This window comes from Haloarcula sp. CGMCC 1.6347, assembly GCF_037078395.1.
In the GTDB taxonomy this organism is placed as follows: domain Archaea; phylum Halobacteriota; class Halobacteria; order Halobacteriales; family Haloarculaceae; genus Haloarcula; species Haloarcula amylolytica.
Window position 1 is genome coordinate 1111396 of sequence record NZ_JAYMGX010000002.1, and the last position, 360431, is coordinate 1471826.

376 protein-coding genes, 3 tRNA genes, 2 rRNA genes and 2 pseudogenes (1 of these 383 running past the window's edge) are annotated in these 360431 nt (G+C 65.0%); 190 read left to right on the top strand and 193 right to left on the bottom strand.

What is annotated here, in order from left to right:
* The 6 genes from VI340_RS14170 to VI340_RS14195 form a co-directional block, all read left to right on the top strand.
* Positions 1-216 carry the 3' end of an ABC transporter permease gene (locus VI340_RS14170; protein ID WP_336358591.1) on the top strand. The gene continues 630 nt to the left of window position 1, outside the view, so only the last 216 of its 846 coding nucleotides appear in the window; its start codon lies beyond the left edge, outside the window; it ends in the stop codon at positions 214-216.
* Positions 217-357: 141 nt separating this feature from the next.
* The gene (locus VI340_RS14175) at positions 358-1164 is read left to right on the top strand and encodes a LolA family protein (protein WP_336358592.1); all 807 of its coding nucleotides are present in this window, start codon (positions 358-360) and stop codon (positions 1162-1164) included.
* Positions 1165-1225: 61 nt separating this feature from the next.
* Positions 1226-2410, top strand: a complete 1185-nt coding sequence (locus VI340_RS14180; protein WP_336358593.1) for a LolA family protein — start codon at positions 1226-1228, stop codon at positions 2408-2410.
* A 363-nt stretch (positions 2411-2773) separates the two neighbouring features.
* Positions 2774-3145 carry an ArsR/SmtB family transcription factor gene (locus VI340_RS14185; RefSeq protein ID WP_165353772.1) on the top strand — a complete coding sequence of 124 codons (372 nt, stop codon included), beginning with the start codon at positions 2774-2776 and terminating at the stop codon, positions 3143-3145.
* 1 nt (position 3146) lies between these two features.
* Positions 3147-3458: a DUF7521 family protein gene (locus VI340_RS14190; RefSeq protein WP_008307336.1), complete on the top strand. Its 312-nt coding sequence runs from the start codon at positions 3147-3149 to the stop codon at positions 3456-3458.
* A 70-nt stretch (positions 3459-3528) separates the two neighbouring features.
* Positions 3529-3978, top strand: a complete 450-nt coding sequence (locus VI340_RS14195) for a hypothetical protein (RefSeq protein ID WP_336358594.1) — start codon at positions 3529-3531, stop codon at positions 3976-3978.
* A 14-nt stretch (positions 3979-3992) separates the two neighbouring features.
* Here the strand turns inward: VI340_RS14195 and VI340_RS14200 are convergent, their stop codons facing one another.
* Together VI340_RS14200 and VI340_RS14205 are read right to left on the bottom strand one after the other, a co-directional pair.
* Complete coding sequence (locus VI340_RS14200; protein ID WP_008307333.1) at positions 3993-4193, bottom strand: hypothetical protein; 201 nt, start codon at positions 4191-4193, stop codon at positions 3993-3995.
* Between the two features lie 64 nt (positions 4194-4257).
* Positions 4258-4764 (bottom strand): hypothetical protein, encoded by a 507-nt coding sequence (locus tag VI340_RS14205; RefSeq protein WP_008307332.1) that lies wholly within the window; start codon positions 4762-4764, stop codon positions 4258-4260.
* A 277-nt stretch (positions 4765-5041) separates the two neighbouring features.
* Between VI340_RS14205 and VI340_RS14210 the strand changes: the two genes are divergently transcribed.
* Entirely contained in the window at positions 5042-5845 is an 804-nt protein-coding gene (locus VI340_RS14210) for a hypothetical protein (protein WP_336358595.1), read from the top strand.
* Between the two features lie 9 nt (positions 5846-5854).
* Here VI340_RS14210 and VI340_RS14215 read toward each other — a convergent pair whose 3' ends face one another.
* Both VI340_RS14215 and VI340_RS14220 read right to left on the bottom strand, forming a co-directional pair.
* On the bottom strand, positions 5855-7123 hold the full coding sequence (locus VI340_RS14215) for an HAD family hydrolase (protein ID WP_336358596.1): 1269 nt from the start codon (positions 7121-7123) through the stop codon (positions 5855-5857).
* Between the two features lie 106 nt (positions 7124-7229).
* Entirely contained in the window at positions 7230-7373 is a 144-nt protein-coding gene (locus VI340_RS14220; RefSeq protein WP_004590504.1) for a hypothetical protein, read from the bottom strand.
* 134 nt (positions 7374-7507) lie between these two features.
* Here VI340_RS14220 and mutL point away from each other — a divergent pair, with 134 nt between their 5' ends.
* The 3 genes from mutL (at position 7508) to ygfZ (ending at position 11986) form a co-directional block, all read left to right on the top strand.
* On the top strand, positions 7508-9661 hold the full coding sequence (gene mutL, locus VI340_RS14225; RefSeq protein WP_336358597.1) for a DNA mismatch repair endonuclease MutL: 2154 nt from the start codon (positions 7508-7510) through the stop codon (positions 9659-9661).
* A gap of 74 nt (positions 9662-9735) precedes the next feature.
* A complete protein-coding gene (locus tag VI340_RS14230) occupies positions 9736-10680 on the top strand; it encodes a sugar kinase (RefSeq protein ID WP_008307326.1) in 945 nt (314 codons plus the stop codon).
* Between the two features lie 220 nt (positions 10681-10900).
* Positions 10901-11986: a CAF17-like 4Fe-4S cluster assembly/insertion protein YgfZ gene (ygfZ, locus tag VI340_RS14235; RefSeq protein ID WP_336329453.1), complete on the top strand. Its 1086-nt coding sequence runs from the start codon at positions 10901-10903 to the stop codon at positions 11984-11986.
* Positions 11987-11992: 6 nt separating this feature from the next.
* Here the strand turns inward: ygfZ and VI340_RS14240 are convergent, their stop codons facing one another.
* The 5 genes from VI340_RS14240 to VI340_RS14260 all read right to left on the bottom strand — a co-directional run bounded on the left by VI340_RS14240 (position 11993) and on the right by VI340_RS14260 (position 14966).
* Positions 11993-12595, bottom strand: a complete 603-nt coding sequence (locus tag VI340_RS14240) for an IMPACT family protein (RefSeq protein WP_008307324.1) — start codon at positions 12593-12595, stop codon at positions 11993-11995.
* Between the two features lie 58 nt (positions 12596-12653).
* Complete coding sequence (locus VI340_RS14245) at positions 12654-12989, bottom strand: 2Fe-2S iron-sulfur cluster binding domain-containing protein (protein WP_008307321.1); 336 nt, start codon at positions 12987-12989, stop codon at positions 12654-12656.
* A complete protein-coding gene (locus VI340_RS14250) occupies positions 12989-13492 on the bottom strand; it encodes an ACT domain-containing protein (protein ID WP_005536977.1) in 504 nt (167 codons plus the stop codon). The genes VI340_RS14245 and VI340_RS14250 overlap by 1 nt, the downstream gene beginning before the upstream one ends.
* A 66-nt stretch (positions 13493-13558) precedes the next feature.
* Positions 13559-14146, bottom strand: coding sequence for an imidazoleglycerol-phosphate dehydratase HisB (gene hisB / locus VI340_RS14255; RefSeq protein ID WP_336358598.1), 588 nt, complete (start codon positions 14144-14146; stop codon positions 13559-13561).
* A 58-nt stretch (positions 14147-14204) separates the two neighbouring features.
* Positions 14205-14966, bottom strand: coding sequence for an alpha/beta fold hydrolase (locus VI340_RS14260; protein ID WP_336358599.1), 762 nt, complete (start codon positions 14964-14966; stop codon positions 14205-14207).
* An 82-nt stretch (positions 14967-15048) separates the two neighbouring features.
* Here VI340_RS14260 and VI340_RS14265 point away from each other — a divergent pair, with 82 nt between their 5' ends.
* A complete protein-coding gene (locus VI340_RS14265) occupies positions 15049-16911 on the top strand; it encodes a cation:proton antiporter domain-containing protein (protein ID WP_008307317.1) in 1863 nt (620 codons plus the stop codon).
* A gap of 18 nt (positions 16912-16929) precedes the next feature.
* Here VI340_RS14265 and VI340_RS14270 read toward each other — a convergent pair whose 3' ends face one another.
* The 4 genes from VI340_RS14270 to VI340_RS14285 form a co-directional block, all read right to left on the bottom strand.
* A complete protein-coding gene (locus VI340_RS14270) occupies positions 16930-17121 on the bottom strand; it encodes a DUF7511 domain-containing protein (RefSeq protein ID WP_008307315.1) in 192 nt (63 codons plus the stop codon).
* Positions 17122-17550: 429 nt separating this feature from the next.
* Positions 17551-20334: an alanine--tRNA ligase gene (gene alaS, locus VI340_RS14275; protein WP_336358600.1), complete on the bottom strand. Its 2784-nt coding sequence runs from the start codon at positions 20332-20334 to the stop codon at positions 17551-17553.
* A 64-nt stretch (positions 20335-20398) separates the two neighbouring features.
* A complete protein-coding gene (locus tag VI340_RS14280) occupies positions 20399-21028 on the bottom strand; it encodes an archaellin/type IV pilin N-terminal domain-containing protein (RefSeq protein WP_008307313.1) in 630 nt (209 codons plus the stop codon).
* A gap of 92 nt (positions 21029-21120) precedes the next feature.
* Positions 21121-22098, bottom strand: a complete 978-nt coding sequence (locus tag VI340_RS14285; protein WP_008307311.1) for a replication factor C small subunit — start codon at positions 22096-22098, stop codon at positions 21121-21123.
* Positions 22099-22176: 78 nt separating this feature from the next.
* Here VI340_RS14285 and samp2 point away from each other — a divergent pair, with 78 nt between their 5' ends.
* The 3 genes from samp2 to VI340_RS14300 all read left to right on the top strand — a co-directional run bounded on the left by samp2 (position 22177) and on the right by VI340_RS14300 (position 23446).
* The gene (gene samp2 / locus VI340_RS14290) at positions 22177-22377 is read left to right on the top strand and encodes a ubiquitin-like small modifier protein SAMP2 (protein WP_044952087.1); all 201 of its coding nucleotides are present in this window, start codon (positions 22177-22179) and stop codon (positions 22375-22377) included.
* Between the two features lie 27 nt (positions 22378-22404).
* Positions 22405-22785 (top strand): GNAT family N-acetyltransferase, encoded by a 381-nt coding sequence (locus VI340_RS14295; RefSeq protein ID WP_336358601.1) that lies wholly within the window; start codon positions 22405-22407, stop codon positions 22783-22785.
* A gap of 85 nt (positions 22786-22870) precedes the next feature.
* Positions 22871-23446: an RDD family protein gene (locus tag VI340_RS14300; protein WP_008307307.1), complete on the top strand. Its 576-nt coding sequence runs from the start codon at positions 22871-22873 to the stop codon at positions 23444-23446.
* Positions 23447-23448: 2 nt separating this feature from the next.
* Here the strand turns inward: VI340_RS14300 and VI340_RS14305 are convergent, their stop codons facing one another.
* From VI340_RS14305 to larB, 4 genes are all read right to left on the bottom strand, one after another.
* Positions 23449-24846, bottom strand: a complete 1398-nt coding sequence (locus VI340_RS14305) for a phosphoglucomutase/phosphomannomutase family protein (RefSeq protein ID WP_336358602.1) — start codon at positions 24844-24846, stop codon at positions 23449-23451.
* A gap of 135 nt (positions 24847-24981) precedes the next feature.
* Positions 24982-25266, bottom strand: coding sequence for a GIY-YIG nuclease family protein (locus VI340_RS14310; protein ID WP_336358603.1), 285 nt, complete (start codon positions 25264-25266; stop codon positions 24982-24984).
* Between the two features lie 27 nt (positions 25267-25293).
* Positions 25294-25443, bottom strand: coding sequence for a DUF7563 family protein (locus tag VI340_RS19865; protein ID WP_023843454.1), 150 nt, complete (start codon positions 25441-25443; stop codon positions 25294-25296).
* Positions 25444-25545: 102 nt separating this feature from the next.
* A complete protein-coding gene (gene larB / locus VI340_RS14315) occupies positions 25546-26310 on the bottom strand; it encodes a nickel pincer cofactor biosynthesis protein LarB (protein WP_008307303.1) in 765 nt (254 codons plus the stop codon).
* A gap of 288 nt (positions 26311-26598) precedes the next feature.
* Here larB and VI340_RS14320 point away from each other — a divergent pair, with 288 nt between their 5' ends.
* The gene (locus VI340_RS14320) at positions 26599-26766 is read left to right on the top strand and encodes a hypothetical protein (protein WP_004517708.1); all 168 of its coding nucleotides are present in this window, start codon (positions 26599-26601) and stop codon (positions 26764-26766) included.
* A gap of 48 nt (positions 26767-26814) precedes the next feature.
* Here the strand turns inward: VI340_RS14320 and rpiA are convergent, their stop codons facing one another.
* The gene (gene rpiA / locus VI340_RS14325; protein WP_008307299.1) at positions 26815-27501 is read right to left on the bottom strand and encodes a ribose-5-phosphate isomerase RpiA; all 687 of its coding nucleotides are present in this window, start codon (positions 27499-27501) and stop codon (positions 26815-26817) included.
* Between the two features lie 58 nt (positions 27502-27559).
* On the opposite strand from rpiA, the gene VI340_RS14330 reads away from it, so the two are divergent.
* Both VI340_RS14330 and glmM read left to right on the top strand, forming a co-directional pair.
* Positions 27560-27736: a hypothetical protein gene (locus VI340_RS14330; protein WP_394324893.1), complete on the top strand. Its 177-nt coding sequence runs from the start codon at positions 27560-27562 to the stop codon at positions 27734-27736.
* 83 nt (positions 27737-27819) lie between these two features.
* Positions 27820-29136 carry a phosphoglucosamine mutase gene (gene glmM / locus VI340_RS14335; protein ID WP_336329461.1) on the top strand — a complete coding sequence of 439 codons (1317 nt, stop codon included), beginning with the start codon at positions 27820-27822 and terminating at the stop codon, positions 29134-29136.
* Positions 29137-29242: 106 nt separating this feature from the next.
* On the opposite strand, the gene VI340_RS19870 is transcribed toward glmM, so the two are convergent.
* From VI340_RS19870 to VI340_RS14360, 6 genes and pseudogenes are all read right to left on the bottom strand, one after another.
* The gene (locus VI340_RS19870; RefSeq protein WP_044952319.1) at positions 29243-29401 is read right to left on the bottom strand and encodes a DUF7563 family protein; all 159 of its coding nucleotides are present in this window, start codon (positions 29399-29401) and stop codon (positions 29243-29245) included.
* 204 nt (positions 29402-29605) lie between these two features.
* A complete protein-coding gene (locus VI340_RS14340; RefSeq protein ID WP_008307296.1) occupies positions 29606-30190 on the bottom strand; it encodes a DUF7090 family protein in 585 nt (194 codons plus the stop codon).
* A gap of 46 nt (positions 30191-30236) precedes the next feature.
* Positions 30237-30674, bottom strand: a complete 438-nt coding sequence (locus tag VI340_RS14345) for a DUF2391 domain-containing protein (protein WP_336329462.1) — start codon at positions 30672-30674, stop codon at positions 30237-30239.
* Positions 30675-30938: 264 nt separating this feature from the next.
* On the bottom strand, positions 30939-31616 hold the full coding sequence (gene upp / locus VI340_RS14350) for a uracil phosphoribosyltransferase (RefSeq protein ID WP_336329463.1): 678 nt from the start codon (positions 31614-31616) through the stop codon (positions 30939-30941).
* Positions 31617-31656: 40 nt separating this feature from the next.
* Positions 31657-33492: pseudogene (locus tag VI340_RS14355) on the bottom strand (TRAP transporter permease); the annotation flags it as partial.
* Positions 33493-33647: 155 nt separating this feature from the next.
* Positions 33648-34340, bottom strand: a complete 693-nt coding sequence (locus tag VI340_RS14360; RefSeq protein ID WP_336329467.1) for a type 1 glutamine amidotransferase domain-containing protein — start codon at positions 34338-34340, stop codon at positions 33648-33650.
* 258 nt (positions 34341-34598) lie between these two features.
* Between VI340_RS14360 and VI340_RS14365 the strand changes: the two genes are divergently transcribed.
* Complete coding sequence (locus tag VI340_RS14365) at positions 34599-35297, top strand: DUF5828 family protein (protein ID WP_008307292.1); 699 nt, start codon at positions 34599-34601, stop codon at positions 35295-35297.
* Positions 35298-35434: 137 nt separating this feature from the next.
* Here the strand turns inward: VI340_RS14365 and VI340_RS14370 are convergent, their stop codons facing one another.
* The gene (locus VI340_RS14370) at positions 35435-35716 is read right to left on the bottom strand and encodes a hypothetical protein (RefSeq protein WP_336358604.1); all 282 of its coding nucleotides are present in this window, start codon (positions 35714-35716) and stop codon (positions 35435-35437) included.
* Between the two features lie 126 nt (positions 35717-35842).
* On the opposite strand from VI340_RS14370, the gene VI340_RS14375 reads away from it, so the two are divergent.
* Positions 35843-37042, top strand: coding sequence for an inorganic phosphate transporter (locus tag VI340_RS14375; RefSeq protein WP_336329469.1), 1200 nt, complete (start codon positions 35843-35845; stop codon positions 37040-37042).
* 5 nt (positions 37043-37047) lie between these two features.
* Here the strand turns inward: VI340_RS14375 and VI340_RS14380 are convergent, their stop codons facing one another.
* Positions 37048-37263: a hypothetical protein gene (locus VI340_RS14380; RefSeq protein WP_008307288.1), complete on the bottom strand. Its 216-nt coding sequence runs from the start codon at positions 37261-37263 to the stop codon at positions 37048-37050.
* A gap of 176 nt (positions 37264-37439) precedes the next feature.
* On the opposite strand from VI340_RS14380, the gene VI340_RS14385 reads away from it, so the two are divergent.
* Positions 37440-38123 (top strand): hypothetical protein, encoded by a 684-nt coding sequence (locus VI340_RS14385; RefSeq protein ID WP_336358605.1) that lies wholly within the window; start codon positions 37440-37442, stop codon positions 38121-38123.
* 55 nt (positions 38124-38178) lie between these two features.
* Here VI340_RS14385 and VI340_RS14390 read toward each other — a convergent pair whose 3' ends face one another.
* The 3 genes from VI340_RS14390 to VI340_RS14400 all read right to left on the bottom strand — a co-directional run bounded on the left by VI340_RS14390 (position 38179) and on the right by VI340_RS14400 (position 41489).
* Entirely contained in the window at positions 38179-40044 is a 1866-nt protein-coding gene (locus tag VI340_RS14390; RefSeq protein ID WP_008307285.1) for a carbon starvation CstA family protein, read from the bottom strand.
* 174 nt (positions 40045-40218) lie between these two features.
* Entirely contained in the window at positions 40219-41193 is a 975-nt protein-coding gene (locus VI340_RS14395; RefSeq protein WP_336358606.1) for an ArsA family ATPase, read from the bottom strand.
* Entirely contained in the window at positions 41193-41489 is a 297-nt protein-coding gene (locus VI340_RS14400; protein ID WP_336358607.1) for a hypothetical protein, read from the bottom strand. The genes VI340_RS14395 and VI340_RS14400 overlap by 1 nt, the downstream gene beginning before the upstream one ends.
* Before the next feature lie 143 nt (positions 41490-41632).
* On the opposite strand from VI340_RS14400, the gene VI340_RS14405 reads away from it, so the two are divergent.
* The gene (locus VI340_RS14405; RefSeq protein WP_336358608.1) at positions 41633-42919 is read left to right on the top strand and encodes a CobW family GTP-binding protein; all 1287 of its coding nucleotides are present in this window, start codon (positions 41633-41635) and stop codon (positions 42917-42919) included.
* Here the strand turns inward: VI340_RS14405 and VI340_RS14410 are convergent.
* The 3 genes from VI340_RS14410 to VI340_RS14420 form a co-directional block, all read right to left on the bottom strand.
* The gene (locus tag VI340_RS14410; protein WP_008307276.1) at positions 42916-43122 is read right to left on the bottom strand and encodes a hypothetical protein; all 207 of its coding nucleotides are present in this window, start codon (positions 43120-43122) and stop codon (positions 42916-42918) included. The two genes, VI340_RS14405 and VI340_RS14410, sit on opposite strands and share 4 nt — an antisense overlap.
* Positions 43123-43221: 99 nt before the next feature.
* Entirely contained in the window at positions 43222-43635 is a 414-nt protein-coding gene (locus VI340_RS14415; RefSeq protein WP_336358609.1) for an SRPBCC family protein, read from the bottom strand.
* 30 nt (positions 43636-43665) lie between these two features.
* The gene (locus VI340_RS14420) at positions 43666-43980 is read right to left on the bottom strand and encodes a hypothetical protein (RefSeq protein WP_336358610.1); all 315 of its coding nucleotides are present in this window, start codon (positions 43978-43980) and stop codon (positions 43666-43668) included.
* A gap of 124 nt (positions 43981-44104) precedes the next feature.
* On the opposite strand from VI340_RS14420, the gene VI340_RS14425 reads away from it, so the two are divergent.
* Positions 44105-44317: a hypothetical protein gene (locus VI340_RS14425; RefSeq protein ID WP_008307273.1), complete on the top strand. Its 213-nt coding sequence runs from the start codon at positions 44105-44107 to the stop codon at positions 44315-44317.
* Between the two features lie 30 nt (positions 44318-44347).
* Here the strand turns inward: VI340_RS14425 and VI340_RS14430 are convergent, their stop codons facing one another.
* Entirely contained in the window at positions 44348-44719 is a 372-nt protein-coding gene (locus VI340_RS14430) for a cupin domain-containing protein (protein ID WP_008307272.1), read from the bottom strand.
* Positions 44720-44769: 50 nt separating this feature from the next.
* Complete coding sequence (locus VI340_RS14435) at positions 44770-46155, bottom strand: hemolysin family protein (protein WP_008307271.1); 1386 nt, start codon at positions 46153-46155, stop codon at positions 44770-44772.
* Between the two features lie 98 nt (positions 46156-46253).
* Between VI340_RS14435 and VI340_RS14440 the strand changes: the two genes are divergently transcribed.
* Genes VI340_RS14440 through VI340_RS14450 form a run of 3 tightly spaced genes read left to right on the top strand, consistent with a single transcriptional unit; the run spans position 46254 to position 47628 of the window.
* The gene (locus tag VI340_RS14440; RefSeq protein ID WP_008307270.1) at positions 46254-46532 is read left to right on the top strand and encodes a glutathione S-transferase N-terminal domain-containing protein; all 279 of its coding nucleotides are present in this window, start codon (positions 46254-46256) and stop codon (positions 46530-46532) included.
* A complete protein-coding gene (locus VI340_RS14445) occupies positions 46532-47041 on the top strand; it encodes a redoxin domain-containing protein (RefSeq protein WP_336358611.1) in 510 nt (169 codons plus the stop codon). The genes VI340_RS14440 and VI340_RS14445 overlap by 1 nt, the downstream gene beginning before the upstream one ends.
* A gap of 2 nt (positions 47042-47043) precedes the next feature.
* Positions 47044-47628 carry an L-threonylcarbamoyladenylate synthase gene (locus tag VI340_RS14450; protein ID WP_008307268.1) on the top strand — a complete coding sequence of 195 codons (585 nt, stop codon included), beginning with the start codon at positions 47044-47046 and terminating at the stop codon, positions 47626-47628.
* Positions 47629-47659: 31 nt separating this feature from the next.
* Here the strand turns inward: VI340_RS14450 and VI340_RS14455 are convergent, their stop codons facing one another.
* Both VI340_RS14455 and VI340_RS14460 read right to left on the bottom strand, forming a co-directional pair.
* A complete protein-coding gene (locus VI340_RS14455; protein WP_008307267.1) occupies positions 47660-48322 on the bottom strand; it encodes a CRISPR-associated protein Cas4 in 663 nt (220 codons plus the stop codon).
* Between the two features lie 118 nt (positions 48323-48440).
* Positions 48441-49061 (bottom strand): hypothetical protein, encoded by a 621-nt coding sequence (locus tag VI340_RS14460; protein WP_008307266.1) that lies wholly within the window; start codon positions 49059-49061, stop codon positions 48441-48443.
* Positions 49062-49204: 143 nt separating this feature from the next.
* On the opposite strand from VI340_RS14460, the gene VI340_RS14465 reads away from it, so the two are divergent.
* The 14 genes from VI340_RS14465 (at position 49205) to VI340_RS14530 (ending at position 63203) form a co-directional block, all read left to right on the top strand.
* Positions 49205-51292, top strand: a complete 2088-nt coding sequence (locus tag VI340_RS14465) for a (Fe-S)-binding protein (RefSeq protein ID WP_336329474.1) — start codon at positions 49205-49207, stop codon at positions 51290-51292.
* 46 nt (positions 51293-51338) lie between these two features.
* Complete coding sequence (locus VI340_RS14470; RefSeq protein WP_008307264.1) at positions 51339-51542, top strand: hypothetical protein; 204 nt, start codon at positions 51339-51341, stop codon at positions 51540-51542.
* A gap of 584 nt (positions 51543-52126) precedes the next feature.
* Entirely contained in the window at positions 52127-52855 is a 729-nt protein-coding gene (locus VI340_RS14475; protein WP_336358612.1) for a competence/damage-inducible protein A, read from the top strand.
* Positions 52856-52901: 46 nt separating this feature from the next.
* A complete protein-coding gene (gene hemB / locus VI340_RS14480; protein ID WP_336358613.1) occupies positions 52902-53882 on the top strand; it encodes a porphobilinogen synthase in 981 nt (326 codons plus the stop codon).
* Between the two features lie 169 nt (positions 53883-54051).
* A complete protein-coding gene (locus VI340_RS14485) occupies positions 54052-54765 on the top strand; it encodes a DUF4129 domain-containing protein (protein WP_336329475.1) in 714 nt (237 codons plus the stop codon).
* On the top strand, positions 54762-55289 hold the full coding sequence (locus VI340_RS14490; protein ID WP_008307260.1) for a DUF7269 family protein: 528 nt from the start codon (positions 54762-54764) through the stop codon (positions 55287-55289). The genes VI340_RS14485 and VI340_RS14490 overlap by 4 nt, the downstream gene beginning before the upstream one ends.
* Positions 55286-56542 (top strand): DUF58 domain-containing protein, encoded by a 1257-nt coding sequence (locus tag VI340_RS14495; RefSeq protein ID WP_336329476.1) that lies wholly within the window; start codon positions 55286-55288, stop codon positions 56540-56542. The genes VI340_RS14490 and VI340_RS14495 overlap by 4 nt, the downstream gene beginning before the upstream one ends.
* Entirely contained in the window at positions 56539-57021 is a 483-nt protein-coding gene (locus VI340_RS14500; RefSeq protein ID WP_008307258.1) for a DUF7519 family protein, read from the top strand. Before VI340_RS14495 ends, VI340_RS14500 begins: the two co-directional genes overlap by 4 nt.
* A 338-nt stretch (positions 57022-57359) precedes the next feature.
* Complete coding sequence (locus tag VI340_RS14505) at positions 57360-58688, top strand: ammonium transporter (RefSeq protein ID WP_008307255.1); 1329 nt, start codon at positions 57360-57362, stop codon at positions 58686-58688.
* Positions 58681-59043 (top strand): P-II family nitrogen regulator, encoded by a 363-nt coding sequence (locus VI340_RS14510; RefSeq protein ID WP_008307254.1) that lies wholly within the window; start codon positions 58681-58683, stop codon positions 59041-59043. The genes VI340_RS14505 and VI340_RS14510 overlap by 8 nt, the downstream gene beginning before the upstream one ends.
* 9 nt (positions 59044-59052) lie before the next feature.
* Entirely contained in the window at positions 59053-59511 is a 459-nt protein-coding gene (gene lrp, locus VI340_RS14515; protein WP_008307253.1) for an HTH-type transcriptional regulator Lrp, read from the top strand.
* 120 nt (positions 59512-59631) lie between these two features.
* A complete protein-coding gene (locus tag VI340_RS14520) occupies positions 59632-60990 on the top strand; it encodes a substrate-binding protein (RefSeq protein ID WP_336358614.1) in 1359 nt (452 codons plus the stop codon).
* A gap of 40 nt (positions 60991-61030) precedes the next feature.
* Positions 61031-61675 (top strand): chemotaxis protein CheC, encoded by a 645-nt coding sequence (locus VI340_RS14525; protein WP_008307251.1) that lies wholly within the window; start codon positions 61031-61033, stop codon positions 61673-61675.
* A 172-nt stretch (positions 61676-61847) separates the two neighbouring features.
* A complete protein-coding gene (locus tag VI340_RS14530; protein WP_336329482.1) occupies positions 61848-63203 on the top strand; it encodes a substrate-binding protein in 1356 nt (451 codons plus the stop codon).
* Between the two features lie 336 nt (positions 63204-63539).
* On the opposite strand, the gene VI340_RS14535 is transcribed toward VI340_RS14530, so the two are convergent.
* From VI340_RS14535 to nasA, 3 genes are all read right to left on the bottom strand, one after another.
* Complete coding sequence (locus tag VI340_RS14535) at positions 63540-65306, bottom strand: nitrite/sulfite reductase (protein ID WP_008307249.1); 1767 nt, start codon at positions 65304-65306, stop codon at positions 63540-63542.
* Between the two features lie 513 nt (positions 65307-65819).
* Positions 65820-67142, bottom strand: a complete 1323-nt coding sequence (locus VI340_RS14540) for an MFS transporter (RefSeq protein WP_336358615.1) — start codon at positions 67140-67142, stop codon at positions 65820-65822.
* Positions 67143-67462: 320 nt separating this feature from the next.
* Positions 67463-69568 carry an assimilatory nitrate reductase NasA gene (gene nasA / locus VI340_RS14545; protein ID WP_336358616.1) on the bottom strand — a complete coding sequence of 702 codons (2106 nt, stop codon included), beginning with the start codon at positions 69566-69568 and terminating at the stop codon, positions 67463-67465.
* A gap of 177 nt (positions 69569-69745) precedes the next feature.
* On the opposite strand from nasA, the gene hemL reads away from it, so the two are divergent.
* The 3 genes from hemL to VI340_RS14560 all read left to right on the top strand — a co-directional run bounded on the left by hemL (position 69746) and on the right by VI340_RS14560 (position 72867).
* Positions 69746-71083, top strand: coding sequence for a glutamate-1-semialdehyde 2,1-aminomutase (hemL, locus tag VI340_RS14550; RefSeq protein ID WP_336358617.1), 1338 nt, complete (start codon positions 69746-69748; stop codon positions 71081-71083).
* A gap of 1 nt (position 71084) precedes the next feature.
* A complete protein-coding gene (locus tag VI340_RS14555; RefSeq protein ID WP_008307245.1) occupies positions 71085-71900 on the top strand; it encodes an HVO_0234 family beta-propeller protein in 816 nt (271 codons plus the stop codon).
* A 112-nt stretch (positions 71901-72012) separates the two neighbouring features.
* A complete protein-coding gene (locus VI340_RS14560; RefSeq protein ID WP_336329486.1) occupies positions 72013-72867 on the top strand; it encodes a ribose-phosphate diphosphokinase in 855 nt (284 codons plus the stop codon).
* Positions 72868-73110: 243 nt separating this feature from the next.
* Here VI340_RS14560 and ileS read toward each other — a convergent pair whose 3' ends face one another.
* The gene (ileS, locus tag VI340_RS14565; RefSeq protein ID WP_336358618.1) at positions 73111-76314 is read right to left on the bottom strand and encodes an isoleucine--tRNA ligase; all 3204 of its coding nucleotides are present in this window, start codon (positions 76312-76314) and stop codon (positions 73111-73113) included.
* A gap of 87 nt (positions 76315-76401) precedes the next feature.
* Positions 76402-76572 (bottom strand): DUF4177 domain-containing protein, encoded by a 171-nt coding sequence (locus tag VI340_RS14570; protein ID WP_008307242.1) that lies wholly within the window; start codon positions 76570-76572, stop codon positions 76402-76404.
* Positions 76573-76676: 104 nt separating this feature from the next.
* Between VI340_RS14570 and VI340_RS14575 the strand changes: the two genes are divergently transcribed.
* Genes VI340_RS14575 through VI340_RS14585 form a run of 3 tightly spaced genes read left to right on the top strand, consistent with a single transcriptional unit; the run spans position 76677 to position 78534 of the window.
* A complete protein-coding gene (locus VI340_RS14575) occupies positions 76677-77300 on the top strand; it encodes a uracil-DNA glycosylase (RefSeq protein WP_336358619.1) in 624 nt (207 codons plus the stop codon).
* A gap of 34 nt (positions 77301-77334) precedes the next feature.
* Positions 77335-77763, top strand: coding sequence for an HIT family protein (locus VI340_RS14580; protein WP_008307240.1), 429 nt, complete (start codon positions 77335-77337; stop codon positions 77761-77763).
* Positions 77764-77805: 42 nt separating this feature from the next.
* On the top strand, positions 77806-78534 hold the full coding sequence (locus tag VI340_RS14585) for a ParA family protein (RefSeq protein WP_008307239.1): 729 nt from the start codon (positions 77806-77808) through the stop codon (positions 78532-78534).
* Here VI340_RS14585 and VI340_RS14590 read toward each other — a convergent pair.
* The gene (locus VI340_RS14590; protein WP_008307238.1) at positions 78531-78905 is read right to left on the bottom strand and encodes a universal stress protein; all 375 of its coding nucleotides are present in this window, start codon (positions 78903-78905) and stop codon (positions 78531-78533) included. The two genes, VI340_RS14585 and VI340_RS14590, sit on opposite strands and share 4 nt — an antisense overlap.
* Before the next feature lie 391 nt (positions 78906-79296).
* On the opposite strand from VI340_RS14590, the gene VI340_RS14595 reads away from it, so the two are divergent.
* Positions 79297-80034 carry a ribonuclease H-like domain-containing protein gene (locus VI340_RS14595; RefSeq protein WP_008307237.1) on the top strand — a complete coding sequence of 246 codons (738 nt, stop codon included), beginning with the start codon at positions 79297-79299 and terminating at the stop codon, positions 80032-80034.
* A 100-nt stretch (positions 80035-80134) separates the two neighbouring features.
* On the opposite strand, the gene VI340_RS14600 is transcribed toward VI340_RS14595, so the two are convergent.
* The 3 genes from VI340_RS14600 to VI340_RS14610 all read right to left on the bottom strand — a co-directional run bounded on the left by VI340_RS14600 (position 80135) and on the right by VI340_RS14610 (position 81507).
* Positions 80135-80440 (bottom strand): hypothetical protein, encoded by a 306-nt coding sequence (locus tag VI340_RS14600; protein ID WP_239642247.1) that lies wholly within the window; start codon positions 80438-80440, stop codon positions 80135-80137.
* A gap of 149 nt (positions 80441-80589) precedes the next feature.
* Positions 80590-80757 (bottom strand): DUF7837 family putative zinc-binding protein, encoded by a 168-nt coding sequence (locus tag VI340_RS14605; RefSeq protein WP_008307235.1) that lies wholly within the window; start codon positions 80755-80757, stop codon positions 80590-80592.
* A 117-nt stretch (positions 80758-80874) separates the two neighbouring features.
* On the bottom strand, positions 80875-81507 hold the full coding sequence (locus tag VI340_RS14610) for a rhomboid family intramembrane serine protease (RefSeq protein ID WP_336358733.1): 633 nt from the start codon (positions 81505-81507) through the stop codon (positions 80875-80877).
* Between the two features lie 90 nt (positions 81508-81597).
* Here VI340_RS14610 and VI340_RS14615 point away from each other — a divergent pair, with 90 nt between their 5' ends.
* Together VI340_RS14615 and VI340_RS14620 are read left to right on the top strand one after the other, a co-directional pair.
* Entirely contained in the window at positions 81598-81888 is a 291-nt protein-coding gene (locus tag VI340_RS14615; RefSeq protein ID WP_336358620.1) for a hypothetical protein, read from the top strand.
* Positions 81889-81896: 8 nt separating this feature from the next.
* Positions 81897-82346 (top strand): GIY-YIG nuclease family protein, encoded by a 450-nt coding sequence (locus tag VI340_RS14620; protein WP_336358621.1) that lies wholly within the window; start codon positions 81897-81899, stop codon positions 82344-82346.
* On the opposite strand, the gene leuS (VI340_RS14625) is transcribed toward VI340_RS14620, so the two are convergent.
* From leuS (VI340_RS14625) to VI340_RS14645, 5 genes are all read right to left on the bottom strand, one after another.
* A complete protein-coding gene (gene leuS / locus VI340_RS14625; protein ID WP_336358622.1) occupies positions 82347-85025 on the bottom strand; it encodes a leucine--tRNA ligase in 2679 nt (892 codons plus the stop codon).
* Between the two features lie 327 nt (positions 85026-85352).
* Positions 85353-86399, bottom strand: coding sequence for an ABC transporter permease (locus tag VI340_RS14630; RefSeq protein ID WP_008307230.1), 1047 nt, complete (start codon positions 86397-86399; stop codon positions 85353-85355).
* 10 nt (positions 86400-86409) lie between these two features.
* Entirely contained in the window at positions 86410-87690 is a 1281-nt protein-coding gene (locus VI340_RS14635; protein WP_008307229.1) for an ABC transporter permease, read from the bottom strand.
* Positions 87687-89243: an ABC transporter ATP-binding protein gene (locus tag VI340_RS14640; RefSeq protein WP_008307228.1), complete on the bottom strand. Its 1557-nt coding sequence runs from the start codon at positions 89241-89243 to the stop codon at positions 87687-87689. The genes VI340_RS14635 and VI340_RS14640 overlap by 4 nt, the downstream gene beginning before the upstream one ends.
* 173 nt (positions 89244-89416) lie before the next feature.
* A complete protein-coding gene (locus tag VI340_RS14645; protein WP_442905125.1) occupies positions 89417-90583 on the bottom strand; it encodes a BMP family lipoprotein in 1167 nt (388 codons plus the stop codon).
* 157 nt (positions 90584-90740) lie between these two features.
* On the opposite strand from VI340_RS14645, the gene VI340_RS14650 reads away from it, so the two are divergent.
* Positions 90741-91934 (top strand): inorganic phosphate transporter, encoded by a 1194-nt coding sequence (locus tag VI340_RS14650; protein WP_336329501.1) that lies wholly within the window; start codon positions 90741-90743, stop codon positions 91932-91934.
* A gap of 32 nt (positions 91935-91966) precedes the next feature.
* Here VI340_RS14650 and VI340_RS14655 read toward each other — a convergent pair whose 3' ends face one another.
* Entirely contained in the window at positions 91967-92398 is a 432-nt protein-coding gene (locus VI340_RS14655; RefSeq protein ID WP_008307225.1) for a universal stress protein, read from the bottom strand.
* 639 nt (positions 92399-93037) lie between these two features.
* Between VI340_RS14655 and VI340_RS14660 the strand changes: the two genes are divergently transcribed.
* From VI340_RS14660 to fer, 3 genes are all read left to right on the top strand, one after another.
* Entirely contained in the window at positions 93038-93646 is a 609-nt protein-coding gene (locus tag VI340_RS14660; RefSeq protein WP_336329502.1) for an IMP cyclohydrolase, read from the top strand.
* 76 nt (positions 93647-93722) lie between these two features.
* Positions 93723-94421, top strand: a complete 699-nt coding sequence (locus VI340_RS14665; RefSeq protein WP_008307223.1) for a metallophosphoesterase family protein — start codon at positions 93723-93725, stop codon at positions 94419-94421.
* Between the two features lie 90 nt (positions 94422-94511).
* Positions 94512-95180: a ferredoxin Fer gene (gene fer, locus VI340_RS14670; RefSeq protein WP_336358624.1), complete on the top strand. Its 669-nt coding sequence runs from the start codon at positions 94512-94514 to the stop codon at positions 95178-95180.
* A 14-nt stretch (positions 95181-95194) separates the two neighbouring features.
* Here fer and VI340_RS14675 read toward each other — a convergent pair whose 3' ends face one another.
* The gene (locus VI340_RS14675) at positions 95195-96370 is read right to left on the bottom strand and encodes an aspartate kinase (protein ID WP_008307221.1); all 1176 of its coding nucleotides are present in this window, start codon (positions 96368-96370) and stop codon (positions 95195-95197) included.
* A 201-nt stretch (positions 96371-96571) separates the two neighbouring features.
* Here VI340_RS14675 and VI340_RS14680 point away from each other — a divergent pair, with 201 nt between their 5' ends.
* Entirely contained in the window at positions 96572-96970 is a 399-nt protein-coding gene (locus VI340_RS14680; RefSeq protein ID WP_064288557.1) for a hypothetical protein, read from the top strand.
* Positions 96971-96976: 6 nt separating this feature from the next.
* Here the strand turns inward: VI340_RS14680 and VI340_RS14685 are convergent, their stop codons facing one another.
* The 4 genes from VI340_RS14685 to VI340_RS14700 all read right to left on the bottom strand — a co-directional run bounded on the left by VI340_RS14685 (position 96977) and on the right by VI340_RS14700 (position 100707).
* Positions 96977-97951, bottom strand: coding sequence for a YndJ family protein (locus VI340_RS14685; RefSeq protein ID WP_336358625.1), 975 nt, complete (start codon positions 97949-97951; stop codon positions 96977-96979).
* Positions 97948-98622, bottom strand: a complete 675-nt coding sequence (locus VI340_RS14690) for a DUF4166 domain-containing protein (RefSeq protein ID WP_008307218.1) — start codon at positions 98620-98622, stop codon at positions 97948-97950. Before VI340_RS14690 ends, VI340_RS14685 begins: the two co-directional genes overlap by 4 nt.
* Positions 98623-98860: 238 nt before the next feature.
* Complete coding sequence (gene thrC, locus VI340_RS14695; RefSeq protein WP_336329506.1) at positions 98861-100252, bottom strand: threonine synthase; 1392 nt, start codon at positions 100250-100252, stop codon at positions 98861-98863.
* A 65-nt stretch (positions 100253-100317) separates the two neighbouring features.
* Positions 100318-100707, bottom strand: a complete 390-nt coding sequence (locus tag VI340_RS14700) for a helix-turn-helix domain-containing protein (protein ID WP_008307216.1) — start codon at positions 100705-100707, stop codon at positions 100318-100320.
* Positions 100708-101150: 443 nt separating this feature from the next.
* Here VI340_RS14700 and VI340_RS14705 point away from each other — a divergent pair, with 443 nt between their 5' ends.
* The gene (locus VI340_RS14705) at positions 101151-102128 is read left to right on the top strand and encodes an orotate phosphoribosyltransferase (protein WP_336358626.1); all 978 of its coding nucleotides are present in this window, start codon (positions 101151-101153) and stop codon (positions 102126-102128) included.
* A 75-nt stretch (positions 102129-102203) separates the two neighbouring features.
* On the opposite strand, the gene argF is transcribed toward VI340_RS14705, so the two are convergent.
* The 11 genes from argF to VI340_RS14760 all read right to left on the bottom strand — a co-directional run bounded on the left by argF (position 102204) and on the right by VI340_RS14760 (position 113714).
* Positions 102204-103100 carry an ornithine carbamoyltransferase gene (gene argF / locus VI340_RS14710; RefSeq protein ID WP_008307214.1) on the bottom strand — a complete coding sequence of 299 codons (897 nt, stop codon included), beginning with the start codon at positions 103098-103100 and terminating at the stop codon, positions 102204-102206.
* 1 nt (position 103101) lies between these two features.
* On the bottom strand, positions 103102-104163 hold the full coding sequence (locus VI340_RS14715; RefSeq protein WP_336358627.1) for a [LysW]-lysine hydrolase: 1062 nt from the start codon (positions 104161-104163) through the stop codon (positions 103102-103104).
* Positions 104160-105287: an aspartate aminotransferase family protein gene (locus VI340_RS14720; RefSeq protein ID WP_008307212.1), complete on the bottom strand. Its 1128-nt coding sequence runs from the start codon at positions 105285-105287 to the stop codon at positions 104160-104162. The genes VI340_RS14715 and VI340_RS14720 overlap by 4 nt, the downstream gene beginning before the upstream one ends.
* A complete protein-coding gene (locus tag VI340_RS14725) occupies positions 105284-106144 on the bottom strand; it encodes an acetylglutamate/acetylaminoadipate kinase (protein ID WP_336358628.1) in 861 nt (286 codons plus the stop codon). The genes VI340_RS14720 and VI340_RS14725 overlap by 4 nt, the downstream gene beginning before the upstream one ends.
* Positions 106145-106162: 18 nt before the next feature.
* The gene (gene argC / locus VI340_RS14730) at positions 106163-107200 is read right to left on the bottom strand and encodes an N-acetyl-gamma-glutamyl-phosphate reductase (RefSeq protein WP_008307210.1); all 1038 of its coding nucleotides are present in this window, start codon (positions 107198-107200) and stop codon (positions 106163-106165) included.
* The gene (gene lysX / locus VI340_RS14735) at positions 107197-108105 is read right to left on the bottom strand and encodes a lysine biosynthesis protein LysX (RefSeq protein ID WP_336329511.1); all 909 of its coding nucleotides are present in this window, start codon (positions 108103-108105) and stop codon (positions 107197-107199) included. Before lysX ends, argC begins: the two co-directional genes overlap by 4 nt.
* An 84-nt stretch (positions 108106-108189) precedes the next feature.
* Entirely contained in the window at positions 108190-108354 is a 165-nt protein-coding gene (gene lysW / locus VI340_RS14740; RefSeq protein ID WP_004959888.1) for a lysine biosynthesis protein LysW, read from the bottom strand.
* A gap of 165 nt (positions 108355-108519) precedes the next feature.
* Positions 108520-110025, bottom strand: coding sequence for an argininosuccinate lyase (gene argH, locus VI340_RS14745; RefSeq protein ID WP_336358629.1), 1506 nt, complete (start codon positions 110023-110025; stop codon positions 108520-108522).
* Positions 110026-110029: 4 nt separating this feature from the next.
* Entirely contained in the window at positions 110030-111292 is a 1263-nt protein-coding gene (locus tag VI340_RS14750) for an argininosuccinate synthase (protein ID WP_008307207.1), read from the bottom strand.
* Between the two features lie 401 nt (positions 111293-111693).
* Complete coding sequence (locus VI340_RS14755; RefSeq protein ID WP_336329513.1) at positions 111694-112482, bottom strand: hypothetical protein; 789 nt, start codon at positions 112480-112482, stop codon at positions 111694-111696.
* 137 nt (positions 112483-112619) lie between these two features.
* On the bottom strand, positions 112620-113714 hold the full coding sequence (locus VI340_RS14760; protein ID WP_008307205.1) for a helix-turn-helix transcriptional regulator: 1095 nt from the start codon (positions 113712-113714) through the stop codon (positions 112620-112622).
* A 157-nt stretch (positions 113715-113871) separates the two neighbouring features.
* Between VI340_RS14760 and VI340_RS14765 the strand changes: the two genes are divergently transcribed.
* From VI340_RS14765 to VI340_RS14785, 5 genes are all read left to right on the top strand, one after another.
* The gene (locus VI340_RS14765; RefSeq protein WP_008307204.1) at positions 113872-114060 is read left to right on the top strand and encodes a DUF7554 family protein; all 189 of its coding nucleotides are present in this window, start codon (positions 113872-113874) and stop codon (positions 114058-114060) included.
* 40 nt (positions 114061-114100) lie between these two features.
* Positions 114101-114610, top strand: a complete 510-nt coding sequence (locus tag VI340_RS14770; protein ID WP_336358630.1) for a 2'-5' RNA ligase family protein — start codon at positions 114101-114103, stop codon at positions 114608-114610.
* A gap of 188 nt (positions 114611-114798) precedes the next feature.
* A complete protein-coding gene (locus VI340_RS14775; RefSeq protein WP_008307202.1) occupies positions 114799-115221 on the top strand; it encodes a PPC domain-containing DNA-binding protein in 423 nt (140 codons plus the stop codon).
* A 1-nt stretch (position 115222) separates the two neighbouring features.
* Positions 115223-119410: a DNA-directed DNA polymerase II large subunit gene (locus VI340_RS14780; RefSeq protein WP_336358631.1), complete on the top strand. Its 4188-nt coding sequence runs from the start codon at positions 115223-115225 to the stop codon at positions 119408-119410.
* 92 nt (positions 119411-119502) lie between these two features.
* Positions 119503-119718: a hypothetical protein gene (locus tag VI340_RS14785; protein ID WP_008307200.1), complete on the top strand. Its 216-nt coding sequence runs from the start codon at positions 119503-119505 to the stop codon at positions 119716-119718.
* Positions 119719-119752: 34 nt separating this feature from the next.
* On the opposite strand, the gene serA is transcribed toward VI340_RS14785, so the two are convergent.
* From serA to VI340_RS14800, 3 genes are all read right to left on the bottom strand, one after another.
* Positions 119753-121339 carry a phosphoglycerate dehydrogenase gene (gene serA, locus VI340_RS14790; protein ID WP_336358632.1) on the bottom strand — a complete coding sequence of 529 codons (1587 nt, stop codon included), beginning with the start codon at positions 121337-121339 and terminating at the stop codon, positions 119753-119755.
* Positions 121340-121453: 114 nt separating this feature from the next.
* Complete coding sequence (locus VI340_RS14795) at positions 121454-122095, bottom strand: amphi-Trp domain-containing protein (protein WP_336358633.1); 642 nt, start codon at positions 122093-122095, stop codon at positions 121454-121456.
* A gap of 145 nt (positions 122096-122240) precedes the next feature.
* Positions 122241-122408, bottom strand: coding sequence for a DUF7556 family protein (locus VI340_RS14800; protein ID WP_167320669.1), 168 nt, complete (start codon positions 122406-122408; stop codon positions 122241-122243).
* 372 nt (positions 122409-122780) lie between these two features.
* Between VI340_RS14800 and VI340_RS14805 the strand changes: the two genes are divergently transcribed.
* The 4 genes from VI340_RS14805 to VI340_RS14820 all read left to right on the top strand — a co-directional run bounded on the left by VI340_RS14805 (position 122781) and on the right by VI340_RS14820 (position 128563).
* Entirely contained in the window at positions 122781-123626 is an 846-nt protein-coding gene (locus VI340_RS14805; RefSeq protein ID WP_008307196.1) for a CBS domain-containing protein, read from the top strand.
* Positions 123623-125359, top strand: a complete 1737-nt coding sequence (gene glyS / locus VI340_RS14810) for a glycine--tRNA ligase (protein ID WP_336358634.1) — start codon at positions 123623-123625, stop codon at positions 125357-125359. The genes VI340_RS14805 and glyS overlap by 4 nt, the downstream gene beginning before the upstream one ends.
* Positions 125360-125959, top strand: coding sequence for a dolichol kinase-like protein (locus VI340_RS14815; protein WP_008307194.1), 600 nt, complete (start codon positions 125360-125362; stop codon positions 125957-125959). It begins immediately after the preceding gene.
* 66 nt (positions 125960-126025) lie between these two features.
* Entirely contained in the window at positions 126026-128563 is a 2538-nt protein-coding gene (locus tag VI340_RS14820) for a DEAD/DEAH box helicase (protein WP_336358635.1), read from the top strand.
* Positions 128564-128575: 12 nt separating this feature from the next.
* Here the strand turns inward: VI340_RS14820 and VI340_RS14825 are convergent, their stop codons facing one another.
* Positions 128576-129334, bottom strand: a complete 759-nt coding sequence (locus VI340_RS14825; protein ID WP_336358636.1) for an Sjogren's syndrome/scleroderma autoantigen 1 family protein — start codon at positions 129332-129334, stop codon at positions 128576-128578.
* Positions 129335-129461: 127 nt separating this feature from the next.
* On the opposite strand from VI340_RS14825, the gene mdh reads away from it, so the two are divergent.
* Both mdh and VI340_RS14835 read left to right on the top strand, forming a co-directional pair.
* The gene (gene mdh / locus VI340_RS14830; protein WP_336358637.1) at positions 129462-130376 is read left to right on the top strand and encodes a malate dehydrogenase; all 915 of its coding nucleotides are present in this window, start codon (positions 129462-129464) and stop codon (positions 130374-130376) included.
* 274 nt (positions 130377-130650) lie between these two features.
* Entirely contained in the window at positions 130651-131913 is a 1263-nt protein-coding gene (locus VI340_RS14835; protein ID WP_008307190.1) for an RNA-guided endonuclease InsQ/TnpB family protein, read from the top strand.
* 55 nt (positions 131914-131968) lie between these two features.
* Here VI340_RS14835 and VI340_RS14840 read toward each other — a convergent pair whose 3' ends face one another.
* The 4 genes from VI340_RS14840 to VI340_RS14855 all read right to left on the bottom strand — a co-directional run bounded on the left by VI340_RS14840 (position 131969) and on the right by VI340_RS14855 (position 133942).
* Complete coding sequence (locus VI340_RS14840; protein ID WP_008307189.1) at positions 131969-132094, bottom strand: hypothetical protein; 126 nt, start codon at positions 132092-132094, stop codon at positions 131969-131971.
* Between the two features lie 132 nt (positions 132095-132226).
* Entirely contained in the window at positions 132227-132913 is a 687-nt protein-coding gene (locus VI340_RS14845; RefSeq protein ID WP_008307188.1) for an OapC/ArvC family zinc-ribbon domain-containing protein, read from the bottom strand.
* Positions 132913-133296 (bottom strand): DUF2073 domain-containing protein, encoded by a 384-nt coding sequence (locus tag VI340_RS14850; protein ID WP_004517591.1) that lies wholly within the window; start codon positions 133294-133296, stop codon positions 132913-132915. Before VI340_RS14850 ends, VI340_RS14845 begins: the two co-directional genes overlap by 1 nt.
* Positions 133297-133300: 4 nt before the next feature.
* Positions 133301-133942, bottom strand: coding sequence for an Era-like GTP-binding protein (locus VI340_RS14855; RefSeq protein WP_004590329.1), 642 nt, complete (start codon positions 133940-133942; stop codon positions 133301-133303).
* Positions 133943-134874: 932 nt separating this feature from the next.
* Between VI340_RS14855 and VI340_RS14860 the strand changes: the two genes are divergently transcribed.
* Positions 134875-136449: a Cdc6/Cdc18 family protein gene (locus VI340_RS14860; RefSeq protein ID WP_336358638.1), complete on the top strand. Its 1575-nt coding sequence runs from the start codon at positions 134875-134877 to the stop codon at positions 136447-136449.
* 69 nt (positions 136450-136518) lie between these two features.
* On the opposite strand, the gene VI340_RS14865 is transcribed toward VI340_RS14860, so the two are convergent.
* Together VI340_RS14865 and VI340_RS14870 are read right to left on the bottom strand one after the other, a co-directional pair.
* Entirely contained in the window at positions 136519-137172 is a 654-nt protein-coding gene (locus VI340_RS14865; RefSeq protein WP_008307186.1) for a S26 family signal peptidase, read from the bottom strand.
* Between the two features lie 128 nt (positions 137173-137300).
* Complete coding sequence (locus VI340_RS14870) at positions 137301-138011, bottom strand: S26 family signal peptidase (protein ID WP_008307185.1); 711 nt, start codon at positions 138009-138011, stop codon at positions 137301-137303.
* Between the two features lie 88 nt (positions 138012-138099).
* Between VI340_RS14870 and VI340_RS14875 the strand changes: the two genes are divergently transcribed.
* Entirely contained in the window at positions 138100-139668 is a 1569-nt protein-coding gene (locus tag VI340_RS14875) for a DNA-directed DNA polymerase II small subunit (RefSeq protein ID WP_336329525.1), read from the top strand.
* Positions 139669-140049: 381 nt separating this feature from the next.
* Positions 140050-141348 carry an O-acetylhomoserine aminocarboxypropyltransferase/cysteine synthase family protein gene (locus tag VI340_RS14880; protein WP_336329526.1) on the top strand — a complete coding sequence of 433 codons (1299 nt, stop codon included), beginning with the start codon at positions 140050-140052 and terminating at the stop codon, positions 141346-141348.
* Positions 141349-141636: 288 nt separating this feature from the next.
* On the opposite strand, the gene serB is transcribed toward VI340_RS14880, so the two are convergent.
* From serB to VI340_RS14895, 3 genes are all read right to left on the bottom strand, one after another.
* Positions 141637-142269, bottom strand: a complete 633-nt coding sequence (gene serB, locus VI340_RS14885; protein WP_336358639.1) for a phosphoserine phosphatase SerB — start codon at positions 142267-142269, stop codon at positions 141637-141639.
* Positions 142270-142506: 237 nt separating this feature from the next.
* Positions 142507-143916, bottom strand: coding sequence for an erythromycin esterase family protein (locus VI340_RS14890; protein WP_049942754.1), 1410 nt, complete (start codon positions 143914-143916; stop codon positions 142507-142509).
* Positions 143917-144141: 225 nt separating this feature from the next.
* Positions 144142-146319 carry an ATP-dependent DNA helicase gene (locus VI340_RS14895; RefSeq protein ID WP_008307180.1) on the bottom strand — a complete coding sequence of 726 codons (2178 nt, stop codon included), beginning with the start codon at positions 146317-146319 and terminating at the stop codon, positions 144142-144144.
* Between the two features lie 76 nt (positions 146320-146395).
* On the opposite strand from VI340_RS14895, the gene VI340_RS14900 reads away from it, so the two are divergent.
* Positions 146396-147148: a hypothetical protein gene (locus VI340_RS14900; RefSeq protein ID WP_008307179.1), complete on the top strand. Its 753-nt coding sequence runs from the start codon at positions 146396-146398 to the stop codon at positions 147146-147148.
* Here VI340_RS14900 and VI340_RS14905 read toward each other — a convergent pair.
* Complete coding sequence (locus VI340_RS14905) at positions 147127-148098, bottom strand: cation diffusion facilitator family transporter (RefSeq protein WP_008307178.1); 972 nt, start codon at positions 148096-148098, stop codon at positions 147127-147129. The genes VI340_RS14900 and VI340_RS14905 overlap by 22 nt on opposite strands.
* Before the next feature lie 66 nt (positions 148099-148164).
* On the opposite strand from VI340_RS14905, the gene VI340_RS14910 reads away from it, so the two are divergent.
* Positions 148165-148674 carry a metallophosphoesterase gene (locus VI340_RS14910; protein ID WP_336358640.1) on the top strand — a complete coding sequence of 170 codons (510 nt, stop codon included), beginning with the start codon at positions 148165-148167 and terminating at the stop codon, positions 148672-148674.
* Positions 148675-148737: 63 nt separating this feature from the next.
* Here VI340_RS14910 and VI340_RS14915 read toward each other — a convergent pair whose 3' ends face one another.
* On the bottom strand, positions 148738-149421 hold the full coding sequence (locus VI340_RS14915) for an ArsR/SmtB family transcription factor (RefSeq protein ID WP_008307176.1): 684 nt from the start codon (positions 149419-149421) through the stop codon (positions 148738-148740).
* A gap of 159 nt (positions 149422-149580) precedes the next feature.
* On the opposite strand from VI340_RS14915, the gene VI340_RS14920 reads away from it, so the two are divergent.
* Complete coding sequence (locus tag VI340_RS14920) at positions 149581-149706, top strand: DUF7859 family protein (RefSeq protein ID WP_004959992.1); 126 nt, start codon at positions 149581-149583, stop codon at positions 149704-149706.
* A 43-nt stretch (positions 149707-149749) separates the two neighbouring features.
* Positions 149750-150841: an aminopeptidase gene (locus tag VI340_RS14925; protein WP_008307175.1), complete on the top strand. Its 1092-nt coding sequence runs from the start codon at positions 149750-149752 to the stop codon at positions 150839-150841.
* 186 nt (positions 150842-151027) lie between these two features.
* Here the strand turns inward: VI340_RS14925 and VI340_RS14930 are convergent, their stop codons facing one another.
* Positions 151028-153394: a methyl-accepting chemotaxis protein gene (locus VI340_RS14930; protein WP_336358641.1), complete on the bottom strand. Its 2367-nt coding sequence runs from the start codon at positions 153392-153394 to the stop codon at positions 151028-151030.
* A gap of 284 nt (positions 153395-153678) precedes the next feature.
* On the opposite strand from VI340_RS14930, the gene VI340_RS14935 reads away from it, so the two are divergent.
* A complete protein-coding gene (locus VI340_RS14935) occupies positions 153679-154053 on the top strand; it encodes a YccF domain-containing protein (protein WP_008307173.1) in 375 nt (124 codons plus the stop codon).
* Positions 154054-154056: 3 nt separating this feature from the next.
* Here the strand turns inward: VI340_RS14935 and VI340_RS14940 are convergent, their stop codons facing one another.
* Entirely contained in the window at positions 154057-154572 is a 516-nt protein-coding gene (locus VI340_RS14940; RefSeq protein ID WP_008307172.1) for a CNNM domain-containing protein, read from the bottom strand.
* A gap of 107 nt (positions 154573-154679) precedes the next feature.
* Here VI340_RS14940 and VI340_RS14945 point away from each other — a divergent pair, with 107 nt between their 5' ends.
* Positions 154680-155000, top strand: a complete 321-nt coding sequence (locus VI340_RS14945; RefSeq protein ID WP_336358642.1) for a DUF7577 domain-containing protein — start codon at positions 154680-154682, stop codon at positions 154998-155000.
* Here the strand turns inward: VI340_RS14945 and VI340_RS14950 are convergent, their stop codons facing one another.
* Together VI340_RS14950 and VI340_RS14955 are read right to left on the bottom strand one after the other, a co-directional pair.
* Positions 155001-155837 (bottom strand): DUF1109 domain-containing protein, encoded by an 837-nt coding sequence (locus tag VI340_RS14950; RefSeq protein WP_336358643.1) that lies wholly within the window; start codon positions 155835-155837, stop codon positions 155001-155003.
* Between the two features lie 315 nt (positions 155838-156152).
* A complete protein-coding gene (locus tag VI340_RS14955; protein WP_008307169.1) occupies positions 156153-157184 on the bottom strand; it encodes a radical SAM protein in 1032 nt (343 codons plus the stop codon).
* Positions 157185-157317: 133 nt separating this feature from the next.
* On the opposite strand from VI340_RS14955, the gene VI340_RS14960 reads away from it, so the two are divergent.
* The 7 genes from VI340_RS14960 (at position 157318) to VI340_RS14990 (ending at position 161539) form a co-directional block, all read left to right on the top strand.
* Complete coding sequence (locus tag VI340_RS14960) at positions 157318-158652, top strand: MFS transporter (protein WP_008307168.1); 1335 nt, start codon at positions 157318-157320, stop codon at positions 158650-158652.
* A gap of 41 nt (positions 158653-158693) precedes the next feature.
* Positions 158694-159194, top strand: a complete 501-nt coding sequence (locus VI340_RS14965) for a phosphate-starvation-inducible PsiE family protein (RefSeq protein WP_008307167.1) — start codon at positions 158694-158696, stop codon at positions 159192-159194.
* A 45-nt stretch (positions 159195-159239) separates the two neighbouring features.
* Entirely contained in the window at positions 159240-160337 is a 1098-nt protein-coding gene (locus tag VI340_RS14970; protein ID WP_008307166.1) for a DUF373 family protein, read from the top strand.
* Positions 160337-160633, top strand: a complete 297-nt coding sequence (locus tag VI340_RS14975) for a hypothetical protein (RefSeq protein ID WP_008307165.1) — start codon at positions 160337-160339, stop codon at positions 160631-160633. The genes VI340_RS14970 and VI340_RS14975 overlap by 1 nt, the downstream gene beginning before the upstream one ends.
* A 54-nt stretch (positions 160634-160687) precedes the next feature.
* A tRNA-Arg gene (locus tag VI340_RS14980) sits at positions 160688-160792 on the top strand.
* A gap of 151 nt (positions 160793-160943) precedes the next feature.
* Positions 160944-161348, top strand: a complete 405-nt coding sequence (locus VI340_RS14985) for a hypothetical protein (protein WP_336358644.1) — start codon at positions 160944-160946, stop codon at positions 161346-161348.
* Positions 161348-161539 carry a hypothetical protein gene (locus tag VI340_RS14990; RefSeq protein ID WP_336358645.1) on the top strand — a complete coding sequence of 64 codons (192 nt, stop codon included), beginning with the start codon at positions 161348-161350 and terminating at the stop codon, positions 161537-161539. Before VI340_RS14985 ends, VI340_RS14990 begins: the two co-directional genes overlap by 1 nt.
* A gap of 63 nt (positions 161540-161602) precedes the next feature.
* Here VI340_RS14990 and VI340_RS14995 read toward each other — a convergent pair whose 3' ends face one another.
* Positions 161603-162262: a hypothetical protein gene (locus VI340_RS14995; RefSeq protein ID WP_336358646.1), complete on the bottom strand. Its 660-nt coding sequence runs from the start codon at positions 162260-162262 to the stop codon at positions 161603-161605.
* 72 nt (positions 162263-162334) lie between these two features.
* Between VI340_RS14995 and VI340_RS15000 the strand changes: the two genes are divergently transcribed.
* Positions 162335-162784, top strand: coding sequence for a hypothetical protein (locus VI340_RS15000; RefSeq protein ID WP_336358647.1), 450 nt, complete (start codon positions 162335-162337; stop codon positions 162782-162784).
* A complete protein-coding gene (locus tag VI340_RS15005) occupies positions 162781-163470 on the top strand; it encodes a hypothetical protein (protein WP_336358648.1) in 690 nt (229 codons plus the stop codon). The genes VI340_RS15000 and VI340_RS15005 overlap by 4 nt, the downstream gene beginning before the upstream one ends.
* A 77-nt stretch (positions 163471-163547) precedes the next feature.
* Here VI340_RS15005 and VI340_RS15010 read toward each other — a convergent pair whose 3' ends face one another.
* Together VI340_RS15010 and VI340_RS15015 are read right to left on the bottom strand one after the other, a co-directional pair.
* Complete coding sequence (locus tag VI340_RS15010; protein WP_336358649.1) at positions 163548-163841, bottom strand: hypothetical protein; 294 nt, start codon at positions 163839-163841, stop codon at positions 163548-163550.
* 12 nt (positions 163842-163853) lie between these two features.
* A complete protein-coding gene (locus VI340_RS15015) occupies positions 163854-164174 on the bottom strand; it encodes an ArsR family transcriptional regulator (RefSeq protein WP_442905126.1) in 321 nt (106 codons plus the stop codon).
* Between the two features lie 302 nt (positions 164175-164476).
* Between VI340_RS15015 and VI340_RS15020 the strand changes: the two genes are divergently transcribed.
* On the top strand, positions 164477-165526 hold the full coding sequence (locus VI340_RS15020; RefSeq protein ID WP_336358651.1) for a tyrosine-type recombinase/integrase: 1050 nt from the start codon (positions 164477-164479) through the stop codon (positions 165524-165526).
* A 653-nt stretch (positions 165527-166179) separates the two neighbouring features.
* On the opposite strand, the gene VI340_RS15025 is transcribed toward VI340_RS15020, so the two are convergent.
* A complete protein-coding gene (locus VI340_RS15025; protein ID WP_050037307.1) occupies positions 166180-166542 on the bottom strand; it encodes a group I truncated hemoglobin in 363 nt (120 codons plus the stop codon).
* A 133-nt stretch (positions 166543-166675) separates the two neighbouring features.
* Positions 166676-168139 (bottom strand): hypothetical protein, encoded by a 1464-nt coding sequence (locus VI340_RS15030; protein ID WP_336358652.1) that lies wholly within the window; start codon positions 168137-168139, stop codon positions 166676-166678.
* 145 nt (positions 168140-168284) lie between these two features.
* On the opposite strand from VI340_RS15030, the gene VI340_RS15035 reads away from it, so the two are divergent.
* Complete coding sequence (locus tag VI340_RS15035) at positions 168285-168734, top strand: TRAM domain-containing protein (protein WP_050037309.1); 450 nt, start codon at positions 168285-168287, stop codon at positions 168732-168734.
* Positions 168735-168810: 76 nt separating this feature from the next.
* On the top strand, positions 168811-169593 hold the full coding sequence (locus VI340_RS15040; protein WP_008307161.1) for an SDR family oxidoreductase: 783 nt from the start codon (positions 168811-168813) through the stop codon (positions 169591-169593).
* Between the two features lie 21 nt (positions 169594-169614).
* Here VI340_RS15040 and VI340_RS15045 read toward each other — a convergent pair whose 3' ends face one another.
* Together VI340_RS15045 and VI340_RS15050 are read right to left on the bottom strand one after the other, a co-directional pair.
* Positions 169615-170610 (bottom strand): mannose-1-phosphate guanylyltransferase, encoded by a 996-nt coding sequence (locus VI340_RS15045; protein WP_336358653.1) that lies wholly within the window; start codon positions 170608-170610, stop codon positions 169615-169617.
* Positions 170611-170691: 81 nt separating this feature from the next.
* Entirely contained in the window at positions 170692-170976 is a 285-nt protein-coding gene (locus tag VI340_RS15050; protein WP_008307159.1) for a DUF7091 family protein, read from the bottom strand.
* Positions 170977-171154: 178 nt separating this feature from the next.
* On the opposite strand from VI340_RS15050, the gene VI340_RS15055 reads away from it, so the two are divergent.
* Complete coding sequence (locus tag VI340_RS15055; RefSeq protein ID WP_008307158.1) at positions 171155-172099, top strand: replication factor A; 945 nt, start codon at positions 171155-171157, stop codon at positions 172097-172099.
* Positions 172100-172714: an RPA family protein gene (locus VI340_RS15060; protein WP_004590293.1), complete on the top strand. Its 615-nt coding sequence runs from the start codon at positions 172100-172102 to the stop codon at positions 172712-172714.
* A gap of 49 nt (positions 172715-172763) precedes the next feature.
* Here VI340_RS15060 and VI340_RS15065 read toward each other — a convergent pair whose 3' ends face one another.
* Positions 172764-173192 (bottom strand): VOC family protein, encoded by a 429-nt coding sequence (locus VI340_RS15065; protein WP_008307157.1) that lies wholly within the window; start codon positions 173190-173192, stop codon positions 172764-172766.
* Between the two features lie 134 nt (positions 173193-173326).
* On the opposite strand from VI340_RS15065, the gene VI340_RS15070 reads away from it, so the two are divergent.
* Positions 173327-173761 (top strand): CopG family transcriptional regulator, encoded by a 435-nt coding sequence (locus tag VI340_RS15070; RefSeq protein ID WP_004515935.1) that lies wholly within the window; start codon positions 173327-173329, stop codon positions 173759-173761.
* Here the strand turns inward: VI340_RS15070 and VI340_RS15075 are convergent.
* Positions 173753-174205, bottom strand: a complete 453-nt coding sequence (locus VI340_RS15075) for a DUF5814 domain-containing protein (RefSeq protein ID WP_004590290.1) — start codon at positions 174203-174205, stop codon at positions 173753-173755. The two genes, VI340_RS15070 and VI340_RS15075, sit on opposite strands and share 9 nt — an antisense overlap.
* 353 nt (positions 174206-174558) lie before the next feature.
* On the opposite strand from VI340_RS15075, the gene VI340_RS15080 reads away from it, so the two are divergent.
* The 3 genes from VI340_RS15080 to VI340_RS15090 all read left to right on the top strand — a co-directional run bounded on the left by VI340_RS15080 (position 174559) and on the right by VI340_RS15090 (position 176465).
* Positions 174559-175407 carry an HNH endonuclease gene (locus VI340_RS15080; protein WP_336358654.1) on the top strand — a complete coding sequence of 283 codons (849 nt, stop codon included), beginning with the start codon at positions 174559-174561 and terminating at the stop codon, positions 175405-175407.
* Positions 175408-175450: 43 nt separating this feature from the next.
* The gene (locus tag VI340_RS15085; protein ID WP_336358655.1) at positions 175451-175729 is read left to right on the top strand and encodes a hypothetical protein; all 279 of its coding nucleotides are present in this window, start codon (positions 175451-175453) and stop codon (positions 175727-175729) included.
* Positions 175730-175820: 91 nt separating this feature from the next.
* Positions 175821-176465 (top strand): phosphoribosyltransferase, encoded by a 645-nt coding sequence (locus tag VI340_RS15090; RefSeq protein ID WP_008307152.1) that lies wholly within the window; start codon positions 175821-175823, stop codon positions 176463-176465.
* 3 nt (positions 176466-176468) lie between these two features.
* Here the strand turns inward: VI340_RS15090 and VI340_RS15095 are convergent, their stop codons facing one another.
* Positions 176469-177674, bottom strand: a complete 1206-nt coding sequence (locus VI340_RS15095) for a CBS domain-containing protein (protein ID WP_336358656.1) — start codon at positions 177672-177674, stop codon at positions 176469-176471.
* Positions 177675-177779: 105 nt separating this feature from the next.
* Here VI340_RS15095 and VI340_RS15100 point away from each other — a divergent pair, with 105 nt between their 5' ends.
* The 3 genes from VI340_RS15100 to VI340_RS15110 all read left to right on the top strand — a co-directional run bounded on the left by VI340_RS15100 (position 177780) and on the right by VI340_RS15110 (position 182728).
* Positions 177780-178145, top strand: coding sequence for a cupin domain-containing protein (locus VI340_RS15100; RefSeq protein WP_336358657.1), 366 nt, complete (start codon positions 177780-177782; stop codon positions 178143-178145).
* Positions 178146-178431: 286 nt separating this feature from the next.
* A complete protein-coding gene (locus tag VI340_RS15105) occupies positions 178432-180477 on the top strand; it encodes a DEAD/DEAH box helicase (protein ID WP_008307148.1) in 2046 nt (681 codons plus the stop codon).
* A gap of 79 nt (positions 180478-180556) precedes the next feature.
* Complete coding sequence (locus tag VI340_RS15110) at positions 180557-182728, top strand: hypothetical protein (protein ID WP_336358658.1); 2172 nt, start codon at positions 180557-180559, stop codon at positions 182726-182728.
* Positions 182729-182761: 33 nt separating this feature from the next.
* On the opposite strand, the gene VI340_RS15115 is transcribed toward VI340_RS15110, so the two are convergent.
* The gene (locus VI340_RS15115; RefSeq protein ID WP_008307145.1) at positions 182762-182935 is read right to left on the bottom strand and encodes a hypothetical protein; all 174 of its coding nucleotides are present in this window, start codon (positions 182933-182935) and stop codon (positions 182762-182764) included.
* A gap of 142 nt (positions 182936-183077) precedes the next feature.
* Here VI340_RS15115 and VI340_RS15120 point away from each other — a divergent pair, with 142 nt between their 5' ends.
* Both VI340_RS15120 and VI340_RS15125 read left to right on the top strand, forming a co-directional pair.
* Positions 183078-184952, top strand: a complete 1875-nt coding sequence (locus VI340_RS15120) for an SLC13 family permease (protein WP_336329632.1) — start codon at positions 183078-183080, stop codon at positions 184950-184952.
* A gap of 55 nt (positions 184953-185007) precedes the next feature.
* Positions 185008-185080: transfer RNA gene (locus VI340_RS15125), tRNA-Pro, on the top strand.
* A gap of 183 nt (positions 185081-185263) precedes the next feature.
* On the opposite strand, the gene VI340_RS15130 is transcribed toward VI340_RS15125, so the two are convergent.
* Entirely contained in the window at positions 185264-187636 is a 2373-nt protein-coding gene (locus tag VI340_RS15130; protein WP_336358659.1) for a methyl-accepting chemotaxis protein, read from the bottom strand.
* Positions 187636-188781: a BMP family lipoprotein gene (locus VI340_RS15135; RefSeq protein WP_008307140.1), complete on the bottom strand. Its 1146-nt coding sequence runs from the start codon at positions 188779-188781 to the stop codon at positions 187636-187638. The genes VI340_RS15130 and VI340_RS15135 overlap by 1 nt, the downstream gene beginning before the upstream one ends.
* A 386-nt stretch (positions 188782-189167) precedes the next feature.
* Here VI340_RS15135 and VI340_RS15140 point away from each other — a divergent pair, with 386 nt between their 5' ends.
* The 6 genes from VI340_RS15140 (at position 189168) to VI340_RS15165 (ending at position 195794) form a co-directional block, all read left to right on the top strand.
* On the top strand, positions 189168-192695 hold the full coding sequence (locus VI340_RS15140; RefSeq protein ID WP_336358660.1) for an LAGLIDADG family homing endonuclease: 3528 nt from the start codon (positions 189168-189170) through the stop codon (positions 192693-192695).
* A gap of 1 nt (position 192696) precedes the next feature.
* The gene (locus VI340_RS15145) at positions 192697-192969 is read left to right on the top strand and encodes a DUF7854 family protein (RefSeq protein WP_008307138.1); all 273 of its coding nucleotides are present in this window, start codon (positions 192697-192699) and stop codon (positions 192967-192969) included.
* A gap of 169 nt (positions 192970-193138) precedes the next feature.
* Positions 193139-193474: a DUF7855 family protein gene (locus VI340_RS15150; protein ID WP_008307136.1), complete on the top strand. Its 336-nt coding sequence runs from the start codon at positions 193139-193141 to the stop codon at positions 193472-193474.
* Positions 193471-194280, top strand: coding sequence for a DUF7856 family protein (locus VI340_RS15155; RefSeq protein WP_336358661.1), 810 nt, complete (start codon positions 193471-193473; stop codon positions 194278-194280). The genes VI340_RS15150 and VI340_RS15155 overlap by 4 nt, the downstream gene beginning before the upstream one ends.
* Positions 194281-194313: 33 nt before the next feature.
* The gene (locus VI340_RS15160; protein WP_336358662.1) at positions 194314-195081 is read left to right on the top strand and encodes a DUF7857 domain-containing protein; all 768 of its coding nucleotides are present in this window, start codon (positions 194314-194316) and stop codon (positions 195079-195081) included.
* Entirely contained in the window at positions 195078-195794 is a 717-nt protein-coding gene (locus VI340_RS15165) for a MinD/ParA family ATP-binding protein (protein ID WP_008307130.1), read from the top strand. The genes VI340_RS15160 and VI340_RS15165 overlap by 4 nt, the downstream gene beginning before the upstream one ends.
* Here the strand turns inward: VI340_RS15165 and VI340_RS15170 are convergent.
* Positions 195773-196633 (bottom strand): transcription initiation factor IIB, encoded by an 861-nt coding sequence (locus tag VI340_RS15170; protein WP_008307129.1) that lies wholly within the window; start codon positions 196631-196633, stop codon positions 195773-195775. The genes VI340_RS15165 and VI340_RS15170 overlap by 22 nt on opposite strands.
* A 170-nt stretch (positions 196634-196803) precedes the next feature.
* Between VI340_RS15170 and VI340_RS15175 the strand changes: the two genes are divergently transcribed.
* Positions 196804-197298 carry a DUF7858 family protein gene (locus VI340_RS15175; RefSeq protein ID WP_008307127.1) on the top strand — a complete coding sequence of 165 codons (495 nt, stop codon included), beginning with the start codon at positions 196804-196806 and terminating at the stop codon, positions 197296-197298.
* A 137-nt stretch (positions 197299-197435) separates the two neighbouring features.
* Positions 197436-198956 carry a hypothetical protein gene (locus tag VI340_RS15180; RefSeq protein ID WP_008307126.1) on the top strand — a complete coding sequence of 507 codons (1521 nt, stop codon included), beginning with the start codon at positions 197436-197438 and terminating at the stop codon, positions 198954-198956.
* A gap of 82 nt (positions 198957-199038) precedes the next feature.
* Here VI340_RS15180 and VI340_RS15185 read toward each other — a convergent pair whose 3' ends face one another.
* Positions 199039-199623, bottom strand: coding sequence for an NADPH-dependent FMN reductase (locus VI340_RS15185; RefSeq protein WP_008307125.1), 585 nt, complete (start codon positions 199621-199623; stop codon positions 199039-199041).
* Between the two features lie 262 nt (positions 199624-199885).
* On the bottom strand, positions 199886-200146 hold the full coding sequence (locus tag VI340_RS15190) for a hypothetical protein (RefSeq protein WP_336329547.1): 261 nt from the start codon (positions 200144-200146) through the stop codon (positions 199886-199888).
* Positions 200147-200243: 97 nt separating this feature from the next.
* On the opposite strand from VI340_RS15190, the gene VI340_RS15195 reads away from it, so the two are divergent.
* Positions 200244-200807 (top strand): Rieske (2Fe-2S) protein, encoded by a 564-nt coding sequence (locus VI340_RS15195; RefSeq protein WP_336358663.1) that lies wholly within the window; start codon positions 200244-200246, stop codon positions 200805-200807.
* A gap of 49 nt (positions 200808-200856) precedes the next feature.
* Here VI340_RS15195 and VI340_RS15200 read toward each other — a convergent pair whose 3' ends face one another.
* The 3 genes from VI340_RS15200 to lrp (VI340_RS15210) form a co-directional block, all read right to left on the bottom strand.
* The gene (locus tag VI340_RS15200) at positions 200857-202344 is read right to left on the bottom strand and encodes an MATE family efflux transporter (protein WP_336358664.1); all 1488 of its coding nucleotides are present in this window, start codon (positions 202342-202344) and stop codon (positions 200857-200859) included.
* Positions 202341-202937: a TetR/AcrR family transcriptional regulator gene (locus VI340_RS15205; RefSeq protein ID WP_008307119.1), complete on the bottom strand. Its 597-nt coding sequence runs from the start codon at positions 202935-202937 to the stop codon at positions 202341-202343. The genes VI340_RS15200 and VI340_RS15205 overlap by 4 nt, the downstream gene beginning before the upstream one ends.
* Positions 202938-203077: 140 nt before the next feature.
* The gene (gene lrp / locus VI340_RS15210; RefSeq protein ID WP_005536716.1) at positions 203078-203536 is read right to left on the bottom strand and encodes an HTH-type transcriptional regulator Lrp; all 459 of its coding nucleotides are present in this window, start codon (positions 203534-203536) and stop codon (positions 203078-203080) included.
* Between the two features lie 126 nt (positions 203537-203662).
* On the opposite strand from lrp (VI340_RS15210), the gene glnA reads away from it, so the two are divergent.
* Complete coding sequence (glnA, locus tag VI340_RS15215; RefSeq protein ID WP_008307114.1) at positions 203663-205018, top strand: type I glutamate--ammonia ligase; 1356 nt, start codon at positions 203663-203665, stop codon at positions 205016-205018.
* Positions 205019-205028: 10 nt separating this feature from the next.
* Here the strand turns inward: glnA and VI340_RS15220 are convergent, their stop codons facing one another.
* The 3 genes from VI340_RS15220 to VI340_RS15230 form a co-directional block, all read right to left on the bottom strand.
* Positions 205029-205922 carry a phosphatase PAP2 family protein gene (locus VI340_RS15220; RefSeq protein ID WP_008307113.1) on the bottom strand — a complete coding sequence of 298 codons (894 nt, stop codon included), beginning with the start codon at positions 205920-205922 and terminating at the stop codon, positions 205029-205031.
* On the bottom strand, positions 205919-207154 hold the full coding sequence (locus VI340_RS15225; RefSeq protein WP_008307112.1) for a YihY/virulence factor BrkB family protein: 1236 nt from the start codon (positions 207152-207154) through the stop codon (positions 205919-205921). The genes VI340_RS15220 and VI340_RS15225 overlap by 4 nt, the downstream gene beginning before the upstream one ends.
* 78 nt (positions 207155-207232) lie before the next feature.
* Positions 207233-208669 carry an MATE family efflux transporter gene (locus tag VI340_RS15230; protein WP_336358665.1) on the bottom strand — a complete coding sequence of 479 codons (1437 nt, stop codon included), beginning with the start codon at positions 208667-208669 and terminating at the stop codon, positions 207233-207235.
* A gap of 372 nt (positions 208670-209041) precedes the next feature.
* Here VI340_RS15230 and VI340_RS15235 point away from each other — a divergent pair, with 372 nt between their 5' ends.
* Positions 209042-209458, top strand: coding sequence for a hypothetical protein (locus VI340_RS15235; protein WP_064287106.1), 417 nt, complete (start codon positions 209042-209044; stop codon positions 209456-209458).
* A gap of 33 nt (positions 209459-209491) precedes the next feature.
* Here VI340_RS15235 and VI340_RS15240 read toward each other — a convergent pair whose 3' ends face one another.
* Together VI340_RS15240 and VI340_RS15245 are read right to left on the bottom strand one after the other, a co-directional pair.
* On the bottom strand, positions 209492-210595 hold the full coding sequence (locus tag VI340_RS15240; protein WP_008307109.1) for a tRNA (guanine(26)-N(2))-dimethyltransferase: 1104 nt from the start codon (positions 210593-210595) through the stop codon (positions 209492-209494).
* A gap of 350 nt (positions 210596-210945) precedes the next feature.
* Positions 210946-212628 carry a histidine kinase N-terminal 7TM domain-containing protein gene (locus VI340_RS15245; RefSeq protein WP_336358666.1) on the bottom strand — a complete coding sequence of 561 codons (1683 nt, stop codon included), beginning with the start codon at positions 212626-212628 and terminating at the stop codon, positions 210946-210948.
* A gap of 133 nt (positions 212629-212761) precedes the next feature.
* Between VI340_RS15245 and VI340_RS15250 the strand changes: the two genes are divergently transcribed.
* A complete protein-coding gene (locus VI340_RS15250; protein ID WP_008307107.1) occupies positions 212762-213115 on the top strand; it encodes a zinc finger SWIM domain-containing protein in 354 nt (117 codons plus the stop codon).
* A 210-nt stretch (positions 213116-213325) separates the two neighbouring features.
* Here VI340_RS15250 and VI340_RS15255 read toward each other — a convergent pair whose 3' ends face one another.
* Genes VI340_RS15255 through hisH form a run of 3 tightly spaced genes read right to left on the bottom strand, consistent with a single transcriptional unit; the run spans position 213326 to position 215574 of the window.
* A complete protein-coding gene (locus VI340_RS15255) occupies positions 213326-214060 on the bottom strand; it encodes an acetoacetate decarboxylase family protein (protein ID WP_336358667.1) in 735 nt (244 codons plus the stop codon).
* Positions 214057-214902 carry an SDR family oxidoreductase gene (locus VI340_RS15260; protein ID WP_336358668.1) on the bottom strand — a complete coding sequence of 282 codons (846 nt, stop codon included), beginning with the start codon at positions 214900-214902 and terminating at the stop codon, positions 214057-214059. Before VI340_RS15260 ends, VI340_RS15255 begins: the two co-directional genes overlap by 4 nt.
* A gap of 24 nt (positions 214903-214926) precedes the next feature.
* Positions 214927-215574, bottom strand: coding sequence for an imidazole glycerol phosphate synthase subunit HisH (hisH, locus tag VI340_RS15265; protein WP_008307104.1), 648 nt, complete (start codon positions 215572-215574; stop codon positions 214927-214929).
* A gap of 171 nt (positions 215575-215745) precedes the next feature.
* On the opposite strand from hisH, the gene VI340_RS15270 reads away from it, so the two are divergent.
* Positions 215746-216111, top strand: a complete 366-nt coding sequence (locus VI340_RS15270) for a hypothetical protein (RefSeq protein ID WP_008307103.1) — start codon at positions 215746-215748, stop codon at positions 216109-216111.
* Between the two features lie 28 nt (positions 216112-216139).
* Here VI340_RS15270 and VI340_RS15275 read toward each other — a convergent pair whose 3' ends face one another.
* From VI340_RS15275 to VI340_RS15290, 4 genes are all read right to left on the bottom strand, one after another.
* Positions 216140-216727, bottom strand: a complete 588-nt coding sequence (locus VI340_RS15275; RefSeq protein ID WP_336329557.1) for a uracil-DNA glycosylase — start codon at positions 216725-216727, stop codon at positions 216140-216142.
* A gap of 112 nt (positions 216728-216839) precedes the next feature.
* Entirely contained in the window at positions 216840-217283 is a 444-nt protein-coding gene (locus VI340_RS15280; protein ID WP_008307101.1) for a RidA family protein, read from the bottom strand.
* A 224-nt stretch (positions 217284-217507) separates the two neighbouring features.
* Positions 217508-218059, bottom strand: a complete 552-nt coding sequence (locus VI340_RS15285) for an endonuclease dU (RefSeq protein WP_336358669.1) — start codon at positions 218057-218059, stop codon at positions 217508-217510.
* Positions 218056-218241 carry a DUF5786 family protein gene (locus VI340_RS15290; RefSeq protein ID WP_004515979.1) on the bottom strand — a complete coding sequence of 62 codons (186 nt, stop codon included), beginning with the start codon at positions 218239-218241 and terminating at the stop codon, positions 218056-218058. The genes VI340_RS15285 and VI340_RS15290 overlap by 4 nt, the downstream gene beginning before the upstream one ends.
* A 160-nt stretch (positions 218242-218401) precedes the next feature.
* On the opposite strand from VI340_RS15290, the gene VI340_RS15295 reads away from it, so the two are divergent.
* Both VI340_RS15295 and VI340_RS15300 read left to right on the top strand, forming a co-directional pair.
* Positions 218402-219013 (top strand): MBL fold metallo-hydrolase, encoded by a 612-nt coding sequence (locus VI340_RS15295; RefSeq protein ID WP_336358670.1) that lies wholly within the window; start codon positions 218402-218404, stop codon positions 219011-219013.
* 50 nt (positions 219014-219063) lie between these two features.
* Positions 219064-219969 (top strand): hypothetical protein, encoded by a 906-nt coding sequence (locus tag VI340_RS15300; protein WP_336358671.1) that lies wholly within the window; start codon positions 219064-219066, stop codon positions 219967-219969.
* Between the two features lie 50 nt (positions 219970-220019).
* On the opposite strand, the gene VI340_RS15305 is transcribed toward VI340_RS15300, so the two are convergent.
* Positions 220020-220169 (bottom strand): 50S ribosomal protein L40e, encoded by a 150-nt coding sequence (locus VI340_RS15305; protein ID WP_004960523.1) that lies wholly within the window; start codon positions 220167-220169, stop codon positions 220020-220022.
* A 141-nt stretch (positions 220170-220310) separates the two neighbouring features.
* Here VI340_RS15305 and VI340_RS15310 point away from each other — a divergent pair, with 141 nt between their 5' ends.
* A complete protein-coding gene (locus tag VI340_RS15310) occupies positions 220311-221384 on the top strand; it encodes a hypothetical protein (protein WP_336358672.1) in 1074 nt (357 codons plus the stop codon).
* A gap of 169 nt (positions 221385-221553) precedes the next feature.
* On the opposite strand, the gene VI340_RS15315 is transcribed toward VI340_RS15310, so the two are convergent.
* The gene (locus VI340_RS15315) at positions 221554-222069 is read right to left on the bottom strand and encodes a DUF367 family protein (RefSeq protein ID WP_008307093.1); all 516 of its coding nucleotides are present in this window, start codon (positions 222067-222069) and stop codon (positions 221554-221556) included.
* Between the two features lie 87 nt (positions 222070-222156).
* Here VI340_RS15315 and VI340_RS15320 point away from each other — a divergent pair, with 87 nt between their 5' ends.
* Together VI340_RS15320 and VI340_RS15325 are read left to right on the top strand one after the other, a co-directional pair.
* The gene (locus VI340_RS15320) at positions 222157-223836 is read left to right on the top strand and encodes a redoxin domain-containing protein (protein WP_008307092.1); all 1680 of its coding nucleotides are present in this window, start codon (positions 222157-222159) and stop codon (positions 223834-223836) included.
* Positions 223833-224213, top strand: coding sequence for a nuclear transport factor 2 family protein (locus VI340_RS15325; protein WP_008307091.1), 381 nt, complete (start codon positions 223833-223835; stop codon positions 224211-224213). Before VI340_RS15320 ends, VI340_RS15325 begins: the two co-directional genes overlap by 4 nt.
* A gap of 27 nt (positions 224214-224240) precedes the next feature.
* Here VI340_RS15325 and VI340_RS15330 read toward each other — a convergent pair whose 3' ends face one another.
* The 3 genes from VI340_RS15330 to VI340_RS15340 form a co-directional block, all read right to left on the bottom strand.
* Positions 224241-224951, bottom strand: coding sequence for a class I SAM-dependent methyltransferase (locus VI340_RS15330; RefSeq protein ID WP_336358673.1), 711 nt, complete (start codon positions 224949-224951; stop codon positions 224241-224243).
* Between the two features lie 111 nt (positions 224952-225062).
* A complete protein-coding gene (gene serS / locus VI340_RS15335) occupies positions 225063-226445 on the bottom strand; it encodes a serine--tRNA ligase (RefSeq protein WP_336358674.1) in 1383 nt (460 codons plus the stop codon).
* 84 nt (positions 226446-226529) lie between these two features.
* Positions 226530-226973: a universal stress protein gene (locus VI340_RS15340; protein ID WP_008307088.1), complete on the bottom strand. Its 444-nt coding sequence runs from the start codon at positions 226971-226973 to the stop codon at positions 226530-226532.
* A 107-nt stretch (positions 226974-227080) separates the two neighbouring features.
* Here VI340_RS15340 and VI340_RS15345 point away from each other — a divergent pair, with 107 nt between their 5' ends.
* Positions 227081-227989, top strand: coding sequence for an MBL fold metallo-hydrolase (locus VI340_RS15345; protein ID WP_336329562.1), 909 nt, complete (start codon positions 227081-227083; stop codon positions 227987-227989).
* A gap of 110 nt (positions 227990-228099) precedes the next feature.
* Complete coding sequence (locus VI340_RS15350; protein WP_336358675.1) at positions 228100-230004, top strand: cation:proton antiporter domain-containing protein; 1905 nt, start codon at positions 228100-228102, stop codon at positions 230002-230004.
* Here the strand turns inward: VI340_RS15350 and VI340_RS15355 are convergent.
* Together VI340_RS15355 and VI340_RS15360 are read right to left on the bottom strand one after the other, a co-directional pair.
* On the bottom strand, positions 230001-230453 hold the full coding sequence (locus VI340_RS15355) for a PaaI family thioesterase (RefSeq protein ID WP_008307085.1): 453 nt from the start codon (positions 230451-230453) through the stop codon (positions 230001-230003). The genes VI340_RS15350 and VI340_RS15355 overlap by 4 nt on opposite strands.
* A 90-nt stretch (positions 230454-230543) precedes the next feature.
* Complete coding sequence (locus tag VI340_RS15360) at positions 230544-230690, bottom strand: hypothetical protein (RefSeq protein WP_008307084.1); 147 nt, start codon at positions 230688-230690, stop codon at positions 230544-230546.
* A gap of 259 nt (positions 230691-230949) precedes the next feature.
* Between VI340_RS15360 and VI340_RS15365 the strand changes: the two genes are divergently transcribed.
* On the top strand, positions 230950-231417 hold the full coding sequence (locus tag VI340_RS15365; protein ID WP_336358676.1) for an NUDIX hydrolase: 468 nt from the start codon (positions 230950-230952) through the stop codon (positions 231415-231417).
* Between the two features lie 131 nt (positions 231418-231548).
* Here the strand turns inward: VI340_RS15365 and VI340_RS15370 are convergent, their stop codons facing one another.
* From VI340_RS15370 to VI340_RS15380, 3 genes are all read right to left on the bottom strand, one after another.
* Positions 231549-232682 (bottom strand): thiolase family protein, encoded by a 1134-nt coding sequence (locus VI340_RS15370; protein WP_336358677.1) that lies wholly within the window; start codon positions 232680-232682, stop codon positions 231549-231551.
* Positions 232683-232790: 108 nt separating this feature from the next.
* Positions 232791-233261 carry a pyridoxamine 5'-phosphate oxidase family protein gene (locus tag VI340_RS15375; RefSeq protein ID WP_049942749.1) on the bottom strand — a complete coding sequence of 157 codons (471 nt, stop codon included), beginning with the start codon at positions 233259-233261 and terminating at the stop codon, positions 232791-232793.
* An 87-nt stretch (positions 233262-233348) separates the two neighbouring features.
* Complete coding sequence (locus VI340_RS15380; RefSeq protein WP_336358678.1) at positions 233349-234956, bottom strand: HVO_2922 family protein; 1608 nt, start codon at positions 234954-234956, stop codon at positions 233349-233351.
* Between the two features lie 91 nt (positions 234957-235047).
* Here VI340_RS15380 and VI340_RS15385 point away from each other — a divergent pair, with 91 nt between their 5' ends.
* The 4 genes from VI340_RS15385 (at position 235048) to VI340_RS15400 (ending at position 238036) form a co-directional block, all read left to right on the top strand.
* On the top strand, positions 235048-236397 hold the full coding sequence (locus VI340_RS15385; protein WP_336358679.1) for an ATP-binding protein: 1350 nt from the start codon (positions 235048-235050) through the stop codon (positions 236395-236397).
* Positions 236398-236481: 84 nt separating this feature from the next.
* The gene (locus VI340_RS15390) at positions 236482-236757 is read left to right on the top strand and encodes a hypothetical protein (protein ID WP_008307078.1); all 276 of its coding nucleotides are present in this window, start codon (positions 236482-236484) and stop codon (positions 236755-236757) included.
* A gap of 44 nt (positions 236758-236801) precedes the next feature.
* Entirely contained in the window at positions 236802-237677 is an 876-nt protein-coding gene (locus tag VI340_RS15395; protein ID WP_336329566.1) for an MBL fold metallo-hydrolase, read from the top strand.
* A 62-nt stretch (positions 237678-237739) separates the two neighbouring features.
* Positions 237740-238036: a hypothetical protein gene (locus VI340_RS15400; RefSeq protein WP_008307076.1), complete on the top strand. Its 297-nt coding sequence runs from the start codon at positions 237740-237742 to the stop codon at positions 238034-238036.
* 15 nt (positions 238037-238051) lie between these two features.
* Here VI340_RS15400 and VI340_RS15405 read toward each other — a convergent pair whose 3' ends face one another.
* The 3 genes from VI340_RS15405 to VI340_RS15415 all read right to left on the bottom strand — a co-directional run bounded on the left by VI340_RS15405 (position 238052) and on the right by VI340_RS15415 (position 240260).
* Positions 238052-239002, bottom strand: a complete 951-nt coding sequence (locus VI340_RS15405) for a DUF5787 family protein (protein ID WP_336358680.1) — start codon at positions 239000-239002, stop codon at positions 238052-238054.
* Between the two features lie 42 nt (positions 239003-239044).
* Positions 239045-239221: a hypothetical protein gene (locus VI340_RS15410; RefSeq protein ID WP_336358681.1), complete on the bottom strand. Its 177-nt coding sequence runs from the start codon at positions 239219-239221 to the stop codon at positions 239045-239047.
* Between the two features lie 151 nt (positions 239222-239372).
* A complete protein-coding gene (locus tag VI340_RS15415; protein ID WP_336329569.1) occupies positions 239373-240260 on the bottom strand; it encodes a helix-turn-helix domain-containing protein in 888 nt (295 codons plus the stop codon).
* Positions 240261-240617: 357 nt separating this feature from the next.
* Between VI340_RS15415 and VI340_RS15420 the strand changes: the two genes are divergently transcribed.
* From VI340_RS15420 to VI340_RS15440, 5 genes are read left to right on the top strand one after another with little or no spacing between them, the layout of a single operon-like run.
* Positions 240618-241847 carry a translation initiation factor IF-2 subunit gamma gene (locus VI340_RS15420; protein ID WP_008307071.1) on the top strand — a complete coding sequence of 410 codons (1230 nt, stop codon included), beginning with the start codon at positions 240618-240620 and terminating at the stop codon, positions 241845-241847.
* Positions 241847-242224, top strand: a complete 378-nt coding sequence (locus tag VI340_RS15425) for a DUF188 domain-containing protein (RefSeq protein WP_336329570.1) — start codon at positions 241847-241849, stop codon at positions 242222-242224. The genes VI340_RS15420 and VI340_RS15425 overlap by 1 nt, the downstream gene beginning before the upstream one ends.
* A 3-nt stretch (positions 242225-242227) precedes the next feature.
* Positions 242228-242806, top strand: coding sequence for a DNA-directed RNA polymerase (locus VI340_RS15430; RefSeq protein WP_008307067.1), 579 nt, complete (start codon positions 242228-242230; stop codon positions 242804-242806).
* Positions 242806-243003 carry a transcription elongation factor subunit Spt4 gene (gene spt4, locus VI340_RS15435; RefSeq protein WP_008307065.1) on the top strand — a complete coding sequence of 66 codons (198 nt, stop codon included), beginning with the start codon at positions 242806-242808 and terminating at the stop codon, positions 243001-243003. Before VI340_RS15430 ends, spt4 begins: the two co-directional genes overlap by 1 nt.
* A gap of 1 nt (position 243004) precedes the next feature.
* A complete protein-coding gene (locus tag VI340_RS15440; protein ID WP_336358682.1) occupies positions 243005-243544 on the top strand; it encodes a GTP-dependent dephospho-CoA kinase family protein in 540 nt (179 codons plus the stop codon).
* A 28-nt stretch (positions 243545-243572) separates the two neighbouring features.
* Here the strand turns inward: VI340_RS15440 and VI340_RS15445 are convergent, their stop codons facing one another.
* Both VI340_RS15445 and VI340_RS15450 read right to left on the bottom strand, forming a co-directional pair.
* Complete coding sequence (locus VI340_RS15445) at positions 243573-243728, bottom strand: rubrerythrin-like domain-containing protein (RefSeq protein ID WP_004960444.1); 156 nt, start codon at positions 243726-243728, stop codon at positions 243573-243575.
* A gap of 89 nt (positions 243729-243817) precedes the next feature.
* Positions 243818-244849, bottom strand: a complete 1032-nt coding sequence (locus VI340_RS15450; protein WP_336358683.1) for a TIGR01177 family methyltransferase — start codon at positions 244847-244849, stop codon at positions 243818-243820.
* A gap of 87 nt (positions 244850-244936) precedes the next feature.
* On the opposite strand from VI340_RS15450, the gene VI340_RS15455 reads away from it, so the two are divergent.
* Positions 244937-245326 carry a DUF7473 family protein gene (locus VI340_RS15455; RefSeq protein WP_008307062.1) on the top strand — a complete coding sequence of 130 codons (390 nt, stop codon included), beginning with the start codon at positions 244937-244939 and terminating at the stop codon, positions 245324-245326.
* Positions 245327-245441: 115 nt separating this feature from the next.
* Entirely contained in the window at positions 245442-245711 is a 270-nt protein-coding gene (locus tag VI340_RS15460) for a HalOD1 output domain-containing protein (protein WP_008307061.1), read from the top strand.
* Between the two features lie 303 nt (positions 245712-246014).
* Here the strand turns inward: VI340_RS15460 and hisG are convergent, their stop codons facing one another.
* Together hisG and VI340_RS15470 are read right to left on the bottom strand one after the other, a co-directional pair.
* Positions 246015-246863, bottom strand: coding sequence for an ATP phosphoribosyltransferase (gene hisG, locus VI340_RS15465; RefSeq protein ID WP_008307054.1), 849 nt, complete (start codon positions 246861-246863; stop codon positions 246015-246017).
* Between the two features lie 66 nt (positions 246864-246929).
* On the bottom strand, positions 246930-248072 hold the full coding sequence (locus tag VI340_RS15470) for an MFS transporter (RefSeq protein ID WP_336358734.1): 1143 nt from the start codon (positions 248070-248072) through the stop codon (positions 246930-246932).
* Positions 248073-248286: 214 nt separating this feature from the next.
* Here VI340_RS15470 and VI340_RS15475 point away from each other — a divergent pair, with 214 nt between their 5' ends.
* From VI340_RS15475 to VI340_RS15490, 4 genes are all read left to right on the top strand, one after another.
* On the top strand, positions 248287-249585 hold the full coding sequence (locus VI340_RS15475) for an amidohydrolase (RefSeq protein WP_336358684.1): 1299 nt from the start codon (positions 248287-248289) through the stop codon (positions 249583-249585).
* A gap of 139 nt (positions 249586-249724) precedes the next feature.
* Complete coding sequence (locus VI340_RS15480; RefSeq protein ID WP_336358685.1) at positions 249725-250690, top strand: hypothetical protein; 966 nt, start codon at positions 249725-249727, stop codon at positions 250688-250690.
* A gap of 44 nt (positions 250691-250734) precedes the next feature.
* The gene (locus VI340_RS15485) at positions 250735-252012 is read left to right on the top strand and encodes an adenosylhomocysteinase (protein WP_336329577.1); all 1278 of its coding nucleotides are present in this window, start codon (positions 250735-250737) and stop codon (positions 252010-252012) included.
* A 360-nt stretch (positions 252013-252372) separates the two neighbouring features.
* Positions 252373-252828, top strand: coding sequence for an acyltransferase (locus VI340_RS15490; RefSeq protein WP_008307048.1), 456 nt, complete (start codon positions 252373-252375; stop codon positions 252826-252828).
* A gap of 294 nt (positions 252829-253122) precedes the next feature.
* Here the strand turns inward: VI340_RS15490 and VI340_RS15495 are convergent, their stop codons facing one another.
* Positions 253123-254643, bottom strand: coding sequence for an MATE family efflux transporter (locus VI340_RS15495; RefSeq protein ID WP_008307042.1), 1521 nt, complete (start codon positions 254641-254643; stop codon positions 253123-253125).
* Between the two features lie 170 nt (positions 254644-254813).
* On the bottom strand, positions 254814-254966 hold the full coding sequence (locus VI340_RS15500; RefSeq protein ID WP_336329578.1) for a hypothetical protein: 153 nt from the start codon (positions 254964-254966) through the stop codon (positions 254814-254816).
* A 291-nt stretch (positions 254967-255257) separates the two neighbouring features.
* Between VI340_RS15500 and priL the strand changes: the two genes are divergently transcribed.
* A complete protein-coding gene (gene priL / locus VI340_RS15505) occupies positions 255258-256334 on the top strand; it encodes a DNA primase regulatory subunit PriL (protein ID WP_336358686.1) in 1077 nt (358 codons plus the stop codon).
* On the opposite strand, the gene VI340_RS15510 is transcribed toward priL, so the two are convergent.
* Entirely contained in the window at positions 256331-256540 is a 210-nt protein-coding gene (locus VI340_RS15510; protein WP_014039142.1) for a DUF7472 family protein, read from the bottom strand. The two genes, priL and VI340_RS15510, sit on opposite strands and share 4 nt — an antisense overlap.
* 129 nt (positions 256541-256669) lie before the next feature.
* Here VI340_RS15510 and VI340_RS15515 point away from each other — a divergent pair, with 129 nt between their 5' ends.
* Complete coding sequence (locus tag VI340_RS15515) at positions 256670-257317, top strand: SWIM zinc finger family protein (protein WP_336358687.1); 648 nt, start codon at positions 256670-256672, stop codon at positions 257315-257317.
* 18 nt (positions 257318-257335) lie between these two features.
* Here VI340_RS15515 and hjc read toward each other — a convergent pair whose 3' ends face one another.
* The gene (gene hjc / locus VI340_RS15520) at positions 257336-257854 is read right to left on the bottom strand and encodes a Holliday junction resolvase Hjc (RefSeq protein WP_336358688.1); all 519 of its coding nucleotides are present in this window, start codon (positions 257852-257854) and stop codon (positions 257336-257338) included.
* 195 nt (positions 257855-258049) lie between these two features.
* Between hjc and VI340_RS15525 the strand changes: the two genes are divergently transcribed.
* Positions 258050-259000, top strand: a complete 951-nt coding sequence (locus tag VI340_RS15525; RefSeq protein ID WP_336329580.1) for a DUF4382 domain-containing protein — start codon at positions 258050-258052, stop codon at positions 258998-259000.
* Positions 259001-259013: 13 nt separating this feature from the next.
* Here VI340_RS15525 and VI340_RS15530 read toward each other — a convergent pair whose 3' ends face one another.
* From VI340_RS15530 to nirK, 4 genes are all read right to left on the bottom strand, one after another.
* Complete coding sequence (locus VI340_RS15530; protein WP_336329581.1) at positions 259014-259625, bottom strand: DUF7139 domain-containing protein; 612 nt, start codon at positions 259623-259625, stop codon at positions 259014-259016.
* Between the two features lie 36 nt (positions 259626-259661).
* The gene (locus VI340_RS15535) at positions 259662-260558 is read right to left on the bottom strand and encodes an alpha/beta fold hydrolase (RefSeq protein ID WP_336358689.1); all 897 of its coding nucleotides are present in this window, start codon (positions 260556-260558) and stop codon (positions 259662-259664) included.
* A 6-nt stretch (positions 260559-260564) separates the two neighbouring features.
* Entirely contained in the window at positions 260565-261308 is a 744-nt protein-coding gene (locus tag VI340_RS15540) for a DNA polymerase sliding clamp (RefSeq protein ID WP_004516027.1), read from the bottom strand.
* 159 nt (positions 261309-261467) lie between these two features.
* Positions 261468-262553 (bottom strand): copper-containing nitrite reductase, encoded by a 1086-nt coding sequence (gene nirK, locus VI340_RS15545; protein WP_336358690.1) that lies wholly within the window; start codon positions 262551-262553, stop codon positions 261468-261470.
* A gap of 319 nt (positions 262554-262872) precedes the next feature.
* On the opposite strand from nirK, the gene VI340_RS15550 reads away from it, so the two are divergent.
* Complete coding sequence (locus VI340_RS15550) at positions 262873-263664, top strand: 23S rRNA (uridine(2552)-2'-O)-methyltransferase (RefSeq protein WP_008307020.1); 792 nt, start codon at positions 262873-262875, stop codon at positions 263662-263664.
* Between the two features lie 18 nt (positions 263665-263682).
* Here VI340_RS15550 and VI340_RS15555 read toward each other — a convergent pair whose 3' ends face one another.
* The 3 genes from VI340_RS15555 to VI340_RS15565 all read right to left on the bottom strand — a co-directional run bounded on the left by VI340_RS15555 (position 263683) and on the right by VI340_RS15565 (position 267043).
* Positions 263683-264381: a queuosine precursor transporter gene (locus VI340_RS15555; protein WP_008307018.1), complete on the bottom strand. Its 699-nt coding sequence runs from the start codon at positions 264379-264381 to the stop codon at positions 263683-263685.
* Complete coding sequence (locus VI340_RS15560) at positions 264371-264547, bottom strand: ribbon-helix-helix domain-containing protein (protein ID WP_008307016.1); 177 nt, start codon at positions 264545-264547, stop codon at positions 264371-264373. Before VI340_RS15560 ends, VI340_RS15555 begins: the two co-directional genes overlap by 11 nt.
* Positions 264548-264850: 303 nt before the next feature.
* On the bottom strand, positions 264851-267043 hold the full coding sequence (locus VI340_RS15565) for a twin-arginine translocase subunit TatC (protein WP_336358691.1): 2193 nt from the start codon (positions 267041-267043) through the stop codon (positions 264851-264853).
* A gap of 104 nt (positions 267044-267147) precedes the next feature.
* On the opposite strand from VI340_RS15565, the gene VI340_RS15570 reads away from it, so the two are divergent.
* Together VI340_RS15570 and VI340_RS15575 are read left to right on the top strand one after the other, a co-directional pair.
* Complete coding sequence (locus VI340_RS15570) at positions 267148-268764, top strand: twin-arginine translocase subunit TatC (RefSeq protein ID WP_336358692.1); 1617 nt, start codon at positions 267148-267150, stop codon at positions 268762-268764.
* 1 nt (position 268765) lies between these two features.
* Positions 268766-269395 (top strand): histidine phosphatase family protein, encoded by a 630-nt coding sequence (locus VI340_RS15575; protein WP_008307011.1) that lies wholly within the window; start codon positions 268766-268768, stop codon positions 269393-269395.
* A gap of 44 nt (positions 269396-269439) precedes the next feature.
* Here the strand turns inward: VI340_RS15575 and larE are convergent, their stop codons facing one another.
* Positions 269440-270321, bottom strand: coding sequence for an ATP-dependent sacrificial sulfur transferase LarE (gene larE, locus VI340_RS15580; RefSeq protein WP_008307006.1), 882 nt, complete (start codon positions 270319-270321; stop codon positions 269440-269442).
* 142 nt (positions 270322-270463) lie between these two features.
* Here larE and VI340_RS15585 point away from each other — a divergent pair, with 142 nt between their 5' ends.
* Positions 270464-272539 (top strand): helix-hairpin-helix domain-containing protein, encoded by a 2076-nt coding sequence (locus VI340_RS15585; RefSeq protein ID WP_336329586.1) that lies wholly within the window; start codon positions 270464-270466, stop codon positions 272537-272539.
* A gap of 94 nt (positions 272540-272633) precedes the next feature.
* The gene (locus VI340_RS15590) at positions 272634-273761 is read left to right on the top strand and encodes an ORC1-type DNA replication protein (RefSeq protein WP_336358693.1); all 1128 of its coding nucleotides are present in this window, start codon (positions 272634-272636) and stop codon (positions 273759-273761) included.
* A 47-nt stretch (positions 273762-273808) separates the two neighbouring features.
* On the opposite strand, the gene VI340_RS15595 is transcribed toward VI340_RS15590, so the two are convergent.
* Positions 273809-274594 carry a DUF7089 family protein gene (locus tag VI340_RS15595; RefSeq protein ID WP_336329587.1) on the bottom strand — a complete coding sequence of 262 codons (786 nt, stop codon included), beginning with the start codon at positions 274592-274594 and terminating at the stop codon, positions 273809-273811.
* Positions 274595-274690: a hypothetical protein gene (locus tag VI340_RS19875; protein WP_008306998.1), complete on the bottom strand. Its 96-nt coding sequence runs from the start codon at positions 274688-274690 to the stop codon at positions 274595-274597.
* Positions 274691-274761: 71 nt separating this feature from the next.
* On the opposite strand from VI340_RS19875, the gene VI340_RS15600 reads away from it, so the two are divergent.
* Entirely contained in the window at positions 274762-275148 is a 387-nt protein-coding gene (locus VI340_RS15600; protein WP_336358694.1) for a RidA family protein, read from the top strand.
* Positions 275149-275189: 41 nt separating this feature from the next.
* On the opposite strand, the gene VI340_RS15605 is transcribed toward VI340_RS15600, so the two are convergent.
* Positions 275190-276659 carry an MATE family efflux transporter gene (locus VI340_RS15605; RefSeq protein WP_336358695.1) on the bottom strand — a complete coding sequence of 490 codons (1470 nt, stop codon included), beginning with the start codon at positions 276657-276659 and terminating at the stop codon, positions 275190-275192.
* 84 nt (positions 276660-276743) lie between these two features.
* Here VI340_RS15605 and VI340_RS15610 point away from each other — a divergent pair, with 84 nt between their 5' ends.
* A complete protein-coding gene (locus VI340_RS15610; RefSeq protein ID WP_336329589.1) occupies positions 276744-277190 on the top strand; it encodes an enoyl-CoA hydratase in 447 nt (148 codons plus the stop codon).
* Here VI340_RS15610 and VI340_RS15615 read toward each other — a convergent pair.
* Positions 277180-277425, bottom strand: a complete 246-nt coding sequence (locus VI340_RS15615) for a ferredoxin (RefSeq protein WP_008306993.1) — start codon at positions 277423-277425, stop codon at positions 277180-277182. The genes VI340_RS15610 and VI340_RS15615 overlap by 11 nt on opposite strands.
* 115 nt (positions 277426-277540) lie before the next feature.
* On the opposite strand from VI340_RS15615, the gene VI340_RS15620 reads away from it, so the two are divergent.
* The 5 genes from VI340_RS15620 (at position 277541) to VI340_RS15640 (ending at position 283015) form a co-directional block, all read left to right on the top strand.
* Complete coding sequence (locus VI340_RS15620) at positions 277541-279943, top strand: ATP-dependent DNA helicase (RefSeq protein ID WP_008306991.1); 2403 nt, start codon at positions 277541-277543, stop codon at positions 279941-279943.
* The gene (cgi121, locus tag VI340_RS15625) at positions 279943-280470 is read left to right on the top strand and encodes a KEOPS complex subunit Cgi121 (RefSeq protein WP_336358696.1); all 528 of its coding nucleotides are present in this window, start codon (positions 279943-279945) and stop codon (positions 280468-280470) included. The genes VI340_RS15620 and cgi121 overlap by 1 nt, the downstream gene beginning before the upstream one ends.
* Positions 280471-280507: 37 nt before the next feature.
* Positions 280508-280795 (top strand): hypothetical protein, encoded by a 288-nt coding sequence (locus VI340_RS15630; protein WP_008306984.1) that lies wholly within the window; start codon positions 280508-280510, stop codon positions 280793-280795.
* The gene (locus tag VI340_RS15635) at positions 280792-282096 is read left to right on the top strand and encodes an oxidoreductase (RefSeq protein WP_336329591.1); all 1305 of its coding nucleotides are present in this window, start codon (positions 280792-280794) and stop codon (positions 282094-282096) included. Before VI340_RS15630 ends, VI340_RS15635 begins: the two co-directional genes overlap by 4 nt.
* 76 nt (positions 282097-282172) lie before the next feature.
* Entirely contained in the window at positions 282173-283015 is an 843-nt protein-coding gene (locus VI340_RS15640) for an alpha/beta fold hydrolase (RefSeq protein ID WP_008306980.1), read from the top strand.
* A 1-nt stretch (position 283016) separates the two neighbouring features.
* Here the strand turns inward: VI340_RS15640 and VI340_RS15645 are convergent, their stop codons facing one another.
* A complete protein-coding gene (locus VI340_RS15645; RefSeq protein ID WP_008306979.1) occupies positions 283017-283562 on the bottom strand; it encodes a MaoC family dehydratase in 546 nt (181 codons plus the stop codon).
* 300 nt (positions 283563-283862) lie between these two features.
* On the opposite strand from VI340_RS15645, the gene VI340_RS15650 reads away from it, so the two are divergent.
* The 5 genes from VI340_RS15650 to VI340_RS15670 are packed head-to-tail and all read left to right on the top strand — an operon-like array spanning position 283863 to position 287293.
* Positions 283863-284162, top strand: coding sequence for an AbrB/MazE/SpoVT family DNA-binding domain-containing protein (locus VI340_RS15650; protein ID WP_004960320.1), 300 nt, complete (start codon positions 283863-283865; stop codon positions 284160-284162).
* Positions 284163-284169: 7 nt separating this feature from the next.
* Positions 284170-284727 carry a hypothetical protein gene (locus VI340_RS15655; protein WP_008306975.1) on the top strand — a complete coding sequence of 186 codons (558 nt, stop codon included), beginning with the start codon at positions 284170-284172 and terminating at the stop codon, positions 284725-284727.
* Positions 284728-284772: 45 nt separating this feature from the next.
* On the top strand, positions 284773-285318 hold the full coding sequence (locus tag VI340_RS15660) for a poly(R)-hydroxyalkanoic acid synthase subunit PhaE (protein WP_049942747.1): 546 nt from the start codon (positions 284773-284775) through the stop codon (positions 285316-285318).
* Between the two features lie 3 nt (positions 285319-285321).
* Positions 285322-286791: a poly(3-hydroxyalkanoate) polymerase subunit PhaC gene (gene phaC / locus VI340_RS15665; RefSeq protein ID WP_336358697.1), complete on the top strand. Its 1470-nt coding sequence runs from the start codon at positions 285322-285324 to the stop codon at positions 286789-286791.
* A 40-nt stretch (positions 286792-286831) separates the two neighbouring features.
* Positions 286832-287293, top strand: coding sequence for a TIGR00725 family protein (locus tag VI340_RS15670; RefSeq protein WP_336358698.1), 462 nt, complete (start codon positions 286832-286834; stop codon positions 287291-287293).
* A 9-nt stretch (positions 287294-287302) separates the two neighbouring features.
* Here VI340_RS15670 and VI340_RS15675 read toward each other — a convergent pair whose 3' ends face one another.
* The 4 genes from VI340_RS15675 to VI340_RS15690 all read right to left on the bottom strand — a co-directional run bounded on the left by VI340_RS15675 (position 287303) and on the right by VI340_RS15690 (position 291755).
* The gene (locus VI340_RS15675; RefSeq protein ID WP_008306970.1) at positions 287303-287527 is read right to left on the bottom strand and encodes a hypothetical protein; all 225 of its coding nucleotides are present in this window, start codon (positions 287525-287527) and stop codon (positions 287303-287305) included.
* Between the two features lie 286 nt (positions 287528-287813).
* Positions 287814-289496 (bottom strand): thermosome subunit alpha, encoded by a 1683-nt coding sequence (thsA, locus tag VI340_RS15680; protein WP_008306969.1) that lies wholly within the window; start codon positions 289494-289496, stop codon positions 287814-287816.
* Between the two features lie 146 nt (positions 289497-289642).
* Positions 289643-290638 carry an ATP-binding protein gene (locus VI340_RS15685; protein WP_336358735.1) on the bottom strand — a complete coding sequence of 332 codons (996 nt, stop codon included), beginning with the start codon at positions 290636-290638 and terminating at the stop codon, positions 289643-289645.
* 142 nt (positions 290639-290780) lie between these two features.
* Entirely contained in the window at positions 290781-291755 is a 975-nt protein-coding gene (locus VI340_RS15690) for a DUF5784 family protein (RefSeq protein WP_336358699.1), read from the bottom strand.
* Between the two features lie 154 nt (positions 291756-291909).
* Here VI340_RS15690 and VI340_RS15695 point away from each other — a divergent pair, with 154 nt between their 5' ends.
* A complete protein-coding gene (locus tag VI340_RS15695; protein WP_004516474.1) occupies positions 291910-292083 on the top strand; it encodes a DUF5786 family protein in 174 nt (57 codons plus the stop codon).
* Here the strand turns inward: VI340_RS15695 and VI340_RS15700 are convergent.
* The 3 genes from VI340_RS15700 to VI340_RS15710 are packed head-to-tail and all read right to left on the bottom strand — an operon-like array spanning position 292070 to position 294780.
* Positions 292070-292804: a DUF7530 family protein gene (locus tag VI340_RS15700; RefSeq protein WP_008306953.1), complete on the bottom strand. Its 735-nt coding sequence runs from the start codon at positions 292802-292804 to the stop codon at positions 292070-292072. The genes VI340_RS15695 and VI340_RS15700 overlap by 14 nt on opposite strands.
* Positions 292801-293739, bottom strand: coding sequence for an NAD(P)H-binding protein (locus VI340_RS15705; RefSeq protein ID WP_008306951.1), 939 nt, complete (start codon positions 293737-293739; stop codon positions 292801-292803). The genes VI340_RS15700 and VI340_RS15705 overlap by 4 nt, the downstream gene beginning before the upstream one ends.
* 54 nt (positions 293740-293793) lie before the next feature.
* A complete protein-coding gene (locus VI340_RS15710) occupies positions 293794-294780 on the bottom strand; it encodes an SDR family oxidoreductase (protein ID WP_008306950.1) in 987 nt (328 codons plus the stop codon).
* A gap of 110 nt (positions 294781-294890) precedes the next feature.
* Between VI340_RS15710 and VI340_RS15715 the strand changes: the two genes are divergently transcribed.
* Entirely contained in the window at positions 294891-295094 is a 204-nt protein-coding gene (locus tag VI340_RS15715) for a DUF7561 family protein (RefSeq protein ID WP_008306949.1), read from the top strand.
* Between the two features lie 4 nt (positions 295095-295098).
* On the opposite strand, the gene VI340_RS15720 is transcribed toward VI340_RS15715, so the two are convergent.
* The gene (locus VI340_RS15720; RefSeq protein WP_336358700.1) at positions 295099-296082 is read right to left on the bottom strand and encodes a CPBP family intramembrane glutamic endopeptidase; all 984 of its coding nucleotides are present in this window, start codon (positions 296080-296082) and stop codon (positions 295099-295101) included.
* Between the two features lie 101 nt (positions 296083-296183).
* On the opposite strand from VI340_RS15720, the gene VI340_RS15725 reads away from it, so the two are divergent.
* Genes VI340_RS15725 through VI340_RS15735 form a run of 3 tightly spaced genes read left to right on the top strand, consistent with a single transcriptional unit; the run spans position 296184 to position 297149 of the window.
* Complete coding sequence (locus VI340_RS15725; RefSeq protein WP_008306947.1) at positions 296184-296528, top strand: ArsR/SmtB family transcription factor; 345 nt, start codon at positions 296184-296186, stop codon at positions 296526-296528.
* A 1-nt stretch (position 296529) separates the two neighbouring features.
* On the top strand, positions 296530-296859 hold the full coding sequence (locus tag VI340_RS15730) for a hypothetical protein (RefSeq protein ID WP_336358701.1): 330 nt from the start codon (positions 296530-296532) through the stop codon (positions 296857-296859).
* Positions 296856-297149 (top strand): DUF7521 family protein, encoded by a 294-nt coding sequence (locus tag VI340_RS15735; protein WP_336358702.1) that lies wholly within the window; start codon positions 296856-296858, stop codon positions 297147-297149. Before VI340_RS15730 ends, VI340_RS15735 begins: the two co-directional genes overlap by 4 nt.
* Positions 297150-297205: 56 nt before the next feature.
* On the opposite strand, the gene VI340_RS15740 is transcribed toward VI340_RS15735, so the two are convergent.
* Positions 297206-297400, bottom strand: coding sequence for a cold-shock protein (locus VI340_RS15740; RefSeq protein ID WP_004516469.1), 195 nt, complete (start codon positions 297398-297400; stop codon positions 297206-297208).
* Between the two features lie 161 nt (positions 297401-297561).
* Here VI340_RS15740 and VI340_RS15745 point away from each other — a divergent pair, with 161 nt between their 5' ends.
* Positions 297562-299289 carry an ATP-dependent DNA helicase gene (locus VI340_RS15745; protein WP_336329597.1) on the top strand — a complete coding sequence of 576 codons (1728 nt, stop codon included), beginning with the start codon at positions 297562-297564 and terminating at the stop codon, positions 299287-299289.
* 178 nt (positions 299290-299467) lie between these two features.
* Here VI340_RS15745 and VI340_RS15750 read toward each other — a convergent pair whose 3' ends face one another.
* On the bottom strand, positions 299468-300568 hold the full coding sequence (locus VI340_RS15750) for a class I SAM-dependent methyltransferase (protein ID WP_336358703.1): 1101 nt from the start codon (positions 300566-300568) through the stop codon (positions 299468-299470).
* On the bottom strand, positions 300561-301706 hold the full coding sequence (locus VI340_RS15755) for a 60S ribosomal export protein NMD3 (RefSeq protein WP_336358704.1): 1146 nt from the start codon (positions 301704-301706) through the stop codon (positions 300561-300563). Before VI340_RS15755 ends, VI340_RS15750 begins: the two co-directional genes overlap by 8 nt.
* 120 nt (positions 301707-301826) lie before the next feature.
* Here VI340_RS15755 and htpX point away from each other — a divergent pair, with 120 nt between their 5' ends.
* The 4 genes from htpX (at position 301827) to radA (ending at position 305296) form a co-directional block, all read left to right on the top strand.
* Positions 301827-302705: a zinc metalloprotease HtpX gene (htpX, locus tag VI340_RS15760; protein ID WP_336358705.1), complete on the top strand. Its 879-nt coding sequence runs from the start codon at positions 301827-301829 to the stop codon at positions 302703-302705.
* Positions 302706-303118: 413 nt separating this feature from the next.
* Positions 303119-303736: a PspA-associated protein PspAB gene (pspAB, locus tag VI340_RS15765; protein ID WP_336358706.1), complete on the top strand. Its 618-nt coding sequence runs from the start codon at positions 303119-303121 to the stop codon at positions 303734-303736.
* Between the two features lies 1 nt (position 303737).
* Positions 303738-304106 carry a hypothetical protein gene (locus VI340_RS15770; RefSeq protein ID WP_336358707.1) on the top strand — a complete coding sequence of 123 codons (369 nt, stop codon included), beginning with the start codon at positions 303738-303740 and terminating at the stop codon, positions 304104-304106.
* A gap of 140 nt (positions 304107-304246) precedes the next feature.
* Positions 304247-305296 (top strand): DNA repair and recombination protein RadA, encoded by a 1050-nt coding sequence (gene radA, locus VI340_RS15775; RefSeq protein WP_008306928.1) that lies wholly within the window; start codon positions 304247-304249, stop codon positions 305294-305296.
* Between the two features lie 426 nt (positions 305297-305722).
* On the opposite strand, the gene VI340_RS15780 is transcribed toward radA, so the two are convergent.
* Together VI340_RS15780 and VI340_RS15785 are read right to left on the bottom strand one after the other, a co-directional pair.
* Positions 305723-306775: an aldo/keto reductase gene (locus tag VI340_RS15780; protein WP_008306927.1), complete on the bottom strand. Its 1053-nt coding sequence runs from the start codon at positions 306773-306775 to the stop codon at positions 305723-305725.
* A 24-nt stretch (positions 306776-306799) separates the two neighbouring features.
* A complete protein-coding gene (locus VI340_RS15785) occupies positions 306800-307813 on the bottom strand; it encodes a CPBP family intramembrane glutamic endopeptidase (protein ID WP_336358708.1) in 1014 nt (337 codons plus the stop codon).
* A gap of 138 nt (positions 307814-307951) precedes the next feature.
* Here VI340_RS15785 and VI340_RS15790 point away from each other — a divergent pair, with 138 nt between their 5' ends.
* The 4 genes from VI340_RS15790 (at position 307952) to VI340_RS15805 (ending at position 310783) form a co-directional block, all read left to right on the top strand.
* On the top strand, positions 307952-308857 hold the full coding sequence (locus tag VI340_RS15790) for an acyltransferase (protein ID WP_336329603.1): 906 nt from the start codon (positions 307952-307954) through the stop codon (positions 308855-308857).
* Positions 308858-308908: 51 nt separating this feature from the next.
* Positions 308909-309616 (top strand): hypothetical protein, encoded by a 708-nt coding sequence (locus VI340_RS15795; RefSeq protein WP_336329604.1) that lies wholly within the window; start codon positions 308909-308911, stop codon positions 309614-309616.
* 73 nt (positions 309617-309689) lie between these two features.
* Positions 309690-310376, top strand: coding sequence for an RAD55 family ATPase (locus VI340_RS15800; protein WP_008306920.1), 687 nt, complete (start codon positions 309690-309692; stop codon positions 310374-310376).
* Positions 310373-310783 carry a hypothetical protein gene (locus VI340_RS15805; RefSeq protein WP_008306919.1) on the top strand — a complete coding sequence of 137 codons (411 nt, stop codon included), beginning with the start codon at positions 310373-310375 and terminating at the stop codon, positions 310781-310783. Before VI340_RS15800 ends, VI340_RS15805 begins: the two co-directional genes overlap by 4 nt.
* A 136-nt stretch (positions 310784-310919) precedes the next feature.
* Here the strand turns inward: VI340_RS15805 and VI340_RS15810 are convergent, their stop codons facing one another.
* The gene (locus VI340_RS15810) at positions 310920-311207 is read right to left on the bottom strand and encodes a DUF5789 family protein (protein WP_008306918.1); all 288 of its coding nucleotides are present in this window, start codon (positions 311205-311207) and stop codon (positions 310920-310922) included.
* A 146-nt stretch (positions 311208-311353) separates the two neighbouring features.
* On the opposite strand from VI340_RS15810, the gene VI340_RS15815 reads away from it, so the two are divergent.
* The 3 genes from VI340_RS15815 (at position 311354) to VI340_RS15825 (ending at position 312919) form a co-directional block, all read left to right on the top strand.
* The gene (locus tag VI340_RS15815) at positions 311354-312130 is read left to right on the top strand and encodes a PHP domain-containing protein (protein ID WP_336358709.1); all 777 of its coding nucleotides are present in this window, start codon (positions 311354-311356) and stop codon (positions 312128-312130) included.
* 54 nt (positions 312131-312184) lie between these two features.
* Positions 312185-312349: a DUF6757 family protein gene (locus tag VI340_RS15820; protein ID WP_004516452.1), complete on the top strand. Its 165-nt coding sequence runs from the start codon at positions 312185-312187 to the stop codon at positions 312347-312349.
* Positions 312350-312451: 102 nt separating this feature from the next.
* Positions 312452-312919, top strand: coding sequence for a cupin domain-containing protein (locus tag VI340_RS15825; protein WP_008306916.1), 468 nt, complete (start codon positions 312452-312454; stop codon positions 312917-312919).
* A gap of 28 nt (positions 312920-312947) precedes the next feature.
* Here VI340_RS15825 and VI340_RS15830 read toward each other — a convergent pair whose 3' ends face one another.
* From VI340_RS15830 to VI340_RS15860, 7 genes are all read right to left on the bottom strand, one after another.
* The gene (locus tag VI340_RS15830; protein ID WP_008306915.1) at positions 312948-313661 is read right to left on the bottom strand and encodes a type 1 glutamine amidotransferase; all 714 of its coding nucleotides are present in this window, start codon (positions 313659-313661) and stop codon (positions 312948-312950) included.
* Positions 313662-313834: 173 nt separating this feature from the next.
* Entirely contained in the window at positions 313835-313972 is a 138-nt protein-coding gene (locus VI340_RS15835) for a hypothetical protein (RefSeq protein WP_004516449.1), read from the bottom strand.
* 74 nt (positions 313973-314046) lie between these two features.
* Complete coding sequence (locus tag VI340_RS15840) at positions 314047-314232, bottom strand: hypothetical protein (RefSeq protein WP_008306914.1); 186 nt, start codon at positions 314230-314232, stop codon at positions 314047-314049.
* A gap of 6 nt (positions 314233-314238) precedes the next feature.
* Positions 314239-315033 (bottom strand): aldo/keto reductase, encoded by a 795-nt coding sequence (locus VI340_RS15845; protein ID WP_336358736.1) that lies wholly within the window; start codon positions 315031-315033, stop codon positions 314239-314241.
* Positions 315034-315151: 118 nt separating this feature from the next.
* Positions 315152-316135: a Gfo/Idh/MocA family protein gene (locus VI340_RS15850; protein ID WP_008306912.1), complete on the bottom strand. Its 984-nt coding sequence runs from the start codon at positions 316133-316135 to the stop codon at positions 315152-315154.
* Between the two features lie 30 nt (positions 316136-316165).
* Entirely contained in the window at positions 316166-317461 is a 1296-nt protein-coding gene (locus VI340_RS15855) for a hypothetical protein (protein WP_336358710.1), read from the bottom strand.
* Between the two features lie 108 nt (positions 317462-317569).
* The gene (locus VI340_RS15860; RefSeq protein ID WP_004590026.1) at positions 317570-317857 is read right to left on the bottom strand and encodes a zinc ribbon domain-containing protein; all 288 of its coding nucleotides are present in this window, start codon (positions 317855-317857) and stop codon (positions 317570-317572) included.
* Positions 317858-318023: 166 nt separating this feature from the next.
* Between VI340_RS15860 and VI340_RS15865 the strand changes: the two genes are divergently transcribed.
* Positions 318024-318461, top strand: a complete 438-nt coding sequence (locus VI340_RS15865; protein ID WP_336358711.1) for a DUF6735 family protein — start codon at positions 318024-318026, stop codon at positions 318459-318461.
* A 9-nt stretch (positions 318462-318470) separates the two neighbouring features.
* Positions 318471-319190 carry an endonuclease NucS gene (gene nucS / locus VI340_RS15870; RefSeq protein ID WP_008306909.1) on the top strand — a complete coding sequence of 240 codons (720 nt, stop codon included), beginning with the start codon at positions 318471-318473 and terminating at the stop codon, positions 319188-319190.
* Positions 319191-319195: 5 nt separating this feature from the next.
* On the opposite strand, the gene VI340_RS15875 is transcribed toward nucS, so the two are convergent.
* The gene (locus VI340_RS15875; RefSeq protein ID WP_336329608.1) at positions 319196-319447 is read right to left on the bottom strand and encodes a HalOD1 output domain-containing protein; all 252 of its coding nucleotides are present in this window, start codon (positions 319445-319447) and stop codon (positions 319196-319198) included.
* A gap of 120 nt (positions 319448-319567) precedes the next feature.
* Between VI340_RS15875 and VI340_RS15880 the strand changes: the two genes are divergently transcribed.
* On the top strand, positions 319568-320284 hold the full coding sequence (locus VI340_RS15880) for a helix-turn-helix domain-containing protein (RefSeq protein WP_008306907.1): 717 nt from the start codon (positions 319568-319570) through the stop codon (positions 320282-320284).
* 9 nt (positions 320285-320293) lie between these two features.
* Here VI340_RS15880 and mutS read toward each other — a convergent pair whose 3' ends face one another.
* Positions 320294-323062 carry a DNA mismatch repair protein MutS gene (mutS, locus tag VI340_RS15885; protein ID WP_336358712.1) on the bottom strand — a complete coding sequence of 923 codons (2769 nt, stop codon included), beginning with the start codon at positions 323060-323062 and terminating at the stop codon, positions 320294-320296.
* A 125-nt stretch (positions 323063-323187) separates the two neighbouring features.
* Between mutS and VI340_RS15890 the strand changes: the two genes are divergently transcribed.
* Positions 323188-323577: a DUF7383 domain-containing protein gene (locus tag VI340_RS15890; RefSeq protein ID WP_008306905.1), complete on the top strand. Its 390-nt coding sequence runs from the start codon at positions 323188-323190 to the stop codon at positions 323575-323577.
* A gap of 174 nt (positions 323578-323751) precedes the next feature.
* A complete protein-coding gene (gene thsB, locus VI340_RS15895) occupies positions 323752-325431 on the top strand; it encodes a thermosome subunit beta (RefSeq protein ID WP_442905127.1) in 1680 nt (559 codons plus the stop codon).
* Between the two features lie 307 nt (positions 325432-325738).
* Here the strand turns inward: thsB and VI340_RS15900 are convergent, their stop codons facing one another.
* Positions 325739-326614, bottom strand: a complete 876-nt coding sequence (locus VI340_RS15900) for a hypothetical protein (protein ID WP_336358713.1) — start codon at positions 326612-326614, stop codon at positions 325739-325741.
* A gap of 76 nt (positions 326615-326690) precedes the next feature.
* On the opposite strand from VI340_RS15900, the gene VI340_RS15905 reads away from it, so the two are divergent.
* Positions 326691-327686 carry an ornithine cyclodeaminase family protein gene (locus tag VI340_RS15905; protein WP_336358714.1) on the top strand — a complete coding sequence of 332 codons (996 nt, stop codon included), beginning with the start codon at positions 326691-326693 and terminating at the stop codon, positions 327684-327686.
* On the opposite strand, the gene VI340_RS15910 is transcribed toward VI340_RS15905, so the two are convergent.
* The 3 genes from VI340_RS15910 to VI340_RS15920 are packed head-to-tail and all read right to left on the bottom strand — an operon-like array spanning position 327687 to position 328304.
* Complete coding sequence (locus tag VI340_RS15910) at positions 327687-327908, bottom strand: DUF7535 family protein (protein ID WP_008306901.1); 222 nt, start codon at positions 327906-327908, stop codon at positions 327687-327689.
* 43 nt (positions 327909-327951) lie between these two features.
* Complete coding sequence (locus tag VI340_RS15915) at positions 327952-328119, bottom strand: hypothetical protein (protein ID WP_008306900.1); 168 nt, start codon at positions 328117-328119, stop codon at positions 327952-327954.
* The gene (locus VI340_RS15920; protein WP_008306899.1) at positions 328119-328304 is read right to left on the bottom strand and encodes a hypothetical protein; all 186 of its coding nucleotides are present in this window, start codon (positions 328302-328304) and stop codon (positions 328119-328121) included. Before VI340_RS15920 ends, VI340_RS15915 begins: the two co-directional genes overlap by 1 nt.
* A 198-nt stretch (positions 328305-328502) precedes the next feature.
* Between VI340_RS15920 and VI340_RS15925 the strand changes: the two genes are divergently transcribed.
* Both VI340_RS15925 and leuS (VI340_RS15930) read left to right on the top strand, forming a co-directional pair.
* A complete protein-coding gene (locus VI340_RS15925) occupies positions 328503-329894 on the top strand; it encodes a sensor histidine kinase (protein ID WP_008306898.1) in 1392 nt (463 codons plus the stop codon).
* Positions 329895-330047: 153 nt separating this feature from the next.
* Complete coding sequence (leuS, locus tag VI340_RS15930; RefSeq protein ID WP_336358715.1) at positions 330048-332723, top strand: leucine--tRNA ligase; 2676 nt, start codon at positions 330048-330050, stop codon at positions 332721-332723.
* Positions 332724-332753: 30 nt separating this feature from the next.
* Here the strand turns inward: leuS (VI340_RS15930) and VI340_RS15935 are convergent, their stop codons facing one another.
* From VI340_RS15935 to pheA, 3 genes are all read right to left on the bottom strand, one after another.
* Positions 332754-333206, bottom strand: coding sequence for a peroxiredoxin (locus VI340_RS15935; RefSeq protein ID WP_008306896.1), 453 nt, complete (start codon positions 333204-333206; stop codon positions 332754-332756).
* Between the two features lie 2 nt (positions 333207-333208).
* Positions 333209-333616: an Hsp20/alpha crystallin family protein gene (locus tag VI340_RS15940; protein ID WP_008306895.1), complete on the bottom strand. Its 408-nt coding sequence runs from the start codon at positions 333614-333616 to the stop codon at positions 333209-333211.
* Between the two features lie 61 nt (positions 333617-333677).
* Complete coding sequence (gene pheA, locus VI340_RS15945) at positions 333678-334493, bottom strand: prephenate dehydratase (RefSeq protein WP_008306894.1); 816 nt, start codon at positions 334491-334493, stop codon at positions 333678-333680.
* 224 nt (positions 334494-334717) lie between these two features.
* Here pheA and VI340_RS15950 point away from each other — a divergent pair, with 224 nt between their 5' ends.
* Entirely contained in the window at positions 334718-335050 is a 333-nt protein-coding gene (locus tag VI340_RS15950; protein ID WP_239642243.1) for a hypothetical protein, read from the top strand.
* Positions 335051-335164: 114 nt separating this feature from the next.
* Here VI340_RS15950 and VI340_RS15955 read toward each other — a convergent pair whose 3' ends face one another.
* From VI340_RS15955 to VI340_RS15990, 8 genes are all read right to left on the bottom strand, one after another.
* On the bottom strand, positions 335165-335794 hold the full coding sequence (locus VI340_RS15955) for a hypothetical protein (RefSeq protein WP_008306893.1): 630 nt from the start codon (positions 335792-335794) through the stop codon (positions 335165-335167).
* 140 nt (positions 335795-335934) lie between these two features.
* Positions 335935-337353 (bottom strand): dihydrolipoyl dehydrogenase, encoded by a 1419-nt coding sequence (gene lpdA / locus VI340_RS15960; protein WP_336358716.1) that lies wholly within the window; start codon positions 337351-337353, stop codon positions 335935-335937.
* Positions 337354-337392: 39 nt separating this feature from the next.
* Positions 337393-337701: a hypothetical protein gene (locus VI340_RS15965; RefSeq protein ID WP_336358738.1), complete on the bottom strand. Its 309-nt coding sequence runs from the start codon at positions 337699-337701 to the stop codon at positions 337393-337395.
* A gap of 145 nt (positions 337702-337846) precedes the next feature.
* Positions 337847-339502, bottom strand: a complete 1656-nt coding sequence (locus VI340_RS15970; RefSeq protein ID WP_336358717.1) for a dihydrolipoamide acetyltransferase family protein — start codon at positions 339500-339502, stop codon at positions 337847-337849.
* A gap of 3 nt (positions 339503-339505) precedes the next feature.
* Positions 339506-340504, bottom strand: coding sequence for an alpha-ketoacid dehydrogenase subunit beta (locus VI340_RS15975; protein WP_008306889.1), 999 nt, complete (start codon positions 340502-340504; stop codon positions 339506-339508).
* On the bottom strand, positions 340501-341607 hold the full coding sequence (pdhA, locus tag VI340_RS15980) for a pyruvate dehydrogenase (acetyl-transferring) E1 component subunit alpha (RefSeq protein ID WP_336358718.1): 1107 nt from the start codon (positions 341605-341607) through the stop codon (positions 340501-340503). The genes VI340_RS15975 and pdhA overlap by 4 nt, the downstream gene beginning before the upstream one ends.
* A 172-nt stretch (positions 341608-341779) precedes the next feature.
* Positions 341780-342709, bottom strand: coding sequence for a lipoyl synthase (lipA, locus tag VI340_RS15985; protein ID WP_336358719.1), 930 nt, complete (start codon positions 342707-342709; stop codon positions 341780-341782).
* Positions 342710-342868: 159 nt separating this feature from the next.
* A complete protein-coding gene (locus VI340_RS15990) occupies positions 342869-343702 on the bottom strand; it encodes a class I SAM-dependent methyltransferase (RefSeq protein ID WP_336358720.1) in 834 nt (277 codons plus the stop codon).
* Between the two features lie 187 nt (positions 343703-343889).
* On the opposite strand from VI340_RS15990, the gene VI340_RS15995 reads away from it, so the two are divergent.
* Together VI340_RS15995 and VI340_RS16000 are read left to right on the top strand one after the other, a co-directional pair.
* Positions 343890-346259 carry a DEAD/DEAH box helicase gene (locus VI340_RS15995; protein ID WP_336329638.1) on the top strand — a complete coding sequence of 790 codons (2370 nt, stop codon included), beginning with the start codon at positions 343890-343892 and terminating at the stop codon, positions 346257-346259.
* Between the two features lie 205 nt (positions 346260-346464).
* Positions 346465-346704 carry a hypothetical protein gene (locus VI340_RS16000; protein ID WP_239642241.1) on the top strand — a complete coding sequence of 80 codons (240 nt, stop codon included), beginning with the start codon at positions 346465-346467 and terminating at the stop codon, positions 346702-346704.
* Positions 346705-346886: 182 nt separating this feature from the next.
* On the opposite strand, the gene VI340_RS16005 is transcribed toward VI340_RS16000, so the two are convergent.
* Positions 346887-347543 carry an HAD family hydrolase gene (locus VI340_RS16005; protein WP_336329620.1) on the bottom strand — a complete coding sequence of 219 codons (657 nt, stop codon included), beginning with the start codon at positions 347541-347543 and terminating at the stop codon, positions 346887-346889.
* A 118-nt stretch (positions 347544-347661) separates the two neighbouring features.
* Between VI340_RS16005 and VI340_RS16010 the strand changes: the two genes are divergently transcribed.
* From VI340_RS16010 to pheT, 5 genes are all read left to right on the top strand, one after another.
* Complete coding sequence (locus VI340_RS16010; protein ID WP_336358721.1) at positions 347662-348384, top strand: DUF91 domain-containing protein; 723 nt, start codon at positions 347662-347664, stop codon at positions 348382-348384.
* Between the two features lie 262 nt (positions 348385-348646).
* Positions 348647-349651: a tRNA-intron lyase gene (gene endA / locus VI340_RS16015; RefSeq protein ID WP_336358722.1), complete on the top strand. Its 1005-nt coding sequence runs from the start codon at positions 348647-348649 to the stop codon at positions 349649-349651.
* 133 nt (positions 349652-349784) lie between these two features.
* The gene (locus tag VI340_RS16020) at positions 349785-351434 is read left to right on the top strand and encodes a tryptophan--tRNA ligase (protein WP_336358723.1); all 1650 of its coding nucleotides are present in this window, start codon (positions 349785-349787) and stop codon (positions 351432-351434) included.
* A gap of 276 nt (positions 351435-351710) precedes the next feature.
* Positions 351711-353222, top strand: coding sequence for a phenylalanine--tRNA ligase subunit alpha (pheS, locus tag VI340_RS16025; protein WP_336358724.1), 1512 nt, complete (start codon positions 351711-351713; stop codon positions 353220-353222).
* Positions 353222-354988, top strand: a complete 1767-nt coding sequence (gene pheT, locus VI340_RS16030) for a phenylalanine--tRNA ligase subunit beta (RefSeq protein ID WP_008306878.1) — start codon at positions 353222-353224, stop codon at positions 354986-354988. Before pheS ends, pheT begins: the two co-directional genes overlap by 1 nt.
* Before the next feature lie 14 nt (positions 354989-355002).
* Here pheT and VI340_RS16035 read toward each other — a convergent pair.
* The 3 genes and pseudogenes from VI340_RS16035 to VI340_RS16045 all read right to left on the bottom strand — a co-directional run bounded on the left by VI340_RS16035 (position 355003) and on the right by VI340_RS16045 (position 356877).
* Positions 355003-355482: pseudogene (locus tag VI340_RS16035) on the bottom strand (RDD family protein).
* Between the two features lie 39 nt (positions 355483-355521).
* On the bottom strand, positions 355522-356574 hold the full coding sequence (locus VI340_RS16040) for a quinone-dependent dihydroorotate dehydrogenase (protein WP_008306876.1): 1053 nt from the start codon (positions 356572-356574) through the stop codon (positions 355522-355524).
* A gap of 105 nt (positions 356575-356679) precedes the next feature.
* Positions 356680-356877 carry a hypothetical protein gene (locus VI340_RS16045; RefSeq protein ID WP_004516407.1) on the bottom strand — a complete coding sequence of 66 codons (198 nt, stop codon included), beginning with the start codon at positions 356875-356877 and terminating at the stop codon, positions 356680-356682.
* Between the two features lie 248 nt (positions 356878-357125).
* On the opposite strand from VI340_RS16045, the gene VI340_RS16050 reads away from it, so the two are divergent.
* The 4 genes from VI340_RS16050 to VI340_RS16065 form a co-directional block, all read left to right on the top strand.
* Complete coding sequence (locus VI340_RS16050; RefSeq protein WP_004516406.1) at positions 357126-357434, top strand: non-histone chromosomal MC1 family protein; 309 nt, start codon at positions 357126-357128, stop codon at positions 357432-357434.
* Positions 357435-358093: 659 nt separating this feature from the next.
* Positions 358094-359565 (top strand): 16S ribosomal RNA (locus tag VI340_RS16055).
* A 105-nt stretch (positions 359566-359670) separates the two neighbouring features.
* Positions 359671-359742, top strand: a tRNA-Ala gene (locus VI340_RS16060).
* 202 nt (positions 359743-359944) lie between these two features.
* Positions 359945-360431: ribosomal RNA gene (locus tag VI340_RS16065) — 23S ribosomal RNA — on the top strand; the annotation flags it as partial.

The following is a 360431-nucleotide window of genomic DNA, read 5'->3' on the forward strand; positions in this document are numbered from 1 at the left end:
GTGTTCGAACTCGGCTGGACGCGGGTACTGCCGCTGGCCCACGGGAGCGCGCTCCTCCAGCGGGCGATGGTCGACGGGACCCGACTCTGGCAGTTCTCGGCCATCGACCTCGGGCTCCTGGTCGGCGTTCCGGCCGGCTACGTCCTGCTGGGGTACGTCGTGTTCCAGTACACGACCCGTCGGGCCAGACGACTCGGCGTACTCGGCGACTACTGACTTCGGTAGACAGGAGGTTTTACTTGAGGTGCCGGTTATGTGATAGGTAACACTCTCGCTCGGGCTACGCACACAGCGTCGGGCGGTCCTCTGCCCTGCACCCCACAAATGGTCACTCGATATCTCTCATCGGAACGGCTGGTGCCCACCATTGCGACAGTGGTCGTCGTTGGTGTGCTGGCTGTTGCGACGTGGTCGCTCGTGTTCGCGAGTGACGGCGCCGCCGACCAACCCCAGATCGACAGGGACGTACAGCAACGCTACGAGTCGATAGACGGTGTCAGCGCGACCCAGACGACGATAGTCTCACAGAACGGGACAGTTACGAGCAGAACAACCTACGACGCGACGCTCCAACCGGGGACCCAGAAGAGACGGCTCGTACTCGTCAACAGTACGTCACAGGCGAATGACGTGCGGATCTCGGACGGGTCAACGCTGTGGCTGTACAACGACAGTCGTGGAAGGGCGACACGAATACCCCTCTCCGAGACTGAGTCCGACAGAGGTGAGCGGCTACAGCGCCTCTTCACGAAACTCGACGAGTCGACAGCGGACCCCCGGTCAGTTGAACCACTACCCGTTGTCCCTCGAGGCGAGCGACGGCCGGTCAACTCAACCGAGGGGATGACCGTCAGCTACCGGGGCACGGAGCCGGTTGACGGCCGCGAAGCGTACGTCGTCCATGTGACGCCGAGAAACGGGACAAAAGCATACGAGCAAACCGTCTGGGTCGACACACAGCGGTTTTTCCCGGCCAAGCAGCGGACTGCCTGGACGGCAGACGAGAAGCACACAGTCGTGACGACGAGGTTTGCGAACGTCACCTACGACACCGGAGTTCCCCATGACGAGTTTGCCCCCGACTTCCCGGACGACACAGCAGTCAGCGTTCCGGAACCATCAGATAGGAGGTTTTACCTGCGCTGCCAGTTATGTGCTACATAATATTGTCGTTCAGACAGACCGAACGCAGTCGGGCAGTTCCCCACACCCGGTAACCTGACATATGGCCACTCGACACCTCACATCGGAACGACTGGTCCTCACCGTCGCGACGGTCGTCGTCGTTGGTGTACTGGCTGTTGCGATCTGGTCGCTTGCGTTCGCGAGTACCGGAACCGCTGATCAGCCCCAGATCGACGCGGACGTACAACAACGCTACCAGTCGATAGACGGCGTGAACGCGACACAGACGACGACAATCACCCGGAACGGGACAGTTGCGAGCCGGACGACCTACGATGCCGCGCTCCGGCCGGGGACCCAGAAGAAACGGCTGGCGGTCGTCAACAGCACCGTCGAGCGATACGACCGCCGGGTGTCGAACGGGTCGATGCTGTGGCTGTACGACCAGCGCCGCGCGAAGGCGACACGCATCTCTCTCAGCAGAACCGATTCAGACCAGGGTGAGCGGCTGCAGCGTCTGTTTGCGAATCTCAACATGGAGACGACAACCAACACGACGACCGACTCACCGTCGGTTGAGCCGCTGCCCGTCGTTCCCCGCGGCGAGCAGCGGCCGACCGTCTCTGCCGGCTCGATGAGCGTCAGTTATCGCGGTACTGAATCAATCGACGGGCGTGACGCCTACGTCATTCATGTGGCACCGAAAGACGACACAGCGGCCTACGAGCAGACGGTCTGGGTGGACACAGAACAGTTCTTCCCGGTGAGAAAGCGCACTGCGTGGACAGCCGACGGTGAGCGAACAGTCGTGACGACGACGCACACGAACGTCACCTACGACACCGGTGTGTCCGAGGACGTGTTTACCCCCAACTTCCCCGACAACACGACTGTCACTGTCCCAGAGACGCCCGAAAGACAGACCTACGAGTCGGTCGGTGCGCTCGAAGCCGACACCGAGATCCAGGTTCCGGAGCCCGACATCCCGCCGGGGTACGAACTGACCTATGCGACGCAGACGCGGGGGCGGATCCACAGCGTCGGCCTCCGCTACATGAACCGGACCAGTCTCATCACTGTCGGCAAATACGACCGGCCCGCTAACAGGGACAGCGCCAGCGGAGCGGTGACAATCGACGGGCAACCGGCACAGGTCAGCTATGGACTGACAACCTCAGTTTCGTGGAGCTGTGAGCGCTACCGATACACCGTTCGCGGTGAGGGCGTGTCCGCGGACCGACTCGTCACGGTCGGCCAGTCAATCGGCTGTCCCGGCGGCGAGTGAGCACCCTCGCTGGCATATCAAGCCGCCGTTTTCTGGGCCAGAAGTTCGACTGCACGTTATATTATGGAACCGCTCCTCAATTCGAGTGCAGCGGCCCTGACAACACCGTGCCACCAGCGCCCTCCGGCAATAGCCGCTGTCTGTCCACCATACTGCCCTATGGTTCCCCAGGGCCGCCACCCTGGGGGGAATGTGGGCCAGGCCGCCCGCGAACTGGTCCCCTACCTCGCCCCACCTTCGCCCAAGGGCGGTGCCCTGACCCCGCCGGTCTCCGCTGACACTGCGCCCTTCTCTGACGCGGCTGACTTCTGACTCGGAAACTGACGGGACCTTTTATTCGGGGACGGGACGTTGGTCCAGTACGTGAGTGAGGACCCGGCCGTGGGCGACATCCTCGACCTGCTCAGTGACGAGTACGCCCGGGACATCCTCGCAGCAACGAGTGTCAAACCCATGTCCGCGAAACAGCTCGCCGACCAGTGTGAGATGTCACAACCGACCGTGTACAGACGGGTCGAGTGGCTTCAGGAGTACGGCCTCATCGAGGAACAGACCCAGATAGAAACGGGCGGCAACGACTACAGCGTGTTCGCTGCCACGCTCTCGGAGTTCTCGCTGGCGCTTGCTGACGGTGACTTCGAAACCGATATCGAGCGGACCGAACCGCCGGCGTTCCCGGGACAGGACGAACAGGACACCGCGGACCGATTCACAAAAATGTGGGAGAATCTCTGATATGGTCGCCATCGAGACGCTGATGGACTGGCTCATCACCGCCCTGGCGTTTGGCTCGACAGTACTGGGTGGGTACGTCGGCTACCAGGCCTACCGGGGGTATCGCCGGCACAACAGCCGCGCGATGCAGTACCTCTCAGTCGGGCTGTTCTGCCTCACGGCGGTGGCCTTCGTGGTCGCGTTCGCCGGCTCAGTCCTCCTTCGTCAGGGTCTGCTCTCCAGTCAGTTCCAGCAACCGCTGACACTCGTCACTCGCGCCTTCCAGTTCGTCGGCGTCCTCTTTATCGCGTACTCGCTCCACTCCCGGGAGTGAGAGTCGGAATGTGTGTGGCGAATCACAGCCGTCCCGAACCGCTGAAGGGTCTCAGGCGGAAAGGATACGTATGACGCAGACACCGGAGGGACGGCCGACGGTCCGCATCGACGGGGCTGACCCGATATTGCTCCCCTGGGACGTTGCACCCGAAACGCTCCCGTTCGATATCGTCCGCGGGCCGGTCGCGTTCGAGTGTGCCTCCGGCGACCGGATCGAACGCGAATATACCGGCGTCGCCGTATTCGACCTGCTGGAGGCGGCGGCGATGCCCGGCGATACGACCCACGTCCAGTTCGAATCGGCGAACGGCGACCTGGCGTGTATCCCGCTCGCCGACCTCAACGGTGCGGTGCTCGCGCTGGGCGACGGCCCCGGAACCGAGCCGGGACGACCGCGGTTCGTCTCGCCACACATCCTTGGCCCGCGGACGGTCAAGAACGTCTGCCGGCTGCGGCCGCGGGCGCTCGCCGCCAGCGCTGACCGCGAGGCCTACGAGCGGCTCCCGCTGGACGACTGACGCTGACCGACGGACTACTCCAGCAGACCGATGTCCTTCGCCAGACGGTCGGCGAGTTCTTCCAGCACATCGGGGTCGACCTCGGCGACCGGCTCACCGTCGTGAAGCTGTTCGTTGTGGCGCGCGACGGCGTCCTCGACATCCTCGAACGCGACCGACGTTCGCGTCCCACACTCCTCGCAAACGACCGGAATCTCGGGCTGGTCGGCTGTCATTGGCGGCAGTTTACCTCGCTCCCCGATAAACGGACCGGAGCGTCCGCCGGGCACAGGCTGACAGTCACTCCAGCACGCTCTTGGGCCGTTTGAGGTAGAACGCCTGCTCGGTGACGCGTTCGTAGACGGCATACAGCGTCTCGACGGCGTCCGGGTCGGGGTCGAACTGCAGGTGCGGGGCCATGTGGTACGCCTTGCAGCTTGTCAGGAAGAAGTACAGCGTCCGGTGGTGGGCCGGCGTCGCGTCGACGACGCCCATCGACTGCCCGCCCAGGTCGTCCGAAAAGTCGTTGAGAAGACCGGCGATATCGTCGTGCAGTTGCTCGTCGGGCCGTGTGAGCGGCGCACCGAGCGTCTGCTGGAGGAACTCGCTGGTCGCCCGCAGAAACGGGTTCGAGTCCATGCCTGTCGGGTCCACAGCACTGAAGGCGTCGTACAGGTCGAGCAGCGCCGTCAGTTCGTCGTCGGTCAGCGCGATGGGTTTGACGGGGTCGCCCTGCGGGAGCGAGTAGTCCGGGAAGGAGTACGACTGCGGGTCCGGCACCTGCCCGAACACGGTATCGAGACTCATGGTTGTAATTCGGCGGGGAGACGCCTAATTGTTGGGTAGTGAAGGGGGAACGAGACGCCAGAGCGGCCCCACCAGAACACATATCAAATCGTGTGCGGATATCTGAGCCGATGCCCTCCACCAATCGCACAATCGCTGCACAGCGACGCCTCGAACCGGGAGCACTGCGTGGACCACGGTCAGTACCAAACGAACACTCCAGTCCGGCGCGGGACCGCAACTGATGCCGACGTTCACCGTCCGACTGGCCGATGGCTGGAAGAGAGCGGGCGATCACATGTCGTTAATCTTGGTCCCGATACTGCTGGCGGTCATGCAGACGGATAGTATCCGGCAAGTACTCACCTACGACGGGGTCCACTTCGGTATCAAGTTCGGCGTCCCCGCGTCCGTCGTGACCATCTGGCAGTTCGTTGACCCGCCCAGTACCGGCGTGTCGGTGAACGCCGGCCTCCCGCTATCGCTTCCGTTCGCCGTGGTGGTCGTCCCGTTGGCGGTCCTCTTGCGGGCCGGCCTGAGCGCGGGCTATTTTGGCGCTATCGCCGCGCATCTCGTCGGCCGCGACGACGACTTCGCTACCAGCGTCCGGACCTATTTCCTCCCGTTTCTCGCGATAACCGTGTTGCCGTATCTGTTCGTTGTGCCGTTCGCGCTGGGCGCAGTCGGCGTCGGAGGGGTCGGTGGCGGTGGCGCGGTTCTCGGGGTAATCGTCATCCTCGTGCCGCTGCTGCTGGCCGTCGGATATCTGTTCTGGGCCACGCCGTATCTGATCGTGTTGCGCGAAACCGGCCTGCTGGCGGCGGCTCGGGGCTCGTACGAACTGGCTGTCGACGGTGGAGCCTACCTCGCCTACACAGTCGGCTACGCGGGACTCGTTTTGCTCGTCTCAGCGGTGGCGACCGCTGTCGTCGTCAACGTCCCCGCGGTCGGCCTCCCCATGGGGATCGTGGGCGGCGGACTGCTGGGGCTCGTACTCAATATCACGACGATGCGGTTCGTCGCGGATGTCGACCCGCAGTCACCGTCGGCTGGCGAGTGGCCCGAACGGCACCGCAGCGGCAAAGCCGCGGTCAACACGTAGGGCGTCGGCTCACTCGCCCTGCTCGTCCAGTTGCTCGACGAGGCTGATACCGTAGATCGTCCGCAGAACCGTGCTGGCGTCGCCGGCCTCGTACACCAGGTCGTCCCTCGAACTGACGTGGTCGAGCACGTCGGGCGAGGAATGGGCGGGAGCAGCAGCGATACCGGCGTCATTCTCGTCGACCCAGCGCATCACCCGCAGGTCGCTCTTGCTGTCGCCCATCACGAGCGCGAACGGGTCGTCGATGCCGAGCACGTCGAAGGCCTCCTCGACGCCGGCGGACTTGTCCAGTTCGAGGCTCACGAGTTCGGCCGCGTCGCCCTCGTAGTAGCCCAGGTCGACGCGTTCGAGGATGTCGCGGAACGCCTCGGGCGCGTCGTCGATGTCGGCGTCGGTCGAGAGGCCGCCGGCCTGGAGCACGTCGAGGATCTCCGGGTCGTGGCTGAAGTAGGCCCGGGCGTACGCCGCTGGGTCCGCGACCTCGGCGTCGACCTGCGCGGCGATGGCGTCGCCGACCAGTCCACAGAGGTACCGCAGCGACTCGTCGATGATTTCGACGGCGTTGTCGCTGCCGACCTCGGCGTTGGGTTTCAGCGTGACGTTGAACTCGTTGCCCTGGAGGTGACAGCGCTTGCCGACGGCGTCGGGGGCCTCCGAGAGGACCCGCCGGCGGACGGTCTCGAACACGTCCACGACCGCATCGTCGAGGCGTTCGTAGAGGAGTCGCTTGGTTTCCTCGCCGTGCTTGGGCGTGAACACGCCGTTGCCGGACTCGTAGACGATGCTCATCTGGCCGGAGGAGACGAGGTCGTTGCCAAGCCCCTGTATCATGAACCCCTTGACGTTCTCTAAGGTCTGGCCGGTACAGACGACGATAGGGACGCCCGCTTCGTGGAACTGCGTCAGGAGATACAGCGTGTCGCGGGGGATTTCGTTGTCGGTGTCACCGGCCGACCGGAGCGTCTCGTCGACGTCCAGCACGAGCACGTTCACCGACCGGTCGTACTTCGAGTAGAGGTCGAGCGCGGTAAAGGCCTCGTCGCGGGTCAGCCGCGCTGCGATTTCCGCATAGGTCTCGCCGGTCCCGGGAAACTCGTCAGTGATGTCGGATTTGAGGGCGTCGAGGCGGTCACTGGCGGTTTCCCACTGTTCCAGCGCGACGGTCGAGCTGAGCGGGGGAAACAGGTCGACGAACTCCTGATAGCCGCGCAGCGTCGTCGTGTCTACGCTCTTATACAGACGGTAGAGTTGGTCGTATTGTTCCATGTCGATATCCACAGGATAGTGGCGACTGACGGCGGGCGCACTTTAGCTATCGGGTTTACGGTACTCGCAGCAAAAAACGGCTGGTTTGCCAACACCGCTGCCGAGGGGCGGGCCGCTGCTACGCCTCGTCGCCGCCGTCGGTCAGCACCTCGGTTTCGGTCGCCTCCTCGTTGAGGAAGGACGGGAGTTCTTCCTCGTCCTCGTCAGTTGCCTCGTCGTCCGCCGTCGCTTCGGTCCAGGAGCGTTCTCTGTGGTGGCACATGGGTCGTCACCATGCGAGGGTCAGGACTGTTCTGTGTTAACTATTTTCATGACTATGCTGATAGGCGCGGCGAAGGCAGACAGTATCAAGTCGCTTCGCCCGTTAGCCGGTGGCAATCACATGCGGAGGCACGTATGACCGATATCCAGCGACTCGACGACCGGACCGTCGAACGCATCGCGGCCGGCGAGGTGGTCGAGCGGCCGGCCTCCGTCGTCAAGGAACTGGTCGAGAACGCCATCGACGCCGACGCGACCCGGGTCGAGGTCGTCGTCGAAGCCGGCGGAACCGACGGGATTCGCGTCACGGACGACGGCGTCGGGATGGACCGCGAGGCCGTCGAAACGGCCGTCGAGAAACACACGACGTCGAAGATCCGCGACATCGCGGACCTGGAGGGCGGCGTGGGAACGCTCGGCTTCCGCGGCGAGGCCCTGCACGCAATCGGGGCGGTCTCACGGCTGACGGTCCGAACCAGGCCCCGCGGCGGCGACGTGGGAACGGAACTCGTCCTCGAAGGCGGCGACGTCACGTCGGTCGGCCCCGCCGGCTGTCCGGAGGGGACGACGATAGCAGTCGAGGACCTCTTTTATAACGTCCCGGCCCGCCGGAAGTACCTCAAACAGGAGTCGACGGAGTTCGCACACGTCAACACCGTCGTCGCCAGTTACGCGCTGGCTAACCCGGATGTGGCGGTCTCGTTGACCCACGGCGACCGCGAGACGTTCTCGACGACCGGTCAGGACGACCTGCGCGAGACGGTGATGTCCGTCTACGGCCGGGAAGTCGCCGAGTCGATGATATCGGTCGGAGCGGGTTCGGAAGCGAACGCGGATGGCGACGAGAGTGATAGTTTCCCTGACGGGCCGCTCGACGGCGTCCACGGCCTCGTCTCGCACCCCGAGACGAACCGGGCCGGCCGCGAGTACCTCTCGACGTACGTCAACGGTCGCTACGTCCGGGCCGGCACCGTTCGCGACGCCGTTATCGACGCCTACGGCACCCAGATCGCGCCGGACCGCTACCCCTTCGCCGTCCTCTTTCTGGACGTGCCCGCGGGTGATGTGGACGTGAACGTCCATCCCCGAAAAATGGAGGTCAGATTCGCCGACGACGAGGGCGTTCGCGAGCAGGTCCGGACTGCCGTCGAGGACGCGCTGTTACGGGAAGGATTACTGCGCTCGACAGCGCCGCGTGGCCGATCAGCACCCGAGCAGACGGAGATAACGCCCGAATCGGACGGAGCGAACGACAGCGAGCGCGAACGGTCGAGTCCGGACGGCCCCGATGCCGTAGACGAAGCAACAACGTCGGCACGGACGGATACCACTGCGAGGGCGAGCAGTACTGATACGACAGTACAGGAGCCGGGCACGGAGCCCACAGACCGGCCCAACAGTACCCAGACGGAGACGGCGGATCGCCAGTCCGCCGACACGACTTCGTCAGTGCAATCAGCCGACACGAAACAGCCCCGCGAGACCAGAACGACGAGCGGTGCATCGGGCGGATCGGGGACGGGGCAGACAGGGGGTGGCGTTTCGAGTGGAGATAGCGATGATGAACGCCCCGAAGCGTCCGCGTCGGGCCGGACAGCCACAGAGAGCGGGGAACGGAAGTTCACCGGCGGCCAGGAGCAGGCGCGCCTCGGCGACGACCCGGAAGCGACCCACGAGTCGCTGCCCTCGATGCGGATTCTCGGACAGTTAGCCGACACCTACGTCGTCGCGGAGACGGACGACGGCCTCGTGCTGGTCGACCAGCACGCGGCGGACGAGCGGGTCAACTACGAACGGCTCAAGGCCAAGTTCGAGGGCGAAACGACGACGCAGGCACTTGCTAACCCTGTCGAACTGGAACTGACCGCACGCGAGGCCGAGGTGTTCGACCGGCGCAGCGACGCGCTGGCGAGTCTGGGGTTCCACACGGCGCGGACGGGTGAACGCAGCGTCGAGGTCCGGACCCTTCCGGGCGTCATCGCCGATGCGGCCGGCCCGGATATCGTCAGGGACGTACTGGGCGCGTTCGTCGCCGGCGACGACGAAGCGGCGGCGACGGTCGAAGCGGCGGCCGACGAACTGCTCGGCGACCTGGCGTGTTACCCCTCGGTGACCGGGAACACATCGCTGACCGAAGGCTCCGTCCGGGAGCTACTCGCCGCGCTGGACGAGTGTGAGAACCCCTACGCGTGTCCCCACGGACGACCGACGGTCATCCACATCGACCGGCAGGAACTGGAAGACCGGTTCGAGCGGGATTACCCCGGACACGGCGGTCGGCGGCGATAGCCTGAGAGGGCGGCACCGACACAACAATCGATACAGCCGATTGAACTAAACCTCCGTCTCCCGATGCACGCGGTATGTCACTCGTAACGTTCGGTGAGACCGCTCTGAGATTTGCACCCCCTGACGGACAGCGATTCGAGACGGCCCGCGAGGCGTCGATTCGCGTCGACGGAACCGCGAGCGGCGTTGCGGCAACAGCCGGCCGACTCGGGGCTGACGCACGGTGGCTCTCGAAGATCCCGGACACACCACTCGGGCGGCGCGTCGTCGCGGAACTCCACGAGTTCGGGCTGGAAACGGACATCGTCTGGGCAGACCCGGACGCTGGACGGCAAGGGCTCACGTTCCACGAGGACGCCGACCCGCCCCGTGCCGAGCGGCTGCTACAGGACCGCGGTAACACCGCGATGGCGACGCTGACGCCCGGTGAACTTCCGATGGGCGAGATACAGAACGCGGACGTAGTGTTCACCTCGGGCGCGACCCTCTCACTCTCTGACACAGCCGCTGACACGACGGGAGCGCTGCTCAGAGCGGCCGCAGGGATGCGAGCATTCGATCTCGATTTCCACCCAGGGCTGTGGGACGCTGAAGACGCCCGCGACGCGCTTGCAGACCTGCTACCGGCCGTCGATACCCTCTTTGCCGCCGAAGAGCAGGTTTCCGCGGTGTTTGACACGACGGGGAGTCCGCGCGAAGTCGTTCACACGCTCGCGACGGAGTACGATCTCACCCGCGTGATTCTCACACGGAGCGAGTACGGCGCGGTGGCCTACCACGACGGCGTCATTCACGAGCAGGATGCCATCGAGACGACCGCCGTCGACGAGTCGGGACAACACGAGGCCTTCATCGGCGCGACGCTCCAGCAACTGGCCGCCGGCGCTGACACGGACGAAGCGCTGCTCCACGGTGTCGCAGCAGCAGCCCTCTCCCGGACACTGTCGGGGCCGCTGACACCGCTCGAACCGTCCGAGGTCGAGCGTCTCGTCGATTCACAGCAGTCCAGACGGCCGTAGGTGGCACGTACCGGCCGGCCGTACCGATCTCTGTTTACTCCGCTATGAGCCAGGGACATCCGCCGTGACGCGGTGACAATTAGACCGTGGACGCGACAGACGGCAGCGGTCAGCGCGTCACCGCCGCCGTGACGATGGCCGCACGGCTTGTAGCCCCTTCCCGCACACACCGACGGCGCTAACGGGACGTTTTTCCCCACGAGGGCCGCATGCCCGTACAATGACTGTTCTCGAGTCCGTTCACGAGGCCCACGGAGCGACGTTCAGGGAGGTCGGTGGTCGGCGCGTCGTCGACAACTACGGGCGACCGGAGCGGACCCACCGCGCAGTTCGGAACGTCGTCGGAGCGATGGAGTACGGCTACGGCGTGATTGTCGTCACCGGCGAGGACCGCGTCGACTACGTCGACAATGCCGTCTCGAACCGCGTGCCAGACGATGACGGCGCGGGCTGTTACGCGCTCCTGCTCGACCCCGACGGCCGCGTCGACACGGACATGTACGTGTACAACGCCGGCGAGCGCCTGCTCGTGTTCACACCGCCCCAGAAAGCCGAGGACCTTGCCGCGGAGTGGGCGGACAAGACGTTCATTCAGGACGTCGAGTTCGAGGTGGCGACCGACGACTTCGCCGTCTTCGGCGTCCACGGGCCGAAAGCGACAGAGAAAATCGCAAGCGTTCTCCACCAGACCGGTACCCCGCCGGCACCGCTGACCTTCGAGCGGGGCGAACTCGGCGACGCCGGCGTCTCCGTCATCCGGACGGACAACCTCGCCGGCGAGGAGAGCTACGACGTGGTCTGTAGCGCTGACGACGCCGAGGCCGTCTTCGACACGCTCGTCAACCGCGGGCTCAACGCCGTTCCCTTCGGCTACCGGACCTGGGAGACGCTGACGTTAGAGGCCGGCACGCCGCTGTTCGACACCGAAATCGAGGGGGCGCTTCCAAACAATCTGGGCCTGCGGAACGCTCTCGACTTCGAGAAAGGGTGTTACGTCGGTCAGGAGGTCGTCTCCCGCATCGAGAACCGGGGCCACCCCACTCAACGATTAGTCGGCCTCGCCGTCGAGGAATGCCCCGAATCCGGTGCCGCGGTGTTCGCTGGCGACGAGCACGTCGGCGACGTGACCCGGGCCGGCCGGAGCCCGATGCGGGAGGCCCCGATTGCGCTGGCGAATCTCAGTTGGGAACGGCCCGAAGACGCGCTGACCATCCGCATCGACGGTGAACCGGTCAGCGCACAGCAGGTCGACCTGCCCTTTATCGACGGCTCGGCGCAGTCGGCGCGGTTGCCGACCTACGAGTAGCGGGGGTCACGCCAGTTCGATAGCCGCCCGCCCGCTGGTCGCGCTCCGAATTCGGTCCCGCAGTTCGCTGCCCTCCACAGTGGGCACCCGAACCTCGAAGACGACTTCTGCCTCGTAGTCGGCCTCGAACTCGACACCTGCTGATTCAAGCAGGCTCCGAACGGTGCCGGAGTCGTCGTAGGCGACGGTTACGGTGAACTGCTCGTGGGGCACCTCCTCGACCACGCCTGCGTCGTCAACGCCCTCTTTCACCGCTCTGGAGTAGGCACTGGCTAGGCCGCCGACGCCGAGGTTCGTCCCGCCGTAGTAGCGCGTGACGACGGCGACGACGTTCTCGATATCGCGTTGCTGGAGAACGTTCAGCGCGGGGTCGCCGGCGCTGCCGCTCGGTTCGCCGTCGTCGCTGGCATACTCCCGAAAAGGGTCCGCGCGGACGCGGTAGGCGGGGACGTTGTGGGTGGCGTCGGCGTACTCCTCCCTGACGGCGTCGACGAACGCCTCGGCGGCTTCGACGGTCGTCGCCGGGGCGACGTGGCCGATGAACTCCGAGCCCCGTACCTCGAAGCGCGCCTCGCCGCGGCCCGGAACGGTCCGATAGCTGTCCGTCACGGGCCGGCGTACGCCCGGCGTCGGAATAGCGTTTGTCGTTCGCGCTCCCAGCAGTGAGTCAGTCCGTCCTGCCGTCCGGTTGCCGCGACCCCCAGACCCGCTTGTCAAGCAGTTTGACCCGCATTCCGTCCCGAACCCGGAGCTGACAGGAGAGTCGCGGGTAGCCAAAGCGGTCGGCGAGGTCGTCGTGCCAGTGGTCGGGGTCGGGCGGCTCGGCGAGACGGACGCCGCAGGTGGCACAGATGCCGCGGCCGCCGCAGTTGACCCGCTTGGCGTAGCGGCCGTGCGGCGAGAGGTCGGCATCGAGAAGCACGTCCCGGAGGACAGCCCCACGTTCGGCGGTGAGTTCGTGGGTTTCTCCCGCGGGCGTCTCGACGGTGAGCGTTGCTGCCATTACGCCAGTTCGATGGTCCGGACGAACGCCAGACGGCGGATTTCGTTGATGAGGTCGCCGGGCAGTTCCTCGTCAGTGATGACGTACAGTTTCGGTTCGTCGGTGAACTCGGGGTCTTCGCTCAGGACCTGGCGGATAGAGATGCCGTGGTCGGCGATAGCCGACGTGACCGTCGAGACGATGCCGGACTCGTCGGCGGCGCGGACGGTGACGGTCACTGCGTGCAGATCGAGCACCGGGGCGAGATCGAGCAGGCTCGGCACGGAGGAGATATTGCGGAAGATGCGCCGCAGGTCGTCGTCGTCGAGAATCGCGTCCGTCGTCGCGTTGACCACGCGGCGGTCGACGTCGGCCTCGCGGGCGATACCCGTGTTCGGGATTTCGATACCGCCCGAGACGACGCGGCCGTCCTCGTTGACGGAGAACCCTCGTTCCAGCAGCAAGCGGATGACGTCCTGCTGACCGGGAGAGTCCTCGAATTTCTGCATGATCTCGTCGAACATACGGAACGGTGGACGCGGGGCCACTAATCGGTGCCGACAGCGGTCGAAACGAGGGGTCGCGGTCGGCTACAGTTCGCCCTTCGTACTCGCCACGTCGGAGCGTCGCTCGTCGATACGGGTCGCATCGTCGAGCGCCCGCGCCAGCCCCTTGAACAGCGCCTCGATCTCGTGATGAGCGTTCTCGCCCTCGACGCCGCAGTGCAGCGTCAGCCCGGCGTTCATCGACAGTGAGCGGCAGAAATGCTTGGCCATGTGGCTGGTCATCCCACCGACCGAGTCCTGTGAGAACTTACCGTCGAACTCGAAGTACGGCCGGCCGGAGATGTCGACGACGACGCTCGCAACAGCCTCGTCCAGCGGGACCTTGCGGTCGGCGAACCGACGGATGCCGCGCTTGTCGCCCAGCGCCTCGGTGAACGCCTCGCCGAGCGTGATGGCGACGTCCTCGACGGTGTGGTGGTCGTCGATGTCCAGATCGCCGTCGCACTGCACGGTCAGGTCGAACAGCCCGTGGGTCGAGAACGAATCGAGCATGTGGTCGAAGAAGCCGATGCCGGTGTCGATGGTGCTGTCGCCGTCGCCGTCGACGTCGAGCGTGACCTCGATGTCCGTCTCGGCCGTGGTCCGCGTGACGGCCGCCGTCCGGTCGGTCATACGTATCACCTATCAGGCCGCGTATTTGTGGATTGCGTCCGGCCACCCGGTGCAATAGTTACTCTGTCTGCTCGTCCAGTAGCGCCAGCAATCGGTCAGTCACCGCCGGCGCGTGCTCGATGAAACAGCAGTGGCGGCCCTCGACGGCCTCGCCGGTCCCGCGGGGGAGGTCCGCCGCCAGTGACTGCGCGGCCGCCGGCGACACGACGGGGTCGTCCAGGCCGTAGTACACCTCGGCGGGCTGGGTAATCTCGTACAGCGGCGGCGGGTCGAAAGCCGTCATTGCGTTGGCCTGCGCGTCTCGGGCCGCGCCAGTAGCGTCCTCGTCAGCGCGCCAGCCTGCGATCCGCTCCATGAGGTCCGGGTCGTGTTCGCGGAACGCCGGCGAAAACGCTCCTTCGAGCGATGATGGGGCGTCGAGTGCGAGCGCGTCCAGTTCCGCCCGATCCACCGCATCGCCAGATCCCGCCGTACAGTACAGCGTCAGCGAACGGGCGCGGTTGTACTGGTGGGCGTATTCGAGCGCGACCATCCCGCCGAGGCCGGCCCCGACGAGGTGGGCGCTCCCGACGCCGTGGTCGGCCAGCACGGCTTCGAGGTCAGCCGCCAGCGTGTCCGCGTCGTACGGTCCCGCCGGCGCGTCCGACCGGCCGGTTCCGCGGAGGTCCCACACCACCGTCTCGTAGGGACCGGCGACGGCGTCGTAGTGCCAGCCCCAGAGCCACGCCCCGTACCCCACGTCGTTGATGAACACGACGGTGGGGCCGTCGCCGTCGGCTTCGTAGTAGAGGGACACGTCGCGGTTGCGTGCGGTCGGCATTAGCCGTCGATTCCCGCGCCGGCGGTGTGTCTCTTTCGGTGAGTAGGTCTTTAGCGCTGGCTGTCGAAGGGCCGCCAATCCCGTGTCCGGAGCAGCATCACTTATCGGCGCTGTCGTGTTGGTCGTGAGTCTGGGTGTCGCCGCGCAACTGGTCGCCGACTGGCTCCAGATCCCGAGCGTCGCGTTCCTGCTGGTCGCCGGCGTCTTCGTCGGCCCGCAGGCCCTCGACCTCGTCGACCCCGCGATATTCGGACAGGCCGGGCTGCAGGCTATCGTCGGCCTCAGCGTCGGTATCATCGTCTTCGAGGGGGCGTTCCACCTCACCGTCGAGCGAGTCCGTGAAGCGTCCAGGGAGGCGCTTGGACTGGTGACAATCGGCGCGTTCGTCTCGCTCGTCGGAACCGCCGTCGCCGTCAAGGTCGTGTTCGGGACGACGTGGCCAGTTGCCGTCCTCGTCGGGAGCCTGCTGATCGCCACCGGGCCGACGGTCATCACGCCGATCATGCAGGTGGTCCCAGTCAGGGATCGGGTCGCCGCAGCGCTGGAGACCGAGGGCATCATCAACGACGTGACCGCAGCCATCCTTGCGGTGGCGACGTTCGAGTTCGTCATCGCGAGCCAGTCCTCGCCGGTGGTCGTCGTCGAGGCGTTCGTCGCCCGGCTGGTCGTGGGCCACATCGTCGGTATCGCCGTCGGCGGCGGCATCGCACTCCTGCTCCGGCGGTGGCACCTTTCGGCGGACAACGCCATGCAAAACGCCCGGGCGGTGGTCCTGACCGCGGCGCTGCTGGCGTACGCGCTGGGAAGCATGTGGCTCTCGGAGGCCGGCATCGCGGCCGCCGCCGTTGCCGGTATCGTACTGGGGAACGCTGACCTCCCCCACGAAGAGGAGATCGCCGAGTTCAAGGGCGGTATCACGCTGTTTGTCCTCTCGTTCGTCTTCATCGTGTTGGCCGCCCAGCTATCGCTCGGTGACCTGCGTGCGCTCGGAATCGGCGGACTCGTCGTCGTCATCGTCGTCGTCACGCTCGTCCGCCCGCTCGGCGTGTTCCTCTCGACGCTGGGTGGGCGACTGACCGTTCGAGAGCGGATGTTCGTCGGCGCGATGGGGCCGCGCGGTATCGTCCCGGCCAGCGTCGCCACGCTGTTCGCCATCGAACTGCGTCCCGAGAACCCGGATGCCGCGACGGTCCTCGTCGGGACTGTCTTTCTCGTCATCTTCACGACCGTCATGTTTCAAGGCGGGCTGGCCCGTCACTTCGCGCAAGCGCTCGACATCCTTCCCATGCAAACACTCATCGTCGGCGGCGGTCGCGTCGGCCGGGAACTGGCAGTACGATACGAATCACGCGGCGAGGAGGTCGTCCTCATCGACAGCGACGAGGACACGGTCGAGCGGACGCGGGCCGACGGCCACCGCATCGTCCACGGGGACGCGACGAACGCGCACGTCCTCGAAGAAGCAGGGGCGGACCGGGCGTCCGTTGTCGTCGCCGCGACCGCAGACGACGACGTGAACCTGCTCGTCGCACAACTGGCGACGACTCGGTTCGACGTCGATACCGTGGTCGCCAGAGCGAACCAGCCGAACAACGTCGAGGCCTTCGAGGACCTCGACGTCGAAACGATCTCCGCCGGCTTCGCCGTCGCCGACGCCATCGACGACGCGGTCGAGCGACCGGCGCTGGCCCACTGGCTGTCGGACTCCGGGCGAACGGGGGACGTACTGGAGGTCGAACTCAGGAACGAGTCGCTGATCGACCGGACGATAGAGGAAACCGCCGACAAGCTCCCGGACGGCTGCCTGGTCGCAATGGTAAGCCGTAACGGAACAGACAGAGTCCCCGACAGCGATTTCCGCCTCGCGAGCGGCGACCACCTGACACTCGTCTGCGAGACCAACGAGGCGATGCGGGACGCCAGACGGCTGTGTCAGGGTAAATAGGCGAGCGTGACGCGCCGCTCAGCGCAGTTCGTCGAGAGAGACGGCCGCTGACCGATCCGCAGTGACCCACTCGGTCACGGATTGCTGGCGGTCCGAGGGGAAAATCGTCAGCTCCGAGGGGTTCTCGGGGTCGTCGTACAGGCAGTCCAGTTCGAACTCCGGCGCTTCGTCCAGGTCAGTGTCCGACGGGGGCGTCGTGGTCGTACTCATGGGTCAGGTAGCACGGGTGGCACTGCAGTTTTCACACAGTTCATCGGTAGCACGGCCGCTAGCAGCGGGAATACTGGTCCCACATCGCCGACACGTCCGTTGTGACCGTATGTATTCGGTATGGGACTGAATGTGTGCGAGGTCACGTTCTCCGCTCATATCTGCTATAGATGGGCAGTTACTGAAAATACTTTTGGAAACTCATCCAGATACACCTACTACAACTAAATGTAATTGTATCTCTTGAGTGTATTCGGACCGTTCGGGCAGAATATCGAGTCTTAATCGGACAACTGTCCGAGGTAACCGAGCGTAGAACGGAACCAGCGGTGAGAAAGAACGGGGACGATTCAGGCGGACGCTGTCCCTGGTTCCCGTGATAGTCGCCGTCCGCAGGTGGTCGATGCGGAAATGATGCAGCAGTCCGTCTCAGACGTTCGCCACAGTTCGCAGTATCTCCGGGGCGTCCTCAAGCGCCTCGTCCAGCGCGTCCGTGTCTGGGCCGCCGCCCTGTGCGAAGTCCGGCGGGCCGCCGCCGCCGCCGCCGACGCGACCGGCGAGTTCACCGACGACCTCACCGGCGTCGACGTCGACGCCGTCGGGCACGGAAACGACGAACTGCGCGCCGTCGAGGCCCGACCCGAGCACCGCGATGTTGCCCTGTTCGACGATAGCGTTCGCTTGGGCACGTAGCTCGTCCATGTCGGCGTCGATGCGCTGGACGACGGCGGTCGCCTCGCCCACGTCGACTTCCTCGCTGTCGCCGCCGCCGCTGGCGCGGGCCTCGGCGAGCTGTTCCTTGAGCTGTTCGATCTCCTTACCGCGGGCCTTCCACTCGTCGAAGAACCGCTCGGCGGTCTCCGGCACCGCTTCGGGCGCGACATCGAGGATATCCGCGGCCTCGGTGAGTGCGTCTTCGGTACGCTGGGTGGCCTCGATGGCGGCGTTGCCCGCCGCGAACGTTAGCCGGATGACGCCGTCCTGAATCCGCTCGGTGTTCAGGAGCTTGACAGCCCCGATGTCACCGGTTCGGGCGACGTGGGTGCCACCGCAGGCCTGCACGTCGTCGCCGACGGTGATGAGCCGGATCTGCTCGCCGGCCGGGATGCCGCCCTGGTAGAGGTCGAAGCCGTGGCGCTCCTCGGCCTCGTTGCGGTCGGGCCACTCCTGGGAGACGGCGATGTTGTCCTGCACGATGTCGTTCGCGAGGCGTTCGATCTCCTTGACCTCCTCGCGGCTCACCGACTCGTAGTGGCGGATGTCGATGCGGGCGGAGTCAGTGCCCTTCTGGGCACCGGCTTGCCTGACGTGCTCGCCGAGCACCTGCCGGGCGCTGTGGATGACGATGTGGGTCGCCGTGTGGTGTTGCATCAGGCGCTGCCGGCGGGTGGCGTCGACCTGGCCGCGGACGAACTCGCCCTTGCCAGGGTCGTCGTCGCAGGTGTGGACGATGACGTCGCCGTACTGCTGGACGTCGGTCACCTCGGCGGAGACGTCGTCGGTCGACAGTGTTCCCCGGTCCGGCGGCTGGCCACCGCCTTCGGGGTAGAACATGGTCTGGTCGAGCACCACGTCGTAGGTGTCGTCGTCGCGGTCGAACACCTCAAGGACGACGGCCTCGAACTCGGTCCGCTGCTGGTCCTCGTAGTAGAGCCGGTCGGTCTCGGGCAGTTCTTCGAGCCGGTCCTCGTAGGGCGTCCGTGACTCCTCGGTGGCGGTGTCGTCGCCGCCGTGTCGCTGGGCGACGACCGCGTAGAAGTCGTCGGGCACGTCGACCGCGACGCCTTTCTCGGCGGCGATCTCCTCGACCATGTCCGGCTGAATCCCGTGGGAGTCGTACAGTTCGACCAGTTCCGCGGTCGGGATCGGCTCGCCCTTCTCGGCGTACTCGTCGGCCAACTGGCGGACGCGCCGGCCACCCCGGTCCAGCGTCTCGCGGTACTTCTCGACCTCGGTGCGGACGATGTCGCGGATGGTGTCGCGGTTCTCGTAGCCCAGTCGCTCGGCCTGCATATCAACGAGTTCGTCGAGTGGCGCGTCGACGCCGACGCCGTCGACCAGTCGCTTCGTCCGGCGCAGCACCATCCGGGCCAGATAGCCCGTCCCGACGTTCGACGGGACGATGCCGTCGCCGAGCATGTACGCGAGCGTCCGGCAGTGGTCGGCGATGGCGTAGATGTCCTCGAGTGGTGCCATCAGGTCCCGCATCTCCTCGACCCCGACGCCGATCTCGGCGGCGATGGTGTCGCGTTCGGCCTCTATGTCTTCGGCCTCGTCGATGTCCATTCGGCCCGCGAGTTTCGCGGCCTCGTGGACGATGCGCTCCTCCTCGTCGGTGAGTTCAATGCCGGCGTTGTCCTTGAGGAAGGCGATCATGTCGGGGTAGACGGCCTCGTACACCGTCGGGGTTCCCTGGCTCATCCAGGTCCAGCGTTCGAGCCCGTAGCCGGTGTCGACGATGTAAGTGTCCATCGGCGAGTACCGGTTGCCGTCTTTCATCTCGTACTCGCCCTCGGGGTCCTGCTCCATCGACATGAAGACGAGCGTGGCGAGTTCCGCCCCGCGGTAGATGACCTCGATAGCCGGGCCGGCGTTGCCGCCACCGACCCACGGGTCCTCGATGTAGACGATTTCGTCCAGGTTCGCGCCCATCTCCTCGAACAGTTCGTCGCAGTACCGGACCGTCTCGTCTTTCCAGTACACCTCGCCCTCGTAGGCGTACTGCTCGGGGTCCTCGATGTCCTCGCGCGCGTTGAACGCGTGGTGGGCCATCATCTCGAAGGCCATCGTGTGCCGCCCCGTCTTGCCGACGTTGTCGATGTCCTGCATCCGGATACAGGGCTGGCTGATACACAGCGGGTTCGCCGGGGGCGGCGTCGTCCCCGAGGTGACCAGCGGCTGGAAGTCGTAGATCGACGCCTGGGTCAACAACACGTCGTCGCGCCAGCGGTTGGCCGCCACCGGGTACGGGTCGATGCGCTCGTGGTCACGGTCCTCGAAGAAAGAGAGGAACGCCTCGCGCATCTCCGTCAGCGAGTGGGACTCGTCGAAGCCGGGGTTGTCGATGAAGTCGTACTCCGCACACGGCGGTTCGCCGCAGGTCTCGCGCTCGACACGGGACCAGAACATATCGCCACAGGAGGCACACTCCTGTCTGTGGAAGCCTTCCTCTTCGAAGTAGTCGAGTTGGTAGGCCTCGTCGAGGTCGCTCATTGGTGTTCAGTTGGCCCACGTTCGCCTAAAACTGTTCCGAAGGGGCTGGCGGTATCCCTGGCCGTCAGAGCGTGACAGAGGATTCCCCGGAGAGCGTCTTCGGTGCGACGACTTCCTCGGTCGTCATCCCGCCGGCTGGCGAGGTAATGCGCAGCGTCGCAGTCTCTCCTTCGGGCAGTTCCTCACCGAATGGCTCAGCGCCAACGGAATTATCCGTCCCCAGGTCGAGCGTGATTCTGAACCGGTCTTCAACGTCGTTCAGCACCGGCTGGGAGCCGTCGTTGTCCTGCACGGTAGAGATAGCGAACCGCCCATCGGGGTTGCCGTCTGCGCCGCCAGCCGCGAGCTGGTAGTACGACCCGCTCGGGCCGATCCACTGGACGGTCGTCTTGTCTAGGTCGACGTTGCCTGCACCCGGTGCCCGCCTGACGACGATGTCAACCACGCCGATCTCGCTGTTGTCGGTGAAGTGGTCCCCGGTAATCCCCACAACCTGAATGCGGTTGGTCGTCGAATCGCTGGACTGCTGGCCCGTCGCCTGGGCGGAACTCTGCAGGAAGCCCGCAGTGTTGATGAGCACGCCCGCCGCGATTGCCGCGACCAGCACCATCGCGATAAACACGATGAGCGTCCCGATCCCGACCTGACCGCGGTCCTCACCCGTCCCCTCCGTAGATGGTCGTAAACGTTGCATTTCAGTTGTTGATATTCTTACTTTCCTTTCATCATAAAGCTCACCCGCCAGTTATCAGGTGTGAAAAATCGGATCGTAGCGGTAGTACAGCCTTACTCGCCCTGGGCGAGCGAGGCCAGCATCGCTTCGAGTTGCACGCGCTCGTTCGCACCGCGGGTGATCCGATAATCGGTTTCGCCGATGCGTTCGAGCACTCGGACAGCTGCTTCGTCCTCGATATCGAACTCCCAGATGGAGCGATGCAGTTGGTCGATTATATCGCCGCCGGCGATACCCTCTTCGGTCAGCAGTCTATCGAGGGTCGCACGGGAGGCCGTGAAGTCGCCGTCCAGCGCCGACTGGACCATCGTCCGGATCTCTTCCGGGCGGGCCGTCGAGGTGATCGCGTACACCGCCGACTCGTCGACTGTGTCACCGCTGACGGAGGCCGCCTGGAGGCCGTTGATGGCTTTCCGCATATCCCCGTCGGCGGCGTAGACGAGCGCGTCCAGTCCGTCCTCGGTCAGTTCGATGCCCTCTTCGGCGGCGATGTTTCGGATTTCCTCGGCAACGGCGTCGTCGGCCAGCGGGGAAAACCGGAAGACCGCACAGCGGGACTGAATCGGATCGATGATCTGGCTGGAGTAGTTACACGAGAGGATAAAGCGGACGTTGTTCGAGAACTGCTCCATCGTCCGGCGCAGCGCCGACTGGGCGTCGCTAGTCAGCGCGTCGGCCTCGTCGAGGAAGATGATACGGTATTCGACGCCGCCGAAACTCGTCCGGGCGAAGTTCTTGATGCGGTCCCGGACTACGTCGATACCGCGCTCGTCGGAGGCGTTCAGTTCGAGGAAGTGCTCGCGCCAGTCCTCGCCGTACAGTTCGCGGGCGATAGCGGTTGCACACGTCGTCTTCCCCGTCCCCGCGGGGCCGGAAAACAGCATGTGGCTCAGGTCGTTGCGCGAGACGTAGCTCTTGAGTCGCCCGACGATGTTCTCGTGGCCCATCACGTCGTCGAGCGTCTGCGGGCGGTACTTCTCGATCCAGACCTCCTCGCGTCCCGCCCGCGACTCGGACTCGGCCTCACTCATGGACGATGGGAAGCGTGGGCCGGTCTTAAACCCCGCGTGATTCGACAGTCTCAGGTACGTCGGCGGAGTAGTCGGTGTATGTACGTCACCGTCGAAATCGCCGGCGAGGACACCCACGAACTGGAGGTGGACGCGGATGCGACCTACGCCGACCTGCTTTCGCCGGTCGACCTGAGCCCCCACGAGGTGTCAGTCCTCGTCGACGGCGAGCACGTTCCGACGGATCAGCCCGTCGAGCACGACCACGTTCGGGTCGTCAGGCTCATCAAAGGCGGCTGAACCGCCAAGCAGCGCCCGCTAACAGATATGCACGTCCGCACAGCGAACGCCGACGAGATACCGGCGGTCATGAATGTCCTCGACGGGGCGGTCCTCTCAATAGCCGTTGAAACCGTGCGAGCGGGTGCTGAAGACGGCGGCACACTCGTCGCAGTGTCCGGTGACGACGAGACGGACGGGCGCGTCCTCGGCGCACTCGTACTCGACGACACTCACATCGAGGCCGTCGCTGTCCGTCGGCGTCGTCGCGGGCAGGGTATCGGGACGGCGCTCGTCGAGGCCGCGCTCGACCGGCGAGATTGTGTCACCGCCGAGTTCGACGCTGACGTTCGACCGTTCTACGAGGCGCTGGGGTTCGCCATCGAGCCGCTTGAGGAACCCGACCGCTACAGAGGGGTGCGTGAGTAGCCGTCACGATTGGGCAGAGAGACATACACTCGTTAACACAGCGTCGTAACATTTTTTAAATAGTTTCGAGAATGGTTTTAAAACGATGTCAGCAACTGTCTCTGAAAACGCGGTCGAAGCGCGGGGCGACCGCGTCGTCGCATACCTCATCGATTTCGCCATCCTGAGCGCCGTCGCGTTCGGGCTGTGGCTCGTCACATTCGTTCTCAACACGGTTCTCTCGGTCGGCGCGATGGCCGCCGCCTCACCCGAGAGTCCGGGCGCGATGGGCGGTGGATCGGTGATGGCTGCGGGGCTTCTGGGTATCGTCGTCAACTTCGCCCTCTGGCTCGCCATCGGCGCGGTACTCGTCTACTACTTCGGCTACTACGCCGAGACCAACGAGACAGTCGGGAAGCGGTCCCAGAACGTCGCGGTCGTCGACGAGACCGGGTCGCCGCCGAGCCAGCGTGACCGCCTGCTCCGAACGGCGGTACTGCTCGCCCCGTTCCCAATCATGCTCCTGCTCGGTGGTATTCTCGGCGGATTCGGGTTCGTCTTCGCGCTCGTTCTCATGGCCGGTTGGCTCCTCGTCGAAGCGGCCGTCATGTTCGTGAGCGACGACGCACAGCGCCTCGGTGACCGCGTGGCCGGCACGTACGTCGTCAGCACAACCAAGTGAGGTCAGACCAGCGGCTCGACCAGGTCCCGACCCGCCTCTAACAGGTCCTCGACGCGCTCCGCACTCGACGCCTCGGCGTACACACGGAGTTTCGGCTCCGTCCCGGACGGGCGGACCAGCACCCACGTCCCGTCTTCGAGCCGGATTTTGAACCCGTCGACGGTGTTAATGCCGTCGACAGCGACTCCCGCCAGCGTGTCTGGAAGTGCGGTTTCGAGGTCGGCGAGGACGGACTCCTTGCGGTCGTCCGGACAGTCGACGCTGATACGGTCCTGGTGGATTTCGCCGTGTTCGTCCAGCAATCGGTCGACACGAGCGTCAAGCGGTTCCTCGCGTTCGGCGGCGGCGGCGACCAGCGCCACCAGCACGCCGTCCTTGTTCCGCAGGTGGTCCGGCAGGCCGAAGCCGCCGGACTCCTCGCCGCCGAACAGCGCGTCGTGCTCGGCCATCGCCTCGGCGACCCACTTGAAGCCGACGGCGACCTCGTGGACGTTCTGGCCGTGGGCCTCGGCGACGCGGTCGACGATGCTAGAGGTCGAGACCGTCCGAACCACGTCGCCCGAGCCAGTTTCGAGCAGGAAGTCGTACATCGCGGCGAAAAACAGGTTCGGGTCCAGATAGCCCCGCTCGGGTGTGACGACGCCGATGCGGTCGGCGTCGCCGTCGTTGATGATTCCCAGCGTGGCGTCGCCGTCGCTGACTTCGCTGACGAGCCCCTCGGCGTTCTCCGCCGACGGTTCGGGCGACCCGCCGCCAAAGTCGGGGTCCTGTACGCAGTTGAGGCGTGTCACCTCGGCTCCGGCCGCTTCGAGCAGTGCGTCCGTGACGCCGCGGCCGCTCCCGTACAGCGCGTCGTAGGCGACTGACAGGCCATCGAGGTCGGTGTCGACGAAGTCCAGCGCGTGGTCGTGGAACGGCCCGATCAGGTCCTCCTCCGTTCGCTCGCCCCACTCGTCCTCGGGCAGCGGGTCGAGCACGGCGAGGTTCTCCTCGAAGGCGGCCGTCCAGTCCGGCAGCGCCGGCGACCCGTCGCCAGGAATGAACTTCACGCCGTTGTACTCCGGGGGATTGTGGCTGGCCGTAATCTGGAGCGCCCCTGCGAGGTCGCGGTCTTTCACCGTCCAGGCGACAATCGGCGTCGGTGTGTCCCGGTCCGGCAAGAGCACGTCGAAGCCGTTCGCGCGCAGGACGTGTGCGAGTTCGTCAGCGAACCCGGGCGAGGTTTCGCGGGCGTCGTACCCGATGGCGACGGTCCCGCTTGCCCCGCGTTCCTGCAGGGTGGTGGCGACGGCCTGTCCCACCATCCGGATCCGCGGCTTCGTGAACACGTCCAGCGTCGCCCGCCAGCCGTCCGTCCCGAAGGCGATCGAACCTGCGTCGACATCCGCGTCGTTGTCCATATCTCGCGGTTCTCAGCCCCTCGACAAAAAATCACGCCCCATCGCAAAACTGTCACTTCACGGCTACCGACGGGAAGAGGTGAGCCTCGGCATCTGAGGCGGTATCGCTGCTAATTCTTCAATCGTTTCGGCGGCTCAGGTATCGAAGTCAGCTTCGGCGTCGCTGGATTCGACGAGCCGTTCCTTCTGTGCTCTGGAGTACTGCTTGATCTCGTACTCACGGCTCATCGCTTCGGACTGTGAGTCGAACGACTCGACGTGGATCAGTTCGACCGGGGTTCGGCCGCGCGTGTACTTCGCGCCGTCGCCGGCGTCGTGTTCGCGGACGCGGCGCTCCACATCGGTCGTGTAACCGGTGTAAAACGTGTTGTCGCTACAGCGGAGGACGTACACGTGGTAAGGGCTCCGCGCGGTAGTCATCGCACGATGCTGGTGGCCCAGCGGGCCTCACACTTTTTGGGCGCGCTCTCTCGATACCTCGGCAATGCCAGCGTTCGCCGAGCAGTTGGGACACGCCCGGATATGTCCGCGTTCATCCGCGAACACTCGGGCGAACTGGTCTGAGACGTGCGCGCCGCAATGATCACATTCAGGCATCGTGTTCGTCGGCGACACCACCGCCGACGTATACGCGTACGCGCGTTGTTCTCATAGCTCTTTACCCAAATACTTGGGTATGCCTGCGGTTTGTGGGGGAGTCTATGTGCGCGCATCGTCGAGCTGTCTGGCGATTAGGCCGGCCTGTGTCCCGGCGGTGAAGCCGGCGTCGATGTTCACGACGGAGAGGGCAGTGCAGGACTGGAGCAGCCCCGAGAGGGCCGCCTCACCCTCGCCACCGTGGCCGTAGCCGGTCGAGACGGGCAGGCCGATGACCGGGACATCCACGAGACCAGCGACGACCGTCGGGAGCGCGCCCTCGCGGCCCGCCGCGACGATGAGGACGTCCTGGTCCCGGAAGCCATCGACCGCATCTATCGTCCGGGCGAGGCTCGCAACGCCAACGTCGTCGATACGGGTCACGGTCGCACCCATCTCCTCGGCGATGAGTGCGGCCTCACCGGCCGGAACGGCGTCGGAGGTCCCCGCGGTGACAATACCGACTGACGCGTCCAGCGACGGCCGTTCGAACGCGGGCGTCGTCGCCACCAGCCAGTTCGAGCGGTCGTCCCACCGGACCGTCGCGTCCGGAGCGGTCTCGTCCAACTGTTCCCGAACGGCCGTCGCAGTGGACGTATCCAGCCGCGTCACGATAGCCCGGTCCGTCGTTTCGATAGCTGTCGCCGCCAAATCCGCCACTTCCGCCGGCGTCTTCCCATCTGCAAGGACAGCCTCGGGAACGCCGGCACGGTCCTCCCGAGCGGCGTCGAACCGACCGGCCCCGCTGGTCGCGTAGCCCGCAAGCGCCGCCTCGGCCTCTACCGGGGAGAGGTCACCCGCCGCAACCGAATCGAGTATGTCGCGCATAGGACCCATTCAGTGATACGGCCACTCCTATCCGTCGGTCCGAGGCGAACGTATCGCCCGTTTCAGGGCCGACCTGTGCGAGCGCGCGTGAGCGACGCTCGGCCGGAGTAACGCAACAATAGCCGTCTAGCACAGCCGAAAGCACGGATTCTGATGGATTACAGAGGACACAAATGCGGATTTATAAGGGGTTATGTGTCGTATAATGCCTCAAACTGCCGGTAATAGGGTCGAGAGCGAACTAATTGGAGAAAGTATATAAGTAACCCCCGTCGATACCTCGTCTGTATGGCAGACCTAATCGTCAAAGCCGCCGTTAAGGAAGAGCTCAACGACATGAACGTAGCGTCCGACTTCTACGACGCACTCGACGAGGAAGTCGAAGAGCTGCTCCAGGACGCAGCCCGCCGAGCCGACGAGAACGACCGGAAGACGGTCCAGCCGCGCGACCTGTAAGGTCGTTTCAAGCAGTGTATTTTTTCGACGCAAGCCGACCAGCGACAGCTACTTCGATAGCGCTCGGACGGTGACGCCGTCAGTAGTGCCGACGTGGATTTCGTCGGCCACATCGACGAACAGCCCGTGCTCGACGACACCGGGGAGTGCGGCGAGGTCGCTGGCGAGCGCGGCGGGGTCGTCGATAGGGCCGAAATCACAGTCGAGCACGAGGTTCCCGTTGTCGGTGACGACGGGGCCGTCCTTGCGTTCTGCACACCGGAGCGTCGGGTCACCGTCCAAGTCCGCAACCGCCGTGGCGACCGTCGAGCGGGCCATCGGAAGTACCTCGACCGGCACCGGCACCGAGAGCCGCTCAGCCTCCTTCGTCGGGTCGGCGACGACGAGGAAGCGGTCGGCGCTCGCGTCGACGACCTTCTCCCGGGCGTGAGCCGCGCCGCCGCCTTTGATGAGATTGCCGTCGGCCACCTCGTCGGCCCCGTCGATGGCGAGGTCGACCGACACGTCGTCGAGGTCCGCGAGCGGAATCCCGCAGTCCCGGGCCAGCTGGCGGGACTGAAATGACGTTGGGACGCCGACGACATCGAGTCCTGCGTCGACCGCTCGCCCGATAGCGCGGATAGCGTGGGCCGCCGTCGACCCCGTGCCGAGGCCGACGACCATGCCGTCCTCAACGGTCTCGGCCGCCGATTCCCCCGCCGCCTGTTTCGCCGCATCAGAGCCGCCCTGTTTCATGTGCGGTGGGTCGACAGACGCGGACAAAACGTTTGTTCTCCCGGCCGCAAGCGTACGTATGACCGACTGCACGTACTGTGGCTCCCCGGTCGAGGACCACGACCCCGTCTACGTTAGCGAGACGCCCGACGGGAAGCCGACAGCGCAGTTCTGCAACTACGGCTGCCTCTCGGCTCACATCGACGAAGCGGGGCTGACGACCGGGACCGCCTGTGAGTGGTCGCCGACGCAGTAGCGGAGCGGCGTCGGCACTACCGGCCCGCAGTACCTGTCTGATGCCGGATGGATTTTAGGGGCGGCCCGCCCCAGAGAGCAGTAATGACACAGTTCGGAACGAGCGGGATTCGGGGTCCCGTCGGCGAGACAGTCACGACCGAGGTGGCGCTCTCGGTGGGGCGGGCGCTTGGCATCGACTGCGAGCGGGTTGTCGTGGGTCGGGACCCGCGAGCGAGCGGCGAGTACTTGCAAGCGGCGCTGGTGGCAGGACTCCGTGAGAGCGGCGTCGACGTGGTCGACCTCGGCGGCGCGGCGACGCCGACTATCGGCCGGGCGGTGGCGTGGCAGGACGCCGACGCCGGCGTCGCAGTGACGGCGAGCCACAACCCGCCCCAGGACAACGGTATCAAGCTCTGGCAGCCCAGCGGGCAAGCCTTCGACGCGGACCTGCGGGAGACGATTGAACAGCGACTGGACGAGGATGCGTTCCAGCCAGCGGCGTGGGACGAGAGCGGCGACAGCGAGTCCTGGGACGCCGGCCAGCGCCACGTCGAGGCGCTGGTCGCGGAAGTCGGCGAGACGGACCTCGACAGCCACGTCGTCGTCGACCTCGGCAACGGCGCGGGCCGGGTCAGCGTCGACGCACTCACCGAACTGGGCTGTTCCGTCGAGACGCTCAACGGCCAGCCCGACGGCGCGTTTCCCGGTCGCCCCTCGGAACCGAAAGCCGAGAACTGCGAGTCCCTGGCGACGCTGGTGGCCGAATCCGACGCCGACCTCGGCATCGCACACGACGGCGACGCCGACCGGATGCGGGCGGTTTCGGCCGACGGGACCTTCCTCTCGGGCGACGTGTTGCTGGCCGTGTTCGCCCGTACTGCGGCGTCACCGGGCGATCGGGTCGCCGTCCCGGTCGATACGAGCCTCGCCGTCGAGGACCACCTCAGCGACATCGACGTGGCCGTCGAGTACACTCCGGTCGGGGACGTGTACGTCGCCGAGGCCGCGAGCGAGGACGGGGTCGCCTTCGGCGGCGAGCCGAGCGGCGCGTGGATCTGGCCCGAGCGAACGCTGTGTCCAGACGGGCCGCTGGCGGCCTGTACCGCCGCGGCACTGGACGGCGAGCGCCCGCTGGGTGACCGCGCCGACGACGTGCCGGAGTACCCCATCCGCCGGGACAGCGTCGAAACCGACCAGAAGGAAACCGTGATGGACCGGGTTCGGGAGACAGTGACCGCCGCCTACGACGACGTGACGACGCTCGACGGGGTCCGGGTCGACCTCGGCGATGCGTGGTTCCTCCTGCGGGCCAGTGGGACCCAGCCGCTCGTTCGGATCACCGCCGAAGCCCGTGACGCGGACCGCGCTGACGCGGTGTTCGAGGAAGCACGGACACGCCTGACAGATGCATTAGCATAGCCGCTGAAACGCCTGTGCAGTAACACAGCGGTTGGTAGCGAGTGCAGCCGGCGAGGAAAACGTCCCCGCAACCGTCAGGTCACAGGGCGGCAGTTCCTGACCGGTTCTATCCGCGACGTGTGGACCGGGCCTCACGGACGTCTGCCCCGTCGCGAATCTTGTCCTCGCACTGCGGACAGACCCTGGGCTTTTCGACCCCGTTCGGCGTGAACACACGCGCATAGTCAGCCGTTACAAAATTACCGCAGTTCTGGCATTCCGGCATACAACCCTGTATGTGGGTCATACCCTCTTAATTGTTGTTGGTCTGGTAAGAGTTGGCATACGGGGTGTTGGCGTCGCTGCCGGGTGAAAACACCGTTTCGTTCGAGAGAGGGGAACGGCATCGAGGTACTCGATGGGCGAAGTAGTGTCGGCCGGCTGCCACAATTTCATCGAAGGAGCGGCGGATTCAGGAACGCGTGTCCAGTTACTCCTCGAAGGAACTGGTGATGGTTCCGTCCTCGGACAGTTCGATGACACCGTCGAAGAGTTCCCGGAACGCCGCGACCGTCTCCTCGTCGTGGACCTCGTCGGCGAGGTGGAACATCCCGACAGCGTCGTACTCCGCAAGCAGGTCGAGGATGTCTTCGACGGCCGAGAGCGCGCCGTCCTCGTCGGCGTAGTAAATGAGTTCCGTCAGGGAGTCGAACGTTACGCGGAGTTTCCCGTCGTGTTCCTGCAGGAACGTCTCGGTCTCCGAGACGATGCCGGACAGGTCATCCGGTGCAGAAACGTACCGAACGCCCTCGGAGCGGCGACGGGTGTAGCCGCGTTCGACCGACAGCGTGTCGAGGATGGTCGCCTTCGACTCGTCGACCTCGTAGTACTCCAGTTTCTGCTTGACCTCCCGGGCGGTGGTCCGGGTCGAGATGACGAGCATCGAATCCGTGTCGGTCGCGAGGAAATCCGTGTCGAGTCGATCCGTCTCGCCGGTACTCGGATGCAGGAGCAGTACCCCTGTGCCACCCGGAACGGTCTCCGGTGCGTTGTCGATAGCCAGCGTATACTCCATATGCACATCAAGGAGAGTGGCACCCAATTAAGTGTGCGGGTCGCGGTCAGAACACGCTGTCCGCCGTCGCAGCCCCGACGACGCTGAAAATCGCACCGACGATGATCGCCTTCAGGGTCGTCAGGGTGACGGCCATCGGCGTCGGGTCCGCCAGAATCCCACCGTCGACGAGAAACGTGTCCGGGGCGGTCAATGCTGTCGCGAGGATAGCGACTGAGCCGAACGCCACAATCATCAGCGAGACGAAGCGGACTGGAATACCTGCCACCTCAGCCTCTGTGTCGATGTCCCGGCCGGCGTCAGCCTTGTACAGCGCCCCGTAGCCGATAGCGAACACGATACCGACGACGACTACCGCGTGATACCAGGACATATTCTCGGCCAGCACCCATACCTCTTCGGTCACGACGAACGGCCCCGCGAGCAGGAACCCCCCGACGAGCTGCTGGGCAGTGTCCGCGACGCGATATCGGCGTCGAGCCATACGGGGTTGCCGTGCCGTCAGTACGAAAGCCTCCCGGTCCACCACTGTCCGACAGGAGCCACGCCCGGTCGCCGCGGGGCGGTTCACGGCCGTCATTCTCGTTTCAACTGGACCGAAATTACGCTGCCGTCTATCGGTTTCCATGTGAAGCGAGGGGGTACAGCGGCTGGGAGCTGACGGAAAATCGCGACATCATCGGCTGATTCGGGCCACAAATAAAAACGTTTCGTCCCGCAGTTGAGAGGTCGAGCGGACCGCGACCGCTTACGTCGTCCGGAAGGCCCGGTCACCGGCGTCGCCGAGTCCCGGAACGATGAACCCGTCCTCGTCGAGTTCGTCGTCGATAGCGACGCTAATGATGTCTGCGTCCGACTGGGACTCCGAGACGCGGACGATGCCCTCCGGCGCGGAAACCGCCGCCAGAACGAGCAGGTTCTCCGGTTCGGTCTTCTCCGAGGTGATGTAGTCCAGTACCGTGGCCATCGTCGACCCGGTCGCGAGCATCGGGTCCGCGATGATGACGGTGTCGTCCTCGGTGATTTCGGGCAGTTTGACGTATTCGACTGAGATAGGGAACTCCCCGTCGTCGTTCATCCCGGCTTCCTCGTCGCGGCTGGCAGAGATGACGCCCTGCCTGGCGCGGGGGAACGCCTTGAGCAGTCCCTCGACGAACGGCGTCGCCGCACGGAGGACGTTGACGATGACCACGTCGTCGAGTCCCTTGACGCGCTCGCCCATCATCGTAGTCAGCGGCGTCTGGACCTCCGTGTACTCGGTCTCCATCCGACCGTCGATGATCTCGTAGCCACAGATGCGGCCGAGACGGACCAGTCCCTTCCGGAACGCGACCTGTTCGGTCTCGACGTTTCGTATCCGCGTCAGTTCATCTCGCGCCAGCGCGTGCGTGACGACGGAGGCGTCGCCGCGCTGTTCGATTGGCATATCGTGCCCGTTGACCCCCGATGGGTTAAACGGTTCTCACTCACGCCGGCTCAGCCGTGCCGGACCGTCCCGCAGGGTCACCGCCGCGCTGGCGGTTCTTCGCCATGAGGAAGAGGAACAGGGCGAGGCCGACGCCGCGGAGTACAACGTCGAGCAGGACCGTCATCTCGCCGCCGGCGATGCCGACGAGACCGAGGAGGTCGTACACCCCGGACACAGCGAGCGCAGGAGCCATCAACAGGAGCGAACTGAACGCGAACGCCGCCCGCTCGCCCCGGGAGACCGGCGCGTACGCGAACCCGATGACTGTGGCCGCGAGCGCGATGACGCCGAGGAACACACCGACGACGGGAATCAGTATCTCGGGGATGGAGTAGCCGACATCGAGGAGGTCCGCGGTCCCGACGACCCGGTATTTGTCTCCGACGTCGAGGCTTGCAGCGTCAGGGTTGCGCCGCAGCAGGATGATGCCCGGCGTGACGATGAACGCGAACGGGACGATAGCCTTGTTGAGCGACAGCGAGAACGCCTCGATACCGGTCTGGAACGCGTCTGACTTCGCGACGCCCGAGGCGGCGTAGGCGGCCACCGCGACCGGCGGCGTGATGTCGGCGATGACGCCGAAGTAGAGGATAAACAGGTGCGCCGCGAGCAGCGGAACGCCGAACGCCGTCAGCGCCGGCGCGAGCAGAGAGACGAGGATGATGTAGGTCACCGTCGTCGGCATCCCCATCCCGAGGATAATCGACGAGAACGCGGTGACGAGCAACAGCAAGACCAGCGACCCGCCGGCGACAGCCGTGATGAGCGAGACGAGGTTCGGGCCGAGGCCGGAGACGCTGATGACACCCGGGATGATGCCGGCAGCGGCGACGGCGATAACGACTGGAACGGCGGTTCTGGCCCCACTCTCCATAGATTTCCCGAGGAAGATACCGAGCTTGTACAGCCCGTTGGAGGCGAGGTCCGGCCGGCCGACGGCGTCGGCGGTCGTCTCGGCGGCGTCGTCGACGGCATTGTCGAACGACAGCAGCGGCGAGTCGAGTCTGGGCCGGGAAATCAGCGTGAGAACGCCGGCGAGGATGATCAGCGTGCCGACATTGCCGAGCGCCGCGGAAAACGCGGCACCAAGCGGTTGGGGGCCGGGCAGTGCAAGCGCCCCTTCCGCTGCCAGGTCTGCCGCGACAAGGCCATCGATGCGGTTGAACAGCGGCGGGAACGCTGTCGTGGCCTGTACGAACCGATTGAACAGGTATCCGAAAATGCCTTGCCCAGTGAAGTACTGCGTGAGCGTCGTCAGCCCGAAGAGGGACACAAGTGTAATGCCGAGTCGGGCCCGCGTCTCGTCGCTGTAGGCCGCCACAAGTGCGATGAGGGCTCCGATTGCGATGAGCGTAAACCACGCCGAGCGGGCGACAGACAGCCGCTCGATGATGAGGTAGTACAGCAAAAGAACGAGCGGGACGAGGTAGAACCATCCGCTCCGGAGGTGGCTACGGATGTTCACCAGTTCCGAAGAGTCGAGGCCGCCGATATCCTCCTTGACCGCCTCGAAGTGGACCATCACCCAGACGCCGAAGAAGAAGACGATGGCGGGAATCGTCGCGACGACGATGACGTCGGCGAACGGCGTCGCCGTGTACTGGACGATGAGGAACGCGGCGGCCCCCATCACCGGAGGGAGGATCTGGCCGCCCGAGGAGGCAGAGGCCTCCACGCCCCCGGAGAACTCCGGCGAGTAGCCCGACCGCTTCATCAGCGGAATCGTGAACGCGCCGGTCGTCACCGTGTTCGCAATGGAAGACCCGGAGATGGTTCCCATAAATCCGCTGGCGAGAATGGATGCCTTCGCCGGGCCGCCCTTTCGTGTGCTAGTACACAGTCGTTATTTGACTATATCGTGCGATACCGTATGACAACGTATTCTCGGGGACGACGACCGGACGGGATAACTCGACCGGGCGAGATGTCCTTTGTTCGGAGAAATTCGGATTCTTTGACGTGTGTCAGTAGCTGACGTTCCGGATCCCGTTACGCGGACGTCTCGATACCGAGTTCGTCGAGGAGCGTCCGGGCGGCCGCAGCCGACGACGGCGGGCCACGAGCCGTGATGAGGTCGCCGTCGACCGTGACGCTGGTGTCGGCGTCGAGTTCGGCGTCCCAGTCAGCGCCGACAGCCTTCACTTCGTCTTCGACCCAGTACGGGAGCTTCCGGCCGTCGGGGAGCAGGTCGTTCTCGTCGACGATGCCTTCCTCCCAGGCGTTCGGGAAGCCGGTGACCGAGCGGCCGTCGGCGAGGAACTCGCCGTCAGCGTTTCTGGTGAACGCCAGAATCCCGACCGTGTGACAGACGACGAGCGCCTTGCCGTCGTCGCCGGCGACGCTCTCACGCAGCAGTCCGCGGGCGTGGACGTCCTGCGTGATATCCCACTCCGCGCCGTGGCCACCGGGGAACACGACGGTGTCGTAGTCCTCGGCGTCGGCCTGGGCCAGCGGGATCGGGTTGTTCAGGCGCTCGTCGGTCTCGTGGACCTCCCGAACGTGCTCCGAGAGGTCTTCGCCGACTTCTTCCGGGTCGACGGAGCGTTCGTCAAGCACCGGCGGCTCGCCGGTCGGTGTCGCCACCGTGATATCCAGACCGGCGTCCGAGAGTGTTGTCAGCGGCTCGATACATTCTTCGCCCCAGTACCCGTGTTCGCTTACGACGAATAGTGCGGATGGCATCATACAACCGTTCGCGTGCAATCCTTATAAGCGGCCGTTCGGTGTTGAGCGAAGCGGGCCGAGCGGGCGGGTCGCTATGCAGTGGCAGCACGTCGTCTGCGTGCCGGTATCGAGGGCTGGGGAGGAGTAGGGCGGGTAAGTATCATGTCTACCGCCATGGCGGAAACGTTTAACCCTACTGAGCAGCAATCCGCTGTGTACAGATGGACAGCCCACTGCAGCAGGTCCCGCGGCTGTCATAGACCGATCTATTATACCATGGCAGACATCGAAGAGAGCGTTTCAGGATTCAAGACGAAAGGCGGCTGGGTCGACATCGTCGAGCACGGCGAGCGCATCACGCAGGCGCTGAAAGACATCGCTTCGAACGAGGATGTCGACGACGACGCCCTCAGTGAGTTCGACGAGTGGCGACCGAAAAGCCACGAGCGACTGGACGAGGACGTCAACGAGAAAACCGCCGACCAGGCGAGCGTCGCCGAAGGCAAAGGGGAGCAAGCGGGGAAAGGCCCCGACGAGGACCTCCAGACCGCCGGCGAGAAGCTCAGCGAGTCCTACGAGAACCTCGACGAGCCCGACGAGGCGATGGAGCGCTGGAGCGAGTCCGTCGACTACGTGGCCCGCGCGGCCGACTCCGCCAGCCGGAAGGCCCTGCGGAAGGTCGAGGACACCGTCTACCGCAACGTGATGACACAGATCGCGCCCTACTACTTCGACAACGACCTCATCAGCGCGAACCTCCGCCGCGTCGGCGACGGCGACCGCCCCGAGTACGTCTTCGAGGTCAACGTCAACGACGACGACCTGAAGATGCGCGTCTCGAACAAGCTCGCCGACTTCGAGCAGGCCGTCGACCGCTGGCACGTCGACACCGAGAAAGTCACCGACGCTGTCGAAGCGGCGGAGGGTGTGGATGCGACAGAGCCGGGGGAAGAGACCGATGCGAAGACGAACTAAGCTCGCCGCCGGGCGAGCGGCATCGGCTTCCAGCATCGCCGACGCAAAAACGAACTAAGGCGGCGCTCTGCCGCCGGCATCGGTTTTGCGTCCGAGAGGCGAAGACGAACGAAACGCGAGCGTGGCTCTGCAGACAGTCAGATAGCGTCGTCGGGGTCGTGTTTCTCGGCCATCCGCGTCGCTTCGGTCGCGTACTGCGCCTGGAGGTCGCCGTCATCGACAGACCCGAGGTTGTCCGGGTCCGCGTCGACGGCAGCTGTGGTCTCTCGCACGTCGGAAAACGAGGTCAGGGCGCGCTCCTTACGGAAGTACTGTTCGCCGTCTAGCGTCGCGTACGTGAGGATGATGAGGTTCTGTTCGTCGTCGGAGTACGTTCGTTCGACCAGCCAGACGCGGACAGTCTCTTCGGAGGCGGACATACGGGATTGAACTACGCACTGGCACCTGAACGTTTGCCTGTGACGCCCGCGTCAGTGTCGGCAGTCGGCCTCACAAGGGCGCGCGAACGGTAGGCTCATTGCAGGCCGGAGCAAACGCCGTGACAGATGGTCGCGACGAGTACGATTGCGACGCTTGTTGTCGCGTCAGCCGCGAGTCTGTTCATGGCCTGGGCCATCGGTGCCGGGTCGTCCGGGTCCACTCCGTTCGCGCCGGCCGTCGGTGCGAACGCGATCTCGGTGATGCGGGCCGGGTTCTTCGTCGGCATCCTCGGGCTGGCTGGCGCGGTCCTGCAGGGGGCCAACGTCACGGAGGCTGTCGGGAGCGAACTCGTTCTGTTCCCGAGCGGCGGCGGCCTCTCGGCTATCGCCGCCATCGTCGCCCTCATCACCGCGGCGGTGCTGGTCGCCGTCGGGATTTTCACTGGCTACCCCATCGCGACGGCGTTCACCGTCACCGGTGCGGTGGTCGGCGTCGGACTGGCGATGGGCGGCCAGCCGGCGACGGCCAAATACATCGAAATCGTCTCGCTGTGGGTCCTGACCCCCTTCGTCGGCGGGGGCATCGCCTTCGGGACGGCGTGGTCGCTCCGGCACGAGGCCACCACCGAAGAACGGCTCGTGCCGCTGCTGGGCGGGCTGGTCGGTGTGATTCTGGCGAACATCGAGTTCGTGCTGCTGGCACCGGGTAACGAGCAGGCATCGGTGGCCAGCGCCGTCGCGCAGGCGGCCGGGACGCCGATGGTCCCGTCGATAGTCGTCGTGACGCTTCTCATCGGGGTGCTCGCCGGTGGACTGCTGTATCTGGATATCAGAGCGGATGCGGCCGCCGGGCAACGGCACTTCCTGCTGGTGATGGGCGGGCTCGTGGCCTTCTCCGCCGGCGGGAGCCAGGTCGGTCTGGCGCTGGGGCCGCTGGTCCCGCTACTCGGGGAAGGGCCGACGGCAGCCATCCCCATCACCGGAGTCCTGTTGTTCGGCGGGCTCGGCCTCCTCATCGGGTCCTGGACGGGCGCGCCGCGGATGATCAAAGCGCTGGCACAGGACTACTCCTCGCTCGGGCCGCGCCGGTCTATCGGCGCGCTGATTCCGAGCTTCATCATCGCGCAGGCAGCCGTCTTCTTCGGCATTCCGGTGTCGTTCAACGAGATCATCGTCTCCGCTATCGTCGGCTCCGGCGCGGCCGCCGGCGGCGGCGAAGTCAGTCGAGAGAAGATGGGCAAGACGGTGCTGGCCTGGATCGGGTCGCTCGCGCTGGCGTTCGGACTGAGCTACGGCCTCTTCTGGATTATCGACGCACTCCTCTGACTCGCTTAGCGACCCCAGACGTAGCGACTCACGGCCTCGTTGACGCGGGTCGAGAGCCGGCCCATCCAGGCCTCGGGCGAGATACGCTCGATGTCCCGCTGGTCGACCTCGATGCGGTCGTCGCCGAAGGGGTCGTGGGGCTGTTCGTCCGCAGTTTCGTCGACGGCGTCGACGACAACGGTCATCGAGCAGCGGCCGCAGGCTTCGGTGTCTTTCGCCATGATTGTTGGTGATTAATTCGGAGGCCAGCGTCAAAAACCTGCCGCGGCGGTCGTGTACGGCCCGTGAACGACCGTCGGCTGACCGACGCGCTTAAGACGCCGACACGGCATCGGCATGGTATGAGCTACCGCGGCATAGGGCCGGTGCGAACTAAACGCCCACGCGGCTCGACACGATGAGCGAGGAAACAGAGCCCGGGCCGGTCGAGGAACCTCCGGACTACGGTGCGGACGACTGGGAGGACCCCGTCACTGGGGCGGTCCCGAAATCGGAGCTGCCCGACGAAATCATCGAGGAAGTCCCACACTGGACAGACGACCCGTACTTCGACCGGGTGAGCGACCGCCTGATGTACAACTACACGCTGGAACGGGACCACCGGCTCCGTGGCGAGCGCTGGGACCTCTACGGCGAGATGCGGATCCTCAATCAGAAGCAGTTCTTCCACCCGGCGCTGTCCTACGGCGACCACGAGTCAGAGGAGTACCTCTATGCTCGCCGCGTCACCCGGCCGACGGTTGGCGAACTGAAGCGGCTGGTCGAACTCGGCCACGACCTGGCCGACGAGCGCGTGACCGCCAACGAAGAGCATTACCGCACCGACTTCACGTTCGTCCTCGTCGCCGACGAACTGCCCGAGGAAGTCCGGTCGTTCGTCGAGGGCCAGCGCGAGCGCACGCTGTTGAAGTACGGCTACTACGGCCATTACGAGGTCAATCTGGGCGTCGTCGTTCCGGGCGAGCAGGAAGCCGTCGCCGGCGAGGCCGCCGACGTGGTCGAGGCGTTCGTCCTCTGGGAAGACGTGACCCAGCCCGAGGAAGGGGTGCTCTCGCGGCTCGCCAAGCGGTTCTGGAGATGACGCTCGGGTAGCAGTCGCTGTCAGTGCCGAAAAAACGGAGAAGTGATCGGTTGCGTCAGTCGTCGCTCGGTTCGACGGCACCGCCGCCGTAGCTCTCGCGGACGGTGCTGATGTTGTCGTACCCCTTCTTGACCAGCGCCAGAGCGAGGCCGATGAGGGTCAGTGCCAGAAGCGTCTGGATAATCGTTGCGAACAGTTGCACACCGCTCGCACCGCCCACGATAATCGTCTGGTAGATGTTCTGGTAGAACGCGAGCCAGCCGAGGCCGAGCACGGTTATCGCCACCATGACGGCCATCGGTACGCCCGTGGAGTACAGCTGTTTGCTCTTGTCCCAGTTAGCCAGCCAGACCGTCGCGGTCAGCAGTGCGAGCGCGGCCAGCAGCTGGTTCGCACCGCCGAACAGCGCCCACAGGACGACCCACTGGCCGGAGATGACCATCACGTACGCGAGGACACACTGGATGATCGGGTTCGTGTACCGACCGCGGCCGAGTTCGCCCAGCGTCGAACGGATGCCGCCGCCCACGTCGAGGCCAGTCGACGTCTGGCCGGCCGGCAGGCCGACGATCTCTTCCATCATGTAGCGGCCGAGCCGGACAGCCGTGTCAGTAGACGTAAGCAGGAAGCTCACGAGGACGAGCGCCATGAACGGCGCGCCGAAGGACTGTGGGAGGCCGAGGCTCGTCAGGATGATGCCACCACCGGTCGCGAAGTTCGGCAGCGCCGCGCCGATACCGCCTGCGGGGTCGGGGAAACCGGCGACCGCGAGCGTCGACAGCGCGACGGCCGCGAGCAGGCCCTCGCCCAGCATCCCGCCGTAGCCGATGAGGCGGGCGTCGGTCTCCTTATCGAGTTGCTTCGCCGTCGTCCCGGAGGAGACCAGCGAGTGGAAGCCGCTGATGGTTCCACAGGCGATGGTGATGAACAGCAGCGGGAACAGCGGGTACAGGCCCGCACCCTCGACGCCCCAGAAGCCGTTGAACGCACCCAGCGAGCTGTCGATGACCAGCGGCTGGCTCGACGAGCCGAGGATGGTCCCGACGATAATGGCGAGCAGCGCGCCGCCGACGCCGGTGTACAGCAGGAACGAGGAGAGGTAGTCACGCGGCTGGAGCAACACCCACACCGGGAGCGCGCTGGCGACGGCGGCGTAGGCCATGATGACCGGTATCCACGCCGCAGTGTTGCCGCCCAGTGCGCTCGCGCCAGGCACCCAGGAACCGCTCCCGCCGAGCAACACGATGACGGATATCTCCGCGGTCCGTTCGGCCGTCGGCTCGAACAGGGCAATCGGGAACTGAATCCCGGCGTAGACGCCGGCGAAAACGCCTGCGACGAACAGGACTGTGCCGGGGATGAACGGGCCGTTGAGCTGGTAAAGGTACACGCCGAACGCCAGCGCGAGGACGATGTAGACCAGCGACGCCGTCACCACCTCGGGATAGGCGTTGAACACGATCCCGACCACCAGCGCGAACACTGCGACGACGAGGATAATCGTCAGGAACGCGAACCACAGCAGCATGTTCTTCCCGCCCTCGCCGACGTACTCACCGACGATGTAGCCGATGGACTTCCCTTCGTGTCGGAGCGACCCCGACAGCGAGACGAAGTCGTGGACGCTGCCCATCAGCGGGTTGCCGATGGCGATCCACAGCAGTGCGGGAACCCACCCCCAGATGGCCCCCGCAGTAATCGGTCCGACAATCGGTGCCCCACCCGCGATACTGGAGTAGTGGTGACCCAGCAACACCGGTTTCTTCGACGGGACGTATTCCTGCCCGTCTTCGTACTTGTGTGCCGGAGTCTCGTTGGCGTTGTCGAGTTCGAGGAACCGCGCGAGGTACTTCGAATACCCCAGGTACCCCACGCTGAACGTCACCAGTACTGCCAGGACGATCCAGATTACCTGTGTCATGTATGTGCATGAATGGTAACCAACATCAAGCTATTAATAGTTATTATATATTTCTTATATATCTCAAATCCGTCAGAATACGCTCGGTCACACGGCTTCGACTATCAACGAAAATCTAATATCTGATTACTTATCGGTTATGCGCGGCCCACACATGAGCGGCGGGTCGCCGGCTCAGACGAACGTCGGTGCCTCGGCGTCCGTCTCGACGTCGAATTCGGCGGCGACATCGTCGAGCAGGTCGCCTTTCACCTCCGCCGTGCGGGTCGTGATTTCCGCGACCAGCGGCGGGTCGAGCGTCTCTCGGACCTCCTGAAGCCGCTCGTTCTCAGTGGCGACGCGGTCCCTGAGATAGCGGGCCCCGCGGCCGTCCTCGTCGGGGTCCGGTTCGGGCGTGAGCTTGTTCGCGACGAGGCCCCGAACCGAGAGGTCGCGCTCACGCATCTCGGCGATGGCGCGCCGCGTCTCGTTGACCGAGAGCTGGTCGGGATTGAGCACGAGGAAGAAGGCGGCGTCGGCCTGGAGCGCGCCGCCGGCGAACTCGAAGAACTCCTTGCGGTCCTGCAGGCGGGCAAGCACCGGGTCGCCGTCCATGACGCGCCGGGGCTCGTTGCTGCCGATAGCGGCCTTCTCGAAGAGGTCGATGCTCTTCTCGCGTTTGTGCATCAGCCGGTCGATCCACCCTTCGAGGAACTCCGGCAGGCCGAGCAGGCGGAGCGTGCTGCCGGTCGGGGAGGTGTCGAAGACGACCCGGTCGTACGGGTCGGCGTTGCGCATCACGTCGACGAAGCGGTCGAACAGCGCCGACTCGTAGGCCCCCGGCGTCTGGTGAGCCATCTCTAGCTGCTGGTTAATTTCGTTGACCATCGCCGCCGACACCTGCTCGGAGAGGTCGTTACGGATGCCGTTGAGGTGGCGCTGGGTCTCGGTTTCGGGGTCGATCTCCATCGCGTCGAGGCCGTCGATGCCCTCGACGGACTCCGGGTCGTCGCTGAACGACTGGTCGAACACGTCCGTGACGGAGTGGGCCGGGTCCGTCGAGACGACGAGCGTGTCGAGGCCCGAACGTGCGGATTTGACGCCGTAGGCACAGGAGACCGTGGTCTTGCCGACCCCGCCCTTGCCGCCGAAGAAGACAAACGGCTCCATCAGAAGTGGTACTGCTGGCCTTTGCGTTCGATGTACGAGCTCCGGTCCCACAGCCGCCGCTCCCAGGCCTCGAAGGTGTCTTCGAGGTACGGCAGCAGTTCGGCGGTGTAGTACGACACCGGCGAGGGGATGCCGAAGGCGTCGGGGAAACAGGCCAGCATGAACGCGTCCTCGGTGTCCTCGGCCTCCTTCTCGATTTTCTCGTAGGCCGGGTGCGTTATCATGCCGTGGTACAGCCCGCGGGCCCACTCCCGCAGCGTCCGGCGAAAGCGCTCGATTCGGTCGGCCAGTTCCATCGTGGGTCGTGTGTGCGAGAGCCACGGAGTAAAAGCTGTCGCAGTTACCCGTCGACAGCGCCCATGCGTATGGCCGGACGCGGTCGTGTTTGACTACTGGAAACGAGGCGCGATTTGAAGGGAGGCGACGCACAACGGGAGGTATGCGCGACACCATTCCCGTCACGATTCTCTCCGGAAGCCTCGGGGCCGGGAAGACGACGCTGCTGAACCACCTGCTGACCGAGGCCGGCGACCGCGACATCGCCGTCCTCGTCAACGATATGGGGACGGTCAACGTCGACGCCGAACTCATCGCGGAGGGGTCGGAACTGGACGTCGACGACGGCGTCGCGGAGCTATCCAACGGCTGTATCTGCTGTGAACTGCAGGACGACCTCGAAACGGCGGTCGTCCGGCTGGCGAACGACCGGGACTTCGACGCGCTCGTCGTCGAGTCCTCTGGCATCTCCGAGCCGGCACCGGTAGCGCGGCTGTTCACTACCGAGTCGCGCGTGGCCGCGCTGTATCGGGTCGACACGCTCGTGACCGTACTGGATACCCGACTGTTTCTCGACTCATTCGCCGGCGAGACGCCGGAGCGCCGGGGGGCCGTGGAAGCGAGCGCCGATGGGGATACCACCGACGCAGCGGCCGACGACGCCGACCGACCGCTCTCGGACCTCATGGTCGAACAGGTCGAACTGTCGAACCTCGTTGTGATGAACAAGACGGACCTCTGTACGGACGCGGAACTGGACGAAGCCGAAGAGTTGGTACGGGCGCTCCAGCCCGACGCCGAGACCATCCGAACGACCTTCTCAGAGGTCGCTCCCGACCGGCTGTTCGACCGCAAGCTGTTCGATCAGACCGAAATCAACGACCTGCCGGGCTGGAAGCGAGCGCTGGCCGACGCTGGGCATAGCCATGGCGAAGACGGCCACGACCACGGTGTCGAGGGTGATGCAGACGACACCGGCCACGGACACGACGGCCACCACCATCCCGAGGACGTGTACGGCGTCACCTCCTACACCTACCGCCGCCGCCGGCCGTTCCACCCCGACCGGCTCGCCGACGTGCTGCGGGACCTCCCGTCGGGTGTCGTCCGCTCGAAGGGCACCGTTTGGCTGGCGGGCACCGAGCGCCGCGTCGTCATCGGCCAGGCCGGCCCCTCGATACGGGCCGAAGCACAGGGACCCTGGATCGCGAGCCTGCCCGAAGTCGAGCGGGATATGTACCGCTCGAACCGGCCGGAACTCGACTGGCACGACGAACACGGCGACCGCCGGACTGAACTGGTGTTCATTGGAACAGACTACGACGAAGACGCCCTTCGGACGGCGCTCGACGACGCGCTCGTCACGGACGAGGAATGGACGGACAGCGAGTCGCTCACGGGGCCGTTCCCGGCAGAACAGGGGGATGAGACGGTTATCCGGAGCCCTTAGCAGGCGCAGTCACGACCGGCCGCACGCTCGAACCGCATCTCCTCGCCGCAGTCCGGACAGACCGGTTCGCCCTCCAGTTCGACGTCCCTGATGCGAACGCCGCAGTCGTCACACCAGTACGCCCCCTTGGACCCGTCGTCCGGCCGGGACTTCGTGTCCGACTGTGACGTGAGTGCGTCCTTGACGCTGTCGAGGATGCTCATGATCGTATATTGAAATTACGGCTACTAAACGTACCGTGGTTGTGTGCAGTCGTCTCACGACCAGCGACAGTCGTGGCGTTCAGTGCTTTTGCAGTCGCTTCACGCTCCGGGCACGTCCGCCGCCAGGTCTTCGATGGCCCGCTCTAGCTCGTTGCCGCGCTTCCAGGCGGCGATGCGGTCGGCGAAGGGGAGCGGCAGGTTCAGCGAGACGGTCGAACGCATCGTGAGCCGGGACCCGTTTTCCTCCGGTGTAACGATGACTTGCGTCTCCAAGTGGTCGAACGGACCGACCTCGCCCTCGGCGGTGTACCGGAGGCCGTCGTCCCGCGATTCGAAGCGCAGCGGGACCGACATCCCGGGGCCGGCGGCAGTAACCAGGGTTCCCGTATCAGTCTCTTCGACGGCCGTCACCGTGAACGTCCCCTCCGCCGCGACGACCGCCTCCGGCGAGAGCGTGCGGTGGACAGCCGGCGGCCGCGCCATCACGAACCGAGAGCGTTCGACCTCGCGCATACCAGTCCACATGCGTACCGGGGTAGTAAATCACAGGGCCAGCGGAGCCGAGACGGCAACCAGCAAGACAGCGAAGCCGATACCGATGTAGATGAGCCGCTGAAATCGGAGTTCCGGGGCGATCTGTACCCAGGGCGGCGGGGCCGTCCAGACCAGACGGTGGTACGCGACGGCGGAGACAGCGACGGTGCCGGCTGTCGCAACGGTCAGGCCGGCCCACACTGGCAACCCGTACGCGAGGCCGTACAGCGGACCGACGGAGAACAGCAGCATCACCGCCATCGCGGTGCAGACCAGAAACGGGACCGGGTCGACCGGGTCCCCATGACGGTTTTGAACGTTCATACGCCCGTGTTGGGCTCCGAGCGTGTTTAGTTGCGCGACTCGACCGCGCCCGGCCGGAGCGGACAGGACGGGCACGCCGGGCACTGCCAAAGAGCTAAGGGGCGTCCCGTCCGTGTTCGTGGGCATGAGCGACGCGGACGGGTTCGAGGAGGGGGCGAGCGGGTCGCAGGGTGACCCACGGGTACTCATCGCGATGAACGTCGTACTCTCGACGGTGTTTGCGGCCACTATCGTCTGGGGGCTGAGCGTCATCGGCGCGGCGGAACTGACGGCTATCAACGTCGCGACCGGCGCGATACTGCTGTTCGCACTGACCTATGCCATTACGCTCCAGTAGCGGGCCAACGGAACGATCTCGACGCTCGGCTTACTCGGGGTCGTACGGGTGGACGTCGTCCACCGCGGGCGCGCCGACGACGAGCGTCCGTACTGATTCGGTCGCCGACTCGGGGTTGTGCGCCCGCTGGGGGCTGTCCGGTTCGACGACGAACGCCTCGTCTTCGCCGACCTCGTAGGTCTGCTCCGGCGTCTCGACGGCGAGCGTCCCCGAGAGGACGTAGAACAGTTCCTCCTGATTATCGTGGTAGTGGTACGCGAGCGGGATATCCTCGCCGGGAGCGACCTCGTAGACGTTCACGGCGGCGTTTTCGAGGCCGGCCGCGTCGCTGATGGAGCGCTGGACACTGGGTCGGTCCGGTGTCGGTTCGATGTCGTCGACTGCGAGGTGGTGATAACCCATACCACTACTGTCGACGGCGACCGAGGTAAAACGACTGCTACCGACTGGAATCAGTCCGTGGCCTCTTCGGCGTCGACTGACTCTGTTTCGTCGGTTTCGAGGCGGACAACGCGAGCCTTCATGATGCGCGTGTTCTCGACCTGTTCGACACGGATTTCAACACCGTCGTAGGTGATGGTCTCGCCCTCCTCGACCAGTCGGCCCGCCCGGTTGAAGATGAAGCCGGCGATGGTCTCGAACTCCTCGCCTTCGGGCAGTTCAAGGTCCAGTGCCTCGTTGACCTCCTCGATGTTGACCTCGCCTTTGACCGTGACCGTGTCGTCGTCGACGTACTCGATCGGCTCTTCCTCTTCGCCTTCGAGTATCTCGCCGACAATCTCCTCGGTCAGGTCCTCCATCGTCACCAGCCCCTCGGTGGTCCCGAACTCGTCGATGACGATGACCATGTGGAGGCGCTCGGCCCGCATCTCGGTCAACAGGTCGTCGACGTTCTTCGATTCGGGGACGTGCAGGGTCGGCTCGATGAGGTCTTCGAGGTCCATATCGCGGGCCAGCGCCTCGCCGTAGTTGAGGTCCCGAACGAGGTCGCGGATGTGGATGACGCCGATAACGTTGTCCAGACTTCCCTCGTAGACCGGGATGCGGGCGTGGCCGCTCTGGATACAGGTCTCCAGCGCTTCCTCGACGGAGGCGTCCTTGGCGACGGCCGTCATGTCCAGCCGCGGCGTCATCACTTCCTTGGCAATGGTGTCGTTGAACCGCAGCGTGCGCTGGAGCATCTCCCGTTCGTCCTCGTCGAGGACACCTTCGCGCTCTCCCGTCTCGATGATGTCCTGTATCTCTTCGCGGGTGACGTAGGAAGTCTCGATGGCGGAGCGGCCCCCGGTGATCTTGTTGACGACGCGAGTGAGGTAGTCGAACAGCAGGATGAGCGGGAGCAGCACCTTCTCGGCGACCTTGAGCGGCTTGGAGATGCGCAGCGCCCAGGATTCGGTATTCTCGACGGCGTAGCTCTTTGGCGCGCTCTCGCCGAACAGCAGCACGATAGCCGTGATTCCGAACGTCGCGACGGCGACGGCTTGCCCCTGTGAGAGATACATCGCCAGTAGTCCCGTCGCGATAGACGACATCGCGATGTTGACGAGGTTGTTCCCCACGAGAATCGTCACGAGCAGGCGATGGGGGTCCGCTTTGAGTTGCTTGAGCGTCTTCGCACCCGGCACGCCGTCCTCGACGAGTGACTCCGTCCGGTGTGCGGGCAACGAGAACATGGCGATCTCCGAGGACGAGAAGAACGCCGACAGGACGATGAGGAAGACGATAGTGGCGGTACCACCGACCAGCACCACGGTTTCGGGAATCATGACGCCGGCGTATTCGATAGCCTGCAACATCGCTGTAGACAGCTCAAACGGCGCAGGTGGATCCAGGGCCATCAACGGTCGAAGTTGTAATGGGTGCGGATTAAGGCTTGTCATGAAGGGGTTGTCAGCGAAGCCCTTACCCGGCTTTCACGCGTATCACTCCACAGAGTATGAGCGAGTCCGATATCACGCTGTACCGGTTGCAGGCGTGTCCGTTCTGTGAGCGCGTCGTCCGGAAGCTGGACGCCTACGACCTCGACTACCAGTCGCGGTTCGTCGAGCCGATGCACGCCGACCGCGACGTTGTCAAGCGACTGTCCGGCAAGCGGACCGTCCCGGCCATCGTCGACGAGAACACCGGCGTCACGATGTCCGAGAGCGCGAACATCGTCGCGTATCTGGAACGGACGTACGGAGAGGGTGAGGAGACGGCAGGGGGTGCGGCCTGATGGAACTCGATTTCGACGTCGTCGACCTCGACCCGGTCGACCACCCCGAGGAAGGCGACACCGCGCCGGATTTCACGCGCCCGCTCGTCAACGACGAGTTCTGGGAGGACGAGTCGCTCGCGTCGCTGTGTGCCGACAGCGACCGGGTCGTCCTCGTGTTCCACGCGATGGACGGCGCGTTCCCGGCGACGTACATCTGGAACGAGATCCGCGACCGCGCGTGGCACGAGCAGGCCACCGTCGTCGGCGTCTCCATCTCGACGCCGTACGAGCACAAGCAGTTGCTCGAAGAGCGGGGTATCGAGGGGGACTACCGGCTGTTCTCGGACCCGGCCAACGGCGTCGCAGAGCAGTACGACATCGACATGGACCTCGACGGGATGGCCGGAATCGAGGAACCGCGCCCGTCGGTGTTCGTCCTCGATAGCGACCGGACCATCGAATACGCCTGGGTGGCCCAGGAGTGGCCCGACTTCCCGAACTACGACGAAGTCGAAGCCCAGCTCTGACGATGGCGACAGTCGACGACGCCGCGTCGGCAGTCCGCAACGGAGAGCTGGTCGTCTATCCGACGGAAACGGTGTACGGGCTCGGTGCGGACGCGCTCGACGCTGCTGCCGTGGAGCGCGTGTTCGAGGCGAAAGGCCGCGAGCGCGACAAGCCGGTGTCGATGGCCGTCCCCGATGTCGAGTCCGCCCGCGAGTACACGCGCCCGAGCGACCGCGAACTGGCGTTCATGCGTGAGTTCCTCCCCGGCCCGGTCACCGTCGTCGTCGAGCGCCGCGACGCAGTGCCGGACGTGCTGGTCGCCGGCCGTGACCGCGTCGGGGTTCGGGTCCCCGACCACGACCTCGCGCTCGAATTGCTTGCCGAAACCGGGCCGCTAACCGCCACCAGCGCCAACATCTCCGGTAACCCCAGCGCCCGCACCATCGACGATCTCGACGCCATCCGTGAGCGCGCCGCGGTAGTACTCGACGCCGGCGAGACCGACGGCGGGACCGGGTCGACGGTGGTGAACGTCGACAGCGGGACGATACACCGCCGCGGCGCACACGCCGACGCCGTCGAGTCGTGGCTCGCGGCCCGGGACTGACTGGCGGGTCACTCGTCCAAGCCCTGCCGACTCACCGCAACATCGATCTTAGCGACCGCGTTTTCACCCCGCAGTCCTCACTGAACTCACAGGGCTGGCATTTGGCGTCGTTACGTACTCGCCCCGGTGGCCCGTCGATGCTGTCGGCGGTTCTGACCGCACGACGGTAGACGCCGGCCCGCCGTGCGTTCACCTCGATACGTCGGATGACGCCGTACGCCGGATACTCAGCGTAGGCGACGTCGATATTTCGATCGCGCTCCCAGGAGAGCGCCTTCGCAGCGGCGACTAACCGCACGGTCTGGGGATCCCAGACGCCCTCCTCCGGCGGTCGACCGGCGAACACGAGCGACGGCGCGGGGCCGTCCCGCCCTGCGACGACCTTGTGTGCGATACCGCGGGCGTCCTTCCCTTCGAGATACGCGTCCGTCGCCGCCGGCGCGACCAGCGCGTCCCAGTCGGCCAGGCGCTCTCGAAGCCCTCTGAGGCGGTCGCGGTACTCGTCCGGTCCCACTTCGATAGGGGCGGCCAGCAGGGCGGCGTCGTCGGTCAGCAGCCGCTCGTAATCGCGGGCGAGCCGGCGAACCGACTCGATTTCGTCTGGAATCTCGCTCGCACCGTCGCGGCGGCGGTAGTAGAGCTTTCGCGGACAGTAGGCGGCCGTTTCCAGTTCCCGGAACGTATGGGTCGACATGGCCCCGCCTGGTCGTGTACTCCTACAAGAAGGTTCGGCGGGACGGAACGGTCGTGTTTCGCACAGCCAGAAAGGCCCGCCATCTCGGCCGACCGCTAGCACAGAAGAATGCGCAGCGTTACATCGACACGTCAGCGCCGGAATCCAGCGAGTCGATGTCCTCAGTGGCTTCGTCGAGACCGTCTTCGCGGAGGCCGGCAGCGTGCTGTGTCGACAGCCCGGCGTCGGTGAGCACGTCCTCGAACTCGCTCTGGAACCGGTGGGAGACCCGGCGCGCGGCGTCCTGTGCGGCGACGACGCGGCGGTAGTGGGCGGCCCAGGACTCGTCGATGTCGAACTCGGCGGCGAGGTCGGCGACGGACGGGTCGTCGTCGGCGACGCGGCGGCGGAACTCGGCCAGGTCGAACGGTGCCTCTGTGTCCTCGTCGCGGAGGAGATGCAGGTCCAGCCGCGCCTCGACCACGTCAGGCTCGTCCGCGCCGATTTCGGCCGCGATGCCCGCATCGTCGCTTCCCTCGTAGAACAGTCGGACCACTGTCACCAGGGCCTCGTCGGCGAGTTCGGTTCGGAACTCGTACCGCTCGCGCATCCGCGCGATGATATCACCGAGTCGGTCCGCGACACCGGCCTCGTCAGTATCGGCCAGGGACCCTCTCGACGCTTCCTGAGACTCCGTCACAGCCTCCTCGTCGGAGACGTCCATGAAGATGTCACGGAGTTCTTCGGTCTTCTCGTCCATCGAACATGAAACTACTTCTCGGGAGTGATATATCTGTCGGATGGGCAACGTGACGCGGGAAAACTTTCAACAAATCCCTAATTCTCGCAAGACCGCGACGGGGCGTGGCAAGATTTAAGCGGACACGCAGTGCGTGTTACCGTATGTCATCTATACTCCAGACGACCACGCGCCCGACGTTCTGGCGTATCGGCGACGTGGGGAAAGCGCTGTTCTACTATCTGGCGGCGCTCGCCATCATCGTCTTTCTGTACGGTGTGTACGACCGCGTCACCCGCTATGCCCAGGGCAGCGACGACCCTTTCGACCGCCTGGACGAGTTGCCCCAGCGGACCCTCGCGGCGGCGCAGTTGGCGCTGTCGAACCGGAAGCAGTTGGACCGCGATACCGTCGCCGGCGTGATGCACGCGTTCATCGTCTGGGGCTTTCTGACGCTACTCATCGGGACGACGATTCTGGGTATCGACATGGACCTCTATCGGCCGCTGACCGGTGAATCCTTCTTCGTCGGCCAGTTCTACCTCTCCTACTCGTTCGTCATGGACGCGATGGGGCTGCTGTTCGTCGTCGGCGTCGGTGTCGCGCTGTGGCGGCGCTACGGCCGCAAACTCGACCGCCTCCACGACCGCCACACCTCCCGCGAGGACGACCTGTTTCTGGGCGCGCTGTTCGTGCTGGGCGTCGGCGGCTACCTCACCGAAGGCATCCGGATTCTCGGCACCTCGACGGTCCGGGACGTCTCCTTCGAGACGGTGAGCTTCGTCGGCTGGTCGGTCAAGGAAGGACTCGTTATGGCCGGGATGACGCCGGAGATGGCAGCGGGTGCGTACCCGTTCGTCTGGTGGAGCCACTCGCTCGTCGCGCTGTGGTTCGTCGCCTGGATACCCTACGCGAAGCCGTTCCACATGCTCTCGTCGTTTGCCAACCTCGTCGCCCGCGACGAGAAAGCCGGCGTGCGACTACCCGGCGTCCCGGCCGACGCTGACCCCGACGATATCGGCCCCAGCGACATCGACGACTTCTCCTGGAAGCAACTGCTCGACCACGACGCCTGTACCAAGTGTGGCCGGTGCTCGTCGGTCTGTCCAGCAAAAGCCTCCGGGCGGCCGCTGGACCCGCGAAACGTCATCCTCGACCTGAAACGCTACCGCGAGGAGCGCGACGCCGGCGGCGAGGACGTGCCTATCATCGCCGACGGCGGCACCTCGGTCATCGACGCTCACACGATGGAGTCCTGCATGTCCTGTATGGCCTGCATGGACGCCTGCCCGGTCGATATCGAACACGTCACGCAATTCACCGAGATGAACCGCCGGCTCACCGAGGCCGGCGAAATGGACGAACACGTCCAGGACGCGATGATGAACGTGTTCCAGCACGGCAACACCTTCGGCGACCCCGAGCGCGCCCGGCCGGACTGGACCGAGGACCTCGACTTCGAGGTGCCGGACGCCCGCGACGAACCGGTGGAGTTCCTCTGGTACGTCGGCGACTACCCAAGCTACGACGAGCGCAACCAGAAGATAGCACGCGCGCTGGCTCGCGTCTTCGAGGCCGCCGGCGTGGACTACGGCATCCTCTACGAGGCCGAACAGACCGACGGCAACGACGTGCGCCGGGTCGGCGAGGAAGGGCTCTACGAGATGCTCGTCGAGGACAACGCCGAAGCGATGCTGGACTGTGAGTTCGACTCCATCGTCACGACGGACCCCCACGCTTACAACACGTTCATGAACGAGTACCCCGAGTTCGAGGCCTGCGAGTGGGGCGAAGACGACGTGTTCCACTACACGCAGGTCGTCGCCGACCTCGCCAGTTCGGGCGCGCTCGGTCTCTCGGGCTCGGAACTGGACTACACCGTCACCTACCACGACCCCTGTCACCTCGGGCGGTACAACGGCGAGTTCGAGGCCCCGCGGGACCTCATCCGCGCGACCGGAGCCGACCTCCACGAGATGCCCCGCAACAGGGACGACTCCTTCTGCTGTGGCGGTGGCGGCGGCGGCCTCTGGATGGACCTCGAAGAGGAGAGCAAACCCAGCGAGGAACGCCTGCGCGAGGCCCTCGAAGACACCGAGGCGGGCGCGGCCGTCGAGAAGTTCGTCGTCGCCTGCCCGATGTGCATGACGATGTACGAGGACGGGCGCAAAACCGGCGGCTACGAGGACGACATCGAGATCGTCGGGGTCACGGAGCTACTCGCTGAAGCGGTCGGGGACGCGGGAGTCTGACCGCTCGGATGTGAATTTCCAAGTAGCTGAAACGAAAAGGCCCACCATGGCCCTCCTCCAGATACCGGGACTCCCCGGCGCAACGGAACTAGTCCTCATGGTACTCGTACTGGCGGTGTACATCGGACTACCAGCCGCTGGCATGGTACTCGTCTACAACTTTCTCGACGGTAAACGCGGCTACGAGAAGCGGGTTTCCGAACTCGAACGGCGGGTCGAGACACTCGAATCCGAACTGTCCGAGGACTAACGACTGACCTGGTATCGGATGTTTGCCGACTCCCAGACACAGGTGTCAACGTCGCACTGCCCCGTCATGTGACGGATCCGAGCACACCGGCGACCAGTCCGACAAACACGAGAAACGGTCTGGAAAGCTGCTGGGGCAGCGACCGGTCCGGCCCTGTACTGCTATCGCTACGTTCCCTTGCTGTAGCTCTCTGCTGAGCTATCGGTACGACACATCACGGCGGGTGGTGCCAGTCCCAGTGGCGGGCTAGCGCAGTGCGCCGCTGGCAGCGTCAGTCTGTCAGCGTTCCAGCGCGTGTTGTGGGCATTTCGTCGACTGGGTCAGCACTGTCGCGGTCCGCGTTCGACACACGGCTTCGGTTCGGGTACACCCGTTTGACGCAATCAGCACAATTGGTGACAAGTACCATACTTTTGCTTTGCCGGACCCAGTATATGTATGTTACCGAAATATGGCTAGGCGAGATATAATGTCATTATACGCATTTAGATGCGGTCAACCCGCAGCAGGACGACGACGTCGGAGCCTGTGTCCACCTGCGTCCAGCCAAACGCTTAACGCCGCCAGACTCTCACAGCGAGATGATGGAGGTCGCACTGCTCACCGTCGGTGACGAACTGCTCGCTGGCGACACGGAGAACACGAACGCGTCGTGGCTGGGCCGTCAGCTTACCGAGGCCGGTGCGAGCGTCACCCGCGTTCTGACTGTGCCCGACGACGAGGCGGTCATCGCCGACGCTGTGGCGCAATATCACGACGCCTTCGACGCGGTCATCGTCACCGGTGGCATCGGCGGAACGCCCGACGACATAACGAAGGCCGCTGTGGCGCGGGCGTTCGGCCGCGACCTCGTCGTTCCCGACGACGTGCGGGCACACCTCGAAGCGAAGGCCGAGCGGTTCGCCGACGACAACCCCGAACTGGTGGACCGCTACGACATGGACCTCGACCTCGACGCGTGGGCGTCAGTTCCCGAGGGCGGGCAGGCGCTGCTGACCGACGAGAGCTTCGCCGCCGGCTGTGTCATCGACCGCGTGTACGTCCTGCCGGGCATCCCCGAGGAACTGAAAGCGATGTACGAGACCGTCGCCGACGAGTTCGATGGCGACCGGACGACGAAGACGATTCACACGCCCGCACCCGAGGGCGCGCTCGTCACGCACATCACGGCGGCCCGCGAGCAGTTCGCGGTTGCCGTCGGGAGCTACCCGCGCAAGGACGACACGCCGGGACGGGTGAAGATCACCGGCGATGACCCCGCGACCGTCGCCGACGCGGCGGCCTGGCTCCGCGAGCGAATCGACACGAAGTAGTTCAGTAAGCGGTGGGTTCATGCCAGTCACGGACTGAAATGGCAGTATGAATTTGACACAGCGCCCGCGCCGCCTGCGAACCGACGGCGTGCGTCCGCTGGTGCGCGAGACGGACCTCTCGGCGTCGGACCTCATCGCACCGGTGTTCGTCGACGCGACAACCGACGAGCGCGTCCCCATCGAGACGATGCCGGGCCACGAACGGGTCCCTGTCGATGCGGCGGTCGACCGCGTCGCGGAGATTCTCGAAACCGGCGTCGAAGCGGTGATGCTGTTCGGCGTCCCCGAATCGAAAGACGAGCGCGGGAGCCGCGCCTGGGCCGAAGACGGCGTCGTGCAGGAAGCCACGCGCCGCATCACGAGCGAGACGGACGCCTACGTCATCACGGACGTCTGCCTCTGTGAGTACACCGACCACGGCCACTGCGGCGTCCTCGAAGACGACGCCGCCGAGGACCCGCGGCTGACGGTGCGCAACGACGAGACCCTCGATTTGCTGGGGGAAATCGCCGCGAGCCACGCCGCGGCCGGAGCTGACATGGTCGCGCCGTCGGGGATGATCGACGGCATGGTCGGCGCGATTCGGGAGGCCTTAGACGACCAGGGCAACACCGACGTACCCATCATGAGCTACGCCGCCAAGTACGAGTCGGCCTTCTACGGCCCGTTCCGGGACGCCGCCGACGGCGCGCCGGCCTTCGGCGACCGGCGGCACTACCAGATGGACCCCGCGAACGCACGCGAGGCCCGCCGCGAGGTCGACCTCGACGTCGAGCAGGGCGCGGACGTGCTGATGGTCAAGCCCGCGCTGCCGTACCTGGACATCGTCAAGGAAATCCGGGAGTCCTACGACCATCCCGTCGCCGCCTACAACGTCTCCGGCGAGTACGCCATGCTGCACGCCGCTGCCGAGAAGGGCTGGCTCGACCTCGAAGCGGTGGCCTACGAGTCGCTGCTGTCCATCAAACGCGCCGGCGCAGACCTGATTCTGACCTACTTCGCCGAGGACCTCGCGGACGAACTCTGAATAGCCAACTCAGGGACGGTTTTAGAGAGGGGCTCGGTCACGCGACGTGCGAGCCCGCTGTGTTCGCCCTCGCAGCGCTCGGTCCCTTTCAGCCCCACCCAGTCCGGATTGGCCGACCAGTTGCAGACAGGTCCCTAACCTATTCATGTGCCAGGAGCGGAGTGGCTGTATGCAGCGACAGTCCCTCCTCGTGGCGGTTGTCGCCGCGATTGCGCTGCTGTCGTTCAGCGTCGGGGCCGCGAGCATCGACGCTGCCACCGGGTCCGACCAGGCGGAGATGACCCGGGACGACAGCGAAATCGACAACCCCGACGGACAGGGCCTCAGCGACCCGCCAGGTAGCATCGATCCGCCGGAAAGCGAGAACGGTGCCCGCGCGCTGCTGCCGAGTGTCCCCGCTCCGGCAGTCGGTGCGCTCGCCGTCGGCCTCGCAGTGGGTCTGGTCGTCCTCTGGCGGCTGGCCGGCCAGAGCCGGACCATCGACGAGACGGGCGGCGAGACGCCAGCCGTCGCAACCGCGGACGCCGCGGAAACCCCCTCGCATAGCGCGGCTGCAATCGACGTGCCCCTGACCAACGACGTGTACCGCGCGTGGGCTGCCCTCGAAGACGCGGTGACCGTGGACGACGATGCGTCGTCCCCGCAGGACATCGAGGCGGACGCGACGGCGGCCGGGGCCGACCCCGACGCCGTCGCCTCGCTCCGGTCGGTGTTCGAGCGGGTTCGCTACGGCCGGGAGCGGCCGGACGCCGACCTGGAGTCCCAAGCCCGTGCGGCGCTGGAACGGGCCGCCGACAACGCGGACGATATCGCGGCGAATCCCGACGAGATGCCTTCTGCGGACAAAGACGCCGACGGGTCAGTCGGGGAGGGCAAGGCGTGACACTGCGCCGGGTCCCGCTGGCGCTCGGCCTCGTCGCGACGGCCATCGGAATCGGACTCGCCGCCCTCGGCGCGCCGCTGTTGCCCTCCGGCGCGGTCTCGGACCTCCCGATACTCGCCGTGGCCGTCTTCGCCGGCGGTGTCGCGCTGCTGGCGCTCCTCGTTCGCTCCCTCGACAGCGAGCGCGGCGTGGCGCTGCCGGACACTGACAGCCAGTACGTCACGGTCCCCGGCGACGATATCGACGAGGCGCTTGCTGCTGGGGCCGGACAGGAAGCCATCCGGCAGCGTGTCGAGGGAGTCGCGGTCACCGTCCTCCAGCGCGACGGGCTCTCTCCCGACGAGGCAACGGACGCGCTCCGGTCCGGCGCGTGGACGGACAGGGAGCCAGCGCGGGAACTGTTCGACGGCACGCCGATATCGCTCCGGGCGCGGCTGTCCGGATGGCTCTCGGGCGTCCGCCCGTTCCAGCGGCGTGTCGCCCACGCGACGGCCGAGCTCCGGCGGCGCGACGAGGAGCGATGAGCGAGACCCAACGGACCGGCCGCTGGTTCGGGCTGGCCGGGGCCGCGCTGGTCGCCGTCGGCGTCGGGCTGGTGGGCCAGGTCCCCGCGCTCGTGTTGCTGGGCGGGCTCGGCGTCACGCTAAGCGCGTACGACCGGGTCGCTGTCCCGCCGGCGGCGGACGTGTCGATACAGCGGTCCATCACACCGACAGAACCCGCGCTCGGCGAGCGGGTCACCGTGGCGCTCACCGTCCGCAACGATGGGAGCCGAACGATTCCGGACCTCCGGCTCGCCGACGGCGTGCCCGACACCGTGCGGGTCGTCGAGGGGTCGGCGTCGCTGGGGACGGCGCTGCGGCCCGGCGCGTCGACGACGATTACCTACGAGATTACCGGCGGGACCGACCGCTGCGTGTTCGACCCGGCGACGGTCGTCGTCAGGGACGTGGTCGGCGTCGTCGCCCGACGAACGCACGTCACGGCCGAACCCGACACCGTCACCTGGGAGCAGCCAGCGAGTTCGGCGCTGTTGCCGCTGGTCCCGGCGGTCGCCCGTCGGCCTGGGACAGTCCCCGTCGATGAGGGGGGTGAGGGAGTCTCCTTCTACGCGGTCAGGGAGCACCGCTCGAACGACCCGCTCTCGCGCGTCGACTGGAATCAGTATGCCCGGACCGGGGACCTGCGGACCGTCGAGTTCCGCCGCGAGCAGTCCGCGACGGTGGTGGTCGTCGTCGACGCCAGGTCGGCCGCCGCGCTGGCCCCGCGACCGGACGCCGAGACGGCCATCGAGCGGTCGACGATGGCCGCGGTCGCCCTCGTCGAGGGGCTCCCCGAGGACGGCCACGAGGTCGGCGTCGCAGCGTACTCGCCACATGACGCGTGGCTCGCACCGGGCACGAGCGCCGCCCACCAGCAACAGGCCCGGGACCTGCTCAGGACCGACCGCGCGTTCGCCGCGACATCGGTCACCCGAACACCGGACACAACGAAGCTCATCGCACAACTGCCGACAGCGGCGAACGTCGTCTTCCTCGGCCCGCTGTGTGACGACGACAGCGAGGCGCTGGTCCGCCGGCTGGCCGCCAGCGGTCACCCGGTGACGGTCCTGAGCCCCGATCCGACCGCGACGGACACGGCGGGCCACCGGCTGGCGCGGCTCGAACGCCGCGAGCGGCTCCGTCGGTTGCGAGCCGCCGGCATCGCCGTCCACGACTGGCCCGCAACTGAGCCGCTGGAACGAGTCACTGAACGGGTCCGGCGAGGTGGCCAATGATACCGCGAACCGGAGCCGTCTGTGGCAGCGCAGCGCTGGCGGCGGGTGTCGTGACGCTGTTCGTCGCCGGCATTAGCGCCGTCTCGACTGCCGCCGCCCTCGTCGGCGTGGTGCTGCTCGCCGGCGGGCAACTGATTCAGTCCGGGCGGCTGGTCGACCTCGCCAGCGCGTCGCTGTTTCTGGCGCTGTTAGTGGCCGCCCTTCAGGGAGCAACGACGACGACAGTACTGGTTGCCGGCGGCGCGACGGTGCTGGCCTGGACGTTCGCCCATGCGGCTATCGACCTCTATGCGGACCTCGGAACAGCGCCCGGAACGCCCGTGGAACTCACGCACGTCGCGGGGACGACAGGGCTGGTCGGGGGAGCGGTCGTGGTGACGACGCTGCTATTTCAGCTCGATGTGCCGCCGCTGTCGCCGCTGGCGCTGGCAAGTGTCGTACTAGGCGCAATCGCACTGACCGCAGCGCTCAGGCGGTGACCGGTCGGGCAGTGCGTGCGGAGACCGGCAGCGCGCGCAAGCGAAATCGGCCTATTTAGCCCCCTCCGGCCGGAACTGGGGTCAACAAACGTCCAAAATCCCAGTGTGCATATACGGACTTTCTTGACGGAGAACAACCTTATATCCATAATATCATACCATAATCTGGACGGTCGTCTACCACATCCCCTCTAATTTCCGTATTCATAAAGGCAAACCTTATGTAGTGGTGTTACCAGAGGCTTTCTCGTGAAAGAGTTGAAGAAGTTGAGCCAAAGTGGAGCAAAGTTGGACATCCAGACGGATGCCGATGCGAAAACGAAACAGGTGAGCTAGAAATGAGCTACACTGCACTACAAGTAGATCCGAGCGTACTCGCAGAGGGGGTTAACCTGCTGTGGGTACTGGTGGTATCGTTCCTGATCTTCTTCATGCACGCGGGCTTCGCCATGCTTGAGGCGGGGCAGGTGCGCTCGAAGAACGTCGCGAACCAGCTAACGAAGAACCTCCTGACCTGGTCGGTCGGCGTGACGGTGTTCTTCCTGATCGGCTCGGGGATCAGTGCCCTGGTCGGCGGGAGCGGCTTCTCGCCCGCCTTCGGCGCCGGGGCCGCAAACGACTACGTCGGCTGGCTGTTCGGTGCCGTCTTCGCGATGACGGCAGCGACCATCGTCTCCGGCGCGGTCGCCGGACGGGCCAAGCTCCGTGCGTACATCACGTACACGTTCCTGCTGGCGGCGGTCATCTACCCCGTTGTCACCGGGATCACGTGGGCCGGCGCGTACATCAGCTTCGGCGGCGAGGCGTTCCACGACTTCGCCGGCGGGATGATCGTCCACGGCATGGGCGGCATCGCGGGCCTCACGGCGGCGTACGTCCTCGGCCCACGCATGGGCCGGTACAACGAGGACGGCTCCGCGAACGTCATTCCGGGCCACTCCCTGACCTTCGCCGTTCTGGGAACGCTCATCCTCGCGTTCGGCTGGTACGGTTTCAACGTCGGGACGGCGGCGACCGTCTTCGTCGTCGAGGACGGATCGCTCGCCCTCGGCGCGTTCGCGACGGTCGGCCGTGTCGCGATGACGACGACTATCGCGATGGCCTGCGGTGCGATGGGTGCCGGACTGGTCGCGTGGCTGAAGACCGGGAAGGTCGACACCCTGTACGTGGCAAACGGACTGCTCGCCGGGCTGGTCGGCATCACGGCGATCCCCGACACCACGACGTGGTGGGGCGCAATCGTCGTCGGCGGCCTCGCGGGCGGACAGCTGCCGGTCGTGTTCAGCTTCATCGAGAACCGGATGAAAATCGACGACGTCTGTGCCGTCTTCCCGGTCCACGGGAGCGCCGGTGTGCTCGGCACGCTGCTGTTCCCGTTCGTCGCCACGTCCGGCACGGTCGGGTCGGTCATTAACGCCTTTATCGCACAGCTGATCGGTGTCGCCGCCATCGCGGGCTGGACGATTGTCGCAACCGGAGTCGTCTGGTACGCCCTCAAGGCGGCCGGCCAGGCTCGGGTCACGCCCGAACACGAGCAGGAAGGGCTGGACGTCAGCGAGCACGGCGTCGAGACCTACCCCGAGTTCGGTGGTGGCGAAAGCGTTGTCGCCGATGGTGGTAAAGTGAGTCCGAGCATGCGTACTGACGGAGGTTCCAAAGATGACTGAAACCGACGACTCAGAGATCAAGATGGTAGTGGCAATGGTTCGACCTGACAAACTCGGGGACGTGAAGAAGGCGCTGGCGGAGGTCGGCGCGCCCTCGCTGACAGTGACGAACGTCTCCGGCCGCGGCTCACAGCCCGCAAAGAAGGGGCAGTGGCGCGGCGAGGAGTACGTCGTCGACCTGCACCAGAAGGTCAAAGTCGAGACGGTCGTCGCGGACATCCCCGCGGAGGATGTCGTCGACGCCATCGCCGACGGCGCTCACACCGGCGAGAAAGGTGACGGTAAGATATTCGTCCTCCCCGTGGACAACGCCTACCAGGTCCGAACCGGCAAAGAAGGCCCAGAGGCAGTCTAAGCGGACGAAATGGTCGATGATACCGACAGACAGGTAGTGAACGCACTGCTCCAGGACGGCCGGGCGAGCGCCCGTGACGTCGCCGCCGCGACCGGTATCGCGGCGACCACGGTATCGCGCCGGATGGACGACCTGGAGGCGACCGGTGTGATCGACGAATACACCGTCGACATCGATTACGGGGCGCTGGGTTACGACGTGACCGCCGTGTTCCAGCTCTCCGTCGAGGGCGACGGACTCGGACGGGTGGTGGACCAGTTACGGGATCGACGCGAGATGATCGCTGTCTACGAGGTGACCGGCGACCACGACATCGTGGCCGTCGGGAAGTTCACCGACACAAAGTCGATGAACGAGCGGATAAAGACGCTGCTGACCGACGAGGATATCCGATCTGCCTCGACGTCAGTCGTACTGAATACGGTGTGCGAACACGAGCAGTTCCCGGTCGACGGAACTGACGCCTGAGGACGACGCCTGTTTTTCCGACTGGCAACCACAGCAGTGAGTAGCGTCCCGTATCGGTTTGGAGACCTATTGAGCGATGAAGGAAGGTTTAATTACAGCAGTAGTAATGTATTTTTCATCATGGATTGGGATGCTCGGGGGTCAACGGTGACGCGACGGGAGCTACTCGGAGCCGTCGGAACGAGTTCGCTCGCCGGACTTGCCGGCTGTGGCGGGGGCAGTCGCGCCACGACGCCGACAAGCAGTGCCACAGCGTACGCGAACCAGCCGGTCGACGACGACCAGGTGACGCTTGGCCTCACAGTCCCGCAGTCGGGGTCGTTCTCGCCGCTTGGGACCGGCCAGCAGCGCGGGTTCGAACTGGCCATCGACCACCTCAACGAGGGCGGCGGCTGGGTCGACACCGACGCGTGGCAGGCGCTGTCCGGGGACGGCATTCTCGGCCGGACGGTCGAGAGCGTCATAGCTGACACGGAGTCCAGTTCGAAAACGGCCCGGGACGTGGCGGAGACGCTGGTCGAGCAGGACGGTGCCGTGATGGTCGCCGGCGGCGGGTCGACGAACACAGCCCGGGAGTTGCTCAAGTACTGTCCGACCCGCGGCGTGGTCCACATGCTCGGGTTCGCGCCGGGGACGAACGTCACGGGGATCGGCTGCTCGCGGTACGGGTTTCAGGAGATGCACAACGGTCGGATGGCCGCCAACGCGCTGGCTCCGGTGTTGACCGAGCGGTTCGACGGGCGAACGGAGTTCTACCAGTTGCACGCCAGCTCCGATTTCGGCTTCACGCAGTCCGAGCAGTTCAAGCGCCGGTTCCAGTCGGAGAACTGGAGCGAGATGGGCGCGACGAAGACGCGGGTCGGAACGGAGAACTTCAGGCCGCAGTTGCGGGAGGCCGTAGACACTGACGTCGACGCCATCGTGTTGTCCTACCGCGGGCGCGACGCAGTCACCGCGCTGAACCAGGCGACGGATATAGTCCCGGAACAGATGGACATCGTCATGCCGATCGTGAGTCGGCAACTGGCCCGCGATGTCGGCGCCGACATGGCCGGTATCGTCGGCACTATTTCGTGGGATTACAGCATCGAAACACCGCTCTCAACGGCGTTCACGGAGGCGTTCGATGCGGCGTACGCCGAGGATCAGGTCCGGGTCCCGTCGGACCAAGCCCGACTGGCCTACGCGCAGACGCTCCAGTACGCCGCGGCCGTCGAGCGGGCCGGGACGTTCGAACCGCCGTCCGTCATCCGTGAACTCGAAGGCACCACGTACCAGACCGGACGCGGCGAGGCGACGCTACGAGCGTGCGATCACCAGTCGATGGGGCCTGTTCCCGTCGTCGAAGGAGCCAATCAAGGCCCCGAGGTACTCGACGTCATTCAGATTTCGACTGACGTCGCGTACGGCTGCGAGGAGTATCCCGCAAGCGAGTGTACTGACCTGGGACCGTACGAACCCGAGACGGCCGACAGTTGAGGGGCGGTGGCGTTAAGCCGCTCGCGCCGCTCCAGAAGATATGGGCTTGAAAGTGGACGTGCGGAAGCTGGACCTTTTCAATCAGATGGCAAAGGAGGGGTCTGGGACAGTCGCGGAAAACCTCGGGCAGCTGACCGGGCTCGACGCGACAGTTCGGACCTCACAGATCAATTTTCTCGACATTGAGGACGTCAAAACACACATCGGCGACGACAAGGGCGTCGGCATCTACGTCGAACTGAACGAACCGCCCTACGGCTACGTCCTGTTTCTGCTCGAACCAGACGACAGCAAGCAGATGGCCAGCGCGATGATGGGTGGAATGGGTGAGCCAAGCGAGGGCGAGGGGTTCTCCGACATGGAACGGTCGGCGATGCAGGAGATCGGCAACATCATGACCTCCGCGTTCATCGACGGGTGGGCCAACGTGCTGGAGACGACCATCGACATGGGGACACCGAACTTCGTGTTCGGGCCGGCCGACGGCATCGTCGACGAGATGGGCGGCTGGCCGGACTCCGACCTGGTGTTCGTCGTCGACTCGCGTATCACCGTCGATGACGGCGACCTCGGGATGACCGTGTACACGTTCCCCGAACTGGAGGACCTCGTCGCGCTCATCCAGGACATCGAGCTCGATACCGACGTCGCAGTAGACACCGAAGCCAGCGACATTCTCGACTGACATCGGTCCCCTATCTCTTTTCCCCGTGTTCCTCGCGCGGCCAGGGTGGATGTAATCGCCGAGAAGACAGTCTGAAGACCGTCACTACCAGATACCAGCGCCTTCTATGCTAATTGTTCACCCATTCCTACTGAAAAAAGTATTATATATATTTACCATCAAAACAGCTGGTATGGGATCGGAAAGAGGGGGAGACGCAGTTGACAGGCGGTCCGTACTACAGATTGCCGGTGGGGTCGGTACCGCAGGCCTCGCCGGGCTGGCGGGGTGCCAGGGCGGGGGTTCGACAACCGAAAACACACCGGAGCATCCACCGCTCGGGAACTATCCGGTCGAAGGTGACGCGGTCACACTCGGCTTCAACGTCCCACAGTCGGGGACCTACGCCGCCGAAGGACGCGACGAACTCCGGGGGTACGAGCTCGCCGTCACACATCTCAACGAGGGCGGCGGCTGGGTCGGTCAGCGCTCCTTTGACGTACTCAGCGGCGACGGCGTGCTCGGAAAGACCATCGAGTACGTCACTGCGGACACAGAGACGAAGCCGGAAGTTGCGACGGCCAATGCCGAGGAGATGATCGAGCAAGACGACGTCATCATGTTCTCCGGTGGCTCGTCCAGTTCCGTCGCCATCGCCCAGCAGGACGTCGCACAGGCCCAGAAGGTCCCGTACATGTGCTGTCTGACCCACTCGAACGACACGACGGGACGGGACTGTGTCCGCTACAGCTTCCGGGAGATGTTCAACGCGTACATGACCGCACAGGCGCTGCTTCCGGTGCTCAAGGAACGGTTCGGCCGGGAGGCTCAGTACGTTCAGATCTACGCGGACTACAACTGGGGCAAGACCATGGAGTCGTCGATACGTGATTTCTTCACGTCGAGCGGCTGGGTCGAACTCACGAGCATCCCGACGCGTCTCGGGACGACGGACTACGAGGAGCCGCTCAAACAGGCCCGGGACGCCGGCGCGGAGGTCGTCTTCCTCGATCACTACGGACTGGACGCCGCGAACTCACTGACAAAAGCCCAGGAGATTCTTCCGGACGAGGTGGGGATTGTGGTGCCGCTGTACAACCGCATCGTGGCACAGAACGCCTCGAAGGCGCTCGACGGCGTCGTCGGGACGGTCGCGTGGGACACCAGCGTCTCGTCTGACCTCTCAAACGAGTTCAAGAACGCCTTCACCGCCGAGTACGGGAACGCACAGCGGCCCTCCGGCGTGGCCCATCTGGCCTACGCGCAGACGCTCCAGTACGCCGCGGCCGTCGAGCGGGCCGGCACCTTCTACCCGCCGGCGGTTATCCGGGAGCTGGAAGACCACGAATACTCGGTCGGGCTTGGCAGCCAGACGATGCGGAGCTGTGACCATCAGGCCCAGCGTGGCGTGCCGGTAGTCGAAGGGCTTCCCGAGTCCGGGCAGTCTCTCGGCCGATTCTACGACCTGCTCAGCGTCACGAAGGCGGTCGGGTACGACTGTGACGGCGGCCCGGCCGCCGAATGCGAACTCGGAGACTACGGCGAGTAGTGCTGTCAGCTGTAACTACTGTAAGGGCTTCGCGGTGGCGAGATTCGGTACAGGCGTATAGCCGACAGTGTACGGCCACGACTCGATGGCTGTTGAGCAACGGAAAAAATACGGCAAACGGAGAACCGAGCGGGGACGTGGACACGAGCAGTCCCCAGCTGTCAGAGGCAGACGGACGCGCCCTGAGACGGGCACGTCACGTCGGCGTATCCGGCTGTTCGGAGCCGGGGCCGCGTTACTCCAGTAGCTCCGGTGCCGCGTCGTATGCCACCCCCTTGACTACAGATTCCGACCGGTCGGCCGCCTCGTCGTTGTCGGTCGAACTGTCCGTCATGGTCAGTCGTCCGCCGAAATCGGCTGGCCCTCGGCGTCGGTCGGGGCCGGGCTGTCGCCGTCGTCGAAGGGGTACCACGACTGCTTGCCGTCGGCCAGACACGGGTCGGTGTACCCCTCGACCTCGTTGGGTTCGGCCAGTTCGACGATCGTCTCGTGGCCGGTGGCGTCGACCCACTCCCGGAACGTCTGGCCCTCCGAGCGGAGCGCCGCGTAGGCCTCGACGATGTTAGCTATCATCCCCGGCACTTCGTCGGCAGGGACACGCTGGCGCACCCACTCGATGAACGTCGGCTCCTCGCCGATACCGCCGCCGACCCCCACGTCGACGGCCTCGACCATGCGGCCGTCCTTGCGGGCGCGCATCCCCTGCAGGCCGATGTCGGCCGTCATCGCCTGGCCGCAGTCGGCCGTACAGCCCGAGAAGTGCATCTTGATGCGGTCCACGTCGTCGGGCACGTCGACGTTGTCACCAAGCCAGCGGAGGAGGCGGGCCATGCGCGCCTTTGTCTCCGTGAGCGCGAGCGAGCAGAACTCCGTCCCGGTACAGGCCATCGCGCCCTGGACGAACGGGTTCGGCTCGGGCGAGTGCTTCTCCAGCAGCGGCTCGTTGAGGAGGTTCGAGAGCTTCCCGTCGGGTACGTCCATGATGAGCGGGTTCTGCCGGCGAGTCAGTCGTACCTCGCCGGAGCCGTAGGCGTCGGCGAGATCCGCGAGCTCGATGGCGTCCTCGGCGGAGAGTCGGCCGACCGGCACCGAAAGTCCGACGTAGTTCTTGTCGCCTTGCTGGTCGTAGACGCCGACGTGGTCGTGGGCCCCGTGCTCGGCCGACTTGCCGGCGTTGTACGTGTACGCCCCGCGGAAGTCGGTGCCGGCGGTTTCGAGTTCGAAGTCCAGCCGCTCCTCCAGTTCCTCGCGGATGGCGTCGGTGCCGTGCTCGTCGACGAAGAACCGGGCGCGGTTCTTCGAGCGGTTCTGGCGGTTGCCCGCTTCGTGGTAGTATTCGACGAATTCCCGGACCGTTTCGACGGCGTGCTCGGGCCGGATGAACAGGTCGAGCGGGCGGGCTTCGCGCGGTTCGCGGCCGCCGAGGCCGCCACCGACACGGACGTTGAATCCCTCGACTTCCTCGCCATCGATGATCTTGTGGGCCGGCTCCAGCCCGATGTCGTTGATGCTGTCCTGGGCACACCCCTGCTTGCACCCCGTCACTGAGATGTTGAATTTCCGGGGCATATTGGAGAGGTCGTTGTCGTCGCGGATGGTCTCCTGAATTTCGTCCAGAATCGGGCGGGACTCGACGTACTCCTCGGCCTTGCCGGCGACCGGGCAGCCGGAGATGTTCCGCATCGTGTCCCCGCCCGCCGAGCGCGAGGAGACGCCGACGGCTTCGAGCTTCTCCCAGATCTCCGGGATGTCCTCGAGCTTGAGCCAGTGGAGTTGGATGGACTGTCGCGTCGTGAGGTCGATCCAGCCGTTCCCGAACTCGGGGTTCTCGGCCGGTCCCTTCGCGTAGTCCCGGGCGACCTCGCCGATGACCCGGAGCTGGTCGGGCTCCAAGACGCCGCCGCAGTTGGTCAGCCGCATCATGAAATACGACTCCTGCCCGCCGCGGTGGTGGAACACGCCCCAGAACTTGAACCGCGAGAACCACTTCTCGCGCTCGTCTTCAGGGATGGAGTCCCAGCCCTTCTCGGCGAACTCCTCTAACTTTTCCCGTACCTCGTCGCCGTACAGCTCCGCCTTGTACTCCTCCTTTTTATGTGCCATCTTCGCGCTCCCCCGTTCTTAATGGATGTAGCTTTTTATCTCTCATATTTATCTGAATGTCCGCTAATTCACGTCTAAGTACTGAGCTTGACTCCTTATAACGGTATTCGTTAAAGAAGTAAAGAGTTAGAGGTGGTTAGGAAACGACCGTCCAGAATTATACCGTCTGAGAGGTCTTTAAAGAGGTTATACACTGCCCCAGTGAAACGGGCAAAAACGCAGGACGGCAGTCGGATAGTCGGTCGAGTGCCGGACCGGTACTTCGGGCGCACTCCGCGTGCGTGCTTCGCCCGACCGGGCCGTGACCCCGCAGAACTGGGGGCAGTCGCGCGCGCGGCGAGCCGACGGAGGACGACACGCGGCACAGCAGTTGGTCCACCGGTGCTATAGTAACAATTGAAACGATTTACACACTGATCGCACTGCAGTCGTGCGATCAGGTGTGCATTGATTTTCAATGGCTACTATAGCGTGTAGGAAAGAGACAAAAAGGGTCTTCGAGGCCGATAGGCGTCAGTCGTCGCCGGAGGCGGCGGTGGGGCTTTCCTGCGTGCCCCCGACGAACCCGGCCGTGTTGGCGACTTTGGCGATTTCCGGCTGGAACACCCACGCGGACAGCAGCACTATCGGAATCATGGTGACGGCGGCCACGGAGTACCCGATGTGGAGATTCGCCAGCCACGGCGCGGAGTAAAACAGCGGGTAGACGATGCCGCCGACGGTGCCGACGCCGCCGACGACGCCCGCGACCGACCCCGAGTCGTTCGGGAACATCGCCGGTACCTGCGCGAAGATGGCGCCCTCGGCCCAGGCACAGCCCGTGCCCACGAGGAAGCCGATGACGACAGCGTTCAGCAAGACGCCGGAGAGGCCGGCCAGCGTCATGGCGAACATCATCAGCACGATAAAGCAGAGGCCGAGGAACGTCCACTGCTCGCGGTACTGGCCCTCGAAGAACGGCAGGATGTCCTTCTCCTTGCGGGCCAGCAGGTCGCTGCCGTAGCCACCGAACGGCCGGAGCAATCCCGCGGCAATCGAGAACGTCGCCGCGAACGTGCTCGCGATGACGAGGTTGTCCTGGTTGAACGCCTCGCGGTAGTAGGTGGCGAGCCACCCGTTCATCGACAGTTCGAGGCCGAAGGACATGATGTACGCGGCGGCGAGGACGACAGTGCCGTACCGCGTGGCCGTGTGCATCCAGCCTTTGAAGCTGGTGTTCTCCTTGGTCGCCTGACGTTTCGCCTCGCTTTTCGCGGCCTCGCCGAGCGTGTAGTAGGCGATTGCGAGGAAGATGGAGACGATGCCGGTGTAGAAGAACGCGGCTCGCCAGTTCGTCGAGAACAGCGGTCCGCTCCAGCCGGAGCCGAACACGCGGGGGAGAATCAGTGCGCCGCCGGCGGCACCGGCGTTCCCGACGCCGGCGTAGATGCCCTCCGCCAGGCCGAGGTTCTCCTCTTCGAACCACTCGGCGACGTGCTGAATGCCGATGACGAACGTGATGCCGGCCGTCGCCACGATGAGTCGCAGCACGAAGAACACGGAGTAATCCTGTGCGAAGGCGCTTCCGATCGAGAATACGCCAACGTACGCCAGCACGATGGCGAAGATGGCCGGCGCACCGAACTTATCCGAGAGCCACCCGGTGAGCATCCGGCCGAACGGTGCCATCCAGATGGCCGAACTGGCGAGAATACCGATTTCCGCGGTCGAGAGCCCGAACTCCTCGGCCATCGGGCCGGTAAACGGCGCGAAGGAGAACCAGATGAGAAACGAGAAGTTGAATCCGATAGTCGCAAGCAGCAGCGTCCGGTACTTCGTCATCTTGATCAGTCCCATGCCGACACCTCGGTTACGGACCCGGCATTGTTCACGGTCGGTAACGAGACTTTGTCCACCAATCCGCTTTTATTTTGGATGTGTGCCCACATCAGCACATGAAGTTCGAAAGACCCACCATTTAATAACAGTAACCCTTTACAGAGCGACTATTCTCTCCGGTCTGAGTGGATAGACCGCAAATATATCATCGGATATCCCCTCTTTAAGGACATTGAACGCCCAGCGGACGAGGGAATAATTGGACATATTTGGATTACTTGGGACGCCGATGGAGAAGCGTGTGTCGACGAGCCGTCGGGGATGCGCCCGATATCGGCTCAGTCGGCCGTGGCGGGCGGCAGTTCAGCCTCGGCGGCGACGAGGCGGGCGGCACATTGCTTGAAGTTCGGTTCGTCGGACTGGGGGTCACGGTCCGAGAGCGTCAGCCGGTTCGTCGCCGGATGGTGAATCGGCAGCCAGACCATCCCGCGGGGAACGCCCTCGTCGCGGTCGATGTCGACTGTCGCGGAGCCGCGACGGGTCTCGACAGTCAGTGTCTCGTCGGTGACGAGGCCGCTGTGTTCCGCGACCGTCTCGGGGTGGATGCGGGCCACCAGCGGACCGGCCTCGCCCCCGCGGGACCGGACGCCGGTGTTGTACCCGTCGGCCTCGCGGGCGGTGGTCAGCGTCAGCGGGTAGTCGTCGTCGGTCGGTTCCGGGAGCGACCCCTGCCGGCCGGTCGAGAACTGTGCGCGGCCGGAGGCAGTGGGGAACGACCACGACCCGTCGTCGTAGTAGCGGTAGCCGCCCGAACTCTCCCCGTCGGGCGCGGGCCACCTGACGGCGTGGCTCTCTTCGAGGCGCTCGTAGGTGATGCCCGAACAGTCGGCGACCGTCCCCTCGGTGAGGGCGGTGAACTCGTCGAACACGGCCGACGGGTCCGGCGACGTGCGCTCGAACAGGCCGGGGAACAGCCGTGAACCGATGGTGGCGATGATGTCCAGGTCCGGCCTGACGCCGCTTGGCAGGTCAGTCGCCGACCGGACCCGAGAGATGGTCCGCTCCATGTTCGTCGTCGTTCCGTCGCTCTCGCCCCACGTCGCGGCGGGCAGGACCACGTCGGCGATTTCCGTCGTTTCAGTGTGGAAGGCGTCCTGCACGACGACGAAGGCGTCCTCCAGTGTCTCGCGGACTGAATCGGCTTCCGGCATTCCGGCGACGGGGTTCGTGGCGACGGCCCAGACGGCGTCCGGCTCGCCTTCGAGCATCCCGACCGGGCCGGGGCCGGTGTCATCGGGGAGGCGGTCGACCGGCACGTCCCAGTGGTCGGCAACGAGGCGGCGGTGGTCGGGGTCCTCGAAGGCCCGCTGGGCGGGCCAGGACCCTTTCGAGGAACAGATTCGGGTCCCCATCGAGTTGGCCTGGCCGGTCAGCGAGAACGGGCCGCCGCCGGGCCGGAGGTTCCCCGTCGCCAGCGTCAGGTCGATGAGCGCCCGGGCGGTCTCGGTCCCCTGGACGTGCTGATTGATGCCCATCCCCCAGTAGATGAGCGCCTGCTGGTCCATCGCGTCGGCCAGCAGGTCCACCTCGGCCATCTCGACGCCGGCCTCGGCGGCTGCGTCCGTGGCGTCGGGCAGCGTCGCGAGCAGATCCTCGAACCCGGCGGTCGCCTCGGCGACGAACTCGCGGTCGACTCGGCCCGTTTCGACAATGCGGGCGAGGACAGCCCGGGCCAGCGCGAGGTCCTTCCCCGGGTCGGGCGCGACGTGGTGTTCGGAGTTCTCTGCGGTCTCGGAGCGGACAGGGTCGACGACGACGATTTCCACGCCGTCCTCGTCGGCGGACTGCTGAATCCAGCGGAACATCACGGGGTGGGCGACCGCCGGGTTCGCCCCCCAGACGACGTGTCGGTCGGCGTCGCTGATGTCGGCGTAGGTACACGGCGGCGCGTCGCTGCCGAAGGCCTGGTAGTAGGCGGTAACGGCGCTGGCCATGCACAGCGTCGTGTTGGCGTCGTAGTTCGTCGTGCCGAAGCCGCCGCGGGCGACCTTCCCCAGCGCGTATGCGGCCTCGTTCGTCTGCTGGCCGCTGCCCAGTACGGCGACGGAGTCGGGGTCCTGCTGGTGGACGGCCTGGAGTCCCTCGACGGCGCGAGCCAGCGCGACGTCCCACTGTGTCTGGCGGAGTTCGCCGTCGCTGCGGACCATCGGTCGGGTGAGCCACTCCCCGTCGGGGGCCTTGCTCTCCCGGAGGCCACGCGCACAGGCGAGTCCCTGACTGACCGGATGGGCGGCGTCGCCACGAACAGCGTCGATACCGTACCCTTCGTCGGCGCCCTGGTGCATGTGGCCACAGCCAACGGCACACCGCATACACGTCGTCGGTACCCAGTCGCTCACAGCCGCCCACGCGCCGTCAAGACGCCCATTTGTCCAGTTTGGCATGATATCGCAGTACGTTCGGATGCCATTATCGTAATTACATAGATGAATACGCACCGTATAACAGTGACTCTTTACGAAATATTTATTTTACCGGTGAACGCATGACATCCGTCCACTAGGTCGGTGGGACCGCGAGCTAACAACAGTTTCTTTCTGACAGCGGTCAAACGGCAGCGTATGAACCACGAGCAGTCGCGAGCGCTGTATGACCGCGCCCTGTCGGTGCTGTCTGGCGGCGTCAACTCCTCCGTGCGAGCGACACGGCCCTACCCGTTCTTCGTCGAGAAAGGGGACGGCGGGCACGTCATCGACGCCGACGGGAACCGATACATCGATTTCGTCATGGGCTATGGTCCGCTGCTGCTGGGCCACAGCCTGCCCGAGCAGGTCCAGTCAGCCATCCAGCGACACGCCGCTGAGGGGCCGATGTACGGCGCACCCACCGAAGTCGAGGTCGAACTGGCCGAGTTCGTCACCCGGCACGTCCCCAGCGTCGAGATGCTCCGGTTCGTCAACAGCGGGACCGAGGCCACAGTCTCGGCGGTCCGCCTGGCTCGTGGCTACACGGGGCGGGACAAAATCGTCGTGATGCAGAGCGGCTACCACGGCGCACAGGAGTCCACGCTGGTCGAGGGCGAGGGAGACCACACCGCCCCGTCCAGTCCCGGCATCCCCGAGAGCTTCGCCGAACACACGCTGACCGTGCCGTTCAACGACGAGGAAGCCGCCCACGAGGTGTTCGAGGAACACGGCGACGATATCGCGGCCGTTCTCACCGAACCTATCCTCGGGAACTACGGCATCGTCCACCCGGTCGAGGGCTACCACGACACGCTCCGACAGCTGTGTGACGACCACGGGTCCCTGCTCATCTTCGATGAGGTCATCACCGGCTTCCGCGTCGGCGGCCTCCAGTGTGCCCAGGGCGCGTTCGACATCGACCCCGACATCACCACCTTCGGGAAGATCATCGGCGGCGGCTTCCCGGTCGGGGCCATCGGCGGCAAAAGCGAAATCATCGAGCAGTTCACCCCCGCTGGCGATGTGTTCCAGTCCGGAACGTTCTCTGGCCACCCCGTGACGATGGCGGCCGGCCTGGAGACGCTGCGGTATGCAGCTGAACACGACGTATACGACCACGTCAACGACCTCGGCGACCGCCTCCGGTCGGGGCTGCAGGACATCCTCGAAGACCAGGCTCCCGAGTACACCGTCGTCGGCCGGGACTCGATGTTCAAAGTCATCTTCACCCGTGACGGCCCGGATTCCTTCGACGGACATTGCGAGGCTGGCTGCCGGCAGCGGGAGTCCTGTCCGCGCTTCGACTACTGTCCGAAGACCGGCCACGACGTGACACAGGCCGAGACCGAGCGCTGGGAGCGGCTGTTCTGGCCCGCGATGAAAGACCGGGGCGTGTTCCTCACGGCGAACCAGTTCGAGTCACAGTTCATCTGTGATGCCCACACAGGTGAAGACATAGAGGATGCGCTCGAAGCATACAAAGAGGCGATATGAGGTGAGCGACGACGACATCGCACTGTCCGAGAAGCGGATGTACGGGGCGAAACGTCCGGAGACCCACGCGTACGTCGCGTCAGGACTGGGCGTCACCCGCGTCGAGACGGCCGGCGGCCAGATCGGGCGGTTCAGCCTGAGCGAACGGTGCAATGCCCGTGATGTGGCCGGCGCAAGCGGCGAAGTCGCGGTCGCCACCGACGAGGACGTGCTCGTGTTGACCGACGACGGCTTCGTTCCGACCGGGTTCGGGCCGGCCACCGCCGTCGGCTACGACAGCGACGGGCTGCTCGCAGCCGGCGACGGCCGCGTCGCTCGGTACGACGGGGAGTGGCGAGACGTCGGCGAAATCGCGGACGTCCGTGCCATCGACGGCGACCACCTCGCCGCGGCCGAGGGCGTGTACGCCCTGCCGTCGCTCGACCGACTCGGCCTGGTGGACGTGGCCGATGTGGCCGGCGACTACGCCGCGACCGAGAGCGGGCTGTACCGCTACGACGGCGAGAGCGCCGACAGCGACGGCGAGTGGAGCGAGGTCCGGTCGGGCCGACATCTGGCGGTTGCAAGCGACGGTGAGCGCGTCCACGCTGCCGCGGCGGACGGCCTGTATGAACTGTCAAACGGCGCGTGGGAGCCCTGTTCGTTGCCGGCGACCGAACGCGTCGTCGACGTGACGTACGGCGACGACACCTACGCTATCACCGAGAACGGGACCTTTCTCGTCGCGACCGCCGCCGAGGCGACCGCCGACGGACAGGGCGGCTGGCGACAGCGCTCGCTGGGCGTCCCCGATGTCGTTGGCGTCGCTGTGGCCTGACACCCGGCGGTGACGCGGCCCGGCGGAGCCGAGCGGCCGCGTGCCTGTCTCACGGGACACACCCGCTTACGGAATCGAAAAGAGGTTTAGCCCGGACAGCCACCCACCGCACATGATTATCCCCGGGGCGGACACGCAGGCGTTCGCGGCGACCCTCGCCGAGGCGACGGGCGAGCGGCTGGGACGGGTCGAGTACGAGCGGTTCCCGGACGGTGAACACGTTGTCCGGGTTCCCGAAACAGTCTCCGGCGAGCGCGCTGTCGTCGTTGCCTCGACCGTCGACAGCGACGCGCACCTGCAGTTACTCCAGTTGCAGGACGCGGCCCGCGAGAGCGGCGCGAGCGAGGTCGTCACCGTCATCCCGTACATGGGCTACGCCCGCCAGGACGAAGCGTTCAAGCCCGGCGAGCCGGTCTCCTCGCGGGCGATGGCCCGCGCCATCTCGACGGGAACTGACCGCGTACTGACCGTAAATCCCCACGAACCGGCCGTCTGCGATTTCTTCGACGTGCCAGCCACCAACGTCGACGCGGCGAGTGTTCTCGCCGACCCGCTGCCTGCGGACCTGACGGACCCGCTCTTTCTCTCGCCCGACGAGGGCGCAATCGCCCTCGCGACGACGGTCCGAGACGCCTACGGCGAGGGCGAGACGGACTTCTTCGAGAAGGACCGGGACTACGACACCGGCGACATCGAGATCAGCCCCAGCGACGCGCCGGTCGAGGGCCGTGATGTGGTGCTGGTCGATGATATCATCGCTACCGGGTCGACGATGAGCGAGTCTGTCGGCGTCCTCGACGACCGCGACGCCCAGCGGATCTTCGTCAGTTGCGTCCACCCGATGCTCGCCAGCAACGCCCTGACGAAACTCAACAGCGCCGGCGTCGAAGCAGTTTACGGGACGGACACGCTGGAACGCGCTGTCAGCGAGGTCAGCGCCGCGCCGGTCGTCGCAGACCAGTTGTAGACACCTCGCGGCCGGCCGTGCCGTGAACAGACTTAATCCGACGCTTCCGCAGCCGCCACGGCTCGCGGCTCCTCTTAGTCGCCGCTCGCCTGTTCCGAGGCCTCCCGCTGGTCGGCCTCGCACGGCGCAATCGTAATCCCGCATCCACCTTTTTCAGCGTCGGGTTCGCTCGCGATACTCGCGAACCGCTCCTCGAAAAACGTGGGCGAAAAAGCAGCACGCTCCCGCTGGTCGCGTGCTGTTCTAATCAGACGCTTCAGCAGTAGCGACCGGTGCTATCGCGATTTCCATCTCGGTTCCTTCGACGTCCCACGTCTTGCGGTGGCCGTCCTCAACGCTGCCGAGTTCGTCAGCACGGACCTCCTCTTTGATCAGGGATTCGTGCTCGCGAACGAGCGAATCCACGCGTTCGTCGTCGATAGCCAAGTCCACCAGAATGCGCGCCTCGATGTCCAGCTCCAGGTCTTTCCGCATCTCCTGGACCCGGCGGATGACCTCGCGGGCGTACCCCTCGCTCTCGATGTCTTCGGTGAGCGCCGTGTCGACGTAGACGACGCCGCCGCCATCGAGCGCAGCGAACTCCGTCCCGGTGACGCCCTCGGGGGTCTCGCGGCGGAACTCGACCATCTCCTCGGTGAGGTCGATGTCCTCACCGAGCGCCTCGCGTACTGTGCCTTCGAGGGTATCGAGTGACTGCTCGGCGACGCGGGCCTCGTTGAGCGCGTTCATGACGCGGCCGGCGTCGTCGCCGAAGGCCGGGCCGAGTTCGCTCATGTCGGCCTCGGCGGAGTACTGGAGTTCGCCCCACTCATCGGCAGCGCCGACGACCTCGACGGCGCGGGCGTTGAGTCGGTCGGCGATGATGGCCTCCTGGGCGCGGACCGCGTCGGCCACGTCGTCGCTGTCAACGTCGACGACGACGCGGGTGACGGGCCAGCGGAGTTTGCGCTCGGCCTGCTGGCGGGCGTTCGAGCCCGCTTCCTCGACCTCGCGGACGACCTCGATCTCGCGTTCGAGTGCGGGGTCGTGCAGGTCGGCGTCAACCTCGGGCCAGTCGCACATGTGGACCGTCGGGTGGCCGGCATCGCCGGTGAGCGCGCCGTACACCTGTTCGGCGACGAACGGCGTGAACGGGGCAAACAGCGCGGCCACGGATTCGAGCACGCGGTAGAGCGTGGCGTAGGCGGCCTGCTTCGAGGCGCTGTCTTCCTCCTCCCACATCCGCTCGCGGACGACCTGAATGTAGAACCGGGAGACGTCCTCGACGACGAATTCGAGCAGTTCGTCGACTGCTTTGTCGTTCTCGAAGTCCTCCATCGAGTCGGTCATCGCCTCGGTCACGCTCTGGAGCCGGGAGAGGACCCACTCGTCGACGAGTTCGAGGTCCTCCCGAACGTCCTCGACCGTCGTTTCCTCTGGGTCAAAGTCATCCGCACGCATGTACGGCAGCGGGAACCGGGCGACGTTCCAGAGGATGTTCAGCCGCCGCTGCATCTCGGCGGTCTCCTCCCACGAGAAGTTCATGTCCTCGCCCTGGGCGGTCACCGACAGCAGGAACAGCCGCATCGGGTCGCGGCCGTGCTTCTCGATGACCTCGTGGGGGTCGATGAGGACGCCCTTCGATTTGGACATCCCGCGCCCGTCGGGCATGTTGGCGTAGCCGTGCATCAGCACCTGCTTGTACGGGATGTCGCCGGTCGCGGCGGTGCTCATGCCCAGCTGGGACCAGAACCACCCGCGGGTCTGGTCGTGGGCCTCCATGATGAGGTCGGCGGGCCACAGCTCCTCGAAGTCCTCGGTCTGTTCGGGGTAGTTGACGGTCCCCCACGTCGCGACGGAAGAGTCGAGCCACACGTCGAACACGTCACCGACGCGGGTGTAGGTCGTGCCGTCCTCCGTGATGGTGAGGTCGTCGACCGTGCCCTTGTGCAGGTCCACGCTCTCGGGGTCGATGTCCTGGTCGACCCGCTCGGCGAGTTCCTCGCGGTCGCCGACGACGATGGCGTCGGCCATGTCGCCGGACCAGTCCTCCGGTAACCAGATGGGGATCGGAATGCCCCAGTAGCGCTGCCGGGAGACGTTCCAGTCCGGCGCATCCTCGACGAAGTCCCGGAAGCGGTTGTCCCGCGCCCACTGCGGGTACCACTCGCTGTCCTCGATGTTCGCCAGCAGTTCGTCCTTGATATCGGTCACTGTGATGAACCACTGGTCGGTGACGATGCGGACGATATCGGTGTCACAGCGCCAGCACTGCCCCTCGCGGACGGTGTGACCCTCCTCACTTGAGAGCAGGAAACCGTTGTCGTCGAGGTCGTCGATGACCGTGTCGTTGGCGTCGCGGACGAACGTGCCGGCGTACTTCCCGGCATCGTCGGTGTAGACGCCGTCGCTGCCGACCGGGCAGAAGATTTCGAGGCCGAGTTCCTGGCCGCGCTCGAAGTCCTCCTCACCGTGGCCGGGCGCGGAATGGACGAGGCCCGTGCGGTCGGCCTCGACGTAGTCAGCGGTGTAGACCTGCCCGGAGCCCTCGCCCTGGGCGTGGTCCGGCACTTCCTCGGCCAGCGGGTGGTCGTACTCCCAGCCGACCATGTCTTCGCCTGTGAGTTCCTCGACGACCTCGTAGTCGTCGTAGCGGCCGGCTTTCAGCACGTCCTCGACGCAGGCCTCGGCGACGTAGAGCCGCTCGGTTTCGCCGTCTTTCTCAGCGTCGACGCCCACGTAGTCGAGGTCGCCGTCGACGGCAACGAAGGTGTTGGCGACGATGGTCCACGGGGTCGTCGTCCAGATGACCAGGCTGCCTTCCTGCTCCGATAGAGGGAATTTCACATAAATCGACGGCTTGCCCACGTCATGGTACTCAACCTCGTTGTTGGCGATGCCGGTCTCACACCGCGGGCACTGGTTGATGGAGCGCTGGCCCTGCTCGACCAGCCCGCGTTCGTGGGCCTGCTGGAAGCCCCACCAGGCGGCCTCCATGTACTCGGGGTTGACCGTCTTGTAGGGGTCGTCCCAGTCCATCCAGACGCCGAAGTCTTGGAAATCCGTCTGGAGGCCTTCGAGTTGCTCCTCGGCGAAGTCCTTGCACTCCTCGATGAAGTTCTCCTCGCCGAAGCGTTCGATGTCCTTCTTGTTCTCGAAGTCGAGTCGCTCCTCGACTTTGGTCTCGATGGGGAGGCCGTGCATGTCGTAGCCCGGTCGGTCGGTGACGTCGTAGCCCTGCATCCGCAGGTAGCGGATGTAACAGTCCTTCAGGGTCTTGTTCCATGTCGTCCCCATGTGGGCCGCGCCGGAGGTGTAGGGCGGTCCGTCGACGAAGAAGTAGTCCTCGCCGTCGGCCCGGTGGGCCTTCGTCTGCTCGTAGGCGTCGACGTCGTCCCAGTACTCGAAGACGCCGTCCTCCACGTCCTCGGGGTCGTACTGGTCGTCGACAGCGGCGAAACGTTCCATACCCGTTCCATCCGCCGCCGGCAATAAAGGACAATCGATTGTGTGTGTGCCGTTCAGACAGTGCAGTCGGCAACCCCGCGGCGACGGTTAGCGCTCGCGCTGGAGGAGTAAGCCGGCCGTCTGCCCGCTGTTTTCGGTTATCGGCGCGACGACTTCCCAGCCGTCCGCGCCGAGGTCGTTCAGTTCGTCTGTCGGGACGCTACTGCTGCCGAACATCCCGGTATCGACATCGAGCGTCTTGTATTCGTAGGAGGGCATACACGCGTTGTGATAGCGGCCACCGACAAACGTTTTGTGCCGGGTGACGACTGAATCGTGCGCTGACCGCCACCGATTTGCCCTTCACAGCCCTCACACCGAACGTGCCAGAGTTGCCGGAGGGAGCGGAGCGAAACGCCCTCGCGGAAGACTGCCAGCGCTGTCCCGAACTCGCCGAGAGCCGGACCTGCATCTCGTGGGGCAACGGACCGCCGTCGGCCGACCTCGTGGTCATCGGCGAGGGCCCGGCCGAGGGGGACCCCGACGCCGAGCAGTGGCGGGGCGGCAACCTGACCGGGATGGCCTACACCTCGCGGCGCTCCGGCCGGAAAGTCCGGCAAGTGCTCGCCGACGCCGGGTTCGGCCACGACGACTGCTACTACACCAACGCCGTGAAGTGCCATCCGCCGGAGAACCGCGACCCGACCGACGCGGAGTTGGCGAACTGCCGCCCCTCCCTCGTCGAGGAAGTCGAAGCAATCGAGCCAGCGGCGGTGCTGACCACCGGCAAGCACGCGACGAAGACCGTGCTGGCGCTGGACGACGACAGCCTCGACGGGTTTCTCGACAGCGTGCTCGACCCGCTGCAGAGCGAGGCGCTGAGCGTTCCCGTGGTCCCGCTGCTCCACCCCTCGTATCAGGAGGTCTGGCTCTCGCGGCTGGGCTACAGTTACGACGAGTACACGGCGGCCATCGCCGACACGGTCACCAGTGTCGATGACACCTAGAACCTTCTTGTGACCGCCGGACACAGGGACGACCATGAGCGAGGACTGCATCTTCTGCCAGATTGTCGCCGGTGACATCCCGAGCCGAACCGTCTACGAGGACGACACCGTGTTCGCGTTCCTCGATGCAAATCCCCTCTCGCCGGGGCACACGCTCGTCATCCCGAAGGCCCACCACGAACGGCTGAACGACACGCCGGCTGACGTGGCGGGCGAGGTGCTGTCGACCCTGCACGAACTCGTCCCCGCCGTCGAGGCGGCCGTCGACGCCCCCGCCAGCACGGTCGCGTTCAACAACGGCGAGGCGGCCGGCCAGGAAGTCCCGCACGTCCACGGCCACATCGTCCCGCGGTTCGAAGACGACGGCGGCCGGCCGATCCACGCGCTGGTCACCGACCGTCCTGACCTCTCCGACGACGAACTAGACGACATCGAGGACGACATCGTGGCCGAGCAGGCGTAAAATTCCGTATCTTTTTATCGAAAGATAATCCAACAGCGACGCATGGGGGTTCCGACGCTCGCGTTCGTGGGGTGTACCGGTGGGGCTGGAACGACCAGGCTGACAGTCGAAACGGCGGCGACGCTGGCCCGGGGTGGGCGGTCCGTCGCCGTCGTCGACGCGGCCTTCGGCACGCAGGGGCTGGCAACGTACGTCGACGGGCGGCTCGACGCCGACGTGACTGCGGTGGCCGTCGGCGACGTGCCGGTCGACGACGCGCTGTTCGAGTGGGATATCGACGCCGACGGGCGGGTCGCGCTCTGTCCGGCCCACGCGCCGTTCGAGCGCCTCGCGCGGGCGAAAACGGCCGAGAGCGCACAGACGCTCGAACGGGTTATCGAGGAGGTGGCCGGTCGCTACGACCACGTCCTGCTCGACGTGCCGCCGATTGCGTCGAATCAGGGCGTCGCCGCTGCCACGACCGCACAGCGGCGGGCGCTCGTGGTGCCAGCCAGCCGGCGCGGCGGCGACCTCCTTCCGAGACAGCAGGGCCGGCTTCGAGACATCGGTGCGCCGGCCTCTGCCGTCGTCGCGACGCGTGTCCACGGCGATGACAGCGAACCCGTCGAGGACGCCGCACACACGGTTCCGCACATCGGCGCGGGCGCGTCCAGACCACTTGCGACGGACCCCGATTCCGATGTCGCACCGACCGTCGCTGCGATGGCCGAGGACCTGCTTGATGTCGACCTCGGCCTGACCTTCGAGGACGACGGCCTGTTCTCCCGCTAGGGAAGTGGGAGGACGATGACTGGGCGGTCAACGCGGGTCAGGAGGTCCCGGCCCGTCGAACCGATACCATCGCTACCGTCGGTCCCGCGGCTCGGGCCGATGAGGAGTTCGTCCGGGTCGTGTTCGTCAATCGCCGCCAGTATCTCCGTCACGGGCTCACCGTCTTTCGTTTCCGTTACGGGCATAAACGACGCGAGTCGCGAGCGGGCGACATTGACTGCGTCACCCGCGTCACGCGGCGGAGCATCAGGGTCGCGGACGGCGACCACGACGATGTCGTCATCAGCTGCCGGATCGAGGCGCTTCTGGAGGTAGTCAGCGGCGGCCGCAGTAACGTGAACCGAGTTGGTGGCGAGCAGAAACGTCGTCATGGGCTACACTGTGGCGTCGCTCGGCTTCGTGCTTTCGCTCGTCAGCAGCGCACCACAGCGAAGGACAACTATACAGATAGCAACAGAATCGGGGCGTAGCATACACATAGCGGCTGGCTACTCATATACGGGACTCCTTGCGAAGCCATGCCCCTATCCGAAACCCCGGACCCGGTACGGTTCGTCTGTCCGTTCTGTGAGCGGACGTTCGGCCGGCCCCAGTCAGTGTGTGACAGTTGCGATAGCACAGTCGTCGTCTCCGTGGAAAGTCAATCAGTGTACGACAGCATCCTTCCGATGTGTGGACGGTAGGCCGGGTGGGACATGACGCTCCGGTCGCCTGTCACGCGCACCGACGGGCTTACATACAGCCCAACCTGTACCCGAGAGCGTGCGCGTCGAGAACAGTTTCATCGGCACCGACGGCGTCGGGGAGAAGACCGAGCGGTCGATCTGGGAGCAGGGCGTGACTCACTGGGACGAGTTCGAACCGTCCGTCGTCGGCGGCCAGCGCGGCGACCGCATCCAGCAGTTCATCGACGAGGGGCGGGACCGCGTGGCCGAGACCGACGTGACCTACTTCGACCACGCGTTCCCGAACAGCGAGCGCTGGCGGCTGTACGAGACTTTCCGCGAGCGGGCCTGTTTCTTCGACATCGAGACGACCGGACTCGACCAGGACCGGAATCAGGTGACCACGGTGAGCCTCCACCAGAACGGGGAAACACAGACGCTCATCGCCGGCGACGACCTGACCGCGGAGAACCTTCGGGCCGCGTTCGACGGCGCGGACCTGCTGGTGACGTTCAACGGCAAGCGATTCGACGTGCCCTTCCTCGAAGCGAACTTCGACGTCGACCTCGACCGCCCGCATCTGGACCTGATGTACACCTGCAAGAAAATCGGCCTCTCCGGCGGCCTCAAACAGGTCGAGAAAGACATCGGCATCGAGCGGGACCGACCGGACATTTCGGGGCGAGACGCGGTACGGCTCTGGCGGGAACACGAACAGGGCCGAGACGGTGCACTCGAAACACTGGTATCATACAATCAGGAGGATACGGTGAACCTCAAGACGCTGGCCGAAACCGCCACTCAGCGGCTTGACGAGCAGGTTTTCGTCGGCTGACAAACCGGTCGTGAACCGTCACCATACCCCCATTGTTTCGAGTGGAGTGTGGAAGTGTGACGGAATATCAAATGATCCTGATGAACCCAGGCGTATCGAGTTATCGACTCCAGAAGGGCGTATGCCCGTGTCCGAGAACGATAGAAGCGACGTGCCAGGCAACGAGTTCGAGGAACAGCGCCGTATCCTGTCCGATGCCGACGCCGTAGAGCGACGGGAGATACAACAGCGGCAGTAGTACGGCTCCCCAGAACGCGAACGGTCGGACACCGACGAGCGTCACGGTCCAGAGCCCGCGGACCGCAAACACGAGCGTATCGAGGTATCGGCCGGTGTCCGTCGGTCGTAATCTATCGGTGTCGCTCTGGTGGGGTAGCGGGGGGTTATCGCTGCTCGATGACCCCACCGTCACTCACCCTGTCTGGCCTCGGTATCATTGGTCGAAACAACAGTATACCGCACCTAATCGGTGGTTGTTACACATATAGGCGGCCGCTTCGGCGTGTCTATGTGTATTCACGTCCACGGTTTCTGTCATGTCTGTTCCAGCAGGAATCACACCGGATTCACCGCGCCCTCACAATCCGGGCACGTCGCGAGCATCCGCGGCCAGTCGCCAGCCGTGTCGTACGCGATGACGAGATTCGTCGCGGGAATCCTCACGTCACAGGCCGGACACCTCCCCAGCGGTGGGTCGGCCGTTTCTATGTCACTGTCCCACATACACTGCGCTACGCGCTCAGTACATATTGTTACCAGGCTCCTACGAAGTGTGGGGCCAGTATCAGCAGCGTCCTATCAGAACTGGCGTGGCGAAGCTGTCTCGGAACGACGTGCTGCTCAGTAGTTGGCGGCCTCTGGCGTCTGTGACGAGTCCGTCGGCCGCAGCAGGTGGACGCGCCCGGCAAGGAACCCTAGCAAAAAGCCGGTGAAGTGTGCGATAAGCGCGACGCCGGGGTTCGCGGTCGCGAGGGTGATTGCGGCGGCAACAATGCCGGCCAGCGCCAACTGGACGCGCGGCGCGAGTTCGAAGCCCCCGATGACAGTATCGGTCAGGCGGTTGGCAGCGAGCAGGTAGCCGAAGAGGGCAAACACCGCGCCGCTGGCCCCGAGCACGGAGACGTGGCTGACCATCCCAGGAACGAGCGGGCCGACGAGACTGGTAATCGAGACCTGTGAGACGCCGGCGAGCGCGCCGGTCGAGACGAAGAAGGCGTGGAACCGGAGCGGCGACGTCCGGCGTTCGAGGACGACCCCAGCGAGAGCCAGCCCGACGGCGTTTGCGAGGAGATGCGACGGACCGGCGTGGGCGTACACGCTGGTGACGAGCGTCCAGGGACGACTGAGCAGCGGGGGCGAGAGGGCGAACAGGCTCCGCGGGGCGGTCACCACGCCGGCAGCTTGCTGTGCGAGGAACACAGCGACGATGACGGCCAGCGTGACCACGGTGGGGCTTTGTCGCAGCGGCTTCATTGCGCCGATATTGTCGCCCTCGATACAAGAAACGCTCGGACAGCCCCCCGTTTCAGAACGCATACGTGGCATCGTCGCGTTATGTCGCGTATGTCCGAGCTGACCGATGCCCTCACCACGGCGTTCGCCGACGAGACCGACGAGGAAATCGCACAGACAGCCGCCGAGAACATCGCCGCCTTCGCCGAGGAGTACGACGAGGATCTGACGAGCGACCGCGTCACCGACCTGCTCGCGGACGCGCCTTACGACGGGTTCGACCGCCAGTTCAACTGGGTCATCGGCGAACTCGCCGCCGAGAACGAGGACTGCACCGACTCCCGGGCGTTCCGTATCGACGGGTTCGGCGAGATCGCCGCCGACCCCGACATCGGGACCTGAGCGGGCACATGCCCGGCGGAACCTACACGCTGATTCTCGAACGGGATGCCAGCGAGTCGATTGCGGTCGGCGCGCTGGGCGAAATCGAGTTCCCGGCGGGCTGGTACGCCTACACCGGGAGTGCGCTGGGTAGCGGCGGCTTCGGTCGCATCGACCGCCACCGCGCGGTCGCCGCCGGCGACAACGACACCCGACACTGGCACATCGACTACCTGCTGGGCGACGCGGCGACGGCCGTCGACCGGGTCGTCACGACCGAGGCCGACGTCGAGTGCGCCGTCGCCCAGCGGGTCGACGGACCGTCAGCGGAAGGGTTCGACCGCGTCGATGCCTTCGGCTGCTCGGACTGTGACTGCCGCTCACACCTGATTTACCACGAGCAGCGGGAGCAACTGGTCAGCGCGGTGACCGACGCCCACGAGGCCGCCCAAGCGGAAACGGCGGCCGCGACCGAGTAGTCAGGAGATGTGAATCGCGGGCTTGTTCGGTCGCGCTTTGGCCGCGAGGTCGTCGTCAGGTGCGGCCCGTCGGACGACGACGTCACAGCCGAACTCGTCTTCGAACAGCCACGCGGCCTGCTGGAGCGTATCGAGTTCGCGCTCGCCGTCGATTATCGGTTCGAGTCCGGCGCCGCGGTCGGCCAGGCGGTCGGCGAACTCGGCCGCGGTGTCGCCGTGCTGTTTGATGGCGTCGTCGGCCATGATCTCGCCGACGATAGCGTCCTCGGGGTCCGACTCGCGGGCGATCTCGTAGGCCCGGTACTTCCAGTCGGCGGCGACGACGAGTTCGATCTCGTTCGGCGCCTCGATGTCGACAACCTCCGTGATTTCGCGCACGTCGTCGAGGGTCTGCCGGACGACCTGGCGCTCGATGCGGTAGTCGTCCACGTCCCGGAGCGGTTCCGGCCACCGGCTCTCGGCGACGAGGCCGTCCTCGTCGAGCAGCTGCCACATCTCCTCGGCGAGGAAGGGGGCGATAGGCGCGACGAGGCCGGCGAGCACCCGCAGGCCGCGGCCGTAGGCGAACTGGTAGGGCCGGTCGTAGCCCGCGTAGCGCCCTAACAGCCGGGCGAAACGCTGTATTTCGCCGATGACCCGATGGAAGCGGAAGCGGTCGTACTCCTCGGTGACGGCCGCGATTGTCCGGTCGATTTCCCGCTCCAGGTAGGCGTCGTGGTCAGTGCTCTCGGTTCGAGTCTCCGTTCTGTCAGTGTACTCCGTGACGAGCCGATACAGCGTCTGCTGGAAGTCGTAGGCCGTCGAGACATCCTTGACGGTCCACTCGAAGTCCTGGGAGGGGTGGGCTGCCGAGAGGACGAACAGCCGCGTCGTCTCGGCCCCGTACTCGTGGGGCGCGATGTCGTTGCCCTTGGACTTGGACATCTTCTCGCCGCTGTGCAGCACCGTCCCCTGATTGATGAGTCGCTCGACCGGTTCCTCACGGTCGAGCAGGCCGATATCTGAGAGTGCCCTTGTGAAGAATCGAATGTACAGCAGGTGGAGCACCGCGTGTTCCTCGCCGCCGACGTACACGTCGACCGGGAGCCACTCGTCGGCGGTTTCCTGGTCGAAGGGAGCATCTTCGAAATGCGGCGAGAGGTACCTGAGGAAGTACCACGAAGAGTCGACGAACGTGTCCATCGTGTCCGTCTCCCGCTCCGCGTCGGCCCCGCAGTCGGGACAGATCGTCTGTTTCCACTCCTCAGCGGCATCGAGTGGATTCCCGGTCGTCTGGACGTAGTCGGGCAGTTCCACCGGCAGGTCGTCCTCGGGAACCGGGACGTGGCCGCAGTCGTCGCAGTGGACGATGGGAATCGGCGTCCCCCAGTAGCGCTGGCGGGAGATGAGCCAGTCCCGCAGGCGGTAGGTCACCGCGGACTCGGCAGCTTCGTGTTCGCGCAGGCGCTCGCGGGCGGCGGAACTGGCGAGGCCGTCGTACTCGCCGCTGTCCGTGAGCATCCCGTCACCGGTGTAGGGCGCGTGCGGGAGGTCCGTTCCGCTGCCGTCGACCGGTTCGACAGCCTGTTCCACGGGCAGGTCGTGCTCCGCGGCGAAGGCGTGGTCCTGCTCGTTGTGGGCCGGCACGCCCATGACCGCGCCCGTGCCCACGTCGTCCAGCACGTATGCCGCGACGTACACCGGCAGTTCCGCGCCGGTGTACGGGTGGGTCGCGGTGCGGTCCGTCTCGACGCCGCTCATCCCGGCGTCGTCCGTGCTCGCCACTGATTCCACGTACTCGGCGACGGCGTCGTCCTCGTCGGCCAGCGCTCGCGCGAGGTCGTGGCCCGGCGAGAGCGCCAGATACGTCGCGCCGTACACCGTGTCGAGTCGCGTCGTGAACGCCTCGACGGTGTCGTGGTCGTCGTGGCCGACGGTAAACGAGACGCGAGCGCCCTCCTGGCGGCCGATCCAGTTGCGCTGGCTGTCCCGCACGCCGTCGGGCCAGCCCTCCAGGTCGTCCAGCCCGTGATACAGCTCCTCGGCGTAGTCGGTGATGGCGAAGAACCACTGGTCGAGGTCGCGCTGCTCGACGCCGGTGCCACAGCGCCAGCAGACGCCGCCGCCGTGAGTGTGGCTGTGGCCGGTGCCGGCAGTCGTCTCGCCTTCGTCCGCTTCCGGCGGCGTCTCGACCTGTGCGTCAGCAAGCACCGTCTCACAATCCGGACACCAGTTTACCGTCGCCGCGCCGTAATCGACCAGTCCCTCGTCGTAGAACTGGGTAAACAGCCACTGGTTCCACTGGTAGTACTCGGGGTCGCAGGTGGTGATCTCCCGGGACCAGTCGTAGCCAAAGCCCATCTCCCGGAGGTCGTCTTTCATCTGGTCGATACACGTCCGAGTCCAGGACTCGGGGTCGGTGTCCCGCTCGTAGGCCGCGTTCTCCGCCGGCAGGCCGAAGGCGTCCCACCCCATCGGGTGGAGTACGTCGTCGCCTGCCATCCGCCGGTATCGGGCGTACGCGTCGGTGATAGCGTAGTTCCGGATGTGTCCCATGTGCAGTGAGCCGGACGTGTAGGGGAACATCCCCAGCACGTACGTCGGGTCCGCGGCGTCAGTGGGGCACTCGAAGACCTCGTCTCGCTCCCAGGCCTGCTGCCAGTACTCTTGAACCCGGGCGTGGTCATATCGGCGCGACATTTGCTACCTCGTCCTGTGCCTGCCGCGCACATGAGTGTTCGGCTAGGAAAGGTGGCGAGTCGTAGTGAGACAGTGGTTGTGTACAGCCAGAAAGCCCCGGCTGTCATCGGACGCGCAGCGTCCGATTGCCCGCGAGAGCGAAGCTCTCGCCCTGGCTGAACTCGGGGGTGGTTCGAAAGACGCGAAGCGTCTTTCGTCATCACGAGAGAGCTTCGCTCTCTCGAACGACAGCGAGTCGCGGGAGCCGAGACGGCAGGGGCTTTCTGGCTGTTCGCATTCGATCAACTGCTGCGGGCAGAAACAAGTCCAGAGAAGGTTGTTCCTAGCTCATTCCTCGCCGGACTCGTAGTGCTCGCCAGCGGCTTCTGGCAGGCGGGTTTTGCCCACCAGCGCGAGGACGACGATGACGGCGACGAACGGAATGGCCTGGACCAGTGAATCGGGGACGGCGATGACATCGGCCGTCTGGAGGCGCAACTGGACGGCATCGAGGCCGGCAAACAGCGTCGTCGACAGCAGCGCGCCGACCGGGTTGTAGTTGCCGAACAGATAGGCGACGATGGCGATGAACCCCTTGCCGTTGACCATCGTCGGGCCGTTGCCGGTGAACTGGCCGATGTTGATGGCCAGCGCGGCCCCGCCCATCCCCGAGAGAACGCCGGAGAGGAGGACGGCTGCGTAGCGGACGCGGGACACGTCGACGCCAGCGGTGTCCAGCGCCTTCGGGTTCTCGCCGGCGGCCCGGACCCAGCGGCCGAAGGTGGTGCGGTTCAGCACGTACCACGACGCCGCCACGGCGAGGAACATGATGTACACCGCGGGCGAGGCGTCGAACAGCGCGCCGAAGAACGGGATGTCGGCCAGCGCTGGGACTGTTATCGTATCGAAGGTGCCGACGTTGCTGGTGTTCGGCCCGCCGTAGAACACCTGCGAGGCGAACGGCGCGAGGCCGAGCGCGATGAGCCAGACGGCCAGGCCGGCGATGATCTGGTCGGCGCGGAACTCGATACAGACGACGGCGAACACGGCAGCGAGCAGCGTCGACGCGACGATGCCGATGAGGAACCCGAGCCACAGCGACCCGGTGGCGTCGGCCCCGAAGATAGCTGCGAAGGCCGAGATGATGAGCAGGCCTTCGAGCCCGATGTTGATGATGCCGCTCTTCTCGGCGAAGATACCACCGAGCGCGGCGAGCACGATCGGGACCGAGAGCCGTAGCGTCGAGGACAGCGTCGATTTCGAGGCCAGTACCCAGAATATCTGCCCGGGCGTCGACGCCGGCGCAAGGAGGCCGAAGCCGGCGAGGACGGCCAGTGAGAGGACCGCCGCGGCGGCGATGAACAGCCGGCCTGACATCGACGAGAGCCGATCCATTGCGCTGTCGTTAGTCATCGGCACCACCTCCCGCGGTCGCGGTGGCCTGTCTGTCGCTCTGTCCCCTTGCGAGCCGCCGACCGATGATACGGAAGAACTCCGGCATCGCGACGAACAGGATGATGAGCCCGCGCAGGACACCGACCAACTGTGGCGGCACGTTAGTCGCGAACGCCACCACGTTCGACCCGGATTTGAGGACGCCGAAGAGGAACGCGGCGAAGACGGCCCCGATGGGGTTGTTGCCGGCGAGGATAGAGACGGTGATCCCGTCGAAGCCGTAGCTCGGGATGCCAGTCTGGAACTTCCCGAGGGTCATCATCACGAACACGGCCCCACCGATGCCGCCGAGCGCACCGGACAGCGTCAGCGAGGTCAGGATGGTCCGGGCGGAGTCGACACCGCCGTACTCCGCGGCCGCGGGCTGGATGCCGGCGGTCCGCAGGTCGTAGCCGAAGGCCGTGTGTTCGAGCAGGTAGTAGACGCCGCCGACGAACACGAGCGCAATCAGGAGCGCGAGCAAGGAGAAGTCCGTCCGCGGGTCGAACAGTATCGAGGGGAACTGCCCCTCGACGGGCAGTGTTCGGGTCTGTGTCGCCTGGCTCGTCGGGTCGGCGAAGTGGTTCCGGACGAGATACAGCGAGACCCGGACAGCGACGAAGTTGAGCATGATAGTGGTAATTACCTCGTTCGCGTCGGCGTAAGCTTTCAACGCGCCGGGTATCGCACCGTAGAGGCCGCCACCGATTGCGCCGGCGAGCAGCCCGAGCGGGATGAACAGAACGAGCGCGATCGTTCCGGAGACCAGTGAACCGGCCCACAGCACCGTCAGTGCGGCCGCCAGCGCGCCGATGATGAGCTGGCCCTGCGTCCCGATGTTGAAGATGCCCGCACGGAAGGCTAAGGCCACCGAGAGTCCGGTGAACACCAGAATCGTCGTCTCCCGGAGTGTCGCCGCGAACTGCGCGTTCAGCGGCGACCAGCCGCCCGTGAAGGGGTCACCCAGTGCGCCGAGGAACAGGCGGTTGAACACGTAGAACGGGTCGTAGCACAGCGTCGTGGAACCGAAGGTAAGGACCGGCGACCGGCACGTCGCCATCAGTCCCGCAGCGGTGACGATAATCGTCCCGACGACGAGAGAGAGCAACAGCGCCGAGACGGCGATGAGAATCCGCTCGCCGACGGAGGTCTGGCCCAGCCTGATGAGTCGCTGCCGGTACTGTGACCATCGGTCGTCCGAGGCCGGTGCCGGCGGGTCGTCGCCGTTCCGCGACGGGCCGTCGTCGCTCATTGGTGACCCTCCCCGTTCGCCGCAATGGTCGGGACGGCGTCAGGTTGCTGCCCGGCCATCAGCAGTCCGAGCTGTTCCTCGGTCACGCGCTCGGGGTCGACGATGTCGACGATCTCGCCCTCGTAGACGACGGCGAGACGGTCCGAGAGCGACTGGACCTCGTCGAGGTTCGAGGAGATGAGCAACACGGCCCGTCCTGCTTCGCGGAGCGCGTTGATCTGATCGTGGATGAACTCCATCGACCCTACGTCCACGCCACGGGTGGGGTGGGAGGCGACGACGAGACGCGGGTCCCGGGCGAACTCCCGGCCGACGACGAACTTCTGCTGGTTCCCGCCGGAGAGGGACTTGGCGTGGGCGTTGGCATCCGGCGGCCGAACGTCGTACTCTTCGATTATCTCCTCCGCGTGGTCGCGCGTGTGGTTCCAGTCGATGCGCCCCTTCGAGGTGTAGTCGGCCGCGTGCTGGCTCCCCAGCAGGCCGTTCTCGACGAGGTCGAAGTCCATCACCAGTCCCCGCTCCTGTCGGTCTTCCGGGATGTAGGCCAGCCCGGCCTCGATGCGCTCCCGACGGCTGTCGGTGGTCCGGTCGACGTCGTCGTACGTTATCGTCCCCTCGTCAGGCATCTGGAGCCCGGTGATCGCTTCGACCAGTTCCGACTGGCCGTTCCCGTCGACGCCAGCGATACCGAGTACCTCGCCGGCCCGGACCTCGAGCGAAATCCCGTCGACCGCGCGGACGCCCCGGTCGTCCTCCACGACGAGGTCATCGACGTCGAGGATAGACCGGCCCGGCTCGGCGGGCTCCCGGTCGAGATCCAGCAGCACCTCCCGGCCGACCATCATCTCGGCCAGTTCCTCCCGAGTAATATCGTCGGCGGGCACCGTCCCGACGTTTTTCCCCTCGCGCAGGACGGTGATTTCGTCGGCAGCCTCCATCGCCTCGCCGAGCTTGTGCGTGATGAAGATAATCGTCTTGCCCTGGTCGGTCAGCTCTTCGAGCACGCGAAAGAGGTCCTCGACTTCCTGTGGCGTGAGTACTGCCGTCGGTTCGTCCAGAATCAGGACGTCTGCGCCGCGGTAGAGCGCTTTGAGGATCTCGACGCGCTGTTGGACGCCGACGCCGACGTCTTCGATGCGGGCGTCGGGGTCCACGTCGAACCCGTATCGCTCGGACAGTTCACGTACCTGTTCTCGGGACTGTTCACTGTCAACCGTGAGTCCAAGCCACTTGCGGGGCTCGTTCCCAAGCGTGATGTTTTCGGTGACGGTCATCGGATCGACCAGCATGAAGTGCTGGTGGATCATACCGACACCCTCGTCGATGGCGTCGCGCGGCGAGTCGAACTGCTGTGTCTCGCCGTGCACGTTGACCGTCCCCTCGGTGGGCTGGTAGAGCCCGTAGAGGACGTTCATCAGGGTGGTTTTTCCCGCACCGTTCTCGCCGAGCAGTGCGTGAACCGTCCCCTTCTCAACCGCCAGATCAACGTCGTCATTCGCGACTACCCCCGGAAACCGCTTTGTAATACCATCGAGGTGGACGGCCTGTTCCATACTCTGAGCCGTTACCTTCCCGTTGTTTTAACTTCACGGTTCCACATGTCTGGCAAAAATATGCGGCAACTGCGTGTGTGGCCGCGGTGACTGGGACGGGTTGTTGTATATTATTTTCGGATAATTCCGACCGCGGGGCGGAACAGATCGACAAATCGCTTTAACAATCCGTCTCAGGCATTGTCGGGGTCAGTCGGCACGCTGATGTCGCCGTCGATGATGCTCTGGCGGACCTCGGACACCTCGTCTTTGACGCCCTGTGGGATCTCCGAGCCGATCTGCTGGCCGTACACCGCTTCGACACCGTTCTGTTCGAGACCGAGCGTGTTCACGGCACCGCCCTCGAAGTTGTCGTTGACGACCGATTCGACCGACGTGTACACCGCGTTGTCGACGCGTTTGACCATACTCGCGAGGATGACGTCGCTGAAGTCCTCTTTCGTGACCGACTGGTCGCGGTCGACGCCGACTGCGAAGCGCCCCGCCTCCTGTGCCGCACGGAACACGCCAGTCCCGGTGTTGCCGGCCGCGTGGTAGACGATGTCCGCACCGGATTCGTACATCGAGAGGGCCGCCTCCTGTCCGCCGGAGGGGTCGTTGAAGTCGCCGACGTAGGCCGACTGTACCTCGACGTCCTCCTCCGCGTGCTTGACGCCGGCTTTGTAGCCGGCTTCGAAGCGGCCGATGAGGTCACCCTCGACGCCGCCGACGAAGCCGACGCTCGCGGAGTCACCCTGCGTGGATCCGGCTCCAGCCGAGAAGTCCTGACTGGTCAGCTTAGCGGCCATCAGTCCGATGAGGAACGAGCCCTGATGCTCACCGAACACGTACGAGCCGACGTTGTCCGCCTCGACGACGGAGTCGACGATCATGAAATTCTGGTCCGGGTATTGTTCGGCGGTTTCTGTAAGGGCGTCCGCCTGCAGGAAGCCGATACAGCAGACGAGGTCGTAGTCCGGGTTCGAGGACTGCGCGTACTGCTGCTGGAGGCTGCCGAAGTCCTGTACCGCTTCCGGCTGAGACTCGTCGTATTCGATACTCAGCTCGTCTGCCGCCCGGATAGCGCCGGTCTGAGCCTGGTCGTTGAACGACCCGTCACCGAGCCCGCCCGTCGCGTACACCATTCCGACACGAGCGGCCGGGCCGCTGTCGCCGCCGTCCCCGCCATCGCTGTCGGTGTCCCCGCCGTCGCCTCCGCCGCCGTCCCCGCCATCGCCACCGAGGCATCCGGCTAACCCGATTGCAGTTGCGGTACCAACACTACTGATGAACGTGCGTCTCCGCTGTGACATGTCCCACCAGCGGTGTCGATAGGCGTTAAAGACTTCGGTGTCGCACATTAGCCACATCGGCGACAAATCATGGCAAGGCGGGCCGATCGGCTGTCGATACCGACGCCGCGGACATTTTATGTACTGGGTGTGAACGGCTGGCAATGACAGTCTGGTCGCGTTCACACAGCAGCAACTGGCAGGCCCTGACGGGGCCCAGCACGCGGTGACTACCGTCGTCTTCGGGGCGCTGGTCGCCCTCGCGACGCTCACCGGGCTGGTGACAGCCTGGACACTCGGTGCGAACAGCAACTCACCGCCCTTCGCCCCGGCTATCGGCGCGAACGCCATTTCGACGATGCGCGCCGCCTTCATGATCGGCATCCTCGCCGCGCTGGGCGCACTGACCCAGGGCGGGAGTATCTCCGAGACAGTCGGAGCCGGCCTCATCGACGGTGTCGCCATCACATCGCTCGCGGCCATTGCCGGCCTGTTGACCGCGACGGGGTTCATGGCGTTCGGGATCTACTCGGGCTACCCCGTTCCGGCGGCGTTCGCAACGACGGGCGCGATGGTCGGCGTCGGGCTCTCGCTGGGCGGCCAGCCGGTCTTCGACACCTACCGCCGCATCGTCACGTTCTGGCTGCTCGTCCCGCCAGTGTCGGGGAGCCTGGCCTATCTCACCGCGACCGTGTTGCGCCGGGACGACATCCCCGAGACGGTCGGAGTCCCGTTACTCGCCGGCGTCGTCGGCGGTATCGTCGCCAACGTCCAGTTGAGCATCATCCCGTCGCCGGCCGGCACCGACCAGGGCTCGCTGGCCGGCTTCGCCGCGATGGTCACCGGAACGGATATCGCCGCCGTCGCCGCGACGCTGCTGGTTGCCGCCGGGAGCTTCTACTACATCCGCCTGCAGACCCAGGCCTCCGTCGACAAGGGTATCAAGACCTTTCTCGTCGTTCTCGGCAGCGTCGTCGCCTTCTCCAGTGGCGGGAGTCAGGTCGGCCTCGCGACCGGACCACTGGAGAACCTCTACCGCGCCGAACTCGGCCTGCCCGGGTTCGTGTTGCTGGCACTCGGTGCGGTGGGTATCCTCGGGGGTGCGTGGATGGGCGCGCCCCGCCTGCTACAGGCGACCTCCCGCGAGTACGCACAGCTGGGCGTCCGGCGCTCAATCGCCGCACTGGTCCCCGGCTTCATCATCGCGCAGGCTGCCATCGCGCTGGGCATCCCCATCTCGTTCAATAACATCATCATCTCCGGGGTCATCGGCGGCGGCCTGGCCGGTGGCTCCGCTGGTGTCTCGCGCCGGAAGATCGGCGTGACTGTCGGGTTCTGGCTCATCACGCTCGTCACCAGCGTCGCGCTCGGCTTCGGCGTGTATCAGGTGCTGGAAGCGGCCCTCGGCAGCCAGGCCTGAGACGGTCCCGCGTGCTGTCTCCGGGTCGACGGCTACCGGACGACCGTCACCGTCACCGGCGCTTCGCTGACGACCGCCGTCGCAACGGTCCCGAGCAACCGCCGGGCGATCTCGTTTCGCGTCCCGCCGTGACCACCCATCACCACCTGGTCCACGTCGACCGCCTCGACGTAGTCCAGGATCGTTTCGGCTGGATTACCGGTCTCGACGGCCGTCTCGACCTGTTGACCGGCCTCGCTGGCCTGCTGTGACGCCCGGTCGACGAGAGTCGCGGCCCGCTCGTCGGCCGCCGCCCGGCGATCCGCGCCCGGTTCGAGCATCCCACCTTCACTCATTCCGGTATCGAGCGGCGCGACGACGTTCAGGACCGTAATCCGACAGTCGAACGTCTCCAGCGCGTACGTCAGCGCCTCGTCAGCCAGCGGTGAGCCGTCCAGCGGGACGAGGACGTGCGTCGGTGCCATATGTTCTCTCTGGCAGGAAGCTACAAGTAGCCACGGGCAAGCCGGCGCTTGCCAGATGTGTGTCAAGCCCGTCCCACATGAGTTCGAACCAGTGGAAGACTCGCTTCGCTGTGTGCGACTGGTAGGTTTCGAATCAGTAATTACGATTTCGCGGCTCGCCAGTTTGCTCGCCGCAGAAATAGTCCATCCTGGATTCGAACCGGAGGAAGACTCGCTTCGCTCGTCTTCCAGGGCTCGAATCCACTAATCACGACGCTGTCGCTCACGGTTTGTTCGCGACAAGAGTAGTCCATCCTGGATTCGAACCGGAGCCAGACGTGCTCGCTTCGCTGCGCGCGACTGGCGGGGTTCGAATCCACTAATCACGACACTGTCGCTCACGGTTTGTTCGCGACAAGAGTAGTCCATCCTGGATTCGAACCAGGGTCGAAGCCCCCAGAAGGCTTCAGGATTGGCCTCTACCCCAATGGACTGTGCGCACTCTACAGTATCGGGTGCCCCTTTGTAAGCGTTGCGCGATTCATCGCCGTATGGCGTATGCCACCAGCCCTCAAATCCGCTCCCCACTCTCACTTCAGGTGGAACCCCGCGGAGCCGAACATCGACAGCGCTTTTTCGGGGTGCTGTGCACACCCGCATATGTACGTTGGACGATTCGTCGTCGTCAGTCCCGAGGTCGGCGCGTACCGCGTCTCCTCGCGCTCGTTCCCCAACCGCCAGACAGTACAGCGCGACGGCACGGTGACCGTCGAGCCGACGCCGGACGCCCCGGAGACGGACAACCCATACATCTCCTACAACGGCGTCCGCGTCACTGAGCACGGCGCGGTCGTCGGGAACGGTTCCCACGTCGACCCAATCGCGGAGAAGCTCGAACTCGGCTATCCGGCACGGGACGCTATCGCGGAGCCGCTCCTCTCGCTCGACTTCGAGAAGGACGACTACGACACGCCACGGGTCGCCGGCATCGTCGGCGTCGACGGGGCGGACCCGACGACCAACGCCGACGGGCCGGGAGCGGTCATCGGGACCGTCCGCCGAGACGCGCTGCTGGTCGAGGAGGTCACCGAGCCGACGCTGGTGGCGACCTACGAGGAGAACAGCCCGACGGCGTTCGACCTGGCTGCGACCGAGGCCGGCGAGGTGGCCCGCGAGGTGTACGACCACGAGTACGAGCACGCCGTCTGTTCGGCCGGCGTCGCGGGGTCAGCGGGCGAGTTCGACGTGGCAGTGTACAACGGGGAGTGAGCGGATGGCCGCACAGCGGGCACAGATACTGAGTCAGGACCGACACTCAAGACCCCACAGGGGGTAGACACTAGCAATGAAACTCGGCATACTCTCTGATATCCACGGCAATCGGGTGGCGCTAGCGGCGGTGCTTGCGGACATGCCGCCGGTCGACAGGCTGGTCTGTGCGGGCGACGTGGTCGGCTACAACCCCTGGCACGCCGACTGTGTCGACGCGATGCGGGGGCACACCGATGGGCTCCCAGCGGACGTTCCCTGGCCGACCGAAGAAGTCCCGACGGTGATGGGCAACCACGACAGGGCGGTCGCCGCCGAGACGCCGTTCGCGTTCAACGGGATGGCACAGGCCGGCGTCGAACACGCCACGGAGCAGTTATCCGACGAGCAGATCGAGTGGCTGGCGGCGCTGCCCGACGAGCGCCGCGTCTGTGACGACCGGGTAAAACTCGTCCACGGCCACCCTGACGACCCGGACCACTACACCTACCCCGAGGAGTTCGGCCCGGACCTGCTGGGCGACGAGGACGTACTCGTGATGGGGCACACACACCATCAACACCACGAGGTGTACGAGGACGGCATCGTGATGAACCCCGGCAGCGTGGGCCAGCCCCGCGACAAGGACCACCGGGCGGCCTACGCCGTGCTCGACCTCGCGGACCTGACTGTCGAGGAGCACCGCGTGGCCTACGACACGAGCGAGGTCATCGACGCGGTTACCGACGCTGACCTGCCGCGGCAAATCGGCTTCCGGTTGACGCAGGGCCGGTAGCCACAGGGAGTGTACGTCGCCTGTTGCCGGCAGCCTGCAGAAACTGCAGCGGGAGGAGGGAATTTATGTCCGTGACCGCTACCGTGTGGTGTGGAGTCCCCATTCGAGGTCCTCGGAATTCCGCCGGACGCGGACGACGGGGAGATCGTCGATGCGTACCGCGAGCGGGTGAAGGAAGCCCACCCGGACCAGGGCGGCTCGACGGAGGAGTTCCAGGCGGTCAAAGACGCCTACGAGCGACTGCAGAACGGCTACGAGCCCGGGGACCCGCTGCCGGACGAGTCACCGACGGCCGAACCCGGGTCCGAGACCGAGCAAGCCCCGCCGGAACCGGACGACCCGCTGGTGGAGTTTCTCAACTTCGAGGTGCTGGAGGACCACGGCTGGGCGCTCGAAGACGATGACCTGTTCGAGAAAGCCGCCGACGCGAACCTGCGGTCGTCTGATTTCGGGCGGTTCTACGTCGATCCGAACGACACGCTGCTGGAAGCGGCCGAGAAGAACGGTTTCGCGTGGCCCTTTGCCTGTCGCGGCGGCGCGTGTACGAACTGTGCCGTCGCGGTCGTCGAGGGCGAGATGCCGTCGCCGGCGAGCCACATTCTCCCGCCGGACCTCACCGAGAAGGGGATTCGGCTCTCGTGTATCGCCGCACCGGTGTCTGACGACGCGAGGATCGTCTACAACCTGAAACACCTTCCCGAAGTCAGCGAACTCCTGCTGCCCGCGAGTCGGTTCGAGCAGGCCTCCTCGACCGATTAAAAAGAACCCAGCGGTCAGAACACGTCCTGTACGAGCGAGAGGGCCTGTTCGCGGTCCTCCCACGGAACGAACACCGAGACCGACGTCGCGGACGTGATCACGTCGTAGAGGTGGATGTGAGCGTCGGCCAACGGTGCGACGACCTGATGGGCGAGCGCCGACTGGCTCGGATCGCCGCCGGTGACACGGATGACGGCGATATCGTCCTCGACGGTGACCGACGAGAGCGTCTCGTCGTCGACGATACGGGCGTGCAGCAGTGCTTCGGCTTCCTCGGCGTCGTCTTCGTCGACGTAGAACGTCAGCGAGTCCATTCCCGAGGAGTTGGCCTCGATATTTATCTCCTCGTCGGCGATAGCGCTGGCCAGGTCCGCGAGGATGCCCGGACTGTTCCGGATAGCGCGGCCGGCGACGGTCACGCAGGCGATGGGCTGTTCCTGCAGGTCGATGAGGTTCTGGAACTCGCCCTCGATGGACGTGCCACCGGCGAGCAGGTCGCCGTGCTGGTAGTGGACGACGCGAACGCCGAGGTCGTCGCTCTTGTACGACAGCGCCGACGGCGCGACCACCTCGGCCCCGCGGAACGACAGCGAACGGAGTTCGTCGACGGAGATTTTGCCGACGTTCCGTGCGCCTTCGACGACACGCGGGTCCCCGGTCATGACACCCTCGACGTCGGTGACGATGACGACTTCGTCGGCGTCCATGTAGTCGCCCATCATCACGGCGCTCGTGTCGGAGCCGCCGCGGCCGAGCGTCGTCACGTTGCCCTGATAGTCTTGTGCCAGGAAGCCGGTGATGACCGGGACGACGTCCTTGAGCTGGCCGGCCAGCGCGTGGGCGCGCTTCTGTGTCTCCTCGACGTCGACCTCGCCGTACTCGTCGGTGATGATCGGCCAGTCCTCGCTGCCGGGTTCGAGGAAGACGGCCTCGATGCCGCGGGCGGCGAGTGCCCCTTTGAGCATCCGGACGGAGGTCCGTTCGCCCATCGAGACGATTTCGGCGCGGTCCGCGGAGTCGGCGTCGTAGTTGATCTCGTCGAGCAGTTCGTCGGTCGTGTTGCCCATCGCCGAGGCGACGACGGCGACCTCGTGGCCCTGCTGGACGGCCGCAGCAATCGAGTCAGCGGCCCGGTTGATGCGGTCGCCGCTGCCGAGGCTCGTCCCACCGAACTTGGCGACTACGCGCATGCTACCACCGTGTCCATGTGTACGTGAGTCATTGCCCTCGCGTTATCCGTCGCTCGGGATAACTGTGTCCATCTGTTTCCACACCGCACTGTCGGCAGGACCCGACAGAGTCCGTCGCGTGACGACCTATTGCTACGGAAGCGAACGCGACCCGAAGCGTCCGACACACCGTTTATTTGCGTGGGGTTCCCACACATATGCATGGATATCCGCGACGCTATCGAGGACGACGCCGAGCGACTGGCCACCCTCGCTGACGGGCCGCCGGACGTAATGCAGAACCTCGTTCACGACCGCACCGTCCGCGTGGCCGAGGAGGACGACGACATCGTGGGGTTCGTGAGCTTCGACGCCGAGCGTGGGACCGTCCACGTAACGCAGCTGGCCGGGTCGAGCGACGCCTGCGAAGTACTCCTGACCGACCCTATCGAGTTCGCGCGCCGGGAACACATGTCCGTGGAGCTACTGCTGCCGGAAGACGAGTCAGAAGTCCGGGCCGCCGTCGAGGCGGTCGGGTTCACCTCCACCGGAAACGGCCCCCGGTTCGACGGACAGGAGACGACGCGCTACCGGTTAGAGCCGGAGCGAGCGGAGCACTGACCGGCGTCACTGGACCGAGAGCCGCCACCCGAGCGTCGCACACAGCCCGAACCCGAAGGCGTTGAGCGAGCCGTGGAGCGCGACCATCGTCGAAATCGTCAGACCCAGCGAGCGGCCGGTGAACGTCGACACCCCGTAGCCGAGCGCGAGCGCCATCGAAATCGGGAGCGCCACGGCCGCGATGCCAAGCAAGACCCCTTGCGGTCGAGGGCAGGTGAGGGCGACGCGACGCAGGACCACGACGCCGAAGGCCGCGACGGCGACGGTGAAGAGACTCACTGCGACGACCTCCACCAGCGGCGAGAAGGCGATGCCGACCGCGATGAGCGCCGGGCCGACGAGGATGACACCCGCAACGGTGCGGAATCCCCGCGAGCGGTCACCGAGGTGTCGTCCGGTCAGTCCCGCCGCAACCGGGAGGACGAACCCGGCGTAGTGGAAGTGGACCGCCGTCAGTCGAATAATAACGCGGTCGAACCAGAACGTCAAGTCGAGATGTGCGAGCAGGAGTGCGACCGCACCGACTGAGACGTAGGCGAAGCCGGCGTCGATAGCAGTCTCCGGGAGCGTCAGGTCGCCTCGAACCCGCGTCCGTGCAAGCGCGGCGAGTCCGAGGAGACCGGTGACGGCCAGCCACGGTGTTGCGAGCCCGGCGGCCAGGGGGGACGGGGACGGGACGAGTAGCGATACCGCAAACAGGAGTGCGCCGACCGGCTGAAGCCAGATGGTCGCGGTCGTGAGTCGACTCGCAGCCCCCTCAAACGCCCCGGTCGCCGCCGTTCGGAGCGCGAGCGGGACCAGCACGAGCGGCGCGAGTGCGAGCGCCCGTTCGATGGCGGTCAGTTCGCCAGCGACAGTCAGCGCCAGCCAGGCCACCGCCCCGAGCGCCGCGCTCAGGTCCGCCACGGCAATGCTCCCGATTGTCGGCTGGGCGACGCTGCCGGGCGCTGGCTGCCGGGACCCGCCGGCGCGGTCGCTCATCGCGGCGGGAGCCGGTCGAGCCCGCGGACGATTCGAAGGTCGTCGGGCGTCCCGTCACCGCTGGTCTGCTCCTGTGTGAACGTCCCGCGGTAGCCGAGCATGTGGCCCACGAGGTCGTTCTCGACGGTCGCGGTGACGTGGTACCGCTCGTCGGTCTCGTCGTAGCGGTCGCGCACCTCGACATCGGCGGCCAGCGGCCCCGGCAGGGGAACGTACCGATTACCCAGCCGAGCCCACTGCCGGCCGCCGGCCACCACGAGCGCACCGTCCTCGACCCGCGGGTGGAGTTCACTGGCGATTCGCCCGTGGGTCCCCAGGAAGTCGAGCAGCCGCCCGGCCTCGGCGTCCCACACGGTCAGCGAGTCGAACAGGCGGGTGGTGTCGCCGAAGTCGAACGCGCGGCGGGTCGTCATGGCCTCGTGACCGCCATCGGTCGTGTAGGCCACCGTCGTCACCGAAAACGGCACGTCCTCGCCGGCTTCGGGAAACAGCATATTCTGCGTCGTCATCGCGTACAGCGCGGGCAGCACCAGCGTTCCGCGGGTGATGTCCATCTCGCCGCGGCCGACACAGACGGTCCCGTCGTCGGGGCCGAGACTGTAGCGGTCGCGGACCTTCGGATGGAGGTCGGCCGCGGCCTCGCCCAGCGCCCGTTCGTAGACGCCCGTCACAGCACCACCCGAGCCGGTGGCGTCGCCAGTACAAGCGGCGTCTCGACGGCAGTGGTCCGGTACGGCGCTCCCGTCGCACCACGGGTCCGTTCGTCCATCGGCTCGCTATTTCCGTGGCAGATAGATATTTCTACTGGGTAGGTGGTAGGAAAATATCGAACGGAGCGCCGGTGCAGTCAGTTTTCCGCCGGAGGCATCAGTACAGCCGCGGAGCGGTTTGCGACCGCGCTCGCCGGCGTTACTTCTTCGAGAGGAACTTTCGGTAGAGGTACGCGACGCCGAGGCCGCCGGCGACCAGCGCCGGGACCAGCGGCGCGTCGGCGGCCTTCGACGCCTGTCGGCGAACCGTCTGGGCGACCGACGACGGTTCTTCGATGAGGTCCAGCACGGCTTCGGTACTGTTTTCGACCGGCTCCGGCTCGTTCCCGGCCTCGGCGGCCGCCTCGGGGTCTTTGAGCAGGTGGCCCGTGGTCAGGCAGACGACCGACTCGTCGCTACCGACCTCGCCCTCGCGCCGGAGTTTCCGGAGGCCGGCGACGGATGCCGCGGAAGCCGGTTCGACGCCGACGCCCTCCCCAGCGATGTCGCGCTGCGCTTCGGTGATCTCCTCGTCGGAGACGGCGACGGCGGTGCCGCCGGTCTCCCGGATGCCCGGCAGCGCCTTCGGCGCGTTGACCGGATTGCCGATGCGGATGGCGGTCGCGCGGGTTTCCACGTCCTCCCAGCGGCGGGTGTCCTCGTACCCGTTCTCGATGGCCTCGACCATCGGGGCGGCCCCCTCGGCCTGGACGCCGGTGAGTTTGGGTACCTGGTCCTCGGTGATTGCGCCGGCTTTGACGAGTTCGCGGAAGCACTTGTACAGCGCCGCGGTGTTGCCGGCGTTGCCGACCGGCAGGACGATGCGGTCCGGATACTCGCCGTGGTCGGCGTAGAACTCCTCCATGATCTCCAGCCCGATGGTCTTCTGACCCTCAAGACGGAAGGGATTCAGCGAATTGAGGAGATAGGCCTCACCGCGCTGTGCGAGGTCCTGCACGATGTCGAGACACTGGTCGAAGTTGCCGTCGACTTCGAGGATGCGCGCGCGGTGGAGGCTCGCCTGTGCGATCTTGCCGGCCGCGACCTTCCCGGCGGGCAGGAGGACGAGCGTCTCCATCCCGCCGCGAGCGCCGTAGGCCGCAAGCGCCGCGGAGGTGTTGCCCGTCGAGGCACAGGCCAGTCGGTCGACGCCGACCTCCTGGGCGACCCGGACACCGACGGTCATGCCGCGGTCCTTGAACGAGCCGGTGGGGTTCATCCCCTCGTGTTTCACGCGGAGCGCGTCGACGCCGATGTCGTCTTTCAGGCGCGGCATCTCGTGCAGCGGCGTGTCACCCTCGGGGAGCGTGACACCCTCTTCGAAGGGCAGGGCGGCGTTGTACCGCCAGACCCCCGACCCCTCGAACTCGTCGAAGGTCGGCAGGTCGTCGTAGCGGACCTCGAGCAGACCGTCACAGTCGTCGCAGGTGTAGCGAATCGCGTCGAAGGGAGCGAACGTCTCACCACACTCGATACAGGCCAGCCAGACGCCGTCGTCGGCAACCGGCGGCACGTCGTCGGTGAGTTGCAGGTCAGCCATTGTCGGGACCATGCTCCCAGTGGGCAAAAGTCGGACGGTTGTCGGCCATACCACCGGCACTCACGGCACGGAGGCTGTCACTCGCTGGGGCTGGCGTCGAACTCGTCGATGCGGTGGTGGACCGCGGCAGTCCACTCGTCGAGGGTCTCGTGCATCAGTTCACGGGCCTCCGACAGCGGTGTCGCGGCGTACTGGTAGACGTGGCCGCCGCCGTCGAGCAACCGTCGTTTCCGCGTCGCGAGCCCCTTCTCCCGGAGCGTCGACAGCGACCGGTTGACGTTCGAGCGGTCCCGACCGAGTTCGTCAGCGAGTTCCTCGACGGTGCTTGCAGGAGTCTCAAGCAATGTCTGGTACGTCCGTACTTCGTGTTCCTGAACGCCGAAAACACAGGCCATCACGTCCGAGAGGTTCGGTTCGTCGTCGACCATCAGCTCGTGGAACTGGTCCGGAGAGGGGTTGACAGACATACCCCTCTGTATTATTCCAACCCGGATAAACTGGGTCGTTACCTCAACCTCACCGCGACGGAATCGTCGCTGTCCGCTTCCATCCGGTTCCGAGCTGTCGGCAGCGGATCGGGAAACAGACCCCTGTGAACAGTTGTCGAATATATAGGGATAGTTACTGTTTCAGCTAGAGGGACCAGCTAGCAGGATTCCAATAGTAACTAGTACTGTGTGAAACAATGCCGAATACATCGAAAAGGGTGCTGTTTCGGGTGGAAATTGTCCTCATACGAACCAGAGCTGCCACAGATCACCTATATACGCATAAGAATGTCTCGTCGAAGTACATATCAAAAGCATTAATACTCACCGGCTAATGTCACTTTAAAAAGAAGTAAGCGCATTTCTCCTCGTGGTGTCCGAGCTACGACGAGGATGCTAATACTTCCCGATCCCAGAAACCAATGAACTACAGGAGTTTCGACCACCTCAGTGCTGATACGCAGGAGTGGATCGTCGATCTACCAGACGACCTGGATCTGATCGTCGGAATACCGAGAAGCGGGATGCTAGTGTCAAACTTACTTTCGCTGCATCTCAATCTCCCGATGACGGATATCGACGGGTTGCGGGAGGGCAGACTCCTACAGACGGGGGAACGGTACGACGGTGAGTTCGACCTCTCGGAGTTCTCGACGATACTGGTCGTCGACGACACCGTCTACACCGGGAGCGAAATGACCGATGCGAAGTCGACCATTGACGGGTTTGATCTGTCCGCGGACGTGTACTACGGCGCTGTGTACGTGGACGAGGGTTCCGAGCGGTTCGTCGATACCTACGCCCAGACCCTACCGTTCCCGAGGGTATTCGAGTGGAACATGATGCACCACGACTTCCTCGTGGATTCCTGCGTCGACCTTGACGGCATCCTCTGTCGCGATCCGACGCCCGAAGAGAACGACGACGGGCCGAAATACCGGGAGTTTATCTCGACTGTCGACCCGATCTGTGTTCCCTCGGTGGAAATCGGGCAGATCGTCACCTGCCGACTGGAGAAGTATCGCAGCGAGACCGCCGCCTGGCTCGACGAGCACGGAATCGAGTACGACGAACTGGTGATGATGCAGTACCCGGACAAGGCTACGCGGGTCGCCGCGGGCAACCACGGCGAGTACAAGGCCGAGGTGTACGGATCTTCGGACGCCAAGCTGTTCATCGAGAGCTCACACTCCCAGGCCCGAACGATCGCTATGCAGACGAACAAACCAGTCTACAGCAAGGAGCAAAACCGAATGCTCCAGCAGGGGTATCTGACCCGCGTCGCCAGAAACGGTCGGATGTCCATCGAAGCCGTCAAGTCCGACCCGCTCAGGTACGTCGACCAGCTCAGGTCAGACCCAGTGGACTTCGTCAAGCGGGCCTCGTCGGTGTTTCTCTAGGCCACGTTTTTGCTGAGCGGAGCGAAACGAGTCTTTCGGTGGGAAAACGCCGCCCCTCGCTCCGCTCGGAACGGTCTACGCCTGCTCAGACAGCCACACGAGCAGCCCTTTCTGCGCGTGCAGGCGGTTCTCCGCCTGCGCCCAGACGATGGCGTTGTCCGATTCGATGGCGTCGTCGGTGACCTCCTCGCCGCGGTGGGCGGGCAGGCAGTGCATGAACGGCCGGTCTTCCAGCAGGTCCGTCGTGATCTGGAACCCCTCGAAGTCTTCGAGTTTCCGGCCGCGCTGGTCCTCCTGCCCCATGCTGACCCACACGTCGGAGTACACCACGTCGGCGTCAGCCACAGCAGCGTCGGGGTCGTGAGTCGTTTCGGGCGCGTTGCCGAAGGCGGCGGCGCGGTCGGCCACGTCGTCGGAAATGCCGTAGCCCTTCGGCGTGGCGACGGTGAGGTCGAGACCGACCATCGCCGCGCCGATGACGAACGACTGGCAGACGTTGTTGCCGTCGCCGACCCACGCCACGGACACGTCCTCGAAGTCGCCGAACTGCTCGCGAATGGTCAACAGGTCGGCGAGTGTCTGGCAGGGGTGGGCATCGTCGGTCAGCCCGTTGATGACCGGGACCTCGGCGTATTCGGCCAGTTCCTCGGCATCGGCGTGGTCGAACACGCGCGCCATGATGAAATCGACGTAGCGCCCGAGCGCGCGGGCGGTGTCCTTGACCGGTTCGCCGTGGCCCAGGTGGATGTCGTCGGGGCCGAGGAACACGGCGTGGCCGCCCAGTTGCGTCATCCCCGTCTCGAAGGAGACCCGGGTTCGTGTCGACGGCTTCTCGAATATCATGCCGAGCGTCTGCTGATCCAGCAGGTCGCTCGGGCTCCCCCCGCCGTGGTCGGCCTTGATGGCCGCGGCGCGGTCGAGGACGGTCGCCAGTTCGTCGGTCGTGAGGTCGTCGACGTCGAGTATGTCCATGTCAGTCCTCCAGCAGGCGTTCGGTCGCGGTTTCGAGCACCGCGACGGAGCGGTCGTACTCGTCGAGCGGAAGGTGCTCGTTCGGTGCGTGATCGAGGTCCGAGTCGCCGGGCCCGTAGGTCACCATCGGACAGTCCCACACCTTCGCGTAGACGTTCATGTCGCTGGTGCCGGTCTTGCGAAGCAGCGTCGGTTCGCCGTCCGCCTGCCGAATCGCGGCCCGGAACGCCCGGGCGGCGCTGGTCCGGGGGCTCTGCATCACCGGTTCGACCCTGTCGTCCCAGTTGACCGTGCCGTTCTCCAGGAACCCGTCTGCGATTTCCCGGATCTCGTCAGTGCTGTACTCCGGCGGGACCCGAAGTTGCACGTCCATCGTCGCTTCGACGCTCAGTCCGTCGCTGGACGTGCCGCCCTTGAAGTCGACGGGCTTGCAGGTGACCCGTTCGAAGACCGGGTGCCACTCGTCCGTCTCGAACTCGTCGTCGACCGCCGACCACCAGTCGATAGCGTCCTGAATCGCGTTGTTCTCCGGGCGCGAGGAGTGGCCGGACTCGCTGGTGGCGACGTACGTTCCGGCCAGCAGGCCGCGGTAGCCGAGCGTGATGCCCTCCCAGCCGGAGGGTTCGCCGTTGATGACGGCGTCGGGTGCTGTCTCGCGGTCCTCGACCAGATAGCGGGCCCCCTTCGAGTCGACTTCCTCGCCGACGACGCCGACAAAGGAAGCGCCGGTGCGGACGGCCGCGACGGCCATCGCACACAGCGGCCCCTTCGCGTCGACGCTGCCGCGGCCCCACAGCACGTCGCCCTCGTCAGTTTCCTCGACGCGTACCGGGATGTCACCCGGGACAGTGTCGATGTGGGAGGTGAGCAAGACGCCGTCGTCGGCTGGCGCGCGGACGTTGCCGACCTCGTCGAGATACACCTCGCGGTCGTGGGCCTCGAAGAACTCCGCCAGTCGTTCGGCCGCCTCTGTCTCGTTCCGCGAGACCGACGGGGTGCGGACGACCGCTTCGAGGAGGTCGCGGGCCTCCGTGTCGGCCTCGCGGCTCGCGGCTTCGCTCATTCCACCACCTCCGCCATCGCGTCGACGACGGCGTCGGCGTGGGACTCGTCGATGGTCAACGGCGGAAGCAGGCGGACGACCGTGCGGCCGGCCGGCAGCGCGAGCACCTGATGGTTCAGTGCGAGTTCCTTCAGCGCCGCATTCGCGCCGCGGCCGACCTCGACGCCGATCATCAGGCCCTCGCCGCGGATGTCCCGCACCTCGTCGCCGATGGCAGCCTCCAGTTCGGTCAGGAGGTAGTCGCCCATCGCGGCGGCGTTTGCGGGAACCTCGTCGTCGATGACGGTCGAAACGGTCGCGCCGGCGGCCGCCGAGATGACCGGCCCGCCGGAGAACGTCGAGGCGTGGGAGCCGTAGTTCTCGGCGATCCAGTCCCGACACAGCGTCGCGCCGACGGGGAGGCCGTTGCCCAGCCCCTTCGCCGCGGTTATCATGTCCGGCGCGACGGCGGCACGCTGTGAGTTCCACAGCGCACCGGTCCGGCCCATCCCGGTCTGGACCTCGTCGAAAATGAGTGCGGCCCCGGCGTCCTCGGTGATCTCCCGTGCGGCTTCGAGATAGCCGTCCGAGGCCGGGTTGATGCCGCCCTCGCCCTGGACCGGTTCGACGATGAACGCGGCCGTGTCCTCATCGACGGCCTCGTCCAGCGCCTCGCTGTCGTCGTAGGGGACGAACTCCACGTCGCCGATGAGCGGCTCGTAGGGCTTCTTGTACTTGTTCTTCCACGTCGTCGCCAGCGCGCCCATCGTCCGGCCGTGGAAGCCCTGCATCGTCGCGACGATTTTCGAGTCCCCCGTCGCCGACCGGGCGAACTTCAGCGCGGCCTCGTTGGCCTCGGTCCCGGAGTTACAGAGCCAGGTCTTGTCGATGGGGTCCGGTGCGGTGTCGGCGAGCAGGTCGTACAGCGCCGTCCGCTCGGCGTTCGGATACGACGCCTGGACGTACGTGATCTTCTCTAGCTGCTCGCTGACGGCGCTCTGGACCGCCGGATGGCCGTGGCCAAGCGGGACACAGGCGTAGGACGCGCCCATGTCTAGATACTCTGTGCCGCCGTCGTCGTATACGTAGGCACCGTCGCCACGTTCGATCTGGATGGGTTTCTCGTTGAAGACGAATCCGCTCATTGTTCCTCCGTCGCTGTCTGGTCTGTGTCCTGTTCGAGTGCGCTCGCGTGGACGTGGGTCCCGTCGCCGTCGAGCGCCGACAGAATCGGCTCGTCGGCGTTGGCGTCGGCCACCACGACCTCGGGTGCGCCGCCGTCGAGCGCCTCCTCGGCGGCCATGATTTTACGGCCCATGAACCCCTCAGCAGCGGCTTCTAGGGCGGCCCAGTCGCTTGCCGTCTCGACCGACTTGATGAGCGTCGACGGGTCATCTGGGTCCGCGTAGACGCCCTCCACGTCGGTCAACAGCACCAACTGCGCGTCGAGTTCGCCGGCAATCGCCGCGGCCGAGCGGTCGGCGTCGGTGTTGACGGGAATCACTTCGCCGTCGTCATCTCCCGCCATGGGTGGCGCAGCGACCGGCGTGTACCCGTCGTCGAGCAGCGTCTCCAGCAGGTCGCCGTTGACCTGCTTGATGGTCCCCGAGTGGTCGCCACGACGAATCTTCTTCTTGCCGTCCTCGACGACCCGTACTGCGGACTTGCGCGGTCCGTAGAGCAGTTTGCCGTCGACGCCGGTGAGCCCGACCGCGTCGACGTCCTCGCTCTGGAGGCCGGCGACGAGCTGGGTGTTCAGGTGGCCGAAGGCCATCTCGAACACCTCCATCGTGGTCTCGTCGGTGAACCGGCCGACGACGCCCGACGGCGTCTCGACGTATTCGGGCTCGACGCCGAGCCGTTCGAGCGTCTCGTCGACTTTGGTGGAGCCGCCGTGTACGACGACGACGCGCTCACCATCGGCCACTAACGATGCCACGTCCGCAAGCGCCCCCGCGGGGTCGACCGCGCGAGCGCCTCCGACTTTGATAACGACTGTCATAGAAAATCACTCCAGGGGTTACGGTGCGCCGACGGGGTGGAGCCCCTGGAACTCCAGGCCCGCCGTCTCTTCGATGCCGAGGGCGACGTTGGCCGCGTGGACCGCCTGGCCCGCCGACCCTTTCATCATGTTGTCGATGGCCGAGAACACGACCAGTCGCTTGTTGCCGGGGTCGAGTTCGAAGCCGACCTCGGCGCGGTTCGTCCCCGCGACCGACTTGGGCTCAGGGTAGCGGTAGACGCCACCGCCGCCGGCGACGAGTTCGACGAACGGTTCGTCCTCGTACTCGCCGCGGTAGGCCCCCCAGAGGTCGCCCTTCGAAACCGGGCCCTCCGGAAAGACGTGGCAGGTCGCGCTCGCGCCGCGGATCATGTCCACCGCGTGGACGGTGAAAGACACGTCGAGACCGAGGAACTGCTGAATCTCGGCCTCGTGGCGGTGGCCCGTGGGCGCGTACGGGCGGACGACGCCCGAGCGCTCCGGATGCGAGGATGCCTCGCCGCCGCCGGCCCCGCCCTCGCTGGAGCCGACTTTCACGTCGACGACGACCTGCTCGTCGCCGGAAAGGATGTCGGCCTCGAACAGCGGGAGCAGGCCCAGAATCGTCGCCGTGGCGTTACAGCCGCCGGAGGCGATGAGGTCGGCCCCTTCGAGATTGTCGCGGTTGAGTTCCGGCAGGGCGTACTCGCTCTGGTCGAGCAGTTCCGGGCGCGTGTGCCCGTCGTACCACTCGTCGTACTGGGCCTCCGAATCGAGTCGGAAGTCCGCCGAGAGGTCGACGACCGTGCCGGCGGCCTCCTGGAAGGCATCGATCTGCTCCATCGAGACGCCGTGGGGCGTCGCGGCGAACAGCACGTCGACCGACTCCAGGTCCGCCGGCGAGGAAAACCGCAAGTCCGAGTGCCGGAGGTTCGGATGCGAGTGGCCGATGGTCTTGTTCTCCTTCGAGCGGCTGGTGGCCTGGGCCAGTTCGAACTCGGGGTGGCCATCGAGGATGCGAAGCAGTTCCCCGCCGGTGAAGCCGGAGCCGCCGACGACACTCGCCGTGTACGTCATGCTGTCACCTCGGCGTCGGCTTCCGTCGCCGCCTTCTGTTCGAGCCAGTCGACGACCTTCGCGGGCACGTCCACGTCGGTGACCTCGTTCAGCGCCTTGAACTCGACGGTGTGGTTGACCTCGTGGACGGTGTAGTCCTCGAACTCGCGCGCGTCCTGGGTGTCGCTTTGCGACACCCCGACTTCCATCAGGTCGATACCGAGCAGTCCGCCGCCGACCGCGTCGGAGGCCTTCTCGACCAGTTCCAGTGCGCGGTCGTCCAGTTCGAACTCGGCGGTCTCTGCGCCCTTCGCGGCGTTCGTGAGCCAGTGGTCCGAGGAGCGAACCATCGCCGCGATGGGTTCTCCGTCGACGGCCAGGACGCGCATGTCGCGACCGGGCTTGTCGACGAACTCCTGGACGTAGAAGATCTTGTGCTCGTAGTGGCCGAGCGTCTCCTTGTGTTCGAGGATGGCCTCGGCGGCCGAGCGGGAGTCGATCTTCGCCATCAGGCGACCCCAGGAGCCGACGACGGGCTTCAGGACGCAGGGGTAGCCGAACTTCTCGATGGATTCCAGCGCCGCATCCTTTGTGAACGCCACGTCGGTGTTGGGCGTCGGCACGCCCGCCGCTTCCAGCGCGAGGCTGTTGTTGACCTTGTCCGCGCAGGTGTCGGCGACCTCTGGCCCGTTGACCACGGGGACGCCGTAGGCCTTCGCGAACTTCGTCGCGTACACGCTGCGGCTGGTCGCCAGACAGCGGTCGACGACGATGTCCAAATCTTCGAAGGCCTCGGGGGCTTCGTGGATGTTGAACTGCTGTTTGCGAACGTCTATCTTCTCGATCTCGTGGTCGCGCTCGCGCAGTTCCGACAGCAGGAGCTTCTCGTCCCGGCGGATGCGCGAGTAGAGGAGTCCGACTTTCATACTGAGTCCTCCGTGGGTTCGCGGCTCGCGGCGTCGAGCGCCACGGTCACGTACGGCGTCGAGCGCCGCGCCACCGCGAACACCTCACTCACCCCAGTCCTCTTCGAGCTCGGGTGCGCTGTCGAGCTCGACGGGGTCGGCGCCGACGACTTCGAGTTCGGCACCGCAGGTGGCACAGTCAACGATCTCTCCGACTTCGAGGTTGTCGTGCAGGGACACGTCCGCCCCGCACTCGATGCATTCTGCCATTGTAGTTCATCCTGTGACAGGGACCCACTTAAAGCCTTCGAACATATCAGAATAAATTTACTACACAGACAGCACTCTAATGGTGTGAAAGGCCCGAATCCACTACGTTTCTGAATCGTATATCAGAATTATGGCATAATTGTCCCACGAGGGGACGGTGGTCGCTCAAACATACCGGTCCACCTCCGTCTGGCGGCGGTCAGCCGCCTGTGAAACAGCCTGCCGGCGGTCAGCCAGTACCTCGCGGTCAGCGGCGAGAGCGTCCGCTGCTACCGACACCTGCTCGGCAACAGCGTCGGGGGCCGGGCCGCCGCGAGAGTCCCGCATCGCGACACTTTCGGTCGGGTCGAGTGCGGCCGAAAGCGCCTCGCGGTCGACGTAGGCTGACAGGGGTTCGCCAAGCACGTCTTCGGCGACAGCCGACAGCGCCTCGTACTCGGGCGCGTCTTCCTCGGGACCCAGCTGCGCGGCGGCCTCGGCGACGACCTCGTGGGCCGTCCGGAACGGCACGCCGGCCATCGCCAGCAGGTCGGCCACGCCGGTCGCCGTCGCGAACCCGTCAGTGGCCGCGGCTTCGAGCGTTTCGGCGGGCCAGTCGGCGGTCGCTACTGCGCCGGCGGCTACCGCGGTGCTCTCGGTGACGCTATCGATTGCGTCCCAGGCGTGGCGACCGGCGCGCTGGAGGTCGCGGTTGTACGCCCGGGGCTGGCCCTTCAGATTGGTCAGCAGGCCGTTCAGCCCGGCGACGGCGTCGCCCGTGCGACCGCGGACCAGTTCCAGCGTGTCGGGGTTCTTCTTCTGGGGCATAATCGAGGACGTCGAGGCGTAGTCGTCGTCGAGGTCGACGTGGCCCTTGCTCGCCATCACGACCACGTCCTCGGCCAGTCCTGACAGATTCGTCGCCAGCGTTGCGACGGCGCTGGTGGCCTCGACGAGGAAATCACGGGTCGCCGAGGCGTCCATCGAGTTCTCCGCCACCGAGTCGAATCCGAGCAGTTCCGCGGTGCGCTCGCGGTCCACATCGAAGGGCGTCCCGGCGAACGCGGCCGACCCAAGCGGGTTCTGATTGACCCGCTCGTAGGCATCGAGCAGACGTGCGGTGTCGCGCTGCAGCGCCTGCTCGTAGGACAGTACCCAGTGGGCGACCGTCGTCGGCTGGGCGGGCTGGAGATGCGTGTATCCCGGCATCACCGTCTCGCGCTCGGCGCGAGCCACTTCGATGAGTTGCTCGCGGGCCCCGACGACAGTTTCGACGAGGTTCAGAACGTCCGCACGCAGCCGGTAGCGGATGCAGGCCGCCACCTCGTCGTTGCGCGAGCGGGCGGTGTGCATCTTCCCGCCGTCGGGACCGACGCGCTCGATGACCGCGCTCTCTATCGCCTCGTGCACGTCCTCGCCGTCGGGCAGCGCCTCGTGGCCCGCGTCCTCCACATCCGCCAGCGCGGCCAGTACCTCGCCGGCCGTCTCGCGGTCGATGATCTCCTGTTCGGCCAGCATCACGACGTGGGCGCGGTCGACGGCCAGGTCGGCCGCGAAGATGCGCTCGTCGTCGGACAGCGAGGAGAGGAACGACCGGGCGGGCCCGCCCGCGAAGCGGTCGCGGCGGACGACCGCCTCACCGCCGGAGTCGGCGCTCGCGTCTCCCGTCTCGTGGTCCTCGCCGTCGCTCATTCGCTTACTCCTCCGTGGCCTCGCTCGCGGCGTGGTCGCCGCTGCCGTCCGTCACGGCGGCCCCTTTCTTCGCATCGTTCAGAATCTTGTTCGCGAGACGGGACTGGAAACCGTGGTACTTCGCGACGCCGGTCGCGTCCTGCTGGGTGATACCGCCGGAGACGTCCTCCTCGTTGAACGAGGCCGCCGACTCGCTGTAGACGGCGTAGTCGGATTCACGCGAAACGGCGCGGCAGTGCCCGCCTTCGAGTTTCACCGTCACAGTGCCGGTGACGCGCTCGTTAGTGTCGTCAATGAACGCTTCGAGCGCGCCGGTCAACGGCGCGTCGACGAGACCCTGGTAGGCCTTCTGGGACCACTCCTGATCGACCTGAGCCTTGAACTGGCGCTCTTCCTGCGTGAGGACGAGGCCTTCAAGCGCCTCGTGGGCCGTCAGCAGGACGGTGGCCGCGGGGTGTTCGTAGTTTTCGCGGACCTTGAGCCCGAGCATGCGGTCTTCCATCATGTCCGTACGGCCGATGCCGTGGGCGCCCGCCTGCGCGTTGAGTTGCTCGATGAGTTCGACGCCGCCGAGTTCCTCGCCGTCGACGGCGACCGGGATGCCGTCCTCGAACGCGACCTCGACGAGTTCGGCGTCCTTGTCGGAGGGGTTGTCGGTCCACTTGTAGATGTCGTCCGACGGGATAGTGCTTGGGTCTTCGAGTTCGGAGCCCTCGATGGAGCGGCTCCAGAGGTTCGTGTCGATGGAGTAGCGGCCGCCGTCGCCGCCCTCAACGGGCAGGCCCTTCTCCGCGGCGTACTCGTTTTCCCACTCGCGGGTGAGTCCGAGTTCGCGCACCGGCGCGATAACATCCAGGTCGGAGTCACGCCAGACGGCCTCGAAGCGGAGTTGGTCGTTGCCCTTGCCGGTACAGCCGTGGGCAACGGCCGAACAGCCCTCTTCTTCAGCGACCGAGAGAATGGCCTTGGCGATGACCGGGCGCGCGAGGGCGGTCCCGAGCGGGTAGCCCTGGTAGTCGGCGTTGGCTTTGACGGCCTCCATACAGAGGTCCGCGAACTCCTCGGTCGCGTCGACGACGTGCTGTTCGACGCCCAGCGCCTCGGCGGTCTCCTCGGCCTCCTCGAACTCGTAGTCGGGCTGGCCGACATCGACGGTGACGCCGATGACCTCGTCGTAGCCGTACTCTTCTTTCAGCAGCGATACGCAGACTGTCGTGTCGAGCCCGCCCGAGAAGGCGAGCGCGACGGTTCCGTTTCCTTCTGGCATGGATGTGTTCTGAATTGGTTCCGTGGTGTGCCTGTCGGTTTCTCGATCGAACAACAGATCGAGTATCCCATCGAACCGACGACGACGGCGTCTAGCGACGAAACGAACCTGTCGAGTGAAGAGTAAGTAGTAGTGGGCCTAGAAACGGCCCGGTCGTCGTCGTCGTGGGGAGAAACGGAGGGACCCCTCGCTGTCCGCAGCGAGCATCGTGGAGCGAGAGGTCCGCGTCATGTACTACCTGCTGTGTGATTCGAGTACTAATAGTTTCCGTGTTAGTAGTGGCGTGTGTATGGTCCCCAGACACATGGACACAGTAGCCATCGCATCGCCCGTAGCGGCCAGTAGCGGCACGCAGACCGCTGTGTGACGAGCGTTAAACAGTATCTTCGCCTTCTTTTGTGCTATTGGCCAGCGTCGACAGTGTCGGACCCGACGTCGGTCGGCGGCTCGGTTTCACCGCCATCGGTGGCCGTCTCGTTGGCCGGCGTGGCATCGATATCGTCTGTCCGTTCACCTGCCTGAGTTCGTTCCCGCTCGACCCCGGGACGGTCGTCTGCCTCGGAGCGGTTCACCGCATCGCCGCCGCGGTCGCCGGCAGCGTCAGGTCGAGCCTGCTGTCCGACGTTCGGCCCGGCGATACCCTGTGCGATAGCGGCGACTTCCGGACCACTCAGTTCGCTCGCGCGCTGTGAGAGGGTCTTGATTGCCGCCGCGTCGACGCCCTGCCTATCCAGGGCTTCGGCGGGGAGCTGGCTGGCGGTTTCGTTCGTTTCGTTAGCCAGTCGCTGAACGTTCTTCGTTTCGGCGTGGAGCTGTGCAGCCTTCGCCCGGTACTCGCCCTCCCTCATCGAGCCGTTCTCGCGGGCCTCGGCGAGCGCCTGCTTTCGCTGTTCCAGCTCCGCGAGTCGTTCCTCGGAGTCGTTCAGTTGGTCGGCGACGACAGACGCCTTCGCGTCGTCAGTGTTCGCCTGCGCGATGCGGATCCCGAACGTCCGTGACTGGACCTCACCGTCAAGTTCAGCTTCCTGCACGCTGACGACGCCCGCCAGCTGTGCGCCGGGGGCCGTCGCGTTCTCGTCGGCCTGTTCGGTCATCGTTTCAGTCTCCTGTGCCATCGTCGCGGCGGGCACCGCGGCGAGCGTGCTCACCACGAGCACGACTGCCAGCACTACCGGAGTGGCTCGTCTCATTATAGCCGTTACTTGACCACCGAACACCCTATAAACAGGAGTCAATGATGCCGGGTTAGCGCCGATTAAGCCGAATTAAAACCGCAGTACTGCGACCGTATCAAGTGATAGGTTCGGGTGAACTGTCGGTACCTTTATTACTGTGTTTCGCCGCCGCTGTCGGCTCCGTCGCTCCCGTCACCGTCCCCACCAGTCACGTCGGTGTCCGGCAGCGTCACCACGTTCTCCCGGCCGATACGGAACGTCTCGACCTTGTCTTCGTCGCGCAGGCCGCCGATGACCTGACTCGTCTTGGCGTCGGTCCAGTCGAGTTCGCCGGCCACCTGCTGCTGTTTGAGCCGCCCGCCGTTCGATTCGAGCAGTTGCAGGACCTGCTCCTCGTTGCTCAAGAGTTCGGCCGGCGGTGCGCCAGCGTCGGGGTCCGTGCCGGCGGCCGTCTCCGCTTCGGAACCATCCGACTCGACCATCGACGCCGGCGGTTCGGCCGGCTCACCGCCGCCGAGCACGCCGTACCGCCGAAGGGCGTACGCCCCGACGGCGATGCCAACCAGCGCGAGGAGTCCGCCGATGAGGAGTCCGTTCGATCCGTCCTCCCCGCTAGCGGCGTCCCCCGGACGGACGACCACTCGCGGCTCGTTTTCCCCGAACGTCTGTTGCCCCCGCCAGGTGACAGAGGCGTTCTCCCGTTCGTCGGCCTGTGGCGCGACGGAGTCAGCCTGGTAGTTCGCCGGCCAGCGCACGGTCAACGAGGTCTCGCTGTCCAGAAACAGCCCCGAGAGCGCGTCGCCGATCTCGATGCGGTCGCCGGAGACACCGGCGAAGTTCGTCCACTGGAACCGATAGGTGATGACGCCGTACGTCTGGCCGAACGTCTCCTCGCGCGCGGTCACACTGACGTTTTCGATAGCCATCTCGCGGCCGGTTGCGTTCTCCGCGGCCCCAGCGGTGCTTTGCATCCGGCTCTCGAAGCGGTCCGTGTACGCCGACGGGTTGGCCTGAATATCCGCCCGCAGGTCCTCGAATGCCTGCGTTGCGTTATCGTCGTCTAGTCGGATTCGGTAGGCGACCGTCCAGTCGGCCGTTCCATCGGGGTTCACGTCCGCCGTCATCACGACCACGTCCGCGTCGACGGACTGCTGGCCGAGGCTGCCGAAACCGACTCCGGTCGCTGTCGGTACAAGCAGTGCTATCGCGACGAATACGACGACCAGCGTTCCAGCGCTCCGGCCCATCCTACCGCGGCTATCCCCTCAGCAGGTATATCGTTTATTGCCGATTGTGTGAACTGATAGTCAGCGGCCTTGCATCACAGGCCGCTTCCGTGCCGCACCCGAATGGTCAGCCCCCACAGCCACAAGGGGTTTGCCCCACGAGGGAGTCCTGTCGAGCATGGACAGAGCCAAACTGGACGTGGACACACTGCTGAAGATTGTCCTCGTCCTCGTTGTGGTCTGGTTAGTGCTCGAAATTATCGGTGGGATTCTGGGGGTATTGGGGTGGCTTCTCGGGCCGCTCCAGCCGATACTCGGCGTAGTGCTGATCGTCCTCATCGTCCTGTGGCTGCTCGACCGGCTGTAGGACCGCGCTCTTTTTGCCCGCAGCGAGCGACCCGCTCACTGTGTACAGCATCAACGTCCCGCTCCCGTCGGCAGTCACGTCGCTGGCGGCCGACCTCGCAGCCGAACTGCCGCTCGCACAGCGGCGGGGTCGGGGCGAGCACACGTTAGTCGCCAAGCGACTGGGCGGCGGCGACCACGCGGCCTACGCGCGACTGGAAGCGCAGGGGCGTGAGGCGCTTCGCGGCCAGCCGGCGTTCGAGGCGCGGATTTCGGGCGTCGAGCAGTTCAAGACGGCCGTGACCGGTCCATCGCCGGTGGTGTATCTCGCCGTCGAGAGCCCGGGGCTTGTCGCCCTGCACGAGCGGCTCTGCGAGCGGTTCGATCCCGTCGACGGCATGGAGGGCGACGAGTACGTCCCGCACGTAACCGTCGCCCGCGGCGGGGACCGCGACGCGGCCGCTCGGCTGGTCGAGCGGGACATCGAGCCGATCCGGTGGACCGTCGACGAACTCTCGTTCTACGACGCTGACCGGAACCAGCCGGTCAGTCGGGTGTCGCTGCCGGGGTAACGCCGGTCGGTCGTCTGTCCCGGCACAATGGCGAACAGGCGGCACGGGTCGGTCCCGGCGCGGTGTGCCGCGCAATCGCTGAGCGCGCCGGGTCGTGGCTACGTCACGGCGGCGGTGATCCCGGCCTCGGATATAAACGGTCGCACCGAAAGCAACGCTTTTGGAGCGGCCTGCCATCGAGTACGTATATGGATTACCGGGAAGTCGACAGTACGTCCGAGTACGTCTGCCGACTGGCACACGGCGCGGACTGGCGAGGCGAAATCGAGGCCTTCGCGGACGAACAGGGCATCGACGCCGGCTTCTTCTACGGGCTCGGGGCGGTCCAGGACGCGGAGCTCATGTTCTACGACCAGGACCGGACCGAGTACGACTCGCTGACCTTCGACGAACCGCTGGAAGTCGCCGCCTGTATGGGCAACATCTCGCAGCTGGACGGGGAGCGGTTCGCCCACACTCACGCCGTTCTCTCGCGGCCCGACGGCGAAGCGATTGCCGGCCACCTGAACGCCGGCACAGTCTGGGCGGGCGAGCTGTACGTCCGCGGGTTCGACACGGCACTGGAACGGGAGCACGACGAGCCGACCGACCTCGACCTCTGGAACATCTAAGATGCGGGAGGCCGACGAACAGTACTTCGAGACGCTGGAAACCCAGCTCGAAGCCGCCTTCGACGTCGCCGAACGGGCCAAGGAGCGCGGCGGCGACCCGAAGCCAGAAGTCGAAATCCCGACCGCGCGCGACATGGCCGACCGGGTCGAGAACATCCTCGGCATCGACGGCGTCGCCGAGCGGGTTCGAGAGCTGGAGGGGCAGATGTCCCGCGAGGAGGCCGCGCTGGAACTGGTCGAGGACTTCGTCGAGGGGACTGTCGGCGACTACGACAGCCGCGAAGGGAAAGTCGAGGGGGCGGTCCGGACCGCCGTTGCCCTGCTGACCGAGGGTGTCGTCGCCGCCCCGATAGAGGGCATCGACCGCGTCGAACTGCTGGAAAACGACGACGGGACGGAGTTCATCAACGTCTACTACGCCGGCCCGATCCGCTCCGCCGGCGGGACCGCGCAAGCGCTGTCGGTGCTGGTCGCCGACTACGCCCGCGCGCTGCTGGGTATCGACCAGTACAAGGCCCGCGAGGAGGAGATCGGCCGCTACGCCGAGGAGATCGACCTCTACGACAAGGATACCGGCCTGCAGTACTCGCCCAAGGAGAAGGAGACGAAGTTCATCGCCGAGCACATGCCCATCATGCTCGACGGCGAGGCGACCGGCGACGAGGAGGTGTCCGGGTATCGCGACCTCGAACGTGTCGACTCGAACTCGCCGCGTGGCGGGATGTGTCTGGTACTGGCCGAAGGGATTGCCCTGAAAGCGCCGAAGATCCAGCGCTACACCCGGAACTTAGACGAGGTCGACTGGCCGTGGCTGCAGGATCTCATCGACGGGACCATCGGCAAGGACGAGGCCGACCAGGCGGACGGCTCGGAAGACGCGAGTGGAGACGACGCGAGCGAGGGAGCGGACGACGGCGGCGAGGACGACGCTGACGAGCAGTCGGGGCCGCCCCGCGTCGAGCCAGCCGACAAATACCTCCGGGACCTCATCGCCGGCCGACCGGTGTTCTCCCACCCGTCGAAGGCGGGCGGGTTCCGGCTTCGCTACGGGCGGTCGCGCAACCACGGCTTCGCGACCGCGGGCGTCCACCCGGCGACGATGCATCTCGTCGACGACTTCCTCGCGACCGGCACACAGATCAAGACCGAGCGGCCGGGGAAAGCCGCTGGCGTCGTGCCGGTCGACACCATCGAGGGGCCAACAGTCCGCCTGGCCAACGGCGACGTGCGCCGCATCGACGACGCCGAGGAGGCGCTGGAAGTCCGCAACGGCGTCGAGAAGATACTCGACCTGGGCGAGTACCTGGTCAACTACGGCGAGTTCGTCGAGAACAACCACCCGCTCGCGCCGGCCTCCTACACCGTCGAGTGGTGGGAACAGGACCTCGACGCCGCGGGCGCGGACGTGCAGGCGATGCAGGACTCGCCCCACGTCGACCTCGCCGACCCGAGCGCCGAGGAAGCCATCGAGTGGGCGACCGACTACGACGCCCCGTTGCACCCGAAATACACCTACCTCTGGCACGACGTGAGCGTCGACCAGGTGTGTGCGCTCGCCGACGCCGTCGAGGATGCACAGGTCGCACAGGCCGACGGCGCGTACGCCGACCCGGAGGTGAATGGTACAGCGGGCGAGACGTACAGCGACGACGGCGCGCTCGTCCTGCCCCGCACCGATGCCGTCCAGGAGACGCTGGAACACCTCCTCGTCGAGCACACCCAAGACGACGACACGATTACCGTCACCGACTGGGTGCCGCTGGTGCGGACACTCGGGTTCTCCCGCTCGTTAGAGCGGGACTGGACGCCTGCGGACCTCTCCGAGCGCGCCAAGACCTACGGCGAGAGCGAGTCGCTCGACGCAATCGGGGTTGCCGAGGACGCCGAACGCGAAGACGGCCAGAACGCCATCGAAGCCATCAACGAGATCGCGCCGTTTCAGGTCCGTGAGCGCGCCCCGACCCGCATCGGCAACCGGATGGGTCGCCCCGAGAAATCCGAGCGGCGGGACCTCTCCCCGGCCGTCCACACGCTCAGCCCCATCGGTGAGGCCGGCGGCGCACAGCGTGACGTGGCCAAGGCGACGAAACACGCCGACGGGATGAGCGACACGCCCGGCCGCGTCGAGGTGGAGATCGCCCGCCGGCGCTGTCCCGACTGCGGGACCGAGACCCACCAGGCGAACTGTGTCGACTGCGGCGGCACCACCGAGCCGGTGTACGTCTGCCCCGACTGCGAGGCCGAGGTCGAGCGCGACGAGTCCGGCCGGGCGGAGTGTTCGCGCTGTGAGACGCTCGCTTCGCCGACCCAGTACAAAGTGCTCGACCTGCAAGAGGCCTACCGCGATGCCCTGCAGAACGTCGGCGAGCGCGAGACAGCCTTCGAGCAACTGAAAGCGGTCAAGGGGCTCACCTCCGAGGAGAAAGTCCCTGAGCCGATGGAGAAGGGGATCCTCCGGGCGAAACACGACGTCTCCGCGTTCAAGGACGGCACCGTCCGCTACGACATGACGGACCTGCCGGTGACGGCGGTCCGGGCCGCGGAACTGGACGTCTCCGCCGAGCGACTCCGCGGCCTGGGCTACACGGAGGACATCCACGGCGACCCGCTGACCCACGACGACCAACTGGTCGAGCTGAAGGTTCAGGACATCGTCCTCTCCGACGGCGCGGCCGAGCACATGCTCCAGACCGCTCGCTTCGTCGACGACCTGCTGGAGCAGTACTACGGGCTGGAGCGGTTCTACGAGTTCGACGACCGCGAGGACCTCGTCGGCGAACTCGTGTTCGGGATGGCCCCACACACCAGCGCGGCGACGGTCGGCCGCGTCGTCGGCTTCACCTCCGCCGCCGTCGGCTACGCGCATCCGTACTTCCACGCCGCCAAACGCCGGAACTGCTTCCACCCGGACACCCGACTGTGGTATGAGGACGAAGGCGGCAGCTGGGAATACGGTCCTATCGAGGAGCTGGTCGAAGACCGGCTGGACGACCCCGAGGAAGACGACTTCGGCACGCTCGTACAGGAACTCGACGGCGAGGTGACCGTGTCGTCGCTGGGCGAGGACGGCCCCTGTCGCCAGCCCGTCGACGCCGTCTCGAAACACCCCGCACCGGACCACCTCGTCGATATTTCCGTCGGGGACCGAACACTCCGGGTCACGCCCGACCACACGATGCTCCGGGCCGGTCCCGATGGGATCGAGGAGGTCCCGGCCAGCGACCTGACCCCCGGCGACGAACTCCCGGCCTACGACGGCGGCGAGACGACCACGATGACGGCACGCGGCGAGGCCTCGACGGCAGCCACCGACGGTGCAGCCCCGACGGACACCGTCGAGACTGTCGAGTACGTCGAAAGCGACGTGGACCACGTCTACTGTCTCACGGTCGCCGACACGCACCGCGTTGCCGTCGAAGGAACCTACGTCGGCCAGTGCGACGGTGACGAGGACTGCGTAATGTTGCTGATGGACGGTCTGCTGAACTTCTCGAAGTCCTACCTCCCGAACCAGCGCGGCGGACAGATGGACGCCCCGCTGGTGATGTCCTCGCGCATCGACCCCAGCGAGATCGACGACGAGGCCCACAACATGGACATCATGGCGTCCTACCCTCGGGAGTTTTACGAGGCCACCCGCGAGATGAAAGACCCGACCGAGGTCGAGGACGTGATGAAGATCGCCGAGGAGACGCTGGGGACCGACCGCGAGTACACCGAGTTCCGCCACACCCACGACACGGCGAACATCGCCGCCGGGCCGGACCTCTCGGCGTACAAGACGCTCGGGTCGATGGAAGACAAGATGGACGCCCAGCTTGAGATCTCCCGGAAACTCCGGGCCGTCGTCGAGAGCGACGTGGCCGAGCGCATCATCGAGTACCACTTCCTGCCGGACCTCATCGGGAACCTCCGGGCGTTCTCCCGGCAAGAGACTCGCTGTCTGGACTGCGGGGAGTCGTTCCGCCGCGCGCCCCTGACCGGCGACTGCCGAGAGTGTGGCGGCCGCGTCAACCTCACCGTCCACGAGGGGTCGGTCAACAAGTACATCGACACGGCCATCCGCGTCGCCGACGAGTTCGGCGCGCGCGACTACACGAAACAGCGGCTCAAGATACTGGAACGGAAAATCGAGTCGGTGTTCGAGAACGACCACAACAAGCAGTCGGGCATCGCGGACTTCATGTGAGCGACAGTAGCACCCGGATTCATCAGGTCGACAGACGGGCGCGTGACGGCCGTCCGACGGGTGTTTTTGCCTGTGGCGGTCCTGTCACGGGTATGGCCTCGTCCCGCGATTCAGCGCCGCCGTTCGACTCCGGGGACCGGTCGGGCTCCCCGTCACCATCGGCCCGACAGACGCCCAGTACGATCTATCAGATACAGATCGCGCTGTTGCGCTCGCAGGTGGCGACACTCGAAACCGCGCTCGAACAGGAGCGCGAACACCGCCAGGCCGTCGTCGACCGGTACGAGCGCCTTATCGACAGCAAATAACCCGCGACTGGCTTTCGAAAAATTCCGCCGCGTGTTACTCGTCGCCGAGTTCGACGTAGGTCGTCTCGATGATGCGGCTGTCGCCGTTGAGTCGCTCGATGATGTCCTGTGGCGGCTGTTCGTCGAGGTTGTAGACGGACAGGGCCTCTCCGCCGATGGTCTCGCGGCCGTTGAACATCCCGGCGATGTTGATGTCGGCCTCGCCCAGCACGGTCCCGATGTACCCGATGGTGCCGGGCTCGTCGCGATTGCGGACGACCAGCATGTGCCCGTGGGGGACGGCCTCGATGCGGTGGTCGTCGATGCGGACGATGCGGGGCTCCTCGCCGCCGAACTGGGTCCCACAGACGGAGACGGATTCCTCGCCGTCGGAGACGGTGACGGTGATGAGGCTCTGGTAGTCCTCGGAGGTGCGGGTCTTGGACTCGGTCACGTCGATGCCCCGGTCCTCGGCGATCTGCGGGGCGTTGACGGCGTTGACCTGCAGATCCGAGGGTGCGAACACGCCCTTCAGCGCGCTGGCGGTGACGTACTCCACGTCCTCCTCGGCGATGTCGCCAGCGTAGGTGACCTGCACTTCGGACATGTGACCGCCGAACAACTGCACGGCGATGCGACCGGCAGTATCGGCGAGGTCGAGGTACGGCCCGACCTGCTTGAACGTCGCCTCGTCCAGCGACGGCGCGTTCAGGGCGTTGGCGACGGGCTGGCCGTTGGCCGCGGCGATGATCTGGTCGGCCGTGGAGGTGGCGACGTTCTCCTGTGCCGCCTCCGTCGACGCGCCCAGGTGGGGCGTGACGATGATGTCCTCAACGTCGAGCAGCGGGCTGTCATCGGGCAGGGGTTCCTCGCCGAACACGTCGAGCGCTGCGCCCTTTAGGACGCCGTCCTCGACGGCCTCGGCCAGGGCCGGCTCGTCGATGATGCCGCCGCGCGCGCAGTTGACGACGTAGCCGCCTTCGAGTTCGGCGAGCTCTTCCTCGCCGATCATGTTCTCTGTCTCGGGAGTCAGCGGCGTGTGGATGGTGATGAAATCGGACTTGGCGAGACAGTCGTCGAGGTCATCGACCAGTTCCGCGCCGAACTGGTCGGCGCGCTCCTGGCTGATGTAGGGGTCGAAGGTGACGATGTCCATGCCCAAGCTACCGAGCCGCTTGGCGACCTGCTGGCCGACGCGGCCGAAGCCGACGACGCCGAGGGTCTTGTTGTTGACCTCCGTTCCGAGGAACTCGCCTTTCGCCCACTCGCCGCTTTTCAGGCGGTCGTGGGCCTGGGGAATGGAGCGCGCGGTGGCAAATGCCATCGCAACAGAGTGTTCCGCGGCGGCGCGGACGTTGCCCTCCGGGGCGTTGGCGACGATGACGCCGTGGTCGGTCGCGGCGTCGATGTCGATGTTGTCCACGCCGATACCGGCCCGACCGACGATGATGAGGTCGGGCGCGGCCGCGAACACTTCCTCGGTGACCTCGGTGCCCGAGCGGACGATGAGCGCGTTCGCGTCGGCCACCGCGTCGAGGAGCGCGTCGCCCTCGACCTCGTAGGCTGTTTCGACGTCGTGGCCCGCCTCACGGAGCCGCGTGAGACCGGCATCAGCGATAGGGTCCGTAACGAGTACCTTCATACCGAATCGAACTTACTGGGGCGGCATAACGCTTGTTTTCTCCGTCCGAACGGAGCGGCGTCGGTGCTGGTGGCTGCCCGACAGAACAGATGTGGCGTACGTGCGTCGCCACCCCTACTCCAGGGACTCGTCGACGACAGTCGCTTCCGGTGAGTTCGCCATCACACTGCGCAGGCCCTTCCAGGCGTTGTGTTTGCGGGTGTACCCCTCACCGCTGGTCGCCATAACGTTGCCGTTTCGGTGTCGGAGCCGCCAGCGCCACTCCTCGCGCCTGTCGCGGAACACCTCGAACCGGGCGAGCGACTGCGACGCGTCGGCCGCGGCCGCCGGAACAGCGGCGGCGTCGGAACGGCTGTCGGTGTCGGTTTCCGTTGCTGCGCCGTCTTCCGGTTTCGCCTCCGCATCAACTCCCGATTCTGCCGCCGTGTCGATCCCTGTCTCCCCGTCCGGGTCCGACTGTCCATCGGCCGCCGCGACTCCTGTCGACACTTCGGCCGGTGACACGGCCACCCCGGTCTCAGTGGAGTCCACAGTAGCAGCGGACCACTCCAGTTCGAGTTCCAGGCTCACCTCGTTGTCGTCCGATTCGAGTTCGATTTCGAGCGAGAGCGACTCCGGGGTGTCGACTGTGATAGCCTCCTCACCGCCTTCCAGGCGGATAGCACCTGCGAGCACGCCGTCTGCCACGCCGTGTATCGCCGCCGCGATGTCCGTTCGACTGCCTGTCAGTTCAGTTTCGTACTCGTCCTGTGACATTTATAGACAAACGTGTTACAGCGCCTTAAACTACCTCGCTACGAGTCCCCGGGACGAGAACCAGCGCCAAGGCCCGTCCACGGCACGGCCGGGGGCTGTTGACTGGGTTAATTAACCGGAAAACCTGTGCCTCGGCCGGGCCACCCTACCGCCAGGCCGGCAGCGAAGCAGCGTCCGCGAGCGGGGTTGTGAGATAGGCGTCGTCTCGGGTCACGTCAGCGACGATAAACTGGTCCGTTGGACCCTCTTCGACGGATGCCATGATGTCTCCGTCCGCGGCCATCTCAACCGGAGCGACAGTATCCGACTCCATGCATGATAATATGTAACAACCATATAAAAACTTAGCGAAACCCATAGAGGGCAAGAGTATGATCCAGCGCCAACTGTCTGACAATAGTTCGTATCCTGTCAATATTGGGACGATATGGTCCGTGAGCCAGTACACACAGAGCCTTATACATCAACCATCAGCGGCTGTCTCCGTGGTTCTGTTCATACCAAGATGCGGAACATCAATATGGCAGAAGACGAAGGGTTTTCGAGGCGGCACAGTCCCTGGGTTTCCGAGAAGGCGTCTGCACGGTCGTCGGCGAGAGCCGATGGCCGGCCGGCGTGCTACCCGGATGCCGAAAACGGACGGATGTTAAGGACTTAGTAGATGCGGGAAGGAAGTTCTGGCAGTATGAACGTCGCAGACGCTATGACGCCACGCTCGGAGGTCGTCACGGTCACCATTCCTGGGACCCGTGATGACGCACTGGAGTACCTCCAGGAGCAGGCCTTCTCGTCGGTCCCGGTCATCAAGGAGACCGACGGGGGCGAGGAGTTCAGAGGGATTATTTCACGCGATGCGCTCATCGAGAGCCCCGACGAAGACCAGCTAGCCCTGCTCGTCGAGGAAGTCCCGGCGATCAGCGAGGACACGTCTATCGAAGCCGCCGCGCAGGTGATGGTCGAGGACGGCGAGCGACGCCTCCCCATCGTCGACGGCCAGCTCAAAGGGATCATTACAGTGACCGACGTGATTCGGTCCATCGCCAACGGCGACGTCGACGGCGACAGGATCGTCGGTGATCTCGCCAACCGCGACATCAACTGCGTGTACGAAGGCACGCCGCTGACCGTCGCCGAACGGGAGCTTTCCCACGCGAACGTCCCATACGGCGTCGTGCTCGGCGACGACGGCGACATGTCGGGGATGCTCACCGAGGTCGATATCATCGCGGTCGCCCGCGTCGTCGAGGGCGAGGACGACACCGGCGACTCCATCGCCAATCAGGACGACGACTGGGCCTGGGAAGGCATCAAAGCCGTCGGCGGTCGGTACATGCCCACTCGCAACGTCGAGCTCCCTGCCGAGCCCGTCCGCGAGTTCATGACCGACGAGGTCGTGACGGTGAACAAGCGCCGCACCGCCGAGGAGGCGGCACAGCTGATGATCGAGCACGACATCGAACAGATCCCGCTGCTGTCGGGTGACGAGCTCACCGGCATCGTCCGGGATATCGACCTGCTGCGAGGCCTATGAGCGAGGGCGAACGCCTCACCGAACTGGCGAAGCGTCGCGGCTTCTACTTCCCCTCGTCGAGCGCCTACGGCGGCGCGGCGGGCTTCTGGACCTACGGGCCACAGGGCGCTGCGCTGAAATCGAACATCGAGGACGCCTGGCGGGACCGCTACGTCGTCAAGGAAGGCCACCAGGAGATTTCGGCCCCCGACATCATGCCCGAGCCCGTCTTCGAGGCCTCGGGCCACCTCGACGGCTTCGACGACATGATCGTCGAATGTGGCGAGTGCGGGGCGACCCACCGCGCGGACCACCTGGTCGAGGACAACACGGACATCGAGGAGGCCGAATCGCTCCCCAACGAGGAGGTGATGGACCTCATTGCCGACCACGGCATCGAGTGTCCCTCCTGTCACACGTCCCTGGCCGACCAGCCGGTCGACAACTTCAACCTGATGTTCGAGACCAACATCGGCCCGGGGTCGTCGTCGCCGGGCTATCTCCGCCCGGAGACCGCACAGGGCATCTTCGTGGAGTTCCCGCAGCTCTCGGAGTACGCCCGGAATCAGCTCCCCTTCGGCGTCGCCCAGATCGGGAAAGCCTACCGGAACGAGATCTCCCCGCGGAAGTCGCTGGTCCGCGTCCGGGAGTTCACCCAGGCCGAACTGGAACACTTCATCGACCCCGAGGAGGACGAACCGCCGCTGGCCGAGGTCGAGGACGTGACGCTGCCGCTGTACTCCGCCGCGGCACAGGAGTCCGAGGACGGCGGGATGCAGGAACTGACTGTCCGCGAGGCTGTCGACCAGGGTATCGTCGAGAGCGAGTGGGTCGCCTACTACCTGGGCGTCTCCACGGAGTGGTACGAGCGCATCGGCGTCGACATGGACCGCTTTCGCTACCGACAGCACCTGGCCGGCGAGCGCGCCCACTACGCCTCCGACTGCTGGGACGCCGAGAGCGAGGTCGACGGCGACTGGATAGAGATCACGGGCTTCGCCTATCGGGGCGACTACGACCTCTCGAAACACGCCGAGCACTCCGGCGAGGACTACACGGTGTTCAAGCAGTACGACGAGCCGATCACCGTCGAGCGCGCGACCGTCGATCCCGACATGAGCTACCTCGGGCCGGAGTTCGGCGGGGACGCCGGCGCGGTCGCCGACGCGCTCGAAGCGCTGGCCGAGCGGAACCCGGACGCCTTCGATGACGACGAGGTCACCGTCGAGGTCGACGGCGAGTCCCACACCGTCCCCGTCGAGGAGACGAACTTCAGCGTCGACGAGGTCACCGAGAACGGCGAACACATCCGCCCACACGTCGTCGAACCCTCCTTTGGCGTGGGCCGGATCATCTACACCGTGCTCGCACACGCATACGAGACCGACGAGGTCGACGGCGAGGAGCGGACCTACCTCGACCTCCCGCCCGAGCAGGCCCCGACCACGGTCGGCGTCTTCCCGCTGATGGACAAGGACGGAATGGCCGAGCTCGCAAGCGACATCGCCGACGACCTCCGGGCCGCCGGTCTCTCGGTCACCTACGACGACTCCGGGGCCATCGGGCGGCGCTACCGCCGCCAGGACGAGGTGGGGACGCCCTACTGCGTGACCATAGATTACGAGAGCTTGGAAGACGGCGAGGTCACGGTACGCGAACGCGACACGACCGAGCAGAAACGCCTCCCCATCGACGGGCTCGCCGACCGGCTCGAACGGCTCGCAACCGGCGACCTGACCTTCGCCGACCTGTAGATGGCCGACGAGGTATCCCGGCGGCTCGTCCACGTCACCGGTGCGGCGGTCCCGCTCGCGCATCTGCTGCGGCCGGACCTGATTACGTGGCGCGTCGTACAGGGATTCCTAGCCGTGGCGCTCGTCGTCGTGTGTGTTCTCGAAGCCGTACGGCTGACGACCGGCCTGGACTGGGTGGTGTACGACCGGCTCACCCGCGAGTACGAACAGGACAACCCCGCCGGCTACGCGCTGTACATCGTCGGGATAGCCATCGTCGCCTTCGCCGTCGAGCTTCCGAGTATGACCGAGACGGTCGCCGTCCCGGCGATGTTGATGCTCGCCATCGGCGACCCCATCAGCGGCCTGCTGGGCTCGGCTGATGCCAGCAACGTCAAACAGGCCTGGGTCCTGCTCGTGATGTTCGGCGTCTGCACGCTGCTTGCGGCCCCGTTCGTCCCCCCCGCGGCAGCCGTGCTTGGCGGTATCGCGGCGACGTTCGCCGACGGCGTCAAACCCCGGATCGCCGGCTACGTCATCGACGACAACTTCTCGATTCCGGTGCTTGGCGCGCTGGCGATGTGGGTCGGCGTCCAGTACCTGCCCGGCTTCGGCCTCTGAGGCCGTCCGTTCACTTTCACCCTGGTATCTGAACCCTTAACCACCGGCAGGACGAACGCGTGGGTAATGGCGACCACCGACGCCGGTGGCGAGCACGTCGAGCGCCCGCTGGTGACGCCGGAGTTCCTGGAGAACCGCCGCTACCAGACTGAACTGGCGGAGACGGCGAGCGGAGACCACACGCTCGTCTGTCTTCCGACCGGGCTGGGCAAGACGACTGTCTCGCTACTGGTGACCGCCGAACGGCTGCACGCCGTCGGCGGGAAAGCGCTCATGCTGGCCCCGACGAAGCCGCTGGTCCAGCAACACGCCGAGTTCTACCGCGAAGCCCTGGAGATCGACGACGAGGACGTCGTCGTGTTCACCGGCGAAGTCCGACCCGACGACCGGGCCGCCCTCTGGGAGGACGCCCGCATCGTCATCGCGACGCCGCAGGTTGTCGAGAACGACCTCGTCGGCAACCGCATCTCCCTTGCCGACGTGACCCACTGCACCTTCGACGAGTGCCACCGGGCGACCGGCGATTACGCCTACAACTACATCGCTGACCGCTACCACGCCGACGCCGAAGACCCGCTTGTGACGGGCATGAGCGCCTCCCCCGGCGACGACGAGGAGGCGATACTCGAAGTGTGTGAGAACCTCGGCCTGTCCGAAGTCGCGGTGATGACCGAGAACGACGCCGACGTGGCCGAGTACACCCACGACACCAGCGTCGACTGGAACCGCATCGAACTGCCCGAGGTCGTCGTCGAGATCCGCGACGCGATCAACGAGGTCATCGAAGACCGGCTGGACCAACTACGGGAACTCGGCGTCACGAACAAATCCTCGGCGGACATCTCCGAGCGCGAAATCCAGCAGATTCAGGGGCAACTGCGGGACCTGATGAACAACGACCAGAGCGAGGGCTACCAGGGGATGAGCTTTCTCGCGGAGGTCCGCAAGCTCCGGACTGCCGTCACGTACGTCGAAACGCAGAGCGTCGAGTCCCTGCGGCGGTACTTCGAGCGGCTAAAGGAGGCTGCCCGCTCCTCCGGCGCGTCGAAGGCCGACCAGCGCCTCGTCAGCGAGCCGAAGGTCCGCGAGGCGATGCGGAAGGCCAGTGACTACGACGACCTGCATCCGAAGTTCCGACAGACCCGGATGTTGCTGGCCGAGACGCTGGGCATCGAGAACGGCGAGCGCGTCATCGTCTTCACCGAATCGCGGGACACCGCCGAGACGCTCGTGGACTTCCTCTCGGACCACTTCACGACCCAGAAGTTCGTCGGTCAGAGCGACACCGACGGCAGCGAGGGGATGAGCCAGAGCCAGCAACAGGAGACGCTGGACCGGTTCCGGGACGGCGAGTTCGAGGTGCTCGTCTCGACATCCGTCGCCGAGGAGGGGCTGGACGTGCCGGAAGTCGACCTGGTGTTGTTCTACGAACCGGTGCCGACCGCAATTCGGGCCATCCAGCGGAAGGGCCGGACTGGCCGACAGGCCGAGGGCCGCGTCGTCGTCCTGCTGGCCGAGGACACCCGCGACGAGGCGTACTTCTGGAAGGCCCGCAACGACCAGAAGCGGATGAAACGCGAACTGAACGAGCTCAAAAGCGTCGCCGGCGAGTTGGAAGCCCGCCTCGACCAGACCGGTCTCGACGAGTACGAGGACGCCGAGGGGACCGCTTCGAGTGGAACCGGGGAGGAGGAAACCGCAACAGTGCAGTCGGGTTCCACTGGAAACGAGAGGGGTAGCGCAGCTAACAAATCAACCAGTGAAAACGACGACGGCGACGGGCAGGCCGGGCTGGACGCCTTCGCAGACGACCCGTCGGAAGCGGCCGAAGTCGACGGGGACGCGACGCAGAGCGACGGGGAAGACACCGGGACTGCAGGTGGCGAAGGGACCGCTGGGACAGCGGCCGACGAGGGAACGGTCGCCAGCGCCGGCCGCGACGACGAGGACGACCCCGTCGAAATCGTCGCCGACCAGCGGGAGCTCGATTCGAACATCGCCCGGGACCTCTCGACGCGGGACGGTATCGAGACCCGACTCGAAACGCTGGCCGTCGGCGACTACGTCCTCTCGGACCGCGTGGTCGTCGAGCGCAAGACCGTCGCTGATTTCATGGACACGCTGACGGGCGGCGACCGGTCGATGTTCGAGCAGGTCGGCGACGCCACGCGAAATTACGGCCGGCCCGTGGTCGTTATCGAGGGGGAGGACCTCTTCGGCGCGCGTAACGTCCACCACAAGGCGATTCAGGGGGCGCTCGCGTCGCTGGCCGTCGACTTCGGCGCGAGTGTCCTCCGGACCAGCGACGAAGACGAGACCGCCGACCTGCTGGAGGTCATCGCCGAACGGGAACAGGAGGTGGCCGACCGCGAGGTGAGCGTTCACGGGGAGAAACAGTCGAAGACGCTCCCGGAACAACAGGAGTACGTCGTCGCCTCGATAGCCGAAGTCGGGCCGGTGACCGCGCGCACGCTGCTGGAAGCCTTCGGTAGCGTCGAGGCGGTGATGACCGCCGACAAAGACGACCTGCTGGGCGTGTCCGGCATCGGCGACGTGACCGCCGACCGGATTCGAGAAGTTATCGCCAGCGACTACGACCCGTAGCTAGGGCTCCGTTCAGAACCGCGCCGCGTCCAGCGCTTCCGCTGCTTCTCGGGCTGCCTGTAGATGTTCGCGAGCCTCGCGCGGGTTCTCGGTCGCGGCCGCACGCTCGGCGAAACGGTGGGCAGTCTCGGCTAGCAGCGCCGACGCCGCGTCCATATTCGCCGCAATATCGTCGGTATTGCTATCGGACGGGACTGTCTGTCGAGCGGAAACGGGGGGGTTCTGTGTCTCCGTCTCAAACGGCTGTTCGTTTGCAGTCTGCCGGTCCTGCTCCGATGAAACGCCTGTTCGGGCGGTCTGTGTCGCTGGCTCCGAGTGGCCGGACTGCTGAGGCGTCTGGCTACCCCCCGCTTCGGGTGGAGCGGCCGGGTCGCTCGTCGACGGCGTCGCCCCGGATTCGTCCGTCGCGTCCGGCGCACTTTCGGTTGCCCCCTCGTCGGAGTCGCCGAACTGAACGCGGGCCTCGTCGCTGGGGTCGGCGACCTCAATCTGGTCACTGTCATCGCTCTGACCCGCCTGTTCGGGAGCGTCCGACGCATCCGTGCCGTTGGCCTGCGTATCACGAGCGACCGGTTTCTGGCAGCTGGGGCAGAACTCCTGGCCGTCGTAGCGGAAGATGGGGTCGCCACACTCGCTGCAGTGGGCGTTCGTCATCGTCGCGCCCTTCAACAGGAGTTCGCTCATCTGCTCTGTCGCCGCCCGGTTGTCCTCCTCTTGCTCGAACTTCTCGCGGAGTTTCTCGCGTTCGGCTTCCTTGTCGAAGTCGCTCATACAAGTCACAACGCCACGGGGCTGAAAACAGTTTACGGGTGCGAGATGTCGGTATTGCCTGAACGCTGTGCGGCGGAATCGGGGTTTCGACACGTTTAACGTTCGCGCCCGAGCCTTTCCGAATGGTATGACAAAGGTAAGCGTAGTCGGCGCAGCCGGCACAGTCGGCGCAGCCGCAGGGTACAACATCGCGCTCCGTGACATCGCTGACGAAGTCGTTTTCGTGGACATCCCGGACAAGGAAGACGACACGGTCGGGCAGGCCGCCGACACGAACCACGGCATCGCCTACGATTCGAACACGCGTGTCCGCCAGGGCGGCTACGAGGACACCGCCGGCTCCGACGTGGTCGTCATCACGGCCGGCATCCCCCGCCAGCCCGGCCAGACCCGTATCGACCTCGCCGGCGACAACGCGCCGATCATGGAGGACATCCAGTCCTCGCTGGACGAGCACAACGACGACTATATCTCGCTGACCACGTCGAACCCCGTCGACCTGCTCAACCGCCACCTCTACGAGGCTGGCGACCGCTCGCGCGAGCAGGTCATCGGCTTCGGCGGCCGCCTGGACTCCGCGCGGTTCCGCTACGTGCTGAGCGAGGAGTTCGACGCGCCGGTTCAGAACGTCGAAGGGACGATTCTCGGGGAACACGGCGACGCACAGGTCCCCGTGTTCTCGAAGGTCCGCGTCGACGGCACCGACCCCGAGTTCAGCGACGACGAGAAGGAGGCGCTGCTGGGCGACCTGCAGGAATCGGCGATGGACGTCATCGAGCGCAAGGGCGCGACCGAGTGGGGGCCGGCACGCGGCGTCGCCCACATGGTCGAAGCTATCCTCCACGACACCGGCGAAGTGCTACCGGCGTCGGTCAAGCTCGAAGGCGAGTTCGGGCACGAGGACACCGCATTCGGTGTCCCGGTCCGTCTCGGGAGCAACGGCGTCGAAGAAATCGTCGAGTGGGACCTCGACGACTACGAGCAGGACCTGATGGCCGACGCCGCCGAGAAGCTCTCCGACCAGTACAACAAAATCTCGTAACCCGGTATCGCTCGCGACCGACGGGTTTCGGGACGGTATCCGTCCCGAGCTGTATTTTTCGCCTCGCCAGCGGTGTGAGAGACGTGGCTGTAACTGCGAGAGGTGCTCCCTGACGAACCGTGATCGTTACGGGAAAACGAGGAGAAAGCCTCGCCGTTCACGGCGGCCATGAATCCGACAAATTGGCGTCATGCTACACCCGTAGCTACGGCTGGATATTCCACTATTAGACATCACCCGAACAATTATATAAGTAATAATACTATGCTTACGTGTGTCGAATCAGGTCGTCACTCGGACACTGAAAGCGAGTGTCACTAATCACTCGCAAGTCTCTGACGACCTTGATTCGCATGGCTTCGCCGCCAGCAAACTCTGGAACATCGGGCGATGGACAATCTCTCGTGTTTGGGACGCTATCGACCATATCCCAAGCGCCGACGAACTCTGCTCGTACCTCAAAAATCACGAACGCTACGCGGACCTACATTCTCAGTCCAGTCAACGAGTTCTCCAAGAACTTGGTGAGGCGTTCGTCTCGTGGTACGAGCAGGACGATCCTGACGCGAATCCGCCCGGTTATCGCAAACACGGCGACGAACACCCGCGTTCAACCGTGACGTGGAAAAATAAGGGCTTCAAACTGGATACCGAGTACAACCGCGTTCGTCTCTCAAAGGGCACGAATATGAAGGAGTCTCGGTACGCCGCAGACTACATCCTCTGTGAATACACGATCCAAGCAGACGACCAGACGCTTTCCGATGTTGAAACCGTCCAGACGGTGCGTTCTGTCTGGACTGGCAACCAGTGGGAACTGCATTTCGTCTGCGAAATGCAGATTGAAACGTCGGAGAGTCCCGGCGAGAAGACGGCTGGTGTTGATCTTGGTATCTGCAACACGGCGGCTGTCTCTATCGGTGACGAGACGCTATTGTATCCGGGCAACGCCCTGAAAGAAGATACTCACTACTTCCGTCATGAAGAATACAACACAGAGGGTGAAAACGGCCCGAGCAATGAGGCACAGCGACTTCGACAAAAGAAGTCCCGGCGGCAAGACCATTTCTTGCACGCACTATCGAAAGATATTGTGGAGCAATGCGCCACTCGCAATGTCGGGACGATAGCAATAGGTCATCCGAAAAAGATTCGTGACGACTCTGATTGGGGACGCCACGGGAACAAGCGGCTGCACGATTGGGCGTTTGAAACGCTGTTGAGCCACATTGAATACAAAGCCGAAGAACGCGGCATCAGTATAGAGCGCGTTCCCGAAGGCGGATTAAAAACCTCGAAAACATGCTGTGAGTGTGGCACAGAAGCGGATTCTAACCGTGTTGAGCGCGGGTTGTATGTGTGTTCAGAGTGTGATTTGGTTGCGAACAGTGATCTGAATGCGGCGGAGAATATGCGAGCGACGGTAACTCCGAGTCCGTCACAGGATAGGAGTAACGGCTGTTTGGCACAGCCATCGGTGCGCCTGTTCGATAAATCAACGGGCAGATTACGCCCACAAGAACAGGTTGTCCCGTAGACCACAATATCCCAACGGCAGTCGGGAATCTTCGCCCTTCAGGGCGGAGAGGATGTCAAGCGGGGTCGTCCTGGTCGTCAAGCAAGTCGCTGTCGCGCCCGTCGTCGTCGATATCAGCACCGAGGAGTGACGCCCACTCTTCGAGGTGTGAATCCGATGTCGAGAGTTCTCGGTGGCTCATGGCGTTATCCGAAGCATCCACGGCATATTATATAATGGTTGTGCCCGCGTTGATACTCAATGGAGTGTGCAGCCGTTCTACGGCGTAATTCGGGCTAACGAATGGGTGAAAGCGGCGAGAAGACCGTGTCGGTCACTCGGAGCGGATGGTTTCGGGGACCTGAATCGAGTAGTGCCCGTCTTCCTGCAGCGCGATGATGTACTCCTCGCGGTCGTACAGTTCCATCAGGTTCAGTTCGTACTGGCCGGGTTCCAGTACCTTGATCGACTCGAACTGGTCGTTGAGTTCCGCGCGCAGTTCCTCCAGGTCGGGTCGGTCTTCCTGCTCTGGTTCCGCCGGTGGGTCAGGGTCCGCACCGACAGGGCGGAACTGGTGTTCTGATTCGGACGCCGACGGTGCGTCGGACGGGAGTTCGTCCGGTTCGACGATATCGCCGCGGGCACTGGCCTGGGCTGAATCCTCAGCCGCAGACGTGCGGTCGGGTTCGGTCGACGGCGAGCCGGACGTGTGGGATGGGTCACTCGGCTGTGAGTCAGCCGACCGGTCGGCGTCGAGATGGGACTGTTCGGCGGGACGGTCGCCGTCCGGAGCGGAGCCACTGACGAAGTCACGTACCGAGGCGGCGGTCTTGCCGACGGTACGGGCGACAGTGCTGTCAGGTCCCGGTGGTTCCGGTGGCTCCGCGTCCGGCGTCTCGGAGATGTCGGCCCCCTCGGGCTGATACTGGAACTTGTTCCCGCCGCAGTTGGGACAGCCCGAGAGCATCTCCTTCGACCCGTCGTCGAAGCCACGGCCACAGTCCGTACACTGGTGGGGCATTATTTCCGGGAGACGAGCGCGCTGATGAGCGTTTCGTCCTTATGGAGCGTCTCTATCTGGTTCGCCGGCCCGATGACTGTCAGCTTCTGGGTCGACTGTTTGCCCATCAGCCGGTCGAGGATGCTAGCGTCGGCAGCCTCGGACTTGGGGTAGGTCTCGATTTCGATGCCGTTGAACTCGTCGGGGCTGATCTCCGTCATCGTGACTTCGATCAGGCGGGACTCCTCGTCGGGGGAGAGTCCCTCTTCGAGGATGACGATGTTGCCGTCACGAACCCCGTCGAGAATCATTCGGATCTTCTCCATCGAGGCCAGTCCGGCCATGCGTTCGCCGCTGATGAGGTCGATCTGGACGCCGTCGTCTGGGTCTTTGACTTCTGCCATTATATCACCCGAAGTACTCCGCGATTTTGTCGTAGACTTCGTCCATGTTGTCTCCCTCGAGCGCCGACAGCGGAATCGTCTCGTGCTGGGGGTAGGCGTTTCGGATGCGCTGGACGGAGGACTCCTCCAGATCGATCTTGTTCGCGAGGATCAACACCGGAAGGTCCTGGCTCTCGATGATGCCAATGAGCATGGTGTTGACCTGCGTGAACGGATCGGTCGCGGAGTCAAGCACGTAAATGACACCGTCGACGTCCTCGCGGAGCCAGTGCATCGCTTCGGCGACGCCCTCGGTCGCTTCGCGGGAGCGACGGACGGCGTCGTCTTTCTCCATGTCGTGTTCGAGGAATTCGGTGTAATCGACCTTCGTCGTCACGCCCGGCGTGTCGACGATGTCGATTGTCACTTTCTTCCCGTCGCGTTCGATCTCGACGTTCTCCTTTCGGCGCGCACGGCGAGTCTCGTGTGGAACGTGACTCTCCGGACCGACGGCGTCGCCGGTCCAGTCGCGTGCGATGCGATTTGCCAGCGTCGTCTTGCCGGCGTTCGGCGGGCCGTAGATACCGATCCGCTTCGGATCCTCTTCGGAGAACAGCGTCGATGCCGCGCGTGAGATGCTATCTTTGAGGTTTGTTAACAATCCCATCCTATCCTCCCGCCGCCCGGAGTCGTCCGGTATGGCGGCTCTGCCCGTAAAAGATAGGCGAATTCACTTAAGCCTACGTCAGACATTAGTCCTTTTTCTGACATGGGGAGGCATAGCACAGATCAGCGTGTGCGCGTTTCCGCGGATGCGATCGTGACGGGAACTGTTCGGGTGGAGTCCGGTCATCCGAAACCCAGCGATTCGGATTGGGGGTGGACCATCCTAGCCCCCCACCCCTTTGTTTCAGGTGGAACGACAGACTCCCCTGGGGAGGGGGTGGAGAATTACCGATCAAATCGGGAGCGGACCAGCTGTTCAAATCGGCGCGACTTGCGATACCACTAGTTAGAACGGCCTAGACACTAGAAAACTGAACACTACCCTCTACTAGAAATTTGTTTTATCTAGTACGGCTTTGGTTTTTGAGGTAGTGTATTAAACCTTTCTTCTTACTAGAGGACATTTTCGCCCCCCTCACCCCCTCCCCCCGGGCCTGTTTCCCGTTCCACCGGAAACGAAGGGGTGGGGGGGTTGGCCCGTTACGGTCGCTTTGTCCTACAGGTCCCGTCCTTCCGTGGTACCACCAGTCGTGTTCACACAGCGTACCAGCTCCCGGAACCACTCCATGGCTTCCCTCCCCTCCACTCATTCCCCTGCCGTACCATGCCCGTCTAACCCAGTGAAACTGAAGCTATAGTCCTCTTTACGACAACGGAACCCATGCGGGAGAAATCATAAATATGACAACATATATGTTTCATGGGTGGTGTACCGAAATATTTAATATCGACTCACGGTACGGTTCATGTGGTTCAACTGGACGCACCGGAGAGCGCTGATGCTCACTAACGACGGCACTGACGCACTCCTCGCTCCCTCTGTTCCGGTGTCTCCAACTCTCTCCACACGAAACGAAGGGGACTCTCTCGACTATGACTGACGAAAGCGACAACTCGGCCCCGGCATCCGACCCGTCGACGACAGAGACGTCGAACGACGCCGACGGGTCCGACGAGCAACTCGATGTCGAAACGGACTCCGGGACATCGACCGGGCCGTCCGATCTCGATGACGTTATTCTCGACAATCTCGATGCCGGATCCGACGATCCCTCAGACGAGGCGTCCCGCGGCCTGTTCGACGACCTTCTCGAAGGGGAACCCATTTTCGAGAACAAGGAGGTCCTCCGCCCCTCCTACACGCCGCACAAACTCCCCCACCGCGAGGAGCAGATCAACAACATGGCGACGATTCTCGTCACCGCCTTGCGCGGTGATACGCCGTCGAACATCCTCATCTACGGGAAGACAGGCACTGGGAAAACCGCGTCCGCGAAGTTCGTCAGCGAGGAACTTGAAACGACCTCACAGAAGTACGAGGTCCCCTGTGAGGTCGAGTACATCAACTGCGAGGTGACCGACACCCAGTACCGCGTGCTGGCCCAGCTCGCGAACAAATTCATCGACAAGAACGTCCAGCTCATCGACGACCGCATCGCCGAACTCGAAGACCTTCGGTCGCGCGCACGCGAGAACACAGTTGCACTCGAAGAGACGGCGTTTGGCTCCCTCGACGACATCGAAGCCGAAATCGAATCGCTGGAAGCAGACAAGGCGGAGTTCGAGGAAGTCCCGATGACGGGGTGGCCGACGGACCGGGTCTACAGTTCCTTTTTCGACGCCGTCGACTACCACGAGCGCGTGGTCGTTATCATGCTCGACGAGATCGACAAGCTCGTCGAGAAAAGCGGCGACGACACGCTGTACAACCTCTCCCGGATGAACTCCGAACTGGAGAACTCCCGTGTCTCCATCATGGGCATCTCGAACGATCTGAAGTTCACCGACTTCCTCGATCCACGGGTCAAATCCAGCCTCGGCGAGGAGGAGATCGTCTTCCCGCCCTACGACGCGAACCAGCTTCGGGACATCCTACAGGCACGCTCTGACGTGGCGTTCAAAGGCGACGCGCTCACTGAGGACGTCATCCCGCTGTGTGCGGCCTTCGCCGCACAGGAACACGGGGACGCACGCCGGGCGCTCGACCTCCTCCGGACGGCCGGCGAACTCGCCGAGCGTGACCAGACGGACAACGTCCTCGAAGACCACGTCCGGCAGGCTCAGGAGAAGATCGAACTCGACCGCGTCGTCGAGGTCGTCCGGACGCTCCCCACGCAGTCGAAGATCGTCCTGTTTGCCATCATCCTGCTGGAAAAGAACGGCGTCCACAACATCAACACCGGCGAGGTGTTCAACATCTACAAGAACCTCTGTGAGGAGATCGACGCCGACATCCTGACACAGCGCCGCGTCACAGACCTCATCTCGGAGCTGGACATGCTCGGCATCGTCAACGCCGTCGTCGTCTCGAAGGGCCGCTACGGGCGCACGAAAGAGATCTCCCTCTCGGTTCCAACTGAAGAAACGGAGGCGGTGCTCCTGTCGGATTCGAGACTCGGCGATATCGACGACGTCCAGCCGTTCGTCCAGGCCCGGTTCGACAACTGACCTGCGAACTGTATTCGCGCTCGACAGCTCGGCCGTTCCAGGTGAAACAGTCCCCTTCGAGTGCTACGGCTACCCGGCCGCGGTGCCGTTCACCGCTGTGGGTCCCGTCTCGTCCGTCACCGTCGGCCCCGCCTCGTCCGTTACTACACCAGTCGCTCCGGCCTTGTTCCACTGGAGTCGGACCTGTCCCAGCAACGGGACGCGTATCTCTGCCGTACCGACGACCCACCCGGGTTTGACCGGTTCGCTGATCGGGGGAGAGCCGACCTGATCGTATCGGCCGTTTTTGTCGCCCTTGGTGATGAAGCCGGCGTGGTCGGCCGGACAGGAGCTGAGGTCGTCACAACTGTCCGCACTGCCGATGTAGTCCTTGTTCGCGCGGTCGTACCAGTTCTCGTCCTCCTCGACCCACAGCATCGCTCGGTGGATGATCGGAGTCTGCCGACTGTTGCCGTCGGGCTCGTATACGATAACGTCGCCCGGACGCTGGAACGTCCGATAGCTGTCGTCGTTCGCTGCGGTGACGACACCCTCGTGATCACCCGGGCCGGAGAACCGCTCCTCTTCCATCACGAACACGAGGTCGCCTTCCTTGATATGGGGGTCCATGCTCGGGCTTTCGATAGCGACGAGCGGGGGCCACACACCGCTGACGGCGAACAGCAACACCCCGACGAGCAGGACCGAGCCGGCGCTACTGACGATATCGGCCACGTACATCATCCCTCCCGGTCCTTCGGTTTCGTCTCCGTCCGACGACCGACGGTCTGACCCGGCCATTCGTACCACGAATACTCGGAGGCGGCCAATCAACTTTCTGTTGTTGGACCGAACGCTATCTTCCGGTTTGGTCAGGCTGCCGCTGGTGCTGTAGCTCCTCCGACCGGTATCGACACCGACGTGTGCCACAGCTGAGACGGCTGGACCCGCACGTATCCCAGACGCGGAATTCGGAAAGTACCGGTCCCAATGACCCACTCAGGACGGACAACGGTACTCGCCCCGGTGACCTGATCGTATCTAGTGTTGGTTACTTTGTTGTCACCTTTCGTAATAAATCCAGCATGCGGCGCCGGACAGTTCTGTAGTTCGTCGCAACTGTCCGCGCTCCCGACGTACGTCTGGTTCGCGCGGTCGTACCAGTTCTCGCCGGCATCGACCCACAGCATCGACCGGTGGATGATCGGCGTTCGCTGCTCGTTACCGTTAGGTTCGAAGACGATGACGTCCCCGGACTGCTGAAAGGTCCGATACCCGGTCTCTGTCCCGGCCGCTGCCGTTACAACGCCGTGACGGGCCTCCTGTCCCGAGAACCGCTCCGCGTCCATGACGAACACCATATCGCCGGTGTCGATGTGTGGCTCCATGCTCCCGCTTTCGATGGCGACCAGTGGCGGCCACACCCCGCTGACAGCAAACAGGAACGCGCCGACGAGCACCACGGCCCCGACGCTCGTACCGATGTCACGGACGTATAGCGCGAGACGAAACGCAGGGCTGGCCTCCACAGACTCCTCTGTCCCGTCTGGAGGCGTGCTACTGGTCGGTTCGTCCCGGCCCATCCTATCTCGGATTGCCGACAGCGGCGTATCAATCTTGTGACGGCCGTTGGTTCGCTATCCTTTTGCCCGCAGACACTGAGTGTGGAACGTGCCTCTGGAGACGCCGGCACGAATCGTCAGCGAACTCGCGAGCCACGGCTACAACGCGGAGCGCGAGGCAGTGACTCGGATCGCCGACACACCGGACCCATCGGCGACGCTGGAACGCGCACTCGAAACCCTCCCCGACGACGCGCTGAAGCTGACAACAGACCACGTCGAATCTGTGATTGAAGCGACAGAAAACGGTGAGGGAACGTCAAATACCGAACCAGACCGCGGAAACGAAACAACCGGCGCTCCGACTCAATCACACCCCTCCGTTTCAACTGGAACTGACGCAGCCTCGTCGACCGAACCGGGTGCGTCCGCTCCACCTGAAACGGGGGGGTCACGAGACGTGGACACATCCCTCCGGGCAATCGAAGTCGCGAACGATATGACCGGCCAGTCCACTGGGACCGGGGAGTACTCGGACTTCGTCGCGGTGTTCCGGGACCGCTACGAGAAACTGGCGAGCAAACTGCGGGGCCGAGTGAACCACCGCCCGACCGACGCCATCGAGAACATGGGCGGCGGCAGCGACGCCGCACTCATCGGGATGGTCTCGGATATTCGGTCGACCGCCAGCGGGCACTGGCTGGTCGAACTGGAAGACACGAACGGGACCTTCCCCTGCCTCGTGATGAAAGACCGCCCTATCGCCGACCTCGTGCAGCAGTTGCTCATGGACGAGGTTATCGCCGTCGAGGGGACGCTGGCCGACGACGCCGGCATCCTGTTCGTGGACTCGCTGTACTTCCCGGACGTGCCCCGAACGCACAGCCCTTCGACCGCTGACCGGCACGTCCAGGCGGCGCTCATCTCCGACGTTCACGTCGGGAGCCAGGAGTTCATGGAAGACGCCTGGCACCGCTTTACCGATTGGCTCCACACTTCCGAAGCCGAGAACGTCGAATACCTGCTCATCGCCGGCGACATGGTGGAGGGCGTTGGCATTTATCCCGAGCAGGACGAGGAGCTGGACATCATCGACATCTACGACCAGTACCGCGCGTTCTCGGAGTACCTCAAGGAGGTCCCGGGCGACATGGAGATTCGGATGATTCCGGGCAACCACGACGCCGTTCGGCTGGCCGAGCCCCAGCCCGGCTTCGACGAGGAACTCCGAGATATCATGACCGCCCACGACGCCCAGGTCCACTCCAACCCCTCGCTGGTCACCGTCGAGGGCGTCACCGTTCTCATGTACCACGGCGTCTCGCTCGACGAGGTCATCGCCGAACTCCCGGACGAGGAGGCCAGCTACGAGGAGCCACACAAGGCGATGTATCAGCTCCTGAAAAAGCGCCACGTCGCGCCGCAGTACGGGGGCCACACCCGGCTTGCCCCCGAGGACCGCGACTATCTGGTGATGGAGGAGGTCCCCGACGTGTTCCACACCGGCCACGTCCACAAGCTCGGCTGGGGCGAGTATCACAACGTCGTTGCGCTGAACTCAGGATGCTGGCAGGCCCAGACCGAGTTCCAGAAGAGCGTCAACATCGACCCGGACGCCGGCTTCGCGCCGATTCTGGACCTCGATACGCTTTCGATGACGGTCCGCAAATTCAGCTAAACCACGTTTTTCCACGGGGGCCTCGCGCTCGCCGGGGCCGAGCGCTCAACCCCCGTACAAAAACGTGGGCGAAAAAGGCCGGACGCTCACTCCGTTCGCGTCCGGTGAAACCGGTCGCCAGGCGACCGGTATGCTAACCGCCCGGCACGACCGCAGGCCTGCCCTTCCCCGGGTCGCTTCGGGTGCGACAGTCGTCGCACCACTCGCTCCCGGCCGTCCGCCTGTTTGTACGTTGTCTCGACAGCACCGCCCAGATTGTACCCTGTCGACCCATGGCCGAACCCATTCGGCATTAGTGCGAAGAATCACCGGTATCTCGTAGCAGTGGCGGGGCTGACCGGTGTGGCTGTTATTAAGACCTATCAGGCGAAAGCGGGGTGTATGAGTGACGACCAAGACCACGGATTCGAAACCGACGCGCTGCACGTCGGGCAGGAAGAGCCGGACGCCGAGACCCGCTCTCGCGCGCCGCCGCTGTACCAGACCACCTCCTACGTCTTCGAGGACGCCGAGGACGCCGCAAAGCAGTTCGCACTGGAGAAGCCGGGCCACATCTACTCGCGGCTGATGAACCCCACCGTCGGCATGCTGCAGGAACGGCTGGCGGCGCTGGAGGGCGGCGTCGGTGCGGTCGCCACCGCGTCGGGAATGGCGTCGCTGAATCTGGCGACGTTCCTGCTCGCGGACGTCGGCGACAACGTCGTCACGGCGTCGTCGCTGTACGGCGGCACCTACACCTACTACACCCACACCGCGCCGCGCAACGGCGTCGAGACCCGCTTCGTCGACACGCTCGACTACGACGCCTACGCCGAGGCTATCGACGAGAACACCGCCTACGTCCACTGTGAGACTATTGGCAACCCGTCGCTCGTCACGCCCGACTTCGAGCGCCTCGCCGAGATCGCCCACGACCACGGCGTTCCCTTCTTCGTCGACAACACCTTCGCGACCCCGTACCTCTGCAACCCAATCGAGCACGGGGCCGACCTCGTCTGGAACTCCACGACGAAGTGGATTCACGGCCACGGCACCACCGTCGGCGGCGTGCTCGTCGACGGCGGCTCGTTCCCGTGGGAGGAACACGCCGACAAATACCCCGAAATCGCCGGCGACAACCCCGCGTACCACGGCGTCAACTTCCGGGAGCGATTCGACGACGCGGCCTTCACCTACGCCGCCATCGCCCGCGGTCTCCGGGACCTGGGCTGCCAGCAGTCGCCTTTCGACGCCTGGCAGACGATGCAGGGCCTGGAGACGCTGCCCGCGCGGATGGACCGCCACTGCGACAACGCGATCGGTGTCGCCGAGTTCCTCGCGGACCACCCCGAAGTCTCGTGGGTCACCTACCCCGGCCTCGAAGACCACGAGACCCACGACACCGCCAGCGAGTACCTCGACGGCGGCTACGGCGGCATGATAACGTTCGGCCTCGAAGCGGGGTACGACGCCGCCCGAACGACTGTCGAATCGACGGAGATCGCCTCACTGCTGGCCAACGTCGGCGACGCGAAGACGCTCATCATCCACCCGGCCTCGACCACCCACCAGCAACTCACCGACGAGGAGAAGGCCGCTGCTGGCGTCACCGACGACATGGTCCGTCTCTCTGTCGGGACCGAATCTGTCGAGGACATCAAAGCCGACCTCGATCAGGCTATCGGTCAGGCAACCAACTAACCGAAGATACAGTATTCTGGGGAAAATATCTGGACACTCGTACCAAAGCGGCGCAAGAATCCTCCTGTTCACTAGGTTTATTACGGGAGAGGATAATGTATTCAATGAACCGTCGCCGATAGCGAGCACGCGTCGGTTCACGCTCAACCATACTCTGTCATTGGTCCGACAACGAATGCTCGCATCCGTGGGGAGCGTGCCTCTCCCTGCTTCAATCTCTCATCCGATACTGTTCAGCGGCGAGAACGGCTTCAATGCGCTATCCGGAGCGCGAGCGCGGAAACTGCGCTACAGGACGTCTTCGGCTTCCAGCAGGTCGTACAGTTCATCCATCGTCTCGACTGACGTGTCACACGACGGGGCGACGGCCGGCTTCGGATCGAAGCCGATAGCCAGGTTTGCGACTTCGAGCATCGGCAGGTCGTTGGCTCCGTCGCCGACGGCGACCGTCGTGTCCCGGTCCTCGCCGGTGACTGCGGTCACGACCTCCATCGCGTCGTCTTTCGTTCCGGTGATGAGCGGGCCGCGGACCTCGCCGGTGAGTTCCCCGTCTTGCATAACCAGCCGATTGGCGACGATGGCGTCGACCTCGACCCCCTCCGTTTCGAGTGCAGCCTCGACGCCGCGCTCGAATCCTCCGGTGAGGATAGCGACGTAAACGCCGGCGTCCCGTAGCGCCTCGATGACCCGCGCCGCACCGGGGCGCAGGGCGACCTCGTCGAAGGCGTCCTGTGCCTTCTCCTCGGAGAGACCTTCGAGGAGCGCACACCGCTGGCGGAGGCTCTCGGCGTACTCGATTTCGTTGTTCATCGCGCGCTCGGTGATGTCGGCCATGTCCTCGGCCGTCCCGTTCTGGCTCCCCAGCAGGACCGTCATCTCCGAATCGGAGAGCGTCCCGTCGAAGTCGAAAGCGACTAGCATTGCCCCCGAGTTTCGCGTGGAGGGTTTCAAAACATCCGGTTTCGGCTGGTCAACCGACAACGCCGAGCGGGTATCCGACGATCCGCAGTGGGCTCTCCATCTCGCCGGACCGGTCTCACAGCGCCTCTCTCGGGTCCTGATTTGGGAGCACCAGCAGTCGCCGCGAATACGGGACATACTGACGCGAACCTGAACCAGCCGTCGTGACCGGTTTGTAAAAAGACGACTTCGCTGTGGCTACGCTGACCCGGAGAACGCTGCGGGCGAGACCTCGCGGACGAAAACGACGCCATCCATCAGTTCGTAGGGAGGTACTGGAATCCCCATCGCACCTTTTTGGGGTGCCTTCGGGGCCGTCACCTGCATCTTCGACGTATTCGCGACCGAGCGGTCGATCGAGTCCCGCTCCCGTACGTCTTCGAAATCAAGGAAAAACTGTGGGTGTGACGCCTCCGCCAGCGTCGCTTCCAGCGTCTCGGCGACTGGGCCACCGAGGTCGAACGTCTCGAACTCGGTTCTCTCGTGGTTTGCCGGCACTGCGAACGAACCCGACCCGAACAGCAGTCCGAGCGAGTAGTAGTCCGAGCCAAACCGTTCTGTCAGGTGCTGCCCCATTCGCGCTCCGTTCTCCGATGCGTCCCCGACATTTCTCATCGTGTGGTTGGCGTTCCCCATCACGATGGCGCGCTCCGAACCCGTCCACTCACGGAGCCACGCGACGTTGTCGGCCATCGCTGCGTCTCGGATCGTTTTACCCTGTGTGTACTCCTCGGCAGCGAGTTTCTCCACGAACCGTAGCCCTCGCTCCAGCGTCCAGACGTGGCGCTGCATAAGCCGGAACTCGGTCTCCGAACGCTGCTCCACGTAGCGACTCTCGTGGGTCCGCAGCCGCTCTTCGAGATCCTCGATCAGTGCCACCTGGGAATCGGTCGCGACCGCGGAGGGATCGGTCGCCTGAAACCGCGTCGTCAACGGTTCGAGCGAGTCCTCGATCTCCGCCAGATACTCCGGGTCCACGCTATCGAGGTACGACCGGATGGCCCTCGCGTTGATGTGATAGAACTGGGCATCGTACCCCCGCACGACAGCCTGGTCCGCACTGGGTCGCCCGTCGTTGAACTCCCGTAGCCACTGGAACAGCCGGCGAATCTCGTCGGTCTGCCAGAAGTAGAATTCGAGTGACGACAGCGCCGCGTCGAGGTCACCTTCCCCGCCAGTGACGTACGCGTTCACGGGAGCGAAGTCCCCGAGTGTCCCTTCTATCGCCACCAGACGGTAGCCGTGGTCGCCGACCAGTCGCTGAACGAGTTGTCGAGGGATCGCTTTGAATTCCTTCACCCCGTGTGAACTCTCTCCGATCCCGACGATAGGCGTCTCAGCGAGTCGGGTGGCGATGTCGTCGAGCCCACTGGACGAGGATCTCAGTTCGAACGGAACTGCCTGGCTATCGATAGCCTTGACGAGGTCGTTTGTCTCTGTTGCTCCGCCATCGGTCGTATTCGCGCCTGTTGTGCTCCCATCAGTGGTCTCCATCGCTGATTCCGTTGTTTCAACGGTGCTCCCGGAACAACCCGCTAGCGCACTGGTAGTGACTGCGCCGGCCACCGTGACGAACTCGCGACGTGAGATGTCTGTCGTTGGTTTCATCGCACTTTCTCAGGACGTCCGGTTCAAAACACCGGAGAATAAAGTCACGAGCAGTTTTCCAATCCTTGCAAACGATCCGACGTATCGACAACTTTATGATCAAATTGACATCAAAATTAAAATTATCCTGTGACGAACACAGCGACAAGAGCAGGGAGCAGCACCCCTCTCTGAGTCTGAGGCTCTTTATGCAACGGACTCACGGGAAGACGTCACAGATCCGCTCTACGGCTTCGGTGGCGGCCCGTCGTAGGCGTCCATGTCCTGATAGAAGTTCAGCATCGCGAACTTGAGTTTCTCGGGGCCGATGTCGACCATCTCGCGGCGCTCCTCGGGCGGAAAAGTTCCGCGAACGGCGTAGTCGTGCATCTCCATCTCGGCGGCTTCGGTGTAGCGCTTGTCCAGCAGGATGCGCGCGCCGAAGTCGTCCGGCGAGCGGACCACGCGACCGAGGGCCTGTCTGGTCTTGCGGACGGTCGGAATTTCGACGGCGTAGCGCCAGCCGGCATCGTCCTCGCCATCGCCGAAGGTCGTGTCGTAGGCGTCCTGCACGGCGTCCATCCGGTCGTCGAGGTGCGGGTAGGGAACGCCGACGACCACGACCGTCCGGGCGTCGTCGCCGTCGTAGCTCACCCCTTCGCCAAGCGTCCCCCACAGCGAGGTGTACAGAACTCCGTCGTCGCCGTCGGTAAAGGCCTCGCGGAGGTCACGCGCCTGGGTTCCCGGTTCGTCCAGATACCGCGTCGCGCTGACGGCGGTCATGTCGTGGTAGCGCTCGGCCTCGCTGTAGGAGGGACAGAAGACGAGCGTATTGCCGGGCGTGAAGCGAACGATGTCTTCGAGCGTGCGGGCGATGCGTTGCTGGGTCTGGGGGTCGTCCCGTTCGCTGGAGAACAGCGCGGGGCCGTCGACGGCGTAGGTTCGGCGGCGCTCCTCGGGGAACTGCGCGCCGTAGGCCATCGTTACCGGGTCCTCGACGCCGACCACGTTCTCGGTCACGTCGAACGGCCGGAGCGTGGCGCTCATCAGCACCGCCGCGTGCAGGTCCTCGAACAGGTCGCGGGTGACTTCCTCGGGGATGCAGGTGTACAGCTCCGCGCGGCCGTACACGTCGTCGGTCGACTCGTCGCGGCGGACGCTGACCACGGGATACTGGCCGGTGTCGTCCGATTCGTCGAGCCAGTCGGAAATGAAGCCGGCGGCCTGCAGGGTCTGACACTCCTTTCTGGTGTCCAGATCGCCCTCTTTGAACGCCTTCTGGTAGCGGGCGTCGAGGTCCCGGCCGAGTTCCAGCGCGCGGTCCAGTTCCTCGTGGAAGCCGGGGCCGGTGTACCCCTGGAGGAAGGCAAGCGTCAGGTCGTCCTTCCGGTCGTCGTTGGCGATGGTGATGTCGTCCCAGTGCTCGTCGACGGCCGCACGGCCACCGAACTCGAAGGAGTCCTCGTAGGCCTCGACGAGCGCGTCCCGGAACGTCTCGATGACGTTGGCCGCGGCGTCCGTTCGGGCGTCCTCCTCGCTGTCGAGTTCCTCCAGCGCCTGATCGAGCGTGTTCTCGGTGAGCGTCCGCCGGGCGTGGTCGCGGGCGGCGGACTCGACGTTGTGGGCCTCGTCGAAGACGGCGATGATGTCCTCGGGGTCGCGGCCGATCCAGTTGAAGAACTGCTCGCGGATGGTCGGGTCCAGCAGGTGGTGGTAGTTACACACCACGAGGTCGACGCCGTCCATCCCCTCCTTCAGCAGTTCGTAGCCACACAGCCCCTGCTGGTGAGCGTACTCGTACACGTCGTCGGGCGTCCGCACGTCGTCGAACAGCCACGCGTAGAACTCGCTGGTGTCGACGGTCAGGTTCCGGTAGTAGTGGTCGCAGGTCGACCGCTCGGTTTCGATTTCCTCACGCTCGTCCTGCAGATCCCGGAGTTCCTCGACCACGGCGTTCCGAGCCTCCATCGCCTCGCTGCTGCCCGCCTGGCCGTCCGAGAGCAGTTCCCCCTCGCGCTGTTCGAGTTCGGCGATGTCGCTCTCGACTTCGACCAGGTCACGGGTCGTATCCCGCAGCGCCTGGCACTCCTCGTAGTCCACGTCGATGTGACACATCGACCCTTTCCCCCGGAAGACAACCGCTCGCAGTCGCTCCTGGGCGGTAATCGCTCTGGCGTCCTCGACGAACTGACGCATCTGCTGGTGGACGTTCGTCGTGATGACGACGGTCTTGCCCGTCTCACGGGCGTGTTCCAGCGCGGGGACCAGTGAGGCGAGCGTCTTGCCGGTCCCACACGCCCCTTCGAACAGCACATCCCGGCCCTCGTCGAGGGCATCGTATATCGTTCCCATCGCCTCCTGCTGATGGTCGTACGGCTCCTCGAAGGGGAAAAACCGCATGTAGCCGTCGTCCGTCGTTGCCACGTACTCTCGATTGGCCGTTCACCGGCAAAAGGGTTCGGCCCACAGCTACTTGCCGCGAGCGCCCTTCCTGAAACGTATGTGGCGTGTCACGCTCACTGTCGCCATCGCGCTTCTCGCGGGCTGTTCCGGGCTCTTTTCGGCCGGGTCGACAGCGGACGGCGGCGACCCGGTGACGCCAGCGCCCGTCCCCACTAGCTCGCCGGACGCGACAGTGACAGTCCCGACTAGCAACGGAACCGTCGACGTGGACCGACTACTGGACCGTCACCAGCAGGTGCTTTCGACCCGGAGCTTCCACCGCCATGTCGAACAGGCGGGGCCACAGAACACGCTCGACGTCTGGGTAGACCGTGAGCGAGAGGTCCAGCGCGTCAGACGGCGGTTCGGTCCGATATCCGACGACGTGGTCCTCGCCAACGGGACGGTGTACACCAACGTCCGAGACGATCCCGATACGCCGTACGCCACCACGCCCGCGACACCGAACACGTCGCTGGTCACCTCGACAGCCGGGACTAATCTGCTCCGACAACTCCTGTCGAATACCGAGTACCGGCAGGTGGATTCCTTCCAGTGGAACGGACGGCCGGTCGCTGTTCTGGCCGCGACGGAGACGGTCGAGACGCCGATTGGCGAGAACGAGTCCGAAATCGGGCGGTCGCGGCTGTACGTCGACCGACAGGGGGTAATCAGATACGTCGAACACACCGAACGTCGACCGGACCGGCCGGACATCGATACGACAGTGACGGTCACGACCGACACCGAGCGCGTCCCGATTCCGTGGTGGCTCGAAGACAGCGACCCCTACGACTCCGGCTCGATGTAGACTTTCCTGATGTCGCCGTTAGTGTCCTGCATCGCTGATTCGAGGGTCGTTATCTCGTCGTCCATCAACTCAGTATCGAGTGCCGGGTCGAACTGTAGGTCCGCGAAGACGATGACCTCGTTCGGCCCGAAGTAGACCGTCCGGAAGCCGATGATCCCCGTCACGTTCTCGTTCTGCATGATGACGTCACGGAGTCGCTGTTCCTCGTCCGTCGGGAGGCTTTCCCCCAACAGGAGGCGCTTGTTCTCCCAGGCCAGGGCCAGGGCGAAGCCCATCAGCATAATCCCGATGAGCAGCGCGGAGATCCGGTCGAAAAACGGGTTGCCGGTCTGCTGTTCGAGGAACAGGCCGACCAGCGCGATGACGATACCTGCCAGCGCGATGGTGTCCTCAGTGAGCGCGGTCAGCGTCGTCACGTCGCTGGTCTTGCGGAACGCCTCGCGGTAGCCCGACCAGTCGTTCCGGTCGATCTGGCGTTTCATTTCGGCGCGGGCCTTTATCAGCGCGTACGTCTCGAAGACGAACGCACCGAGGAGGACGGTGTAGTTGACCCACAGCGGGTCCAGCCATGCCGGCGGCTGGAAGGAGAAAAACAGGAACTCAACCGCCTCGCCGGCGTGTCCACCGCCGCCGTGCCCGCCGGCGGTCAGTTGGTTGTAGCCGTGTTTCGCGCTCTCCCAGCCGGCGATGCCGAACAGGAACACGGAGACGAGAAAACTGTAGAAGAACTGCGCCTTGCCGTAGCCAAAGGGGTGGCGACGGTCCCGCTCCCGCTCGCTGAACCGAATCCCGATGAGCAAGAATACCTGATTTCCGGTGTCTGAGATGCTGTGGTACGTCTCCGACAGCATCGCGGCACTCCCAGTAAGGAGGAAGCCGAAGAACTTCAAAATCGCAATCGCGCCGTTGGCTATCAGTGCGGCGATGACGACTGATTTGCTCCCTGCCATTATTTTTCCGTCACATCCATCACGCAAAATGCTTCTGGATTTATACCTGGCTCCGTTACCGGCGGTATGCTCACTGTCATCTCAGATACGCACGGGACGGACGACCATCGACTGTCAGGTCGGACGCTCGATGCTGTCCGCGAGGCTGACCATGTTCTCCACGCGGGCGATTTCATGACCGAGCGGGTCCTCGACGCTATCGACGCCGAATGCGACGAACTGACCGGCGTCGTCGGGAACAACGATAGACCGGCGGTCCGCGCCCGCCTCCCCGACGTTGCGACCGTCTCCTGGGAGGGGCTGACCATCGTCGTTGTCCACGGCCACGAGCACACCGAAACCGCCCTCGGGATGCTGGCTCGGCAGGAAAACGCCGATGTCGTCGTCGTCGGTCACTCGCACAAACCCGTACTGACTGATTTCGGCGGCTGGACGCTGGTCAATCCTGGCAGTTACGCGGACCCGCGGCGCTATCAGCCGGCCCACGCAGAACTCGATGTCGTGGCCGGCGACGTTCGCGTCCGTCTCCGCTCCCCGGATGGCACGCCGATATCGACGACTATCGTCGAACGGTAAGTGTACCGTAGAGACGTTTCTGGGCGGTTCTGTGTATCTCGGAGCAAATGTAACCTCAGACAGCTACTGGCGCATGTACCACAGCGCAGCCATGCCTGCGATGACGAACGCGCCGCCGGCGAAGAACGCCAGTCCCGGCGGAATCACAGCAGCGGCGGCTTCAGCGCCGCCCTGTGCGGCGGTGTCGAGCGCGCCCGCAGTGGCCTCGAAGCCGCCGTCCGTCACGGTTGCGTTCTCGGCGTAGAGACTCGGATTCCGGGGGTCAGTGTCCGCACTCCCGGAGGACACTGTCGGGCCACCGAACAGCGACCCAAGCCCGTTCCCGAACACCTGCTGGACCAGCAGGCTGGCGAAGCCGATGATCGCGAGCCCGCCGATAATGTTCGCTAGCGCCGCCCGCAGCCCCGACGTCTCCTGTTCGTCGCCGGCACAGATAACGAGCGGCTGGTTGGCCGGCGCGAACACGTCCATCTCGCGTCCCTTCTCGGAGTAGGCCGTATCGACGACCTCGACCGCACCGGCGTTTTTGAGTTTTTTCAGGTGATACTGTGCGTTCTGTAGCGACGTATCCACCCGGTCGGCCAGCTCCGACGGCGGTGCTGGCTCCTTGTTTAGCTCTGACAGTAAGTTGCGCGCTGTCTCTGCCGAGAGTGCCGACAGCACGTCGTCCGCATCATCACTGTCGACACCGATTACTCGGGGTTCGGCGTCCGGGGTCGCCGGGTCCCGAGAGGGCAGCAACGACATGACTATCTGTATGTTCTATGGGATTATGAGTCTTTGCCAAAGCACAGTGATCGTTGTAGCTATCGGTCAAACCCGTATTTTACCCTCCGATATCGACCGGTAGACGCCCGAAGGCGGGTCTCCCGAAAGGACTTTGATGTCGGCTCGACAACCGCCGGTATGGCTGACCTGCTCACCTACGCACTCCTCGCTGCTGTGCTCCTGTTTTTCTTCTTTATGTATCTGATGCTCCGGCGGACCTTCCAGGGATTCAAAGAGGGGTTCCAGCAGAGCAAGAAGAAGTAGCCGGGAGGGTAACGATTAGGGGCCGTCGGTGGTGCCTATCTGTATGGACCCACGTATTCGCGAACACGCGGAAGTCATCGTCGACCACTCTATCGACCTGAGCGAAGGCGACAACCTCGTTATCGACGCCCACCCGCAGGCTTCGGACCTCGTCACCGCGCTACACGAGTTCGCCGCCGACCGCGGCGCGAACCCGCTTGTCGTGCAGGACCGTCTCGGCGAGCGGTTCCGGCGCGCCTACCTCCGCAACCGGGACGAGTTCGAGACACCGAGCCACATCGAGGCGCTGTACGAGGAGATGGACGCGTACATCGCTATCAAGGGCAGCGACAACGTCACCGAGACCAGCGACGTTGACCCCGAAACGACAGCCGCCTACCAGCAGTCCCAGCAGCCACTCTTGAACGAGCGGCTCTCGAAGACCTGGTGTCTCACGCAGTACCCCGCGCCCGCGAACGCCCAGCTCGCCCAGACCTCCACAGAGGGGTACGAGAACTTCGTCTGGGACGCCGTCCTCAAAGACTGGGACGCCGTTCGCGAGCACCAGGCACAGATGGTCGAGATACTCGACCCCGCCGAGGAAGTCCGCATCGTCTCGGGGGAGACGACGGACGTGACGATGTCTGTCGCCGGCAACGAGACGCTCAACGACTACGGCGAGAAGAACCTGCCCGGCGGTGAAGTGTTCACTGCGCCAGTCTCCGACAGCGTCGAGGGCGAGGTGCTGTTCGACAAGCCGCTGTACCACCAGGGCCGAGAAGTGACCGACGTATTCCTCCGCTTCGAGGACGGCGAAGTCGTCGAGCACAGCGCCGCCAAGAACGAGGCCCTCCTGACAGAGGTGCTGTCGACTGATGACGGTGCGAGCCGACTCGGCGAACTGGGTATCGGAATGAACCGGGATATCGACCAGTTCTCCTACAATATGCTGTTCGATGAAAAGATGGGCGACACCGTTCATATGGCGGTAGGGCGAGCCTACGACGAGACGGTTGGCGAGGACAACGAGCAAAACGAGTCGGCAGTCCACGTCGACATGATTGTCGACATGAGCGAGGACTCGTTCATCGAAGTCGACGGCGAAGTCGTCCAGCGGAACGGGACGTTCGTCTTCGAAGACGGGTTCGAGGACTGAGTACCGACCGCGAACGGAGTGAGCGGTCGGCCTTTTCATCGACGTTTTCAAGGAGCGGTCGCCAGCGGCGACCCGACGCCGAAAAAGGTCGGTGCAAGTCGTCCAGCGGAACGGGACGTTCGTCTTCGAAGACGGGTTCGAGGACTAACGGCTGGGTAGGGTCCTCGTCGGAGAGCCGCTGACCGCTCAGTCGTCTCCTGTTGACTCTACTTCTGTCTGGTTCTTGATCGCTGCATCGAACACGTCGGTCTCACCGTCGATGCTACCGAGCTCTTCGTCGACAGTGAACGCTTCGAGCAGCTGCCCGAGATCAGTGGCGCGCTCGGAGAGCTGTGTGACGGAGGATTCGACGCTATCGACGGCCGTGACTTGCTCGGTCGCCGCGTCGGCGACGGCTGCCGCTTCGGTCGCTGTGGCGTCGCTGATATCGCCGACTCCCTCGACCATCGAGACGACTTCCTGCGTGGACGCCGCCTGTTCGTCGGTCGCCCTGTCGATCTCCCGCATTCCGGTGGTCGCGTCCTCGATGTCGTCGACGATGCCGTCGAACGCCGCCAGCGCCTCGCCGACGGTCTCGGCCCCGGTGGCGACCTTCGACTGAGTGGTGTGCATCTCGTCGACGGTGCGTTCGACCTGTTCGCGCATCTCGCCGATGGCGGTCTCGATGTCGTCGGTCGCGGCGACCGTCTCGTCTGCGAGAGCCTTCACCTCGTCGGCGACAACGGCGAACCCGTCGCCCTCACCGCTGGTCCCGGCACGGGCGGCTTCGATGTTTGCGTTCAGTGCGAGCATTGTCGTCTGGTCCGCGATGTCCGCGATGAGGTCGGTTACGGCTTCGACCTCACTCATCAGCGCGTCGAGTTCCTCGACCTGAACGACGGTCTCTCCGGTCGAGATCTCGATTTCGTCGAGGGCCGTCGCTGCACGCTGGGCCGCCGCGCGCCCGTCTTGCGACCGGTCGAGCGCCTCGTCGGCGCGGTCCCTGACGGTGTCGGCGGCGGTCGATACCTCTTCGACGGTGGCAGAGAGGTCTTCCAGCTCCGCCAGAACGGTATCGAGCTTCGCCGACTGGGCCTCCGCGCCGTCGGCCATCTCCGTCGCCGAGTCCTTGACACCGGTGCTGCGGTCGTGGACCGCGGCGACGTTCTCGGAGACAGTCCCGCTGGCGGCCTGGACCGACTCACTGAATGTCCGGACCTCGCGCATGGTGTCCTCCCACTCGTCGAGCATCGCGTTGTACGTCGTCGCGATGTGGGTCATCGACTCGTTGTCCGCGTCTGTCGCCATCCGCGCCGTCAGATCGCCGTCGGCGCAGGCGTCCATGACGTCACCGTAGGCCGCGGCGCGGTCCTGCAGTTGCTCACTGAGTTCCAGCGCGTCCTCGCGAGCCGATTCGGCTTCCCGCTTGGCCGATTCCGCCTCGCTCCTCGCTGACTCGGCGCTTTCCCTGGCCCGTTCGGTGTCGGTAATCTGCTCCCGCAGGGACCGACGCATCTCGTCGAACGCGTCGAACAGGCGGCCGATCTCGTCGTCGCGGGCCGTGTCGAGCGTCACGTCGAGGTCGCCTGTTTTCATCCTGTCGGCCGTTTCGGCGAGGTCCGAGAGAGTCGTCGCCGACCGCTTCCCCATGCCGATGGTCACGCCCCCGAGGACGACCAGCGCGGACGCGAGCGTCAGGAGGAGGCTGGTCCCGATTTGGTTCCGCATGGCGTAGGCGCTCGACGCCGGTACCTGGGTCACGACAGTCCAGCGGACGCTATCGAGGTTCGCGTAGCCGTACACCGTTCCCGAGGACTGCTCGAACCCGTCCCCGTCGCCGCTCGCAAACGCCGTGGCCGTTGCCGAGGGGACGCTCTGGCCGACGACTGCTGACCCGTCCGGTCCGAGAATTGTCGTCTCACCGTCGGTCATCGATCCGCGGAACTCCTCGGTCCGGGCGGAGAGGTTCGCTTCGACGACGACGACGTGTTCGGTGTTTCGCGGGGGCGAACTGACGAACGCGAGAACGTTGTCGTTGGTCACCGGCGACTTGTAGGGCTCTTCCGGCACAACGACGGCCCCCGACGTGTCGGTTTCGCTGTCGACCCCCGCCATCTCCGAGCCCCACGGTACACCCAACTCGGCGAGTGTCTGCCCGCGGATCCCGTTCGCGGTGCTTGCCTCCACCGTCCCGTCCGACGCCTGTACGTAATGCACGGCGACGAACTCGGAGGTAAGGTCACTCGACTCTAGCAGGAGATAGTCCTTGATGACGCCCGGCTGTCCGTTCTGGAACTCCTTGACCGACGAGAGCGTTCGGGTCTGCCGGCGGAAACCGTCGACCCAGTTGTCGAGACCGTCCGCCTGTAACTCGGCGGTCGAGACGACCTGTGACTCGACACGGCGGTCGAGCGTTCGCGTGGTGTCGACGTAGAACGCCGCTCCGATGCCACCGGCGACCAGTACTGCCACTAGCACGGCCGCGAGAAACTTCCTGACGAATCGTTTCCGGATAGCATCCGGGACGAACCGTGAAACCCGGAACCGGGACGGACGAAAGCGTTGGCTCACCATTCGTCCGCCGGTTTCTAATTATTATACAAAAAGCTGCCACATATATAGAATTACTGACTGAGGCATATACGAACATATTGGCCAGAGAACGGCATTTTCAGGCGATCTGATGGACGATATACTCATCCCATTTTTGAGACCTGTCCGTGAATATATCATCTGCTATGCGTCGGGTATCACCTCTGATACTGATCTGGTAGACGCCCGACAGTGTGGGTACACCTATGATGACGCATCCCGCCACCGAACCAGAAACTTATGCCGGCAGGTATGGTAGCTCCTGTATGAGTGAACAGCGGTCCCTCCTCGTTCGGGCGGTGTGGTTTCTGCTCGTCGGCTGGTGGGTCACTGGCATCTGGCTCTCGGTCGCGTGGCTACTGAACGTCACGATCATCGGCATCCCGCTGGGCATCAAGATGATAAACAGGGTACCGCTCGTGCTGACGCTCAAGCGGCGCGACCGACTCGTCACAGAGACCGACGGTGGCTCGCAACACTCGCTGCTCGTCCGCGCCGTCTGGTTCGTCTTCGTCGGCTGGTGGGCCAGCGGCGTCTGGACCGGCGTCGCGTACGCGCTGTCGGTGACGATCATCGGCCTCCCGCTGGCGATCTGGATGTACAACAAGCTCCCGTTCGTCGTTTCGCTGTACCAGTACTGACGGTCAGTCCAGATACGGCTTCTCGATGTCCGTCTCGACGGGGATGAGGGCGTTTATGCGACTGGTAATTCCGTCGAACAACGTGATAAGCGGGGAGAGCACGCGCTCGACGATCCGGACCGGCGATGCGACGGTCAGGGCCCATTCTTGCGCGTTGCCGAGGCCGAACGCCTTCGGCACGATCTCGCCGAAAATCAGGATGAGGAAACTAGTGACGACCGTGGTCGCGACGACCGCCGGCCCTGGGGAGAGATAGCTCGCGACGAGAACGGTGATGATGCTCGAAATCGCGATGTTGACGATGTTGTTGCCGACCAGCAGTGTCACCAGCAGGCGGTGTGGGTTGTCGTACAGCTCTTCCAGCACCTGGGCCTGTCGGTCGCCCGTCGCCGCCTGCTGTGCTATCCAGTCCTTCTGTAGCGAGAACACTGCGATCTCCGAGCTCGAAAAGAACGCGCTCAACCCGAGGAGCAAGACCACGGCGAGTCCGCCACCGACTGCCACGATAGGGCCACTCATACCCTGTCTTCAGCGAGGCGGGGCAAGAAGGCGTCGACGCGGCCTGACGGCCCGCGAGCCGACGGATGCGGCGAAGGATACTCGACGCTTCAGCCCATTGTGACTGTATGCCACCCGGCCAGGTGGAACTGGCGTTGCGCGTCATCATTGGCCTGTTCGTCATCGTCGCGCCGACGCTGCTGTTTCTGGGACTGTGGCGCGGCCTCGAAGCGATGCGTGACGACGAACTCATCCAGCAGGCCCACCAGCGCGCCGAGATGCGGGACCAGTCGGCGACTGGACCCGACTGGCCGGTCGACGCGCTCACCGATGCTGAGGTGTCGCCGCTGTCTGAGACCAATATGTCGGTCGTGACCTGTAGCACCTGCGGCACGCCGAACATGCAAGACGCCACTTACTGTCAGGAATGTCTCACGGAACTGGAGTAGTCAGTCTAACGTGTCGCCTTCGTCGACCTGAATCGCTATCGTCGGCTCGGAGCGCTCCGCGCTGCAGTCGATGTCTCGCTCGACGGCGTACGTTTTTGACTCCGTCCGGTTCGGGTCAATCGGTAACTCGGCGGTGACGGCGTAGGACTTCGTCGTCGAAGCGCCGATGGTGTCTTCGTCCCACTGGATGTCGGTGTCCACGTACACGCTGTCCTGCGGGTGGTCTGTCGGCCCGACCAGACAGCCCGAAAGCGAGGGGAGGTCTAGCGCTCGCAGGAACGGTGACGGGTTCGATGCGGTAACGGCTCCGATCTCCGCCTCGATGTACGGGTACCTGTCCGGGTTCTCCGGCTCTGGGACCGACACGGTGACCGACTCGTTTGTCTGCACGTCGTAGGTCACCCCGCCACTGAGCGCGTCGGCTCCCACGAGCAGGACGCTCACGACGAGGAGGCCGCCGAGGGCGACTGCCGCTGTTTGCCGCGACGGTGTCGGAATCCCCGCTCGGAGCGCGTAGCCGAGGCCAACGAACAGCCCCGCGGACGCGGCGAGCAACAGGAACGTGCCAGTTTCACCCGGCGAATACCGGACGACGACGTAGCCGGCGAACACGACGTAGGTCACGCCACTGAGAGCGAAGGCGACGACGTCAAGCACGTCCCGTTCGACGGCCACACCTGCTACGAAGAACGCAATAAAGCCCAGCAACAGCAGCGCCGCTTTCACCGTTATCGAGAGATTGAACACGACGTCCCGGACGAAATACAGCAGCGCCGCCGCGGCGAACAGGACACCGAGTGCGTACAGGAGTTTGCCGCTGTCGATAGCCAGGCGCATGGAGGGTCACTGGCATTTCTCTTAGCTGATAAATAAAGCCACGGCTGGAGAGTACAGGCCTGTGTGATGCAGAAACCGGGCAGAAAAACGGAACCCGGGTCTCAGTCGTCGGCCGTCGCTCGTCCAGCGTCAGCACCGTTGGACAGCGGCGTCCGCTCGACAACCGTCCCGTCGTACGTCGGGTACTGCCGCGAGTACCTTTTTCATCGTCGGGTTTCCTCGCTCGCTCCGCTCACTGCGGGAACCACTCCTCGAAAAATCTACGCTAAAAAACCGGACGTCTCACTCGCTTCGCTCGTTCGCGTCCAGAACGACTCAGTCCCCCACCGCCGACTGCTCCGACTGCGGATTCGAAGCCGACAGCGGCGTCCGCTCGACAACCGTCCCGTCGTACGTCGGGTACTGCTCGACGATTTCGCCCTTCTCGACGTCGCCCTCTTCGACCATCTCTTCGAGCAGCCACCAGGCGAGTTCGACGTGCTCGGATTTGACTGTGTAGTACTCCTCGGGGACGCCGAGGGTTTCGAGTCGTGCTTCGGAGGTCCACGCCTTCCCGTAGACGAGCGTGCCGTCGTCAGTCACGTCGTCGAAGGGCCGGCGGATGTTGCGGGCCATCCGCTTGAGCCGTGAGCGGTGCTGGGCGGCGTCTTTGAACACGCTCGTACAGAAGTACACCTTCTCGTGGTCGCCCATCTTCTCCAGGATGTCGTGGGAGCCCTCGACAGCGCTCATGTGGTCTTCCTTCAGTTCGAAGCCCTCCTCCTGCATCCGGCGGTAGTTCCCGTCGGACATCTCGAACTCGTTGATGTTACAGAAGTCGGCCGCGCCCTCGTCGAGGAATTCGAGGAACTCCTCCTCCGCGCGGATGCCGGGAATCTCGAAGGCGGGGGTCAGCCCCTCCTCGCGGGCGATGTAGAGGATGTCCTCCCACTCGGTCCCGTGGAGGTCACCCCACTGCTCCAGGGGCGGGTGGAAGCGGATCTCGTCGAGACCCGCTTCCGAGAGGCGGCGCATGTTCTCGCGGCCGCCGGGGATGCCGGTGTAGAGGTGCGTGTGGTGATCCTCGCCGAACTCGTCTTTCAGCAGTTCCAGATAGTGACAGGTCCGGTCGAGCACTTCTTGGGGTTCGCCGCCGGTGATCGATGTGCCGAGCGCGCTCATGCGCTTGGCCTCCTCGATGACGTCCGAGTCGTCCTCGACGGGACGCTCGTTGGCGTACATCTGGGTGACGTTCTTGCGGTTTTCCCCGAGGGGACAGTAGAAGCAGTCTCGCTGGTCGCAGTAGCCGTAGACGAACAGCACCATCTTGCCGCCTTTGGCGCACTGTTCGCAGCCCTCGGAAATCATTGTCTCTAGCCACTCCGCCCAGCGGGAAAAAGCGTGCGCATCGGTTCTGGCGTGGGACGGGACGGCATGGGTCGTCCCCCTGACTGTCCTGGCCTCCCTGGCTCTTATCCCGCTCCCCGACGCAGACGGTGGTATGACAGACACCGGGACCGGAATCACCGGATCCCGCCGCCGTCGCGGCCTCGCGGTCGTCTTCTTCGTGGTCTTTCTGGACCTGCTGGGGTTCGGTATCATCATCCCCATTCTGCCGTACTACACGCGCACGTTCCCGGGCGGCACGGAGTTCGTCATCGGACTGCTCGCGGCGTCCTACTCCGCGATGCAGTTCGTCTTCGCACCGCTGCTTGGCTCGCTGTCGGACCGCGTCGGTCGCCGCCCGGTGCTGGTGGTGTCGCTGTGTGGCTCCGTCGTCGCGTGGACGGTGTTTGGGCTGGCCGACGCGCTGTGGCTCCTGTTTCTGTCCCGGATGCTGGCCGGCGCGATGGGCGGGAACCTCTCGACGGCACAGGCCTACGTCGCCGACGTGACGCCGCCGGAGCGGCGGGCCGCGGCCCTGGGGTTCATCGGGGCCGCGTTCGGCCTCGGCTTCATCTTCGGCCCCGGTATCGGCGCGGTGTTGAGCTTCGACGCCACGGTTACCGCCGTCGACGGCCTTTTGCCGGCGGCCGTCCCGATAACCCGGTTTTCGCTCCCGAGCTTCGCCGCCGCGGCCGCGAGCCTGGGTGGCGTGTTCGTCGCACTCCTCTTTCTCCCCGAGTCCAGAAGAGCGTCCACGTCCACGGACACGACGGAACGTACGTCTGCGGTTACGCAACTCCGCACGGCGGTGGCGACGCCGGGTCTCCGTCCCCTGCTCGTGGCCTTCTTTCTCGTCTCTTTCGCCTTCTCCGGCGTGCAGGTGATGTTCGTCCCCTACGTCGCCGACATCTACGGCTACACCGCGGCCCAGAGCGCGCTGCTGTTGACCTACATCGGCGTCGTCGCGGTCATCACGCAGGGGGTCCTCGTTGGCCGGCTCTCGGCCCGCTACAGCCCGGTCCGGCTCTCGGTGTTCGGGACCGGGCTGCTCGTCGTCGGCGTCGGCGCGATCCCGATTTCGCGGCCCATCGGGTCGGTACTCCCCGACCTGACCAATCTCGTCCCGTTTCTTACTGCTGACCTGCTTGGCTTGCTTCTCGTGCTGACAGTGCTGCCGCTCGGCAACGGTATCCTCTCGGTGACGCTGACAGCGCTGGTTTCCCAGCAGGCCAGCGCGGCCCTCCAGGGGAGCGCCTTCGGCGTCACGCAGGGCGCTGGCAGTCTCGCCCGGACCGTCGGCCCGCCGGTCATGGGGGGACTGTACTTCGCCGTCGGCTACTGGTCGCCCTTCGTCGTCGGGAGCGTCCTGTTGCTCCCGGTGCTGTGGCTCGTCGCCAGATTGGGCGCGACACCGGAGTCCTACGAGCCCCGGCCGGCGGACCCACGCTAGATGGGGCCTGCTTTGAATGGGCTGGCGTTCGTTTCGTGCGTATGGACGACGAGGAGTCCGACCCCGTCGGCGGGCCGCTACCGGCGGCGAAGTCGTTTGACGACAAGGTGCTCGGAATCAGCGAGACGGCGATTCGGTACGTCGAAGTCGTCGCGGCACTGGTGATCGTCCTCCTCTTTGCTATCGGCGTGTTCGACCTGAGCCTCCAGATATTCCAGAGCGCGCTCCGTGGCGACATCACCGACCCGCTGGTCGTCGTCGGTTTCATCGACACTGCCCTCCTCCTGTTCATCATCGTCGAGGTGTACCAGACCGTCGTCGCGTACACGCAGGAAAGTGAAACCCGACGTATCGTTCGCCTGGTCATCTACACGGGCGTCATCGCGATGGTCCGGAAGGCTATCATCTTCCGCACCGGTGAGTACAGCTCCGAACAGGCCGCGCTCACCGCCGCAGCGGCGTACACGCTCATCATTCTCGGGCTCGCCGCACTGCTGCTCGTCGAGCGGCGGACCCGCGGGACGCTGCCGGAATCAGAGTGAGGCGGTCCCGAAAGAAGTTAAACACAGACGGCGTAGCGCCGGTAGATGCTGCTGGTGCTGTGTATCGACCTCGACGACGACCTCGGCCGCAAGACCGGTATCGAGACGCCAGTCATCGGGCGCGATGCCGTCGTAGACGCAGCGGTGGCGCTGGCCTCGAACGACCCGGAGGACTCCGACGTGAACGTCCTCTTCGAGGGCGTCCACATCTACGACGACATCACCGACGAACCGGTCGAAGTCGCGGCCGTCACCGGTGTCGACGGAAGCGACGTCGCCGCCAACCGGGCGGTCGGCGAGGAGGTCGATACCGTTCTCGCGTCGCTGGCGGCCAGCGAGGACGTGCGGGCGCTCATCGTCACTGACGGCGCACAGGACGAATCGGTGGTCCCCGTCATCCGCTCGCGGGTCCGCATCGACGGCGTCCGCCGCGTCGTCGTCCGCCAGGCACAGAACCTCGAATCGATGTACTACACCATCAAGCAGGTGCTCGACGACCCGGAGACCCGCGGCACAATTTTGGTTCCGCTCGGTATCCTCCTGCTCATCTACCCGCTGACAATCGCCATCGAGGCGCTGGGCTACCCCGGCTCCGCGCTGGGTGTCATCTCTGGCCTGCTTGGGCTCTACATCCTCGCCCGGGGCCTCGGCGCTGAGAAGATACTGGACGAAGCGGTCGAACGGGTGACTTCAGGGCTGTACGCCGGTCGCGTGACGATCATCACCTACGTCGTCGCGGCCGCGCTGCTCGCCATCGGCGGCGTCAGCGGCGTTCAGGAACTCGAACGCCAGACCGACCCCGACGCCCTCGAAGTCATCGCGTCGCTGGTTTCGGGAGCGATCCAGTGGTTCGCCGCCGCCGGCATCACCTCCAGCCTCGGCCGCGTGACCGACGAGTATCTCGACGGCAGCTTCCGCTGGCGGTATCTCAACGCCCCCTTCTATGTTCTGTCGATTGCCGCCGTATTGCACGCCGTCAGCGCCTTCTTCCTCGGGGTTCGGGACCTGGAGTACCTCGCGGTGATGCTCACCGGCGGGACGCTGCTCGGCCTGGTCAGCACGCTGGCCTTCGCCGTCGCGGAGGCCCGCTTCGACCACCCCGAACAGCACAATCAAGGCCCCGGCGGTCCCTCGTCCGAGTGATGTATGTCTCCCGTGCCGTCGAGAGTCTGCGTGCGGACCCCATCGAAGGCGAGCCTGTCGACCTGGTTCTCGAAACGGCCGACGACGCCGACTCCGAGCGTGTCGCCGCGGCCGCGGCGGCCGCCGGCGCGACCGTCGAGCGCCGCCTCCAGTTCGACGACCTGCTGGTCTCGACCACGCAGGACGAAATCGACGCCCTCTGTGAGCTGGACGGGCTGACCGCGATTCAGACCGGGAACGTCAACGCCATTACGACGGCTGATGACGTCGAAGAAGACCTCGACCACGGTGACTAACCGGCGACCGCGTTCCGCATTTCTTTTGTCACCACCGGAAGTACACGACAGCGAGGGCACGTAGCTCAGTCCGGATAGAGCGTCGGACTTCTATCTCCGCTGGCTGTGCCATCGGGGGAAGATATCCGACGGTCGTGGGTTCGAATCCCACCGTGCCCGTGAAGCCGCTGAACGATAGTGAAGCGTGCTGAACCGCAGCACGCAGGGGATTCGAATCGCGCCAGACTGAACGGAGTGAGGCCTGGCCTCGGGTGAGAATCCCACCACCTTTGTCCTCAAGACGTTGGCCTAGAGCTTCTGCGTCAATACGGTGAACCAGATCGAGAACAACGGCGCTCCGGCGTTCCTCACTGCTGCGGGCAACCCGAACACGGGTAAGACCAACACGGCTATCCTCCTGATCACGCTGCGGGCGCTCGATCTCGATGACCTCCTGGTACTCTCGAACGTCCGGACGTGGGAACAGACGGATATTGTCGTCACGTCAGCTCACGATCTCGCCGTGCAGCTGCTCGAACATCGGGACCGACCGAAAGCCATTCTGATCGACGAAGGTTCGACACACTTCGACGCCAGGACGAACCGTCGAGAGGTGGCTGAACAGTACACGCCGCTGGCGAAGCGATACGCAAAGATCGGCGTGGACATGGAAGCTGTCGTTGTCCACACTGGGAAGGACCTACACCTTAGCGAAAACGTCTCTCGATACTGGTGATGTACAAAGCGGCCAAGAGGACTGCGGAGTTCTTTGAGACGTGGCCTGCTGACGGTGATATTCAACTGATCGACTCTTTGGCGGTAGTCTTGAAGGGATTGAGAAAGCTACTGGGTATGACCCTGATGATGCTGCACCGTGGGAATGGGATCTGCGAACTGGACTTTTCGAAAAAATATAGATTGGGATGAGCTGTTAGAACTGTTGAAAATAAGGCCTAAACGACATATAATAGTTAATAATATATGACTGAATTAATGCTGTTCATGTTCACGGTGTATTAAGGTATCACGCATTTCATTCATCACCCAGTTTGTCGCTCGCTGACGAACTTCATCAATCGCTGAATCAATGTCTTCGTCAGGAACCGTTTCAAAATCTAAATCAGTTGTATTTGGGATTCCACTTATTACTGAACCTATATCTGAATAAATTCCGTTTTCGAATAGTATCAGTGTCCGGTTTTGAGGATTTGGTTTTGTCTGGATCCAGTTTTCTAATTCTCCAGCTACAGAAATGTTGATTTCTCGAGGATTCATATCCTCACCAACGTCTTTGGCCTCCTCTCGTGCTTTTGTCTGCAGGTTCTCCCGCTCAAATATGTGATTTAAAAAAATGAACACTCCTACATCAGAATCATCAATAAATCTTAAACTTTCTTCTCGCCAAAAGCCTGCTTCCTCGTCATCTGAGAGATGAGGAGGGGGTGAGCCATCACGGTCGGTACATAGTGCTGTCTTGACGAACCCTTTCTCTTGTAGTTCCCATTTTAATTGAGTCAGGTATGCGTAACAATCATTTTGATAAGGTCCAAAAATATGCAACTTCAAATGTTTATACAGTGCCTTCTCTGATTGCCTTTCTGCGTCACGGGCTAAATCCTCTATATTCCGAGAGAAATCATCCTCTACCATTTATTTAGGTTCTATTCTTTTGCTCAACAGTGCAAAGCATTTAACACCGCAGGTCAAGATATATTGAGTGCCATGGCTACCACGAATGTCCGGAAAGATCTGGACCAGTTTCCAGAAGAATTGACGGAAGCAATAGATGGATTGAGTGGTGAAGCAGAACGTGCAGTCTTTACGCTCTTATTCAATGAGGGTGAAATGGCGTTTAGTGAAATTCAAGAGAGAGTCGGTGCCGGTGACGAGTTACACGGCCAAACCCTTACTGATGCTATCTCTGAGCTAAAATCTGGGGGCCTTATCCGCAAGCGAATAGCGGATGCAAAAGAGAACGAACTAACTGCTTACTACTCTACAAGCACATTCGGTGAACGATTCACCTATTCTCTTTTTGACTCTTTAGGTACAATCAACGGCTCCGGTGGTAGACGGCACCGCATGGATTCTAACAAGGTTCTTGATGACGATTTATTGGACTCTGGTCAAGATCTTGTAGCTGATCTTAAGGAAGAAATGGCTGATGCATGACTGATCAAAAACATCCTGAACGAATTGACGAGCTCAGGGAATGTGTTGAGAATATTGGAGGCGAGGTTTTATCTACAAGAGCTGTTGACAGTCATAATGGAGAGCTTTGGGTCCTTCTCTGTAGACACGGAAATGATACATACAATATAATTGAACAAACGAACATAAACGCATTTTTAATCAGGTATGATTTCAGTCTCATACGAATTATTGCTTCTAGACTTTCTGATGAGCAAATAGAGGGAAGAATAGAAGATGAATTAGATGATGACAGAAATGTCAATATACCTGAAAGCCTCTTGGAAGCTTCTGAGTCTGAGGACGCTGAATTAGTTGTTCAGACCTCAGATGACGAACTCCCTCCAGAAATGCAGGCAGCTGAAAAAATTATTGAATCATTAGAAAACGACAGTCTGGAACGATTTGGGCTGAATCTTTTTCAAAAAGCCTCACATCCAGAAGTTGCTACTGAATTGGTTCGAACTACGGACGGATTTTTTGAGGGATTTAGAATATCACGCAAAATATTCCCAGATGATGAGGGATTTAACCTTACTGAATTTAATAATTCTGTTCAATCAGTAATGAGTGTCGGGACCTTTGGAAATAATTTGGTTGCAGATCTCTTCGAATCTGAATTAGAAGGATTAGCTGAATTAGGTCTCGAAGCTAGTGAGTCAAGCTAGAGCGATTCTTTACATATATATGACAATTAATTGAATCTGGTTACAGACCAACCCACCGACCCACCCACCGGGTCGGCCTATTCCATCGCCTTCGGATGCCGCGGATACGGATACAACTCCACGTCGATCTCTCCCTCCAGGTACTGCTCGCCTTCCGTCGTCAGCTCAACAAAATCCTGATCCTCAGTCAGAAATGCGATCAGATCCGCATCAGCCAACACTAAACACCGATCTTGTACTTGCGCTTTCGTAGCATGAATTGTATCACGACTAGCCATCTGCTCGGCTGTCGACACTGAGTTATCCCGTAGATACTCCAGTATCCGGTCGTCGATACTCCATTGCCAACGGGCGGTCTTTCGAATCGTCATGGTGGAGGGTGATTACACGTCGTTTGTCTCTGCGTCAAACCCTGCAGATGGCTCGGACGGCCCATTGCCGTTGATATAGACGCCTTCTTCGGCGTCGTATTCTTCATCGAGGTACGCTTTTCCTTCGTCAGTGATAACGTAGGCACCGTTCCCGATTTCACGCAGTAACCCGTTTTCTGCAAGCGTCCGACAGCGACGGGAGATATGGGCTTGAGAAACTCTGATCAGACCGCTTTCTTTGAGCTTCTTGGGTGTTCCTGCACCGTCGTTCTCCCGCATCCATTCAAGGATACGGTCGTCCCAGACACTTTGCCAAGAGCCAGATCTACGCATTCAACTAACGCATCAATATCTAAGAACCTAATTCATGTTAAAAATACACTCCAGTTTGTAGACGATGCACTAATCTGTTCGTTACATTTATGCAGCCAGATGGTAACAGGGTAGTTACGGGCCGCCCGCTGATGGCTCTCGTCCATCGAGAACCGGGCCGTGCTGGAACACGGCCCAGAAGGTGGCTCCGCCCGGCAAACCATGACGTACGGAACCAGCACGGGGCGTCTGCCCCGCAAGACGACAGTTGTATCGCCAGATGAAAAACCCGACGTTCGCGGGTGTATGGAGGTTGGTTTCTGATGAGCGGTCTTGACCCGATCCCGCCTCATGAGGCCGTGGAAATGTTCCACGATGCGATGGTCGATGAACATGCAAAGTCGACCCGGGAGAGCAACAAGCATCGTCTCCAGGCGTTCGTACAGTTCTGCGATGAGGAAGGCATCGAGAACCTGAACGAACTCACTGGTCGGGACCTCTACAAGTATCGGATCTGGCGACGCGAAGGCCAGGGCGACGGTCGTGACCCTATCAAAACAGTCACGCTCAAGGGCCAGCTGGCGACACTCCGTCGTTTCCTCCAGTTTGCTGCTGACATTGATGCTGTCCCGCAGGGTTTCTATGAAAAACTGACGCTGCCGACGATGACCAACGGCGAGGACGTATCGGAGACCACGCTTGACCCTGAGCGCACAATTGAGATTCTGGATTACCTCGAAAAAGCTCGTCCTGGCACGCGCGACCACATCATCCTCGCTCTGCTCTGGGAAACCGGTGCGCGAACTGGCGCGGTTCGTGGCCTCGATCTCGAAGATGTGGACTTAGAAGGCGACCACCCGCGGTTCTCTGAGCCCGCTCTACAGTTTGTCCACCGTCCTGAAACAGACACGCCGCTTAAGAACCGAGAGGCAGGAACTCGGTGGAACCGAATCAGTGAGAAAACCGCCCGGTACATCGAGGACTACATCGATTTCCACCGGAATGATGTGACCGACGATTACGGACGTGACCCGCTAATTACAACACAGCACGGTCGACCAGCTGGCAACACTTTCCGAACGACACTGTATCGGATCACTCGTCCCTGCTGGCGCGGTGAAGACTGCCCGCATGACCGCGATCTCGATCAGTGCGAAGCCACGCACATCGACCACGCCAGTAAGTGCCCTTCGGCTCGATCTCCTCACGATGTTCGCAGTGGCCGAGTGACCTACTACCGTCGTGAGGATGTTCCCCGTCGGGTCGTGAAAGACCGACTCAACGCCAGCACGGATATTCTCGACCGTCACTACGACCGGCGTTCTGACCGCGAACAGGCTGAACAGCGAAGCGACTTCCTCCCAGATATTTGAGAACAATGAGTACTAAAATCAACGTTGCGAATTGGCGATATTCAGGTTCCCACCGTGCCCGTGAAGCCGCTGAACGATAGTGAAGCGTGCTGAACCGCAGCACGCAGGGGGATTCGAATCACGCCAGACCGAACGAAGTGAGGCCTGGCCTCGGGTGAGAATCCCCCCATCCCGCTCTCCGAATAAAAGCAACGTAGACAGCCACGCTACACGCCGAGGAGTCACATTCTCAAAACAACCAAGCGCGCCATCGGTCGCATTCCAGCGTCCCCCACGGTTCGCTGCCGGCTGACCGCTCTGAAAATGCCTGTCACCGCCGGTATGTCTCACCAGAACCAGTCTTTAGAATGTCGCAGTGAAGGGTGCACTACTGCCAATACCTAGTCGGCTCGCATGACCTGTCAGAGGCACGGCAACCCGACTTGGGGGGATGGTATCAGTTTCACACCCTCCACAACCATGGTTTTCCCGGCGAGACGTATGAAACAGCGACATTTTCACACCCAGCTATTGTTTTGACAACACGGGTGAACCATCGGTACTGCTACTACTGGGGCTGTGCCTGCTCACAGGGCCAGCCCTACAGCGACACCGAGCTGTTCCGGTCTCCGAACGGCTCCGGCGCTGTGTCTGAATGCGTCCGAACCCCGGTGCTACGCTTCTACGATGTCGTCTTCCATGGCAGCGACCTCAGTGAGAATCGCTTCGACGTCGTCGTCGGGGACGCCGTTCTCCCGGAGCGCGGCTTCGAGGTGGGTCGCGACGTTGGCGAACGCTTCTTCGGTGATTCCCATGCCTTCGTGGGCGGTCTGCATGTCATCGCCGTCGTAGTCGACCGGTCCGCCGGCGACGGCACTGATGAACTGCGCCTGGTGGCTGCGGAGCTGGTCCATGTCGGTCGCTTCGAAGTACGGGTCGAGTACCGGGTCGTCGAGTACCCGGTCGTAGAAGTCCGAGACCACCGCGTCTACCGCGTCGCGGCCGCCGATCCGCTCGAAAATGGACTGTGATGCCATTGTCAGGTGACAGGTAAGCGGCCGGCATGACAGTTGTGGAAAAACATATTCGGCACAGAACGCCGCGTTAGCGCTCCGACGCGATGCGTGGCCTAGCGACGCTCTCAAAGTAGGCCAAGCGCTCATCGAAGCGCTACAGCCGTTTGCGCCGTCGCTGCCGATCGACCAGTACCACCGACAGTATGCCGAGCGTCCCGAGCATGGTCCACTCCCCGTGACGGTCGGTGACGGGCCGTGCGGTACCGACGCCGTGCTTGCCCTCGTCGTCGCCGCTGGTCGCTGTGGCCGGGCTGCTATCGACTGACGGCGCGAAATTCGCCTGCCGGTCGGTCGTATCCGCTACGCCGCTTCGCCGCAGGTCACGATCAGTGAGCGCGTCGGTCTGGACCGACGGCGCGGTGTCAGTGACAGCCTGTCGAACGAACGCGTCGAGGTCGTCCCCGGCGACAGCCGACACTGTCTCGGCGAACAGCCTGAGTGTAATTCGCTCGTCTTGCCGAGTCAGCCCGTCGAGGACCGCTTCGAACGTTCGGTTCCCGTCGGTCGCCTGCCGGAGGCGGGCGTCGATAGCCGCGACGACACGCGTTCCCTTGTGGTACTGCGCGCCCGGTCCGACCCAGCTATCGGGCTGTGTCAGGTCAGCGGTTTCGTGGCGCTCGGTCGTAATCCTCTCATGAAACTGGTCTTTTTCGATACCGCCCGCGCTGTAGGTGAGTGCCGCGGTGTGATAGTCCGCGCTCCCCTCACTGAGCCAGTCCATCGCCGGTGTCGTCTCGAACGTCTCCCGGGTGTGGCGGTACTCGTGGACCCAGACGTTGACCGGTGTCCGGACGGGTTCGCCGGCGTTGACGATGACATCTGACTCGCCGTTCGACGGGGTGTACCCGCCCGGTGCGAGTTCGTTCGGCGCGACAAACACGCGGATGTGGTCGTGGTCCGCTCCGGCGGTCGAGGCACGCTTCGCGTGGCTGATGGAGTCCAAGACGGCGGTTCGGTTGGGTCGCAGGTCCGAAGCCGCCGGGACAACGAGCGTGATTCGGTCCCCGTCGACTGTTCTGGTTTCTGTCTCGTGGGGACCGATGTAGGCGGCCGTACGCCCGGCGACACCGTTCTGGCCGGGCGCGAGCGCGAGCGACTCGTTCCACGTGGGCCGCGGCCCGACGTGCCAGCGCCAGCGGGCACGCAGTGACACTTCCTGTCTGGCCAGCAGCGTCCAGTTGTCGGTGTCGGCGGTCCGCTGGCCGAACGTCGTCGAGAGTCCGACCGGCACAGTGTAGGTCAACTGTGCTGTCCTCGTATCGCCGCTGAGACGCCAGCGGTCGCCATCGGACTCGAGGCCGTCGGCTCGAAGCACAGTCATCTCCGCCGGCGTCCGAACTGACAGTCCAGTGACGTGCCGTGGTCGCTCAATCGTCGCGGTCACCCGTACCCGACCGGTCTGGTTCGGCTCTCTGTCGACTGTGTACCGGACATCAATCGAATTATCGCTGTCGCTGGTGCCGATTTGTGCCGGTGGACTCGACTCGACACCGAGGGCGACTGGAGACGTGCAAACCAGAAGCAGGCAAACCAGCCCTGCCGACATCTGCGTTCTCATAGCTCTGGGCACTGCCGAATGCTACGCGACAACCAGCGAGTGGCAGTAAAGTGTGTGCCGGTGAAAATCTCAAACGTAATAACAGGCTGTGCGGCGCGGAGATGGGGTCGCAAGCGTTTTGCCAGCGGCCACGTTATCCCCTGATATGGCCGATTGTCCGCTCGCAGACGACTGTCCCAAATTCACCGAACGAATCCAGGGGATGGGCTGTACCCACTACGGCGACCGTGGCGGCGCCGAGTGGTGCAATCACTACAACCAGCCGATCTCGGAGCTCAAGAGCCAGCCGGTCAAGATGGGCGAGGAAGTCGCCGTCGACGTCGAGGACATCCACGAGAGCGGTGCCGGCGTCGGTCGGACCGAGGACGGCTTCATCATCATGGTGGACGGCGTGCTCCCGCCGGCCCGCTCGCTGGTCAAGGTGACCAACGTCCACTCGAACCACGCCCGCGCCGAGGAGGTCGAGCGACTGGAGATGGACGAAGAGCTCTCCGAATCCGAAACCGACGAGAGCGACACCGAGACCGACGAGACGGACGACGACCCCGACGACGGCCGGCGTCTCGGGAGCCGGGACAACTTCTGGGGCAGCTAGGACAGTCCGCGGTCGACAGTCATTGGGACAGTTTGCGAGCGGGACTTCTTTGGGACAGTCGGTACTTCTCCCGGACATGGACCTCGAACTCGATGGCAACGCAGCGCTGTGTACCGCCGCGACGAGCGGCCTCGGACTCGCGAGCGCCGAAGCCCTCGCCGCTGAGGGAGCCGACGTGGCCGTCTGTGGCCGAACGCCCGAACACGTCGACGAGGCACGGGACCGGCTCGAATCGGTCGGCGACGGCGATGTACTGGCCGTCGAGGCCGACATCACTGACCCCGACCAGATCGAGGCGCTCGTCGAGGAGACCGTCGACAGCTTCGGCGGCCTCGATCACGTCGTCACCAGCGCCGGTGGCCCCGCCCCCGGACCGTTCATGGAGACGACGGAACGGGACTGGTACGGCGCGTACGACCTGCTGGTGATGAGCGCCGTCTGGACGACCAAGACCGCCTACCCCTACCTCCGGGAGTCGGAGGCCGGGACCATCGTCAACATCACCTCCCGTTCAGTCCGGGAGGTCATCGACGACCTGGTGCTCTCGAACGCTGTCCGTCGAGCCGTCATCGGCCTGATGAAGACGCAGGCCCGCGAGTTCGCACCGGAAGTCCGCGTGAACGCGGTCCTGCCCGGCGCACACGAGACGCCCCGCATCGAGGAACTCGTCGAGGCGGCCGTCGAGCGCGGCGAGTACGACTCCTACGAGGAGGGCATCGAATCCTGGTCCGACGCGCCGCTCCAGCGCGTCGGCCAGCCCGAGGAACTCGGAGACGTGGTGGCGTTCCTCTCGTCGGCCCGCTCCTCCTACGTCACCGGGACGGCCCTGCCCGTCGACGGCGGCGCGATGCGGAGCTAACAGCCCTGGCCGCCGATCCGCTCAGAATCGCTCGTCATCGCGTAGCTCCGACACGACCTCCCGAACGCGCTGAGCCTCGTCTTTCGGGACGACGAGCGTTCGGTCGTCGAAGGTGGCTACCACGAGGTCTTCGACGCCGACGGCGCTGACGTGCCCGTCGCTCACCAGCACGTTCCCATCGGCGTCGATGGTGACCGCCTCCCCCAGCACCGCGTTTCCGTCCTGTTTGTTGAGGATGCGCTCGAAGGCGTCCCACGACCCCAGGTCGTCCCAGTCCAGCGCCGCCGGGACGACGAAGGCGTTCTCGGCGTCTTCGAGCACAGCGTAGTCGATGCTCACCGGGTCGACGGCGTCGAATGCGGCGTCGTAATCGCCTTGATCCAACCGCTCGATCATCGGTGCAAGCGGCGAGGACGCGGCAGCAGACAGGAAAGCCGTCGGCGTCCACGCGAACAGCCCGGCGTTCCAGTAGAACCCCTCCCGGACGTACCGCTCTGCGGTCTCCCGGTCGGGTTTCTCGTGGAACGTCTCGACCGGCGCGAAGCCGTTCTCGGACGTCCCGGGCTTGATGTAGCCGTAGCCGGTCGCCGGCCGGTCCGGCTCGATGCCGACGGTGACGAGCCCCTCGGTTTCCACTGCGACCCGCGCTGCCGTGCGTGCGACTTCCGCGAACGGCCCCGAAATCCGGTGATCGCTCGGCAGACACAGCAGAACGCAGTCGCCGACCTGTTCGCGGATGCGGTGTGCCGCGTACGCCAGCGCCGGCCCGGTGTCTTTGGGCTCGGGTTCGGTCAGCACTGCCGCACTAGGGGCGCGTTCACGCACCCCGTCGGCGAATGACTCCCGGGTCAGAACGTATGTCTCGTCTCCGAATCCCACCCGACTGACCGTCTCGGCGAGCAGTGACTCCTCTTCGCCAAACGAGAGAAACTGCTTTGGCCGGTCGCTCCGGCTCGCCGGATACAGCCGTGTGCCGGTTCCCCCGGCCAGGACGAGCGCGACGATTGGTCGCTCCATACTCGGCGTTCGCCCGGCCGGTGCTAAAGTGTTGTACTGGTGACCGAGATGCGACCCGGTGAATCCACTGCCGTCGGTTGGCTACCACGTCTCTATCGTGCCGTCTCTGATGTCTTCGACACAGCCCTGACAGTCCGGGTTCTCGGCGTCGTAACACACCGGCCGGCGCTGCTCGTCCATCGACACCGCGCGGTACTCGGCGTGGCGGCGACAGACGATGCGGGCCCGCCCCTCCTCGTCCCTGGGCAGGCCGGCCTCCGCCGACCGCTTGCCGTTCTGATAGGCCTTCTTCGCGTCCGAGAGCTGCTGCTCGGCCGACCGCAAGGTATCTCGGATGAACCGTGCGAGGCGGTCGTCGTCGGCCATACCGACCGTTGTGCCCGCCGACAAATCAATCTTCTCGCGTGGCTCTCACAGCTCAATTCAGGGGCCACGACATCCGAACGCAGCTTCACTTTCACTCCGCCGGGCGAGTGTTTATTACCGAAGGCGACCAAGCGTCGGATGTCTCCCAACGAAAACCAGGCGGAGACAGTGAAAGCCAATGACTGAGTCAGATTTGCGTACCCACGCGACAGAGATACACGAGCAGTTTTCCGACCAGCTAGAGATCGACGTCGACGACGTCGTCGAGCGGCTCGATACGCTGGTGAACGACTATCAGGTCCCGATCAGCGAGGCCCGCCGAAGCGTCGTTAACACGTACCTCGACGAGGCCGGTATGGACCGCGACCAGCTGGGCGGCGGCGACGGCGGCGGCAACGAGCAGGTGGACGTCGCCGACGTCGACGCCCCCGAGGAGTGGGTCGACGTCCGCGCGACGGTCGTCGAACTCTGGGAGCCGCGCGCCGACGCCGTGGCCCAGGTCGGCCTGCTGGGCGACGAGACGGGCACGATCAAGTTCACGAAGTGGTCGAAGTCCGACCTCCCGTCGCTCGAAGAAGGCAAGTCCTACGCCCTGCGCAACGTCGTCACCGACGAGTACCAGGGCCGCTTCTCCGTGAAGCTCAACCGGACGACGACCATCGAGGAACTGGACGAAGCAATCGAGGTCGGCGACGACAGCGTCGAGGCCGAGGGCGCACTGGTCGACATCCAGTCCGGCTCCGGGCTCATCAAGCGCTGTCCCGAGGACGACTGCACGCGCGTCCTCCAGAACGGCCGCTGTAGCGAACACGGCGAGGTCGAAGGCGAGTTCGACCTCCGCATCAAGGGCGTCCTCGACGACGGCGAGGAGGTCACCGAGGTCATCTTCGACGAGGAGGCGACCGAGGAACTGACCGGCATCGCCCTCGAAGAGGCGAAAGAGATGGCGATGGACGCGCTCGACACCACCGTCGTCGCCGACGAGATGCGACAGAAGATTCTCGGCCGGTACTACCGCGTCCGGGGCCCGACTTTCGGCCGCTATCTGCTCGCCGACGAGCAGGAGCGACTGACCGGGGCCGTGGATGCAGACGAGATTCTCATCAAAGCGAGGTCGATCTAAATGGCGAGTACACCCACCCGCGAGGTCGCACGGCGCGTCTTCGCACGCGAGTTCAACGACGCGAGCTACACGTTCAAAGAATCCGACGACGACCGCGCGCCGGTGTACGTCCTCCTGCCGACCGGCCAGCGCGCCAACCGCGTGTTCCTGGTCGGGACCCTCACCGAGACCGAAGACGTCGGCGAGGACAGCGAGTACTGGCAGGGACGGGTCGTCGACCCCAACGGCGACACGTTCTTCATGTACGCCGGGCAGTACCAGCCCGACGCGGCGTCGATGCTGCGCGAACTGGAGCCCCCGGCCTACGTCGCCGTCGTCGGCAAGCCACGCACCTACGAGACCGACGAGGGCGAGGTCAACGTCTCGATCCGCCCCGAGTCTATCTCGGAGGTCGACGAGGCGACGCGGGACCGCTGGGTCGTGGAGACGGCCGAGCGCACGCTCGACCGGGTCAAGCGGTACAAGGAGGCCGACCTCGAGGACCCGGCCACCGACGAGTACATCGCGATGGCCGACGAGGAGTACGAGCAGTTGTCAATCGAGAACTACCGGCAGTCGGTCGTCGGCGCACTCGAAAGCCTGCAGGACGAACAGGCCGAAGCCAGCGCGGACTGAAACGGACTGGTCTCGGCCCGCTTTTTCGACTTTAGCGGTTTTGCCGACGCTACGGCTCTAGTAGCTCGATTCGGTTCCCTTCTGGATCGACGACGAACATGATCGTCGTCCCGCTCTCGGTCGTCTGCGGGCCGCTGAGCGTTTCGACTTCGTCGGGCAGTCGGTCGGCGACGGCGTCGAGGTCGTCGACTTCCAGCCCGGGATGGGTCGCTCCCGGTCGATTGAGGTCCGGGTCCGGCATCGCCTCGCCTTCCGGCTCGTAGGTCGCCAGTTCCAGGCGTACGCCGCCAGCGTCGAGGTGGACCAGTTCGGCGCTGGCTCCCTCGATGTCGACAGCGGTGCCGAACGCCTCGTCACCGACCGAGAAGCGCGTCAGCACGTCGAGTCCGAGCACGTCGCGGTAGAACTCAATGGCACGGTCCAGGTCGCTGACGATGATACCGAAGTGGTGAGCGGTTGCGTCGATGTCTGTCGCCATCTCTGTCCGGAACCGGGGTCGGCCGGCTGTTAAATCACAGCGGTTCGACTGTTGCGACTCACGGCTACCAGGGAATCGGTCCGGTAGCGTCTGACAAACGATTAAATACGTTGCTACTAAAACAGTACGTAACTATGGGCAACAAAAACAAAACAATCTCCTTTCGCGTCAGCGAGGACAAATTCGAAACCCTCCGCGAAATCGCCGAGGAACGCGATATCTCGCTGTCCGCCGTCTTCCGGGATTACGTCGACACGCTTGTTTCCCACGACGGTCAGGTGAAGGTCGCGCCGGAACACGAGTTCGAAGACGACGCAACCGAGACCAGCACCGAGAGCTTCCCGCCGAAAGTCGAAGTTCCGAAGAGCTTCGTCCGCGAACACGAACGGCTCGAACTCGAAGCCGAACACCTCCGCGAACAACTGGAAGAACACAAGCGCTACGTCACGAAGCTCCGCCAGCAACTCGACGAGATGGATCAGGACGAGGTCATCCACCTCGAAGACCTCGATCAGGGCGAGGAGGAAGACGCCTCCTATCGCATCGGCAGCTTCGACGACCTAGAGTAACCGCTGGCGTTTCTGCTGTACGTCCTCGGCGACGTCGTCGCGCCCATCGACGTCGGCCAGGGTCTCCACGGCTTCTAACGTTCTGACGGAGTTATCGAGGAACGAGAGCACGTCGCCCGGATAGGCATACAGCATGTAGTCGTCGCTCATCACGTCGACGATCGCGTCCGGCCCCATGCCCTGCTCGCGCAGTTCCAGCAGGTACGAGATGAACTTCCGCTCGGCACAGCCACAGTGGGGGTTGGCCTCACAGTCACAGTCGAGGAAGTCCTCAGCGAAATCGAGGACTCGCTCCCTAGAGGCTTCGTCGAGCTTTGCCAGCCCTTCGCCCTGAAAGAGGATGTCCAGCGTCGCACCCTTGAACGCCCCTTTCGGGAAGCTCGTCTCTAGCTGGGAGGCGAGTTGCTGGTGATTCTTGACGTATATCTTGTCCGTGATGGCCACGCGTGCCTCGCTGTACGCGTCGGCTGTGTAAAAGCGTCTCGAAGCAGCCGGTGACCTGGACGAAATCCACTCCGAACCGATGTACAACCGCTGTCATGCGCTCTCACGACTCACTGGTTTCCAGATTCGTAACGTATTTCTGTTCCAGCGGAATATCTATGAATGCTTCAAAAGCGTGTCCGGGCTGGGGTAGTGGCATCCTTTAGCCTTGTGGTGGCTAAGAGGCGGGTTCAATTCCCGCGCCCGGACCTAGACCTTCTTCCCGTCGATTTCGACACCTTCAGCATCTGTCGGTTTTCACTTTCATTCCCGTCTCCGCTTATTTATAATGTGTCAGGATGTAGTACTTTCTGATGGCAAGCCACGACTGCCCCTCCTGTGACCGGACGTTTGACTCTAAACGCGGCCTCGGCGTTCACCACAGCAGTGCTCACGGCGAACGCCTGCCAAACAGGGAATGTGACCGCTGTTCGGACAGATTCTACTCTGAATACGAGAAACGGTACTGCTCTGACGAATGCCGCGACACCGCAGTCTCCTTTTCAGGGGCCGATAACCCGAACTATTCCAGCGCGAAGGAGGAAACGACCTGTGACAACTGCGGCACGAGTTTCGAGTACTACCCATCAGAAAAGGAGGGGTGTTATTGCCCGGACTGTGTCGAGAACGCTGAGTGGCGACACACGCGACAGATTTCCGGGGCTGACAACCCGAACTGGAACGGCGGAACGCTCAGCTTCGATTGTTCTGTCTGTGACAGCCCCGTTGAGCGATATCCGAGCGATGTGACCGGTGAAGCCGTCCTTTGCAGCCGCGACTGCCACGCCGAGTGGCTCTCGGCGGCGTTCACCGGCGACGGACATCCGAACTGGCGCGGCGGTGGCGTCGGCGAATACGGGCCGGGATGGCGGGCGGTGCGCGAGCAGGCCCTGGAGCGCGACGACCACGCCTGCGTGCTGTGTGGCGCTGCTGCCGACGACCTGGGGCGGAACCCGGACGTGCACCACATCGTGCCGGTCCGGCTGTTCGCCGCGATGCCGGCCCTCGCCGTCCGGGACGCACACACGCTGGACAACGTCGTCTCGCTGTGTCCGGGCTGTCATCGCCGCGCGGAGTTCGGTCGGGTCTCGCCGTCGGAACTGCGCTGGCGGGCCGGCATCCCTCGGACTGATGCCCCCGTCGCAGGCGGCGCGATGGCGTAACCGGACCGGAATCTACACAATCAGTCCCGCCGCCAGTACGCGTATGTCACCCACTGTCGACGAACTGCGGAACGAGATCCGTGAGGCTGTCGGGCGGTACGAACGCCCGGTCTCGACTGCCTTCACCAAGGAAGCCCTGGCGGCTATCTGCGGGGCTGTCGGGTACGATATCGACACCGACCGGTTGCCGTCGAAACCACAGATGCGGGCGGGAATTCTCTGGCAAATCGGCGAACGAGACGACGATGACCCGGCGGACGCGGAGCAGCCCTTCCGGAAGGGGGAACTCGAAACGATTGCCGCGGCGCTGTCCGACGAGTAACGCCGTCGTCGACTGGGGCGAGAGTCCAGTTGGCAATCCAGCAGTCGTTAGAATGCGGAGATATTTGCTTCCCGACAGCGAACTAACCAGTATGGGACGCAACCGCTCCCCGACGTTCGAGAACAGGCAGACTGCCGGTCGGCGGCTGGGAGAGGCGTTGCGCGAGCGGGACATCGCGGTCGACATCGTCCTCGCGATACCGCGCGGTGGGCTGCCAGTGGCGCGTCCCGTTGCTGACGCGCTGGACGTGCCGCTGGACATCGCGGTCGCAAAGAAGATCGGCGCACCGAACAACCCCGAGTACGCTATCGGCGCTGTCGCCGCCGACGGGTCGGTCTGGCTCAACACCGATGTCATCGAGCGACGAGAGGTTCCCCGCGACTACGTTGCGAGCACACGAGCGGAAATGGCGGACGCCGCCCGACAGAAAGCCCAGCGCTACCGCGACTCGGAGTCGTCGCCGCTCACAGGCAAGCGGGTGTGTCTCGTCGACGACGGCGTGGCGACGGGCGCGACGGCGCGGGCCTGCATCGAGCAGATTCGACAGGCCGGTCCCGAGCGACTCGTGCTTGCGGTGCCGGTCGCTTCGCCGCGGGCGATTTCGGACCTCGAAGCGCTGGTCGACGAAGTGGTCTGTCTGGAAGTCCCGTCGGCGTTCCGCGCTGTCGGCCAGTACTACGAGCAGTTCGACCAGGTTTCCGACGAGGACGCGATGTCGTATCTCGACGGCGAGTGACCGTTACCGCTCTATCCTTGATTCCGGCCGGACAGTCTCGGTCTCCGTCTCACCGATGGGGGTAAAGTCGCCGCTGGACTTGATAATCGAGAGCGCTGTCATGATGTCTGTCCGGGTGAGTAACCCCTCGAAGGAGCCGTCCTCGTCGGTGACGAGCAGGCGACCGACGGAGTTCTGCTGGAGCGAGGTCAGCGCGTCCATCACATCGGTGTCCGGGCTGATCGTGATGATCTCCGTCGTCATCACGTCGCCGACGGTGTAGGCCTCGCGCTCGACCTCCTGGACGGCGCGGGCGTCTTCGAGCGTGACGAGGCCGACGACCTCGCCGCCGCGCTCGACCGGATAGCCGGTGTGGCGCTCCTTGAACATCGTCTGGATGAGCTCCCGGACGGACCTGTCCTCGGGGACTGTCGTTACGTGGTCCGCCGGCGTCATCACGTCCGCGACGGTGACGCCCTCGAACGCGGCCCGCATCGAGGTCTGGCGGGACTCGCCCGCCGCGCCGATGTAGATGAAGAAGGCGAGGCCGGCGAGGAAGATGTTCCCGAGGACGAAGATGCCGAAGAGGCCGAGGAAGACGGCGAACACCTTTCCGACTTCGGCGGCGATGGTGGTGGCTCTGGCGTAGGACCGCCGGCGGGCCAGCAGTGCGCGCAGGACGCGGCCGCCGTCCATCGGGAAGCCCGGAAGCATATTGAACGCCGCCAGTGCGATGTTCATCAGCGCCAGATAGCCGAGGATGAACCGCGCCGATTCGACGATGGTCCCCACGCCGCTCGGGAGAATTTGGAACGCGACGAAACAGACGGCACCGACGGCGACGCTGACGATTGGGCCGGCAATAGCGATGACCAGTTCCTGCTTCCAGTCTTCTGGCATCTCGCTGAGCTGGGCGATGCCGCCGAACAGCCAGAGTGTGATGGAGTCGATGGGGAAGCCGTACCGGATTGCGACCAGCGAGTGGCCGAGCTCGTGGAGGACAACGCCAGTGAACAGCCCCACGGCCGCCCCGATGCCGAGCACCCAGACGAGCGCACCGTCGGTGAGGATGGCCACGTCCAGCCCGGCGTTCAGCGTCCCGTTCAACAGCTCAGTCGTCTGTTCGATCTGTGTCCCGATAATCCAGGCGAACAGCGGTAGCACGAGGAGAAACGTCAGATCCAACTGGATCGGGATTCCGAACGCGCTTCCGATACGAAACCGGCGCATATCGGGGGATTGATGCGGGACAGTCTTAAGACCCCTTGGCGGAAGTCCAATAACCGCCTTCGGGCCGCCGGTACGCCTTTGCGCCGAGCCCGTGATGGACCGCATATGAGCGACCCACTGATTCGCCGCGCGGACGACATCGCGTACGAGGCTGTCGACGCAGCCGACGGGCTGGAAAAAGGCGTCCTCATCGGCGAGGACAACGGTGGCGGCACTCTCGCAATCCGTCGCTTCACGCTCGCCCCCGGCGGCAGCGTGCCGAAACACATCAACGAAATCGAACACGAGCAGTACGTCCTTTCCGGACGGTACACCGTTGGTATCGAAGGTGAGGAGCACGAAGTCGAGGCCGGCGACAGCCTCCACATCCCCGCCGGCGTTGTCCACTGGTACCGTAACGACGGCGACGAACCGGGCGCGTTCCTCTGTGCGGTTCCCGCCGGCGACGACGAAATCAAACTGCAAGGGTGACCCGGAGCAACAGTTCACTTCTCCCCGTACTTGGAACAGTGCGGGCCAGACTGCCCTACCCGTCGCTCGTTGGACAAGCCATGCTGGGTGGGACTGAAAGGGGCGGTCGGCTACGCGAACCCCGACGACGCAAGCACTGTACCGAGCGAAGCGAGGGAAGCGCACAGCGAGGCGCGGGAGCGTAGCCGACCGGGGCTTTCCGGCTGTTTAAATCAACTGTCACAGCACCAGTAACACCCACAGCTAGTCCGAACCGCTCAAGTAGCGCAGTCGCCTCTAGACGACTGTGTCACAGCAGGCCGCACAGGTAGAGACGCTGTTCCTCCACGAACACGGCGAGGAGTTCCGCGTCGCCGCCCACCGGGACGGCGAGCGCCTCTTCCACGGCATCCTCGAACTGAAAGAGACCGACGCCGGCCCCCGCCCGCGTCGGCTCCGAGTCAAGGACGGGACCAGCGAGGAGCTTCGCTCGCCCGACCAGTTCGTCGACCTCGCCCGCCGTGCGGCCCGCATTCGTATTTCCGAGCAGACTGCTCCGCGTGCACGCGAGCGAATCCGCGAGATGCTCGACGCGTACCAGATCGAGGCCAAGGTCGTCCGGACCTGCCGGCTGTGTGCCTCCGACGGGCGCTACTCGCCGATTACCAGCGAGACGGCTATCGAGACTGACGACGAGACCATCTGCCCGGAGTGCGCTCGCCACCAGCTCGACCGCGAACTCGCGTTCAAGGGGAGTATCAGCGGCGACGCCCGCGACCGGCTCGAAGAGCTCTTACTCGAGGTGCAGGACCTCGACCGGGTGACGAACCTCCTGTCAGGCCAACTGGACCCAGACCTGACGAAGTTCGACGAGATTTCGGCCACCGTCGACGAGGTCGACCCCGTTCGCGTCGACTCGCTGGACCTTCACCCGGGAATGCAGGACCATCTCGAATCCCGGTTCGACACGCTGCTGCCGGTCCAGAGTCTCGCCGTCGAGCACGGGGCCACCGAGGGCCGCGACCAGCTGGTCGTGAGCGCGACGGCGACGGGGAAGACGCTCATCGGCGAGATGGCGGGTATCGACCGCGTCCTGAACAACAAGGGCACGATGCTGTTTCTCGTCCCGCTGGTCGCACTCGCGAACCAGAAGTACGAGCAGTTTCAAGACCGCTACGGCGACATGGTCGACGTGTCGCTGCGCGTGGGCGCGAGCCGCATCGCTGACGAGGGTGGGCGGTTCGACCCCGAAGCCGATGTCATCGTCGGGACCTACGAGGGAATCGACCACGCGCTCCGGACCGGCAAGGACCTCGGGACGGTCGGGACGGTCGTCATCGACGAGGTCCACACGCTCGGTGAAGACGAACGGGGACACCGGCTCGACGGCCTGATTTCCAGACTCAAATACTACTGTGAATCAGGTGGCGCACCTGACAGCGGCGACACGCAGTGGATCTACCTCTCGGCGACGGTCGGCAATCCAGGCCAACTGGCCGACCAGCTCCGGGCGACGCTCATCGAGTTCGAGGAGCGGCCGGTCCCCATCGAGCGCCACGTCACGTTCGCCGACGGCCGCGAGAAGATCGAGACGGAAAAGAAGCTCGTCAAGCGGGCCTTCGACAACAAGTCCAGCAAGGGGTACCGCGGTCAGACTATCATCTTCACGAACTCCCGACGGCGCTGCCACCAGATTTCACGGAAACTGGAGTACAGCTCCGCGCCGTACCACGCCGGGCTGGACAACCGGAAGCGCCAGCGGGTCGAGCGGCAGTTCGCCGACCAGGACCTCGCGGCGGTTGTGACGACGGCGGCCCTCGCAGCGGGGGTCGACTTCCCGGCCTCGCAGGTCATCTTCGACTCGCTTGCGATGGGTATCGAGTGGCTCACCGTCCAGGAGTTCAGCCAGATGCTCGGCCGGGCCGGCCGCCCGGACTACCACGACAAGGGCACCGTCTACATGCTGGTCGAGCCGGACTGTTCGTACCACAACAGCATGGAGATGACCGAGGACGAGGTGGCGTTCAAGCTCCTGAAAGGCGAGATGGAGCCGGTCATCACCCGCTACGACGAGGGCGCGGCCGTCGAGGAGACGCTGGCGAACGTCACCGTCGCCGGCAAGCAGGCCAAGCGGCTCAACGACCGGATGGTCGGCGAGGTGCCGACGAAACACGCGCTGGGGAAGCTACTGGAGTACGAATTTATCGACGGCCTCTCGCCGACGCCGCTCGGCCGAGCCGTGACCCGGCACTTCCTCGCGCCCGACGAGTCGTTCCAACTGCTCGACGGCATCCGGAAGGGACAGCACCCCTACGAGATCGTCGCCGACATGGAACTGCGCGACGAGCACTGAACCGTTTTCGTTCCGCAGACCTGTCGGCCGAGTATCCTTTCGGCGTACATTCTTGTAGCGGCACGTACTTCCGGTGTCCATGGGCCTGTTCGATACGATCCGTCGCGCCGTCGGTGGCGATGACTCGTCGACCGACGGGGACGAGCGGGCGGCCAGGGGCGACCCGCCGTCCGACGACGGGCCGGACCTTCTGGATACAGCGACGCTCGACCCGACGACGTTCCGGGAGTACGCCGAGCACGTCGTCGACGGCGCGGACCCGCTGACCTTCGACCCCGATGCGCTTGCCCGCCTCGATACGGCTATCGAGGAGAGCTACGACGGCAAAACCGTCGGCGACGCCGCGAGTGTGACGACCTACACCGAGAACACGGTTCGGTTCGGGAGCTACCTCGGCGAACTCCTCGTGCGAGCCTACGACGGCGAGTGGGTCCAGTCCGACGGTCGATGGGGCGTCGCCGTTGCCGGGCCGGACGACGAGGTGGCGGTCGCGGTGTTCGACGTGGCCGCCCGCTCGTTCGGCGACGAGCCGGTGTTTGCGGCCGTCGTGACGCGCCTGGAGTCCGAACTGGAACTGGATAGCATACAGAGTACCGACGACGAAGGTCTGACAGAGCCGGGCGCGGACGAAACCGACGCCGACAGCGCCGTCTCCGACCCGACGCGGATCGTTCGCCGCGTCGACGACGGACAAGCAAACGAGCGCGACGCGCCTCCCGAACCGGCGGCGACAGACGAGCGAGGTGAGGCAACTGCCGGCGACACCGCTGCTACCGATTCGTCCCAGGCCATCGAAACAGAGCCGACCCGAATCGTCCGGCGGGTCGAATCCGAGTCGGAAGGCGACGACCGATCGGACGACACCGACCCCACACCAGCCGTCAGTGAGGCCGCTGACGAGCCAGAGAACGAGCCACCGTGGGGCAGTGACGACGCCGACGGTTCGACCGCTGACATCGGCGAGGACGCAGATCCAGAGACGACCGAGTCAGCGTCAGACGATGCCGGCAGCGAGCCGTCGGCCGCTGAAACCACCGAGGAGGGGTCGACTATCGACTCAAGCGATGCAGGGTCGGGCACCGACACCGCTGCCGAGCAGTCGGCTGTTGATACCGCCGATGAGCAACCAACCGCCGAAACACCGGCAGCGGACTCAGCCCTCGACGCCTCTGAAGACGGACCGACTGCTGACACGACTGATGCTGTCGAGACGACGGCCGATGATACCGCTGATATGGCCGCTGCCGACGAAGCGGCCGCGTACATCGACGAAGCGGAACCGGCAGCCGACAGTGCTACAGCGGACCCCTCGGACGAAGCGCCGGCGGCCGAGACACTTCCCGAAGACTCGGCTGTCGACACTCGCGACGAGGACCGAACTGTCGACGCGTCCGCGGGAGCGGCAACTGACACATCTGCTGACGAAGCAGCGACCGATACAGCCGACGACGGAGCGGCCGGGATATCGATAGACGACGAATCGAAGCCCGATATCTCGCCGGATGCGTCGTCAGACGCCGCTACAGACGCGGAGGCGGTTTCCGAAACCACGGGTGACGAGTCGCCTGCAGACACCGCTGACGCCGCGGGAGTCGATGACACGCCGGCAGCCGTTGCGGAATCCGATGCCGTGGAACAGTCCGATGATCGTCCCGACACATCGGCTCCTGTCGGGGATGTCGAGGCGTCTGATGCCACTGAGACTGCACCGTCACAGAGCGCGGCCGCTGACGAGACGGCTGAGACAGCGGCCCCCGACGAGGGTGAGACAGCCATCCCCACCGACGGCGACTCGACCGCTGACTCGATGGATCGCTCGTGGGAGCCCGGAACAGTCCGCGCAGAACACGCCGACACCGCCGTCGAGTTCGCCGACTTCTGGGGCGAACACGACCTCGACTTCTCGCCGGCCTCGCTTTCGCGGCTCGACGATCTGGTCGACGCGGAGTGGGACGACGAGCGCTTCGCCGAGACGACGTTCGGGAGCGACGCGTCGTTCGACGACCGCGCGTTCACCAGCGTCGTGCGGGAACTCGGCGGCTACTTCGGCGAGGTGCTCGTCCGGCAACTCGACGGCGAGTGGACCGATGAGACGGATCACGAAGCGGCTGTCGTCGTCGGCGGGCCGGCCGGGCAGTTCGCCGTCCCCGTCTTCGAGGTCGCGATAACGTCGCTCAGAAAACAGGCGGTGTTCGGCCGGAGCTACGACGCTCTACTCCAAGACCTGGGTCGTGACGGGCCGACGCGGTGAGCGACGCGACGCCGGCCACGTTCCCCGCTGTTCCTAGTCGGACAGGGGTATGACCGATGTACTCCCACATTCGGGACACTCGTCGTGGTCCGTGTAGAGGAGCGTGTCACACTCGATACACCGGTGGGTAGCTTCGTCGTCGGTCGCGCTCCCGACCTCCTGTTTCAGCTCCTCGACCTTTCGACCGAGATCGTTGAAAAGGCTCATTGCCACTCCTTCGGCCCGGACAGGGATAAACGTCGGCTGCCTGGTCAGGGTGTGAGCGGACGCCCTCGCTTGCAAACGACCCATGCTTTTGTCACTGGCGGCGCAGGGGCCAGACGTGTCGCTGCCACCTGTTACGCCGGGGATGTTGTTCGTCTTCGCGGTTATCGTCGCTGCGCTGGTGCTGTTTGCGACGGAGGCGCTGCCAGTCGACGTGACTGCTATCGCCGTCATGGTCGCGCTGATGCTGGCCGAACCGGTGACGGTGCTCGCGGTCGACCTCGGGCTGCTCGCCGAGCCGGTGTACGTGTTACACCAGGCCGGTGACGGGATTTCGCCGCTGGACCGCGGGCTCTCCGGCTTCGCCTCGACGGCGACGATAACGGTGCTGGCGATGTTCATTCTCTCCGACGGCGTCCAGCGGACGGGTATCGTCCAGATCCTCGGCGCGAAAATCGCCTCGCTGACCGGGGACAGCGAGACGAGACAGCTCGGTGCGACCGTCGGTCTGGTCGCGCCCATCTCCGGGTTCATCAACAACACCGCCGCCGTCGCCATCCTGCTGCCGATGGTCACCGATATCGCGCACAAGGGCAAGCTCTCGCCGTCGAAACTGCTGCTGCCGCTGTCCTACGCCTCGATGTTCGGCGGGATGCTGACGCTCATCGGCACCTCGACGAACATCCTCGCCTCGCAGCTCTCGGCGGAACTGCTCGGCCGCCCGTTCAGCATGTTCGAGTTCACCCAGCTCGGCATCATCGTGACCATCGTCGGGACAATCTACCTGCTTACCGTCGGGCGCTATCTGGTTCCATCGCGCATCCCGGCGGAAGAAGACCTCACCGAGGAGTTCGAGATGGGCGAGTATCTCACCGAGGTCATTGTCCGCGACGATTCTCCGCTCATCGGCCAGACCGTCGAGGAGGCGCTCAGGGTCTCTGAGTTCGACGTGGACATCGTCCAGTTGGTCCGCGAGAAACGCACGTTCCTCGAACCGTTCGGCCAGAAAACGATTCGAGCCGGCGACGTCTTCGCGATTCGGACGGGCCGGGACACGCTCGTCGACCTCCTCGACGTCGAAGGGCTGGACGTGATTCCCGAAGTCGAGGTCGGTGAGGCAGAACTGGAGGCCGCAAACGAGCGAAAGAACCTCGTCGAGGTCGTCGTCGCTCCCGGCTCCTCGCTCATCGGTGAGACGCTCGTCTCCACGAGCTTCCGCCAGCGCTACGACGCGACCGTGCTGGCACTTCGCCACGGCCAGGAGCTGTACCGCCAGCGGATGGACCATGTCAAACTCCGCATCGGCGATACGCTGTTAGTGCAGGCCACCCCCGACAGCATCGACCGTCTCAACCGCAACAACGACTTCATCGTCGCCCAGGAGGTCGAACGGCCGGACTTCCGCCGGTCGAAGATTCCCGTCGCAGTCGGCATCGTCGCCGCCGTCGTCGGCGTCGCCGCGCTGACGCCGATTCACATCGTCATCTCGGCGCTGGGCGGCGCGCTCGCGATGGTCCTCACCGGCTGTCTCCGCCCGTCGGAACTGTACGACGCCGTCCAATGGGACGTCGTCTTTCTGCTTGCCGGCGTCATCCCGTTGGGTGTCGCCCTGCAGGAGACCGGCGGTGCTGACCTGCTCGCGGAGCTGTTCGTCGTGGGTGCCGGCAGCGTCCTCACCGCCGGGGGCGGCCTCGCCGTCGTCCTCGGGCTGATGTACCTCGTCACGGCGCTGCTGACGAATATCATCTCGAACAACGCATCAGTCGTGCTGATGATTCCGGTCGCCATCGAAACCGCCCAACAGCTGAACGCCAACGCCTTCGCGTTCGTCCTCGCCGTCACCTTCGCCGCCTCGACGGCGTTCATGACGCCGGTCGGGTACCAGACGAACCTCCTCGTCTACGGTCCCGGTGGATACCGCTTCACTGACTACCTTCGCGTTGGAGCGCCGCTACAGGCCGTCTTCGCCGTCGTGACCACGCTCGGCATCGCGTACTTCTGGGGCCTCGCTCCCGCGTGACACGGCGGCCTCGCAACGAAACCCTTTACTCGCTGTCCGGTCGAGATGTTGATGCGGGATCGTGGGGTAGCTTGGTAACCTTCGGGCCTTGGGTGCCCGCGCCCCTAGTTCAAATCTGGGCGATCCCATCCCTACCACACTCAAAGTGGCCTTTTTGCCGCTTCTACTGTCGTTCCTTCAGATACTCGTCCTGATCGTCCTCGGAGTCATCGCTCTTCGTCGTCGTACTCGCGTTCCGACTTCCGCCGACATGCTACCAGCGAATACCCGAGCTACACTGCGAAAAGAAGCTGTAGCGATGGCACGCCGCGCTAGTCGCCAGTCTCGTCGGGGGTGGAACGCGGAGTGCGCTCCTCGCCGGCACCGTCGGCATCGCCGTGGTCGTCGCCCTCGCCACTGGTGTCGAACTGATCGACAGTCGCGGCCAGCGAGTCGGCGCGGTCGCGGAGTTCGTCCGCGCTCTGGGCGATTTCGGCGACGGACGCGGACTGCTCCTCGGCGGCCGCCGATACCTGCTCGGCGTCCTCTGTCACGTTCTGGCTGATCTCGGAAACACCGTCGACGCGGTGGACGACGCTCTGTGTCGCGTCGGCCTGGTCTTCGGTGGCATCCGCGATCTCCTGAATCCCGTCGTTGGCGTCCTCGATTGCCTCGACGGTATCCTCGATGGCGTCGGCAGCCTCGCGGACAGTCTCGACACCGGTGTCGATGTGGTCGCTGGTCGCGCGGATGTCCGTGACAGTCTCGTCGGTCTCCGTCTGCACGGCCGCGATTTCGGCCTCTATCTCTGCGGCCGCCTGTTTCGTCTCCTCCGCGAGGGTCTTGACCTCGTCGGCGACAACGGCGAAGCCCTCGCCGTCCTTGTCGGCACGGGCGGCCTCGATGTTGGCGTTCAAGGCGAGCATATTCGTCTGCTCGGCGATATCCGAGATGAAGTCGACGATCTCGCCGATGTCGTCCATCCGCTCCTGTAGCGCGAGAATCTGGTCGACCGCGTCTGCCGACCGGGACTCGATTTCCGCCATGTCGTCGATAGCTGATTCGGCGGCTTCCCGGCCCGTTTCGCCACGGTCGACGGCTTCCCGGGCCGTCTCTGCGACCGTCGTCGACGACGCTGCGACTTCCTCGATGCTCGCCGATAGCTGGTCCATCTCGGCGGCGGCCTCCTCGAGGTCGTCGTGCTGTCTGATAGCGCCGTCGGCGATCTCCTGTATGCGATCGCTGACGGTCTGGCTCGTCGTCTCGATTTCCTCGGCCCCGGTCGCGACCTCGATTGTGGCGTTCGCGACTTCGTCGGCGAACGCCGCGACCTCGCTGACGGTGGCTTCGAGGCCGTCGAGCATCGCGTTGAACTCCACCGCGACTTCTCGCATCGCTGTCTCCTCAGCGTCCTCGTCGAGTCGCTCCGTGAGGTCACCGTCGGCGATGTCTTGCATCACCGCGCTGTACTCGGTGGCGCGCTCCTGCAGACGCTGGCTGGCTTCCTCCGCTTCGGCCCGTGCGTCCTCCGCTTCCGTGCGGAGCTCCTCGGCCTCCGACCGCGCCGTCTTCGCTTCCTCGACCGCATCCTCCGCTTCCTGAATGCGGTTCTGCAGAGAGACTCGCATATCGTCAAACGTCCCGTAGAGCCGGCCGATTTCATCGGCGCGGTTCGTCGAGAGGTCGACATCGAAGTCCCCGGCCTCGATGCGTTCAGCGCGGTCCCGCAGTTGCTTCAGAGGGTCGACCGTGCGTTTCCCGAGCACGAGGCCGACAGCCGACAACGAAACGAGCGCCAGCAGGACAAGCAGTCCGACTGTCTGCCCGACCGTGTCCCGGACACTGAACGCCTGCGCCGTGTCCAGACTCGTCACCGTAACCCAGTTTGTGGTCGGGACGGGCGCGAACGCGTACACGCGACCATCGGAAACCGCTGTCACCGGCGCCGCAGTGCCGTTCGCGTCGCGGATCGCCGCGAGGCTCTCACTGTGCGTGTCGGCATCGAACTCGCGGTCGATGTTCAACACCGTCTCGTCGTTGGTGTTCAGAATCGTGGTTTCCTTCGTGGAATTGGTATCGCTGAGCCGGTCGACCTGGCTCTGGATGCGCGTGACGACGACGAGGTGCGAGCCGTCGCGCTTCGGGACCGAGCTAGCGAACGCCATCACGGGCTCGTCGTTGAGAACCGGTGAGCGGTACGACCGACTACTCGACCACACCTGACTGTTGTTCCCGGGTCCTTCCGGCACTTCGGCGGCCGTCCACGGCGCGTCAAGTTCGGACAGCGACCGTCCCTCGAGCGGGAGTTCCGTGCTGGCGACCACTTCGCCACGAGTATCGTTTACGAGGTGCATACTGACAACATCGTCGGGCAGTAGCTGGTCTTGCAGTAGGATGTACGCCGCGGCGCGCCGGTCGCTCCGGAGCGGTTCGCCCTGTGAGACGGAGCGCGTGTGCGTGCGTTGCTGTTCGACCCACGAACCGATAGAGTCCCCCTCCAGCTGGCTGGTCTCGGCGAGCTGTCCGGTCGTCTGGCGTTCGACGGCTGTGGATGTCGCCTGGAAGGTGAACGCGCCAGCGCCCGCGATGACGAGCAACACGGCGAGGAACGCAACAGCGAACTTCGCAGCGAACCGCTGCCGGACGAACTCGGGGGCGACCCGGTCAAGCGCACTCGCCAGTCCGTCGAGCGGACCGCCCGCCATCAGGCACCACCTGTGTTGGAGCGCTCAGTGGGCACGACGATGTCGCCGGTGGCGACCTGCTCCCGCGACGTCGACAGCGCCTCCCTGACGTCGTCGGGAATTGCCGGTTCGAGGGAGGTGCCATAGACGACGCCGACGCCGTCACTATCCAGCCCGAGAGAGACGACCTCACCAGCGGGGAGGTTGTCCGCGACCGTCGCCGTCGCAGCGTCGTAGACGGCTACGTTCACCCGCTTGACCATGCTCGCGAGCACGACGTCCGCGTACCGGGGGTTACTGCGGGACTGGTCCGAGTCCACCCCGATTGCGTACCGGCCACTGGCCTGTGCGGCCTGGAAGATGCCGACACCTGCGCCACCCGCTGCGTGGTAGACGATGTCCGCCCCATCGTCGTACATCCCGGCTGCGATGTCGCGGGCACCCTGCACGTCGTCGAAGTTCCCGAGGTACTCCGTGAGGACATCGACGTCCGTGTTGGCGTGTTCGACGCCGGCTCTGAAGCCGGCCTCGAACTTGTGGATGAGAGGCTGGTCGAGGCCGCCGACGAACCCGACGGTCGTCTCGTCCGGGTTCGTTGCGCCTGCCCCGAGATCGACCTCTCTGGTCGTGAGCAGCCCAGCGAGGTTCCCGGCCTGAAACGACCCCTCGTGTTCGCGGAACACGTAACTCGCCACGTTGTCGGCCTCCACGACAGAGTCGACGATCATGAATTGCTGGTCTGTGTACTCCGGTGCAGTCTCAGACAGCCCCTCGGCCTGCAGGAATCCGATACAACAGATCAGGTCGTATGGTGGGTTCGACGAACTCGCCAGTTCGGCCTGTACCTCCGCGAAGCCGGCGACGCTGTTTGGCTCGTGGTTCGTGTATTCGACCCCGTCATCGAGCCGCGCGCGCTGAATGCCGCGGTTCGCCGCATCGTTGAACGAGCGGTCATCGAGCCCGCCCAGTGCGTACACCATTCCGACAGTCGCCGCCGCATCGCTCACGTCGATGTCGCTTTCGGTCGCTTGCTGGCTGTCGCTGGTGTCCTCGTCGCCGCTCCCTCCGAAATCCCCGAAGCGGCCTGCACAGCCGGCGAGCGTTGCGGTCGCGGCCGCGCTGCCGCTGGCGAGGAGCCGACGCCTTGTGATTTTTTGATCGCGCACGGTTATTCTACTCTGAGTGAATCAGGTATATCAGCAAAAACTACTGGTCCCAATTCTCGGCACTGATATTGGTAGCGCCTTTGTGACGCTACAGTGGTGAAGCTATTATCCGAAATTGCCCGTGAGGCAGTCTCCTGTGCAGTAATTGTCGATTAAACCGACAGTCGTTTGCAGTAGTGATTGTGTCGATTGCAAGTCCTACTAAAGATAATCTCAGTCAGTTTCGTTACCCCCAGTCACCCGATTCGATCAGAGCCTCGTGGGGAATCCTTTGTCTTCACCGGCCCATATCACCAGCACCCGTGCGCCCGCTGGTTCCCTCGCTTCAGTTCCACCCCGGTTTGCGAACCTTCTTAGGCCAGTGGGCATAACCACTGTCCACTCAAATGGCGACCGCCGAGAACACCGAACTCATCGACCGCTTCGAGGAGTTCTACCGCAACTACTACCGCAACGAGATCGGTGAGCTCGCCCAGAAATACCCGAACGACCAGAAATCGCTGTATATCGACTGGGACGACCTCTATCGCTTCGACCCGGACCTGGCCGACGACTACCGCACCAAGCCCGAGCAGATTCAGGAGTACGCCGAGGAGGCCCTGCGACTGTACGACCTCCCGGTGGACGTCTCACTCGGGCAGGCCCACGTCCGCGTCCGGAACCTCCCCGAATCCGAGGATATCCGCGATCTGCGCCACGAACACCACGGCAACCTCGTCGCCGTCCGGGGCATCATCCGGAAAGCGACCGACGTGCGTCCGAAAGTCATCGAGGCGGCCTTCGAGTGCCAGCGCTGTGGCACGCTCACGCGCATCCCCCAGACCGCCGGCGACTTCCAGGAACCCCACGACTGCCAGGGCTGTGAACGACAGGGCCCGTTCCGGCTCAACACCGACCAGTCCCAGTTCATCGACGCACAGAAGCTCCGCGTCCAGGAGTCCCCCGAGGGACTGCGCGGCGGGGAGACGCCCCAGTCCATCGACATCAACATCGAGGACGACATCACGGGCCACGTTACCGCCGGTGACCACGTTCGCGTGACCGGCATCCTCAAGCTCGACCAGCGGGGCAACGACAACGAGAAGTCCCCGATGTTCGACATTTACATGGAAGGCGTCAGCGTCGAAATCGAGGACGAGCAGTTCGAGGACATGGAGATCACCGACGCCGACAAGAAGGAAATCGTCGAGCTCTCAAACGAGTCCGACATCTACGACAAGATGGTCGGCGCTATCGCGCCCTCCATCTACGGCTACGAGAAGGAGAAGCTCGCGATGATGCTCCAGCTCTTCTCGGGCGTGACGAAAGAGCTTCCTGACGGATCTCGAATACGTGGAGACCTCCATATGTTGCTGATAGGAGACCCGGGGACGGGGAAATGCGTCCACGGTGACACGCGGGTAACTCTCGCAGACGGCCACGAACGGCCGATACGAGAGGTCGTTGAATCGAACTTAGATGATCCCAAACCAGTCGACGACGGCGTGTGGGACACTGTTGATTTCGATGTCCCGTCACTCCAATCCGATGGAACAGTAGCCACGCAAAACGCGACCAAGGTTTGGAAGCGCGAGGCACCGGAAACACTGTATCGGATACGAACCGCGACTGGTCGTGAACTCGATGTAACCCCGTCCCATCCACTGTTCGTCCAATCTGACGGACGGTTTCAGGCTAGGAAAGCCGAGGAATTAGAGAGTGGCACACACATCGCAGTTCCCCGGAAGCTATCCACAGATGGCCACGACGACCTGGACATCACGTTCCGACAATCACAGGCCCACAACAGAATCGATCTTGACCTTCCACCGCAGTGGACACCCGAACTGGCCCGTCTGATCGGTTATATTGTTGCCGAGGGGTACGTCGAGCAACGTCCGGATAACACGGGGTATGTTTCGATAACCAATAACGACCGCGAAGTTCTCGATGACGCGAAATCTGTTCTGGAGACACTGAACCTCAACGTTACGGAACGAAGTTCACACGAGGGGAAGACCGCCCGCGAACTGTTGTGTTCTGCCGGCGAGTTCGTGAGCTTCCTCGCATCTCTGGACGAAACGTTGCTCCAGTCCTCGGCGGAGAGACGCGTTCCGCAAGATATCATGCGAGCCAGCAACAACGTTGTCACCGGGTTTATTCGTGGCTATATCGAGGGAGAGGGACACGTTTCGACATCACAGCGAGAGATTACTGTTGCTTCGATGAGTAAACCGCTGCTGGAAGACGTTCGAACCCTGCTCGTCACACAGGGAATCACGGCACAACTCCAACCCCGGAACAACGGCAGCTACCGGCTTCGAATCTCCGGCAACTCCTTCCACGACTACGCCGAACAAATCGGATTCATCACAGCGCGAAAGACCGAAGCGTGCCGGCAATTCGAGGGAACCCACGGAAATACGAACCTTGATATTGTCCCCAATCTGGGTCCGGAACTCCGTCGCATCCGAGAAGCACTTGGACTGACGCAATCCGAGTGCGGCCTCCCGCGTTCGACGTATCAACACTACGAGCGGGGACGCCGAAACCCAAGCCGTGACAGTCTCGAATCGGTTCTCGATGCGTTCCAGGCACGGTTGGCTGAGATGAACAATGACACACCTATCAGCGACACTGCGCGTAGCGACGGCGGCGGAACGGGGTCACTCCGTCAAGACCTGAACAGACTCGCTGCATTCGTCGAAGGTGACATCGCGTGGGACCGAATCGAATCGATAGAACCCATCGAACACGATGAAAAGTGGGTCTACGACCTCGAAATCGAGGGGACACACAACTATCTCACTAACGGCGTGGTCTCGCATAACTCACAGATGTTATCATATATCGAGAATATCGCACCACGCTCTGTCTACACCTCCGGCAAAGGGTCGTCGAGCGCGGGGCTCACTGCGGCCGCCGTGCGCGACGACTTCGGCGACGGCCAGCAGTGGACGCTGGAAGCGGGGGCGCTCGTGCTCGCCGATCAGGGCATCGCCGCTATCGACGAACTCGATAAGATGTCACCGGAAGACCGATCGGCGATGCACGAGGCGCTGGAACAGCAGCGTATCAGCGTCTCGAAGGCCGGAATCAACGCGACGCTCAAATCCCGCTGTTCGCTACTCGGTGCGGCTAACCCCAAGTACGGCCGCTTCGACCAGTACGAACCCATCGGAGAGCAGATCGACCTCGAACCGGCGCTCATCTCCCGGTTCGACCTCATCTTCACCGTGACGGACAAGCCCGACGAGGAGAAAGACCGGAACCTCGCCGAGCACATCATCCAGACCAACTACGCCGGCGAACTCCACACCCACCGGACGGAGAACCCGACCTCGAACTTCAGCGAGGAGGAGGTCGGGACCGTCACCGAGGAGGTCGCGCCGACCATCGAACCGGATCTCCTCCGGAAGTACGTCGCCTACGCCAAGCGGAACTGCTTCCCGACGATGACTGAGGAGGCGAAGACGCGCATCGAGGATTTCTACGTCGACCTCCGGATGAAGGGACAGGACGAGGACGCGCCGGTGCCCGTCACCGCCCGGAAACTGGAGGCGCTGGTCCGGCTTGCCGAGGCCTCTGCACGCATACGCCTCTCCGACACCGTCGACGAAGCCGACGCCGACCGAGCGGTCGACATCGCCCACTACTGCCTGAAGGAGATCGGTGTCGACCCCGAGACCGGCGAGTTCGACGCCGACGTGGTCGAGACCGGCCAGTCGAAGACCCAGCGCGACCGTATCCAGAACATCAAGGGCATCATCTCGGACATCGAAGACGAGTACGACGAGGGCGCACCCGCCGACGTGGTCATCGAACGCGCCGAGGAGGTCGGCATCGACGAGTCGAAGGCCGAACACGAAATCGACAAGCTGAAACAGAAAGGCGAGGTGTACGAGCCCCGAACAGACCACCTCCGGACGACCTGATATGGACCGCATTTCCGCACTCCGCAACATCGAGGAGGCGCTGGCCGAGTTCGAGACAGGGTCGAAGTCACTCAGTGACCTCGAACAGGACGTTCGCGGGACGCTCCGGACCTACGCGACTGAGTTCGAGGGAGACTTGCAGGCCTACCGGGCAAGCGGTGAGGCCGCCGTGGACGGCCTCGTCGTCCTCGCGCCATCCGAGACAGCAGCCCGCGAACGGGTGCAAGCCCTCGTCGCGGACGCCGGCGAATTTACCGTTACAGTCGTCGAGTAGGGCGTTCTCTAGCACCGGGGGTACTGTCGGCGTCTCCATCTGCTGTCCACAGTGTCGACTCCGGAGTCCGACTGCCGCCGCTATCTTTCTGGCCAGTCGTCATATATATTCAGTTTAAACCAAATTCAATTCAGTAAAATTTTATAGTAATAATAGTAATGTCTACCCAGTGCTACTCGTCGTCACGTACTCCCGGGCGGCACGCACAGACCTGCGGAACGTCTGTCGTGCCCACGAAGACTGTGTCGTTCGGCAGTTCGGGAGAGCAGCGCTGTTCTCCGGAACCGAGTTCGGGGCCTTCCAGGCGCTCCGACTCCACGAGAAACACGACCTCGACATACAGATCGAACACGTCGAGCCGTTCGAGCCGACAGACGTCCCGAAGCACGTCCGCGAGGCGGCCAAACGGTACGAGGCACGCGAGGAACCGGCGACGCCCTACGAGCGGTTCGCGTCGGGGCGTGACCTCCCGGACCCGGACCAACTCCGAGGCGTCGACCTGTGAAGCTCCGCGTCGCTGGAACCACTTACGCGGGCGCTGTCGTCGACCTCCGAGCGCGAGACGTCGACGGTCGAATCATCGCCGCAAGTATCCGTGGGCAGCGGTGCTTTCCGGCCCTTTCCTGTCCGGAACCACCGGCCGTGTACGCCTACGCCGGATACGTCCACCCGTCGATGGGACTCCGAACGCGGACCGCGCTCGCGGCCGCCGCTCGGTCACGGGGACACGAGACCCCGCAGGACGACGCTATCGCTGAGTGCCGCGCCCAGCTGGCCGACCTCGAATGTTCGCCGCCGGATCTGCCGGACTCTGTCGACCCCGTCCCGGAGTCGACCATCGACGGCTTGCAAGAAGCGGTCGCGACCCACCGCGGCCGTCTCACCGCTCGGCAGGCGGTCGGGGCGGACGACGGGGCGGTACAGGCTGACCTCCGGGACGCGGCGACAGAACTGAGCGAACGGGAGACACGTCGGGCTGCCGCCAGAGAGACCCGCGAACTCCGCCGGGAGCGGGCACGCGCCTACCGGGATACGCTGGAGGAGCAGCGACGGCTTGCTGACGAACTGGCGAATCTCCGACGGAGTGCCCGGGCGACCCTCGTCGACCGATGCGCCGATGCGTTCGCTCGGGCCATCGAAGCCGTTCCGGGGCCGGTCCCGGACAGCCCGTTCGACGCCGACCCACTAACGGCCGCGCTGGCCGTACTCCGGGTCGCCCGGACACCCGCACCAGTCGTCCTCGGAACGGATCGGTTCAGGTCACCGACGGCTGCGTCGGACTGCCTCGACGCCCCTGTCGTCCGCTGCTGACTTTTAAATCGGAAGGCCGGGCCACCCCCCCCTATGGTTACCTTCGACTGTCGCGCCGAGCGAGTCGACGGCGTGACGCTCGTCACGGCGACCGTCGGCGACGTTGCCGAACCGACTCGAATTACTGTTCGGAACTGTCTCGATGGCCCCCTCTGGCCGCCGAGAAAGCAGGGCGTTCCCGAGGCCGGCTGGTCCGATGACGGGTTCGAGGGCGTCGTCGGCCCGGGAACGCACGCGCTCGGTTACGCGACCCCGGCCCCACTATCTGACCAGCCGGCGGAGCTGGTGCGTGCCGACCCGACGTCCGATACTCCCCCGGTGGACGAGCGACTCGACTCCGCAGATGCCGTCCTCAGGGAACTGGGCGACCCGTCACCGCCTGTTGATGCTGTGCCTGCAGGCGAGCCATCGCAGGCGGCCGAAGCCGCGAGTCGGCGGTCGAATGAATCCACGGTCGAACATGAGATGGACCCGCAGCGAGCGACCGTCAAATCGCCAGCCGAGTCGAGGACTCCAAGCGGCCAGCGACCGGACCAGCAGCTCCCCGACGCTGTCTCGCAGTGGCTCGAAACCGTTGCTCGACGCGTCGACCGCGCAGAGCGGCTGGCCGAGGCGGACTCGCTGTCGGCGGCGACAGCTGCGGTTCGCGCGGCGGACGGCCTGTCCGGCGTCCGGACGGTCGCGACACGCGGCGATACTGACGAGCAGATGCTCCGTGCGTTGGCCCGGCGGGCCGAACGGCTCGCCGACCGACGGGCGGCCGCCACGGTGCCGACCGAGACGCTGTCGCGCCTGGCATGATCTTGGCAGTCACCGGCGGCAAGGGCGGCGTCGGCAAGTCCACTATCGCGTACAATCTCGCGGCGGAACTCGACGCGCTCGAACGGGCTAACAGCAGGGACTCGCGCTCGAACGCGAACGCTGGGAGCGTCGTCGTCGACGGCGACCTCGGGATGGCGGACCTCCCGTCCAGTCACGGCCCCGACCTGCACGACGTGCTCGCCGACCGCGCCGACCCGCACGAGGCTGTCCGTGAGACCGGCCCCGTGACCCTCGTTCCCTGCGGGCGGACGCTGGCCGGCGCTCGAAGCGCCGAGCTGCAGGGCCTCACGGACGTATTCGCCGCGCTGGAGCGGACCTACCGCTGGGTCATCGTGGACTCGCCGGCGGGTCTGCACGCCGACGTGGGTCTGCCCCTCGCAGCCGCCGACGCCGCGATACTCGTCACGACGCCGGAGGGCGCGGCGCTCGCTGACGCCCTCCGGGTCCGAGCGCTGGCCCGTGAACTCGACGCCGGACTCTGTCGGGTCGTCCTCAACCGTGCCGGTCCGAACCCCGCGACCGAGGCCGTCGCGGACCGGTTCGGTGCACCGACCGTCGCTGTCCCGGAGAGCGAGCCGCTGGCGACGGCGCAGGCGCACGGACAGCCGCTTCGAGAAACAGCGCCGGACACGCCGGCGCGGCGCTCGCTCGAATCGCTCGCTGACGCCGTCTACTCCTGTAGCTCGGTGTAGGTTCCCCGTAGCGTGACCGGCGTCACGTCCGCTGTCTCCGCCGCCTCGGCCTGCGTGAGCGCCACGTCCCGTTCCTGCGCCGCGGTGTAGAGACACGCCGCCGCGACGCCGGCCGGATTGCGGCCGCTGACCAGCCCACGGTCCTGTGCCTCGTCGACGAGCCGTTCCGCGCGCTGGCGGACCGCCGTCGGCAGGTCCAGTGTCGTCGCGAACCGAGGGACGTACTCGCGTGGGTCAATCGGACCGGTCGGCAGCCCGAGCTCCCTGTTCAGAGCGTCGTAGGCCGCGCGAAGCTCCGCCTGGGTCGCCTTGGCGACGGTACAGAGTTCATCGACGGTCCGGGCAACGCCTTCGGTTCGGCAGGTAGCGTAGACGGCCGCGGCCGCGAATCCTTCCAGCGTTCGCCCCTGCAGCAGGTCCTCGTTCTGTGCGGACTCGAACAGCACGCAGGCCCGGTCCCGAATCGCATCAGAGAGTGCCATCGAACTGATGATACGTCGGATCTCGGTGAAGGCGTACACCTTGTTTCGCTCGCGTTTCGAGCTGATCTGGGCGCGGTTGTGCTCGCGGCGGAGGCGGGCGAACTGCCGGCGCTTGCGCCCTTTCAGCCGTGTCGACCGGCCGATCTTCGTCGAGAGGCCGCGGTCGTGACGCGACCGCGTCAGCGGCGCGCCCGTGCGTGCCCGGTCAGTGTCATCGTCGTCGAACGACCGCCACTCCGGCCCGGGGTCGATGGCGTCCTCGCCGACGACCAGTCCACAGCTCCCACAGACCGATTCGACGCCCTGCTGTTTGACTGACCCGTTACACTCCGGACATTGCGTTACCGTCGCGCTCATATTCCCACCTACGGCTGGGTGTGGGGTTAAAAAACCGATGCAAAGGCGGGCTTCCGGGCGGTTTTCGATGCAACTGCCGACCGGTAACCGGTAGGTAGTTATCGGGATCGACGCCCGTGCCTATCGGGATACCGACAGCATTAAATTCCGGCACAAAGAACGAAATTTTAATGGCGCTGTCGGATATCGCTGCCGGTGTCGAGGTCACGACCCACCAGCGTGATCGCGGCGTCGCTGCCGTCGACGAGACGGACGCCCCGCTCCCGGAGCGATTGGCCCCGGTGGCCGACGACCTCCCGTGCTCGGCGGCGACAGCGGCGACCGTCGTCGAGGCCTACGCAGCCGGCAAGAGCGTCGGCGATGCGGGCCGCGCCGCCGGTGTTGCGCCTGTGATGGCCGCCAAGACGCTCCATCTCGTCGGTGAGCAAGTGTCACCGGTCGGCCCACAGGGCCGTGAGATAATCGCCGATTGGCTCGCCGGGGACCTCTCTCGCAGCGATGCCATCGCACTCGCTGACGTAACTGAACAGGAGTTTGCCCTGGCGGTGTACATCGAAACGCACGAGCCGTTGCCCGCAGCTCGCGATGCGGTAGAGGGGGCGCTTACGACCGAGGAGCGGGACCCGTTAGGGGAGACGATGAGCGACGTCGGCGAGCTGCTGTGAGGATGTGTGATCTGCATTCTCGGCGAGGTCGGGAGTGAAAGTGTTACCAATCCGTTATGACGGTGTAGAAACCGTTTTCTCGCTCTTCGCGTACTGTCTGGGGCACGCTTAACACTCGTGACTGCAAACCCGGAGATATGTCGGCTTCGGAACTGGCAGACCGGGTGGCCGAGGTGCTTGCAGCGGACAGCGAGTCGTTCAACGAACAGGCCCGCGAGGAAGCCGAAGCGCTCAAATCCGCGGTCCGGAGCGGGACCTTCGACAACTCGGAGGCGATCGTCGGCATGGAACTGGAGCTGTATGCCGTCGATGAGCAGACCGACGCGCTCCAGCGGGTCCCGCGTCAGTTGCTCGAACTCATCGGGTTCGAAAAGGAACTCGGCCTGCACAACGCCGAGATGCAGACGAGTCCGCAGCCGCTGAACACCCACGGGCTGGCGGCCCAGCGCAACGAACTGAAGGCGTCGCTGATGCCGGCCCAGCAACGGGTGCGCAACGAAGGTATCCGCCTCGTCTCTGATGGCATGTGGACCGTTCCGCCCGCCGGCGAGACGGCCCGGGAGTACCTCTGTGACTGCGTCGAACAGAGCGGCGTCCGCATCGGGACGAACATGTCGGACTCCGTCCGCTATCATACGATGGCCAACACGGACTACCCCTCGGCGTTCGAGATCGATGCGCCACACGTCTCGCTACAGGCCGAGACGGTGATGCCGGAGTCGCTCATCACCTCGATTCAACCCCACTATCAGATTCCCCACGCCCCGGACCTGCCGGAGTATTTCACGTACGCGCTCCGCATCGCCGCGCCGCTACTGGCGCTTGGCGTCAACTCGCCGTTTTTCCCACCGGACCTCTACGACGACGCGCCCGACCCCGAAATCGTCGCCGGGGCGAACATGGAGAACCGCATCGGCGTCTTCGAGTCGGTACTCAATCCGCCCGACGGCGACTCGACGCCGCCGAAAGTCTGCTTCCCGCCGGATTTCGACTCCGTCGAGGAGGCCATCGACGATATCGTCGCCGACGACACCATCGTCCCGGTCGACCTGCAGGCCGGGACCCGCTTCGACGACGACTTCGTTCACTTCCGGCACAAGCACGGCTCGTACTGGCGGTGGGTCAGACCGGTGTTCGAGGGGGCCACGCGGTCGGCGGCCAACGCCCGCATCGAGTTCCGCCCGCTGGCCGCACAGCCGACCGTCGACGACGCAATCGGCTTTGCGGCCGTCTTCGCCGGCCTGATGGAGAGCCTGCCCCAGCTCGAACACCCTATCCGGTCGCTGGACTGGGAGACGGCGAAGCGGAACTTCTACACCGCTGCGCGGAACGGCCTGCGGGGGAAAATCGAGTGGATCACCGCCGACGGGGCGACGACGACCAGCACCGAGGAGATATACGGCGAACTGTTCGAACACGCACGCGAGGGCCTCGAACAGCGCGGCCTCTCGGCGGAGGAAGCCCACGGGTACATCCGGCCGTTACGCGAGCGCGTCGACCGCCGGCTCACGCCCGCGCGCTGGAAACACGACTACGTCCGCCGCCGCGTCGAGGAGAACGTCCCGCTGGCCGAAGCGATCTGGGGGATGCAGGCCACCTACATCCGCCATCAGGAGGAGACGCTGCTGGAGGGCAGTTTCGTCGACTGGTTCGAGTGAGTCATACTGTTGGCTGTACTCCCCTGACGAATATTGCCACCCCGAGCTGGCGACTGTCTTCACGAAGGGACAGTCAACAGTATCAGTCGCCGGTCGCCAGTTCCGACTGTTCTGTTTCTTCGCGTCGGTCCGCAACACCCGTGTACGCGACGACGTTTGAGCCCAGTTCCTCGACGCGCGCTGCGATGTCTTCGTCGGCGATGTGTCCGTCCTCGAAGGCGGCCCACGATTCGGGGATGGCAACGGCTTGCGGAAGCGGCCAGCCCTTCAACTCCAGTACAGAGGCGCGAAGATGCTGTAGCGTCGGCGTGGGGAACCCGCCGCCGGCCACTGCGAGGATACCGACGGTCGTCCCTTCGACGTCGTCAATACTGCAGTAGTCAAGCGCCGTCTTCAGCGGTGAGGCGATGGTGCCGTGATACACGGGAGTTCCGAGGACCAGGGCGTCGGCCTCGCGGACACGGGCGGCGAGTTCCGGACCCTCACCGGAGTCGGCCTCACCCGCGTCGGGGTCGAACAGCGGGAGGTCCCACTCCCGGAGGTCGATGTGCTCGATCGTTGCACCATCCCCCACTGCCGCGTCGAGAGCGCGCTGGACGGCGATTCTGGTTCCGCTGTCGTCGCGGAGGCTTCCGCTGATACCGATAACGTGTGGCGTGTCGTGCATCGTGTGCCTGTTCGTAGCCACCGCTAATTAGTAAGTACTCTGAGAAAAAAGTTTCAGTGCGTATTCTGACAGGAAGTCACGGGTCAGGCCGTAGTGACATCGTGAATCAGTCCCGACGGCTGATATCGATGAACATAGACCGAATTCTATCGGTCACACCGCTGCCGAGATTCACTGCTGAGGCCGATACGCACCTGTGATTTGACAGCAGTTCACCCGTGCTCCTGGGGGTGCCCTGCCCCACGTCCGTTGCTGCCCGCGACTACTCCTGGTCTTCGTCGCCGCCTTCTGTCTCGTCCACCTCGTCGCCGGTTTCGGAGGCCGCCGTCTCGTCTTCTGTCTCGTCCATCTCCTCGTGTTCGTCGTGTTCGGCGAACTCGACTTCGGCCTCAAGTTCGATTTCGACGCCCTTGCCTTCCAGTTCGGCTTCGAACTCCGCCATGTCTTCGACTTCGGCTTCCAGTTCCGCTGTATCTACCGCTACCTCGACCTCCACTTCGACGGAAACGTCGTCTCGGTCCATACCGACCTTCCGAGGGGCTGACATAACTCAGTTTTGCAACCGGCACGTTGCGACCGACTTCGACATCGCTATGTGTGTCAATCGATGACCCATTGCTATGAGCGACCCCGTGGACGTGACCGTCGACACCGACGACGTGTCGGAATCGGTCCGTATCCACGACGACGGTGGCGAGGTCGAAGCCGGCGACGCAACCGTCCGATTCAGTTTTTCCGGCACTGGCGACGATGGGCAGGCGGTTGGCGGCGACGACGAGCAGTCGCCCGGCGGCAACGACGATCAGTCGCCTGACGACGGCAACGACGACCCGCGCCGCATCGCCGAACTCGACTCGGTGCCCACCGACAGTACGCTCGTGTTCGAGGCGCGCGACGGCCGGCGCGGCGTCAACTGCATCCTGCACCGCTCGGGTGACGCCGTCGCCGCCTGGCGAAACTCCTGTCCCCACCAGCCCGAAGTCCCGCTTGACCCGGGCCGTGGCGCGATTGTGCGGGGTGACCGTCTGGTGTGTCACAAGCACGGCGCGCAGTTCGAACGCGACGACGGCGTCTGCACGCACGGCCCCTGCGCCGGCGACGCCCTCGACAGTATCGAGGTCACGGTTCGGGACGGCGAGGTGTACCTCACGGACGAACGCTTCGAGCGGGCCGAGCGGCGCTGACACGCGATTTTAGAACGCTTTTGCGGTTGTCTCTCAGTGACCAGTGCCATCAGTCGTCTGCAACGGCCGGTTCGCTGCCGGCCCGGGGGTCGGCCTCGCGCCACGTCCCGCGGAGGAACCAGGCCGCGGCGAGGCCGGCCGCGAGGACGTTCGAGACGGCGAAGGCCAGCCAGATGCCCTGTTCGGCCAGCGAGTACGCGAAGAGGTCGACAACCTGCGGGCCGAGCCACGCCGGCACCGTGACCGGGCGGGATGCGACCCAGGCGACCGGCAGGCGGATGATTCCCAGCATGGTAACCGCCAGCGCCGCTGCGGTGAGCGTCTTGCCGGCCCCGCGGAACCCGCCGGAGTAGGCCCGGACGACGCCGATGAAGCCGAAGGTCGGGGCGACCCACTGGAGGAACTCGGCCCCGATGCGGACGACCTCGGGGTCGTCGCTGAACACGCTGACGACGGCTGGTGCGGCGAATATCGTGACGACACCCAGCACAGAGAGGATGGCAAACGAGACTTTTGCGGCGAAGTGGTTGGCCGTCGCCGCGCGGTCCGGCCGCTCGGCCCCGAGGTTCTGGCCGGTCATCGTCTCGACACCCCGATCCATCGCGATAGCCGGCATGAACACCAGCGAGAACACGCGGATGCCGACGCCGAAGGCCGCGACAACGGTGACGGAGAACGTCCCGACGATGAACAGCATGGCGTTGACCGACACGGCGCGCCCGGTGCCTTCGACGGAGGCCGGGATGCCCAGTCTGAGCAGTTTCCGGAGGTACTCCAGGTCGGGGGCCATATCACTGAGGTGAATCCGCACGCCGCGCCTGCCCGACAGCAGGATACCGATGCCGACGACCAGCGCCACGGCACGCGAGAAGATGGTCGCGACGGCCGCGCCGACGACGCCCATCTCGGGGAACACCCACCAGCCGAAGATGAGGAACGGGTCGATGACGATGTTCAGCACGACAGTCCCGAACATCACGAGCATCGGCGTGATGGTGTCGCCGGCCCCGCGCATCAGCGAGATGAACACGAAGAAGCCGAACATCGCCGTCAGCCCGAGCGAGACGACCTGCAGGTAGCCCGTCGCGCCCGGCAGCACCTCGCTGGACGCGCCCAAAAGCGACAGGAAGTCCTCGACGAAGAAGTAGCCGGTCGCGCCGAGCAACACGGAGGCCAGCAGCGCGAACGTCACGGTCTGGGAGGCGGCGTACTCGGCCTCGCGGTGCTCCTCGGCCCCGGTGTGCTGGGCGACCAGCACGCTCCCGGCCACCGACAGCCCCATCCCGAGCGAGATGAGCAGGAAGATCATCGGGAAGGCAAAGGAGATGGCCGCAAGCGCTGTCGTGGAGTACTGGCCCAGCCAGAACGTATCCGCGAGGTTGTACGCCACCTGTAGCAGGTTCGTGATGACGATGGGGAAAGAAAGGAACAGCAGCGGCTTACCGATGTCGCCGCTGGTCAGGTTCAGGTCCTCTTGCCCCTTGAACAGGTTCCCGAGCCGCGCACCCAGACGGCCCAGTTTCTGCCGGACGCTCACGCTGTGACCTCCTGCTGTCCGTCCAGGAGATGCGTCTCGACGTACTCGGCGAGCATCCGTCGGGTACACTCGACCGGGCGACCGGTCGTGACGCGCTCGGTCGCAGCCCCGGTCAGGACGGTGACGATGAACTGGGCGGTCTCCTCGGCGTCGAGGTCCGATTTGAACGTCCCGTCAGTGATACCATCTTCGAGGATCACTTCGAGTTCGTCGACGAGGTAGTCGTCGAATTTGGTGAGTCGCTCGCGAAAGCCGGGTTCGTAGGGCGCGTGGGCACGGATTTCGAGAATCGCCGTCCCGAACTCCTCGCTCCCGTCGTCCGGTTTGTCCAGCACGGAATCGATGAGCGCCAGCAGGCGCTCGTGTGGGTTCTCGCCGTCGGGGTCTTCGATCCGGTCGACGAACCCGTCATAGAGGTATTCGAGGAACGCACAGAGGAGGTCGTGCTTGCTGTCGTAGTGGTAGTGGAGGGCAGCTTTGCTCTTGTCCGACTCGTCGGCGATGTCCTGCATCGTCAGATCCGCGTAGCCGTGCGTACACAGCGCACGGTAGGTCGCATCCATAATATCGTCGGCCGTGTCGCCGTCGTTCATTACGCGTAACTAACTGACTGGTCAGTCAAGAATGCGTCGGTACCATTTGAGGGTGGGGTCGCGTGCCATGCCACCCGGCGATCAGACTCGCGGGAGCTGTCGCTCTGAGAGCGTTCGGAACGATGGTAGAAGGACGGTCGCTACTCCTTCAGGTCGAGGTCGAACTGCTCGTGTTCGCTTGCGGCGTTGAGCACGACGGAGGTGTTCGACTCCCTGATGTCCGGGTCGGTGAGGAGTTCTTTGATCTGGGCGTTCATGCCGTCGGTGTCGGTGAACTTGCCGACCGCGATGACGTCGTAGTCGCCAGTGACCTCGTACACCGATATCATCTGCTTGTGCTCTTCGAGGTCCTCGGTGACTGCCGGGAGCGACGACCCTTCGACCTTGAGCTGGATGATGGCCGTCACGTCGTAGCCGAGCTTGTCGTAGTCGACTTTGGGGGTGTACCCGTTGATGATTCCCTCGTCCTCGAGATCGGAGAGGTGGTTTGAGACGGTCGTTACCGACACGTCGAGGTCTTCTCCGAGGCTTCGGAGGCTGGCGCGGCCATCCCCCAGAAGTGCATTCACTAGCTCACGGTCGAGATTTTCGTACGTCATTACATTGGTGGACGCCCCCCAGGGATTAGAATTTTACGAATGTCCAAATGTAAGCGAAAGCGTCGAAACCTTTGCGCAAATCAGCAGGGTTTTAGTAGTAGCACCGTTCCTATCGGGTGTCCAAAGATGACAAGCGAACTTTCAGAGGCGGCACAGGAGGTACTCGACGAGATCGAAGAGAAGAACGTCGACTTCCTCCGGCTCCAGTTTACCGACATCCTCGGCACCATCAAGAACGTCTCGATCACAGCCGATCAGGCGGAGAAAGCGTTCACAGAGGGGATCTACTTCGACGGCTCCTCGATCAACGGCTTCGTCCGGATTCAGGAGTCCGACATGCGTCTGGACCCGGACCCCTCGACGTTCTCGGTGCTTCCGTGGAGGGAAAACGTCGAAGGCGGTTCCAGTGCCCGCCTCATCTGTGACGTCATCGACACCTCGACCGGCGAGCCGTTCTCCGGCGACCCGCGCGGCGTCCTGAAGCGTGCGATCAAGCGCGCAAACGACATGGGCTATACGGTCAACGCCGCCCCCGAGCCCGAGTTCTTCCTGTTCGAGGAAGACGAAGAGGGCCGTGCGACGACCAAGACCAACGACGCCGGCGGCTACTTCGACCTCGCGCCAAAGGACCTCGCCTCCGACGTGCGCCGTGACATCATCTACGGCCTCGAAGACATGGGCTTCGACATCGAAGCCTCCCACCACGAGGTCGCCCAGGGCCAGCACGAGATCAACTTCACCTACGACGACGCGCTCTCGACGGCCGACAACGTCGCCACCTTCCGCTCCGTCGTTCGCGCCATCGCGGCCGAGCACGACCTGCACGCGACGTTCATGCCGAAGCCCATCCCGAAGATCAACGGCTCCGGGATGCACACGCACCTCTCGCTGTTCACCGAGGACGGCGAGAACGCGTTCCACGACGAGGACGACGAGTTCAACCTCTCCGAGACGGCAAAGAGCTTCACCGCCGGCATCCTCAAGCACGCGCCGGCTATCACGGCCGTCTCGAACCCGACGGTAAACTCCTACAAGCGTCTGGTCCCGGGCTACGAGGCACCTGTCTACGTCGCCTGGTCCGACCGTAACCGCTCGGCGCTCATCCGCAAGCCGGCCGCCCGAACGCCAGCTGCAAGCCGTATCGAGGCTCGCTTCCCCGACCCGTCGTGTAACCCGTACCTCGCCTTCGCCGCGCTCATCCACGCCGGGCTCGACGGCGTCGAGCAGGACCTCGATTGTGACGACCCTGTCCGCGAGAACATCTACGACTTCGACGAGGAGAAACGCGAGGAGTACGGCATCACCACGCTCCCGTCGAACCTCGGCGAAGCCGTCGAAGCGCTTGAAGACGACGAAGTGATTCAGGACGCTCTCGGCGAGCACGTCTACGAGAACTTCGTCGAGGCCAAGACCCAGGAGCACAAGGAGTATCTGGTCGACGTCTCCGACTGGGAACTCGACCGCTACCTCGAGAAGTTCTAACGGCTGCCACTCACACCTTTTTCGCGAGGCGCTCACCGGCCAGCGGCAGCGTCAGCAAGACGCCGGTCCCGACCGCCGCAAGCAGCGTGACGGCGACCGGCGACGGGTCTAGCCCGAACGTCACGCCGAGAAACGCTCCGACCGAGACAACGCCCAGCAACGCCGTGATGCCGACACCGTGCCGGCTCGGCTCCGGCATCGCATCACCCAGTAGCCACCAGACCACAGCGCCCGCGACGGCGACACCCAACGCCCCGGCCGAATTACGTGAGACACCAGTGACGAGTAACCCAGCCGTGGCGATGACGGCGGCGAAGCCGAACACCCGTTCGGGCGTTCTGAGCGCACCGAGGGCGAGCGCGAGGGCCGCACCGGCGATGGCAAAGCCCGCGAGGATATCGGCGAGGTAGTGGACGCCGAGCACCAGCCGGGAAAGCCCGATGAGGGCGATGATCGTCGCGGCGACGGCGGCTCGTTGCCGACGCGTGCCGACCCGGAGCGCCCACGCGATGCCGCCCCAGACGAGCAGCGAAAGGGTGGCGTGGCCGCTGGGGAAGCCGAACCCTTCGCCGGTCGCCATGGACTCGTAGACGCCCCGCAGCGCCGCCGGAAGCAGTTCGGCGTGCGTGGCCGTACCCGCTCCGGGCGGCCGCGGCAGCGCGAACACGCCTTTCAGTGAGACGACGAGCGCGACGGCGACAGCGAGCAGGGCGACCAGCATCGCCGTCCGGTCGCGAGTGAGGCCGCGACCGAGTTTCGGCGTCCACGGGCCGAGCCAGTACAGCAGGCCACAGGCCAGAAAGGTGAACCAGAAATCCCCGAGTTGGGTGATGAGGGCGAACAACACGACGACTGCGCCGGGCAGCGCTGACAGCACCTCGGTGACGCCGACAGCCCGTATCACTGTCGCCAGTCGCGCACGCGGTCGATGAGCCGTCCGGGCATGCCGGTGGCGGTAAGCGTCACACCGACTGTAATCATCACGGCGTAGAGGCCGAGCGTCGACAGCCAGATGACCAGCATCGCCAGGACGGCCCAGACGCCTTTCAGGTAGTAGAACGCGCCGAGAGTCATTATCGTGCCGTACAGCAAGACGATGTAGGGGCCCCACTGTCGGGCGTGGCCGCGGCGCATCCGGCGGCGGACGTACTGTTTGAGGTCCGACCGCACCTCGTCACGGTGGAGCGTCCGGCCCTCGATGTCCTCGCGGAACGACTCGAACTCCTCTCGGAGTTCCTTTAGCTCCTCGTCTGTCAGCGCATCAGTGTCTCGTCCGGTCGGCCCGGTTCCGGCTGGCGGGGGTGTGTCGGTCTCGTCAGCGTCCTCACTCATCGCTTTGCCGGACCGTCGGCGCGATACCTGTTGTAGTTGCCGGTCCGCGAGCGCCGCGTTGACCGCTGCGCCCACGAGTAGCACCTGTCCGGCGAAGTAGAACCACGTCACGAGCAGGAGGACCCCGCCGATGACGCCGTACACCTGGTAGGAGTCGGCCTGCGCCGCGTACACGTTGAACCCCGTCCCGAGCAGCGTCCACCCGGCACCGGCGAACACTGCGCCGGGGACGGCCTCCCGTATCGTCATCTCCTGGTCGGGGAACAGGTAGTACAGCGGGAGGAAGGCCACCGTCAGTACAGGGATGAGTGCGAGTCCGCCCAGCGCGACCTGGACGCCCAGCACCGTTCCGAGAGCGCCGATGACGCCGAGCCCGACCAGCGCCACGACGATGCCGCCCAGCGCGGCCAGCCCGTCGACGAGTTCGCCGACAATCGAATCGGGGCCATCGGTTCCGTAGACGCGGCTGAAGGCCGTATCCAGCCCGCGGAACACCTTGAGCGCGCTCCAGAGCGTGACGCCGACGCCGAGCACAGTCGCGCCCCCGCGGCCGGCCCCGCTGGTCAGCGCGTCTTCGAGCAGCGTCGATGCGGTCGGCGAGAGCACGTCCCCCGCAGCCGTCACGATTCGCTCGGCAAAGGCCCCCCCGCCCGCCAGCGTGCCGACGACCAGCGTCAGCAACAACAGCGGCAGGAGCGAGACGAACATGTAGTAGGCGATGCCGGCCGCGAGAAAGGAGACCTCCTCCTCTTGGACAGTGCGGACGACATCCCGGGCGACGGAGACAGCGCGTGTGCGATCCACGCGAGCATGTCGGGGTGGAACCCCAAATATACTGTCGACTGGCTGACGACAGACCGTCGTTCAGGCCGTCGACACGCGTCAGTCGTCGAGCGCCGCGTCGGGCCGGTAGGACCGGCTCACGACCCGCCACGTCCCCGACCGGAAGCGATAGTAGGTCACTGCCGCGGGAACGGCCGTCTCGACCACCAGCGAGGCGTACAGCGCGAGTTCGCCGAGCGGCGTGACGTAGCCGAGATACGCCAGCGGGAGGGCGAACAGGTACATCCCGGCCAGTTGGGAGTAAAACGGCCAGCGCGTGTCGCCGCTGGCCCGGAGCGGCCCGACCGAGCCCCCGTCGATGCCCCGGAACACGACGCTGGCACACGCGACGGCGACGAACACCGTCACCAGCGGGAGCACTGTGGGGTCCGAGACGAACAGGCGGGCGATGCCCCGCGAGAACGGGAGTAGCGTCGCTGCGACGACGATGTACACGCCGATACTCAGCCGGAGCACCGTCTGCGCCCAGACGGTCGCCTCGGCCTCGTCATCGTCGCCCAGGGCCTGTCCGACGAGGCTGCTCGACGCGAGGCTCAGCCCCCAGTTCGGCGTATCGAGCAGCGCCCGGACGCGGAGCGCCACGACGTAGGCCGACACGACGCCGGGCCCGAACAGGCCGACGATGAACAGCCGGGGGAACTGCGCCCCGGTCCGCGCGAGGTTGGCCCCAACCAGCGGCGTCCCGGTTTTCGCGAGGTCCCGCCCCAGTCCCCGGTCGAGGAACGGCCGCGACACCGGAACCTGGACCGGAAACGCGCCGATTATCGGGAGGCCGCCGCGAGCCAGCCCGACGGTGAACCCAGCCGTGACGAGCACGTTCGCAATGACCGTGCCCAGCGCCGCACCGACGACGCCGAGGCCGAACCCGAAGATGAAGACGGCGTTCAGCGCGATATTGACGACCGCGCCGCCGGCCCGCAACAGCATCGGCGTCCAGGCGTCGTCGGCTCCCACGAGCGTCCGACTGGCGATGAGGTTCAGTGCGGCGAAGGGGACTCCGAGGGCGACGACGCGCAGGTACTGGACCCCGTACCCGACGGCTTCGGACCCCGTTCCGACGAGGTCGACGAGCAGCCCGGGGACGACCCAGTACGCCGCCGTCAGCGGGAGTGTCAGCCCCAGCACGACGGCGGCGCTGGTCGTGACGGTGACCGCCAGTTCCTCGTCGGCATTGGCCCCGTAGCGCTGTGACACCATCCCGATTGTCCCCCCGGCGACGCCGCCGCCCAGCGCGAACACCAACTCCCAGAACGGCGCGGCGAAGCCGACGCCGGCGATGGCGGTCGGCCCGAGCGCCAGCCCGACCATCGCCACGTCGACCGTCGACTTCGACATCCGGGCGAGCCCGGTGACGATCCGGGGCCAGGACAGGTCCGTCGCTCGGCGGACCCGCTCGCGCTCGACGAGGCCGAACCGCGCGAGCAGGCCGCCGATGAACAGCAGGACGCCACGGACCGGATTGTACGTGGAGGGCACGTGTTCGCCACTGCTTTGCGGTCGAGGCAAAAAGGGGTTTAGAATGTGGCCAGCGGGTGTAGTTGTTTCAGGAGACGTGACTGGTTCCAGTCCAGAAATACCGGCATGCTCGTTTCAGTCCCACAGAGACAGCACTGACAAACCGGCCGCGGGTGGGACTGAAAGGGGCGAGACGCTGGGCGTTCGAGAGGAAGCAAGCACTGGAGCGAATGAAATGAGCGAAGCGCGCAGCGAGTCGCAGGAGCCCAGCGTCTCGGGGCTTTCTGGCTCTTTGCGGCTGTCGCCAGTGAAACAATGCCGACTCTACCGCCACAGACTCGAACAGCTAGCCGCCCTCACAGGGTTTATACAGCGCCGCTGCAACGACCGGATATGGATACGGAAGCGGCCATCCGGCACGGGACGATGCAGGTGACCGTCCTGTTGCTCGTCGCGGCCGCACTGGCTATCGGTTTCGGCGTCGCCGGCGTCGGCGCGTCCCTGCCGATTGTCGTGGGCCTGCTGGTACTGACGGCTGTTCTATTCGCCGCCCGACCGGACGAGGACCGATTCGGTCCCGTCGCCGGTGTCGACATGGACGGCATCGTCCAGTCGCTGTGGCTCGCGCCGCTCGTCACGGCCCTACCGCTGCTCGTCCGCCTGTCGGCCACACCCGGCGAGGTGCAGGCCATCGGCGGACTGCTCGGCCTCGCGGGGATGGCGAACTACTTCCTGCGGCCGGTGTATCTGCTGGGCTACGATCTCGTCTCCGCGGTTCGAGAGAGCGTTGGCCGGGCGAACGGTCGGTAGTACGAGTCGAGACGGAACTGAATTCCCGCCCTGCTACTCCGCCGTCGCCTCGCGGATTTCGACCACGTCGGCGTCCGTCTTGAACGTCGTGCCGCCGTAGTGCGTTCGGGAGGCCTCGTAGCCGGCATCGCGGAGTTTCTCGATGAACTCGTCCATGGCCTCCGCGCCGCGACCCCAGCGCTTGCAGAGGCGGTGCTGGTCGTAGTGGGTCGGCGTGTCGATCTCCTCGCTGAGCGTCGCCAGCAGTTCTCTCGCTTCGTCGGCGGTGCCCATCTCCTCGGTCACCTGTTCGGACACGGCGTCGGCGAACGCCGGGTCGCAGGTCCGGCCGAGCCAGATGGGGCCGGCCGTCTGGAGGTGCTCGTCACAGACCGGACAGGCCTCGGGCGGGTCGGCGATGAGGCCGTAGTCGTGGTCGCGCCAGAGGCAGTGCTGGCAGTGGTGGACGTAGCCCAGTTCGTCGATGCAGTCGTTGGCGACTTTCGCCCCGTGGTCGAACTCCAGATAGGTCCGGGCGTAGTGTTTCGTCGCGTGGCTGAGAATCGGCCGGGCGGCGATGTCGTAGCGAGCGGCCGTCCGGACCATCGCCGACAGGAGGACGCGCATCCCCATCTCGGCGTGGAACTCGGTGTTGCGCGGGACCGCGCCGTAGGACCGGACGCCGCTCTCGAAGTGTGCGCCACACAGCGGCGCGGTGTCGGTGGCCGTCACACAGAGGAGGTGTTTGGTGCCCTGCACCGCCGCGTCGGCGAAGGGAATCGGCGTGCCGAAGGGGTCCACGTCGACCACGTCGAACGCCTCGGAGTGCATGAGCACGTTCGCGTCCGACCGCCGGACCGAGGCCGCGAGGTCGTTCCGTTCGAGGTTCTGCTCGCACAGCGCCGTCGCGTCGTCGTCGATGTCACACAGCGTCGTCTCCCAGTCGTTGGCCGCCGCGCGGACGCCCCGGATGCCGCTCGCGGCGGTGGCGTCCAGGTACGTCGACACGCGGGGGGTTCGCTCTCGGTAGGCCCGCAGCGCCGCCACGGTGATGTCGCGGTTCAGCTCCTGGACGGGGTTGAAGAACACGTCCGCGCCCTTCCCCGCATCAGGCTGTTCCGGCACCGTGACCGTCACCCGGCCCTCACTGACGCGCATACTCTCCGGTCCGTGCGTGCGCCGTTAAGTCGTTCGAACCTAGCTGTTGTATCTGTGGCTGAGTTGTCTCACACGAACGGCCAGAAAGCCCCCTCGCGGACGACTCGTCTGACTCCGTGCGCTCCTCGTCACTCCCGTCGGTCGTTCCTGCGGTGCTACAGCCGCCAGACTCGCCCTCCGTTCACGGGTCACTTCGTTCCCCGTTCACGCGATTCGAGGGCTCACTGTGTTCGCCCTCGCAGCGCTCGGCCCCTTTCAGTCCCACCCGTATCGGCTGTGTAATCGCACTGAGAATGCCGGCTGTGTAATCGCACTCAGCACGGTCAGCGGACCGTATCCCCGACTACCACTCACGCCGCTTCGGCGGTCGTCCGCTCTCGGGGCAGTCGAACGGTCACCGTCGTCCCGTCGCTCGTGTCGAAGTCGAGATCACCCTCCAGCGTCGTGGCTGTCCAGCGGACGAGCCAGAGACCGATGCCGCTGCCGTGGTTCAGGTCCGTCTCGCGGCCCCGCTCCAGCACGCCGAGTTCGTGTTCTGGAACGCCAGGGCCGTTGTCGCTGACGGTCAGTACGACATCGTCGCCATCGACCGCGGCGCTGACGGTGACGACGGGGTCCGGGACGTGCTGGAGGGCGTTCTCGACGAGATTGGCGAGCAGAATCTCTAACAAGGCCGGCTGGGTTGTCAGTTGGAGAGAGCCGGGTATCTCGACCGCGACTGAACCGCTGTGTCCGTCGCGGGCAGACTCGACGACTCCGGTGGCGAGGTCGGCAAGTGCGACGGATTCCAGGCCCGCGTCGCCAGCACCCGCTTCGGCGAGCGTTCGAGCCTTCTCACCGGAATCGACGAGGCGACCGACCGACTGCTCGATGGTCGCGGCGTAGTCAGCCTGATCGCCGTCGAGTTCTGCCGCCAGCAGTTCCGCCCGGGCCTGGATGACGACGCTCTCGTTGCGGACGTTGTGTCTGAGAAAGCGGTTGAGCACTTCGAGGCGGCGCTCGCGGCGGATCTCGTCGGTGATGTCCTGAAAGACGACCGTGTACCCCAGTTGTGTGCCCGCCTCGTCACGGAGCGCCGTCTGCCGGATTTTGAACTCGTGGCGTCGACCACCGGCCTCGATGGACGCCCGCGAACTCCCGCCGTCAGCTGTGATATCGTCGCCTACCAGGAAGCCGTTCAGTGGCTCTGTCAGACTCTCGCGCTTATCCACGCCGAGCATCCGCTCGGCGGCGGGGTTGAGGTTCACGACCCGACCCTGTTCGTCGACGATGGCGACCGGCGTGGCGATGTCGTGGATGGCCGCCCGCTCGCCGGCCCGCCGGGTCGCCGGGTGGAACTCGAACATGTCGCTCCGGACGAACGCATACAGGTCAAGGGCGACGTGGGGCAGGAACAGGAGCGTCGTCAGATTGATCGTCGGAACCGGCCCGATGCCGCCGGCCCACAGCAACACCGCGGCCCCGGGCGGTATCGGGCTCAGGCCCACCGCCAGCGCCTCGCGCCGGTACAGCGGGCCGTAGCTGACGACCGTATCGAACACCAGCAGGGTCCCGAAACTGACGAACAGCATCGCGACGATGATCGTGAGCAGTCCGGCCGGCAAGACGGCGTAGTCGGCCCCCGCGCTGCCGGCGGTCGGCACGACCCGGAATCCCTGCCAGACCACGGTATGCAGTGGGTTCGTGACGACGAGCGCCGTTCCGGCGAGCGGGAGCACCGCCACGGCCCGGTACCAGCCGCTCTTCAGAACGGTCGTCCGGCCGGTGTAGCCCAGCGCGAACGAGAGGAAACAGAAGCCGATCCAGATGATGCCAAGCCAGGACACCATCTCCAGGGCGAGGCGCAGTGTCGGGTCGAACACCAGCAGCGCCGCGCCGTAGCTGAAACACCAGCCCGTCTGCGTGACGATGGTCGCCACGAACCACTGTGCGCCGGGCTTGCCCCAGTGTGTCCGGAGCTGGGCCAGCAGATACAGCGACCCGAATCCCGAGGCAAACGAGCCCAGTGCCAGCCACGGGAGGTCGAGGTTCATGCCGGAAGAAACCCGTATTCCGTGTTTATTCTTCCGGGCACAGTACAAGCACTGATAACTCCCTGCTGCGGCTGCGAGCCAGCCGGGACGTGGCTGCTGAAGCCGACGCCGTTTTGTCACCCCTTTCCGTAGCATGGATGTGACCGGAGTCGAGGAGTGGGTGGCCGACCTCGAAGCCGCCGGGGAGCTGACCCCCGACGCAGTGTCGGCTATCGTCGACGTCCACGATGACCGCGGCCACCAGGCTATCGAGGCTGTCGGCGAGAGCCGCGTCAAGCAGTACCGCGATTTCACTGTCGTCGTGGGCCACGACGACGAGTATATCGTCGAGGACGGCGGCTGTACCTGCGCCGACAGTGAGTACAACCTCGACGCTGAGGACCCCGACCAGCTCTGCTGGCACGCCATCGCCGTCCGCGTCGCCGAGGCTATCGACGCCGTCGACGAGCACGACATGTGGTACTCTGAGGTCCGCGAGTTCCTATAGTACCTTTTTACTTCGTCGCCCTTCCTCGCGGCGCGTAGCGCCGCTGCGGGAGGGCTCCTCGCAAAAATCTACGCTAAAAATGACCTTCTCGCTCCCGCTGGTCGCGAGAAGTGAAACCGCGCTCCGTCGGCGCGCGGTATGCTATGCGGTACGGCTTCCTCACCGCTCTGCTACTGCTACCGCACTGCTCCGCTCCTGCTACTGCCCCCGCTACCGCTCCACTGACCGCCCAGCGCCGTACGCAATCCGCCCCTCCAGCGAGAACCGAAGCACTGACCGGGAGCCGAGATCGAGCGAGCGGAGCGTGTTGGCTCGCTCGTGGTCGCCCAGGTCCACGTCGACGCGGTTGCTCAGCGGCGCGGCCCCCAGTTTCCCCTGGAACTCGATTGGCGTCCGTTCAAGCTGGCCCTCCCGGACCGCGTAGCTCTCGATGGATTCCCGGCGCTCCCAGGTCCGGGGCCAGTCGATGCCGACCGTCGCCACGCGGTCGCCGTCCTCGACGACCGTCGTCTCGCGGCGGGTCGCGTCGTCGTGGTGCGTGATGTCGGCGACCGTCTTCGGGTAGCCCCAGATCTCGTCGCCGAGGGCGCGCGCGGGTTCGGTCGTCACCGGGAGCGACCAGATGTAGCTGCCGGCCGCCCGAGTCAGCAGCGGGAGCAGCGGTGGCCGCCAGCCCACTGTAGTCGCTGGAATCATGGCGGCGAACTCGTCGTAGGGGGCCATCGCGTCGTCGCCGATGCGGTGGTACTCGACACAGAGGAGCACGACTGCGGCCCGCCGGCCCGTCGCCCGAACTGGCGTCAGTCCATCGGGCAGCAGCGATTCGGCAACGTCGTATCGTGCCGGCAGCACCGCGCTGGCGACCGTCGCCTCGGTGACCAGCGGCAGCGTCACCTCGTGGCCGGTCGAGAGCCGAACTCTGTCGCCGTCGGTCAGTTGGGTCATAGCCACCGCCCCAGCAACGCACTTACTCGACCGAACCCGCGATGAATCGGGTCCTGCAGTCGCGCCGGCAGCCAGTGGGTCCAGCGGACGAACGTGGCGAACGCGCCGACGGGGTAGCGGGCCTTCGGTGGGTCGTCGGTCGCCGCGGCCAGCACCGTCGCGGCGACGGTCTCCGGCGTCGTCGCCAGCGGCCCACCGGTGAGCACCCAGCCGGTTTCGAGCGCGTCGTACGTCCGGTCGTAGGTCGGCGTCCGATCTTCGTCGTTCAGGCTTCCCAGCGCGCTGTCGGCGAAGCCGGTGTCTACCCACGCCGGTTCGACGAGCGAGACGTGGATATCGTCCTCGCCGGCGATCTCTATCCGGAGCGCGTCGGTCAGCGACTCGACGGCGGCCTTGCCGGCCGAATACGCGCCCAGGCCCGGCGACGCGGTGTGACCCAGCACGCTGGATACCGTGATGATGCGCCCGCCGTGTTCGCGCATCTCGGGGAGCACTGCCTGTGCGAGTCGGTGTGGGCCGTGGACCAGCACGTCGAACTGCTCGCAAACGTCGTCGCTGGCTATGTCTTCGACTGGCCCGGCGACTCCGTAACCGGCGTTGTTCACCAGACAGTCGAGTCGGCCTGTCTCCTCGATGACCTGGTCGACGACGGCTTCGATCTGTGCTTCGTCGGTCACGTCGAGTTCGAGATAGCGACAGCGCTCGCGGATGTCCGCAGGGAACTCCGCTCGAACGTCCGTCGCATACACTGTCCAGCCGTCGTCGACGAACGCCCGCGCCGTCGCCGCTCCGATACCCGACGCTGCACCAGTGAGCAGAACGACAGAATTACTTGTAGACATACGGACACATACCGAGTCCAGAACTCAGTGGTCGAGGCAGTAGTCGACGAAGTTCCGGAGGATGCGCAGCCCCGTCTCGCCCGATTTCTCCGGGTGGAACTGCGTGCCGAAGACGTTGCCGGCGTCGTTGGCGACGATGGAGGCGAAGTCGGCCCCGTAGTCAGTCGTCGCCACCGTCGCGTTCTCGTCGTCGGGGACGGCGTAGTAGGAGTGGACGAAGTAGGCGTGCTCGCCGTCGACGCCCTCGACGAGCGGATGGTCCCGCGTCACGTCGAGTTCGTTCCAGCCCATGTGTGGCACGGTTTGGTCGCGGCTGAACCGGACGTTCTTCCCGGGAATGAGGTCGAGCCCTTCGGCGTCGCCCTGGCCTTCGTGGTCGGCCTCTTCGCTCGTCGTCAGGAGCATCTGCATCCCGAGGCAGATCCCGAACAGGGGCTTGCCGGCCTCGGCCTGTTCGACCAGCGCCTCGCGGAACGGCCCGGCGTTGTCCATTCCTTCGGAGAACGCCCCGACGCCGGGCAGGACGATGCCGTCGGCCGCGTCGAACTCCGCAGGGTCCTCCGAAAGGGAGACCTCTGCGCCGGCGCGTTCGAGCCCGCGCGTGACGCTCCGGAGGTTCCCCAGTCCGTAATCGACGACGACCACGTCCGCGGTCGTCTGTCTGACACTCATACGGGACCGTAGGCGAACAGGGGCTAAGTGACTTCCTGTTCGAACAAGCCTTCGGCACGACCACTGTCTGGCGGGAGGTGTCGCTTACAGTCAGACACCCGGACCTGATAAGGATATCAACTATGAAAATAGGCCGGCCCAGTTTTATTCACCTACCGCATACGCCCGCTGATGGTTGATATTACAGACGTTCTGTACGTCGACGGTAACGTTCTCATCGCTGAGTTTCCCGAAGAGATGGAGATGACAGACGAGACGTTTGCGAAAGTCAATGAGCGGTTCGAGGAACTCGCCTCACAGCCGGCGGTCGATACGCATATCTCGAACCTCCAGATGGAGGCGTCACTGAACGACGACGTATTCACGCGAGCACAGGAGGCCGCTGAGGCGGGCAAGGAGTTCGGTATCACGGACTGGGTCATCGTCTCCGAGGGGATCAAGAAGATGGCGCTCAAGAGCCGGGTCGGCGAGATTTCTGGTGTCGACATTTCGCTGGTCGACACGAAGGCAGAGGCGATGGATATCGCAGCGAAGTAGCGGTTCCGGGCCGCACTACCCGACTATTTTAAAACTCGCCGAGTCGCGACTGTCCGCTCTGGGCGTCGGTGAACTCTGCGGCAGTCGTTATCGCGGCCTCAAACGTCTCCTGCTGGCTGGGGTCGTACAGCGTCGCCGCCGGGTGGACGGAGACGAGCACGCGGCGTGGCTGGCCGGCGATAGCCACGTCGAACACGTCGCCCGCTTCGCCGGTGACGGCGACGTCACGCTCCAGCAGGTGCTCGGCCGGCACTTTCCCGAGCGTGACGACGACTTCGGGGTCGACGCGGTCGATTTCCGTCTCCAGATAGTCGCGGCAGTTCGCGAGTTCACCCGTTCGCGGGTCGCGGTTGTCCGGCGGGCGACAGCGCACACAGTTGGTGATGCGCACGTCGCCGCGGTCGAGGCCGGCCTCGCGCAGCGCCTCGTCGAGCACGTCGCCGCTCCGGCCGACGAACGGCTCGCCCTGTTCGTCCTCGTTCGCGCCGGGGGCCTCCCCGACGAACAGCAGGTCCGCGTCAGCCGGGCCGACGCCGTTGACGATTCGCGAGCGCGAGCGACAGAGCTCGTCACAGCGCTCACAGCCGACGACGTCGAGGCCGTCCATCTGCTCCATGCCCCGTCGTTTGCGCCGGGGGCTCTCAAACGCAGCGGTCCATCGCCACGCTTTCGGTCGGAATCCGGTTCCGCTGGCTTCAGCGACAACAACTGTCCAGATCTGGCAGCGATTACCGCTTTACACCCGTCGCTTCGATCTGTACCGCCGCGTCGTTCGGCAGGCGTGCCACGCCGACGACGGTCCGCGACGGTCGCTGCCCGTCGAAAAACGCCGCGTACGCTCGCTTGACCGCTGGTAGCTGGTCCATCTCCGCGAGGTACACCGTCGTCCGCATCAGGTCACGCGGTTCGAGACCGGATTCGGCAGCCATGGCACGAATCTGGTCGAGCGCGGCGAGCGTCTGTTCCTGAACGTCGCCGCTGCGAACCGTTTCCGCGTCGGGGAACTGGCCGTCGAAGAACACGAGTTGGCTGTCCTGCTGGCGCGTGCCGTACACGCTGTGCTCTGTCGGCTGGTCGCCCTCGGACCGGGTCACGCTACTGTTGATGTTCGTCTGTTCGCTCGTTTCTGCGGGCTCTACAGCATTCCTCGCCTGCGTTCTGCTTTCTGCCATTGTATCTCTACAAACACAGTGCCGGACAATCAGGCTATCTTTAGCTATTGCTAAATACAATCTACGATAGAATATTGCTACCGCGTTTGTCGTTCAAATCCTCATCTCTAACTTAGTAATAGCTAATAAGTCGTTGGGGTAGCTGAAGTAGGTGAATCCGGGCGGTCCATTGTACCGATGGGCAATACGATACCGCATCCGGTCGGTCGCTCCCGCTGCGTGAGTCACTCCATCTCGACCAGTCCCCGCGCAGCCAGTCGGGCGACCCGGAGGGGTTCCGGACGGCCGCCCTCTGGTGTGAACGCGCGGACGACATCCGCGGCGGCGCTGTCGTCGAGGCCGATACTCCGGACGTACACTGTCTCGTCGTTCACCGTCACCGGTCGGCGTTCCGGCTGGGCACGGTAGGTCGCCAGCCGGTCCTGCACGACATCGGGGTCGTCGAACGCCTCGCGGATGGCTCCCGCAAGCCCCGGGGAGGATTCGAAGGTGACCGAGACGACCGGCAGGTCGGTGTGGTCGTGAATCTGTTCGAGGTCAAGTATGTTGAACCACGCCGGCGCGATACCCGCCACCAACAGGTAACGAACGTCCTCGCGGTCCAGTCGGTCGACCATCGCACACACCGTCTCGGTCGCGTCGCTCCCGCCGACTGTAGCAGTACTGAAAACAAAGCCGTCGGCCACTCTGCTGGCGCGGACGACGGCGCCAGCGAACTGACTGGTTTCCGCCCGATACGACTCCGCGACGCCGAGGGCCCGTGCCCCTGATTTCACGTGTTCTGGTTGTCCTTGATGTCTTCCAGTCTATCGAGTAGTTCGTCGTTCGACGCGGTGAACTCGTACTCGATGTCGCCCTCGTGGGCGTTTTCTTCAGCATCGAGGCCGTCCTCGTCCTCGAAGTCTGTGTCGTACTCCTGATTGTCTTGTTCCGATTCGTCGTAGCTCCCGAACCCCATGGTACGTGTACAACTATGACGTTCTTAGTGAAAAATCACTCGGCGACACTATCGTGTTTGATACTCGATATTTTCTCGACACTGTGAGTCGAGATACCCAATTCCGGTCGGGTTGCCGGCGGACAGTACACTCAAGCGGGCCGCGCCACAGGCTTCGTGTATGGACGTTCACAACGTCACCGCCGAGGCCGAGACGTTCACCTGCAACGCCTATCTCGCGACCGGCGAGCAGACGACGCTGGTCGACGCCGGCGCGATGCGCGGCGTCGTCGACGTCATCCGCGAGCACGTCGATACGCTCGACGCCGTCGTCTTGACCCACCAGCACGGCGACCACGTCCAGCAGCTCGACGCCGTCCTCGACGCCTTCGACGTGCCGCTGTACGCCTACAGCTCCCACCCGCGTCGGGACCGCGAACTCGCCGACGGCGACACGCTCACGGTCGGTGACGAGGACTGTGAGGTCGTCTACACGCCGGGCCACGCCGACGACCACGTCTCGCTCGTCTCCGAGTCGTCCCTGTTCTCCGGCGACGTGGTCGTCCACGACGACGGCGCGTTCGAGGGCGGCTCCTTCGGCCGCACTGACCGCCCCGGCCAGTCCCGCGAGCGCCTCATCGAGAGCATCGAGCGCATTCTCGACCGAATGCCGGCAGGCGTCGAACATATGTACTCTGGCCACGGGGGCGTCTTCCACGGCGACGTCCGCGAGGTCGTCGAGCGCGCCCTCGAACGAGCCCAGCGCCGCGAGCCGAAGTACCCCGACGAGTAACCCCTCGAAACCGGCGCAACGCTCTAGTGATAGGGCCGATATTCGACTCCATGAACCAGCGACTTCTGACGGGGGCGGCCCTGGCGCTCTCCGGCGTCGTACTGGCCGCTATGCAGGTGTTCCATGCGTTCCAGCAGACCCGGATTCCGGTGGCGGTCGCGGTCGATGCGCTCCCCTTTGCGGCGATGGGGCTGGCGATAGCGTACGCGGGCGTCTGGCTCGTTCGCGACACGGTGTTCGAGGGGGCCACGTCCCGAGTGGCCGCGTGGGCCGCCGGCGGGACCGTGGCGTTTGCCGCCATCGCGGCGCTCCTGTTGTTCAGCCAGCGCGTGACCTCCGGCTCACTCGCCCGAGCGTCGTACCTGACGGTGGACCTCGTCACCGTCGGCGCGCTGGCGGGCGTTCTGGTCGGGCTGTACGACGCCCGGAGCCGCAGTCGGCTCCGCGAACTGGCGGCCGAGCGCGACCGCATCGAGGCCTTCGCTGGCAAGGCGGCCGACGTGAACAACTACGGACGCGCCATCGCCAGCGCCCCCAGCGTCGACGGCGTCGCCGCCTTCGTCGTCGAGGCCTTCGGGACGATGACCGGCATGGAGGAGACGGCCGTCATCCGGCTCAGGGACGGCGATGCAGTGGCGCTCGCGAACACTATTCGAACCGTGCCGGTCGACGTCGTCGGCTCGCTCGCACAGGAAGTCCGGACACAGCAACAGGGTGAGGTCACCGTTCACGACCGGCCGTTTTCCACCGACGTCCCCGAGTCTGTCACCGATTGCGTATCGGCAGTGGTTCTGGACGATGAAGGCACGACGACGGTCGTCATATCGGTCACGACGGACGGGACGGCTGTCGGGGAAGAAGATCAAAAGCTGCTGGAGCTCATCGTCTCACACGCGTCGGTTCGCATGGCGACGCTCGACCGGCAATCAGCGGACAGAGAACCCACTGAGAAGTAGCTGATTGGCGACGAACCGCCACCGAATGCCGGCGGCAACTGACCCGAAAATCAGGCGCTGCGGGTCTCTTTCGCCTTCGGACGCAGGTTTCCGTAGCCGCACTTCCGGCATTGCTGTGCGCGCTGTGGGTTCCGAGCGTTACACCGCATGCAGATCTGCTTGTTGAGGAGTCGGTCGGACGCAGTCTCGAAGCTAGCCATGCGCGCTTCTTTCCGGTGCGCGCGTTTAAGCTTTGAGTTTCGGTCCGGGAAGAATTCCGTGAGGGCTTTCTGGCCGTTTGCGAATATCGCGACACTTCAGGCCGCCGCCGGCTTTAGATGCCCGAGCGGCGAAGCCGGAGTATGTACGATCAGGTCGCGGACCTGTCGGTCACCGTCGAGAGCTGTACGTTCGAGCGGCTGGAGCGGGCGACTTCCAGCGGGTTCGACCGAGTAACGACCGTTATCCGGCTCTCCGGTGCGGGCGAGACCGGCAGCGGCGAGGACGTGACGTACACGACTGAAGCCCACGACGCGCTGCAGGACAGCGATACGTTGCAAGGTGCGGACTCTCCGCTGGCCGGCGAGTACTCCGTCGACTCGTTTTCCGCGGTACTGGAAGCGGCCGACCTGTGGCCCGCCCCTCCCGACGAGGAGCGCTTTCGCCACTACCGCCGCTGGGGGTTCGAGAGTGCGGCGCTTGACCTGGCGCTGAAGCAGGCCGACACGGACCTCGGGACGGCGCTCGGCCGGCAGTACGACCCGGTGAACTTCGTCGTCTCGACGCGGCTCTCTGACCCGGACGACGACACACCACCGACGGCTGACAGACTGGCGATGCTGTGCGAACGTTACGGAGACCTGGCGTTCAAGCTCGACCCCACGCCGTCTTGGAGCGAGGCGCTCGTCGACGAACTGACGGACTACGACGTTCGCGTGCTGGACCTGAAAGGGCTGTACGAGGGGACTGATGTCGATGTCGAGGCCGACCCGGAGTTCTACCGCCGCGTCGTCACCGGCCTCCCGGACGCGCTGGTCGAGGACCCCGACCTGACCGAGGCGACCCGGCCGATTTTCGACGGTCGAGAAGCGCGCGTTACCTGGGACGTGCCTATTACCGGCGTCGAGAGCATCGAGGCGCTGCCGTTCGAACCGGCGTGGCTCAACATGAAGCCGTCCCGCTGTGGCACTGTCGAGTCGGTGCTCGAAACCATCGACTACTGCGAGGAACACGGCATCGACCTGTACGGCGGCGGGCAGTTCGAACTCGGCGTCGGCCGCGACCACATCCAGGCGCTGGCGTCGCTGTGCTACCCTGCCGGGCCGAACGACGTCGCGCCCGGCGGGTACAACGACCCCGACCCGGACGCGGACCTGCCGACGAGCCCGCTTACGCCACCCGACGCGCCGGCTGGAATCGGGGCCGGGTTCTGGTAAGTACCCTGAAAAATGAAGGCGAAGCTACATTATTGTCTGGATGCTAACTACTTTCATGCGGTGCCAAGCCTGCGGAGAACGCATCGAAGATGTACTGGAGGCACACGCACGGCGGGCCTGTCCACACTGTGATGCGCCGCTCCTCGAAAAGCCAGCAACGCCCAAATGACTACTCCTCGGCGAGGTAGTCGTCCTGCACGTCGATGACGTCGCTCGAATCCTCGCAGTTCGCGTACCGCTCCAGTGGTTCCTCGTTCAGTTCCAGAAACGTGTGGCCCCAAGAGAACGTCGAGAGAATCCGCTCGGCGTGGTCGTGCTCCCCGAGAATGGCGAGCGCACCCGCGAAGGCTTCGACCGTATTGAGCTGAAAGGCCGTGCCGTAGTTGACCGGGTTGCCGGCGACGAGGAAGGGGAGCGAGCGGTGCACCCCTTCGAGGTCGAACGCCTCCCGTTCGGCGGTCTCCCAGGAACAGTCGAGTGCAACCAGACGGCTGTGGCGAGCGCCGTCGCCGGCGGTCGGTCGGTCCGCCGGAGACAGTGCCTGCTCGGCGAAGGGGTTGAGCACGATGCCGGGCGGCGTCGACCGCGTCGCGCGGTGGAGTTCGGCCTCGTCCAGCCGGGCCAGTTTCCGCGCGCTACATTTGTCGGGGTCGTCGTCACCCTCGTACCGGACGTGCAGTTCCACACAAGCGCTACTACGCTGGCGAATAAAAGCGACTCGTTCAGTGACACTGTGCAAACACTGTTATAGCCGGGCTTGGTTGTACAACGTGTGCTTTCAGAGGGGACGGCGGCACCACTGTTCGAACTACCGGCGCTCGTCGACGGCGACTGCCAGCGAGTCGGGCTGTCGGACTACCTCGGCGAGGACGTGGTCATCCTCGCGTTCTATCCGGCGGATTTCAACCCGGCCTGTGACGACACCGCCTGTGACCTGGACGAACTCGACCTCTTCACGATGCAGAAGGACGTGAGCATCCTGGGTATCAGCCCGGATTCGGTGTACAGCCACCGGGCCTTTGCCGACCGCTACGGCCTGAACATCCCGCTGCTGTCCGACACTGACCACGATGTCGCACGCGAGTACGGGCTCGATTTCGTGGACGACATCGGCCAGCAGCTCATCGAGCGCGCCGTCGTCGTCATCGACCACGACGGCGACGTGCAGTACGCCTGGAGTACCGACGACCTTCAGGAACTCCCCCGTGTCGGGGAGATCAAGGACGCCATCGCCGACACCGGCGGCGACGACACCGCGTTCGCCCGCTACCGCGTCGGCCACGCCCACTACACGGAGGGCCGGCGCGCGTTCACGTCGGCGATGGGGGCCTTCCGCGAGTCGGAGTGGATGGTCGCACAGGGCGACTTCCAGCAGGCCCGCGAGGAGTTCGAAGCCGCCGAGGACCACTTCGACACCGCTGTCCGGTTCGTCGACGACGAGTCCCTGAAACCGATCTACGAGGACGCAAAGACAAAGGCGAACTCGCTGTGGCAGGCCAGCGATTGGCTCACACAGGCCGCTCGCGCCTACTCTAGCGGGAACGGAGCCGAGGGCCAGCAACTCCGGGACGACGCCGAGGGGCCGCTGGAAACCGCCCGCGGCTACGAGGAACCGCCCGACCCCGACGGTCCGTGGCCGCCGGACCTGGAGACGCTGGAAAAGGAGGAGGACGACGACCGGCCGGCGTTCCTCACACAGGACGAGACAGCTGTGGACACCTCGCTCGACGTGGATATCGACGAGGAAGTCGAACGGACAGACAGCGAACTGTCGGAGACAGCATCGTCGGCTACCGAGTCGGCGCTGGATTCGATGCCATCACCCGAAGCCGCCGATGCGGCCGACGAAATGCGAGACGCAGCCGACGGACCGGCGGCAGAACCAGCCGAGGAGACGACACCAGCGGGGACAGCTGACCAGTCGACGAATCCGCCGCCTTCGACCGACGAATCGACTGCACCCGTAGACCAACCGTCAGCGCCGGAATCTGAGGCGACGTCGGCCGGCGGCGCGCCGCCGGAGTCAGTGTCGGTACCCGACGGAGAGGGTGATATCTCGGACGTCGATGACGCCGATATCGAGGAGATACAGGCCGAACTGGCCGCCAGTGAAGCCGACACCGAGCCGACGGACCCGCTGGAAGAGACTCCGACCACGATGGTTGAGGCGCCACCCGACACGGTCATCGATGGAAACAACGACTCCGCGGCACAGGACACGCCGGACGGCGAGCAGTCGACTGCCGGCCCGTCGCCGGACGCCGCCGCCTCCGAGACGGAGACCGACGACGCAGTCGAACTGGACCTGGCCGACCCGATGGCCGACGACGGCGACACGGGAGCAGCGGTCGACCCCGAGCCGGACGACGGTTCGGGCCCGGAAACAGACGGCGAGCCATCTGACACGGAGAGCGATAGAGACACCCCTGAGGAACCCGAATCAGGCCCGTGACGCGACCCGATCTCCGTCAGCGTACACGGGCCTATTACCACGCCATCGACGGCGACGACTACGACCAGTTGGCCTCGCTGCTCGCCCCGTCGTTCGTCCACGACCGCCCCGATCAGACTATCGAAGGCCGGGACCGGTTCGTACAGTTCATGCGTGAAGAGCGACCCCAGACAGACACCACGCACCCGCTGGACGGCCTCTACTGTCGCCAGAAAGACAGCGCGGGTGAGTCGACCGACGGCGACGACACGACGACAGCCGAGGTCGTCGCCCGCGGCCGCCTGCTCGATACGGACGGCGAGTGCATCGTCGGTTTCGTCGACGTGTTCACGTTCGCCGGGGACGATATCGAGCGCATCGAGACGTACACGCGCTGAGGCTCGACTGCTTTCGGATTTGCTGTGTCACTGTCCCGGCAGCGACAGCCGAACGCCGTACGCCGACCCGTCGGTTTCGGTCCCGATGAACGCGTCAACGGTCCATGGCGTCTCGCTAACCGCGGCGCGGAACCTCGATGGTGTAATCAGTAGCAAGTCCGTCCATGGGCCGGCCAGCCCGTCGTACTCGACGCGGAAGGTCCGGTAGGCGACACCGGGCTGGGCGAGGTGGGCCGCGCCAGTCTCCGGGTCCGCCCGGTCGAGCGCGTCCACGTCGGCGACGAGACGGCCACCGGGCCGTGTCACCGCCGCCAGTTCGCTGAGCGTCGTCCGGAGGTCGGCCAGCGAACTGCCGAGGCCGAGTTGCTTGCCCAGGGCGACGACGGTATCGAACCCATTGCCCGGCGGCCGCCGGAGGTCGCCGACCACTGCGTCCGTGACCCCGCGCTCGCGGGCGAGCGCGACGGCCCCCGGACTCCGGTCGACGGCCAGCACGTCGTGGCCACGCTCCTGCAGCGCGAGCGCGTGCCGGCCGACGCCACAGCCGGCGTCGAGGACCCGTCCCGTCACCGCCGAGAACAGGTCCCGCTCGATGGGATGCCAGTCCGATGGCTGCTCGAAGTAGCCCGCCAGATGCGCCTCGGTCAAATCGTCGTCGTCGCGGCGATAGCGGGGCCGCTCGGCGAGGTCGTCGCGGCGGAAGTCCAGTACCATCTGCCCGAAAGCGTCGTCCGGCATACCTCGACGGTGCTGACGGATGAATATAATGGTGTGTTGAAATATGGTGCCGTGTAACGCACCGCATACGGGAACGCGGAACGCTGGCCGAACACAGCGGACCGCGGCCGCCTACTCCTTCTCGCCGGCACCGACGGCGCTCTCGCCGATTTTCTCGGAGCCTTCGATGACTTCCTGGCCGCCCATGTACGGGCGAAGGGGTTCGGGAACGGTGATGGTGCCGTCGTCGTTCTGGTAGTACTCCATGATGGCGACGAGGACACGCGGGACTGCCAGACCAGAGCCATTCAGCGTGTGGAGGTAGTCGGCGGATTCGTGCCGTTCGGGACGGTAGCGAAGGCCGGCGCGGCGCGCCTGAAAGTCCTCGAAGTTCGACACCGAGGAGACTTCGAGCCAGCGGCCGCCGCGGTCGGGGCCGTTCGCCATGTCGTCGCCGGGGGCCCACACCTCGATGTCGTACTTCTTGGCCTGTGTAAAGCCCATGTCGCCGGTACACATGTCGAGCACGCGGTAGGGCAGTTCGAGGCGGTCGAGCACTTCCGCGGCCTCGTCTAGCAGCCCTTCGAGCCGGTCGTAGCTGTTCTCGGGCCGGACGAAGTTGACGAGTTCGACCTTGTGGAACTGGTGGACGCGGACGTAGCCCCGCGTTTCTGTCCCGTGTTCGCCGGCCTCGCGGCGGAAGTTCGGCGAGAACGCCTGGTGTTTGACCGGCAGGTCGTCGTCCAGCAGGATCTCGCCGCGGTACATGTTGGTGACCGGCACCTCCGCTGTCGGAAGCAGCCACAGGTCGTCGCTGTCGTAGTCGTCGTCCTGGCGCGCGCCGACGCGGTAGGCGTCCTCGTCGAATTTCGGGAGCTGGCCGGTCCCTTCCATCGAATCGGAGTTGACGGGAATCGGCGGAAGCACGTCGACGTACTCCTGCTCGCGGTGGACATCGAGCATGAACTGGATGAGGGCGTGTTCCAGACGCGCGCCCTCGCCCTTGACGAACTGGTAGCCGCCGCCGGACACCTTCGCGCCGCGCTCGAAGTCGAGCAGGTCCAGGTCCTCGCCGAGGTCGTAGTGTGGAATAACCTCGTCGGGCAGGTCCCGGAGGTCGTCGAACCCCTCGCGGTAGCGCTCGACGTTATCGGCCTCGCCCTCGCCGGTCGGGACCGACTCGTGGGGGACGTTCGGCAGTTCCAGCAGGGCTTCTTCCAACCGGGACTCCAGTTCGTCGGCGCGCTCCTCGACCTCCTGCAGTTCGTCTTTGAGTTCCTGCGAGCGGTCGATGGCCTCCTGTGCCTCCTCGTCCTTGCCGTCCTGTTTGAGCTGGCCGATCTTGCTCGACACTTCGTTGCGTTCTTGCCGGAGGCCGTCGCCTTCGGCCTTCAGTTCCCGCCACTCTTCGTCGATTTCGAGGATTTCGTCGAGGTCCACGCCCGTGACGCCCTTCCGTTCGATAGCGTCACGGACCGTCTCGGGGTGCTCCCGGACGAACTGTCTCGATAACATGGACGACGGTTCTCGACGGCAGAAATTAGTCGTGTCGGTCCCGCGGTGGGGCTGGCCCGACTGTCGACTTGTGCGTCTCCTCCGTTACGTTTCGCCGCCGACCTTGACCGCCAGCACCGGCACCGGTGAGGCCCGAACCACCGACTCGGTGACGCTGCCGATGAGTTCCTTGGACGGCCCGGTCCGCCCCTCCGTCGCCATCACGACGACGTCGATGTCGTTGCGCTCGACGTAGTCTACGACTTCCTCGTGGGGGACGCCCTGCTCGACCGCCGTGGTCACCGTGTCGATGCCGGCGTCTTCGGCCTGCGCGCGAAGGTCGTCGACGGCCTGCTGGCCGGCGGCGGCGAGGCGGTCGAAGATGCTGCTGTCCTCGAAATCGGGAATCTGCTCGACTACCTGCTCGGTTTCGAGGACGTGCAGCGCGTGCAGACTCGCGTCGTGGCGCTGTGCGAGGTCGATGGCGTGTTCGGCCGCGGTTACGGACCCCTCGGAGCCGTCGGTCGGAACGAGTACGGCGTCGTACATACAGTGGTGTTTCTGATTCCGGGTAAATGGCTTTGCCCTTCTTGACTATTGGTTGTCAGGACAGCCGCAGCACAACGGTTTTGCCCCCGCCGGTCACGAGGAAGTGTATGGGAATCGGTGACGTTTACGAGGTGACGGTCGGGGACTGCACAGACGTCCACTACGTCGACACCGGGATGTACGACGTAGCCGAGTACGGCTCCGTCTACATCATCGACGCCGAGCGGCCGGCGCTGGTCGACACCGGCATCGGCGCGCGCCACGAGAACATCCTCTCGGCGATGGAGTCGGTCGGTATCGCGCCCGAGGACCTGGAGGTCATCGCGGCGACGCACGTCCATCTGGACCACGCCGGCGGGGCCGGCTACCTCGTCGAGGACTGTCCGAACGCGACGGTGTACGTCCACGAGTCCGGAAAGCGACACCTCGTCGACCCCCAGCGGCTCTGGGAGGGGACCAAACACGCCGTCGGCGACCAGATCGAGTACTACGGGAAGCCGATTCCAGTCCCCGAGGACCGCATCGAGACGCTGTCCGACGGCGACGTGATCGACCTGGGCGACCACTCGCTGGACGTCATGCACGCGCCGGGCCATGCCCCACACCAGGTCGTCTTCTACGACCCCGTCGTCGACGGTGTGTTCACCGCCGACGCCGCCGGTATCTACACGCCGTCGACCGACGAGATGCACGTCACGACGCCGCCGGTCAACTTCACGCTGGAGGGGGCCCTCGACGACGTGGCGATGTTACAGGACCTCGACCCCGAAATCCTCATGTTCGGCCACTACGGCCCGGCCGAGACCGGCGACAAACTGGAGACGTACGCCGAGATACTGCCCGAGTGGGTCGCCGAAGTCGAGCGCAAGCGCGAGGAACTCGACGACGACGAGGCTGTCATCGATTACTTCCTCGAGCGGGCCGACACCGACCTCTGGGGCGAGCGGAAGGGTCGCGCCGAGATGCGGCTGAACGTCCGTGGCGTGCTCGTGGCCCTCGACAACCGCGAAGCATAGCCAGCGTCACATCGGCCGTGGACTGGGCTCCCGATAGAGTCCTCGTGTACCGCTGAGTGAGTGCGTTTATACGAGGGCGACGCGATAGGCCGGACAGATGGAGGCCAACTGTGGCTGGTAGTTCGGGGATACTGATTCCGCTCGTCGCCGGCATCATCGGACTTGGCGTCCTTGCACAGGTCCTCGCCGCGCGCCTGCGGGTGCCCAGTATCATCTTCTATTTACTGGTCGGTGTCATCATCGGCCAGCCCGGACTGAAAATCATCGGTGACGGCACCTTCGGCGGGGCGCTGTCCGCCATCGTCGGCTTAGCGGTCGCAATCATCGTCTTCGAGGGGGCCTACCACCTCCGGTTCGACCGCCTGCGGGAGGCCCCGGCCGCGACGTTCAGGCTTGTTACCGTCGGTGCGGCCATCGCACTGGTGGGCACCGCTATCGCCGTCAAGTTCGCGTTCAACTCTGCGGCCGTCTCCTGGAACCTCGCGTTCCTGATCGGTGCGCTGCTGGTCGCCACCGGGCCGACGGTCATCACGCCGATTCTCAACGTCGTTCCAGTTCGGGACCGCGTCGCTGCCGCACTGGAGACGGAGGGGATCGTCAACGACGTGACCGCGGCGATCATCGCCGTCGTCATCTTCGAGACGGTCAACCCTGCGGCGTCGAGCGAGGGGCTGTTGCGGGCGTTCGCACTTCGACTGGGGACGGGGCTGCTCGTCGGTCTCATCGTCGCCGGCATCGTGTACTACCTCCTCCAGTACGTCGACCTCTCGCCCGGTGACGCACCGCGGAACTCCCGACTGCTCGTGCTCGCCGGGGCGCTCATCGCCTACGCGGGCGCGAACACGATAGCGACCGAAGCCGGCGTCGCCGCCGCCGCAACGGCGGGGATGGCGCTCGGGAACGTCGACCACCCCTACGAGGAAGACATCGAGGAGTTCAAAGGCGACATCACGCTGCTGGTGCTGTCGTTCGTGTTCATCGCACTGGCGGCGCAACTGGAACTCGCCTCGCTCATCGATGTCGGGCTGGCGGGCATCATCGTCGTCCTCGCCGTCGCGCTGGTCATCCGGCCGTTGCTGGTGTTCGTCTCGGCCGTCGGTGACCGGTTTACGACCAACGAGAAACTGTTCGTCAGCTTCGTCGGCCCGCGCGGTATTATTCCGGCATCTGTCGCCACGCTGTTTGCCGTCGAACTGAACGCTGCAGCCGAAGAGGTCACCGGGGCACAGGCCGAACTACTGGGGACGCAGGCGGATATCCTGCTGGGCACTGTCTTCCTCGTCATCTTTGCGACCGCCCTGTTCGAGGGCGGGCTGGCGCGATTCATCGCGGAAAAACTGGATGTGATACCAATGCGAGTCATCATCGTCGGCGGCGGACAGGTGGGCCGAGCGCTCGCCGCACGCCTCGAAGACCGGGGCGAGAACGTCGTCATCATCGAGCAGGAAGAAGAGAGCGTCGAACGAGCCCGCAACGAAGGCTATGCCGTCGAAATCGGCGACGGCACCGACACCGACATGTTGCGGTCGGCCGGGGCTGAAAACGCCAAGACTGTCGTCGCGGCGACCGGCGACGACGACGCGAACCTGCTGGTGTCTCAGCTTGCGAGTTCGAAGTTCGGTGTCGAGCGCGTCATCGCCCGCGCGAACAACCCGGACAACGTCGAGGCCTTCGAGGACCTCGGCGTCCGGACCATCTCCTCGGCGATGGCGACGGCCTGGGCCATCGACAACCAGATCGAGCGCCCGGCCATCGCCCACTGGATGACCGATATCGGTCGCAGCGGGGACGTTCAGGAGGTCGAGGTCAAGAACCCGGACCTCATCGGCAAGCCGATCAGCGAGGTCGGACCGATGCTGCCCGACGCCTGTCTGGTCGCGCTCGTCAGTGGCGAACTCCACGATAACGCCGAAGTACCCACGGCCGACTACGTCCTCGAAGAAGGCGACATGGTGACGCTGCTGGGCCGTCGGGAGTCCGTCCGCGACGGGATGAAAATGGTCAGTGGCGACTAGTCGTCGGTAAGCCGTGTAACGTCTGACTCGTCGACGCCTTCTGTCCACGGCGACTCGCCGCGGTCGCCGTCCGTCTTGTACGTGCCGCGAGCGCTCGCGATGTGATGGCCATCGGTGTCGTACACTTCTGCGTCGACGACGGAGACGCTCCCGCCGCTCCGGATTACCTCCGCCTCAGTCCGCAAATCGGCGGTTGCGGGCGCGAGGTAATCGATCCGCATGTCGACCGTCGGCGAGACGGTGCCGGATTGCGAGACGACGGCCGCCCCGCCGACGGTGTCGACGAGCGAGTACGTGACGCCACCGTGTGCGATTATCGACTCGGGGTTCGAGGAATGACCGTCTTCCAACGGGAGTTCGCCTGCTGCATAGCCGTCATCGACGGCCGTGATTTCCATCCCTAGCTGCTTGACAAACGGGATGTCATTGAACATCGACTGAAGACTCATGGCTATCTCAACGGAAGCGAGTCTGATAAGTCTCCGAGAACGAACAACAACGGGTCAGGTGTGGTCGGTTCTGCAGAACACGGCTTCCTGTCAGTCGCCCGCGACCGCTCCGTCCACGCTCTCTTCGTCCTCCGTGGCTTCTTCGGGGAGTAGATGCTCCGGGCGGCGCAGGTAGCTCGGTTTCTGTGCGAACGCTTCGATTCGCTCCCACTCCTCGGGTGTGATGTGACCGTCCATACACAGTACTCCTGGTTGACACTACTTTAATCCTTTTAATATTACCTAAAATTAATATTTAGAGAGGATCATCTACTGCCGGAACTGCCACCATCACAGTGCGTATCCGCTACCGAGAATGACGGCGTCAGTGTACTGGGGTGCCCCGCTACCGGCGTACTGCGCCCGCTCACTCCTCCTCTCAGCCATCCGGTGTCCTAATATGATTTTAGGCAGATATGTGGATAGTACTATATGTCTGCTGTCGCTACCGCATAGTATGCAACCAGAGCGGGCGACGTACGTGAAGAAAGCCTGCGCCTACATCACCAGAAACGGATCGGAACTCCTGGTGTTCGACGGGCCGGGCCACGACGGGCTACAGATACCGAAGGGAACCGTCGAACCGGGCGAAAAACCGAGGGTCGCCGTCCAACGGGAAGCCGTCGAGGAGAGCGGTCTCGCCTCCTTCGAGCGCCTGCAACACATCGCCACCGACGTCTGGACGCGTCGCGAATCGCCCCCGAAGCGGTACGTCCGGTCGTTCTACCACCTTCCCGTCCACGAGTCCCGGGACCACTGGGTGCACACTGTCACCGGGACGGGTGAGGAGCGCGGCGCGGAGTTCGAATTCTCGTGGGTCGACCTCCCGACCGACGCCACTTTCGCGCTCGACCTCGACGACTACATCCACTCACTGACGAGTCCTGCTGAGGCGACGGCGGCCGGCGATATGGCTGCCGATTAGCGACTGTCTTTTCTCTCATATCGTTCGCGCGAGCGCCTCACCGTTCGCAAACAGCGGACTCGAAAACGATGGAACGCACTCGAAAACGACGGCCCGCGGTAGAGTACTGAAACCGCACCGATAGCAGCCAGTCAGGGCAGTCGGAACTCGATTGCCGCACCCTGGCCGAAGCCGACACACTCCGTCGCCAGGCCAAGTTCGGCGTCACGGCGGTTCATCTCGTGGACGAGCGTCACCGGGAGGCGCGCGCCGGAGGCCCCGAGCGGGTGGCCGATGGCGATTGCGCCGCCGTTGACGTTGTAGATGTCGTCGTCGAAGCCGAGTTCGCGCTGGCAGTACAGGCACTGGGAGGCGAAGGCCTCGTTGAGTTCCACGAGGTCGTAGTCGTCCGTCTCACGGTCGGTGCGCTCGGTGAGTTTCCGGACGGCGGGGACCGGCCCGATACCCATCACGGTCGGGTCGACGCCGGCGACTTCGTGGGAACCGATCTCCGCCAGGATGTCGAGCCCGCGGTCTTCTGCGAACTCGCGTGACGTGACCATCAGTCCCGCCGCGCCGTCAGAAACCTGCGAGGCGTTGCCGGGTGTGACTGACCCGTCCGACTTGAACACTGTCGGTAGCTGGGACAGCTTTTCGAGCGTGGTGTCGGGACGGATACCCTCGTCCGCTTTGAACTGCCCGTCCTCGGTCTCGATGGGGACGATCTCGTCGTCGAAGCGACCAGACTCCGTCGCGTCGGCGGCGCGCTGGTGGCTCCGGAGCGCGTACTCGTCCTGTTCCTGCCGACTGACCGCCATCTCGCTGGCGACCTTCTCGGCGGTCATTCCCATCTGAAGCTCGCCGATGTTGTAGTGCTCGGCCAGCCGCGGGTGGACGTTGTGGGTGTTCTCGTCCATCTGTACGCGGGACATCGACTCCACGCCGCCGGCGATGAGCACGTCGCGCTGGCCGGCCGCGATGGCGTCGGCGGCCCGCATCAGCGCTTCGGCGGAGGACGCACACCAGCGGTTGATCGTCGACGCGGGGACGCTCTCGCCGAGGTCCGACAACAACGCGATGACCCGGGCCATGTTGTTGCCCTGTTCCCCGCGCTGCTGGGCACACCCCCACAGCAGGTCGTCGACGTCGTCGGCCTCGACGCCAGTCGACGCGAGCAACTGGTTGATAAGCGGCACCGAGAGGTCTTCGCTCCGGACGCCGGCGAGTGCGCCGTCCTCCTTTCCCTGTGGCGTTCTGACTGCATCCACGATGACAGGTGTGGGCATGGACAACGGAACGTCTCGGCCTGTGTTAAAACCTGACAAACTCTACACAGTGGGGGAACCGTTGTCTCCGACCGGGCCACCCGCTTCCCGAACAGTCGAACAGTGGGCTCACTCCTGTTCGAACCCCGGCGGCAGGCCGGCGTGTCTGAGCCCTTCCTTTTCGTCGATGCGGAACCGGTAGACTGTGATGTCGCCGTCCTCGATGGCGTCCTCGAACAGCTCCGGCCGCCACGCCGTATCGAGCACGTCCGCGAGTTCGTCCCACTCGGACTCGGGGACGGCTTCGATACCGCCCTGTAGCAGGACGCTCTCCCAGTGGAACATCGACTCGACCTTGTACACGAGCACGGCCGCGTTCGCTGCCGCCTCGGTCAACTGTTGTTTGCGACTCGCCGACCCACCGATGAAGGTGAAATACAGCGAGCGGTCACCGTCGTACCCGAACGACAGGGGAATCATGTACGGTCCGTTCTCGGTCGGCAGGCCCAGCACGCCGACCCGCTGGTTCGACAGAAACGCCGCGATGTTGCTGTCGTCCATGCGCGTGAGTCCGGCCGCTTCGAGGGCATCTATTGTCATATAGGTGTAACTTCGACCGAACCCTGTTTAATTAATTCGGCTATTCCTCGCTACGGGGAATTGCCCGCCGGGGCGTCTCGGTCGCCGCTACTCTTCCTGTGTTGCACCGGGGGCGTGGCGCTTGATCCGCTCGATGGCGGCGACGGCTTTGTTGCGCTCGGCGTACCCCTCGCCGGAGTCAGCGATGATCTCGCCGTTCCGGTGGCGGAGCCGCCAGCGCCACTCGTTGCCCTTGTCCTCGTACACTTCGAACGCTGCGCTCCCGATATCCAGCAGGTCGGCGTCGGCGGCGTATGACTGGACCCGCTCGACGGCATCCATGGCTTTCGACCGGTTCGCGTAGCCTTCGCCGCTGTCGGCGACAAGTTCGCCGTTGGCCGCACGCAACCGCCAGCGCCACTCCTCGGCGTTGTCCTGATACACCTCGAAGCCGTCGTCGACCTCGGAGTCGGGCGCGAGTTCGCTCACCCGTCGGGCCGCCCGCCGGGCGTTCGACCGGGAGCTGTACCCCTCGCCACTGTCGGCGAGGATGTTGCCGTTGCGGTGGAGCAAGCGCCAGCGGAACTGGCCGGCGGCGTCGGCGTACACCTCGTAGGCGACGGGGTCGACCCTGAGATACGCCGCGCCGGGGACGTACGCGCGAACGCTCTGCAGCGCCCGTCGGACGTTCGACTTCGAGGCGTACCCCTCGCCGCTGTCGGCGAGGATGTTGCCGTTGTCGTGGCGCAAGCGCCAGCGGAACTCTCCGGCCGAATCCTCGAACAGTTCGAACGTCGCGTCGCTTTCGGGAGCCGGCACGACCGGCACGTCCTCGGCGGTGTCGTCCTCGGTCGCGTCTTCGAAGAAGACGACGGTCCCGCCGGCGGCGTTGGACTGGACGCTGCGGAGCCCCTGCATCGCCTTCTGGCGCGACGAATAGCCCTGTGCGCTGTCGGCGATGATATTGGAGTTCCGGTGGCGGAGCCGCCAGCGGTACTTGCCCGCCGAGTCCTCGTACAGTTCGAACGTCGCCTTGCTGTCCATCGCGGCCGCGATGGTGGCGTGGGCCGCGGCGAGTTCCGCCTCTGTCGCCTCGGTGACGGTCGCGAGTTCCTCGCGGGCGGCCTCGCTGGTCGCCAACTCCTCTGCCAGCCTGTTGCGCTTGCGGGTCGCTCGGTCGGCAACTTCAGACTGCTGTGTCGCTTCCCGGGACGCCTGGTCGGCGTCCTGTGTGGCTTGCTCGGCCACTTCGGTTGCTTCCTGCGCTGTCTGAACCGCCTCGTCGTAGGCTTCCTTCCGCCCGGTCAGCAGCGGGGAAACGACCGCACCGACTGCCATCAGCCCGAGGCCGACGATGTACAGCGTCACTGCCGGGTTCCCCTCGGGACCGGTCCAGTTCGATGGATAAAACATGGTGAACCACACCATCGCGACCAGTCCGATTACGGCACCGAGATAGGTGAGTATCAGCCCACGCCGTGTCAGCGGCAGTCTGATCGTCGGTCCCGCAAACAGCAGTATGAGCCCGATAGCTCCCAGCAGATAGCCGAACTGCCGGGGCGTGCTCCGCGATGCTGTCAGGTAAAACAGAAGCAGGCCGACGATTCCGAGTACGATGCCGATGACAAACAGCCAGTACCCGTAGGCCTCGTCGTCGGTCGTCGGCTCGCCGATGCGGCTCCGATACACTGCGAGTAATGTGTTATCAGCTGCCATGTTTGAAACACACAGAGGTGGTATATTACCTTGGTGTCGGCCATCGGGGCTTCGAGTGACTTATACCGGTTGCGTGGTAACATCAGTGGGAATGAGCAATCCGGAACTGGATGTCGTTGAGTTTCTGCTGACGGCCACTATTTACAGCGAGCGGCGGGACCTTGAGCCGGACGACCTGCCGGCCTCGTACCGGTCCGTCTTCTGGAGCGACGGCGAGATCGAACGGCCGCTGTCGGTCACCAACTCAACCGCGAGCGAGGCCACCGGTGTCGAGCGGCCCTGGGCGGCCATCTCCGGCTTGATGTTCACCGACCGCGACGACTTCTCGGGGAGCATCTCCATGACGGACCGCGACCTCGCCGAGGAGTGGTTCCTCGAACGGGTCGACGCCGCGGCCCTCGAAGACAACCCGGTTCTGGCGAAAGCCTTCGAGGACCAGGTCGAGGGTGCGGATTACGAGCGGGCCCGCGAGCAGAACCGACCGTCGCGCGCCGACCGCGCGTTCATCGACGCCAAACTGGAGGAGGCGTTCGACACCGACGACGAGGACGACGAGGAGATGCTGGACCTGGTCGACGTGCGCGCCCCCGAAGAGGTGGAGATGACCCTGGCCGACCTGGTGTTGACCACCGACCAGGAAGACGAGATTCAGAAAATCGTCAAAGCCATCGAGCACCGCGACTACCTCGCCCGTATCGGCCTGCGAGAGATCGGCAAACTCCTCTTTGTTGGTCCGCCGGGGACCGGCAAGACCAGCGTCGCTCGCGCGCTGGCCCACGACCTCGACCTCCCCTTTGTCGAAGTGAAGCTGTCGATGATCACCAGCCAGTACCTCGGCGAGACGGCCAAGAACGTCGAGAAGGTGTTCGAGGTCGCAAAGCGGCTCTCGCCGTGTATCCTGTTCATGGACGAGTTCGACTTCGTCGCCAAGACCCGGTCCTCCGACGAACACGCCGCCATCAAGCGCGCCGTCAACACCCTGCTGAAGAGCATCGACGAGATATCCCTGATTCAGGACGAGGTGCTGCTCATCGGCGCGACGAACCACCCGGACCAGCTCGACGCCGCCGCCTGGCGGCGCTTCGACGAGATTGTCAACTTCCCCAAGCCAGACCACGGGATGCGCGCGGACATCCTTCGTATCGTCACCCAGCAGATGGAGATCGACGACTTCGACCCCGAGACGCTGGCGGAGCTAACCGAGGGGCTGACCGGCAGCGACCTCCGACTCGTGCTCCGTGAGGCCGTCCTCAACGCCCTGACCGAGGAACGGACCACGCTCACGCAACAGGATCTCGAAGACGCCATCATCGACTTCGAGGAGCGGGACAACCTCAAGAACATGGACATGATGGACGGCGACGCCGACGCCCTGGTCGCCGGGAGCGGCGGCTTCTCCGGCGACGGCGGCAGCGACCACGATCACGACCACGACCACTGAGCGGCGTCTCACTTGTTTAAGCGTCCGTTTTGGCCGTCGGTACCAGCGATTTACTTATCAATACAGGGGACATTCCCTGTAGCCATGGCTGACGACGACGTGTTCACCGAGACAGACGACCCCGCGGAGTCGTGGGTCGACGTTCGCATGACCGACCCCGACGAAGGCGAGTGGGACGTAGACGTGGTTATCGCCGGGAAACAGGTCGAGTACGTCGACCTGCGCATCCGACCGGCGCTGCTCGAAGGGTTTTTCGACTGCCTGTTCGACGACCTCTCCGACGAGCGCGCACAGTCCCTGCTGGCGGCGACGATGGAACGACAGGGCGTCGATCCGGAGGACATCGCCGACACCCAGTAACGAAAGCGAGGGGCTTAGGCGGGTCGCCCTCCGAAGGGACGGTAATGGAGGTCACGCTGCTTGGGACCGGCGACACGACGGGGACGCCGACTGTCCAGTGCGACTGCGAGACGTGTGAACGGGCGCGCGACCCCGACCAGGAACTCCGGGCCCGCGTCCGCGAGCGCGGCATCGACCCGACCGGGGGCGTTGAGCGGTCGCGGTTCTCCGTGGCCGTGGCGAACGACGAAACCGGGGAGTCGCTGCTCATCGACCTGAGCCCGGACTTCCGCCACCAGTTCCTCCGCGAGTCGGTCCCGCTGCCGGACGCGGCTATCGTCACGCACGTCCACTTCGACCACCTCGACGGCCTCGGCAACGCCTATCGCCTGTTCGACGAACTTCCGGTCCACGCCGCCGACGAGACAGACCCGGTGACCGGCGAGAGCGTCGCCGAGGGCGTCCGGAGCCGCTATGACTACCTCGATACGGTGTCGGTCCACGCACAGACCCCCTTCGAGCCGTTCACCGTCGCTGGCTTCGAAGTGACGCTCGTCCCGGTCACCCACCCGCCGCTTTTGTGCTACGGCCTGCGAATCGAGGAACCACAGACCGGCGCGGTGCTGTCGATTTCAGGCGACACCTGCTACGACGTGCCCGACCGCTCGAAATCCGTGCTGACCGGGGCCGACCTCGCGCTCGTCGAGGGCATCGTCCATCCGGAAGCCTGCGAGTATCACCCGAAAGGCGGTACGCACCACGACGAGGACGGCGTTCCGCGGACCTTCGGGACGAAACACATGACCCTGACCGGTGCACGGGACTTCGCCGCCGACATCGGGGCCGACGACTACCGCATCGTCCACACCGCGCACTACGTCCCCGCGGACAGGGCCTTCGCCGACGACATCGGACTCGACGGCGAGCGGTTCACGCTCTAATGGCCCGTTCGGCTCCGTGAAACAGGCCGTAGCTTATAGGTACTGGCGGATAATGCCGCTATATGGACAGGCGCGGCATCGCGGAGGTCGGTGGGCTGTCGCTGGGTGGCGGCGTCTTCGCAGTCGCCGCCCAACAGGGCATCGTGGGCAGCATCGACTGGGTGCTCGTCGTCGGACTGGTGGCCTGCATCGGGCTCGCGGCCGCGGCGAACTATCAGGCCAGAAGGAAGCACGCGGCGCAGGTCGCAACCGAGGCTCCGACGGTGACCGAAGACAACTACGAACAGCACGGCCGTCCGACCGCTGGCGATGGCGGCGTCCCGCCCGATAACGCGTCGTCAAGCGACGACGACCGGTAGCGTTGACGACTTTTCCTAGCCGAACCGATCCAGTCCCGACTGGCGACGCCTGCGCCCGTCGGGGTCCGCCCGCCACGGCGTCCGCTCGGCCCGGAGCGAGTCGCCGTCGACGGCCGGCGGGTCGGCCGCCTCGTAGCCCCCGCAGTCCGGGCCGCATTCGTCGCTCTCGCGGACAGCTCGATCCTTCCACTGGCAGTACGGACTCCCGTCGCTGTCGGGCGAACAGTGGTCACACGCTGGGTAGTCGAAACTCCGCCATCCCTTGCCGTAGGCTCGCTCGGCCAGTTTTCGACGCGCGCGGGCCTTTTCAGCGGAATCGACGATCCGCACGTCCGTCCGGACCGGCCCCTCCTCCAGCAGTTCGACGCCGGTATCGTCGGTCGGCAGTGGTGTCGCCTTCCGACGGACGTCTATCGTTCCGCTGTCGGCGTCGAACCGCCAGACGCCGACTTCGTCGGGGATCCGGTTGAGGTGGGCTCCAGTGACGTAGGAGGCCGTCGCCAGCACGACGCGGTCGGCGAGCGCGAGCGACACGTCGGTCCGCAGTTGCGATTCGAGGTCGCCGGGCCGGCCCAGGTCCGGCTTGTTCTCGATGGCGACGATTTCGCCGACCCAGTCGGGGTATCGCGTCGTCTGGCGGACGTACGTCCGACCGCCGCGACGCTCGCGCTCGAAGAACCCTCGCTCGACCGCCAGTTCGACGGCCCGTTCGGCGCGGTCGGGGTGGCAGTCGAAGGCGTCCTTCCAGTACCGCGCCCGACCCGGACCGACGTCGCTCTCGATGGTGGCCGTCGGGAGCCGCTCGGCGGTGATGGCCGCCCGCTCCTCGAACTCCGGTCCCGGCTCGACGACGACGGTATCGAGCACTCGCCGGCCGTGGACCGCGCCGCCGAGCTGGCGGCTCACCAGGTGGCCCTCGCGTTCGAGGTGGGCACACAGCGCCAGTTCGAAGTCAAACTCCCGCACGGCCGGACGGAGGGCTGGGACGGGCAAAAGCCCCGCGCCCGGTTACCACATAGCGACGAAGAGACAGGCCAGCGCCGCCAGCACAAGGACCGGACTCAGTGAGAGTATCGCCAGGAAGCCGAGATACACAGTCAGCACTCCGAGGAGGGAACGAACGGTCAGCGGCGGATACGTCGGTCTGTACAGTTCGGGGTCGGCGTAGGGCGCAGGCTGGTACATTACAGTGAAACGATGGTCCCGAAACGCGATAAATATAATCTGAATGATATTTCTGCGGGAGATGCGTACCGGCCCTCTCCTGAAGACGATTTCAGTCAGCGGGAAAATAGCTCGCTGGGCACAGCCCCAACCGTATATCCGGCGGGTCGGCTCAGTGCCCGCAGGCCTGCCGCTCGAACTCGACTGGCTGGAGGTCCCTGTCCAGATAGGCGGTCAGTTCCGCCTCGGCCAGCGGAATCCGGACCGCGAGTCGCCACGGGTCGGTGCCTTCGACGGTCGTGTACTGGTCGTCGACACACCAGGGGAGCGTCCAGTAGGGGCGACTCGACAGGTCGACGCCGTGGTCGTCGTAGAACGCCGTGACGCGGGAGTCGTCCAGTAGTGTCAGCCCGACGGGCGAACAGAGTTCGTGCCGACACTGTTCACAGACGAACTCGGCGCGGACCGACACGTCGAGACAGCAGTCGCCATCACGAGATATATCTGTCCGCATCCGGCCGGCGCAGTCCGGGCAGACGCCGTCAGCGGCCAGACAGTGGAGGTGTCGCACCCGCTCGGCGAAGGCCGTCGCGACTTCCGCCGGTGTCCGGTCGACCAGGCCGCCCGGCGGGAACGGATACTCGCCATGGGCCTTCCCGCAGTCTTCGCAGTCGATAGCGAACTGTTCGTCGGCGTACTCGGCCAGCAGGCCGCCGCCACACCGCGTACAAGCGCCGGTCACCCGGAACGGGTCGATGTCGGGCGTCCGTGTGAACGTTCCCGCCCGCACCGCACGGATGACCTGCGCCCCGGCGTGTCGGAGGTCGTACCCGTCCGCTCCCTGGCTGACGAACTGGCCGGTGAGCTCCTGCAGGTGATAGTTGAACTGCCCGCTGTCGGACAGATCCACGGCATCAAACAGTTCCGAGAAGCGAACCGGGCGGTCCTCAGCGCGCCACAGCGCCTCGAGGATGTCCAGACGCGTCTCGCTCGCGATGACCGAGAACGCCGTCGCCGGGTCGATGTCGGCATCAGTTTCGGGGGACTCATCGACTCGCATCGTATGCGAACTTGTTCTCGTGGGAACAAAAGCGTTCACAGAAACACAGTTACGTAACACTTCTGACGGGAGCGGGCTGTAGCCACGCTCGCCTCAGCGGCGGACTCTCACTCACCAAACCGGAGCTATCGGAACGGCGACTGCCGGCGTGACATCCGACTCGTACAGCTTGTCGCTCGCACCAACCGACAGGGGTCGCGTCGCTATATCGAGGGCGATACCGAGCAATATGGTGACGTTGCCGCCGTCAGCAGAGACCAAACCGGCGATTGAACCGGGTTCGGCGGGGGTGCTCCGGGCGCAAACAGTAGGTTTATCAGTTGCACGCGGCGAAACTCCACCAAGATTACTCTCGAAATGACATCGAACAAACAACCGGAGGTGAACATCGGACTCGTCGGGCACGTCGACCACGGAAAGACGACGCTCGTACAGGCGCTGTCCGGCGAATGGACCGACCAGCACTCCGAGGAGATGAAGCGCGGTATCTCTATCCGACTCGGCTACGCCGACGCGACGTTCCGTCGCTGTCCGGAGGCCGAGGAGCCGGAGGCGTTTACCGTCGACGAGCACTGCGACGACCACGACGTCGACACCGACCACCTCCGGACGGTGTCGTTCGTGGACGCGCCCGGTCACGAGACGCTGATGGCCACGATGCTGTCCGGCGCGGCTATCATGGACGGGGCCGTCCTCGTCATCTCGGCAACGGAGCCCGTCCCGCAGGCCCAGACCGAGGAGCACCTGAGCGCGCTCGACATCATCGGCATCGACAACATCGTCATCGCCCAGAACAAGGTCGACCTCGTCGACGAGGACCGGGCGATGCAGAACTACGAGCAGATTCAGGAGTTCGTCGAGGGAACCGTCGCGGAGGGGGCACCGATTGTCCCCATCAGCGCGGGTCAGGAGGCCAACATCGACCTGCTCATCGAGGCCATCCAGTCCGAGATTCCGACGCCGGAACGGGACCCGGACGAGGACGCCCGCATGATGGTCGCGCGCTCGTTCGACATCAACCGCCCCGGGACGACCTGGGACGACCTGATGGGCGGCGTGCTCGGCGGCTCGCTCGTAGGCGGGCAACTGGAAGTCGACGACGAAATCGAACTCCGACCCGGCCGCGAGGTCGAGGAAGGCGGCAAGACTGAGTGGCAGCCCGTGACGACGACGGTCCGCTCGCTGCAGTCCGGCGGTGACTTCGTGGACACGGTCACGCCGGGCGGCCTGCTCGGCGTCGGGACCGGTCTCGACCCCGCAATCACGAAAGGCGACGCGCTTGCCGGCCAGGTCGCCGGCCCGCCCGGCAGCCTCCCGCCGGTCCACGAGACGTTCACGATGGACGTGGACCTGCTCGAACGCATCGTCGGCGACGACGGCGGCGAGGTCGACGAAATCTCGACCGGCGAACCGCTCATGCTGACTATCGGTACCGCTACCACGGTCGGTTCGGTCACGAGCGCGCGCGACGACGAATGTGAAGTCGCGCTCAAGCGCCCGGTCTGTGCGGCCTCGGGCTCGAAAATCGCCATCAACCGCCGTGTCGGCGCTCGGTGGCGGCTCATCGGCGTCGGCACGCTGCGGTGATGATCGTGCTGGACACGAACGCGCTGATGATGCCGGTCGAATGCAACGTGCGGCTGTTCGAGGAACTCGACAGAGTGCTGCCGGACGCGACGGACTATGTCGCGCCCGCCGCCGTCCGCGACGAACTGGCGAAACTGGCCGACGGAGCCGGCGCGGAAGCGACGGCCGCCTCGGTCGGGCAGGACCTGCTCGACCGGTGTACGGTTCGGGAGACCGCGGCGGACTACGCGGACGACGCCGTCCTCGAACTGGCACAGGCAGACGATGCGACACACGCGGTCACGAACGACACCCCCCTCAAACGACGCCTGCTGGACGCGGGCGTTCCAGTAATTAGTTTAAGGGGCCGGAACAAACTGGGTATCACTCAACCATAACACATGTATAAACGGGTACGCCTACGCGATACGGTCGAAGTCCCGCCACGCTTTCTGGCGGAGGTCAGTCCGGGGCTGGTCAAACGGCTCCTGCAAGAGAAGCTCGAAGGTCGAATGGACGAGGACGTCGGCAGCGTCGTCTCCGTCATCGAGGTCCACGACATCGGTACCGGTGCCGTGCTGCCGAACAAGCCCGGCGTCTACTACGAGGCCGAGTTCGACGCCCTCACGTTCGACCCACAGATGCAGGAAGTGGTCGACGGCGAGGTCGTCGAGGTCGTCAACTTCGGGGCCTTCATCGGCATCGGGCCGGTCGACGGCCTGCTCCACGTCTCCCAGATCTCCGACGAGTATCTGGCCTACGACGAGGAGAACCAGCAACTCGCCTCACGGGAGTCCAACCGGACGCTCACCGTCGGCGACGCCGTCCGGGCGCGCATCGTCACCAAGAGCATCGACGAGCGCAATCCCCGCGACTCCAAGATCGGCCTGACGGCCAAACAGGTCGGCCTGGGCAAGCACGGCTGGCTCCAGGAGGAGCGCGAGCGCCGCGAAGGGACGGCGGAAGTCGGTGATAGCTGATGGCGGACCGACTCGTCTGCCGCGACTGTCACCGCGTCCAGGGCGCGGAAATCGAAAGCCAGTGTGAGGCCTGTGGCGGCACCGCACTGACCGAGGACTGGGCCGGCTACGTCGTCATCGCGCATCCGGAGCGCTCCGACATCGCCGCGGAGATGGAAGTGACTGAGCCGGGCAAGTACGCGCTGAAAGTCCGCTAACGTGTCCGACGTCGTTCTCGAACTCTCGAGTGACCTGCGACACGAACTCAAAGAGCCGCTCGGACGTATTTATACCGACACAGCGGCGCTACTGGCCGACGCTGGGGACCCGATCATCGCCGTCGGCGACATGGTCACCTACCACCTCATCGAGGCCGGACGGGTGCCCGACCTCGCGCTGGTCGACGAACGGACCAAACGCTCGGCCGTCGACGCGGACGTGTTGGCGGCTATCGACGGGTTTGACCGGAAGCGAGACGTGTCAAACCCGGCCGCGACACTCACCGCCGAACTGCTTGCTGCGCTCAGGGACGGTATCGACAGCGGCGACACGACGCTTCTCGATGTCGACGGCGAGGAGGACCTCGCGACGCTCCCCGCAGTGCTTGCCGCGCCTGCTGGTGCCAGCGTGGTGTACGGCCAACCGGACGAAGGGATGGTGCTGGCAGACTGTGACGCCGAAGCCCGGGACCGGGTCCGGTCGCTGCTGGAGCGGATGGACGGTGACGCCGAGCGGGCGATTGCGCTCGTGTCGGAGTAACCGGCGAGAAAACGGGACGCGACTGGTTTTATTCCGGCCGTGGCACGCTGAGGTTCTGCATTTCTGTCTCACAGCGGCCACAGGAGACCGTCGAGCGCTCGCTACAGAGGCGCTTTCCGCAGTCCGGGCATTCGAATAACTGTTCGTCGTCGTCGCACGGGGCGGGGTCTGACCACGTCGGCATACTTGGTACTAATTAGCATTTGTCATGGCATAAATCTTGCTCATACCGCAATAAATCACAACGCCTGTCCAGAGAAAGTGTACGTATGTTCACTCAAGAACGTGGACGTGCCTGACAAGTGAACGGTGCACTCGCCGCTGGAAGTAGTCGGTGACGGTCCAGCCTGCATCGCTCCCCGCCTCGCGCCAGTCGCGGTCGGCGACCAGCACGCACCGCCCTGCGACGCGGCTGGCTTCGCCGAGCGCACCGGAAACGAGGGGAGCCAGTTCGCCCTCGATACGGGACTGACGGCCGTAGGGGGCATCGAAGACGACGGCGTCGACGGCGTCGTCGGCCACCGGCAGGGCGGACGCATCGGAGCGGAACACCCCCCAGCCGCCCGGTTCGGGATAGGCGTCCCTGTTGGGATGGCCATCGCCGTCGAGCGCGTACCGGAGGTTCTCGCGCGTCCCCGAGACCATCTTCGGCTGTGCGTCGCCGCCGACCACGTCGGCCCCGACGAGGCCCGCCTCCAGCAGGAGGCCGCCGGTGCCACACATCGGGTCCAGTATCGTGACTTCCGGGCCTGCTCCGGCGATGTTGACCAGCGCGCGGGCCTCCAGCGGGTCCATGCTGCCGGGCTGGAAGAACGGGCGGTCCGTCGGCTGACGCCCCCCGAAGTCCCGCACGCTCTCGGCGGCGAGCCAGCCCAGCGCACAGCAGGCCTCGCCGGTCCCGTCCTCCTCGTCGCCGTCGGGATCCGAGAGATAGGCATAGAGGACGTGGTCGGGGTCGTCGAGGTCGACGGGAAAGCCGCGGTCGGTGAGCACGCCGCCCAGCGTCCGCTCGGCCTGTTGTGTGTCGATGCCAGTGCTCGCTCGCACGTCGACCGCGCGCACGGCGACGCTCCCCTCGCGGTCGATGGTCGCGGCCGACAGCAGCGCGGCGGCGCTTTCGATGTCGGGGTCCGCGGTTCCGATCAGGTCACAGGCCCGGTGGGTGAACGCGAGGTGGCGAACGCGGTCGCTGGTGCCCCGTGCCGTCGCCAGTCCGGGCGCGAGGGTGTCGACGGCGCTCGCGGCGCTTGCTGCCTCCCGCCGCGCGAACGCGTCGTCCTGCCCGCCGAGTTCGAGGACGTACACGCCCGAGCGGTGTGGCCGAGCGGCTATGAGCGTGCCGGTCGCGCCCGGGAACAAAACGCACAAGCGAGCGGCCGCCGAACCTCGGGTATGCTCCAGTCCGGGTTCTCCAGCCTGACCGGTGGCGGTATCCTCGCCGTCCTCGTTACCGTTCTCGTCACCTGGCTCTTCTACGCTGTCACCCTCCACCTGGCCGCGACGTTTTTCATCGGCGACGTGCCCAGCCAGCTCGCGGCCAAAGCCGCCACCGCACCGGCGGTCGTTTCCCTGATTCTCCAGCGCTGGGGGGTCGAGTCCGGGATCGTCTCGGCGGATCTGGGTGTGCTGGTCGTCCTCGTGCTCACGATGGTGGCCGACGGTATCGCAATTAGTACCACGTACCGGCTCTCGACCCGCTCGACAGCCCCGCTCGTGGCGCTGCACCTGGCCTTCGCCGCCGTTCTCGGGTTCGCGCTGAACAACATCTTCAACCTGGTGTGACCGCATCCCGGCGGGGCTTCCCACCCGCTGGCGTTCGATTCACCCGGATAATAAAAACCATAGCGAACGTGAAAACCACAACCAATTACTTAACCTGAATTATAGGATAAATGTAATGAAGCGCGAAGTGCAGCCCACTGAATCCGTGAGCGAGGCAGTCGTCCGTGCCGTGAGTACCGTCGAGGACCGTCACCCGCGGACGCTCCCGTCCCTGTACGACGTGGTCAACCCCGAAGCACTGAACGACCTATTCAGAGGCGACAGCGGGCCCGACAGTCGTCAGCGGGACCTGGTATCGTTCCAGTTCAGCGACTCCGTCGTCACGGTCGGCGCGGACGAGTGTATCAGGATCGAGCGGTCACAGACGTTTGCAGAGACGAGCTAACCCATCTGCGGCCTTCTATCGGTGATTTTTCTCCCTTCAGCATCTCTGATTTCGGACTTCTGGGGTAACCAGGTGTCCAGCCTTACTTCTGGTCTGCCCATCAAGGATGCTATTAGCCACCGTATCGGTGCGAAAGCGGTTGTAGCCGTACCGGTGTCGTGAGCATACGGCGGCCGCAGGCCGCCGTTTCACGCCGAGCGCGGCCGTGGCCGTGACTCGGCGGTCGTTTTTAGCGTAGATTTTTGCAAGCGGGGGTTCCCACAGCGCCGTAGGCGCGAGGAAACCCCCCGCAGTAAAAAGGTACTATTCAACCAGCCGCTCTATCTCTGTCACCAGTATGTCACTTGCGCCCACGTCTTTGAGCGAGCTAATCGTCTCGAAGACGGCGCGCTCCTCGACGACGGCGTGAACGGCGAGCTGCTCGGAGCCGGCGATGTCCATCACCGTGGGGCCGCCCATGCCCGGAAGCACGTCCTCCACGTCGTCGAGGGCGTCCTCGGGGGCGTTCATCATCAGATAGCGTTTGTCTTCGGCGGCGAGGACGGAGCCGAGCGCGGTGTCGACCTGCTGGACCTTTTCGTCATCAGCGGTGTCTTCGCGGGCGAACAGGCGGACAGAGCTTTCGAGGACTTCGTCGACGACGGCCAGCCGGTTCATCCGGAGTGTGGTCCCGGTCGAGGTGATGTCGACGATGCCGTCGGCGATGTCGACGTGAGGGGTCAGTTCCGTCGCGCCGGACACCTCGGTCACGTCCACGTCGACGTCGACCTGGTCGAAGTACCGCCGGGTGATTCTGGGGAACTCCGTGGCGATGCGGCCGCCCTCGAAGTCGTACACGGTCTCGATGTCGCTGTCCTCCGGCGCGGCGAGGACGAGGCGACAGCGGCCGAACTCCAGGTCGCGGAGTTCCACGAGGTCGTCGGTGTCGGACTCCCGGACCTGGTCGAGGCCGGTGATACCTACGTCGGCAGCGCCGTCCGCGACGTATTCGGGAATATCGGCGGCACGGGCGTACAGAACGGTCACGTCCGGGTCGACGGTGTCGGCGTGCAGTTGGCGGTCGGCCCCGTCGACCAGGTGGAGGCCGGCCCGTTCGAGCAGTTCCTCGCTTGGTTCGTGCAGGCGGCCCTTGTTGGGGACGGCGATTCGCATACGCCTACTGGCAGGCCGCGGGGCAACTGTCTTTCCCCTTGGACTGACCGGCTGTGGACGGAGCCGTTACAGGCGGTCCCGGCGTGGGAGGACGACGAAGGTAGCCGCGGCCAGGAGCGTCAGCCCGGCGAGACCGTAGAACGCGACCGAAAACAGGTTCTGGTCGGCGAGCAGGCCGACAGCGGTCGAGCCCAGCGAACTGATCCCGAAGAAGCCGGTCCGGAGCAGGCCCCAGCCGGTGCCTTCGGCGGCGTCAGGCAGCGTATCGACGATGTAGGCGTTTGCCAGTGGGCCGACACTCATCCGAACCCCGATGACACCGGAGACGATGGCCAGCGGCACGACGCCGTGGACGGACGGAATGAGTACGAGCGGAACGGTACTGACGAGCGCGACACCGGTCAGGACACTGGGCGTTCCGTACCGGTCGGCGAGCCGGCCGGTGACGGTCTGTGAGAGCGCGCCACCGACGAACAGCACCGAGAGGAGCGCCCCGGCGGTCCCCTGTGAGAGGTCCCGGACCGTAACCAGATACGTGGTGAGAAACGCTGTCACGGCCTGGAACGCGAACAGCATCAGTGTCTTGCCGGAGACCGACAGCACGAGCCGGCGGTTGCGAAAGCCGACGAGGACCGTTCGGAGGTCCCGTCGGAGGCTCCGTTCGGACTCGACGGTCGGACGGTCCGAGACCGAGAGCCAGAGCGCGCCGGCGACAAGCATGAACAGGGGGGCGGCGCTGGCAAGCGCCAGCCGCCAGCCGTACCGGGCCGTGACGAACGCGGCGACGGCGGGCAGTGCGGCCGCTCCGAGAGAGCCGGCGGCCATCACGACACCGAAGGCGGTCCCCTCGCGGGCGTCGAACGTCCGCGAGAGGGCGGTCCCGCGGGTGGGGCCGTACAGTCCCGTCCCGAGCCCGAACGCGCCCGTCGCGATGAGGAACAGCGAGAACACCGGCGCGAAAAAGTAGCCCAGCAACCCGACGCCGGACAGCAACGCCGCGGCCACCAACAGCGTCCGCTCCCCGATCCGGTCGATCAGAACTCCGGCCGGAAACTGTACCGCCGCGTACGTGAGCCAGAGCACCGTGACCGCGAGCCCCGCCTGTGTGTTCGAGATGACGAACTCCTCGCGTATCGTCGGCAGAACCGCAGGCACGACGAACCGCATCCCGAGGACGAGGAACCAGCCGGCAGCGACGGCAAGCAGCATTCGGGCCGGGCTTCCGTGCCGCATCGCGCTGACCCGCTGTCGGATGCGCTCTGCCGTCGCCATGCTCTTGACCTTCCGAACGCGCCGGAGGGGAAAGACCCCTACGGAACAGGCACCGTCTCGGCGGTCAGCCTGTTCCAGGGATGTGGCAACACGCCACACAGCGGCGCTGTGGACCCGGCGAACTAAGACCCGCGGTTGCGAAGCCACCGCCATGAGTGAACTCCTCGTCACCGGCGGGCAGGTCCTCCGGCCGGACCTGACCGTCGAGCGTGCGGACGTACTGGTTTCACAGGACAGCGGCGATATCGTGGCGGTCGACGAACCGGGCACACTGGACGGCGACGACGAACTCGACGCCAGCGACGGCCTGGTCATTCCCGGGCTGGTCAACGCCCACACCCACGTCGCCATGACGCTGCTGCGCGGCCTCGCGGACGACAAGCCTCTCGACGCCTGGCTGCAGGAAGACGTCTGGCCCGTCGAGGCGGAACTGACCGCCGAGGACATCCGCGCCGGCGCGGAGCTCGGGCTGGTCGAGATGATCCGGTCGGGGACGACAGCACTATCGGACATGTACTTCGAGGTCGAGGAAATCGCGGACGCAGTCGACCAGGCCGGGATGCGGGCCGTTCTGGGCTTTACCGCAGTCACCGTCGGCAAGGACGACGAGGCCGCGCGATCTGACCTCCAGGAGAGCCTCGACGTGGCTCGGAAACTCGACGGGGCGGCCGATGGCCGGATTCGGACGACGTTCCAACCGCACTCGCTGACGACCGTCGGCGAGGAGTATCTGCGCGAGTACGTCCCGAAGGCCCTCGACGACGACCGTTCGATTCACCTGCACGCCAACGAGACGCGCGACGAGGTGACGCCCATCGTCGACGAGCACGACCAGCGCCCGCTCGCCTACGCCGACGACATCGGCCTGCTCGACGGCGACACCTACGTGGCCCACGGCGTCCACGTCGACGACAGCGAGATCGACCTGCTGGCCGAGACCGGCACCGGCGTCGCCCACTGCCCGGCCTCGAACATGAAGCTCGCCAGCGGGATGGCTCCGGTACAGGACCTACTGGACGCCGGCGTCACCGTCGGCATCGGAACCGACGGCGCGGCCTCGAACAACGACCTCGACATGTTCGACGAGATGCGCGATGCGGCGATGATAGGTAAACTCGCGGCCGACGACGCCAGCGCGGTCGACGCTGGCACTGTCGTCGAAATGGCGACCGAAAACGGCGCTGCCCTGCTGGGCTTCGACAGCGGCCGCATCGAAGTCGGCGCGAACGCCGACCTGGCCGTCATCGACCTCGACGCCCCGCATCTGACGCCGGCCCACGACCTCGTCTCGCATCTGGCCTACGCCGTCCACGGGAGCGACGTTCGCCACACGGTCTGTGACGGCGAAGTGCTCATGCGCGACCGCACTGTCGAGGTGTTCGACGAGCAGGCCATCCGGGAACGAGCGAGCGACCACGCGTCCGCGCTGGTCGAACGAGCCGGTGACTGAGTTGGTCTGATTAAACGCTGAGAACGGGTTTTAAACGGTATAAATATATTTCAGGCGGTGTTGTCGATGCTGCGAACGGCGTGAACGAGTTGAACGGGAGGGGGTGTTTATCGCTCTCTCGGCGAACGTATCGGGTACGATGCGCACCAAACTCTTCGCACTGTACGCCGCTGTCGGACTGGCCCTGCTGGCCGTCGGTCCGGGTCTGGCGGCCGCTGCGGACTCGGCCGGCAACACCGGCGCGGGGAACACCCTCGCGGTCGGTGTCTCACAGGCTGACGCCGGCAGCGCGACGGTATCGGTCACACAGAACGAGACGGGCGTCGAGAACGCCTCTGTCGCCGTGGCGACAGCTGACAACGCTTCCTACGCCGGAACTGGCAACTACACGACCGACAGTGACGGGACGGTCGGACTGCCAGCGCCCGAGCAGAACGTCACGGTCGACGTGACCGCGACGGCCGACAACCACACCGCGACGACGACGGCGGACCTGACCGTCGCGCCCGAGAACGTCACCGAATTCGACACCTTCGGACTCGAAGTGTCGGCCTACGTGAGCGACCTGTTGAGCGACGAGAACCGGACCGGCGGCATCGGCCCGGCCGTCGCCAGCTTCGTGACCGCGAACAACCCCGGCAACGCGCCGGACCACGCCGGCCCGCCCGCACACGTCACCGGCGAGAACGAGTCTGACGACAACGAGACCCACCCCAGCGAACGACAGGGCCCGCCGGCGGACATCTTCGGTGACGACGAGAACGAGACCGAAAACGAGACGGACGACCGACGCGGCCCGCCCGAGGACGCCGGACCGCCCGAGGACCGCGGCCCGGACAGCGATGACGACGAGAACGAAACTGAGAACGAGACGGACGACGACCGCCGTGGCCCTCCGGAAGACGCCGGGCCGCCCGAGGACCGCGATGACGACGACACGGAGAACGAGACCGAAGACGACGAGAACGAAACCGAAGCACCGGACGACGAGACTGAGGAGTCAGACGACGCTGACGAGGACGACGATGACGGCGGCAACGGCAACAACGGCGGCAATGGTGGCCCACCGGACGACGCCGGCCCGCCGGACGAGCGCGGTAACTGAGCGGCTTCGGTAGCGTTTTAGGAACTCTCTCCCTCTGTCGTGACATGACGACGCCTATTTCCGAGCGACTTGACGACCTCGACGAGGCTCGCGATTCCGGCCGCCGAAAGATGGACTGGGCCATCCAGCACATGCCCATCTGCGGCGCGCTTCGCGAGCAGTTCGAGGCCGACCAGCCCTTCGACGGCGAGCGAATCGGCATGGCGATGCACGTCGAAGCCAAGACTGCCGTCCTCGCGGAAATCCTCGCAATCGGTGGCGCGGAAGTCGCCATCACCGGCTGTAACCCGCTTTCGACACACGACGACGTGAGCGCCGCGCTCGACGCCGTCGACGGTATCACCTCCTACGCCGAGCGCGGCGTCGACGACGAGGAGTACTACGCGGCTATCGAGGCCGTCATCGACCACGAGCCGACCATCACTGTCGACGACGGAATGGACCTCGTCGCGGCTATCCACGAGGACTACCCGGAACTCATCGACACCATCGTCGGTGGTGCAGAGGAGACGACCACCGGCGTCCACCGACTGCGCGCGATGGACGAGGACGGCGAACTCGACTACCCCGTGTTCGCGGTCAACGACACGCCGATGAAGCGCCTGTTCGACAACGTTCACGGTACCGGCGAGTCCTCGCTGGCCTCCATCGCCATGACGACGAACCTCTCGTGGGCCGGCAAGACCGTCGTCGTCTCCGGCTACGGCGACTGTGGCAAGGGTGTTGCGATGAAAGCCAGCGGCCAGAACGCCGACGTGATTGTCACCGAGGTCGAGCCCCGCCGCGCGCTCGAAGCGCACATGGAGGGCTACGAAGTGAAGCCGATGGCCGAAGCCGCCGCCGAGGGTGACGTGTTCATCACGACCACCGGCAACCGTGACGTCATCGTCGAGGAGCACTTCGAGGCGATGCAGGACGGCGTCCTGCTCGCCAACGCCGGCCACTTCGACGTGGAGGTCGACCTCGACGCGCTGTCGGACCTCGCCGCCGACACCTACGAGGCCCGCGACGGCGTCCAGACCTACGAGATGGCCGACGGCCGCCGCCTGAACGTGCTGGCCGAGGGCCGGCTGGTCAATCTCGCGACCCCCATCGCACTGGGCCATCCCGTCGAGGTGATGGACCAGAGTTTCGGCGTGCAGGCCGTCTGTGTCCGCGAACTGGTCGAGAACGGCGACGACTACGAGGCCGGTGTCCACGCCGTCCCGGACCGACTCGACAAGGAGGTCGCGGAAATCAAGCTCGACGCTGAGGGCGTCGACTTCGACTCGCTGACTGACACCCAGGTCGAGTATATGGATTCCTGGCAGCACGGGACGTAGGTTCTCGCGCCAAGCGCGAGAACCGAACAGTCGAACGGGGAGCGATGCGACCCGTGAGACGTAGGGCGGGGCGCGACCGTAAGGAGCGGCCCGCCGGAACGCGCAGCGGGGAACGCAGCGACCCGCGAGACATAGCGAGGCCGACCAGCGGGAGGCCTCGAATACCCGTGCGGGGAGCGATGCGACCCGTGAGACGTAGGACGCTCCGAACGAAGCGAAGACCGCCTTTCAGTCGAGCGGCGGCATTCCTCCCAGAGCGCCGACCACTGGCGACTTTTTTCGAGCCGCGCTACGACTCCCATATCCAGTTCCGACACTGGCCGCCGCCACGATGATTACGGTCGGCGCTGACATCCGCATATGGCTGTTCACGAGACCGTCCAGGTCGAGAACGCGACGCTGGGCAACGTCGAGATTCGGGAATACGTGACGATCCACGACGCCGACATCGGTGACGGCGTCCAGATTTACGAGGGGGCATCAATCAAGAAGGCGACCATCCACGGACCGACCGATATCAACGCGAACGCCTACGTCGAGAACGCGACGCTTGGCGAGTCCGTCCAGGTCGGGCCCAACGCCTCCATCGTCGGCGTAACCCACGACCTCACCGACGCGGGCATGGAGTTTCAGAACGACACGTTCGACGAGATAACCATCGAGAACGGGGCTTTCGTCGGTGCTGGCGCGGTGGTTCTCCCGGGCGTCACGGTCGGCGAAAACGCCGTCGTCGGTGCCGGAACCACCGTCACCGAAGACGTCCCAGCCGAGACCGTGGTCCGGAGCGCCACGGAGACGGTACAGCGCTCCCTCTGATACTGTTGGCTGTAACTATTTTAAGATATTCGCCACCCCGGGTGGCGAAATTCTTCACAGACTTACAGCCGACAGTATGAGCGTTGGCACAGCATCCCGGTTTCAACGTCCCAGCGGACCGTCCCGGGAGATGGACAGCAAAACCACGCTGCGGCAGTGGCATGACCGGAAATGATATTTCGGCATTGTTCCGACCGAATCGGGGTTTGCGGTCCGGTTCCGGACACAGGCTACGATACTCAGACGATTTCTCGCCAGCGGACCGCCCACCGTGACTGATTGAACGAGCGGACGTTACGTCGCTGTCCCGTCGTCCTCGGCCGGTGATTCGGCGTCCGATGCTGCGTCGGTCGCGGTGGCCGGCTCGTCGTCCTCGGTCGCCAGCGAGTTGCCCAGCCAGCCGCCGTGCAGGAAGCAGACGGTCGCAGCTAGCGTCGAGACGACGTTCGAGGCGGCGATGCCGTACCACGCGCCGACTGCGCCGAGGCCGACGACGGTGATGAGGACCCCTGCCAGCGCGGCGCGGAAGCCCCACAGCGTCGTCAGGCCCAGAATCATGGAGAGCCGGGTCGCGCCAGCGCCGTGGAACGCGCCGTTCATCATGTGGAAGCCGGCCATCACGGCGTAGGTGGGCGCGACGATGTGAATGAACGTCACTACGTGGTCGGCCACGGGACCGCTGCTCGTGCCGGCAAACAGGCCGACGATGGGGCGGGCATACAGCGTCGCGACGACGCTGACGACCAGGAACGCCGCCACGAGGATGGCGCTGGCGTGGTAGACGACCCGCTTGGCGCGGTCACGCCGGCCAGCGCCGAGGTTCTGGCCGACGACGGTTTCGACGGCCATGCTCATGCCGACCATCGGGAGCCAGACGATGGTGGTAAAGCGGCTCCCGACGCCGTAGGCAGCAACGGCGTTGTCGCCGACGAGCGCGATCAGTACGGTCATCAGTGTGACCGACAGGGCCTGTGTGCTCTGCTCGACGCTGACCGGCGCGCCGATGCGGACGATCTTCCGCACGGGTGCCATCTGTGGTCGCAGTGCCGACAGCGACGGCGTGATGCCGACCCGACCGCTGAACAGGAGCCAGAAGCCCGCCACCGCGGCGAGCCCGCGGGAGCCAACCGTCGCAATCGCCGCCCCGGCGACGCCCATTCCCTCGAAGCCGGTGTGGGCGTAGAGCCACGCCGCCAGCGGTTCCAGACCGAGCCAGCCGAACAGGGGGTTGTCGGTGAACCCGAGGATAAACACCGGGTCGATGACGACATTGAGGGCCACGCTGCCGGTCATCAGGTACATCGGCGTCTTCGTGTCGCCCCAGCCCCGGAGCAGCGCCTGGAAGACGAAGAAGCCGAACATGAACCACAGACCGAGGAAGACGATGCGGGTGTACGACACCGCCATGGTGTGCACGGCACTCCCGGGCTGGCTGCCCAGCAGCGAGAGGAGCGTCGGTGTCAGCAGATAGCCGGCTATCGAGAGGGCGAGCGACAGCAGGGTCACGAAGCCCAGCGTCTGTCCGGCGACGAAGTTCACGCGGCCTTCGTTCTCTGCGCCGGTGTTCTGCGAGACGAGGATGGTCCCCGCTGCGGTCATGCCCCCGCCGACGCTGATGAGCAGGAACACGACGGGCCAGGAGTACGACAGCGCGGCCATCGCGTCGGTGCCCAGCCGGAGGACCCAGAACGTGTCCGTGAGGTTGTACACCGTCTGCAGGAGCTGGGTCGCCACCAGCGGCGCGGCAAGCGTCAGGAGGGGCCACAGCAGCGCGCCCTCGGTGAACCGCTCGGACTGGGCGGCGGCGTCACTCATCGCGCAGGCACCTCCACACGGGGACCATACCGACACGGTCGCTCCCCGTGGCGTAAATGCTATCGCTGGTTTGACAGAAACTCACATGCCCGTAGCAGGCAGGGCTCTCGCTTCACACAGATACAGAACCGCTCGCTCCGCTGGTGTCGCCGATAGACCGTCGCCCAGCCCTACTCGGTTACGTCGACGAAGACCGTCGACTGAACCCACGCGGACGGGTTTTCGGGGTCGCCGATGTGGGCGACCGTGTCCACGCCGACGTCGTACTCTTCGAATGTCGCTCTGATGCTCTCTTGTGAATCGGTATCGTGCTCGTGCGTCATCGATGTGCTCCGTGTCTCGTCTGGCAGTTCCCTCGTCGGGCATGACTGCACTGGTCCGGTTCCCCGACCGAACCGTGTGCAGTCGCCGACCCGCGTCCTTACCACATCTTATCACTGGAGAGTGGCGGGCATCCGTTTGTCTACTAGCTGTATTCACCCGTCGCCGGCCTGGGACTATATGTATAGCCTCGCGATATCGCCGCACTGACTCTCGAACCGGCTGTCGGGAATCCGACACCGACCGTCCCGGTGACGGCAATTTTATTCGCTCCCATCCGAAAGGTGGTGGCAATGGAACCGCTCCACGCACGCTACCCGTTTCTGGCGCGGTCGCGGGAGGCCGTCGAAGCCGCGGCGGTGGACTTGGGCGAAATCGTCGCCACGGACGAGACGGTCACGGCGCGCGCGCTGGAGCGGGTCGAATCGGCAATCACGGACGGTACTGTCGGGGAGCCACACCGGCGGACACGCGTCGAACTGTTGTCGTACCCGGTGGCCCGCGTGCTGGTGTCGCTCGTCGACGTCCACATCTGCACCCGGAAGTACGCGCAGGCGGAAGCCGAGGCGGCCTACGACCGGTTTACCGAGGAGTTCGAAACGACGACGGAGTTGAAATCGACTCAGCGCGAGACGCTGGACCGCACGGAACTCCTCGCGGAGTTCGACCTCGCAAGTGCCGTCAGCGACACTAGTGACGGCTACCGCATCGAGGTCGGCGCGTATCTCGACCTGGCGGCCGACCAGCGGGGCGATTCCTGGCGGCTGGTCAATCGGCCACTGGCCGACGGCGAGGTCAGGGTCACCGCCGAGGAACTGAACGTCCTGCTGAAGCAGGCAATACGTCACCGAGTCACCGACGGCTTGCCGTTCGACGTGCCTGACGCTATCGCGGACGAACTGACCGAGGAAGTCGACCGCCTCGAAGAAGTCCTCTCGGAACTGGAACTCACCCGCGAGATCGACACTGTCGTCCCCGAGCTGTTCCCGCCCTGTATGAAGTCCCTGCTCGACCAGGTGCAGAAGGGTGAGCATCTCGAACACCACTCCCGGTTTGCCATCGCGACCTTCCTCATCGGCATCGGGATGACGACGGACGAAATCGTCGACCTGTTCCAGGTCAACCCCGGCTTTGGCGAGGAGGCGACCCGGTATCAGGTCGACCACATCCGCGGGGATACCAGCCCGACGGAGTACTCGACGCCGGCGTGTTCGACCATGCAGTCCTACGGCGACTGTGTCAACATGGACGACCTCTGTGAGACCATTTCCCACCCGATGGGCTACTACGAGCAGAAGATAGACGACACCGACGAGGAGGAACTGGTCGACTGGCGCGAGGACGGGGACGACGAAGAGGCCGACGCCTAGAACTGCTGGCGTTCGAGCCAGAGGCCGGCAGCGGTCATAAACACGACGAAGAGGCCGATTGCGCCGATAAGCGCGTAGCCGCCCGTCGCCTCTACGGTTGACCCGTCCAGATACATCTGTGAGGCGGTGATAGTTGCGCCGACGAACAGCACGACGGCGACCGCCGAGATGACGATTTGCAGGAGCGTCTCCCGCTCGATATCCATGCTCTGCGGTTTCACAGGGCCGGCAAAAAGGGTATCGAAGCGCCGGAGCCCGACCGCCGAGCCATTTAGGGCCGTGTAGCACCTACGTTTCAACTGGACGCATTGGAAAATACAGCCGCGTCCGTACCTATGACGTTCATCGAGCCAACAGCCGACCGGCAGCATACCGCACTTGCACCGGACCTCCGTTCCCTCCCGGACCGGGCCGCCCGCGCCTGGACCGAGCGCATGGCCGTGCGCCCGCGAGCGGGCAGTACGTACGCTGTGACGACGGAGAGCGAAAGCACGTACCTCGTCGACATCGCACAGCACTCCTGTTCCTGCCCGGACAACCGCATCCGCGGCGAGCACTGCAAACACCTCCGGCGCGTCGCCATCGAAATCACTGCCAAGCGGGTCGCGCCGCCCGGCAAGGAACGAGCGATCTGCGACGTCTGCGGCGCTGTCACCTTCGTCGCCGCGGACGCACGGACGCCCCATCTCTGTGGCAACTGCCGACTGGAGACTGGCGACATCGTGCAGGACCGGGAATCGGGCGACAGACTCGTCGTCGTTCGCGTGGCCGACGAACGCGCCAGCGAGTGGACTATCGAGGCGACGGGTGAGACCGTTGCTGACCACGACACCAACGACGGCTACCCGCCCGACGACCTCGTGGTGCTGGCGACGTATCTCTCCGACGCCGTCAGCGCGACCGAGCCGCGAGAATACGCCTTTCCCCTGTCGCGACTTCGCCGCGTCGAGGACGCCGAACTCGTCGGCGGTGGGACCCAGTAACCAACGGCCTGCGACCCGCTATTCTAGCATCGCCGCGGCTTCCTCCTTGTCGAGGTCGCCGCGCTCGAAGGCCGACAACACGTCCAGCACGCTCTGGTCGGGGCCGTCGTCGGCCACCTCCGCCAGCGTGACCTTCTCGGAGTGGCCGACGAACTCATCGAAGTCCGTTCCGTCCGAGAGGGCCTTCTCCTTCTTGACGCGGTAGTTGCCGCCGTCGGTCGTGTGGAGGTCCGCCGGGTGGAAGAAGTACCAGTCCTCGCGGTCGAACCGGACGGCGATACGCGGCTTCGCGCCGAAGTTCCGGGCGAAAAACAGCAGCGCTTCGACCTCCTCGCCGGTGAGATAGATGGGGTCGCCGGCGCTGGATTTCGCCTCGATAGCGTAGAACGTCTCGCCGTCGCCCGAGAGCACGTCCGGCAGTTCCCGCTCGGTCGCGCTGCCGCTGGCCGGCGCGCGCATCACCGCAAAGCCCGCCTCGTCGAGTGCGTTGACCAGTTCGCGCTCGCGGCGGTCGCCCTTCGCGTTCGAGTTTGCCATTATCAGGACGTGGAGCGACGGGGGTAAAACCGTTCAGATACGGCCAGATCGTTCATTCCGTTCAGAGAGGTACAGTTCTATTTGACCTATCGCGGGGCATATACGCGCCAGTCCCATCCCACGCTATGGAATGAATACGTTCGCAACAGCAGCGATAGAATCGACAGCGACGACAGCGCAGACGGGACGTGGCCGATGAGACGACGACGGTTCATCGCCACGGGCGCGGGCGTCGGGGTCGGTCTTCTCGCCGGCTGTTCCGGGTCGAGCGACTCCGGCGGGTCTGACGGGACCAGCGGTGACGGAACCAGTGACGGCGGCTCCACCGACGAGGACGCGATGACGGACGACGGTGGAACTGTCGGGACGTTCCGGCTGCTGATCAGCGACCAGCCCGCGGCTATCGGCGACTTCGACTCGCTCGACGTGTCGTTCTCCAGGGCTCGTATCTTCCGGGCGAAAGACGACGAGGCGACGGAGGAAAGCGCAGACGCGACCGAGACTGACGCGACGGAAACGGCGACGGCCGAGGCAACTGAAACGGCCACGGCCGACTCAACTGAGACGGAGACGGCCGCGTCGACCGAGACAGAAACGGTAGATGACGCCGAGGACGAGGCCGAAGACGGCGAGGACACGGATGAGGAAGCTGACGAGAGTGAGGGCGGCTTCGTCGTCCGCGAACTCGACGGCGTGACCGTCGACCTCACCGAGGTCGTCGGGGACAAGGCCATCGGCGTCCTCGACGGCGAACTCGAAGCGGGCCGCTACAACAAGATCGAACTGTACGCCGAATCCGTCGACGGGGTCGTCGACGGCGCGTCGGTCGATGTGAAGATCCCGAGCGAGAAGCTCCAGCTCACCAAGCCGTTCGAAGTCGTCGCCGGCGAATCGGTCGACTTCGTCTTCGACATCAACGTCGTCAAGAAGGGCAACGGCGGCTACAACCTCCTGCCGGTCATCTCGGAGAGCGGCGTCGCTGGCAAGGATGTCGAAGTCGAGGAAGTCGGCGAAGGTGCAGATGCCGACGACAATGACGATGACGACGAGGAGACCGAAGTCGAGACGACGGAGATCGACGAGACAGACCGCGACTCGATGACGGAGTCGGACCGGAGCGGCAACGAAACGACGGCCGCCGAGTAACGCTCAGCTACGCTTAGTCTTCGATTCGGGACTCCAGTTCCTGAATGACCTCGTCGGTCGTGCCGCCGTCGCCACGAACCGCCTGCGTGTAGCGCTTGTACTCCTGTGGGGACACCTGCACAGTCTTGGTTTCGCCTTTGTGCGAAATTTCCAGTTTCACGGTGCCGTGTGGGTTGTTCCGACGCCGGAAGCTCGCCATCGCGGTAAAGACGAACCAGAACGCCACACACGTCCCGATGAAGTACGCCATCGTCGTTTCGAACGCCAGCGTCTGCCCGCCCACCGTCCAGTTGTAGGGATATGCTACCTGAAACAGCCCGACGCCGACTAGACAGAGGAATGCGCCGACGGTGACACCGCTCTGTTCCCGGCGGCTCGAGGGGAGCACGGCGACGACGCTCAGGAACATTGCGGGGATTCCCAGCCCACCCAGCGTCCCGCCGAGTTTCTCGGCAGCGTGGGGTTCGGTTGCGCCGACGACTGCCGACAGCGGCGTCGTCACCAGAAGTATCGCCACGACCACCGCCAGCGCGCCGACGAACCCCAGGGTCGCACCGGCAACGACGCGGCGGGGATCGCGTCCCTCCCAGCGCCGGTCGTTGTACGCGTCCCCGAGGTTCTCCATACCGGCCCGTTGGCACCCGACCCACAAAACGGTACGTCAGACGCGTGTGCGACGCTGTACGGCGGCCAGCGCGTCGTCGCCAGCAGCTGTCAACGTACCGAGATGGTCGCTGTCGACGAGGGCGAGCGAGGCGTCCGGAAGCCGCTGGGCGAGGGCTTTCCCAGTCGACGGGGCGACGTTGGCGTCGTCTCGCCCCTGAAACACGGTGACCGGCACCGAAATGTCTTCGAGGGCAAACGGCCACGGCTGCGAGAGGAGTCGCTGCTCGCGGATGATTCCGCTCGGACCGCGTGCCATCGAAGTGAGCATATCCGCACGGACGATCCGGGCCACCTCGTCGGCTGTCAGGGCATCCGTTTCAGGCGTCTCCTCGGCGACGAACCCGACGGCGTAGGACGGGTCCCGGCGGAGGGCGAACCATCGTTGCAGGCGAAAGAGCCGGCCGAGCGCCCACGGTGCGTGGCGGGACAGCGCCCCCACGAACTGCTGGACGCGCCCCGTCGCGCCGATCGACGGGGGGCCGCTGCTGCCGATGAGGGCAATCCGCTCTATCTCGGGCAGTCGGTGACAGGCCAGCGCGAACGGGCCGCCGCCGGAGAAGCCGACGGCACCAGCCGCGTCAATGTCGAGATGCGACAGGAGATGTGCGGCGTCGTCCGGCCAGTCCTCGAGCGTGACAGAAGCGTCTTCGGAGTTCCCGATGCCCGGCCGGTCCGGGGTGACGAGGCGGACGCCGCGCTCGCGGGCCGGTGCGGCGAGTAGCCGTGCGACGACGTGTGACCCGGGCGTCCCGTGACAGAAGAGGACCGGATAGCCGTCGGCGTCGCCGTACGTGGCGTAAGCCAGCCGCCGGCCGTCTGGCAGCGAGAGCGACCCCGTCTCGGAATTGTCCGGCAGCCAGTCGGTGGCCGGAATCGGCGGCGCGGACGCCATCCGTCGTTATTCGCTCTGGATGCGCGGCGCGAGCATGTAGGTGACCCGGCCCTGCCCCTCTGCGAAGCTGAAGTGCATCTTGACCGGGAACTCCTCGCCGAGTTCCATCTCGACCTCGGCGTCTTTCGGGATGGCCTTGTTCATGTTCTTCAGGTAATCCAGCGAGAACAGCGAGTGGGCGTCCCCGGGGGTGAGGTCGATGAGGTCGTCGCGGGTGAGTTCGAGGTGGACGTCGTCGGTGTCGCCCTCGGCGTCGACGTAGAACAGTTCCTCTGTCGCGTCGACACCCAGCGCGATGTGGTCGCTGACCATGTCCGCGGCGGTCACCGAGCGGTCGATGTCTTTCCCCTCGATGACGATGTTCGCCGAGAGGTCCAGGTCCGGGAGGTCTGGCTCCTGGCGGATGGAGTCGGGGTCGATCAGCGCGAGGGTGTATTCGAGGCCGTCGATAGAGATGTGGAGCTTTCGGGTCTCCTCGTCCAGGTCGAGGTGGACGAGCTGGCCGGCGTCGGCCATGCCGGCGATGTCTTCGAGCCGGGAGAGATTGACGCCGATGAGCCCACCGTCAGTCTCGTAGGACTCGAACGCCGCCGCGTCGAGCCGCAGGTCGACCATTCCAACGTTTGCCGGGTCGACTGCCCGGATTTCCAGCCCGTCTTCTTCGAGGTGGATCTTGCACTCGTCCACCAGCACGCTCACAGAGTCGAGAGTCGCCTGGAGCGTGTCTGCGCTCACGATGGCGTTGAACATCTTGAACCGGACTATGCCCCCATCCATTAAAAAGTCCCTCATTGAAACCGCGTGCGCGCGAGCGACCGCGGACGGGGCCGCGGTTACGAGCGATACCGGCTATCGAGTAATCGGGCCGAACGCGAAGCGGCAGTGCGGAGCGTTCCTCCGGCGAAGCGGTCAGACCTCCGGTTCGAACACGTCGGGGTTTGCCGCCCCTTCACGGTTGATGACGGCCATCATGCCCTTGCGGGCGACTCGCGAGAGCGCGTGATCGACCAGTTTGATGGGGCCGGGCACCTCGGCGTGGAGGGTCGCGATGGCACAGGACCCCGGCTTGACCGGCGTGGTCTGGACGAACTTGTTCGGCGGCCCGGCGATAGAGCCCTGTTGCCAGACCTCGTCCCAGACGGAGCCGATGGGGTGGAAACTGGAGTCGAGGTTCGGACCGCCGGTCACGAAGTACACCCGGGCTGTCTCACCCACCTGCATGCTGGGCGCGCCGTGAACGTCCGGCGTGATTGCGTACTTCTCGCCGTTCATCAGGACGTACGTCGGCTCTTCGGCCGCCATCGCCTCCATGTCGAAGTCGTGGTGCCCCTTCTCGCCGGTGTCGCCGGTGGTGTACAGTTCGTGCTGGCCGAAGTAGAACTCGTGGTCCACTTCGGGCAGCCCGTCTTTCGGCTCGACGAGTATCATCCCGAACATCCCCGAGGAGATGTGCATATCGAGGTTCGGAACGGCGCAGTGGTAGATGAACGCGCCGGGGTAGGTGGCCTTGAACCGGAACGTCTTGGTCTGGCCCGGCGTGACCATCGACGCCTCAGCACCGCCACCGGGGCCGCGGACCGCGTGGAGGTCGATGTTGTGGGGCATCGAGTTCCCCTCCTCGTTCGTGATGGTGAGTTCGACGGTGTCGCCACGGCGGACCCGGACCATCGGGCCGGGAATCTGGTCGTCGAAGGTCATGTACGTGTAGGTGACGCCCGGCTCAATCTCTGCGACCTGCTCTTTGGTGGTCATCTCGACCGACACGGTCTTTGGCTCCGACCGGTCGATGGGGTCCGGGATTGCGGTCGGGTCCGCGGCAATACGGTCGACGTCAGTCTGTTGTGCGGCGTTCATAGCTGGCTCCTGTGGGGTCGTCTTCGCCTCGGTCGGTTGCTCTTTTGCGCCCGGTGCGCTGGCACAGCCCGCAAGCGCGGCCGTGCCGACGCCCAGGGCTTTTAACACCCGCCTCCGCGTCGCCGTCGGAATGGTTGACATTGGGAGGTCACTTCCTACAGATAGGACTCAGCGCGTGACCTGTATATATGGAGACGGCAAATCTCAGCCGCTGAGACGTGTTCTTGCTCGGTAAGAACAGTACTGAACGTGTTCGGCTTGATGGTAAAGCACGTAGTCACGTCCTTGGCGCTTGCCCTGATTGTCGGTGCGGCGATCGACTGGCGACTGTCGTGCCGTGGCTCGGCCGGAAACTTCGAGTCGGCATCCATTTCAGCGCTGACCGCCTCCCCACTACTATGACTGCGATTTCGCCGCATTTCGGCGCTCAAAACGTGTCACAGCGCGGTGTGAGGTAACTATGTCGGGCAAAGACGACTACTACAACAGAGCGAAGCAGGAGGGGTACCGCGCGCGGTCGGCCTACAAGCTCCAGCAGCTAGACGACACGGCCGGCTTGCTGGGCGAGGGGCGGACCGTCGTCGACCTCGGGGCTGCCCCCGGCGGCTGGATGCAGGTCGCGGCCGAGCGCATCGGCGAGCGCGGGACGCTGGTCGGCGTCGACCGCCAGACCATCGACGAGCTGGAGGACCCCGAACCGACCGTCGAGTACGTCCGCGGCGACATGACCGAGGACAGTACGAAAGACGAGATCCGCGAGATCGTTGGCGAGGGAGACGGCAGCGGCGGCCCGGTCGACGTGGTCATCTCAGACATGGCCCCGAACATGACTGGCCAGTACGACCTCGACCACGCCCGGTCGGTCCACCTGGTCCGGCAGGCCTTCGAAGTGGCGACGGACCTGCTCGACGCGGGCGGGGACTTCTGTGCGAAGGTGTTCGACGGGCAGGACCTCGACGACCTCATCGCCGATATCGAACCGGAGTTCGAGTACGTCCGTGAGGTCCGTCCCGACGCCTCCCGTGACTCCTCCTCGGAGCTGTATCTGGTGGCGAAACACCGCCTGACCGGGCCGGTCCGCGAGGGTGACATCGTCGAAGTCACTATCGACGACATCGGCGAGGAGGGTGACGGTATCGCTAAAGTCGAGAATTTCACTGTGTTCGTCAGCGGCGTCGAAGCGGGTGAAACCGTCGAGGTCCGCATCGACGACGTGAAGCCCCGGTACGCGTTCGCCGAACCGGTCGAGTGAGCCGCTGGCAGTCGTTTTTCAGTCGGCCCGTGCCGGGGTCGGTGCGACGTCGTTTCGCCGGGCGAAGCCCACGACAGCGTAGACGAACGGCGTGTCGAGGACGGCGATAGCGAGCTTCAGCAAGTACTGGCCGACGATGAGCGCCAGTGCCTCGGCCGGCGGGACGCCCTGAAACAGGATGAAGCCGACGCCGACGAAGATGACCGTATCCAGTAGCTGGCTGGTGGCCGTCGAACCGATGTTACGGAGCCAGAGTTTCTCGCCGTCGGTTCGGTCCCGAAGCCAGTGGAAGACGAACACGTCCCAGTTCTGGCTCACGACGTAGGCCGACAGGCTGGCGACGACGATGGCCGTGCTGGCCCCCAGAACGTTCCGGAAGGCCGCGAGATCCACCGGCTGGGCCGCCTGCGGGAGCCCGGGGGCGAAGATGGTACTCCAGACCAGCGCCAGCAGGACGAAGTTCATGGCGAAGCCGACGTTGACGACGACCGTCGCGGCCCGCCGGCCGTACAGTTCGGCGTAGCAGTCGGAGGCGAAGAACGTCAGCGCGTACGCCAGCGCGGCCCCGGGCAGGACGAGCGTCGACCCGGCGAGCGGGAGCGAGAACGGCAGCGAGAACGCGAGCAGCTTCGAAGCGGTCACCTGTGAAGTGACCAGCGCCGTCACGAACAGCGCGACGAGGCCGACGCGCACCGCCTCCGACCGCTCACTGGTCATCGTCGAGTCGTCCCTGACGTTCATCGATGTCGTCAAGCACGTCGAGCGTTTTCCGCACCGAGGCCCGAATGGCTTCGCTTCGGTTGACGAACTTCCCGTCTTCGCCGACGTGCTTGTCGATGTCGTTCAGCAGTTCGGCCGGGACCTCCACGCTTATCTTGGGCATATCTGAGGAATATATCAGGGGTGAGCATATGTACTGTGGTTCGACGACCGTCTGTCTCTACGTAGACGGCATGCGCCGGGATGACTATCTGACTCGTTTTGTTTTGCAGTTACTGTTGTGGAATATACCCGCAGATTGAAGCGGCAAGCAACGCTCGGACGTCTACCGCTGGCGGTGGGGGCTCGTCGCTGTATTCGTGGTGGTAGCGCTGCTACCGACCGCTACGAGTATCTTCGTACGTTCCATGACAGCGACGACGGCGTAATCATCGTCGAATACGATTCCAAGCGTCCGTGGCTGCGGTCAGTCAGCCGGTTCGCTGCGGCGGTTCGTCGTCCGCCGGCCGCCGAGCGTGTACACCCAGAGGATGCCGAGACCGAGCATATACGCCAGCGCGGTCGGAATGCCGACGATGAACATCGTGAAGATGCCGCTGGGCGAGAGAATCGCCGAGAGGGCGACGATGGCGATGACGACCTCCCGCCAGCGCTCGTACATCAGGTGGAACGGGATGATGCCGCCCTTGTGGAACAGGAACATCGTCACCGGGATCTCCGCCAGCAGGCCGATGCCGATGGTGAGGAAGAACACGAGCCAACCGAACTTGCTCACGCGGTAGGCGATGACCATGTTCGAGTTCAGCTGGTCGTAGGCGATCCAGGAGATGGTCATCGGGGCCACGTAGAGGAACCCGAGCAGGCTCCCGCCGATGAGCGCGGCGAACAGCGTCCCGCCCCAGATGCCCAGGATGTTGCGGTTGCCGATGACGAGGCCGCGCTCGCGCATCGCCGGCCACGCGAAGTACAGCACCACGGGGATGACAGAGACGGCCCCGAGTATCGTCGAGAACTTGACGATGAACACCAGGTGCTCGACGGGGTGGAGCGTGACGATGCTCACGTCGGCGGCCATCTCCGGCGGGAGTCGGCTGACGAACGTCCGCTGTATCGACCCGATGCCGCCCTGGTAGAGGAACAGGAACGCGGCGGCGAGCACTGCCCCGAAAATGCCCAGAATCACGAACGCCCGGGAGGCCAGCGCGCTGAGGATGAACTGGATGTCGTAGTAGTAGCCGCCGATCTCGTCTTCGGTGGTCTCGTCCTCGGTGAAGGCGTCGACCATGCCGGCGGTCGTCGAGGTGAACACGCCCGCCTCTTCCTCGTCCGCTTCGGCGGTCCCGTCCGCGCCGTCGCCACCTTCACCCACCGAGTCGTCCTTGTGGGCCATGTCCCACCGGTCGAGGACGGCCTGGGCTTTCTCCTTGTTGTCGTCCGCGAGGGCGCGGTCGGCGTGAGCGAGCGCCTCGTCTTCGGTCATCTCCTCGAACACTTCCGGCGGGGCGACCTCGACGGCCGAGGCGTTGAGTTCGTCGATGTCGATGGCCGTCGGGTCGCCGACCTGCCCGGGGCCGGCCTTCTCCGAGAGGGCGGTCAGGACGTGGTAGTAGAGGACGACGACAGCGCCGATGACACCGAACACGGCGGCGAGAAGCAGCGCCGTGCTCTCGATGGGGAGCCCGAACAGCGCTGGCGGCTGGATGTCGCCGGTGAGCCGGTCGGAAGGGAACACCTCGGCGAACCGCTGAACGTACTGAAATGCCGGCGTCGCCAGGACGTAGTACACCACGCCGCCGCCCAGCACTGCACCGCCGAGAATCGTGTTCCAGTGCCCGCGGGCGACGCTCCACGTACTTACCAGGTCACCGGAGCGACGGACCAGCATCGCGAGCTTCGCCAGCGCGAGGCTGATGCCGTAGAGGCCACACAGCGGCGCGGCCCACATAATCTGGGTGAAGGGGTCCGGCGGCGAGAACAGCGCGCCGAAGGCGAAAATCCCCATCACCGCGTAGCGCCACTTGTCCCGGAACGTCTCGTAGGGGACGATTTCGGTGTAGGAGAGCACCGTCATCACGAGGGGCAACTGGGCGGCGAGTCCGAAGGAGACGGCCAGCAGGAAGACGAACTGGAACCACTTGACGATGGAGTACTGCGGCGTGAAGCCGGCTTTGAAGGCGTCGCCGGCGAGGAAATTGAACATCAGCGGGAAGAACAGCTCGTAGGCGTAGGCGACGCCGCCGAAAAACAGACCCAAGCTGATCGTGACGAACAGCGCGCCCTTCCAGGTCGGGATGTGTTCTGCCGGCCACCAGCCGCGCTGGCGGAGCCCGTCGCGGCCGAAGTAGATCAACAGCGGCAGCGACATGAGAATCCCGATGACGGCCCCGATTTTCACCTGCAGGAGGATGACGTCGAACGGCGTGACCGCCACGATGCTCGTGGCCTCCTGCGTAGTGAGGTCCATCTGCGAGTACAGGAGATCGGCACGTAGCGTGTCCCAGACACCGTACTGCAGTCCCATGATCGTCCCGATCATCCCGATGACGAAGACGATGAACACCTTCTGGAGGTGCACCTGCGCCGAGCGGAGCATCGCGCCGAGCGTGGCGCGCCCGCTCTGGACCGTCTGGACGGTGTCCTCGTCGATAGCACTCGCCATCTTCTCTGTGCCTAGCCCAGTGGGCGTTATCAATTTATTCATCCCGGTGACAGCCACTGCTCGAAAAGAAAGTTTACAACACCCACCGTCTAAGCCCGGGACAGATGGAGGACGGTGACGCAGACGACGAGCGGCGCGGGTCCGAAGAGCCGCCACTACCGTCCGACGACGAATCCGACGAGTCGTCGATCCCCACCGACCCCGTGGCCGAGGCCGATGCCGATCGGGAGACGGACGAAGTAACGAGCCCCGGTCCCGCACCGGCCGGCGGCAATGAGGATACCGTTGGCTCTCACGCCACGCCGACTGAATCCGAATCCAGCGCCGGGCTGTTTGACCGGAACGCGTCGGACATTGCTGCCGCTGTCCCGGCAGATGTCCCGACCGACTGGGGCAAGTCGACGCCGTCACCGGCTGGTGGCAGTGCCGCACCGACCCACGGCGGCGGGAACGCACCCACCTACGACCCGGATGAGGACATCGTCGACGAGGGCGCGCCCGACGACGAGGAGATGCCCCTCGCCGACCACGTCGAGGAGATGGCGATGCGGCTGTTCGTCGTCGTCGGCGTGATGGCCGTCGTCGCCGTCATCGCCCTGCCGTACTCAGACGAACTCATCAATTTCCTGTGGTACTCCTTCCTCGATGGCCCGGCAAGCCAATGCGGTCAGGTCGCGACGAATGCCGAGGGCAGTGTCGTCGAAGGGGCGGACTGTCCGAACGTGTACAACCCGCTTGCGCTGATTCTCGCGCGGCTGAAAGTGTCCTCGCTAGTCGGCTTTATCGCCGCCTTGCCGGTGTTCGTCTACCAGACGTACCTGTTCATGCGGCCGGGACTGTACCCCCGCGAGCGTCGCTACTACCTCGCGGCAGTCCCGACCAGTCTGGTCCTCGCAGCCGTCGGCGTCGGCTTCGCGTACTTCGCCGTGCTGCGGGCGATGTTCGACTACTTCATCACCTACTCCGACCGCGCGGCCGACCTGGCCTTCGGCCTGAGCGAGACGTTCAACCTCATCATCCTGATGCTCGGGCTGTTCGCGCTCATCTTCCAGATCCCGCTGTTCGTGATGCTCGCGGTGATGATGGGCGTGACGACGCGCCAGTGGCTTCAGGACCGGCGGCTGTACTTCTGGGGTGGCTTCGCCGCCGTGGCGTTCCTGTTCAGCCCGGACCCGACCGGGATGGCCCCGCTCATGGTCGCCGTGACGATGATCGGGCTGTTCGAGGGGACCCTGCTGCTCCTCCGCTGGACCGGCAGCACGTCGCCGGTCCCGACGGCGGACGACCTCGCCGCGCGCCGCCCCGCCGCGTGGCTGGTCTTCGGTATCGCCGGCTACGTGCTCAGCCCCGCGCCGGTACCGACGGGCTACTACGAGCAATTACCGGCCACGGTTACTGAGACGCTCGCAGCCGTTGGCCTCGGCAACGCCACACCGATGCTCGTCGGCGGTGGGATGATCGTCCTGTTCGAGGCGCTGGCGTACGTGAACAAGAACTACTACGGCTCGGTCAGGCTCTGGCGCGGGTTCCGGGCCGCCCGCCTGCCGGTGTGGGCCGTCGCCATCGTCGTCGGCTACCTCGGCAGCCCCGACCCGACGCTGTTCCGCCTCGTGAACCAGTTCAGCCTCCCGCGAAACGCCGCTATCGCCGTCGCCGCCGGCCTCATCCTCCTCTACGAGGGGACCATCGCCGTCGCGCGCTGGCGAAGCGGGGAGGCATAATATGGAGACGCTGCTCGTGGCCCGGCACGGCCAGACGACGTGGAACCGTGACGGGCGCATCCAGGGATGGGCACCGAGCAAACTGACCGACCAGGGACAGACGCAGGCCAGGGCGCTCGGCGCGTGGCTCGACGACCGCTACGACGTGGACCGCGTTTTCGCCTCGGACCTCCGGCGCACCCGCGAGACGGCCGCTGCGGTCGGGAACGGCTACGGCAGCCTGCCCGACCCCGAATTCGATACCGACTGGCGCGAGCGCGGCTTCGGAATCGTGCAGGGCCTGTACGCCGAGGAACTGCTCGGCGAGTACCCCGACCACGACCGGGACGCGAGCGTCATCTCGCTCGATGCGGCCCCGGAGGGCGGCGAGGGCATTCCGACCTTCCGCGGGCGGGTCGAGTCGGCGTGGGACCGAGCGATTACGACCACCGACACCGGCGAGACGACGCTGGTGGTCACCCACGGCGGCGTCATCAAAGTCCTGCTGGCGAAACTCACGGACAAAGATCCGGACGCGGCGCTGGCCAAGGACTCGCAGCCGAACTGCGCCGTCAACGAGATTCGGCTCGATGGGGACGGCCCTGAACTGGTCGGCGAAGAACTGACTGGCTGGCGGACGTTGCTTGACTGAGCGGTCGTCGCCGCTGAGAACTATGTTCGATGAGCGTGGGCTCCTCAGTCGACGGACGGGTAGTCGGCGTCGAACACGTTGCTGACCACGTCCTCAGTCTCCGCTTCGGCTGGCTCCTCCGTTTCGGGGCTCACACTGCCGGTTTCGTATCCGTGGAGGTCCAGCGTTACGTGGTCGAAGCCGCAGTCCTCGATGTGGTCGCGGGCGGTGCGGACGAAGTCGGGGTCGAGCGCGGTTTCGAGCTCTTCCTCGCCGACCTCGATGCGGGCGAGGCCGTCGTGATCGCGCACGCGGAACTGTTCGAAGCCCCACGTTCGCAGGAGGCGCTCGGCTTTCTCGACACGGGAGAGGCGCTCTTCGGTGACTTCGAGGCCGGTCGGAATCCGCGAGGAGAGACAGGCCATGGAGGGCTTGTCGGCTACGGAGAGGTCGTATTCGCGGGCGATTTCGCGGACTTCGGACTTCTCGATGTCATGTTCCAGCAGCGGGGAGTAGGCGTCGAGTTCCTCGACGGCGCGCAGGCCGGGGCGGTGGCCCTCGCCCACGTCGGAGGCGTTCGTCCCGTCACACACCACGTCGATGCCGAGCTCGCGGGCGCGGTCGTACATCGCGCCCAGCCGCATCGACCGGCAGTGGTAACACCGCATGTCGTCGTTCTGGATGAACTCGTCGCTGTCGAGTTCGGAGAACTCCACAATCTCGTGACGGATGCCGATTTCCTCTGCGACGCGGGTGGCGTCCGTCAGCTCGGCGGCGGGGAGCGTCTCAGATTTGGCGGTACAGGCGATGGCGTCGTCGCCGAGGGCGTCGTGAGCCAGTGCGGCGACGACACTCGAATCGACACCACCGGAGAAGGCGATCAGCACGCCGTCTCGCGATTCGAGGTCTTCGCGGGCGGCCGCTAGCTTCTCCGAAACAGCAGACATGGGATTCCCTTCTCGGTGGAGCGCAAAAACGCCTTCGCGTTCGGTGTTCAGCTGACGTGGTCGAAGCGGTGTCGGACGCCCACTCCGTCGCCGGAGCCGCTGGCGACGGGTTTTTTCTCGCTGGCGTCGAATGGGCGGGCAGATGGAGCTCGAATCGGTTCCGGGCGTCGGGGCGAAGACAGCCGCGGCGCTCCGGGAACTAGACGACCCGGAGGCGGCGCTCCGGGACGGCGACGTGGCGTCGCTCGCACGCGCACCGGGCATCAGCGAGGGCCGGGCCGCCCGCATCGCTCGCGGCGCGATCCGGGCCGAACACGACGACCCCGGCGGGTTCACCGCGACGAAACGCGCCAGAGAGATCCACGAGGACGCACTGGCGCTGCTGACCGACCGGACGGTGACCGACTACGCCGCGAAGCGACTGGAGACAGTTTACCCCAGCGGCGTCCGCAGTCGCATCGAGGAAGTCCGGGCGTTCGCCGAGTCGGCGATGGCTCGCGAGCCCGACCCGGCAGTTCTCGACGCCCTGTCGGCCGTCGAACCGCTTTCTGAACCCGGCGACGTGCGGGTCCGGGACCGCTGTCTGGCGACCCGCGACGCCGAACGGTACGCCGACGCGCAGGCCGCGATTCCGGAGGTCAGCGTCGAGGTCGTCGACGACGCCCGCCAATTGGCCGAGCTCGCCCGCTCGTACTCGACGGTCGTCGCGCTGGATGAAGCATTCGCCGGCGTCGACATCGAGGGCGACGTGCGGGTGGAACCGAACGCGCTCGAAGAGCCCGAATCCGTCGTGCCCGAGCGAGTCCTCACCTTCTTTGCCAGCAACCGCGACCGGATACGGGCCGCTGCCGAGGTCCACCGCGTCGCCGACCTCGACGCCTCGTGTGACCTGGAGACGCTCCTGTCGGCGCTCGACCAGCTCGACGAGGACGGGAGCGTCAGCGGCGACGAGGAACTCGACCGGCTCGCCACCGCCGTCGACGACCTCGACGCGGCGGTCTCGACCGCCGAGAGCGTCGCCAACGACCATCTCCGGGAGGCCATCGAGGAGCAGGACGTGACCATCGAGGGGACGGACCTGCTGTCGCTGGTCGAGCGCGGCGCGGGCGTCGACTCGCTGCTCCAGCGGGAACTGGCCGACGAGTACGCCGCCGCCGTCGAGAAAGCCCGCGACCACCTCGTCGACGCGCTGGCGCTCCGAGACATGGAGGCGACGGCGCGCCGGGCGTTCCCCGACGAGCCGGCCTACCCGGTCGAACACAGCGAGGATGTCGTCGCCCGCCTCCGCGAGGAACTGACTGCCGCACGCGACCAGCGCGCGACCCGCCGCAAGCGAGAGCTGGCCGACGACCTCGCCGAGATGCGCGACGATGCTGCCGCGCTGGTCGACGCGGCGCTGGAACTCGACGTGGAGCTGGCGATAGCCCGCTTCGCCGCGGACTTCGACTGCACGATGCCGGAACTGACCGAGTCCGAAGGCGTCGCCATCGAGGGCGGACGATCACCACTGCTCGACGTGCCCTTCGACGCCGTCGAGCCCGTCGACTACGCCGTCGAGGGCGTCACCGTCCTCTCGGGGGTCAACAGCGGTGGCAAGACCTCGACGCTGGACCTCGTAGCGCTGGTGACGACGCTGGCGCACATGGGCCTGCCCGTCCCGGCGGAGTCGGCCCGCGTCGGCCGGGTGTCAGAACTCCACTACCACGCCAAGACTCAGGGCACGCTCGACGCCGGCGCGTTCGAGGCCACGCTTCGGGAGTTCGGCGACCTCGTCGCGGACGTGGACCACCGGTCGACGGAAGCGGACGGGAACGGAGCGGAAGCTGACGGCGATGCGACAACGGACAGCGACGACCCGGCGGCCGGGACCGACGACCGCCCGGTGATGGTGTTGGTCGACGAACTCGAATCGATCACCGAGCCCGGTGCCAGCGCGAAGATCATGGCCGGTATCCTCGAAGCGCTGGGCGAGCGGCAGGCCACGGCGATTTTCGTCTCCCACCTCGCACGCGATATCCGCGAGGCCGCCGAGACCGACATCAGCATCGACGGCATCGAAGCCAAGGGGCTGGAAGACGGCGAACTGCGCGTCGAGCGCTCGCCGGTGAAGGGAAAGCTCGCCCGTTCGACGCCGGAGCTCATCGTCGAGAAGCTCGCCGACGACGGTGCCGACGATGCCGATGGGTTCTACAGCGACCTGCTCGGGAAGTTCGAGTAGGGACGGCCAGCGAAACCGCGGTCCCTCGTGTACCTGTCACTGATCGTGAACCTGTGGCAAATGGTTAAGTGGGCCGCGAAGCTCGGTGAAAGTGATGAGCGACGACCCCGAGGACCGGATGCTCGGCTGGGACGAGTCCGTCTTTCGGGACGAACACGTCTTCGAAATCGACTGGCTCCCGGAGACGTTCAAACACCGGGACACACAGATGGAGACGTTGAAGTACGCGCTCCGGCCGGCCGTCCGCGGGTCGCGCCCGCTCAACGTCATCGCCCGCGGGCCGCCGGGCACGGGGAAGACGACAGCCGTCCAGATACTGTTCGACGAACTCACCGCCCAGACGGACGTGAAAACCGTCCGGGTGAACTGCCAGATGGACTCGACGCGCTATGCCGTCTTCTCGCGGCTGTTCGCCGAGATATTCGACTACGAGCCGCCGTCCTCGGGCATCTCCTTCAAGAAACTGTTCTCCCAGATTACCGACAAGCTGGTCGAGGAAGACGAGGTACTCGTCGTCGCCCTCGACGACGTGAACTACCTGTTCTACGAGAGCGAGGCCAGCGACACGCTGTACTCGCTGTTGCGCGCCCACGAAGCCCACTCCGGCGCGAAAATCGGCGTCATCTGTGTCTCCTCTGACCTCGAACTGGACGTCATCGACGCACTCGATACGCGTGTCCAGTCCGTGTTCCGTCCGGAGGAGGTGTATTTCAATCCCTACGGACAGGCCGAAATCGCGGATATCCTGGGCGAGCGCGCCGACCGGGGGTTCAACGAAGGTGTCGTCGGCCCCACGGTGCTGGACCGCGTCGCCGAACTGACCGAGGAGCAGGGCGGCGACCTCCGGGTTGGCATCGACCTCCTGCGCCGGGCCGGCATGAACGCCGAGATGCGTGCCTCCCGCTCGGTCGAAACCGAGGACGTCGAGGAGGCCTACGACAAGTCCAAATACGTCCACCTCTCCCGCCGGTTGCGGGAGCTGTCGGACTCGGAAACCGCGCTCGTGGAAGTCATCGCCGCCCACGACGGCCAGCAGGCCGGCGACATCTACGACGCCTTCTCCGAGCAGACGGACCTGGGTTACACCCGGTACTCCGAGATCATCAACAAGCTCGCCCAGCTCGACATCATCGACGCCGACTACACCAACGTCGAGGGTCGGGGCCGCTCGCGGGAGCTGACGCTCAACTACGACGCCGACGCGGTGCTGGAGCGGCTGTAGTACAACGTAGTAAATCGTATTTACTGGAGCACCGACACGGCACTCCGTTACTCCATCTTCTCGAAGGTCGTCTCGGCCCACTGGACAGCGTAGTCAGCACCGTACTCCAGATAGGCGTCGGTGTCGAGCGCGGCAAACGGCGCGGGCAGGTCGAGTCCGTGCTTGACGCCGCTACAGGCGAGTTCGGCCGCCGCGGCGAACTCTGTCTGGCCCTGGGCGATTTCGCTGGGGAGGTCTTCGAGGCGGGGCTGCAGACGCTCGCCGGCGTCGTCCCACGCCGCGTGTAGCTCTGGGTAGCTGTCGGCCCAGTCGGTGAACTCCGCGCGGGTCTGGAGGCCCAGATACGCTGTGTACACCGCCGCTGCGAGCTGGTACCGGGCGTTCGCATCGAGGTGGTCCTCGGTGGCGGCCACGAACTCCGGGTAGCGCTCGCTGAAGAAGCCAAGGAAATGCTCAGGTTCGTCGAGACTGACCTCGACGAGCGCCTCGGCGACGAGAAACGAGACGAAGTCATCGGGCGACGTCTCCAGCCGGGGCTTGACGAACACGCAGGGGGGAACCGTCTGGTGTGTCCAGGCGACGCCGCCGTCGCCCGGCATCCCGATAGTGAGGCTGCTGCCGATGTACTCCTGTAGCACCTCTGGCGCTGTGGTCGGCAGCCACGCGCCGTCGTAGGAAATCTGATCTAAACTGTCGGTCACCAGCAGGAGTTCCTCGGCGACTGCGGGGTCCAGCGTCTCGAAGTCACGGTCGCAGTTCAGTACGAGCGTCTCCGGGGCGTAGGCCTCACGTACTGCCGGCAGATCGCCGGTCAGTGAACGCTCGGTGAACATCTACGCCGAGAACAGGACGAGGTTGATGACGATGCCGATGGATAGCAGTGCTGACACGCCGATTGTTCCGAGGACGATTTTCGTGGCCTTGCTCATGCCAATGAGTATCTCGGGCCGGACATTAAAACTTGAGAAACGATTTTGGGGGCCCACAGCGTCTATTGGGTATGGGTCGCGAACGATCTTCCACGGGCACAGACTGGGAAGAGCAAGTCGGCTACTCGCGGGCGATACGTGCGGGTGATACCGTCCGCGTTGCCGGTACCATCGCCACGGACGACGACGGCGAGGTCGTCGCGCCGGGAGACCCGTACGAACAGGCGAAACACGCCTTCGGTATCGTCGAGGACGCGCTCGCGGATCTCGACACCGCTATCGAGGACGTGGTCCAGACCCGGATGTACGTCACCGATATCGACGACCAGGAGCGGGTCGGCGAGGCCCACAGCGAGTTCTTCGGCGACGTGCGCCCCGTGGCGACGATGGTCGAGGTGAGCGGTCTGGCAACACCCGAGGCCGTCGTCGAGGTCGAAGCCGTCGCACAGGTCGAGTGACGCGGTCGACAGCGGGCCGGTGTGGACGATAGCGTTCGCCGTCAGTCGTCGGCCGTACCGACACCGGACCGTCTGGCTACGTCGCGCCACCCGCCGGACCAGAACCGGCCCGCGTTGACTGCGGCTTTCAGGTAGAAATCGCCGACGAGCGCAGCGAAGATGGCCGGCAGGCCGAGCCCAAGCCCCGGCGAGACGGCGATGTCGAGAACGGGAATTGTCACGACGAACGACGACGGGAGCGCGAGGGCAGCCACCGGGAGCCGGTAGCAGTAGCCGCCCAGAAACGTCCCGTACAGCGGCCAGCGGGTGTCGCCGGCGCCACGCAGGCTGCCCCGCATCGTCCGGGAGATGGAGAACCCGGCAACGAGCAGGCCGAAGACGCGGACGAACGCGGCCGCCAGTTCGGGGTAGGCGGTCCCGAACAGGGCGACGATGGGGCGGGCAAACACCACGAGCAGGAGCGCCACGACGAGCTGGACGGCGAGCGCTACGCGGAGCGTCTGCCAGCCGTAGGCGGTCGCCTCCCCCTCGTCACCGGCCCCCAGCGACTGCCCGACCAGCGTCGACGCGGCGGTGGCGTACCCCCACGCCGGCATCAGCGCCAGCAGCATGACCCGGCGGCCGATGGCGTAGGCCGCGAGCGTCGGCGTCCCCAGCACGCCCAGGATGAACAGGAACGGGAAGCGGGCGAACGTCTGGAGCAAGCGCATCCCGGACAGCGGGAGCGCGACGCGGACGATTTCGCGCATGAGGTCGGCACTGAACTGCGTCCCGCCGGGCCGGAGCGTGACGACGTAGCGCCCGGACAGCAACAGTCCGAGAAATATCACCGCCGCGAGCGTGTTCGCGATGGCTGTCCCCCACGCCGCACCGGCGATGCCGAGTTCAGGGAACGGGCCGACCCCGAAGATGAGGACGGCGTTGAGCAGGACGTTCGTCGGGAGCGTGAGCAGGCGGACGTACATCGGCGTTCGCGTGTCGGCGCTGCCGGCCAGTGCCCGGGCGGCGACCATGCTCCAGAACCGCGGGGCCAGCGACAGCATTACGATGGCGAGATACGTTGCACCGAACCGGATAGTCGCCGCGTCGTCGGTGAGAACCCCCACCAGAAGCTCCGGATAGCGCCAGCAGAGCGCCGACAGCGGCAGGGAGACGAGCAGTGCGATCCACAGCGACTGTTTTACCGCGAGGTTCGCCCGCTCGGGTTGATCGGCTCCCTGTAGCCGCGAGACGACGCTGATCGTCCCGGAAGAGACCGCAAGCGAGAGCCCGAACCCGACGAAGTAGTACTGGAAGCCGAGTTCGAGACCGGCGATAGCCGCGTCACCGAGCGCCAGCCCGACCATCAGGAAGTCGGCGAGGCGCAGCAGGATCCGGAGGCCGCCCGTGACCATCACCGGCGCGGCGAGGTCCGTCGCGGCGGTCGCCTTCTCCCGGTCGACGAGCCCTGCACTGGCCAGCAACGCGGGGAACGCAGTCAGAAGGCGGCGGAGGGGACCACCAGTCGACATCGCTCTGATCTGAGGAGCCCAGCCCCCTGTGGGTTTCGGGACGAGGCCGTAGATTTTTCTCCCGTAGCGCCGACAGGCCAGCACATGCCTCCCGTCGAAGCCGGCGAGACGTTCACTGAGACGCGGACGTTCCGGCCCGAAGACGTCGACCAGTTCGCCGCCCTCTCCGGAGACGACCAGGCCCGCCATACTGAGCCTGATGGGGACGGGCGGCGGATGGTCCAGGGGCTGCTCACCGCGTCACTGCTGACCAGCATCGGCGGCGATCTGGAAGTGCTCGCCTCGCGGATGGACCTGCGGTTCCAGCGCCCGGTGTACACCGGCGAGCGGCTGGTTTGTGAACTTACCGTGGCGAGCGTCGACCCGCGGGCGGACGGCGGTGTGAACCTCGTCGGTGACGTGACTGTCTGGCGCGTCAGCCGCGGCGACGAACCCAGTCAGGCCGACCCAGCTGTCGTGGACTCGGTCGATGAAGATATCGCTGGAAGCGTCGTGCTCGAAGCGACTGTCGAGGGAATAATCAGGGAATGAGCTGTTCGCCGTCGTCGTCGTAGATCGTGATTGCGTCGACCGGACAGGACCGGGCCGCGAACTTCGCGTCCAGTTCGGCGTCGTCGGGGACCTCCCGGACAAACACGTCCTCTCCGTGTTCCTCACTGTCTGCCAGCACCGCTTTGCCGGCGTCCTCGTCGCGCTCGAAGGCGTCCCACTCCGCGACACACTGGAACATCCCGATACAGGTGTCGTAGTCGTACTCGACTCGCATACCTCGTGTTAGCCGCTCGCGGGCAAAGGCGTTCCCCTCGGCGGTCGACACGCCGGCGAGTCGATGCGGTTGCAGTGCGACAGTTTAAATCACGGCAGGGCCCAAACGGGGTGTAATGGACGTTGCGGACCTGCCGGGCGTGCCCGAGTGGCTCCCGGACCACCTGCGCGACGACGGCATCGAGGAGCTGTATCCGCCCCAGGCCGAGGCCGTCGAGGCCGGCGTTACGGAGGGGGAGAACCTGGTCGCGTCGATTCCGACGGCGAGCGGGAAGACGCTCATCGCCGAGCTAGCGATGCTCTCCTCGGTCGCCCGCGGCGGCAAGGCGCTGTACATCGTCCCGCTGCGGGCGCTGGCCAGCGAGAAGCAGGCCGACTTCGAGGAGTTCGAACAGTACGGCCTCGACATCGGCGTCTCGACGGGGAACTACGAATCCGAGGGCGGGTGGCTCGCGGACAAGGACATCGTCGTCGCCACCAGCGAGAAGGTGGACTCGCTGGTCCGCAACGACGCCCCGTGGATCGAGGACCTCACCTGCGTTGTCACCGACGAGGTCCACCTGGTCGACGACGGTGAGCGGGGGCCTACCCTGGAGGTAACGCTGGCGAAGCTCCGCCGGCTCAACCCCGACCTCCAGACCGTCGCGCTGTCGGCGACCATCGGCAACGCCGAGGCGCTGGCGACGTGGCTCGACGCGGGGCTCGTCGACTCGGACTGGCGGCCCATCGACCTCCAGAAGGGGGTCCACTACGGGCAGGCGCTGCATCTCGAAGACGGGAGCCAGCAGCGGCTCTCGGTGCAGAACAACGAGAAGCAGACGGCGGCTATCGTCCGCAATACGCTGGAAGACGACGGGTCGACGCTGGTGTTCGTCAACTCCCGGCGCAACGCTGAGGCGGCCGCGGGCCGGCTGGCGAACACCGTCCGCCCCCACCTCACCGACGAGGAGCGGGCCCAACTGGCCGACATCGCCGAGGAAATCCGTGACGTGAGCGACACGGAGACGAGCGACGACCTCGCGGACGCCGTCGCGGACGGGGCGGCGTTCCACCACGCCGGCCTCTCGCGCGGCCACCGCGAACTCGTCGAGGACGCCTTCCGGGACCGGCTGGTGAAGGTCGTCTGTGCGACGCCGACGCTCGCGGCCGGCGTCAACACGCCCTCTCGGCGCGTCGTGGTCCGCGACTGGCGGCGCTACGACGGCTCGGCCGGCGGGATGGCCCCGCTGTCGGTGCTCGAAGTGCACCAGATGATGGGGCGGGCCGGCCGCCCGGGACTCGACCCATACGGCGAGGCGGTTCTCATCGCCTCAAGTCACGACGAAGTGGACGAGTTGTTCGAACGGTACGTCTGGGCCGACCCGGAGCCGGTCCGGTCGAAGCTCGCGGCCGAACCGGCCCTGCGGACCCACATCCTCGCCACTGTCGCCTCCGGCTTCGCCCGCTCGCGCGAGGGGCTGCTCGAGTTCCTCGAACAGACGCTGTACGCGAGCCAGACCGACGACAGCGGCCAGCTCGAACGGGTCGTCGATGACGTGCTCACGTACCTCCAGCGCAATGACTTTCTGGAAATCGAAAGCGGGGAGCTGGATGCCACGTCGCTGGGCCACACTGTCTCGCGGCTCTATCTCGACCCGATGAGCGCCGCCGAAATCGTCGACGGCCTCCGGGACTGGGAGCGGGGCGTCAGCGATAGCACCTCGGCCAGCGGGTCGCCGGCTGACGCACCCGCTGAACCGCCGGCTGACAGCGGTTTCACGACCGCCAGCGAACTGGCCGGGGACGGCGACGAAAGCAATAACGCCGACCGGGACCCGGACGACATCTCCGCGCTGGGCCTGTACCATCTCGTCTCGCGGACGCCGGACATGTACCAGCTGTACCTTCGTTCGGGCGACCGCGAGGAGTACGAAATGGAGCTGTTCGAGCGCGAGAAGGAGTTGCTCGGCCCCACGCCCTCGGAGTTCGAGGAGGGCCGTTTCGAAGACTGGCTCTCGGCGCTGAAGACCGCCCGCCTGCTCGAAGACTGGGCCACGGAGGTCGACGAGGCGACCATCACGGAACGGTACGGCGTCGGCCCGGGCGACATCCGCGGGAAGGTCGAGACGGCCCAGTGGCTGCTCGGTGCCGCCGAATCGCTGGCCAGCGAGGTCGATCTGGACGCCGCCCGAGCTATCAGCGAGGCCCGCATCCGCGTCGAACACGGTGTGCGCGAGGAACTGGTCGACCTAGCCGGCGTTCGCGGCGTCGGCCGCAAGCGCGCCCGCCGGCTGTTCCAGGCCGGCATCACCGACCGCGCACAGCTCCGGGACGCGGACAAAGCCGTCGTGCTGGCAGCGCTCCGGGGCCGCCGGAAGACGGCCGAGAACGTACTGGAGAACGCCGGCCACCGGGACCCGTCGATGGAGGGCGTCGAGCCCGCGCCCGACGTGGAGGTCGACCTCGACGACGGTTCGGATAGCGACACGAACGCTGAAACGACAGCCAACGAAGATCAGTCGAGCCTGGGTGATTTCTGATGCAGGTCGTCGAGGGCACTGCCGATATTGATGACGTGGGATCGTTCGTAGAGACGCTCAGTGCAATCGGTGACCGCCACGGCGTCACGGTGCAGGCGTTCGACGCCCGCTACGTCGTGGACCGCGCTCACCTCGAACTGGCCGTCGACCTCGCAACTCGGGCACATGGGCGGGGTGACACCATCGCCGAGGACTTCGGCGTCGAGATTCTGTTGTATGCGGCCGGCCGTCGCCAGATCAACCGCGCGCTGACGATGGGCGTCAGCGAGGGGGCCTGTCCCGTCGTCGCGGTCATCATCGACCACAAACGGACAGATTCTCACGTAGGAAAAAGAAACCAGAACGGTATCGAAGCAGCCGCGAGCGATGTTCGCGAGCAGCTTACGGCTGCGTCTACCCTGGGAGAGTACGATGAGGGCCGCGTCCGGTCGTTCTTCGACGTGACTGACACCGAACTCGCCGCGACGGCCGGCGGGCTTCCCGACGCCGTCCGGGAGCGCGTTGCGCTGTTGCCGGTCGAGAAGTAGCGATAGAATTTTGACGATAACTGTGCTATTCTCACACATGGACCCACAGCGGACGGCACGGCAGCGGGCCAGCGAGCGCGCCCGCCGGGTCGAGGCGACGGTCGACCGCACCACCGGCGGGGCCGCGTACCCGGTCCGCGTGGCGGAACTGGCAGACGAATACGGCAGCGCCGACCCGCCCGCAGCGGACCTCTCGGACGCGCTTGCGGGCAGTACCGACGGCGAGTTCGATTCGCCGACGGAAGTCCGGGCGGCCATCCAGCAGGTGACACCACAGGACGGCGTCCGTACCGAGGCGACCTTCGACGAACGCGAGCAGTCGTGACCGCGCTGGAGACGCCGCTGCAGATCGGCGGCGTCGAGATCCCCAACCGGCTGTACCGCGCACCGGTACTGGAGTGTGCGGGCAACGGCGAGGGGGCCGTCGACACGCTCATCGACGAACTCGAACCGACGGCCGCCTCGGGTGTCGGCCTCCTCTTTCAGGGGGCGAGCATCGTCACCGACCGCGGCGGCTGTGCCGCGCCGAACATGACGCGGGTCCACGACCCGGCCTTTGTCGAGCGCCTCGAACGGCTCACCGGGACTATCCACGACCACGGTGGCCGTATCTTCCTGCAACTGGCCCACGGTGGCCTCCGGAGCATGGCGACGTGGCACGCCGAGTATCGCCGACAGCATCCGGACCAGCGCCAGCTCGCTGTCAGCCGCCCGCCGTGGCAGCTCCGGGCGCTTGACCGGGCGGGCCTGATTTCGTTGCAGCCGGACGTGCTCTCGACGAGCGAGGTGTGGGACCTGGCCGAGCAGTTCGGACGGTGTGCCGGCTACGCCGTCGACGCGGGCTACGACGGCATCCACCTCTCGACGGCGAACATGAGCCTGATACAGCAGTTCCTCTCGCCGTTCTACAACCGCCGGGACGACGAGTTCAGGGACGGCGTTCGGTTCCTCGAAGCCGTCCACGACGCCGTGCGCGACCACGCCGGAGACGTGCCACTGGTCACGAAAGTCCCAGCCGAGACCGTTGCGCCGAGTTTCGTTCGACGGCATCTCACTCGGAGGGATGGCGTGGGTATCGCCGAGCGGGCGGCGGCCATCGGCTACGACGGGCTCGTTCCGGTCGAGGTCTCGCCGTTCTGGGACATGAGCATCGTCCGCGGCGCGTTCCCGGATCGGGCCTGGGACGCGAGCGACCTGCAGGACGACTACGCGGCGGTCTTCGGCGGCCGACTGCGAGCGCGTGCCGTCCGGCTGCTCAATCGACTGCAGGCACGCCGGTTCGGCCGCGATCCGGGCTGGAATGCCGACTTCTGCCGGGCGGTCCGCGAGCGCGTGGACGTACCGGTCCTACTGGAAGGCGGCCTCCGGACGCGCGACGACTGTGACCGGTACCTCGGTGCGACTGGGGCCGTCCCCGCAGCCGACGCGGTCGGGATGGCCCGCCCCTTCTATGCCGAGCCACGCCTCGGCGCTCGCTTGCTCGACGGTTCAGACGCGCTGTGTGAGAGCTGTAACAACTGCACCGTCCCGCAGGTCACCGGCGAACCGGGCCGCTGTCGGACACCAGCTATCGTCCGCGAGCAAGCCCGACTCCAGCGAGACGGTGCGTACGAGCGATCAGAGTGACCGATTTCGGACGCCCCCGCCGTCATAACTGGGCGGATACAAAGGCTCATACGCCCTCGGTCCCGAACGAACGCCGATGACGACAGGGATTTCGTCCGAGCGCGTCGAACTGTCCGTCGACGGCGAGGACGTCGATATTCACTACCGGACCGGCGGCGAGGGGCCGCCTTTGGTGTTTCTCCACGGCATCGGGCTGGACGCCGCGACAGTTTCGTGGCGTCACGCACTCCCCGCACTCGCGCCGGAGCGAACGGTGTACGCGCTCGATTTGCCGGGCCACGGCGACAGCGACAAGCCAGACCGCGCGTACACGACCGACTATTACCTTGAGACCGTGGCCGAGTTCATCGACGCGCTCGGTATCGAGGAACCCGCGCTGGCGGGCCTCTCGATGGGCGGTGCAATCGCGCTCGGCCACGCGCTCGATGGTGGCCCGGTCGAGCGGCTGGTACTGGTCGATAGCTACGGGCTGGGAGCCGACGCCTACTGGCGCACAGCGGCCAGCAGCGTCTTGCAGACGCCGATACTCGGAAATATGCTCTGGCAGGGCGTGGGATCGTCCCAGTCGGCGATCAGAAACAGTCTCCGAAGCATGGGTCCCGGGGAGCCACCCCAGCAACTGGTCGACGACGTCGACAGCGCCGTCGACCGCCAGACCGTCCGGGCGATGCGGCGCTGGCAGCGCAGCGAGTTCCAGTGGTGCGGTTTCCGGACCGACTACTCCGACCGGCTGGACGAGATAGACGTGCCGACGATGTTGATTCACGGGGCCGTCGACCCACTGCTCCCCCGTCGGTGGTCCGAGCAGGCGGCTGGAACGGTCACTGATAGTACGCTGAAAATCTTCGAGAACTGCGGGCACTGTCCGCCGCGGGAACACCCCGACCGTTTCAACCGGGCCGTTCGAGCGTTCTGCTGAGTTATTCCGGCAGGTCGTCGATGAGGACGACCGCTTCGCCGTCGATGACGACTTCGTCGTCTGCGAGGACGCGCGTTGTCAGCCGGTACTGTTCGTCGCCGAGGTCCTCGACGATTTCACACTCGGCAGTGAGTCGGTCGCCGATACGGACCGGGTTGTGGAACTCCAGGTCCTGCGAGAGATAGATCGTCAGCCCCGGGAGGCGTGCTAAGGCCGCGCTGATGAGGCTGCCGACGAGCGTCCCGTGGGCGATGCGGCCGCGGAAGCGCGTCTGCTCTGCGAACTCGTCGTCCAGGTGAAGCGGGTTCGTGTCGCCGCTCGCGGCGGCGAACTGTTGCACGTCGTTCTCCGAGATCGTCTTCGTGAAATCGACGTGGTCGCCGACGCCGAGGCGGCCCGGGTGGTCTTCGGAGATCGAGACGTGCCATTCTGGGAGATCTTCGTCCGGCTCGATACGGTCTGCGGGCGTGACGCCGTTCTCGTCCTCCTGCTGGACGCCGAACGCAGCGAACGCTGCCCGGTTAGCTGCAACGACGCTGTTGAACATATGTGACGATGTTTCAGTCCATGTGTCTAACAGCGGGTTTCGTGGCGATTCAGAACTCATCTGTTCTGCTAATTTATTGGTCGGAGTATTAAACCTTGGTGTTGGTTTCGCCTCAGCTGTCGGTAAATGCCGTCTAACGGGCGTCAGACGCGTATTTGGGGTTGCCGTTATCGGTGCTACAGAGCGTAGCACGTCCCTCGACGCTCCTCAACCGGTAATACCATTCTCTACCACTCAATGGTGCCCAATGGTTTTCAGCGGAAGGTTTATATTGTTGAGGAGAGTACATGTAGTTGACCGATGGCCGACGAGGATGATGGCCTGATGTGGCCTCCGATGTTCAAGGGGATGCAACAGGCGAGCGAGAACGCGATGGAACAGCAACAGCAGCTGATGAAACAGATGTTCGCCAGCGGTGGCATGCCGAGTTTCGATATGAATCAGCTCGGTGCCATGAGTCAGATGGCGACGTTCAAGACCCGCGTGCAAAGCGGGGGTCGGATCAGCATCCCCGATGCGGAGCGAGAGGCGCTGGGCATCGACGAAGGCGATATCGTTCAAGCCGTCGTCCTCCCGGTCACTAACAACAACAGCGAGTAATCCAACAATGGTAGACTACACAACCCCCGTCACGACAGCGTTCGAGATGCAGCGTACCACGATCGAGCAGAGCCAGAAGGCGCTCGAACAGAGCGTTTCCTTCCAGAAGAACGTCAACAGCGCGGTCATCGACAGCCTCGACACGCAGGAGTCGGCACAGCGCCGCGGCGTCGAGCTTCAGCAGACCGCGTTCCACAGCTACCTCGACGCGATGGCGTCGACGATGCCCGGCATGACCGAAACCGTCGAACAGATCCGCGAGACCGTCGACGAGCAGTTCGACTTCCTGCTCGAGAACCACGCCGAGGTCTTCGACAACATGGAAACGGAGCTCACAGAGGGCGCTGACACCTACGACGAGATGACCGACGAGTACGTCACCGCCGTCAACGATCAGGTCGATATGCTCGTCGAGGCCCACGAGGAACTCGAAGCGCAGTCTGTCGAGGCCGCCGAGCAGTTCGGCGAGCAACTCGAAGAAGTGCAGGAGCAGGTCGAGGAGATTCAGGAGCAGGTCGAGGAAGTGCAGGCCGAAGCCGCCGACGCTGTCGACGTCGAAGCGTAAATACGACAGTCGGTTTTTTTGTGCGCCCGCCGCCGAGGTACTATTATGAGTAATACAAACGACATTCAGGAGGAATGGACGGAGATGGTTGAGGAGATGAACAGCGCGGTCGCTGACTCGATGGAGCAGAACATGAAGGCCCAGGCGGCCTTCGTGGAGTCGTGGGCCGACGCCGTCGAGGACACGATTCCCAAAGAAGAGGACCTTGCTGACGGGATGGACGGCTACAACCGCGCCTACGAGGAGTGGATCGACGCCGCCGAGCAGATGGTCGAGCGCTCGACCGACGCCGCACAGGGCGAGGACGTCGACCCCGCCGAATTCCGTGATATCTGGCTGCAGTCCGCCAACGAAGCGTTCAAACACGTCATGGGCACCTCGGCCTTCGCGGCCGCCAACGGCCAGCTCGTCGAGTCGATGATGGAGATGCAACAGGAAGCGGACGACCTGAGTCAGGACGCTCTGGAGCAAATGGGTTTCCCAACGCGCAACGATGTCGACGAAGTTGCTGAGCGGCTCGTCGAGCTTGAGCGCCGCCAGCACGCGGTCGAACAGAAGCTCGACCGCATTCTCGAACACATGGAAGAGTAACTCATGTCCAGTAACCCGTTCAATCCGTTCGAGGCCGCGCTCAACTGGCAGCGCAAGACGCTGGAGAACATGACCGACGCCGCCGAGACCAGTCAGATCGCCGACGAGCGACTGGAGCTGATGGAGTCCGTCGAAGTCGGCCAGACGCCAAGCGACGTCGTCTACGAGGAGAACAAGCTCGAACTCCTCCACTACGACGCCGAAGCCGCCGGTATCGAGGTGCCCGAAGAGGAGAAGGAAGACGTTCCGATCCTCATCGTCTACGCCCTCATCAATCGGCCGTACATCCTCGACCTGCAGGAGGAGCGGTCGGTCGTCCGACGCCTGCTCGAGGCGGGCCACGACGTGTACCTCATCGACTGGAACGAGCCGTCGCGGCTCGACCAGCACCTCACGCTCGATGACTACGTCAACCGCTACATGGACAACTGCGTCGACGTGGTCCGCGAGCGCTCCGGCCAGGACGCCATCAACATCCTCGGCTACTGTATGGGCGGCACGATGTCGGTGATGTACACCGCCCTCCACAAGGAGAAGGTCAACACCCTGGGCCTGATGGCCGCCGGGCTCTGTTTCGACCACACCGGCGGCGTCCTCGAAGAGTGGGGCTCCGAGGAGTACTATTCCCCGCGGGACGTCGTCGATACGTTCGGCAACGTCCCCTCGGACATGCTCGACATCGGCTTCGCGCTGATGGATCCCGTCGAGAACTACGTCACGAAGTACATCCGGTTTGCGGAGAACATGGAGAACGAGGGCTTCGTCGAGAACTTCGGCCGGATGGAGCAGTGGCTCGGTGACGGCATCGACGTGGCCGGCGAGGCCTACGTTCAGTTCCTCGAAGACGTGTACCAGGACAACAAACTCTACAAGAACGAACTAGAACTCGACGGCAAGCACGTCGATCTGGACAACATCGACATGCCTGTCCTCCAGCTCATGGGTGAGTACGACCACCTCATCCCGCCGGAGGCCTCCAAGCCGTTCAACGACGTCATCGCCAGCGACGACACCCGAACCATCGAGTTCTCGACGGGCCACATCGGCCTCTCCGTCTCGTCGTCGACCCACGCCGACCTCTGGCCCGAGGTCGCCGAGTGGTACTCCGAGCGCAGCAAGGGAACCGATGAAGTCGATATCGAGGTCGAGTCCCCTGAAGCGGCTGAAGACGACACAGTGGACCAGTCGGAACTCACCGACATCGACGTGGACGCGGCCGACGATGTCGATGTCGATGCCACTGAAGACGACGCCGATGCGGCCGACGTCGATGCCACCGAGGACGACGCCGATGCGGCCGACGAACCCGCCGACGTCGATAGCGTCTCCGGTATCGGCCCGACCTACGCCGAACGGCTGCACGACGCCGGCATCGAGACGGTTGCGGACCTGGCCGAGTACGACGCGGCCGAACTGGCCGACATCACCGAGACCAACGAGTCCCGCGCGCAAGACTGGCTCGACCAACTGTAATCCGGGACGGTTTTTCTAGTCTCCCGCTGAACGACCAGCCATGCGCGTCTCGGTCATCGGCGGCTCGACAGTTACCGACGAACAGTACCAACAGGCACGCGAGATCGGGAAACAGCTCGGTGAGCACGGCCACGATGTCGTCTGTGGCGGCCTCACGGGTGTGATGGAAGCCGTCTGTCGCGGTGCGAGCGAGGCCGGCGGCCACACTATCGGTATTTTGCCGGGCGAGCGCCGTGCCGCCGCGAACGACTACGTCCAGACAGCCATTGCGACGGGGCTGGGCAACGCCCGGAACGTCCTCGTCGTGCTGAACGGCGCGGCCGTCATCGCCGTCGACGGCGGCACCGGGACGCTCTCGGAACTCGGCCACGCGCTCGACATGGGGCGGCCCGTCGCCGGCCTGGGAACCCACCGCCTCGACAGCGCGGCTGGCTGCGACGCCATCGAACACGTCGAGACGCCCGCCGACGCCGTCGACTACGTCGAGTCCACCGTGCAGTAACCGAACTTTTTAGCCGAATACCCGCTTGAGAACCGCCGCCGTTGCGAGAAATGCGACGCCGAGCAGCCTGACCCGGCGACGGGACCGTTCCTGTGGTCTGAACTCCACTGCCAGCACCCAGCGATAGCCCAGCCGCGCTAGCGACAGCAACGTGCCGGGAACGAGCAGATGGAGCACACCTGCTAGCGCCGTTCCGGTCCACAGCAGCCGCCGTTCGGTCCCTGTCAGGTCCATACCGTGTTAAGGGGGCGCGCTGGTTTGACCGTGGCGTCTGCTTGCGAAGTGTGTACTGTCCGATATCTTCGATAATCGAAACAGCGTCGTCACTCACTCAGACTAAAGACAGAAAATGTAGAACCGCAACGATTCTTTGCGAGATCGACGGGCGAGGCAGGCATCCGCGGCCGAAGGCCGCGGTTCTCGGAATCGCCGCATCGCGGCGATTCCGCCTTTTTCGCCCACGTTTTTGCGCGGGGGTTGAGGGCGCGAAGCGCCCGAGGCCCCTGCGCAAAAAGGTGGCTTACATCATGCCGCCCATACCGCCGCCCATGCCGCCCATGCCGCCGCCCATTCCGCCGGGCGCGCCGCCTGGGCCGCCGGGTCCGCCTTCGTCCTCGTCGTCGTCGCCCTGGCCACCCTTGAGGTCGCCAGCAGCGATGACGTCGTCGATGCGGAGGATCATGACGGCTGCTTCGGTTGCGCTTTCGACGGCCTGGGTCTTGACACGGAGCGGCTCGACGACGCCGTCCTCTTCCATGTCGACGACCTCACCGGTGTACGCGTCAAGCCCGGAGGTGACTGCGCCACCGTCGTGCTTGCTGCGGAGGTCGACCAGCGAGTCGATCGGGTCGAGACCGGCGTTCTCCGCGAGAGTGCGCGGGATGACGTCGATGGCGTCGGCGAAGGCCTCAACGGCGAGCTGCTCGCGGCCGCCGACGGAGTCGGCGTGGTCTCGGAGACCGAGGGCGAGCTGGGTCTCGGGGGCACCGCCGCCGGGCAGGACCTTGCCGTCCTCCAGCGTAGCGGCGACGACGCCGAGCGAGTCCTCGATGGCGCGCTCGACTTCGTCGACGACGTGTTCGGTGCCGCCGCGGAGGATCATCGTGACAGCGCGGGCGTCCTCGACGTCCTCGACGAAGATGCGCTCGTCGCCAGCGATGTCCTTCTGGGCGACGGAGCCAGCGAAGCCGAGATCGTCGGCTTCGATGTCGTCGATGTTCGAGATGATGCGCGCGCCGGTCGAGCGCGAGAGGGCCTCGATGTCGGACTTCTTGGCGCGGCGCACGGCCAGGATACCTTCCTGAGCGAGGTAGTGCTGGGCCATGTCGTCGATGCCCTTCTGGCAGAAGACGACGTCAGCACCGGCTTCTTTGAGCTGATCGACCATCTCCTTGAGCTGTTCCTCTTCCTGGTCGAGGAACTGCTGGAGCTGGTCGGGGTCGGTGACGTTGACTTCGGTGTCGAGTTCCGTTTCCGGAACCTCGATGGCCGTGTCCAGCAGGGCAACGTCGGCGTCCTCGACGGCGAACGGCATGTTGTCGTGGACGCGCTCCTTGTCGACGATGACGCCTTCGACGAGTTCGGACTCGTCGGTTGCGCCGCCGACGACGGTTTCGATCTGGATGTTGTCGGTGTCGACGCTGCCGTCGTCGTCGACGACGGACTGTGCGGCGCGAACGACGAGTTCGGCGAGGATGTCCTTGGAGGACTCCGCGCCCTTGCCGGTCATCGCCGTCGCGGCGACCTTTTCGAGGGTCTCCGTGTCGTCGGCGTCGACGTCGATGGCGTTGTCCTCGAGAATCTCCTTGGCCTTCTCTGCGGCCTGGCGGTATCCCTGAGCCAGGATGCTGGCGTGGATGTCCTGGTCGAGGAGTTCCTCAGCCTTCGAGAGGAGTTCGCCGGCCATGACGACCGCCGTGGTCGTGCCGTCGCCCACTTCGTCTTCCTGGGTCTGGGCGACCTCGACAATCATGTTGGCGGCGGGGTGCTCGATGTCCATCTCGTCGAGGATGGTGACGCCGTCGTTCGTGACGACGACCGAGCCCGAGTTGTCGACGAGCATCTTGTCCATGCCCTTCGGACCCAGTGTCGTCCGAACGGCCTCGGCGACGGCCGTCCCGGCCGTGATGTTCATCGACTGCGCGTCCTTTCCAGATGTCCGCTGGGACTCCTCGGAAAGTACAATCATGGGCTGGTTGCCCATCTGCTGTTGAGCCATAGTCAAACGATGATTGAATGTGATTCTATATAAATGCTACGGTGGGCGTTGGTGTATCGCCCTATTACACGCCACACTCGACGGTGTGATACCGAATAACGTGGGTGGTTTATATACCCATTCAGGGCCGCTCAGCGGCCCATTCCGAACCGACGGTGGCGCAGTTCGGGGGTGATCTGGATGCGGGAGATGTCCTGCCCGGTTCGGTACCAGACGAACGCCGCCCTGGTGAACAGTTCGCGACACTCGATACGGACCTCACGGGGGTTGCCCTCGGTCCGCTCGTGGATGTCCTCGATTGCGGCCCGTGTGAACAGGTCCGGGGCCTGCCCCTCGTAGGGTTCGCCCCGGAAGTACGAAAGCGAGCGGGCGGCGTACTCGGCCACGTCGTCCGGCGAGAACGGGTCGATGCCCTCGTAGTAGCGAAGCCGTGAGTCGAGCGTTCCCCGGATCTCCGCGACGCGGCGCTTCCCCTCCGGCGTCCCGGTGAGGAACAGGCGGACGCCGGCGTCGCCGGCCACCTGCAGCGGCGACAGCAGGTCCGCCTCCAGCACCTCGATCTCGTCGACGACCAGCAGTAGCGTCTTGTCGTCCTCGCGCACGCGACGGACGATTTCGTGGACAGCGTCTTTCGCTTCGGCGGTCGCCCACGGAATCCCGTCGCGGACCTGCGAGTAGTTTCGCTGGTCGATGGAGTAGCCCGCGGCGTAGGCGGCCGTCAGAACCGTCTGGTACAGTTTTCGCGGCGTCGTCTCGCGTGGGTTGTCCAGATGCGTGATGACAAAACCCTCGTGTTTCGAGAGGTCACGGAGGACGATTTCCCGGAAGGCCGTCTTTCCGGTGCCGTAGGGACTCACTAACCCGATGTGCTGGTCCTGAAGCAGCCAGGACGTGACCTGGTTCAGCATCTCGGTGTCGTGGCGGACGTACAGCGGCTCGGGCATGTGGTCCAGCCCGGCTTCCTCGGTAAACGGGAGGTCCGTCACGGTGTCGGCGGTGCCGCCCAGCGCCTCGCCGAAGGCAAGTAGCCGCTGTTCGACCTCCTGCAACTGGTCCAGTAGCACGCCGGCGGTAGCGCTCTCGGAACGTTCTTCTTCCTCGGACCGGAGCGATTCGAGCCGGTCCATTACCTCGGAAACCGACTGTCCCGCGCCGCTGGTCCCCGGTTGCTCTGTGTCGTCCACCACGGCTATCTCTCTCAGTGTTGCCCGTCCGGCGCGTTATATGTTACGCCCCGAATTTCGGGGAAGATAACGCGGCGCACCTGCATTAAAACGGGAGCGGGAACGGAACCGAGCCGTAGGCGTACCCTTCCATGCTGCCGTCCGGTCGGGCGCGGAAGACGATGGTCGGCGAGTAGCCGACATCGGGCTGTTCGCCGTAGACCCGCCGCCAGTCGTCGTCCGGGAAGGAACTGCAGTCGACGACGAGGACGGCTCCGGGGTGGGCCGCTAGCTGGTCGCGGGTCTTGGCGTCACCGGACGCTTTGACCGCGGCGATACCGGTGTTGACCTGTCGTCGGGACGGCGGCCGTGGGCGGGTGACCTCCACGAGCGTGTCCTCGACCCGGAAATCGACGGAGTGGCCCGAGTTCAGTTCGACCTCGGGTCTGATGTCGTTGCCCGCGTCGACGAGCAGTTTGGCGACGTTGAACTCGCCCATCGTCGCTCGCATCCGCGAGAGGTCAAAACCCTCGCTGGTCCCGAGTTTGCTCGCCATCGTGTAGCGGTAGTCGTCGAGTTCGCCGGTCGCGAGGAAGTCGTCGTAAAACGCCAGCCCGTCCGCCCGGTCGGCGTCCGGGAAGCCGCCGGCGTGGTCCCGGAAGAACGTCCGTGTCGACTCCCGGCCGTCCTTCGAGAGAAACACGGGCAGGAAGAAGTGCGCCAGCGTCTCGTACTCGGTGAGCCACGGGTCCTCCACCTCTAACTGGGCGAACAGCTCCCGCTGGACCCACTCGCTAATCTCGTCGGGCACCTCGTCGAACGTGTACTTCTCCGTTCGCCACAGCGTCTCCGGGGTCTCGGTGTTCCCGACCCAGTACGCGCGCTGGCCGTTCCAGCAAAACAGCGCGAGGTCGCCGTTGTCCATCTCTAGTCGGCGCGCGGCCCACCCCTCCGGCGGGGCGAACCACGGACCGTTCATCGTCGCACCGAAGGTGTTCTGCAGCGGCGTCAGCAGGTCTGTCCGGACCCGCTTCTCGCTCCATCGCTCGTTCGACCGTCGCAGACGTAAGGGACCAGCCACGGGTGCGTGTAGACGGTCAGTGGTCTTGGGCGTTCCGCCCTATCGAGACACCCCGATTCGGACTGTTCGACCCCTCTGTAGGTCGTGTGGTACGGTTTCTGGGACCACCGTTACATTGATAGTCACTACCAGCCAAGTTTCACTGTGGTTACCTATGTCGATGGGAGCGTACGACGACGACGAACACGAACGCCGTGAACGCAAGAACAGCGAGGTCGACCTGTCGGAAGACGACGACCGGAGCACGTACCACGGGAGTGTCGACTACGACGGTGACGAGTCGACAGAAGAGCTGCTCGACCAGTTCAAGCAGATCAACTCTGACTGACGGCGGCCGTTCTCGACCGGTAGCGCAATAGCCCGACAGAGGCGGCCGTCACGACTGTGACGGCTATCACATGGCCGACCAGCGCCGCGAGCAGTACCGGCTGGTCGAGCACGAACGGAACGAGCACGAGCTGGAGAACCCCAAAGCCCCATATCTCCAGATCCGCACGGATGAACACCCGTGCCGTCTCGGGGTCGAACCGGTAGCGTGCCGACCGCCAGAGCCCGGTGACGCTGGCCCACCAGCCCGTACCGATACGGTAGCTCACGTCCCAGAGGATGAGTAGGGTCAGATACACCACCAGTACCGGCGGCTCCGACCCGAACAGCTGGCCCAGAAGTGGCGTCGAGCTGACCTGCGGGTCGAAGACGAACAGGTGGGTGAGCAGGGCGACGTACGCGAGGACGGACAACACGACCTCGACGTTCGAGGCGAACAGCAGCGCGCGGTAGGTCGGCGGCACGTCGATACGGCGGATGAGCGTGCTGATACGGAGCATCTCGGCGCTCCCGATGGTGGCGACGAACACGACGACCGTTCCGGCGATTGCGGCGCTCCAGACCTCGTAGTACCACGACAGAGCGACGATGGCGACCTCGAAGATGAGGAGCTGTATCGCCATCGCTGCCCACGTCGGTAGCCGAATCCCCGGCAGCGCGCCGATGATGCTCTCGTACACCCACGTCTCGCCGTACTCCGGGCGGGCGCTGTCGCCGCTCATCTGCCTGCACCACCCGTGGCCGCGGCCGCCTGCGCCGTTTCGCGACTCCGCGGCTCGCTGAGGGCCAGCCAGACCGCGTCTGCGAACGGCGTCAGGTCGACCGTGAACTGTGCCTGAGCGGCCTCGGTGTCCGCGACCACTGGCGTCTTCAGCCCGTGGATGAGCGGCCGGGCGACGCTCGATGGCACGTCGGTCAGTAGACCGACCCAGTACGCAGACAGCTTCGGCGTCAGCACCGGTATCGGCACGATTTTCGGCTCGCCCGTGCCCATGATTCGCCCTGTCCGCCGCAGTATCTCCGCGTAGGTCAACACCTCCGGGCCGCCAATCTCGTAGGTCTCGCCGGCCGTCTCCGGCGTGTCGAGCACGTCGACCAGGTACGCGATGACGTCGTCGATAGCGATTGGGTGGCAGTCGGTCCGGACCCAACGCGGCGTCACCAGCACTGGTAGCCGCGTCGTCAGTTCGCGTATCATCCGAAAGCTCGCTGAGCCCGCGCCGATGATGATGGCCGCCCGGAACGTCGTCAGGTCGTACTCGCCCTCCTTGAGGAGGAACTCGACTTCGCGGCGCGACCGGAGGTGCTCGGACAGCGTCTCGTCGTCCTCGCCGAGGCCGCCGAGGTAGACGACTCGGTCGACGCCGGCCGCGTCGGCCGCCCGACGGAAGTTCCGCGCCGCGCGCCGGTCCCGCTCGGCGTAGTCGGTCCCGGCACGCATCGAATGGACGAGGTAGTACGCGACGTCGATTCCGGCGAGGGCGGCATCGAAACTGCCCGCGTCGAGCAGGTCGCCTGTCGCCACGTCGACGCCGTCGGGCGGGGCGTACTCGCTCGGGTCGCGAACGAGCGCGCGGACGCTGTGGCCGGCCGCGAGGAGCGCCGGGGCGAGGTGGCCCCCGACGAACCCCGTTGCACCGGTCACGAGGACGTGCATACCCTTCCTGCAGGACGGGACGCGGTTAAAACCGTGGCCTGTTCGTGTCGCCCGTCAGGACTGTCGAACGAGCGGCTCGTACCAGTCGCGGTTGTCGCGGTACCAGTCGATGAACTTCGCGACGCCCTCCCGGATGGTGTGGTCCGGGTCGTAGCCGAGCAGTTCCTCGGCGCGGTCGGTCGCGGCGTGGGTGTGCTCGGCGTCGGCGTCGTGGCGTTCCTCGTAGACCAAATCGAGGTCCGGGTCGATCTGGTCGCGGATCTCCGTCGCGAGCGTCTTGATTTCGATGTTGTCCGTCGACCCAATGTTGATTGCCTGGCCGTCGGCGGCGTCCTCGTGCAACAGCGTCATGTTCGCGTCGATGACGTCCTCGATGTAGGTGAAATCGCGCGTCTGCGTGCCGTCGCCGTAGATGACCGGCGGCTCGCCGTTGTGACACCGGGAGACGAAATTCGAGATGGCCATGTTCGGGCGCATCCGCGGGCCGTAGACGGTGAAATATCGCAACGCGACGGCGGGCAGGTCGTACACCTCGCTGTAGGCGCAGGCGTAGCGCTCGGCGGCGAGCTTCGACGCGCCGTAGGGCGAGACGGGGGTCGTGGGATGTTGCTCGTCGTAGGGCAGGTACTCTGGCTTGCCATAAACGGAGGAGGAGGAGGCCATCACGAACCGCTCGATGCCCTCGTCGCGGCAGGCGTCGAGGAGGTTCAGCGTGCCGTCGACGTTGACCTCGTCGTATTTTCGGGGGTTCTTGACGCTCGGGCGGACGCCGGCCTGGGCGGCCTGGTGGTAGACGTAATCGGCGTCGGCGACGAGGTCCGTCACTAGCTCCGCGTCACGCACGTCGCCCTCGATGAACTCGTAGCTGCCGTCGCTGTTCCGGGCGGCCGCCTGTCCAGCTTCGATGTTGTGTTGCTTGATATCCAGATCGTAGAACGGGTCGCGGTTGTCCAATACGACCACGTCGTGGCTGTCGGCGGCGAACCGCTGTGCCAGGTGGCCGCCGATGAACCCGGCACCCCCTGTGACCAGTATTTGCATTATCTGGACGGTGCCCATCGGACGACAAAAGTATGTCGAGAGTTAACTGCACTGAACTGTGCGAAGGGGCCAGCTACCTTGAAGTGTATACAGCGCATAAAAACTCGCTAATGGCCTCTAGAGCCTGCGACGGGTGCGATACGAACGTTTCGATAGCCGGCGGCATCGCCAACATCTGGTCGCAGGAGTCCAGACCGACCGAGGGAATCGTCCTCGAACTCGGCGACGACACCGAACACTTCCTCTGTTACGACTGCATCGACCAGCTTCCCGACGACCGCGAGGTGACGGCGGCGGACGTGGCCGCCCTTTAAGTCGTCACGTCTCCCGTTCGAATCCGGGCGTCCACCGCGTCACGCGCTCGTCGATTCCAAGACGGCCGTCGCGCCAGCGGAGAAACGCCAGTAGCAGGAGGCCGCCGACGACCACGAAGAGCGAGTAGACGATCCCTTCTTCGCCCATCCAGCGCGCGGGGCCGACGATATCGACTGCGATCAGTTCGGGCGTCCGTTGTGAGTGGCCGAGACCGAACACCGCGCTCTGGGTGAAGTTGTACCAGGCGTGAAAGCCGATCGGGAGGGCGAGGTCGCCGGTGAGGACGTACGCGCCGCTCAGGACCAGTCCGGCGAGCAGGTAATAGCCGTACTGGCTCGGGTGGTCGACCTTCCCGCCGTGCAGGAAGGCGAAGACGAGCGAACTCGCGAGCACCGCCACGCCGACCGCGGCCCACCGCGGGACGGGCCCGTCGGCCCCTTCGGCGAGGTTCTTCAGCATCGCCCCACGGAAGACGATCTCCTCCCACGCCGACGCGAGGGCGACGTAGCTGAAGACGACGGCCATCGCCGGCAGAAACGGGAGATCGCCGGCTCCCTCCGCGACGCCGACGACAGTGGCCCAGCCCGCGCCGACTGCGACGGCGAGCGCGCCGGCATTGATGACGGTCGCTATCGCGCCGCCGACGGCGAACGACCGCCACCAGTGACGGTCGAGCGACAGGCCGTACTCGCCGACGGGTCGGCGGTCGAGGACCCGCGCGCTGACGAACACCGTGGCGACGAGGACCACCCCGATCCCGGCCGCTTCGAGCGGTTCTCGGATGGGGTGCGTGAATCGGGCCCGAACGACGCTCTGTAGCGCCGCGAGGGCGAGAAACGACAGCACCGCCGGGAGAACCGCCCGAAGCGGCGCTCTGAGCCTGCCGTCCGCGCTGTTCCAGATCGGCCAGACGAGGCGAGAGACAGTCCGCTCGACGACGCTCGGGGTCGTCCGGCTGTCTCTTTGCTCCGGTGACTTGGGTGGCATGTCCGGACGACCGGCCGGGACCGACGTATCACCGCGGGCACTGCTTCTGATTCGGAAGCCAGTGGACCGTTTTTATTGCGTCTCGCTCGCTGGAAGCGAACATGGACGCGGTCGGCGACGACGAACTGCTCGCGCTGCTCGAAGACGAGTACGCGCGGGCCATCATCGCCGAACTCACCACCGGACCGATGTCCGTCTCCGAACTCTGTACGGCCTGCGAGATGTCCGACCCGACGGCGTACCGCCGCCTCGACCGACTGGAAGCCGCCGACCTCGTCGCCGAACGGCAGGCCGTCGACCCCGACGGACACCACTACAAGCGCTACGTCGCGACCGTCGACGAAGTGACCGTCACGTTCGCCGACGGGTCGTACGACGTGGCTGTCACGCGGTCCTCGTCGGACCCGGCGGATCGATTCACCGACCTGTTCGAGGGGCTGTCCTGAGATGTTCGCGACGCTACTGCAGATACGCACGGGTGGAACCGATCCGGAAACTGCGCTGGCCGTCGTCGCGCTGTCGATACTCTCCATCTTGCTCTCGGCCGCCATCGCCGTCGTCCTCGTCCGCGGCTATCGTCGCGGGCCGGGCCGGACGGGCATGCTGACGCTCGCCGTCGGGCTTCTCCTGCTCACGACTGTACCGGAGATCCTCCGCATCGCGCTCCCCACGGCCACCGGCGTCGGCGTCGTCCGGCGCTCGCTCCTCGTGAGTGCCTGCGAACTGCTCGGGCTCGGAACGATCCTGTGGACCGTCTACGGGGGTGAGTCGTCGTGACGGTCCCCTTCGACCTGCTCGCGCCGGACGCCGTCGCGGAACTCTCGCGAGCCCTGACGGCCGTCGTCGGACTGTTCGTCGCGTCGCTGGCCTACCGGGGCTATCGGCGTAACGACGCGCCGAAGATGCGGTGGCTCGCCGTCGGAATCGGGTCGCTGACCGCCGGCGTCTACGCCACCGTCACCATCGCTGTCTGGGCGGGCGCTGGGGCTGGCATTGTGTTGCTCGTCAGGGGTCTTGTGACCGTCGCAGGGCTCTGTGCCGTGCTGTACGCGCTGCTCGTCGAGTGACTTCAGATAAGAACAAGTGTCAGATGTGGTCGCCCGAAGGCGACCGGAAATCTGCCTTAGTTGCGGACGACGTTCGTCGCGCGGGGGCCCTTGTCGGCCTGTTCGATGTCGAATTCGATCTCCTCGCCTTCTTCGAGGTCAGGGCCGCCAACGTCTTCCATGTGGAAGAAAACGTCATCGTCCGCGTCCTCAGTCGAGATGAAACCGTAACCGCCTGTGTCGTTGAAGAAATCAACCTTACCGTTTGCCATTGCAAATATACGTACAGGGGGTATATGTATAAGACTTCCGAGAGTACCAGTGCCACGACCGTGTGTCTGTGAACACGACTCACACCCGTCATCTCGGCTAGCCGCCGACGCTCATCCGACGACAGGAAAGGTTTAGGCCGCCTCGTCCGTTGCCTTCTCGCGTGTACCCCGCGCGGATTACCGACGAGTTCCCGGCCCCGTCCTACCGGGGCAACCAGAAGCAGGCCCTGGCTGACATCCGTGCGGCCTTCGAGCGCGGCAAGGACGTGGTCCTCGTTCGCGCCCCGACCGGTAGCGGCAAATCGCTGCTCGCTCGGGCCATCGCCGGGTGTGCCCGGACCGCCGGCGAGGCCGCCGCCGAGCAGGTCATCGACGCCTACTACACCACGCCGCAGGTCTCGCAACTGGACGACGTGGCCGAGGACGCCCTGCTCGAGGACCTCTGTGTCATCCGTGGGAAAAACAACTACGACTGCATCCTCCCCGGCGAGACGGACACACCGGTGAACCAGGCCCCGTGCGTGCGCGAACGGAAGTTCGATTGCCAGGTCAAGCACCGCTGTCCGTACTTCTCCGACCGCGCCATCGCCTCGAACCGGCGCATCGCCGCGATGACACTCGCGTACTTCATGCAGACCGCCGGCAGCGACGTGTTCGGCAAGCGCGACGTGGTCGTCATCGACGAGGCCCACGGTTTGGGCGAGTGGGCTGAGATGTACGCCACCATCGACCTCTCGCCGCAGTCCATCCCGATGTGGAACGACATCGACGTGCCGGACATCGACGGGCTGGACGAGGCCGTCGCCTTCACCGAACGCGTCGAGCACCTCGCCGAGCGCCGCGTCAAGGAACTGCGGAACAAGACGGAACTGACCGGTGAGGAAGTCGCTGAGCGGGACTCGTTGAACACGCTCCGTCAGGACCTGGGGTGGTTCCGCGAGGACTACACCGACACCGAGAGCGCGACCACCTGGGTCGTCGACCAGGCCGACGGCGAGCACGCGCCGGTGACAATCAAGCCGATGAACCCCGAGCGGTACCTCAAACACACCGTCTGGGACCGCGGCAACCGCTTCGCCCTGCTGTCGGCGACCATCCTCAACAAGGAGGCGTTCTGTGCCAACGTCGGCCTCGACCCCAACAATGTCGCGCTCGTGGAGGTCGGCCACACCTTCCCCGTCGAGAACCGGCCGCTGTACGACGTGGCCCAGGGGAAGATGACCTACGAGCACCGCGACGACACGCTGCCCGACATCGCCCGGACCGTCGTTCGCATCATGGCACAGCACACGGACGAGAAGGGACTGATCCACTGCCATTCCTACGCTATTCAGGAGCAACTGAAGGACCTCCTCGACGACTTCGGCGTCGGCGCACGCGTCCGGACTCACGATAAAGAGGGACGCGATGGGGCGCTGTCCGCCTGGAAGCGCAGCGACAACCCCGACGTGTTCCTCTCGGTGAAGATGGAGGAGGCGCTGGACCTTGAGGGCGACCTCTGTCGCTGGCAAGTGCTGTGCAAGGCTCCCTATCCAAACACCCGCGACTCTCGCGTCGCCCGGCGGCTCGAAGACGACCAGTGGGGCTGGTACTACCGGACGGCACTGCGGACGGTCATCCAGGCCTGTGGTCGCGTCGTTCGTGCACCCGACGACTACGGGGCGACCTACCTCGCGGACTCGTCGCTGCTGGACCTGTTTGAGCGCGCCGAGCACGATATGCCGGACTGGTTTCGCGCCCAGGTCGACCGCCTCTCACAGCCCGATTTGCCGCGGTTCGCGCCGGACCAGGCGCTTTCGGCGCTCAGTTCGGGGACCAAACGCCGGCACGACCGCTCTCGGTCGCGGTCCGGGAACGGAAGTCACCCGCTTTCGGACGTGTGGGACTAAAAGAGGAAGCTCGCGCCGTAGACGAACGACGAACCGACCATCAGAATGACCAGAATAATTGCGAGTATCTGCTGTCTGTCCATGCCGTGTTCTTGATTACTGGCCTAGTTATGCGTTACGACCGTCTGTTCTGGGGCGTTATTCGTTCTCTAACCTTGGTTGCTTGCGTAAACCCGTCCTACTGGATCCGGGCGTCGACGACAACGTGGGCGACGCCCTCGCTGTACTCCTTGACTCGCCGAGTGTCCAGAATCTCGACATCCCGGTCGGCCTCGGCGACGGCCGCCTCCAGGCGCTCGATGGGGCGGTCGAACACGAGCGTGTCCGGCGTCGCCTCGTGCATGTGGAGGACGCCGCCGGGCGCGAGCGCGTCGAGCGCGCTATCGAGGTACTCGTGGGAAGCGTCGGGCGGAGCCCGACTGTCCTCCGCGCGCGGCGCGGAGGCCTCGTAGTATCCCATCACTACCCGGTCGGCGCGCGCCTCCTCAGCGAAGCCCGGGACAACGTCTCGACAGTCGGCCCGATACGGGTGAACGCGCTCGTCCACGTCGTTGAGCATGACGTTCTCGACGAGGAAGCGAAACGCGGTAGGGTTGCGTTCGACGGCGGTGACGTGCGCACCGGCACGGGCCATCGGGAGGGTAAAGTAGCCGATGCCGGCGAACATGTCGAGGACGCGTTCCTCGGCGGAAACGGTATCGCCCATCCGCGCCCGCTCGGCTTTGTTCCCGGGCGAGAACATCACCTCGGCAAGGTCCATCGCGTAGCGCGTGCCGTGTTCGGTGTGGACCGTCTCGGTGTCGCCGTCGCCGGCGATGACCTCGACGCTGGGTTCGCGGTGCTCGCCGGAGATGCCGTGGCGGGCCAGCACCGTCTCGGCCTCGCCGTGGAGCGCCAGCAGCGCCTCGCCGACCTCCGCCGGTCTGGGGCTGTTGCCGATGTCGACCAGCACGACGGAGCCCAGCACGGCCCAAGAACTCGGAGCGGCATCGATTTCCTCGTCGGTCCAGCCGCGCTCCCGGAGGTGGTCGTCGAGGGTCTTGAGCCGGCGCTCGCCGACCTGCCGGACGACCTCCCGGAACTGCGTCTCCTGTGGCGGGGCGGTCACCGGAACCGCGACGCTGTCTGCGGTCCACTCGGTGACGCTTCTGGTGTCATCGTAGACGCCTTCGGCTCGCAGGGACTCGATAGCGACCTGCGAGCGAGGTTTGGCGACGACGGCAGCAAGGCGCTGGCCGTCCGTCTCGCCCGGCTCGCGGCCGGCACCGTCGTCACTCATCGGCATCCGTGTCGTCCCCCTCAGATGGGAGAATGTGCAACCCCGCGTGGCTCTTCAGCACCGGCACTTCGTCGGTATCGGTGTCGAGGTAGTCCGGCCGCGGGACGGTCTTGCTCTCGAACGTTTCGGGGTCGAGCACCTGAACAGCGTTGTCGTCCTCGACAGCGACCAAGGTCGTCTGCTGGCTGTCTTCACGGAAGCCCAGCCGGCGGGCGTCGGGTGCTTCGCCGGCCTCGAAACTGGCCTCGTAGTCCTCGCCGGTCGCCAGGCGAACCCCTTTGAGGTTCCCCTGGACCGAGCGGACCAGCACCGGCCCGTCGCCGTCCTCCGGGTCGATGACCTCGCCCTGTCGGTAGCGGGGCAGCCGGACGGCGTAGGTCATCCGGTACAGTTCCTGTCCGTCCTCGTCCTCGGAGATGAGACGCCGCGAGTCGGAGTACGAACCCCCAAGCTGGGCGGTGATGCGCTTGGCGATGCCCAGTCCCATCTGATTGGTCGAGATTTTCATGTCCAGCCCGTCGTCGACGGACTTCGTCTCGGTGATGAAGGCGTTGCGATCGCCGGTCTCCTCGCGGGCGGCGATGTACTCTTCTGCGATCTCCTCGGCGCGCTCGCGCTCGTCGTCGGTCGGGTCGCGCCCGTCGGCCCGCACCTGAACGATGCTGGCGAAGGACCCGCCGGCGATCTTCCCGCAGCGCTTGCACGTCTGCCGGGAGATGCGGACGGGGACGGTGACCTCCTCGGTGACCGGCGTCCCGCGGATGACGCCGGAGAACTCCGCGTGCATCCGGATGTTGTTCTTGTCGAGTTGCTCGGGGGCGACCTGCCAGGCGACCGACTGGGCGTCGACGTGGATGCCGAGCGCCTCGCTGACCTGCTCGACGGCGATGTCGGTGTAGTCCTCCGCACCGATGTCGACCCAGCGGTTCCCCTTGTGGACCGCACCACATCGCGAACAGACCCGCACTTGGATGGTGTCGGGGGCATCCACCAGGTCGAACTCCTCGAAGTAGCAGGCGTCACAGAGGACGTGCTCGGAGTTGCGCTGGCCGCCAGCACCCGAAAGCTCCGGGCGCTCGTCGGTGCCCTCCGGTATCTCGTCACCGCAGCGTGGACAGAACTCTCCCGACCGGCTCATTACCGGGCTTACTGTACTGAACTGTTTAAGCCGTGTGTTCCGCCTGTCGAGGCACCACCCGCCGTGTGGCGCTTTCCCACGATAGCGAGGTTTTAGAGTGTCGACCGTCTATCGGGGGGCATGGAGTGGCAAACAGACTGGGGGCTCCGCGGCCGGATGGCCCTGACGATGTTCCTGCTGTTCGCGCTGTACATCGTCTTCCTCGGAGTGCTCGTTGTGGCTTTCGAGAACCTCGCGCTCATCGTGGTCGTCATGGGACTGTTCCTCGGTGCGCAGTTCTTCTTCAGCGACAAGCTCGCCCTGTACTCGATGGGAGCCCGGACGGTCGAACCGGAAGAGTACCCCGAACTCCACCGGACTGTCGACCGCCTGGCTCAGCAGGCCGACCTCCCGAAGCCGAAGGTCGCCGTCGCCGATTCTCGGGTGCCCAACGCCTTCGCCACCGGCCGGTCGAAAGACAGTTCGGCCGTCTGCGTGACGACGGGCATCATGGACACGCTGGAGCAGGACGAACTGGAGGGCGTACTGGCCCACGAGCTGGCCCACATCAAGAACCGCGACGTGATGGTGATGACCATCGCGTCGTTCCTCTCGACGATTGCCTTCCTCATCGTCCGCTGGGGCTGGCTGTTCAGCGGCGGTCGAGAGCGCGGCGGCCAACAGGTGCCGGTCATCGTCGCCATCCTCATCTCGCTGGTCGTCTGGATCATCTCGTTCCTCCTGATCCGGACTCTCAGCCGCTACCGCGAGTACGCCGCCGACCGCGGCGGCGCGATGATTACCGGCAAGCCCGCTGCCCTCGCGAACGCGCTGATGAAAATCGACGGCCAGATGGACAAGGTTCCGAAGGACGATATGCGCGACCAGGCGGAGATGAACGCCTTCTTCATCATCCCGATTAACGTCGGGTGGATCGGCCGCCTGGCCAGTACCCACCCGTCGACGGAGAAGCGCATTGACCGCCTGCAGGACCTCGAACGCGAACTCGAAGGTCGGTAACGTCTGTTTCTTATTTGATTCGGTGGTGATCGTCTATGAGGTAGTATGGATCCTCGTAGTTACCGCTATACAGAGCCAGAAAGCCCCCGTGCTCTCGGCTCCCACGGCTTGCTGCGCTCCAGTAGGTGCTTGCTACGCCGGGGTTCGCCAAGAGCACGGCCCCTTTCAGTCCCACCCGTAGTCGGTTGGACAAGCCATGTTGGGTGGGACTGAAAGGGGCGGCTGTCTGAACGAAGGCGGACGACGCAAGCACTACACGAGCGACTGCAAGGAGCGAGGAAGCGCGCAGCGAGGCCCCCAAGTTCAGACAGCCGGGGCTTTCTGGCTGTTAAAAGTCTAATTCACACAATCCGATTCACCGACTAGTCGAGAGACGCAAACCACCTTGGGCTCCGGCCCATAGAGGCACACATATGGGATTGCTCGACGGACTCAAGAGCGTCCTCGGGGTGAAAGCCGAGGCAGACGCGACACGCGACGCCGACCCCGACGACCTGTTCGGGATGAGCACCGCCTACGTCACGATGGAGGCCGACCTGGGGTACGAGCCGACCGGCGAGGCGGCACTGTGTTTCGCCGACGTCGACAGCACGGACTTCCAGGACGCCATCGACGAGGTCGAATCTATCCTCGACGCCGGGATGGTCGAGACGGGGACGCGGGCGACCTTCGAGACGGACGACCACGGCTACCAGTGGGTCGTGCTGCACGACAACGACTTCGAGGACCTGCTCACGTCGATCCACTTCGCCGCGGACACGCTCGTCGAGCGCCGCTACGGGTCGCGCCTGCTCGCGGCGCTGTTCTCGTTCGAGGACGCGCGGGAGAACCAGACTGTCTACTGGGTGTACTCGTTCCGTCGGGGCGCATACTACCCGTTCGCGCCGGACCCCCACGACAGCCACGAGCGCAATACCTCCGCAGAGTTCAAACTGGACAGTAACCTCAGCGACGAAATCACCGTCGAGGACGACAAGGAGTACTGGTACCCGCTGTGGCCGGACCGCCCCGGCTACCATCCCTGGGAGTGAAATGATCGACGGCGGCGTCGCTATCGGTGACCACGTCCGGCCGGTCAAGCCCAGCCGCGACGGCCACACTGGCGAAATCGCGACGGGCGCTCGCGCCGATCTCGACGCGTTCGAGTCCGCCGAGAAACCGGAAACGAACAGCTCGCTGGCCACACGATCTATCACACGGCTCACCGGCCGTCGGTGGTCGCTGTGGCTGCTCGGTCGGTCGATCCGTTCCAGACCGATCCCCAGTGCGGTTGCCATTGCGTTCCTGCTCGTCGGCACGTTCGGAGAGGGCCACGTCCCGCTATCCGAGACGGCGCTGACGGGGCTCGTTCTCGTGGGGCTGCTCCTGCTCGTCTACCTCGGTCGAACGGGTCTGGGCTGAATCTGTTCCACCGCACTTCGACTCCCCTTCGCATCTAAAACTCCCGATTCCGTCTCGAACCATCACGCCGCTGTCCCACACTTTCACTTTCACTCTGGTGTTAACGAGGCTTTATACCCCCGGACGCACAAGGCACGTCCATGTCCGCAAGTGAGGACCTCGAAGAACTGCCGGGTGTCGGTCCGGCGACAGCAGAGAAACTCGAAGACAACGGCTACGACTCCTATCAGGGGATTGCGGTCGCCTCCCCCGGCGAACTGTCGAATACGGCCGACATCGGCGAATCGTCGGCGGCAGACATCATCCAGGCTGCCCGCGAAGCAGCTGATATCGGCGGTTTCGAAACCGGCTCAACAGTGCTCGAACGCCGCGAGCAGATCGGGAAGCTCTCCTGGGGCGTCGACGAGGTCGACGACCTGCTGGGCGGCGGCGTCGAGACCCAGTCCATCACCGAGGTGTACGGCGAGTTCGGGGCCGGCAAGTCCCAGGTAACACACCAGCTCGCAGTCAACGTCCAGCTGCCGGCCGAACACGGCGGGCTGGAAGGGAGCGCCATCTTCGTCGACTCCGAGGACACGTTCCGACCCGAGCGTATCGAACAGATGGTCAAGGGCCTCGCCGACGAGGTACTGGCAGACACGCTGGTCCTCCACGGCATCGTCGAGGAGGAGGACGACGCAGACCCGACCGACGAGGATCTGCTCGATGACCTCGTCGCCTCCGTGCTGGAGAAGATCCACGTCGCGAAGGCGTTCAACTCCAACCACCAGATCCTCCTGGCCGAGAAGGCACAGGAGATCGCCAGCGAGAGTCAGGACGAGGAGTTCCCCGTCCGCCTGCTCGCCGTCGACTCGCTGACCGCCCACTTCCGAGCCGAGTACGTCGGCCGTGGCGAACTCGCCGACCGGCAGCAGAAGCTCAACAAGCACCTCCACGACCTGATGCGCGTCGGCGACCTCAACAACACCGCCGTCGTCGTCACGAATCAGGTCGCCTCCAACCCCGACTCCTTCTTCGGCGACCCGACCCAGCCCATCGGTGGCAACATCCTCGGCCACACCTCCACGTTCCGGATGTACCTCCGGAAGTCCAAGGGGAACAAGCGCATCGTCAAACTCGTCGACGCGCCGAACCTCCCGGACGGCGAGGGCGTCATGCGCGTCGAAGAAGACGGCCTGCTGAACGAGTAGCCCGAGTCCTAAGGACTACTACCGACGCGACGATTCCAGACTTTTTCTCCGGCGGTTTTCGAGACCCGCAACAGCGTCCGCCCGGACTGGCATGTGGACTGCTCCCGCGCCTCGAACCCCTCCGTTTCACCTCGAACCCGCTTCCGTCCGGCGTCTTGCGGCCGTCAGACGCACCGTGGTGAATGTGAAACTTCGCCACCCCAACCGCAAGACGGCGGTACATCTCCTGTCGAAACAGAGGGGTAACAGCTGGGAACCGACAGACGGCTGTCTGGTTGTCGATGTTCTCCAGGGGTAAACTGTCGACTGGAGATGTCAGCGTCCAACCGCCATGTTTGGACGGTACGAAAGTCGGTGGACAGCGAGAAAATCAGTCGCCTGCCTGGTCTGCCGTGGCCTGTGCGTCGGCGCTCCAACGCCTCGCCGTCAGTCCCCGGCAGATTTCATCCCGGTCTCTTCGAGGTCCGCACCGCCGACCGACGAGCGCAGGGCGTCCATCCCGTCGTCGCGGTCGATGCCGAAGTTATCACGGTATAGCTCCTGCACGCGGTCGTACTCCTCGTCGCTGAGCGGCGGCGTATCGGGCGCGCCGGCCCACTCGTCGATGTCGGCGTTCGTCCGGAACGTCGGGGTGACCGACGCCACCTCGTCGTTGTAGAGGAGCCACTGGATGGCCGCCTGGCCCATCGTCCGTGCTCCGTCACGTTCTAGGAACCGGATTTCCTCGACCTTCTCCCAGCCGGTTTCGTACCACTCGCTCGGCCGGTGGGAACGGTGGTCGCCCTTGCCGAGTTCCGTCTCCGGGGTCACCTGCTCGTTCAGCAGGCCCGAGGAGTGCGGGACACGAGCGAGTACCGACGTGTCGGCGTTCTGCTCGCGGATAGTGTCGATGAAGTGCTGGCCGGGGGTCTGCTCGAAGAGGTTGAAGACGGTCTGGAGCGCGTCGAACTCGTTGGCGACCGCGGCGTCGCCCTCGGCGAGCCAGCCGATAGAGGGGCCGAGCGCCCAGCCGATGGCCTCGACTTTCCCCTCCTCGCGGAGTTCGTCCAGCGCCTCCAGGACGTCCTCGTCGACCTCGTCGACGTTGGCGTTGTGGAGCATCAGGAGTTCGACGTGGTCCATGCCGAGGCGGTCGAGCGAGCGGTCGACGGCGGTGTGGACCCACTCGGGCGTGACCTTCTTCGGGAGTTCGCCGTGACCGGCCTGGGGGTTGTTGTAGAAGTCGTAGCCGATCTTCGTCGAGACGGTGACCTCGTCGCGGTGTTCCGCCAGCGCCTCGCCGATGATCTCCTCGCTGTCGCCGTGGCCGTACACGTCGCCGGTGTCGAAGAACGTCACGTCCTCCTCGAGCGCGTGCTGGACCATGTCGATAGCATCGTCGCGAGTGCGGTCGCCCCACCAGTCCGTGCCGACGACCCAGGCACCGAATCCGACTTCCGAGACCTCGACGCCGGAGTTTCCGAGTGTCGCGTATTCCATACCCAACGTAGCGGCGCTGTCCACTTAGCCGTCTTGGTTTGCGGTGTCGGACCGCGTCCGAATCCGGAGTTCGGGGGTGGCGATGCCATCGAGCAGTTCGACCGTGCCGTACTCGCGGCGGACCCACCAGTACAGCGCGGCTCCGCCGACGCCAAGCAGCGGGAGCGCGATGAGTCCGCCTTCGGGGCCAAAGTTGCCGCCGGTCACCAGCGTCGGGCCGGTCGCATCAGTCGAGAGCAGGGCGACACCCATCCGGAGGCCGCTCACGGGAAAACCAAGCAGTGCCAGCGTGTAGTTCCAGGCGACGTGGAAGCCGCTGGCGACCCCGAGTCGCCCGGTCAGGACGTAACACGCACCGAGCAGGAGGCCGTAGAGGGTGATGTTGGTCACGCTGAGCAGCGACGCGCTGGGGTTCGTCCAGTGGAGGACGCCGAACAGCGCGCCCGTCAGCGCCGTCGCGGCGATGACCGCGCGGTGCTTCCCGACCCAGCCAGCGAGCCCCTCGGCCGCATTCGTCAACAGGTAGCCACGGACGAGCACTTCCTCGGCAGTCGCCTGGACGATGAAGAACGCTCCCAAGAGGAGGACAGCGACCGGCGGTCCGAACGCGGTCAGTGGGAGCGGCCCGCTGTCGACGGTAGCGAAGATGACGCTGACTTCCACGAACCCGGCACCCAGTTCGACGAGTAGGACGAGCGTGGGAAGCCCCGCCCCGAGCGCGAGGCCGAACGCGGCGTCACGCCACCACTGTCGGTCGAACCCCAACCCGTAGTCAGAGAGCGTCCGTCGGTCCAGCAGATAGCCGAGTACGACAGCCACGACGGTTCCGGCCGCAAAGAGCGCAATCTGGCGCGCGACTGCGACCGCTGGCGTCACGCCCACCACGGACGACACCACTGCGACCACTCCTGAGAGCAGGACGAGGCCGAACCCAGCGAGAAACACCCACAGTGTGACCCGCCACGGCGCTCGCAGCCGGCGCTCGGCGGGATTGACGATGTAGCGCCGTATCTCCATGATGAAGTCCGACCTGACCATGTCGTCGTCTGGAACGGCGGCGTCTTAACTGTGGCTTGCTCGCCGAGCTGTGTGGTTCACGGTGTCGTGACACAGGTGTTACTGGGTAGGTTTCAGGTAACGGAAACCCCTATCTGCCCGCGAAGCCACGTACTCGACATGACGAAGCGTCACGTGTCGCTGCCACCGCTCGCTGAAGAGGGGCTCAGGGCGTTTATCGATGAGGTCGACGAACGCCTCTCCGGTGACGAGGACACCTGCGATGTTGTCACTGACGTGTTGGTCGACCTCCACGGCGACCGAGACGCCTACGAGCGCTGGCAGGACGGCGCGGATATCTCCCCGGCCGAACGGGTCCGGCTTCAGGGGTATGACCCCTGTAACACGACCCTCGAAAGCGAGTACTACGCCGAGAAAGACGAGGAGCGGTTCAAACGCTCGAAACACCTCCAGTGGCTCTGGCGGCAGTTCGACGCGACACCGATGGCGGACAACGTCGAGTTCGCGCTCCGGTTCCGGCGGATGCTCGCCAACCACCTCTTTGACTCCTGTGGCGAGGGCTGTCGCTTCTTCAAGGGCATCACGTTCACCTACGGCCACAACATCGAAGTCGGCGACAACGTCGTCGTCCACGACGACGTCCACCTGGACGACCGCGGGAAACTCACTATCGGCGACCGCGTCTCTATCTCCGACGACACCCACGTCTACAGCCACGACCACGACGCCGTCGACCAGACCCACGTCGACAACTACCACACCATCATCGAAGACGACGTGCGCCTGACCTACGACTCGATGGTCCGGGCGGGCGTCAAAGTCGGGGAAAACGCCATCCTCGCGGCGAAGTCCATCGCCGGCAAGGACATCCCTGCCCACCACATCGCCGCCGGCACGCCGGCGAAGTCCCTGACTGTCAAGGACGGCTGGGAGTCCGTCGCGGAGCCAATCGAGGGGGCGAACGTCGACCGCCGTGCCGAACGGCAACTGTCCGTTACCCTGCCCGATAATCTGGAGCAGTTCGACGAGTTCCAGCGGGACCTCTCGCCGCCGGACCGCCAGTAGCCGGTGCGGCCACGCCGGCAGTCCTTTTGCCGCACCGACCGAACCCCTGGTATGCGAAGCGTCGCCATCAACGTCGGAGCGAACACGAACGAGCCCGGCTTTCGCGGGCCACTGTTCTCCGACGGCACCTTCGAGTATATTCCCATTCCCGAATCGAAACCGACCAGCGAGCCAGTGCCGACCTACGGCGACCTTGACCTGCGGACCGACGTTTCTGCGGTGGCCGACCAGCCGGTCCACTTCGACCCGGAGTTTCCCGAGGCCGGCGGCGAGCGCTACACGTACGGCGACGAACACGGCGTGAAGGCCGGACCGCTCTCGGAGCTGTCGGCCGGTGACTACCTGTTCTTCTACGCGACGCTGTCGATGGCCGACGAGCGTTCGGCCTGGGCGTCGCCGAAGTGGGGGGCCCACGTCATCGGCCACTTCCAACTCGCTCGTGACGCGGTGACCGGCGACGAGTACCGGGACCTCCCGTCCGAGGAACAGGCACAGTTCGCCTCGAACGCCCATGTGAAACGCGACCCCTTCGACGCTCGCGTTCTCATTCGCGGCAACGCCGACGAGTCACGACTGTACGACACGGTCGTCCCGCTGTCGGCACCGAGCGGCGGCACCGACGCGAACGAACTGGTCACCGACCTGTCGTCCGACTCGGGGAAGGGGCCGTGGTGGCGACGGCCGATGCGGTTCGACGAGGGTGGCACGGAGCGACTGCTCGAACTGGCTGAGAGCCACCCCAGCGCCCTCGAACGCTGAGGCAGCCGAATGAGTTATCACCGGTGAAAATAGAATGTGAAAGCATATGTCCAGACGGACTCAGGTAGCTGATATGCGTCTCTCTAGTGGGGTCCCCGGCTTCGACGAACTCATTGAGGGGGGGCTACTCCCGAATCGTCTTTATGTGGTCAGCGGCCCGCCGGGCAGCGGGAAGACTACTTTCTGCTCACAGTTCATTACACAGGGCGTCAAAGAGGGCGAGACGTGCCTGTACGTGACGATGCACGAGACCAAGACGGAGTTGATGCAGGACATGGCCGGCTACGAGTTCGGGTTCGACCGGGCCATGCAGTCTGACGCCATCCAGTTCCTCAACCTCGTCACCGAGAGCGGAAAGCGAACTATCACGCAGTTCGGCAGCGAGGGCGGCCTGACGAACCGCCTCGTCGCTTATATCAGACAGAACGACATCCAGCGGGTCGTCATCGACTCGACGATGCTGTTGCAGCATTTCATGAACGACGTCGAAGACGAGATCACGGGCTTTCTCTCCGCGCTGAAACAGACGGACGCGACGACGCTACTCATCTCTGAGATGACCGACCCGTCCTCCTACAGCGACGAACACTACCTCGCCCACGGCGTCGTCTTCTTCCACAACTTCCTCGAAAACGGGAGCATGACCCGCGGCGTCCAGGTCATCAAGATGCGAGGCACCGCCATCGACTGTGACATCCGGGAGATATCCTTCTCTGACGCCGGACTGCAGGTCCACTCCGATCGGAAAGTGGAGACATGAGCCGCTACGAGCGTGAGTTCGGCACCGACTGGGAAACTCTCGGCAAAGACGAGGCCACCGACCGGGCCTACGCCATCGGCGTCGCCGAGCGCCTCGGGGAGTACAACCGGGAGGAACTCGAAGCCATCTACGCCGAGATGAACTCGGCGTACCACAAGAGCATGGTCGAACTCGCGTACGACGAAGGCCGCAACGAAGCGAAGGAAGCGGCGGAGACGACCAGCGCCGACCGGGACGCCCTCTGGGCCGACCTGATCAACGGCGAGAAGACGTACATCGACGAAGACGACGTGCCGACCAGCGGCCGCGACGGCCTGCCGTCGGCGCTCGACTCCTCGGAACTGCTTGACAGGCAGTCGATCGACAGCACTGACGCCGTCGACAGACCGGACTTTCTCGACAGGTAGCTGGCTCCAGTGTGTGTACTCGCCGGCAGCGATAGCGCTGCTGCTCGCCCATGTGAAAACGAAGGAGACGGGAAACCCGTCCAGAGCTGGGGGCCGCGTGCGGGACGCGGTCAGCCGAAAGTAACCGGCAGGGCCGTTAGAAGGAGACTTCGTCCGGCCCGTCTTCGCCCATGCAGACCGGGTCGCGGTCGGAGTAGCCCTTTCGGCCGATGGCCTTGCTCGACACGCCCGAGAACGCCGCGAACTCGGCGTCTTCCGCGCTCTCGAAGGTTTCCGGGGCCGACCGGCTCAGCGCGTCGCCCAGCCGTTCGGTGCCGTTTGGCAGTTCGAGCTCCATGTCGCCGTCGCCCTCGATGATCTCTTCGGCGGAAACCGGGTAGTCGTACGATTGGAAGGCGTCCGTCGCGTTGCTTAGCATTCGCATATGCCGAGAAAGTTCATGGTCGATAATAAACCTTCACTATAGATAATCATAATGTCCCTTAATGCGTATAAGGAACTCACGTTTCGTGTGCCCACGACACATGACTCGACCAGAAGCGGCTTCCTGCTGGGGATTGTGGGAGTAGTATGGTCGTCGCTGACTTGCACGTACACACGACCCGCTCCGACGGGACGCTCTCCCTCGACGAAGTCCCGGCCGCCGCGAGACGAGCGGGCGTCGAGGTTGTCGCCGTCACGGATCACGACCGACTTCAGCCTGCACTCGACGGTCCTGTCTCCGAGCGGGATGGCGTGACGCTTCTCCACGGTATCGAACTCCGTGTCGAAACCGAGACCCAGCGACTGGACCTGCTGGGCTACGGTGTCGACCCGACCGACGAACTCCGGGCCGAGTGTGAGCACGTCCAGCGGAACCGCCGCGAGCGCGGTGCGCGCATCATCGACTGTGTCGAGGACCGTCTGGGCGTCTCGCTGCCCGTCGAACCGCGTGACGGCCTGGGTCGCCCCCACATCGCCCGCGCAGTCGCCGAGGTGTCGGACCACACCTTCCAGTCCGCATTCGACGAGCTAATTGGCGACGACTGTCCCTGTTACGTCGCCCGGGAGGTCCCGTCCTTCGAGCGCGGTTGTGCGGTCCTCTCGGAGGCGTGTGGACTGGTCGGCCTCGCCCACCCGTTCAGATACCCCGATACGGCGGCTGCGCTGTCAAAGTGTGCGTCGCTCGACGCCGTCGAACGGTGGTACCCCTACGGCCGTACGGTCGACGACAGCCTCGTCGACGACGCTATCGAGCGATACGACCTCGTGCCGACGGGCGGCAGCGACGCTCACGGCGAGACGCTGGGTGACACCGGCCTGGACGCCGCCGCCTGGGGTCGGGTCGAAACAGCGCTCAGCGTCTGACAACCGGCAGACGGAACCCGAGGGTTCAATGTCGTCCGGGACTACTATTCAGGTATGCAGTGTCACTACTGCGACCGTGAAGCCGATATCGCCGTCGAGAACGACGGCGTCAAGGTTGGTGTCTGCAAGACACATTTCCGTGAACAGATGGCGGAACTGGAAGACGCCGACTGGCTCGAAGACCTCGACGAAGAACTCGACATCGACCGACGCGAGTGACCGACGCTCCGTTTTGCTGCTTCTGCCGTGGCGTGCCCCCAGTGGCACCGCTGTGACTCGCCCTGACTAACGGTTAAGGACTGTCCGCTGTACATGGCAACTATGGAGAAAGTCAGTCTCGACGCCGTCGAATCGCGAATGGGGCCGGCGTCGGTCAAGCGGGCGCTCGCCGGGCCGCTCGGCACCGACGACATCGCGCTGAACTACTACGAACTGGCCCCGGGCGAGTCCTTCGGCTTCGGCTACCACCGTCACCCGGGTCAGGAGGAGGTGTTTCTCGTTCAGTCGGGCACAGCGACGTTCGAGACGGAGGACGGCGACGTGCGCGTCGAGGCCGGCGACGCCATCCGCTTCGCTCCCGGCGAGTGGCAACGCGGGTACAACGAGGGCGACGAGCGCGTCGTCGCGCTCGCGCTCGGCGCGCCACAGGAGATGGGCGACACCGATATGCTCCGGCACTGCGAGGAGTGTGGCGGTCGCACGCACAACTACGTCGAGATGACGGACGACCGGGACGCGCTGGTGACACGCTGTGCGGAATGTGACGCCGAGACCGGGCGGTTCACCTGATGTCCGTAGACCCACCGCACCGACAGAATCAGTCGTCGGCAGCGGTGGCACGGGTCGCGTCGCCCGTGTGACGCACGGCGAACTCGGTGAAGTTGTCGAACAGTCGCTTGGCCTCGCAGGCCGCGCGGTGATTCTCCTCGGTGATGCCGTCAAGCACCGCCTTGATGCGCTCGTCGGAGAGTTGTTCGTCCTTGCCTTTCGTCACCGTCTCGGCCGTCTCGGGGTCGTACTCGGGGTGGAACTGCACCGAGAAGACGTTCTCTTTCCGGAACCCGTGGACGCCGTAGTCGTTCTCGGCGAACGTGGTCGCACCTGGGGGCACCTCGGCGACACGGTCCGAATGCGTCGTGAAGACGGTAAACGACTCGTCGACGCCGGTGAGCAGTTCGTTCTCGCCGTCGTGTTCGACGGTTCGGTAGCCGATCTCGTACTCGTCCATCGCCTCGACGGTCCCGCCGAGCGCGTGCGCCAGCAGCTGGTGGCCGAAACAGACGCCCAGGAACGCGATGTCGCGGTCGACCGCGTCCGCGACCCAGGATTCGAGGTCCCGTATCCAGGGCTCGTCCCAGTAGACGGACGCGCGGCTGCCCGTGACCAGACAGCCGTCGAACGCGAAGGTGTCGGGCAGTTCGCGCTCGGTCACGTCGTATTCCACGAGGTCGGCGTCGAGTTCCCGCCGGAAGTTTCGGCGGTTGTCGTCGCCGTCGTGGGCCGCGTTCAGCAGGGCGATCCGTGGCCTCATTACCAGTACGCAACGGCTCAAATCGTAAAAACATGCATACCGACGGCAGTGATTGCCGCTCGCGGTGACGGGGACACCGTCGTCAAATCGACCGCGGATACAGCGGCTATCGGAGACGACTGGCCGTTCAGAACTGTCTCGCTACGGGACGTCGACGACTGCGATACGTGCGTTTACGTCTGGTCCGCTTCCGGGTTGTTCGTCCGCCGATAGGAGCCCACCATCTTCCACAGCGTGTCGTTGAAGTCGTCGTTGTTGGCTTCGCTCTCGATCTGCCGGTACAGGTTTTCCGAGACTTCGATACGGGGCATCAAGTGCGTATAGAGAGCGGGAGTAAATAAATCTCCGCTGACACGGAATCGAGTAAAAGCTTCAACGAACTCCTCTAGGGCCCGTATAACCATCTGGCACCGAAAGAGACGAACCAGGCCATCCAGATGCAGAAGACGACCAGCCACGCCCCGTACTGGACTGTCGGGTTCGGAACCAGGACGTACGCCACGACAAGCAAAGCGGCAATGCTCGCCGCGGCCGTGGCGTCCCAGCGGTCCAGTGCGGGCGGTGTGACCATCGGAGACTACTGCGAGATGCCGTAGGTGTCGTCGTCCCAGTCGTTGACGCCGGTGTCGTAGACCGCCTGCTCGCGTTCGATGGCATCGATTCGCTCGCGGTCGGCGGCGTCGAGTTCCCAGTCGGACAACGCGAGGTTCTGTCGGACGTGCTCGGGCGAGGAGGACTTCGGTAGCACCACCACGTCGTTCTCGACCGCCCACTTCAGGATGACCTGGGCCGGCGACTTGTCGTATTTCTCGGCTAGGTCCTGAATGACGTCGTCGGCGAACACCTCGGTCCGACCCAGCGGCGCGGCCGCCTCGACGACGGTGTCGGTGTCGCGGCAGAACTCGACGACCTGGTTCTGGGTGTTCCAGGGATGGTACTCGATCTGATTGACGGCGATGGGCACGTCGGCGACGTGCTGGGCGGCACCGAGCTGGTACGCGCTGAAGTTCGAGACGCCGACGTTGCGGATCTTCCCCTGGCCGTGGAGCGTCGCCATCGCGTTCATCGTCTCGCGGATAGAGACAGCGGGGTTCGGCCAGTGGACGAGATACAGGTCGAGGTAGTCGGTTCCGAGGCGGTCGAGCGACGCCTCGCAGGCTTCGATGACGGACTCGTAGTCGAGGTGCTTGGGCAGCACCTTCGACGTGAGGAACACGTCCTCGCGGTCGTAGTCGGCCAGGGCCTCGCCGATCTCCGCTTCGTTCTTGTAGCCCTCGGCGGTGTCGACGTGGGCGTAGCCCGCATCGAGCCCCGCTCGAACGGACTCCTGAAGCGTATCGCCGTCGATGTCCCACGTCCCGACGCCGACCATCGGTAGTTCGTCGCCACTCGGAAGCGTCACTGTTGGGGGTGTCACAGTACGTGCCTCATCCGCCGCAGTCAAAACCGTTTCGCGCTCGTCGTGTCGTGGTACACGCCCGATTTACGTTTCACTCGGGACTGGCGATGTCGACCGGCTGGCCGGTGTCAGCGCTCCGGGCCAGCGCGTCCATGGCGCGCATGTTCCCCAGCGTCTCGGCCCGGTCGATGGGCGGCGTCTCGTCGTTCTCGACGGCGTCCGCGAACGCCTCGACCTGCAACTGATAGTGGTCAACCGGGTCGAACGTCTCTGTGACCTCGCGGCCGTCGACGCTGTACGTCAGCGAGACTGACTCGTCGTGTTCCGGGCCGAAGCAGTTCGGCGCTTCGAGCCAGCCGTCGTCGGTCTCGACCCGGTAGTACTCCCGTCTCGGCCCGTCGAACCCGCAGGAAACCGAGGCGACGCGCCCGTCGTCGTACGAGAGGACGCCGCTGAAGTTCGTGTCCACGCCGCTGTCCCGGGAATCCCGGGCATGGGCAAACGCCCGGTCCGGCTCGCCGAGGAAGCCCCGGGCCGCGCTGACGGCGTAACAGCCCACGTCCATCAGGCTCCCGCCGGCCAGTTCCGGGTCCAGCCGGATGTTACTGGAGTCGTCAAGCGAGAACTTGAACGACGCGTCGACGGTGTGTACCTCGCCAAGTTCGGTTTCGACGATTTCCCTTGCCCGCCGGGTCCGCGGGTGGAACTGATACATGAACGCCTCCATCAGCGTGACGCCCTGCTCGGCACAGTAGTCGAAGAGGTCCACTGCCCCGGCAGTGTCGACGGTCAGTGGCTTCTCACAGAGCACGTCGAGCCCGTGGTCGGCGGCCCGCTGGCTCCACTCGGCGTGGAGCGCGTTCGGAAGCGGGTTGTACACCGCGTCGATGTCCGCCTCGGCGAACATCGTCTCGTAGTCGCCGAAGGCACTGTCGATACCGAGGCCCTCGGCGACCTCGCCGGCACGGTCTCGGGTTCTGGAGCTGATTGCCGCGACCGTGTGGTCCGACTTCTGGATGCCCGGAATCACGTCCTTGCGTGCGATTTTCGCCGTCGAAATAATGCCAAAGCGCATACCGATACCCGACTCTCCGCTGATAAACAATTACCGACCTTTGGACGCTGACTCGGCACTGACACCCTGTTCGGATACGGCGGCCAGTTCGTCCGCTGACGGCTCGCGTCTGTCGGGCACGAGTTCGGCGGCCACCTCGCGTGCGCGCTCGAAGTGTGCCGCTGCGTCTTCGCACGCGATTCCGGGTGCCTCTCGCTTCGACTCGTCGCTGGCCTCGCGTAGCTCCTGTCGCCCCGCTTCACGGTGTGCATCCACCAGTGCAACGGCGATGTCCGCGAGCGCTTGCCGGAGCGACGCCCGGTCGCCGTCGAAGCGGCGGTCACGACCCCAGTCCAGTTCGTACGCCGTCCGGTATCGGTCGAGGGCGGCTTCCCAATGTGTGGCCCGCGCTGCCGGGTCCGTCGCGGCTCTGGCCGCGCCCGCAGCCGCCTGTGCCGCGTCGACTGGGGCCGAGAGGAGCTCGGCGTATTCCGCCTCGACTGCGTCCCGTGCGTCCGTGATGGCTTCTACCGACGGCTCCGGTGCCGTTACCGCCAGCGCTCGGTCGTACTCGATGCTGGCCTGTGCGTACGCATCCGCGGCCCGCTCGTACGCCAGGTCCTCCCACGCGTACCGGGCCGCGTCGCGGTGCTCCTCGGCCGCCCTGACGTGCCGTCGGCGCTGGCTGGTGTCGATCTGTGCTTGCGTTGACTGGAGGCGTGTATCGATGGTCGCTGTCGCTCCCTCTCCCAGCGATTCGACCCGTTCCCGTCCGCTATCGAGTGCCTCCTGTGCGGCCGTGATGTGCGTGGCTGCTGCGTCGGGGTTCGCCGCCTCCAGTGCCGCCGTTGCAGCCTCGACCTGGGATTCTGCCCGGTCGAGTTCGGTTAGCGTACGGGTCCAGACCTGTGTGGCTTCGTCGATGAACGTCCGTACTGGCGTTAGATCGCCCTTACATTCGAACGCCCAGCGGTCTTCGTCGACGGTGACGATTTCGAGTGTCGACGTGCGGAGCCCCGACGTACAGTGTACGGCCACGATGTCTTCGTGGGGCAGCGAGATGGCCCGGTCACCGTTGTCGTCGCCGACGACGAACACGACCCGGATGTTCGTTGCAAGCAGATACGCGCGGTAGTCGCCGGCCGGCGTGAGCGACTCGTTGTTCCCCCGGGCAGCGACGACGCCGGACCGGTCGTTGTACGCGAGATATCGTGGCGTCTCTGTCCCCCGTAGATACTGCCCCAGCGGCTGCTGAAGGCGGCGCGTGCGTCCGAACAGCCCGTCGGTGTTCGCTCGCTCGAATATCTCCGGTCGACCCGAGGAACGTACGTCGATAACGGTTTCCACAGTCTACCCCCGTTCGTCAGTATATTCAAATATATATTTGGGGGAAATAAATACTTTGGCCGACAGCAGCGCTCAATCCGGTTGATTCGACCCCGGCCTTGTAAACGGTCAGTACGGCTGGCTTCGGTCCGTCGGCTGGCGCTGCGGGCTCCCGCTCGTCAGGTCGGCGACGCACTGCCGGCAGAACTGGTAGTCCTGCTCGTTCCTCGCCCCGCAGTGGGGGCAGTCGATGGATTCAGTGCTGTCGTCGGTGGCGCTGCCACGGCGCCCTTCAGTATCGCCCTGCCCGGTCGCACCGGCTGGGTCACCCCGGTGCCGGTACGCGTACAGCATGGTCAGGACGTGGAGCCCCACGAGAAGCGCGATTGCGCCGTAGAGCCACTCGCTCACCATCATATGTAATGATACGTGAACGTACTACTTGAGGGTTGTGCCGGGTTACCAATGGTCGACGATTTCAGTGGGGCTGGCGGGCACTCGATAGGCATCCTGTAGGCCAGCGTTCAAATAGGACCACGGAGCCACGGAACCCCATGCCCGCTTACACGCTCGGTGGTCCCTGATGGGTCGTCGAACGCTCGTCGCTGTCGCCCGTCCCGACGGCCGCTACGACTGCCGCATCGCACACTGGGGCGTCGACGCCGACCCCATCGCCCAGTCCCGACCGCTCGGAAACGACTGGACGGCGTCGGCTGTCCTCGCTGCCATCGATGCCACCCACGACCGGTTGGTCGTGCTTGACGGGTCGGTCCGGATCTACACCGTTTGCTGGCTCGATCCGACGCTGTCGGACCTCGACGATATCGTTCTGGCCCGCACTACCGACGCTGATGCGTTTCGGAGGTGGTGGGTCGACCGCAAGGACGAGGCCTGTCGCGCCCTCGATAGCGACGGCTGCGACCCGGAAACTGTTCGTCGCGCCCTGCTCGCGTCGCTCCGAAACCGCGTTTCGTCCGTCCACTGCCCTGACGACGCGTCCTTTTTACGCGGGGACCGCTAACCGCCACCCGTGACCGCCGTCGAGACGCTGACCTACCCCGACCCCACCGACGCGCTGGACCTCGCGTCGCGCAACGCCGACCGCGGCGCGCTGGTGACGCTCGTCGGCACCTGTACGGTCGAGTACGAGGGCCGAGCGGCCAGTTCGCTGGGGCTCGGCGACCGCCATGTGATGCTCAAGCCCGACGGGGCCGCGCTGGTCCACACCGACGAGGGCCAACAGCCGGTGAACTGGCAGCCGCCGGGCTGTGAGCACAGCATCAGCGTCGACGACGGCTCGCTGGTCGTCCGCTCCACGCGGTCGACCCCCGAGGAGTCGCTCGAAGTGGCCTTTGAAACGGTCGCCCACGCCGCCGCCTTCGACGTGACAGACTCCAAGGACCTCGCGCTCACCGGAACGGAGGCCGATCTGAAAGACCGCATCCTCGACGAGCCGGCGCTGGTGGAGTCGGGCTTTACGCCGCTTGCGACCGAACGCGAGACCCCCGCTGGTGCAGTCGACATCTACGGCGAGGACGCCGACGGCCGGACGACGATACTCGAACTCAAGCGCCGGCGCGTGGGTCCCGACGCCGTCGGCCAACTGGGTCGGTACGTCGATGCCCTGGAGCGCGACCTGCACGCCGACACCGAGGTCCGAGGCATCCTCGTCGCTCCGTCGGTGACTGACCGAGCGCGTCAGTTGCTCGCCGAGAAAGGGCTGGAGTTCGTCTCGCTCGAGCCGCCGTAACCGCTTTAGCCGTCCACAGTAACCGTTCCATCGGTGTCGACGACCACGCGGTAGCCGCTGTAGTCGAACGCCACATGGCCGTCGGTGTTCGAATCAGCGATGCACGTCGTCAGTGCATCCGGATTGATACTATCGGCCAGTGGGGGGAGCGTCTCGACCGGCCGTCTCTCCGCGGTCGCGACAGCGCGAACGACTGCCGTGACGATGGACTGGTCGGTGCCGTGGACTTCTATAACGGTTGGTGATATTCCGGACACGGTTCTCTGACCTCATGTTGTATTTGTCTTGTAGATGTAAAGTTCAGTGTGGCTAGCATAGTAAACGCCGAAACACGATATATGCCAACACTCTTCACAGTATGCCGGTTGCATTTATGTATGTCCCAACAGTCTGGTAACGGCCGGGCGGTCACCCGTGTGAAGTTTACCCTCTCTGATGGGTCGTATCCCTTCGTTTCGGTGTCTGCAGCCGAATCGTGTTCCGTGATTCTCGAAAAATGTCTCCCCCAGACAGACGACACGTACGCCGAGTTTTTTTCGGTCGAGGGTGCTCGCCCCGGCCGGCTTGTCGAACGCATCGAGGACGAAAACAGCGGTGCGGCGCGGGTGATTGAGTGCACCAGCGACGGTGGGCTCGTCGAAATCAACGTGCGGGACAACTGTCCCGTTGTCTCGCTCGCGGACGCCGGGGCAGTCCCACAGACTGCCCGGAGTGTCGATGGACAGGGGACTATCGTAGCCGATGTCCCGAACCAAACCGATACGGCCGCGGTTATCGATTCGTTCCTGACGGCCCACTCGGATGCCGAACTCGCGGCGAAGAAACAGCGCGATTCCATCGTGCCGCTGTTCGGGTTCCAGAACTACACGTCCCACACCGAGCCACTGACCGACCGCCAGCAGGAAGTTCTCGCGACGGCCCACGAAGCGGGGTACTACAACTGGCCCCGCGGGGCAACGGCCGCGGATCTGGCTGAACTCCTCGACATCTCGGAGCCAACGCTGCACAAGCACTTGCGGGCCGCCGAACAGAAGCTCGTCGCGACCATGTTCGCCTGCCCACACGACGAACGGGCCAGTGCCAGCGATAGTTGACCGCGGCTGTTATTCAAGTCGGTCCTGCAGGTCCGCGAGCGCGTTCATCGCCTCGATGGGCGTCATCGTCGCGACATCGAGCGACGCCAGTTGCTCTGCCACGGCCGCCGGCAGTTCGGCCTCGGAAGCCGACCCGTTCGTCCGAAGCGCCTCCTGTGTGTGGCCGTCCGCTCCACCCTCGCCGGCCGAGGCCACCGCTGTTCCGTTCTCCGTCGGCCCAGTCTCCGTGGCAGTGGAATCTGTGTCGGAGTCGGCCGTCTCGGCATCCGTCAGGAGGTCCCGCGACCGGTCGACGACGGATTCGGGCACGCCCGCCATGCTCGCCACCTCGACGCCGTAGGAGGCCGCCGCGGGACCGGGCGCGAGTTCGTGGTCGAAGCGCACGTCGTCGTCCTCGCGGCTGGTCTCGAAGTGGCGGTTGGTCGCGCCGGGCAGCGCCGCGGCGACGGCCGTCAGGTCGTGGTGGTGGGTCGCAAACAGCGTGTACGCGCCGACCTCGTCGTGGAGATGCTCCGTGACGGCGCGGGCGATAGCCAGCCCGTCGGCTGTCGACGTGCCGCGACCGACCTCGTCCAGCAGGACCAGCGAGTCGGCCGTCGCCGCGTCCAGAATCGTCGCCAGTTCGGTCATCTCGATCATGAACGTCGAGCGGCCGCCGGCGATGTCGTCGCTGGCCCCGACGCGGGTGAACACCCGGTCGAGAATCGGGAGGTCGGCCGCCTTCGCGGGGACGAAGCTCCCCGCCTGTGCGAGCAGGCAGATCAGCGCGACCTGACGCATGTACGTCGATTTCCCGCTCATGTTCGGCCCCGTGACGACAGCGAGGAAGGGCTGTATATCGTCCGCCGCGACGCCGCTTCCGTCTCCACTCGCCGGGACTGGCCCGCTGCCCAGATGCGTGTCGTTGGGGACGAAGGCGTCCTCGGTCCGCTCGACGACCGGGTGGCGGCCGGCGGTGATATCGATGCCGTCGCCGCCGACGGTGGGTCGGCAGTAGTCGTACTGCGCCGCGACCTCGGCGAAAGAGACCAGCACGTCCAGTCGGGCGAGGCGGTCGGCAAGCGCCTGCACGCGCTCGGCCTCGCCGGCCACCTCGTCACGGACCGCACAGAACAGGTCGTACTCCAGATCGTCGGCCGCGCTCTCGGCCCGGAGGATCTCCTCTTCGCGCTCCTTGAGTTCCGGCGTGTAGTAGCGCTCGCTGTTTTTCAGCGTCTGGCGGCGCTGGTAGTCATCGGGGACGGAATCGAGATTGGCGTTGGTCACCTCGATGTAGTAGCCATGCACCGAGTTGTGGCCGACCTTCAGCGAGTCGATGCCGGTGCGCTCGCGCTCGCTGGCTTCGAGGTCCTCGATCCACTGCTTGCCCGACTGCTCGGTCGAGCGCAGCCGGTCCAGTTCCTCGTCGTAGCCCTCGCGGATGACGCCGCCCTCCGTCACCTGCTGTGGCGGGTCCGGGCGGATCGCCGCCTCGATTTCCTCGCGGGTGTCGACCAGCGGGTCCAGCGTGGCGTGCAGGTCCGCGAGCAGCCGGGCGTCGGCGTCCGCGAGGTGGTCCCGGATGTCCGGCACGACCGACAGCGTGGCGGCCAGCGACCGGAGATCGCGCGCGTTCGCCCGGCCGCGAGAGACACGCGAGATGAGCCGTTCGAGGTCGTACACATCCGCGAGCAGACCCGAGAGCGCTTCGCGGGTCGCGGGGTCTCGCTGGAGTTCCGCGACCGCGCCGTGGCGGGCCTCGATGCGGTCGGTGTCCAGCAGCGGCCGGCGGAGCCAGTCGGTCAGCTTCCGCCGCCCCAGCGCACAGGCGGTCTCGTCGACCGTGTCCACTAGCGTGCGGTTCTCGTGGCCCCGGACCGAGCGCCGCTCGAACAGTTCGAGGCTCTCGACGGCCACGGCGTCGAGTAGCATGTACTCCCGCGGGTCGTACCGCGTGAGATGGTTGAGGTAGTCGAGCGTGCCGGCGGGGTCCACGTCCGCGTCGACCGGTTCGCCGTCGGGGCCGACCGCGCCGCTGCTGCCGCGGGTGTACTCAGCGTAGGCCAGCAGGCCGCCACAGGCCCGGATTTCCGCGTCGCCTGCGAGCAGGCGCTCCGGCGGGCCGAAGTACTGCCCCACGCGGTCCTCGGCGCGCTCCCGGTCGAAGGCGGCCGCGTCGTACCGCGTCACCAGACAGGCCGGGCCGAAGACGGCGTCCCTGTCTACGTCGACCTCCGGTCCGACGATGGCTTCCGCCGGGCCGAACCGGCTGAGTTCGTCGGCGACGGCGGTTTCGGAGCCGACACTGGTCGCGTAGCAGTCGCCGGTCGAGATATCCAGTAACGCCAGCCCGTACCGCTCGCCAGCGGTCAGGGCGGCGACGTAGTTGTTGTCCGCCCCGCCCAGCAGTTCGCTCTCCGTGAGTGTGCCGGGGGTGACGATCCGCGTCACCGCCCGCTCGACCACGCCGCTGACCTCGTCGGGGTCCTCGACCTGATCGGCGATGGCGACCCGATAGCCCGCGTCCAGCAGTGTCTCGACGTAGGACTCGGCGTTGTCGATGGGGATGCCGGCCATCGGGTACTCGCCGGTCGAGTCCTCGCGTTGGGTCAGCGTGATCTCACACAGCCGGGCGACCCGCTGTGCGGCCGCACAGAAGGCCTCGTAGAAGTCCCCGACCTGAAAGAGGACCAGGGCGTCGTCGTACTGACGGCACAGCTCGTAGTACTGCGCCATCATCGGCGTCAGGTCCTCCTCGAGCTCGGCCATCTTCTCGGGCGGGCCAAGCGCAGCGTCCATACCGACTGGCAACAGCCCCCTACTCATAGGCGCTCCGCTCTCCTGTGCGTGCTCTGTTCCCTCTGGGTGACACTGCGACCGCAACTGACCACTGATTTTTATACCGCCCGGGAGACGTAACCCGTATGTCACGTCGTGCCAACTACGCGCTCTGTCAGTTCCAGCAGCTCCTCGGCCCGTCGGCGGACTCGCTCGACGTTCCCTGGGCCGAGTACACCGGTGATTCGACCGATCCGGTTTCCTTCGACATCTCCACCTCGTCACCGGATGACCCGTACGTGCAGATGCAGGTGTTCGACGTCGAGGACTTCGACCACGAAATCGTTGTCAACGGCGAGGCGCTGTCGGGGTTCGACATCGCGCCTGGCGAGGGGTGGCAGCTCTGGATGGACACGATTGCGCCCGAGCGACTGCACCTCGGTAAGAACACGATCCAGTTCCGACGGGACACCGACTCGAAAGACGCCTTCGTCGTCGGGTCGGTCACGGTCCACTGGACGGAACCCGTCGAGTGAATATATAAACAGGTCGTCGCTCGCTTGATGGGGCGTGCCAACAGCTACCACTATCGACGGACCGTACTCCCTCTGTCTGGTGGTTTCACCTGTTCTGGCTGTCTCAATGGGTGACCGACGAACGCCCCATAACCCGTACTTTTATATAGAACCACATGCAATCTTCGCTTGATTATGAGCCAACGCCAGATGCAGGGCCAGCCGATGATCATCCTGGGAGAGGACTCCCAGCGGATGAAGGACAAGTCTGCACAGGAACACAACATCTCGGCCGCTCGCGCGGTCGCCGAGTCAGTACGCTCGACGCTCGGCCCGAAGGGGATGGACAAGATGCTCGTCTCCTCGATGGGTGACGTCACCGTCACGAACGACGGCGTCACCATCCTCTCGGAGATGGACATCGACAACCCGACAGCCTCGATGATCGTCGAGGTTGCCGAGACACAGGAAGACGAGGCCGGTGACGGCACCACCTCCGCCGTCGCCATCGCAGGCGAACTCCTCAAGAACGCCGAGGACCTCCTCGAACAGGACATCCACCCGACGGCGATCATCAAAGGGTTCGACATGGCCGCCACGCAGGCCAAGGACGAAATCGCGGATATCGCCACGGAAGTCGACCCCGACGACGAGGAACTCCTGAAGAAAGTCGCCGAAACCTCGATGACGGGCAAGGGCGCGGAGCTCAACAAGGAGCTGCTCGCCCAGCTCATCGTCGACGCGGTCAACGCCGTCACCGTCGAGGCCGAGGACGGCTCCGTCATCGCCGACCTCGAATACCTCAACATCGAGACCCAGACCGGCAGCTCCGCCGGCAACTCTGAACTCCTCGAAGGCGCGGTCATCGACAAGGACCCGGTCCACGAGGAGATGCCGACCGAAGTCGACGACGCCGACGTCCTGCTGGTCGACACGGCCATCGAACTCGACGAGACCGAGGTCGACGCGCAGCTCTCCGTCGACGACCCGAGCCAGCTCCAGAACTTCCTCGACAAGGAAGAAGAGCAGCTCAAGCGGATGGTCGACCAGATCGCCGACACCGGCGCTGACGTCGTCTTCTGCCAGAAGGGCATCGACGACATGGCCCAGCACTACCTCGCCGAGAAGGGCATCCTGGCCGTCCGCCGCGCCAAGAAGTCCGACATCGAGTTCCTCAAGGAAGTCCTCGGGGCCCGCATCGTCTCGGACCTCGACTCCGCGACCGCGGAGGACCTCGGGCACGGCTCCATCACCCGCGACGAGGCCGAAGGCCTGTTCTACGTCGAGGGCAGCGGCGACGAGGCCCACGGCGTCACTCTCCTGCTCCGTGGCTCGACCGACCACGTCGTCGACGAACTCGAACGCGGCGTCACGGACGCGCTCGACGTCGTCGCGGCGACGGTCGCCAACGGCAGCGTCCTCGGCGGCGGCGGCGCACCAGAAGTCGAAGTCGCTCGCCGGCTCCGCGACTACGCCGACAGCGTCGAAGGCCGCGAACAGCTCGCTATCGAGTCCTTCGCCGACGCGCTGGAGATCATCCCGCGCACCCTCGCCGAGAACGCCGGTCTCGACAGCATCGACACGCTGGTCGACCTGCGCGCCGCTCACGAGGACGGCGACGTCAGTGCCGGCCTGAACGTCTTCTCCGGTGACGTCGAGAACACGCTCGACACCGGCGTCGTCGAGCCGGCCCACGCCAAGCGACAGGCGATCTCCTCGGCTGCAGAGGCCGCGAACCTGGTCCTCAAGATCGACGACATCATCGCTGCCGGCGAGCTCTCGACCTCCGGCGGCGACGAAGGTGGCCCCGGCGGCCCCGGTGGCGCCCCTGGCGGTATGGGCGGCATGGGCGGCGGTATGGGCGGCATGATGTAAGCGAGGGGCCGAACGAAGTGAGGGGCCCTCGAATAGTGAGCGGCGAAAGCCGCGAACAGCGAGGTTCTGAGCGGAGCGAAGTCTCCGAACGAGCGAATCGCCGCTTGCGGTTCGGTTTTTTTGCGGTTCTGTAACGCGCCGAGTCATCTCAGCGTGTATATCGAGACGTGAAACCGGAGAAACAGTTAGGTACGTCTCTGCGAAGTATCGACTGTCCCGGTCCGTTTGGTGGGACGGACTGGTGACAGCGGGTGGGGGCCTCTCTCCGTTTTGTGACTGATTCGACGGCGTCCAGCCGTTGCTCGCGTCATTCGGGACGCGCTGTTCGGTTTCGATGGCGTTCGGTCCGCTGTCGGTCTTCGAACACCACGTCCGTCGTTCCGAGATCGCTGTAGCGGAGAATCTCGGTCACTCTGTGGGTATCCGTTCCGTTCACGACCGTGTACTGGAGCGCGTAGCCTCGGACGACGCCGTTGGGCGTCACGGTCGCCGAGAGGGAGACGTTGGTCACACGGTCGACGGGACGGGTGGCAACCGCGCTGTCGTCGGCCGACCCGGTTCCTTTGATGCGATACAACGGAACGCCGTACAGTTGCTTGATGACCTCGTCGCCGGGGCGGATGGATGTGATGTTAGTGGCGGAAAGCAGCGCTATGAGACGCCCGTTGAACGTGGGTTCGAAGAACAGCGCGGCCCGAGGTGAGCGTGGCGGGCCACCGATACCGCGGCTGTCCGCGACCACTTCCGCCGACGTCGGCCCGTTGATGGTCGTCCGCCTGAGCGCACGGCCGTCCCGCCAGGTGCTATGGATCTCACGCGCTGTCACACTCTCCCCGGATATCGTTCGGGTGGCCGTGTACGACTCGTAGCCCGCGCTGACGCTGGCACGGGTCCGGACGCGGCTGTGCAGGCCGCTGCCGTTCATGACGGTCCTGGTGTGGTGGACGCGATAGGAGGTGTTCGAGAGCTGGCTGACGTGGGCGCGGCCGAGCGCGGTGGCGTTGACGACGCGGTCGCCGACGACGCCCGGGGCCCGTTGTTCGGGGCTCGTCGGCGCGTCCGCGGTCGGGACTGGAGCCGGTGTCACCGTCTCCCTGGCGGCCGAGCCGTCCCCGAACAGACCGGCACACCCGGCGCTCAGCAGACAGAGACAGACCGCGGCAATCGCCGCCCCGCGACGCATACCCGTGACTGGTCGTGTGGCGATATAACCCCTGTGACGGCGGAGGGCTGAATATCGTCGAGTGTCAACATACCGTATGCAGACGCTACTTCTCGGCGCGGACGCGGTCGAGGATCATGCGACGATGCCGGCAGTCATCGACGCGGTCGCCGCGGCCTTCGCCGCCGATGCCAGGGAGAACACCATCATGCCGGCCAAGTCCTACGTCGACCTGCCGCAGTACAACGGCGACTTCAGGTCGATGCCGGCCTACGTCAACGCGGAGACGTGGGACGCCGCCGCGGTCAAGTGGGTGAACGTCCACCTGGACAACCCCCGTGACCACGACCTGCCGACCGTTCTCGGGACGCTCATCTACTCGGACCCCGAGACGGCGTTCCCGCTGGCCGTGATGGACGGCACCGTTCTGACGCGCCTGCGGACCGGGGCGGCGGCCGCCGTCGCCACCGATCATCTCGCCGTCGCCGACGCCGACTCCCTTGGGCTGGTCGGGGCCGGCACGCAGGCCCACACGCAACTGGACGCTATCTCGTCGGTCCGAGATATCGAGACGGTGGTCGTCGCCGACCGGGACGCGGAGAAACAGCAGGCGTTCGTCGACGCGTTCGCCGACCGGTTCGACGTGCGGGCGGGCACCATCGAGGACGCCGCCGGCTGTGACGTGCTGTCGACGATTACGCCCGTCGAGTCACCCATCGTGGACCGGGAGTGGGTCGGAAAGTGCACACATATCAACGCCATCGGAGCCGACGCCGCCGGCAAGCAGGAACACGACGAACGCACGCTGCTGGACGCGAAACTCGTCATCGACAACTACGAACAGTGCACCCACTCCGGCGAGATCAACGTCCCGTGGGGCGAGGGGGTCCTGACCGACCACAATCTCCACGGGGAACTCGGCGACATCGTCGCGGGCACCCTCTCGGGGCGGACCGACGACGACAGGATAACCCTCTTCGACTCCACGGGACTAGCTATCCAGGACGTCGCGGCCGCGCACGTCGTTTACGAGAACGCAAGCGCCGACGGCGACGGAACGCCGTTTTCCCTCGTCGATACCGATACGACCTGATTACGACGAGGGCGTGAGCATGTCGGTCACTTTCGAGATGCCCCAGACGATGATGATAAACGGCAGGAGCGGGACCAGCAGGACGAGCAGGCCGGCGAGCATGCCCCAGCCGATCACGTCCATCCCCTCGTTGGGACGGCTCCGCGACCCCGGCGTGACCGACCGGAGGGCCTTCGGCAGTCGTCCGCTGTCCTTCGCGTCGTCGTCAGGTGATTCCGCCATACTTTCTCTTGCATTGAGACGTGTATAAGCCTAGGCCCGGCGGCTACATCGCACCGGCGACGCCGCTGCCGATGGCAGCCCCGCAGTTGTCACAGGCCACGAGGTAGAACCGTTTAGAGGCCGTAAAGAAGCCGGTCGTCGATTCCATGTCGAGGAACTCTACGTCGTCCGGGCTGGCCATCTCCGCGTCGCATTCCGGACAGTGGACCATCAGGCTGCACCTCCGTTGGACTTCGCGCCGGCGACGCCGCTACCGATAGTGACGCCACAGGCCGCGCAGTTGGCGGTGTAAAAGCGCTTGGAGGCTTTGATGAAGCCGGTCTTGGCGTCCACTTCGACGAACTCGATGTCGTCGGCCGTTTCGAGCGAGGTCTGGCAGTCAGGGCAGTGTACCATACACTCCCGACACCAGCCGAGACCGGCAAAAATCTTGTGTGGGGCGCCGCTCTCTCGGCCGGAGTACCGGCGACGCTATCGGCTCGACAGTCCGGGCGACATCGCTGCACTGGCAGTTGTGAGCGGCGTCTGGTCCTCGAAACACCCGAAACAGTGACAGTCCACCACACACAATAGTTTGGTCACTGGGAACGCACTATGGGTAGCAAATCTGTGCTCGTCGTCGCAGCCGACAGGCTGGATACCGGGACTCTCGAATCCGCTCTCGCTGAGACGCCGGCTTCGATCACGCATCTGTCGGACCTCACGGCCCTCTTTGACACGCTCACCCATTCGACGTTCCACGCTCTCGTTCTGCCCGAAACAGTCGATGGCCAGTCCGGAACCGATATCGCGTACGGCGTCAGGAAGCTGTTTCCCGACTTGCCGGTGATCGTCGCTGGCGAGGACCCGTCGGCGGTCCCGGATGCCCTCGACGTGACGGCCGTCGAGGCGTCGACACGTCTCGAAGACGCCGTCGCCGAGACCCTCCGGGACAGTCTCGACGCTGAGCCACCGACTGTTGCCGGACGCCCGCCGTCCCCGATGGAGACGCTGTTGCTCTCCCTGTTCAACGAGCTGCCGGACCACCTGTACGCGAAAGACGAGCAGGCCCGACACGTCCTGATGGGTCGGGGGTTCAACGAGCCGACCGACCGGCTCGGCCTCACCGACGTCGAGGTCCCGGAACTGGCCGATGAACACGCGAAAGCGGCCCTGCGTGATGAGATGGACGTTATCGAGGGCGACACGGACCGGATCGAAGTGGAGGAGTTCCTCGATCTCGACGCGTCGTACGTCCGCACCCGCAAGATGCCGTGGTACGATTCCGCTGGGAACGTTCGGGGAATCGTCGGACACACTCAGGATATCACGGCGCGAAAGCTCCGCGAGCACGCGTTTCGCCGCCAGCACGAACGGATGGTGAAAGTCGCACTCGTGGCGTCTCACGAGCTTCGAAACGAACTCCAGATCGCCTACGGGCGACTCGAAGAACTGGCTGACTGTGACGATTCGACCGCCGACATCGAGGAGTCGCTCTCCCAGATCTCGACGATTATCGATACCGTGGTCGAACTCTCCACGAGCGATCCGAACCGCTCGAGCCAGCGCGACGAGATCGAACAGGTTCCGAAGCGAAAACACGTCTGGCTCTCCCGTCTCAGTCGGGAGGTGTGGGACACCCTCGCCGGCAGTGAGGCGTGTCTGACTTTCGATGGGGACACCCGCATTGTCGCCGATCAGGAGTCCGCCGGGCTGTTGCTCCAGATACTGTTCCAGAACGCGCTCGAACACGCTGGAGCGTCGGTCACCGTCACCGTCGGTACGACGGCCGACGGCTTCTTCGTCGCTGACGACGGCCCGGGCATCGATGTCGAACCGCCGGAGCGCGTGTTCGACGCGGGCCACACCGCTGTCCCGGAGAACACCGGATTCGGACTCTACGTCGCTCGCCGGGTCGCCGCGGACCACGGCTGGACGATCTCCATGTCCGAGAGCGAGTCGGGCGGCGCTCGATTCGACATCGGCAACGTCGACTGTCAGGCATAGCCGGCGGCTGGTCGACCTGCGGCGACGCTACCGCTCTGTGGTACGCCGGTCCCCCGGATTCACATCCATTCGGCTTGTGGGCTCGTGCGGCCGACCCTGATAGCCTCCCGAAGGGAAAGGTATAGCACGGTCGCTGCCGGATGTTCCGATATCATGACCACGACCGGTGAGGAACGCGAGCGGGGGTTCGATCACACGGAGATCGAGCCCCGGTGGCAGCGCACGTGGGACGAGGCCGACGTGTTCCGGATCGACGACGACGAGACCGACCCGGAGTACGTCCTGGCGATGTTCCCGTACACCTCCGGGAGCCTCCACATGGGCCACGTCCGGAACTACACTATCACGGACGCCTACGCCCGCTTCGAGCGGATGCGCGGCGAGAGCGTCCTCCACCCGATGGGCTGGGACTCCTTCGGCCTCCCCGCGGAGAATGCCGCCGAGGAACGCGACACCAACCCGCGGGACTGGACGATGCAGTGCATCGACTCGATGCGCGAGCAACTCACGGAGATGGGCTTTGGCTACGACTGGGACCGGGAGCTGGCGACCTGTGAGCCCGAGTACTACCAGTGGAACCAGTGGCTCTTCAAGCAGTTCCGCGAGGAAGGGCTGGTCGAGCGCCAGGCCGCCGAACTGAACTGGTGTCCCTCCTGTGAGACCGTCCTCGCTGACGAGCAGGTCGAGGGCGAGGCGGAACTGTGCTGGCGCTGTGACACGCCAATCGAGGCCCGCGAGATGGACCAGTGGTTTTTCACCATCACCGACTACGCCGAGGAACTGCTGGAAGACTTAGACGACCTCGACGGCTGGCCGAACAACGTCCGGGAGATGCAGCGCAACTGGATCGGCAAGCAGGAGGGCGCGAGCGTCGCCTTCGAGGTCGGCGACTACGGCGACGTGGACATCTTCACGACCCGTCTGGACACCATCCACGGCGCGACGTTCTTCTCGCTGGCCCCGGGCCACCCCGTCGCTCAGGAAATCGCCGAAGACAACGACGAGGTCGCCGAGTACATCGAGACCGCCGAGCGGGCCGACGAGGATGAACTGGACGTGACCTCCGGCGTGTTCACCGGCGAGTACGCCGAAAACCCCGCCACCGGCGAGGAGATTCCCGTCTACGTCGCGGACTACGTGCTGACCGACGTGGGGACGGGCGCGCTGTACGCCGTGCCGGCCCACGACGAACGCGACCACGAGTTCGCCGAGGCCCACGACATCGACATCGTGCAGGTCGTCGAACCGACAGATGATGCGGACGCTGACCCCGAGGACATCGACGTACAGGCGGCAGCGTATCCCGAGGACGGCCTGTTGGTCAACAGCGGCGAGTTCGACGGGCTGGCGAGCGCCGAGGCCCGCGACCGGTTCGTCGAGGAGTTCGACGGCGAACACCGAACCGAGTACAACCTCCGGGACTGGGGCATCTCCCGCCAGCGCTACTGGGGCACCCCGATTCCGATGATTCACTGCGAGGACTGTGGCTACGTCGAGGTCCCCGACGAGGACCTTCCCGTCGAACTGCCGGAGTTCGTCCACACCACCGGGAACCCGCTGGACGCCGCCGAGGAGTGGAAGCACGTCGACTGCCCCGACTGCGGGGCCGACGCGGTGCGGGAGACGGACACGATGGACACCTTCGTCGACTCCTCGTGGTACTTCCTGCGGTACACTTCGCCGGAGATGGACGACGCCCCCTTCGACACCGAGCGGGCCAGCGACTGGATGCCGGTCGACCAGTACGTCGGCGGCATCGAACACGCCGTGATGCACCTGCTGTACGCTCGCTTCTTCACGAAGGTACTGGACGACCTCGACATGGTCGACGGCGTCCGCGAACCCTTCACCAACCTCACGAACCAGGGGATGGTGCTGGGCGAGGACGGCAACAAGATGTCCAAGAGCCTGGGCAACGGCGTCTCGCCACAGCGCATCATCGAGGAGTACGGCGCGGACACGGCCCGGCTGTTCATCATGGAGGCCGCCCAGCCAGAGAAGGAGTTCGCCTGGAGCCCCGAGGGTGTGCAGTCCGCCCACAGCTTCCTCCAGAACGTGTACACGCTGGTTTCGGAGTACGCAAGCGGCGAAGTTGATACAGGGGAGACCAACGACATCGCGGCCTACGTCGCCCGCGAAATCGACGCCACCGCGGCGAACGCGACGGCCGAGTTCGAGGACTTCCGGTTCAACCACGCGCTCCAGGCCGTGCGGGAACTGGTGTCGCTGCTGCGCCGGTATCAGGAAGCGACTACCCCCGACGCCGACACCTTCGAGCGCGGGCTGGCGACGGCGGCGAAACTGCTCGCCCCGGTCGCCCCCCACGCCGCCGAGGAGATGTGGGCCGAACTGGGCCACGACGCCCTCATCGCGGAGGCCGAGTGGCCGGCTGCTGAAGCCCCCGAAGACTACGAGATGGAGCGCCGGCTGGTCGAGAACACCCGCGAGGACATCCGCGATATCGTCGACACGGTCGGCATCGAGGACCCACAGACCATCACGCTCGCCGTCGCGCCCCAGTGGAAGCACCGCGTGCTGGACCTCGCTCGAAACGCCGACGGCAACGTCGTCGGGACCGTCATGCAGGACGAGGAACTGCGCGAGCAGGGCGAGGCGGCCGCGGACTTCGCCAAGGAACTGGCCGGCCGCGCGCAGTCGCTGGACGAGCAACTGCCGCCCGAGCGCGAACAGGCGGCGCTCGAACGGGCCGCGTGGCTCATCGAACGAGAGTTCGGCGCTGACGTAACCGTTCAGGGACCAGCGGAAGCGGACCCCGACCTCGTCGGCAAAGCCGGTCCCGGTCGCCCGGCCATCGACATCGACGAGTAGCCGAGCGTCCGCCACACGGCCTGTTGCGGCCTACTCGGTGCTGACTAATCCAGTGTCGACGAGGTCCTCGAAGACGCTCGCCGCGTGGCCGTCGGGACCGACACGCTCGTAGACGGCGACGACGCGTTCCTTCGCGATGACGTACGTCGTCCGCTGGCTCCGTCCGTCGACCAGCGACACATCGAACGCTTCGGACAGTCGCCCCTCGGGGTCGGCCAGCAGGTCGAAGCTGATGCCGTTCGCCTCGGCAAAGTCGCGGTGGCTCTCCACGCCGTCGGTCGAGACGCCGTACACCGAGACGCCGGCGTCCTCGAACCGGTTTGCGTGCTCCTCGAACTGTTCCGCCTCCGTCGTACACCCCGGCGTGTCGTCCGCCGGATAGAAGTACAGCACCGTCGGCTGCTCGAAGGCGGGCTGGACCGGGTTTCCGTGCTGGTTCGTCGCCCTGATCGTCGGCACGTCCGTGCCGGGTTCGAGCACCATCGTCAGTTCACTGGGATGTCCGTCCCGTCGTCGCCCTCGCTGTGAACGATCTTCTCAAGCCGAACGGTGAGAACGCCGTTGTCGTAGCTCGCAGTGGTCTCCGCTTCGTCGACGGACTCGGGAAGACGGACCGACCGGCTCAGCGACTGCTGGCGGCGCTCGCGCTGGACGTACTGGCCGTCAGTCGACTCTTGCTCCCGGCTCGACGTGGCGCTGATGGTGACCTCTCGGTCCTCGACGAGCTGGACGTCGATGTCGTCGCTGTCGTAGCCCGGCAGGTCCGCGTGGACGACGAAGGCGTCGCCCTCGTCGACGACGTCCACTGGAATAGCGCCCATGTCGACGCCGAACTGCTCTCCCAGCATATCGAACGCGCGCTCGATCTCGCTGAACGGATCGCGGTCAGACATACACGGGGGTACACGGGCCCGGGACTTAACGCTTGAACGGGGCCGGCGGTGTCCCGCTGACTCAGTTGACAACCGTCTGCGAGTCGTACGACCCCAGCCGGCGGACCCAGCCCTTCTCGGCGATGTCTTCGATGTCGGCGAGGGCGTCCTGCGTGCGCTGCTCGTAGAGGCCGGCCGAGATGTCGATGTGGAAGACGTAGTCGCCAAGGCGCTCGCCGCTGGGTCGAGATTCGACGCGGGTGAGGTTGATGTCGCGGTCGGCGAACGGCTCCAGCAGTTCCAGCAGCAGCCCGGGGTAGTCGACGTCGGGGTAGACGATGAAGGAGGTCTTGCCGCCGGCCTCGCTGCGCTCGCTCGTCGGGGCGACGACGACGAAGCGGGTGGCGTTCGAGGACTGGTCCTGGATGTCCTCGGCGAGCACTTTCAGTTCGGTCCCGTTGGTCGCGTTCTCGGGGTGGCCGATTGCGGCGATGTCCGCGTCGCCGCGGGCGCGCTCGACGCCGCGGGCCGTCGACGCGACGGCCTCGACGTTGACGCCGGGGTAGTGCTCGTCGAGCCAGCCCCGACACTGGGCCAGCGCCTGCGCGTGGCTGGCCACCAGCGAGAACGACTCGTCCTGTGCGAGCAGCGCGTGGCGGATCGGTGTGATGATCTCCTCGACGACGGCAACGTCGTACTCCGCGAAGGCGTCGAGCGATTCCGTGACGGAGCCCTCGATGCTGTTCTCGACCGGGACGACGCCGCGCTCGGCCTCGCCGCTGGCGACGGCTTCGACGATGGCGGTCACCGACTCGGAGAAGGATATCTCGTCGTCGGTGACTGCCTGTGCGGCGCGGTGGGAGTAGGTCCCCTCGGGACCCAGGGTAACAGTGGTCATACCCGGGGTACAGCGGTGGGAACCAAAAGAACCGTGGTCATCGGCAAGCGCTGTGCCGGGGCGGTCGCGGTATTCGTCTGGCGCTGTCTCGGTGGCGTCAGCCGCCGTTCAGGACAACCGTGCCAGGTCCTCGTCAGTGCCGTGTCAGACAGGCACCCGTCTGACTGCTTGCGAATCTACAGCGGGTGTACTTTTTTCAGCAAGCGTGAGCGAATAGCGACTGTATGTCAGCAACACCGCAAGTGACTGACGCAACCGCGTTCGAAGACGGGTCACTCGGCCTGCAGGTCGTCCTGTTTGTCGTGACTGGAACGCTCTACGGCCTGTACTGGCTGTACAAGACTGCCAAGCAACTCGATGCAGGGACAGACCAGAACCTGACTCCCATTTTGGCAGTCATTCCTCTCGTAAACATCATCGGGATCTGGCAGATCTCAAACGCGGCGGAAGCCGTCACCGACCAGAGCGGCGTGGTCCTGTTCCTGCTGTTCGTCGTCTTCGGTCCCATTTCGTGGTTCTTGATACAGTCAGGTATCAACGACGTCGCGACTAACTGACGGCGTCTTCGACTTTTCACGGACGCGAAATCCCGCTACTGCTGTATCGTTACAGCGGGAGCAAGGCGAAAGCCCACGCCTGAAGGCGTGGGAGGAGGTCAACGGTGACACTCCTCACTCGTTGCTACGATGGAACAGCGCGAGGTGAACGAGAAGGTATCGCGAGGCGTAAAAAACCGTCACGCTGGCGACGAAGGCGAGCAGTGAGACCGTCGCAACCGACAGGCCGAACCCGGAGTCGACGAACGGGTTTCGACCCGTGGACGCGATGTATGCGGACACTGCGTCACCACCGCCCAGGCCGACAGCGAACAGGCAAAGCGAGAGCACGATCGCCAGTCCGCCGGTTCCAAGGCCGACGTAGCGGGCGAAGTCCTCGGCGTTGAGCGCCGCGTGCGCCTGTCGCTCGGTCAGCGGCGCAAGCCGGACCCGGTAGAGAACTGACCCGACGAGCACCGTCGCACCGAACAACTGCAAGAAGCCGCCGAACAGTCCGAGCAACAGCACCTTCGGCGAAGCGACGCCGGGGTCGATCGACGGGAGAAACGCCGCGGTGCTGTCCGGATACAGGCCGTAGATCGGTAGTAACAGTGCCAGCGCACCAAGCAGGGCGCTCTGGAGCGCGAGCGTCCGCGGGACGGTCTGTCTGAGATACGAGTGGCGTTCATAGCGGAGTCGCTCGTACGTCGACCCCGAAATGATCGCCTGGGCGATGGTATCGTCGGGCTGTGAGTCAGTAGACATATCTTACCGGTTCCTAGTCACCGACAGTTTACTCAATCCACAATATAACCCTTTTGCACGGCGCAAAATTCTGCCTCTCTGTCAGTAAACGCCCACAGAGTTGTGTTTGACTGATCTTCGCGAATCAGCCCAAAATGTTCTCAGCGCGTGTGAACCGCTTCGCCGCGTGCCGCCGCGGCCGCCTCGTGGACCGCTTCGGAGAGCGTCGGGTGCGTGTGAATCGTCCCGGCGATGTCCTCTAGTCGCGCGCCCATCTCGATACCCAGCCCGAGTTCGGCGATAAGCTCCGATGCTTCCGGGCCGACGATCTGCGCCCCGAGCAGGAATTCCTCATCGGCATCGGCGACGACGCGGACGAAGCCCTCCTTCTCATTGACCGTGAGCGCGCGGCCGTTTGCCCGTACCGGCATCTGCCCAGTGACCGGGTCGAAGCCCGCCGCTTCGGCCTCGCTCTCAGTCATACCGACAGTGGCGATCTCGGGGTCGGTGAACACCGCGGCGGGAATCGCCTGATGGTCGAACGCGGCCGGTTCGCCGGCGGCGGCTCTCGCAGCGACCTCGCCTTCGGCCATCGCCTTGTGGGCAAGCATCGGCTCGCCGGCCACGTCGCCGACTGCGAACACCGACTCGAACGCCGTCCGGCACTGGTCGTCGGTCGGGATGACGCCGTTCTCGTCCGTCTGGAGGTCGATATTCTCCAGCGCGAGCGTGTCCGTGACCGGCTCGCGGCCGACCGCGACGAGACATTTCTCGGCATTGTACTCGGTGACCGAGTCGTCTTCGTCGACGGTCTGGACGCGAATGCCCTCGTCTGTCTCGTCCCAGTCGTCGGCCGCCTCGCCGAAGTTGAAATCGATTCCCAGATCCTCGGCGCGGTCGCGGACGACCGCCGCGACGTCGTCCTCGTAGCCGGGCAACACGTCGTCGAGCATCTCGACGACCGTGACCTCCGCGCCCAGTTTCGCGAACACCGTCGAGAGCTCCATGCCGATGTAGCCCGCGCCGACGACGAGCAGCTTCTCGGGGACCGATTCGAGCGCGAGCGCGTCCTTCGAGGAGAGGATGTGCTCGCCGTCGAACTCGAAGCCGGGGACCGCCATCGGTCGGCTCCCCGTCGCAACGATGGCGTGTTCGAACGACAGCGACTCCGAGCCCTGCCCCTCGCCGCCGTGAGCGACTCGGACCGTCCCGTCGTCGACGAACTCGGCGGTCCCCTCAATCAGATTGACGCCGGCGCTCTCACACAGCGATTCGACGCCCCGTGTCAGCCGTGTGACGACGCCGTCTTTCCACTCTGTCATCCCGGCCATGTCGACGGCCGGGTCCGCGAACACGCCCATCGACTCGGCCTGTCGGGCGTCGTGGGCGACGTCCGAGGCCGAGATGAGCGCTTTCGAGGGGATACAGCCGTGATTCAGACAGGTCCCGCCGTAGGCGTCCCGCTCGACGAGCGTCGTGTCCAGTCCCAGTTGCGCGCCCCGTATCGCGGCGACGTAGCCGCCCGGACCGCCGCCGATAACAAGCAGTTCGGTTCCAGTAGTGACATCTCCAACGACCATAGCGGTGCCTCGTCCGGGTCCGTGAAAAGCTATCGCCCTTCACCTCACTGTCGTGTCTCGCGTGCGCCGCCGATACAGATAGTAGCCGACGACCGGTACCGACACCGCAAACGCCGCGAGCAGTGTCGATCCCACCCCGTGGACGATGCCGGCGAGCGCATACAGCGGTGTCGGGGACCAGTCCCCGTCGGTCCGCCGGAGGTGTCGACTGTCGAGAAAGAGGCCGACTGTGAGAAGCAGGCTGAACAGCACACTCGCCCAACTGGCGAGGACGGTCAGAGCAAACGCGCCGAGGAACGTTCCGAGACTCGCTTCACCGGCCGACCCCGACGATATGAACAGTTCCATCGACAGCCGGGCGAGGGCCATACATCCCGGCGGCAGGACGAACAGCGCGCCTAATCCGTACCAGATCCATGTGTCTCTCGTGGAGGGCATCACCAGCCCTGTCGTTCCAGTGACGAATTTCGGTTTCGATTGCGAACCCGAGCGGCTACTCCAGCAGGAGCCGCGTCGGGTCCGCCAGGTACTCCTTGAGCGTGTTGACGAAGCGCGCGGCGTCTGCCCCGTCGATGACGCGGTGGTCGATTGCCAGCGAGAGCGGGAGCGTGGGTTTCGCGACGACCTCGCCGTCTTCGGCCACCGGCCGCTCCTTCAGCGCCCCGATCCCGAGAATCGCCGTCTCGGGGACGTTGATTATCGGGCTGGCGTACTCGCCGCCGATGGCCCCGAAGTTCGTGACGGTGAACGTCCCGCCCTGCATCTCCGACCGCTCGATGTCACGCTCTCGGGCCCGCCCGACGAGGTCGTTGATCTCGTCTGCGAGTTCGACCAGGCCCTTCCCGTCCACGTCGTCGACGACCGGCACGACAAGGCCGTGGTCGGTCGCTGCCGCCACGCCGATGTTGTGGACGTCTCTGTAGACGATTTCCTCGTTTTCGGTGTCCAGCGCCGTGTTGAGCACCGGGTGCTGGTCCAGCGCCGCGGCGACGCATTTCACCACGAAGGGCGTGTACGTCAGGGTGACATCATGTTCTTCGGCGAGTGGGGCGAGCCGCTCACGGGCCTCGACGAGGCCAGACACGACGACTTGGTCGTGGTGGGTCGCGTGGGGCACCTCTCTCCGGGACCGAGCCATCTGTTCGCCGATGGACCGACGGACGCCACGGTACGGTTCGCGGCGCTCGCCGTCGCCTGTCTCGACGGCTGTCGTTTCGGTCCCAGCGCCGCCCGCCTCGGCTGCCGTTCCCGCTGCGCCACCTTCGGCGCTGACGGCTTCGGCGCTGACGGCTTCGGCATCAGCCGCCTGCGCGGCCTGCTGTGCCTCCGCGTACGTCCGAACGGCCGACTCGTCGACGTAGGGCTGGCCGTCCCGGGTCTGGTCGGTCGGGACGGCGTCGATGTTCACGTCGAGTTCGCGGGCGGCCTTTCTGGTGGCTGGCGTCGCCAGCGTCTGCTCGCGACTGGCGGCCGCCTGTCCGTCACCGGAGACACTTCTGACGGCTGACTTGACAGCATTCCCGTCGTCTGTGTTCGCATCGTCGACCTGCGAAACTGCTGTGGTCGGGCCGTCCCCGTCGTCGGACGCCTCCGAAACGACCGACGTGGGGCCGTCGTCGCCGTCGGTCGTCTCGGCGGCCGATGCTGTGGCCGCCTCGACATCCCCCTCGGTGACGCGACCGCCCGGCCCGCTCCCGTCGACGGCCGCGATGTCGACCCCCTTCTCACGGGCGAGTCGACGGACGCTCGGCGAGGCGAACACGCGCCCGTCGGCCGTGCTTGCGTCAGACTGGTCCGACGCATCGGCCGCTGTGGTTTCGCTCGCAGCGTCGTCGGCTACCGCCTCTGTGGTAGCTTCTGCCGATTCGGCGTCGTCCGCACTGCCAGCCGCCGCGTCGTCCGCTTCGGCATCGCCCGCCTCGTCGATAGTGATGAGCACCTCGCCAGTCTGTACCATCTCGCCGACTTCGGCGTGCAGTTCCTGCACGACGCCGTCGACCGGCGACGGCACGTCGACGGCGGCCTTGTCGGTCTCCACCTCCGCGAGGACCTGATCCTCGGTGACGGCGTCGCCCGGCGAGACGTGCCAGGTCAACACCTCACCCTCTGCGACCCCTTCACCGAGGTCCGGGAGATTGAACTCGAACATACGTCAGAACTCCACTGCCTCTCTGATACCGTCTTTGATGCGGGCGGGTTCGGGGAGGTAGTAGTCCTCCAGCGCGTATAGCGGGTAGGGCACGTCGAAGCCCGTCACCCGGGTGACGGGAGCCTCCTGGTACAACAGGACTTCCTCCTGAATGGTGGCGATAATCTCGCCGGCCAGTCCACCGGTCTTGGGGGCTTCATGGACGACAGTCGCTCGCCCGGTCTTCTTGAACGACTCGACGATGGCGTCAGTGTCCATCGGCGACAGCGTTCGCAGGTCGATCACCTCTGCGTCGATGCCCTCCTCGGCCAGTTCCTCGGCGGCTTCGACCGTCGGCCGGGTCATCGCGCCCCAGGTGAACACGGACACGTCGCTCCCCTCACGACGGACCTTCGCCTCACCCAGTTCGACCGTGTAGGGGTCGTCGGGGACCTCCTCGCGGAACGACCGGTAGATGAGCTTCGGTTCGAGGAAGATGACGGGGTCCGGGTCCCGGATGGCCGCCGTCAGCAGCCCCTTCGTCTCCTTCGGCGTCGACGGGACGACGACTTTCAGCCCCGCCTCGTGGACGTAGAACGCCTCCTTGGATTCGGAGTGATGTTCCGGCGCGCGGATGCCGCCGCCGTAGGGCGCGCGAACGGTGAGCGGGCAATTGTACCGGCCGCGGCTCCTGTTCCGAAGTCGGGCGGCGTGACTGACGATCTGGTCGAACGCGGGGTACATGAACCCGGAGAACTGCATCTCCGGCACCGGCCGGAGCCCGTAGGCGGCCATGCCGATGGCCGTTCCGACGATGCCGGCCTCCGCGAGCGGCGTGTCGATGACCCGCTGGTCACCGAACTCCTCGTGGAGTCCCTGCGTCGCCCGGAAGACGCCGCCGTTCTTCCCGACGTCTTCACCCATTACGACCACGTCTTCGTTCCGCTCCATCTCGCCGTAGAGGCCGTCACGGACGGCCTGTACGAGCGTCAAACTCTGTGTGTCTGCGTCCTGTGTACTCATTCCAGTAGCACCTCGTCGCCGTGTCGCTCGCGCAGGTCTTCGAGGTAGTCCAGTTGCTGTTCGAGTCGCTGTGGCATCTCCGCGTACACGTCCGCGAACATCTCCTCCGGTTCCGGTCGCTCGGTCGCCTCAGCCTCGTCGATAGCTGTGGCCACCTCCTCCTGAATCGATTCGTCGATGGCGCCGACCCGCTCGTCGTCGAGCAGGCCCTGGTCTCTGAGGAACGCCTCCATCCGCGGAATCGGGTCTTTCTGCTTCCAGTGCTCGACCTCGCTGTCGTCGCGGTACACCGACGGGTCGTCGGCGGTCGTGTGCGCGCCGAAGCGGTACTGCACTGCCTCGATCATCGTCGGGCGGAGTCCGTCCTCGGGCGGGTCGTGTGCCTTTTCGACGGCCTCGCGAGTCACCTGATACACCGCGAGCGGGTCCATCCCGTCGACCTGGACGCCGTCGAAGCCGTATGCGTTGGCCTTTTGTGCGAGCGTCTCGCTGGCCGTCTGGCGCTCCCGCGGGACCGAAATCGCCCACTGGTTGTTGTTACAGAAAAACACCGCCGGCACGTCGAACACGCCCGCGAAGTTCAGCCCCTCGTGGAAGTCGCCCTCGGAGGTCGCACCGTCTCCGAAGTACACGAGGGCAGCGGTGTCATCGCCCTTGAGCTTCGAGGCCCACGCGGCCCCGGTCGCGTGCGGAATCTGTGTCGCAATCGGGACCGCAAACGAGAACGCCTGTACGTCTTCCGGCGGCGAATTACCCGCCTCCGACCCCATCCAGTACAACAGGTCGTCCGACAGATTCCACCCCTTGACGTACATGGCGAGATGCTCCCGGTAGCTCGGGAAGGCCCAGTCGCCGTCGCGCAGAGCGAAGGCGCTGCCGACCTGCGAGGCCTCCTGTCCCGACATCGGGGGGTAGGTCCCCATCCGGCCCTGTCGTTGCAGACTCACCGCCCGCTGGTCGAAGTGCCGGCCGAGTTTGAGATACCGATACATCTCTACCAGTTCGTCGTCCGAGAGGTCCGGCACCGTTGCGCCGTCGACCACTGTCCCGTCTTCATCGAGAATCTGTACCCTGTCCGCTGGGTCGCGCTGGAGGACACTCATAGAAACCGCCTCCGTCGAAGTGGCATACGACGACTGTTCACTCGCACTACGTTTAGAGCTTTCGCGGGGCTGAAAAATATCTCCGACGTGGGTATTACTGGGAATACGGGGGTATAAGACACTCTGAAACGGTTTAAATTCTGCCCAATTTATTAGTGATAACTCCGATGTATCAGTTGTCAGCGCGCACTTTCGCCCGCGCCTCGTCTGCACTCTGGCCCTCACGCAGGACGCTCTCGACAAACAGTTCGCCGGCGCGGTAGGACGACCGGACCATCGGCCCCGAGGCGCAGTACAGGAAGTCGAACTCCTCCTCGGCGACCCGCTGCCAGGTATCGAAGGCGTCCGGATGGACGTACTCCGAGACCTCCAGATGCGAGCGGGAGGGCTGGAGGTACTGGCCGAAGGTGACCACGTCGACGCCGGCCTGCCGGAGGTCCGACAGCGTCTGGTACACCTCGTGGGCGTACTCGCCGACGCCCAGCATCAGGCTGGTCTTGCTGTAGCAGTCGCTCTCGCGGTCGACCTGCCGAAGCACCGAGAGGGACTGCTCGTAGCCCGCCCGGCGGTCCCGGACCGGCCACTGGAGGCGGTCGACCGTCTCGATGTTGTGGGCGATGACGTCCGGGTTGGCGTCGATGATCTTCCGGACGAGGTCCGGTTCTCCCTGGAAATCGGGAATGAGACACTCGACCAGAATCGACGGGTCGCGCTCTTTGATAGCGCGAATCGTCTCGGCGAAGTGGCCCGCGCCCTGGTCGGGGAGGTCGTCGCGGTCGACGCTGGTCAGCACCACGTAGTCCAGCCCGATCTCCGCGACGGCGTCGGCCACCTGTTGTGGCTCGTCGGGGTCTAACGGGTCCATCCCACCGGTTTCGACATCACAGAAGTTACAGCCCCGCGAACAGCGGTCGCCCATCAGCATGAACGTCGCCGTCCCCGGTCCATCGCGCCCGCTCCAGCACTCTCCGAGGTTGGGGCAGTTGGCCTCTTCACAGACCGTGTTGAGGTTGCGGTCCCGGAGCGTCTGCTTGATATCGGTGAACCGCTCGCCCGACGGTGGCCGCATCTTCAGCCAGTCAGGCTTGCGCGAACGACTCATTACCCGGAGTTAGGTTCGCCCGGTCAAAAACGTGCGGGGGTCGCGTGTTCCGTCACCCACTGTGTGGACGGACCATCGGACGGGCAGGCGGCCCAGCCGAAGCGACCGCCACTCGCTCGTGTCCCCACGAGCACACACTCTACTGTCCGCGTGGCCGACTCACGCCCGGCAGACGGAAAGCATGTGTGCGGACATGTCGACGGCGGTCCGGTCCGTACGGAGTTCGTCGACGAGCGCTCGCACACCGGCCCGCTGGTGCGCTGACAGCTCGTCAGCGGTCCCCCGGAGCGGGGCGGCGGCGAGTACTGACGCCAGCCCTTCCAGCCCGACCAGCGTCTCGACGGTTACTCCGCCCGCCTCTAACAGCGCCTCGAACTCGTCGGCGCGGAAGAAATGGGTCTCGGTGAACGCCGCGTCGTGCCCGAGTTGCGCCACGAAGGGGCGGTCGTAATCGCCCGTCTCGGCGAGTTCGGCCGCATGGACGAGGTGTTCCGACTCGCCGACCAGTGAGAGTACCAGCCAATTGAGCCGTCCCATGACGGACGCGAACACCGGACTCCCGGCTTTTGTTACCCGACGGACTTCCCGCACAGCGGCCGCCCGTTTGTCGGCGTCAAGCACATGCGAAAGCGGCCCACCCAGACACAGCGTCGCGTCGAATACGTCCCGGTCGAACCCGAGGTCGCGTACGTCGCCCGCCCCGACGGTCACCCGCTCCTCGTGTCCGTGTTCGGCGACTTTCTCCCGTGCGATAGCCCGCTGGCCCTCGCTTGGGTCGACGAGCGTGACATCGTATCCCTGTTCGGCCAGCCAGACGGCGTACCGACCAGCCCCGCCGCCTACGTCGAGGACGTGTCCCGTGTCGGGAAGGTTGGCTTCGAGCTGTTCGACGGTTCCCGTCCACTCTAACTGCCCGTGTAGCGTGGCTGCCAGGCGGTCCCACTCGCTCTCGTCGTTCTCGTCGTAGTAGTCCTCGGGGTCGCTGAGAGGCACGCTTGCGCACTGTCAGCCGGCCGGGTTAATTCTTGGCCAGTAGTGTGGGGCGCTCACAACGACCAGCCACACGGCGACCCCGCAAATGTGGCCACGTCTCACCCGCTTTCGCTCCCCCATAGAAACGCCTTTGCCGTCGCGGAACTGCGACTGTGACGTGCCATCCCGAACCGACAGCGAGCCGACTGTGGCGGTCGCGGAGGTACTCCCCGACTTTGCCGACGCCTTCCCCTTCGAGGAGTTCAACCGGATGCAGTCGGCGGCCCTGCCGGCCCTGCTGAACCGCGACGACAATGTCGTCGTCAGCGCGCCGACGGCCAGCGGGAAGACGGCGCTGGCTGAACTGGCCATCTGCAAGACGCTCGCCGAGGACGGGACCGCGCTGTTTCTCGCGCCGCTACGCGCACTCACAAACGAGAAGGAAAGCGAGTGGGAGCGCTTCGAGGAGTTGGGCTACTCCGTCTACGTCGTCACCGGCGAGCGAGACCTGAACCCCCGCCGCGCCGAGCGGGCCGACATCCTCGTGATGACGCCGGAGAAGGCCGACTCGGCCACCCGGAAACACGAAACGAGCCGCTACTCGTTCATCACTGACGTGGACTGCTGTGTCATCGACGAGGTCCACCTGCTGGATTCGGACCGGCGGGGGGCGGTGCTCGAAGTCACCGTCTCGCGGCTCCGCCGGCTCTGTGACCCGCGGGTCGTGGCGCTGTCGGCGACGATGCCGAACATCGACGACGTGGCCGACTGGCTCGACGCCCCCGAGGAGACGACCTTCGCCTTCGGCGAGGAGTACCGGCCCGTGCCGCTGAACGCCGACGTGAAGACCTACTCCCACGGCGAGAACGCCTTCGCCGACAAGTACCGGCGGCTCTACCGGGCGCTTGACCTCGCCGAGCCACACATCCGCGAGGAGGGCCAGGCGCTCGTGTTCGTCTCCTCGCGCCAGGACACGGTCCAGGCCGCGAAGAAGGCCCGCGACGAAATTGTCGAGCGAGATATCCCGATGGGTGCACGCGGGGACTACGATTTCCACAACGACGCCGCCGACCTCTCGAACGACACGCTCCGCCAGTCCGTACTGGACGGCGTGGGCTTTCACCACGCCGGCCTCGCGCGCGAGGACAAAAACAAAGTCGAGCAGTGGTTCAAGGAGGGGAAGATTCAGCTGCTCTTCTCGACCTCGACGCTGGCGTGGGGCGTGAACCTCCCCGCCCGCTGTGTCGTCATCCGCGACACCAAACTCCACGATCCCCTGGAGGGCGAGGTCGACATGAGTCCCCTTGACGTGCTCCAGATGCTCGGCCGCGCGGGCCGGCCCGGCTACGACGACATGGGGTACGCCTGGGTCGTCTGTGACCGCTCGGACGCCGACAAGTACCGCCGCCTGCTCCGGGACGGCAAGGAAATCGAGTCCCGACTCGCGGCGGAACTCGACGCCCACCTGAACGCCGAAATCGCGCTCGGGACCATCGACGACGTGGACGACGTGATGGACTGGCTCGCCACGACCTTTTATTACGCCCGCTCGCAGTCAGCCCCCGACGAGTACGACGCCGGCAGCGACCTCCGAAACCGGGTCAGTGACACGCTTTCCGCACTCGTCGACGAGGGCTTCGTCGAACAGGATGGCCTCAACGTCGAACCGACGCGGCTCGGCCAGCTAGCCTCGAAGTTCTACCTCCGACTCTCGACTGCGCGCCGGTTCGCGGACGTCGCCGAGCGCTGCCAGGACGCCGCCGACCCGGACTCCGCTGTCTCCGTTGACGCGGACGACCTGCTGACCGCAGTGGCCGGCGCGACGGAGTTCGACAGCGTCAGCGCCCGCTCCGACGAGGAGGACGCCGTCCACGCAGTTCTGGGAGACAGCGTCGACGACAGTCTCGACGCCGGCCAGCGGAAGGTGCTGGCCATCCTCCGCTCGGGCATGACCGGGACGACGCCCACGGAACTCAAAAGCGACGCGTGGGTCATCCGCCAGAACGCCCTTCGCCTGCTCGCGGCGATGCGGGAGTTCGTCGACACGCTGGGGCCGGCCCGCTACGCGAACCTGGCCTGTCGGGCCGAGGCCCGCGTCGAACACGGTATCAGCGCCGACGCCGTTGGGCTGACCGCCATCGACGGCGTCGGCAGCGGCCGTGCTGGTAAACTCGCCGCTGCGGGGCTCACGTCACCCGCCGACGTGGTCGAAGCCGGCGAAGACGGCCTCGTCCGGGCCGGACTCTCCGAGGGCGTCGCCGAGCAGGTGCTGGCGAACGCGCGGGACCTCCCCGTCGTCTCCATCGACTGGGGCGATTTCCCCGACACAATCGCGCCCGGCGACAACGATATGCGGGAGGTAACGGTCGAAAACACCGGGGGCAGCGCCCGCGCGGGCCTGCGGGTCACGGTCAACGGGCGTGAGATGACCGCCAAGCCGTCGTATCTCGGCGAGGCCACGCTTCCGGTGGCCGTCTTCGGCGCGGACGCGGACGAACTCACGTTCACCGTCGAGGTCGCGTTCCCCGCGCTGCCGCTCCCGACGATTACCGAAACCCGATCCGTGCTGGTCCGGTAATCGACGTTTCGACTGTCTCTCTGAAACGCGCTCAGATAGCTCGGTAAAATTTACAAAGCTATCTAAAAGCGTTACAGCGCTCCGTGAAACATCGCTGAAAGGTGCTGAAATCCGGTTAACATTCCGAAAAGAGCACGAATTATCCCCAAGGGTCTGGCGTTTATATGGGGGTATGGGTTCTTACGAAGAAGTGAGGAAGCCCACAATGTCCAGTGCATCGCCCTTCCGTTCCCCGATGGAAGCCGCCCCCAGTAGCCTTAGCCTCCGGTCACTCACTCGTCCCCTGCAATTCATCGCGTTCTGGCTGGCTATCGTCACGCCGCTGGCATATCCGCCGCTGCTGCTGGGCGGGCTGGACAGTCAGAGCTTCCTCATCTTCGTGGGTGTCGTTGCCCTCAACGTCTTCGGCCTGCTGGCGGGCCGAGGATACGGTGACCCCGCCTGATCTGGCCGGGTCTTTCCCCTCCGCGCCGGCATTTCACGCTGTTTTGTGACGCTCGAATCTCTGCACACCGTACTAACACCCGAACAGTATCGCTTCCCGGTCTCCGGCCCAGTTCCATACCGGATAGCTATTCGCTCCGCTTTTGAGTCGCCCCGCTATCTCAAAGAGACGGTACTCGGCTGTTATACACCGCCTAACAGCACCTCGCGTAGTGTCGCGGCGTCGTCCGCGATCTCGTGGACCATCGACAGGTCCGTCTCGTCGCCGTCGCCCCGGAATCCGACGGTCGTCATCCCGGCGGCGACGGCGGCGCGTGCGCCCGCGGTGGAGTCTTCGACGGCCCAGCAGTCCTCGGGCGCGACGCCGAGTTCTGCCGCGCCCCGCTCGTAGATGTCCGGCTCCGGCTTGCCGGGGCCGTCGATGTCGCCGGCACTGATGGCGACGTCGAACTTCGAGAGGAGGTCGAAGCGCTCGTCGGCCACGTCGATCCAGGCCCACGGCGCGGATGTCGTCAGCGCTAGCGCGACGCCGGCGTCCCGAAGGTCGTCGAGCAACTCGTGCGCCCCATCGAGGAAGGCCGCCTCTTCGCCGTAAATCCGCTCGCCGTGCTCCTCGAACAGGCCCTCGAATACCTCGCGGCTGATTTCGAGGTCGTACTCGGCGTCGAGGTCTGGATACACTTCCCGGTAGTTCCGACCGGTAATGGCGGCGACAGGGATGTCGTCGTTCGGTGCGGCCGTCGGAAGAATGTCCTCGCGCTGGGCACGGACCCAGTGCTCTTCGGACTGGACGAGCACGCCGTCCATATCGAAACAGACTGCCGCCGGTGGTTCGCTCATTGCCTCCCTGTCGCTCGGCGACGGCTTTGGCTGTTCCGACTCCGGGAGCGACGACCGCGCTACGAAGCCCCGTCGGCCGACTGAGGGTTTAAGTACCGGAACCCGGCCAGGTCGGCCCATGCACGACGGAACCCGTGTGATAGCTGGCGAGTGTACGACCGTTTTCGAGGGAACGCGCGAGCGGGAGCAGCGCGGCGACGTGCTCGTCGTCGTCAAACCGGACAATACCGTCCTCGTTCACGATGCCGAAGGGTATCAGCCGGTCGCGTGGCTCACGCGCGCCGAAAGCGTCACCATCGACGACGGCGCGGTGACCGCCCGCGACGGCGACGAACTCCTCCGGGTGGTCCCCCACGAGGAACACGGCAGTGCCCGCTATCCGGCCTCGAACGCCGGTGTCCCGGTGCGTGACTGCCCCGACTGCACCGGAACGCTGGTCCGCACCCGAAGCGACGTCACCTGTACCGGCTGTGACGCCGCCTACGGGATTCCGAGTGATGCCGCGGTCACCGGCGGCCGCTGTGACGACTGTGGGCTCCCTACGCTTCGGGTGGAACGCGGGCGGGCCTTCGAACTGTGTCTCGACCGGGACTGTGACTCGCTGGACGACGCTGTCACCGCGGCCTTCGACCGTGAGTGGGACTGTCCGAACTGCGACGGCGACCTGCTGATTCTCCGCCGGGGCGGCCTGCTCGCCGGCTGTGAACACTATCCCGACTGCGACACCGGCTTCTCGATGCCGTCCGGCGTCGTCGTCGGCGACTGCGACTGTGGCCTGCCGCTGTTCGAAACTGCCGGGGGAACGCGGTGTCTGGACAGCACCTGTTCGGAACTGGGGTGAGGTTTCAAGCCTGTGTTTGCTGGGGGTACAGTTCTGAACCTCCTGAAAGTCTACTTAGCCAGTATTACCCAACCGACACTAGGTGGGACTGAAAGGGCGAGACGCTGGAGGAAGGCGGCTGGTTCAAGCACCGCAGCGAAGCGAGGAGCGCAGACCGGCCCCCGACTCCAGCGTCTCGGGGCTTTCTGGCCCTTTGTGTCCACGACTGTGAAAACAGACCGGACCCGCAGGGGCTTTGTCGCCGCGGGAGCCACGTCAGGGCATGGAACTGACGCTCGACGGTGATGTCGTGCGGGCCGGCTACGAGGCGCGCGAGCGGTTCTACGACTCGCGGGGCTACGGCCAGGTCCGTAGCGGCGACATCGACCTAGCCCCGGTGGAGGCCGCACACCTCCTCTACCGCGGGGATATCGAGAGTATCGACGGGATGGACTTCCGGGCCTTCCTGGGGTCGGCGGCCGTCTCCGAGGTCGACTTTGCCGTCTACAAGGACCTGCGGGACCGCGGCTTCTACCTCACGCCGGCCCGCGAGGGCTGGGTCGACGACGACGCGGGCACGGACTTCGTGGTCTACCCGCGCGGGAAGGGGCCGTGGGATAACGAGGTGGCCTACCGGGTCCGGGTTGTCGGCGAGCGCGACACCGTCGCCGCCGCTGACCTCGGCGACTGCGTTCTTGCGGTCGTCGACGAGGAGAGTGAGGTCACGTACCTCGACACCGACCAGCGCGGCGTCGAGGGGACTAGCGACGCCGTCGTCCCGACCACGAACGGGGAACTGCTCGCCGAGCGGGTGGTGTGTTGGGAGCCGCCAGCGGAACTGTACGAGCAGGCGTTCTACGGCCAGCAACTCGGCGACGACGGTGCAGTCCAGCTCTCGCTCGTGGAAGCCGCGTATCTCGCACAGGAAGGTCTGCTCACGGTCGACGGCGGGGCCGACGCCATCGTCGAGCGGGGTCGCGAGGTCGAAGGCGACCGGTTCGACCGCCGGCTGGCCGTCTACGCCGCCTTGCGCGCCAGCGGCGTCGCGCCGAAGACCGGCTTCAAGTTCGGTGCGGACTTCCGGACCTACGCCGATGTCGAGAGCGCCGAGAACCTCGGGCACTCGGAGCTCCTCGTCCGAGTGCTGCCGGCCGGCCACCGGTTCGAGCCGCGGGACCTCGCGCTGGACGTGCGCCTGGCCCACGGCGTCCGGAAGACGATGGTGTTCGCGCTCACGGCGGACGGCGGCGACATTGAGTGGGTGGCTGTGGAGCGACTGACGCCCTGATTCGCTCACAGCCCAACAGTTGGTTGCACATCCGCCGATACGCCGCGTGACGTGGCGAACCGAAACGAACCCTTTTTGCGCCGACCGGGACCAAAGCACCTGTAACGTGGCTCACCGCGAGCCCACCACAGCCATGACAACGGACGACTCCCACCACGACGACGCATCGCCCGACGAGGACCGCCGCCAGTCGGGTGCCCAGTGGCGGGGGTCCGACGCGCTCTCCGGCGGCGAGCCGGTTCTCCCGGACGGCGGCACTGAGGCCGAAGGAGCCGACGAGGCGACGCTCGACCCGTGGGGCTCCTCGACCATCGCCGACTACCGCAAACTGTTCGAGCAGTTCGGCATCGAGGAGTTCGACGAGGTGCTCCCCGAAGTCCCCAACCCTCACTACCTGATGCGCCGGGGCGTCATCTTCGGCCACCGGGACTACCGACCGGTCGCCGAAGCGATGCGCAACGACGACCCCTTCGCCGCGCTGTCGGGGTTCATGCCGACCGGCGACCCCCACATCGGCCACAAGCTGGTCTTCGACGAGATCATCTGGCATCAACAGCAGGGCGGGGACGCTCACGCGCTTATCGCGGACCTCGAAGCCCACAGCGCCCGCGGGCTCTCGTGGGATGAAATCGACGAGCACGCGACGGACTACATCCTCTCGCTGCTCGCGCTCGGGTTCGACCCCGACGAGGGGACGCTGTACCGCCAGTCCGACAACCGCGAGGTGCAGGATCTGGCGTTCGAACTCGGTGCGGAGGCGAACTTCTCGGAACTGCAGGCCATCTACGACTTCGACGGCGAGACGGACGTCTCCCACATGCAGTCGGTCGTCACCCAGATGGCCGACATCCTCTACCCGCAACTGGACGGGCCGAAGCCGACGGTCATCCCTGTCGGCCCGGACCAGGACCCCCACATGCGGCTGGCCCGGGACCTCGCCGCGCGGATGCGGTTCTTCGGCGTGACGGAGGCCTTCGCCAGCTTCGAGGCCGACGCCGTCGAGCGGACGCTGCTCCGGCAGGCCTACGATGCTCGGGAGGAGTACGCCGAGGACGTCGACCGGCCCCGCTGTGGCGAGGCTGCCGACTGGCTCCGCGACCACCAGCCCGCGCCCGCCGACGCCCGCGAGTCCGTCGTCGCCAAACTCGACGAGGCGGGGAAGGAACCGCTCCGCCCGCGTATCCGCTTCCTCGACCGCAACGCCACCGACGGAGCCTTCGAGGCGCTCATCGAGGCCATCGACGGCGAGAAGCGGGTGTATGACGAGCACATCGACACGTTCGACCTCGACTACGCCGAGGCCGAGGAACTGGCCCGGCAGGTCGAACTCGACAACGGCGGCTACGGCTTCCAGCCGCCGTCCTCCATCTACCACCGGTTCATGACCGGCCTCACCGGCGGGAAAATGTCCTCCTCGATTCCCGCCTCGCACATCTCCTTGCTCGACGACCCGGAGGACGGCTACAACAAGGTCAAGTCGGCGACCACCGGCGGCCGCTCCACGGCGGAGGAACAGCGCGAGAAAGGTGGGAAAGCCGACGAGTGCCCGGTGTACGAGCTGTACGCCTACCTGCTCTCGGGTGACGACGACGAGTTCGCCAAGGAAGTGTACGACGAGTGCGTCGGCGGCGAGCGCCTCTGTGGGGGCTGCAAGGAGCAGGCAGCCGAACTGATGGCCGAGTTCCTCGAAGACCATCAGGAGAAACGCGAAGAGTGGGAGGACAAGCTCGACGAACTCGATATCGACCTCGACTCCGACCGCGCACCGACGAGCGCGGACTGACTACCGGGTCGAGACACCCCATCTCGTGTCGGGACGAGTACACGCGCAACGCTTTTAGCCGCTAATCACAATCGCTCAGATATGGCACCCGAATCCCACCGTGCCGGCGTCGCTCGCCAGCTATCCGACAGTCCGGGGTTCGGCTTCTTTTTCACTGCCTGACCGTGCGTGGACTCTGACGGCGTCGAGAGGCGTAGTCGGACGAAACCGCGAGCAGGAAGTGAGAACCGTTAACTGAGCGACCCGCGGTTATCCCCACAAGACCGAGACACCCGTATGAAACGACCACAGGCACAGGTGGCCGTCCTGCAGGCCGCCGACGCACAGGAAGACAGGCGTATCGACGACGTGGCCGCAGACGCAGACCTCAAACCGGAAGCGGCCACCAGAGCGGCGTTCGAACTCGAAGCCGACGGGCTGGTGTCCGTCGCTGAGGAGACGCTGGAACACTACGAACTCACCGACGAGGGCGACCAGTACGTCCGCGAGAGCCTGCCCGAACAGGACCTCTACGAGGCAGCTATCGACGCTGGCGCTGCCGACGGACCAGTCCAGATGGGACAGGCCATTGGCGCGTCCGGCCTCGAGGGCGGCGCGGTCGACATCGCGCTCTCGAACTACGCCCGCAAAGCCTACGGCGAGATCGATAGCGGCGAGATCACGGCCAACCCGGACGCCGATCCCGGGTCCGATCCCGAGATGTTGGCGCTGGAGGCCGTCGCAGATGGACGCGTCGAAGACGCCGACGCGGACGCGCTCGACCAGCTGGAACGGCGTGGCCTCCTCAATGTCCGTGAGGAGACCGTCCGCTCGGTCCAACTCACCGACGACGGCGTCACCGCGCTGATGGAGGGCGTCGAAGCCGCCGAGACCGTCGACCAGCTCACCCCCGAGCTGCTCACCAGCGGTGAGTGGGAAGACGTGGCCTTCACCGAGTACAACGTCGAGGCCGACGCCGAGGACGTGAGCCACGGCAAGGAACACATCCTCCGCCAGACGGCCAACCGCGTGAAGGACACCTTGGTCGGCATGGGCTTTTCCGAGATGGAAGGCCCCCACGCCGACGCCCAGTTCTGGATCAACGACTGCCTGTTCATGCCACAGGACCACCCGGCGCGAACCCACTGGGACCAGTTCGCGCTGGAAGAACCCGAGGAAATCGGTGAACTCCCCGAAGACCTCGTCGAGCGGGTCCGCTCGGCGCACAAGGAGGGTGTTGGCCCCGACGGCGAGGGGTATCACTCGCCGTGGACCGAGGACATCGCCCGCGGGATGGACCTCCGTGGCCACACTACCTCGCTGTCGATGCGCTACCTCTCGGGCCATCAGGTCGGTGAGTTGGACCCACCGGAGCGCTACTTCAGCGTCGAGAAGGTGTACCGCAACGACACGCTCGACCCGACGCACCTGCTCGAGTTCTTCCAGATCGAGGGCTGGGTGATGGCCGAGGACCTCTCCGTGCGGGACCTGATGGGGACGTTCACGGAGTTCTACGAGCAGTTCGGCATCACCGACCTGGAGTTCAAGCCCCACTACAACCCCTACACGGAGCCGAGCTTCGAACTGTTCGGCACCCACCCCGAGACCGGCGAGGTCGTCGAGGTCGGGAACTCCGGAATCTTCCGCGACGAGGTGCTCACGCCGCTTGGCGTCGACTGCGACGTGATGGCGTGGGGCCTCTCGCTCGAACGACTACTCATGCTCATGTACGGCTTCGAGGACATCCGCGACGTGCACGGGACGCTCTGTGACCTTGAACTGCTGCGGGAGACGGAGGTGATTCGCTGATGCCGGTCGTCGACGTCGACCCCGACGAACTGCGGTATCTGACCGGTCACAGCGAGAAAGACGACGACGAACTCAAGTCGGACCTGTTCAATCTCGGGCTGGAGTTCGAGGGCTGGACCGAGGACGACGAGTTCCAACTGGAGTTCGCCCCGGACCGACTGGACCGCCTCTCCGTCGAGGGGGTCGCGCGCTCGCTGCGCTACCACTACGGCGACGACCGCGGCGTGGAGGTCCCCAACACGAACAGCGCCGACTGGACCATCGAGGTCGAGGACCAGCCCGACGAACGCCCGTACGTGACCGGCGCTATCGTCCGCGGGCTGGACATGGACGAGGCCGCGCTGGAGTCGCTCATCCAACTGCAGGAGAAGCTCCACGCGACGATGGGCCGCAAGCGGGCGAAAGGCGCGATTGGGGTCCACGACCTCACAATGTTGAAAGGCGATTCGGTCACGGACGAGACGGGCAAGTCAATCACCTACACCAGCGCGGACCCCGACGAAGCGACGTTCGTCCCGCTGGACGCCGACGCGGAGATGACTCCCAGCGAGGTCATGGCGTCCCACGAGACCGGGCAGACCTACGGCGACCTCGTGGCCGACTTCGACCGCGTACCGGCCATCTACGACGCCATCGGGCTGTTCTCGTTCCCGCCGGTCATCAACGGCCGTCGGACCGAGGTCAGCGTCGACTCCCGGGACCTGTTCATCGAGATGACCGGGACCGACCAGTGGACCATCGACCACATGTGTAACATCGTCTGCTACGCGCTCGCCGCCCGCGGCGGCCAGGTCGAGAAAGTCGACGTGGCATACGCCGACGATGCGCCCGGCGAATACGCCGGCAAGACGCTGGAGCGTCCTGACTTCTCTGTCCGGACGAAGACGGTCACCCACGACCGCATCGAATCCATCCTCGGCGTCTCGCTGGACAGCCGCGAGGTAATCGACTACGCCGAGCGGGCCGGCCTCGACGCGACCGAAACGGAATCCGACGACGGCGTGGCCTACGAGGTTGAGGTTCCGCCCTACCGCGTCGACGTCATCCACCCGCTGGATATCATCGACGACATCGGCCGAGCGCTCGGGTTCAACAGCCTCGAACCGACCTACCCCGACGTGTCGACGGTCGGCGGTCGCCACGAGCGGTCCCGGCTTGAGGACGCCGCCCGCGACGCTCTGGTTGGGTTGGGCTTCGAGGACCTGCTGAACTTCCACATGATAAACGAGGCCGAGAACTTCGAGCGGATGGGGTTGTCGGTCCCACGGACCGACGAACAGGCGAGCGGTGGCAACCGCGAGCAGGCCGTCGGCGAGGCCGACCCGGTCACCATCCAGGAGCCCTACAGCGAGGACTACACCATCCTCCGGACGTGGGCGCTCCCCTCCGTCATGATGGTGCTGGAGAACAACACTCACCGGAGCTACCCGCAGGACCTCGCCGAAATCGGGCTGGCCGCCGGCCTCGACGACTCGGAGAACACCGGCGTCGCCGAGCACCGCACCGTCGCGGCCGCGCTCGCGCGCACGGACGCCTCCTACGAGGACGCCAAGGCCCGCCTGCAGGCGCTCGCCGACGCCTTCGACAAGGACCTCGAAACGCCCCCGACCACGCATCCGTCGTTCATCGACGGCCGCGCCGCCGAGGTCGTCCTCGACGGCGAGTCAGTCGGCGTCATCGGAGAGGTTCATCCCAAGGTACTCGTCGAGCATGACCTGGAACTGCCAGTGGCGGCCTTCGAGTTCCGACTGGACGCGCTGGAGTAACGCGAGCGGTTGGCCTATCGCTCGTCCGGATACACGTACTCCACGTCGCTTGGCTTCCCGGCCTCCTCCTCGTCGGTCTCGATGACGACGGTTGAGGAGAGCTTGTTGAACAGCCGAAGCCCTTCTTCTTCGTACACCAGCCAGCCGACGAGGATGTCTATCGGAAGCAGGAACGCCTTCCCGAAGCTCTCGATGGCTGCCGTGCCGTAATCGATGGCGTTGCCGCGTTCGTCCGTGACGGCGATGTTCATCACCATCTTCCCGACCGACTGGCCCTGCCGGCCTTCGAGAGCTGTCCAGTAAACGAACAGGCCGAGTCCGTTCAGGCCGGTGAACGGCGTGGTCACTGAGAGGCTGCCGGTAAGGAGCGAGAACACGCCAGCGGCCTCGCCTAGTGCGGAAAGGACGACACCGACGAGCAGGACGTCGAGGAGCCAGGCGAGAAAGCGGTCGTCTCAGGAGGCGATGTGCAGGGTGCGGCGACTGTCATCCATGCTGGCGGTTCGCCGCAACTATACTTCAAGATTCGCCGGCTACAGGTCCGCGCCGACGGCGTCCGCGACCGAGTCGAAGCCGTCCTCCGCGAGCAGGTCGAGCAGCCCCTCGTTGATTTCGCGAGCGATGGACGGACCGCGGTACACCAGGCCGGTGTACAGTTGGACGAGCGAGGCTCCGGCGCGGATCTTCCTGTACGCGCCCTCCGGTGTCGAGACGCCGCCGACGCCGACGACGGGCACGTCGACACGCTCGGCGACGAACCGCACCATCTCGGTCGCCTGGTTTTCGATCGGCTTCCCGGAAAGGCCACCCGTCTCGACCGCGTTCGGCGAGCGTAAGCTGGCGGGCCGTTCCGTCGTCGTATTCGTCGCAACGACGCCGTCCAGGTCGAGTTCGGTTACCAGGTCCAGCGCGTCCTCGACTGCCGGCTCGGGGAGGTCAGGCGAAAGCTTCACGAGCAGCGGGGCCGCGCCCGCGTTCTGGAGTTCGCCGAGGATGGCTTCCATCGCGTCGCGGTTCTGGAGCTCCTCGAATCCTTCCGAGTTGGGACAGGAGACGTTGACGACGAAGAAGTCCCCGCCTTCGGCGACGTGTTCGTACGTGGTCCGGTAGTCCTCGGGGGCCTCGCTCGTTCCGACGTGTTCCGTCTTAGCGATGTTGACGCCGACCGGGAACGGCGCATCGACGTTCTTCAGCCGCTCGCCGATGACGATGGCCCCGTCGTTGTTCAGGCCCATTCGGTTGATGATGGCCTCGTCCTCCCTGAGCCGGAACATCCGCGGGCGGGCGTTGCCGGCCTGTGGCTCGGCCGTGACGCCGCCGACCTCGGCGAAGCCGAAGCCGAGCGACGCCAGCGCTCCGGGGATGGTCGCGTTCTTGTCGAAGCCGGCCGCGACCCCAACTGGGTTGTCGAAGGTCTGGTCGAACGCCTCTACTGCGAGTCGGTCGTCAGCGACGGTGTAGCGGTCGGCCATCGCCTCGGCGACCCGCGTTCCGTCGACTGCTTCCAGCAGTCGGTGGACGCTCCGGTTGGCAGTTTCGGCTGGCAGTGAAAACAGGAGTGGTTTCGCGATATCGTAGGGTCTCATTGTGATGGTAGTCCGGTTGGCCCGAAAAACAGTGGTGATCGGTTGATATCGGGCGATGGCTCCGGCATCTCCGCCCGGTGGCACTGTGTCACCGTCGATGGTGCCTCAAAAGTCGTGTTCGACCTCTTCGGGGTCGGCCTTCTGGATGATAATCTTGTTGTCACGGACGCGAACGAACACCTCGTCGCCGATCTCCATCCCGGCCACGGCCAGCTCGTCTTCGTGAATGTTGATATGTACGTTGTGGTACTCGCCGTCCTCATCTTTGGCGCCACTCGGGCTGAGCTTCTTCTTTCGCACCATCGCGCTATCCTACTCCGCACTTCACCGCAGGATACACTTAAGTCTACCGTGCCGCCGGTCGCTGGCTGGCGGTTTTGTGGACGCGCGTGACGATTTCAGTCCGAATATTTGCCTTGAATTGGCCGGTTTCGGAGGTCGAAACACCACGCGACGGCATCAGTGTATAAAAGCATCCCCCGACGGAGGGCGGATTGGGGGGTATATTTATGTTCTGCCATGTGCTGAATTGGCATGGAGCGGTGAAATCCATGGCACCCGACAGTGACAAGCGCAACTTCGCACTGCGCGAAGACGGTGACGAATCGAGCGTCTTCTCGGGCGGAACACCTCGACAGGCTGCGCTGAAGGCAGCACGTCGACTCGAGCCGGCCGACGGTGAAGATCAGGCTGACCCTGAGGAGATACGACTACGGGAGAAAGGAACCCACAAAGTCCACATCTACGAGGCGTGGGCATGGGTCGAGGAGGCACCCGACGACAAACCCGACTGGATGCCCGGCGACATCACGAAAGGGAACGTCTCGAAGCAGGGCGTCGAACACCTAGACGAGATCTAGGTCGCATTCCCGACATTTTCGGTGCAACGCCTGGTCGGTAGCGGCTGCTGAACTGTTCGTGCGCGCGCGGAGTCGACGTCTGTTTCGGCGTCCCATTCCCGACACGCCGTACTGACCGTCTGCAGTCGTGTGCAACACTCTCCCCCGTGTAATCTTGTCCCGTAGGCGACTCCCTTCGACGGGGTTAAGTGTGGCTCACCCATCGGAATGAAATGCGAACGCGGTCAGGGGCCGACGCCCCCGAACGAACGCACTCGTTCCGATGCCCTTAAGTGTAATAGAGCACTCGGAATGAACGCGAAGGTCGCTCGCGTCGTGCGGTTCGACGCGATCCCGATCCGATGCCCTTAAGTGTAACAGGGCGCTCGGAATGAACGCGAACGACGTTCGGTCGGGGTGTTGAACCCCTGCCGATACGGACCAGGCGGGGCCGGCTCGCCAACGAAACTCGAAGCCTTTATGGTGGCTTCGAGACAACAATCAGGTCCGAAGAAATGAGGATTCCACCCCTGCGGTCCGCCGTCAAGATGGGATCTGATGTTAGCCCTGATAGTTCGGTGACACTCGGTCGACGGGTGTCCTCGAACACCCTTCGATAGCGACCACACCCATCATATGGGTGTGATCCCGCCTAACCCCCCGGCATTGTGCCGGGATACATTCCGGTTGATCCTGCCGGAGGCCATTGCTATCGGAGTCCGATTTAGCCATGCTAGTCGCACGGGCTTAGACCCGTGGCATATAGCTCAGTAACACGTGGCCAAACTGCCCTACAGACCGCGATAACCTCGGGAAACTGAGGCCAATAGCGGATATAACTCTCATGCTGGAGTGCCGAGAGTTAGAAACGTTCCGGCGCTGTAGGATGTGGCTGCGGCCGATTAGGTAGATGGTGGGGTAACGGCCCACCATGCCGATAATCGGTACGGGTTGTGAGAGCAAGAACCCGGAGACGGTATCTGAGACAAGATACCGGGCCCTACGGGGCGCAGCAGGCGCGAAACCTTTACACTGCACGACAGTGCGATAGGGGGACTCCGAGTGTGAGGGCATATAGCCCTCGCTTTTCTGTACCGTAAGGTGGTACAGGAACAAGGACTGGGCAAGACCGGTGCCAGCCGCCGCGGTAATACCGGCAGTCCAAGTGATGGCCGATATTATTGGGCCTAAAGCGTCCGTAGCCGGCCGGACAAGTCCGTTGGGAAATCGACGCGCTCAACGCGTCGGCGTCCAGCGGAAACTGTCCGGCTTGGGGCCGGAAGACCTGAGGGGTACGTCCGGGGTAGGAGTGAAATCCTGTAATCCTGGACGGACCACCAATGGGGAAACCACCTCAGGAAGACGGACCCGACGGTGAGGGACGAAAGCTAGGGTCTCGAACCGGATTAGATACCCGGGTAGTCCTAGCTGTAAACGATGCTCGCTAGGTGTGCCGTAGGCTACGAGCCTGCGCTGCGCCCTAGGGAAGCCGAGAAGCGAGCCGCCTGGGAAGTACGTCTGCAAGGATGAAACTTAAAGGAATTGGCGGGGGAGCACCACAACCGGAGGAGCCTGCGGTTTAATTGGACTCAACGCCGGACATCTCACCGGTCCCGACAGTAGTAATGACGGTCAGGTTGACGACTTTACCCGACGCTACTGAGAGGAGGTGCATGGCCGCCGTCAGCTCGTACCGTGAGGCGTCCTGTTAAGTCAGGCAACGAGCGAGACCCGCACTTCTAGTTGCCAGCAATACCCTTGAGGTAGTTGGGTACACTAGGAGGACTGCCGCTGCTAAAGCGGAGGAAGGAACGGGCAACGGTAGGTCAGTATGCCCCGAATGGACCGGGCAACACGCGGGCTACAATGGCTATGACAGTGGGATGCAACGCCGAGAGGCGACGCTAATCTCCAAACGTAGTCGTAGTTCGGATTGCGGGCTGAAACCCGCCCGCATGAAGCTGGATTCGGTAGTAATCGCGTGTCAGAAGCGCGCGGTGAATACGTCCCTGCTCCTTGCACACACCGCCCGTCAAAGCACCCGAGTGGGGTCCGGATGAGGCCGTCATGCGACGGTCGAATCTGGGCTCCGCAAGGGGGCTTAAGTCGTAACAAGGTAGCCGTAGAGGAATCTGTGGCTGGATCACCTCCTACTGATCGGGATCAGGCCTCTGGCCTGACCCACCTTTCGGTGTTCGAGAACTCTGTCGACCGGGCACCTATGAACTATCAGGGCTAACAACCGTGCGGATCTGCCGGGCCCATAGCTCAGCGGGAGAGCGCCGCCTTTGCAAGGCGGAGGCCCTGGGTTCAAATCCCAGTGGGTCCATACGACGTGCCAGCCCCGAACCGTGCCCCTTAAGTGTGGGACGGCGATGGGATATGGTACGACGACAGATGCACCAGGCCGGGTGAAACCGAGCCTGGGAAGGGTCGATTCGCCCACCATCTCCACCTTGGGGGCGAGTATGAAACCGTGTGTACGTGCGATCCAGGCGTCCACTGGACTCGTTCAGTTGAACGAGTCACAACGACGTTGGCTACTATGCCAGCTGGTGGATTGCTCGGCTCAGGCGCTGATGAAGGACGTGCCAAGCTGCGATAAGCTGTGGGGAGCCGCACGGAGGCGAAGAACCACAGATTTCCGAATGAGAATCTCTCTAACAATTGCTTCGCGCAATGAGGAACCCCGAGAACTGAAACATCTCAGTATCGGGAGGAAAAGAAAACGCAACGTGATGTCGTTAGTAACCGCGAGTGAACGCGATACAGCCCAAACCGAAGCCCTCACGGGCAATGTGGTGTCCGGGCTACCTCTCATCAGCCGACCGTCTTCACGAAGTCTCTTGGAACAGAGCGTGATACAGGGTGACAACCCCGTACTGAAGACCAGTACGCTGTGCGGTAGTGCCAGAGTAGCGGGGGTTGGATATCCCTCGCGAATAACGCAGGCATCGACTGCGAAGGCTAAACACAACCTGAGACCGATAGTGAACAAGTAGTGTGAACGAACGCTGC

Coding starts and splice junctions, on each gene's coding strand:
- VI340_RS14180 (WP_336358593.1), top strand. CDS start 1,226: ATGGCCACTCGACACCTCACATCGGAACGACTGGTCCTCACCGTCGCG.
- VI340_RS14190 (WP_008307336.1), top strand. CDS start 3,147: ATGGTCGCCATCGAGACGCTGATGGACTGGCTCATCACCGCCCTGGCG.
- VI340_RS14195 (WP_336358594.1), top strand. CDS start 3,529: ATGACGCAGACACCGGAGGGACGGCCGACGGTCCGCATCGACGGGGCT.
- VI340_RS14200 (WP_008307333.1), bottom strand. CDS start 4,193: ATGACAGCCGACCAGCCCGAGATTCCGGTCGTTTGCGAGGAGTGTGGG.
- VI340_RS14205 (WP_008307332.1), bottom strand. CDS start 4,764: ATGAGTCTCGATACCGTGTTCGGGCAGGTGCCGGACCCGCAGTCGTAC.
- VI340_RS14210 (WP_336358595.1), top strand. CDS start 5,042: ATGTCGTTAATCTTGGTCCCGATACTGCTGGCGGTCATGCAGACGGAT.
- VI340_RS14220 (WP_004590504.1), bottom strand. CDS start 7,373: ATGTGCCACCACAGAGAACGCTCCTGGACCGAAGCGACGGCGGACGAC.
- mutL (WP_336358597.1), top strand. CDS start 7,508: ATGACCGATATCCAGCGACTCGACGACCGGACCGTCGAACGCATCGCG.
- VI340_RS14230 (WP_008307326.1), top strand. CDS start 9,736: ATGTCACTCGTAACGTTCGGTGAGACCGCTCTGAGATTTGCACCCCCT.
- ygfZ (WP_336329453.1), top strand. CDS start 10,901: ATGACTGTTCTCGAGTCCGTTCACGAGGCCCACGGAGCGACGTTCAGG.
- VI340_RS14245 (WP_008307321.1), bottom strand. CDS start 12,989: ATGGCAGCAACGCTCACCGTCGAGACGCCCGCGGGAGAAACCCACGAA.
- VI340_RS14250 (WP_005536977.1), bottom strand. CDS start 13,492: ATGTTCGACGAGATCATGCAGAAATTCGAGGACTCTCCCGGTCAGCAG.
- hisB (WP_336358598.1), bottom strand. CDS start 14,146: ATGACCGACCGGACGGCGGCCGTCACGCGGACCACGGCCGAGACGGAC.
- VI340_RS14260 (WP_336358599.1), bottom strand. CDS start 14,966: ATGCCGACCGCACGCAACCGCGACGTGTCCCTCTACTACGAAGCCGAC.
- VI340_RS14270 (WP_008307315.1), bottom strand. CDS start 17,121: ATGAGTACGACCACGACGCCCCCGTCGGACACTGACCTGGACGAAGCG.
- alaS (WP_336358600.1), bottom strand. CDS start 20,334: ATGAGCGACCTCGACGAGGCCTACCAACTCGACTACTTCGAAGAGGAA.
- VI340_RS14280 (WP_008307313.1), bottom strand. CDS start 21,028: ATGCAACGTTTACGACCATCTACGGAGGGGACGGGTGAGGACCGCGGT.
- VI340_RS14285 (WP_008307311.1), bottom strand. CDS start 22,098: ATGAGTGAGGCCGAGTCCGAGTCGCGGGCGGGACGCGAGGAGGTCTGG.
- samp2 (WP_044952087.1), top strand. CDS start 22,177: ATGTACGTCACCGTCGAAATCGCCGGCGAGGACACCCACGAACTGGAG.
- VI340_RS14295 (WP_336358601.1), top strand. CDS start 22,405: ATGCACGTCCGCACAGCGAACGCCGACGAGATACCGGCGGTCATGAAT.
- VI340_RS14300 (WP_008307307.1), top strand. CDS start 22,871: ATGTCAGCAACTGTCTCTGAAAACGCGGTCGAAGCGCGGGGCGACCGC.
- VI340_RS14305 (WP_336358602.1), bottom strand. CDS start 24,846: ATGGACAACGACGCGGATGTCGACGCAGGTTCGATCGCCTTCGGGACG.
- VI340_RS14310 (WP_336358603.1), bottom strand. CDS start 25,266: ATGACTACCGCGCGGAGCCCTTACCACGTGTACGTCCTCCGCTGTAGC.
- VI340_RS19865 (WP_023843454.1), bottom strand. CDS start 25,443: ATGCCTGAATGTGATCATTGCGGCGCGCACGTCTCAGACCAGTTCGCC.
- larB (WP_008307303.1), bottom strand. CDS start 26,310: ATGCGCGACATACTCGATTCGGTTGCGGCGGGTGACCTCTCCCCGGTA.
- VI340_RS14320 (WP_004517708.1), top strand. CDS start 26,599: ATGGCAGACCTAATCGTCAAAGCCGCCGTTAAGGAAGAGCTCAACGAC.
- rpiA (WP_008307299.1), bottom strand. CDS start 27,501: ATGAAACAGGGCGGCTCTGATGCGGCGAAACAGGCGGCGGGGGAATCG.
- VI340_RS14330 (WP_394324893.1), top strand. CDS start 27,560: ATGACCGACTGCACGTACTGTGGCTCCCCGGTCGAGGACCACGACCCC.
- glmM (WP_336329461.1), top strand. CDS start 27,820: ATGACACAGTTCGGAACGAGCGGGATTCGGGGTCCCGTCGGCGAGACA.
- VI340_RS19870 (WP_044952319.1), bottom strand. CDS start 29,401: ATGCCGGAATGCCAGAACTGCGGTAATTTTGTAACGGCTGACTATGCG.
- VI340_RS14340 (WP_008307296.1), bottom strand. CDS start 30,190: ATGGAGTATACGCTGGCTATCGACAACGCACCGGAGACCGTTCCGGGT.
- VI340_RS14345 (WP_336329462.1), bottom strand. CDS start 30,674: ATGGCTCGACGCCGATATCGCGTCGCGGACACTGCCCAGCAGCTCGTC.
- upp (WP_336329463.1), bottom strand. CDS start 31,616: ATGCCAATCGAACAGCGCGGCGACGCCTCCGTCGTCACGCACGCGCTG.
- VI340_RS14360 (WP_336329467.1), bottom strand. CDS start 34,340: ATGCCATCCGCACTATTCGTCGTAAGCGAACACGGGTACTGGGGCGAA.
- VI340_RS14365 (WP_008307292.1), top strand. CDS start 34,599: ATGGCAGACATCGAAGAGAGCGTTTCAGGATTCAAGACGAAAGGCGGC.
- VI340_RS14370 (WP_336358604.1), bottom strand. CDS start 35,716: ATGTCCGCCTCCGAAGAGACTGTCCGCGTCTGGCTGGTCGAACGAACG.
- VI340_RS14375 (WP_336329469.1), top strand. CDS start 35,843: ATGGTCGCGACGAGTACGATTGCGACGCTTGTTGTCGCGTCAGCCGCG.
- VI340_RS14380 (WP_008307288.1), bottom strand. CDS start 37,263: ATGGCGAAAGACACCGAAGCCTGCGGCCGCTGCTCGATGACCGTTGTC.
- VI340_RS14385 (WP_336358605.1), top strand. CDS start 37,440: ATGAGCGAGGAAACAGAGCCCGGGCCGGTCGAGGAACCTCCGGACTAC.
- VI340_RS14390 (WP_008307285.1), bottom strand. CDS start 40,044: ATGACACAGGTAATCTGGATCGTCCTGGCAGTACTGGTGACGTTCAGC.
- VI340_RS14395 (WP_336358606.1), bottom strand. CDS start 41,193: ATGGAGCCGTTTGTCTTCTTCGGCGGCAAGGGCGGGGTCGGCAAGACC.
- VI340_RS14400 (WP_336358607.1), bottom strand. CDS start 41,489: ATGGAACTGGCCGACCGAATCGAGCGCTTTCGCCGGACGCTGCGGGAG.
- VI340_RS14405 (WP_336358608.1), top strand. CDS start 41,633: ATGCGCGACACCATTCCCGTCACGATTCTCTCCGGAAGCCTCGGGGCC.
- VI340_RS14410 (WP_008307276.1), bottom strand. CDS start 43,122: ATGAGCATCCTCGACAGCGTCAAGGACGCACTCACGTCACAGTCGGAC.
- VI340_RS14415 (WP_336358609.1), bottom strand. CDS start 43,635: ATGCGCGAGGTCGAACGCTCTCGGTTCGTGATGGCGCGGCCGCCGGCT.
- VI340_RS14420 (WP_336358610.1), bottom strand. CDS start 43,980: ATGAACGTTCAAAACCGTCATGGGGACCCGGTCGACCCGGTCCCGTTT.
- VI340_RS14425 (WP_008307273.1), top strand. CDS start 44,105: ATGAGCGACGCGGACGGGTTCGAGGAGGGGGCGAGCGGGTCGCAGGGT.
- VI340_RS14430 (WP_008307272.1), bottom strand. CDS start 44,719: ATGGGTTATCACCACCTCGCAGTCGACGACATCGAACCGACACCGGAC.
- VI340_RS14435 (WP_008307271.1), bottom strand. CDS start 46,155: ATGGCCCTGGATCCACCTGCGCCGTTTGAGCTGTCTACAGCGATGTTG.
- VI340_RS14440 (WP_008307270.1), top strand. CDS start 46,254: ATGAGCGAGTCCGATATCACGCTGTACCGGTTGCAGGCGTGTCCGTTC.
- VI340_RS14445 (WP_336358611.1), top strand. CDS start 46,532: ATGGAACTCGATTTCGACGTCGTCGACCTCGACCCGGTCGACCACCCC.
- VI340_RS14450 (WP_008307268.1), top strand. CDS start 47,044: ATGGCGACAGTCGACGACGCCGCGTCGGCAGTCCGCAACGGAGAGCTG.
- VI340_RS14455 (WP_008307267.1), bottom strand. CDS start 48,322: ATGTCGACCCATACGTTCCGGGAACTGGAAACGGCCGCCTACTGTCCG.
- VI340_RS14460 (WP_008307266.1), bottom strand. CDS start 49,061: ATGGACGAGAAGACCGAAGAACTCCGTGACATCTTCATGGACGTCTCC.
- VI340_RS14465 (WP_336329474.1), top strand. CDS start 49,205: ATGTCATCTATACTCCAGACGACCACGCGCCCGACGTTCTGGCGTATC.
- VI340_RS14470 (WP_008307264.1), top strand. CDS start 51,339: ATGGCCCTCCTCCAGATACCGGGACTCCCCGGCGCAACGGAACTAGTC.
- VI340_RS14475 (WP_336358612.1), top strand. CDS start 52,127: ATGGAGGTCGCACTGCTCACCGTCGGTGACGAACTGCTCGCTGGCGAC.
- hemB (WP_336358613.1), top strand. CDS start 52,902: ATGAATTTGACACAGCGCCCGCGCCGCCTGCGAACCGACGGCGTGCGT.
- VI340_RS14485 (WP_336329475.1), top strand. CDS start 54,052: ATGCAGCGACAGTCCCTCCTCGTGGCGGTTGTCGCCGCGATTGCGCTG.
- VI340_RS14495 (WP_336329476.1), top strand. CDS start 55,286: ATGAGCGAGACCCAACGGACCGGCCGCTGGTTCGGGCTGGCCGGGGCC.
- VI340_RS14500 (WP_008307258.1), top strand. CDS start 56,539: ATGATACCGCGAACCGGAGCCGTCTGTGGCAGCGCAGCGCTGGCGGCG.
- VI340_RS14505 (WP_008307255.1), top strand. CDS start 57,360: ATGAGCTACACTGCACTACAAGTAGATCCGAGCGTACTCGCAGAGGGG.
- VI340_RS14510 (WP_008307254.1), top strand. CDS start 58,681: ATGACTGAAACCGACGACTCAGAGATCAAGATGGTAGTGGCAATGGTT.
- lrp (WP_008307253.1), top strand. CDS start 59,053: ATGGTCGATGATACCGACAGACAGGTAGTGAACGCACTGCTCCAGGAC.
- VI340_RS14520 (WP_336358614.1), top strand. CDS start 59,632: ATGGATTGGGATGCTCGGGGGTCAACGGTGACGCGACGGGAGCTACTC.
- VI340_RS14525 (WP_008307251.1), top strand. CDS start 61,031: ATGGGCTTGAAAGTGGACGTGCGGAAGCTGGACCTTTTCAATCAGATG.
- VI340_RS14530 (WP_336329482.1), top strand. CDS start 61,848: ATGGGATCGGAAAGAGGGGGAGACGCAGTTGACAGGCGGTCCGTACTA.
- VI340_RS14535 (WP_008307249.1), bottom strand. CDS start 65,306: ATGGCACATAAAAAGGAGGAGTACAAGGCGGAGCTGTACGGCGACGAG.
- VI340_RS14540 (WP_336358615.1), bottom strand. CDS start 67,142: ATGGGACTGATCAAGATGACGAAGTACCGGACGCTGCTGCTTGCGACT.
- nasA (WP_336358616.1), bottom strand. CDS start 69,568: ATGCCAAACTGGACAAATGGGCGTCTTGACGGCGCGTGGGCGGCTGTG.
- hemL (WP_336358617.1), top strand. CDS start 69,746: ATGAACCACGAGCAGTCGCGAGCGCTGTATGACCGCGCCCTGTCGGTG.
- VI340_RS14560 (WP_336329486.1), top strand. CDS start 72,013: ATGATTATCCCCGGGGCGGACACGCAGGCGTTCGCGGCGACCCTCGCC.
- ileS (WP_336358618.1), bottom strand. CDS start 76,314: ATGGAACGTTTCGCCGCTGTCGACGACCAGTACGACCCCGAGGACGTG.
- VI340_RS14570 (WP_008307242.1), bottom strand. CDS start 76,572: ATGCCCTCCTACGAATACAAGACGCTCGATGTCGATACCGGGATGTTC.
- VI340_RS14580 (WP_008307240.1), top strand. CDS start 77,335: ATGAGCGAGGACTGCATCTTCTGCCAGATTGTCGCCGGTGACATCCCG.
- VI340_RS14585 (WP_008307239.1), top strand. CDS start 77,806: ATGGGGGTTCCGACGCTCGCGTTCGTGGGGTGTACCGGTGGGGCTGGA.
- VI340_RS14590 (WP_008307238.1), bottom strand. CDS start 78,905: ATGACGACGTTTCTGCTCGCCACCAACTCGGTTCACGTTACTGCGGCC.
- VI340_RS14605 (WP_008307235.1), bottom strand. CDS start 80,757: ATGTGGGACAGTGACATAGAAACGGCCGACCCACCGCTGGGGAGGTGT.
- VI340_RS14610 (WP_336358733.1), bottom strand. CDS start 81,507: ATGAAGCCGCTGCGACAAAGCCCCACCGTGGTCACGCTGGCCGTCATC.
- VI340_RS14615 (WP_336358620.1), top strand. CDS start 81,598: ATGTCCGAGCTGACCGATGCCCTCACCACGGCGTTCGCCGACGAGACC.
- VI340_RS14620 (WP_336358621.1), top strand. CDS start 81,897: ATGCCCGGCGGAACCTACACGCTGATTCTCGAACGGGATGCCAGCGAG.
- leuS (WP_336358622.1), bottom strand. CDS start 85,025: ATGTCGCGCCGATATGACCACGCCCGGGTTCAAGAGTACTGGCAGCAG.
- VI340_RS14630 (WP_008307230.1), bottom strand. CDS start 86,399: ATGGATCGGCTCTCGTCGATGTCAGGCCGGCTGTTCATCGCCGCCGCG.
- VI340_RS14635 (WP_008307229.1), bottom strand. CDS start 87,690: ATGAGCGACGACGGCCCGTCGCGGAACGGCGACGACCCGCCGGCACCG.
- VI340_RS14640 (WP_008307228.1), bottom strand. CDS start 89,243: ATGGAACAGGCCGTCCACCTCGATGGTATTACAAAGCGGTTTCCGGGG.
- VI340_RS14645 (WP_442905125.1), bottom strand. CDS start 90,583: ATGTGCGACACCGAAGTCTTTAACGCCTATCGACACCGCTGGTGGGAC.
- VI340_RS14655 (WP_008307225.1), bottom strand. CDS start 92,398: ATGGCACCGACGCACGTCCTCGTCCCGCTGGACGGCTCACCGCTGGCT.
- VI340_RS14660 (WP_336329502.1), top strand. CDS start 93,038: ATGTACGTTGGACGATTCGTCGTCGTCAGTCCCGAGGTCGGCGCGTAC.
- VI340_RS14665 (WP_008307223.1), top strand. CDS start 93,723: ATGAAACTCGGCATACTCTCTGATATCCACGGCAATCGGGTGGCGCTA.
- VI340_RS14675 (WP_008307221.1), bottom strand. CDS start 96,370: ATGCGCGTAGTCGCCAAGTTCGGTGGGACGAGCCTCGGCAGCGGCGAC.
- VI340_RS14680 (WP_064288557.1), top strand. CDS start 96,572: ATGGATATCCGCGACGCTATCGAGGACGACGCCGAGCGACTGGCCACC.
- VI340_RS14685 (WP_336358625.1), bottom strand. CDS start 97,951: ATGAGCGACCGCGCCGGCGGGTCCCGGCAGCCAGCGCCCGGCAGCGTC.
- thrC (WP_336329506.1), bottom strand. CDS start 100,252: ATGGTCCCGACAATGGCTGACCTGCAACTCACCGACGACGTGCCGCCG.
- VI340_RS14700 (WP_008307216.1), bottom strand. CDS start 100,707: ATGTCTGTCAACCCCTCTCCGGACCAGTTCCACGAGCTGATGGTCGAC.
- VI340_RS14705 (WP_336358626.1), top strand. CDS start 101,151: ATGAACTACAGGAGTTTCGACCACCTCAGTGCTGATACGCAGGAGTGG.
- argF (WP_008307214.1), bottom strand. CDS start 103,100: ATGGACATACTCGACGTCGACGACCTCACGACCGACGAACTGGCGACC.
- VI340_RS14715 (WP_336358627.1), bottom strand. CDS start 104,163: ATGAGCGAAGCCGCGAGCCGCGAGGCCGACACGGAGGCCCGCGACCTC.
- VI340_RS14720 (WP_008307212.1), bottom strand. CDS start 105,287: ATGAGCGGATTCGTCTTCAACGAGAAACCCATCCAGATCGAACGTGGC.
- VI340_RS14725 (WP_336358628.1), bottom strand. CDS start 106,144: ATGACAGTCGTTATCAAAGTCGGAGGCGCTCGCGCGGTCGACCCCGCG.
- argC (WP_008307210.1), bottom strand. CDS start 107,200: ATGACGTACACGGCGAGTGTCGTCGGCGGCTCCGGCTTCACCGGCGGG.
- lysX (WP_336329511.1), bottom strand. CDS start 108,105: ATGAAAGTCGGACTCCTCTACTCGCGCATCCGCCGGGACGAGAAGCTC.
- lysW (WP_004959888.1), bottom strand. CDS start 108,354: ATGGCAGAATGCATCGAGTGCGGGGCGGACGTGTCCCTGCACGACAAC.
- argH (WP_336358629.1), bottom strand. CDS start 110,025: ATGAGCGACGGCGAGGACCACGAGACGGGAGACGCGAGCGCCGACTCC.
- VI340_RS14750 (WP_008307207.1), bottom strand. CDS start 111,292: ATGCCAGAAGGAAACGGAACCGTCGCGCTCGCCTTCTCGGGCGGGCTC.
- VI340_RS14755 (WP_336329513.1), bottom strand. CDS start 112,482: ATGAGACGAGCCACTCCGGTAGTGCTGGCAGTCGTGCTCGTGGTGAGC.
- VI340_RS14760 (WP_008307205.1), bottom strand. CDS start 113,714: ATGGGCCGGAGCGCTGGAACGCTGGTCGTCGTATTCGTCGCGATAGCA.
- VI340_RS14765 (WP_008307204.1), top strand. CDS start 113,872: ATGGACAGAGCCAAACTGGACGTGGACACACTGCTGAAGATTGTCCTC.
- VI340_RS14775 (WP_008307202.1), top strand. CDS start 114,799: ATGGATTACCGGGAAGTCGACAGTACGTCCGAGTACGTCTGCCGACTG.
- VI340_RS14780 (WP_336358631.1), top strand. CDS start 115,223: ATGCGGGAGGCCGACGAACAGTACTTCGAGACGCTGGAAACCCAGCTC.
- VI340_RS14785 (WP_008307200.1), top strand. CDS start 119,503: ATGGCCTCGTCCCGCGATTCAGCGCCGCCGTTCGACTCCGGGGACCGG.
- serA (WP_336358632.1), bottom strand. CDS start 121,339: ATGAAGGTACTCGTTACGGACCCTATCGCTGATGCCGGTCTCACGCGG.
- VI340_RS14795 (WP_336358633.1), bottom strand. CDS start 122,095: ATGTCACAGGACGAGTACGAAACTGAACTGACAGGCAGTCGAACGGAC.
- VI340_RS14800 (WP_167320669.1), bottom strand. CDS start 122,408: ATGGAGTCGGATACTGTCGCTCCGGTTGAGATGGCCGCGGACGGAGAC.
- VI340_RS14805 (WP_008307196.1), top strand. CDS start 122,781: ATGAACGTCGCAGACGCTATGACGCCACGCTCGGAGGTCGTCACGGTC.
- glyS (WP_336358634.1), top strand. CDS start 123,623: ATGAGCGAGGGCGAACGCCTCACCGAACTGGCGAAGCGTCGCGGCTTC.
- VI340_RS14815 (WP_008307194.1), top strand. CDS start 125,360: ATGGCCGACGAGGTATCCCGGCGGCTCGTCCACGTCACCGGTGCGGCG.
- VI340_RS14820 (WP_336358635.1), top strand. CDS start 126,026: ATGGCGACCACCGACGCCGGTGGCGAGCACGTCGAGCGCCCGCTGGTG.
- VI340_RS14825 (WP_336358636.1), bottom strand. CDS start 129,334: ATGAGCGACTTCGACAAGGAAGCCGAACGCGAGAAACTCCGCGAGAAG.
- mdh (WP_336358637.1), top strand. CDS start 129,462: ATGACAAAGGTAAGCGTAGTCGGCGCAGCCGGCACAGTCGGCGCAGCC.
- VI340_RS14840 (WP_008307189.1), bottom strand. CDS start 132,094: ATGAGCCACCGAGAACTCTCGACATCGGATTCACACCTCGAAGAGTGG.
- VI340_RS14845 (WP_008307188.1), bottom strand. CDS start 132,913: ATGCCCCACCAGTGTACGGACTGTGGCCGTGGCTTCGACGACGGGTCG.
- VI340_RS14850 (WP_004517591.1), bottom strand. CDS start 133,296: ATGGCAGAAGTCAAAGACCCAGACGACGGCGTCCAGATCGACCTCATC.
- VI340_RS14855 (WP_004590329.1), bottom strand. CDS start 133,942: ATGGGATTGTTAACAAACCTCAAAGATAGCATCTCACGCGCGGCATCG.
- VI340_RS14860 (WP_336358638.1), top strand. CDS start 134,875: ATGACTGACGAAAGCGACAACTCGGCCCCGGCATCCGACCCGTCGACG.
- VI340_RS14865 (WP_008307186.1), bottom strand. CDS start 137,172: ATGATGTACGTGGCCGATATCGTCAGTAGCGCCGGCTCGGTCCTGCTC.
- VI340_RS14870 (WP_008307185.1), bottom strand. CDS start 138,011: ATGGGCCGGGACGAACCGACCAGTAGCACGCCTCCAGACGGGACAGAG.
- VI340_RS14880 (WP_336329526.1), top strand. CDS start 140,050: ATGAGTGACGACCAAGACCACGGATTCGAAACCGACGCGCTGCACGTC.
- serB (WP_336358639.1), bottom strand. CDS start 142,269: ATGCTAGTCGCTTTCGACTTCGACGGGACGCTCTCCGATTCGGAGATG.
- VI340_RS14890 (WP_049942754.1), bottom strand. CDS start 143,916: ATGAAACCAACGACAGACATCTCACGTCGCGAGTTCGTCACGGTGGCC.
- VI340_RS14900 (WP_008307179.1), top strand. CDS start 146,396: ATGTGGCGTGTCACGCTCACTGTCGCCATCGCGCTTCTCGCGGGCTGT.
- VI340_RS14905 (WP_008307178.1), bottom strand. CDS start 148,098: ATGGCAGGGAGCAAATCAGTCGTCATCGCCGCACTGATAGCCAACGGC.
- VI340_RS14910 (WP_336358640.1), top strand. CDS start 148,165: ATGCTCACTGTCATCTCAGATACGCACGGGACGGACGACCATCGACTG.
- VI340_RS14915 (WP_008307176.1), bottom strand. CDS start 149,421: ATGTCGTTGCTGCCCTCTCGGGACCCGGCGACCCCGGACGCCGAACCC.
- VI340_RS14920 (WP_004959992.1), top strand. CDS start 149,581: ATGGCTGACCTGCTCACCTACGCACTCCTCGCTGCTGTGCTCCTGTTT.
- VI340_RS14925 (WP_008307175.1), top strand. CDS start 149,750: ATGGACCCACGTATTCGCGAACACGCGGAAGTCATCGTCGACCACTCT.
- VI340_RS14930 (WP_336358641.1), bottom strand. CDS start 153,394: ATGGTGAGCCAACGCTTTCGTCCGTCCCGGTTCCGGGTTTCACGGTTC.
- VI340_RS14935 (WP_008307173.1), top strand. CDS start 153,679: ATGAGTGAACAGCGGTCCCTCCTCGTTCGGGCGGTGTGGTTTCTGCTC.
- VI340_RS14940 (WP_008307172.1), bottom strand. CDS start 154,572: ATGAGTGGCCCTATCGTGGCAGTCGGTGGCGGACTCGCCGTGGTCTTG.
- VI340_RS14945 (WP_336358642.1), top strand. CDS start 154,680: ATGCCACCCGGCCAGGTGGAACTGGCGTTGCGCGTCATCATTGGCCTG.
- VI340_RS14950 (WP_336358643.1), bottom strand. CDS start 155,837: ATGCGCCTGGCTATCGACAGCGGCAAACTCCTGTACGCACTCGGTGTC.
- VI340_RS14955 (WP_008307169.1), bottom strand. CDS start 157,184: ATGATTTCCGAGGGCTGCGAACAGTGCGCCAAAGGCGGCAAGATGGTG.
- VI340_RS14960 (WP_008307168.1), top strand. CDS start 157,318: ATGACAGACACCGGGACCGGAATCACCGGATCCCGCCGCCGTCGCGGC.
- VI340_RS14965 (WP_008307167.1), top strand. CDS start 158,694: ATGGACGACGAGGAGTCCGACCCCGTCGGCGGGCCGCTACCGGCGGCG.
- VI340_RS14970 (WP_008307166.1), top strand. CDS start 159,240: ATGCTGCTGGTGCTGTGTATCGACCTCGACGACGACCTCGGCCGCAAG.
- VI340_RS14975 (WP_008307165.1), top strand. CDS start 160,337: ATGTATGTCTCCCGTGCCGTCGAGAGTCTGCGTGCGGACCCCATCGAA.
- VI340_RS14990 (WP_336358645.1), top strand. CDS start 161,348: ATGTACAAAGCGGCCAAGAGGACTGCGGAGTTCTTTGAGACGTGGCCT.
- VI340_RS14995 (WP_336358646.1), bottom strand. CDS start 162,262: ATGGTAGAGGATGATTTCTCTCGGAATATAGAGGATTTAGCCCGTGAC.
- VI340_RS15000 (WP_336358647.1), top strand. CDS start 162,335: ATGGCTACCACGAATGTCCGGAAAGATCTGGACCAGTTTCCAGAAGAA.
- VI340_RS15005 (WP_336358648.1), top strand. CDS start 162,781: ATGACTGATCAAAAACATCCTGAACGAATTGACGAGCTCAGGGAATGT.
- VI340_RS15010 (WP_336358649.1), bottom strand. CDS start 163,841: ATGACGATTCGAAAGACCGCCCGTTGGCAATGGAGTATCGACGACCGG.
- VI340_RS15015 (WP_442905126.1), bottom strand. CDS start 164,174: ATGCGTAGATCTGGCTCTTGGCAAAGTGTCTGGGACGACCGTATCCTT.
- VI340_RS15020 (WP_336358651.1), top strand. CDS start 164,477: ATGAGCGGTCTTGACCCGATCCCGCCTCATGAGGCCGTGGAAATGTTC.
- VI340_RS15025 (WP_050037307.1), bottom strand. CDS start 166,542: ATGGCATCACAGTCCATTTTCGAGCGGATCGGCGGCCGCGACGCGGTA.
- VI340_RS15030 (WP_336358652.1), bottom strand. CDS start 168,139: ATGAGAACGCAGATGTCGGCAGGGCTGGTTTGCCTGCTTCTGGTTTGC.
- VI340_RS15035 (WP_050037309.1), top strand. CDS start 168,285: ATGGCCGATTGTCCGCTCGCAGACGACTGTCCCAAATTCACCGAACGA.
- VI340_RS15040 (WP_008307161.1), top strand. CDS start 168,811: ATGGACCTCGAACTCGATGGCAACGCAGCGCTGTGTACCGCCGCGACG.
- VI340_RS15045 (WP_336358653.1), bottom strand. CDS start 170,610: ATGGAGCGACCAATCGTCGCGCTCGTCCTGGCCGGGGGAACCGGCACA.
- VI340_RS15050 (WP_008307159.1), bottom strand. CDS start 170,976: ATGGCCGACGACGACCGCCTCGCACGGTTCATCCGAGATACCTTGCGG.
- VI340_RS15055 (WP_008307158.1), top strand. CDS start 171,155: ATGACTGAGTCAGATTTGCGTACCCACGCGACAGAGATACACGAGCAG.
- VI340_RS15060 (WP_004590293.1), top strand. CDS start 172,100: ATGGCGAGTACACCCACCCGCGAGGTCGCACGGCGCGTCTTCGCACGC.
- VI340_RS15065 (WP_008307157.1), bottom strand. CDS start 173,192: ATGGCGACAGACATCGACGCAACCGCTCACCACTTCGGTATCATCGTC.
- VI340_RS15070 (WP_004515935.1), top strand. CDS start 173,327: ATGGGCAACAAAAACAAAACAATCTCCTTTCGCGTCAGCGAGGACAAA.
- VI340_RS15080 (WP_336358654.1), top strand. CDS start 174,559: ATGGCAAGCCACGACTGCCCCTCCTGTGACCGGACGTTTGACTCTAAA.
- VI340_RS15085 (WP_336358655.1), top strand. CDS start 175,451: ATGTCACCCACTGTCGACGAACTGCGGAACGAGATCCGTGAGGCTGTC.
- VI340_RS15090 (WP_008307152.1), top strand. CDS start 175,821: ATGGGACGCAACCGCTCCCCGACGTTCGAGAACAGGCAGACTGCCGGT.
- VI340_RS15095 (WP_336358656.1), bottom strand. CDS start 177,674: ATGCGCCGGTTTCGTATCGGAAGCGCGTTCGGAATCCCGATCCAGTTG.
- VI340_RS15100 (WP_336358657.1), top strand. CDS start 177,780: ATGAGCGACCCACTGATTCGCCGCGCGGACGACATCGCGTACGAGGCT.
- VI340_RS15110 (WP_336358658.1), top strand. CDS start 180,557: ATGGGCCTGTTCGATACGATCCGTCGCGCCGTCGGTGGCGATGACTCG.
- VI340_RS15115 (WP_008307145.1), bottom strand. CDS start 182,935: ATGAGCCTTTTCAACGATCTCGGTCGAAAGGTCGAGGAGCTGAAACAG.
- VI340_RS15120 (WP_336329632.1), top strand. CDS start 183,078: ATGTTGTTCGTCTTCGCGGTTATCGTCGCTGCGCTGGTGCTGTTTGCG.
- VI340_RS15130 (WP_336358659.1), bottom strand. CDS start 187,636: ATGGCGGGCGGTCCGCTCGACGGACTGGCGAGTGCGCTTGACCGGGTC.
- VI340_RS15140 (WP_336358660.1), top strand. CDS start 189,168: ATGGCGACCGCCGAGAACACCGAACTCATCGACCGCTTCGAGGAGTTC.
- VI340_RS15145 (WP_008307138.1), top strand. CDS start 192,697: ATGGACCGCATTTCCGCACTCCGCAACATCGAGGAGGCGCTGGCCGAG.
- VI340_RS15160 (WP_336358662.1), top strand. CDS start 194,314: ATGGTTACCTTCGACTGTCGCGCCGAGCGAGTCGACGGCGTGACGCTC.
- VI340_RS15165 (WP_008307130.1), top strand. CDS start 195,078: ATGATCTTGGCAGTCACCGGCGGCAAGGGCGGCGTCGGCAAGTCCACT.
- VI340_RS15170 (WP_008307129.1), bottom strand. CDS start 196,633: ATGAGCGCGACGGTAACGCAATGTCCGGAGTGTAACGGGTCAGTCAAA.
- VI340_RS15175 (WP_008307127.1), top strand. CDS start 196,804: ATGGCGCTGTCGGATATCGCTGCCGGTGTCGAGGTCACGACCCACCAG.
- VI340_RS15180 (WP_008307126.1), top strand. CDS start 197,436: ATGTCGGCTTCGGAACTGGCAGACCGGGTGGCCGAGGTGCTTGCAGCG.
- VI340_RS15185 (WP_008307125.1), bottom strand. CDS start 199,623: ATGCACGACACGCCACACGTTATCGGTATCAGCGGAAGCCTCCGCGAC.
- VI340_RS15190 (WP_336329547.1), bottom strand. CDS start 200,146: ATGGACCGAGACGACGTTTCCGTCGAAGTGGAGGTCGAGGTAGCGGTA.
- VI340_RS15195 (WP_336358663.1), top strand. CDS start 200,244: ATGAGCGACCCCGTGGACGTGACCGTCGACACCGACGACGTGTCGGAA.
- VI340_RS15205 (WP_008307119.1), bottom strand. CDS start 202,937: ATGAACGACGGCGACACGGCCGACGATATTATGGATGCGACCTACCGT.
- lrp (WP_005536716.1), bottom strand. CDS start 203,536: ATGACGTACGAAAATCTCGACCGTGAGCTAGTGAATGCACTTCTGGGG.
- glnA (WP_008307114.1), top strand. CDS start 203,663: ATGACAAGCGAACTTTCAGAGGCGGCACAGGAGGTACTCGACGAGATC.
- VI340_RS15235 (WP_064287106.1), top strand. CDS start 209,042: ATGGATACGGAAGCGGCCATCCGGCACGGGACGATGCAGGTGACCGTC.
- VI340_RS15240 (WP_008307109.1), bottom strand. CDS start 210,595: ATGCGCGTCAGTGAGGGCCGGGTGACGGTCACGGTGCCGGAACAGCCT.
- VI340_RS15245 (WP_336358666.1), bottom strand. CDS start 212,628: ATGAACCTCGACCTCCCGTGGCTGGCACTGGGCTCGTTTGCCTCGGGA.
- VI340_RS15250 (WP_008307107.1), top strand. CDS start 212,762: ATGGATGTGACCGGAGTCGAGGAGTGGGTGGCCGACCTCGAAGCCGCC.
- VI340_RS15255 (WP_336358667.1), bottom strand. CDS start 214,060: ATGACCCAACTGACCGACGGCGACAGAGTTCGGCTCTCGACCGGCCAC.
- VI340_RS15260 (WP_336358668.1), bottom strand. CDS start 214,902: ATGTCTACAAGTAATTCTGTCGTTCTGCTCACTGGTGCAGCGTCGGGT.
- hisH (WP_008307104.1), bottom strand. CDS start 215,574: ATGAGTGTCAGACAGACGACCGCGGACGTGGTCGTCGTCGATTACGGA.
- VI340_RS15270 (WP_008307103.1), top strand. CDS start 215,746: ATGGTTGATATTACAGACGTTCTGTACGTCGACGGTAACGTTCTCATC.
- VI340_RS15275 (WP_336329557.1), bottom strand. CDS start 216,727: ATGGAGCAGATGGACGGCCTCGACGTCGTCGGCTGTGAGCGCTGTGAC.
- VI340_RS15280 (WP_008307101.1), bottom strand. CDS start 217,283: ATGGCAGAAAGCAGAACGCAGGCGAGGAATGCTGTAGAGCCCGCAGAA.
- VI340_RS15290 (WP_004515979.1), bottom strand. CDS start 218,241: ATGGGGTTCGGGAGCTACGACGAATCGGAACAAGACAATCAGGAGTAC.
- VI340_RS15295 (WP_336358670.1), top strand. CDS start 218,402: ATGGACGTTCACAACGTCACCGCCGAGGCCGAGACGTTCACCTGCAAC.
- VI340_RS15300 (WP_336358671.1), top strand. CDS start 219,064: ATGAACCAGCGACTTCTGACGGGGGCGGCCCTGGCGCTCTCCGGCGTC.
- VI340_RS15305 (WP_004960523.1), bottom strand. CDS start 220,169: ATGGCTAGCTTCGAGACTGCGTCCGACCGACTCCTCAACAAGCAGATC.
- VI340_RS15310 (WP_336358672.1), top strand. CDS start 220,311: ATGTACGATCAGGTCGCGGACCTGTCGGTCACCGTCGAGAGCTGTACG.
- VI340_RS15330 (WP_336358673.1), bottom strand. CDS start 224,951: ATGCCGGACGACGCTTTCGGGCAGATGGTACTGGACTTCCGCCGCGAC.
- serS (WP_336358674.1), bottom strand. CDS start 226,445: ATGTTATCGAGACAGTTCGTCCGGGAGCACCCCGAGACGGTCCGTGAC.
- VI340_RS15340 (WP_008307088.1), bottom strand. CDS start 226,973: ATGTACGACGCCGTACTCGTTCCGACCGACGGCTCCGAGGGGTCCGTA.
- VI340_RS15345 (WP_336329562.1), top strand. CDS start 227,081: ATGGGAATCGGTGACGTTTACGAGGTGACGGTCGGGGACTGCACAGAC.
- VI340_RS15355 (WP_008307085.1), bottom strand. CDS start 230,453: ATGAGTCTTCAGTCGATGTTCAATGACATCCCGTTTGTCAAGCAGCTA.
- VI340_RS15360 (WP_008307084.1), bottom strand. CDS start 230,690: ATGGACGGTCACATCACACCCGAGGAGTGGGAGCGAATCGAAGCGTTC.
- VI340_RS15365 (WP_336358676.1), top strand. CDS start 230,950: ATGCAACCAGAGCGGGCGACGTACGTGAAGAAAGCCTGCGCCTACATC.
- VI340_RS15370 (WP_336358677.1), bottom strand. CDS start 232,682: ATGCCCACACCTGTCATCGTGGATGCAGTCAGAACGCCACAGGGAAAG.
- VI340_RS15375 (WP_049942749.1), bottom strand. CDS start 233,261: ATGACAATAGATGCCCTCGAAGCGGCCGGACTCACGCGCATGGACGAC.
- VI340_RS15380 (WP_336358678.1), bottom strand. CDS start 234,956: ATGGCAGCTGATAACACATTACTCGCAGTGTATCGGAGCCGCATCGGC.
- VI340_RS15385 (WP_336358679.1), top strand. CDS start 235,048: ATGAGCAATCCGGAACTGGATGTCGTTGAGTTTCTGCTGACGGCCACT.
- VI340_RS15390 (WP_008307078.1), top strand. CDS start 236,482: ATGGCTGACGACGACGTGTTCACCGAGACAGACGACCCCGCGGAGTCG.
- VI340_RS15395 (WP_336329566.1), top strand. CDS start 236,802: ATGGAGGTCACGCTGCTTGGGACCGGCGACACGACGGGGACGCCGACT.
- VI340_RS15400 (WP_008307076.1), top strand. CDS start 237,740: ATGGACAGGCGCGGCATCGCGGAGGTCGGTGGGCTGTCGCTGGGTGGC.
- VI340_RS15410 (WP_336358681.1), bottom strand. CDS start 239,221: ATGTACCAGCCTGCGCCCTACGCCGACCCCGAACTGTACAGACCGACG.
- VI340_RS15415 (WP_336329569.1), bottom strand. CDS start 240,260: ATGCGAGTCGATGAGTCCCCCGAAACTGATGCCGACATCGACCCGGCG.
- VI340_RS15420 (WP_008307071.1), top strand. CDS start 240,618: ATGACATCGAACAAACAACCGGAGGTGAACATCGGACTCGTCGGGCAC.
- VI340_RS15425 (WP_336329570.1), top strand. CDS start 241,847: ATGATCGTGCTGGACACGAACGCGCTGATGATGCCGGTCGAATGCAAC.
- VI340_RS15430 (WP_008307067.1), top strand. CDS start 242,228: ATGTATAAACGGGTACGCCTACGCGATACGGTCGAAGTCCCGCCACGC.
- spt4 (WP_008307065.1), top strand. CDS start 242,806: ATGGCGGACCGACTCGTCTGCCGCGACTGTCACCGCGTCCAGGGCGCG.
- VI340_RS15445 (WP_004960444.1), bottom strand. CDS start 243,728: ATGCCGACGTGGTCAGACCCCGCCCCGTGCGACGACGACGAACAGTTA.
- VI340_RS15455 (WP_008307062.1), top strand. CDS start 244,937: ATGCTCCAGTCCGGGTTCTCCAGCCTGACCGGTGGCGGTATCCTCGCC.
- VI340_RS15460 (WP_008307061.1), top strand. CDS start 245,442: ATGAAGCGCGAAGTGCAGCCCACTGAATCCGTGAGCGAGGCAGTCGTC.
- hisG (WP_008307054.1), bottom strand. CDS start 246,863: ATGCGAATCGCCGTCCCCAACAAGGGCCGCCTGCACGAACCAAGCGAG.
- VI340_RS15470 (WP_336358734.1), bottom strand. CDS start 248,072: ATGCTGCTTGCCGTCGCTGCCGGCTGGTTCCTCGTCCTCGGGATGCGG.
- VI340_RS15475 (WP_336358684.1), top strand. CDS start 248,287: ATGAGTGAACTCCTCGTCACCGGCGGGCAGGTCCTCCGGCCGGACCTG.
- VI340_RS15480 (WP_336358685.1), top strand. CDS start 249,725: ATGCGCACCAAACTCTTCGCACTGTACGCCGCTGTCGGACTGGCCCTG.
- VI340_RS15485 (WP_336329577.1), top strand. CDS start 250,735: ATGACGACGCCTATTTCCGAGCGACTTGACGACCTCGACGAGGCTCGC.
- VI340_RS15490 (WP_008307048.1), top strand. CDS start 252,373: ATGGCTGTTCACGAGACCGTCCAGGTCGAGAACGCGACGCTGGGCAAC.
- VI340_RS15495 (WP_008307042.1), bottom strand. CDS start 254,643: ATGAGTGACGCCGCCGCCCAGTCCGAGCGGTTCACCGAGGGCGCGCTG.
- VI340_RS15500 (WP_336329578.1), bottom strand. CDS start 254,966: ATGACGCACGAGCACGATACCGATTCACAAGAGAGCATCAGAGCGACA.
- priL (WP_336358686.1), top strand. CDS start 255,258: ATGGAACCGCTCCACGCACGCTACCCGTTTCTGGCGCGGTCGCGGGAG.
- VI340_RS15510 (WP_014039142.1), bottom strand. CDS start 256,540: ATGGATATCGAGCGGGAGACGCTCCTGCAAATCGTCATCTCGGCGGTC.
- VI340_RS15515 (WP_336358687.1), top strand. CDS start 256,670: ATGACGTTCATCGAGCCAACAGCCGACCGGCAGCATACCGCACTTGCA.
- hjc (WP_336358688.1), bottom strand. CDS start 257,854: ATGGCAAACTCGAACGCGAAGGGCGACCGCCGCGAGCGCGAACTGGTC.
- VI340_RS15525 (WP_336329580.1), top strand. CDS start 258,050: ATGAGACGACGACGGTTCATCGCCACGGGCGCGGGCGTCGGGGTCGGT.
- VI340_RS15530 (WP_336329581.1), bottom strand. CDS start 259,625: ATGGAGAACCTCGGGGACGCGTACAACGACCGGCGCTGGGAGGGACGC.
- VI340_RS15535 (WP_336358689.1), bottom strand. CDS start 260,558: ATGGCGTCCGCGCCGCCGATTCCGGCCACCGACTGGCTGCCGGACAAT.
- VI340_RS15540 (WP_004516027.1), bottom strand. CDS start 261,308: ATGTTCAACGCCATCGTGAGCGCAGACACGCTCCAGGCGACTCTCGAC.
- nirK (WP_336358690.1), bottom strand. CDS start 262,553: ATGTCAACCATTCCGACGGCGACGCGGAGGCGGGTGTTAAAAGCCCTG.
- VI340_RS15550 (WP_008307020.1), top strand. CDS start 262,873: ATGTCGGGCAAAGACGACTACTACAACAGAGCGAAGCAGGAGGGGTAC.
- VI340_RS15555 (WP_008307018.1), bottom strand. CDS start 264,381: ATGACCAGTGAGCGGTCGGAGGCGGTGCGCGTCGGCCTCGTCGCGCTG.
- VI340_RS15560 (WP_008307016.1), bottom strand. CDS start 264,547: ATGCCCAAGATAAGCGTGGAGGTCCCGGCCGAACTGCTGAACGACATC.
- VI340_RS15565 (WP_336358691.1), bottom strand. CDS start 267,043: ATGGCGAGTGCTATCGACGAGGACACCGTCCAGACGGTCCAGAGCGGG.
- VI340_RS15570 (WP_336358692.1), top strand. CDS start 267,148: ATGGAGGACGGTGACGCAGACGACGAGCGGCGCGGGTCCGAAGAGCCG.
- VI340_RS15575 (WP_008307011.1), top strand. CDS start 268,766: ATGGAGACGCTGCTCGTGGCCCGGCACGGCCAGACGACGTGGAACCGT.
- larE (WP_008307006.1), bottom strand. CDS start 270,321: ATGTCTGCTGTTTCGGAGAAGCTAGCGGCCGCCCGCGAAGACCTCGAA.
- VI340_RS15585 (WP_336329586.1), top strand. CDS start 270,464: ATGGAGCTCGAATCGGTTCCGGGCGTCGGGGCGAAGACAGCCGCGGCG.
- VI340_RS15590 (WP_336358693.1), top strand. CDS start 272,634: ATGAGCGACGACCCCGAGGACCGGATGCTCGGCTGGGACGAGTCCGTC.
- VI340_RS15595 (WP_336329587.1), bottom strand. CDS start 274,594: ATGTTCACCGAGCGTTCACTGACCGGCGATCTGCCGGCAGTACGTGAG.
- VI340_RS19875 (WP_008306998.1), bottom strand. CDS start 274,690: ATGAGCAAGGCCACGAAAATCGTCCTCGGAACAATCGGCGTGTCAGCA.
- VI340_RS15600 (WP_336358694.1), top strand. CDS start 274,762: ATGGGTCGCGAACGATCTTCCACGGGCACAGACTGGGAAGAGCAAGTC.
- VI340_RS15605 (WP_336358695.1), bottom strand. CDS start 276,659: ATGTCGACTGGTGGTCCCCTCCGCCGCCTTCTGACTGCGTTCCCCGCG.
- VI340_RS15610 (WP_336329589.1), top strand. CDS start 276,744: ATGCCTCCCGTCGAAGCCGGCGAGACGTTCACTGAGACGCGGACGTTC.
- VI340_RS15615 (WP_008306993.1), bottom strand. CDS start 277,425: ATGCGAGTCGAGTACGACTACGACACCTGTATCGGGATGTTCCAGTGT.
- VI340_RS15620 (WP_008306991.1), top strand. CDS start 277,541: ATGGACGTTGCGGACCTGCCGGGCGTGCCCGAGTGGCTCCCGGACCAC.
- cgi121 (WP_336358696.1), top strand. CDS start 279,943: ATGCAGGTCGTCGAGGGCACTGCCGATATTGATGACGTGGGATCGTTC.
- VI340_RS15630 (WP_008306984.1), top strand. CDS start 280,508: ATGGACCCACAGCGGACGGCACGGCAGCGGGCCAGCGAGCGCGCCCGC.
- VI340_RS15640 (WP_008306980.1), top strand. CDS start 282,173: ATGACGACAGGGATTTCGTCCGAGCGCGTCGAACTGTCCGTCGACGGC.
- VI340_RS15645 (WP_008306979.1), bottom strand. CDS start 283,562: ATGTTCAACAGCGTCGTTGCAGCTAACCGGGCAGCGTTCGCTGCGTTC.
- VI340_RS15650 (WP_004960320.1), top strand. CDS start 283,863: ATGGCCGACGAGGATGATGGCCTGATGTGGCCTCCGATGTTCAAGGGG.
- VI340_RS15655 (WP_008306975.1), top strand. CDS start 284,170: ATGGTAGACTACACAACCCCCGTCACGACAGCGTTCGAGATGCAGCGT.
- VI340_RS15660 (WP_049942747.1), top strand. CDS start 284,773: ATGAGTAATACAAACGACATTCAGGAGGAATGGACGGAGATGGTTGAG.
- phaC (WP_336358697.1), top strand. CDS start 285,322: ATGTCCAGTAACCCGTTCAATCCGTTCGAGGCCGCGCTCAACTGGCAG.
- VI340_RS15670 (WP_336358698.1), top strand. CDS start 286,832: ATGCGCGTCTCGGTCATCGGCGGCTCGACAGTTACCGACGAACAGTAC.
- VI340_RS15675 (WP_008306970.1), bottom strand. CDS start 287,527: ATGGACCTGACAGGGACCGAACGGCGGCTGCTGTGGACCGGAACGGCG.
- thsA (WP_008306969.1), bottom strand. CDS start 289,496: ATGGGCAACCAGCCCATGATTGTACTTTCCGAGGAGTCCCAGCGGACA.
- VI340_RS15685 (WP_336358735.1), bottom strand. CDS start 290,638: ATGGACCGGCTCGAATCGCTCCGGTCCGAGGAAGAAGAACGTTCCGAG.
- VI340_RS15695 (WP_004516474.1), top strand. CDS start 291,910: ATGTCGATGGGAGCGTACGACGACGACGAACACGAACGCCGTGAACGC.
- VI340_RS15700 (WP_008306953.1), bottom strand. CDS start 292,804: ATGAGCGGCGACAGCGCCCGCCCGGAGTACGGCGAGACGTGGGTGTAC.
- VI340_RS15705 (WP_008306951.1), bottom strand. CDS start 293,739: ATGCACGTCCTCGTGACCGGTGCAACGGGGTTCGTCGGGGGCCACCTC.
- VI340_RS15710 (WP_008306950.1), bottom strand. CDS start 294,780: ATGCAAATACTGGTCACAGGGGGTGCCGGGTTCATCGGCGGCCACCTG.
- VI340_RS15715 (WP_008306949.1), top strand. CDS start 294,891: ATGGCCTCTAGAGCCTGCGACGGGTGCGATACGAACGTTTCGATAGCC.
- VI340_RS15720 (WP_336358700.1), bottom strand. CDS start 296,082: ATGCCACCCAAGTCACCGGAGCAAAGAGACAGCCGGACGACCCCGAGC.
- VI340_RS15725 (WP_008306947.1), top strand. CDS start 296,184: ATGGACGCGGTCGGCGACGACGAACTGCTCGCGCTGCTCGAAGACGAG.
- VI340_RS15730 (WP_336358701.1), top strand. CDS start 296,530: ATGTTCGCGACGCTACTGCAGATACGCACGGGTGGAACCGATCCGGAA.
- VI340_RS15740 (WP_004516469.1), bottom strand. CDS start 297,400: ATGGCAAACGGTAAGGTTGATTTCTTCAACGACACAGGCGGTTACGGT.
- VI340_RS15750 (WP_336358703.1), bottom strand. CDS start 300,568: ATGAGTGACGACGGTGCCGGCCGCGAGCCGGGCGAGACGGACGGCCAG.
- VI340_RS15755 (WP_336358704.1), bottom strand. CDS start 301,706: ATGAGCCGGTCGGGAGAGTTCTGTCCACGCTGCGGTGACGAGATACCG.
- htpX (WP_336358705.1), top strand. CDS start 301,827: ATGGAGTGGCAAACAGACTGGGGGCTCCGCGGCCGGATGGCCCTGACG.
- pspAB (WP_336358706.1), top strand. CDS start 303,119: ATGGGATTGCTCGACGGACTCAAGAGCGTCCTCGGGGTGAAAGCCGAG.
- VI340_RS15770 (WP_336358707.1), top strand. CDS start 303,738: ATGATCGACGGCGGCGTCGCTATCGGTGACCACGTCCGGCCGGTCAAG.
- radA (WP_008306928.1), top strand. CDS start 304,247: ATGTCCGCAAGTGAGGACCTCGAAGAACTGCCGGGTGTCGGTCCGGCG.
- VI340_RS15780 (WP_008306927.1), bottom strand. CDS start 306,775: ATGGAATACGCGACACTCGGAAACTCCGGCGTCGAGGTCTCGGAAGTC.
- VI340_RS15785 (WP_336358708.1), bottom strand. CDS start 307,813: ATGGTCAGGTCGGACTTCATCATGGAGATACGGCGCTACATCGTCAAT.
- VI340_RS15790 (WP_336329603.1), top strand. CDS start 307,952: ATGACGAAGCGTCACGTGTCGCTGCCACCGCTCGCTGAAGAGGGGCTC.
- VI340_RS15795 (WP_336329604.1), top strand. CDS start 308,909: ATGCGAAGCGTCGCCATCAACGTCGGAGCGAACACGAACGAGCCCGGC.
- VI340_RS15800 (WP_008306920.1), top strand. CDS start 309,690: ATGCGTCTCTCTAGTGGGGTCCCCGGCTTCGACGAACTCATTGAGGGG.
- VI340_RS15805 (WP_008306919.1), top strand. CDS start 310,373: ATGAGCCGCTACGAGCGTGAGTTCGGCACCGACTGGGAAACTCTCGGC.
- VI340_RS15810 (WP_008306918.1), bottom strand. CDS start 311,207: ATGCGAATGCTAAGCAACGCGACGGACGCCTTCCAATCGTACGACTAC.
- VI340_RS15815 (WP_336358709.1), top strand. CDS start 311,354: ATGGTCGTCGCTGACTTGCACGTACACACGACCCGCTCCGACGGGACG.
- VI340_RS15820 (WP_004516452.1), top strand. CDS start 312,185: ATGCAGTGTCACTACTGCGACCGTGAAGCCGATATCGCCGTCGAGAAC.
- VI340_RS15825 (WP_008306916.1), top strand. CDS start 312,452: ATGGAGAAAGTCAGTCTCGACGCCGTCGAATCGCGAATGGGGCCGGCG.
- VI340_RS15830 (WP_008306915.1), bottom strand. CDS start 313,661: ATGAGGCCACGGATCGCCCTGCTGAACGCGGCCCACGACGGCGACGAC.
- VI340_RS15835 (WP_004516449.1), bottom strand. CDS start 313,972: ATGCCCCGTATCGAAGTCTCGGAAAACCTGTACCGGCAGATCGAGAGC.
- VI340_RS15840 (WP_008306914.1), bottom strand. CDS start 314,232: ATGGTCACACCGCCCGCACTGGACCGCTGGGACGCCACGGCCGCGGCG.
- VI340_RS15845 (WP_336358736.1), bottom strand. CDS start 315,033: ATGGTCGGCGTCGGGACGTGGGACATCGACGGCGATACGCTTCAGGAG.
- VI340_RS15850 (WP_008306912.1), bottom strand. CDS start 316,135: ATGCGCTTTGGCATTATTTCGACGGCGAAAATCGCACGCAAGGACGTG.
- VI340_RS15860 (WP_004590026.1), bottom strand. CDS start 317,857: ATGATGGTGAGCGAGTGGCTCTACGGCGCAATCGCGCTTCTCGTGGGG.
- VI340_RS15865 (WP_336358711.1), top strand. CDS start 318,024: ATGGGTCGTCGAACGCTCGTCGCTGTCGCCCGTCCCGACGGCCGCTAC.
- VI340_RS15880 (WP_008306907.1), top strand. CDS start 319,568: ATGTCCCAACAGTCTGGTAACGGCCGGGCGGTCACCCGTGTGAAGTTT.
- mutS (WP_336358712.1), bottom strand. CDS start 323,062: ATGGACGCTGCGCTTGGCCCGCCCGAGAAGATGGCCGAGCTCGAGGAG.
- VI340_RS15890 (WP_008306905.1), top strand. CDS start 323,188: ATGTCACGTCGTGCCAACTACGCGCTCTGTCAGTTCCAGCAGCTCCTC.
- thsB (WP_442905127.1), top strand. CDS start 323,752: ATGAGCCAACGCCAGATGCAGGGCCAGCCGATGATCATCCTGGGAGAG.
- VI340_RS15900 (WP_336358713.1), bottom strand. CDS start 326,614: ATGCGTCGCGGGGCGGCGATTGCCGCGGTCTGTCTCTGTCTGCTGAGC.
- VI340_RS15905 (WP_336358714.1), top strand. CDS start 326,691: ATGCAGACGCTACTTCTCGGCGCGGACGCGGTCGAGGATCATGCGACG.
- VI340_RS15910 (WP_008306901.1), bottom strand. CDS start 327,908: ATGGCGGAATCACCTGACGACGACGCGAAGGACAGCGGACGACTGCCG.
- VI340_RS15915 (WP_008306900.1), bottom strand. CDS start 328,119: ATGGTCCACTGTCCGGAATGCGACGCGGAGATGGCCAGCCCGGACGAC.
- VI340_RS15920 (WP_008306899.1), bottom strand. CDS start 328,304: ATGGTACACTGCCCTGACTGCCAGACCTCGCTCGAAACGGCCGACGAC.
- VI340_RS15925 (WP_008306898.1), top strand. CDS start 328,503: ATGGGTAGCAAATCTGTGCTCGTCGTCGCAGCCGACAGGCTGGATACC.
- leuS (WP_336358715.1), top strand. CDS start 330,048: ATGACCACGACCGGTGAGGAACGCGAGCGGGGGTTCGATCACACGGAG.
- VI340_RS15935 (WP_008306896.1), bottom strand. CDS start 333,206: ATGGTGCTCGAACCCGGCACGGACGTGCCGACGATCAGGGCGACGAAC.
- VI340_RS15940 (WP_008306895.1), bottom strand. CDS start 333,616: ATGTCTGACCGCGATCCGTTCAGCGAGATCGAGCGCGCGTTCGATATG.
- pheA (WP_008306894.1), bottom strand. CDS start 334,493: ATGACCACTGTTACCCTGGGTCCCGAGGGGACCTACTCCCACCGCGCC.
- VI340_RS15950 (WP_239642243.1), top strand. CDS start 334,718: ATGTCAGCAACACCGCAAGTGACTGACGCAACCGCGTTCGAAGACGGG.
- VI340_RS15955 (WP_008306893.1), bottom strand. CDS start 335,794: ATGTCTACTGACTCACAGCCCGACGATACCATCGCCCAGGCGATCATT.
- lpdA (WP_336358716.1), bottom strand. CDS start 337,353: ATGGTCGTTGGAGATGTCACTACTGGAACCGAACTGCTTGTTATCGGC.
- VI340_RS15965 (WP_336358738.1), bottom strand. CDS start 337,701: ATGGAACTGTTCATATCGTCGGGGTCGGCCGGTGAAGCGAGTCTCGGA.
- VI340_RS15970 (WP_336358717.1), bottom strand. CDS start 339,502: ATGTTCGAGTTCAATCTCCCGGACCTCGGTGAAGGGGTCGCAGAGGGT.
- VI340_RS15975 (WP_008306889.1), bottom strand. CDS start 340,504: ATGAGTACACAGGACGCAGACACACAGAGTTTGACGCTCGTACAGGCC.
- pdhA (WP_336358718.1), bottom strand. CDS start 341,607: ATGAGTGTCCTCCAGCGCGACCCAGCGGACAGGGTACAGATTCTCGAT.
- lipA (WP_336358719.1), bottom strand. CDS start 342,709: ATGAGTCGTTCGCGCAAGCCTGACTGGCTGAAGATGCGGCCACCGTCG.
- VI340_RS16000 (WP_239642241.1), top strand. CDS start 346,465: ATGTCCAGTGCATCGCCCTTCCGTTCCCCGATGGAAGCCGCCCCCAGT.
- VI340_RS16005 (WP_336329620.1), bottom strand. CDS start 347,543: ATGAGCGAACCACCGGCGGCAGTCTGTTTCGATATGGACGGCGTGCTC.
- VI340_RS16010 (WP_336358721.1), top strand. CDS start 347,662: ATGCACGACGGAACCCGTGTGATAGCTGGCGAGTGTACGACCGTTTTC.
- endA (WP_336358722.1), top strand. CDS start 348,647: ATGGAACTGACGCTCGACGGTGATGTCGTGCGGGCCGGCTACGAGGCG.
- VI340_RS16020 (WP_336358723.1), top strand. CDS start 349,785: ATGACAACGGACGACTCCCACCACGACGACGCATCGCCCGACGAGGAC.
- pheS (WP_336358724.1), top strand. CDS start 351,711: ATGAAACGACCACAGGCACAGGTGGCCGTCCTGCAGGCCGCCGACGCA.
- pheT (WP_008306878.1), top strand. CDS start 353,222: ATGCCGGTCGTCGACGTCGACCCCGACGAACTGCGGTATCTGACCGGT.
- VI340_RS16040 (WP_008306876.1), bottom strand. CDS start 356,574: ATGAGACCCTACGATATCGCGAAACCACTCCTGTTTTCACTGCCAGCC.
- VI340_RS16045 (WP_004516407.1), bottom strand. CDS start 356,877: ATGGTGCGAAAGAAGAAGCTCAGCCCGAGTGGCGCCAAAGATGAGGAC.
- VI340_RS16050 (WP_004516406.1), top strand. CDS start 357,126: ATGGCACCCGACAGTGACAAGCGCAACTTCGCACTGCGCGAAGACGGT.